Source organism: Enterococcus sp. 7F3_DIV0205, from assembly GCF_002141365.2.
Classification (GTDB): domain Bacteria; phylum Bacillota; class Bacilli; order Lactobacillales; family Enterococcaceae; genus Enterococcus_L; species Enterococcus_L palustris.
In genome coordinates this window covers 1845487-2306859 of the sequence record NZ_CP147244.1, presented here as the reverse complement: position 1 = coordinate 2306859, position 461373 = coordinate 1845487, and the positions used below count along the sequence as shown (strand labels likewise).

Annotated in this window: 399 protein-coding genes, 25 tRNA genes, 3 rRNA genes, 2 pseudogenes, 1 riboswitch and 3 other annotated features (1 of these 433 only partly in view); of the genes and pseudogenes, 342 read left to right on the top strand and 87 right to left on the bottom strand. The window is 36.0% G+C overall.

Annotation, left to right across the window (positions count from 1 at the left end):
* The 5 genes from A5821_RS10885 to A5821_RS10865 form a co-directional block, all read left to right on the top strand.
* A protein-coding gene (locus A5821_RS10885; RefSeq protein ID WP_086314598.1) for a MucBP domain-containing protein crosses the window boundary here: on the top strand, positions 1-336 show its final stretch. 2070 nt of this gene lie to the left of the window's left edge; the window shows 336 of its 2406 coding nt (coding positions 2071-2406); its start codon lies off the left edge, out of view; it ends in the stop codon at positions 334-336.
* Positions 337-625: 289 nt separating this feature from the next.
* Positions 626-1210, top strand: coding sequence for a WxL domain-containing protein (locus A5821_RS10880; RefSeq protein ID WP_086314596.1), 585 nt, complete (start codon positions 626-628; stop codon positions 1208-1210).
* A gap of 82 nt (positions 1211-1292) precedes the next feature.
* Positions 1293-2351 carry a DUF916 and DUF3324 domain-containing protein gene (locus tag A5821_RS10875; protein WP_086314595.1) on the top strand — a complete coding sequence of 353 codons (1059 nt, stop codon included), beginning with the start codon at positions 1293-1295 and terminating at the stop codon, positions 2349-2351.
* A 478-nt stretch (positions 2352-2829) separates the two neighbouring features.
* On the top strand, positions 2830-3492 hold the full coding sequence (locus tag A5821_RS10870) for a hypothetical protein (protein ID WP_086314594.1): 663 nt from the start codon (positions 2830-2832) through the stop codon (positions 3490-3492).
* Positions 3493-4008: 516 nt separating this feature from the next.
* The gene (locus A5821_RS10865) at positions 4009-4293 is read left to right on the top strand and encodes a YjcQ family protein (RefSeq protein ID WP_170923021.1); all 285 of its coding nucleotides are present in this window, start codon (positions 4009-4011) and stop codon (positions 4291-4293) included.
* A gap of 241 nt (positions 4294-4534) precedes the next feature.
* Here the strand turns inward: A5821_RS10865 and A5821_RS17595 are convergent, their stop codons facing one another.
* A complete protein-coding gene (locus A5821_RS17595; RefSeq protein ID WP_139844074.1) occupies positions 4535-4621 on the bottom strand; it encodes a type I toxin-antitoxin system Fst family toxin in 87 nt (28 codons plus the stop codon).
* Positions 4622-4918: 297 nt separating this feature from the next.
* On the opposite strand from A5821_RS17595, the pseudogene A5821_RS10860 reads away from it, so the two are divergent.
* The 7 genes and pseudogenes from A5821_RS10860 (at position 4919) to A5821_RS10830 (ending at position 9854) form a co-directional block, all read left to right on the top strand.
* Positions 4919-5443 (top strand): annotated as a pseudogene (locus tag A5821_RS10860) (SOS response-associated peptidase).
* Positions 5371-5742, top strand: a complete 372-nt coding sequence (locus A5821_RS10855) for a DUF3850 domain-containing protein (RefSeq protein WP_086314591.1) — start codon at positions 5371-5373, stop codon at positions 5740-5742. Before A5821_RS10860 ends, A5821_RS10855 begins: the two are co-directional and overlap by 73 nt.
* Positions 5743-6351: 609 nt before the next feature.
* Positions 6352-6750, top strand: coding sequence for a lactococcin 972 family bacteriocin (locus tag A5821_RS10850; protein WP_086314589.1), 399 nt, complete (start codon positions 6352-6354; stop codon positions 6748-6750).
* A 54-nt stretch (positions 6751-6804) separates the two neighbouring features.
* Positions 6805-8595 (top strand): hypothetical protein, encoded by a 1791-nt coding sequence (locus A5821_RS10845; protein WP_086314588.1) that lies wholly within the window; start codon positions 6805-6807, stop codon positions 8593-8595.
* A 495-nt stretch (positions 8596-9090) separates the two neighbouring features.
* The gene (locus tag A5821_RS10840; RefSeq protein WP_086314587.1) at positions 9091-9366 is read left to right on the top strand and encodes a hypothetical protein; all 276 of its coding nucleotides are present in this window, start codon (positions 9091-9093) and stop codon (positions 9364-9366) included.
* Positions 9367-9389: 23 nt separating this feature from the next.
* Positions 9390-9566, top strand: a complete 177-nt coding sequence (locus A5821_RS10835; protein ID WP_170923020.1) for a hypothetical protein — start codon at positions 9390-9392, stop codon at positions 9564-9566.
* 114 nt (positions 9567-9680) lie between these two features.
* Complete coding sequence (locus A5821_RS10830) at positions 9681-9854, top strand: hypothetical protein (RefSeq protein WP_170923019.1); 174 nt, start codon at positions 9681-9683, stop codon at positions 9852-9854.
* Positions 9855-10067: 213 nt separating this feature from the next.
* Here A5821_RS10830 and A5821_RS10825 read toward each other — a convergent pair whose 3' ends face one another.
* From A5821_RS10825 to A5821_RS17590, 3 genes are all read right to left on the bottom strand, one after another.
* Positions 10068-10322: a tetratricopeptide repeat protein gene (locus A5821_RS10825; RefSeq protein WP_086314586.1), complete on the bottom strand. Its 255-nt coding sequence runs from the start codon at positions 10320-10322 to the stop codon at positions 10068-10070.
* 40 nt (positions 10323-10362) lie between these two features.
* Positions 10363-10533, bottom strand: a complete 171-nt coding sequence (locus tag A5821_RS10820) for a hypothetical protein (RefSeq protein ID WP_170923018.1) — start codon at positions 10531-10533, stop codon at positions 10363-10365.
* 100 nt (positions 10534-10633) lie between these two features.
* Positions 10634-10843 (bottom strand): T6SS immunity protein Tdi1 domain-containing protein, encoded by a 210-nt coding sequence (locus A5821_RS17590; RefSeq protein WP_212637421.1) that lies wholly within the window; start codon positions 10841-10843, stop codon positions 10634-10636.
* Positions 10844-11034: 191 nt separating this feature from the next.
* Here A5821_RS17590 and A5821_RS10815 point away from each other — a divergent pair, with 191 nt between their 5' ends.
* On the top strand, positions 11035-11679 hold the full coding sequence (locus tag A5821_RS10815; RefSeq protein ID WP_086314584.1) for a histidine phosphatase family protein: 645 nt from the start codon (positions 11035-11037) through the stop codon (positions 11677-11679).
* A gap of 275 nt (positions 11680-11954) precedes the next feature.
* On the opposite strand, the gene A5821_RS10810 is transcribed toward A5821_RS10815, so the two are convergent.
* The gene (locus A5821_RS10810) at positions 11955-12089 is read right to left on the bottom strand and encodes a hypothetical protein (RefSeq protein ID WP_339098594.1); all 135 of its coding nucleotides are present in this window, start codon (positions 12087-12089) and stop codon (positions 11955-11957) included.
* A gap of 123 nt (positions 12090-12212) precedes the next feature.
* On the opposite strand from A5821_RS10810, the gene A5821_RS10805 reads away from it, so the two are divergent.
* The 24 genes from A5821_RS10805 (at position 12213) to A5821_RS10690 (ending at position 45141) form a co-directional block, all read left to right on the top strand.
* Positions 12213-12425: a YxiG family protein gene (locus A5821_RS10805; RefSeq protein ID WP_086314582.1), complete on the top strand. Its 213-nt coding sequence runs from the start codon at positions 12213-12215 to the stop codon at positions 12423-12425.
* Between the two features lie 313 nt (positions 12426-12738).
* The gene (locus A5821_RS10800; RefSeq protein ID WP_086314581.1) at positions 12739-13107 is read left to right on the top strand and encodes a YlbF family regulator; all 369 of its coding nucleotides are present in this window, start codon (positions 12739-12741) and stop codon (positions 13105-13107) included.
* A 2-nt stretch (positions 13108-13109) separates the two neighbouring features.
* Positions 13110-15677: a DNA mismatch repair protein MutS gene (mutS, locus tag A5821_RS10795; protein WP_086314580.1), complete on the top strand. Its 2568-nt coding sequence runs from the start codon at positions 13110-13112 to the stop codon at positions 15675-15677.
* Between the two features lie 35 nt (positions 15678-15712).
* Entirely contained in the window at positions 15713-17806 is a 2094-nt protein-coding gene (gene mutL, locus A5821_RS10790; RefSeq protein ID WP_086314579.1) for a DNA mismatch repair endonuclease MutL, read from the top strand.
* Between the two features lie 27 nt (positions 17807-17833).
* Positions 17834-18391, top strand: coding sequence for a Maf family protein (locus A5821_RS10785; protein WP_086314578.1), 558 nt, complete (start codon positions 17834-17836; stop codon positions 18389-18391).
* Between the two features lie 28 nt (positions 18392-18419).
* Positions 18420-18914: an acyl-CoA thioesterase gene (locus A5821_RS10780; protein WP_025871723.1), complete on the top strand. Its 495-nt coding sequence runs from the start codon at positions 18420-18422 to the stop codon at positions 18912-18914.
* Between the two features lie 98 nt (positions 18915-19012).
* The gene (gene msrB, locus A5821_RS10775; RefSeq protein WP_086314577.1) at positions 19013-19450 is read left to right on the top strand and encodes a peptide-methionine (R)-S-oxide reductase MsrB; all 438 of its coding nucleotides are present in this window, start codon (positions 19013-19015) and stop codon (positions 19448-19450) included.
* 186 nt (positions 19451-19636) lie between these two features.
* Positions 19637-21310 carry a peptide ABC transporter substrate-binding protein gene (locus tag A5821_RS10770; RefSeq protein WP_086314576.1) on the top strand — a complete coding sequence of 558 codons (1674 nt, stop codon included), beginning with the start codon at positions 19637-19639 and terminating at the stop codon, positions 21308-21310.
* A 172-nt stretch (positions 21311-21482) separates the two neighbouring features.
* On the top strand, positions 21483-22094 hold the full coding sequence (ruvA, locus tag A5821_RS10765; RefSeq protein WP_086314575.1) for a Holliday junction branch migration protein RuvA: 612 nt from the start codon (positions 21483-21485) through the stop codon (positions 22092-22094).
* A 12-nt stretch (positions 22095-22106) separates the two neighbouring features.
* Positions 22107-23117, top strand: coding sequence for a Holliday junction branch migration DNA helicase RuvB (ruvB, locus tag A5821_RS10760; RefSeq protein ID WP_086314574.1), 1011 nt, complete (start codon positions 22107-22109; stop codon positions 23115-23117).
* A gap of 462 nt (positions 23118-23579) precedes the next feature.
* A complete protein-coding gene (locus A5821_RS10755; protein ID WP_086314573.1) occupies positions 23580-24254 on the top strand; it encodes a response regulator transcription factor in 675 nt (224 codons plus the stop codon).
* Complete coding sequence (locus A5821_RS10750; RefSeq protein WP_086314572.1) at positions 24251-25630, top strand: sensor histidine kinase; 1380 nt, start codon at positions 24251-24253, stop codon at positions 25628-25630. The genes A5821_RS10755 and A5821_RS10750 overlap by 4 nt, the downstream gene beginning before the upstream one ends.
* Positions 25631-26316: 686 nt before the next feature.
* Complete coding sequence (locus A5821_RS10745) at positions 26317-27423, top strand: tyrosine-type recombinase/integrase (protein WP_086314571.1); 1107 nt, start codon at positions 26317-26319, stop codon at positions 27421-27423.
* Between the two features lie 365 nt (positions 27424-27788).
* Positions 27789-28511: a winged helix-turn-helix domain-containing protein gene (locus tag A5821_RS10740; protein ID WP_086314570.1), complete on the top strand. Its 723-nt coding sequence runs from the start codon at positions 27789-27791 to the stop codon at positions 28509-28511.
* A 76-nt stretch (positions 28512-28587) separates the two neighbouring features.
* Positions 28588-29232, top strand: a complete 645-nt coding sequence (locus A5821_RS10735) for a hypothetical protein (protein WP_086314569.1) — start codon at positions 28588-28590, stop codon at positions 29230-29232.
* A gap of 41 nt (positions 29233-29273) precedes the next feature.
* A complete protein-coding gene (locus A5821_RS10730; protein ID WP_086314568.1) occupies positions 29274-30341 on the top strand; it encodes a DUF916 and DUF3324 domain-containing protein in 1068 nt (355 codons plus the stop codon).
* Between the two features lies 1 nt (position 30342).
* Complete coding sequence (locus A5821_RS10725; RefSeq protein ID WP_086314567.1) at positions 30343-30660, top strand: hypothetical protein; 318 nt, start codon at positions 30343-30345, stop codon at positions 30658-30660.
* Positions 30661-30953: 293 nt separating this feature from the next.
* Entirely contained in the window at positions 30954-31685 is a 732-nt protein-coding gene (locus tag A5821_RS10720) for a hypothetical protein (protein ID WP_086314565.1), read from the top strand.
* Positions 31686-31851: 166 nt separating this feature from the next.
* Positions 31852-32880: a DUF916 and DUF3324 domain-containing protein gene (locus tag A5821_RS10715; protein WP_086314564.1), complete on the top strand. Its 1029-nt coding sequence runs from the start codon at positions 31852-31854 to the stop codon at positions 32878-32880.
* A 106-nt stretch (positions 32881-32986) separates the two neighbouring features.
* A complete protein-coding gene (locus A5821_RS10710) occupies positions 32987-37471 on the top strand; it encodes a hypothetical protein (RefSeq protein WP_086314563.1) in 4485 nt (1494 codons plus the stop codon).
* 148 nt (positions 37472-37619) lie between these two features.
* Positions 37620-40640: a hypothetical protein gene (locus A5821_RS10705; RefSeq protein ID WP_086314562.1), complete on the top strand. Its 3021-nt coding sequence runs from the start codon at positions 37620-37622 to the stop codon at positions 40638-40640.
* 272 nt (positions 40641-40912) lie between these two features.
* Positions 40913-41488: a TetR/AcrR family transcriptional regulator gene (locus A5821_RS10700; protein WP_086314561.1), complete on the top strand. Its 576-nt coding sequence runs from the start codon at positions 40913-40915 to the stop codon at positions 41486-41488.
* A 108-nt stretch (positions 41489-41596) separates the two neighbouring features.
* Positions 41597-43291, top strand: coding sequence for an oleate hydratase (locus A5821_RS10695; RefSeq protein ID WP_086314560.1), 1695 nt, complete (start codon positions 41597-41599; stop codon positions 43289-43291).
* Between the two features lie 326 nt (positions 43292-43617).
* Positions 43618-45141: a helix-turn-helix domain-containing protein gene (locus tag A5821_RS10690; protein WP_086314559.1), complete on the top strand. Its 1524-nt coding sequence runs from the start codon at positions 43618-43620 to the stop codon at positions 45139-45141.
* Between the two features lie 2 nt (positions 45142-45143).
* On the opposite strand, the gene A5821_RS10685 is transcribed toward A5821_RS10690, so the two are convergent.
* Positions 45144-46643 carry a helix-turn-helix domain-containing protein gene (locus A5821_RS10685; protein ID WP_086314558.1) on the bottom strand — a complete coding sequence of 500 codons (1500 nt, stop codon included), beginning with the start codon at positions 46641-46643 and terminating at the stop codon, positions 45144-45146.
* 259 nt (positions 46644-46902) lie between these two features.
* Here A5821_RS10685 and A5821_RS10680 point away from each other — a divergent pair, with 259 nt between their 5' ends.
* The 15 genes from A5821_RS10680 (at position 46903) to A5821_RS10610 (ending at position 63254) form a co-directional block, all read left to right on the top strand.
* Positions 46903-47622: a winged helix-turn-helix domain-containing protein gene (locus tag A5821_RS10680; RefSeq protein ID WP_086314557.1), complete on the top strand. Its 720-nt coding sequence runs from the start codon at positions 46903-46905 to the stop codon at positions 47620-47622.
* Between the two features lie 248 nt (positions 47623-47870).
* Positions 47871-50789, top strand: coding sequence for a MucBP domain-containing protein (locus A5821_RS10675; RefSeq protein ID WP_086314556.1), 2919 nt, complete (start codon positions 47871-47873; stop codon positions 50787-50789).
* Between the two features lie 14 nt (positions 50790-50803).
* The gene (locus tag A5821_RS10670) at positions 50804-51199 is read left to right on the top strand and encodes an LPXTG cell wall anchor domain-containing protein (RefSeq protein ID WP_086314555.1); all 396 of its coding nucleotides are present in this window, start codon (positions 50804-50806) and stop codon (positions 51197-51199) included.
* Positions 51180-51980, top strand: coding sequence for a WxL domain-containing protein (locus A5821_RS10665; protein WP_249921869.1), 801 nt, complete (start codon positions 51180-51182; stop codon positions 51978-51980). Before A5821_RS10670 ends, A5821_RS10665 begins: the two co-directional genes overlap by 20 nt.
* A 31-nt stretch (positions 51981-52011) precedes the next feature.
* The gene (locus A5821_RS10660) at positions 52012-52797 is read left to right on the top strand and encodes a WxL domain-containing protein (RefSeq protein WP_086314554.1); all 786 of its coding nucleotides are present in this window, start codon (positions 52012-52014) and stop codon (positions 52795-52797) included.
* A gap of 111 nt (positions 52798-52908) precedes the next feature.
* Positions 52909-53973, top strand: a complete 1065-nt coding sequence (locus A5821_RS10655; protein WP_086314553.1) for a DUF916 and DUF3324 domain-containing protein — start codon at positions 52909-52911, stop codon at positions 53971-53973.
* Between the two features lie 43 nt (positions 53974-54016).
* Entirely contained in the window at positions 54017-54682 is a 666-nt protein-coding gene (locus tag A5821_RS10650; protein WP_086314552.1) for a hypothetical protein, read from the top strand.
* Positions 54683-54709: 27 nt separating this feature from the next.
* Entirely contained in the window at positions 54710-55390 is a 681-nt protein-coding gene (gene lepB, locus A5821_RS10645) for a signal peptidase I (RefSeq protein ID WP_422392077.1), read from the top strand.
* Positions 55391-55414: 24 nt separating this feature from the next.
* A complete protein-coding gene (gene lepB, locus A5821_RS10640; protein ID WP_086314551.1) occupies positions 55415-55987 on the top strand; it encodes a signal peptidase I in 573 nt (190 codons plus the stop codon).
* A gap of 24 nt (positions 55988-56011) precedes the next feature.
* On the top strand, positions 56012-58588 hold the full coding sequence (locus A5821_RS10635; RefSeq protein ID WP_086314550.1) for a YfhO family protein: 2577 nt from the start codon (positions 56012-56014) through the stop codon (positions 58586-58588).
* Between the two features lie 60 nt (positions 58589-58648).
* Positions 58649-59626, top strand: a complete 978-nt coding sequence (locus tag A5821_RS10630; RefSeq protein ID WP_086314549.1) for a DUF5067 domain-containing protein — start codon at positions 58649-58651, stop codon at positions 59624-59626.
* A gap of 22 nt (positions 59627-59648) precedes the next feature.
* Entirely contained in the window at positions 59649-60386 is a 738-nt protein-coding gene (locus A5821_RS10625) for a hypothetical protein (protein WP_086314548.1), read from the top strand.
* Positions 60387-60420: 34 nt separating this feature from the next.
* Complete coding sequence (locus tag A5821_RS10620) at positions 60421-62115, top strand: YfhO family protein (protein WP_170923017.1); 1695 nt, start codon at positions 60421-60423, stop codon at positions 62113-62115.
* A gap of 135 nt (positions 62116-62250) precedes the next feature.
* Positions 62251-62472, top strand: coding sequence for a hypothetical protein (locus tag A5821_RS10615; RefSeq protein WP_086314546.1), 222 nt, complete (start codon positions 62251-62253; stop codon positions 62470-62472).
* A 347-nt stretch (positions 62473-62819) separates the two neighbouring features.
* Positions 62820-63254, top strand: coding sequence for a hypothetical protein (locus A5821_RS10610; protein ID WP_086314545.1), 435 nt, complete (start codon positions 62820-62822; stop codon positions 63252-63254).
* A gap of 127 nt (positions 63255-63381) precedes the next feature.
* Here the strand turns inward: A5821_RS10610 and A5821_RS10605 are convergent, their stop codons facing one another.
* Entirely contained in the window at positions 63382-64119 is a 738-nt protein-coding gene (locus A5821_RS10605; RefSeq protein WP_086314544.1) for a class A sortase, read from the bottom strand.
* A 270-nt stretch (positions 64120-64389) separates the two neighbouring features.
* Between A5821_RS10605 and A5821_RS10600 the strand changes: the two genes are divergently transcribed.
* The gene (locus A5821_RS10600; RefSeq protein ID WP_086315689.1) at positions 64390-65172 is read left to right on the top strand and encodes a hypothetical protein; all 783 of its coding nucleotides are present in this window, start codon (positions 64390-64392) and stop codon (positions 65170-65172) included.
* Positions 65173-65232: 60 nt separating this feature from the next.
* On the opposite strand, the gene A5821_RS10595 is transcribed toward A5821_RS10600, so the two are convergent.
* Positions 65233-66000 (bottom strand): MurR/RpiR family transcriptional regulator, encoded by a 768-nt coding sequence (locus A5821_RS10595; RefSeq protein ID WP_086314543.1) that lies wholly within the window; start codon positions 65998-66000, stop codon positions 65233-65235.
* 216 nt (positions 66001-66216) lie between these two features.
* Here A5821_RS10595 and A5821_RS10590 point away from each other — a divergent pair, with 216 nt between their 5' ends.
* The 3 genes from A5821_RS10590 to A5821_RS10580 are packed head-to-tail and all read left to right on the top strand — an operon-like array spanning position 66217 to position 69211.
* Positions 66217-67599: a glycoside hydrolase family 1 protein gene (locus A5821_RS10590; protein WP_086314542.1), complete on the top strand. Its 1383-nt coding sequence runs from the start codon at positions 66217-66219 to the stop codon at positions 67597-67599.
* 23 nt (positions 67600-67622) lie between these two features.
* The gene (locus A5821_RS10585; RefSeq protein ID WP_086315688.1) at positions 67623-68948 is read left to right on the top strand and encodes a PTS sugar transporter subunit IIC; all 1326 of its coding nucleotides are present in this window, start codon (positions 67623-67625) and stop codon (positions 68946-68948) included.
* 20 nt (positions 68949-68968) lie between these two features.
* Positions 68969-69211: a hypothetical protein gene (locus A5821_RS10580; RefSeq protein ID WP_086314541.1), complete on the top strand. Its 243-nt coding sequence runs from the start codon at positions 68969-68971 to the stop codon at positions 69209-69211.
* 24 nt (positions 69212-69235) lie between these two features.
* Here A5821_RS10580 and A5821_RS10575 read toward each other — a convergent pair whose 3' ends face one another.
* From A5821_RS10575 to A5821_RS10555, 5 genes are all read right to left on the bottom strand, one after another.
* Positions 69236-69634, bottom strand: a complete 399-nt coding sequence (locus tag A5821_RS10575; RefSeq protein WP_086314540.1) for a DUF1622 domain-containing protein — start codon at positions 69632-69634, stop codon at positions 69236-69238.
* A gap of 34 nt (positions 69635-69668) precedes the next feature.
* On the bottom strand, positions 69669-70403 hold the full coding sequence (locus A5821_RS10570) for a class I SAM-dependent methyltransferase (RefSeq protein ID WP_086314539.1): 735 nt from the start codon (positions 70401-70403) through the stop codon (positions 69669-69671).
* 108 nt (positions 70404-70511) lie between these two features.
* Complete coding sequence (locus tag A5821_RS10565) at positions 70512-70895, bottom strand: ACT domain-containing protein (RefSeq protein WP_086314538.1); 384 nt, start codon at positions 70893-70895, stop codon at positions 70512-70514.
* A 22-nt stretch (positions 70896-70917) separates the two neighbouring features.
* Positions 70918-71385 carry a GNAT family N-acetyltransferase gene (locus A5821_RS10560; RefSeq protein WP_086314537.1) on the bottom strand — a complete coding sequence of 156 codons (468 nt, stop codon included), beginning with the start codon at positions 71383-71385 and terminating at the stop codon, positions 70918-70920.
* A 185-nt stretch (positions 71386-71570) separates the two neighbouring features.
* The gene (locus A5821_RS10555) at positions 71571-71936 is read right to left on the bottom strand and encodes a hypothetical protein (protein ID WP_086314536.1); all 366 of its coding nucleotides are present in this window, start codon (positions 71934-71936) and stop codon (positions 71571-71573) included.
* A 242-nt stretch (positions 71937-72178) separates the two neighbouring features.
* On the opposite strand from A5821_RS10555, the gene A5821_RS10550 reads away from it, so the two are divergent.
* The 3 genes from A5821_RS10550 to A5821_RS10540 all read left to right on the top strand — a co-directional run bounded on the left by A5821_RS10550 (position 72179) and on the right by A5821_RS10540 (position 74476).
* Positions 72179-72943 carry a C39 family peptidase gene (locus tag A5821_RS10550; RefSeq protein WP_086314535.1) on the top strand — a complete coding sequence of 255 codons (765 nt, stop codon included), beginning with the start codon at positions 72179-72181 and terminating at the stop codon, positions 72941-72943.
* A 145-nt stretch (positions 72944-73088) separates the two neighbouring features.
* On the top strand, positions 73089-73787 hold the full coding sequence (locus A5821_RS10545; protein ID WP_086314534.1) for a glucosamine-6-phosphate deaminase: 699 nt from the start codon (positions 73089-73091) through the stop codon (positions 73785-73787).
* A gap of 122 nt (positions 73788-73909) precedes the next feature.
* On the top strand, positions 73910-74476 hold the full coding sequence (locus A5821_RS10540) for a DNA-3-methyladenine glycosylase I (RefSeq protein ID WP_086314533.1): 567 nt from the start codon (positions 73910-73912) through the stop codon (positions 74474-74476).
* Positions 74477-74536: 60 nt separating this feature from the next.
* On the opposite strand, the gene A5821_RS10535 is transcribed toward A5821_RS10540, so the two are convergent.
* Entirely contained in the window at positions 74537-75076 is a 540-nt protein-coding gene (locus tag A5821_RS10535; protein WP_086314532.1) for a DUF4865 family protein, read from the bottom strand.
* 120 nt (positions 75077-75196) lie between these two features.
* Between A5821_RS10535 and A5821_RS10530 the strand changes: the two genes are divergently transcribed.
* Positions 75197-75973, top strand: coding sequence for a LysR family transcriptional regulator (locus A5821_RS10530; RefSeq protein WP_086314531.1), 777 nt, complete (start codon positions 75197-75199; stop codon positions 75971-75973).
* Positions 75974-75989: 16 nt separating this feature from the next.
* Positions 75990-76751, top strand: a complete 762-nt coding sequence (locus tag A5821_RS10525) for a MurR/RpiR family transcriptional regulator (protein ID WP_086314530.1) — start codon at positions 75990-75992, stop codon at positions 76749-76751.
* 121 nt (positions 76752-76872) lie between these two features.
* Here the strand turns inward: A5821_RS10525 and A5821_RS10520 are convergent, their stop codons facing one another.
* Together A5821_RS10520 and A5821_RS10515 are read right to left on the bottom strand one after the other, a co-directional pair.
* Complete coding sequence (locus tag A5821_RS10520; protein WP_249921868.1) at positions 76873-79866, bottom strand: LTA synthase family protein; 2994 nt, start codon at positions 79864-79866, stop codon at positions 76873-76875.
* Between the two features lie 360 nt (positions 79867-80226).
* Positions 80227-81690 (bottom strand): helix-turn-helix domain-containing protein, encoded by a 1464-nt coding sequence (locus A5821_RS10515; RefSeq protein WP_086314529.1) that lies wholly within the window; start codon positions 81688-81690, stop codon positions 80227-80229.
* A gap of 390 nt (positions 81691-82080) precedes the next feature.
* On the opposite strand from A5821_RS10515, the gene A5821_RS10510 reads away from it, so the two are divergent.
* A complete protein-coding gene (locus A5821_RS10510) occupies positions 82081-83559 on the top strand; it encodes a lytic polysaccharide monooxygenase (RefSeq protein ID WP_086314528.1) in 1479 nt (492 codons plus the stop codon).
* Between the two features lie 250 nt (positions 83560-83809).
* Here the strand turns inward: A5821_RS10510 and A5821_RS10505 are convergent, their stop codons facing one another.
* Both A5821_RS10505 and A5821_RS10500 read right to left on the bottom strand, forming a co-directional pair.
* Positions 83810-84160 (bottom strand): DUF4260 domain-containing protein, encoded by a 351-nt coding sequence (locus tag A5821_RS10505; protein WP_086314527.1) that lies wholly within the window; start codon positions 84158-84160, stop codon positions 83810-83812.
* Positions 84161-84171: 11 nt separating this feature from the next.
* On the bottom strand, positions 84172-84585 hold the full coding sequence (locus tag A5821_RS10500; protein WP_170923016.1) for a MerR family transcriptional regulator: 414 nt from the start codon (positions 84583-84585) through the stop codon (positions 84172-84174).
* 148 nt (positions 84586-84733) lie between these two features.
* Between A5821_RS10500 and A5821_RS10495 the strand changes: the two genes are divergently transcribed.
* Positions 84734-85354: a GyrI-like domain-containing protein gene (locus tag A5821_RS10495; RefSeq protein ID WP_086314525.1), complete on the top strand. Its 621-nt coding sequence runs from the start codon at positions 84734-84736 to the stop codon at positions 85352-85354.
* Positions 85355-85508: 154 nt separating this feature from the next.
* Here the strand turns inward: A5821_RS10495 and A5821_RS10490 are convergent, their stop codons facing one another.
* The 3 genes from A5821_RS10490 to A5821_RS10480 all read right to left on the bottom strand — a co-directional run bounded on the left by A5821_RS10490 (position 85509) and on the right by A5821_RS10480 (position 90768).
* A complete protein-coding gene (locus tag A5821_RS10490; RefSeq protein ID WP_086314524.1) occupies positions 85509-87182 on the bottom strand; it encodes a glycoside hydrolase family 13 protein in 1674 nt (557 codons plus the stop codon).
* 159 nt (positions 87183-87341) lie between these two features.
* Entirely contained in the window at positions 87342-88982 is a 1641-nt protein-coding gene (locus A5821_RS10485) for a glycoside hydrolase family 13 protein (protein WP_086314523.1), read from the bottom strand.
* On the bottom strand, positions 88903-90768 hold the full coding sequence (locus tag A5821_RS10480; RefSeq protein WP_086314522.1) for a glycoside hydrolase family 13 protein: 1866 nt from the start codon (positions 90766-90768) through the stop codon (positions 88903-88905). The genes A5821_RS10485 and A5821_RS10480 overlap by 80 nt, the downstream gene beginning before the upstream one ends.
* Positions 90769-91142: 374 nt before the next feature.
* On the opposite strand from A5821_RS10480, the gene A5821_RS10475 reads away from it, so the two are divergent.
* From A5821_RS10475 to A5821_RS10465, 3 genes are all read left to right on the top strand, one after another.
* Positions 91143-92378, top strand: coding sequence for an extracellular solute-binding protein (locus A5821_RS10475; protein ID WP_010772097.1), 1236 nt, complete (start codon positions 91143-91145; stop codon positions 92376-92378).
* 112 nt (positions 92379-92490) lie between these two features.
* Positions 92491-93846, top strand: a complete 1356-nt coding sequence (locus A5821_RS10470) for a carbohydrate ABC transporter permease (RefSeq protein WP_086314521.1) — start codon at positions 92491-92493, stop codon at positions 93844-93846.
* An 8-nt stretch (positions 93847-93854) separates the two neighbouring features.
* On the top strand, positions 93855-94694 hold the full coding sequence (locus tag A5821_RS10465; protein ID WP_010772099.1) for a sugar ABC transporter permease: 840 nt from the start codon (positions 93855-93857) through the stop codon (positions 94692-94694).
* 35 nt (positions 94695-94729) lie between these two features.
* Here the strand turns inward: A5821_RS10465 and A5821_RS10460 are convergent, their stop codons facing one another.
* The 3 genes from A5821_RS10460 to A5821_RS10450 form a co-directional block, all read right to left on the bottom strand.
* On the bottom strand, positions 94730-95365 hold the full coding sequence (locus tag A5821_RS10460; protein ID WP_086314520.1) for an NAD(P)H-binding protein: 636 nt from the start codon (positions 95363-95365) through the stop codon (positions 94730-94732).
* A 113-nt stretch (positions 95366-95478) separates the two neighbouring features.
* Complete coding sequence (locus tag A5821_RS10455) at positions 95479-96300, bottom strand: endonuclease/exonuclease/phosphatase family protein (RefSeq protein ID WP_086314519.1); 822 nt, start codon at positions 96298-96300, stop codon at positions 95479-95481.
* A gap of 85 nt (positions 96301-96385) precedes the next feature.
* The gene (locus tag A5821_RS10450; protein ID WP_086314518.1) at positions 96386-98563 is read right to left on the bottom strand and encodes a PTS transporter subunit IIBC; all 2178 of its coding nucleotides are present in this window, start codon (positions 98561-98563) and stop codon (positions 96386-96388) included.
* 183 nt (positions 98564-98746) lie between these two features.
* On the opposite strand from A5821_RS10450, the gene A5821_RS10445 reads away from it, so the two are divergent.
* The 4 genes from A5821_RS10445 to A5821_RS10430 all read left to right on the top strand — a co-directional run bounded on the left by A5821_RS10445 (position 98747) and on the right by A5821_RS10430 (position 105568).
* Complete coding sequence (locus A5821_RS10445) at positions 98747-101086, top strand: glycoside hydrolase family 65 protein (RefSeq protein ID WP_283936103.1); 2340 nt, start codon at positions 98747-98749, stop codon at positions 101084-101086.
* Entirely contained in the window at positions 101079-101753 is a 675-nt protein-coding gene (gene pgmB, locus A5821_RS10440) for a beta-phosphoglucomutase (protein WP_086314516.1), read from the top strand. The genes A5821_RS10445 and pgmB overlap by 8 nt, the downstream gene beginning before the upstream one ends.
* A gap of 134 nt (positions 101754-101887) precedes the next feature.
* Positions 101888-102898 (top strand): LacI family DNA-binding transcriptional regulator, encoded by a 1011-nt coding sequence (locus A5821_RS10435; RefSeq protein WP_086314515.1) that lies wholly within the window; start codon positions 101888-101890, stop codon positions 102896-102898.
* Positions 102899-103102: 204 nt separating this feature from the next.
* Positions 103103-105568: a heavy metal translocating P-type ATPase gene (locus A5821_RS10430; protein WP_086314514.1), complete on the top strand. Its 2466-nt coding sequence runs from the start codon at positions 103103-103105 to the stop codon at positions 105566-105568.
* Between the two features lie 108 nt (positions 105569-105676).
* On the opposite strand, the gene A5821_RS10425 is transcribed toward A5821_RS10430, so the two are convergent.
* From A5821_RS10425 to A5821_RS10415, 3 genes are all read right to left on the bottom strand, one after another.
* Positions 105677-106348, bottom strand: coding sequence for an NAD(P)H-dependent oxidoreductase (locus tag A5821_RS10425; protein WP_086314513.1), 672 nt, complete (start codon positions 106346-106348; stop codon positions 105677-105679).
* A 116-nt stretch (positions 106349-106464) separates the two neighbouring features.
* Positions 106465-106812, bottom strand: coding sequence for a winged helix-turn-helix transcriptional regulator (locus A5821_RS10420; RefSeq protein ID WP_086314512.1), 348 nt, complete (start codon positions 106810-106812; stop codon positions 106465-106467).
* 106 nt (positions 106813-106918) lie between these two features.
* Positions 106919-107926 (bottom strand): serine hydrolase domain-containing protein, encoded by a 1008-nt coding sequence (locus A5821_RS10415; RefSeq protein ID WP_086314511.1) that lies wholly within the window; start codon positions 107924-107926, stop codon positions 106919-106921.
* A 482-nt stretch (positions 107927-108408) separates the two neighbouring features.
* Here A5821_RS10415 and A5821_RS10410 point away from each other — a divergent pair, with 482 nt between their 5' ends.
* Both A5821_RS10410 and A5821_RS10405 read left to right on the top strand, forming a co-directional pair.
* Complete coding sequence (locus A5821_RS10410) at positions 108409-109611, top strand: multidrug effflux MFS transporter (protein ID WP_086314510.1); 1203 nt, start codon at positions 108409-108411, stop codon at positions 109609-109611.
* 146 nt (positions 109612-109757) lie between these two features.
* A complete protein-coding gene (locus A5821_RS10405; RefSeq protein ID WP_086314509.1) occupies positions 109758-110666 on the top strand; it encodes an AEC family transporter in 909 nt (302 codons plus the stop codon).
* A 42-nt stretch (positions 110667-110708) separates the two neighbouring features.
* On the opposite strand, the gene A5821_RS10400 is transcribed toward A5821_RS10405, so the two are convergent.
* Complete coding sequence (locus A5821_RS10400) at positions 110709-112226, bottom strand: UDP-N-acetylmuramoyl-L-alanyl-D-glutamate--L-lysine ligase (RefSeq protein ID WP_086314508.1); 1518 nt, start codon at positions 112224-112226, stop codon at positions 110709-110711.
* Positions 112227-112687: 461 nt separating this feature from the next.
* Here A5821_RS10400 and A5821_RS10395 point away from each other — a divergent pair, with 461 nt between their 5' ends.
* The 5 genes from A5821_RS10395 (at position 112688) to A5821_RS10375 (ending at position 117672) form a co-directional block, all read left to right on the top strand.
* Positions 112688-114337: a putative polysaccharide biosynthesis protein gene (locus A5821_RS10395; RefSeq protein WP_086314507.1), complete on the top strand. Its 1650-nt coding sequence runs from the start codon at positions 112688-112690 to the stop codon at positions 114335-114337.
* A 116-nt stretch (positions 114338-114453) separates the two neighbouring features.
* Positions 114454-115173, top strand: a complete 720-nt coding sequence (locus A5821_RS10390; protein WP_086314506.1) for a pseudouridine synthase — start codon at positions 114454-114456, stop codon at positions 115171-115173.
* Positions 115174-115316: 143 nt separating this feature from the next.
* The gene (locus A5821_RS10385) at positions 115317-116204 is read left to right on the top strand and encodes an ABC transporter ATP-binding protein (RefSeq protein ID WP_086314505.1); all 888 of its coding nucleotides are present in this window, start codon (positions 115317-115319) and stop codon (positions 116202-116204) included.
* Complete coding sequence (locus A5821_RS10380) at positions 116201-117022, top strand: ABC transporter permease subunit (RefSeq protein WP_086314504.1); 822 nt, start codon at positions 116201-116203, stop codon at positions 117020-117022. Before A5821_RS10385 ends, A5821_RS10380 begins: the two co-directional genes overlap by 4 nt.
* Positions 117022-117672, top strand: coding sequence for a TetR/AcrR family transcriptional regulator (locus A5821_RS10375; protein ID WP_086314503.1), 651 nt, complete (start codon positions 117022-117024; stop codon positions 117670-117672). The genes A5821_RS10380 and A5821_RS10375 overlap by 1 nt, the downstream gene beginning before the upstream one ends.
* Positions 117673-117675: 3 nt before the next feature.
* Here the strand turns inward: A5821_RS10375 and A5821_RS10370 are convergent, their stop codons facing one another.
* Positions 117676-118527 (bottom strand): NAD(P)H-hydrate dehydratase, encoded by an 852-nt coding sequence (locus A5821_RS10370; protein WP_086314502.1) that lies wholly within the window; start codon positions 118525-118527, stop codon positions 117676-117678.
* A gap of 151 nt (positions 118528-118678) precedes the next feature.
* Here A5821_RS10370 and pepV point away from each other — a divergent pair, with 151 nt between their 5' ends.
* The 3 genes from pepV (at position 118679) to A5821_RS10355 (ending at position 129066) form a co-directional block, all read left to right on the top strand.
* Positions 118679-120094, top strand: a complete 1416-nt coding sequence (gene pepV / locus A5821_RS10365) for a dipeptidase PepV (protein WP_086314501.1) — start codon at positions 118679-118681, stop codon at positions 120092-120094.
* 433 nt (positions 120095-120527) lie between these two features.
* Entirely contained in the window at positions 120528-124745 is a 4218-nt protein-coding gene (locus tag A5821_RS10360; protein ID WP_086314500.1) for a WxL domain-containing protein, read from the top strand.
* A 361-nt stretch (positions 124746-125106) separates the two neighbouring features.
* Complete coding sequence (locus A5821_RS10355; protein ID WP_086314499.1) at positions 125107-129066, top strand: WxL domain-containing protein; 3960 nt, start codon at positions 125107-125109, stop codon at positions 129064-129066.
* 245 nt (positions 129067-129311) lie between these two features.
* Here the strand turns inward: A5821_RS10355 and A5821_RS10350 are convergent, their stop codons facing one another.
* Both A5821_RS10350 and A5821_RS10345 read right to left on the bottom strand, forming a co-directional pair.
* Positions 129312-130025 (bottom strand): DNA-binding response regulator, encoded by a 714-nt coding sequence (locus tag A5821_RS10350; RefSeq protein WP_086314498.1) that lies wholly within the window; start codon positions 130023-130025, stop codon positions 129312-129314.
* A gap of 12 nt (positions 130026-130037) precedes the next feature.
* Entirely contained in the window at positions 130038-130736 is a 699-nt protein-coding gene (locus tag A5821_RS10345; RefSeq protein ID WP_086314497.1) for a Crp/Fnr family transcriptional regulator, read from the bottom strand.
* Positions 130737-131018: 282 nt separating this feature from the next.
* On the opposite strand from A5821_RS10345, the gene A5821_RS10340 reads away from it, so the two are divergent.
* From A5821_RS10340 to A5821_RS10310, 7 genes are all read left to right on the top strand, one after another.
* Entirely contained in the window at positions 131019-132185 is a 1167-nt protein-coding gene (locus A5821_RS10340) for an Ig-like domain-containing protein (protein ID WP_170923015.1), read from the top strand.
* Positions 132186-132206: 21 nt separating this feature from the next.
* Positions 132207-133808: an Ig-like domain-containing protein gene (locus A5821_RS10335; protein WP_086314495.1), complete on the top strand. Its 1602-nt coding sequence runs from the start codon at positions 132207-132209 to the stop codon at positions 133806-133808.
* Position 133809: 1 nt separating this feature from the next.
* Positions 133810-135369, top strand: coding sequence for a MucBP domain-containing protein (locus tag A5821_RS10330; protein WP_086314494.1), 1560 nt, complete (start codon positions 133810-133812; stop codon positions 135367-135369).
* 11 nt (positions 135370-135380) lie between these two features.
* Positions 135381-136046, top strand: coding sequence for a hypothetical protein (locus tag A5821_RS10325; RefSeq protein WP_086314493.1), 666 nt, complete (start codon positions 135381-135383; stop codon positions 136044-136046).
* A gap of 236 nt (positions 136047-136282) precedes the next feature.
* A complete protein-coding gene (locus tag A5821_RS10320) occupies positions 136283-137236 on the top strand; it encodes an ABC transporter ATP-binding protein (protein WP_086314492.1) in 954 nt (317 codons plus the stop codon).
* 1 nt (position 137237) lies between these two features.
* Entirely contained in the window at positions 137238-138758 is a 1521-nt protein-coding gene (locus tag A5821_RS10315) for an ABC transporter permease/substrate-binding protein (RefSeq protein ID WP_086314491.1), read from the top strand.
* Between the two features lie 97 nt (positions 138759-138855).
* Positions 138856-139320, top strand: coding sequence for a hypothetical protein (locus A5821_RS10310; protein ID WP_086314490.1), 465 nt, complete (start codon positions 138856-138858; stop codon positions 139318-139320).
* A gap of 60 nt (positions 139321-139380) precedes the next feature.
* Here A5821_RS10310 and A5821_RS10305 read toward each other — a convergent pair whose 3' ends face one another.
* The gene (locus A5821_RS10305) at positions 139381-139671 is read right to left on the bottom strand and encodes a hypothetical protein (RefSeq protein WP_086314489.1); all 291 of its coding nucleotides are present in this window, start codon (positions 139669-139671) and stop codon (positions 139381-139383) included.
* Between the two features lie 1845 nt (positions 139672-141516).
* Here A5821_RS10305 and A5821_RS10300 point away from each other — a divergent pair.
* The 4 genes from A5821_RS10300 to A5821_RS10285 all read left to right on the top strand — a co-directional run bounded on the left by A5821_RS10300 (position 141517) and on the right by A5821_RS10285 (position 147611).
* Positions 141517-143790, top strand: a complete 2274-nt coding sequence (locus A5821_RS10300) for an AAA family ATPase (RefSeq protein ID WP_170923014.1) — start codon at positions 141517-141519, stop codon at positions 143788-143790.
* Positions 143763-145733: a UvrD-helicase domain-containing protein gene (locus A5821_RS10295; protein WP_086314487.1), complete on the top strand. Its 1971-nt coding sequence runs from the start codon at positions 143763-143765 to the stop codon at positions 145731-145733. Before A5821_RS10300 ends, A5821_RS10295 begins: the two co-directional genes overlap by 28 nt.
* Before the next feature lie 86 nt (positions 145734-145819).
* Positions 145820-146680, top strand: a complete 861-nt coding sequence (locus A5821_RS10290; RefSeq protein WP_086314486.1) for a hypothetical protein — start codon at positions 145820-145822, stop codon at positions 146678-146680.
* Positions 146681-146774: 94 nt separating this feature from the next.
* Entirely contained in the window at positions 146775-147611 is an 837-nt protein-coding gene (locus tag A5821_RS10285; RefSeq protein ID WP_249921866.1) for a hypothetical protein, read from the top strand.
* Positions 147612-147748: 137 nt separating this feature from the next.
* Here A5821_RS10285 and A5821_RS10280 read toward each other — a convergent pair whose 3' ends face one another.
* Positions 147749-148732 carry a LacI family DNA-binding transcriptional regulator gene (locus A5821_RS10280; RefSeq protein WP_086314485.1) on the bottom strand — a complete coding sequence of 328 codons (984 nt, stop codon included), beginning with the start codon at positions 148730-148732 and terminating at the stop codon, positions 147749-147751.
* 13 nt (positions 148733-148745) lie between these two features.
* Positions 148746-150227, bottom strand: coding sequence for a sucrose-6-phosphate hydrolase (locus A5821_RS10275; protein ID WP_086314484.1), 1482 nt, complete (start codon positions 150225-150227; stop codon positions 148746-148748).
* 248 nt (positions 150228-150475) lie between these two features.
* Here A5821_RS10275 and A5821_RS10270 point away from each other — a divergent pair, with 248 nt between their 5' ends.
* The gene (locus A5821_RS10270; RefSeq protein ID WP_086314483.1) at positions 150476-152437 is read left to right on the top strand and encodes a sucrose-specific PTS transporter subunit IIBC; all 1962 of its coding nucleotides are present in this window, start codon (positions 150476-150478) and stop codon (positions 152435-152437) included.
* Positions 152427-154040: a glycoside hydrolase family 13 protein gene (locus tag A5821_RS10265; RefSeq protein ID WP_170923013.1), complete on the top strand. Its 1614-nt coding sequence runs from the start codon at positions 152427-152429 to the stop codon at positions 154038-154040. Before A5821_RS10270 ends, A5821_RS10265 begins: the two co-directional genes overlap by 11 nt.
* A gap of 125 nt (positions 154041-154165) precedes the next feature.
* Here A5821_RS10265 and A5821_RS10260 read toward each other — a convergent pair whose 3' ends face one another.
* Entirely contained in the window at positions 154166-156352 is a 2187-nt protein-coding gene (locus tag A5821_RS10260; protein ID WP_086314482.1) for an alpha-galactosidase, read from the bottom strand.
* An 88-nt stretch (positions 156353-156440) separates the two neighbouring features.
* On the opposite strand from A5821_RS10260, the gene A5821_RS10255 reads away from it, so the two are divergent.
* The 12 genes from A5821_RS10255 (at position 156441) to lepB (A5821_RS10200) (ending at position 171719) form a co-directional block, all read left to right on the top strand.
* Positions 156441-157238 carry a helix-turn-helix domain-containing protein gene (locus A5821_RS10255; protein ID WP_086314481.1) on the top strand — a complete coding sequence of 266 codons (798 nt, stop codon included), beginning with the start codon at positions 156441-156443 and terminating at the stop codon, positions 157236-157238.
* Positions 157239-157390: 152 nt separating this feature from the next.
* A complete protein-coding gene (argR, locus tag A5821_RS10250) occupies positions 157391-157846 on the top strand; it encodes an arginine repressor (RefSeq protein ID WP_086314480.1) in 456 nt (151 codons plus the stop codon).
* Between the two features lie 37 nt (positions 157847-157883).
* Positions 157884-159401, top strand: a complete 1518-nt coding sequence (locus A5821_RS10245) for a phosphomannomutase/phosphoglucomutase (RefSeq protein WP_086314479.1) — start codon at positions 157884-157886, stop codon at positions 159399-159401.
* A 584-nt stretch (positions 159402-159985) separates the two neighbouring features.
* A complete protein-coding gene (locus A5821_RS10240; RefSeq protein ID WP_086314478.1) occupies positions 159986-161086 on the top strand; it encodes a tyrosine-type recombinase/integrase in 1101 nt (366 codons plus the stop codon).
* A gap of 288 nt (positions 161087-161374) precedes the next feature.
* Complete coding sequence (locus tag A5821_RS10235) at positions 161375-162097, top strand: winged helix-turn-helix domain-containing protein (protein WP_086314477.1); 723 nt, start codon at positions 161375-161377, stop codon at positions 162095-162097.
* A 165-nt stretch (positions 162098-162262) separates the two neighbouring features.
* The gene (locus A5821_RS10230; RefSeq protein ID WP_086314476.1) at positions 162263-167128 is read left to right on the top strand and encodes a pectate lyase-like adhesive domain-containing protein; all 4866 of its coding nucleotides are present in this window, start codon (positions 162263-162265) and stop codon (positions 167126-167128) included.
* 16 nt (positions 167129-167144) lie between these two features.
* Positions 167145-167504, top strand: a complete 360-nt coding sequence (locus tag A5821_RS10225) for an LPXTG cell wall anchor domain-containing protein (protein ID WP_086314475.1) — start codon at positions 167145-167147, stop codon at positions 167502-167504.
* Positions 167501-168295, top strand: coding sequence for a WxL domain-containing protein (locus tag A5821_RS10220; RefSeq protein WP_086314474.1), 795 nt, complete (start codon positions 167501-167503; stop codon positions 168293-168295). The genes A5821_RS10225 and A5821_RS10220 overlap by 4 nt, the downstream gene beginning before the upstream one ends.
* Positions 168296-168325: 30 nt before the next feature.
* Entirely contained in the window at positions 168326-169093 is a 768-nt protein-coding gene (locus tag A5821_RS10215; protein WP_086314473.1) for a WxL domain-containing protein, read from the top strand.
* Between the two features lie 99 nt (positions 169094-169192).
* Positions 169193-170278, top strand: coding sequence for a DUF916 and DUF3324 domain-containing protein (locus A5821_RS10210; protein WP_086315684.1), 1086 nt, complete (start codon positions 169193-169195; stop codon positions 170276-170278).
* Positions 170279-170300: 22 nt separating this feature from the next.
* On the top strand, positions 170301-170966 hold the full coding sequence (locus A5821_RS10205; protein ID WP_086314472.1) for a hypothetical protein: 666 nt from the start codon (positions 170301-170303) through the stop codon (positions 170964-170966).
* Positions 170967-170978: 12 nt separating this feature from the next.
* Positions 170979-171719, top strand: coding sequence for a signal peptidase I (lepB, locus tag A5821_RS10200; RefSeq protein WP_086314471.1), 741 nt, complete (start codon positions 170979-170981; stop codon positions 171717-171719).
* A gap of 88 nt (positions 171720-171807) precedes the next feature.
* Here the strand turns inward: lepB (A5821_RS10200) and A5821_RS10195 are convergent, their stop codons facing one another.
* Positions 171808-172668, bottom strand: coding sequence for an RluA family pseudouridine synthase (locus tag A5821_RS10195; protein WP_086314470.1), 861 nt, complete (start codon positions 172666-172668; stop codon positions 171808-171810).
* 359 nt (positions 172669-173027) lie between these two features.
* Between A5821_RS10195 and A5821_RS10190 the strand changes: the two genes are divergently transcribed.
* A complete protein-coding gene (locus A5821_RS10190; protein ID WP_086314469.1) occupies positions 173028-174872 on the top strand; it encodes an ATP-binding protein in 1845 nt (614 codons plus the stop codon).
* Positions 174873-175276: 404 nt separating this feature from the next.
* Here A5821_RS10190 and A5821_RS10185 read toward each other — a convergent pair whose 3' ends face one another.
* Positions 175277-176233 (bottom strand): endo-beta-N-acetylglucosaminidase family protein, encoded by a 957-nt coding sequence (locus tag A5821_RS10185; protein WP_086314468.1) that lies wholly within the window; start codon positions 176231-176233, stop codon positions 175277-175279.
* A 521-nt stretch (positions 176234-176754) separates the two neighbouring features.
* Here A5821_RS10185 and A5821_RS10180 point away from each other — a divergent pair.
* The 3 genes from A5821_RS10180 (at position 176755) to A5821_RS10170 (ending at position 181113) form a co-directional block, all read left to right on the top strand.
* On the top strand, positions 176755-178917 hold the full coding sequence (locus A5821_RS10180) for a PBP1A family penicillin-binding protein (RefSeq protein WP_086314467.1): 2163 nt from the start codon (positions 176755-176757) through the stop codon (positions 178915-178917).
* A gap of 68 nt (positions 178918-178985) precedes the next feature.
* The gene (locus A5821_RS10175; protein WP_069654996.1) at positions 178986-179327 is read left to right on the top strand and encodes a YlbF family regulator; all 342 of its coding nucleotides are present in this window, start codon (positions 178986-178988) and stop codon (positions 179325-179327) included.
* Positions 179328-179607: 280 nt separating this feature from the next.
* Positions 179608-181113, top strand: a complete 1506-nt coding sequence (locus A5821_RS10170) for a helix-turn-helix domain-containing protein (protein WP_139844059.1) — start codon at positions 179608-179610, stop codon at positions 181111-181113.
* A 27-nt stretch (positions 181114-181140) separates the two neighbouring features.
* On the opposite strand, the gene A5821_RS10165 is transcribed toward A5821_RS10170, so the two are convergent.
* Complete coding sequence (locus tag A5821_RS10165) at positions 181141-182649, bottom strand: helix-turn-helix domain-containing protein (protein ID WP_086314465.1); 1509 nt, start codon at positions 182647-182649, stop codon at positions 181141-181143.
* 239 nt (positions 182650-182888) lie between these two features.
* On the opposite strand from A5821_RS10165, the gene A5821_RS10160 reads away from it, so the two are divergent.
* The 17 genes from A5821_RS10160 (at position 182889) to A5821_RS10080 (ending at position 200166) form a co-directional block, all read left to right on the top strand.
* Positions 182889-183479 (top strand): winged helix-turn-helix domain-containing protein, encoded by a 591-nt coding sequence (locus A5821_RS10160; protein WP_170923012.1) that lies wholly within the window; start codon positions 182889-182891, stop codon positions 183477-183479.
* A 78-nt stretch (positions 183480-183557) separates the two neighbouring features.
* The gene (locus tag A5821_RS10155) at positions 183558-184217 is read left to right on the top strand and encodes a hypothetical protein (protein WP_086314463.1); all 660 of its coding nucleotides are present in this window, start codon (positions 183558-183560) and stop codon (positions 184215-184217) included.
* 25 nt (positions 184218-184242) lie between these two features.
* The gene (locus A5821_RS10150; protein ID WP_086314462.1) at positions 184243-185346 is read left to right on the top strand and encodes a DUF916 and DUF3324 domain-containing protein; all 1104 of its coding nucleotides are present in this window, start codon (positions 184243-184245) and stop codon (positions 185344-185346) included.
* A gap of 13 nt (positions 185347-185359) precedes the next feature.
* Positions 185360-185689, top strand: coding sequence for an LPXTG cell wall anchor domain-containing protein (locus tag A5821_RS10145; protein ID WP_086314461.1), 330 nt, complete (start codon positions 185360-185362; stop codon positions 185687-185689).
* Between the two features lie 4 nt (positions 185690-185693).
* Positions 185694-185918 (top strand): hypothetical protein, encoded by a 225-nt coding sequence (locus A5821_RS10140; protein ID WP_086314460.1) that lies wholly within the window; start codon positions 185694-185696, stop codon positions 185916-185918.
* A gap of 90 nt (positions 185919-186008) precedes the next feature.
* Positions 186009-186773, top strand: a complete 765-nt coding sequence (locus tag A5821_RS10135) for a WxL domain-containing protein (protein ID WP_086314459.1) — start codon at positions 186009-186011, stop codon at positions 186771-186773.
* Positions 186774-186933: 160 nt separating this feature from the next.
* Entirely contained in the window at positions 186934-187488 is a 555-nt protein-coding gene (locus A5821_RS10130; RefSeq protein ID WP_086314458.1) for a hypothetical protein, read from the top strand.
* Between the two features lie 21 nt (positions 187489-187509).
* Positions 187510-188049, top strand: a complete 540-nt coding sequence (locus tag A5821_RS10125; RefSeq protein ID WP_086314457.1) for a hypothetical protein — start codon at positions 187510-187512, stop codon at positions 188047-188049.
* Between the two features lie 207 nt (positions 188050-188256).
* Complete coding sequence (locus A5821_RS10120) at positions 188257-190695, top strand: hypothetical protein (RefSeq protein ID WP_086314456.1); 2439 nt, start codon at positions 188257-188259, stop codon at positions 190693-190695.
* Positions 190696-191094: 399 nt separating this feature from the next.
* Complete coding sequence (locus A5821_RS10115) at positions 191095-191700, top strand: CDP-alcohol phosphatidyltransferase family protein (RefSeq protein ID WP_086314455.1); 606 nt, start codon at positions 191095-191097, stop codon at positions 191698-191700.
* Positions 191701-191721: 21 nt separating this feature from the next.
* Positions 191722-192591, top strand: coding sequence for a phosphatidylserine decarboxylase (locus tag A5821_RS10110; RefSeq protein ID WP_086314454.1), 870 nt, complete (start codon positions 191722-191724; stop codon positions 192589-192591).
* The gene (locus A5821_RS10105; protein WP_086314453.1) at positions 192584-193714 is read left to right on the top strand and encodes a metallophosphoesterase; all 1131 of its coding nucleotides are present in this window, start codon (positions 192584-192586) and stop codon (positions 193712-193714) included. The genes A5821_RS10110 and A5821_RS10105 overlap by 8 nt, the downstream gene beginning before the upstream one ends.
* Positions 193715-193884: 170 nt before the next feature.
* The gene (locus tag A5821_RS10100) at positions 193885-195117 is read left to right on the top strand and encodes a metallophosphoesterase family protein (protein ID WP_086314452.1); all 1233 of its coding nucleotides are present in this window, start codon (positions 193885-193887) and stop codon (positions 195115-195117) included.
* Positions 195114-197810, top strand: coding sequence for an ATP-binding protein (locus A5821_RS10095; protein WP_086314451.1), 2697 nt, complete (start codon positions 195114-195116; stop codon positions 197808-197810). The genes A5821_RS10100 and A5821_RS10095 overlap by 4 nt, the downstream gene beginning before the upstream one ends.
* A 2-nt stretch (positions 197811-197812) precedes the next feature.
* Positions 197813-198757 carry a 3'-5' exoribonuclease YhaM family protein gene (locus A5821_RS10090; RefSeq protein WP_086314450.1) on the top strand — a complete coding sequence of 315 codons (945 nt, stop codon included), beginning with the start codon at positions 197813-197815 and terminating at the stop codon, positions 198755-198757.
* Between the two features lie 18 nt (positions 198758-198775).
* On the top strand, positions 198776-199234 hold the full coding sequence (locus A5821_RS10085; protein ID WP_086314449.1) for an ASCH domain-containing protein: 459 nt from the start codon (positions 198776-198778) through the stop codon (positions 199232-199234).
* 86 nt (positions 199235-199320) lie between these two features.
* Positions 199321-200166, top strand: coding sequence for a PhzF family phenazine biosynthesis protein (locus A5821_RS10080; RefSeq protein WP_086314448.1), 846 nt, complete (start codon positions 199321-199323; stop codon positions 200164-200166).
* 314 nt (positions 200167-200480) lie between these two features.
* On the opposite strand, the gene A5821_RS10075 is transcribed toward A5821_RS10080, so the two are convergent.
* The 3 genes from A5821_RS10075 to A5821_RS10065 all read right to left on the bottom strand — a co-directional run bounded on the left by A5821_RS10075 (position 200481) and on the right by A5821_RS10065 (position 202584).
* Positions 200481-201512 (bottom strand): peptidylprolyl isomerase, encoded by a 1032-nt coding sequence (locus tag A5821_RS10075; RefSeq protein WP_086314447.1) that lies wholly within the window; start codon positions 201510-201512, stop codon positions 200481-200483.
* 302 nt (positions 201513-201814) lie between these two features.
* Positions 201815-202156: a YtxH domain-containing protein gene (locus A5821_RS10070; protein WP_086314446.1), complete on the bottom strand. Its 342-nt coding sequence runs from the start codon at positions 202154-202156 to the stop codon at positions 201815-201817.
* A complete protein-coding gene (locus tag A5821_RS10065) occupies positions 202156-202584 on the bottom strand; it encodes an HIT family protein (protein WP_086314445.1) in 429 nt (142 codons plus the stop codon). Before A5821_RS10065 ends, A5821_RS10070 begins: the two co-directional genes overlap by 1 nt.
* Positions 202585-202719: 135 nt before the next feature.
* On the opposite strand from A5821_RS10065, the gene A5821_RS10060 reads away from it, so the two are divergent.
* From A5821_RS10060 to trmB, 5 genes are all read left to right on the top strand, one after another.
* Entirely contained in the window at positions 202720-203457 is a 738-nt protein-coding gene (locus A5821_RS10060; protein WP_086314444.1) for an ABC transporter ATP-binding protein, read from the top strand.
* A gap of 1 nt (position 203458) precedes the next feature.
* On the top strand, positions 203459-204676 hold the full coding sequence (locus tag A5821_RS10055) for an ABC transporter permease (RefSeq protein WP_086314443.1): 1218 nt from the start codon (positions 203459-203461) through the stop codon (positions 204674-204676).
* A 2-nt stretch (positions 204677-204678) separates the two neighbouring features.
* Positions 204679-205548, top strand: a complete 870-nt coding sequence (gene dat / locus A5821_RS10050) for a D-amino-acid transaminase (protein ID WP_086314442.1) — start codon at positions 204679-204681, stop codon at positions 205546-205548.
* A 104-nt stretch (positions 205549-205652) separates the two neighbouring features.
* A complete protein-coding gene (locus A5821_RS10045) occupies positions 205653-206432 on the top strand; it encodes a phosphotransferase family protein (RefSeq protein ID WP_086314441.1) in 780 nt (259 codons plus the stop codon).
* Positions 206433-206547: 115 nt separating this feature from the next.
* Positions 206548-207192: a tRNA (guanosine(46)-N7)-methyltransferase TrmB gene (gene trmB / locus A5821_RS10040; RefSeq protein WP_086314440.1), complete on the top strand. Its 645-nt coding sequence runs from the start codon at positions 206548-206550 to the stop codon at positions 207190-207192.
* A gap of 67 nt (positions 207193-207259) precedes the next feature.
* Here trmB and A5821_RS10035 read toward each other — a convergent pair whose 3' ends face one another.
* Complete coding sequence (locus tag A5821_RS10035) at positions 207260-207601, bottom strand: PepSY domain-containing protein (RefSeq protein WP_086314439.1); 342 nt, start codon at positions 207599-207601, stop codon at positions 207260-207262.
* A 239-nt stretch (positions 207602-207840) separates the two neighbouring features.
* Between A5821_RS10035 and pepA the strand changes: the two genes are divergently transcribed.
* The 4 genes from pepA (at position 207841) to ytpR (ending at position 210560) form a co-directional block, all read left to right on the top strand.
* A complete protein-coding gene (pepA, locus tag A5821_RS10030; protein WP_086314438.1) occupies positions 207841-208917 on the top strand; it encodes a glutamyl aminopeptidase in 1077 nt (358 codons plus the stop codon).
* A gap of 10 nt (positions 208918-208927) precedes the next feature.
* Positions 208928-209242, top strand: coding sequence for a thioredoxin family protein (locus tag A5821_RS10025; protein WP_086314437.1), 315 nt, complete (start codon positions 208928-208930; stop codon positions 209240-209242).
* Between the two features lie 63 nt (positions 209243-209305).
* Complete coding sequence (locus A5821_RS10020; protein WP_086314436.1) at positions 209306-209767, top strand: universal stress protein; 462 nt, start codon at positions 209306-209308, stop codon at positions 209765-209767.
* Between the two features lie 175 nt (positions 209768-209942).
* Entirely contained in the window at positions 209943-210560 is a 618-nt protein-coding gene (gene ytpR / locus A5821_RS10015; RefSeq protein WP_086314435.1) for a YtpR family tRNA-binding protein, read from the top strand.
* A gap of 56 nt (positions 210561-210616) precedes the next feature.
* Here ytpR and A5821_RS10010 read toward each other — a convergent pair whose 3' ends face one another.
* Both A5821_RS10010 and A5821_RS10005 read right to left on the bottom strand, forming a co-directional pair.
* The gene (locus A5821_RS10010) at positions 210617-210901 is read right to left on the bottom strand and encodes a hypothetical protein (RefSeq protein WP_086314434.1); all 285 of its coding nucleotides are present in this window, start codon (positions 210899-210901) and stop codon (positions 210617-210619) included.
* A 154-nt stretch (positions 210902-211055) separates the two neighbouring features.
* Positions 211056-212372: a S1C family serine protease gene (locus tag A5821_RS10005; RefSeq protein WP_086314433.1), complete on the bottom strand. Its 1317-nt coding sequence runs from the start codon at positions 212370-212372 to the stop codon at positions 211056-211058.
* A 424-nt stretch (positions 212373-212796) separates the two neighbouring features.
* On the opposite strand from A5821_RS10005, the gene rlmH reads away from it, so the two are divergent.
* From rlmH to A5821_RS09950, 11 genes and pseudogenes are all read left to right on the top strand, one after another.
* Complete coding sequence (rlmH, locus tag A5821_RS10000; protein ID WP_086315683.1) at positions 212797-213276, top strand: 23S rRNA (pseudouridine(1915)-N(3))-methyltransferase RlmH; 480 nt, start codon at positions 212797-212799, stop codon at positions 213274-213276.
* A 106-nt stretch (positions 213277-213382) separates the two neighbouring features.
* Positions 213383-213670 (top strand): TIGR04197 family type VII secretion effector, encoded by a 288-nt coding sequence (locus tag A5821_RS09995; protein WP_069640256.1) that lies wholly within the window; start codon positions 213383-213385, stop codon positions 213668-213670.
* Positions 213670-213897, top strand: a complete 228-nt coding sequence (locus A5821_RS09990) for a hypothetical protein (protein ID WP_086314432.1) — start codon at positions 213670-213672, stop codon at positions 213895-213897. The genes A5821_RS09995 and A5821_RS09990 overlap by 1 nt, the downstream gene beginning before the upstream one ends.
* 167 nt (positions 213898-214064) lie before the next feature.
* Positions 214065-215762 (top strand): polymorphic toxin-type HINT domain-containing protein, encoded by a 1698-nt coding sequence (locus A5821_RS09985; RefSeq protein WP_339098536.1) that lies wholly within the window; start codon positions 214065-214067, stop codon positions 215760-215762.
* A 15-nt stretch (positions 215763-215777) separates the two neighbouring features.
* Complete coding sequence (locus A5821_RS09980) at positions 215778-216119, top strand: hypothetical protein (protein ID WP_086314430.1); 342 nt, start codon at positions 215778-215780, stop codon at positions 216117-216119.
* 232 nt (positions 216120-216351) lie between these two features.
* Positions 216352-216531 carry a hypothetical protein gene (locus A5821_RS09975; RefSeq protein WP_339098535.1) on the top strand — a complete coding sequence of 60 codons (180 nt, stop codon included), beginning with the start codon at positions 216352-216354 and terminating at the stop codon, positions 216529-216531.
* A gap of 50 nt (positions 216532-216581) precedes the next feature.
* Positions 216582-217025 carry a hypothetical protein gene (locus A5821_RS09970; RefSeq protein ID WP_249921864.1) on the top strand — a complete coding sequence of 148 codons (444 nt, stop codon included), beginning with the start codon at positions 216582-216584 and terminating at the stop codon, positions 217023-217025.
* A 3-nt stretch (positions 217026-217028) separates the two neighbouring features.
* Positions 217029-217409 carry a hypothetical protein gene (locus A5821_RS09965; protein ID WP_086314428.1) on the top strand — a complete coding sequence of 127 codons (381 nt, stop codon included), beginning with the start codon at positions 217029-217031 and terminating at the stop codon, positions 217407-217409.
* A 242-nt stretch (positions 217410-217651) separates the two neighbouring features.
* Positions 217652-217933 carry a DUF960 family protein gene (locus A5821_RS09960; protein ID WP_249921863.1) on the top strand — a complete coding sequence of 94 codons (282 nt, stop codon included), beginning with the start codon at positions 217652-217654 and terminating at the stop codon, positions 217931-217933.
* A 48-nt stretch (positions 217934-217981) separates the two neighbouring features.
* Positions 217982-218452 (top strand): annotated as a pseudogene (locus A5821_RS09955) (JAB domain-containing protein).
* 58 nt (positions 218453-218510) lie between these two features.
* Complete coding sequence (locus A5821_RS09950; protein WP_086314426.1) at positions 218511-218822, top strand: hypothetical protein; 312 nt, start codon at positions 218511-218513, stop codon at positions 218820-218822.
* Positions 218823-219207: 385 nt separating this feature from the next.
* On the opposite strand, the gene A5821_RS09945 is transcribed toward A5821_RS09950, so the two are convergent.
* Genes A5821_RS09945 through A5821_RS09930 form a run of 4 tightly spaced genes read right to left on the bottom strand, consistent with a single transcriptional unit; the run spans position 219208 to position 224403 of the window.
* Entirely contained in the window at positions 219208-220038 is an 831-nt protein-coding gene (locus tag A5821_RS09945) for a carbohydrate ABC transporter permease (protein WP_086314425.1), read from the bottom strand.
* Positions 220039-220049: 11 nt separating this feature from the next.
* Positions 220050-220922 (bottom strand): carbohydrate ABC transporter permease, encoded by an 873-nt coding sequence (locus tag A5821_RS09940; protein ID WP_086314424.1) that lies wholly within the window; start codon positions 220920-220922, stop codon positions 220050-220052.
* A gap of 8 nt (positions 220923-220930) precedes the next feature.
* Positions 220931-222193 (bottom strand): extracellular solute-binding protein, encoded by a 1263-nt coding sequence (locus A5821_RS09935; protein ID WP_086314423.1) that lies wholly within the window; start codon positions 222191-222193, stop codon positions 220931-220933.
* A 14-nt stretch (positions 222194-222207) separates the two neighbouring features.
* Positions 222208-224403, bottom strand: coding sequence for an alpha-galactosidase (locus A5821_RS09930; RefSeq protein ID WP_086314422.1), 2196 nt, complete (start codon positions 224401-224403; stop codon positions 222208-222210).
* Between the two features lie 153 nt (positions 224404-224556).
* Between A5821_RS09930 and A5821_RS09925 the strand changes: the two genes are divergently transcribed.
* From A5821_RS09925 to A5821_RS09915, 3 genes are all read left to right on the top strand, one after another.
* Positions 224557-225381, top strand: coding sequence for an AraC family ligand binding domain-containing protein (locus tag A5821_RS09925; protein WP_086314421.1), 825 nt, complete (start codon positions 224557-224559; stop codon positions 225379-225381).
* 181 nt (positions 225382-225562) lie between these two features.
* Positions 225563-226003: a GNAT family N-acetyltransferase gene (locus A5821_RS09920; protein ID WP_086314420.1), complete on the top strand. Its 441-nt coding sequence runs from the start codon at positions 225563-225565 to the stop codon at positions 226001-226003.
* Positions 226004-226107: 104 nt separating this feature from the next.
* Positions 226108-227661 (top strand): hypothetical protein, encoded by a 1554-nt coding sequence (locus A5821_RS09915; RefSeq protein ID WP_086314419.1) that lies wholly within the window; start codon positions 226108-226110, stop codon positions 227659-227661.
* Between the two features lie 437 nt (positions 227662-228098).
* On the opposite strand, the gene A5821_RS09910 is transcribed toward A5821_RS09915, so the two are convergent.
* Entirely contained in the window at positions 228099-228920 is an 822-nt protein-coding gene (locus tag A5821_RS09910; protein ID WP_086314418.1) for a hypothetical protein, read from the bottom strand.
* Between the two features lie 522 nt (positions 228921-229442).
* Here A5821_RS09910 and A5821_RS09905 point away from each other — a divergent pair.
* Together A5821_RS09905 and A5821_RS09900 are read left to right on the top strand one after the other, a co-directional pair.
* Positions 229443-230054: a hypothetical protein gene (locus A5821_RS09905; RefSeq protein ID WP_086314417.1), complete on the top strand. Its 612-nt coding sequence runs from the start codon at positions 229443-229445 to the stop codon at positions 230052-230054.
* A 180-nt stretch (positions 230055-230234) separates the two neighbouring features.
* Entirely contained in the window at positions 230235-230744 is a 510-nt protein-coding gene (locus A5821_RS09900) for a DinB family protein (protein WP_086314416.1), read from the top strand.
* Between the two features lie 63 nt (positions 230745-230807).
* Here the strand turns inward: A5821_RS09900 and A5821_RS09895 are convergent, their stop codons facing one another.
* Genes A5821_RS09895 through A5821_RS09885 form a run of 3 tightly spaced genes read right to left on the bottom strand, consistent with a single transcriptional unit; the run spans position 230808 to position 232871 of the window.
* Positions 230808-231578, bottom strand: a complete 771-nt coding sequence (locus A5821_RS09895) for an ABC transporter permease (protein ID WP_086314415.1) — start codon at positions 231576-231578, stop codon at positions 230808-230810.
* Positions 231571-232506 (bottom strand): ABC transporter ATP-binding protein, encoded by a 936-nt coding sequence (locus A5821_RS09890; protein ID WP_086314414.1) that lies wholly within the window; start codon positions 232504-232506, stop codon positions 231571-231573. Before A5821_RS09890 ends, A5821_RS09895 begins: the two co-directional genes overlap by 8 nt.
* Entirely contained in the window at positions 232503-232871 is a 369-nt protein-coding gene (locus A5821_RS09885; protein ID WP_086314413.1) for an ArsR/SmtB family transcription factor, read from the bottom strand. Before A5821_RS09885 ends, A5821_RS09890 begins: the two co-directional genes overlap by 4 nt.
* A 272-nt stretch (positions 232872-233143) precedes the next feature.
* Between A5821_RS09885 and truA the strand changes: the two genes are divergently transcribed.
* The gene (gene truA, locus A5821_RS09880; protein WP_086314412.1) at positions 233144-233881 is read left to right on the top strand and encodes a tRNA pseudouridine(38-40) synthase TruA; all 738 of its coding nucleotides are present in this window, start codon (positions 233144-233146) and stop codon (positions 233879-233881) included.
* 386 nt (positions 233882-234267) lie between these two features.
* Here truA and A5821_RS09875 read toward each other — a convergent pair whose 3' ends face one another.
* Both A5821_RS09875 and A5821_RS09870 read right to left on the bottom strand, forming a co-directional pair.
* Positions 234268-235173: an ROK family protein gene (locus tag A5821_RS09875; RefSeq protein ID WP_086314411.1), complete on the bottom strand. Its 906-nt coding sequence runs from the start codon at positions 235171-235173 to the stop codon at positions 234268-234270.
* A gap of 36 nt (positions 235174-235209) precedes the next feature.
* Positions 235210-236082 (bottom strand): alpha/beta hydrolase, encoded by an 873-nt coding sequence (locus tag A5821_RS09870; RefSeq protein ID WP_086314410.1) that lies wholly within the window; start codon positions 236080-236082, stop codon positions 235210-235212.
* A gap of 308 nt (positions 236083-236390) precedes the next feature.
* On the opposite strand from A5821_RS09870, the gene A5821_RS09865 reads away from it, so the two are divergent.
* From A5821_RS09865 to A5821_RS09820, 10 genes are all read left to right on the top strand, one after another.
* On the top strand, positions 236391-236990 hold the full coding sequence (locus A5821_RS09865) for a helix-turn-helix domain-containing protein (RefSeq protein ID WP_086314409.1): 600 nt from the start codon (positions 236391-236393) through the stop codon (positions 236988-236990).
* A gap of 110 nt (positions 236991-237100) precedes the next feature.
* Complete coding sequence (locus tag A5821_RS09860) at positions 237101-237751, top strand: DUF998 domain-containing protein (RefSeq protein ID WP_086314408.1); 651 nt, start codon at positions 237101-237103, stop codon at positions 237749-237751.
* 595 nt (positions 237752-238346) lie between these two features.
* The gene (locus A5821_RS09855; RefSeq protein WP_086314407.1) at positions 238347-239252 is read left to right on the top strand and encodes a phosphatase PAP2 family protein; all 906 of its coding nucleotides are present in this window, start codon (positions 238347-238349) and stop codon (positions 239250-239252) included.
* 304 nt (positions 239253-239556) lie between these two features.
* On the top strand, positions 239557-240483 hold the full coding sequence (locus A5821_RS09850) for a DUF4767 domain-containing protein (RefSeq protein WP_086314406.1): 927 nt from the start codon (positions 239557-239559) through the stop codon (positions 240481-240483).
* Between the two features lie 271 nt (positions 240484-240754).
* Positions 240755-242068 (top strand): NCS2 family permease, encoded by a 1314-nt coding sequence (locus A5821_RS09845; RefSeq protein WP_086314405.1) that lies wholly within the window; start codon positions 240755-240757, stop codon positions 242066-242068.
* A gap of 172 nt (positions 242069-242240) precedes the next feature.
* Positions 242241-242609 (top strand): MarR family winged helix-turn-helix transcriptional regulator, encoded by a 369-nt coding sequence (locus A5821_RS09840; protein WP_086314404.1) that lies wholly within the window; start codon positions 242241-242243, stop codon positions 242607-242609.
* Between the two features lie 86 nt (positions 242610-242695).
* Entirely contained in the window at positions 242696-243799 is a 1104-nt protein-coding gene (locus A5821_RS09835; protein ID WP_086314403.1) for an NADH-dependent flavin oxidoreductase, read from the top strand.
* A gap of 389 nt (positions 243800-244188) precedes the next feature.
* Entirely contained in the window at positions 244189-244464 is a 276-nt protein-coding gene (locus A5821_RS09830) for a hypothetical protein (RefSeq protein ID WP_086314402.1), read from the top strand.
* Positions 244465-244672: 208 nt separating this feature from the next.
* Positions 244673-245128: a GNAT family N-acetyltransferase gene (locus A5821_RS09825; protein ID WP_086314401.1), complete on the top strand. Its 456-nt coding sequence runs from the start codon at positions 244673-244675 to the stop codon at positions 245126-245128.
* A gap of 113 nt (positions 245129-245241) precedes the next feature.
* Entirely contained in the window at positions 245242-246438 is a 1197-nt protein-coding gene (locus tag A5821_RS09820; RefSeq protein ID WP_086314400.1) for a DUF998 domain-containing protein, read from the top strand.
* Positions 246439-246509: 71 nt separating this feature from the next.
* On the opposite strand, the gene A5821_RS09815 is transcribed toward A5821_RS09820, so the two are convergent.
* Both A5821_RS09815 and A5821_RS09810 read right to left on the bottom strand, forming a co-directional pair.
* Positions 246510-247367: a sce7725 family protein gene (locus tag A5821_RS09815; protein WP_086314399.1), complete on the bottom strand. Its 858-nt coding sequence runs from the start codon at positions 247365-247367 to the stop codon at positions 246510-246512.
* On the bottom strand, positions 247367-248038 hold the full coding sequence (locus tag A5821_RS09810; protein ID WP_086314398.1) for a hypothetical protein: 672 nt from the start codon (positions 248036-248038) through the stop codon (positions 247367-247369). Before A5821_RS09810 ends, A5821_RS09815 begins: the two co-directional genes overlap by 1 nt.
* Positions 248039-248392: 354 nt before the next feature.
* On the opposite strand from A5821_RS09810, the gene A5821_RS09805 reads away from it, so the two are divergent.
* The 3 genes from A5821_RS09805 (at position 248393) to A5821_RS09795 (ending at position 254986) form a co-directional block, all read left to right on the top strand.
* Complete coding sequence (locus A5821_RS09805; RefSeq protein ID WP_086314397.1) at positions 248393-252847, top strand: bacterial Ig-like domain-containing protein; 4455 nt, start codon at positions 248393-248395, stop codon at positions 252845-252847.
* Between the two features lie 105 nt (positions 252848-252952).
* Entirely contained in the window at positions 252953-253555 is a 603-nt protein-coding gene (locus tag A5821_RS09800; protein ID WP_086314396.1) for a bacterial Ig-like domain-containing protein, read from the top strand.
* On the top strand, positions 253556-254986 hold the full coding sequence (locus A5821_RS09795; protein WP_086314395.1) for a helix-turn-helix domain-containing protein: 1431 nt from the start codon (positions 253556-253558) through the stop codon (positions 254984-254986).
* Between the two features lie 253 nt (positions 254987-255239).
* On the opposite strand, the gene A5821_RS09790 is transcribed toward A5821_RS09795, so the two are convergent.
* Positions 255240-255827 (bottom strand): DNA-binding protein, encoded by a 588-nt coding sequence (locus A5821_RS09790; RefSeq protein WP_086314394.1) that lies wholly within the window; start codon positions 255825-255827, stop codon positions 255240-255242.
* A gap of 216 nt (positions 255828-256043) precedes the next feature.
* Between A5821_RS09790 and A5821_RS09785 the strand changes: the two genes are divergently transcribed.
* The 14 genes from A5821_RS09785 (at position 256044) to A5821_RS09720 (ending at position 266744) form a co-directional block, all read left to right on the top strand.
* On the top strand, positions 256044-256775 hold the full coding sequence (locus A5821_RS09785; protein WP_086314393.1) for a GntR family transcriptional regulator: 732 nt from the start codon (positions 256044-256046) through the stop codon (positions 256773-256775).
* 18 nt (positions 256776-256793) lie between these two features.
* Positions 256794-257204, top strand: a complete 411-nt coding sequence (locus tag A5821_RS09780; RefSeq protein WP_086314392.1) for a PTS sugar transporter subunit IIA — start codon at positions 256794-256796, stop codon at positions 257202-257204.
* Positions 257205-257216: 12 nt separating this feature from the next.
* Positions 257217-257969: a BtpA/SgcQ family protein gene (locus A5821_RS09775; protein WP_086314391.1), complete on the top strand. Its 753-nt coding sequence runs from the start codon at positions 257217-257219 to the stop codon at positions 257967-257969.
* Positions 257962-258435, top strand: a complete 474-nt coding sequence (locus A5821_RS09770; protein ID WP_086314390.1) for a PTS sugar transporter subunit IIB — start codon at positions 257962-257964, stop codon at positions 258433-258435. The genes A5821_RS09775 and A5821_RS09770 overlap by 8 nt, the downstream gene beginning before the upstream one ends.
* Before the next feature lie 29 nt (positions 258436-258464).
* The gene (locus tag A5821_RS09765; RefSeq protein WP_071879278.1) at positions 258465-259235 is read left to right on the top strand and encodes a PTS mannose/fructose/sorbose/N-acetylgalactosamine transporter subunit IIC; all 771 of its coding nucleotides are present in this window, start codon (positions 258465-258467) and stop codon (positions 259233-259235) included.
* On the top strand, positions 259219-260061 hold the full coding sequence (locus A5821_RS09760; protein ID WP_086314389.1) for a PTS system mannose/fructose/sorbose family transporter subunit IID: 843 nt from the start codon (positions 259219-259221) through the stop codon (positions 260059-260061). The genes A5821_RS09765 and A5821_RS09760 overlap by 17 nt, the downstream gene beginning before the upstream one ends.
* A 378-nt stretch (positions 260062-260439) precedes the next feature.
* Positions 260440-261987, top strand: a complete 1548-nt coding sequence (locus tag A5821_RS09755; protein WP_086314388.1) for an ABC-F family ATP-binding cassette domain-containing protein — start codon at positions 260440-260442, stop codon at positions 261985-261987.
* Positions 261988-261999: 12 nt separating this feature from the next.
* Entirely contained in the window at positions 262000-262371 is a 372-nt protein-coding gene (locus tag A5821_RS09750; RefSeq protein ID WP_086314387.1) for an FAD-dependent oxidoreductase, read from the top strand.
* Positions 262372-262430: 59 nt separating this feature from the next.
* Positions 262431-263267 carry a GNAT family N-acetyltransferase gene (locus A5821_RS09745; protein WP_086314386.1) on the top strand — a complete coding sequence of 279 codons (837 nt, stop codon included), beginning with the start codon at positions 262431-262433 and terminating at the stop codon, positions 263265-263267.
* Positions 263268-263460: 193 nt separating this feature from the next.
* Positions 263461-264273 (top strand): helix-turn-helix transcriptional regulator, encoded by an 813-nt coding sequence (locus A5821_RS09740; RefSeq protein ID WP_086314385.1) that lies wholly within the window; start codon positions 263461-263463, stop codon positions 264271-264273.
* A 137-nt stretch (positions 264274-264410) separates the two neighbouring features.
* The gene (locus A5821_RS09735) at positions 264411-264728 is read left to right on the top strand and encodes a PadR family transcriptional regulator (protein WP_086314384.1); all 318 of its coding nucleotides are present in this window, start codon (positions 264411-264413) and stop codon (positions 264726-264728) included.
* On the top strand, positions 264721-265308 hold the full coding sequence (locus tag A5821_RS09730) for a DUF1700 domain-containing protein (protein ID WP_086314383.1): 588 nt from the start codon (positions 264721-264723) through the stop codon (positions 265306-265308). The genes A5821_RS09735 and A5821_RS09730 overlap by 8 nt, the downstream gene beginning before the upstream one ends.
* Complete coding sequence (locus A5821_RS09725; protein WP_170923010.1) at positions 265305-265460, top strand: hypothetical protein; 156 nt, start codon at positions 265305-265307, stop codon at positions 265458-265460. The genes A5821_RS09730 and A5821_RS09725 overlap by 4 nt, the downstream gene beginning before the upstream one ends.
* Before the next feature lie 189 nt (positions 265461-265649).
* Entirely contained in the window at positions 265650-266744 is a 1095-nt protein-coding gene (locus tag A5821_RS09720) for an acyltransferase family protein (RefSeq protein WP_086314382.1), read from the top strand.
* Between the two features lie 67 nt (positions 266745-266811).
* Here A5821_RS09720 and fabI read toward each other — a convergent pair whose 3' ends face one another.
* Positions 266812-267564 (bottom strand): enoyl-ACP reductase FabI, encoded by a 753-nt coding sequence (fabI, locus tag A5821_RS09715; RefSeq protein WP_086314381.1) that lies wholly within the window; start codon positions 267562-267564, stop codon positions 266812-266814.
* Positions 267565-267867: 303 nt separating this feature from the next.
* On the opposite strand from fabI, the gene fabF reads away from it, so the two are divergent.
* Together fabF and fabZ are read left to right on the top strand one after the other, a co-directional pair.
* Positions 267868-269106 carry a beta-ketoacyl-ACP synthase II gene (gene fabF / locus A5821_RS09710; RefSeq protein ID WP_086314380.1) on the top strand — a complete coding sequence of 413 codons (1239 nt, stop codon included), beginning with the start codon at positions 267868-267870 and terminating at the stop codon, positions 269104-269106.
* A gap of 2 nt (positions 269107-269108) precedes the next feature.
* The gene (gene fabZ, locus A5821_RS09705; RefSeq protein WP_010762460.1) at positions 269109-269543 is read left to right on the top strand and encodes a 3-hydroxyacyl-ACP dehydratase FabZ; all 435 of its coding nucleotides are present in this window, start codon (positions 269109-269111) and stop codon (positions 269541-269543) included.
* A 92-nt stretch (positions 269544-269635) separates the two neighbouring features.
* On the opposite strand, the gene A5821_RS09700 is transcribed toward fabZ, so the two are convergent.
* Positions 269636-271312: a PucR family transcriptional regulator gene (locus A5821_RS09700; RefSeq protein WP_086314379.1), complete on the bottom strand. Its 1677-nt coding sequence runs from the start codon at positions 271310-271312 to the stop codon at positions 269636-269638.
* Between the two features lie 170 nt (positions 271313-271482).
* Between A5821_RS09700 and A5821_RS09695 the strand changes: the two genes are divergently transcribed.
* From A5821_RS09695 to A5821_RS09655, 9 genes are all read left to right on the top strand, one after another.
* Entirely contained in the window at positions 271483-272367 is an 885-nt protein-coding gene (locus A5821_RS09695; protein ID WP_086314378.1) for a DUF2877 domain-containing protein, read from the top strand.
* A gap of 177 nt (positions 272368-272544) precedes the next feature.
* Positions 272545-274095: an acyl-CoA synthetase FdrA gene (gene fdrA / locus A5821_RS09690; protein ID WP_086314377.1), complete on the top strand. Its 1551-nt coding sequence runs from the start codon at positions 272545-272547 to the stop codon at positions 274093-274095.
* On the top strand, positions 274092-275516 hold the full coding sequence (locus A5821_RS09685) for a DUF1116 domain-containing protein (protein WP_086314376.1): 1425 nt from the start codon (positions 274092-274094) through the stop codon (positions 275514-275516). Before fdrA ends, A5821_RS09685 begins: the two co-directional genes overlap by 4 nt.
* Positions 275517-275535: 19 nt before the next feature.
* A complete protein-coding gene (locus A5821_RS09680) occupies positions 275536-276678 on the top strand; it encodes an ankyrin repeat domain-containing protein (protein WP_086314375.1) in 1143 nt (380 codons plus the stop codon).
* 24 nt (positions 276679-276702) lie between these two features.
* On the top strand, positions 276703-278145 hold the full coding sequence (locus A5821_RS09675; RefSeq protein WP_086314374.1) for a cytosine permease: 1443 nt from the start codon (positions 276703-276705) through the stop codon (positions 278143-278145).
* Complete coding sequence (locus A5821_RS09670; RefSeq protein WP_086314373.1) at positions 278142-278618, top strand: nucleoside deaminase; 477 nt, start codon at positions 278142-278144, stop codon at positions 278616-278618. Before A5821_RS09675 ends, A5821_RS09670 begins: the two co-directional genes overlap by 4 nt.
* Positions 278615-279571 (top strand): carbamate kinase, encoded by a 957-nt coding sequence (arcC, locus tag A5821_RS09665; protein ID WP_086314372.1) that lies wholly within the window; start codon positions 278615-278617, stop codon positions 279569-279571. Before A5821_RS09670 ends, arcC begins: the two co-directional genes overlap by 4 nt.
* 314 nt (positions 279572-279885) lie before the next feature.
* On the top strand, positions 279886-280449 hold the full coding sequence (efp, locus tag A5821_RS09660; protein WP_010772247.1) for an elongation factor P: 564 nt from the start codon (positions 279886-279888) through the stop codon (positions 280447-280449).
* A 144-nt stretch (positions 280450-280593) separates the two neighbouring features.
* A complete protein-coding gene (locus tag A5821_RS09655) occupies positions 280594-281757 on the top strand; it encodes a cation:proton antiporter (protein ID WP_086314371.1) in 1164 nt (387 codons plus the stop codon).
* 58 nt (positions 281758-281815) lie between these two features.
* Here the strand turns inward: A5821_RS09655 and A5821_RS09650 are convergent, their stop codons facing one another.
* A complete protein-coding gene (locus A5821_RS09650; protein WP_086314370.1) occupies positions 281816-283285 on the bottom strand; it encodes a peptide MFS transporter in 1470 nt (489 codons plus the stop codon).
* Positions 283286-283473: 188 nt separating this feature from the next.
* Here A5821_RS09650 and A5821_RS09645 point away from each other — a divergent pair, with 188 nt between their 5' ends.
* The 7 genes from A5821_RS09645 to A5821_RS09615 all read left to right on the top strand — a co-directional run bounded on the left by A5821_RS09645 (position 283474) and on the right by A5821_RS09615 (position 290931).
* A complete protein-coding gene (locus A5821_RS09645) occupies positions 283474-283851 on the top strand; it encodes a YbgA family protein (RefSeq protein WP_086314369.1) in 378 nt (125 codons plus the stop codon).
* Between the two features lie 213 nt (positions 283852-284064).
* Positions 284065-284901, top strand: coding sequence for an ABC transporter permease (locus A5821_RS09640; RefSeq protein WP_086314368.1), 837 nt, complete (start codon positions 284065-284067; stop codon positions 284899-284901).
* A complete protein-coding gene (locus tag A5821_RS09635; RefSeq protein WP_086314367.1) occupies positions 284894-285673 on the top strand; it encodes an ABC transporter permease in 780 nt (259 codons plus the stop codon). Before A5821_RS09640 ends, A5821_RS09635 begins: the two co-directional genes overlap by 8 nt.
* Before the next feature lie 57 nt (positions 285674-285730).
* Entirely contained in the window at positions 285731-286771 is a 1041-nt protein-coding gene (locus tag A5821_RS09630) for an ABC transporter ATP-binding protein (protein ID WP_086314366.1), read from the top strand.
* 27 nt (positions 286772-286798) lie between these two features.
* The gene (locus A5821_RS09625; RefSeq protein ID WP_086314365.1) at positions 286799-287863 is read left to right on the top strand and encodes an ABC transporter substrate-binding protein; all 1065 of its coding nucleotides are present in this window, start codon (positions 286799-286801) and stop codon (positions 287861-287863) included.
* A 22-nt stretch (positions 287864-287885) separates the two neighbouring features.
* Positions 287886-289625 (top strand): adenine deaminase C-terminal domain-containing protein, encoded by a 1740-nt coding sequence (locus A5821_RS09620; RefSeq protein ID WP_086314364.1) that lies wholly within the window; start codon positions 287886-287888, stop codon positions 289623-289625.
* Positions 289609-290931: an amidohydrolase gene (locus A5821_RS09615; protein WP_086314363.1), complete on the top strand. Its 1323-nt coding sequence runs from the start codon at positions 289609-289611 to the stop codon at positions 290929-290931. The genes A5821_RS09620 and A5821_RS09615 overlap by 17 nt, the downstream gene beginning before the upstream one ends.
* A 112-nt stretch (positions 290932-291043) precedes the next feature.
* Here the strand turns inward: A5821_RS09615 and A5821_RS09610 are convergent, their stop codons facing one another.
* A complete protein-coding gene (locus A5821_RS09610; protein ID WP_086314362.1) occupies positions 291044-292147 on the bottom strand; it encodes an NAD(P)/FAD-dependent oxidoreductase in 1104 nt (367 codons plus the stop codon).
* A 229-nt stretch (positions 292148-292376) separates the two neighbouring features.
* Here A5821_RS09610 and A5821_RS09605 point away from each other — a divergent pair, with 229 nt between their 5' ends.
* Both A5821_RS09605 and A5821_RS09600 read left to right on the top strand, forming a co-directional pair.
* Positions 292377-294023, top strand: coding sequence for a peptide ABC transporter substrate-binding protein (locus tag A5821_RS09605; RefSeq protein WP_086314361.1), 1647 nt, complete (start codon positions 292377-292379; stop codon positions 294021-294023).
* Between the two features lie 29 nt (positions 294024-294052).
* Positions 294053-295117 (top strand): C45 family autoproteolytic acyltransferase/hydolase, encoded by a 1065-nt coding sequence (locus A5821_RS09600; RefSeq protein ID WP_086314360.1) that lies wholly within the window; start codon positions 294053-294055, stop codon positions 295115-295117.
* 26 nt (positions 295118-295143) lie between these two features.
* Here A5821_RS09600 and A5821_RS09595 read toward each other — a convergent pair whose 3' ends face one another.
* The 3 genes from A5821_RS09595 to A5821_RS09585 are packed head-to-tail and all read right to left on the bottom strand — an operon-like array spanning position 295144 to position 299349.
* Positions 295144-297339: a transglutaminaseTgpA domain-containing protein gene (locus A5821_RS09595; RefSeq protein WP_086314359.1), complete on the bottom strand. Its 2196-nt coding sequence runs from the start codon at positions 297337-297339 to the stop codon at positions 295144-295146.
* Positions 297329-298405, bottom strand: coding sequence for a DUF58 domain-containing protein (locus A5821_RS09590; protein ID WP_086314358.1), 1077 nt, complete (start codon positions 298403-298405; stop codon positions 297329-297331). Before A5821_RS09590 ends, A5821_RS09595 begins: the two co-directional genes overlap by 11 nt.
* A 2-nt stretch (positions 298406-298407) precedes the next feature.
* Entirely contained in the window at positions 298408-299349 is a 942-nt protein-coding gene (locus tag A5821_RS09585; RefSeq protein ID WP_086314357.1) for an AAA family ATPase, read from the bottom strand.
* 415 nt (positions 299350-299764) lie between these two features.
* On the opposite strand from A5821_RS09585, the gene A5821_RS09580 reads away from it, so the two are divergent.
* On the top strand, positions 299765-301258 hold the full coding sequence (locus A5821_RS09580; protein ID WP_086314356.1) for a MucBP domain-containing protein: 1494 nt from the start codon (positions 299765-299767) through the stop codon (positions 301256-301258).
* 148 nt (positions 301259-301406) lie between these two features.
* Positions 301407-302471 carry a zinc-binding alcohol dehydrogenase family protein gene (locus A5821_RS09575; protein ID WP_086314355.1) on the top strand — a complete coding sequence of 355 codons (1065 nt, stop codon included), beginning with the start codon at positions 301407-301409 and terminating at the stop codon, positions 302469-302471.
* A 118-nt stretch (positions 302472-302589) separates the two neighbouring features.
* Here A5821_RS09575 and A5821_RS09570 read toward each other — a convergent pair whose 3' ends face one another.
* Entirely contained in the window at positions 302590-304554 is a 1965-nt protein-coding gene (locus A5821_RS09570) for a MucBP domain-containing protein (RefSeq protein WP_086314354.1), read from the bottom strand.
* Positions 304555-304888: 334 nt separating this feature from the next.
* Here A5821_RS09570 and queG point away from each other — a divergent pair, with 334 nt between their 5' ends.
* Positions 304889-306034, top strand: coding sequence for a tRNA epoxyqueuosine(34) reductase QueG (gene queG / locus A5821_RS09565; RefSeq protein WP_086314353.1), 1146 nt, complete (start codon positions 304889-304891; stop codon positions 306032-306034).
* An 87-nt stretch (positions 306035-306121) separates the two neighbouring features.
* Here the strand turns inward: queG and A5821_RS09560 are convergent, their stop codons facing one another.
* Positions 306122-306421 (bottom strand): hypothetical protein, encoded by a 300-nt coding sequence (locus A5821_RS09560; protein ID WP_086314352.1) that lies wholly within the window; start codon positions 306419-306421, stop codon positions 306122-306124.
* A gap of 238 nt (positions 306422-306659) precedes the next feature.
* Between A5821_RS09560 and A5821_RS09555 the strand changes: the two genes are divergently transcribed.
* Genes A5821_RS09555 through A5821_RS09545 form a run of 3 tightly spaced genes read left to right on the top strand, consistent with a single transcriptional unit; the run spans position 306660 to position 308755 of the window.
* Complete coding sequence (locus A5821_RS09555) at positions 306660-307361, top strand: NAD-dependent protein deacylase (protein ID WP_086314351.1); 702 nt, start codon at positions 306660-306662, stop codon at positions 307359-307361.
* A gap of 16 nt (positions 307362-307377) precedes the next feature.
* Positions 307378-308217: a chorismate mutase gene (locus tag A5821_RS09550; protein ID WP_086314350.1), complete on the top strand. Its 840-nt coding sequence runs from the start codon at positions 307378-307380 to the stop codon at positions 308215-308217.
* 19 nt (positions 308218-308236) lie between these two features.
* Positions 308237-308755 (top strand): transcription repressor NadR, encoded by a 519-nt coding sequence (locus A5821_RS09545; protein WP_086314349.1) that lies wholly within the window; start codon positions 308237-308239, stop codon positions 308753-308755.
* A 64-nt stretch (positions 308756-308819) separates the two neighbouring features.
* Here the strand turns inward: A5821_RS09545 and A5821_RS09540 are convergent, their stop codons facing one another.
* A complete protein-coding gene (locus tag A5821_RS09540; RefSeq protein ID WP_086314348.1) occupies positions 308820-309800 on the bottom strand; it encodes an L-lactate dehydrogenase in 981 nt (326 codons plus the stop codon).
* Between the two features lie 349 nt (positions 309801-310149).
* Here A5821_RS09540 and pth point away from each other — a divergent pair, with 349 nt between their 5' ends.
* The 52 genes from pth (at position 310150) to A5821_RS09280 (ending at position 346013) form a co-directional block, all read left to right on the top strand.
* A complete protein-coding gene (gene pth, locus A5821_RS09535; protein ID WP_086314347.1) occupies positions 310150-310716 on the top strand; it encodes an aminoacyl-tRNA hydrolase in 567 nt (188 codons plus the stop codon).
* A 51-nt stretch (positions 310717-310767) separates the two neighbouring features.
* Positions 310768-314283: a transcription-repair coupling factor gene (mfd, locus tag A5821_RS09530; protein ID WP_086315681.1), complete on the top strand. Its 3516-nt coding sequence runs from the start codon at positions 310768-310770 to the stop codon at positions 314281-314283.
* Between the two features lie 688 nt (positions 314284-314971).
* Positions 314972-316555, top strand: coding sequence for a putative polysaccharide biosynthesis protein (locus A5821_RS09525; RefSeq protein ID WP_086314346.1), 1584 nt, complete (start codon positions 314972-314974; stop codon positions 316553-316555).
* 5 nt (positions 316556-316560) lie between these two features.
* Complete coding sequence (locus tag A5821_RS09520) at positions 316561-316836, top strand: RNA-binding S4 domain-containing protein (protein ID WP_086314345.1); 276 nt, start codon at positions 316561-316563, stop codon at positions 316834-316836.
* A 63-nt stretch (positions 316837-316899) separates the two neighbouring features.
* Entirely contained in the window at positions 316900-317361 is a 462-nt protein-coding gene (locus A5821_RS09515) for an FtsB family cell division protein (protein WP_086314344.1), read from the top strand.
* A gap of 43 nt (positions 317362-317404) precedes the next feature.
* Positions 317405-317878: a S1 domain-containing RNA-binding protein gene (locus tag A5821_RS09510; RefSeq protein ID WP_025873388.1), complete on the top strand. Its 474-nt coding sequence runs from the start codon at positions 317405-317407 to the stop codon at positions 317876-317878.
* A 98-nt stretch (positions 317879-317976) separates the two neighbouring features.
* On the top strand, positions 317977-319359 hold the full coding sequence (gene tilS / locus A5821_RS09505) for a tRNA lysidine(34) synthetase TilS (RefSeq protein ID WP_086314343.1): 1383 nt from the start codon (positions 317977-317979) through the stop codon (positions 319357-319359).
* Between the two features lie 202 nt (positions 319360-319561).
* Positions 319562-320107: a hypoxanthine phosphoribosyltransferase gene (gene hpt, locus A5821_RS09500; protein WP_086314342.1), complete on the top strand. Its 546-nt coding sequence runs from the start codon at positions 319562-319564 to the stop codon at positions 320105-320107.
* A gap of 100 nt (positions 320108-320207) precedes the next feature.
* On the top strand, positions 320208-322370 hold the full coding sequence (gene ftsH / locus A5821_RS09495) for an ATP-dependent zinc metalloprotease FtsH (protein WP_086314341.1): 2163 nt from the start codon (positions 320208-320210) through the stop codon (positions 322368-322370).
* Between the two features lie 132 nt (positions 322371-322502).
* Positions 322503-323399: an Hsp33 family molecular chaperone HslO gene (gene hslO / locus A5821_RS09490; RefSeq protein ID WP_010772279.1), complete on the top strand. Its 897-nt coding sequence runs from the start codon at positions 322503-322505 to the stop codon at positions 323397-323399.
* A 12-nt stretch (positions 323400-323411) separates the two neighbouring features.
* Positions 323412-324416, top strand: coding sequence for a tRNA dihydrouridine synthase DusB (gene dusB / locus A5821_RS09485; RefSeq protein ID WP_086314340.1), 1005 nt, complete (start codon positions 323412-323414; stop codon positions 324414-324416).
* Positions 324417-324510: 94 nt separating this feature from the next.
* Positions 324511-326007, top strand: coding sequence for a lysine--tRNA ligase (gene lysS / locus A5821_RS09480; protein WP_086314339.1), 1497 nt, complete (start codon positions 324511-324513; stop codon positions 326005-326007).
* A gap of 720 nt (positions 326008-326727) precedes the next feature.
* Positions 326728-328288 (top strand): 16S ribosomal RNA (locus A5821_RS09475).
* A 283-nt stretch (positions 328289-328571) separates the two neighbouring features.
* A 23S ribosomal RNA gene (locus tag A5821_RS09470) occupies positions 328572-331483 on the top strand.
* A gap of 96 nt (positions 331484-331579) precedes the next feature.
* Positions 331580-331695 (top strand): 5S ribosomal RNA (gene rrf / locus A5821_RS09465).
* Together the 16S, 23S and 5S rRNA genes with 25 tRNA genes alongside form the textbook arrangement of a ribosomal RNA operon.
* Before the next feature lie 14 nt (positions 331696-331709).
* Positions 331710-331782 (top strand) — tRNA-Val (locus tag A5821_RS09460).
* A gap of 6 nt (positions 331783-331788) precedes the next feature.
* A tRNA-Lys gene (locus tag A5821_RS09455) sits at positions 331789-331861 on the top strand.
* Between the two features lie 12 nt (positions 331862-331873).
* Positions 331874-331955 (top strand) — tRNA-Leu (locus tag A5821_RS09450).
* Between the two features lie 35 nt (positions 331956-331990).
* Positions 331991-332063, top strand: a tRNA-Thr gene (locus A5821_RS09445).
* Positions 332064-332071: 8 nt separating this feature from the next.
* Positions 332072-332143, top strand: a tRNA-Gly gene (locus A5821_RS09440).
* A gap of 14 nt (positions 332144-332157) precedes the next feature.
* Positions 332158-332243: transfer RNA gene (locus A5821_RS09435), tRNA-Leu, on the top strand.
* A gap of 98 nt (positions 332244-332341) precedes the next feature.
* Positions 332342-332415 (top strand) — tRNA-Arg (locus tag A5821_RS09430).
* A gap of 10 nt (positions 332416-332425) precedes the next feature.
* Positions 332426-332499: transfer RNA gene (locus tag A5821_RS09425), tRNA-Pro, on the top strand.
* 10 nt (positions 332500-332509) lie between these two features.
* Positions 332510-332582 (top strand) — tRNA-Ala (locus tag A5821_RS09420).
* Positions 332583-332600: 18 nt separating this feature from the next.
* Positions 332601-332674: transfer RNA gene (locus A5821_RS09415), tRNA-Met, on the top strand.
* Positions 332675-332694: 20 nt separating this feature from the next.
* Positions 332695-332768, top strand: a tRNA-Ile gene (locus A5821_RS09410).
* Positions 332769-332805: 37 nt separating this feature from the next.
* Positions 332806-332895: transfer RNA gene (locus A5821_RS09405), tRNA-Ser, on the top strand.
* A gap of 60 nt (positions 332896-332955) precedes the next feature.
* Positions 332956-333029, top strand: a tRNA-Met gene (locus A5821_RS09400).
* Between the two features lie 55 nt (positions 333030-333084).
* Positions 333085-333158: transfer RNA gene (locus A5821_RS09395), tRNA-Asp, on the top strand.
* Between the two features lie 12 nt (positions 333159-333170).
* Positions 333171-333241: transfer RNA gene (locus tag A5821_RS09390), tRNA-Gly, on the top strand.
* Between the two features lie 4 nt (positions 333242-333245).
* Positions 333246-333319, top strand: a tRNA-Ile gene (locus A5821_RS09385).
* A 19-nt stretch (positions 333320-333338) separates the two neighbouring features.
* Positions 333339-333426, top strand: a tRNA-Ser gene (locus tag A5821_RS09380).
* A gap of 9 nt (positions 333427-333435) precedes the next feature.
* Positions 333436-333507 (top strand) — tRNA-Glu (locus tag A5821_RS09375).
* Positions 333508-333525: 18 nt separating this feature from the next.
* Positions 333526-333615, top strand: a tRNA-Ser gene (locus tag A5821_RS09370).
* Positions 333616-333666: 51 nt separating this feature from the next.
* Positions 333667-333740 (top strand) — tRNA-Met (locus A5821_RS09365).
* Positions 333741-333796: 56 nt separating this feature from the next.
* Positions 333797-333870 (top strand) — tRNA-Asp (locus A5821_RS09360).
* Between the two features lie 14 nt (positions 333871-333884).
* Positions 333885-333957: transfer RNA gene (locus tag A5821_RS09355), tRNA-Phe, on the top strand.
* A gap of 17 nt (positions 333958-333974) precedes the next feature.
* Positions 333975-334045, top strand: a tRNA-Gly gene (locus tag A5821_RS09350).
* 12 nt (positions 334046-334057) lie between these two features.
* A tRNA-Ile gene (locus tag A5821_RS09345) sits at positions 334058-334131 on the top strand.
* A gap of 11 nt (positions 334132-334142) precedes the next feature.
* Positions 334143-334214: transfer RNA gene (locus A5821_RS09340), tRNA-Glu, on the top strand.
* Between the two features lie 255 nt (positions 334215-334469).
* On the top strand, positions 334470-335309 hold the full coding sequence (licT, locus tag A5821_RS09335; RefSeq protein WP_086314338.1) for a BglG family transcription antiterminator LicT: 840 nt from the start codon (positions 334470-334472) through the stop codon (positions 335307-335309).
* A gap of 148 nt (positions 335310-335457) precedes the next feature.
* A complete protein-coding gene (locus A5821_RS09330) occupies positions 335458-337359 on the top strand; it encodes a beta-glucoside-specific PTS transporter subunit IIABC (protein WP_086314260.1) in 1902 nt (633 codons plus the stop codon).
* A 75-nt stretch (positions 337360-337434) separates the two neighbouring features.
* Positions 337435-338868 (top strand): 6-phospho-beta-glucosidase, encoded by a 1434-nt coding sequence (locus A5821_RS09325; protein WP_086314259.1) that lies wholly within the window; start codon positions 337435-337437, stop codon positions 338866-338868.
* Between the two features lie 16 nt (positions 338869-338884).
* Entirely contained in the window at positions 338885-339706 is an 822-nt protein-coding gene (locus A5821_RS09320; RefSeq protein ID WP_086314258.1) for a histidine phosphatase family protein, read from the top strand.
* A gap of 132 nt (positions 339707-339838) precedes the next feature.
* A complete protein-coding gene (locus A5821_RS09315) occupies positions 339839-340600 on the top strand; it encodes a tyrosine-protein phosphatase (RefSeq protein ID WP_170922986.1) in 762 nt (253 codons plus the stop codon).
* A 27-nt stretch (positions 340601-340627) separates the two neighbouring features.
* On the top strand, positions 340628-341110 hold the full coding sequence (locus A5821_RS09310) for a nucleoside deaminase (RefSeq protein ID WP_086314257.1): 483 nt from the start codon (positions 340628-340630) through the stop codon (positions 341108-341110).
* A gap of 170 nt (positions 341111-341280) precedes the next feature.
* A complete protein-coding gene (locus tag A5821_RS09305) occupies positions 341281-341598 on the top strand; it encodes a cupin domain-containing protein (RefSeq protein WP_086314256.1) in 318 nt (105 codons plus the stop codon).
* 22 nt (positions 341599-341620) lie between these two features.
* The gene (locus tag A5821_RS09300) at positions 341621-343258 is read left to right on the top strand and encodes a peptide ABC transporter substrate-binding protein (protein WP_086314255.1); all 1638 of its coding nucleotides are present in this window, start codon (positions 341621-341623) and stop codon (positions 343256-343258) included.
* A 132-nt stretch (positions 343259-343390) separates the two neighbouring features.
* Complete coding sequence (locus A5821_RS09295) at positions 343391-344107, top strand: DUF1003 domain-containing protein (RefSeq protein WP_086314254.1); 717 nt, start codon at positions 343391-343393, stop codon at positions 344105-344107.
* A complete protein-coding gene (locus tag A5821_RS09290; protein WP_086314253.1) occupies positions 344100-344636 on the top strand; it encodes a GrpB family protein in 537 nt (178 codons plus the stop codon). Before A5821_RS09295 ends, A5821_RS09290 begins: the two co-directional genes overlap by 8 nt.
* A gap of 9 nt (positions 344637-344645) precedes the next feature.
* Positions 344646-345104: a GNAT family N-acetyltransferase gene (locus A5821_RS09285; RefSeq protein ID WP_086314252.1), complete on the top strand. Its 459-nt coding sequence runs from the start codon at positions 344646-344648 to the stop codon at positions 345102-345104.
* Positions 345105-345581: 477 nt separating this feature from the next.
* Positions 345582-346013, top strand: coding sequence for a hypothetical protein (locus tag A5821_RS09280; RefSeq protein WP_086314251.1), 432 nt, complete (start codon positions 345582-345584; stop codon positions 346011-346013).
* Between the two features lie 159 nt (positions 346014-346172).
* Here the strand turns inward: A5821_RS09280 and A5821_RS09275 are convergent, their stop codons facing one another.
* A complete protein-coding gene (locus tag A5821_RS09275) occupies positions 346173-346508 on the bottom strand; it encodes a hypothetical protein (RefSeq protein ID WP_086314250.1) in 336 nt (111 codons plus the stop codon).
* A gap of 317 nt (positions 346509-346825) precedes the next feature.
* Between A5821_RS09275 and A5821_RS09270 the strand changes: the two genes are divergently transcribed.
* The 11 genes from A5821_RS09270 (at position 346826) to A5821_RS09220 (ending at position 360416) form a co-directional block, all read left to right on the top strand.
* Entirely contained in the window at positions 346826-347515 is a 690-nt protein-coding gene (locus tag A5821_RS09270) for a winged helix family transcriptional regulator (protein ID WP_086314249.1), read from the top strand.
* 326 nt (positions 347516-347841) lie between these two features.
* Positions 347842-351198 carry an isopeptide-forming domain-containing fimbrial protein gene (locus A5821_RS09265; protein ID WP_086314248.1) on the top strand — a complete coding sequence of 1119 codons (3357 nt, stop codon included), beginning with the start codon at positions 347842-347844 and terminating at the stop codon, positions 351196-351198.
* 21 nt (positions 351199-351219) lie between these two features.
* Positions 351220-351573, top strand: coding sequence for an LPXTG cell wall anchor domain-containing protein (locus A5821_RS09260; RefSeq protein ID WP_086314247.1), 354 nt, complete (start codon positions 351220-351222; stop codon positions 351571-351573).
* Positions 351570-352379, top strand: a complete 810-nt coding sequence (locus A5821_RS09255; RefSeq protein WP_086314246.1) for a WxL domain-containing protein — start codon at positions 351570-351572, stop codon at positions 352377-352379. The genes A5821_RS09260 and A5821_RS09255 overlap by 4 nt, the downstream gene beginning before the upstream one ends.
* Before the next feature lie 51 nt (positions 352380-352430).
* A complete protein-coding gene (locus A5821_RS09250) occupies positions 352431-353204 on the top strand; it encodes a WxL domain-containing protein (RefSeq protein ID WP_086314245.1) in 774 nt (257 codons plus the stop codon).
* A gap of 113 nt (positions 353205-353317) precedes the next feature.
* Positions 353318-354388 (top strand): DUF916 and DUF3324 domain-containing protein, encoded by a 1071-nt coding sequence (locus tag A5821_RS09245; protein WP_086314244.1) that lies wholly within the window; start codon positions 353318-353320, stop codon positions 354386-354388.
* Positions 354389-354466: 78 nt separating this feature from the next.
* Entirely contained in the window at positions 354467-355129 is a 663-nt protein-coding gene (locus tag A5821_RS09240) for a hypothetical protein (protein WP_086314243.1), read from the top strand.
* Positions 355130-355141: 12 nt separating this feature from the next.
* Positions 355142-355840 carry a signal peptidase I gene (gene lepB, locus A5821_RS09235; protein WP_249921849.1) on the top strand — a complete coding sequence of 233 codons (699 nt, stop codon included), beginning with the start codon at positions 355142-355144 and terminating at the stop codon, positions 355838-355840.
* Between the two features lie 150 nt (positions 355841-355990).
* A riboswitch (SMK box riboswitch) is annotated at positions 355991-356132 on the top strand.
* Entirely contained in the window at positions 356130-357317 is a 1188-nt protein-coding gene (gene metK, locus A5821_RS09230) for a methionine adenosyltransferase (protein WP_086314242.1), read from the top strand. (Overlaps the previous riboswitch by 3 nt.)
* A gap of 602 nt (positions 357318-357919) precedes the next feature.
* Entirely contained in the window at positions 357920-359383 is a 1464-nt protein-coding gene (locus A5821_RS09225; RefSeq protein WP_086315725.1) for an MDR family MFS transporter, read from the top strand.
* A 244-nt stretch (positions 359384-359627) separates the two neighbouring features.
* Positions 359628-360416 carry an alpha/beta hydrolase gene (locus A5821_RS09220; protein WP_086315726.1) on the top strand — a complete coding sequence of 263 codons (789 nt, stop codon included), beginning with the start codon at positions 359628-359630 and terminating at the stop codon, positions 360414-360416.
* A 51-nt stretch (positions 360417-360467) separates the two neighbouring features.
* Here the strand turns inward: A5821_RS09220 and A5821_RS09215 are convergent, their stop codons facing one another.
* Positions 360468-361115 (bottom strand): TetR/AcrR family transcriptional regulator C-terminal domain-containing protein, encoded by a 648-nt coding sequence (locus A5821_RS09215; protein ID WP_086315729.1) that lies wholly within the window; start codon positions 361113-361115, stop codon positions 360468-360470.
* A 225-nt stretch (positions 361116-361340) separates the two neighbouring features.
* On the opposite strand from A5821_RS09215, the gene A5821_RS09210 reads away from it, so the two are divergent.
* From A5821_RS09210 to A5821_RS09200, 3 genes are all read left to right on the top strand, one after another.
* Positions 361341-363062 carry an ABC transporter ATP-binding protein gene (locus tag A5821_RS09210; protein ID WP_086315727.1) on the top strand — a complete coding sequence of 574 codons (1722 nt, stop codon included), beginning with the start codon at positions 361341-361343 and terminating at the stop codon, positions 363060-363062.
* A complete protein-coding gene (locus A5821_RS09205) occupies positions 363055-364824 on the top strand; it encodes an ABC transporter ATP-binding protein (protein WP_086315728.1) in 1770 nt (589 codons plus the stop codon). The genes A5821_RS09210 and A5821_RS09205 overlap by 8 nt, the downstream gene beginning before the upstream one ends.
* A gap of 248 nt (positions 364825-365072) precedes the next feature.
* Positions 365073-365888: a hypothetical protein gene (locus A5821_RS09200; RefSeq protein WP_086314241.1), complete on the top strand. Its 816-nt coding sequence runs from the start codon at positions 365073-365075 to the stop codon at positions 365886-365888.
* 71 nt (positions 365889-365959) lie between these two features.
* Here the strand turns inward: A5821_RS09200 and A5821_RS09195 are convergent, their stop codons facing one another.
* The 5 genes from A5821_RS09195 to A5821_RS09175 all read right to left on the bottom strand — a co-directional run bounded on the left by A5821_RS09195 (position 365960) and on the right by A5821_RS09175 (position 369983).
* Entirely contained in the window at positions 365960-366529 is a 570-nt protein-coding gene (locus A5821_RS09195) for a class I SAM-dependent methyltransferase (protein ID WP_086314240.1), read from the bottom strand.
* Positions 366529-367497 carry a TIGR01212 family radical SAM protein gene (locus tag A5821_RS09190; RefSeq protein ID WP_086314239.1) on the bottom strand — a complete coding sequence of 323 codons (969 nt, stop codon included), beginning with the start codon at positions 367495-367497 and terminating at the stop codon, positions 366529-366531. The genes A5821_RS09195 and A5821_RS09190 overlap by 1 nt, the downstream gene beginning before the upstream one ends.
* A gap of 15 nt (positions 367498-367512) precedes the next feature.
* Complete coding sequence (locus A5821_RS09185; protein ID WP_086314238.1) at positions 367513-368163, bottom strand: phosphatase PAP2 family protein; 651 nt, start codon at positions 368161-368163, stop codon at positions 367513-367515.
* A 130-nt stretch (positions 368164-368293) separates the two neighbouring features.
* Entirely contained in the window at positions 368294-369325 is a 1032-nt protein-coding gene (locus tag A5821_RS09180; RefSeq protein WP_086314237.1) for a DUF4097 family beta strand repeat-containing protein, read from the bottom strand.
* Between the two features lies 1 nt (position 369326).
* Positions 369327-369983: a DUF1700 domain-containing protein gene (locus A5821_RS09175; protein WP_086314236.1), complete on the bottom strand. Its 657-nt coding sequence runs from the start codon at positions 369981-369983 to the stop codon at positions 369327-369329.
* 296 nt (positions 369984-370279) lie between these two features.
* On the opposite strand from A5821_RS09175, the gene A5821_RS09170 reads away from it, so the two are divergent.
* The 11 genes from A5821_RS09170 (at position 370280) to wrbA (ending at position 385694) form a co-directional block, all read left to right on the top strand.
* On the top strand, positions 370280-372352 hold the full coding sequence (locus tag A5821_RS09170; RefSeq protein ID WP_339098497.1) for a muramidase family protein: 2073 nt from the start codon (positions 370280-370282) through the stop codon (positions 372350-372352).
* A gap of 51 nt (positions 372353-372403) precedes the next feature.
* Positions 372404-372646: a binding site (T-box leader), on the top strand.
* Between the two features lie 155 nt (positions 372647-372801).
* The gene (gene leuS, locus A5821_RS09165) at positions 372802-375315 is read left to right on the top strand and encodes a leucine--tRNA ligase (RefSeq protein WP_086314234.1); all 2514 of its coding nucleotides are present in this window, start codon (positions 372802-372804) and stop codon (positions 375313-375315) included.
* A 73-nt stretch (positions 375316-375388) separates the two neighbouring features.
* Positions 375389-375790 carry a FosX/FosE/FosI family fosfomycin resistance hydrolase gene (gene fosX / locus A5821_RS09160; RefSeq protein WP_086314233.1) on the top strand — a complete coding sequence of 134 codons (402 nt, stop codon included), beginning with the start codon at positions 375389-375391 and terminating at the stop codon, positions 375788-375790.
* A 447-nt stretch (positions 375791-376237) separates the two neighbouring features.
* Positions 376238-377839, top strand: a complete 1602-nt coding sequence (abc-f, locus tag A5821_RS09155) for a ribosomal protection-like ABC-F family protein (RefSeq protein ID WP_086314232.1) — start codon at positions 376238-376240, stop codon at positions 377837-377839.
* 329 nt (positions 377840-378168) lie between these two features.
* Positions 378169-380820 carry a fibronectin type III domain-containing protein gene (locus A5821_RS09150; RefSeq protein WP_086314231.1) on the top strand — a complete coding sequence of 884 codons (2652 nt, stop codon included), beginning with the start codon at positions 378169-378171 and terminating at the stop codon, positions 380818-380820.
* Between the two features lie 10 nt (positions 380821-380830).
* Entirely contained in the window at positions 380831-381358 is a 528-nt protein-coding gene (locus A5821_RS09145; RefSeq protein WP_086314230.1) for a hypothetical protein, read from the top strand.
* A 63-nt stretch (positions 381359-381421) separates the two neighbouring features.
* Positions 381422-382078: a hypothetical protein gene (locus A5821_RS09140; protein WP_086314229.1), complete on the top strand. Its 657-nt coding sequence runs from the start codon at positions 381422-381424 to the stop codon at positions 382076-382078.
* 23 nt (positions 382079-382101) lie between these two features.
* On the top strand, positions 382102-382425 hold the full coding sequence (locus A5821_RS09135) for a hypothetical protein (protein WP_086314228.1): 324 nt from the start codon (positions 382102-382104) through the stop codon (positions 382423-382425).
* A 441-nt stretch (positions 382426-382866) separates the two neighbouring features.
* Positions 382867-384333, top strand: a complete 1467-nt coding sequence (locus tag A5821_RS09130) for a glycoside hydrolase family 1 protein (RefSeq protein WP_086314227.1) — start codon at positions 382867-382869, stop codon at positions 384331-384333.
* A gap of 184 nt (positions 384334-384517) precedes the next feature.
* The gene (locus tag A5821_RS09125; RefSeq protein ID WP_086314226.1) at positions 384518-384829 is read left to right on the top strand and encodes a rhodanese-like domain-containing protein; all 312 of its coding nucleotides are present in this window, start codon (positions 384518-384520) and stop codon (positions 384827-384829) included.
* A gap of 256 nt (positions 384830-385085) precedes the next feature.
* Complete coding sequence (wrbA, locus tag A5821_RS09120; RefSeq protein WP_170922985.1) at positions 385086-385694, top strand: NAD(P)H:quinone oxidoreductase type IV; 609 nt, start codon at positions 385086-385088, stop codon at positions 385692-385694.
* A gap of 66 nt (positions 385695-385760) precedes the next feature.
* On the opposite strand, the gene A5821_RS09115 is transcribed toward wrbA, so the two are convergent.
* The 3 genes from A5821_RS09115 to A5821_RS09105 all read right to left on the bottom strand — a co-directional run bounded on the left by A5821_RS09115 (position 385761) and on the right by A5821_RS09105 (position 388026).
* Positions 385761-386579 (bottom strand): amino acid ABC transporter substrate-binding protein, encoded by an 819-nt coding sequence (locus A5821_RS09115; RefSeq protein WP_086314225.1) that lies wholly within the window; start codon positions 386577-386579, stop codon positions 385761-385763.
* Positions 386580-386591: 12 nt separating this feature from the next.
* Positions 386592-387227 (bottom strand): amino acid ABC transporter ATP-binding protein, encoded by a 636-nt coding sequence (locus A5821_RS09110; protein ID WP_086314224.1) that lies wholly within the window; start codon positions 387225-387227, stop codon positions 386592-386594.
* A 157-nt stretch (positions 387228-387384) separates the two neighbouring features.
* Complete coding sequence (locus A5821_RS09105; protein WP_086314223.1) at positions 387385-388026, bottom strand: amino acid ABC transporter permease; 642 nt, start codon at positions 388024-388026, stop codon at positions 387385-387387.
* A gap of 64 nt (positions 388027-388090) precedes the next feature.
* Positions 388091-388337: a binding site (T-box leader), on the bottom strand.
* Between the two features lie 147 nt (positions 388338-388484).
* Positions 388485-388713, bottom strand: a binding site (T-box leader).
* A gap of 254 nt (positions 388714-388967) precedes the next feature.
* Here A5821_RS09105 and A5821_RS09100 point away from each other — a divergent pair.
* The 6 genes from A5821_RS09100 (at position 388968) to A5821_RS09075 (ending at position 393316) form a co-directional block, all read left to right on the top strand.
* Positions 388968-389690, top strand: a complete 723-nt coding sequence (locus tag A5821_RS09100; protein WP_086314222.1) for a gamma-glutamyl-gamma-aminobutyrate hydrolase family protein — start codon at positions 388968-388970, stop codon at positions 389688-389690.
* Positions 389691-389828: 138 nt separating this feature from the next.
* Positions 389829-391472: a peptide ABC transporter substrate-binding protein gene (locus A5821_RS09095; protein WP_086314221.1), complete on the top strand. Its 1644-nt coding sequence runs from the start codon at positions 389829-389831 to the stop codon at positions 391470-391472.
* Positions 391473-391729: 257 nt separating this feature from the next.
* Positions 391730-392293: an alkaline shock response membrane anchor protein AmaP gene (gene amaP, locus A5821_RS09090; RefSeq protein WP_086314220.1), complete on the top strand. Its 564-nt coding sequence runs from the start codon at positions 391730-391732 to the stop codon at positions 392291-392293.
* 13 nt (positions 392294-392306) lie between these two features.
* Complete coding sequence (locus A5821_RS09085; protein ID WP_086314219.1) at positions 392307-392522, top strand: DUF2273 domain-containing protein; 216 nt, start codon at positions 392307-392309, stop codon at positions 392520-392522.
* 38 nt (positions 392523-392560) lie between these two features.
* Complete coding sequence (locus tag A5821_RS09080) at positions 392561-393031, top strand: Asp23/Gls24 family envelope stress response protein (protein WP_086314218.1); 471 nt, start codon at positions 392561-392563, stop codon at positions 393029-393031.
* A gap of 36 nt (positions 393032-393067) precedes the next feature.
* Complete coding sequence (locus A5821_RS09075) at positions 393068-393316, top strand: GlsB/YeaQ/YmgE family stress response membrane protein (protein WP_086314217.1); 249 nt, start codon at positions 393068-393070, stop codon at positions 393314-393316.
* A gap of 291 nt (positions 393317-393607) precedes the next feature.
* On the opposite strand, the gene A5821_RS09070 is transcribed toward A5821_RS09075, so the two are convergent.
* Both A5821_RS09070 and A5821_RS09065 read right to left on the bottom strand, forming a co-directional pair.
* The gene (locus A5821_RS09070) at positions 393608-393928 is read right to left on the bottom strand and encodes a DUF960 domain-containing protein (RefSeq protein WP_069646433.1); all 321 of its coding nucleotides are present in this window, start codon (positions 393926-393928) and stop codon (positions 393608-393610) included.
* 179 nt (positions 393929-394107) lie between these two features.
* Positions 394108-394719: a 50S ribosomal protein L25/general stress protein Ctc gene (locus A5821_RS09065; protein WP_086314216.1), complete on the bottom strand. Its 612-nt coding sequence runs from the start codon at positions 394717-394719 to the stop codon at positions 394108-394110.
* Positions 394720-395247: 528 nt separating this feature from the next.
* Here A5821_RS09065 and A5821_RS09060 point away from each other — a divergent pair.
* Positions 395248-396003 (top strand): 16S rRNA pseudouridine(516) synthase, encoded by a 756-nt coding sequence (locus tag A5821_RS09060; RefSeq protein WP_086314215.1) that lies wholly within the window; start codon positions 395248-395250, stop codon positions 396001-396003.
* On the top strand, positions 395993-396676 hold the full coding sequence (locus A5821_RS09055) for a YjjG family noncanonical pyrimidine nucleotidase (RefSeq protein WP_086314214.1): 684 nt from the start codon (positions 395993-395995) through the stop codon (positions 396674-396676). The genes A5821_RS09060 and A5821_RS09055 overlap by 11 nt, the downstream gene beginning before the upstream one ends.
* A 54-nt stretch (positions 396677-396730) precedes the next feature.
* On the opposite strand, the gene A5821_RS09050 is transcribed toward A5821_RS09055, so the two are convergent.
* Positions 396731-397183, bottom strand: a complete 453-nt coding sequence (locus A5821_RS09050; protein ID WP_086314213.1) for a GNAT family N-acetyltransferase — start codon at positions 397181-397183, stop codon at positions 396731-396733.
* Between the two features lie 145 nt (positions 397184-397328).
* Here A5821_RS09050 and udk point away from each other — a divergent pair, with 145 nt between their 5' ends.
* From udk to lepB (A5821_RS08875), 35 genes are all read left to right on the top strand, one after another.
* Positions 397329-397958 carry a uridine kinase gene (gene udk / locus A5821_RS09045; protein ID WP_086314212.1) on the top strand — a complete coding sequence of 210 codons (630 nt, stop codon included), beginning with the start codon at positions 397329-397331 and terminating at the stop codon, positions 397956-397958.
* A gap of 178 nt (positions 397959-398136) precedes the next feature.
* On the top strand, positions 398137-398805 hold the full coding sequence (locus A5821_RS09040) for a response regulator transcription factor (protein ID WP_086314211.1): 669 nt from the start codon (positions 398137-398139) through the stop codon (positions 398803-398805).
* A complete protein-coding gene (locus A5821_RS09035) occupies positions 398796-399887 on the top strand; it encodes a sensor histidine kinase (RefSeq protein WP_086314210.1) in 1092 nt (363 codons plus the stop codon). The genes A5821_RS09040 and A5821_RS09035 overlap by 10 nt, the downstream gene beginning before the upstream one ends.
* Positions 399888-399944: 57 nt before the next feature.
* A complete protein-coding gene (locus A5821_RS09030; RefSeq protein ID WP_086314209.1) occupies positions 399945-401294 on the top strand; it encodes an ABC transporter permease in 1350 nt (449 codons plus the stop codon).
* Between the two features lie 44 nt (positions 401295-401338).
* Entirely contained in the window at positions 401339-401968 is a 630-nt protein-coding gene (locus tag A5821_RS09025; RefSeq protein WP_249921848.1) for an ATP-binding cassette domain-containing protein, read from the top strand.
* Between the two features lie 94 nt (positions 401969-402062).
* Positions 402063-403547, top strand: coding sequence for an ABC transporter permease (locus tag A5821_RS09020; RefSeq protein WP_086314207.1), 1485 nt, complete (start codon positions 402063-402065; stop codon positions 403545-403547).
* 12 nt (positions 403548-403559) lie between these two features.
* On the top strand, positions 403560-404234 hold the full coding sequence (locus A5821_RS09015) for an ABC transporter ATP-binding protein (protein ID WP_086314206.1): 675 nt from the start codon (positions 403560-403562) through the stop codon (positions 404232-404234).
* Positions 404227-405732: a PASTA domain-containing protein gene (locus A5821_RS09010; protein ID WP_086314205.1), complete on the top strand. Its 1506-nt coding sequence runs from the start codon at positions 404227-404229 to the stop codon at positions 405730-405732. The genes A5821_RS09015 and A5821_RS09010 overlap by 8 nt, the downstream gene beginning before the upstream one ends.
* Before the next feature lie 527 nt (positions 405733-406259).
* The gene (locus A5821_RS09005; protein WP_025873157.1) at positions 406260-406601 is read left to right on the top strand and encodes a type II toxin-antitoxin system PemK/MazF family toxin; all 342 of its coding nucleotides are present in this window, start codon (positions 406260-406262) and stop codon (positions 406599-406601) included.
* A 468-nt stretch (positions 406602-407069) separates the two neighbouring features.
* Complete coding sequence (locus A5821_RS09000) at positions 407070-408038, top strand: Gfo/Idh/MocA family protein (protein WP_086314204.1); 969 nt, start codon at positions 407070-407072, stop codon at positions 408036-408038.
* Positions 408039-408652: 614 nt separating this feature from the next.
* Entirely contained in the window at positions 408653-410521 is a 1869-nt protein-coding gene (locus A5821_RS08995; RefSeq protein WP_086314203.1) for a BglG family transcription antiterminator, read from the top strand.
* A gap of 5 nt (positions 410522-410526) precedes the next feature.
* A complete protein-coding gene (locus A5821_RS08990) occupies positions 410527-410865 on the top strand; it encodes a PRD domain-containing protein (protein WP_086314202.1) in 339 nt (112 codons plus the stop codon).
* A 59-nt stretch (positions 410866-410924) separates the two neighbouring features.
* Positions 410925-411278 (top strand): glycine-rich SFCGS family protein, encoded by a 354-nt coding sequence (locus A5821_RS08985; RefSeq protein WP_010771052.1) that lies wholly within the window; start codon positions 410925-410927, stop codon positions 411276-411278.
* Positions 411279-411424: 146 nt separating this feature from the next.
* The gene (locus A5821_RS08980) at positions 411425-411799 is read left to right on the top strand and encodes a DUF4312 family protein (protein WP_086314201.1); all 375 of its coding nucleotides are present in this window, start codon (positions 411425-411427) and stop codon (positions 411797-411799) included.
* On the top strand, positions 411800-412582 hold the full coding sequence (locus tag A5821_RS08975) for a DUF4311 domain-containing protein (protein WP_086314200.1): 783 nt from the start codon (positions 411800-411802) through the stop codon (positions 412580-412582).
* A 24-nt stretch (positions 412583-412606) separates the two neighbouring features.
* A complete protein-coding gene (locus A5821_RS08970) occupies positions 412607-413269 on the top strand; it encodes a DUF4310 family protein (protein WP_086314199.1) in 663 nt (220 codons plus the stop codon).
* Between the two features lie 123 nt (positions 413270-413392).
* Positions 413393-414712, top strand: a complete 1320-nt coding sequence (locus A5821_RS08965) for a PTS sugar transporter subunit IIC (protein WP_010771056.1) — start codon at positions 413393-413395, stop codon at positions 414710-414712.
* Positions 414713-414766: 54 nt separating this feature from the next.
* Positions 414767-415018, top strand: coding sequence for a hypothetical protein (locus tag A5821_RS08960; protein ID WP_051091059.1), 252 nt, complete (start codon positions 414767-414769; stop codon positions 415016-415018).
* A 5-nt stretch (positions 415019-415023) separates the two neighbouring features.
* Entirely contained in the window at positions 415024-416112 is a 1089-nt protein-coding gene (locus A5821_RS08955) for a DUF871 domain-containing protein (protein ID WP_086314198.1), read from the top strand.
* 8 nt (positions 416113-416120) lie between these two features.
* Positions 416121-417230, top strand: a complete 1110-nt coding sequence (locus A5821_RS08950; RefSeq protein ID WP_086314197.1) for an amidohydrolase/deacetylase family metallohydrolase — start codon at positions 416121-416123, stop codon at positions 417228-417230.
* Positions 417220-418314, top strand: coding sequence for a DgaE family pyridoxal phosphate-dependent ammonia lyase (locus A5821_RS08945; RefSeq protein WP_086314196.1), 1095 nt, complete (start codon positions 417220-417222; stop codon positions 418312-418314). The genes A5821_RS08950 and A5821_RS08945 overlap by 11 nt, the downstream gene beginning before the upstream one ends.
* Positions 418315-418342: 28 nt before the next feature.
* The gene (dagF, locus tag A5821_RS08940; protein WP_010770858.1) at positions 418343-419086 is read left to right on the top strand and encodes a 2-dehydro-3-deoxy-phosphogluconate aldolase; all 744 of its coding nucleotides are present in this window, start codon (positions 418343-418345) and stop codon (positions 419084-419086) included.
* Between the two features lie 178 nt (positions 419087-419264).
* Entirely contained in the window at positions 419265-420275 is a 1011-nt protein-coding gene (locus A5821_RS08935) for a sugar kinase (protein ID WP_086314195.1), read from the top strand.
* 192 nt (positions 420276-420467) lie between these two features.
* Entirely contained in the window at positions 420468-421478 is a 1011-nt protein-coding gene (locus tag A5821_RS08930; RefSeq protein WP_086314194.1) for a hypothetical protein, read from the top strand.
* Between the two features lie 23 nt (positions 421479-421501).
* Positions 421502-421960 carry a YaiI/YqxD family protein gene (locus A5821_RS08925; protein ID WP_086314193.1) on the top strand — a complete coding sequence of 153 codons (459 nt, stop codon included), beginning with the start codon at positions 421502-421504 and terminating at the stop codon, positions 421958-421960.
* A 316-nt stretch (positions 421961-422276) separates the two neighbouring features.
* Positions 422277-423353 (top strand): D-alanine--D-alanine ligase, encoded by a 1077-nt coding sequence (locus A5821_RS08920; RefSeq protein ID WP_086314192.1) that lies wholly within the window; start codon positions 422277-422279, stop codon positions 423351-423353.
* 128 nt (positions 423354-423481) lie between these two features.
* Positions 423482-424849, top strand: a complete 1368-nt coding sequence (locus tag A5821_RS08915; RefSeq protein WP_086314191.1) for a UDP-N-acetylmuramoyl-tripeptide--D-alanyl-D-alanine ligase — start codon at positions 423482-423484, stop codon at positions 424847-424849.
* Positions 424850-425181: 332 nt separating this feature from the next.
* Positions 425182-426720 carry a degradosome RNA helicase CshA gene (cshA, locus tag A5821_RS08910; protein WP_170922984.1) on the top strand — a complete coding sequence of 513 codons (1539 nt, stop codon included), beginning with the start codon at positions 425182-425184 and terminating at the stop codon, positions 426718-426720.
* Between the two features lie 322 nt (positions 426721-427042).
* Positions 427043-427396 carry a holo-ACP synthase gene (acpS, locus tag A5821_RS08905; protein WP_086314189.1) on the top strand — a complete coding sequence of 118 codons (354 nt, stop codon included), beginning with the start codon at positions 427043-427045 and terminating at the stop codon, positions 427394-427396.
* Between the two features lie 136 nt (positions 427397-427532).
* Positions 427533-428651 carry an alanine racemase gene (gene alr, locus A5821_RS08900; RefSeq protein ID WP_086314188.1) on the top strand — a complete coding sequence of 373 codons (1119 nt, stop codon included), beginning with the start codon at positions 427533-427535 and terminating at the stop codon, positions 428649-428651.
* A 15-nt stretch (positions 428652-428666) separates the two neighbouring features.
* The gene (locus A5821_RS08895) at positions 428667-429047 is read left to right on the top strand and encodes a type II toxin-antitoxin system PemK/MazF family toxin (protein ID WP_010763889.1); all 381 of its coding nucleotides are present in this window, start codon (positions 428667-428669) and stop codon (positions 429045-429047) included.
* A gap of 409 nt (positions 429048-429456) precedes the next feature.
* Complete coding sequence (locus A5821_RS08890; protein ID WP_086314187.1) at positions 429457-430158, top strand: hypothetical protein; 702 nt, start codon at positions 429457-429459, stop codon at positions 430156-430158.
* Positions 430159-430190: 32 nt separating this feature from the next.
* Positions 430191-431543, top strand: a complete 1353-nt coding sequence (locus A5821_RS08885) for a hypothetical protein (protein WP_086314186.1) — start codon at positions 430191-430193, stop codon at positions 431541-431543.
* Positions 431544-431575: 32 nt separating this feature from the next.
* On the top strand, positions 431576-431968 hold the full coding sequence (locus A5821_RS08880; protein WP_086314185.1) for a LysM peptidoglycan-binding domain-containing protein: 393 nt from the start codon (positions 431576-431578) through the stop codon (positions 431966-431968).
* Positions 431969-432253: 285 nt separating this feature from the next.
* The gene (gene lepB, locus A5821_RS08875; RefSeq protein WP_086314184.1) at positions 432254-433102 is read left to right on the top strand and encodes a signal peptidase I; all 849 of its coding nucleotides are present in this window, start codon (positions 432254-432256) and stop codon (positions 433100-433102) included.
* 223 nt (positions 433103-433325) lie between these two features.
* Here lepB (A5821_RS08875) and A5821_RS08870 read toward each other — a convergent pair whose 3' ends face one another.
* Positions 433326-434807 (bottom strand): helix-turn-helix domain-containing protein, encoded by a 1482-nt coding sequence (locus A5821_RS08870; RefSeq protein WP_086314183.1) that lies wholly within the window; start codon positions 434805-434807, stop codon positions 433326-433328.
* 182 nt (positions 434808-434989) lie between these two features.
* Between A5821_RS08870 and A5821_RS08865 the strand changes: the two genes are divergently transcribed.
* The 10 genes from A5821_RS08865 (at position 434990) to A5821_RS08820 (ending at position 447668) form a co-directional block, all read left to right on the top strand.
* A complete protein-coding gene (locus tag A5821_RS08865; RefSeq protein ID WP_086314182.1) occupies positions 434990-436333 on the top strand; it encodes an FAD-dependent oxidoreductase in 1344 nt (447 codons plus the stop codon).
* A 208-nt stretch (positions 436334-436541) separates the two neighbouring features.
* The gene (locus tag A5821_RS08860; protein ID WP_086314181.1) at positions 436542-436769 is read left to right on the top strand and encodes a hypothetical protein; all 228 of its coding nucleotides are present in this window, start codon (positions 436542-436544) and stop codon (positions 436767-436769) included.
* A gap of 255 nt (positions 436770-437024) precedes the next feature.
* Positions 437025-439691, top strand: a complete 2667-nt coding sequence (locus tag A5821_RS08855; RefSeq protein WP_086314180.1) for a YhgE/Pip domain-containing protein — start codon at positions 437025-437027, stop codon at positions 439689-439691.
* Positions 439692-439909: 218 nt separating this feature from the next.
* Positions 439910-440593, top strand: a complete 684-nt coding sequence (locus A5821_RS08850; protein ID WP_086314179.1) for a class I SAM-dependent methyltransferase — start codon at positions 439910-439912, stop codon at positions 440591-440593.
* A 174-nt stretch (positions 440594-440767) separates the two neighbouring features.
* Complete coding sequence (locus A5821_RS08845; RefSeq protein WP_170922983.1) at positions 440768-441931, top strand: cation diffusion facilitator family transporter; 1164 nt, start codon at positions 440768-440770, stop codon at positions 441929-441931.
* A 148-nt stretch (positions 441932-442079) separates the two neighbouring features.
* Entirely contained in the window at positions 442080-442406 is a 327-nt protein-coding gene (locus A5821_RS08840) for a hypothetical protein (RefSeq protein WP_086314177.1), read from the top strand.
* 131 nt (positions 442407-442537) lie between these two features.
* Complete coding sequence (locus tag A5821_RS08835; protein WP_086314176.1) at positions 442538-444199, top strand: MutS-related protein; 1662 nt, start codon at positions 442538-442540, stop codon at positions 444197-444199.
* Between the two features lie 246 nt (positions 444200-444445).
* Positions 444446-446269: an amino acid permease gene (locus A5821_RS08830; RefSeq protein WP_086314334.1), complete on the top strand. Its 1824-nt coding sequence runs from the start codon at positions 444446-444448 to the stop codon at positions 446267-446269.
* A gap of 142 nt (positions 446270-446411) precedes the next feature.
* A complete protein-coding gene (locus A5821_RS08825) occupies positions 446412-447320 on the top strand; it encodes a prenyltransferase (RefSeq protein WP_086314175.1) in 909 nt (302 codons plus the stop codon).
* Positions 447321-447461: 141 nt separating this feature from the next.
* Entirely contained in the window at positions 447462-447668 is a 207-nt protein-coding gene (locus A5821_RS08820) for a hypothetical protein (RefSeq protein ID WP_086314174.1), read from the top strand.
* Positions 447669-447848: 180 nt separating this feature from the next.
* Here A5821_RS08820 and A5821_RS08815 read toward each other — a convergent pair whose 3' ends face one another.
* The 4 genes from A5821_RS08815 to A5821_RS08800 are packed head-to-tail and all read right to left on the bottom strand — an operon-like array spanning position 447849 to position 451288.
* Positions 447849-448523 (bottom strand): ABC transporter permease, encoded by a 675-nt coding sequence (locus A5821_RS08815; protein ID WP_010771082.1) that lies wholly within the window; start codon positions 448521-448523, stop codon positions 447849-447851.
* A complete protein-coding gene (locus A5821_RS08810) occupies positions 448523-449458 on the bottom strand; it encodes an osmoprotectant ABC transporter substrate-binding protein (protein ID WP_170922982.1) in 936 nt (311 codons plus the stop codon). Before A5821_RS08810 ends, A5821_RS08815 begins: the two co-directional genes overlap by 1 nt.
* Positions 449455-450090, bottom strand: a complete 636-nt coding sequence (locus tag A5821_RS08805; RefSeq protein WP_010762608.1) for an ABC transporter permease — start codon at positions 450088-450090, stop codon at positions 449455-449457. Before A5821_RS08805 ends, A5821_RS08810 begins: the two co-directional genes overlap by 4 nt.
* Positions 450091-450094: 4 nt before the next feature.
* On the bottom strand, positions 450095-451288 hold the full coding sequence (locus tag A5821_RS08800; RefSeq protein WP_170922981.1) for a betaine/proline/choline family ABC transporter ATP-binding protein: 1194 nt from the start codon (positions 451286-451288) through the stop codon (positions 450095-450097).
* Positions 451289-451589: 301 nt separating this feature from the next.
* Between A5821_RS08800 and A5821_RS08795 the strand changes: the two genes are divergently transcribed.
* The 6 genes from A5821_RS08795 (at position 451590) to A5821_RS08770 (ending at position 457667) form a co-directional block, all read left to right on the top strand.
* The gene (locus A5821_RS08795) at positions 451590-453578 is read left to right on the top strand and encodes a glycosyltransferase family 2 protein (RefSeq protein ID WP_086314171.1); all 1989 of its coding nucleotides are present in this window, start codon (positions 451590-451592) and stop codon (positions 453576-453578) included.
* An 18-nt stretch (positions 453579-453596) separates the two neighbouring features.
* Positions 453597-454286 (top strand): hypothetical protein, encoded by a 690-nt coding sequence (locus A5821_RS08790; protein ID WP_086314170.1) that lies wholly within the window; start codon positions 453597-453599, stop codon positions 454284-454286.
* A 38-nt stretch (positions 454287-454324) separates the two neighbouring features.
* Complete coding sequence (locus A5821_RS08785) at positions 454325-454861, top strand: hypothetical protein (RefSeq protein ID WP_086314169.1); 537 nt, start codon at positions 454325-454327, stop codon at positions 454859-454861.
* Positions 454862-455049: 188 nt separating this feature from the next.
* Entirely contained in the window at positions 455050-455367 is a 318-nt protein-coding gene (locus A5821_RS08780) for a PadR family transcriptional regulator (protein ID WP_086314168.1), read from the top strand.
* A gap of 8 nt (positions 455368-455375) precedes the next feature.
* Positions 455376-456923, top strand: a complete 1548-nt coding sequence (locus A5821_RS08775; RefSeq protein WP_249921862.1) for a DUF4097 family beta strand repeat-containing protein — start codon at positions 455376-455378, stop codon at positions 456921-456923.
* A gap of 231 nt (positions 456924-457154) precedes the next feature.
* Positions 457155-457667, top strand: coding sequence for a hypothetical protein (locus A5821_RS08770; protein WP_086314166.1), 513 nt, complete (start codon positions 457155-457157; stop codon positions 457665-457667).
* A 990-nt stretch (positions 457668-458657) separates the two neighbouring features.
* Here A5821_RS08770 and A5821_RS08765 read toward each other — a convergent pair.
* Positions 458658-459548 (bottom strand): VOC family protein, encoded by an 891-nt coding sequence (locus tag A5821_RS08765; protein WP_086314165.1) that lies wholly within the window; start codon positions 459546-459548, stop codon positions 458658-458660.
* A 160-nt stretch (positions 459549-459708) separates the two neighbouring features.
* Here A5821_RS08765 and queA point away from each other — a divergent pair, with 160 nt between their 5' ends.
* Positions 459709-460740 carry a tRNA preQ1(34) S-adenosylmethionine ribosyltransferase-isomerase QueA gene (queA, locus tag A5821_RS08760; RefSeq protein WP_086314164.1) on the top strand — a complete coding sequence of 344 codons (1032 nt, stop codon included), beginning with the start codon at positions 459709-459711 and terminating at the stop codon, positions 460738-460740.
* 151 nt (positions 460741-460891) lie between these two features.
* Here queA and spx read toward each other — a convergent pair whose 3' ends face one another.
* A complete protein-coding gene (spx, locus tag A5821_RS08755; protein ID WP_086314163.1) occupies positions 460892-461290 on the bottom strand; it encodes a transcriptional regulator Spx in 399 nt (132 codons plus the stop codon).
* Positions 461291-461373: the final 83 nt, after the last annotated feature.

Genomic DNA, 461373 nt, shown 5'->3' with positions numbered 1-461373 from the left:
GATCAAGACATCATCGTAAAAGATACACGGACCTTAGGCTCCAATTGGCAGTTAAGAGCGACTTTAACCAAACCACTGACTGGAAATAAAACACAGCATACACTGAGCGATGCTTTATTTTATGTAAAAGACGGGAAAACAGTGCCAATCCATACAAACACATCTGCAATCATTGAATCAGCAGTCACAACGACTCATGAGGATTACAACATAAGTCATGACTGGGAAACCTCAAATGATGGTTTGAAAGTATCTGTGAAATCAGGGGACGCATTAGCTGATCAATATTCTGGAGAAATCAGTTGGGAACTTTACGATGTTGTCGCAAATGATTGAAAGGTGCCAAACTGTGAAAAATAAAAAAAGAAAATGGCTCAAACTATTCGTAATCAGTGGTTATTTGATCTATTTCAGCATAATGGACATAAGTTATGCAAAAGAAAATTCAAAAACTACAGTTGGATTTTATGAAGTGAACGAAAAAGAACCAGACAAAACGAGTCTGTTGCCCCAGACGGGTGAAGATCCAACGAATAATGTGTTTCTAATAAGTGGAATATCCATTCTGTTGTTTATAACAGGGATGATATCATATAGAATTTTAAAGAATGAGGAGAGAATTTAAATGAAAACAAACAAAATTTTAGTAGGAATTGCCGCAATATCAATGATTTTTAGTACAAGCATGGTCGTAAATGCAGAAGAAATGGTAGACCAAGAATCAAAAAGTGACATTGGCTTCACTGCACCAACCGAAGGCGCTTTGACACTATTAAATGTGGCTGATTTTGACTTTGGATCAAATCCAATTTCGGCAAAAGATGAAGTTTACAAAAGCAAAACAGATACAGCAACAACTGTTCAAGATATCCGCGGAACAGAAGCAGGTTGGACAGTACAAGTTGCTCAAAACGGTCAATTTAAAGCAGATAAAAAAGAATTGACAAACGCTCAAATCACATTGAAAACACCAACGATCTCAGACAAATCAACAGGTTCTGCTACTGCTAAAACAGATGTTGTGCTAAATACAGACGGTTCAAGCGCAACGATTTTAGATGCAGAAGCAGGCTTTGGTAATGGGGTAACGATCGAAAGTTTTGGTAAAGACGCTGCCGTTTTAGCCGTTCCAGGTGAAACAGTCAAAGTAGCAAAACAATATGAAACAACCTTAACATGGACATTGTTAGATCAACCAACAAATAGTTAATCGAATTTAGAAAATGGAGCGGGTTAAAAAAAGTTTATCCCGCTCCAAAACATACATAGAAATAAAAAATGGAGGAATTTACATGTTAAAACGAACACTTAAAGTTGCATTGCCGCTGATCGGGTTTGTATTCGGATGTCTGGTAGGAACACTGAATGTTTGGGCTCAAGATGCAGACTATGAAGTAAAAGCGATTCCTTCGATCAAGCAAGTAGATAAAACGAAAACCTATTTTGATTTACGACTTACTCCAGAAGAAACCCACACAGTAAAGGTCAAGGTAACAAATAAGTCCGATCAAGAACGAACGATCAATACAAAAGTTAAAACAGCCACGACTAATTCCAACGGAGTGGTTGAGTATATCAATAGTGACCAAAATCAATCAATCGATTTACCTTATGATCTAAGTAAGCTGGTCAAAGCAAATACACCTGCAATCACGTTAGCGCCTCATGAATCAAAAGAGGTTGACTATGCGATTGCAATGCCAAAAAAAGATTTTTCAGGCATCTTATCTGGTGGGATTATTTTCACAAGTGACAGTATGGAAGAAAAATCAGCAGAATCGACCGCTGATGTTGCAATCAAAAATCAATTTGGCTATGTGATCGCCCTTGTTTTACATGGTGAGAAGGAAGTCACACCTGACTTACAATTATCCAAAGTAAATCTAGGACAAATCAACAATAGAAATACCGTGTTTGCCCAATTGACGAATCCTAAAGCCGCTTATTTAAACAAACTGAACGTAAATGTAAAAATCAGCAAGAAAAACACAGATAAAGTTCTCTATGAAACAGAAAAAAGTGATCTACAAATGGCGCCAAATTCTGTGTTTAACTATCCAGTAAGCTTACAAGAAACAGAATTTAAACCTGGAAAATATGTATTAGCAGTTCAGGCAGAGTCAAAAGGGAAAACATGGGATTTTGAAGAAGAATTTGAAATCAAAGCAACTGAAGCAAAAAAACTAAATGACCAAGCCTATATTCATCAAGATAAAAACAACTATTTGCTTTATATTATCTTATTGTTCGTTCTGTTCGTGTTGATTCTACTTTTTGTTTTATATAGAAGAAGACAACAAAAAATTAATGCGTTAGAAGAACAAGTGGCAGAATTGAAGAAAGAGAAGTAGAAAATAGAATCGGAGCATTGACAAAAAGAGCGTTTTTTATAAAACGTCGGTTTTTAGAATAGGAACATTACAGAAAAATGTTCAAATTTAAACACAGCTACTCTCACCTGTTAAGTGTCAGTAGCTGTTTTTAAAGTATATATTCAATGGTTTATTTTTCTGCGCCATAATAGTTTCCTTCTACATATCCTAATCTATTTACTTCAGACTTAATGAAGTCCGTATCAAGTGAAAATTCAGCAATAACATCTTTATAAAGCTTCAAAAGATAATGAGGTGAAAATTCTTGATAAGGGAGTCCTAGACAGGCTAAATTAAATTTTTCTTTTGACCAATCATTAATGTCGCTTCCAATATTTTTGATAATATAGAATTTACGTGTGTATTATTTTTTTCTTTAAGATTTTTTTTTATCACGCATATGGCAATATAAAGCTATATTACTTTGGAGTATTTTACTTAAAATAAGGAGGATAAAATGAAAAATATTAAAAACTTGTTAGTTATTATTGTTATGGTATTTATTGGAACATTCTTTACCTCTATGAGTGTAGATGCAGCTTCGTTTGAAGTTATGAAAGAAGATGTAGAAAAAGGTGAAGGTGTAGTTTATAATCCAGTGCTTAACAGGGTAATGACAACTGGGGAAACAGAAGAATTTATTAGTATTGTTGAAAACGAAATGGCGAAATCACATATTTTGGAATCAACAATTGATATTTTTGATATTAATGTAAGCGCTTCGTCGGGCGCTGATTTAGGAATATTTAAGGATGTAGTTGAAATTAATGATACTCCAATAATTTCAACTTTTGGGGCTAAGCCTCCGGTAAAAACTCACCTTTTGAAAGAACCTTTACCATATTCATCACAACCATTTTCTGGATCAGGTACACGATATAGTGGTAAATTTTTTTATTTTAAAAATTACTATAAAGTTTATCTATTTGGTGTTAGAGCAGAAATTGATACATTTTATTTTCACACTCGCGCTAATAGGAATTTGTCACCTTATCGTAGATATGTCGTTCCAGTTAGTAGTAAATATGTTTTCTTCCCTTCCAGATCATACAAAGGAGATTTACAGGGATACTTTTCAACAACAAACCCTTTAAAGGGAAGTCGGTATTTTATAAAATAAAAAATTTATGAAGTAATTAAATATTATTTATGTAGAATAATCCAATAGTAATATTAAAACTGACACAAACCGATTGTGTCAGTTTTTCTTAAATGTGTGTTTCCCAAAAACGTTGGAAAAGAGAATGTTGAAAAACTTCTCGAAAAGGATCAGTAGGAGGAATGTGTATGTTGTTGAGTAAGTGTTTAAACATAATAGCAGGCATTATTATGTATGGTTGCATATTTATTTTGACAGTTGGCTTGATGTTGAATTTGCTTTATATGAAGTGATTGGTACGAAGATATATACTTTAGAAGCGGCCATTATTTTAGTCGTATGTATAGGGTTATCCGCTTTAATATTGAGTTTATCAGATAGATATGAACTAAGTAAATTTCATGATTATTGTGATAAGAACAATGTTCCGCATACTTTAAATAATTATAATGATTATCAACAGAGATCTATTAAATAAGATAGTCCCCAAAAAGGATTGTTATAGAGATGATTAGAAGAAAAGGAGTTTTGTTGATTATGGATAAGAAAAAATTGAGATATGCTATTTTAAAAAAGCTGGATGTTAACGAAGATAATGTAACAGCTGATTATTTTGGTATAACAGGAAAAGAGTTTTTTGAAAATGTAATTTTTCTTGATCGTGAAGGATATATCACAAAACCAATGTATGGATCGAATATGGTTTATGGAATGGGTCTATCAAGAATAACTGAGAAAGGTGAAAATTATTTAGAGGAAAATTCTAAGTTGAGTAAGGGTTACAAGGTAGCTAAGGAAATAAGAGATTGGATTAAGTTTTAGATATATATCTAATATCGTCAAAAAAGTATTGACTACTTGGTTCCCAAAAAGGATCTTTCGGGGAAGTAGTTGATTTCTGCTAGCTACAGTGTTAGGTCCACCTTATAAAATAGGATTAAAAGCGAACGACCGATAATGCCAGGACAATGGCCAAACTCAAAAAGGCGAACTATACGTCAAAAAGAATCAGAAATAAACCAATCAGTTTTTTTTCGTGGGCTAATGTCGCCTTAAAGTGATTTTACTTCTTGTTTTTGGTATTTAGCCAATACTCAAATAGAGCTACTAAAACTCCCACGAGAAGGGGACAGAAAAATGCTAAGAACATCGAGTACACCTTCCTTCAATCGCAAGATTGTTGGATAGGCGACACTCTATTATAACTTAATTAGTGTGATCCACAAATACTTATTTTTAACTAAAAAAGTTAAAAACTTAAGATAAAATAAAAGCAATGGCCAATCAGATTTTTAGCAAATCTCCCCTTCTGTTTGTAAAATAATGATAAGTTATTTTACAGACAGGAGGTTTTTCACATGTGTGGCAGATTTTTATTAGATCCAACAGACTCCAAAGAAATTGCAGAAATTATCCGAAGAATTGAAGCGAAGAACCAGGAGTTAAGATTGGAGAAATATTCCCAACTAATATAGTTCCTCTATTTGTTGGAACGTCCGGTCAGGATATCGATGTTGAGGCGATGTATTGGGGATTTCATGGGTTAAAAAAGTCTCAGTCGATCATAAATGCCCGATCAGAGACGATCACTGAAAAGAAAATGTTTGCTAATGCATTTGGTAAAACCCGCGGTGTTTTCCTTACGTCAGGATTTTATGAATAGGACCATGACAAAAAGAAATTTCTGTTTCGTGAAAAAGATTCTAAAGTCCTGTATTTGGCAGGATTTTACAAGAATTTTGAAGATGGTAATAGAAGTATTATTTTGACAACAGTGGCAAATAAATCAATCGCTGCGATACATAATCGCATGCCGATGATATTAGAAAAAGATACAATCGAAAAATGGTTGTTTGATGATCAGTTTGCCGTAGACTATTTAAAAGAACAAATGCCGGAATGGAATCAATATTTGATGAAGATACAAGAAAGTGTGATGATTGTGGATGTACACAGAATAATGCTTGTGTAGGCGGTTGCTACTGGATTACTGATAATCTTTGCAGTTCGTGTTTAGAGAATAAAGCGGATCACGATTTAAAGATTGGACCAGTATATTTTGAAGCTGTCATTCAAGGTTTGAAAAATTTTGAAATAAGGAGAAACGATAGAAATTTCAAAGTTGAAGATATCGTAAATTTGAGAGAACTTGAAAAGGGGATGTATACAGGAAGAATATTAACTGTAGAAATTATTTATATTACAGACTTTGAACAAAAAGAAGATTATGTAGTATTTGGATTTGCTGCAATACTTCCGAATATGAACTAATACTGTAAATTTCGAGTATACCTCGATACACAAAATAGAACGTTGGAATAGCAGTGTTTAAAATGTGTATTTTAGATGTTTGTTTGAAAAAGCTTATCTATAGTTCCTCCCATTGCGTAAAATTTTTTGTCCATAGTTGTATAGAAGGAATCAGGAAATGATTTGGCTCTTATAATAGAAATACGGACAAGTTATTCGCTATAATCTATTAACGGAGCCAATTGTGATGTTTGAAAAATATTTGTTATTATTTCGAATTACTAATTTAAAAATTATTGTTTGAATCTTTTCCTTTTAAAATTAAATCACTAACCCAAACTCCTAAAGTCATAAGGATCATGGAAAGCATAAAATTTAAAATTAAATTGAATAGATATAGTCCGTTATTTCCTAGATTAGGCAATATGAAATAGGAGATTTTGAAAGCTATAAACCAAGCCAATCCTTGACTCTGAAAGGTTAGTTTGTTAATTTCTTTTCGAACATGTTTTAAGTAATTTAGCATAATAATCCTCCGTGTGATTAAATTTTATAATTTGAAAAAAAACGTTTACATTTAGAATATCTTATCTTATAATTGATTATACCAAATTATAAGGAGGAATCGCAATGAAAAAAATAGTGTTGATGGTAGCGTTATTAGGATTGTTTTATGTAACGATTGAGAAAGTAGGTTTTGCAGATGAAGAACCCACTTCTGGAGGCTTAAATGCAGAACAATTAGAACAAAGAGGAAGTAACATTCAATCTAGAATGGTCAAAAGTGTTGGTGGTGGTACTTGGTACTATATGACTAGTGTGAACGGAAAGACTATTTCAGAGTACTATCATAGAGATAAGAAGCATTCTGCAACAGTGAGTAGGTCTGGAGGGGTTTATAATAAATCAGTACAACGAGCTGGACAATGGGCTAAGGCAGCTTTAACATATAAGTCTGGTGTGAATTCAGTATATTGGGATAATGCACCAAAAGAAGGCGTGGGTACGTGGACTGCTGGGAAGTTTTAATAAAAATAGAAAACAGTCTGAATCTAGTTCAGTCTGTTTTTTTAGAGGTAAAAGATGAAAAAATTGACTTTGTTGATAATGATATTGAGCTTTTCAATTATCTTTGTATTGTTTAACGATTCTGATTATTTTAAATTGAAAGATTACCCAGTAGCTAAAATAATAACTAATTCGGACTCCTATAAGCCGGATGAAGATATGCATAAAGTGTACTCTAAATTAATAGAAATTGAAAAAAAACATGGAATTGATATTATAAAATTTACAAAATTTAAGATTAACAATCGCATTCAGTATGAATTCAATCATATTGGAGATAATTCTTTGGATAGCCCAGATTTTTTTAACAGGGAAATTGTTTCTACAGAATTAAAGAAGGGTATCAAAGATGAAAACATGGTTGGCATTTATTATTTTACTGAATATACTGATAGTATAAACAAAGATTTAACGTCTATAGGGTTATCCATTATGGATTCTTCTGATACTTCAATCTTTAGAAGAATCTTTGGGATTATTTACGATAATTATTTCTATTTACTGATACTCTCTTTAATACTCTATATTGTAAAATTAAGTTACAGTCGCCAAAAGAATCGCTTGTTAGTAATGGATTTTGTATCATTCAAATGGGCTGAAAAAAAGTTCATTATTTTAGTTTTTTTTCTTAATCTATTCTTTCTGATGTTACTTCGTGTCTATAATAGTTGGGCTTTAATAATTGAATTTTTATTTTACTACGCTATTTTATTTTTTTGCATTACCATTTTTTTTATTGTTGTGTATACTGGACTACAACAGATTTTTAAGCTAAAATTTTTTAAAAATATTGACAACAGGATATCTTATATACTGTTTTTAATGAGCAGGTTTACTTGCTTTTTATTTATATATGTATCGTTGTTGTCATTAGCACCTGCTACAGGTGAAGTCTATTTGTCGTATGTTAAAAGACCTCTTGAGTCAGTTAGTGAGTATAATGTTGTAGATTTAACGTCTTATAGTCCCGAGTTTTATTATGGTACAAAGAATATAGAAAACGATTATAAAGATTTTATTACAAAACAAAAAGATGTTGTTTTGAGTGCGTATAACGTTGGATATGATTTCCATAAGAACAATTACGATCCGTATTCAGGTAATAGTTTACTTGTATCACCTAATTATTTCGATGTTACAACAGTAAAAGATTATAAAGGAAAAAAAATAAAATTTACCAAAATAGGCAGTGATTCTGAGATATATCTCATTATTCCAATAAGTCAAAAAAAAAATTCAGATAGAATACAAAAAATGTACACTGAATGGGCAAATTTTCTTACTGATATACCTGTAGAAAAATTAGAAATTAAACTTAGTTATAGTGAAGATGGGCAGAATGTTTATTCTTATGGATTCCAAAGTAATACATCGGGCTTAACTTTAGAATCCCCAATTATCATGGTCATTAATCCAAAGGTTTTAAGTGCAGATCAAGTAACAGCATTCCTTTCAAATAGGTTTTTTGCGTATAAACCAGATTCTCAGTTTGATAAAGATGAAATCTATAAATCATATTTCGCAGAAATGAGTAAAATTAAGTATTTAGTCAACTTTTATTCTTTAGTTTGGTTGATTAGATGGATCAATATTTTGGTATCAGTATGTGTCGTAGTGCTATTATTAATGAGGATACAAGAGAACTCACAAGTAAAACTAGTTGATTTACTTATTGTGGATGTAGTTACACTAATTTTGATAAACATTCTATTTCCTTTCAACAACTGTTCATACTTCATTTTGATATTTTTAATGATGTATTACTATATAAAAAGGAAATTATGGAAAAGAAGAATAGAGATATAGTTTGAAAAATAAGATTTGAAGGTTGTTCAATTCACTAAATTAACTATGTTGATGATCTTGGTAAAATTGATGTAGAAAAGTTAGAAAATTAAAAGTATGGGATAAAATTCGTTATTTGGTTTTAAAAGAACAGAGCCAAAGCATATTGAATATTTATATGTACGCATTTGTTAATAGAAAAAGTAAATTATCATGATGCAAAGAACAAGCTATCAAAACTTAAAAGTATTGATTGAGTGAAAGCGAGTAACTATAATCAGGATATTAGGCTATCAAAAGTTAGAATCATAAGTAATACAAAATTTAGTAAAAAAATCTGGTATGATTTAATTCTGCCAGATTTTTTTAGAAATAGAATTCTCCCAAACAGTCGTTTTTGAAGGATAAAAGATGATGAATTTTGTCGCTTGAAAAAAATTTTAATATCAATTCAAACAAATAAGACGTTTTATATATTTGATTATCTGGAGCTTTGTTAGAGGAGGGAGGAAAAGTTTGTCAAATAAATTCAAATGGATTTTGGTGGGTGGGACAGTATTTTTTTGTTTCTTTTGGTACACTCACAGGAGCCCAGAAGTATCTGTGAGGACAGCAGTTTTTTCAGCAGGATATTTTAGTATAGCAAACAATTCAAAAATCGAGAAAATTGGTAACGAATTGTATACGATTACTCCAGCGCCAGTTGAAATGGCAACTAATTCAGAATTGAAAACGTATCATGTAAGTAAAAACTATATTTTTTATTTTGCAGAATACCATGGAGAAGCATAAAAAAAATTGGGAGATTTAAAATTATGAAAAAGACGACGTTAAGAATTGTGGTAACTACATGTGCAGTATTAAGTACTGCTATTTTGACTGGATTTCAGGCGAACGCTGATGAATCAGAAGGTATGAAAATATCAGAAGTTGTAAAAGAAGATATCAAAAATGAAAATAGCGAGATTGATCTAAATCAAAATTTGGGGTAGGTACAAGCGGAGCTATTAGTTTCATTTGAAAATCAATTCAATAAAAAATTTGAAACACAATTAGAACAGGAATATTTTGAGTTTTTACAAAATATAGAATTTGGCGATTTAACTTTGAACTCTGTTGAAGAGGAAAATTTAAAATATAGTGAGTTTGCTTCGATATATCTGAATAGAATAGGTTCAATATTACCCATAGAACCTACTGAGCAAGATTTAGATTTTGTTAACCAAGAAAAACAGACATTATTAAGTAAATCTTTCGATGAAATAAAACAAGAAAAATAGTTACTATATTTAAAACAAGCCTTTATTTCAAAAGTATATTAGGAAATAAGACTTACAAAGGATGGTGAACTTTCATGAAGCGTCCGTTACCACCTGTTTATGCGGGATCAACTTTGTTCATAAAAATTCGATAAGAAATATTAACCGTGAAATTCCCAAAAATGATCCTTTTTGGAAATCCATTAAGTATCCTTCATTTCAAATTACCTTTTATCAAGTTCTATACGTACTGCCTAAGCCGATATATGCTCCCTCTAAATCAGCTCCTTCTAAGCCATTTTTTATTGATTTTTCGTAATAATATACTGCTTCTGACTCTCTTTCTAAGAGATCAAAACTCCAAGCAGCTTGATAGTTTAAATATAGATCACCAATTTTATTTTTTAGTAATTCTAATAAGAACTGATTAGATTCTTCAATCCTACCGCCTGCCCTTAACGTTATAGCATCATTTATATTCCTATCCACTAATAAACCTTCTTTCTATCCTTTTTGGCATAGCAATCCTTTATTTTTTATCTGATAAATTCATTCTAGGAAAATACTCCCATTGACCGTCTTCCATTTCCCCAATGTCATTTATAAGTGTCTCTAGATAAAAATTTACTACATCATTATCTATAATAGTTTTTTTTACTAGCGCAACTTGATCCATTACATTTTTTTTCGTGAACTCCATCTATTTTCTCCTTTAGTTATCCTTTTTGGTTAGATACATTTATATTCTTTCTGATCGTTTTTAAGAAGTCAATTACTTTAGTAAATGTAAACCATAGATGTTACGTATATGGTTTGAGTACTTCATAATTTACTGGCCCATTATTGTAATTAACCTCACCAAAATCAATATTACAATCTAACTTACCAATTAATCGATAAGTTAATAGGGCATGCTCTCTTATTTTTACTCTGTCTAAGTGTTCTACATTCTCTATTCCACCTAATGGAAGTAGCGGAACAAATCCATAGTCTGTTGAATTTGAATACAACTTTATTTCAACACCGTAAAGTCGAAGAACAAAAGGTATATATTCTCCTTCTAATATCTATATACCGCCGTTTTGCTTTTACCTTAGCGTTGTTTTGGGCGGGTGGTTCTGGTACAATTTTAGTAATTTCTTAGTTCGACTATTGCCGATAAGGTGGAGCAATTACATAAAATTATTTCGGAGGATAAAACATGAATTCAACAGTTACTTTCTATGTTACTCGACATGGGGAAACCTTACTTAATCATTTACATAAAGCACAAGGTTGGTCAGATTCCCCATTAACTGAAAGAGGAATCCAAGCAGCCACACAATTAGGACTGCAACTGAAAAATGTCCAATTTTCGGCTGCATTTTCTAGTGATACATCCAGAGCTTTACAAACTGGAAAAACCATATTAACTGCACAGGGGCAAAATGAACTGCAAGTTATTACTGATAAAAGGCTCCGTGAGTGGTGTTTAGGCCGTTGGGAAGCAGAAAATAATAATAAGTTTATTTCCAGTATGATGAATGAGTTACAGATAAAAAATGATTTTTCAGAGCTTAATTCCCGTCTGCTGGAAGTTCATGAGATTATTTATAAATCCGACACATCAGGTATGGTTGAACCGTTTCAAATGATTATGGATAGATTGGAAAGTTTTCTCAAAGAGACAGGTGATAATTTGATTCACTTGAATAATCCAAACGTCCTGATCGTTACTCATGCTTTTGCTATTAAAACATTGATGTATTTGTTTTCAAAAGAAATGTTGCGAAAAAAACCTAAAATCAAAAATGTCGATATTATTTCTATTAAATGGGATGGTAAAAGTTTTTCTATCCTTACATGATAAGCATAGTACGCCTTTGCGGCTCAGGGCGATAATGCGAATTAAGAAAGGAGCTGGAAATATGGCGCAAAATGGTTACAACTTCCGATATGGAAATGTGAAATATATCGCAAAGGATAATGTTGCACTACTTACATAGAAACAGAAATACAGTTATAATCCTTTTGAGAAGCCGAACTATTTTCAGCTTCGGGAATATCAACCGCTCGTCTTTAGAAAAAATAACTTGGAAGATCCACGACTGCTGCCGGAGAATTTTCTTCCATTTTTGAGAACTAATCTTCATTTGTTCTTGAAAAAGAAATTCCCCTGTACAGTCTCATTTCAGGGTTCTTTATTAGTTCTGCTTGCAGCTGCTCGTCAGTTTCGTAAGTGATCATTGTTCCATAACCTTTTTCTAGTTCGTTCATTAGCTCTACTAGAGCTAAATTTCTTTTGTATGACCCCTTTTTATCTTTTAGTCTACTAAAATCTGCTTCTAATTCGGTTAACATTCTTTTTATGGCTTTTTCCTCCTTCAATTGTGATCGTTTTTGGATCTCATTTATGCTGCTACTGATGACTATTTAGGATTGACAAATATTACCTTATCGGATGGTAAAATCAGAATTTCATTAGATCGTAAAGAAGAGACTTGGTTGAAACAATATGATTGTTCTGGAAAAGTTATCATAGAAATTTGGAGTAAATCAGTAGTTTTAGAAGCAGAAAAATTTAAAATAAATGATGAGATATACACATTATAATTGTGAGCCTAGTAAGCCATATTTATTGTGCAGAAAATATTTAAACGACATTAGTGCTAGAAGTTCACGAATACCGTGTCTTCATTTAAAGCCTATGATTTATCAAGAAAATCATTCAAAACAGCGTAACCTAACTAAAAGGTCACGCTGTTTTTCCATCCACTATCTCCAATTTCAACTATTTGCCATAAAATAAACCACAATAAATAGATTCTGTTTTCTTTTCCACAAACTGTTGATTCTGCTGGAATTATGTTAAAATAAGTAGACTTGTTTTACAACAAAATCTTACCCAGAATAAAGGTGTGAAATCATGGAGCCGTCCATTGAAGATAAAAGAATCAACGAAGAATTAACAAAGTTATTGACCTTACTTGGCGAGGATGAATTGATCAAGCGTTACAAAGAACTAGAAGAAAAAGTTCAACATAATGAGAAGCTAACTGAACTGGTTGAGCAAATCAAAGCAGCACAAAAAGATGCGGTTCAATTTGCACATTATGATAAACCAGAAGCAGAAAAAGCGGCAATTAAACGAGCGGACGAACTAACGAAAGAATTTGATGAGCATCCTTTAGTTGTAGCATATCGAGAGCAACTGATGGAAGCAAACGACCTCTTACAACACGTCACAGACATGATCCAATATAGAATCAACGAAGAACTAGAGAAGGAAGGGTAACAATGCCTCAAAAAACGAAAAACACACCCATGATGGAACAATACTTAGCAATCAAAGACCAATACCAAGATGCGTTTCTATTTTACCGATTAGGTGACTTTTATGAAATGTTTTATGAAGATGCGATCAATGCGTCACAGGTATTGGAACTAACCTTAACTAGCCGCAATCGTAATGCTGATGATCCGATTCCAATGTGTGGAATTCCTCATCATGCAGCACAAGGCTATATCGATACATTGATTGAAAAAGGCTATAAAGTAGCGATTTGTGAACAAGTAGAAGATCCTAAAACAACAAAAGGAATGGTCAAACGAGAAGTTGTTCAGTTGATCACACCTGGAACCGTTATGACCAGCAAAGGCTTAGATGCAAAAGACAACAACTACCTAACCGCGATCGTTGAGGAAAATGGTACGTTTGGTTTAGCGTATGTTGATTTAAGTACGGGAGAATTAAAGACGGCTGTTTTGAGCGATGAAGATGGTGTCATCAATGAAGCATCAGCTTTACAAACCAAAGAAGTCGTATTAGGAAGTCCCTTGTCGGAAACTCTAAAACAAACATTGAAAGATCGTTTGAATATTATATTTTCTGAACAAGATCAAGCAGAAGAAAATGCTGAATTTAGTTTCTTGACGAGTGAACTGACACACCCCCTGGAAGTGGAAGTCACAGGCAAGTTACTGACATATTTAACGGTGACTCAAAAACGCGGATTATCTCATATTCAAAAAGCTGTAGAATATCAGCCAGATCACTTCTTGAAAATGGATCATTATTCTAAATTCAACTTAGAATTGAGCCAATCGATCCGAACAGGTTTGAAAAAAGGGACGTTATTATGGCTGCTAGATGAAACAAAAACCGCAATGGGCGGCCGTTTACTAAAACAATGGCTCGATCGTCCCTTGATCCAAGAAAAACAAATCCAAATGCGTCAAGAAATGGTGCAATCGTTATTAAATGCCTATTTTGAACGTGTGGATTTACAATCGACTTTAACAAAAGTCTACGATTTAGAACGGCTAGCAGGTCGTGTTGCCTTTGGGAATGTGAATGGGCGCGATTTGATCCAACTGAAAACATCGTTAGAGCAAGTCCCATTGGTTCGTGAACTGATCGTTGGAATCAATCAAGGTGAGTGGAATGATCTGCTATTAGATTTAAACCCAGCTGAAGATATCGTGGAACTAATCAATACAGCCATCAACGAAGAAGCGCCGCTTGCGATCACAGAAGGAAATATCATCAAAGATAATTACAATGAAAAACTAGATGAATACCGCGATGCTATGCGCCACGGAAAACAATGGTTAGCAGAGTTAGAAGCAAAAGAACGTCAAGAAACAGGAATCAAAACGCTAAAAGTAGGCTTTAATCGAGTATTCGGTTACTATATCGAAGTCACAAAATCAAATTTAGCCAACCTAGAAGAAGGCAAGTACGAACGTAAACAAACGCTAGCAAATGCGGAACGTTTTATCACCCCTGAACTAAAAGAAATGGAAACGTTGATCTTAGAAGCAGAAGAAAAATCAGTGGATCTAGAATATCAATTATTCCTAGAAGTCCGAGAACAAGTCAAAGCCAATATCGAACGTCTGCAAAAACTAGCGAAAACAATCAGCGCAGTGGATGTTTTACAAGCTTTTGCAACGGTTAGTGAAAGATACCAATACGTTCGGCCAACCTTAAAAAGTAATAGCAAAGAACTGCATATTGTTGAAGGTCGTCACCCTGTTGTAGAAAAAGTCTTAGGGCATCAAGAATATATTCCAAACAGTGTTCATATGAGCAAAGAGAACATCATTCTATTAATCACAGGACCGAATATGTCCGGTAAAAGTACCTACATGCGTCAATTAGCACTAACGGTCGTGATGGCTCAAATCGGTTGTTTCGTGCCCGCTGAATCTGCCGATCTACCAATTTTTGACCAAATTTTCACTAGAATTGGGGCATCGGATGATTTGATTGCGGGTCAAAGTACGTTTATGGTAGAAATGATGGAAGCCAATCAAGCCTTACGTCATGCCACACCAAACAGTTTGATTTTATTCGATGAGCTTGGTCGAGGAACAGCAACCTATGATGGCATGGCATTAGCACAAGCAATCATTGAGTATATCCATCGAGAAGTCAAAGCCAAAACATTATTCTCTACCCATTATCATGAATTAACGGTCTTAGACGAAAGCTTGGCTGGCTTGAAAAATGTTCATGTCGGGGCAGTGGAAAAAAATGGCGAAGTTGTCTTCTTGCATAAAATGATGGATGGACCTGCTGACAAAAGTTACGGGATTCATGTAGCGAAAATTGCTGGCTTACCTAGTGCGTTATTAGAACGTGCGGCTACGATTCTTACTGCTTTAGAATCAGACGAGCAACCACTTAAAACAGTTGAATACAAAGACGAGATTAAAGAAGATACTGAACAATTATCTCTATTCAAAGAAGTATCCACAGATGAATTAGGTGTGATCGATACCTTGAAAAAAATCAATTTATTAGAAATGACACCAATGGATGCTTTAAATAAATTGCATGAACTGCAAAAAAGAATCTAAATCCAAAAAAACTGAGCAATGAAAGGATCGTATAGATGGGAAAAATACAAGAATTATCAGAACAACTTGCCAATCAGATCGCTGCTGGTGAAGTAGTAGAACGTCCTGCATCAGTTGTCAAAGAACTTGTAGAAAATGCGATCGATGCTGGAAGTACACAAATCGATATTTTTATTGAAGAAGCAGGACTTAAAACGATCCAAGTCATCGATAATGGTGAAGGCATCACAAAAGAAGACATTATAAGTGCATTTAAGCGTCATGCCACAAGTAAAATCCATACAAGAGACGATTTATTCCGCATTCGTAGTTTAGGGTTTCGTGGAGAAGCCCTGCCCAGTATCGCCTCTGTTTCAGAAATCATCGTAGAAACAGCTGTTTCCGAAGAAGAGGAAGGCAGTTATGTTCAAATGAAAGGCGGCAAGGTCGAAGAACACCGTCCGGCTGCTTTAAGAAAAGGAACAAAAATCACCGTTTCAAATTTATTTTTTAATACACCAGCTCGTTTAAAATATGTCAAAACGATCCAAACTGAACTTGCCAATGTAGGGGATATCGTCAATCGCTTGGCATTAAGCCATCCTAAAATTGCTTTTCGTTTAGTTCATGATGGGAATAAAATGATGAATACAGCTGGCAATGGTGATTTGAAACAAACGATTGCCGGAATTTATGGGATTGGCACTGCAAAAAAAATGCTGAAAATCGAAGCAGAAGATTTAGACTTTAAATTGACAGGCTATGTCTCATTACCCGAAGTGACTAGAGCAAGTCGAAACTATTTATCAACGATCATAAATGGCCGTTATATCAAGAATTTCGCGCTGAATAAAGCAATCGTTGACGGCTACGGCTCAAAATTAATGGTCGGACGCTTTCCGCTGGCTGTATTAGAAATTGAAATGGACCCATTGCTAGTGGATGTCAATGTGCATCCCACAAAACAAGAAGTCCGTTTGAGTAAAGAAAAAGAATTGATGCTCTTGATCAGTGAAGCCATTCGTGAAGTGTTGAGTCATCAACAACTTATCCCAAATGCTGCAGACAATCTTCAGTTTAAAAAGAAAGTTGAACAGCAACCGAAAGTGGAACAAATGGAGATTCCATTAACAGAGCAGGCGGAAACGAGCCAACCAATTCGAAAACCAGGCAGTTTAGGCTATGATCCAACTAGCGGCAATTTCTTTGTCAAAGAAACATCGCCAACATTTCAAGCGCAAAAGCCTACTAGTAATTGGGTAAAAGAAACGAAACCTCAAACCAAAGAAGAGCTTGAAAAAGAAGCGTTGATGGCCTACGCTTTCAGCTCACCAACGGATGTTGAGGAAGAGACTCATTCAGCAAACAGTCATTTGGACGAACCTGCAGAACCATTAAAAGCAGAAGAAATCCCTCAAGTGGAAGAGAAACCAACGATTGATGAGCAAGTGTATCAAGAAGAATTAAGCCATCATCCAGAAGTTGATTTTTCAGCACAAGGCGCTCAAAATGACTTAAATAAAATGTTGAACAAACTAGCAGATGAAAGACCCAAAGAACGTTTTCCTGAATTAGAGTATTTTGGTCAAATGCATGGCACGTATCTATTTGCTCAAAGTAAAGATGGCTTATACATCATCGATCAACATGCTGCTCAAGAACGAGTCAAGTATGAGTATTTTAGAGAAAAAATCGGCGAAGTGACGAATGATTTACAAGAATTATTAGTACCGATCGTGATCGATTATCCAAATAGTGATGCATTGAAAATCAAAGAACAAAAAGAAACTCTGGCAGAAGTCGGAATTCATTTAGAAGACTTCGGTCAAAATAGTTTTATTGTTCGGGCGCATCCAACGTGGTATCCTGCTGGTGAAGAAGAGACGATCATTCGAGAAATGATCGATATGTTTTTGACCACAGGTTCAGTCAGTGTGAAAAAATTCCGTGAAGCAACAGCGATCATGATGAGTTGTAAACGCTCGATCAAAGCCAATCATTATTTAAATGAACAACAAGCTCGGGTTTTATTGAAGGATCTTGAGACCTGTGAAAATCCTTTTAATTGCCCGCACGGCCGACCTGTTTTGATTCATTTTACCAATTCAGATATGGAAAAAATGTTTAAGCGTATACAAGATCCACATTAAAAATTATGGGAAGAAGGTTTTATCCTAATGGCAGTTATTCTTGCCTCGCAATCTCCTCGCAGATGTGAGTTGCTGAGTCGAATTATTTCTGATTTTGAAGTGGTGCCAGCAGACATCAACGAAGAAGTCAAAGACTATTTTACTCCAATGGATTATGTATTAACGATGGCAGCACAAAAAGCGATGCATATCGCCAAGCAATACCCCAATGATTTAGTGATCGGTTCCGATACCATCGTGACGATCGATAATGAAATATTGGGTAAACCAACTTCCAGAGACGATGCTTTTCGTATGTTAAGACAATTAAGTGGTAGAACGCATAAAGTATATACCAGTGTGGTCTTGATGAAAGACGATCAAGAATCTTCAGCGACGGTTCCAGCAACAGTCGAATTTTATGATTTGACAGATGACGAAATCAATCGTTATTTAGATACAAAAGAATACCAAGATAAAGCTGGAGCCTATGGAATTCAGGAACAAGGGGCTTTACTAGTAAAAAGTATTCAAGGCGATTACTATTCGATCATGGGGCTGCCAATTGCGACACTCTATAGAATGCTGCCAGCTTTTGACGAGTAATCGTACGATGAAAGAAGGAAATACATCCATGAAATGTTCTCAAACTAGAGCAATCCAAACACATATGATCACATATCCTCACTTGAATTTTCATAAAACTTTATTTGGCGGTCAATTAATGGCTTGGCTAGATGAAACAGCTGGACTTTCGGCTGTCCGAGTATCTAGAGCGGCAATTGTCACAGCTTCTGTCGATCATTTAGATTTTTTGGCACCTTTAAAAGCAGACCATTCTGTTTGTATCGACGCTTATGTATCAGGCGTTGGTACACGTTCAATGGAGATTTTTGCAAAAGTCATCGGTGAAGATTTATTTTCAGGAGAGCGTTATTTGGCTGGTACCTGTTTTATGACGTTTGTAGTGCCTAAAGGAGCTACTTTACCAGAAACGATCGAGCCTGAGACAAAAGAAGAACGATTTATTTGTCAGGGCTATGAAGCGCGAAAACAATTCAGACAAGCCAAACGACAAGAAAGTATCGATCTTGCTAAAAATGTCGATTTAGATATTCCGTGGAACTAATAATAGACGTAAACACTCACTTTCTAAACAGAAGCTGAGTGTTTTTTTATCAATGATGCTATGATAAGAGTAACTAAAATGTAAGGGTGTGATTTGTCATGGAAAAACCATCAAAAGAAGAGTTGAAGGAAAAGCTATCCGATATTGAATATGCCGTAACACAGGAAAATGCGACTGAACGACCTTTTACTGGTAAATATGACGATTTTTATCAAGAGGGAATTTATGTTGATGTGGTGAGTGGCGAACCACTTTTTAGCTCGAAAGATAAATATGATGCAGGCTGTGGCTGGCCAGCATTTACTAAACCCATTGAAAAACAAGGTGTTAAAGAAAATTCAGATTTTTCTTTAGGTATGCGTCGTGTGGAGGTTCGTAGTAAAGAAGCGGATTCACACTTAGGTCATGTTTTTACAGATGGACCACAAGAGCAGGGCGGCTTACGTTATTGCATCAATGCAGCAGCGTTGCGGTTTGTTCCAGTACAAGAATTAGAAAAAGAAGGTTATGAAGAATATAAGTCTTTGTTTGAATAGAAATTTTTGCTTATCTGAGTAGCAACATCTACTCAGATAAGCTTTTTTTTACTATTTTAAAGGGGAAAAACTGGTTACGTTTTTATTACATAAAATAGTTGCTATTTGTCTGTATTTTTAGTAATATAAGAATATTCAGAAAATTAAAATTTGAAAAGAAAATTATTGATTATTGAGGAGAATAGAATGAAAAAGACGAAGAAGACGAAATTAATAAGTGTTATGATGCTCTCGACATTAGTTTTAGCAGCCTGTGGTGGTGGCGGTAAGACTGGTTCTACAGATAGTAGTAATGAAGGTAAAAAAGCAAGGGGGGAACAGCTTTTTAAACTAGTCGTACAACAAGAAATACCTACGGCGGATCTATCATTAGGAACAAATACCATCAGTTTTTCAGCATTTAATAATATTTATGAAGGATTATACCGTTTAGACGAAAAAAGTAAGCCACATGCAGCAGGAGCCGCAGAAATGGCGAAGAAAAGTGAAGATGGTTTGACGTATACTTTCAAATTAAGAGAAGATGCCAAGTGGTCTAATGGTGATCCTGTAGTTGCTGCGGATTATGTCTATGGATGGCAACGAACAGCCGATCCTAAAACAGCTGCTGAATATGCTTATATGTTTGAATTAGTAAAAAATGGAGCGGACGTTTCTGCTGGGAAAAAAGGTCTTGATGAATTAGGAATCAAAGCAATCGGTGATTATGAACTAGAAGTAACATTAGAGCAAGAAACACCATACTTTGATTACTTACTAGCGTTTCCATCATTTTTCCCGCAAAATAAAAAAATAGTCGATGAAAAAGGCAAAGACTACGCTTCAAACAGTGAGTCCTCTGTCTACAATGGTCCATTTACATTGACTGATTTCGATGGTGCAGGAACAGATACTGAATGGTCTTACACAAAGAACGATCAATACTGGGACAAAGATACTGTTCAATTAGATAAGATAGAGGTAAAAGTAGTTAAAGAAGCACCAACATCATTGAACCTTTTCCAAGACGGACAAGCTGATGATGTGATCTTGAGCGGAGAGTTAGCGAAACAAATGGCAGATGATCCAGAACTTGTGATCGAAAAAGATGCGCGTACTTCTTATCTTGAGTTCAACCAACGAGATGAGAAATCACCCTATCACAATGCCAATTTAAGAAAAGCTATTTCTTATTCTATTGATCGTGACGCGGTTGTTGAACGTATCTTAGGAGACGGATCAGTAGCTTCCACAGGACTTGTTCCAGAAGGCATGTCTTATTCACCAAAAGACAACAAGGACTTTGCAGATGAGAATAAAGACTTATTGAAATATGACAAAGAAAAGGCCAAAAAATATTGGGAAGCAGCCAAAAAAGAATTAGGGATCAGTACATTCAAATTCGACATTGTAGGAGATGATACAGATTCTACGAAAAAAATCTTAGAATATATCCAAGGCGCAGTCAAAGAAACATTAGATGGCGTGGATGTAACAGTTACAAACGTACCGTTTACTGTTCGTCTAGACCGTGGTAAAAATGGTGACTTTGAAGTACTGATGGGTGGCTGGGGAGCTGACTATGCAGACCCAAGTAGTTTCACTGATTTATTCCTAACGGGTGGATCATATAATAGAGGGCGCTACTCAAACGAAAAATATGATGCATTGGTCAATGCGTCAGGTAGCAAAAATGCTTCTGATCCAGAAAAACGCTGGACAGATATGGTAGATGCTGAAAAACTACTGATGGATGATATGGGTGTTGCACCTGTGTATCAAAAAGCAGAAGCACACATGCGTAGTAAAAAAGTCAAAGGCGTAGTGGCTCATGGAGCGGGCGCACGATATGACTATAAATGGACGTATATTTCTGAATAAGAAAATAAGCCAGTACGAATGGATTCATAATTCGTATTGGCTTTCTTTTTATCAAGCTACTGATTTTCCCAAATCTGTGCTAAAATAGAAACGTATGTGCGTATCAAGCATAAGAACGTTGGCGCAAAAGAATCTATCCGCTAACTTTAATGGAATCGAGAAAGGTGAAATTATGTACGAGTATATCATTGGTAAGGTTACATTTATCAGCCCTTATTATATTGTAGTAGAAACAAATGGCATCGGTTATCAGGTTTCTGTAGGCAATCCCTATCGTTATTCTGGCAAAACCGATCAGCAAATTAAAATTTATATCCACCAAGTCATTCGTGAGGATGCCCATCTATTATATGGGTTTGGTGATTTAGATGAAAAACAACTCTTTTTAAAACTAATCAGTGTGTCAGGAATCGGACCAAAAAGTGGGCTTGCGATCATGGCATCAGATGATCACGGTGGTTTGATCAATGCAATTGAGAGTGAAGATGCTGCTTATCTAACAAAATTCCCTGGCGTAGGTAAAAAAACAGCACAGCAAATGATTCTAGACCTAAAAGGTAAACTTGGAGAACTGGAAACATCAGAAGCAGCTGTTGAAGCAATGGCTAAAACACCAACTGCCCAATCAGTAAATCAATCACTAACAGAAGCGTTAGAAGCTTTGAGTGCGCTAGGCTACAGTGAAAAAGAAATCAAACGAATTACGCCGAAATTAGAAGAATTAGGTAGCCAACCAACGGATGAATACTTGCGTAATGCACTGAAATTCATGATGAAACGCTAAGGAGGAATCGCTATGACAGAAGATGAAAGACTGCTTTCCGCTCAAACAAGCGAAGGGGAAGAATCACTGGAAAAGTCACTGCGCCCCCAATTTCTCGAACAGTATATCGGTCAAGATAAAGTCAAACAAGAGCTTACAATTTATATAGAAGCAGCTCGTAATCGAGAAGAAGCGCTAGATCATACACTTTTATACGGACCGCCAGGACTTGGTAAGACAACCATGGCTATGGTGATTGCCAATGAAATGCATGTTAATATTCGAACGACTAGCGGACCTGCAATTGAACGAGCTGGTGATCTTGTTGCGATTTTAAATGAATTGGAACCAGGAGATGTTTTGTTTATTGATGAAATCCATCGTTTACCTCGTGTAGTGGAGGAAATGCTGTATTCCGCAATGGAAGATTTTTATGTAGATATCATGGTGGGACAAGGGACAACGGCTCATCCCGTTCATTTTCCGTTGCCGCCATTTACCTTGATCGGTGCCACAACTAGAGCAGGGATGCTATCGGCGCCACTACGAGATCGCTTCGGGATCATTTCTCATATGGAATATTATGAAACACAAGACTTAAAAGAAATCGTATTGCGCTCTGCGGATATTTTCCAGACAGAAATCGTAGAAGAAGGTGCTTTTGAAATTGCCCGTCGCTCTCGTGGTACTCCTCGTATCGCCAATCGTTTATTAAAACGTGTCCGTGACTTTGCTCAAGTTCAGTCAAATGGCACGATCGATCGCAGTATTGCAGACCAGGCATTGACCTTACTGCAAGTCGATCATCAAGGACTGGATTATGTCGATCAAAAATTATTGAAAACAATGATCGAATTATACGGTGGAGGTCCAGTTGGTTTAAGCACCTTATCTGTGAATATTAGTGAAGAAACTGAGACTGTTGAAGATATGTATGAACCGTATTTGATCCAAAAAGGTTTTATCAAGCGAACGCCAAGAGGGCGGATTGCAACAGCTTTAGCCTATGAACACTTTGGTTATGAATCTTATTATCAAGAATAATGTACTATCGATGCTCAAACCACGCTATTTTTTATTCAGTGGTTTGAGTATTTTTTTTTGAAAATTTGACTAAAAATGGAGTGTGAGACTATATTGCTTACATTGTAAAGCGCAACAGATAGCAATCTATCTCAACTCATTTTTCATACCAGACATATTTAGGAGATAGATTCCAGTAGTAAAGATGAAAAATCCAGATAGAATCCAGATAAAACACAAACAGAATCCAGATGTTTTTGCTAATGTTAAAATATTAAGCAAGTGCTCTAGAAAATGTTGGAACAAGTGATTAATACGTTATGAAACTGCGTTCTACTCATGAAAAAGCATTAAAAAATATTGATAATGAAGTACTCAATACGACGACAATGAGGAAGGAATGGACTATAGTTGACAGAATCTAAGTTGTTCAATTATAGTTTCTCTGTACTTTAGAAATCGTTGGTGAAGGAGGAGCTTGGAATGAATACAAAAATATTAGTAGTTGAAGATGATACAATGACCAATCAAGTAATTTCCGATTTCTTAGAAGAAAAAGATTATGAGGTTGTTTCCGCTTCAGATGGTGAAGAAGCATGGCAAATAGTTCAAAAAGAGACTTTTGATTTGATTATCTTAGATATTATGCTGCCCAATATTAGCGGTTTGGAGTTGTTAGAAAGAATACGGCAAACATCTGATGTGCCAGTAATTATGTTAACAGCTATCGATCAAGAGCATACACAATTGCTTAGTTTTAAGCAAAAAGTAGATGATTATGTAATCAAACCATTTTCGCCAACAATACTGGTCAAAAGAGTTCAAGCAGTATTAAGACGAACAAAGCAAGGAGCGAATACACCAAATTTAGAAGTGTATTATGGTGACGTTCGGATAAACTTTGATGCGGCAATGATTTTTTATAAAGATGAACGAGTTCCATTAACCAAGATTGAATATAGGATCGTTGAATATCTAGCTAAAAATAAAGGGCGTACTGTGACACGGGAACAATTGATAGAGACGATCTGGGGATATGAATTCACAGCAAATGATCGAGTGATCGATAGTCACATGAAAAATATCAGAAAAAAAGTTCCGCACTTAAACATTGAAACAATCAAAGGAATTGGCTATATCTTAGAGGAAAAAAGATGAAAACAAGAACAAAAACATTTTTTTTCACCTCAACGGTCATTGGTGTTGTTATAACAATTAGCTTTGCATTATTGTATTATTTTTTACCGATTGTTTATGAGCATGATCAAAGAAGTCAGGAATTAGCAAAGACAAATGAAGTATTAGCAGAAATTGAAAATAAACCTCTAGAGAAAATAAAAGAATTAATCAATGCAGCATCCTCTCAAGGTAAAACAGCTTGGACTGTAAAAGATTCAAATAATGATACTGTTTATTTGAGCTTATTTAATAAAGATTCAAATGACTTACCTAAAAAAATCGTTATTGTTGCAAATAAGTCAATTGTTCAGATTGCTGATACAACAGTTAAAGATGCAGAGGGTGAAGAATATACGATTAAAGTGAATATGCTTTTAGAGCCCGTTGAAAAGGTCAAAGACACACTTCTGAAAACCTATCCTTACATTTTAGGGATAAGTTTTTTTATAGGTACTGTGAGTGCGTATTGCTACTCTTATTGGGCGACAAGAAGAATTCATAGAATTACTGATAGGACTAAAAATATGGTTGTGCTAGAAGAACCGACCGATTATGTGGTAAAAGGAAAAGATGAAATTAGCGAGTTGGAGAATAATGTTCAATTTCTATATTTATCATTGTTAGAAAATATCCAATCATTGAATCAGGAACTAGAAAAGAGTAATGCTGTCGAGTATTCTAAGTCAGAGTTCATGAGAATTGCTTCTCACGAGCTGAAAACGCCTATTACAGCTATGCTAGGAATCATTGAAGGAATGATTCTAAATGTGGGACGTTTTAAAGATAGAGATCATTATTTAACTGTCTGCAAAGAAATATTAGAATCACAAAGCCAGCTTGTTCAAGACGTGCTATTTATTTCAAAGCTGGAAAGTATTGAAATATTTGAAACGTTTAATGAAAAATTCTCATTGACTGATTTAATTAATGAAACGATGGCTTTATTCGAGTTGATGGCAATTCAAAAAGAATTGACCTTTGAAGTAAATTTAGTAGAGGTAATAATCGACTTTAATAAAGAAGATATGAAAAGAATCATTATGAATTTATTGAGTAATGCTTTGAAATATACGAAAAATGGAGGAAAAGTAACCATTACTCTGACATCAACAGATTTAGTGATAGAAAATCAATGTGTACCGCTAGAAACGAAAGAAATCGAAAAGATATTTTTACCTTTTTATCGCCCTGATTATGCACGTTCAAGAAAAGATGGCGGAACGGGCTTAGGTTTATATATTGTTTCTAAACTATTATTGAAAAATGATATTCCATTTACATTTCAAGCAACAGAAGATAAAACGGGCATGGCGTTTTCGTTGAATTTGTCTTCTGTGGTCAAATTTAGTGAATAAAGGCTATTTGTTTAACACATTGATCAGTTAGTTTACGGACTGAGATAGGACTCGAAGAGTTCTGTCTCAGTCCTTTTTTGTGAAAAAAAGAAACATCTATTTTAATGATTCGGAATAAAATAAAATAAAAACGTTATAAAAAGAATAAATCCATAAAAAATCCATTTTTTATACAAAAAGAATATAGGTTGTTTTGATAAGCTAAATATAGAAAGAGATCAAGATTGGAGGGGGACAATGGTTAGTCGATCCATTATTTATCATATACCCAGAGGCTAAGTTATGAAGGTAAAGCGTTTAAAAATCATTATTATAATTTAGAAGAGAAAGTAGTAGTAGTACGAGAAAAGGATGTCTATGAGATGTGGATAAAATAAAAAATCTTTCTCGTTTTTTAATAAAACGAGAAAGATTTTTTTGTTTATTTGTTTACATCTATATATATTCGTGATTATTTCTTTATTTTATTTGTATCTATATCAATTTTAATGGATTAAATTAAAAAACACAAGGTTTTTTTGATATAAAATTTAATTTTTCTTTTTTATATTAAAAATTATTCAAAAAATGACGAATTTTAAAGGAATTATTATTGTTGTAAAAATAGACCAATTTGGTGGAGGAAATAGGACGTTTTTTCTAGCCGTCATCTCCGCCGTCAATTAAACATGAAAGGATGATTTATTTTGGCAAGAGGCGAAAATATCTACAAAAGAAAAGATGGTCGTTGGGAAGGTCGATATCCCAAGGCAAGAAGAGCTGATGGTTCTATATATTATGGTTATATCTACGGAGGGTCCTTTAAAATAGTTAGAGAACAACTTTTAGAAAAAAGAATCTTGCATACACTAGAAAAAAGTTCAGTTCAACAGAAATTTGAAGGCTCCTTTGAGACATGGTCAATTATTTGGTTGAATCAATTGATGCAAGAAAACATTAAAGAAAGTACATATGCGAGCTATAAAAATAAACTTTCTTTACATATATTACCCGTTATTGGTAAAACACCTTTACATCTTGTAGATAAAAAGCAGTTAGAACAGTTGACCGATCAACTTAAAGATAAATTGTCACCAGCTTCTATCCATATTGTTTTTCGACTAGTAAAAAGCTGTTTAAAAGCAGCCAGAGACCGGGGATATATAAATACCAATCCAGCTGAACAAATCTCGCTACCCAAAGTTCAAAAAGAACAGGTTCCTGCTTTAAACCGTCAGCAACATACTCAACTCTTAAATGAAAGTAAGCAAAATGTTAAAGGGTTACCGATTGTAATTGCTCTAGAAACAGGCATGCGCATCGGAGAAATCAGCGCATTGAAATGGGAAGATGTTGATTTTGAGCAAGAAGTTATTCACGTATGTCGAACGAAACAACGCATTTTTGATTATGATAAGAGCATAAACAAAACAAAATTAATTGAAACAGCTCCTAAAACCAAACGTGCTAAACGTGTGATTCCGTTAACCCCTTGCTTGAAGGAACAACTTATATTGGCTAAGGAACACGCAGTTTCATCTTATGTAGTCGAAAGCCACGGAAAATCTGTTGAACCAAGAACGATCAGCTATCGATTTGAACGAATCAAGAAAAAAGTGGGATTATCCGATGTTGGCTTTCACGTGTTAAGACATACATTTGCCACACGTTGTGTAGAGCTTGGGGTAAATATTAATACAGTTAGTGCACTTTTAGGACACACATCTATAAAACTGACACTAGATACTTATACCTATTCATTTGTTGAAGATCAACGGAAAGCAATGGAAACTTTAGCTGTTTTTTCATCTTAAGAATACTGGGAATTATTTAAAAAAAGGCTATCAGGCCTTTTTTTATTTTAGGATAATTAGGAAAATAGTTTAAATTTAAGCTCATTCTAAAAGGTATTGGGACTTTGTTAGCCGTCGTTTCAGCCGTCAGTCAAAATAATAGGTTACTAGCTATAGGCAATAAAAAGAATAAGTTCTCGTTTTATTAAAAAACGAGAACTTATTCTTTTAAAATCTACTACTACTAATTTTACTTTTTTATTAAAAAAAGAGCAAAGAATTGCTCTAATAGATGAACTAAATAATGACATATTCTGCTTTCATAATGTGGGAAGTTAAATGAGTTGTGCAGATAATGTCAAAAAAGAGAGAAGGGGATAGGAACAATGTACAAATTAGGAATTTTAAAAGGTGAGGACACAACACAGAATACATTTGTAGATGAGATTACTAAGTGTTCTACTTTCAAAACGTCATTATTCAACTATGTTGACAACAATGAAGAAATGCTATCAGAAATGAATATTATTCTTATTGGTGAAATGCCAACTTTTGGATTTGAATCCATCTGTGAATCCATTTTAGAATTGAGAAAGTCATTTCAGGGAATCATTTGGATATTATCGAAAGAGCTTACGGACTTTAATCAAATGATTTATTACCAATTAGGTGCAGATGGTATTTCAAATGTAAACAATAACAAGGGGATATTTTTGTTGCAATTGGAAAATTTATTAAAGCATACAAGTAACAAAGAAGAACCAAAAGAAATGATTTCCAAAGATATGACGCAAAAAAAAGACTTTGTTTTAAATGAAGGAAGTTTAAGTTTAATCGTGAAAGATGGTTTTGAAATTTCTTTAACAAAATTAGAATTCCTTGTCTTACGAGAGCTATTTATTCATTCAGGTGAAACCTTATCCTATGAAGATATTTATAAAAAAATTTGGATCGGAAAAAATAAGGATGAAACAGCTGACGCAAAATTTAGACAATATAGAATTACGAATATTATTTTTCATCTACGAAAGAAGTTTGAAGAAGCGCCAGGAAGTCCAGAATATATAAAAACGATTCGTTCCAGAGGATATAAGCTGGATCTTAAATGAAGGTTTAGATGCTTTCTGAATTTATAAATGGCTTGATACAGAAAGAAAAAATGAATGATTGAGGTTGAAATAAAGGATGACTAAAGAACAACTAGAAAAGCAACAGAATAAAGGCTTGAGATCTGCAACGATTGTAGCGGCGTTACTTTTTATCATGTGGGTTATTTATTTGATATTTTTCTATGCTTATTATAAGGAAGCTTATTTCTATATTGATAAGCGATTAACGCTGTTCTACCAACTATTAATTTTGGTACATGACAATTTAGTTGAAACAATTAAATATCTATCACTAGGTGTTCTGTTGATGACCATTACTTTTGTGCATATATATTTCATTTTTTTATCAAACAAAAGAAATCCATACCCAAGAGTATCGCTGTATATTTTATCTGGTCTAAATGCTATTTACTTTTTGCTTTTATTGATTAATGTGTACGGATTTATTTTCTTCATATTGTCAATCCTTTCAGGGAGTATTATATATGCTTTGGTAATAATTGGAAATGAAGCGAATCAGAAAGTATCCACAAAAGATTATGAAGAAGGAGATATTCTTGAAACAACGGGTCCCTTTGAAACAAAGGAAATTGCTCAGAGAGAAGCGGGTATCAGAATAGAAAAACTACAAGAAAATCCACACTTGGTTTTAGGAGAAGAGCTTTATCAAGAAGAAAATAACTACTATATCGACATTTATATTGAAGCAATAAAAAAATAATATTTCTAAATCGCTAGAGATAAGGAGCCATTGGAAGTTAAATGAAAAAAAATAACTATTTATATGTCATTTTATGGGCGGGACTATTACTCTTTTTATTTCCCAACATAACATTGGCAAAAGAGGAAGAAAATCTTGGTTATACGGTTTCAGCCGTTCCTAGTAGTAAACAAATCGATCCAGAACAAAGCTATTTCTATATACAAACGACACCAGGAGAAATACAGCAGTTAAAAGTAAATGTGAAAAGCACGCGAAAAGAACCAGTAAAAATTAATATCTATCCAACGAATGCGTTTACTGGCGATCAAGGTACGATCGAATATACCGAAGACTCTAAATTGTTAGATGAAACATTAAAAGATCCTATAAGTTCTATAGTGAAAGTTGATACACCTAGTCTTACTGTGGAAGACTACGAGGAAAAAGAACTAACCATTCAACTAACTTCTCCAAAGGAAAGTTATTCTGGCGTGAAGATTGGAGCCTTAGTTTTTGAATTAGATGGTACTGAGAAAGACCAACCTGTAACCAACAAGTTTGCTTATCGAATTGGGCTAATTACCTCAGAAAATGGGGATGATTATAAAGACTCCAAGACATTGAATCTTTTGGATGCAAAATCTACTCTTAAACGTGGTAAAAAGATGGTTTTAGCAACATTACAAAATCCTGAACCTAAAATTTTATCTAATATCGATATTCAAGCAGAGGTTAGAGAAAAAGATAGCAAAAAGGTTGTAAAAAAAACAACAGCTAAACAGTACAATATGGCTCCGAATAGTCGCTTTGAATTTGAAATGGACTGGGGAACCTCAGCAATTAAAGGTGGGACTTATCTACTGAATATGACTGTGAGTAATGGATACAATGATTGGAAGTTTGAAAAAGAGTTTACAATCACAGGGGCACAAGCAAAACAAATGAATGAAGATAGTGGATTTAAAATCATTACGCCAATCTGGATAAAGGCCGTAACAATTGTATTACTTATTATGACGGGAGTTATGATATTTGTCCTTTTAAAAAGGCGAAAAAAAATGGAAAGTCAATGGAAATCTAGGAAAAGAAAAAAAAGGAAGAAAAGAAAAAAGAAAGAAGTGAGATAAGATGAAAAAAAATATCATCGTTCTATTTTTCCTAATTTGCTTAAGCAGTTTATCTTTTGGCGAACCGGCAGAAGCTGCTAGTCACAAGGGAAAAACAAACGTAGAAATCACTTTCCAAAGCGAACAAGCAAGTGTTTTACAACCACCTTCCAAAGAAAATCTTGAATCTTTGAAAAAAGTTGGCAAACTCCCTTCAACAGGTGAATTGATTGCGTCGATAATATGGCTACTGTCGGGGGCATCAGTTTTGATTTTTCTTGTAGGGATGATTAGTTTAAGAACCGTTATGTCAAAAAACGTATGGGAGCGATTATGTTAGATGATTAATTATTTATGGTTATTCATTTTGGGGGGAATTGCAGTAATATCCTTAATATTCTTCTTAATGATGTTATCAAGAGATGCTTTTTTAATAAGAAACTTAAAAAAGCGGAAAGGTCCATTGCTTGTGAATTTTAGCTTGCTATTGATTACGCTGAGCAGTTTAGGACTAATAGTTTACCTGTTTACACTCTTAAAGGAACAAATAGAACTTTTACAATAATAATAAGGAACAACTTATAACAGTAACTGTCGCCAATCTGTACTTGCGCATTAAAAAGGATGGAAAAAATGAAAAAACAATTAGTAATGATTTCACTATTATCAGCAGCAGCGGTGACAATGTTCGCAACTTCAGCTGACGCAAAAACATTTGATGACAAGACAGACGTTGGGGTACAGTTTAAATCAGATGATCCAACAATTCCAGGTGAAAACAAACCGTATAAAGACAATCTATCTCTTATTTGGAAACCAAATAGTTTCGAATTTGGTCAACAAAAAGCTGTAGCAGGTATTGCGACATTTAACAATACTATAACAGGAGACCAATACCTAGTAGTCAATGATGACAGACCAACAGAGACAACAGGAGCTTGGAAGTTAACTGCTAAAATGTCTAAATTAGTATCAGATGCAACTGATACTAAAGGATTAGAAGGCGCTAAATTAACGTATACATTAGATGCTGCGCAATCTTATGACATTGGACAGGTTGATCCTTCAACGAATGATTTCACACCAAAAAACCCAGCAGATGATAAAACAGTTTTAGGTACTTTAGATCCTAATGCAGCAATCCAATTAGGTGATGGTACATCAACAGACATGACTTTAGAAGCTGGAAGCACAACTGGAAAAGAAGTAATTGCTAAAACGGCAGCTAACAAAGTTAAAGGTGGGGTAGCAACTAAAGTAACAAATGTTAAGTTAGTGGTTACAGATACAAAAGGCGCAAAGGCTGCAGGTAAATCATTTAGTGGTTCAGTTACTTGGACTTTAGATGATCTAGTAGCTCCTTAATTAAACAATAAAAAAATAAAAAAATAGCAGTCGGTACAGATTGTGCTGAGAGTTATTGTTATAAGTTGTTCGTTCAAACATATTCCATATAAAAACTATTGTAAAGAGTAACAGATGAAAAGTAAAGAAAAAAGAAGATCTACCATGAAACGAAAGGGTATATAAAATGAAAACAAAGATAAGCTATATTCTCTTCATGGGTATGCTATTTCTACTATTTAAACCAATTGTTAGCTTCTCTGAAGCAAAGAAGACAAGCGGGATTGATGATTTTTCCTATGAAGTAGTGTTCCCAGAAAACCAGAAAGATGAAAAAGTGGGATACTATGATCTTCTCGTACAGCAAGGGGAAAAGCAAACAATTCAAATGAAACTTTCAAATACATCAGATCAACCTATGAAAGTAGAAATTGTAATAAGTAGTGCTAAAACTAACGGAAATGGCGTAGTGACATTTGGCCCAAATGATATTAAAGTAGATGACTCCTTAAAACATGATTTAGCTAAATTAGTTCTTGCTCCTAAGGAAGTCACGTTGGCACCAAATAGTCGTACAATGGTCAATTTTACAATTAACGTGCCGGAAGAAACATTCAAAGGCTATATTGCCGGTGGAATTCAGTTAAAACCAATCTTAAAGGAACATCTTACTACGAAAAAAGAACAAGTAATCTTGAATAAGTTTGCTTTTGTTGTAGGTGTATTGCTGAGTGAATCTGAAACTCAATTCTTGAAACCAGATCTGCAATTAAAGGATGTCTCATTAAAGTTGAAAAATGCAAGGTATACTCTGTTTGCCAATATATCAAACACAAAAAGTGTTTTTGCAGAAAATCTTACAGCAATGATAAAGATCAGAAAAAAAGGAGAAAAAAAATCTTTTTTGGAAATCGAAAAAAAACAATTACGAATGGCTCCTAATTCAATGATGGAATTACCCGTTTTTTTAGAGGACCAAAAAGTAACAGCCGGTGAATATACAGCTGATATTGAAATAAACGCTGAAAATGGGGACAGTTGGAAATGGGCAAACAATTTCAATTTTTCAAAAATCGAAGCTGAACGAATAAATAAACAAAAATCTTTAGAACACACATCTTCTAATAAATATTGGTGGATAGTGTGTATTCTATTCATTTTGTTAACGGTGATTGTTCTGTATTTTCTGAAAAAGACACATAAAAATAAGAAATAAAAAAAGGATAGCTGGCTCATTATTTTAGAAAATCAAAATTAGATAAAGTTGGTAAATCTTCACTTTAATTTGAATCGGAAAAATGAAAAAAAGGAGAAGGAGTAGCATGAGTAAAAAGAAAAAGATAAAAATTTGGTTGCTTTTAGGTATAGTATTCTTAGGAATATACGCGTTCAATCAAGCGTTTTCGTCAAAAAGTTCAATAAAAGCGGATTTTGATGCAAGACAGCAAATAAAGGAGTCAATAACTAAAGAAAACTGTTTGATTGTGACACAGAATGAAGAGTTTCCAGACATCACGACAAAATCAGGTCGTAATCAAGTACTTTCAAAAAAAAACATTCCTTCACCTGAAAAAGATTTTTCTTATGAATATAGTGACAGTCAAGGAAAAACGATCAATCCGAACAGTACGGAAGTTGGTTATCAAGAAATTTATGTAAAAATAACAAACAAGCAAACCAAGGTAAACAAATATATTTTAATACCAGTCACAGTGGCTGATGAAACAATGACATTGTTAGCGGAGAATAAAGTAGTATTACAAGTAGATGATTCACAAGGTCAAATGCTGTTTCAGGTCAAAGAAGTAGAAAATAAAAGTCCAAAAGAACTACAACAATTCGTTATGGAAAGAACAAAAGCTCGAGCATGGAAGGCTGATACAGGAGAAGAATTGTCAGTTAGAGTTTCAAGTACAACGATCGATCCATCGACTGTTGGGAACTATAAAGCAACATTAGAGGTTACTTTGAGTAAAGAAATTCCAGTTATTCAGATGGAAAAAGACGTTATCGTTCAAGAGAATGAACGGATACTAAATCCAGCACCTGCAACTCGTGTAGAGGATGGTATTACTTGGATAGAAATAAATAGTCGTGACGATGTATCGATGCAAAATGATTTTGAAAAAGGGACATTTAAGATTAAAAGTGGTACAAGAAATATGAATGCATTTAAATCTGATTCCTTGGAAATAGTACCTGTATATATGGGTTATAGATTGGATGACGGTATCGGTTCTATGTTCGGTCGGCTAGTTGCGACACCGACCTTTATTCCTTCTAAAAATGGCAGTTTATTACCTTCAATCAGTGAAAGAGGAGGAATTGGTACAACCTATAGAAGCAGCGACGGAAAGAGATTTAAGACAGAAACATTGGATTGGGCGAATCAACTTAAATATATCCACGAAGTGACAATCGCGCCAAATCAAAGTTACAGAGTACAAACAAGGATAGAAAATGTTTCAGCAGCTACTGTAAATTTAGGATTTATTAATAAAGGAATGGTAGGAGCTGGCGGAATTAGTTTTGCTACAAATTATTTTTTAACTTCATTAGGAAATGGACGAGGAATAAGAGGGCAATTTACTAAAGATATTGATCAAAATCAAACAGTTTTTGCGATAGATTTCAAACCTAGAGTAGCTGATCCATACACTTATTGGGATACAAAAGAGTCTATGCTAGCTAAAGACTGGATAGAATTTAATAAAACGGCACTAAAACCAGGAATGGAAACGAATAAGATTAGATCAGGAGAAAATATATTTGATAAAAAAGGGATAGCTTACTATTACTCGGCAGGAGTTCCAGAAAAACCTGTAGCTAGCGGTGGATCTGTTAGTGCAACTTGGGATTTGTTTTTTGGGGAAGCGCTACCGTACATTTCAATTGCTGTAGAGCCAGAAGAATACAATGTATACCAAGATACTCCGAATCAGGAATTTAAGTACAACTATACATTAGGAAATATTCCAACAGTAGACGATTATGGAACAATGACGATCACGTATCCTGATGATAGTAAAGAGAATAAACCTTTTACAGGTCGTGATTTGACGGGAGCTATTACCCTTCCTAGAAGTAAATTACCAACACAGTTAAATGATCGTCCTGGGACGATCAAAACATACGAAACTTCTGTATTAGCTATTAATGAAGCGCCTGGGGTATGGCAAGGATTGCCATCAGAAGACAAGTATCTTAATTTAAATGTGTATAATCTAGGTGGAACACCAATCGCTCAAATTATTAAGAAGGACAGCGCTTGGAATAAAACGGCAGACTCATTGATTAAAGATCCGGTTATTTTACCTGGACATAAAGCATCTTTTGACTATGTGGATAAAACAAAACCAGTAGATTCATCAAAAGTTGGCTTACAATTTGCTGAAATTCGTATGACTGATACAAATGAGCCTTCTAGAACAGCAATTATAAAGGTCCCAGTGATGGTAATGGATGGAACCATTCCAACTACAGGATTGATGGTGGGAGCCAATGATTTTTCTATTGATAAAAGTCAATTGACTGGTTTGACAGATGAACAGTTAAAAAATTTGATTCTAAAAGAATCTAACGCAGTAGGTTGGGAGGTTTCAACAGGGTTAACTGAAGGCATTGATTTGTCAGTATCAGCTACAACGTTAACTAATTCACCTGATATTACCAAAAAATATACCGCAACAATCAAAGCTACAAAGGATAGTTTAGTAAAAGAAGCAAAGATCAATATCACTGTTACAGCAAAATCGAATTTAAAGATTCGATTTGTGGATGAAAAAGGAGAAGACGTAGCCTCTCCAATCGATCTGCAGAAAAATGTGGCTAGTAAAGTCGATTTAACTAAAGAAGATGCAGTGTTAGCAGCCATCAAAGAACAAACTGACCTTGGGTATCTAGTAACGGAGCGTCCAGAAAATGAAACAGCCTATCCAATAGCAGAGATGGATCAAACGATTTATTATCGCTTTAAAACGGAGTCGAAACTAACAGTTGAATTTATCAATGGCAAAAATGACGTTTTGAATAGTGTAGAATTAACGGAAAAAATTGGTAGAAAAGTTGACCTAACTAAAGAAATAGCGGTTCAAACGATACTGACTGCACTCAAAGGTAAAGGATATGTATTGTTAGAGTCTCCGGAAAACGAAGTAGCGTATCCGATGACTAATAACGATACACAAAAGGTCGTTTACCGATTTAAAACAGAATCCCAACTTACTGTCAAATTTGTCAATGAGGACAATAGCATTATTGACAGTAAAGATACAATTGAGCTAGTTAAAGAAATAGGTGTCCCAATTGATTTGACGCAAGAGGTTGGGGTAAAAGAAAAGATTGACAAATACAAAGGGAAAAGATACGTGTTGATCGAATCACCTACGCCTGAAATAGCCTATCCAATAACAGCGGATGACCAAACAATTTTCTATAAATTCCAAACGAAATCAAAACTAATAATCAATTTTATTGATGAAAATAATGATATGTTAAAAACTCTTGAATTGACGAAAGAAATAGGTGTTCCAGTCGATTTAAGCAAGAATTTAGATGTAATGAAGGTGCTCGAAGGTTTAAAAATAGATAATCGTGTACTAGAACAACGACCACTTAATGAAACGAGCTATCCGATTGATGGGACAAATGAACCAGTCTACTATCGTTTTAGATCAAACTCAAAATTAATTATTAAATTTGTCAATGTAAACGATGATAGTGAACTTTTGAAGCCTTCTGTTGAGCTGATGAAGAGAATTGGATCGAATGTCAATATACGAGAAGAGGCTGATGTAGCTGCTGTGATAAAAGAACTTGAAGATGTGGATCATTATGAGTTAATTGCTTTTCCTAAGGGAGATACTGATTTTACAGTGACTTCTGCTGCTGAACGAGAGCTTTCTTACATTTTTGAAGTAGAGGCTGATTTTAATGTTCAATTCGTCGACGAGGAAAATACAGTTATAGAAACATTACCTTTGATAAGACGAATTGGATCTCTTGATTTAAGCAAGGATTCAGATATTCTTGCAGCAATTAAGTCACTCGAAGGAATGAACTATGAAGTGATCAAGCGACCGCCAAATGAGACCAATTATCCGATTCGACCCGTAACAGAATCAGCGATTTATCGAGTTAAAAAAATGGAAGTACCAGTAAAAATTCGATTTGTGAACGAAGACGGAGTGGATATAGATAATGTAGACCCTATCAATTCTACGGCAATTATAGGATCTATTCTAGACTTAAAGGTATTTGAAACAGAGATTCAAAAAAGATTGAAGCTACTTGAAGCAGAACATTATGAATTAGTAGAATCACCTGTAGATCAGCAAACGATAACGGAGCCATTAGAATTATTCTATCGCTTTAAAGGCTCATTATTCATTAGCTCATTTCCTGAGACATTGGATTTTGGAGATAAATACTTGACATCTAAGTTGATCAAAGGCGAACAACCGAAATACAATCAAGATTTGATCATTAAAGATACACGAAAGAATAAAAGTGCCTGGAAACTATCAGCAACATTAGAAACACCATTAACTAGTGCAGAAAATGCTAGTGAAGTAATTAGAAACGTGTTCTATTACAGAACAGGACAAGGTGCTAATGATAAAATACAACTGCTTGAAGGGCAAACTGAACCAATAGAAGTAGGGAATACTACAACAGGAGAGTATAATATCAGTGATAAATGGACGCAAAATAAAACAGGACTTGAATTAAGTGTATATTCCAATAAAGTCTATCAAACAGGAAAATACACAGCTTCTATTTTATGGCAAGTGGAAGAGACGCCATAAAATATTCTGTTTTAAACTTATTTATAAGATTCAAGATGATAAGGTTGGGAAGAGACTTACAGAGTCGATCCTAACCTTATTTTCAGATAATACTAAGCAAAAAAATTACAACTGCTTTAAAACAGTTGTAAAATTAGGAGGAGTAAGTATGAGGAATAAAAGAATAGTATTTTGGGTTAGTTATGTAATTTTACTAGGATTTTTATATACATATTTACAGATTGATACTGTCGTGGCTGAGGAGAAAAGTGCTCAAAAAACCAGTTTAACAGATAAACCCAAAAGAACTCACTCTAAAATAAAAAAAGTTCAAGGTCCTGAAAATAAGGCAAATTCGAGCTACAAAAAAGATTTGTTTCTTAAGTATCTAGATTTAGGAGAAGGTTTTGATAAGTGGACGCCGAGTTCAAGAGGTACAAACTGGAAAGAATACCTTGCGTCCCAAAGTAGCAGTGGAAATGTAAAAGTTGATGGTGGATATGGAAGTAGTTCAGAATGGAGTAGTTTCTTTCGTATAGGCTCACCCCCATACAACTTATATATGGATTTAAAACCGAATTTACGACCAATGTACTTGAACATCGGTGAGGATGGTAGTAAGAGTTTTCAAGGTCCAATAATTTGGGAAGATTATAGCCCAGTAAGTCCAGTGTGGCAAAATGATGGAATGGCGACTAGTTCACCTCTCATTATTTCTCAAACTTCTGATTCTGGGACTAAAACAATTGATGCTATGAACATGTATGGGCAAGGAGGAAAAAAAGAATCTATAGAAGAGGTGCCCCCATCTATTATAGAAAATGTAGAGTGGTACGGTGTGCAAGATGAGAATTCTATTAGAAATGAATATTCTTGGTCAAAGATAGTCTACAACATAAGAAATAACCCTGAGGCACATTCTGAAAACACTTTTGAGTACACTTTAAAAGTGGAGTACCTAATGGGAGTTGATTCAAATGGTGCAGTAATCTTTGGAACTCGAGTGACGAATAGTGGAAAAGATACTTTAACTGGATTTTCTTTAGGTGGTCGATATCATGTTGGTATATCAAATATTTTAGAACCTATCCGACAAGAGAACCTGTTACCTGTAGAATATATTGGTGGGAACAGAGGTTTAGCCTATTATAGTAATAATGGAAATTCAGATACAAATATTATAGCTCGATTTTATTTAGATACAGCATCTAAACCTCAAAGCTGGGCTGCTGGTCAAATCACTGAAGCGGGACACCCAGAACAATTTTTTAATTCAAAATACACCGGATTCAATGGACCAACCTCCACTGGACAAGAAAAAAAGAATGCCGCTCATGGAGAGATAGCGTATTCAGATGATATTCGTAAAGCAAACGGAATTACTGGGAAATACCAAACAGGTTTATATGTTAAAAATCAGCCAGTGGATTTAGCGCCAAATGAATCTACGTTATACAGTTTTAGAATGTCTTCCTCACCATTAGTGACAGCAAACCCAGAACTATTTTTAGACGAAAGTGAGGTTCCGTATGATGGTGGCTCTCACACCGTTAAAGGATCTGTCTTACAGTATAGTGAAAAAAATAGTGATATTGATATCGAATATTCTTTTGAAGAAGACGGTCCTTTTACTAAAGTTACAAAGGTCTTAAATAAATCAGGAGAAGAAATACCATGGTCGTTTGAAATACCTGAAGATAAACTTAAACAAGGCGTTACTCAGAAAATATATCTTAGAGCAGTCTCTTCCGCTACTGATGGCTTTTCAGAAATATTAAGCCAAACGCTAGTCTATAATGCAGCGCCTATCATCACAGCTGAGAAACCTAACTGGTTTTTTACCGGTTCAGGATACACAATAAATGGGACATGGAGGGAATCAGAAGGAGAAACAGTTTCTCTTTACTATTCTCTTGATAACGGATTACCTAAAGTAATCGGGAAAAATATAGCGAATGTTCCTGCGAATACAGAGATAAACTTTAGCAAAGAAATTCCTTCATCAGAGTTAGGGGATACTAGTCATGAACTGTCAGTTTGGGCTGAGGATGTTCGTGGTGGATTATCAAAAGTTGAGACTTGGAACATAGGTCCGCACGTGAAACCTGCCGTAACGGCCGACTTTGCTATTGATAAGAAAGAAATTGACGAAGGAGGAACCGTTCTATTTACGTCCACCTTTAAGAACACATCGACACCTTCTGTTTGGAATAAGGTGATATATGAGAATACAAAAGCATTCCCTGAAAATGTGTCAGTAGATACTAGTTCAGTGAAGCTGACAGCAGACGGCGTTACTGTTATACCTAAAAAAGTTGAGTTTGGAGCGGACAGAAAGCTTAAGGTAGAATTAGGAACGGTGAAAGAACAAACTGAACTAAAACTAACCTATAATGTTGTTTCAGAAAATGGGGTACCACCAATCACAAAACCGTTTAGCGTAGAACAAGCGTACAAATTGAGTGGAGAAACAGCAGATGCAACCCTTGTAGAATATACATCAAATAGTCAGAGCTTTACAATAAACCCAAAAATTGCCGCTGTAAAAATTCGATTTGTGGATGAAGATGGTGTTGATATAGGCAAAGTAGAGCCAATCAATTCAACCGCTATTATAGGAACTATTCTTGATTTGAAACAATTTGACACAGAAATTCAAAAACGATTGACAATACTTGAAGCAGAACATTATGAATTAGTAGAGCCACCTGTTGATAAACAAGAGATAACTGGACCATTAGAACTATTCTATCGTTACAAAGGCTCATTATTCATTGGCTCGTTTCCCGAAACATTAAATTTTGGCGATAAATACTTGAAGTCTAAACTAATCAAAGGAGAACAGCCGAAATATGATAAAGAGTTGGTTATTAGAGATACACGAAAGAGTAAAGGGGCGTGGAAATTGTTGGCAACATTAGAACAACCATTGACTAGTGAAGAGGACCCAAGTGAGGTCATCAACAATGTGCTCTTTTATAAGCAGGATGCAACAACTAAAATTCCTTTACTCAAAGGACAAGCTCAACCAATAGAAACAGGAAATGCAACAAGCTCAGGAGAATACAATATCAGTGATAAATGGACAAAAAATAAAACAGGGTTAGAATTGAGTGTATATTCCAACAAAGTCTATCAAACAGGGAAATACACAGCGTCCATTTTATGGCAAGTAGAAGTAACACCTTAAGAAAGTATAGTGGTGCAGCAACTATTCCAATATTAAAACAGCAAAACAATTAGCAATACCTTAACTCAGTTTTTTTTGAGTTAAGGTGTTGTTTTTATTAGAGGTAAACTTCATTGGTTTTTTAAGGTATAGTGATGACTTTTTGCTTTTCTAAAGCAAGATTTTTTCTATAGTCACAACCATTAACAATCATTAAAAAATCTACACAATCTTATATTTTTCAGCATTTTTTTGGTATGATGTATGTAACTAAAAAAAGCGAGGAAAAAATCATGAGCGAATCACAAATAACCAAAAAAGCCATCTCGTCTGCATTGATCGAATTATGCGATAAAAAGCTATTCAGTAAAATCAGCGTGCAAGATATCACCAAAGAAGTCGGCTTAAACCGCCAAACATTCTATTATCACTTTACGGACAAACAAGATCTATTACGTTGGATCTACACCCACGATGCATTGATCTATCTAGACTCACCAGACGTCAGCATCGACAATTGGGAAGAGCAAGCCTTAAAAATGTTAAAAGCGATCCAATCCAAAAGTGATTTCTACTATAATACTGTTAGTTCAGATTCAGATATCCTAAGAAAATGCTTTTCGGCAATCACAAATAAACTCTTCATTAATTTATTCGATCAAATGGACAAAGAAAATCAACTACTTCCAGAAGACAAACTATTTTACGCGCGATTTTTTTCGTATGGCTGTAGTGGTGTCTTGATCGATTGGATTTTAGGCAGTTATAAAGAATCACCATTAGAAATCGCCACACAGTTATTCCGTTTAGCCAAAGATACAGAATTTTTCTCTTATCGTCTGTATGCGCAAGAAAACGAACTATTGTGACAAATTGTTCATTCTGTCTAAAAAGAAGACGGAATGGAAAGGCTATCACAAGACATTTACATGGAATCATTGTACGCTAGGTTCATAAATTGAATCGGGGGGATTTTCATGAAAAAAAGACATATTGGATTAGCCGCAGCAGGTGCATTAGGTGCAGCTTTCCTTGCTAAAAAAGTATCCGCTGAAAAGAAAGTAGAAAAAGTTGCTGAGATAGAAGAAGAGATCAACAGCCGTTATTATGGAGACAAACAGGTTTATCTAATTGGCGGCGGAATCGCTACAATGGCGGCAGCGGCTTACTTGATTCGTGATGCAAACTTTAATGGGAAAAATATCCACGTGATCGAAGGCATGAAAATTCTGGGCGGAAGCAATGACGGAATCGGTACCAACGAAAAAGGGTTCGTTGCTCGCGGTGGTCGAATGTTAAATGAAGAAACGTATGAAAACTTCTGGGAATTATTTAGTAGCATCCCTTCACTTGAATGGGCAAATCACAGTGTAACAGAAGAAATTTTGAACTTTGATCACTTACATCCAACACATGCTCAAGCACGCTTAGTGACAAAGGACCAAGAAATCCTTGACGCACATACAATGGGATTTGACAATGAAGATCGTTTAGCGATGACAAAATTATTAGCTGCCTCAGAAGAAAGTTTAGATGGCGTAACGATCGAAGAGTGGTTTGGTCCACATTTCTTTGAAACCAACTTCTGGTACATGTGGCAAACAACTTTCGCTTTCCAAAAATGGAGCAGTGCCTTTGAATTACGTCGTTATATGAATCGAATGATTTTAGAATTTTCTCGTATCGATACATTAGAAGGCGTAACGCGTACACCATTGAATCAATATGATAGTGTAATTTTACCGTTAAAAGCCTTTTTAGAAAAACACGGTGTTGATTTTACTCTGAATGAAGATGTGGTTGATTTAGAATTTAAACCAGGTGCAGAAATCACTGTTACAGCATTGAAGCTGGGGAATGGTGAAACTATTGAACTGAATGAAGAAGACGTCGTGATCATGACCAATGGAACCATGACTGATAGTTCGACAGAAGGGGATTGGAGTACTCCAGCGCCAGAGGTTACAGAAGAATCACGTTCTGCTCGTCTATGGCGCAATATCGCCAAGAAAAAAGCAGGATTAGGGAATCCGGAACCATTCTTCGGTAATGAAGCACAAACTAACTGGGAAAGTTTTACGGTTACTTGCCGCGGTGATAAGTTATTAAAACGAATCGAAGAATTTTCTGGCAATATTCCAGGATCAGGTGCATTAATGACGTTGAAGGATTCAAGTTGGTTGATGAGTACCGTTGTCGCAGCACAACCTCATTTTAAAAATCAAGATCCTGATACAACGATTTTCTGGGGATACGGGATTTATACAGACAAAGTCGGCGATTATGTGAAAAAACCAATGCGTGATTGTACAGGAGAAGAAATTTTATATGAGTGGATTTGTCAAATGGGTTGGCAAAGTGATTGGGAGGAAATTCACAAAGATGTGGTAAATGTGATTCCTGCCTATATGCCATATATTGATGCGCAGTTCCAACCACGCAAAATGGACGATCGTCCTCAAGTCGTTCCAGAAAATAGCACGAACTTTGCGATGGTCAGTCAATTTGTTGAAATACCAAAAGATATGGTCTTTACAGAAGAATATTCAGTACGTGCTGCTCGAATTGCAGTGTATACGTTGTTTGATATTGACAAGGAAATCATTGCTGTGACGCCGTATAATCGCGATCCTAAAGTGTTAGCTAAAGCTGCACAAACAATGTTTAGATAAAAAAAATCACACTTTTATAAAAAAGAAGGACAACAAAAAATAGTTGTTCTTCTTTTTTTTAGTGTATTTAGGACTATTACGTTCAAATGATATTCAAATTATAAAGATATAATTTCTCGTTTCTACTTTTTTTTGATACTTTTTATTCTAAAAAAAATAATAAAAAATATGTGAAATATTGCATAATGATGATGTTCACAAGTTATTTCTTTTTTTACTGGAAAAAGAGGATAAAAAGAAACGGGAAAAGAAAAAAAAAGTATATTATTTGTAAAAAGAGATGTTTGGGGAAGCGAAACAAAAACAAAAAAGATTTGGGGATACTAATGAGAGCTTTTTTAGATGAAACATATGATAGACAATTGAAAATTCTAAGTTATATAGATAACAAAAAAAAGATAGTCAGTGTGAAGCAAATATCTGAAAACACAAATCTTTCTGAAAAGACTGTTTTGCAAGTGATCAGAAGATTTGAGCAAGAATTTTCTTTTTCTGACAATCAATTTCAAATTATTTATGCAAACAAGACAATTAAAGGGATATATGCAGAAAATTTAGATTTAATGAGCATAGCATCCGAGTGTATAAAAAAATCAGTACTATATAAAATAATTCGTACTATATTTTTATATGAAAAAGTAGACGCAAAAAAATTCTGTGACTTAGAGTACATAAGTCCGCCTACATTTTCTCGTTATCGTCAAAGACTAGCCGCGATTTTAGAAAAGTTTGATTTACAATTGACACGTGATAATCAGATTCAAGGGAATGAATTAAAAGTCAGAAACTTTTTTTATCTATTTTTTTGTTACTCATCAAGTAAATGGGAGTTTAGTGAACAAGAATATCGTGAAATAGAAACAACGATCTATAAGTATGTTGAAAATTGGCAGACGCTTAATCAAGTTCGTCAACGAAAAATTTGTTTGCTTATTTATATTAGCAATATTCGTTCTTCGCAAAAATACTATTGCAAGAATGATGTTTTGACAAAGCTAACGAAGCAAGGGTTATTTGAATATAAAAATGTATTGGTCGATTACTTCAATTCAAAAAAAAATAGAACTATAGATCAAGTGTGGCATGAGGTAAGTTTTGTTGAATTATTGATGTACAAGGAGGACTTAAGTTTACGAGAAATCGATTATGATCGCTACGAATTATTTTATAATGATCATAATTTCCCCTTTATACAACAAAGTAATCTATTGACTGAAATAATTATTCAAACTTTTTTTTCAGGAGCCTCAAGAGAAAATAAAGAACTTTTTTTACAAGTCAGACAGGAAATAGACAAAATGCATCTAGTTTTTAATACTTGCTATGCTGATTTGAGTATCTTTTATTACGTATATGATACTAGTAATTTTTATTATCGTGATGCAGCAGAGAAGAAAATCATCGGACAAGTAGAAAGAATTGTGGAAGAGATAACGACTTCTACAATTTATCAACCCTGGTGGGAGGTACTTACTATCTCTAAAGAAGCGTTTGTTAATTCCTTGTATCTACTTATCTATGCATTGCTCAATAAGTTGCATGAATATAAATACGAACCTGTAAAAATAATGGTTCAAAACTCAAAGGTATTTATCGAAGAGATAATTGTCAATAAGTTAGCTTTGATTTTTGGTGATAGGATTCAATTAGTACCGACTTTTCGAGATTCTCCAGATCTTTTGGTTACGGATATTCAATTATTAGACACTCCAGAACAAACACGAGAAATATTTGTTACGTCCTTTTCGGATTATGCTGATATCAACAATGCAATCTTCGAAATTCAAAAGGAGATTATCCAAAATTATGGTCAACGAGAAATTACTCAGCAGCTAGTCAGTTTAAATTGACGCTATTTAAATGTAGAAGAATTATGGATACGATAATTGATAAATTTTGATAGTTCCGCCCAAGTTTGGGAATCAAAAGGATTATCAAAGAAAAAAAAGTCTTGATTGTTGATATCTCCTTCATAACAATCGGAGATAACAACATCTGCGTTAAGAATATCTGCCGTAAATTGAATGGTTTGAGTGCCGAATGTGGACAATAAGCTACTTTTAATCTGATCTGTTGTATAGAAATCTCTAGAGTATTGACAGAAAATAATCAGTGGCTCTACCTTTCGAGAGGTATCGATCACATAATAAAGGACATTAGTCATATATGTGATCAACCCTCTAGAGACTATTTTTTTTAAAAAAGGATCGGTTTTAAAAAAATTGGTGACGAAGGCATCCAGCTCTTTCTCCATCTTAGAGAATGTTTGTTTTCCTCCATCCAATGACGATAAATGTTTTTCATTTTCCACCAAAGGATCATAGTCAACTTGAATATAATGAACAAAAAGAAGAGCTATAAACACATGGTAGTAGAAAAAAAGATAAGATTCGTCTTTGATAACAAGGTCGTATTTTTTTTGCAAAAATTTTAATAAATTTGTGCAGCTATTCGTTAAGGGAAGATTTGAATCAATCAATAATTGTGCAGTCTGCTGTTTGGTTTCTTTTGTATCAATATTAGGAATAAAAAATCTAGCTAAGAAACTAAAGTACACTTGTTCCGCTCTGATTTCATCATGTGATAGGACAGTAGTGAAATCTAAAGTAAATATAGTAGGGTTTTTTTCATTCAAAATAATTAAATAGGAGAGAAAGGCATCATCAATAGTGATTTTTTCTTGTAAGTACAAAATCCTCCAATAGGTAATATTTTGAAAATAGCGTAGTCTAGTTAATTGGGATGGTGCTAAAGTTGTCTTGATTGGAATGGGTAACTGTTTAAAATAATCAGGAGATCTGTGGAAAGGCCATATCGCTCCTTTTAAAATATTCCAATAAGCATAAAAGAGAAAAAAGCGAATGTCGGTTTCAGTTCCTTGAAGATTTTCTTTTCTGTTCAAATCGCCAAAGGCAATTTTGACTCTAAAATAAGCCAATCGTTTATTTAAAATTTTTAAAGTTCTATAGGCATAAGAAGGACTCAAATTGATAGTTTGGGCCAGAGATTCCAACGATATATGATTTTTATCAGCGATAGCTGAAAAGATCAAGTACTCTGGCGAAATAGAGATATAGCTGAAACGTAAAGTATTAATAGCGTAGCTCACATTCAAAGAATCGGGTAATACGATGGAAAAGATAGTATTCTGTTGTTCTATTTTTATTGGTGTTTCGAGAAACAGACGGCTCAAATCTTCGTTAAGTTGTTGTATATAACGATAAGTAGTACTCTTGGAGTCTTTACTCTCCTGAATAATTTCTTGAATACCAATTCCTTTAGTACTAAACAAAATTTTTTTAAATAGTTCGAATTTTTTTTCTTCGTTTTTTTTAATAAACTTTCGTTTCATACACTCACCGCATTCCTTTTTAAAATGAAAAACCAACAAAAAATGTTGGTTTGTTTTATGAAAATATAACATATAACGTGAAAAAAATACAAAAAAGTGTTGTTATATCAAAGAAATTGACAATATTTCAAAAAAAACTGAAAAAAAAGGATTTTATGTAATTTAAAACGAGATTTAAAAGATATAATTTTAGTATAAATAAGATTTCGATTTAACTTAAGAGATGAACATTTATATCAAATAGAAAGGATAGAAGATTATGTATAGCATAGGAATTGTACACACACGAGAATCAAACGACGATACATACGCTAATCAGTTAAGTAAAATAACATATCGATTATATTCGCTATCCAGAGAAGATGTATTGAATGAAGCTTCTAAGATGGATGCATTAATAATTGAAGACTCTTCATCTTCAGGGTTAAAGCATACATGTGAGCTAATTTTAGAATTAAGAAGACGCTATGAAATGTTGATTTGGGTTGTTTCTAAAAATTTAACAAAAACAAGTAAAATTGTTTATTTGCAACTTGGTGCTGATGGGGTAGTTGATGCAGAGCACGAGCAAGAAGAATCCATTTTACAGTTTTCAAATATCTTAAATAGAATTAATAGAGAAAAAGGAACAGTTTTTCCTAAGGAGCCTTATGAAAAGGGAACATGTAGTAGTGAGCTGGAACTAAACCCTACTAATTTGAGTGTGATTCTTGAAGGAAAAACTGAAATTAGTTTGACCAGACTGGAATTCCAAACAATTTCATTTTTGCTAGCGAATGTTGGAATTGCAGTTACATATGAAGAGATATACGAAAACGTCTGGAAAGATGACTTTAATAGTAATCGAGATGGAAATAAACAGTATCGAGTTAGCAATCTGGTTTTTCATTTACGCAAAAAAATAGAAGAGAATCCTAATCAGCCAAAATACATTAAAACGGTACGTTCTAAAGGGTATATGGTAAGTACTGTAATGTAAGGGAGAAAAACGATGTGTCATGGCGTTTGATTAGGATACATTCCGAATCAAAGACGGTGACAAATATAGCTTAATTTCTTTTTTTTATCATGCTTGGAAATCGACACGCCAAATTTAGAAGCAAGTAAGACTTTCTTTATAAAATAAATCAGCTTCATTTTAAGAACCAACTGCTGTCGATAACTGGTACATTGCAAGATGAAAAATTGAAATAAATGTACACAACTATTGAAGAAAGGAGGATAAAGATGAAAAATAAAAAAGGCATGCTTTTATTTATGAGTATGAGCGTTTTAGTAGTGATAAGCCTTGTTCTTGGGTGGCATACTTCTAGTATTAAAGCACAGGAAACAAAAGGGGATCAAGTTGCTGAAATAACAGAGCAGTCACAATATCCACCGTTATTTCAACCATACGCGTTAGAGAGTATGAGAGATTGGGAGGAAGTTTCTACTCCACGGACCGCTAAGATTGACCTTAGTCCACCTAAGGGATATTTCTTAGAGCTTGTTTCGTTTGGAGGCTTACCGATCGACAAAGATACGAAAGAACTGGAAAAACTAAAATTAATGATACAGTATACTCTTCGATTCAGTGGTTTACAATACCTAAATGTGTTGAGATATGATGGAAGCTACGTTGGTCTGTCACACGATAAACGAGGAGTTACTGCGAGTTCTGCACCATTAATTTTTGTTCAAGGGGATAAAGTAATTGAGCCCTTAAATGAATTCGGACAAGGTGGAGGAGATAGTAAACCAGTCTCATTAGTATCTAATATAAAGCATTATCGTGCTGATGTAGTATTGACACCAAACGACCCAATATCGCCTTCTTACAATCGATCAGTCAAAATTGAATATGAATTGAGAAATAATCCTGCAGTAGTGACAGAAAATACATTTGATTATCATGTGAAAGTAGTGACTGAATTTGTTATTGCGCCAACAGGGAAAACAAGATATGCTACAAAAATTACCAATTTAAGTAATGTACCATTACAAAATTTTGTGTTGGGTGGACGATATGATGTGGATTTATTAAGTTCGAGCCCAACTATACCGCGCGGAGATAACATTATGCCTGTTAAGTTTCTAGGGTCTAATCTGGGTGTTAGTTACGATAGCTATGGTGTAGATGCTAAAGGAAATCCCGATGCATCAGAGTCGTATGCATCAGCAAATTTTTATTTTGATACAAAAGATCGACCGGATAGCTGGAGCGTTAAACAGATGATGCCTAACGGCCAACCAAGGGATTTCTATAATCCAAAAATTACTGGCTTTTCAGATGCTTACAGTACAGGGCAAGAAGTGTTAAATGCCCCAATGGGAGATATTGCCTATTCAAAGGAACAAAATGAAACAGCAGATGTTTATGATACGGCGTTATACGTGAAAAATAAACCCGTTGATATAGACCAAGGTGAATCTACTGGCTATGTGATGTCATTTTCTGCTAAACCGCAGGGTGAATCGTTGCCAATGTTGGATTTAGATGAAGAAAATGTTTTTTATGACGGCGTTTCTCATACCGTTACAGGTACAATTATGGACTTCGGCACAACAACCAAAGAAGATATTTATTATTCAATGACAGGTACAGCAGGAACATTTAAACTTGTTAAAACAATTAGTCCCTACGTTCCAGGAACGAATGTTGAATTTTCATTTGATATTCCTAAAAGTGACTTAGGTTCTAAAGGAAATAAGTCAGTTTATGTTTATACCAGAAATAGTAGTGGAAAAGTATCTAATACAGTAGAACAGAAATTGACTTACAACTCGCCGCCAGAAATTACAATAGCGGATAAGCAAGAGTGGTTTATGACGGGTTCAGATTATAATCTGGCTGGTAAGTGGAAAGATGCTGATGATACAGCTGTGGATATTAAATATTCACTTGATGATGGTGTGGTCAAAACGCTAAGTCGAGGAGTAGCCAACAGTCCAGTAGACACCTTACGTGATTTTACGGGAGTGATCCCAGCCTCTGTACTTGGTGATACTAGTCATGAATTATCGGTTTGGTTGACAGATGCTCGTGGAATGGACTCAGCTCCAGAAACTTGGACGATCAGTCCCCACACTGCACCAGATGTCTCAGCGAATCTAACGATTGGCAAAGCAGAGATTTTGGAAAGTGAAACAGTAGAATTTACTTCAACTTTTCAAAATAAAGCCTTAGCACCATCAGTTTGGAATAATGTTCTTTATGAAACAACAGAGGCATTCCCTGCCAATGTTACAGTCGATAAAACATCCGTTAAATTAAACGGAACGACTATCGCAGCTAGCGATATTGAGTTCAGTGCAGATAGAAAGTTAAAGGTAAAACTTGGGAAAATAGCACCTAGTGCGGTGATGAACTTAACTTATAATGTTGTTTCCCAAATTGCTGAACCGCCTATTGATAAAAATATAGAAGTGAAACAAGCCTATAAAGTCAGCGGAACAACAGCTGCTGGTACAACGGTAGAAGCGTCTTCTGGCGCGTTAAAAACGTTCATTATCAAACCAAGAATCGCTGATATCACGGTATTATATTTGGAAGAAGATTCAGAGAGAGAGCTAACTGAAGAACCTTCTCTCACTGGGTTGATTGGTGAAGAAGTGACAATTTCAGCTAAAAAAATTGATGGCTACGTGCTGAGCAAAGTAGTTATTGATGAAGAAGAACAACCAGTAGTTTCTAGCGAAGTAACAGTGAAGTACGGTGAAAACTACCTAGTGGAGTTTTACTACACTGGTGTATTAGAGATCAAGTCGGCGCCTGTTGGCTTTGATTTTGGAACAGTCACTTCTAGTTATAAAAAAATCCGAGTAGATAGCGCCGAGATTACAGATGATCCGTTCGTTATAACAGATAATCGATTAGGTAATCAAGATTGGACCTTAAAAGCCGCTCTGACGACACCACTATCAAATAAATCAGGAAAAATTTTGAATGAAGTGATCCGCTACAAAAATGGTAAGGATGAAATTATCTTACGTAATGACTTTTTACCAATAGTTTCTCGTAAAACAACGAATGCTGGAGATTATAGTATTAGTGATACTTGGAGTTCAACGGGTGATGGATTTAAGATGGAAGTTGCACCAGGAGCGGTTAATGAGTTAGGCAGTTATCATGCTGTCATTCAATTTCAACTAGGAATTACACCATAAATGGAGGGGAACTCATGAAAAAAAATAATCATGTATGGTACACGTTGCCCTTCATTCTCGCCTTCATTCTGTTTTTTGGTCTATTCCAAACAGTTGAGGCTACAGAAAATGGTGGAGCGGTTCAAACCAAAGGTCAGATCACTTTTCTTGAAAATGATTCTTCTTCAAGTGATAGCACAACAGACTCATCTTCTAGTAGCGAATCTGTTGTTTCAAGTTCAACAAACTCTAGTCAGTCGAACTTTCCAACTAAACCCAAAGGTAGATATCCATCTACTGGTGAGTTAGTAAAAAGAAGTTTATCTATAAGCGGCATATTATTGCTGCTGATTGCTTTCATTCTGTATTTGCTGAAACGTAATAATCAAGCAAAGCGGAGGAGGGGGGAGAATGAGAAAAATGAAAACTAAAAAGGTGATCATCGTCGTTCTCTCTTGCTTAGCTTTTACAGCAACTGCTCAGACAGCTTTAGCTGAAGGAGTGGGAGTCGGGGCTGAAATTCAATTTTCTGATCGTCCAGATGAAGGAAATGGCATTAAAGACCCTGAAAATCCAGACGTAATTGTAGATCCTAGCATTATCAATGGATCACAAGGCTCGTTGCGGATAGACTTTGTTCCAGAACTCAACTTTGGAGCAAGTAAAATTGCAGAAAGAAACATTGTTTTTCCAGCAAATGCACAGCAATTTAAGGGAGAAACAACAGCAAGAGGGCAATTTGTTCAAGTATCAGATTACCGATCGAACCCAACTGGCTGGACCTTGCAATTACGTCAAGAGGAGCAGTTTAAGAAACTCGAAGAAAAAAACCATATTCTAAAAGGAGCAGTCCTGTCTTTTGATAATTCTTGGACAAACTCCAAAAAAGCTCAATCATTGTCGCCAAAAGTTTCAAAAGAAGTGATTCGATTGAATAACATTGGTGAAACATACAATTTGGCTGAAGCTGACTTGGGAAATGGCGGAGGAACCTGGAGCATCGTTTTTGGTGCTTCTGATGAGAATACTAGCGGACAAGCTGGTACTCTGAGCCCTAAGCTAGATGACCAAGGAAAATCAATTATTGATGAAACCGTAAATAAAAATGCATTCATCAATAATGCAGTACAATTAGCAGTTCCAGAAGCAACAGAGAAAAAGGCTGGAACTTATACAACGGTGTTAACTTGGATTATATCCGAGCTACCATAGATAAATCACAATATATTAGGAGGAAACACAAATGAAATTAACACACAAATTATGCGGAGCAGCTTTATTAGCAGCAGTAGGTATCGCAGTAGCAGTACCAAATTCAGTAAAAGCAGCACCAGGAGCAGCACCATCAGCAGGAATGGATATCCAATTTACTGCTAATACAGGCGACGGTACAACAAATACTCTTACTTCTGGTGACGGTAGTGGTGAAGGAACAATCACTAGTGGTCTTGTAACAACAGACGCTGGAACTTTTGGTGTTAGAGCAATCACACCTCTAAACTTTGGATCAGATAATTCAGCAGCTTCAGGAACTGGACGTCATTTCTTTGCGAAAAACTTTGTTGCGAATGGGCAAGAAGGTTCTACAGATAAAATGATCTCACCTAACTATGTTGAATTTGTGGACGATCGTACTGAATTAGAGCACAAATATGAAATCACTGCACAAATCACAAGCGAATTAAAAACAACTGTTGGAGCATCTAATACAGAGAAAAAATTAGACGGCGCAACATTACAATTCTTAAATGGACGTGTTAAGTCTGAAACTGATCCAACAAATACGTTAACACCAACAGAAGCAGTTGCAACAACAGCAGTTGAGTTTGGTCAACCAACACAAATTTTAGGTCATGAAGACGCTACTAAAGGCCGTGGTAAATTCAAAATGTTATTTGGAACTTACGCAGCAGGCGATGCAACTGATTCAGAAAAATCTGTAAAACTAAATATCAAAGATGAAACTGAATTGTTCATAGACAATGGCTACCATGGTGAAATCACTTGGTCAATGAACGTTTTACCATAAGCTGTAAAACGCTACTTGATTTAATCAAAATATAAACAAACTGATGAAATTAGTCTGCCGATCTTGAGGAGCGGCGGACTGTTTCTTAGTGAAAGAGTAGGAAGGTTAAAAATGAAAAAATTTAAATTAATTTACTTTATTTTATACATAGCTTGTTTCGGAATGACCGCAATAAATACATACGCAGCTGAAGCTGAGGATGTGGGGAATTTCAATTTTAAAATGATTCGTCCAGAGAATCAGATAGGAGATGCTGGTTATTTCAATTTGAAGATGAATCCTGGTCAAAAGCAGACTGTTCAAATTGAAATGACCAATATCACAGACAAAGAAGTCACTGTAGAAATTAAGTTAAATGGAGCTAAAACGAATTCCAACGGTGTACTTGAGTTCGGTCCAACAACGCTTAAAGATGATCCCTCTTTAAAAAATAAATTTCAAGATATTGTCAAAGGTCCAAAAACAATTAAAATTCCGGCAAAACAAAAAATTCCATTGGATTTAGATATTTCAATGCCTGCAGATTCCTATGATGGAATCATTGCTGGTGGTATTCAAATGCAAGTAAAAAAATCAGATGAACAATTAGAAAAAGAGAAAAAAGAAAAACAAATCGTTAACCGTTATGCTTATGTTTTAGGCATGGTATTAACTGAAACAGATAAAGAAGTGAAGCCAGATGTCAAATTCGAAAAATTTTATCCAGAATTGGCCAATTATCGTAACGCTATATTCGTAAATTTTTCGAATATCCAAGCGGCATTTTTGAATGATATGACGATTGATATGCAAGTGATGAAAAAAGGTTCATCCGAAGTTCTTTATGACACTAAGAAGACAAATATGAGAATGTCTCCTAATTCAATGATCGATTTTCCAGTTGAAATGAATGGTGAACGTATGGAAGCCGGCGAATACACAGGGCATGTCCTTGTGACTAGTGGTGATCAAAAATGGGAATGGTCAAATGATTTTAAGATTACAAAAGAAGAAGCAGACAAATACAATGCACAAGATGTCACTTTAGTACAAGAGCAGGGGATTGATTGGAAACTAATTGCGCTGATCATAGGTGGAGTTATTCTTGTTATAGGGGTTATCTTTGTCATCGTTCGTGTCATCTCTCAAAAAAAAGCTGCTTCTAAAAAAAGAAAAAAGAAAAATAAAAAGAAATGACAGTAAAAATTCTATATTTGTTAGTTAGAGGAGGACAAGTAGAGTGAGTATATTAGATTGGCTATTTATCTTAATGTTATCAACTTCTGTTCTTTTCCTCTTTTTTGGATTGATTTGTCTTATCTTATCGATAAGCAAGCAAAAAAAATTTAATTCGCTGAAGAGTAAGAAAATTAGAAATAAACAGAAAAAGAAAAAAATCAAACGAATGCTTTCGAGAATCAAGAAACAACAAAGGAAAAATACACAAACAAGTCTACTGTTATTTGTTCTAGCTGCTGCAACGTTGAGTGGAGGAATCTATGCTCGCCATTATCAACAAACACATCTAGAAACAGAAGATGCTAATGCTATTGTACAAAGTTATTTTTTAGTTGAAGAAATAGAAAAAGATTTACAAGGCCTTTCTGAGGGCAGTGATGCTGGGAGAGTGAATGAGAAGCTAGCTGATATGACCTCTTTAATGATTACTTATGGAAATAAAAACGCCTTTGGTGGGTTGAGCACAGACGGTCAAAAGAAGTTGAATCGTTACTATGCGCTAGTGCGTGAGTTTGGTGTGAATCTAAGTAACCGTACACTTGAAAATTTAAATGATTCTACATATGTCTCTAACTATCTAGAAGATATCAAGAAAATTAAAAAAAGCCAAAAACAAATTTTTGAAGTCTTTAAAGTGAATGAATCTGCATTAAAACAAAAGAAATAGTTTTAAAGAAAGTATCAGGAACAGACAATGACAAAATCAAAAAGAAAGAAACCATCATCAAACGAAAGAATACGGACCACCTCGAAAAAAACTAGAAATCACCATAAAAGAAAAGCAACTGCTGTTAGAAAAAAAACAACTAGATATGGAAGAAAGCGAAAGAGAAAAAACTATAAAAAGATTATGTTAGAACTGACGATCACTCTCATTATTTCTAGCATTCTGTTTTTACTGTTGAGTTTTTTTACATTTTCACTACCAAAAATGGAAGGCTATTCTATGATGACCACTTTGGAAGATAGAGATAGGTTATTTGTAAATAAATTAGGTGCAGTGAAACGTTTTAGTTTAGTTTATTACAAAGACCCAGTAAGTGGAGCCAAATCTATTCGACGGATTATAGGATTGCCTTTTGAATCGCTTTATTATAAAAACGATCAGTTATTTATCAATGACACAGAGACTGTCGAGCGTTTTATAGACAAACAGTTAACCACATCAAAAAACAGCAATAGTACTTTCACCAAAGATTTTTCGTTGAATGAAGTATTAGGAAACTTGCAAGTTCCAAAAGGAAAATATTTTGTTTTGGGAGATAATCGCTCCTACGCGACAGATAGTCGAACTTTTGGTTATATAGACGAAAAAGACATCATTGGAGTCATTGAGTTGAGAATTTTCCCATTACATCGGATGACTCATTTTTAATTAGGGAAGAAAGGAAAAAGAACAATGTATAAAGAGAAAAAGAAAATATTATTGCTCTTTAGAAATAAAACTAAGTTTTTCTCCTTCTTCTTTATGATAGTTTGTCTTTGTTTTTTGATTTTTGTAAAAACACATCAAGTGGATGGACATTCTATGCAGCCCACATTAACAAATGGGGATCGAATTTTAGTACTGAAAGGGAAAAAAATGACATCCCATGATCTAATTACTTTTAACCCCAAAGATGATCCGCGAAAGATATATGTGAAAAGGGTCATTGGAGTTCCTGGCAATGAGATTCGGATTGATGAGAAACGCTTGACTATTGTGACTACTAGTAATCAAGATGAAAAAAAGAAACCGCTATTCGACGGCGACTTAGCAAGTGGAATCACTGAAGTATCGGTAACAAAAGAGGTTTCTCGGCTATTAGAACATATGACAACAATACCCGAAGACAAATATTTTGTTTTAGGAGATAATCGCAATGATTCTAGGGATAGTCGGCAATTAGGATTGATCGATCGGTCGCAAATAGAAGGAATCGTGGTCTATCGTTATTATCCCATATCTAAAATGGGATTTTTAAATGAATAAATTGTAGAGATAAGTGAGGTAACTATGGAAAAACTCAAAAAATTTATGAGAGTAAATTGTTGGTCAATGTTAGCAAGTGTTATTGTTCCTATACTAGTTTTAGCGTGGGTTTACTTTCAGCAAGGCATTTATTTAGGAAGTGAAACGACACTCTTAGCTAGTGATGCTTTTGCGCAATTTTCCAACTTTTACGCTAGTTTTAATAACATGTTACATGGAAAACAGGATATTTTTTATACTTGGTACGGTTCTTTAGGATTAAATTACTGGGCTTTGATGAGTTATTACTTAAATGGAGTGTTTACTCCGATTGTCTTTTTCTTTGACAATTTACATATACCAGATGCCATGTATGTTATTACGTTACTAAAATTTGGCTGTATGGGACTTAGTTTTTTTATTTTTGCTCACTATACCTTTAAAGTACCTCAATGGATAAAAGTGGGTTTGAGTGTTAGCTATGCGTTAATGAGTTATGGTATTGCTTATTCACCAATGATTATGTGGTTAGATGCCTTGATTTATTTACCATTAATCGTTTTAGGTATTCACCGTTTAATGGATAAAAAAAAGCCTACATTGTTGTTTATCAGCTATCTTTTCTTATTTTTATCAAACTTTTATATGGCATTTATGGTAGGGATCTTTACATTTTTATACTTTTTTGCAAGAAGTTTTACAAAATGGGGACAGTATAAAAAATCGATTTCCATGTATTTAATCACCTCTATTCTTGCTGGATGTACGTCGATGATCACGATTTTACCTACTATTTTCGATTTAAGTAATAATGGAGAAGGTTTAACAGAGATCAATCGGTGGATAACACCAGATGTAGGTACATGGGATATGGTCGTGAAGAGTATGAGCGCGGTGTATGATACTTCTAAATATGAGGCTGCGCCATTCTTTTATGTGGGTATTTTACCGTTGCTATTTTGTCTTTTTTATTTTGTAACGAAACGAGTGTTACTACAGGAAAAAATTATTTATGGAAGTTTAGGCATTTTTTTGGTAGCAAGCATCTATATTCAGCCATTAAACTTATTCTGGCACGGATTACATTCGCCAAATATGTTTCTTTTTCGATTTAGTTTTTTATTCTCCTTTTTTATTTTGCTCTTTGCTGGTTACGGTATTGAGAAGATGGAAAAACAAGAGCTGAATCGACTTGTGAATATAGGAATCGTTCTGCTGGTCATCTTTACTAGTGCATACATTTTTTCTAATAAAAAAAGATATGACTATATCACAAGAGAGTCACTGATTTTATCATTATTCTTTTTAGCAGTGTATGTTGGTCTTTGTGTTGTGTACTATACAAAAATCAACTATCGGAAATTTCTTCCTGCAGTAGTATTGATTATAGTAGGAATCGAATTAGTATTTAATGCACAAGCTATGATTGCTGGAGTTAGAAAAGACTGGAATTATCCTAAAAGAGAACTATATACAGAATATTATCAAGATATTAAGACATTGACTGATGAGACGCATTCATTGACACCTGGTTTTTATCGAATGGCGAATGTTGATCCTATTTCTCATAATGAGAGTTTTAATTATGGATATAGCGGTGTTTCGATGTTTTCATCAATTAGAAACCGTCATTCATCTAGTTATATGAATCAACTAGGATTTCGTTCAACAGGGACAAATCTGAATATCGATTATAAGAATAATACAATTTTGATGGACGCATTGTTAGGAATCAAATATAACATTGGTAGAGAATCACCTATGAAATATGGGTTTAATAACATTAAAAATAGCGGCAGTTATGATTTGTATGAAAATCAATATGTTTTACCTTTAGGAATCTTGACGGACAAAGGTATTTATAAAAAAGAAGCTTTTCAAAATCAAGAGAGTTTAATTAAGCATTTGGCTGAAAGCAAACAACCACTTTTTTATTTTAAAGAGCCAAAAGAAGTCAACAAGGAAAACTTGATTGTGCAACAAGAGGGAGATATTTTATATCTTTCAGAAGAAAAGCCATCTGCAGACAAAATCATGACCTGGTCGGTCGATGTACCAGCACATTCTCAAGCCTATCTGAATCTACTTGTGGAAAATAGTGGAGCTATGCGTGATGCGGTAGCAGAAGTAACCGTTAATGGTATTAGCAGGGCATCTGATATGCCTAGAACAGGGCAATATTATAATTTGGGCTATTATGAAAAAGCCACAACGATAACCGTAAAAGTTGCTTTTCGAGGTGTTTCTGTTGTGAAAATGCTGCGGCCGGATACGTTAATATTGAACACTGAAAACTTTAAGTCCATGATTCAATCTGCTCAAAGGAAAGGAGTAGAGTTTGAAGGGAAAGGAAGAAAGCTAAAAACAAGCATCAATTCGACAAAAGAAAATGTACTCTTTACAACAATTCCTTATGATTCAGGTTGGAAAGCTTATCTGGATGGAAAAGAAGTACCAATAAAAGCTGTAGAAGAAGCTTTTTTAGCTGTCACGGTGCCAGCTGGTGAGCATGAGTTATCACTAGTATTTCTTCCGCAAGGATTCACTATAGGAGCTAGTTTATTTGTTATTTGTCCGATCTTATTTTTATTGTTTGTTTGGAGCCAATCTCGAAAAAAATGAAGTAAAAGGAAGGGTTTAGTTGATTGTTTTCACTTCAACTGAAATAGAAAGGATTAACGAATGAAACGTACGTATAGAAAAATCTTTATGATCTGTTTTTTTATGATTTTGTTGACAGGTTGCTCAAAGAACTTGTCTAAAGAAGCGACGACATTTTCTGGTCAAGGAGTAACCTATGAAATTAATTTGCCTTCCTCATGGAAAACAGATGAGGCGGGGAAAGAAGCATATAATCGGCAAGCAGTATATGGGGGAGAAGACACTAAAAGTAATTCCCATGTATTTATTTTGACGTATTTAAAATCAGAAGTAAACCGTCAAGATTTTGCCAAAAAGACTAGGGTTGAATTGCAAAAGCGATACAATTACAAAGAATTGTCTGGTGTATATATGCAAGAGTATCAAATTAATAAACAGCCAGCGGTAAAATACACTCTAAATACTAAATTTAAGGACAAAGATGTTTGGGCACATTTTTATTATGTCGAAACTAGCCATGGTTTTGTAGAAATGATTTTTTATTCTGCAAATGATGGCGATTATAAAGAAAGATCTAAAATAATCGATGCTAGTGTGGAAACTTTAGTTGAAAAAGATGCTAAGGCAGGGGATTCATTGACTACTGAACAAACTGAAGACTCTGAAGGTGGAGATGAAATAAAAATTGAAAATGAAAACATGTCTATTTTGATTGATGGAGTAATGAAATTGCCAGATGGAGATAAAAATTCTCTTTTAGTGATTCGCTATCGATTCACCAATAAAAAAGAAGAAGCCATGATTCCTGAGGAAAACCAAAAACTGATCACTGCTACGCAAGCTGAACAAGTATTGACTAAAGGAAATCTTTCAAAAGAAAATCCTGAATTAGATGTCAAGGAGCTGATTAAAAAAGGCGCGGAACCTGTTGAGAAAGACCAGATGGTAGAGGCGGCATTTGTTTATGAATTAGCAAATGATGATAAGCGAGTTGTATTGAACTTTTCAAAAGAAGAATTTAAAGATCATCCAGCACAACCTATTGATTTACCAGAATAATGACTGTTAGAGAGGATAAGTTATGAAAAAAAAATTAAAAATGGTGCTGTTTGTCCTTCTGATTCTTATGTTAAGTGGATGTACAGCATCCAACGGTCATGACATTTTGAATGCAAAAGACAAACCTTTAACATGGCAAGGAGAAAAAGAAAAACCATTTGGGAAATTTGAGTATAGAAAGTTAGATGAAAAAGAAGTAAAAAAATTACTGAAAGAAAAATTTTCAGTAGAACTACCAAGCTACTATAAGGATATTCAAATTGTCTTTGATAAGCATTTTGTGACAGCGAATACTCATTTAGCGCCAACCGAGTATTCAATAACAACAGATGGAGAAAGTCTTTATTTTAGAGGAATCAATAAGTATTATCAGCAAGATGAATTGAAAATATTTACTTATATCGATTTTGACTACCAGTTTGACCAGAAAAAAAAGCTAGTTACATTAAAAAATCAAACATTGACGATTTCAAATCCATCTAAAGAAAGACAATTACCTAAAAATGATCTAGATGAAACAATCAAGGATGTTAGTAGTTTAATAAATATAAGTCTTGGAAAAAATTTGGATGACCTTCATGCGTTGATGAAGAAAGATAAAGGAAAGCTAAAAGGTTCTGTTTTACAAGTTTATGAAAACATTGAAGCGGCTAAAGACGCTAATGAACTACAAAAATCGATAGCTGTAGAACTTGATAATGAGGAACATATCAATCAATTATATTTCTATATCACGGATGTAATTGATGAAAACATATAGAAGAAATATAAAAAAAAGAGTAGGGGGGGATAAATTGAAATCTATTAAACAAAAGAAAACTCTTTTTCTCCTATTACTATATAGTCTGTTCTTAGCCTTGAGTATCAGCAGTATTTATCTATCAATGATTCATCAACAACAACTATTTTTAGGGGATGACATTCAGTTTCATCTAGGGCGTATTGAAGGATTAAAGATGTCGATATTAAGTGGAGACTACTTTCCTAAAATCAATTACTTTTTCTTGAATGGTATGGGGTATGCCTCGAATATTTTTTATCCAGATTTACTTCTATACCCCGCTGCATTACTAAGACTAACAGGATTAACGATCGCTCAATCATATGTCGTCTATCTAATCGGAATCAATTTTCTAACGTTTGTTATAAGTTACCATTCTTTTCATTTGTGGAGTAGAAATAGACAAAAAAGTATATTATTTGCATTGCTTTATAGTTTAGCTTCTTATCGTATAAGTGATGTGATTTTTAGGGCAGCTTTGGGAGAAGTTTTAGCGTTAATGATTCTTCCAATCGCATTTATTGGATTGTTGAAAATTGTTAATGAAGACTACAAGCAATTTTACTTTTTGATGATCGGAATGACATTGATGTTTGCTAGCCACTTGATTACAGCTTTTATCTTTTGTTTGTTTATCATCGTATTTTTGCTTTTAAACTGGAAAAAATTAATACAGGAGAAACAAAGGATATTGTATTTGGTCATTACCGCATTTAGTACACTTTGCTTAGTTGCTATGTATTTCTTTCCCATGCTGGAGCAACTGCAATTTCAAAAATTAATGGTGCAAACAGATCCGATGTTTTATTTAGAAAAAACAGCTCGTCCGTTATCCTATTATTTAAAAAATGCATGGCAGAATATCGGGTTTAATAATTTAGGAATCTTTAATTTTATTATGATGGCTGTCTTTTTGTTCAAGGGAAAAAAACGTTCATTAACAGGGAAACAATTATTGTTTATTAGTTATCTATTTTTATTTTTATCTACCAGTTATTTTCCTTACCGCTTGTTTAATCAGACGCTACTAAATAGTATTCAATTTCCTTGGCGTTTCTTTACGATCGTAACATTGTGCATGAGCTGGCTTATTAGCGAAGAATTAGAGCAGTTGCTTCCGCAAAAAAAGATAATTCAACGATCGTACTTACCTGTAATTGGGTTACTACTTTTTACTTCATGCCTCTTTTATCAGGTGGGATTAAAAACAACAATGTTTGAAAAAGGTCGGCATGTTCCTTATTCGTTTTTTGCAAAAGTAAATCCGGAGATAGTGGGATATGGGCGTGAATATTTGCCTAGTGGTTTTAAATATATGATGAATCCTCACGAGTTAATCATTGAACCATCTTCATCTAAGGTTAATAATCTAAAGCGAAATTATGATGCCATGACACTGGATTTTCAAGAAACGAAAAAAACAAGGTTGCTCTTTCCGATTGTTTATTATAAAGGATATCAAGTAGAAGTGGAAGGTCAAGCTACCGTTAGCCAAATAAAGAAAAGCGAGATTCCGTATGGTTTTTGCGAAGTAGAGGTGAATGGGACTGGACGCTTAACTTTTAAATATGAAGGAACTACAATTCAAAGAGTATCTTCTGTCGTGACGCTTGTATCCGCGTTATGCCTATCCGTCTACATTATAAAACTAAATAGTCATAGTTTGAATAAACAAAATGGCGAAAAGAATAAGGGCAGTACAACGTGAAGATCAAATTGCTTAGATGAATCTCAGACCATAGATGGATGTATCTCTCAAGAAAAAAAAGTACAATGAAATAGTAGAAAAAAGACAAAGAGAGATACCACTAAATAAAGTCAAAAGAGATTGGGGAAATGAGTTATGAAGCGTTTGTATAAAACAGTAGTATTTGAGATGAGTGTATATTATGGGGTGCTAGCAATCGTTATGCCGTTGATTTATGCTGTTACTAATCACATATCATTCATTTCTGTATTCAGCTTAGAATGGCTTGCTGTCACGTTATTTATGTACCCAATCGTGTTAATCTTATCAATGATCCGCTATAGTTATTACCGAATGAAAAAAATGAGTCACTTTTAACCAAAAAGATCAGAGCATTCAATCAACAAAGAATGTTTTGATCTTTTTTGGTATGGAATAGTCGATTCTAAAAACTATTCAGCAGTTTATTAGCTAAGATATCCATGTATTTATAAAGGTTTATAGGATAATTAATCATTGAATATTGAATAAAAAAACATATAAATATAATTTAAAAAGTGTTTGATGGTATTTTTTTCTCTATTCTATGGTGATTCAATTTATTTTTTTGTTCTTTTAATTATTTTTTGATTTTAAGGGTAAAAATAAACTAATAAAATGTAAAAAATATATTGATTTCGAGCATGTTTTTTGATATTATTAAAAAAGAAAAAGGAGGTGAAATAATGAAAAAAATTATTGTTATTTTAGGTTTGATTTCTCTTTTTGGCTTAGGTAATCTTGCGTTATTACCGAGTCAAGCACAAGCAGCTGTAAAAGTTTCTGAGACTATTCCTGCACGTCGTGGACAGTATTTTTCTGCGAATGATGTGAATAATAGTAGAGCGGTTAATTCTGAATTAGTAGTATTAAAATTAACTAAAAAGAATGCTAATTTTGATTTAGTTGTTGGTGAATTTGACTTTTTTGGTGGTGCAGGTTTTAATAACTTCGAAAAAGCTAAATTAGAACCAGTCGTTGTACCTGGAAATGTAACTTTAACAGGTTTTTACAATGTGAAAAACTATAAAGTTTCAAAAGGAAAATGGTTTATGTTTGCTTATGTAGATAAGAGCGGGACGATTAAGGATTACTTTTTCTTGACTCCTGAAAAATATTAAACTGTTTTAGAGCCGAAAAAAACACGGAGCGATTATCAGAGAAATCTGATGATTGCTCTTTTTTTTGCTAAAAAATAGAGGATAAAACCAGAACTAGCCGATTTTATCCTCTATTTGTAAGCCTATATTACAAGGTTAATTGTTCCATATTAAACGCATCTGTCATAGCTTGTGTAGCTTTTTTCATCGGTGTTACGGACTCTAATTCACCTTGAACGGCAATACGTGTTGTAGCGTACATATCACCACACGTAATTAAAGTAATCATCTTTTTACCTGGAACATCATCGATCAACTCTACTCTAGAAGGATCGATTTTTTCTACATAAGTGATTTTATATGTATAAACATTATTTAAATCAGTCGTATAAATTAATTCCCCTGGTTTTGAATACTCCAATGGTGAGAATAAAGAAATCATATCCTGCACTCGATGACTGGCTAGAGCGTAATTTCCTTTACCCATTTCTTGGTCAGGTTTCATTGTCCCTGCACCAGTTAATAAAACAACATTGTCTAGTCCTCTAAAAATCGGTAAGTTGATTTTTACATCCGGCAATGCGACTGCACCAACAACTGGCAGGTTCTTATTAGCTAGCTGGGCTTTTAGAACTGCTTCTGTACTGAGAGATTCAACTGCTTCAAAGTCAAAAGAAGTGTCCGTTTGATTATTTTTTGCAACGATTTCAGGTGTCAATTTCTCCACGGCATATTCTTTTCCGTTTTGTTGAATCAACCAATTTCTGATTTGTGTATTAAAAACTAAAGCTAAACCAACAATCAATAATAAGAATAGGAAGATGTTGATCAGCCAATTTCTTTTTCTTGATTTTTTCTTTTTAGGGCGTTCTTTTCTTGAGGCCATAAGCTTCCTCCTTTTTTTATTTAAGTGTATCATAAAACAATTTGAAACCCTAGTTTAAAATCTTTATTTTTTTATAAATATGATTATTTAAAAGGAACCTTAAAAATACAGCGTTTGCTCATTATTTTTTAGCATATATCTGCTAACTGATGTAGAAAGTGAGCACTTTTTAACTCTTTGTAACTGAATCTTAAAATAAAAGACACAAGCTTTTCTTTACGAAATATTGTAGAATGTAATAGAAGACAAATGATGGGGGTGATGGAACAAATGTTGGACTTGATTTATGTACATATTGATATGACAAGTAACGCAGTATTATCAAAAGGGATCACACATACGGACTTTACCCGCTCCATTGTTCATCACCCTAAGAATCTGCTCTTACTAAATCCTTCGGCAGAAGAAGGAGAGTATGATATGCATAGTGGATTGAAGATTATCCGTGGACAAGAGAACGTAGATCAATATTTTGCGACTGCTCATCGGCGGAAAATGAATGAAGAGATCAAATGGATCGACTTCTCAGATGTGACAATGCTTAAAGAATTGACGCCTTTGGAAATTTCAGAGCTTCTTTATTTTGGGCATATGAAAACAAGTCTGCACTCACCTTTCTTTTATAAATTACAAAATGATTTTGTCTTTTTTGAATTTGTTGATCATATGACAAGGGTCTATTATCGTTATATTGATGAGTTTTATCGAATTTTAGCGGATAAGATCACTCGAGTGATTTTGGAGAAAGTCAATGATCGCAAAACGTTTTTCAAAAGAGGAATTCCAGTTGAGAAGCTAGATGGTGAATTATTAAAAGAAATGAAGCCGATTTTACAAGAAGGTGTTGTTTTTTGCTTTGATCAGATGGATATCAAAGGCAAAGAATATCATATTCCAATACATGTAGTAGAAGATTCTTTATGGAAAACCAAAAACTTTGCCTACCGAAATGAACCAGTGATTGCGATTTTGATTTACAATACAGCGAAACGCACATGGCGCCTGATGCAGGAAGATGAGTTTGGCTTTGCTGAGTTACCAAGGCAGGCATAATATAGAAAAAACAAGCAAGAGAAAGTGACAAACTTTTTCTTGCTTGTTTTTTTGTTTACTTTAGATATTTTTCTGTAATCGTAAACGTTTAGCGATTTTTTCAATCAGAAAAAGTGCAGGTAACTGTGAAGTTAACTCAATCGTTTTATCATGATTGTCACTAGTTTTATAAATAGTTTCACGATTGATAGTATAAGGAATATTCAAGTCGGACATACGGCTGATAGTTGAACTGTCGCTATTCGTGATCGAAATGATCGGGCATTTTTTTGTATTTAAGCGTTTGATATAATGAATGATTTCTTGTGTTTCACCAGTAACGGAAAGGGCGATTACGCAAGTCCGAGTTAATATATCATCTGGAAACCACTCGATCGGATAGTTAGAAGGATCTTCAATGCGTAAAGCCGTTTGAGATAAGTTAGTGAAATAAAGAGAACCATAAGCGGCAATCGGCTCAGATGATCCGGAACCAAGGAAAAGAACTAATCCTTTATCGGATAATAATTGAACTGCCTGATCAATTTTGTGATCGAGAAAGGGTTCATTGACACGTTCCAGAAAATGAATATGTTGGGTTTCATCTACATCTGCGATTTGAGCTTGGTTGAGCGATTCATAGTATAACTGAAGCTTTACCTTAAACTCAGAAAAACCATTGCATTCAAATTTGTGACAAAAACGTAAAATGCTTGCAGTACTAGTGTGTGTTTCATCTGCTAAATCTCTGATCCGCATATAAGTGACGATCTTCAAATGATTGGCGATGTAGTGGTAGATCTCGTATTCTAAAGGGTTTAAATCAGGAACATAGTCTAAAAAAAGCATAGCGTCCTCCTTGTGGTTACAAACTGTGACAAAATTGTGAAAAATGACAAAAAGCGTTACTTATCACAAAGGAATGAAAGCGCATAACAAAACATTATAATCAATGCTATACTCCAATTATAGATTGTGAAAGCGCAATCTGCAAGGTGGTATGGTAAGAAATAGCAAATGCCTGCCAAGTAGTCAAATTTAGTTTAAGAAGTGGAGGAACGGTGGATGAATAAAACATTTCCAAAAACATTTTTCTGGGGAGCAGCGTCTAGTGCAACACAAGCAGAAGGGCGACAATCTGGGGATGGTAAAGGGGAAAATATTTGGGATTATGCATCAAAAGAATACAATCATCGCTTTTATGATGGAGTTACGACAGAAAATACTTCTTTGTTTTATCGCGATTATCAACAAGACATTCAAAAAATGCAGGATATTTCTTTTAACTCATTTCGGACATCGTTATCTTGGTCACGTTTGATACCAAATGGTACAGGTGCAGTCAATCCGGAAGCGGTCACGTTTTACAATGGCATGATCGATGAATTGATTGCCAAAGGCATAGAGCCGTTTATCAATCTGTATCATTTCGATATGCCGATGGTGCTTCAGGAAAAAGGCGGATTTGAGAGTAAAGAAGTGGTCGATGCATACAAACAATACGCTAAAACTTGCTTTGAGTTATTTGGGGATCGAGTGAAGTATTGGTTTACTTTCAATGAACCGATGATTCCAGCAGAAGCAGGGTATCTGCATGATCGTCATTATCCTTATGTTGTTGATTTTAAACGGGCAGCGAATGTGTTGCACAATATTATTTTAGCCCATTGTGAAGCAGTTGGGGTTTATCGTGAAATGAATTTGGCTGGGAGAATTGGAATTATTATGGATGTGATACCTGTTTATCCCCGCAGCCAAAATCCAGCAGATTTATATGCTGCTGAAATGGCCGATTTGTTTTATACGAAAAGTGTCAATGATGCTATTTTGAAAGGAAAGTATCCAGAACGTTTGAGAGAAGTTTTAGAAGAATATGACCAACTGCCCAATGTGACAAAAGCGGATCTTGACCTTATTGCATCTACAAGAATTGATTTGCTAGGAATCAATTATTATCGACCAAGAAGAGTCAAAGCCAAGGAATGCCTGCCAAATCCTCAAGGTGTGTTTTCACCAGAATGGTTCTTTGATGAGTACGTAATGCCAGGTAGACGAATGAACACGTCACGTGGAATCGAGATTTATCCTAAAGGAATTTATGACATTGCTAAAAAAATTCAGACAGAATATGGCAATATTGATTGGTTTGTTTCTGAAAATGGAATCGGGATCGAAGGTGAAGAAGCCTTTATTGAAGCGGGAATGGTTCAAGATGATTATCGGATCGACTTTTTGAAAGAACATTTGACGTATTTGAATCAAGCGATGGAGGAAGGAAGTAATTGTTTAGGCTATCATATGTGGACGTTTGTAGACTGTTGGTCGTGGGGCAATGCGTATAAAAATCGTTATGGTTTTTATCGAATAGATCTAGCGACAGGAGCCAAAACAGTGAAAAAATCAGGTTTATGGTTTAAAGAATTGATTGAAAATAATGGATTTGATTAAAGAAAGGATGACTGATTCTTATGATGAAAACGCTGGATAGTTTAGCGATGAAACTATTACCGATTGCAAATGCGATCGGTAATCAGAGGCATCTACAAGCGATTAGAAATGGTTTGATCTCGATTCTCCCCTTAACGATCGTTGGCTCGTTTTTCACGATTTTGTTAAATCTACCAATTCCTGGATATTCTGAAATGATTGCACCATACTTAGCTGCGTTAGATGTTCCATTTCGTTTTACGGTTGGTTTGATGTCCTTGTATGCAGCATTTACGATTGGTTCGTTTCTTGGGAATACGTATAAATTGGATAAAATCACTAGTGGTTTTCTTTCGATGCTAGCAACACTTCTAATGGTCATGCCGATCAATCTTCAAGAAGGTGTAGATATCGCCGGAAATGAAGTAGCAGGTGGCCGTTATATCCCAATTACACCACTTGGCTCACAAGGGTTGTTTGGCGCGATTGTAGCAGCGCTGATTTCAGTTGAGATTTATCGTTTTACAAAGGAGAAGAAGCTAGAAATCAAAATGCCAGAAGGGGTTCCTCCTGTTGTTGGCGAGTCATTTGCAGCGTTGTTGCCAACATTATTAGTGATTTTGGTTTTCTGGATTCCTCGTCATTTCTTTAACTTCAATTTAAACGATCTACTGAGTGTAGCGATTTCACCTTTGAAAGTCTTTTTGACCGGCAATAATCTTTTGGGCGGTATTATTACTCAATTTATGATTTGTTTATTCTGGGCTTTAGGCATTCATGGTCATGCTGTTTTAGGACCGATCATTCGTCCCTTTTGGGATCAAGCGATTATTGAAAATGCGGAGTTATTTCAAAATGGGACGAGTGCTTTTCAATTGCCAAATATTTTTACGGAACAATTTTATCAATGGTACGCGCAAATGGGCGGAACTGGGGCAACATTAGCACTTGTTTTCTTATTCTTATTCTCTAAATCAAAGTATTTAAAGCAATTAGGTAAATTATCGATTTTACCAGGAATTTTCAATATCAATGAGCCTGTGATTTTTGGAACGCCGATCGTGATGAATCCACTGCTTGCGATTCCCTTTATTACGGTTCCAATCGTGAATACTATTTTGGTTTATATCGTTACCGCTCTTGGCTGGATGCCGAAAATGATGGTGAAACCGCCGTTTTCGATCCCAGCACCTTTAGGAGCATTGATTACTTCTAATTGGAATTGGGTAGCGTGTGTGATGGTTTTTGTTTGTTTTGCGGTTTCGTTAGCAATTTATTATCCATTCTTTAAAATGTTTGAAAAAATTCAAGTTGAGCAAGAGCAGCAAGTTGAACAAGAAGAAACTGTTGCGACAAGTGAAGGGGTTTGACGTAAAGAGGAGGCGAATAAATGATTTACGCTATTAGTGGCTGTATTATATTTGGCACACATTATTTATTGAAAGAGAATCAATGGTTACTTAAAAAGAAACTATGGCAGTTGATTTTTGGTGCCATCTTGATAGTTGGCGTCGCAGTTTTATTAAGTACGTGGATTGGTTCATTATTTCCAGTTATTGGCGTAACATTGGTGTGTGCCACAATGCTTCAAATCAAGTATACGCATCAAGTAGTTAGTCAACGGTTAGGGTAGAAAAAAAGACAAGCGGATACAAAATCAGCTTGTCTTTTTTTCTTCGATCTCATTTTCTTTATCTTTCAACGCGTCTTCAATTTCTTTATGCAAGAAATAAGAGATTACTGTTCGAATCACTACTAAAATCGCCAGCTTTAAAATATCTTGGAATGTTGGTTTAATGATCGATTCAATAATATCGGCAGCAATTAGAATTTCTAGGCTTAGTAGAATATAGCTGCCTAGAAAGCTTTTGATAAAATTATTTTGTCGAGCCATAACGATCCGATTTCGATCTGTTCGCTCACTTTTTAGAAAATCAATGCCAGCCATAATGACGCCCCAAATCAAAACAACGATAGAAAAAATATTCAACGCCAAAATGAAGAGGTCAAAGAAGGGAATCAAGTTTTCCATGATGTTTTGGGCTAGATCATGCATTTAGTGTACCTCCTTTAAAGTTGCCTATTTTGATTCATTGCCTTTTTTTAGCAGAAACTAGCAACATCATTGGTCTGCGAAGTTCTTGGCGCATCTCAGCGCTTGCTTCCAACATCTCAGGAGCGGGCATTGGTTCCACTAAACGAGTAATTTGAAAGCCATTTGTTAACAATCCGTCTAAATAGGTAGTTAAGGTTTTGTGGTATTTCATCACCGTTTCCCCTAAGAAAGTTGTTTCCCGAATACTTTCATCAAAGTAGCGATCAACTGGCCAATAAATCGGCTCGCCTTTTTGATCATAGATCCAGTCTTCTGTTCCTTGTGCTGTAAAAATCGGATGCTCTGTTGAAAAGACAAAAACACCACCAGCATTTAAACAATGATTGACTTTTTTAGCAATTTCATCAAATGAAGGAACGTAATGAAGAGCTAACGAACTGATTACAATATCAAAGGTTTCATCTAAGCCATCAATTTCTTCCATGCCCATTAAATGGTAACTGATTTTTGAAGAATCCGTCATTTCTTTAGCTTTCTCGATCATTTTTTCAGATAAATCGATTCCAACGACTTTTTCTGCACCATTTTCAACTGCATATCGGCAATGCCAACCGTAGCCACACCCAAGATCTAAAACAGTCTTTCCAGTGAAATCAGGCAGTAGCTTTTTTAACTCATGCCATTCGCCGGCTCCTTCCAGGCCTTTTCTAGAACGATCCATTTGGCTATATGCTTCGAAAAAATTAGGATTATCGTATTCGTTTTTCATTATATATCTCCTTTTATCGAATTTCCTTTTGTCTCTTTTATTGTAGCAGATTGTCAGTAGAATACCCATAAAATAGCATGTAACAAGACTTAGAGAAAGGAGGGGAGATTATTGAAAAGTATGCCCGTAATTACGTAATACCCTCACAGCGTTTTCTTTATCCTTGTTTTTTATCAGAAGATAGTCTGTATTGTAAGTGGACAAAGCAAAAATTGAAATCTGGTTTTCAGCTAGTGGATTGGCTAATTGACTTAAGATCCCAACTAAGGAAAAATCCAGTTCTCCGACGACTTGAATAATGATCCAATCGTTATCAACAGAAAGTGCTTGTTCTGTTGGTAAACTGTCAAAAGGAGCAATAATAGAACATTCATCTTTTGTGTAAGTAATGCTTTTAAAGGATTTTAGCTCATAAAAAGAAGTTGGGATTTCAGTGTGAGCAGGGAATTTCATAATGCTGTAGTTTTGTTTATCAAGTAATTTTAACTGCATTGAGCGGTCTCCTTTTCTTATTTTAAATAGGGATTTGTAAAAAAACTTGAGATCCATAAACGTGGGAGAGCTTATGGCCCGTATCTTTAAATCCTGCTTCCAGACGTAAAGCTTGAGTAAACTCTTTGTCTTCGTTCACAATGATCGTAAGTTGATCGATAGTTGAAAAATGTTGGTGAACGAATGCTGGTAATAGCTGGACTGCTTGTTTGATATAGCCATTACGTAGATGCCGATAGTCTGTTGAAAGGTCTTGCACTAATAAGCAGTTTGGATTGTCAGAATAAGGACTACTGCCTTTTGCTTCAAAAAGGGTTAAGAAGGCCACTAAATGCTCACCTTCAAAAACAAGAACAGCATGACGTTGAGGGTCTTTTTTTATTAAAGAAAGGGCTATTTTAGGCTCGCGAACGTAGCGAAGTTTCCTTTCTGATAAGCAGTAATTATTAATAAGTGTTTGGTGTTTATCGTCATACATTGTCAGATACATGATTTTTCCTCCTGCCTCGCATGCTAATTTTCCTGATGAGACTATAATAATTCATTGATATTTATAGTATAGCTTGTTTGTGTGCTCTTGTGCAGGGGCTTTATAGTCTTTTTTGTGACATAAAAATAATAAATGAAAAAACAACCAGAGGATGAAACATAAACGTTTCGCTCTGGTTGCTTTATTTATTTGATGAGGCGTTTGTCATTTTTTGATAAGGTACTTACTTTTTTTATATGTTCGACAGTAATCATCCGGATTTGTTGATTGTCTTCTTGTAACCTTAACATAATCGAATCGCCTATGCTTTTAGAAACGATCCATCCAGAAACTGTTTCAAATTTTTGAGAAGTCGGCACTTCTTTTAATTGTAAAACAACTAAACTTTTTTGAGCAGAAGCAACTTGTAATTTCTTAAGAATTTCTTCACGCTCTTTATTTTTGCTCTGCTTATCTTTAGAGTCATCTAAAAATGCCGAAAAGAAACTTTGGGAAGATTGGCTGATCAATTTTGAAATGCTTTTCATTGTTGATTTATGATTATTGTCCATTCTTCTACCTCCTTTACGAATTCACTACTACTATCAGACTCTGAACAATCAGATACTACTATTCTACCTAATAAAGGTAAATAATTCAAGAAAATATGTTCGTAATAATTTTGTGAATAATTATTCCTACTTGCTTTTTTTTCTAGATTCAGTAATATTAGAAGTACCGATTACTATCTATGTAACTCGTTTGGAAGTGAAATAAACAGCAAACACTTTCAACTTAAAAGAGGGAGATATTCATGAAACAAAAAAATACTGAAAAATCAAAATTGTATACCATAGCATTATTAGTAGTAACAGCATTCGCAGGAGCCGTTTTAGCTAAAATAGCACCTATGGAAGAAGGACACGGTTTTTCATCTCTATTCAGTGATGGCAAGGCTGACGAAGTGAAAATAACAGAAACAAGTGAAAGTAAAAAAGAACCAGAAAAAGTCAAAAAACTAACATATACTGAACAAATCAATCAAGAGTTGAATCAAAGCAAATTTACGAACAGAATGCCAATCAATCTATTACTACAAACCGATGATAAATGGAAATCAACACCGTACGGTATGGGGAATCCTGATGGAGATACTTTAGAAATCAATGGATGTGCGATCCTTTCGTTGGCGATGGTATCCTCTTATTTAGATGGCAAGTCCTATACACCGCAGGATATTCTAAACTGGTCAAAAAATGATTACTTTGTAGAAGGGGAAGGGACTGCATGGTCTATATTCTCTGATTTTGCAACGGTCAAAGGCTATCAATTTCAAGATCTTGAAACAGATATCGCTTCAGTAGAGGAACACTTAAAACAAAAACATCCTGTGATTATCTCCGTAAATCCTGGTTTGTTTACAGAAACTGGGCATATTATGGTACTTAGTGGTACAAATAACGGGAAATTCTGGGTGAATGATCCAAATGATTCAGAAACAAAAGGCCATTCTAAAAAAGAATTTACGGCGGATGAGTTAATGAATGAAGCAGCCAACTTTTGGGTAATGTATAAATAAGTGAGTGAAGCTGACCTTTATTTGAGGTCGGCTTTTTTTCATGTTCAGAAAAAGAAAACGGTTTATTTATTTACTTTGACATATTGACATGGGATGGTTCCCACATTATACAATTGAGGTATAAAAAGGAAATGGAGTGAACCAAATGAAAATTATCATCGAAAAAAACTTTGAAGCAATGAGTGAAACAACTAAAAATATTTTATTAGGTCATATGAGTCAGGATAAACGCGTCAACTTATCGATTACGGCTGGCAATACTCCTGTTGAAGTTTATAAAAAAATGGTGGAAATCGTAAAAGATTCTCCAAACTATGCCAATGTTCATTATTATAATTTTGATGAAATCCCTGTAGAAAATCAAGCGGAAGGTGTAACAATTACTGATTTACGAAAATTATACTTAACTCCTGCCAATATCAATGAAGAAAATATTCATCCATTGACAGTAGAAAATTATGCAGATCAAGATAAACGTTTAGCTATGGATGGCGGTCTAGATGCCATGTTGATTGGTTTAGGCGGAGATGGACACTTCTGTGGAAATATGCCGACGACAACAAGTTTTGAGAATTTGACTTATAAGATAAAAGTTTCTGGAGAAGAACCGTGGTTTGTACCTGACATGATGGAAACAGGATTGGAATTTGTGACTATGGGGCCAGTTAGTGTGATGCGGGTAAAACACTTGATTTTGATCGTGAACGGTGAGAAAAAAGCAGAAATGGTTAAGAACGTGCTGCAAGGACCAGTTACAGAAGAATATCCAGCATCCGTTTTACAACTGCATCCTAATCTTACCGTCATTTTAGATGAAGAGGCAGCAAGTAAGTTAGATAGATAAATAGGCTGAAAAGTGGTTGGGATGTGACTCATAGAGTTATGCCCCAGTCATTTTTTTGTTCGGTTTACAAACGTACGTTCTCGTGTTATTCTTAAGTAAAATAAAACAGATCGGAGTAGGATATGGAGAGAATTCGATGCGATTGGGCCAGTAGTAACGAACTTGAAGCAAAATACCACGATGAAGAATGGGGAACGGCGGTACATGAGGATCAAAAGCTGTTTGAAATGCTGATCTTGGAAAGTATGCAAGCTGGATTGAGTTGGTCGACGATCCTTAAAAAGAGAGAAACGCTGACTCAAGCATACGATCAATTTGATTACGTGAAAATCGCAGAATACACACAAGAAAAAATTGATTCTTTACTAGAAGATCCAGGGATTATTAGAAATAAATTGAAAATCAATGCAACGATCAATAATGCAAAAGTCTTTATGGAAATTCAAGCGGAATATGGAAGTTTTGATCAATTTATTTGGCGTTATGTAGATGGAGAACCAATCAAGAATCATTGGGAAAATATCAAAGAGGTTCCAGCATCCACAGCGTTATCTGATAAAATCAGCAAAGATTTAAAGAGACGAGGATTTAAGTTTTTAGGTACAACGACTGTTTATGCTTTCATGCAAGCAACGGGCATGGTGGATGATCATCTAGTACATTGTTTTAAGAGACAAGGTATAAAGTAATAAGTTATCGCTCTCTAAGGAATAGCAATGCTTAGGGAGCGATTTTATTTTACCTACGTTTTAAGGTGCAGAAATATGAAGTATTTCATAAAGAGCAGCGTCATTTTGTGCGGGCTTTTCAGCATAAAATCCAAATACGGTAGCCTGCCATTTGTCAGGATTATAAATAATCAACTTCCCTAAGCTATTTGCAGGTAAGGTTTCTTGAATTCTCAGTAGTTCTTTTGGGACATCGCACATAGATAATTGCTCATTTATAAGGGTATTTTTTTCTAGTAAGTAAGTAGCGCTTGTAAAACACTCTGGTTGATCTATTATTAAAGGAATGCCTATTTGGATTGCTTGCCAGCCGAAATCGTTAATAATATTATCGTAGAATCCTTCAAAAATAAATTGATTCATTCCATCAGCGTTCTTCCATACATACAAAGGGGCGTAAGAATTTGAAATTGCCCCTTGTACTTTTTCTGAAATAAGATAAGCTTTAAATAATAGATCATGGAAATTATCTGTTTTTGAACCATTTTTTTTGACTCGGTTTCTAATCAGCGCCATATCATAATCATCTGGTAAAGTAATTTTATATTGCATAGCGTTCATTTTAAATCAGCTCCTATTCTTGATAAACCCAGTATATTCTTTTTAAAAAGTGTTGCATAATACGAAAAAATGATATACGGTATCGGTAATTGTGATAGCAAGAAACGGGTGGATGGTAAAATGGAATTGAATGATTTGAAGATTTTTCAATGTGTAATAAACGCAGGTTCTATGTCGGAAGCTGCCAGAATGATGGGATATGCTCAGTCCAATATAACTGAACGGATTAGATTATTAGAACAAGAATTGTCCATTAGACTATTTGAAAGAACCAATCGAGGTGTGAGGTTGCTTCCAGAAGGTGAAAAATTATTAGAGTACGCAACGATAATTTTAGATCAAGTTGAAGCAATCAAAATACATTACGAGAAAATACCAATAAAAATCGGTTGTACGCAAACAATTGCTTCTAATTATTTTGAGTTATCCGATGTTATTGACTATCAACCTAAAATCGAGTTATTTATTGATACAATCGATCACTTAGAAGGAATGTACAAACGAAAAGAACTTGATATTTTGGTGATGAACAAAATGACTTCTTTTAGAAACAACCTTTTGCTTAATGAAGAGGTTGGCTGGCTGTCTGCAACAGGTGCACGCGATATTTACCTAATCAGCCGGGATAAAGAATGTCCGTATAGAAAGATGATGCTATCTTTGATCAATCCGCAGACATGTAAAATTGTTGAAGTTGATTCTATTTACTTGATGATTGACCTGATTAAAAAAGGAGCAGGCCTATCGATTTTACCTAAGCGTTTCTTTCAAGAGAAACAGAATCAATCGTTGCTTTTCAAAAAAATAGAGCAGCAAGTTCCTATTTATATCGTGGGAAATGAATGGAATAGTCAGCAAGTTCGTTTATTTTTGGAGCATAGCAGCGGTTTGAGATAGAGAGGATTTGATTGTTGTGAATGATATTTATAAGGTTATCCATTCAAATTATAAAAAATTATCAGAAGCCGAACAGGAAGTCATTGATTTCATTTTAAAATTTGAAAATATAGAAACATTGAAATTAAAAGATATTAAAGATGAGCTCTATGTATCAAATGCTACCGTCATCAGAGCTTGTAAGAAATTGAACTATGCGACGTTTAATGAGTTGAAGAATGCATTTACGCTATCCAGAAAAGAAAAACAAAGTGGTCATTCAGCAGAAGTTGATTTCTTTCAGATAGTCAAAGGAATAAAAAAGGATCTGTTAACAACATTGAAGTTAGTGGATGAAGAGAATATCGAGCAAATATGTGATTGTTTGATTCAGGCAAGAAGAATTTTTTGTGTTGGAACTGGTTCGAGTTCTCAGGTGGCAGCTGAATTTAATCATAACTTAAACGTGTTGGATCTTTGGACTAGCGATTGTTCAGATGTATTTTCAACTGAACGCATACCGAATATTAGTACGGAGCAAGATGTAGTGATTGTTTTTTCTTTGAGCGGTGAAGTTGAGAGCGTCAACGAAATCTTGGTAAAAGTAAAGAGCCGTGGAACAATAATTATCGCGGTTACGAATATGTCATCTAATGAACTAAAATCAATCAGTAATCACTCTTTATTGATGTATAGCAGTCCTCGGGATCGAGCTAAACTTCGTTCGGGACTAATGTTACATGTGATGGGTGCCTTAATCTATGAAAAATTAATGATGAAAATGTCGACATTGGTGTAATAATTCCCACGTCGGATATCTTATTCTTTAAAGACTATGTACCTGAAATGATCTCTCCATTTAAAAAGACCGCCCCACAACGAAAGAATCGTTGCGGGGCGGTCTTTTTTATCACGAAGGATCACTTTTCAACTTTTTGTTCAGCCCACTTTGCAGCGTATTGCTCTCCGGCCACTAAATCGTACTGAATATACTTATAATCATCTAGGATTACTTTCTGTTCTTTTGTCAGATCCTTTTCCAAAATTATTTTATTTTTGTCAGTAACAAAGACTTGCTTCCCGTTATAACGATTGGAAACACTTTCGACTGGATCGATAGTGGATGCGGGTAGTTTATTTGTTACTTGTGTTAATAATGCGTAGAAAGGAGTCACCTTTATATTTGCTTGCTCAAATGCCAATGCATTAAAGTTAAGAGGGGAAACAACTTTCTTGTTCAGTTTTTTTGTTTGCTCGCGGCTAAAAGCGTTGCTATAAATAAAGTAATCAGTTTCATGGTGCTCTAAACCGTATTTTTTCTTATCATTGCCGCTATATATAGAAGGTAAGTGATCACCATAAAAGACAAAAGTAATTGGTTTTTGAATAGTATCTAGTTCTTCTATAAACTCTTTGATCGCTTCATCAGTATAGTGAAGACCTTGCATAAAGGTCGATAATTCACCTTTTCTACTATCCAAAACAGCAGTTCCTTCCGCATTGTAATCCAGTTGGTCATAGTAATCACCATAAGGCATATGATTTTGCATGGTCGATAGTTGGATGAATTGAGTTGTTTCGGTATTACTTTTTAATACTTTTAAGGTTTCTTTATAAGCAGATTCATCAGAAATTCTCGGACTTCTACCGATTTTATCAGTATAGGTCAATTTGTTTGGGCTATCAATGTAGTAAAATTTGTCGAAACCGAATTTTTCAAAAACATCTTTTCTTTTATATAATGCTGCGGTAAAAGGATGAATCGCAATTTTTTCATCAAATAAGTTTGTAATATTAGGACTGACTTTTTGAGTATTCACTAATTGGGTATAAGGTGTTACCAGAGAAGCGGATAAACTGCTGATGTCTAAACTAGTCAACCCTTGCCATTCCATATTTGCGGTACCACCGCCGTAACCTACAGATAGCATGATGCCGCTAGTATTATTTGACATGACTTCTTTAATAGTTGGAATTGGCTCATTCAAGACCTTAAGATTAGGGATTCGAGCGGGATCACTAAAGCTTTCGCTTAAGTTTAAAATCAGAGTTTGGTTTTCTAACCAGTCATTTCTTGTTTGGTTGATTTTGTTTGCTTCTTTATCATATTTTTTCATGATTTGTTCAATTTTATTCTTTGAATAATTTTCAGGTGTATCCATTACTTTGATATCAATATTGTTCAAAAATTGAATAATAGGACCATTTTCTTTCACTGCAGATCCTTGATCAATGAACGTTTTATTCACCCTGAAAAGGTTAAAAAGAAAATAAGAAGGCGATTTTTTATGATTGATGAAAAAGACTCCAGAAAATAGGATCAATAAAGTGCCAATCCAAATGACCCTTCTTTTCCAATTGATTCTAAGTGAATACTGATGTTGTAATTTTCTTTGAACTACAACACTGGAAACTGTCAAGAATAGTACTAAGACAATACCAATCCCAATCAAAATAGGGCTGACCATAGAAAGTAGTTCAGATATGCTGTTTAACATTTTTAAATCAGAAGGAAAAACAGGTTCTTCTCGTAAATTAACTTTGATGACACTAGAAACTGTCAGTAACAGATCAACAGTTAGGATTAAAGTGAAAACATACCAAAAACGATTGGTAAGCAATAAGAGCAATAAGAAAAAGCCCATGATGATCATCGTTGTTAAAAACAGAATAGATTGTCTTTGAATAAATATTTTAAGAAAGACTTGGAAAGTCTGAGCCCAACCTTCTTTTTTCTCAAGTAGAAAGATTTGTAAGAATGTAAAGAAGTAAAAGAAAATACCTACATTAAAAATTGCTCTTCTTTTGTAAATCCACGACAATACAGACCGTATTTTTTGATAAAATTGAGCAGGTGAATCGACTATCAAATAACGATTCAGTTTTTTGAACGGTGCTGATTTTTGGAGTAATAGGCACACTACGGTCAAAATAATAGCTGAGATTAAATACAAACCTATAAATTGGAAGATATCTAAAAGCCAATTTTTGCCAGAGTCTGGAAAAGATTTCTTTTCAAACGTAGTAATTCGATAGGTCGTTAATGCCCAGTTCGTAAGAATTTGAGTGACGATTAGGTTAACGGCGATTAAAGAGCCAGTCACTTTGACTCCTAATTTTTGTGAAATCGACTCTGAAAAAGCAAATAAACTTAACGTATAATACATCGAAAATAAAGAGAATGGGACAGAAAAACGATTTGCTGTAGAAGCATCTCCTCTAACGAACAATGAAATTTGTGTCATCAGTAAAATTAACCCAAAGAGAAGACCTAAACTAATGCATACGTGTAAGAACTTAAATTTGAATTTCTTGTCAAACTCTAGCTGTTTAAAAGCAAAGCCAACCAAGAATAGATAGAAGATCCAGACAATACTTTTTCCATCATGAAATCCCCAAAGGTCTTTACTAAATAAAGTAGGTAGAATGACGAAGCCAATCGTCAACCCAAAAATTATTTTTTTCAAAAGCTCCGTCGAGAATGACAAAAGCCAATTTACTAGTGTAGGAATACTACATAATAACAGTACGCAAGACACAGCATAGGTGAAATAGTTTTGACTAATCGGGAATAATATGATCCAGTAATCCCGAAGATTTAATGTTGAAGATTGAACATAAAAAAAGACATTGCTTGTCAGTGCGATCACTACATATAGCAGAAAAAAACCGCTCAGATAACTGAATATCTTTTTTCTGACTATTTTTTGATAGTGATAGCCCATGTATAAAGGAACAAGACCGAGACCAGCTACAGTTGCGACCTTCATAAAAGAATAAAGGTAAAACCTTCCAGGGTTTGTCGCATACTCAGGTATAGTGGTCGCAGAGAGTAATACTCTTTGTACGATCATGAGAAGACAAGCTATCAAAATTGTTAAATAGTCAAATTTTTGAGATTCATTTTTTTCCAAAAAAACACCTACTCTATAAATATTTAAAGATACTTATTCAGAGAATACTGAATAGATATCGCTAATCCAAATTTTATAGTACCGTAGAATACACTTGATTACAATCCTTCGAATGGAAAATGGACTAGATATATATTTTTTTTAGATCAGAAAATAGATAATGCTGCCTGGAAACAGGTTTTAAAAGAATACTACTTACTATGATAATTTAGTTGTCTGTCTAAAAAAGTGATTGAGCCATAACTCTTCGAGTCACATCTCAATCACTTGGAATCCATATAAATGTTGGAAACAGAAGCATGTATATGGAAATGACTTCTGTTCCAGCATTGTTTAAGCTACTTATTATAGAAAGAAAAATTATTTCTTATCAAAATAATCTTCATAAACCAACATCAACTTATCAAAACTTTTAGCATCAGGGATTAAAGGGATGACAATGATTGGAATATTATTGATATAGATTTCAGGAATATTCGTAATGATGCAATCATATTGAGAAGATTCTTTTTCAAGTTCTTCTAATGAAGTGACTTGCAATGGTGTACAAGAGAAACGACCACGCAAATAGTAAGTGATTCTTTCTGAGAGCATATTCATATAGTCTTTTCCTGAGTTGAATAAAAGACACGCCTTCATCGTTGGTGTGGAATACTCTAAGCGGTCTAGTAAGTTTGGCCATCTAGTAAACAATATAGAGATGGCTTCATAAATCATATACTCTTTATATGGATTTGAATAAAAAATTGCTTGCAAAGAGTGAATCAATTCCATTGGAAAATGACCGTATAAGTTTTTGATACTTGTCAAAAACTCTTTGTTTTTATTGTGTAAAATATATGTTCTTCCGTGAATTTGACAGTCTAAATTGTAGAGACTCATAAAAATATCATCAAAATTATCACATTTACAGCCCATCTTTTTCTCGATTTCTTGTAAGAGATTTTCGATTTTTTGATATTTTAGAAAAGCATTGCGATCAACTTTAATCAGTTCACGTGCAGTATCAAGTGAGTCAACATATTGATCACTAAAAAATAAGTAGAAAAAAGTATTTAAATTGACAGGAGATAAGGGTAAATGGAATTGGCTATAAAACTCATCACAAGCATATGTATCATTAAGAATTGAAAATTCTTTTTCTGGCAGATCGTGAAGTTGATTTTCACTATTATGTTTCAATAAGTTGATAATTGTGTAAGTGTAAAAACGTAGGCGATTTAATAGAGAAAAGTCTAAGTTATACGATGGCTCATTTGGAACTGCTTGCTTCACGATTTGGAGACCAACCTGATCTAAAATTGGCAACTGAGCAGGAGTCAACAGACTTTCGGCAACACCGTACTTCTCATAAAAATAATGTTGCATAAAATTACAAATGCTATGTGGATCGCCAACAAGTTGCATTTTTTTCAAGTTGATCGTGAAACCTTCAATTTGAAGTAATTGATTAACTCGGAGAACAATCCGCTTGATTGTTGAGACGCTAGTATAAAGATCGTCTGCTAAATCAACAATGGTAGAAAAATTATGTAAGAAAATCTTTTCGATCAGTTGAAATTCAACACTATTTTTGATGAATTTCTGGTAGATACTTGTTTTACAGAAGCCAAAATTTGTTGCAAGACGAATGCCATATTTTTTTGAGGATTCGATCGTAGCAGGAGCAAGTAATGTTTCCAGTTCAATAATATCTGATTTTAATGTTTTAACAGGAGCATTTAATGTTTCTGATGCGGTGGTAAAGGTGACCCAATCGTTGTCGGCCAATAGTTCCATTAGCTCTAACTGACGTTTGGATCGTGAGGAGAGGATTTCTTTCATAGTATCAACACTTTCTTTTTTTATGTTATTTTTTAAATTTGTTCAGAATGTAATGAAATAAAGTTCAATACATTGCTTATTTTAACTTGAAACGATCTGTTTTGTCTATATAACAGTAAATAATAATAGATGTTTTTTTACAATAATTTAAATTATATAGGTCAATTTTCTCTTTTTAATAGAAAAATATGACCTTTAAACGATGTTTTTTTTTATAACATTTGTGATTTTTACTGTAGTTTGTTTAATCTTTATTTTTATTTTCAAACAATAATCTAAATGAATCAAGTATTCCTTTTTTGTGACTATAAATGACCCTTTTTTTTCTTACATAACGTTTAAACTAATGTTAAGCCAGTCGAAGGCGAAACAATGAATGGAGGACAATTTATGAAGAAACAGTTATTAGGACTAGCATTGATGTCAACAATTATTTTAGGCGGAGCAGGTTTGTTACATGCAGACGAAGCAGATGCCCATGGATATGTAGAAAAACCAGCGGCTCGTGGTTATCAAGGGTCACTAGATAAAAATACAATTGGTTGGGGACCAGCGTTAGAGAAATACGGAATGGTTATTACGAATCCACAATCTCTAGAATACGATAAAGGATTTCCACAAGCAGGACCAGCAGATGGTCGTATTGCTTCTGCCCAAGGTGGTAAAGGTCAAATTACTGATTTTGTAATGGACAGCACTGGTGCAAACCGTTGGACGAAACAAGATATTAATACTGGATTAAATACGTTCACTTGGAAATATACAGCACCTCACAGCACAACTAAATGGCACTACTATATGACAAAAGTTGGTTGGAATCCAGAAAAACCATTAGCAAGAGCTGATTTTGATTTTCTTGGTGAAGTGAAACATGATGGTTCAGCTGCTTCAAATAATAAATCACATCAAATCGTTGTTCCAGAAAATCGTTCAGGTTACCATGTGATTTTAGCAGTATGGGATGTAGCGGATACAACGAACGCATTTTATAACGTAATTGATGTAAATGTAAAAGGAAAAGGTGAAATCGTTCCTCCAGTTGAAGAAGCACCAGCTAAACCAACAAATGTAAAAACATCTGAAGTAACAACTTCTTCTCTTAAATTAACTTGGGATAAAGTGGCTAATGCAAAAGAATACAATGTTTACCGTGACGGTAAAAAAGTTGCTACAATTGGCGGCACTCAATTTAATGATGCAAACTTAGCAGAAAACACAACGTATTCTTATCAAGTAGAAGCAGTTGGAACAAACGGCAAAATCTCTGAAAAAAGTGCGGCAGTGAAGGCAACAACGCAATCATCAGCAGTGGAAGACAACCAAAAACCAACAGCACCAACAAATGTTCACTCAATGGAAACTACAGAAAACTCAGTAGATTTAATGTGGACAAAATCCACACATTTCTTAGGTGTTAAAAGCTATGAAGTTTACCGTGATGGTAAAAAAGTTGCTACAACAGAAAAAACAAGTTTCAAAGATACTGGTCTAAAAGCCAACACAACATACAAATACACAGTCAAAGCAATTAGCGTTGGCGGCAATGTATCTGAAACAAGTGCAGCATTTTCAGTGAAAACAAAAGAAGCGCCAAGCGGACAATCTACATGGGTTGCTGATAAAGTGTATAACACTGGGGATAAAGTTCTCTTTGATGACTTAGAATACGAAGCAAAATGGTGGACTAAAGGCGACCGTCCAGATAAAGCGGATGCTTGGAAATTGCTTTCAGATAAAGTGATGAACTGGGAAACAAGCAAAGCATATAGTGGCGGAGATAAAGTAACATTCCAAGGTAAAACATACAAAGCCAAATGGTGGACACAAGGAAACCAACCTGGAACTTCACCAGTATGGGAATTAGTTTAATTATAAATAATACCTGTATGACATAGTAATAAACAAACAATCATCACGACATAGCACTAACAAAGGAAGCCTGACTAAATGTGTAAGCATTTAATCAGGCTTCCTTTGTTTTACTTACATAAAAAGGGTGAAAGTCAGTGTCAATATAAGCACGCAGAGTAAATGACAGCCTTCGTGAATTTTAGTGAAAGGACAGAGCTATTGAGTATCCTTTACAAATGACGGTGTCAGATTTACCAAGTTCTTTCAATTACAGATTTTGAATATGTGTATGTTTAAATTCATCTGAGTATTTCAGACCATATCCTAATGTCCGATCCATGAAAATATGTGCAGACCAAACGATGGCGATCGGCAATAAAAGCGCGATGTGAGTGAAGAGATAAATGAAAATCAGTATTATCGGAAAAACTAAATTATGGGCTAGATTGTATATCGTTGCGCCAAGAGCTGGATTTTTCAAATAGCCAATCATTGAAATATCAGGTGATAAAAGAAAGAGAAAAAAATATAAAATGGGGTAATCCAGATAGATAAAAAATGTCAGGGCTAAAAGAAAGAGGGCGCTGTTTTCTAGTTGTAAAATGGTTTTGTTGCTCATGTTTTTTCCTCCTATAGTCCGTAGTAAGAGAGTTGATCGATCAAAATAGATAATTCAGTTTGATTTTCTGCGTAGTTATTATGTTCGATTGTTGTTTTTAATTTAAGTAATAATTGATAAGCTGTTTCATAAAAAGTAATTTTTTGTTTGATATAGTCGATTTGGTTGGTTAAAAATTCAGTGGAGTCATTATTGCATTTGATAGAAATTAGCTGCCTTTTTAATTCGAGTAAATAATGGATTTCTTTGATTGAAAAATCTAATTCTTTTAAGGCCAAGATGATTTTTAAATCGTACATGTCCGTTTCTGTATAGATGCGATAACCATTAGTCTGTCTTTTAGGTTGAAGTAAGCCAGCTTTTTCGTAAAAGCGAACTGCATCAGTAGATAGATTAAATTGTTGAGCAAATGCGGTAATATTCATTAGATAGCCCTCCTTTAGAACAAGTGTAACATTGGACATAACTCCATGGTCAAGAGGAAAGAACGATGGATGATTTGTGTGAAACATTGTATTATAATTAAAAGAAGAGCTACTTATTAGAAATACAAGCAGAACAGGAGATAATCAAATGAAATTTGAATGGCGCAAACAAGAAAAAAATCTTTATTTACCCAAAATAAATCCAGTGGAACTGACCGTACCGAAGCAGAAATTTTATACGATATCAGGACAAGGAGACCCGAACGGTGTTCAATTTGGGGAAGAGACAGCGGCTTTATATGGAATGTCGTATGGGATTAGGATGATGCCTAAAAATGGTGTTACCCCCGATGGCTATTTTGAGTATACAGTTTATCCGCTGGAAGGGATTTGGACATTGTCAGATGAAGCAATAGCGGATGGTAGGGCGTTTGATAAGGCAGATTTGGTCTATAAAATAATGATTCGCCAGCCTGATTTCGTCACTGAAGAATTAGCATTAGCGAATATGGATCAGGTCAATAAAAAGAAACCCAATCCGAATAACTCCAATGTGAAGTTTGAAACGATTGAGGATGGGAAATGTGTACAAATGCTGCATCTAGGTTCTTATGATGATGAATTTAAAACATTTGAAGTGATGGATTCGTATTGCGAAGAACATCAGTTGAAGAGAACAACCTTAGCTCATAAAGAAATTTATCTTTCAGATCCTAGAAAAGTTGCACCAGAAAAAATGAAGACGGTATTGCGTTATTTTGTTGAATAGAAAACCAAAAATCGTTTAGGTTTGGATAGCTGAATGTTAAGGGACTGAGAAATGACTCTTCGAGTTATACATCAGTCCCTTAACATATGAATAAGTACTTTTGTTCTATCCTGTTTTTGAAAAATTGCTGAAGAGTTTGACTTTTTTAGTTCACTTAAACTAGTTTTTCTCGATAAACATGAGCTTCATAATCAGAAAGAGTCATTTGTTGGTTTAATGGGTTAATGTTTGCAGTAGTTAGTAGTTCTTCCCACTCAGAATAATTCCAAGAGGCAGGGAAGGAGACGGATGTTGCTTTTCGGTCTAGTTGAACCAAAATAAGCCAACGTTCTGTATCGGTTGTGCGTGTATAACAAAAAACGGTTGGATGTTCAGGTAAAAGTAATTCAAATGTGCCGTGAATAAGAGCATCTGTTTGTTTTTTCAAACGAATCAAGGTTTGATAATGATGGAAAATACTACTGTTTTCCATCTCTTTCTGTGCAGCATTGATAATTCGGTAATTTTCATTGACTTTCAACCAAGGCTCAGTTGTTGAAAAACCTCCGTGTGAGGCGTTCTCCCATTGAAAAGGGGTGCGCCCGTGATCTCTGGACCAATTTACTGCGATTTTTAAAGCTTCGTTGGTCATCTTTCCTTGCGCTAATAGTGTTTGGTAAAAATGGATCGTATCAGCGGCGTTGATTTCTTCTATCGAACGAAACGGATAATTAGTCATTCCGACTTCTTGACCTTGATAAATAAAGGGTGTTCCTTTTAGTAATAGTAAGACAGTAGCCAAGGCTTTAGCAGCTTCAGGTGAATCATCTCCATAAACTGATACGCTGCGTGGGGTGTCGTGGTTTTCTAAATAGAGAGCATTCCAACCGTTATGTTCAAGACTTGTTTGCCACTCATTTAAAGACTGTTTTAAATGCGGGATAGAACCTTTTTGGCTGCCTAACTCACCAATGCGCTGGCAATGCTCTAGTTCGAAAATCATATTGAAATAACCGTGGTCACCCGTCCATGCATCCGCTTCATGATGGGGTACGCCGCTCGCTTCACCGACAGTCAGGATGTTGTATTCGTTAAAAATAGCCCTTAATTCTTTTAGGTATAGTTCGATACCAGCAACATTCATAAATGGAGCCCACTGATTATCTGTAATTTTAAAATCCCAAGGTTCTTTTTGGATGTGACTGATCGCATCAATGCGGAAACCGTCGATCCCAAGATCAAGCCACCAACGGATCATTTGATAAATTTCATGACGGACATTTGAGTTTTTCCAATTAAGATCAGGTTGTTCCTTAGCGAAGACATGAAAGTAAGATTGCTCTGTTGTTTCATCGTATGTCCAAGTAGAACCGCCAAAAAAAGATTGCCAATTGTTAGGTGGTACTTCGTTTGTTGCGTCAGCCCAATGGTAATAGTCGCGATAGGGATTATCTAATGATTTTTTTGATTCGATAAACCAAGGATGTTGATCGCTAGTGTGGTTGACGACTAAATCCATGATGATTTTTAGCCCCAGTTCATGGGCTTCTTTGAGTAAAGCTTGAAAATCATCCATTGTGCCGAAATCCTCATGAATAGCCTGATAATCAGAAATATCGTAGCCGTTGTCTACATTAGGAGAGGCATAGATAGGGTTGATCCAAATGAAATCAATGCCTAGTTCTTTTAAGTAAGGTAATTTTTGACGGATACCATTTAAATCGCCGATACCATCGTGATTACTGTCCTTAAAACTGCGAGGATAAATCTGATACCCCACAGCCTCTTTCCACCAACTATTTTTTTCTGTTTTCTTCTTTTGTTTTGTTTGAACAGCTAAATCAGCCATATGCATCTCCTCCAGAATTTAAAGTGTAACAGGATCGTTCAGTGCCGACGGTAAAATAGGGAAGTAGAAGAATGACGTTAGTTGCCACTCTTCTACTTCGGCATTTTCGCGAGAAGTTAGTGTGTGAAATTAAATAGATTTAAAGTGTACTAGTTTGTTTTACCTGGCTAGACAGACTACGAACGCCTCGTACGGTTCTAAGATTCTGTCAGAAAGATCGAAGTACTCTTTTTCTGTATTTGCGATAATTGTTTTAGTAGTGGTTTTCTCCAATGAAAATGGCTGTTCTTGATTTGAAAAATTACAAACGATCAGCCAAGTTTCGCCTTGATAATGACGGTAATAAGCAAATACTGTTTCTGGCGTATTTGTTAGTAACTCAAAGCTGCCCCAGATGATCAAAGGATAGTTTTTGCGAAGTTCAATCAGTTTTTGATACGTATAGAAGATTGAATTTTTATCAGCAAGAGCATTGGCAACGTTGATTTCATGATAATTATCTTGAACTGCTAACCAAGGTTTGCCTGTTGTGAAGCCAGCATTTTCAGTGTTATCCCATTGCATAGGGGTGCGTGCATTGTCACGCCCTTTCGCATTGATAGACGCGAGGATTTCTGTTTTAGTGTATCCTTTGCTGATTCGATCTATATACATATTCTTACTTTCGATATCTTCGACTTCTGTTATATCCTGAATCACACGATTGGTCATCCCAATTTCTTCGCCTTGATAAATGTATGGCGTCCCTTTTAGCATATGCAGTAAAATTGCGAGCATTTTAGCACTTTGAATACGGTAGGTACTATCATTTCCCCACCTTGAAACAATGCGAGGTAAGTCGTGATTATTCCAAAATAGTGAATTCCAACCTTGGTCATCAAGTTCAGTTTGCCATTTTGAAAAGACTTTTTTTAGTTCGGCTATTTGTAAAGGACGTAGATCCCATTTGCTTTTTCCTGGTTGCTCATCTAAGCTGACATGCTCAAATTGAAAGACCATTGAAAGTTCATTTCTTTTCGGATCAGAGTATAATTTAGCGATTTCTGGTGTAGCGCCCCAAGTTTCTCCGACAGTCAGTAGGTCTTTGCCGCCGAAAGTTTTGGCATTCATTTCTTGGAGATAATCGTGCAGTTTCGGTCCGTTACCAGTGATTTTTTGATCTGGAATTTTCCCAACAAGGTCGATGACGTCCATTCGGAACCCGCCGATTCCTTTGTCGATCCAAAAGTTCATCATATTGTAAATTGCATTGCGCACGTCAGGATTTTCCCAATTCAAATCAGGTTGTTTTTGGCTGAACAAATGCAGGTAATATTCGCCAGTAGGCTCATCGAATTGCCATGCAGAGCCTAGAAATGTTGATTCCAAATCGTTCGGTTTTTCCCCGTCAAGACCTTTACGCCACACGTAGAAATCACGATAAGGATTATCTTTAGATGAACGAGATTCAATAAACCATGGATGTTCATCACTAGTGTGATTGACCACGAGATCCATAATGATTTTTATCTCTCTTTGTTGCGCTTCGTGGATCAGTTGTTCCATATCAGCCATTGTACCGAATTCTGCCATAATTTGTTCGTAGTCGCTAATATCATAGCCGTTGTCGTCGTTTGGTGAACGGTAGACCGGGCTAAGCCAAATGGCGCTGATTCCTAATTTTTTCAAGTAGTCCAAACGTTGGATGATTCCAGTGAGGTCACCGATTCCGTCGCCGTTGCTATCTTGAAAGCTCCGTGGATAAACTTGATACACGACGGCTTCCTGCCACCAGTTCTTGTTTGTTTTTAGATGATTCATTTTGCTCAATCCTTTCCATTGTATCTACTGATACGGCAAATCCGTAAGGCGCTAGTTCAATGATATTTTTATCTAATGATTGCATTTGTGTAGAGAATAAAACATGTTCTTTTTCAATATAAACAGGTGCTTGTCCAGTGTTAAAAATGCTGCGAATCATTGTTCCTTCATATTCGTAGGCAAAATCGATAATTCCTGTTTGCTCGTCGATTTCCTGCCAACGTAGTTTGCCTTCTGATAGGAGTGGTTGATGTTCTTTTCTAAAGGCAATCAACGATTTGACGAATGTATACATATCTAAATCTTGTTTGTTTGAGTCCCAAATCATACATTTACGGCAATCTGGATCACCAGCGCCATCCATGGCGTATTCGTCACCATAATAAAGACACGGCACGCCTTTTTGCAAGTAAGTAAATGCGAGAACTTGCTTCATAAGCGCTTTGTTATTTTGGGCGATCGTCAACAAACGTGGTGTATCGTGTGAATCTAGTACGTTAAACATGATTTGGTTGGTTTGCTCGCGATAAAGCATTAATTGGTGATTTAGTTCAGAAACCAATTTGCTCAATGGAATCGTTTGATAGACAAAGTAAGAAAGAATTGCGTCTGTAAAAGCGTAATTCATGACACCGTGAAATTCATCTCCTTGCAGCCAAGCTTGAGAAGAATGCCAAATTTCCCCTAAAATATAAATATCTGGTTTGGCCTCTGTACAAACATCATGGAATTTACGCCAAAAGCGATGATCTACTTCGTTGGCCACATCTAATCGCCATGCATCGATATCAAATTCTGTGATCCAGTAACGAGCAATCTCCAATAAATAGTCTTGCACTTCTTTATTTGCTGTATTTAATTTCGGCATATGTGGTGTAAAGGCAAACGTATCATAGGTAATATCCTCTGAGAATTCAAAATTGTCGGTTGGTGTGTAAGCAACTGGGAATTTATGAATATGGAACCAACTAGCATAAGCAGATTTTTCCCCGTTTTTGATTACATCTTGCCACTGAGGTGAGAAGTCGCCCATATGATTGAAGACAGCATCAAGCATGACGCGAATCCCGCGCTTATGACATTCTTCTACCACTTTTTTAAATAGTTCTTTATCTCCAAACGCAGAGTCGATTTCAAAGTAATCGATCGTATCGTATTTATGATTGCTGGCTGCTTGGAATAATGGGCAGAAGTAAATACCGTTGATGCCAAGATCCACCAAATGATCCAAATGATCTAAGACTCCTTGCAAGTCGCCGCCAAAAAAGTCATCGCGTCCAGGATGTTCTTTGCTTCCCCAAGGTAAAGTCCCTTTGGGGTCGTTTGCTGTATCCCCATTAGCAAAACGCTCAGGGAAAATTTGGTACCAAATCGTTTCTTTCACCCATTGAGGCGCTTTAAACCGGTCTGCTTCGTGGAAATAAGGTAATTTAAAATAATTAGCCGCTGTTTTTAAAGTGGATTCTTGATAAGGAAAGAATCCGTGGTCACCGTAAAATAGAATAGTTCCGTCCATGCCTTCTATCTTGAATGCGTAACTTAGACGCTTAAAAGGAGCAGAGGTTTCCGTCGTCCAGTAATCGTGGGTCGCAGTAGATAAGTATTTTTCCATTGGAACGGTTACGTTGAACCATTCGCTATGCTCAAGTTGGTATGGATCGCCGTTTAATAATTCAACACTCTTGATATCTCCTCTACCTGTTCTTAATCGGATGTGCATCTTGTCTGATGTGTATAGATAAGCGAATTCGCTTTCTGGTTGGTGGTGGATTGCTGCAGTATTCATCTAATTTGTCCCCCTGTAATCGACTCAGTATTTTTTCTAGTCACATATTTCTAAAAACCACCCATATTATGCCATATAAGAAAAACGTTTTCAATCTATTTTTCGCAATCGATTGCATTTTGTTTTGTTATAGTGATTATTTACTTGATAATAAAGGAGAAATCTGTAAAATGGCTAATTTCCGTCATGATAAAATTATAATCATTGGTTAATAGGCTGTTTTTTTAAAACTCGGAATAGATGTCTTATAGTTGGAATTTGTTCGAGGAATGAAATTTTTTTCAAAATCTTTATATTTCTCTTGACATTTTACGCAAACGATTGCACAATGTAGGAGAATAGAATAGCAAAATAATTCCTAGGAGGAACAAAAGATGAAAAGAAACATGAAAAAGCTTTTGACATTAGGGGTAACAATGACAGCGGCGGCATTTGCGCTTGCGGCTTGTGGCGGAGGTTCATCAGATAAAAAAGCTTCTGATGGAAATGAAAACGCTTCTATAAAGTTGTGGGTGGATGTAGCGTTTGTAGATACGTATAAACCGTTAGTGGAACAATTTGAAAAAGAACACAAAGATTGGAAAGTTACGATCAAGCCAAGTGAGTCTGCTACAGCCCAAGAAAATCTAAAAAAAGATCCTAGTGCCGCAGCAGATGTTTTCATGATGCCTCACGATCAGTTAGGTCAAATGGTGGATGCTGGAATTATTTATGCGAATACGAAATACGAAGATAGCGTTAAAGAAAATAGTACTGAAAGTGCTGTAGAAGCTGCAACTTATGATGGTAAATTATACGGTTACCCATATGGTGTTGAATCACAAATTTTATATTATAACAAAGAAAAGTTAGCTGAAGGCGATGTGAAGAGTTGGGAAACGTTGACGGCTAAAGGCAAATTAGGTGCGAACTTTGGAGAAGCTGGCGCAAACTATATTTTCACACCATTATTCATGTCAAATGGCGATGAATTATATGGTAAAAACGGTGAAGATATCAAAGGAACGAATTTTAACAATGATAAAGGTGTACAAGTCTTAAAATGGATTCGTGCTCAAAAAGATAACGCTGGTGTCGTTCAATCGAATGCGGATGCACTTTCTAACTTAGGCAATGGTAAAATCGATGCTTTCTTATCTGGTCCGTGGTCTAAACTAGATGTAGAAAAAGCGTTAGGTGATAAGTTTGCAGTAGCGCCATACCCAACAGTTGATTTAGGCAATGGCGAAGTACAGCAAAAAGCATTTTTAGGCGTGAAATTATTCGGAGTGAATGCTTCAACTAAAAGTCCAGTAGCAGCAATGGCTTTGGCTGATTTCTTAACAAATAAGGAAAATCAATTAACTGTTTTTGAAAAAAATGGAACAGTGCCAGCAAATAAAGAGGCACAAGCGGATGGTAAAGTGACATCTGATAAAGTAGCAGAAGCGGTCATGACAATGAGTGATGCTGATCATTCGGTTGTAATGCCAAAACTTCCAGCGATGGTTTCTTTCTGGGGACCAGCTGATGCGGTAATCAATGATACCTATAATGGCAAAATCGCTGAAGATCAATACTTACCAAAATTGGATAAATTAGTTCAAGATACTAGTAAATCCGATAAATAATCGATAAATTGCAGCAAAAAATAGAGGCTGAGTAGTCAGGGAGAAACTGAAAAAGTTTTAACTTGGCTTCTCAGACCTCTTGATTTCAAAGAAGAACAGGAAGTGAAATGCTATGAAACTAAAAGCAAAAGCCGATGGGCCGATTTCTTTTAGAGAGTTGTTTAAAAAAGGAGATACCTCGATCAAGCTTTCTTATATTTTTATGGGAATGGCGAATATCTTGAACGGACAAATCATCAAAGGGCTGGCATTTTTAGCGTTGCAGATAGGATTTGTGGCGTGGTTAGTCGTAAATGGTTTTCATGCGTTGTCGATGCTGCAATCATTGGGGACGAAAGCTCAAGGTTGGGTCATGGATGAGTCGCTGGGAATCGAAGTGCAACAGCCAGGTGACAATTCGATGTTACTGTTGTTGTTTGGAATCGCTGCAATTATTCTTATTTTACTTTTTATTTTTATGTATATCGTGAACCTAAGAAGTGCGCGTAAAATTTTTACGTTAAAACAAGCTGGGCAGTCTTTGCCGACATTGAAAGAAGATTTAAATAGTTTGTTGAATGAAAAATTTTATATCACACTGATGAGTATTCCGTTGTTGGGTGTATTAGCGTTTACGATTTTACCATTGCTTTATATGATTTCTATTGCGTTTACTAGCTATGATCACAATCATTTACCGCCTAAAAATTTATTTCATTGGGTTGGTTTTGCTAATTTTAGCAATGTGATTACAGGTGATATTGCTGGAACTTTCTTCCCAGTGCTTACTTGGACGTTGATTTGGGCAGTTTTAGCGACCGCGACAACGTTTTTCTTTGGCATTCTATTAGCATTATTAATTAACGCTAAAGGGGTGAAGGGGAAAAAAGTTTGGCGGACGATTTTCGTCATCACGATGGCTGTTCCGCAATTTGTCAGTTTATTATTGATGGCTAACTTATTTAATGGGTCAGGACCCGTTAACGCGATGCTGCAAAATTGGGGACTGATTGATCAGCCGATTCCTTTTTTAACAGATGCTCTACTTGCGAAAGTCACAGTTATCTTTGTTAATATGTGGGTTGGGATTCCTGTAACGATGTTAGTTGCAACGGGGATCATTACGAATCTACCGACGGATCAAATAGAAGCAGCGGAAATCGATGGTGCGAATAAATTTCAAATTTTTAGAAATATTACCTTCCCGCAGATTTTATTTGTAATGGTACCTAGTTTGATTCAACAGTTTATTGGAAATATCAATAACTTCAATGTGATTTTCTTGTTGACTGGCGGACAACCGGCGAACAGTAATTTTCACTCTGCTGGTGAGACGGACTTGTTGGTAACATGGTTGTATAAATTAACGGTAACTGCGGCTGATTATAATCTCGCATCTGTGATTGGGATCATTATCTTTGTTCTTTCAGCGGTCTTCTCGTTATTTGCTTATACACGAAGCAGTTCATTTAAAACGGAAGGGGCGTAAACAAGCATATGAAATCGAAAAAAAGAAAGAATTTAGTTTTGCACTATACGTTATTGACGATTTTATCGATTGTCTGGATCTTTCCGATCGTTTGGATTGTTTTGACTAGCTTTAGAAGTGAGGGGGGAGCGTTTGTAACCTACTTTATTCCTAAACAGTTTACTTTTGAAAATTATAAAATGTTGTTGACAAGCTCCACGTATCCTTTTGTGCAATGGTTTTTAAATACGTTGTTTGTAGCAGTTTGCAGTTGTATTTTATCGACGTTGATCACGATTGCGATGGCGTATTCTTTAAGTCGTTTGCGCTTTAGAGCACGTAAACCATTTTTGAAATTAGCATTAGTGTTGAATATGTTTCCAGGTTTTATGAGTATGATCGCGGTGTATTACATTTTGAAGGCGATGAATTTAACAGGTAGTTTGTTGGCGTTGATTTTAGTTTATTCATCTGGTGCAGCGTTAGGTTTTTATATTGCAAAGGGATTCTTTGATACGATCCCGATGGCGTTGGATGAATCTGCGATGATCGATGGGGCGAGTAAGTTTGAAATTTTCACGAAAATCACGTTGCCGCTAAGTAAACCAATTATTGTTTATACAGCGTTGATGGCCTTTATGGCGCCGTGGATGGATTTCATTTTTGCTAAAATCATTTTAGGTGATAATGTTAATAAATATACAGTGGCAATCGGTCTGTTCACAATGCAGACGAAGGATAAAATCGATCAATACTTTATGGCATTTACAGCAGGTTGTGTGCTGATTGCGGTTCCGATCACGTTATTGTTTATCTTTATGCAAAAGTACTATGTAGAAGGGATTACGAGTGGTTCTGTGAAAGGGTAAAAGAAAAAAGCATTTCCTTGGTGGAGATGCTTTTTTTATGTTTGTCTTTGAGTGTAGGCGGAGGTTTTTCCTTCAATCACGTTAGAAATTTCTATTGCTAGCTTTTCTCTGGAAATAGGATCATAGCTGCGGATAAGTTTTTTGATTCCAGGGATTCCTTTAAGTGAGCGGATCATTGCTGCGGTAATAACGGAAAAATACCGTTGTTTGTCTACAACTAGGCTTGGATAAATGATAACGTGATGTTGCGGATTTTCTTTGATGAGTTGTTCTGCCTGGAGCTTAGCATCCATGTATTTTCTTAAAGGAAATGGAGCGCTATTGGCTGATATAAACAAGAAATGAGCAGATGGATTGTGTGTATTCAGATAATCTAAAATCAATTGAACAGGTGTCAAAATAAAGCGATCATAGGTGATTTTTTTGCGTGGATGTTCAAAAAGAATACCTATTGTATCAATGACCCAATCAGATTTCTGGACAACTTGATGCCAGTACGTGTCGTTTAAGATATCAGAATGAAACCAGTGGACTTTTTCTGACCAAGAACTTGATAGGTCCGCAGGTTTTCCTTTTCGTGAAATGCTGGTTACATTATGCCCTCTGGTGACTAGTTCTTCGGCAAGCTTTTGTCCGATAAAACCGCTTCCGCCAAAAATCGTTATATTCATCTAGTTTCCTACTTTCCCTAAGTCGTATAGAGATAGTTTATCATTATTTTCAAAAAGGGAAAAAAGAAACAGCAGGTTGAGAGTAAGTAACTCTTTCAGTCTGCTGTTTTTTTTTATTGGATCGTTATCGCAACGCCGAAATGATCGCTGATAAGAGGTGTTTCTTTCCCGTCAAAGACGATCTGGTAATCGGTGATTACGAATTTTTGTGAAGCAAAAATATAATCAATGCGCAATTTTTCTTGATTTTCCCCCCAGCCATCGATGGCTTTTTCAACGGTGTGTTCTCCGATTTTTTGATCTGCTGCTAAAAAGCTATCTTGCAACTGCAATGAGCTAGTGAGAACAAGGTCGTAGCCGGTTTTAGCGACTGAAGCGGGATTGTTGAAATCGCCCATAAGCAATAGTGGTGAAGAGAGGTTTTGTAATGCTTGCTCTGTTTGTTTCCACTCGTAAGAAAAACCACCAGTTTCTAGCCACCAAGAGTAATGACAACAGACTGCCGTTATTGGTTTTCCCGCTAATTCTGTTTGGCCGATAAGTAAAACTCTAGTGCGGTAGTCATTTGGATTTTGTTCTTCGGAAACTACAACTGTTTTTGGGTGGATCGGCTGTTTTGAAAGAAGGGCAACGCCTTCATGATAGGTGGAGTAACCAATATGATTGTAAGCCCAACTCCAATGATAATCATGTCCTTGTTCTTTTAAAAGCTGAACCAAAAGGTATGCAAAATTATCTTCGTGGATCGGCAGTTGATTTTCAGTCGGGTGAAAGTTGTATGGTGAAACAACTGGTAAGCTATCAATGCGTTGGTTAACTTCTTGTAGAGCAATCAGGGCATATTCTTCTTGGGTGATTTGGGTTGCCAATTGTTGTAATTTTTCTAAGGGTTCATTTTCTAACCAACTGTGAGTGTTCAATGTTAGTACCTTCATATTTATTCCTCCTGCAGTGATAAAAAATAGGGGAGTGATAAAACTCTGCGAGCTTTACACCGCCCCTATTTAGGATTTGTTCTGATTAAATATCTAAACGGCCAATAGCAGTTCCAGGATCTTGATTACCAACTTTATCTAAATGGAAGGCATTGATCTTTTCGCCATTTGTAAAGACGACGATCATGGTTGTTTGTTTACCGGCTGCTTTGATTTTTTCTAAGTCCGCTGTGGCGATTTTTTCACCTGCTGTTACTTTTTGTCCTTCTGTTACGAGGATCGTAAAGGCTGATTCTTTCATTTCGATTGTATCTAATCCCATGTGAATCAGGACTTCAATACCTTCTTCTGTTTGAATACCTAATGCATGTTTAGATGGGAAAATACTGCTGATCACACCATCGATTGGGGCGTAAATCGTTTCGTTTGTAGGATTAACGGCAAAGCCATCACCCATCATTTTTTGTGAAAAGACAGGATCGTTGACTTGATCGATAGCGATTACTTCACCATTGGCAACAGGCACGATCGGTTTTGTGAGACCAAGATAATCTGAGTTACTTGCTGTTATAGCGATCGTTTCGGTTTGCTTAGGCGTAGGAATGGCAGCGCCAGAATCCAGTAAATCTTGAATATCTGACTTTAACACATCTGCTTTTGGTCCGTAAACGGCTTGAACCCCATTATCTTTTACGATCAATCCCATAGCACCAGCTTTTTTCCAAGCATCCTCTGTGCCGACTTTGCTCTTATCAGTGACGCTAACACGTAAGCGCGTCATGCATGCATCCACATCTATAATATTTTCTTTTCCACCTAGCAGATGAATGATGTCGATGATTTGAGGATCGATTCCATCTGTATTTTGAGTGTTGCTTGTTGTTGCATTTGTTTGTGTTTCATTGTTATCGTAGTTGCCATTTCTACCTGGTGTCGCGAAGTTGAATTTTTTGATCATGAAATTGGCGATGAAATACGTCAAAACGCCAAATGCGATTGTACAAAGGACGAAATTCAGTAAATCACCACCTAAGCCAGCTTTTATGGCTAAAGGTGTTCGGGTCAATAGTTCGATATTTCCAAATGAATGAACACGTAAAGCAACGATATCAGCCATAGCAAATGCTGCTCCTTGGATAATAGCATACACAACATATAGTGGCACTGCTGCAAACATAAACATGAATTCTAAAGGTTCTGTAACCCCGGTTAAGAATACAGCTAAAGCAGCTGAAAGATACATTGATTTATAGTTTGAACGTTTATCAGGATCGACATTACGGTACATCGCAAGTGTCATTCCCATCAAAATACCAGAAGCACCGATCATTTGTCCAACTTTGAAACGAGCAGGCGTCCAGTTTGCCAAGACATAATTGTATTGAGAGGTATCACCAGCTCCTTTTAGGTTGACTAAATCAGTTGCCCAAGCTAACCATAATGGATCTTGTCCGAATACTTGCGTTCCAGCTTGTGCGCCAGATAAGATTTCATAAGTTCCACCTAATTGCGTATAGTTGATCGGAATCGTCAACATATGATGTAAACCAAACGGTAATAGTAAACGTTCTAAGGTTCCGTATAAAAATGGGGCTAAAACTGGTGCAGTTTCTTGAGATTGAGCGATCCAAAGTCCGAAATTATTGATACCAGCTTGAATATAAGGCCAAATAATAGCTAAAAGAATTGCAACGATCGTTGACCAAAGAATCACGACGAAGGGAACAAAGCGTTTTCCGTTAAAAAACGAAAGAGCATCGGGTAATTTACGGTAATTATAATATTTATTAAAAGCCATTGCGCCGACAAAACCAGCGATGATCCCAACAAAAACCCCCATATTTAATGCAGGTGCTTCTAACACACTAGTGAAGAAACCTTTAACCATGATTTTTGTACCAAATAAGGTGTGTGTAAAAGCTTTGTCATCCGCTAACATGTCACTAGTGACGCCGAAGATTGAACCGGTTATTCGGTTGATTAAAATAAAAGAAAGTCCGGCAGCGAAAGCCCCGCCAGCACGCTCTTTCGCCCAACTTCCACCAATCGCAAGTGCGAACAAAATATGTAAGTTGCCGATGACGCCCCAACCAATATTTTCGATAACACCACCAGTTGTCGCTAGTGCTGCCCAATCTGGATTGATCAGTGGGATCGTTTTACCGATACTGATCATTAATCCAGCAGCTGGCATAACGGCTATCACGACCATTAGGGCTTTACCGAATTTTTGCCAAAACTCGAAACTTAATAATTTTTTCATCTTTTTTCTCTCCTTTGCAATAATTGCGCAATCGTTTTCGTTGTCTGTAGTATAAAGCAGTTTTTTATTTTTGTAAACCCTTAAATAAAATCAGCTCTTTTTAATTACTGATAAAACGATAGTATCATTATAGATAAAGAATTTTCAACTAATAAGCAGTGAGCAACAAAGAAATGTTTGACAATGCAATCGGTTGCGTTTATTATGATGTTAAGAAGCAAAACATTTACAGGAGGAGAGAAAATGAATCATTTATTTGAAATAGACCCATGGAAAATTGCTACACATCAATTAGAACGTAACGAACGTCGTCTTCAAGAGTCGCTGACCTCAATGGGGAACGGATATATGGGAATGAGAGGGAATTTTGAAGAACACTATACAGGAGATCACCATCAAGGAACCTATTTAGCTGGTGTTTGGTATCCAGACAAAACAAGAGTCGGCTGGTGGAAAAATGGCTATCCTGAATACTTTGGAAAAGTCATCAATGCCGTGAATTTTATCGCTATGGATATTTTTGTGAATGGTGAAGCGCTTGATTTAGGAATTCAAGAACCAAAAGATTTTTATTTAGAATTAGATATGCATAACGGATTGTTGACACGCACATTTATTCTTGAAAAAGAAGAGACAAGAGTCAAATTCCGATTTGAACGTTTTTTAAGTATTGTGCAACAAGAACTAGCTGTGATTCGTGTGACAGCAGAAGTGCTTGAAGGAACTGCGGATATTCAAATTATTTCTAAAATCGATGGCGATGTTCGCAATGAAGATAGCAACTATGATGAAATGTTTTGGGAAGCACAACAATCTGGTTTTGAAGAAGCAATCGGCTTTTTAACAACGAAGACGATACCGAATCCGTTTGGCATTGAACAATTTAGTGTAACAGCTGCGATGAAACATGTCACAGAGGCCAAAGCAGGTGTAGCTGAAACAGAACCTTTGAAAGTACAACAATCGTTTCAAGCTAATCTACAAGCAAGTGAATCAATCACGCTAGAAAAACAAGTCATTGTTTTAACAAGCCGTGATATTCCAGAAGCGGAACAACAAGAAAAAGCAGTTCAACTATTAAATCAAACGACTAAAACGTTCGCTGAATTATTGAGTGAACAAAACGCTGCGTGGAAAAAGCGTTGGGAACTTTCCGATGTTGTAATCGAAGGAGACGAGGCAGCGCAACAAGGTATTCGTTTTAATTTATTCCAATTATTTACAACTTATTACGGTGAAGATGAACGATTGAACATTGGACCAAAAGGCTTTACAGGTGAAAAATATGGCGGTGCCACTTATTGGGATACAGAAGCTTACGCGGTTCCTTTGTATTTAGCGTTGGCCAAACCAGAAGTGACAAAAAATCTATTGAAATACCGCTATAACCAATTAGAACAAGCCAAACATAACGCTCGCCAACAAGGATTAGCAGGAGCGCTCTATCCAATGGTGACATTTACAGGAATTGAATGCCACAATGAATGGGAAATCACCTTTGAAGAAATCCACCGCAATGGTGCGATTGCGTATGCTATCTACAATTATGTGAACTATACTGGAGATAACGAGTATTTAAAAAATGAAGGATTACAAGTTCTCACTGAAATCGCACGTTTTTGGGCGGACCGCGTTCATTTTTCTAAACGTACTGGAAAATACATGATCCATGGCGTGACAGGACCAAATGAATATGAAAATAATATCAACAACAACTGGTATACAAACACGATCGCCACATGGGTATTGCAATATACCTTAGAAAATTACGACAAGTATCAAGCAGAAACACCAGTTAAAATTTCAAAAGAAGAGCAAGTGCATTGGCAAGAAATTATCGAAAATATGTACTATCCATTTGATGAAGAGTTAGGCGTTTTTGTTCAGCATGATACGTTCTTAGATAAAGATTTAATGCCGAGAACAGCATTGACCTCAGCAGATTTACCTTTGAATCAACATTGGTCTTGGGATCGTATTTTACGCTCTTGCTTTATTAAACAAGCGGATGTATTACAAGGTATTTATTTCTTTGGCGAACGTTTTTCACGAGCGGAAAAAGAACGTAATTTCTTATTTTATGAGCCGATGACGGTTCATGAATCTTCTTTATCACCAAGTGTTCACGCGGTTTTAGCGGCAGAATTAGGGATGGAAGAAAAGGCAGTAGAAATGTATCAACGGACAGCTCGTTTAGACTTAGATAATTACAACAATGATACCGAAGATGGGTTGCATATCACGTCAATGACAGGGAGTTGGCTTGCAATCGTGCAAGGATTTGCGCAAATGAAGACGGCTGACGAGCAATTAAGTTTTGCCCCATTCTTACCAAGCACGTGGACAAGCTATGCCTTTCATGTGAACTATCGTGATCGTTTGCTTTATGTGACGGTGGATCAAGAAAATGTTCGTTTACAACTTGTTTCAGGAGCAGAACTACCACTTACTTTATATGGAAATAAGCTGGTTTTAGCAGATGAATTAGTAATCGAGATGGAAAAGGTGAATCCTCATGTTTAAAGGTGTGTTATTTGATTTAGATGGTGTTTTAACGGATACAGCAGAGTATCATTATCAAGCGTGGCAACGTTTAGGAAAAGAAATCGGCATTACGATGGATCGTACGTTTAATGAAGAGTTGAAAGGGGTTAGTCGTGAAGACTCATTGACCTTATTACTCGCTCATGGCGGCAAAACAAATGACTTCACTTCAGCAGAATTTGCTGAACTAGCCAAGCGGAAAAATGAGTATTATGTAGAAATGATCCAACAAGTTAGCCCAAAAGATGTTTATCCAGGCATTCTGACTTTGTTAAAGAATTTAAAAAAACAAGGAATTAAAATTTCTTTAGCTTCTGCTAGTAAAAACGGTCCCTTTCTGTTAGAGAAAATGGCGTTGATGCCCTATTTTGATGGAATTGCTGACCCGAGCGCCGTTGCAAAAGGAAAACCAGACCCAGAGATTTTTCAATTAGCAGCTAAAAATGTTGGACTACAAGCAGCAGAATGTATCGGAATCGAAGATGCGAAAGCGGGGATTCAAGCCATTATTGCAAGCCATGCCTTACCTATTGGGGTAGGACGTTCAGAAGATCTGGGGGCAAATATCGCGCTTGTTTCTTCCACGAAAGAATTAACGTTTGAATTCTTGTTATCTGTCTGGCAAACAGCAAAAGCAGATAGTTGATTTCACTGTTTATTTAAACGACTATGCTTGAAAGAAAAAGACGATAGCAACAAAGCATCAATCTATGGTATTATTTTCTACGATGGAATGATTTATTAAAATTTGTATGATTAATCATGAAAGGAGGAGAATAGATGACAATTACTGTTAAAGATGTTGCTAAAAAAGCTGGCGTGGCTACTTCCACTGTTTCCAGAGTGATCAACGACCACTCAAGTATTTCAGATGCTACGAAGAAAAAAGTCTATAAAGTAATGGAAGAAATGGGGTATGTCCCCAACATTGCTGCTAGAAATTTAGGTAAACGTTCATCAGGAGCAGTCGGTGTGATTTTACCGCCGTTAGATTCTCGAGAGCGAATGGGAAATCCATTTTATTTGGAAATCATTGAGTCGATCAATGATGAAGCACGTAAACACAGTATGACAACGGCAATTGCCACGGCGCAATCTTTTGAGACATTGTTAGAAAATGTTCAGCTGATGCATCGTCAAAAGCAAGTCGATGGATTCATCTTGCTTTACTCAGATAAAGAGGATCCAGTCATCGATTATTTATTCGAAAATCAAGTTCCCTTCTCATTGATCGGTCAGCCGTATACAAATGAAGATAAGGTCATTTACGTGGACAATGATAATCAATTACTAGGCAAACATGCCACCGATTACCTAATCGAAAATGGGCATAAAAATATTCTGTTTATTACGAATACCACCCATGAAAATGTCTATTATGAACGCTATTTTGGCTATCAAAAGGCGATGATGTTAGCGAATTTGCCGGTATTACCTTCAGTAGATATGGAAAAACCGGAAGATTATGTAGCTTTTGAACAACTTTTGAAAGAGACGAAGGCTACAGCCGCTGTTGTCATCGATGATATCTTCGCGATGCGAATGATTCAATTAGCACAAATGTATGGCTATCGTGTGCCAGATGATTTTTCGGTGATCAGTTTTAATAATTCGATTTATGCGACGTTAGTTCATCCTTATCTGACAAGTATTGATATTGATATTGCGGAATTGGGTAGAATGGGCATGCAAAAACTGATTGAGTCACTACAGGAAAAAGAAGCAACAGGGGTTCGGATGGTGATTCCGCATAAGTTGATTAAGCGGGAGACGGTACTGTCTTTGAAATAATAACGGATGAAATAGTTTTGAACATTCTATGGAAAGGATGTTCAAAACTATTTTTTTTACATTAGTTCGTAAAATGACCAGATCTTTAGGTTGACAAATAGAATATTCTATTTTAATATAAAGGAGAAATGACTCGACTACAAACATAGTCGATTGGGTTATAAACATAAAAAATGATGTAAATAGAAAAAGGAGATGGAAAAGATGGAAGCAAAAACATTTGATATAGAAGGGATGACCTGTGCTTCATGTGCGCAAACGGTAGAAAAGGCAACGTCCAAACTAACAGGCGTATCTAAAGCAACAGTCAACCTAGCAACCGAAAAGCTAAACGTTGAATATGATGAAAGCAAACTTTCGGAAAGTGACATCCAAAAAGCTGTAGCAGATGCAGGATATGAAGCATTGAGCAATGTCCAACAACGAACATTTGATATAGAAGGAATGACGTGTGCGTCGTGTGCGCAAACAATCGAAAAAGCAACGGCTAAATTGAACGGTGTTACAAAAGCATCCGTCAACTTAGCAACAGAAAAAATGGTCGTTGATTTTGACCCAGCGATTCTAAATGTCTCAGATATTACCAAAACAGTAGCTGATGCAGGTTATGGCGCAGTGGAACAAATTGATTCAGCCGATACGGTAGACAAAGACCGTGAGAAAAAACAAAAACATATCAAAGACATGTGGCAACGTTTTTGGATGTCTGCAGTCTTTACTGTTCCATTATTATATGTAGCAATGGGGCATATGGTTGGCTTGCCATTGCTATCATTTGTAGATCCAATGATGCATCCTGAAACATTTGCTATGGTTCAGTTGATCTTAACGATTCCTGTATTATATTTAGGTAGAAGTTTCTTTATCGTTGGGTTTAAAGCTCTATTTAAAGGACACCCTAATATGGATTCATTAGTTGCTCTAGGAACGAGTGCCGCAGTAGCATATAGTTTGTATGGAACAGCGATGATTTTTGCTGGCGATCCACAATTTACAATGGCATTGTACTATGAATCTGCTGGTGTGATTTTAACATTGATCACGTTGGGTAAATATTTTGAAGCTGTTTCAAAAGGAAAAACGTCAGAAGCAATCAAAAAATTAATGGGCTTAGCACCGAAAAATGCCCGTGTTTTCCGTAATGGTCAAGAAATGGAAATCCCGGTAGATAGTGTTCAATTAGACGATACGATCATTGTTCGTCCTGGTGAAAAAATTCCAGTAGATGGTGTTGTGATCGAAGGTTCATCTGCAATCGATGAATCGATGCTGACGGGTGAAAGTATGCCAGTCGAGAAAAAGGTTGGGGATAATGTCATTGGTGCAAGTATCAATAAAAATGGTAGTTTCCGTTTTAAAGCAACAAAAGTTGGGAAAGATACAGCATTGTCTCAAATCATTAAATTAGTTGAAGATGCACAAGGGTCAAAAGCACCAATCGCTAAAATGGCAGATAAAATCTCTGGTGTTTTCGTACCAATTGTAATGGTATTATCTGTTTTAGCAGGTTTGGCTTGGTATTTCTTAGGGCAAGAATCTTGGGTTTTCGCCTTAACGATCACAATTTCAGTACTAGTTATTGCATGTCCGTGTGCGCTAGGTTTAGCAACACCAACAGCAATTATGGTAGGAACTGGGAAAGGCGCTGAAAACGGCGTATTGATCAAAAGTGGTGATGCATTAGAAACAACCCATAAGATCCAAACAATCGTTTTCGATAAAACAGGAACGATCACAGAAGGAAAACCAAAAGTTACAGATATTGTAACAGCAAATGGTATGGCACAAGATGAGTTACTCCGTTTAGCAGCATCTGCTGAAAAAGGCTCAGAACATCCTTTAGGAGAAGCAATCGTCAATGGTGCGGAAGAAAAAAATATTACTTTTGCATCAACAGAAGCTTTTGAAGCAATTCCGGGTCATGGAATCGAAGTAACAATCGAAGGTAGCCGTTTATTATTAGGGAATAAAAAATTGATGGATGACCGTACTATTTCTCTAGGTGATTTAGGCGATACGTCTGATCAATTAGCAGAACAAGGGAAAACACCGATGTATATTGCAAAAGATGGCGTGATTGCAGGAATTATCGCCGTTGCTGATACAATCAAACCAAACAGTATTCCAGCAATCAAAAAATTACATCAAATGGGAATCGAAGTGGCGATGATCACAGGTGATAACAAACGAACGGCCCAAGCAATCGCTAAACAAGTTGGAATCGACCGCGTTTTAAGTGAGGTCTTACCAGAAGATAAAGCAAATGAAGTCATGAAATTACAAAAAGAAGGTAAGAAAGTTGCGATGGTTGGTGATGGTATCAACGATGCACCAGCGTTAGCACAAGCAGATATCGGGATTGCGATTGGATCTGGAACAGACGTCGCAATGGAATCTGCGGATATCGTATTGATGCGTAGTGATTTGATGGATGTACCGACTGCAGTTGAGTTGAGTAAAGCAACAATCAAGAATATCAAAGAAAACTTATTCTGGGCATTTGCTTATAATACACTAGGAATTCCAGTTGCAATGGGTGTCTTGTATCTATTTGGTGGACCGTTATTGAATCCAATGATTGCGGGAGCTGCGATGAGTTTTAGTTCAGTTTCTGTATTGCTGAATGCCTTGCGATTAAAAGGGTTTAAACCTTCAGCGTTGAAGAAGTAATTAGATGAAAAAATCGACTACTTTCTTAGTAATCAGTAAAAAATACTGATCCTAAGGCTGTTAGTCGATTTTTTTACGATTCAAATCAAGGGATAGAAAGTATTTTTTTTATTCGACAACTGTCAGAATTTCATCAGTCGTTTGGCGTTTTTTCAGTGGTATTTCTTTTGTACGATAACCAAGTCCAAGCATATAAGAAACACCGAATTCATTTGTATCCAACAGTCCTTTTTTACTCAAGTAAGTTTCTACATCAGCGCGATTAAATCCTTCAATCGGACAACTATCAATTTCTAGTAAAGCAGCAGTTGTCATCATATTAGCTAATGCGATATACGTTTGTTTAGAAGCCCAATCAAACAACGAACGTTCACTGTTTAAATCAAAATCTTTTGCCTGAAACTGTTTGAACATTTGAGTTTGTGGAGCGTCTGCTGAAAATGGGAGACCAAACACATTCTCTACCATATGTTTTACGTGTGGGCTTTCGGCTGTAACATTTTTACGTGCCAAAGCGATGACGAAATGACTAGCCCCATTTAAGCTGTTAACGGCTCCCCACGAAAATTCTTTCAAGTCCTCTTTTATTTGGGTATTTTCTATTAGTAAAAAAGACCAAGGTTCATATCCAAATGAGCTTGGGGATAGGCGTGCAGCTTCTAAAATGGTTTCCCAATCTTCTGTTGGAATTTTTTTAGATGGATCAAAAGCTTTTGTAGCATGGCGATGTTCAAAAGCTATTAAAATTTCTTGTCGTTTTTCCTTCTTTGTTCTATTCATTTTATCTTCCTGCCTTTACATCATAGTTTATTGCACTAAACAATAAGTGACTTTAGTGTAAAGGAAGCAAAAAGCATTGTAAATCGGGGAATTTTTTTATACCACTACTTAAATGATTATTGTGTATTTAAGTGACGGGAATTAAACGAATTGCCCCAAAGGTACATCGATTCTATCACAGGAGCCAAGCTTCTACCGTACTCAGTTACTGAATAGCTTACGGCTATAGGTTTTTCCTGTATGACTGTCCGACTGATTAGTCCGTCTGTTTCTAAATCTTTTAATTGCAAAGATAACATCCTTTTGGTGACTCCGGGTATAAAGCGTTGTAATTCGCTGTAACGATAAGCTCCTTCAAAAATTAAATGGTACAACAACACGCTCTTCCATTTACCTGAAATGAGCTGTAAGGTCGACTCTACAGAACAGCCATCTAAACAATCATGAATTTTTCGCTTTGTCATCATATCACATCCCAATAGTTATTTTGTTAAAAATGTTCGTGCTAAATTATGTATTATAATAGCATAACTAACATTTTTGGATGAAGTAAACTGTCTTACCGTATACTCAATGTTTTGAGGAAGCATCCTCTTTAGTAAAATAAGCGGAAAGCTCTTTGTGCAGTGCCCAAACATTTTGTTCTAAATTACTCATGATGGTAATGTTCCGATTTAATGAACGATTGTAAGAGGAAATAAATGAAATCCCAGGATCTTGTCCTTGCATGTATGGGAAAGGTTCCTCATTGTTTTTAGAAATCCAAAAGCCATAACCATAATAATCCGATGCTTGCATCGTTTGCATCATATTTACCGCCTGTTTAGAAATGATTTTTCCACTAAGCAATGTCTGCCAAAAACGTTCAAGATCTTTTAACGTTGTGAAGCAGCCGCCAGCACCGGTACCCTTAACATCGATACTATAAATATTACTGTAATACTCTTCTGTTTCTTTATCGTAGATATATGCATTCGCAACATTGGCTGGCAATCGATCCAATGCAAAATAACCAGTAGAAGTCATGCCGGCTGGTTCAAAAATCACTTTCTTTAAGTAACTGTCAAAATCTTGGCGTGTAAGTTCTTCAATGATCGTTGCTAAAAGAACGTATCCTGTATTGTTATATTGAAATTTTTTTCCAGGAGTATCTACCATTTTTTTATCAAAAAAGAGTGGAAGAAGATCTCTGTTTTTTCGTATTTTATAGTTAGGAAAGTCTTCCCACAGTTCAGCGTAGTCATCCATCTCCTCTTCATCAAAATAATCACCGATACCAGAAGTATGATTAAGTAGTTGATGCACAGTGACGTTAGGGTCGATATTAGGCATTTTCTTTGAGAGAATTCGGTTGATTGGCTGATCTATTCCGATCTTTTTTTCTTCAATGAGTTTCATGATGGCGATAGCAACGAAGGTTTTACTGCCAGATGCTGTACCGAAAATGGTATCGACATTATTTTTTATTTGATTTGGAAGATCCCGATAACCAAAGGCTTCAAATAATAAGGGTTCATCATTCGATGTGACGCTGACAAAACCATTGAAGTCAGTGGGAATAAATTGTTTCAAGTTCATGAGTGAAGCTCCTTTATTTAGATTATGTATCTGCCGTTTATGTACTACAATAAGTTTATCATTAATTGATGGATAGATGTTTCATTTTTTTTACTTTCTAAAGAAATTTTGAGTCGATACAATAGTTGAAAATTGAATTGTCAGTGAATTAAAAAGAGAAGCTAGTTAAAGTACTGTTGGAATTGAAATTGCAATAGAATCTGTGCTACCATAGAGAAGACGTTTAAATACACGTATAGTAAATAAGAAAAGGAAGTGATCAGCAGATGAATACGTATAAATTAATATTGATCATGCTCCCGCCGCTTCCCGGAGAAAGATGTTTTTTTTCAACCCTTTAATTTAATGAACTAGCCACGCGGACTAGCTCTTTAGAAAAAAGATAAAATCAGTGTGTGTCAAAAAACGCCACAAACTTATTTTCCTATTTTTCAGACAGAGCTGAACGAGTCCGCTCCGCTTTTAATTTAGGAGGAAGTATTTTGAAAAAAAGCATCATAACTCGTGGACCATCTTTAGTATTATTGATTGTTTTAGTGGGATTTCCACAAATCAGTGAAACGATTTTTACTCCGTCATTACCGGATATTGCGCGTGACTTTCAAGCACCAATGGCAACGGTTCAGCTGACGTTGAGTATTTATTTTCTAGCCTTTGCGCTAGGTGTGTTTTTTTGGGGCTGGTTGTCTGACTTTATTGGACGGCGTAAAGCTATGCTTTATGGCTTATTATTTTACGGAATTGGCAGTTTCCTTTGTTTACGTTCTTCGACGATCGAACTGCTGTTATTTGCTCGATTTGTTCAAGCTTTTGGCGCGAGCACGGGTTCTGTTGTGACTCAGACGATTTTGCGGGAAAGTTATTCTGGCAATCAGCGACATGCGTTGTTTGCTCAGATTTCTGCGGCACTGGCATTTACTCCAGCAATCGGTCCATTAATTGGCGGCATCGTGGATCAGTATTGGGGATTTAGAGCAGTTTTTCTGGTATTGGTATTGATGAGTGTGTTGATTTTTTGCTATGCATTTTTGCGTTTGCCTGAAACTTTTGAAGTAAGTAAGCGAGTACCAATAAAATTAATCCCAATCATTAAGCGTCTTTTAACGAGTCCTAAAGTGTTGACTTATGGTTTTTTGATAGGGGCGATCAATGGTGTATTGTTCAGCTATTATGCTGAAGCACCATTTATATTTATCGAACAGTTTCATTTATCAACGGCGATGTATGGCTTTTTAGGAATCGGCGTAGCTGGGGCTTCGATTTTAGGGGCATTATTGTCCAAGCGGTTACTCCCGATTTATCAACCAGAGAAAATTATTTTAATTGGAATCAGAAGTATGTTGTTTGGGGCTTTTTTCCTGCTTGTTGCCAGTGCAGCAACTGTTCTTCCAGAAATGATTCAGCTTTGGTTGATGCTGATGGGGATTTTCATCTTGCTGACAGGGACGGGAACAGCGTTGCCTAATTGTCTTAGCTTGGCATTGACCGATTTTCAAGATGTGATCGGAACGGCTGGAGCGGTCTTTAGCTTAGGCTATTATTTGTTGGTCAGTCTATTCACGTTTGGTATGAGCAAACTTCACAATGGTTCATTGCTGATGATGCCTTTATATTTTCTTGTTATAGGTTGCTTGATGCTATTTTTAACGCGAAAATTTTTGTGGACAAAAGTTAAACCTAAATAAGAAACAGCTTTAAAGAAATAGAAATAGAAAACATCTGCGCAACTAAAAAAACTAGCGTAGGTGTTTTTTATTGAAAACCTTTTGAAATAGCGTTTTTTGTTATAATCTAGGATAATAATAGAAATAAGAAGTGAGGGGCGAGTTGGGTGAAAGAAATTTTATTACAGGCAATTGGTTTTTGTTTTGTCATATTTTTAGGCTATTTAATGAAACGGATCGGCTTATTGAGTAAGGCAGATGGCGGTATGTTGTCAGTTATTATTGTAAATATTACCTTGCCGGCAACGGTGATCGTTAGTTTAGCGAGTGTTGTTGTATCTGGAACATTATTTTTCTTGCTGACAATGGGAATCGTTTTGAATATTTTGGTGATTCTGATAGGCGGTCGAGTCAGTAAAAAACGTGCTGTTTTGGAACAGAAATTTCAAATGTATTCGATGTCAGGTTATAATATTGGGAATTTTAGTTTACCATTTATTCAGGGCTTCTATCCTTTAGCTGTGCCTTTTCTTTTGATGTTTGATATCGGGAATAGTGTAATGTTGACAGGTGGAAGTACATTGTTGATCGATAAAGTAGTTGGCTCTAAAGAAGAGACGACGTTGAAAAAAATTGTTTTGTCATTATTTAAATCTGCGCCTTTTACAGCGTATATGGTGATGCTGTTGTTGCGGATTGGACAGATTGGATTACCGATGGAAGTGTTAGGGGGACTAGAAATGATCGCTAAGGCAAATGGTTTTTTATCGATGTTTATGATTGGTTTATATTTTGAGCTTAGATTGCCTAAAAAAGCGTTGCACTTAGTAAAAGAAGTTCTGGCGTGGCGTTATCTATGTGGAGCGGCGTTTGCATTGTTATTTGCTTTTGTTATTCCGCTTGATCCTTTATTACGAATCGTTTTAGTTGTGTTGAGTGTAGCACCAATGCCGACATTTTCGGTGATCAACAGTGTTAAAGCAGGAATGCCGGAAGAAACAGTTGGCTTTACATCGTCTGCAAGTATCTTGATCAGTTTAGTATTGATGACGCTGATCATGATGTTTATGGGGTAGTAATAGAAAAAGAGTAAGGAAAGAATTCCCTACTCTATTATTTTATTCACGTATCAAACGTTCAGCGATATAGAAGTCGCCCTCATACGGTGTATCTTCTCCGTCAACTTTTTGGTACAAATCAGCACCTTTTCCAGCAAGTACCACTGCATCTTCTGTTTGACTCATTGCTAGTGCAATTTCGATAGCTTCGCTACGATCAGCAACGATTTCGACTGGAATATCAGTTGAAATGTAAGACTGTATCTCTTCGCAGATGGTGATTGGATTTTCATCCGCTGGATCATCTGTCGTTAAAATCGCAACATCAGCCAGTTCAGATAAAACAGTACCGAAATCCTTTCGTCTAGAGATCGCTTTATTACCTGTGCTGCCGATGACGACTAGCAAACGACCATTAGGATGTTCTTCTTTGACAAACGTTAAAAGATTCTTTAAACTATCATAATTGTGCGCATAATCTACATAAACTTTTGCACCATTTTTATTTGTTAATAATTCCATGCGACCAGGAACTGTGGTTTCCTTGACGCCTTGTTGACAATCGTTGCGTGTAGCACCAACTAAGGCGCTGGCAAGAACAGCACTTAATGCATTCCCTTTATTAAAATCACCGCCTAAACGTAAGTGATACTCACCAGAAACGGCTAACGTATCATTTTCGGTGTTGATAGAAAATGCAAGAGAGTCGTCAGGATTTGTTTGATAAATGTAATCTGTGTCTTTCGCTGATTGATCTCCATACACAATATAAGGAACAGTATAAAGTTCTGCTGTTTCTTTCAGTAATTGAAAATAGTCTGATTCATGATTGAAAATCATTGTTTTGGAATGCTTGATTAGTTGACGCTTGCAATAAAAGTAATCATCAAATGTTGGATGCTCGATCGGACTGATATGATCTGGCGTAATATTTAGAAAAATGCCAACATCAAAAAATAGACCGTACACACGATTCGTTTTATAAGCTTGCGATGAGACTTCCATAATAAAGTGGGTCATCTTGTTTTTAACAGCTTCGGCCATCATTTGATAAAGATCAAGCGATTCAGGTGTAGTTAAATGGGATTTGAAGAAAGTTTTTCCATCTAAAGTAGAATTCATGGTAGATAGCATCGCTGTTTTTTTATTTGTTGCTTGATCTAAAATAAATTTAGTAAAGTAAGCAGCCGTTGTTTTGCCTTTTGTACCAGTAAAGCCGATCAATTTTAATTTTTCTTGCGGATAATCATAAAAAGCCATACTGATGACCGCCATTGCCTTTTTGATGTCAGTCACAATGATTCCTAAGGCTGCAGGTACATCATATGGCTGTTCAGCCACATAAACAGCAAGACCAGACTTGACTGCTTTGTCTAAGTACTCGGATTTGAAATTTAGCCCTTTGCAGAAAAAAAGTGTGTCAGTATTTACAGTACGGGAATCATAAGAAAGAGTATCAAATGTTTTATCATTCAACGCGATAGGCAAGCTTAAAGACCAGCCTTCAGCTGAAATAAATTCTTTTAAAAGATGTTCTTCTAGTAAACATTCTCGGATTGTTTCTAAAGAAATAGTCATCATTACGCCTCCAAGCAGTATCTAAAATCATAATATAAGATTTTTAGTATAGAAAACTTTAGAAATTCATCATACAATTTAAACGTTAAAACTTCAAGGCGCTTGCTGGTGAGTGGAAAAAAATGTTAGAAAATGATTGATGCAAGTATAATGAATTCAAATCTTTAAGAGTTATTAAAATAACAAATACATAATGATCATATTTTAGTGAAATATTAAAAAAAATATAAAATAAAAGAGATATTTAGTGCTGTTTTTCTTTGTTAATAAACTAAAAACGAATAGTTATAAATGAAGTGTTTATTTGGTTTTTAGATATTTAAAAAATGAAAAGCACTGTTTTTTTATAAAATCTGTGAGGAAAATATAAATAAGTTAATTTATTCAAGAAAGTCGTTGCATATACTTGATTTAACAATTAAAATAAAGAAAGCATGTTCAAAGAAAGTTGGAGGAGTTAAATGATAAATCAACCAAATCCTGCTGATCAACCGATCTTGACTAACCAAGAGAAAATGGTTAAAGGATCTGCTTGGATGACAGCTAGTAATATAATTTCTCGTTTGTTGGGTGCGGTCTATATTATCCCATGGTATGCATGGATGGGGGAACACGCCAACGAAGCAAATAGTCTATCTTCAATGGGATATACTGTGTATGCTCTTTTTTTATTAATATCTACAGCGGGGCTTCCAGCAGCTATTGCGAAGCAGACCTCTTATTACAATTCATTGAATGAATACAAGATAAGCCGGCAGCTCTTTTATAAAGCTCTTCAATTGATGGCTATTTTAGGTGCTATTTTTGCAATCATCATGTATCTTGCAGCGCCACTTTTAGCGAAGTGGTCAGGCGGCGGAGAAGAATTGATTCCAACGATGCGTTCCCTAAGTCTGGCTGTGTTGATTTTTCCTTGTATGAGCGTCGTTCGAGGCTATTTCCAAGGAAATCAAGATATGATGCCGTATGCTTTGTCACAAATCGTGGAACAAGTAGCACGTGTTTTTTATATGTTGTTGACAGCATTTATCATTATGAAAGTAATTGATGGGAATTATGTTGATGCTGTAACACAATCTACACTTGCAGCATTCGTAGGGATGTTAGCTAGCTTAGTTGTTTTACTTTTCTATATTCGTAAACAAAAACCAATGTTCGACTATCTCGCGGCGCATAGTGCGAATGAACATGAAGCGTCAACAAGAGATTTATTGACGGAAACGTTAAAAGAAGCCATTCCTTTTATTATTGTTGGTTCAGGTGTGACAGTCTTTAAATTAGTCGATCAATTTACGTTTTCTAATTTTATGAATACTTTTACTACGTATTCCGGTAGCCAATTGAGAACGCTATTTGCTATTTTTAATGCAAATCCAGACAAATTGACAATGGTAGTCATTGCGTTGGCTACATCTATTTCAGCTACAGGATTACCATTGATCACTGAAGCGATCACCTTGAAAAAATATCGTGATTTATCCAAATTGATCAGTAATAACTTTCAACTATTTATGTTTGTGATGTTTCCTGCAACATTTGGTATGATCGTTTTAGCCAAACCGCTGTATACGATGTTTTATGCACCAGACGCTTTAGGCGTATCAGTGTTGGTTCAAGCCTGTATTGCTGGCTTGTTTATGGGCTTGTATATGTTATCATCAACCATGTTGATGGGGATGTATGAAAATAAAGCTGCAATCAAATATTTTGGTTTAGGGTTAGCGTTGAAATTGATTGTTCAGTATCCAAGCGTGCGTCTCTTTGAAGTATACGGTCCATTGATTGCTACAATGATTGGATTTACCTTGTCGTGTGTATTGATCATGAGAAAAATAAAAAAAGTCAGTCACTTCAATTTTGGGTTGACATTACGACGTGGTTTACTGATTTTCTTGATCACGTTGGTTATGATGATCGCTGCAATAGTGATGAGACAGTTCTTGTATCTATTCCTAGATCCAACTCGCAAATTCCAATCTTTCATGATTATTATCATCGTAGCGGCATTTGGTGGAGCAGTCTATGGCTACATCACATTAAAACTGCGTTTAGCGGATAAACTATTAGGAGCAAGTGTCGTTAAAATTCGTCGTAAGTTGAAAATAAAATAAAAATAATCCATAGCGGAACGTAAAGTTCCGCTATTTTATTAAGGAAAATAAACTAGCAGACGAAGTTAAGGTTAAAAGAGCTTTTTCAGTTTTTTTTAAATAGGAGGATCAATCATATGCGTTTAGATAAATTTCTTGCAGAAACTGGAATTGGCAGTCGAAAAGAAGCCAAACAACTATTGAAAAAAAGTTTAGTAACTGTCAATGATCGTGTTGTTAAAGATGGCAAAACACAGGTCGATGAAACACAAGATAGTATCAAATTTGCTGGAGAAAAATTGACTTATCAAAAATATTACTATTACATGCTGCATAAACCGCAAGGGGTGATTTCTGCAACCGAAGATAAATGGGACCAAACCGTGGTCGATTTATTAAAAGATGAAGATTACCGGGAAGATTTATTTCCAGTCGGGCGTTTGGATAAGGATACGGAAGGATTGCTCCTGTTAACGAATGACGGTCAGCTTGCGCATCAATTATTATCACCTAAAAAGCATGTGGACAAAGAATATTTCGCTAAAGTGCAGGGAATTGTAACAGACGCTGATATTCTTCATTTTGCAAAAGGATTTGCCTTGACCAGTAAAGAGCAAGTCAAACCAAGTAAACTGGTGATTGAGTTAATAGATGAAACTGATCAAACCTCAGAAATTCGTCTAATTATCCAAGAAGGAAAATTTCACCAAGTAAAACGCATGTTTGAAGCAGTAGATAAAAAAGTTGTCTATTTGAAACGATTACGAATGGGTAGTTTATGGCTAGACGAGACATTAGCTTTAGGTGAATATCGTGTTTTGACTGAGGATGAACTTGAAGGGCTAAAGAACAATTGACTCTTAAAATGATGGAAGAAACCTAAACAAAAGTTTATTGCTGTATTTAAAACAGTAAACGTTGTCTAGGTTTCTTTTGACTAGACAGTCAATACAGGTATATACTTCAATTGACTAACTAGTCAATGAGGAGGAATAATAAAATGAAGGCCATTGAACTTAAAGGACTAACCAAATTATATAAACAACAACCTGCCATCGATCATGTGGATCTATCCGTGGAAAAGGGCGAAATATATGGTTTTATCGGACCAAACGGCGCTGGCAAATCAACAGCGATCAAAACGATGTTGAATTTCATTTATCCAGATCAAGGAACGGCTACTTTACTTGGATTGGATAGTATCAAAGATGCTAAAGAAATTCGTAAACGAACGGGGTATGTCTCTAGTGATGTTCGTTTCTATCCCAATATGACAACGATCGATGTGCTAAAATATGTGGCTGAATTTCACCAACTAAAAAATAGCAAACAGCAAATCGATTATTTTGTTGAGTTATTCGATATCGATGCTCGAAAAAAAATGTCTGATTTGTCGCTTGGAAATAAAAAGAAAATCGCTATTATAGCAGGGATTCTACCTAATCCAGAATTGCTGATTTTAGATGAACCTACGAATGGTTTAGATCCGCTGATGCAGCATCGTTTATTTGAAGAGTTGGAAAAGTACAATAAAAAAGGAATGACCATCTTTCTATCCAGCCATGATTTAAATGAAGTGCAGCAACACGCGCACAAAGCAGCGTTTATTCGACAAGGAAAAATTATTACGGTGCAAGATATTACTAAAGAAAAATCTCTAGGCAAAGTCATTACCTTGATTGGCGACCATATCCCGCTATCTTTATTTGAAAAAATGGGTGCAGCGATTTTAAAACATCAAGGGAACGAAACACGTTTATTATATGAAGGGGATTTACATAAAGTATTGCCGCTTCTAAGTGATCCCTCGATTCAAGATTTTACGGTTACGAATCCAGAACTGGAAGATCAGTTTATGGCATTGTATGAAGGAGGCGATGGAAAATGATCACTGCTAAAATAGAAACTAAAGGACTTATCAAAGGTTTGATTATTTGGACTATATTATTCGCTGTCATTATTTTTGGTTTTAGTGCAGTGTATCCTCAAATGCATAGTTCTGCAATGAAAGACCTTCTAGATGCGAAATTGACTGGACTTTCTCCATCGTTATTGAAAACTTTCAACATCAGTGTGAATGGTCAATCAAGTTTTTTAGTGGCGGCAGGCTTTTTTGCTTATTATTTTCAATATATGTTTTTAGCCGCTTCAATTTATGCTATGATGCTGGGAAGTCAGGCGTTAATTAAAGAAGAAACTGATGGAACGATTGAATTTTTATATGCTCAACCTGTGACGCGTATTGGAATCGTGACAAGTAAATTTGTAGCGAATTTCTTGATTTTAGCTATTTTCTGGCTTATTTCATTTGGGGTATCTGTCGGGTCAACGTTATTGTATCGTCAATCAACAGATTCGGCGGCAACGATCACAAAAGAGATCAGTAAGATTTTTACTCAAGAAAGTCTGATTTTGCTGTTTTTCTTAGCACTTGGCTTTTTTGTTTCAACATTTTTAAAATCAAGCAAGCAAAGCACAAGTGTCTCTTTAGGGATTGTTTTCGGTTTTTATTTGATCGGGATTTTTTCTGATTTGAATGATTCGTTTAGTTGGGCGAAGACGATTTCTCCAACCCATATGGGGATTCCAAGTAATTTATTGGACAAAGGTTTATCGGCAGCAAATGTAACGCTATTGAGTATTTTGATTGTTTTATTCCTAGGTGGAACATACATGGTTTACCAACGGAAGGATTTGAAAGTCTAGTGAAAGAAATCAACATCGATCAACAAAAATATGATCGGATTCTAGCGGCGGCTTTAAACCATTTTTCAAAATATGGCTATCAAAAAGCCAACACAGATGAAATAGCAAAAGAGGCTGATGTGTCTAAGGGCTTGATTTTTCATTATTTTGGCAAAAAACAAGTGCTGTATGAACAGACAATCAGCGAAGTGATCGACTTTTTAAATGAACAGTCCAAAGTGTTGTTCGCAAAGAAGTACACAGACTTAGTAGATGTAGTGATCGTAGCAACTCGACATAAAATAAAGTTAGAGCAAAAATATCCAAATCAAATTCGTTTATTGATCACAGCCTATGCGCAAAAACAGCATTTACCAAAAGAAATCCAAGCAAAATTAGCACATTATATGGATGAAAATAGGGCGATCGCCCAACAACTTTTGGCGAGGCTAATTGAACAGTTACCAATCAAAAAGCAAATCGCAAAAGAAGATGTCGTTCAGTTGGTATTAAGTGTATTTAATCAAATTTCTGTGGAAAGTCTACAGTTTTTAAAGACCCACCCAGAAGTAACGGAAGTCAAGCAAATGCAGTTTTTAGCTGAACGAGCTGAAATTTATATGGCTATTTTACAAACAGGATTTCTAGAACATAAGCCAGCGGAAAAATGATACTCATTTTTCCGCTGTCTTATTATTTAAACGCTCAAAACGTTTCATATAGTGGGGGAGATTTTTACTGATTTCCGTCGGTAATACAACGTAGTTTTCCTGCCCTAATTCTTCCCCAATCAAGCTATGAAGATAAACAGCCGCGCAAATGGCCCCTTCTTTGTCTTTAAATTGAGCCAAAAAGCCTGTAATCATACCTGCTAAAGTATCACCCATGCCGCCTGTTGCCATAGCAGGAGTTCCTAATGGATTCTTGTATTGAACATTTTGCATATAAAGCTCTGTTCGATGGCTTTTTAAAATAATCGTTGCGCCCAATTGTTTTTGCAGCGCTTGATTATTCTCAAAGGTTTGTTCACCGATCTTTAGTCCGCTTAATCGTGCCCATTCCATTTGATGAGGCGTGAAAACAACTTTTTCTGGGTAAGGTAAAGCGTAATGATTTTGAGCAAATAAAGTAATAGCGGAACCGTCGATCACGAGCCATTGTTCAGGTTTTTGCTGCTGTAAAATTCTTTCTAAAAGCTGCTTACTGTGGGCAGACAAACCCAATCCAGGTCCGATTAAAAGCACATCTGCTGTATCGACTAAATCATTGACTTCTTGCGTGAGAGTCCAATCCAACACCATGGCCTCAGGTAAACGAGCATGAAGAGCTGTCTGGTTTTTCTCTGCCGTCATAACCGAAGTTAAACCGCAGCCTGATTTGACACAGGCTTCTGCACTCATGATGATTGCCCCGCCATATGTCTCATTTCCACCAATTAAAACAGAACGTCCAAAGGTTCCTTTATGAGAATGTTGCGGCCGAGGTTGAATCACAGTAGTCAGGATTTCTTGTGAGAGTTCTTTCAATTAGAGCACCTCCTTTAGTGATTTAGCTTCAGTATAAATCTGTTTTGAATGAAGCGCAAAATATTACGGAAAAAACTGTTCCCGCCTTTTTCTTTTAAGTCAGTTAGTGGTATGATGGGAAGGTAGAATAATGAATTGGAGTGACTAAAAAATGACAATTGATTGGCAAAAAGAAGTAGACGCACGTAAAGATGCGCTATTAGAAGATTTACAAAATTTATTACGCATCAACAGTGAGCGCGATGACTCAAAAGTAACACCAGATGCACCTTTTGGACCAGGACCTGTAGCGGGCTTAAAACATATGTTAGCGTATGGCGAACGTGATGGTTTTGTTGTGAAAAACGTGGATAACTATGCTGGACACATCGAATATGGTGAAGGCGATGAAACATTAGGAATTTTCGGACATATGGATGTGGTTCCTGCCGGCGACGGTTGGGATACGGATCCTTATGAACCTGTTATCAAAGACGGCAAAATCTTTGCTCGTGGTTCAAGTGATGATAAAGGTCCAAGTATGGCCGCTTATTATGCCTTAAGAATCATCAAAGATTTAGGAGTGCCATTATCTAAAAAAGTTCGCTTTGTCGTTGGTAGTGACGAAGAAAGCGGCTGGGGCGATATGGATTATTACTTCAAACATGAAGAAACACCTGACTTTGGTTTCTCGCCAGATGCAGAATTCCCAATCATCAATGGTGAAAAAGGAAATGTTTCTCTATATGCTCGTTTTGGCGGATCAAGCGAAGGCGAATATGGTTTAGAAAGCTTCAATGCTGGCTTACGTGAAAATATGGTTCCAGGTACAGCGACTGCTGTGATCACTGTCCCAACTGCTGAAGCTGCTGAAAAAATGCAAGGCGCATTTAGCGTTTTTGTCGATGAAGAACCAATTTCTGGTGAGTTAGAAGCGAATGGTACAACTGTTACGATCAAAGTTGTCGGAAAAGGCGCACACGGCGCTAGCCCGCAATCTGGAATCAATGCAGCGACATTCTTAGCCGTGTTCTTAAATAACTATGGATTTGCTGGTGCAGCCAAAGAATTTATTCAAGTGGCAGCAACACTTGTTCACGAAGATTTCTATGGTGAAAAATTAGGCGTAGCTTTTGAAGATGCTAAAATGGGCAAATTAACAATGAATGCTGGTTTATTCGTCTTCAAGAAAGATGCCGAAGAAGGCAACTTTATGAGCTTGAATTTCCGTTACCCTAAAGGCACAACAGCAGCAGATTTAGAAACAGGCGTAAAATCTACAGCAGGTGCAATCGGTGCAGAAATCGTTCAAGGTGGACGCAATCAAGAACCACATTATGTTCCAGCGGATGATCCATTGGTTGAAACGTTATTACAAGTTTATGAAGATCATACTGGTCAAAAAGGCCATGAACAAATCATCGGTGGCGGAACATACGGACGTTTGCTAAAACGTGGTGTGGCCTACGGTGCAATGTTCCCAGGCTATACGGATACGATGCATCAAGCCAATGAATTTATGGCGTTGGATGATTTATTCCGTGCCACAGCAATTTATGCGGATGCTATTTATCGTTTAGCGAAATAGTAAAAATCTAAGCTCATCTGAATTCTGTACTATTGTTTTTCAGTTGATTTTTGTAAATGAAAAAAGTAAGTCTAAATGAAATTGAATATATCAAAAACAAGGTGGATTATCGCTAGCAAGAATAGTGATAGTCCACCTTGTTTTTGATGTCAGGGACGAAGGTCTTTGGTGAACGGGCTATGTTGGGGGATTGAGCGTGAGAAGCCAATTACTAAAGCTGTAATCATATCAAAACGATAGAGGTCCGAGTTTATATGTAATTAGAAAGCGCTTACTTGTTGTTTGTTATGTTTGGGAATCAAGGTATCATTAGTAGTGATATCTTGACTGGCAGAGGTTGAGATGATTGAAATAAGAAACATCGCATGAAAGAATATTGGATTTCTTCTATCCCCCACTAAATAGTTAAAAGAAAGAAGGACGTGCAAGATTAATGAAAAAAATTTTTCAGATTTTAAGTGTCTTCCTTGTAGGAATAGCGACCATAGGTTATTTTCATTTGAATAATACAAGTATCAAAGCTGAAAATGAACCTGAGCAGCAGACACAAGTACATAGAAGCACAGGAACAAGTAGAGCAACATTTGAAGGTGAAACTAGGAAAGTTTCTACCGGAGAGGAAATGAGAGATGCTGTAAACAATGATAAGGTGTCGCAAATCGAAATGCTAAATAATATAACCATGGCTTTCACTGTTAGACCTGAAGCCATAAGTAGAGATCTGGTCATTAGAGGGAATGGTTTTACTTTACAAATGACAGGCCATACTTGGGAGGTAAGATATGGGAAACATACCTTTAGATTGGAGAATATGAAAGTAGGTTATAATCTTGAATCGGCAATGTTTGAGTATGCTGCTTATCCTTCTTCTCTTGCTAAAAGTTATATGGAAATGGAAAATGTAAGTGAGGCAGCAAATAATAAGGGGGCCATCACGAATTTAGGTTCTTCACATGTTGTTTTTACTGGTGGAAAGAACGAATTTAAGTCTACCAGAGCTAAACCCTATTTATTTGCACAGGCGAGTATGACACTTAAAGGTGGTGCAGAAGTTTATATAGAGCAGCCTGATATTACAATCATAAAAAAAGTTACAGGTACTTATGGAATGTCATACGATTTGAACATCACAGAAAATTCAAAGATGATTATCAATACAAAACAAAGTGCTACACCTAAATCACCTCTAACAGGGCTGAGATATATCGACGTAAAAACTAACTCTTCTTTAGAAGTCAATGCTTTAGCATCAGATACGTCAACTTCTGTGCCTGTTGTAGACTTTGATACTAATCCTATCGATTCCAGTGGTTTATATGTGAGTGGCAACAGTAAGATATCTCTTTCTGGAACAGGCAGTCGTACGGGGATCAATCTTCCAGGAGAAACATATGGTACAGCCGTTAGTGCTACCAATAAGTCAACGTTGAATGTGAAAACAAAACTGGGGTCTAATGTTGTTGTAGGAAACGGAAAGGATACAACAATTCAGGCGACTGGAGGAAGTCAAATAGATTTTGAAGGGGCTGGAGAAAAAGTAATAGATGTTACTGCAGTGTCACCTCAAATTAATGTTTCACAAAATAGTATAATCAATGTCCAACATAATACCAACACGGCAGGATCAAGTATCAACTTGTATGGAAAGGGCACTTTATCTACACATAAAACGGCCATTAATGTAACCAATTCTAGTGAGTTGAATATGCAACGTAATGGAGGCGACACTGGATCAAATATTTATTTAGAAGGCACTCTTCCAACAATGAATGTCAAAACAGGGAGTAAGACTAGTTTAAAAAATTCAGGTATAAGTTCTTTGTGGATGAAAGGAAGTAATACCCAGTTTACTGTATCTGAAAGTGAATTTAATCAGGAAAGTACCTCACAAACTGGAGGAACGGCAGCTGGCGGAATTTACATGGTTGGAAATACACCAAATATGATGGTAGAAAAGAATAGCTCTGTGAAGTTGAATGGATTAACCTCTCCAACCATTCAAATGGATGGAACAGGCGCTAAATTATCAGTCACTGGCGGATCAAAAATGAACAGTAAAGTTGGCGATACAGATAGCATCCGCTTGCTTGGAAATCAACCACAGTTAACTGTCTCTGGAGTGGGAACATCGTTTGTGTCTGAAAGCAATCGTCGAAGATTCGTAGATGGAGCTGGCACGATTTACTTAGGAAATCTTGATGCTGACAAACTGTCTACAGGTGCTGCTATTACGGTAGAGGATCAGGCAGAAGTAAATTTGGAGTCTAATTTATCAAGCGCGATGGTCATGCAGTCAAGTTATGGCGTATTTAATCTATCCTCAGGTGCTAAGATAAACCTTACGTCAGGGCCAACGGATGGCTATATTAACAATGCAAATGCAACCTTAAGATTTATGAGAAGTGGCTATGGAAGCAGTCAAAATGGCCATTATCTATTTAATATTGATAATGCGGAAATGAACATTGAGAAAAGCGGTGGAAGCGCTGCTGGGGTTAGATTGTTTGGTCATGGAAACCAAGTGAATGTAAAAAATAATGGGAAGTTCTCGATAAATAATCCTGGAAAAGGCACTCCTAATGATGGTGGAACAGCGGAAGGAAATCAAGGGGTTCACTATACGAAGGCCACGGATGTCACTGGAGATAGAAATGAATTTAATGTAACTGGACAAGGTTCAGAAGTAAGAATTGCTGCTGATTCAGGTCCAGCAATTGATATGCACGATCAACCAGGTTTAATTACTGCTTCAGATGGTGGCTATTTTGAAGCTAGAGGGAAGACCGCTACGACAAATACAGGGATTTTTAGAACATCGGATCGATTAGAGGTTGTATTTGATAAACCATTATTCATGGACTTTACGAATACTCGAGGAAATGGCGGGAACATTTTCACGGTGAATAGCAGTTCAACATTAAAGGCTACCAAGAGTGACTTATCTTTATGGAAGAAAGGGACTGGAGTAGAGCAAGATCCGGACTTGAATTTTATTGATTTAAATTATGCATTCAAAGGCTCTAACTTTGACACTCTTGGTGCGACGAATAGACCAGGTGAGTTCAATACCAATACAATTGGCACACAAGGATTAACGAATTATACTCGATTAAGTAGTAATAACGCTCGCTGGGCTGTGGCAGATGTCCTTCGAGTGCCAACGACTGCAGACAAAAAAATTCATGGTCGATTGAGTGTACCAGTTGGACTTAACCGTATACGACCAGCCTGGGATAATGAAGTAGAGGCTACTGTAGAAGTACAGAGAGCAAGCGGAGAAAAAGAAATTTATGAAAAAGTGAAATCAGTAGGAGATAGCAAGGCGAAACCCGGTATTAGTATTTATGGAGAGAAACCTCAAGGGGGACTTTTTGAAATTGATACAGGGAAATATTTTGAAGTTGGAGATAAAGTTACCATTACAAAAGTAAACTTAACAAGTGGGGAATTAACGCCAGGATTTGATAATCAAATTTTGACAAAGACAGTCGAACCATTCCAAATCATTCCTCCCAAACCTATCACAGTTGAGAGTAATGCGATTAACAATCAGGCCACAAGTATCAAAGGGCATGTGGAAGATAAAACGGTAGAAATTACGGCTACATTAAACGGACAACCCCTGGATACGTCTAATATAGTTGTTGATGAGATGGGGAACTTTGAACTGTCTCTTGAAGCTATTGCGTTAAAAAAAGGAGATGAAATTCAACTCTTTGCAAGAGACCATGAAGGGTCAGCGTTAAAAGCAGGAGTAGTGAATCCACCGATAACGAACAATGATACAGGGAATAGTAATCCTAGTAAGAAATTGAATTTTCATGATACATCATTTGAAGCTGCACCTACAATTAATGTGAGTGAGCTCATGCCTTTAAGCGTTCTATTCCAAGATGAAAATGGCCGGGCGATTCATAAAACGTTGACAATGTTCAAAGAACCAAATGAATCGGTTGATTTAACGAAGGAAGAGCAGATTACAAGCGCGATTCAGACATTAAAAAAACAAGAATACAGTCTATTAAAAAAACCGAAACCAGAAGTAATCATAATGAACGAGGGAAAGACGGTCATATATCAATTTATGGGGCCGACAGAAGAACTAATCTCGGACAAAGAACCGCAAACAGATGAATTTACGATTCGAGCCGTTTCCGACTTCAAATTTCCAAATGCGCCAATCGGGACAACGCGAGCAGCCAAATTAGATAAAGTAACACCTGAACCCTCAGAAGGTGCAAAAGGCTATAGTTCAGGAATTGAAGTCGCGGATATGTCCGGAACTGCCAAGGGGTGGAATGTGAAAGTAGCCATGACAACACCCTTGCAAACAACTGAGGGGAAAGAACTAAAAGGCTGGGAATTGTATATTCCAACTGAAAAAGTAAAATCTGGTGGAGTAGAAACCAAAGACGCGATTGGACATTCGGTGACCGTGACTAAAGAAGGCGCAACAGGATCTGTCTTTAGTGCAGCTCAAGGTAAAGGCAAAGGCCGATTTATAAACATATTCGAATCCTTTACAGAAGAAGCAACAACAGAAGAAGGACTTACTAGGAAAAAAGGTGTTCAACTGACTGTCCCAAATGGTGCGTATAAAGGTGCCTATCAAGGGAAGCTGACTTGGACGCTGCAGAATGTGCCGAATTAAGCTACTCAATAGTGAATGGATAAAAATGTGATAAGCTATTTTTGAGCGAAAAATTAAAACCTGACCGATAGTTGTCAGGTTTTTTTGTATACCTAAAAAATAAGGAGTTAAAAGCATAGACTATTTTTATTAATACTAACACAGCTTGATATAATTTAAATGTATCGGGAAAGCGCTTACCTGTTGTTTTATATATTTAGAATTCGCTGTAGAATTAGTAAGGGTATCGTAACGAATAGAGTTAGTCAAGGTGAAAATCCTACCAGAATTAAGAATAATTTCTTTTTCCGAAAATGAATTTAATAAATGATTCTCTATTTTCAACTAAATAATTAACCTCTATAAAAGGAAGTGTCAGGAATTGAAACATAAAAATAAATTAGTGATCTTTGGGATGTTACTGATAGGAATAATCAGTATAGGTAGTTTCTATTTAGAGAATACAACAATCAAAGCTGAAGACGAAATAGAACAAGCGAATCAAGTACATAGAACAACGGTAACACCGAAAGCAACATTTGAGGGGAGAATTGCTCAAGTATACACTGGAGAGCAATTAAAAAATGCTGTAAATGATTGGTCTGTCAAACAAATAGAACTAATGAACGATGTGAAGATGACATATAGTATTCACTATGTAAATAGAAATTTAGTTATCAGAGGGAATGGATATAAACTTGATGCAGTTTCATCAGGTTTTCAGGTGGAGTCTGGAGATTTTACTTTTAGATTAGAAAATATTGTTTTAGCAGGTGCAAGTCTTGAAAAGCCACTACTCAATTATAAGTCGGATTATTCAGGTCCAATAAGTACTGTTGAAATGGAGAATGTCAGTGAGGGTGCAAACAATCAATCACCAATTACCAATCTACAATATTCAAATCTAGTGTTTACTGGTGGAAAAAATATTTTTAATAATACAAAAACTAAATTTGAAGAATCTGTTTTATTTAGTCAAGCTAAGATGACTATTCAAGGTGGTGCGCAAGTCAGTATAAACCAAAAGGATATGAAGGTAATTAGTGGTTTTGAGGAGGGGGATTTCGCGTTATATATGACGGAAAAGTCGAAATTGATTATAAATACGACGAAATTTGACTCAATCAATCCAAAAACGAACATAGTCATAGAAAATGCATCTGAAATTAACATAGCTGGGGGTTCTACTCTTGACATAAGTGCAGAAAATAGTGAGAAGACCCAGTCGATCCCTATTATTAATTTTTATAGTAATCGAAATTACCAACTGCCTGCTATGATTAAAGTGAGCGAAGAGAGTGAGCTTTCAATTCATGGTTCTGATCTACGGACAGGAATTTCTATGTCTACTTACAAAGGTTCAGAGATTGATGTTACAAACGCCAAACTAAACATTGCAACAGAAAAGGGAAACGGAATTTATATGGGGCAAGTGAATGGGTCAAATGCAACAGGCTCAAAAATAACTGCTCAAAATGGTGGACAGATAGCACTAAAAGGCTCTGGAAAACATGTATTAGAATTTCAAATAAAAGAACCACAAGTTAATATTTCTAAAAATAGTAGACTAGATATTCAGCACGAAACACAAGAAGATACGTCGAGTGTTTATATGAATGGACAGACGCCTAAAATGATGGTCTCTGATAATAGTCAAGTCAATTTAGTAGCTTCTAGAAATGGGATTCAGTTATCTGGAGATAGAGCGTTGTTTAAAGTAGAGGGTGGCTCGAAAGTCTTTGCTACTGTCGATCAAGGAGATAGCATTCAACTGGAAGGGGGGAACCCTAGCCTAGAGGTTTCTGGAAAAGAGACCATTCTAAAAGGAGAAAGTAATCGATTGGTTCAACGTGATGGAAGAGCGACTATTTATTTAGGAAAGCGTGATGCTGAGACGTACAGTGAAGGAGCACGTATTACAATTTCAGATGAGGCGCAAGTAGATCTTATAGCAAATAAATCTAGTGCGATGGTGATGCAGTCAACAAAGGGTGTCTTTGATCTAACAACTGGGGCGAAATTAATGATTAAATCTGGTGAAACCTACGGTGATAGTTCAATTGCAGCGGCATCATTGAGATTTATGAGAAGTGGACAGCCCTCTTTGAGGAATGGACATTATACATTTAATATTGACAATGCAGAATTGACGATCGAAAAAACAGGTGGGAATGCGGCCACGTTAAGATTATTTGGCTTTGGAAATCAAGTGAATGTTAAGAATAATGGGAAATTTGTAGTAAACAATCCGGGAAGTGGGACAGTGAGTAACGGTGGAAGTGGTGATGGAAACCAAGGGATTCATTATACTACAGCTAACGGTATAGGTGCTGGAGATGTCAATAAATTTAGTGTTGAAGACGAAGGCTCAGAAGTAAGGATTAATGCTGATTATGGACCTGCGATTGATATGGATGAACAAAAAGGATCAATCATTGCTCGAAATGATGGCTATTTCGAAGCAAGAGGTCAAACCGCTAGCAGTAATGTAGGAATCTTTAGAACCACGAATCGATTAGAGGTTCTGTTTGATAAACCATTTTTTATGGATTTCAGTAATACTCGACCTGGCGGTGGAAATATTTTGCAAGCAGACAATTTATCTACGCTAACGGCGATTGAAAGTGATTTGTCTCTATGGAAAAAAGGGACTTCAATAGAACAAGATCCAGATTTGAACTTCCGTGATTTAGATTATGGCTTTGAGGGAGAAAATTTCAAAGATCTGGCTGCAACAAATAGACCAGAGGATTTTAACGTAACAACAATCGGAACGGAAGGGTTAACAAACTATACTCGTTTAAGTAGTAATAACGCTCGCTGGGCTGTGGCAGATGTCCTTCGAGTACCAACAACGGCAGATAAAAAAATACATGGACGAGTAAGCCTACCTGTTGGATTGAATCGAACGCGTCCAGCATGGGATGATGAAGCAGAAGTCACTGTAGAAGTCCAAAGGGCAAATGGGGAAAAAGAAGTCTATGAAAAAGTGAAATCAGTAGGGGATAGTAAAGCGAAACCTGGTATTAGTATTTATGGAGAGAAACCTCAAGGAGGACTTTTTGAGATTGATACAGGAAAATACTTTGAAGTTGGAGATAAAGTCACTATTACAAAAGTAAACTTAACAAGTGGGGAACTAACACCAGGATTTGATAATCAAATTTTGACAAAGACAGTAGAACCATTCCAAATCATTCCACCCAAACCTATCACAGTTGAGAGTAATGCGATTAACAATCAGGCCACAAGTATCAAAGGGCATGTGGAAGATAGAACGGTAGAATTTACGGCTACATTAAACGGACAACCTCTGGATACATCTAGTGTCGTTGTTGATGAGATGGGGAACTTTGAGCTGTCTCTGGAAGCAATGACGTTAAAAGAAGGAGATGAGATTCAACTCTTTGCAAGAGACCATGAAGGGTCAGCATTAAAAGCAGGAGTAGTGAATCCACCGATAACGAACAATGATACAGGGAATAGTAACCCTAGCCAAAAATTGACTTTTCATGATACATCATTTGAAGCTGCACCTACAATTAATGTGAGTGAGCTCATGCCTTTAAGCGTTCTATTCCAAGATGAAAATGGCCAGGCGATTCATAAAACGTTGACAATGTTCAAGGAACCAAATGAATCAGTTGATTTAACGAAGGAAGAGCAGATTACAAGCGCGATTCAAACATTAAAAAAACAAGAATACAATCTATTTAAAAAACCAAAACCAGAAGTAATCATAATGAACGAGGCAAAGACGGTCATATATCAATTTATGGGCCCAACAGAAGAACTAATTTCAGACAAAGAACCGCAGACAGATGAATTTGCGATTCGGGCCGTTTCTGACTTTAAATTCCCACATGTTCCAATCGGGACAACGCGAGCAATCAAGTTGGATAAATTAACACCTGAACCCTCGGAAGGTGCAAAAGGGTATAGTTCAGGAATTGAAGTGGCAGATATGTCCGGAACGGCTAAAGGCTGGAGTGTGAGTGTAGCCATGACAACACCGCTACAAACAACTGAAGGGAAAGAATTAAAAGGCTGGGAATTGTATATCCCAACTGAAAAAGTAAAATCTGGCGGAGTAGAAACCAAAGACGCGATTGGACATACGGTGACCGTGACCAAAGAAGGCGCAACAGGGTCTGTCTTTAGTGCAGCTCAAGGTAAAGGCAAAGGCCGATTTGCAGATATATTCGAATCCTATACAGAAGAAGCAACAACAGAAGAAGGACTTACTCGGAAAAAAGGTGTTCAACTGACTGTTCCAAGTGGTGCGTATAAAGGTGCGTATCAAGGGAAGCTGACTTGGACGCTGCAGAATGTACCGAATTAAGAAATAAAAAAGTGTAACTGAACCCAAAGTGATTGCAACGATGGAGTACTAGGGATTTAGTTAATAAGATGATTTTATTTTAGAATGTGATATAACGACAGTTTTAACCAGTTGCAATGAATTATTTGAAACCTAGATTTCATTATAAAGTGTTGATATTAAAAGAAAGCTTGAATCAGAGGTTGGTTATATTACCACCTCTAATTTAAGCTTTTTTTATATGAGTGTTTTAAATTATTATTACTTTATTGAGCTGTTTTTCGATTAGCAATACGATAACCGACAGAACGAATTGTTTTGATATAACAAGGTTTGGAAGGATTCTGTTCGATTTTTTGCCGTAATCGAAAAACAATATTTGCAATTTGGGTCCGATGATGAAAAGTTATTTCTGCTGTTGGCCAAAGTATATGAGCTATTTCTGTGTATGTTGCAGATTGGTCTTTTTTTTGAACTAAATAGTTGAGTAATTTGTATTCAATTTTTGTTAAATATACTGTTATATTCCCCTCTAAAATAGCTGATATGTTTTCAGGCACTAAAGTTATTGGAGTAGGTGTTTCAATTTTTGGAGAAATTAAGTATTCTTTTTTTTCAGAATAGTTATTAAAGAAATTAGTTAAATATATTAAAAATTCGTCAGGCTGAATAGTATGATCAAGTACTGCCCCAGCACCAAGCTGTAAGAAAATTAGTCGATCGAGTTTAGTTGATTCTTTTAACAATATCCAAATGAATAAATTGGTTTGCTTTTTAATTGTCATAATAATTTCGTAAAGTTGATCGTTTTTTTTGTATTCGTTATGCGAGTAATCGATGAGTACAGTATCGACTGTATCTAGTTGATTTAAAAAATGTAAGTGATCTAATGGCTGGATCACGTAGTTATTCCCTTCTAGCTCTTTTACGTAGTTTGAATGAACGTTGTCATCTATTGATAGTACACCGATTGTATACATTTTATACCCCTCCTAGAATAATAATTGTTTGAAAAAATAGTTTATATTTAAAATTTCAATGGAGTTATCCACATAAGAAAGTATCTTTTTTTCTTTTAATTTTTCAATTATACGTGTGACGTAAGAACGACTGACACCAGAAAGTTCTGAAATTAGCTCGTGTGTAATATATGCGGGAAGTAAAAAACTTTCTGATGAATTCACTTCGATATCCTCTGTGGCAAGACTGAGTAAGATTTCTAAAAAAGCTTCATAGACCCTTTTTTCACCTCTATTGGAAGAGTAAAACCATTTAGAAAAATATATTTGTGAATTAAGTTGATAGTTGAAAGATAGAAAATTAGAATAATGAGAGTTATCTTTTGCTAGTTTGGTAAGAGGGATTTTATCAATCTCAATATCATTCAAAGCCTGCAAAAAATAAACGGATGAGTTATTTTGAATTATATCTGAATAAAATAAGACATCATTTTGAGTTAAAATTCGTATTGTCTTGATATTTCCAGACCAGTCAATAACCGATTCTTTAATACTTCCATATTTTATGAAATATAAGTCATCCGGTGTGGGAAATTCGATTATTTCTTTTTTTTTAATATATAAATTGATGATATCCTTCCTATTAAAATGAGTTTTTTTTAGTGAATTTTGAAAAAAATGTACATTCTTTATTTTTTGCTCTAAAAAAAAGTTAGTAAGATAGTTTACCATGTTGTGTGTTATCCCCAATCTCAGTTATATATATAAAAATGTTTTTTTTACTTTAAAACTAATATATCATTTATTTTATATAAAAAGACGTTCCTCAGGAACTTTCTAAAAATACAAACACAAAGTATGATAAAAAGGAAAGGAGGAACAAATTGAAAGGGTATAAATTTGGAAAAAAAAGATAAATGAAGAGGAGGGGGTATTATTCTTTTTTTGAAAAAAATAAAAAGTTTTATATTTTTTTTAATTTTTTTGTGTATGTTTTTTTATGGAGAAGAAGCATTGGCAAAGGAAAACACTGTATCAGATAGTATATTTCAATATTCACTCTCAAAAGTGGCTTATCTATCAAATATGAATGTTGCTACTATTGAAAAAAATCAAAATTGGGTATTAAATAGCTTTGACTCATTTAGAGGAAACAATCTTCAAAATAACTTTGTTACAAGCGAAACCAACGAAATACAAATTACCCGTAGTATAGCAAATTATTCAAAAATTTATGAGCTGTCAATCACTGATATGAACTGGGGAAAAATATACGGTTCAACTACGATTTATCGAGGCATCTTAAATGGGAATATTCAGTTGAATGCAAAGTTTGAACCAGGAAATACCTATGTCGTATTGGTAAGAGAATTTGATCCTTGGGGACAATTAACAGGCAAAAATTATCCCATTGGTTATTTTGGTACAGCACAAACAAGCAATCCTCAAGTTAGTAAACCAAAAATCAATGAAGTCACTGACAAGGATACTACAATTTTCGGAACAGCTACTCCGAATACCACAGTCCACTTAACGATAGGGACTGATAAATACAGAGGGACCACGGCGACAGATGGTTCATTTTCAATCAACTTAGATCACTCATATCCTGCTGGTACAGGTCTAGAAGTCTACACTATGGATAGTACTGGTGGGAAAAGCGAAAGCTTAATCGGGATCGTCAAAGGTGCGAACGATACTATCGGAGTAAATCCAATCTACTCATCAGATTCTGTCATTACAGGGAAGACTATTCCAAATGTTTTAGTTGAAGCAAGTATTGATAACTCTAAAGTGAGAGCACGTATTTATGAAGGAACTTCTGATTCACAAGGTTATTTTTCAATTGATTTGAACGGGAAAACCTATCCAGCCGGAACACAAGTAACAATTACAGCTTTCAAGTCTGACGGAACTAATATCTCTAAGTTGGTTATCGTTTACCCGAGAATTCCATCAGTAAATACAGTGAATATAAATGACACTGTGATCACTGGATCTGCGGATCCCAATGCTAAGCTTGAAGTTTTGATTAATAATATAGATAGATATAGAACTACAGTAGATGCAGCTGGGAATTTTAGAGTCGTTGTTGATCCGCTAAAATTGGGAGATAAGTTGTCGATCTATCAAGAAAGTAATGGAATTAATAGTGATACGGTGAGTATTATAGTGAAATAAATAAAGGGGGAAAATACAATTATGAATAAAACAGTTTTAAAAGCTAGTCTAGGTTTAGCTCTATTTTCTACTATGCTAGTAGCTAACACACAAATGGTGCAAGCAACAGAAACAACAAACATTTCACAGAGTTATGCGGATAATTCTTTAGATGTAACGCAAGGCTGGAAAGTAAACTTCTCTACTAATTTGGCTAATGTTCATGAAGAAGATATTTTTAAACAAAATATGAAGAGTCCAACATCTACTCAAAAAATGGTTTTGAATAACTTTGGAAATATCGGAAATGCTGAATTAACTGCTAAAAAGACGATCACTATGAAAAAAGGCCACACATACAATTTGGATTTGATTTATGCGATGCAATTTAGTAATGGCTCTGGTTATATTGATTTTAATGGAGAAAAAATTGATTCAGCCTCAATTAATAATGATGCGAAAGATCATGCCTATAAAAAAGTAGTCAAAGCAGATGCTGATATGGACTATGTAATCACAATCTATTACAAAGTACCAATGAGAGCGACAGGTTATCTCAAATTAGCTTATGATACTAGCTTAGGCAATGGTATCGAAGAACAAAGTAATATAGCATCTCCCGAATTGATTGCTCCTACAGAAGGCCAAACAAAAATCACTGGTACAGGAATTAGCGGCAATACAATCAATATTTATGATGCTGCTGGAAAACTACTAGGTAGCGGAACTGTAAACAGTCAAAATAACTTTGAAATTACTGTAAATCGTCCATTTATCAAAGGGGAGGAAATCACAGGATATCAAGTTGATAAAAATGGTGTTATTAGTGAAAAAGGAACTGCAATCGTCAAAGAAGCATTGAATCCAAGCAAACCTGAGTTAGATAATCCTATTACTGAAGATACAACAACGATAACAGGTAAAGCAGATCCAGGAGCAACAGTTGATGTTAATATTGGTGATGAACATTATGAGACTGTAGCAGACGACGATGGTAACTTCTCAGTCGAGCTAGACCACACATTCCCGTATGGTACAGAAGTGCATACAACTGCTAAAGACAAGGAAGGAAACGCGAGCGAACCGTTAGATACAATCGTGGAATATGCGGATACAGCAAAAATTGATTTCGACTACACATTATCTAGTATCGATCAATATATATCAGGAACAAGTTCAAGACCCAATACTAAAGTAGAAATAAAGGTTGGAGCTAGAATTTTTAGTACAACAACGGATGACCAAGGAAATTACGTATTGGAACTTCCAACAACTTATAAACCAGGTACTCCTGTTAAAGCAACAATTACAGATAAAGCTGGTACGACTGCTGTTGCAAATCAAATCATTTTACCTAGAATGCCTACATTACCATCATTGTCATCTGGGATTAAAGAAATATTTGGAGTAGTGGATCCAAACGCTGTTGTAAAATTGGTTGTTACTCAAGGTGAAAATAGTTATAATCTTCAAACTACTGCAGATGCAAGTGGTGATTATACAATTTCATTGAAAGATCCTGATACTGGTGCAGATATTGTATTAGGGGTGGGAGATAAAGTTGAAGCACAAGCAACACTTGAGAGCTTAGGTCTTTCATCTGAAGTGCTTACAACAACCATTTGGACTAGAGCATTAAACTAATATGATGAAAAAAAAGGTATTGTTGTACTTATTGTTTACCTTGATAATGTTGGTTCCATTCGGCTATTTGTCGACTGCCAATGCTTCTGATAGAAGTGAAGTACTTGATGTTACAACTGGCTGGGAAACAGATTTTCATACCAATTTGCCCAATATTAATGTAGATCAGATTTTGGTTCAAGGTTTTATGAATTCAACATCCCCTAAAGAAAAATATGTGTTAAGTAATTTTGGTAACATTGGAGATGCTGAGTTAACTGCTCGTAAAACGATACCTATGAAAGCAGGATATACGTATAAATTAGATTTGATCTATGCCTTTTTATTTAGTAATGGAACAGCATATATTGATTTTAATGGAGAGCGAGTAGTTAGCAAAAGCGGTGATTCTTCAGACCAAGTATTTAAAAAAGAGATTGCTGTGACGCAAGATGCATTGTACACAATTACCATTCATTTTAAAGTAGCGATGAGATCAACTGGTTATTTCAAACTGGGGTATCGTATGGATAATAACGGTTTTGAAGGTTTTAAAACCGAAGCTCAAGTAACAGTCCACTATTTAGATGAAGATGGCAATTCAGTTTCTCCCGATGATATATTAACTGGAATTGAAGGTAGTTCGTATACGGCTGAGCAAAAGGATATTCCAGGTTATACATTTGAAATAGTACATGGAGAAGTCGCTGGATTTTATACGGAAGAACCTAAAGAAATCAGTTATGTATATAAAAAGAATCTGATAAATCAAGGCCAGGTTATCGTTCATTATAGAGACACAAAAGGTGATTCGTTGCTTTCGGACAGTATTTTAACAGGTAATCTAGGAGATGCATATAAAACAGAACAAAAGAATATTCCTGGATACATGTATGAATCAGTGATAGGGGAAGAAACTGGTCAATTTTCCGAAGAGTCCAAAGAAGTTATTTATGTATATAAAAAAACTTCGGCTACTCAGGGGCAGGTCATCATCCATTATAAAGATGAAGAAGGCGAGTCATTACTTCCAGATAGCAAAATATCTGGCGATATAGGCGAGAGCTATACAACAGAACCCAAAAACATTGCTGATTTTATAATTGCTTCAGTTGATGGAGAAGAAACGGGTATATTTTCCGAAGAACCTAAAGAGGTCACTTATGTATATAAAAAAGCTTCAATAAATCAAGGTCAAGTAATAGTGCATTATGTAGATAATGTTAGAAGTAAAATTCTACCGGACAAGGTTCTAACAGGCATGGTAAATGAGAACTACGAAATCAGCCCTCAGCTTATAGCAGGTTACTCTTTTGAAAAGGTAGAAGGAAGTTCAAAAGGTGTTTTTTCAAAGCAATCACAAGAAGTCACCTTTGTATACACTAAAGAAGCTTATTCAGTAGATGAAAACCCTAGTCAGCTTGTGCTGGATTCAAGTCGAGTAGCATCACTTCCGACTCATTCAGCAAATAGATTTCCCGATACAGGTGAAAAGACGATTTATTTATGGGGAATTATTGGAGGAGTTTTCTTATGTATTTTTGTAGGATGGCATCTATATTCAGAAAAAAATATAAATTAGGAGGAAGAAAAATGTTTAAAAAATCTATTTTATTAGTTGCAAGTTTATTTTTAGGAGGTATGGCTCTAAGTGCAGCAAACGTTTCTGTTAACGCAGAAGAAGCACAAGCAACACCACAAGCACCGCAAGCCCGTACATTGATCGTAACTGCAAAAGGAGATTTAACAGGTTCACTAGTTCCGTATTATGATAAAGCGGTGATACCAGGTTTAGATACTGGCTATATTGACTTGCATTATAAATCTCATGATACAGGTTTTGTAGATGGAGATAATTCTTATTTAACTATTGAATTACCACAAGAATTTGCTACGATTGCTAAACAATCATCGTTCAAAGAGAATATTTCTGGTCGTGTTCAAAGAAAGGGTCTTTTAGGAGATCGTTGGTTTACGTATTCACCAAATGATATTTTAATCAATGGGACACAAATTTCATTTAAAACACCTAAAGAATTATGGTTTATCCACGGCGAAGTTAATGCAGATATTTCAATCAATTATGGAAATGTTCAAAAAAATTATCCAATCCGTTTGATTAAAAATAGTGCGCAACGTTATACTTTCAAAGCAGCATTAAGACGTTCAATGGCTCCTTGGGATCCAATTCAAAATCCAATTTTAGGAACTAACAGCAGTCAATGGGCTAGTGACTACTTCACTGCTTATTGGGACTAAGAAAAACGTTTTTTGAAAATTCTAAATGAGCTTCTATATCTAGTTAGCAACTATGCTATTAAAAAAGTAATTTTAAAAACCTGACAGACAGTTGTCAGGTTTTTTTCTGTACAATAGAAACAAGTCGTTAGAAACATCAGACATTTTCAAGTATACTTATAAACATACTTAAAAATAAGGAAGATTTTTCTAAAGATAGATCGCAGAGCCACACAAGAAAAAAATGAGGTGAACAAATGATTGATTTTCAAAACGTCTCCAAAAAATACAACGATCAATTCGTTTTAAATAATTTTGATGTCTCAATTGAAGACGGCGAATTCTTTGTATTAGTAGGTCCTAGCGGTAGTGGGAAAACGACCACCTTAAAAATGATCAATCGACTGATTGAACCAACCGAGGGGGATATCTACTTTAACGACAAACGACTGATCGATTACAATCTGAAAGAACTAAGATTGACCATCGGCTATGTCCTGCAACAAATCGCACTTTTTCCAAATCTAACGGTTGCTGAAAACATCGAATTGATCCCAGAGATGAAACACTGGAACAAAGCGAAAAGACGAGAAAGAACGGAAGAATTACTGAGAAAAGTCAGTTTGCCACCAGAAGAATATCTACACCGAAAACCTGCTGAATTATCTGGCGGCGAGCAACAACGTATTGGCATTTTACGAGCGATTGCAGCGAAACCTGATATTATTTTAATGGATGAACCATTTAGTGCATTAGATCCGATATCGAAAGGTCAGCTACAACAATTGATCAAAGAGTTGCATAAAGAACTAGCAAGTACAGTTGTTTTTGTAACCCATGATATGAATGAGGCGTTATTTTTAGGTGATCGAATCTGCGTCATGAAAGATGGGGAAATCGTACAAACAGATACGCCAGAACAAATCAGAAGCAATCCAGCCAACGATTTTGTAGCGCAATTTTTCCAACAAGATCATTCTAACCTAGAAAATTATTGTGCGGCCGATTTGTTAGCATTAGAGCTTGTGGAAGATGGACAAGTCAACAGCGAAACAATTGTCGACCTAGACACGACATTACCTAAAGTGATTCGTTTACTTATAGATGGGAAAACCGTTGTACTAGCAGATGAGAAAGGACCTATCGGTGAAATCACAGATCGCGCGATTTTACGCTTCTTAGAGACAAAGATAGAAAAAGGTGATCAATAATATGGGAAAACTGATCGAAACATTCGTTGCTCGTAAAGAAGACTTTATCCAAGCCGTCGTCGAGCATATTCAACTATCCTTACTGTCACTATTGATTGCGATTCTTATAGCGATTCCATTAGCGATTTTACTGACGAATTATAAAAAAGTCGCTGAATTTGTATTGCAAATCACGGGGATTTTCCAAACGATTCCTTCACTTGCTTTGCTCGGGTTATTGATTCCAATTATCGGTATCGGCAGTCCACCTGCAATCGTTGCGTTGGTGATTTATGCGTTATTTCCGATTTTGCAAAACACCTACACAGGTTTGACCGAAATCGATCCTTCCTTAGAAGAAGCTGCCGAAGCATTCGGGATGAATAAACGGGAAAAACTAGTCAAGTTTGAGTTGCAGTTAGCTTTACCTTATATTATTTCAGGTATTCGTACAGCGACAGTAATGATTATCGGGACGGCCACACTTGCTGCCTTGATCGGTGCAGGCGGGTTGGGGACTTTTATTTTACTTGGAATCGACCGAAACAACGTGTATCTGATTTTGATTGGTGCGATTTCTTCTGCTGTTTTAGCTGTTTTGTTTAATTTTGGGATTCATTTGTTAGAGAAAGCTACAGTGAAGCGAATTGTAGCAGCCTTTATGGTCTTACTCGCTTTGTTAGTTGGATCGTTTGTCTACACCCATCAAGAAGCGGAACAAAAAGAAATCACTGTCGCAGGAAAATTAGGGGCGGAACCTGATATCTTGATTAACATGTATAAAGAATTGATCGAAGCAAACAGCGATATCCACGTAAACCTAAAATCAAACTTTGGGAAAACCAGTTTCTTATTTAATGCACTAAAATCTGGTGAAATCGATGTCTATCCTGAATTTACTGGAACAGTTCTTGAAACCTTTTTGAAGGACAATAAGAACACGTCGAATGATCCAAGAGAAGTGTACGAATATGCACGAGATCAAATCAAAAAACAAGAAAATATGGATTATCTAGAACCAATGCTTTATGAAAACACTTATGCAGTTGCGGTCAAACGATCATTTGCAGAAGAAAATGGATTGAAAACAATCGAAGATTTGAAAAAAGTTGAAAGTCAGCTAAAAGCTGGTTTTACGCTAGAATTTATCGATCGTGAGGACGGCTATAAAGGATTACAAAAATTGTATAACTTGAATTTCGATGTGAAGTCGATGGAGCCATCATTACGTTACCAAGCAATCAATAATGGCGATGTCAATGTGGTGGATGCATACTCAACGGATAGTGAATTGAAGCAGTATGATTTGGTGATTTTAAAAGATAATAAACAGCTATTTCCACCCTATCAAGGTGCGCCATTGCTGAAAGCTGAGACGTTAGAGAAATATCCAGAATTAAAAGAATTATTGCAGCCATTAGTTGGTAAGATCACTGAGGAAGAGATGAGTGAGATGAACTACCTTGTCAATGTGGAACAAAAAGATCCAGCGACGGTTGCGCATGATTATTTGTCGAAACAAGGGATGCTAGAGAACAATTAATACTTTCTTGAAAGGCATAGAATCTTTTATTTTGATGTGCTACTATTTATATTATTAGGAAAAAGGAGAAGCTAACTGAAAAAAGGAGGATACTGGTATGTATGAAGAAAATATGGAGCAAAAGCTAAACTGTATTCAACAAAAATCATTTTGGGAATACTATAGCATCTTGAATAGGAAATGGCGTACGATTTTGTTGCCAGTGCTGGTGATAGTACTGGATCTAATTATGACATTATTTGGTTCACCATTCCCGAAAAGTAGTTTACTTCTAGTTCAGGTACTTGTAGTGATAGTAGCAGAAACCTTTGTCATTTACATGGAGTACCGTTTTTATAAAGATGTCTTTATTACAAAAGTGAAAAAATATAATGGAACATTATTTTTTATAATAGCTGTCGGATTAACGACTATGTTGTGGTTATCAATGATCGTTCCTGTTATGAGTAAAGGCGAGCTGATTTCATGGGCAATCGGCGGAGTGATTTTTAGTCTGATCATGGTAGGGATCGTGTTGCCAAGTATGAACGGGTTTGCAAGGAAATATGCTGTTCAGGCTTAGAGTAAAAATAAAACAAAGTACACAAGGTGAATAATCGTCTTGTTGTACTTTGTTTTTTATTTATATTGGCAGACCTTGAAAGGGAGAGCCGTTTGATTTTTTTAGTGAAATCATATTCTTTCCAAAAATAAATTCAAGTTTATCGAGTAGTTCATTTTTGCTAAGAGTCGAAGTCAGGGTGCCTTTGTTTTTCTTACCATTAAAATATTTCCAGACACCTAGTTTGTGTAATTTGTTTTGTTTGGAAGGGTCTTGGCAATCAACGCTAGAATCGATAATAATTGTATAAACTACTCCAGTGGACAAAATAGTCGCTATTTTTCTTTCTTGTTCAGATAGTTTTAGCCCCATGGAAATCTCCTCCTCTTAAAGTATTCGTTGTAAGAATAGTATAGCTTTTTGAGGATGCATTTTCAATTCTTCTGATTGAAATTTCTATTTGCAGCATCGAAATTGACTTGAAATCTTTTGTAGAATAACTAGGATAAGTTGTTTTTTGCATGCTTTATAAGGTATAATAAACAAGAAGGTAATCGAGTTCAATCACGATTACAAAAAAGCCAGTGCTGATACACTGACTCTTTAGTTGAATATTGACTAAAGCTCGATAAGACGAATTGCCACTATCTTACTTTAGCTGAGCAGATAGTGGTCTTTTTTTACTCAAAAATAGAAGTGATAAAGAGTTTGATCGCTTCGACAATATAGTAAGCCACAAGTGTGACCACTATTTTCGAAGCGATATCTTTTAACAAATCTTTCAAGGACCGCTGTTCCTATGCACTAAAGCAGGACAAAAGCGATAAAGACATATCTTTATGGCATCAACTCCTTCTTCAGAGCTTCAGCCGTTATTCAACTAGTTATAGTATATCAAAGATTGCGTCGATAGTGTATTAAATATTTTACAAAAATCAATATGATAAGTTGCTTTTTAGAGACTTTGTAAGGTATAATTGAGACGAAGGTAATTGTTAATTGTTACGATTACAAAAAAAGCCAGTGCGGAAACACTGACTCTTTAGTTGATTTTTGACTAAAGCTCGAAAGTGTATAACATCACCACTATCTTACTTTGGTCGGGCAGATAGTGGTCTTTTTTTACTCAAAAATAGAAGTGACAAAGATTTTAATCACTTCAACAATATAGTAAGCCACAATCGTGACGACTATTTTCGAAGCGATATCTTTTAACAAATCTTTCAAGGACCGCTTTTCCAATGTATTAAAGCAGGACAAAAGCGATAAAGACATATCTTTATGGCATCAACTCCTTTTTCAGAGCTTCAGCCGTTATTCAACTAGTTATAGTATATCAAAAATTGTATCGATAGTGTATTAAATATTTTACAAAATAGTAACGAGCAAACAGTCAGCCGTGAAGAATGTTTATTTAATCGAATGCTACGTATTCTGGTAGATAGCATTCTTTCTTACTATACGCATTATTGACCTAGGCAACTTGATTTATCAGTTCATGCTGATTGGTTTTGGCTTCAAAATACTAAGTGACCACTTACTATTTTGAGGTGTCGGCTGTTTCCTCGTTACTATCGTGGCTGCAAGGATCTGTCATAAAAAAGGCTTGCTCCGTCAAAAGTTAGCACAAAATCGGCAGATCATTACAGCAGGTGATGCATGGTGAGAGAAGTTAGATTTACGGTAACTTCCTCGAAAACGATTGTTCAAATCTAAAAAAAGAGTTGCGCAACCGTAAAATAGAACGAAAAAAACGGTTCCGGACACCTGCCGAAACCGCGCTAAGTACAATTAAGAAGCATCGAACTGTTGTATTAAACTCAGAACATCAGAAAAAACACTAGTAATTTCATGAAATATTGAGTAAAATAAAAACAGTCAATGAAAATTGACTAAGGGCAACTTGTACGATCAGGTACGACTGATTGTATAAGGCTCTGTGGGATGACGACCAATCTTCCTGCAGAGTGCCTTTTTATTTTGTCTAGCTGAACGAAGTTCGTTTGGCTAGATTTTTTTCGTTCTATCTCACTCCATTTTAATTTAAGTGAGGTGGAGAGTCAATGGGGGAATGTAAGTTTGTGTGAAAAAAATTATTTATGGTCGTTTATTGAGATTTAATTGATAATAATGATGTACTTTTTGGTATAATAATAAAAAGTGGGTTATGTTAGTTTTGCTATATCTAACAAATTTTAATGGATGGGAGACAGTAACATGGAAATTTCAGAAATAAGAATAAAAAATTATCGTCGTTTTTTAGATTCAAAAATTGATTTTCGAAAAAATAAGTTAGTGGTTTTAGCAGGAGCAAATAATAGTGGAAAAACATCCTTAATACAATTACTTCATGTAATATTTAATAATAAAAAAAGTATATGTGAAAAAGATATCTCTATTCAAACCCGTCAAAAGTTATTTGATGAATTGATAAAAATGTTAGTAGAAGAAAAGCTCTCTGATCAAGAATTTTTTAAAGCTGTCCTATTATTTATGAAAAATATTTCAGCGGAAGAATATGCTATAGACGTTAAAATACTAGTTTCTTATGAAGAAGGCGAATCAATATCATTGTTTTCTAACTATTTAATGGATTTAGATGAAAATAGAAAAGAATTCTATTTTGAATTTCGAAGCGAATTTTTATTTGAACGTTTCGAAAAAATTTTTCATTTACAATATGAATATTTTTATTCGATGTATGTGAAGATACAGGATCTATCGCTGAATATAAGTAGTCAAATAGATGAAAATAAGTGTAATGAATTAAAAACGGAGTTAGCTAAAATAAGGCATCAATTTGAAAATGAATTATTTAAGTTATATGGATTATCATTGAGTAACAAGTACTATTACACAAATGTTGATTTTAATATTTTAAATCATATAGAGTATAAAGAATTTTCGAAGTTATTTATTTTTGATTTCATATCTGCTGATCGAGAGTTAGATGATGAGTCTATAAAGACAAAAAAAATTACAAATACCATTATGGAAAGCACAGATCCTTTAAGTGAAGATTCTACATGGAAAAGTAATTTTGACAAGCTATTTAAAACTGTAAAAAGCGGGTTGCAGGATTCTCAGGTTGAAGAAATTTTACAAAATAATACATCTTCAGCACTTGAAAAAATTCGAAATAATATGGATTCAGTTGGTGAAACGCAAGTTGATGCTATTGAGGCATTGATGAATTTTGATGATAAAATTCTTTTAAAACTAGTTAAAGATAGCGTAGCGATAAATTATGTGTATCAGAAAGATGGAAGTAAAATTTATCTAAGTGAAGAAACTCAAGGTCTAGGAATGAGTAATCTCATTTTTATAAGTCTAGAATTGCTAAAATATCAAAAGAAGATAAAAAAAGGTACAGTAAATTTCTTTGTCATAGAAGAACCTGAAGCTCATATGCATGTTCAAATGCAAAGAGTACTTATAGATTTTCTAGAAGATTTATTTCAAAATGATAATAAAATACAAGGCTTGATAAGTACACACTCAAATGAAATTGTTAAAAATTGTAATTTGAAAAGTTTAAAAGTCATTCGACCTTCGAATCCATTTGAAAACAAAATATGTGATCTAAAAATATTTTTAGATCAGCATGCTTCAGAAAAAACTTTTTATGAAACATTTTTTAGGTTGAATTTTTCCAATCTCATTTTTTGCGATAAAGCTATTATTTATGAAGGCGATACTGAGCGAATGTTTATTGAAGCATTAATTTCTAGAAATGATGAGTTTGATTCGTTGTCTAAAAAATATATTTCATATTGCCAATGTGGTGGCGCATATGCTCATAAATACTATGAACTAATGAATGAATTGGAAATTACGGCGTGTGTGTTTACAGATATAGATTATACAAAAGAACAAAATAACGTTATAAATGTAATGGATGACAAAAGCACTAATTCAACACTTAATACGTTTTGTCCAAAAAAAGAAAATCAAAAAATATTGGTTAAAGATATCTATAATTGGCAAGAAGAAGATAGAAATAAAAAGAGTTGTTTTGATATTTTTACGCAAGGTATATCTGATGGCTATGCACGAACTTTAGAAGAAGCAATTTTGTATAGATATATATGTGCGGAAAAGGTAAATATTTTGAAGAAATTAAGTGATGAAAAGAAAAACCTAGAAATACCAGAAGATTTTACAGTTTTTACCAACCTACCTTTATATTTTTGGAAAAAATTAAAAGAATATAGTAGTTTAGAAATTAAGATACCATCTATAAGTAGAGAAAAAAAGCAGCTAGAAAATGAATATAGAAATGATCCCCAAAAATTGGATATAGAACTCGAAAATTTAAAAATGAAGAAAGATGAGATGGTTCTCAGATCAATAAGGGATATTGTAGCTTCAATCTCAAATAACAAGTCTGATTTTATGTATTCGATTATGGAACATAACAATGAATTTAAAGTTTTACCAAACTATATTAAGGATGGATTATTATGGTTAGAACAAACTTGTATTTCATAAATGCACCTGCTGGTAGTGGAAAAACTTATTTTATTAAGGATAAGATTAATCAATTACTAGATAACAATTTTCAATCTCAAATACTTTGTATTACTTACACAGAAAGAGCGGCGAATGAATTAAAAGCAAGAATCATTTCAGATGCTGTAGACATAAGTACAATTCATAGTTTTGTAAACAGTTTTTTATCTCCTTTTTTTTCTTTGCCAGAAGTAATTGATTTTTTCGTAGAAGTATATCATGATGAAATCCTCGATCGACTAGTTTCCAATGATGGAGAGTATGCAATGAAATATAAAGAGATAATAGGACTTGATGACTCTAGAGTTGTGACGATTGATGATATTAAGGAGCGATTAAATAGAGTCTATTATAACGAACGAGAAAGAAATTCTATTTTGTATGGGGGGATTTCTCATGATAGCTTATTGTCTTTTGCTTTTAAATTATTGGATAGGTACCCTATAATCAAACTAAAACTAAAAGAAATGTATCAATATATTTTCATTGATGAAGTTCAAGATACAAGTTCTGATATTTTAAATTTTTTTTATGAGGCAGTATTAGACAGTTCCACAGAATTATATGTTTTTGGCGATAAGATGCAGGAAATCTATGATAACTATGATGGAAGTTTTGAAAATCAATTTTCTGAATTTGATAAAAATCTATCTAAAAAGTTTATTACCAATTATCGTTCTAGCAAAGAAATTCTTGATGTATTAGAGAATGTGTATCTTTCTGATTTAAAAATCGAGCAACAATCAAAAAAAGGGAAATCTAATAAAAAACCACAAATATTGGTTTGTGATTCAATAAACAAATTTTTGGAGAATAATCTTCATAAGTATAATGATTTTCTACAATTGAGAACTTTGAATAGACATAGATTTGAAAATAATAATCCTAAAAAAGATTTAAGTATTTTATATAGCAAGTATAGAGAAATCTATCCCAGTCATTTAAAAATTAAAGTTATGGATGTACTTCTACCAAGAGATGAAATGAATAATCCGGATTTATTACTAGGTTTTATATTTAAATTATACGATGTCTTAGAAGATTTCCAATGTGGGCGATATGGTTCGGTAATACAAGAGATTAAGAAGGCTAAGTTTTCTACTGACAACAGTATAGTTAATATTTTTAATTTAGAAAAATTATCTATTGAATATCATAAGGATAAAGCTCTATACGCTAGTATTTTTCAACAAATTTATTCTGAATTTATGAGTGATAATAAAGATCTTCATTCTCTATTTGAGTTTTTGATTGGAAATAGAGTTATTACAAAGAGCTTTTATAATGAGATCGTTAAGAAGGAGTATGATGATGGTTTTAAATATGCTGATATTTTATCTATTTCACTTAGTAAATTTTTCTTATTAGCTAAATTAAGATACAATCAAAATATTTCTACACAACATGGCGTTAAAGGAGAAGGTCACGATAAAGTCATGTTTATTTCTGAAAATAGCTCAAATCCAGGGATTCATATGTATAAATTCTTTAAGATATTTTCAGAACTGAAAAGTTTTGGTCTAGATGAGTTTCAAAAATATTATTATGATTTTAAGTTTGATGTAGAAAAAATTGAAAAAGAAGCGAACAAGAAAATTAGAACATTTGATGTTGCAGATAGAGATATGTTTGAAACAGAGTTTGAAATAATATACTTAAAATATAAAGACAATCCATATTTTGAGTATATAAATCGTTGTGGAGTAGACTTTAAAGGTAAATTAGCTATGAAGAAGGTTAAGAAAATGTTTAATGTGAATGCTGTTCGTTCAACATTACAAGCGTATAAGTTGTTTTATGTGGGATGTTCACGAGCTAAAGAAGAACTTATTGTAGTAGTTGAAGAGAAAGAAATCAGTGGTTTTAAGGGGGAATTTATCGATAAAATGATGAGTTGCGGTTTTGACATAGTCAATGAGTAAAAAATATCTATGATAGGTGTGCTAAGCTTTTTGTAGTTGTGGAAAAGCTTAGTTTTATTATAAATAAAGCAGGAGCAAAGCAAAAAATGAAACCAGATATTATTGAGATAGTAAAAGTTCTATTTTCTTTAGGTTTAATCAGTAGTTTAAGTAAGTTTATTATTGACAGAATTTTGTCCACCAAAGTAGAAATAGAGCTAGAAACAAATTACGGACGAGCTTTTAGAGAAATTTTCAATTTTATAGTATTTATACTTATACTTAGTCTTTATGTTTTTTTGTTTGTGGGAATATTTTATAGTCCTGAAAATCAAAATTACGATGTACTGACATCAGGACATGTGAGTGTTACGCCTGAAGAAGTGGACAAATGGCTAAATCAAGAAAAAAATAATAAATTATTTATAAGTTTATTGTTGTTAGGCATCTTTTTAGTAATCATAGCTTACATATACGGTGTCGCGAGATCATTTTGGTATAATAATTACAAAAGAAAAGTATATTTGGAATTTTCTACGAACGAGAAACTACTAAAGTTATTTGTGGTAAAAAGACTTAGTAAAGATAGGGTACTTTTAGCAAATGAAGAACAGACGTTGTATCAAATAAAAAGTCTTTCATCATTGGAAGATATCTACTTCAAAACTGAAAGTTTTATTGAACGGAGAAACAGAAGATATAAGTCGTTTTATGAAACTGTTGAAAATAGAGTTAAATGGAATAAAATGGATACCCCTACAAAAATAATTATGATAGTACTATCCATTTTATTGGGAGTAATAATTTTAGTTGGAACACTGGCTCAAGAAAATAAATTTATATTTTTGGTTATACTCATTACTATCTTTTCAGTAGTATTTTTTTATGTAAGGAATCAGTATAAAAAAGGAAAATCACTAATAAAAAATGCTAAACGACTGGAATATAACTATTCAATCAAATTGTAATGAAAGTATTTTTGGTATGATATCTGAATAATGTGAGGAACTAAAAATTAGTTCTATCTTTATAAGATTAGGTATATATAGATGGTGATAAAATATGAAAAAACTAACTATAATAGCCCTTCTTTGCTCAAGCATTTTTTTAACTGGTTGCAGCAATACGTCTTCCAAAAATGCCGAAGTCAAAGAGCAACCAACAGAAAAAAGCGATTCAAACACAACACCTAAAACCAAAGAAGAAACATCATCAGAAGTCAATAAAGCAAACTACTACTCTTATCTCGATGAAGTGGATCGTTCCAACATACAATCATCAACAGTAGAATCCTTTCTAATGTATGATAATACCAACCCAAAAAGTCTTCAAGAAAATACAAACACTATTTTCTTAGCCCGTGTAATCTCTATAGATAAAGCGGATGTAGATGCTAATCTTTCTGAAACCGAAAGCAACAGCATTTTACCTGACACTTATGGAAAGCTAGAAGTATTGAAAAATATCGAAGGAACAACAGATAAAGAAGTATCATTTATCAGGTCAGGCGGTATTATCAAGGAAAAAGACCGTTTTAAAAACGCTGAAAGAGAAGAAGTGGACAAACACAATCATTTGAGAGCTGAATCAGGACGTCCGCCTATTACTCAGAGTGAGGATTGGGTGGAAGTGAGAGAAGATGGCGATATTGAACTTCAAGCAGGTGAGGTATACTTGTTCTTTGCTACGTATAGTGAAGAAAGAGGAGCATACATTCTAGAAGGCTATCAATATGGTGCTTTGCTACTAGAAGATGAGGAACAACCAATTTCAAGAACACGTTCTATCCCAAATGAAATTGGAAAAACATGGAAAATAAAAAATGCTTCTTCAGGTGAAGAACAAGATTTAGGCGAGTATTTAAAAAATGAGCTAGGAATCGAAATGCAAGAAAACTAACGTTTAATAAAATTTATTTTAATTACAAAAATACACAAAGAGCATCAAGTCTGTTAAGAGGAAAACAGACTTGATGCTCTTTCATTTTTTACAGTCCCATCAAAACAGATAAAATAAACCCCGTTAAACCCAAACTATCAAGTTGTCTGCCCCTGAATTAATTTTACAGGCAACAGATAATTCTTCTCCAATTTTTTTTCAGGATTTTGTATCCTCTGCAATAACAGATCAACTAAAATATCCGCATAATCAGCCATTGGTTGAGCAATCGTCGATAATTGGGGAAAATAGTTCTGAACGAATTTTGTCCCATCATAACCAATGATCTTGAGCTGTTCAGGAACATTTATCTTTAATTGCTGACATTGATTATAGGCAAGAATAGCCGTTAGGTCATCTGTACAAAATAAACTATCAATATCTTCCGTCTCTAAAATATGCTTGATCTCTAAGTTTTTTAGCGTCGTTGAGCGAGCCGTCGTTTGAATATGAAAAATTTTAGGGGTCAATTCATGTTCTTCTAAAAAGTTTAAATACCCGTTTAATCGAAAATTTGTTGGAGAGTTCGATTCGTGTGAACCTGTCAGGATCGCGATTTTTCTTGCTCCTCTAACGTATAAGGTCTCAGTCGCTAAATATCCGCCTTGGAAATTGTCACTGCCGATAATCGGAATAGTATTCCCTAAAAAGCGGTCAAAAGAAACAATCGGAAGTTCAACATCCTCATATTCTGTGATCCCTAAGTTGTGCGCACCAGCAATAATGCCATCAACTTTATTGGCAGCAAGCATATTTATATAATGACGTTCTTTTTCCTTATTATTGGCACTATCACACAAAATAACCCGATACCCCAAATCAAAAAGCTTTTGTTCGATTCTTTCCACTAACTCCCCAAAAAAGGGATTCGCAACAGTTGGGAAAATAAGCCCGATTAATTGTGTGTTTTTTCCTTGTAGTGAACGAGCTAAAGAGTTTGGTTGATAATTAAGCTCTTTCATCGCACGATTTACCTTATCAATTGTTTTTTTGCTTAATGAGCCGTAATTATTAATCACACGGGAAACAGTCGTAGGGGAGACACCAGCTTTTTTTGCTACATCTGTTAGTTTGACGACCATACAATTCCATCCTTTATTGGTTAGTTTTCCGCAGTTGCCAAAATTGTCCTTGATAATCTCCGTCACATGTTAAATGAAATCCTGTGTGACCTGTTTCTGGGAATGCTCGCATGGTTGCTACTTTTTCACCATCGTTGATGAAAAGTTCAACAACGGAAGAATCGACAAAGATTTGTAAATTCAATGGTTTTTGTTCGATAGAAAATGATCGTACAACGCCATAATCTTCTCCAAAAGGAACACCAGCATGACTGCGGTCTATTGCCATTTTACCACGTTCAGAATCAAAATGAATCGTTAATCCTTGATTCTGTTCTTTATCTGCATATAAGGTAAGGGTTCCAGTGGCTAAAGAATCAAATGATAGGGCTAATTCATAATGATTTGTTGCAGTCTCATGATAAGAATCCTTGCTGTTATCAAAATGTATTCCTTCGTCTTTGCGTAGTTGTTTCATCTCTTCAACAGGACGTTGGTACAATTTTTTATCCTCTACAATCAGTTCCTTCACGATGCTCAAACAATGTGCCCATTCCTCTTGGTCAGTGGGATAATCAATTTCCGGCAACCCGATCCAGCTGATCGATAATAAGCGCTCGTCGGGTGCTTTAAATGCTTGTGTAGCGTAAACATCAAAGCCTTCATCTAAGTTTTTCAAGCTAGAAGGATTCGTTAAACGGTTTGATTCAGACTGATAAGAATCACCAATGACATACATATTTGGATAGATATTTTGATAAGGGCAAACGTCAGGATCTAACCCTTGCGGACAAAAAATAAGTAGAGCGAATTCATCTGTTAAAAGTAAATTGGGGCATTCGATCATAAATCCCATGTCCTGCTCAGTAAATCCTAATTCACCGATGCAATGCCAAGAAAGTAAGTCAGAACTTTGATAGGTTAGAATTTTGCCTTTCTCTGCTTCATCTTGCGCTCCGATCGTCATTAGATAGCCAGATTTATAACGAAAGACTTGAGGGTCTCTGAATTCAGATGTATAACCAGCTGGAGGTGCAGCGATCAGCGGCTGTTCGACTTTTTTAATGCTACCTGATTGATCCATCCAGGCGCCTAATTGATACGAATGGCGAGTCCAATCACTATCACGAACATTACCCGTATAAGCAAGAAATAACTGATCAGACATCGGCAGAGCAGTTCCAGAATAAACGCCATGGCTGTCGTATAAGCTATCTGGGAATACTTTTGTTCCCTCTTCTTTCCAATCAATCAAATTATCTGATGTCATGTGATACCAAGATTTTATACCGTGAACAGGGCCCATCGGATAAGATTGATAAAAAACATGCCACTGATTATTGAAAAAAGAAAAACCATTTGGATCGTTTAATAAACCTGTAGCGGGTTGAATATGATAGCCTAAACGCCAAGTTGACGTGTCTATTTTTTGTTTTAGTGAGGCAAGGTGCTCTGGTCCCCATTCTTGATAGGGCTGATAACGTTCTTCTCTAGACCAAACTTTTTTTTCAGACATATATATTCTCCTCGTAAGCGTATTCTCACATATAGTGTAACTATTTAGTGTTTAAATGTCAAACGTGTAACAATGTATTGATCTGTTAATGTAAGTCTCTTTTATACTGTTTGTTAAAATTGATAAACGTTTGACAATTAGTTGGAATCGTGGCATACTTTGTATGTGAAAAAGCGATTACATTTTTGAAACACAAGATAGTTTCTTCTATTTCAGTAGCGCTTAAATGACAATTAGGGGGAAAGAAGATGGATTACAAAAAAGTAGCAAAGGAAATCAATGAAGCACTTGGTGAAGACAATATTCAGGCTGCCGCACATTGCGCAACGCGTTTAAGGCTTGTTCTAAAGGATTCAAGTAAAGTGGATCAGAAAGCTTTAGATAATAATGATGCTGTGAAAGGAACGTTTGAAGCTAACGACCAATTCCAAATTATCATAGGTGCTGGCGATGTAAACAATGTATATGATGAACTTATAAAAATCACCAATGTGAAAGAAGCGTCTACCGCTGACCTAAAAGCAGTCGCATCGAATGGTAAAAAAAATAATCCTATTATGGCATTTATTAAGGTGTTATCTGATATTTTTGTTCCGATTGTCCCAGCATTAGTTGCGGGTGGGTTATTGATGGCATTAAACAATGTCTTGACTGCTCAGGATTTATTTGGTCCTCAATCAGTCGTAGAACTATTTCCGAATGTAAAAGACTTTGCGAGTATCATCAATTTACTGGCGTCCGCCCCGTTTGCATTCCTACCGATCTTAGTCGGTTTTTCTGCTACTAAGCGCTTTGGTGGAAATCCTTATTTGGGTGCTGCAATGGCAATGGCGATGGTGATGCCTGATTTAGTTAATGGCTATGGTGTGGCAAATGCAATCGCAGATGGAAGTATGCCCTATTGGCATATTTTTGGAATGGATGTTGCGCAAGCAGGCTATCAAGGTTCTGTGCTACCTGTATTAGCGGTTTCGTGGATTTTAGCGTCTTTAGAAAAGTTTTTCCACAAACGTATTCCCAACGCGTTTGATTTTACATTTACACCAATGCTAGCCATTATTATTACTGGTTTTTTAACATTTATCGTTGTGGGTCCGATGATGAGAATTGTATCAGACGGTCTGACGAATGGGCTTGTTTGGTTGTATGATACAACAGGAGCAGTCGGCTTAGGTGTCTTCGGTCTATTTTACTCACCGATTGTCATCACGGGATTGCATCAAAGTTTCCCAGCCATTGAAACGACTCTCCTAGCAGACGTAGCGCGAACTGGCGGATCATTTATTTTCCCAGTTGCTTCTATGGCCAATGTAGGGCAAGGGGCAGCAACGCTTGCCATCATGTTATTAACGAAAAATAAAAAACAAAAAAGCTTAGCAACGTCAGCAAGTATTTCTGCTATGTTAGGCATTACTGAACCAGCCATTTTCGGAGTCAATTTAAAACTTAAATTTCCATTTATTTGTGGCATGATTGCCTCAGCTGTAGCCTGTTTATTTATCGGCGCTTTCCATGTGCTTTCAGTAGCGATGGGACCAGCAAGTGTGATCGGATTTATTTCAATCGCACCAAAATCAATTTCCTATTTCATGATCGGTATCGTTATCAGTATTTGTGTAGGATTCGTGACAACTTACGTATACGGAAAACGTCATATGGAGGTTTTTGTAGGCGATGATGAAGCAGCTGGAGAAGTTGCCGTTGAAATCAATGAAGATCCTGAAGCAAATGTAGCGGCTGTTCAAGATGAAGTGTTGGCATCGCCCGTAAGTGGTACTCCTATTTCACTAAAAAAAGTAAATGATCCTGTATTTGCACAAGAAATGATGGGAAAAGGGATTGCAGTGATTCCAGAAGAAGGCACTATTTATGCACCTGCTGATGGAGAATTAACCGTTGTTTATGATTCGAAACATGCGTATGGACTTAGAACAACGAATGGTGCAGAGGTATTGATCCATATCGGAATCGACACAGTCGGATTAAAAGGCGAAGGCTTTGAAACAAATCGAAAATACGGTGAATTAGTAAAAAAAGGAGATATTTTAGGGACAGTTGATTTAGAGAAGCTTAAACAAGCTGGTTTAGATAGCACCGTAATGATGATTATTACAAATACGGATGCCTATGCGGCTGTCGAAGCAATCAATCTACAAAAAGTGGATGGAGGCCAAGATCTATTGGCGGTAAGTGCGCATTATGAAAACTAATTGGTGGAAGAAAGCCACGATCTATCAAATTTATCCACGCAGTTTTCAAGATACAAACGCTGATGGTATTGGGGACATAAAAGGGATTATCCAGCGTTTAGATTATCTGGCCTTACTAGGAATAGAGGCGATTTGGCTCAGTCCTGTTTATCAATCACCCAATGAAGATAATGGCTACGATATCAGTGATTATGAAGCAATTGGCTCAGAGTATGGCACCATGGAAGATATGGATAATCTGATTGCTGAAGCACAGAAAAGAAACATCAAGATTATTATGGATCTGGTCGTGAATCATACGTCATCAGAACATCCGTGGTTTCAGTCCGCACTGCAAAATCCTGCGAGTGAATATCATGATTTTTATATCTGGAGAAAAGGAAACGAAAGCGAAAAACCCAATGAACTTCAATCAAATTTTGGTGGTTCTGCGTGGACTTTTGTCCCGACGCTCGGGGAATATTATTTTCATTTACATGCGAAAGAACAGCCTGATTTGAATTGGGAAAATCCTGTGATGCGTCAAGAAATTTATCGTATGATGAATTATTGGATTGAAAAAGGCGTTGGTGGTTTTCGTTTAGATGTTATTGATTTGATAGGAAAAGAACCGGATCAGTTGATTACTAAAAACGGACCAAAGCTGCATGAACTTTTACAAGAAATGAATCGAAACACATTTGGAGACTATGACTTAGTTACAGTCGGTGAAACGTGGGGCGCAACGCCAGAAATTGCTCAGCTTTATTCTGATGAGAGTAGAGAAGAGTTATCAATGGTTTTTCAATTTGAGCACATCAATTTAGATAAGCAAACAGGCAAAAGAAAATGGGATATCAAAAAATTAGATCCTAAAGAATTGCATCAAGTGTTTTCTAAATGGCAAACAGAATTAGCTGGAAAAGGGTGGAACTCGCTGTTCTGGAATAATCATGATTTACCTCGGATTATCTCTCGTTGGGGCGATGATGAGAAGTATCGAGTGATCAGTGGGAAAATGCTAGCCATCTACCTATACTTTCTTCAAGGAACACCTTATATTTATCAGGGAGAAGAAATCGGCATGATCAATTATCCGATTAAAACGATTGATGAAGTTGATGATATAGAAAGTCGCAGAATGTATGATGAACGTATCAATTCTGGTTATACGGAAGAAGAGATTATTGAGTCGATCAATGCGAAAGGGCGAGATAATGCACGTCACCCGATGCAGTGGGATTATTCTGAACAAGCAGGTTTCACAAAAGGGCTTCCTTGGCTTCCAGTAGGAAATTCAAATGAAATCAATGTGGAAGCAGCCTTAAATGATCCAAACTCTTTATTTTATACGTATCAAAAACTGATTCAGTTGCGTAAAGAAATGCCGATTATTATAGAAGGAACATTTGAAAATATTCCAACGAATGATGCAACAGTTTTAGCCTATATTCGCGAGTATCAAGGGGAACAGTTGCTCGTTGTTGTTAATTTCTCTGATCTGCCAGCATATTTTGCATTAGGAAAAACACGAGTGATAAAAGAAACGCTCATCCATAATTATGAAAAAGAGATTACAGACGAACTGCTAGCTTATGAAGCGTATGCAGTATCTCTAAAATAAGCAAGAGAGAAAAAGTATATAGCTCAGAAAAATGGGTCAATGTCTGCAAGGATAGTAAAAAACATTCTTGTAGACGTTGACCTATTTTTCTGGGCTGTTTTGATTCTGAAAATGTATTATAGAGACTATTTAGTTAGTTCGTCAAGCACAGTCCAATGTTTGTAAAAGCATTGGAAATCGCCTTTTATTCTTGGGACGAGTATGCCGGCATGATTTAATTCACTACCGCTGTATATATTTCCCGTTTCCGTGTCTTTGTAGCGTATAGAATCGTCTAAATAGTTTGTCTTTACATATTGAACAGGTTGAGCAGGTTGAGCAAGACCATTGGAGTAAACAAGCAAAGCCTCTGTTTCATTTTTAAATAACCAAGCTGTAGCATAAGTTGAATCAATTTCTTTGATTCGATAGAATTGCCCAAATTGCAATAATCTCCGATGTTTTTTATAAAAAGTAATTTGATCTTTTATTTCTGATAATACCTTGGGAGACTGTTTTTCTATGGCTAGTTCGTAGCCGAAATTCCCACTCATCGCAATTAAGAAGCGGCTTTCTAATGGTGTATTTCGGCCTAATTGATGGTTGGGAATATCTGAAACATGTGCCCCCATCATAATAGGTGGATAAAGATAGCTGTAACCGTATTGGATTTGTGTCCGACATAATGCATCCGTATTGTCACTTGTCCATGTTTGAGGCATATAGGCGACCATCCCAGGATCAAATCGTCCACCGCCGCTCGAACAATTTTCAAATAATACGTGTGGAAATTGTTTTGTTATTTCAGATAAAATATGATACAGTCCTAAAACATATCGATGACTCACTTCTTTTTGTTGATCATTCGGCAAAATAAAACTACCAACTTCAGTCAAGTGTCGATTCATATCCCATTTTACATAATCGATTTTATTTGAAGAAAGATAATCGCTTAATACCTGAATAAGATAATCTTGAACTTGGGGTAAACTTAAATTTAAAACAAGTTGTTGTCTTCCTTGGGTTTGAGGATAGTCAGGTACTTGTAAACTCCACTCAGGATGCACTTCAAATAAACGACTTTTCACAGAAATCATTTCTGGTTCAAACCATAAACCAAATTTCATGTTCTGTTGATGTAGAATATCTGCAAAATGTTCAATGCCGTTGGGCAGTTTGGTTTTATTGACAAACCAATCTCCTAAAGACGTAGTATCATCTTCTCGTTGACCAAACCAGCCATCATCTAAAACAAATAATTCAATCCCTAAATCATGTGCCTGTTGTGCTTGGTTAATTAAGTCCTCTTCTGTAAAATCAAAATAATTCCCTTCCCATGAATTAAGCAAAATTGGTCGTTCCTGTTCTTGCCAATATTCAGGTATTAAATACGTTTGGTACAATTTATGAAATGTTTGAGAAAGTTGGTTAAATCCCTGATCACTAAAATTTAGCACGACTTCTGGTGTTTGAAAACTAGATTCAGGCATCAATTTCCACTCAAACGTTTCTGGATTGATTCCTATCTGGATACGTGTACTTCCATATTGTTCTACCTCGGCTTGGGCAACAAAATTCCCGCTGTAAATAAAATGGAATCCGTAAACATGTCCTTGATCTTCATTTGTATAGCGGTCGGCAAGTCCTAAAAACGGATGATGTTGCGGACTGCTCGTTCCTCTGGTCGAACTTATTTTTTGAATACCTGGATGAAGTGGTTGCCGATGAATCATCGCTTCATTGGTGTGTGAACCATTAAGAGTTAATAGATCAAAATCAGAACGTGGTAAGTCTAGCAACATAGAGCCTGCATTTTCCAAATAAATAGGCTGTACTCCATTATTTCGATACTCAACATTGCGCGTAATAACTGGGAGATCGTCATAGATTGTATAACGAAGAACCATTTCAAGGGATTGGACAGGATCGATAAGGTAGATTTCTAACGTCTGCTGTGTTTCTCCTCGTAATGAAGGTAACTCTTTTAAAGGAGACTTCCCTTGCAAAATTTCAAAACGATCATACACAAAATCTGTGATCCGAAAACCATCTGAATTTCGAAATTGATAATTACCCACCCGATAATCTAAACTTCCTTGTGTGCTCGTTTCAAGAGGCAATGTGTTTAAAGAAAATGTTCGTTCTTCACTGATCGGATTTGTAGCAAAACCGCGATCGATATGTTGTAACTGGTTGACTTGATGATAGCTGCTTAAATAAGGTCCAAAATATCTATGGGTAAGATATTTTCCTTTTTCGACACCTATAATATAACTGATTGTATTGTTGCTTAGATGGAAAATGTTTTGTTTGTTATCGAAAGAGATAGTCATGTCAATCATTCCTTTTCGTTTATTATATACATAGTATCGAGTACAATAGGAATCGACAAGACGAAATAATTTCAAGGAGGGTAATAAATTGCAGAATTTTGTTCGTCAATTCCATTATACAGATGATCACCATTTGCCGATCATTCGTGGAGTTGGTATAGGTGAGGGCAGTAGTACTTATAATTGGGATGCTCGTATTCGAAAAGAACAGCTGATTGTTTTGCAGGTGACATTAACAGGTGAAGGTTTCTTAGAAATGGGCGGGAGAAAAATTGCTCTCAGGGAAAACAACGCTTTTTTTGCTAAAATACCTGGCAATTATCGCTATTTTGGTGAGGAGTGGCGTTTTTTATTTATCGAATTTTCAGCTATAATGACGCAATGGTTGGATACATCGATTTCTATTATAGAATTATCAATGGATTTGCTTGAAAGGCTTAAAAGCGTTGTGATTGATCTAAAAGATCGTGAGTTGAGTGCAGTACAAAATGCTAAAATATCATTTGCGCTTTTTTTGGATATTAAGGAAGCAATCCAGAAAGAAATTCAACAAAAAACGGATGGAATTCAGGCAGTAAAAAAATATATTGATACCCATTATTTTGAAGACATAAGTTTAGATTTCCTATCTGAGAGATACATGATATCAAAGTATACATTGATTCGTCAGTTTGAAGAAGTCTACAAGTCATCCCCCATAAACTATTTAAAACAGGTACGAATCATTCAGTCCCTGTCTTTATTATGGGAAGAAGAAGCAATTGGCCAAGTGGCGAAAAAAGTTGGGTTTTCAACGGGAAATTATTTTAGTAAAGTGTTTAAAAAGGAGATGGGGATGTCTCCAAGTGAGTACAGAAACCAAAAAGAAATTTATTTTCCACAATAGTCAACGAATCGGAAAGTGAATGCTGTAAAGTTAAGTTGTAGTGAAGGATTTTCTTATTTTTTCATAAATAAAGTAATTTTTACCAAAAAGAAATGCAATTTTTCTCGACTTTCGCTATAATAAAGAAAATAACCAAAACAGGAAGTGGACACATGAAAAAAGCAGACCGACAACGCTTGATCAAACAACTAATCACAGAAAATGAAATAGAAACCCAAGATGATCTGATTGCACGTCTTGAACAATCTGGCGTTAAAGCAACCCAAGCCACTGTTTCAAGAGATGTACGCGAGATGAGTATCGTTAAAACCCACGGCTCAGATGGTCGCGTGAAGTATGCTTTATTCTCTCAACAACAAGCATCCAGCAGTGAAGATAAGCTAAAGGAATCCGTGAAAGATTCAGTGATTCGGATGGAACGTGTTCAATTTATGGTGATTGTTCACACAGATATGGGTGCAGCAGATGTCGTTACTAATTTTTTAGATGAAGTCAGTTATGAAGAAATTGCAGGGACTGTTGCAGGAGTTGATACAATCATTATCATTGCTCGCTCAGAAGATGACGCGATCGCTGTTGTTGAACGTTTTGAAGCGATGATGGATTAAGCAAAACCAATCAAAAAATGAAGGGAGATTTGGTTACATGGATTTGAAAGCGTTACAAAACGGGTCAGATATAAGAGGGATAGCAGTAGATCATGAGGAGAAAATCGCGAACTTAACCCCAGCGCAAGTCAGGAAAATTGCAGTAGGAATGGTTCATTGGCTTCGTGATGAGAAAAACTTAGCTGAAAAACATCAATCAGGAACGTTAACAATCGGTATCGGTCATGATAGTCGTATTTCAGCAGATAGCTTGAAACAAGCATTAATCGACAGTTTCATTGAGCAAAATGTCAAAGTGTTAGATTTTGGTTTAGCGACAACGCCAGCCATGTTTATGGCTACTCAATTTCCGCAATATGATTGTGATGCAGCAATTATGATTACAGCGAGTCATTTGCCTTATTATTTTAATGGATTGAAGTTATTCACGAAATCTGGCGGAGCAGAAAAAGCGGATATTGCCTATATTTTAGAACACGCAGACAAACCTGCACTTGTAGCAAAAGCTTCTGTAACCAAAACTTCGATTTTAGACGATTATTCTGCTGATTTAACAGATAAAATTCGTATGGGCATGAAAACAAAAGAAGCAAAACCTTTATCTGGTTTTCATATTATAGTAGATGCAGGAAACGGAGCTGGCGGTTTTTTTGCTGAAAAGGTCCTAGCAAAACTTGGAGCGGATATCACAGGTTCACAATTCTTAGAACCTGACGGCATGTTCCCAAATCATATTCCAAATCCAGATAATAAAGAAGCCATGACAAGTATTCAGCAAGCAGTCTTGAAAAATAAAGCTGATCTAGGTGTGATTTTTGATACAGATGTGGATCGTTCTGCCGTTGTAGATGCATCTGGCGAAGTGATCAACCGAAATAATCTGATTGCTGTTTTAGCGACAATCGTTTTGGCTGAATATCCGGGTAGCAGCATTGTGACAAACTCACCAACTTCAAGTCATTTAAAAGAGTTTATCGAATCCCTTGGCGGTAAACAAGTGCGCTATATTTCTGGTTATCGTAATGTAATCAATAAAATGATCGAACTCAATGCTGAAGGAATCGATACACAATTAGCAATCGAAACAAGCGGACATGCAGCTTTTAAAGAAAACTACTATTTAGATGATGGTGCCTACGTTATTGCTAAAATCCTGATGCTGTTGCCTAAATTAAAAAAAGATGGTTCTACGCTAGGGGAGTTGATTAGTTCATTAAAACAACCCGCAGAAACCCAAGAATTACGGTTTGAAATTTTAGACAGTCATGTTCGTGATTATGGTGAACAAGTGATTCGAGATTTAAGTGGTTTTGTTACAAGTCAACGAGGGATGAAAATTGATTCCGAAAATCATGAAGGAATTCGAGTCAATGTTTATGATGAGTATGGCAGTGGGTGGTTTTTACTGCGGATGAGTTTGCATGAACCATTGTTGGTTTTGCAAGTTGAAAATGATCAAGCTGGGATGAATCGAAAAGTATTAGAGGGATTAGCAAGTTTCTTTGAAGCATATAGACAGTTAGGATTAGAGCAATTGAATAAACTATTGCGTTAGTAAGTGATACAGTATTTACAAGCCTAAAAGATAAAAATGATTGAATATAATAAAGTATTTAAAAAGTATACTAAACGGAGAGGAAATCATCTATTGATGACTTTCTTCTCTGTTTTTATTTTTGAGTCGGGATTAAAAAATAGAAAGAAGAGTTGTCGTAGATGGATATATTTTTGTAAATGATCAGAGCAGAGTTATGTTATGAACATAGAATGAAATAATAAAGCGAACAAGGGGAAATAAGCGGTTTTAATTGCTAAATTTAAATGTATATACAATATAAAAATACGATAAAAAAATTAAAAAAACTTCTTGTTTTTTATCAAAACAAGAAGAAAATGATAAAGAAATAAAATTATTTCAACATATAAATTTATTCTATTGCTTTATAATAGAGAAATCAATAGGTAGAACGAGAAAAAAGCGAGAAAAATTTTCAATTTTTTAGAAAAAAACCTAAAAAAATGAGAAAAAATTGAAGAAGTTCACTTTTTTGAACAATCAAACGAATTTCGGGAATAATCGGAAAGTTTTTTTCAGCCGTCAAATTCGCCGTCAATAAATATAGGAAGGATTTGATTATTTTGGCCAAAGGTGAGAATATTTACAAACGAAAAGATGGTCGCTGGGAAGGGCGTTACCCTAAAGGAAGAAAAGCAGATGGAAGTATCCATTATGGCTATATTTATGCGCGTTCATATCGAGCAGTAAAGGAGCAATTAATTGATAAAAAAGCACAGAAATCCTTTGGATATGTTGGCGTAGTCAAAGAATTTTATGGAACATTTGGAGACTGGGCCAATATTTGGTTAGCGGATATTATGGCACCTACAATAAAAGAAAGCACATATGCCAGCTATAGTAGTAAGCTTCAATTGTATGTTTTACCTTGGTTAGAGAAGCGTTCTTTAAAGAAAATTACATCATTAGATATAGATAAACTAGTTAAACGATTGTCAGAATCTTTAGCAGCTAGTTCTATTCATATTGTCTTTCGGATTGTAAAAAGTTGTTTTGAAGCAGCTAGAGAACGAGGATATATTTATATGAACCCTTGTGAGCGAACAAGTTTACCCAGAATCAATAAACAAAAAGTTCAAGCTTTATCACGAAGCCAACAAAAGGCAGTAGAAGCTGAAAGTATGAAGTCAATAAAAGGATTGCCAATCTTATTAGCATTGGAGACTGGGATGCGTATAGGAGAAATCTGTGCCTTAAAATGGGAAGACATCGATTTTGAAACAGCTGTATTAAATGTTCGACGTACAAAACAGAGAATTACTATGCCGAGTTCAACGGAGCAACGAACGAAAGTCATTGAAACAACGCCTAAAACAGATAATGCGGTTCGTTCAATTCCATTGTCTGCAAAGATCAAAAAAGCTCTGTTACATTGGATGAAGCAAGCAACTTCAGAATATGTCGTAACGAGTAACCAACATTCAGTTGAACCAAGAACAGTTAGCTATCGATTTGAACGAATCAAACATAAACTAGGTCTGGACAAGGTGTCTTTTCATGCACTTCGTCACACTTTTGCGACTCGTTGTGTAGAGTTAGGTGTTAATATTGCTGCGGTTAGTTCATTATTGGGACATTCATCAATTAAGTTGACGTTAGATACATACACAAATTCTTTTCTAGAAGAACAGCGAGCGGCAATAGACAAACTAGCATTTATTTAACTAATTTTTTCTAACTTTTAATTAAAATTATTGAGTGTTATTAAAATACAGCTTTTAATAACGGAAGTTATTTATATTTTCTAAGTTCCTCTATTTTTGAGAACTTAGTTTTTTTTCGCCGTCAAAATCGCCGTCAATGTCCAAATCAAACCCCAGTAAATAAAGGATAACACAGGATATTTCTTGTTTTGATAAAAAATAAGAAGTAACTTTTTCTACTTACCTTTCAAAAAATAATGTTATTGAAAGGTAACCCAAAATACATAGAACAAAGAGGGGAGTAAACATATGTATAACATAGGAATTATTTCTTCAAACAACGAGCTGACAACTAGTGCATATGTACACACATTAAAGGCAGCCGAATACGCTATTTATCATCTTGAGTTAAATGATTGTAGTACATGGGTTGACACCATAGAAAAACTAGACGCTTTGATTATTGAAGAAGCATCCATTGGTAATCAAATGGGGATTGTTTGTGACACCCTTATTAAACTTCGAGAAAGAACTTCTGCTTTAATTTGGGTATTATCAGAGACTGCTGATAAGCCTACCAGAATCGTATACATGAAATTAGGTGCCGACAGCATAATTGATAAAACGATCGACTCGGATGAACTGACATTGATCATCACTAAAAACTTAGAGCGCTATTTTGGTAAATCGACCAAAGGTTCTCAAAGGTCAACCGAGCTGACGCAAGATGGCGAACAAGAGAAACAAAAAATTAAATTGATTCATTCTAATTTTAGTGTGTTATTAAACGGAAATCAAGAAGTTAGCCTTACTAAACTTGAATTTCAAACAATAGAGTTATTAAATAACCACGTTGGAGAAGTACTGACCTATAACGAAATTTATAAAAATGTTTGGGATAGTGCTAAAGGAGATAAGCAGTATAGAGTAACGAATATTATTTATCACTTACGTAGGAAATTAGAAGGCAATGATAATGAAAATACTTATATTAGAACCATTCGCTCAAAAGGATATATGTTAGTTAACTAGTTATGAATTAGGAAATTTGAATCGAAAGAGTGGAGTGAATAACTGGTTTTCTTATTTTTACCTAAGCAAGAGACTTTTTGAAAAATAGTCTTGCTAGGTGAAAATTTGAAATATAGTGTTACTAATTTTTAGGAACACACAAAAAAGGAGAAAGGAGGAAAATAGTTGAAAAAAGTAATAGCGGGGAAAGTCACCTTATTATCAACGATTGGAATCTGCGCGATTTCATTAGTAGCTTTCCAAGTATTTAGTTCAACACAATTGAAAGCACAGGAAGAATCAGTTTCTACAGATTCCTCTATAAGTCAAACAGAAGCAGTTTCTAAAAAACAGCAAAAGTCTGACACATCGAAGGTGAAAGAAACAACAACTACTAGCGATTCAGAGCAACAACCACAATTGCCAGTAGCGAAAGAAGTTTCAACTGAAGATAACACACCTGAACAAACCAATATTCAAGCATTTAATCTGGCAACAAACGGCACAGGGATCGTGGCAAAAAATATCGCGAAAAGTTTAGCAGATATTCAAACAGCTGGTGGAGATGTTGAAAAGCTGAAGCAAATGATTATCAAAGACTCTGGTGCCAAAGCTTATGGTATGTCTGGTGGTTCTGTTTCTGATGTGACCAACCAAATCCAAATAGATGGTCTTGAAGGGCTAGAATCACTCTCGTCAAATGTGCTTAAGGAATTTCATATCAAACTGAAAGTTCCTGCCAACGTTTCTGGAACTACAGAAGATCTTTCGACTGAAGTGATTGTTTATATCGGTGAAGTTGCCAAACCAAAAACATGGGCGGAATTAGATGCCGCATTAAGAAATTCAGCTATTACGGTAATTGACGTTCAAAATTCAATGACCAATACTCGAACGAGTAGAAATGACATCAATATTGGCACTGCACGTGCTAACTATGTATTGTTAGGTAACGGTCATTCATTGGATTTTATTGGTGACTCTTACCGATGGCCGACATCTACAACTGCTGTTCATAAGGCGGTAGTTGATAATGTGAATATGTATGGTGGACATTACTATGGTCCAATCACAATGTGGGATGAAAATGGTGCTGGATCAGGAATAACTTATAGAAATGTTAATTATACTGGTTCGCAATTAACAGCTTCTTTTCAAGCGATTCTCAGGTTTGAAGAGAAGAATGTTATTAAATCTGTTGCAAGAAGCTACACCTCATACAATGGTACTACACGTTCAGTAGCTGATACAAATCAATCTGGGTTGGAATCACACACCTTGATTTTTGGGAAAGATACAGATACAACGATCGAGGTTGAAAATGGTGATGGAATCATTTTAGGTAGCTGGTATTCTAATACAAACTGGGCTCAATCAGTTCAACCCTCAGCAATACTTGAGGAAAATGCAGTTGCAACAATCCGAACACTGGGAAATACAGGGGAGTCTAACTCCTGGCAAACTGCAGGTGGGACGATCGAGTCTGCAATAAGTATTCAGCGCAACGGAAAAATAGCAGTTGGCAAAAATGCCTCCTTGAATGTAGAAACGGCAGAAGGAACAACACGTGTGCCTGTTCGATTAGGGTATCAAGCAAGTACAGCGCAGTGGGTTACCTCCATATCAGTAGCAGAAGGAGGAAGTTTCAATGTAAATGTCGGTGGACCAATTGCCAATAGCAACAGTAGAGCCGCAATTATGTTACAGCAAAACTCAGCAATTAATATTGCGGACAGTGCTGTGATGACCATTAATGCAAACAACATGACAACGGGTGCCCCTGTTATAGATATGGGTTCTAACTCTAAATTTAATGTGGGAACAAAAGGTAACGTAATTTTAAATAAAAACCAAGGAACAGGGCGAACTTTACAATTGTCTAGCGGTGCTCAATTTGAGGTTAAAGACGAAGGGGAAGCACACTTTAAGTCGGATAATGAAGATAATTCAACATCTTCTCAAATTTACGCTGGAAATGGTTCTACCTTTTTGATTGGCAATAAAGGCGTATTTGAATCAGTAATTTCACATGGCTCTGGCAGACGTAATATGTTGGATTTCGGAAGTAATACAACATTCCGATTCGCAAATGCGAAACAAATTGATTTGGATGCACGTGGAAACCCAAATGTGAACATCGTAAACATGACGAATCCAGGTACATTCCTGGCAGATGTTCAAGAAGTTTCTGCTTGGACTAAAGCAGATGCCCTTTCACCTGAACCTACCTATAACTGGACACCTATGTATGGTGTGAAGGTGGGATATAGTGGAACTACAACCTCTAGTGTTTCCGGAAACAGTGTAACCAATGCTATTCAGCAGAGCTTTTTAGACAATTATAGAACGGAAAATTTTTCAAGAGTACTTTATCAGTATATACCAGATGTCGTCATAGGTTTAAATACACCTGGTGATAATAGAAATCTTCCGAATGGACAAAAATTAACAGGCGTAGTTAACAACTTCGCTGCGATTCAATTTTATATTGTTACAGACGAAAATGATCCAAGCAAAGATGTGTTATTAACGCCGCCGAATGTTAATTCACCTGTAGAAGGTGATACGAGGAAGTTTCATACTATTGCAGATGGTGATGGAAAATATACGTATGATATTCCAGATAATGTACAGCTAAAAGCAGGTCAAAAAATCAAAGCTTACGGTTGGTTAAATGGGAAAGATTCTTTTGTAATAGAGACGGTACTAGATGAGACCGCGCCTACGGGAGAGTCTGTGGAATACCACACAGCAGCTGGAGAAGTCACTCCTAACGCAAACCAATTTGTGGCAAATCCACAAGATACAAACCCAGCACCGCAAAACTACAGATATGAATTTAATGACGAGACTCCGCAATCTAAAATCGATGAATGGATGCAAACACAGGGTGAATATACTGTAAAAGTAGATTTATTTGATGAAGCTGGAAATAAATCTACTATCACATCTAAATTAATTGTTCATGACACACTGGATAAGATTGATGCTAACGATATTAGTGTGAGCGCAACAGAAATCAACGGATTGACGTTAGACCAATTAAAAACGTACATTCTTCAAGAAAGTAAAGCTAATGCTCATAAAACAGTTGATGGCGTTCAAACGTCGTTGACAGATAAAATCGAAGTTTCTGATTTAGACGGCATGTCTCCAACTACCACTGGTGGTTCTTATAATGTGACGTTGAAAGTACCGGCAGCTATGTCCGGTTTAGGTCATGATCTTATTAAAGTGATCAAAGTAACGTTAAGAGATGAGACGCCACCGACTGGAACAGGGAAACTAACCATTGTACCTCTTGGAGATTCAGCGTTCATTCAAGATGAAGCAGATTTATCTAAGTTCTTAGCAACATGGGGTGATGATTACACCGAGCAAAATAGAATCACTATTCGTTTTGCGGATAATACCGATTTTGATGCACTCGTAGCAAATGAAGGCTATAACGAGTTTTATTTGATCTTAACAGATGAAGCTGGTAATGACAGCGTTCCTGTAAAAGTTCCTATCTATGTTTTCGATGGACAAGGTGGTGCAAATAGCATCAAAGGAACGGATTTCAGAGTAAATCGTTCTGATTGGGACACTAATTCAACGACTGAAGACATCTTACGTAATTATGTCATTGAACAAGGTAAAATCAAAGCAATTGAAGTAAACAATGCTGCTATTGCTGATATTACTAAAGACAAAACCAAGGTCACGATCGATACTTCTGGTGTTGGGAACAAAGAAGAAGTTCCATATCCAATCGTGTTAACGGTTAACTCAAACGGCGAACAAAAATCAGTAACGATCCATGTAACTTTTAACGATAAAACTAAACCTGAAGGAACAGGTAAATTTACGTTCGTTGATAAAGAGGATGTTTCAGCTATTAGCAATGTAGCGGATTATACGAAGTTCTTAACAGAGTGGTCAGACAATGTAACAGCCAAAGAGAAGATCAGTGTTACTTTAAAATCAGGCCAAGATATTGCTCAGGTTGTATCTACCATTGGACCAGCCTATTTTTATGTAACGCTAGCAGATGAAGCTGGAAATACAACAGATGTTAAAGTACCGATTTATGTGAAAGATCAAAATTCAATCATCAGTGATAAATATATCATCGAAAGAAACGATTTTTCTATTGCGGCAATTGACTATCCTAAAACAACTGCAGGTATTTTAACTATGATTCGTGACAAAGGACAATTACAACTGTTTGAAATAAACGAGACTTCAGTAACTGAATTGAATGCTGAGGATATCGTAATTACAACAGGTACATTGCCTGGACCACCGGCAGCTGGACAAGTTCCTGTTGATGGAGATTATGCAGTGACACTCTCGTATGGAGAGGGGACATCGAAAGCACAAGGAACACTTACAGTTACTATTTCCAAAAGTCTTGATACGTTGACTGTTGAATTTGTAGATGAAAAAGATTTGCCGATTGTAGGAGTCGCTCCTGTCGTGATTACAGGTAATATTGGTTATCCGATAGATTTGACTAGAGATAAAGATGTCAAAGATGCTTTGGCTGCCGTTGCAGCTAAAAAATACGTTTTGGATAAAATGCCTGATAATGCTACAGGTGTAATCATCAAAGATGGTGGAACGGTTGTTCAATACAAATTTAAAGGAACGTTATCAATTGATTCTGGTCCAAAAGTCATCAATTTTGGTACGCACAACGTATCGTGGAAAGCCACGGTTGAAAACAATCCTGACTATGACGTACCGCTTGTTATTTGGGATAATCGTGCAACGTTGACCAATTGGAAGCTAACAGTAAAGTTAGATCACGAAATGGAAATTTCTGGAACCGATCATACGTTGGCTGAAGCATTGAAGTATAAAACGGCGACCGAAGAAAAAACGTTAACTACCGATGCGCAAGAAATCCTACAACACAAGCACAGCAGTTCAGGAAAGTACGATGTTAGTTCAGAAACTTGGGGACCATCTAAACAAGGTTTACGATTAGAGGTACTTCCAGGTACTGTTAAACAAATTGGTGACTATCAAGCGAACCTGACTTGGCGTATAGAACAAACATACTAACAATGGAGGCAAAAAAATGAAAAAAAAGAGAATTCTTTATTTGATTCTGACCTCATTTGTTTGTGTGGGATTAGTGGTAAAAGCTATTCCAGTTCATGCGGCTGAGGAAGGTGGACAAGTTCAGACTCAAGCGGATGTAGGCTTTTACGAAGAAAGTACAGATTCTTCAACTGAACCAACTACATCTGAAACAAAGCCAAGTCAAAGTATTTCTACTCCTCCTCGTCCTGTAAAACCAACAGGAAAGTTTCCAACGACAGGTGAGTTAGTGAAAAAAAGTCTGCTCTTTAGCGGAAGTGCACTTGTATTGCTTGCTCTAATTTTCTTTTTTTGGAAACGTAAAAAAGAGAAGAAGGAAGTGAACAGCGAGCGATGATAAAAAAGAAATTGATGTGTTCTTTTATGATGGCGATTTTTCTGCTGCCGGCTCTGCCAACTACGACTTTTGCTGAATCAACAAGCTTGGACGGTGAAGGTACTATTGGCTTTAATGGAAAGTATCCCAAAGCTACCTATGATCCTGAACATCCGGATCAGGCGGCTGATCCTGGACCTAGTCCAACGACAGATGGGGCGTTAAGATTCGATTTTGTTCCACAACTTAACTTTTGGACGAATGCTATTTCTGATGAGGATCAAAGCTACTATGCCAATGCCCAACTATTTAAAGATAATACAGGTGTTCGTGGGAATTTTGCACAAATATCAGATTATCGAGAACAAAAAAGTGGTTGGCAATTACAAATTCGTCAGGAAACCCAATTTATGAATACTGCTACAAAACAAGAATTAAAAGGAGCAGTTATTTCATTAGATAAGTCGTGGGCTAATTCCATTACAAGTAAAGATCAAGCACCCTTAGTGTCAAAAGAAGTTATACGTTTAGACAATATCGGTGAAACCTATAATTTGGCAAGTGCAGAGATCGGTAAAGGAACAGGGAATTGGTCAATTATTTTCGGTGCGTCGATAGAAAATGATCAAAACCAAAAAGATACCCTTACTCCTCGTTTAGATAAGGAAGGGAATCCACTGTTAGATCCCGATTTTAACAATAAGCCAATCTATGAAAACAAAGCTGTATCATTAAACGTTCCAGGGAAAACAATAAAAGAACCTGGAAACTACCAAACGGTGATAACTTGGATTTTATCCGAGTTGCCATAAATAAAACAAAAATCTTAGGAGGAAACACAAATGAAATTAACACACAAATTATGCGGAGCTGCCTTATTATCAGTAGTAGGATTAGGATTAGCTTTACCAACAGTAGCGAAAGCCGCACCAGAGGAATTTAGCGGAGATGCGACAATCAAATTTAAAGAAGATAGTGAAGATGATACAGTAACGCCACCAGGAACAGATGGACCTGAAATTAGTGAACCAACGCCAAATCCTGATAACGGGCCACTAAAAATAATCGCTATTTCACCACTTAAATTTGGTGAGAATAGTATTACTGCAGCATCAAATGGCGGTTGGGAGTACTATGCTAAAACATTCCAAGCTCCAGAAAAAGCAAATCCATCAAATATCATTGATATGCCAAACTTTGTGACATTTAAAGATACACGTGCAGACGATAAGCCAAATACGCATACAGTATCAGCAAAAGTAACAACGCCATTTACAAATACAGCTAATTCTGTGTTAACAGGCTCAACATTAACTTTCTCAAATATTGGCTTAGGCACAACTGGTGATGCAGCTACTCAATTGAATTCATCAGCAATCGTTGCGCCAACAAGAGAATTATTAACAGATGGCACTCCAGTTACATTTGTAGAACAAAAAGACACAACCAAAGGATTTGGTAAATTTGATTTAACATTTGGGACAGTAGATGGCACAGATCCTACTGCAGACAAATCAGTTAAATTATCTATTCCAGCAGCAAACAACAAATTATCAACAGCAAGTGAATATAAAGCTGTTGTTACTTGGACTATCGCTTCAGCGCGTTAATCAACCATGAGTTAAAATAGCAAAAATAGAAAGACAGGAAACACTAGCTCATTTGAGCTAGTGCCCCTGTCATTCTTTTAAGAAAGGTAAATGACACGAATGAAAAAACAGAAAATCAGTTGGCTGATCGCTCTTATATACATAATGTTTGGGTGTTTAACTATGCCAGTTCAAGCAGCGGAACAAGACAAAAATGATGCCTCAGAAGGCGGTTTTACATATAAAGCAATTTATCCAGAAAATCAGCATAATGAAGTTGGCTATTTTGATTTACGGATGAAACCAGGACAAAAACAAACAATAACCATTCAAATGAGTAATAGTAGCACTAAAGAGATCGTCATGGACGTTCGACTAAATAGTACAAAGACAAATAGTAATGGTGTTCTAGAATATGGCTCGTCCTCGTTAGCCAAAGATACCTCTCTTAAGTATGACTTTAGCGATATCGTAAAAGGACCAGAAACCATTACGATTCCTGCGAAAGCAACGGTGGATTACAATATGGAAATTGCAATGCCGGAAGCAACATTTGATGGCGTGATTTCTGGTGGCATTGAAATCCAAGAAAAAGAATCAGAAGAGGCAAAGAAAAGTCAAAAGGGCATGGTGATCAATAAGTATGCTTATGTTATTGGAATGCTTTTGACTGAAACAGATAAAGAAATCAAACCTGATTTGCAATTAAATAAAGTATACCCAGAACTTAAGAATTACCGAAATGCTATTTTTATTAATTTTTCTAATAAAGAAGCAGCTTTTATAGATGAGATGACGATTGATGTGCAAATAATGAAGAAATCCTCTGACGAAGTTGTCTACGACACTAAGCAAAGCAAGATGAGAATGGCACCTAATTCGATGATTGATTTTCCTGTTTCGCTAAATGGGGAGAAAATGGTGGCTGGCGATTACCGCGCTCGGATCAACGTTACTGCAGATGGAGGAAAATGGTCGTGGGAAGAGCCGTTTACGATTACTGATGAAGATGCGGATAAGTTTAACCAAGAAGATGTCTCTCTATTACAGGAAAACGGCATTAATTGGGTAATAATTGCTTTAATAGTAGGTGGGATCTTCCTATTAAGTATAGCTATTTTCGTTATTGTTCGAATGATCAATAAAAAAAGTGGTAAGAAGAAAAAAGGAAAAAGAAAACAGCCTAAAAAAAAGGACAGAGTATAGACTGATGGAGGAGGATAGATAAATGCTGTTACTGGATTGGTTTTTTATAGGTTTATTATCGGGAGCTATCCTCATCAGCCTATTTGCCCTACTTGTTCTGTCCTTATCCTTTATAACGAATAAAAAGGAAAAACAATTAAGAGGCAAACGAAGCAAAAATAAGCGGAAAAATAAGAAAATAAAACGGGAACGATACAGATTAAAGGTAAAAAAGAAAAAACAAATTCGCTCCGCAATTAGTTTAGTGGTGTTAGCTATACTACTTGCTGGAGGCGCATGGTATACGCAATTTTATCAAAAAACCAATCTTGCTGAAGAAGATGCAGCAAACATTGTACAAGGTTACTATCTATTATCAGAGGTAGAAAAGCAAATAGAATCAGTAAAAGATACGGCGAATGTTGAAAAAACAAGTAGCAATCTACGAGAGCTGTCAGCGAAAATTGCTAGTTTCGGTATAAAATCTGCGAACGGTCGCTTAACGATCGAAGGACAACAGATACTAAATCGTTATTATATTCAGATGAAAGAATTAGGTCTAAATCTGAATAATCAAAGTGTCGAAACCCTTCGCTCAGAAGAGGTTTATACTGAATATGTAGAAAATTTAAATAAAGTGAAAAAAATCCAAAAGAAGGTTATCACTTATTTTAAAGTGAATGAAGCAGCTCTTAAAAATAAAAAATAAGCGATTGATAAAATGAAAAAAGCAAGTAAACAAGACCTTGTAACAAAGAGTAAAAAAAAGAATGAAGAGTTTCAAAAACCAAAAACGAAAGTAGGAACAAAAAAAAAGAAAAGAAATAAGCCGACACGCCCCCAAGCTGCCAAACAGAAACAAATACGAATAAAAAAGAGTTCTGCAACAAGAAAGCATAAAGTAAATCATCGTTTTTCTCTAAAAGATTTTGGGAAGGAGCTAGGTATCACGATTATAATAGTGATAGGCTTGTTTCTGCTCAGTTCTCAGCTTTTTTTTGCTCTTCCGATGTTTGAAGGGTATGGGATGGCTCCAACAGTTAGTGATGGAGATCGAGTTTATGTGAATCGTTTGAAGAAAGTAAGACGATTCAAACTAGTCTATTTTAATGTTCCTAATAGTAAAGAACGCTCAATTCGGCGGGTAGTTGGGCTTCCAGGAGAAGAAGTAAGTTATAAAAATGATCAATTACTCATTGACCAACAACCGATCGTTGAACGTTTTTTGGCAACAGCTCTTTATCGTGCGAAGCAAGAAGAAGAATTAGTAACTGAAGATTTTTCAATTAATCAGCTGTCAAATGGACAGCAACAACGGATTCCTAAAGGGAAATATTTGGTTTTAGGGGATAATAGACATTATTCAACGGATAGTCGCTATTATGGAATGATTGATAAAAAAGATATCATTGGTGTGGTTGAAACAAGAATTTGGCCTATCTATAAATGGAGATCGTATTAAATCGATTAAAAATGTATCTCCGAATAAAAAATAAACATCGAGTATAACGTCATTGGAAGAGGACGTTATACTCGATGTTTTGTCTGTTTTACCATAAACTAGGTTTGGCAATTGCCACAATTACTTCTCCAGTAAACGGATGAGTGAGGTGTAGCTCATAGGCATGAAGCAACAAGCGTCCATTCGGTTTTGGGTGATATAAAGGGTCACCAATGATTGGATGTCCCATACTCGCTAAATGGACACGGATTTGATGGGTTCTTCCAGTTTCCAGAACGCAATAAACAGTTGTTTGATTTGATTGTTTCACATAAGAGTCAATGTCAACATGAGTCACAGCTATATCTCCACGTCGTTCATCAACCACACGTTTTCGGCGATCATGCCGATCACGCCCGATTTTTTTTCGAATGGTCAAAGATTCTTTTAGATTACCTGAAACCACCGCTTGATAACGTCGATAGATTTGTTTGCTTTCCAGTAATCGTCCTAAAATCGGTAAAACGAAAGGATTTTTAGCAAATAGTATTGCGCCGCTAGTTTCTTTATCCAGTCGATGAACCACATATGGAATTTGGTTTTTTGGTGCCAAATAAGCAGCTAAATGATTAAGGAGCGTATCATGTTCATCAGGCTGGTTAGGATGAGTTTTCATCCCGATTGGTTTATTTAAAATAATTAAGTGTTCATCTTCGAATAAGACTTCAATGTTAAGCTTGTTTCCTAAAAGAATCGTTGGTGTTGGATAATCTTCTGGTTCAAACTGTAAAGTAACAATATCGCCACCTTTTACAGGGAAATGAAATAAGGCTGACTCACCATTGATTGAAACGTTTTTTCGAGTGCGTAAAAAGTGTCGTACTTTGCGAGGAACAAGCCATTCTTGTTCAAGTAATTCTCGAACGGTTTGCTCTTTAAAATTTTTCGGTAATTGGATGGATAATTCCATTTGTTTTCCACCTTTTCAATAGCGTTCTTTCTTAGTTTAACAAATGGAAGGAGAAGTTCAAGTGTTGAACGAGTATTTACGAAAATAGCATTTACTCTATGTGATACTGACAAGTAAGAAAATCCACTCATTATGTTCGTTAAGTGCTTTCCAAAATTTTCTTAGATAAATTATAAAAGAAATTAAAATATTCTGTGAGAGATTAAGACGGAAGAAAATCATTTGAAGAAGAGTGTAAAAATAACTATTTTAAGTATTTCACTTAAGCTGGTATATAATTAAAAAACGCAATTTTGATTGAAATTATTTTCTATTTGTATGATAATATACATATAATTTTAGAATAGGTCGTGATATGAATGAAACTGGTAAAGATGAAATTGGTGAATTTTAGAGGGTATGGTGAAGAAATTTTTTATTTTAAACAAATGACTGGATTAATAGGTAAAAACGATGTAGGGAAATCAACTATTTTAGAAGCATTGGATATTTTTTTTAATGCAGAGAATAAAAATGGTGTTATTCAACCAGATATCAATGATTTATTGATATCTTGTGATGAAGATAAATATTATACTATAACTTGTTTTTTTGAAGTACCCGAAAATGAAGTTGTAATAATTGATGATAGTAATCCAACAAATTTAAAAGAAGAATATTTACTTAATAAAGATGGGCTACTAGAAATAGAAAAAAGGTGGGATTGTACAGGAAAAAGTATTACTAATAGTAGTTTAAGCATAAATATAATCGCCGATATTCCTTATATTGGTGAAAAACAATTTTTAACTATGAAAATTGTAGAATTGAGAAAAGAGTTGGAAAACATTAAAGATGAAATTGATGATTATAACGACGTCAACAAGAGTCTAAAAGCTGAGATAAGGAAGAGGCTATATAAATTTTATACTAATGATATAGAAAAAAGAGAACATCCTATCAACATAAAAAATATCGAAACAGACACAAAAACGTTGTGGAAATCATTATCTAAAAACTTTCCTATGTATTTTTTATTTCAGTCGGATAGAAATAATTCTGATGGAGACAATGAGATACAGACACCTTTAAAAGCAGCAGCTAGAAAAGCAGTTTCTGAAAAATTAGAAGAACTGGAAGAAATAGAAAATTATATAATTAATGAAGTTTCCAAGGTTGGAGAAGACACTCTCAAAAAGTTAAGTGAATTTGATAACTCTATTGCTAAAGGATTGGGAACTAACTATAAAACAAAAGCTTGGGATAGTTTATTTAGTTTTAATATATCAGATGATAAAGAGATACCTATAAATAAAAGAGGTTCGGGAGTTCGAAGATTAATATTATTAAGTTACTTTAGAGCTGAGGCAGAAAAATCTTTTTTGAGAGCAGATAGTAAAGGGATTATTTATGCTATTGAAGAACCTGAAACATCACAGCATCCAGATTTTCAACTAATGATATTACAGTCTTTGGAGAAAATATGTGAAAATGATAACACACAAGTTATATTTACTACACATACTCCAGAAATTGCTAAACTGTTTGAGCCAGAGTCACTAATTTTCATTAGTAAAAATTCGTCAGAGAAGCCTAGGGTTGAAACAAATGAATTGGATAAAATAAATGGAATTATAAGTTCTTTAGGTATTCTACCATCTGTTTCTTCTAAATTTGTTATTTGCGTTGAAGGAGAAAATGATTTGGAATTTCTGAAACGTACTAATCAAGCAGTACCTGAACTAAAAGAGATTATTGATTTATCAGAAATATCAATTATCCCTATGGCTGGTTCAAAATTAAAGCAATGGATTGATAGAAACTATCTTGAAGATTCTAATGTCAGAGAATTTCATATTTATGATTCAGATGTAAATGAGTATTGTGAAAAAATCATTGAAATTAATAGATTGAATGACGGTAGGCGTTTCGGGATAAATACCCAACTATTGGAGATGGAAAATTATATTCCACCTGAATTAATTTCCAAAGAGTTTGGTATAGATATACCAGATGTTGAGGTATGGAAAAAAACTGATGTTCCAAAATTTTTATTGGATAAAACTTTTCTTCAGATTCCAGATAAGAAGAAAAGAGAGATGGCCTTAAAAGGTATTCTGAATAAGAAATTGCCATGTAACTTTACAAAAGAGATTTTGGAAAATTATGGTGTATATGAAGAGCTAGAATCGTGGTTTATTAAATTTGCAGAGTGTAGTCGCTAAAATTTGATAATTTAAGTTGATGTAAGTATTTTGAATGTACAGATATAATTAAGGTCTTATTAAAAATATTGGTATTAGCAAAAAATGAGGTTATCATTCCCGTTTAAATAAGGGGAGTGATAACCTCGTTTTTTGTTCATATATAAGAATAAAATGTCTGAATTAGTAACTTTTTTATTTAAAAGTTACTAATTCTTAATTCCTATTACTGCTATAAAATAAAAAAATACCCACTCTTTGGGGAAGAGTGGGAAAGGAGTTAAAAATGAAAAAGTGTTTTGTTAGGGTTGTTTGTTGGTATACATATATAATACAAACCAAATATGAATTTTTTGTGCATTAAGTTATCTGAAACTGTAAAACTTTTCTAAAGAAGTGTTTAAGTTTCGCACAAAATTTGTTAACTAGTTACCATTCATGGTATTGATCAAGCGTTTTGTCCAGTTAAAATCGGTTTTGGTGATTGTATCATCGCCAAATTGTTTCCCGTCTCGATCAATTGCGTAAACAAACATTCCGCCTTTTTGACCATCTTTTGGATTCCATTTCGCATAAGCATAAGCACGGCTAGTTACGTAGGGTTCTACAGTGTCATTCCAACGATTACGATCTTGTTCTTCTGGGAAAGAGACTCCAGGGAGGAACTGTTGTGGTGTGATCGACGTTTTATACGTATTCCACGTAGTGTCTAAAGAAGCAGCTGAGCGACCGTAAGCTTGGACGAATAGGTAATCAAAGTAAGACGCTGTTTTTTTGAATAAAGAATGATTATCTTTATTTGTATCATAAATCAATAATTTTCCAGTATTGGAATTTGGGCCTAATTTTTTAGACAAGGCTTTGAAAGTCCCAACAGCCATTTCTTCTTGTTTAGCAGTCAAACTAGATTCCATGTCAACATCCAACCCATCTAAATTCCATGGTGTCAGATAAGTATCGATCAATTGTTGAGCGTATTTGTCATATTCCGCCGTTGTTGGTGTCGTACCTACATGTGGGACATTCCACACTTCTCTAATATCGATCGTGCGAATCACGCGGGTTCCTCTAGCGTGCAAAGTAGGCACATAAGTGTTTTTCAATGTATCCCAAAATTTCTGTTGATCAGTCCCTGGATTTACATAATGGAAAACAGAAACAATATCTACGCCTTCTGGAATATCTGTCATAGCCGTAACATTTTGATCAGGCAAGGTTGAATTTGCATCGTGAGGCATGGTAACATCTCGCCAAGTACGATAATAAGCCATCATGATAGGATCTTTTTGATTGACTTGCGCTGCATTAGATTGATTCGGCAATAGGCTAAAACTTAGTAAAAAGAAAATCGGAATAAGTAAAAAAGTGAACTTCTTAGACATAAAAACACTCCTCTGTCGTTTTTTGTAAAGCGTTTACATTTCAAAAAAAGTGTAGCACAAAAAAATCTAGAATAACAATTAGAGTGCTTTTTATTGGCCATCTAGGTATAAGTTTCATTGTTTTCCATTTTGCTTGAAAATTTTCTCAAAAAAAAAGAGACCCACTCTTTGGGGAAGAGTGGGAAAAAGGAGTTAAAAAATGAAAAAGTGTTTTGTTAGGGTTGTTTGTTGGTATACTTGTATAATAAAGGAGAAATATGAATTTTTTATGATCAAAGTTATGCTAATTTAGCACTTTTTTTTAACGAAAGTAAGAATATGTACTTCTAAACGCTATTTTAACAAGCGAAATCATCGATTTCTTGATGGATTCTTAAACTTTTCTACATAAAAATAAAAGAAAAGCATGGTAAAATAAGCAAAACAAAATCTATGTACAATATTCATGCTAAAGCCGTATGAATAAAAGCTATGATCTATGTTAAAATGGCTTAGAAACTTTTATATTAAGAGGGAGCACTATGGACTTTAAGACAATTATGGGAAAAATAAAATCTGGTTTTCAAAGCTTCTGGGCTTGGATCAAACCATACCTTGTTCGTTTTCACCATTGGCGGAAGCGAATTTGGAAAAAATATCAAATCAATAAGATTATTTTGCTTTTAGGGATGGTCGTGGTTTTAGTGGCCAGTATTTACTTATTTACATTAGCTAAATCGGCAAATGTAGGAGCACTAAAAAAAGGGCTGGAAGAATCTACTGTTATTTATGATAAAAATGGTGATGAAGCAGGAAAATTATTTGGTCAAAAAGGAACGTTTGTTACTATTGATCAAATTTCGCCTTATGTTAAAGATGCGTTGATCTCAACGGAAGATCGAAACTTTGAAAAACATCATGGATACGATATTAAAGGACTTTTACGTGCGGTTGTCGGAAAACTAAGTTTAGGCATGATCGGTGGCGGTGGTGGAGGTAGTACGATTACACAACAACTAGCCAAAAATGCCTACCTTACACAAGAACAAACAATGACTCGTAAAGCAAGAGAGTTATTCTTAGCAATCGAAATCGAGAAAAAATATGATAAATCGCAGATTCTAGAAATGTACCTGAATAATTCATACTTTGGTAATGGTGTTTGGGGAATCGAAGATGCCTCGCATAAATATTTTGCTGTGAGTGCGAGTGAACTTTCAGTCGGTCAAGCAGCGACCTTAGTTGGTATGTTGAAAGGACCAGGTATTTATAATCCAATCGACTATGTTGAAAATGCCGTGAATCGCCGTAATACAGTTTTACAGTTGATGGTAGATAATGGCAAATTATCTCAAGGTGAAGCCGATGCTCAAGCAAATATTGACATGGGCAGTATGCTGATTGACAATTATTCTGATCAAAATTCAGATTACAGATATCCATATTACTTCGATGTGGTCATCGATGAAGCGGTCAATAAGTATGGCTTAAAAGAAGAGGATCTTTTGAATAAAGGGTACAAAATTTATACTGCATTAGACCAAAACTATCAAAAAGCAATGGAACAAACCTATGCCAATGATGCTTTATTCCCACCAAATGCCGAAGATGGCGCAATGGTTCAAAGTGGTTCCGTTGCACTTGATCCAAAAACTGGTGGTGTCCAAGGTGTTGTAGGTGGTCGTGGAGAACACGTATACCGTGGCTTTAACTTTGCGACTCAAACTAAACGTTCTCCAGGATCATCCTTGAAACCTATTTCGGTGTATACACCAGCATTAGAATCTGGAATGAAACCAAATAGTATTTTAGAAGACAAACCGCAAGATTACTATCCTGCTGAAAACTATAGTCGGACGAATAGCGGTGAAGTAACGATGTATCAAGCATTAGGTGAAAGTTTGAATTTACCTGCTGTTTGGACATTGCATAAAATTGGATTAGATAAAGGTTTTGAGAAAACTGAAAAATTCGGTATTCCGTTAGCCAAAGAAGATAAATATTACGGTTTAGCACTTGGTGGTTTGAAAACAGGGGTTTCTCCGTTGACGATGGCGAATGCTTACAGTGCGTTTGCTAATGGCGGTGTCCAATCAGAGGCACATTTAATCACAAAAATCGTTGATTCAACAGGAGCAGTTATTGAAGATAACACGAATGCCAAAACGAAACAAATCATCACAAAAGATACTGCGGATCAAATGACAAGTATGCTCTTAGGTGTCTTTAGCTCAGGAACTGGGATGAATGCTGATCCAGCAGGATATGTTATGGCTGGGAAAACTGGAACGACAGAAACAAATTTTGATACAGATAAAACCAATGACCAATGGGTTGTCGGCTACACACCGGATGTGGTGGTTGCAACGTGGTTAGGCTTTGAACAAACAAGTGAAAGTCATTATCTGCAAGGAAGCAGCGCTACACATGCTTCTACCGTTTTCAGCAGCCAAACGCAAGGGATTTTACCTTATACAGCGCAAACACCATTTACCATAGCTGATGCTTATGCAACAGGTGGTGTTGTACAGCCGGCAGGCGAAGTGCCAACGAATGAAAACAACGATGCTTGGAAAGAAAGTGTCAAAGATATCGGTGGCCAAGTGAAAGAAGGTGCCAAAGATATCGGTGGAAAACTTAAAGAAGGCTGGGACAATGCTAAAAATGGTTTGAAAGACTTCTTCGGTGGTTTGACAGGACAATAATCGGTTTGAAAACGAATCAAAGAATGGTACAATCAAATAGAAGAATTTATAGAAATGAGGGAGATTGAATGAGCAATATTTATGATACAGCCAATCAAGTAGAACGCGAAATCCGTGAAATGGAAGAATTTAAAGCGTTAGAACAAGCATACGCAGATGTAAAAGCAGACGAAGAAGCGTACAAATTATTTAAAGAATTCCAAACCTTCCAACAAGGATTACAAGAAAAACAAATGCGCGGTGAAGAATTTTCAGAAGAAGATGCAGAGAAAGCTCAAGCACTAGCAACGGAAGTTCAAAAAGCAGAAGTCATCAACCAATTGATGCAAAAAGAACAAGCTTTCAGCTTGATCGTAAATGATTTGAATCGCATTATCATGACACCGATTCGCGATTTATATAACGATTAATTAAAAAGACGTTAAAGTATTAAGTGGATTGAATCCATATATTACTTTAACGTTTTTTTATCAAATAAAATGTAGTAAATCCCACTTCTATGCGGGATTATTTTTTTTTGTTCAAAAAAATAGTATTTTTTGAAAAAAATAAAGATATAAAATAGATTATTATTACGAAAGATTTCAAAAATATCTTCGGGTGGTGATAAATGAGAAATGGAAAATGAATTTAAATGTATATCATTAAGATATAGATAAAATTTTAAAAAAGCGAGGTGAAAAAAATAAGTTGAGATTATTTTTAGATGAAATCTATGATAGAAGGTTAAAAGTATTGAGCTACATCAATAATAGCAAAGAACCAAAGAGTGTTAAAGAAATAGCGGAAGCGACAAATTTGGCTAAAAGAACGGTATCGATGTTTATCCGACAATTTGAGCAAGAGTTAGATGTTTCTGAAAAAGTGTTTAAAATTCATTATGTCAACCAGACAATCAATAGTGTATCTATTAACAATCTGGACCTAAACAGCATTGGAAGTAATTATTTATTGAACTCTACAATTTATAAAATAATCAAGCATATTTTTTTATTTGATAAATTAGATGTCGCTAAATTTTGCGAAGCAGAATTCATAAGCGCTGCAACATTTTCTAGACACAGAAAAAAATTACGTGAAATTTTATTAAGATGTGGGCTAGATTTATCCAGGGAGAATAGTTTCATAGGAGATGAATTTAGAATAAGAAATTTCTTTTTTCTTTTTTTCTTCAACGCATCTAATACATGGGAATTTGATAAACAAGAATACATGGAAACATACACTTATTTCTCAAAGAATTTATCAGGTTGGGAACAACTAGATAGTATCAAACAACTAAAAATCATTCTTCTTGTGTACATCAGTTTAATTCGTTCGAAACATAAAAATTATGCTGAAAATCAAACACTAATAGAGTTATCAAAAAAAAGAGCTACGCATCAAACATTTACCCTTCTATTCAATTATTTTTCAGCAACTAAAAATAAAACGACAGAGCAGGTTTGGGGAGAGACTAGTGCAACAGCATTTTATATTTATAAAGATGACATACTATCAGAGCCTATTGAAATAGAAAGCTACGAAGAGTATTTTTCCATGTATTATTTTCCGTTTATCGATTTTAGTAAGGAAGTTACGAATCAAATCATCAACACTTTTTTTGCTGAATCTGATAATAAGGAATTGTATTTGAACGTTAGAAAAGAAATTGATCGTTTTTATTTAGTACGCAACATCTCTTTCATTGATTATCGAATTTTTTACTATGTTTATGATGAAGAACAGTTTTATTATGCGGATACACTTGAAACAGAAATGAAAGAGAAACTACTCTCTATTTGCCAACAACTAGGCGTATCTGAACAATATGATTTTCAAAAATATGAAACACAAGAAGTATTGCTGGATTATTTGTATCTGATTGTTTATACACTGCAGATCAGGTTTAATTCAGTGGAATATATACCTGTTCAAATCTTTATTCAGAACACAAAACTGTTTATTACGGATATTTTAATCCAGAAGGTGTCATTATTTTTTGGCGATCGTGTTCGATTTGTAGAAACCCTATCTCCTTCAGTCGATCTTATCATTACAGATATAAAAGTAATCGACGAAAAGAACCAAGTTGAGCAAGTATATGTATCAACATTTTCAGATCTTTCAGATATGTCCTATTTGTTTGAGCAAATACAAAAAAAGCTTCTGGAAAAATATAGCCAAAGAAAAATGTACTTACAAAACGATAAATAATATACCAATACAAGAATAAAAGATGGCTCAGTAAAGTAATTGGCTGATGGATTTGAGCAGTTTATGCCATTCATCTTGATCATAAGGATATTCAAAATAGAAAACGATAGCTTGTTCATTTTCTGACTTTGTATGTTCATAGGAATCTGAAATAATAATATCCGCTTCTTCCATATTATAGGTAAATGTAATAGCAGATTTAGAAAAAAAATTACTTAATCTATTTTTTATTAAATCATACCCATAAATCGTTTTTGAATACTGAATAAGAATCTTTAATTTTTTTTGATGACTTGAGCTGTTATAAACAAACCATAGGATTTTTGCAAGATATTCTACTAATGAAGATGATTTTGAAATCATAGGGAAAAGGTCAAAACTTAATTTTTCATATGCAAATTGAATAAACTCTTCTTTTTTTGAATCAAATAGATCAATGGATGGGTCACAAAAAGGGAACTTCTCATTTTCTATTTGTGAAAAAGGAACATTTATGCCAAAAAATTGAATATAAAGCAAATTGAAAATAAGTTGATAATAACTTAAAACAAAGTTTTCTTCAGACAATATAAGACAATTTTCAGCTATAAAATCATTCAAGAGTGTTGTTGCAAAGGTAGTAAGTGGTAAGCCTGAATGTATCAAATTATTCACAATAAGAAATTTGTCTTCTATAGAATCGATATTTGCAATATAAAAACGGGTTAAAAAGCCAAAATAGTATTCTTCAGCTTGAATTACATCATCGGATACCTGGTTTTTATGTAGAGCTTCTTTTATAGAATCAGGAAAAGAAACAGGAGAGATTTCTTCAAAAATAGTTAAATAATCTAAAAATTCTTTCGATAACGAAACGAATTCCTTTCTATATAGAATCTGCCAATAAGTGTAGGTTTGAAAGTAAGATAATCTCATCTTTTGAGAAGGTGAGAGTAAATTGGATTTAATAGGGAAAGGAAGTTCATAAAAATTCTTTGGTGCATGGTAAAAAGGCCAGTGAATTCCTTTATAAATAGTCCAATAGATGTAAAGCATAGTCATGCGCACATTTTTTTCATCACCAACAACATTAGTACGATTTCTTTTTGCTGGAAATTCGATACTGAGATTGAAGGGCTCAAAAGAATCATTCATCTTGTTTAGTATTTTATAAGTATGTGAAAGACTAAGATTTACTTCTTGTGCTAAAGCTTCCACACTAGTGTAACTACCATAGAATAAGGCATCGGATAAATGGTATTGTTGAGAAATTTTTAAGTAATAAAGGCTCATCAGATCAATTACATAGCTTGTGCAAAGCGATTTATCAATATAAATAGAAAGGTATCCATTTTTTTTTGATAATATTACTAGATTTTTTTCAAATACTAAAGATAAATTATCTGCGAGTTGCTTTTGAATACGATAAACATTATGAAGTGAGATGTTAAATGAATCCATGATTTCTTGGTTCGTTACACCATTTTTATTCCGTAATAATTGTTTTAATAATTCAAATTCTTGTCGCGCTGTCCGTTTCATTAATAGAGTCTGCATTCATAGACCTCCAGTAGTTAAGATGACAGGGGGTTCCAACATCTTATTTCGATAAGCTCATTATACGATGATGTTTCTGAAAAAAACAGGGTAGTTTATTAAGTTATAATAAAAAAGAAATAAAGTTAGGAGAAAAAATGTTTAATATCGGAATTATACAATTTAAAGAAAGTTATATAACTAAAAAATACGAAAAATATTTAAGTCATAAATACGAGCTGGTGTCATCAGAGGATACTATGTCTAATTTAAATAAGTTACAGGCTATCGTAGCTTTTGAAAATGAAATAAGTGATGTAACAAAATTGTGCGAAATGATTTTGGCAGTGAGGGAACAATCAGATTGTTACATTTTCATTGTTTCTACTAATCCCAATGATACAGGGAAAATGATCTACTTACGTTTAGGAGTAGACTTTGTTTTTACTGAAAATCACCATGAGTTAGAAGAAATTTTATTGGTTATGAATAATACATTTAGCAGAAATCGAAAAGAAGTTATCAGAGTAAGTAATGAGGACAAAAAAGAAATGAAGTCTTCAAAACTATTTTTGATTCATAGTAATTTTAGCGTATTAATAGAAGGAGTTAGAGAAGTAGCGTTAACAAGGTTAGAATTCCAAACACTAAACTTGCTTGCTGAAAAACCTAAGGTAGCCTTCTCGTATGAAGAAATTTATCGAGAACTTTACCAAGAAAAGCTAGAAGGGAATCGAACATATAGAGTAGCGAATATTATTTTTCATTTAAGAAAAAAAATTGAAGTATCAACGAACAGACCAATGTATATCAAAACAGTTCGTTCCAAAGGTTATATGTTGGATATTTAAAGCTTAAAAGGAAGTAAAATGAATCTGCTTTTATGCAAAAACAGATGAAATCAAAAGGAATGGTGGTTAGGTATCGTTATGCAAGGGTTCAAAGAGAACTTTCGTAAATATAAACTGTATTACATCAGTGAAGGAGTATTTTTAATCAGTTGGCTGATTTACTTTGTATTATTTTTTCAACTGTATCAAGAAGCGTCATTTTATGTAGATCAGGGAGCTAAGTATATCATTCAGTTATTGTTTCTTGTGGAATATTATTTTAATAGCCTATTCATATATTTCATAATGAGTTTCCTATTATTGGTAGCTAATCTTTACAGCATTCTACTTTATTCCATCAAGATGAAGCAAGAAAAGAAAAAAATACAGTTTAAGTTTTCTATGCAAGTCTTCATGGGACTATACATTCTTTGTGCAGGTGCTTTACTACTAACAAAACTATGGGTCCTCTTCTTGTTGTTGATTATTCTTGCGGTAACGGTTGTTTATATCACATATGCGATGACGAAAAGTCAAAAAGATAATGACACGGTCTATGAAGAAAATGAAGTCGTGAAACAGTTGGGATCTTTTTCAACAGCTGAAGAGGCACAGAGTCGTGCACAGGAATTTGCTACTTATTGGCAAGAGGAATTTCAAGAGAATGGATATACGTTAGTTAGCGATATTTATAATGAAAAAGAGAATGAATATACTGTTGATATTTACGTAAAGTCAATTGAAAAAGATAAAGATTAATTGAGTGAGGAGCATTTTGACTTTGATGAAAAAAATATATGTACTGATACTATGTTGCTTATTGATTACAATCTCTGGAGTGAATGGATTAACTGCTTTTGCAAATGAAAAAGAAGATGATGAAATACTAGGATATGCGGTAAAAGCCATTCAGCCAAGCACACAGCTTGATCAGGAGAAAACTTATTTTTATGTGCAGACTGTTCCGGGAGAAGAACAAACATTAGAAGTAAAAGTACAAAGTACACGTAAAAAACCTATTGATTTAGAAATAACAGTTGAAGATGCAATGACAGGTGATAATGGTGAAATTGCGTATAAGGCATCTAATAATAAAGAGATGAATTATGATGAAACCTTAAAGGAACCAGTCAGTTCTATGATTGAGGTAGAAACGCCTAAGTTAACTGTTGGAAATTTTGAAGAGAAAATTGTTCGCTTCAAATTAACGCCTCCCAAAGAACACTACCAAGGAGTTAAAATCGGAGCTATTTCAATTGGTGTTGCAGATAAAGTAGACAATAAAGGAATCAAAACAGGATTTTCTTATGAAATCGGGGCAATCTTTTCGGAAACAGGAGAAGAATTCAATAATTCAGAAAGTCTAAATTTAAAAAGTGTAAGAGCTGAGTTATACCACGGGAAAAAAATGGTTTTAGCTAATTTACAAAATCCAGAACCTAAAGTGTTGGAGAACTTAACCATCGATGCTACTGTGAAAAACAAAAAAAGTGGAGATATTATCAAAGAGAAAAAAGTTCAGGGATACACTATGGCACCAAATAGTAATTTTAATTTTGGGCTGGATTGGGGAATCGCCAATATTCCATCTGGTGTATACATTATGGAGATGGAAGTTAAAAATGATTTTAATAATTGGACATTTAAAAAAGAATTTCAAATTACTGGAAAACAAGCGAATGAAATAAATGCTGGAAGTCCATACAAAATAATTACACCACTGAATGTCCAAATAGCTACAGTTACTTTGGGCGTACTGACGGTTATGATTGCTTTTTTCCAGTTCAGAAGGAAGAACAAATGGGAGAGGCACTGGAAAAAATTAAGAATTCAAAGGAAGAAAACAAAGAAAAAAAGGAATAGTGGGAATTCCAAAAGAGAGCGATGAAAAGGAGAACACTATGAAAAGTAAGCTAAAGTTATGTATTCTTTTGGGAATACTGTTAAGTTTTGCTATCACGCCACTTATGACTGTTCAAGCAGATGATGGGATAGATCACACTGAGCGAAAAACGAAGGTGGGGATTGGTTTTGAAGAAATACCAGATGACCCTATTGTGAGAGAGCCAATAAAATACCAACCAGCGACCCCAAAAAATATAGGGCAGTTACCAAATACTGGAGAAATGCTGACTTCGTTTATTGTTTTACTGATAGGTTTATCTGTCTTGATTATTTTTGTTGGAATTGCTAATTTGAAACGAGTTTATTATATAAGAGTATTGGAGTGATATTATGAGGAATTATTTATGGATTTATATTTTAGGAGTAATTGCAGCTAGTTCATTTTTCTGGTTTATCATAACTCTTTCGAGAGATATCGTTTTGGTTAAAAAGTTGAAACTAGCTAAGGCAAGTTTTATGTTAAATTTCACGTTACTCTTTATTTCATTATCAAGTGTAGGTTTAATTATCTATTTATTTACATCGTTAAAAGAACAAATAAAACTATTAGGCTAAAAAATAAAGTGAGCAATTTAAGACAGTAACTGTCGCCAATCTAAAAAATATTCTTATCTTTTAAACACAAATAGAAGGGTGAAAATAAAAATGAAAAAAATGATTTTGGCTGCGTTGTTAGTATCGACAGCAACTTTAAGCTTTGCAGGAAATGCTCATGCTGATGAAATGGATAAAATTGTAAATAATCCAAAAGAAAAAACAGAAGTAGGAATCAACTTTAAAACTAATGATGGTTCACTGCAAACAGAAGGTCCTTTTAAAGGCCATTTAGCAGTTGTGTTCAATCCAACAAGATTTCATTTTGGTTCAGGGAAAGTTGCTGCTGCTGGATCAAATAACTTAATATTTGATCAAGAAGGTGCAGATGCTACTGTGCAGGCAGAAAAACAATTCTTAGTTGTCAATGACGATAGAGAAGCAAATGGAACTACTGTGAATCCTGGTCAGGAGTGGCATGTCACAGCTACATTTTCAGGATTGAAAACATCAGCTGGTGATGACTTGGCATCAACAATTAAATTGAAAACTGGAGTAGCTCAAGGCTATGCTATTGGCTCTGCTATTGATCCTGTAACACAAGATTATATCCCAGCAAATCCTAACGCAGATGCTACAGTGATTACAGATTTAGCATCTACTGAACAAGCGAATTTCGACGGAGGGTCAGAGGTAACTTTAACTAAGGATAGTGCTGTTACTGTGTTTGGTAGAAAAACAGCCGACCCTGGTAAAAAAGGCGGAGTTGCAACACAAATTACTGATGTTCAATTGTTAATTCCTGATGGAACTGGTGCAGCAGGTAAAACATTTACAGGAGACATTACTTGGGCTTTAGCAGATACGTATAAGTAAGTAGAACAAGCGAATAATTTAAAAAAATATAGATAGAATAGATTGAATAGATTGGTTAGAGAGTTATTGTCTTAAATTGTTCACTTTTTTAAACTGATGATGGCGCGTATAATGTCAGAATCAGTTTTATTTTTTAAAATTGGAAATAGAGGTGTTTGTATTGAATAAAAAAGAAACGTTTTATAGAGTTGCAACAGGACTATTCATTTTAAATTTGTTTCCTCTTGCAACTCAAGTTTTTGCAGCAGAAGAGACAAAAAGTGTAAGAGTCTTTTACTATAATGGTCAAAACGTGAAGGAACCAGGTAATACGTTAAATCCGGAGTACGTAATAACAGTACCAGCTTCGTTAAGTTTTACTGAAAATGAACGTAGAATAGATACGACTATTTCGATGAATAACCTAAAAGGTGAACGTTATACTGGACTTCAAAAAGCGAGAGTAACGGTTGAATCAAAGTATGGCTATAATCTAGAAAATGCAGATAATTTTAAAAGCATTTCATACAGTTTAATAAAATATGACTCTTCTGGACAGAAGGGGACTGTTTTGCAGAATACAACTCCGCCAGGTGGTGAAAAAGCAGAAATAGGTGAATTTAGTAAAGATAATACCGTTGTTTCATCAGAAGCAATTCTAGGAGTTACAACAGTCGCTAAGAAAAATTTTGGAACGTATGCAGATATTCTAACCTATGTTGTTGAAAGCTTATAAAGAATAATTGGAGATTAAAACATGACAAAAAGAAAGAGTGACCACAGTAAGAAGCAGGTGAAAAAGCAACAGCTATCTAAGCTGAAATATCAAATAATCGGAGGCAGCTTCGCTGTAGTTCTTTGTATCGGTGTATTTGTATTTTTCTTTCTGTCTCAAAGAGCAGAAGAATCTTATGCAGTGGATGATAATGCAGTGAGCTATGAAGTCGCTATTAAAAAGCCTGACGGAATTGAGGGCAATGCGATTACATTTCCGGCGTATGCTGATACAAAAATACAGAAAAGTACAGAAGATTTTCCAGTGGTGTTGGCCAATCCTGATTTCAATAAAGCCTATATTAAATTTATCATAACTATCGACGATAATAAAATTCCGTTACTAACGACGGGGTTAGTTGAACCTGGTAAAGCCATTATTGGCATTCCTTTGCCAAAAGATTTAAAAGAAGGAGATCATAAGATTTATATAGAAATGTTAGGCTATTCTCAAGTGAAAGAGCCAACACGATTGTCAGGAACAAAAACTTCCTTCACCCTAACCATTGTTGATTACGAATAGTTTAGAAGATGCTATAGTAAACGCTTTTAATTGATATCAGAAGTTTATCTGGTTTCAAACAAACCGATATTAATTGTTCTGAAACTAGAATTAAAGAATCTAGAAAAAGCTTAAAACAGATTAAAGAGGTGCTTTTTGTGAGAATAGATAAGAGAATCAGACTTTATAGGGAGACCGTTACTTTGAAATAAAAGGAGGAGTTGGATTATGATAAAATCATATAAGTATAAACGAAAAAGTGGTATGCTATTTTTTCTGTTTAGTATAATATTTTTTGTGAATTTAAACGGTAAAACTTTCTATGCTGAGCAAAAAGAAGTTCCAAATCCAGAAGTGAGCTTAGCTTTAGTAGAAGAGAACAAAGCAGTAACTATTGATGTGAAACAAGCGATTGATTCAGAAAAATTAAAGAAGAATCCAAAAGATTTAGTCATATCAATGAACATTGAGGAATACAAAGTATCGGATAGTCAAAAGTTATTAAATTCATTAAAAGTAAAAAGTAAAAATGGTACAGACTATTCAGCGGATGAGCGAATAGAAAAAAAAGCGCCAAAAGATAATCAATTTATGTTGAAAATATCCAAGGAACTCGTAGAGGAACTTGTACAAGAAGAAAGTACAAGCATTCGTTTATCATTGAAAGAAGAAGTAACAGATGAGACAGCGGAAAATTTAACAGCTGAGTTAACAAATAACTTTAATTCTGAAACTGTGAGTAAAAAGGTGGAACTAAGAGCTGAACCGCCTATTCCTGAAAACATGACAGATCGCTTACGTACGTATAAAAATTTTACTGCTGTAGATCCGAATGGTTCTTTTCTTTCTGGGAAACCTCTTCTAGATATGAAAGGGAAAGATCTAGCTTTTCTGAAATATCGAGGGAGGACTGGAAGCGAGTATATACGTAGGACGATAAAAGTGAATGGAGGTACACCAAACTGGGTAAGACAACCTGGTAGTTCTGCAATAGTTTACCAATTCAATGTACCACCATTGGAAGGAGCCAATCATGGACTTGTTGAGATGGCGAATGTAGGAACGTATAAAGGTCGTGAGTTGACAGCTCAATTAGTGATTCCAGTAAGTAGGGGAATGATAAGTTTGATTAGAGAAAAGGGAAACGCATTAGAGGTAGCTGGGTACTCTGGTAGTTCTGGTGTTCATTCTTCTTTTGAATTTAAAGTAAATATTCTCTATTCAGATACAAAGGAGCTTATTGAGAAGGATGCAATAGTTATTATTCCATTCCGTTATTCAATGTATTGGTCTAGTGGAGCAACAGTGTTTGCCAATCAGAGAGATATAACTAATTTAGTTATAGGAGAGAATTTTTGGTCAAACGGATGGACAAACCCAGATTATGGTTTCTATACCATAGATCCATTAGATCCAGATGGATTTAATATGGGGTTTGCATCGAATCCTTCTGGAGGGAATGACTACAGCTATAATATTATTTATAGTGGCACGGAAAATATATATGTTGGAAAGCGGATACCCTCTCTTGCTACAACTCTTGATATGTTCGCAAGTTATGAGAAGATGCTGATAGAACGTGGATTTGTACCAACGAGTATTCTGGGAACTAAGCAAAAAACAATGAAAATCGCTGGAACATTATTTCAAGTAGTACCAGAACAACCTGCAGCTTCCTTATATAAAGAGATGTCTGTTTACTTTAAAATAGAAGGTTTAGCAAGAAAATTGACGAGAGCTGATTTAAAATTAAGGAATAATGACACCGGGCAGGATTATACGACTCATCCAAGCTTAGTTGGCCAAGAGTTAGAATATGATGAAGTTACAAAAACATATAAGTTAACATTTCCAAAGGAGTTTACTCAGGGAGTTATTACGTCTACATCTGGCGATATTAACTTAGCAATTGATTTTGAAGGACCAGCAATAAGCGATTCATCGGTCATGGCTTATTATAAAGGGAATGGAGACCCTTCAACGCCTTCGTTCCAATTCCCAATTGAAACTTGGAATTCAGATACCCTAGTAAGTACGAATGAAAGTGTCCATGGTTATACAGAAATAGAAATGCAAGCTCCTACTGGAACACCAGCCGTGGGGCAAACCGTAGCTTATAAATCGACTTCAGATGCAATAAAAGATACTACTCGCTTTTTCAAAGATGACGTAAAAAGTATGTTAGACTTTGATGAAGTGGAAGTGTTGTTTGCAGAAAATTATACGTTTGACACACTAGGTTTTCAATTACCTTTTAATTTTTTATTGAAGAGTAAAGTTACAGGTGTTGTAAGTCAACCAATCCAAGTGAAGATAGATGTCATAGAGAATCCGATGGCTTTTGTTACGGTCCCAGATGAAATCAAGTTGAATAAGACAAATCAGCTTGTAGCAGGAGAAGGTAAAATTGCATATACAGGTCCATATAATGTTAATATTGATGTAGAGACCGAACCTACTGTTGAATTAAAAAGCTTGAAAGAGCAGGCTAGTACAAATTTGAATGTGTTCAAAAAAGATGATACTTTATTGAAATCAGGGGAAATATTAACTACCTTAAATCAAACAAATACTGAATATATGTTTAAATTAAAGGCAAATGCAAAAGATTTTACTAAAGTAGATATATATGAAGGTCTATTGAATTTTAATTTTACTGTTAAGTAAAAAATAGAGTAAATTGAGTAACTAAACGAATAATGATGAATGATAAATTAGTTGAAAAACCTAGAGGAAAACGCCTCTAGGTTTTTTCCTCTAGAGTGTGAAATAGTATTCAGATATAACGTTTATTAGATAGAATTTCTGGCTCTTTAACAAGGAAGATAGAGCGGAGTCACTTTTAAAGGGGGAATCAGGGAATGCTTTTTGGAGATAAAAGTAAAAAGTGAAAAAAACATCTAACTCACTTCGTAAAAAATAACGAAATGATTATTGGATAGCAGTTTTTTTAGTCGTTTTCATGCGGTCAATAAAAAAATACAAAATCTCCGAAAATCCTCCCCAATGACTCTCTTTTAATGATATAGTAATACTAAACGAAAAAAGAATTGGGGAACAAAAAGTATGATTGGTATTTATGATTACACAGTTATCCTAACCTATGGAAATGCAATATTTTCAATAGTTGGAATGTATTTAGCACTTACACAACACATCGTTGAAGCTATTTTTTGTTTAGTACTCTCAGGTATTTGTGATATGTTTGATGGATTTGTCGCAAATATGAAAGAACGTACCAAAAGTGAGATGTGCTATGGTATTCAGATCGATTCTCTTGCTGATTTGATTAGTTTTGGGGTTTTCCCAACTGTTTTAGGGTATGCATCAGGTTTGACTCAAGGAATTTATTTGCCATTATTCGTCTTTTATATTTTAGCAGCTTTGATTCGGTTAGCGCACTACAATGTGACGGAAATGGAGAGAAAAGAGCATTGCGACACGTGTCGTGAATATTATGAAGGATTGCCTGTTACGAGTAGTGCTGCCTTGATTCCATTGTTATTTTTCATTACAGGACGCTTGCATATTGCCTTTACATTAATCTACCCAGCTGCGTTATTGATCATTGGTTTTTTATTTATCTCGAAAGTCAAAATCAAAAAAGTCGATCCTAGAAAATTAGCTTTTGGAGCATTTGTAGGAGCGGTGGTCGCATTTTTTGTTCGTTAAATTTTTCAAAGGGGTAACTACATGGAGCAGCAGTTTAAAGCAAAGGCTATCACTGAAAATGATAGTGGATCATTACGTTTTTTATATAAAAATTCGATTGGACGACTTATTTTAAAAGGGCTTATTCAACCACCGATGACAAAAGTTGCGGGAGCTTATTTAAATAGTTCGTTTTCAAAAAGGATGATCCCTCGTTTCATTAAGCAAAACAATCTTCAAATGGACGAATATGAGCCTATGACGTATCGTTCATTCAACCATTTTTTTATGCGGGAAATCAAACCGAAAGCACGCTTATTATCACAAGATGAGCTCTCTTTGGGAGCGCCTTGTGATGGCAAAGTCACGGTGTATCCAATCAATAAAAAACAAACGTTTAAAGTAAAAAATTCAGAATATGATCTTGCAGAATTACTTGATAACACAAGCCTTGCAGAAGAATGGCAAGGAGGATGTGCTGTTATTTTTCGTTTGACTCCTGATGATTATCATCATTATTATTTTATTGATGAAGGAACCATTAGTCAGCATCAGAAAATAGCAGGTGTTTTTCACACTGTGCAGCCGATTGCAGTCCATAATGAGCCAGTCTTCTCTAGAAATGCAAGAGAGGTTACAGTTATTGAGACGAAAAACTTTGGGAAGATTGCTCAAATTGAAGTGGGTGCATTGATGGTCGGAAAAATCAAAAATGTAAAAGAATCAGGGAACTGTCAGCGTTTTGAAAAAAAAGGTTGGTTTGAATTTGGTGGTTCAACAGTGATTTTATTATTTCAGAAAAACCAAGTAAGGATCGATTCAGAACTTTACTCTAACACTGAAAATAATCTTGAAACGATCGTGAAATTTGGCCAAGTTTTTGGGAGGAAAATGGGGGGAATGCATGAATAAGTTGGCATTTTTAGTTATTGAGGCATTATTCCTTCTAGGAAATTTTTATATCGGTAGAAAGTTTATTTTCATATTCGAACAATTTTCATTTTTTAAGTATCCATTGATTTTATGGGTGATTATTGGTCTATTGGCACTCACATCGCTGCTGACGATGTTATTATTTGATGTTAATGTGGGCGGATGGATTGGGAAAATTGGCAGTTATTGGCTGTCATTTTGGTTTGTATCATTAGTTATTTTTGGGTTGACTGATTTGATCATGAAGATTACAGAGAAAATCACCTCGATTCAGTCAAAAACCTCCCTAAACGTGTGGCTAGGTTCAATGCTGCTGGTTGTTATTTTATTTTGTTATGGTTCGTGGCAAGCACAGCAAGTCAAAACAATTAATTATCGAGTAACGATCGATAAAACAGCAAACAATAAGCTAAAAAAATTAAAAGCTGTACTGATCAGTGATTTGCATTTAGGCTATGTGAATGATGTGAAGAAGTTAGAAAAAATCGTGACGAAAATCAATCAAATGCATCCAGATGTCGTTTTTATTTCGGGGGATTTGTTTGATGGGAATTATAAAGCATTACAAGATACATCAGGCATACAAAAACAATTCAAACGACTATCTTCCACTTATGGAACATACATGTGTTGGGGGAATCATGATGCTGGCGAAACCTTTGAAAAGATGAAGGCACTTGTTGAAGCATCAGACATTGTTTTACTAGAAGATGAAATGACAGTTGTTGGTGAAGAAATTTTAATAGTAGGTAGAAAAGACAGCCGACCGATCGGTTCGCAAGATGGTGATAGAAAAAATCTTAAAGAGCAATTTAAGAAAGTGGGCAATCAACTGCCAAAAATCATCTTAGATCATCAGCCATCAAACATAGATGAATATAAGCAGGCTAATGAGTTGATTCTTTCAGGACATACGCATCAAGGGCAGATTTTTCCGTTTAGTTTAGTGACAAAAGCGTATTTCACTGTGGATTATGGATATTATCGTAAAAATGAACAGAGCCCGCAAGTTATTGTGTCTTCCGGTGTTGGTACATGGGGGCCGCCAATGCGAATCGGTACTCAAAGTGAAATCGTTCAAATAGAGATTATAACAGAATAAGTATGAGCAAATAGAGGCTGGAATAAAACTCACAGAGTTGAATTTCAGGCTCTTTTATTTTATCTCTTCAAAAAAATGGAAAACGAACAAATTTTCGTATGTTTTTACTGACCGCTTCTAAATAAAATGATATGATTAAGGAAACGAATTAGGGCGAATAGGAGGATCTAATGAAAGTATTGCATACGGCAGATTTACATCTGGATCGGTCTTTTGAAGGCCTAAAGAATAGTTCAACGCAAATTTCCGAAAAATTACAGCAAGCCAATCATGAAGTCATTACAGCGATTGTTGATATAGCAATAAGGAATCAAGTGGATGCAGTTATTTTAGCTGGAGACACTTTTCATCAAAGCCGGACATCGATCCGAACGCAAGCGTATTTTATCGATGAAATGAAACGTCTAGATCAAGCTAAAATCCCTGTGATCATGTCATTTGGCAATCATGATTATTATGTGGCAGAGCGCTATTGGTTCGACTTTCCTAAAAATATGTTTCTTTTTCAAAAAGAGCAAGTCGAAACACATTATTTTATGACGAAGAATCAGGAAAAAGTAGCGGTTACAGGGTTTAGTTATGAACATCCTTGGATCAATGACGATAAACTATCAGCGTTCCCTACAAAAGATGCGGCAGCAGATTTACATATCGGAATTTATCATGGTGATACGACAAATAATGGTCAGCAGAATTACGCACCGTTTTCATTTAGTGAGATGAAAACCAAAGGCTATGACTATTGGGCCTTGGGGCATATACACCAGCCTCAGGTAGTTAGTGCAGATCCTTTGATTGTATATCCGGGGACACCGCAAGGACATACAAAAAAAGAACGGACTGTTCAAGGTGTCGCAATCGTTTCAATAGAATCAGGTCATGCGACGGTTCATTTCGAACCCGTAGCCAAAGTTACTTGGCAGGTGGAGAAATACTCATTGAGACAAGCTAAAAGCCTGCAGGAAACGTTAAGTCTTCTTACGGAGCATCTTTTAAAAGAAGAAACGCGCGGCGGACAACTGATTTTAACGGAAATCAAGTTAACCGATACAGAACAACTAGGTGAGGAATTCCGAATATCCTATGAAAATGGTGAGCTACTTCACTATTTACAAACAACATTGCTACAACAGACAAATCACTCATTATTTTTATTCCAAGTAGAGGTGATGACGGATGATCTGGATAAAAAAGTAATGATCACTGCCGATCCTGAGTTGTTGAAGCAATTAGAACATAACTATTTACAACCGGAGATATTTTCAAATACGTTGCAAGAACTAATACAAAATCCAGTATTTTCTTCGATTGTACAGATAAACGAAGAGTGGCGTGAGCGTAGTATTGAACAAGCAGATCAAAAAATCAAAGCAGATTTTGTTATTCAGGAGGATCAGCCATGAAACTCATTGCAATAGAGCTTGTTGGATTTGGTAAATGGCAACAGCATAAGATTGAGTTTTTACCAAAAAATCAATTATTTTTTGGGACAAATGAAGCTGGAAAGTCAACAATCTATCAATTTATTCAAGCGATGCTTTTTGGCTTTCCACCTAAGGGCAAGCGAAAAAAGGATTATCAACCGAAAAATGGTGCAGCATACGGCGGACGCTTGTGGTTTTCTCATCCAATTTATGGGGAAGTTCAAGTCGAACGTTTCAAAGGTCAAAATAAAGGACAAGCAAAAGTCTATTTTAATGATCAAATAGGTGATGAGTCAACGTTGGAGAAGATGCTCCATCCATTGACTAAAGAGTTATTTCAGTCAGTTTTCACCTTCCAGCAAGAACAACTTAGTCAGCTAGAAAAATTGAGTGAAGAAGAATTACAAACGTCCTTACTCTCTTTAGGCTTATCTGGAAGTCAGCAGTTGTTAGTTAGTCGAGAAGATTACTTCAAGCGCGCTCAGGTAGTTTACAAGGGCAAAGGAAGCCAACCGCCATTAAACCAAAAACTGAATGCGTATCAACTTTTACAGCAAAAAATCAATGAGAAAGAACAGCAGGAACGTCCTTTCCAACAATTGATCGCTGAACTAGCAGGTACAGAGCGATCGATAGCAGAAAAACGTCAAAAAGCGCAAGAATTGAAGACCCAGTTGGCGCTGGTGGAAAAGCAAGTAATGAATTTACCTTTGTATGAAGAGCTACAATCTATTGAACATACAAAAACAGATACCGTCTTAACTCCTGACGAAAAAGAGACCTTACTTTCAATTTATCAGCAACATCGTTTTTTGAGTGAAGAACTGACACGGTTGAACCAAAATATTGCCGCACAAAGTGAGACAGAAGCGCAAACCGAGGATTACCAGTTTTACTTAAAAGAAGAAGGACATATACAGCAATTACTCAATCAACGTTATGAGATCGATAAATTGCTTTCGGAGATCAATTGGATGACCCAATCCTTACAACAAAATAAGCAAGAAATGTTTCCTTTAGAAAAACAGTGGGGATGGAACTCAAAGACACCACCGCAGTTGACTTTTGAAGAGCAAGCAGTCAATGAATTGCGAGATGAGATTGTCGCACGGACAGTCAAATTACAAACAACTCAAACTGATTTGAAGTTATTGGAAGAAGAAATTGCAACACGTGAAGAAAATTTAAGTACTTTTGAAACAATCAATAAAGAAATGTTCCGAAAGAATCATCGACAAACGAAAAAAACAGTCAATTTATTTTATTGTGGCGTTGCGGGACTCTGCTTATTGTTGAGTTTCTTTTTACCAACGCCGCTTAGATATGGAACATTCTTATTGAGTGCAGGATTTTTGATTGCGGGGTTATTTCCATTATTTTATCAGCCAAAAGATACCTATGAAGGTGAAAAAAGGCAATGGCAGGAAAAGTTATCTCAATTGGATTATTTGAATGATCAGCTATTAAAAATAAAAGCTGAAATCAAAAAAATCAATGAAGAAGAAAAAGAAATGTCTGAATATATTGCTCAAAAAGTGAAAGAAAACCATTTAGGTCGTATGGATCAAGTTGAGTTTTGGCTGACTCATCGCACAGATATTACCCGTTATTTGATTTTACTTAATACGAATCAAGAGCTGGAAAATCAGCTGAAAGAAGACCAGAAACGGATGACCAAGTTAGCCGAGCAGACGGAGCGATATACGGCACGATTGCCGATAGCTGGAACTTCATTGGGAGAGAGAATTCGTGTAATCAGTAATTTTGCTGATAAGATGGAAAAAGTTCGTTTTGCACAAGAGTACCAAGCAGACGCTTATACACGTCAAACGATTCGAGAAGTCAAAGAAAAGCAACAGCAAGTGACCGATCAAGCAAGACCATTGTTGCATCGTTTCCAGATTGCTTCTATAAATGAAATTCCAAATAAAATCAAAGGTTATCAAGAAGCTAATGCGAATTATAAGCGAAAACAAGAATTACAAAGGATGCTAGTAGGAGTATATCCAGAATCAAGTGATCCTAAACAACTACCTTCCAGACAAATAGCGCTAACACAAACACTTAATGACGTAGAAGAAAGTATCCAACAATTACAGGAGAAAGAACAGAAACTCCTATATCAGCGTCAACAAATGTTGGCGGATGGAACATTAGATGAACTTTATCAAAAACGTGCAGAACTTATGACTGAGATAGAGGAACTTGCTTTAAATTGGTCAGCTAATCAATTAGCGGGGCAAGTGTTGATGGATCTATTAACGGAATTATCTGAAAAGCAATTACCTAATTTGCTGAAAAAAGCAACGGATTATTTCAAACTTTTGACACGAAATACTTATCGAGCGATTCAATTACAGGAAGAGCAATTGATCGTAGTTCGTGAAGATCAACAGCGTTTTATGCTGCATGAGCTATCCACTGGGACAAGAGATCAAGTCATAATGGCAGTTCGGTTTGCTTTTCTTTATTTACAGGAACATCGCAGTTTATGCCCAATCATGATCGATGATGGTTGGCTGCATTACGATAGTCAAAGAAAAGAGCAATTAGCACAACTGTTTGCTGTTTTTTCCGAACATCAACAAGTCATCTGTTTTTCTTCCGACCAGGAAATGGTAAGCTATTATAAAGAGTTGAAACAACCGATTATAGAATTAGAAGGAGCATGAGTATGAAAAAAATCCGTGAACTAACTGTAGATGAGACATTTGAATTATTTCTTTTGATCAAAAACGCCGATGTTCGTATGGCGAAAAACGGGAAAAAATTTATTGCGTTTACTTTTCAAGATACATCTGGCACAATCGACGGGAAATACTGGGATGCATCAGAAGAAGAAATCAGCCGATTTACAGCAGGAAACGTTATTCTTTTGAATGGAAAAAGAGAAGTATACCAAGGGAATCCCCAAGTGAAGATCATGCATATGCGTGTAGCGCGTCCAGATGAACCTAGTCAACCGACTTTATATATGGAACGTGCACCATTAAAACGGGAAGATATGGTTGAAGAAATCAATCAAATCGTTTTTGAAATCACCAATGCACACTGGCAACGTATTGTTCGTTATTTATTGACACAATATCAAAAAGAATTTTTTGATTATCCGGCAGCGAAGAGAAACCATCATGCATTTGCAAATGGTTTAGCGTATCATACAGTATCTATGCTTCGTTTAGGAAAAGCAATTTGTAAAGAATACAATGAATTGAATGCAGCTTTGCTTTATTCTGGAATTATTTTACATGACTTAGGCAAGGTTAAAGAACTTTCTGGTGCGATGACTACGGAGTATACACTATCAGGAAATTTGATTGGGCATTTAGTGCTTGTGGACGAAGAAATTACCAAAGCATGTATTGCGCTGAAAATCGATGAAAATGATGAAGATGTGATCGTGTTGCGTCATATGGTTTTAGCGCATCATGGTTTATTAGAATATGGTTCACCAGTTCGCCCACGAATTATGGAGGCTGAAGTGTTACATCAAATCGACAATATTGACGCATCGATCCAAATGATGTTAGGATCAGTTCGCCAAACAGAACCAGGGCAATATACAGATCGAATTTTTGGATTAGACAATCGTAGTTTTTATGTACCAAAGGATATTTAAGTGAGTTAGGAGAAAAAAATGAACCAATCAGTGATAGATTTATGGTCACAGTTCAAAACACACTATTCGCTTACACATGATACGTATGATGCTTGGGCCTTTGGTAATTCACCAGAAATGGCAGACGAGCTATTAGCACATGTTCTTAAAGGAGAAAAGACTGGCACGTCTTCGTTATATGTTTTATATGAATTAGAGCAAGAACAGGTTCCTAAAGTAGAGAGCTATAGCGTGTTACTGGACGGAAATGATCAAGCGCAAGCGGTTATTTGTACGAAGGTAGTAGAGATTCTCCCGTACTCTCAAGTATCAGAAGTTCATGGATATCTTGAAGGGGAAGGGGATCGTACATTGAACTATTGGCGTAGTGTACACCAGCCTTTTTTTGAGCAAGAGTTAAAGAAGTATGGGCAAACATTTTCTGAGGATCTGTTGATCGTTTACGAACTCTTTGAATTAGTTTATCAAAAAAAATAAACAAGAAAGAGCTTGATTTAATCTCTCAAATATACGCAGTGTTTCTTATGTTACAATTTATTATTAGGTGAGGAAGGCAGTGTCTTATGAAAATATCCGTTTATGTTGCAAGTGGATTTAGCAAGAATCATAAAGGTGGCAATAAGGCAGGAGTGGTATTGAATGAGAATACATTGACCACTGCTCAAAAAATGGCAATCGCCAAAGAATTAGGGTATGCAGAAACCGCATTTATAACTGAATCTAAAATTGCTGATTACAAATTTGAGTATTTTACACCAAAAGAAGAAGTTGATTTATGTGGTCATGCGACAATTGCCTCGTTCGCAGTATTGATGCATTTAAATAAAATTATAAGAACTCACTATACAATTGAAACGAACAGTGGTGTTCTGACTATTACCATAAAAGATGACACCATATTCATGGAGCAAAACAAACCGATATTCTACGAGGTTGTGCCATTTAATCAATTGATCGACTGTTTCGATATTGAAGCTATAGATACTAAATACCCAATTCAAATTGTGTCTACAGGATTAAAAGATATCTTAATTCCTATAAAAAGCGAAACACAATTACATGGATTACAACCTGATTTTGAAAAAATCAAAGAAATCAGCAAGTATTATAAGGTTGTTGGGATGCACCTATATACGTTTAATAATGATCGAATTATCTGCAGAAATTTTGCACCACTTTATGATATCAATGAAGAAGCGGCTACAGGAACGTCAAACGGTGCTTTAGCTAGTTACCTTTATCAACAACTCAATTTGCAAAAAGAAGAGTATGTATTTGAACAAGGTGATTCTCTACAATTGCCTTCCGAAATATTCGTTAGATTAGCTGCCGATAGCAAGAATGAAATAGCAAAAGTTTATGTTGGTGGTACAGGTTATTATTGTGAAACTATCTATTTTGATGTATAAAGCACTACGTAAAATAGATGTTCATGAATCAAAGACTTTAAACAAACTCCTTAAATGAGAGAGTTTGTCTAAAGTCTTTTTTATGGGGTTATAACCTAAGGTTTTTAGTGATTCTTCTGGATGAGAAAATAGGTTATGAAGGATAGGTAGTAATTATGATTTTGTCCCGAAGAGTTACTAACGATAGAAAAGAGCTCACTTCTGTTTCATCTGTATTAGTAGTGAAAGTAAAAAAACAATCACTCATCCTATGCATTCTGTCTCCAAATAAAAAAAGGAGTTGACTTGATTGTCAACTCCTTTTTTTATTTGGATTATTTAGAAGAATCTTCTGTTTTACTTGAAGAGTCTTTAGATTTTTCAGAATCACTTGATTTAGAATCTTTTTCTTTAGAAGAAGATTCTTTTTCGTCTTTCTTAGAAGAGTCGCTTGATTTAGCTGAATCTTTTGTTTCAACTAAGCCAGCTAATACATCTTTAAAGGCGTCATCTTTGATTTTAACATTTGCTGCAGTTAAAACTTCAGACGTTACTTTTTGAATGAATTCTTGATCGTTTTGTTTAGCTGTTTCAGCAATTTTCTTCAACTCTTTTTTGTAAGGAGCCATGTCGTTGCCTTTTGCTTTGTTTTTCACCATTTTTACGATAGTGAATGTTGATTGGTAACCAGTTGCGTCAGTTGCTTGGATCGGTTCAGAAACTTCACCATCTTTTAATTTGAAAGCAGCTGTTTTTACTGGTTCAGCAATTGTTTCTGTTTGAGAGTCAAATTTTACTTTGCCGCCATCTTTTTTAGTTGCTTCATCTGTTGATTTCTCTTTAGCGATTTTTGCAAAGTCACCGCCATCATTTAATTGTTTCTTGATTTCTTTTGCTTCATCTTCTGTTGCAACTTGGATAACTTGCGCTTCTACTTCAGGATGGAATGTTTCCCATGCTGCTTTTAAATCTTCATCAGTGATTTTGATGTGTGCTTTGATTCCAGCTTGATATGCAAGACTTTGTTTAATTTGTTCTTTATAACTTTTCTCTGTAAGTCCAGCGCTTTTTAATTGTTCTTCAAAGTTTCCACCTTGATCTTTGATGTTTTTCTTTGTTTCATCAAATTTAGCTTGTACATCTTTGTCTGAAACATCTTTGCCATATTTTTGATCAAATACTTTAAAGATAATCATTTGTTGAACAGTTTGTTGACTTTGTTGGCTTGCTTTTGTTTGGTTGTAGAAATCTTCAACAGTGATTGTTCCGCCTTTCATTGTTGCGATATCTTTTGATCCGCCTGAACAAGCAGCTAATGCAAAGATACTGAATACGCCGGCTGCGGCTAAAATTAGTTTTTTCTTCATTTTTGTAAGCACTCCTAAGTTTGTTTTATTTTTTATTATGTAGAAATAATTTCTCACGGTTATAACTATACCACACTATGTTTCATAAAAGAAATACGTAAGTGATAGTTTCAAAGAATTTTCGAATTTAGGACACAATTTAATCTATAAAAACGGTCGATTTTAAGAAATTTAGCCTAAATTGAGAGAATAATCGTTTAAATAAACGAGTTACGAGTATCGAAAAATAGTAATTATTTGAATTTAATTGAAAAAAGAGGCTGAGCTATAACTCTATGAGTCACTGCTCAACCTCAATTATTCTAATCTTCCGTTGGCATTTCAGGTAATTCAGATTGAATTTTTTCAACTTGTTCTTGGAGTTGATCAAGTCTTGGTTCTACTTGAAACATAAAGTTTTCAACGTCTTGATTGATCCCATCGATAAAAGGCTCGATATACATATCTGCTGCAGCTTGTAATGCTTGTGCAGATTCTTTGAAGTGGTCAAGTTTTTCATTAAAATCTTCTTTTAAATCAGACCAGTCTTCTAATTCATCCACAAATTTTTGTCGAGTCGCTTTACCGCTTCGAGGCGCAAAAAGCAAACCGCTAGCAGCTCCAACGACTGCGCCAAATAAAATTCCTTTAGAAAATTTACTCATTATTGTTCCACCTGCTTCATGATTTTTTCAGCTATCTCCTGCATTTCCTCAGAAGAATAGATTCCTTGGTTGTTTCCAAAGTGAATGGAGAAGTCATCGGTTTTACCGTATCTAGGTATTAAGTGAATGTGTGAATGAAAAACGGATTGATAAGCAAGTTCTTTATTATTGTTGATGATGTTTAGTCCATCCATTTCAGGAAATGCTTTTTCTAAAGCACGTGCTACTTTAGGAACGCGTGCAAAAACTTCTCCAGCAAGTGTTGGCTCATACTCAAAAATATCGGTCACATGTTCTTTAGGAACAAGTAAAGTATGGCCTTTGGTCACTTGAGTAATGTCTAAAAAGGCATAAACCTTATCATCTTCATAAACTTTGTAGCTCGGAATTTCGCGATTGATGATTTTACAAAAAATACAGTCTGTCATGGTTTCCCTTCTTTCTTTTTGCTGTTTCTTTTACTTTACCATACCTTGAAATTTATTTGGGAGGAAAAGTTCATGAAACCTTCAAAAAGTTCGTGGTATAATAGATTCACGATAAAAAAAGTTGGAGGTACATAAATGAGCTTAGTAATTGAGCATTTAACAGGAGGCTATGGTCATATTCCTGTTTTAAAAGATATTAATTTTGAAGTAAAATCTGGTGAAATGGTGGGCCTGATAGGCTTAAATGGTGCTGGAAAGAGTACGACGATCAAAAATGTGATTGGGTTATTAACACCGCAAAAAGGAAAAATTTCTATTGATGGAGAAACATTGAAGCAACAACCTGAAAGCTACCGTAAAAAAATCGGTTATATTCCTGAGACTCCTTCGTTATATGAAGAGTTAACATTAAGAGAGCATATCGAAATTACTGCAATGGCTTATGATATTCCGATTGAAGAAGCGTTCAAACGTGCAGATACTTTATTAAAAACTTTCCGTTTAGAAAATAAGTTGGATTGGTTTCCTGCTAATTTTTCAAAAGGGATGAAACAAAAAGTTATGGTGCTGTGCGCCTTTTTAATTGAGCCAAGTTTGTATATCATTGATGAACCATTTTTAGGGTTGGATCCCTTGGCAATTCATGCATTATTAGAATTAATGGACGAAATGCGCAATCAAGGAGCAGCTATTTTAATGTCGACACATATTTTAGCGACCGCTGAACGATATTGTGATCGCTTTGTTGTCTTACATGATGGGGAAGTTCGAGCAGTTGGTTCGATGGAAGAGTTGCGTGAAGAATTTAGTTTACCTGGTTCTTCTTTGGATGATATTTATATCGCATTAACGAAAGAAGAAAAGGTGGGGTAGTATGTCTGGATTTTTTGGCATTCGTTTAGCACGCCATTTGAAAAAAATGATGAAGTATATGCGGTATGTTTTTAACGATCATTTTATTTTGGTTTGTGTCTTTTTATTGGGCGGCTTGGGTTTTTATTATTCGCAAGTGTTAAAAACATTACCAGAAAATTTTATCTGGGGTAGACCGATCGTTTTAGTATTTTGGCTTGTGTTGTTGCAGATCGGTCGTATTGCAACTTTGGCTGAGGAAGCAGATAAAGTATTTATTTTACCAAAAGAGCCTGAGATGAATACTTATTTGAATCGAGCTATACGCTACTCATTTTGGTTACCGATTGTAGCATTATTTTTGATGGGTGGTATGTCAATGCCGCTAGTGGTAGTTTCGACAGGATGGGCTTTTTCAACATTTTTCTATTTTATTGTCATGTTGGGTATTTTAAAGGCCAGTCATTTGCGGTTACAAAAATATGAGTTGTATCAAGTCACGTCACGTGAACGCAGTTTGTGGTTTGCAGTGTGGTTAGCGACAAGTATTGTAGCGATTGGGCTTAGTCTATATGTATTACCTTTAGCTGGGCCTTTGGCAGCGGGGGTACAGGCTGTATTATTTTATCTTGTATTGAAGAAAAAAGAAGCAGCTGTGTCATTAGACTGGGAACTGATGGTTCAAAAAGAAAAAAATCGGATGCATCGTATTTACCAATTTATCCACTTATTTACAGATGTACCAGAAATTTCTAGTAGTGTGAAGCGTCGGAAATTCCTTGATCCATTATTGAATAAAATCAAGAAAACGAGTCAAAATACTTATTTATACTTGTATGCCCGCAGTTTTTTAAGAGGTTCTGAGTATAGTGGCTTATTCATTCGGTTGGTGCTCGTTGCAGGAGTGATTTTATTTTTCTTAAAAGAATTTTGGATTTCAATGGGTGTGTCGGTTTTATTTATTTATCTGATCGGGTTCCAGTTGATTCCAATTTATACGCAATTTGATTACATGGTAATGACGCATTTGTATCCTGTGCCAAATGGACAAAAAAAACAAGCAGTGGGTAAACTTGTAACAGTGTTGTTGCTTGTAGCAGCGATTTTGTTCAGTCTCTTCGTTTTAATTGCGTTACCTGACTTTAAAGAAGCAGCGATGGTCGTTGTTGCGTTGATAGTTGAAGTATTGTTATTTGCTAAGTTTTATGTTCCGTATCGTTTGAAGAAAATGGAGGCTTAAAGATGCATATTTTATGGAATGACCAAATTGTTGAACGTGAAGAAGTCAAAATCGACATTGAAGATCGTGGTTATCAATATGGTGATGGTTTGTATGAAGTGGTTCGTGTATATAACGGTCATTTGTATATGATGGAAGAACATTTGGATCGACTTTGGAGTGGTGCTGAAAAAATCAGAATGCACTTGCCTTTTTCAAAAGAATCGTTAACGGCCAATTTGAAAAAACTAGTTGAAATTGAAGGAATCAAAGATGGAAAACTTTATTTTCAAGTAACAAGAGGGATTGACTCGCCGAGAAATCACGCCTTACCGAATCCTGAAAAAGTCAAAGGGGTTTTAACGGCTAATATTAGACCGTATGAGCGTCCTATACAAAAGATGGCAGAAGGGATCTCTGTTGCTGTAGTTCCTGATACACGTTGGTTGCATTGTGATATCAAGTCATTGAGTTTACTAGGCAATGTGTTGTCATTGGATGATGCTCGCCAGCAAGGATTTGATGATGCCGTACTTGTGCGTGATGATAAAGTAACAGAGGCGTCAGCTGCGAATTTTTGGGTAGTTAAAGATGGCACTGTTTATACACATCCAGATGGTAATTTGATTTTACCAGGAATTACTAAAATGAAAATTATAGAATTAGCAAAAGAGCTAGAAATTCCAGTCAAGGAAGAAGCAGTGTATGAGGAAGAATTATTTACAGCAGACGAATGTTTTGTTTCTGGTTCATTAACAGAAATCGTTCCAGTCGTAAAAGTGAATGAGCATATCGTAGGAACAGGAAAACCTGGAAACATTACGAAACAGCTAATAAATGCTTATATTGCGAGTGTTGATATGACGTGCGGCACGTCAGAAAACGAATTTTAATATTAAAAGAACAAGAGAGATGCTTGACGTTAAACGCTATGGAAGCTAAAATGATACTTACTGCAAATAATTATTAGAAGTTGTTAAGATAGGAGATAATTTCCATGGCATTTCAGTTGGATAAAGAATGGCGCTTGCAGCCAATAAAAGGCGCAACTGGCCAAACTTTCATGGGTATACGTGCGACTGAAAGAGTATTTATTAAACGAAATACTTCTCCTCTTTTGGCCGCGTTGTCTAAAGAAGGAATTGCCCCTAAGCTAGTTTGGACGAAACGGACAGTGACAGGCGATATTTTAACGGCACAAGAATGGCTTGATGGTGAAGTACTTAAAGCCCAAGAGATTGGTCAAAGAAACGATGTTGTTGACGTGCTTTATCATTTACATCATTCGCATATGCTGAAAAGTATGCTTGGAAAAATCGGTGGTCAGATCCAAACGCCTGAAATGATGCTTCATGCATATGGCGATAGATTGCCTAAAGAACTTCAAAATAATTCGTATCTTGCCAGAGTTTATCATTACTTGCAAGAGAATATACCAAATTATTCTATTCATAATTATATGGTCGTTCATGGGGATGTTAATCATCGTAATTGGATCGTATCAAATAATTATCTGTATTTAGTTGACTGGGATTCTGTAATGATTGCTGATCCAGCTTTAGATTTAGGGATGTTGCTAGGACATTATGTCCCGCGTGCAAGTTGGAACAAATGGCTATTATCTTATGGGATGCGTCCGAGTGAGGAAGCGTTGACGCGAATCAAATGGTACGCACTATTTAATTTTCTCCAAGAAATTTTACGGCATTATCAATCAGGAGAAAAACGGGAAATGAATGCAGAGATCTTGAAGCTAAAGCGAGCTTTTGGGTATTAAAAAAGGTGAACATTTGCTTTTACCGTGAACTTAAATAGATAGAGGGCAGCGCAAAACGAATTCTGTTTTGTCCTACCCTCTTAAAATTTGTTATTAAAGAAAGGAAACACAAAGTATGAGAATGAGAAAAAGACCTGGAGCAGCTGAACTTCTGGCTAGTCATCCCGAATTAGTAGTTGACGAGCCTTCTAAATGGCAAGGACGTTGGGCTGAACGATTTGGGAATGATCATCCTATTCATATTGAAATAGGCTCAGGTAAGGGGCAATTTGTAGTAGGAATGGCAAAAGCAAACCCAAAAATCAATTATATTGGGATCGACATGCAACTAAGTGTCCTTTCGATTGCTTTAGAAAAAGCTTTGAAAGAAGAGTTGCCGAACTTGCAATTACTTCATGTCAACGGAGAAGAATTGACACAATACTTTGCAGAGAACGAGATAGATCAAATTTACTTGAACTTTTCTGATCCATGGCCAAAGACCAGACATGAGAAACGTCGTCTGACGTTTAAATCGTTTTTAGCAACAGATGAAGAAATTCTAAAACCGAATGGAGAAATTCATTTTAAAACAGATAATCGTGGTTTATTCGAGTATTCATTAAGTAGTTTTTCAAAATATGGTATGGTTCTGGAACAAGTTTGGCTAGATTTACATGCTAGTGATTATGAAGGAAACATCATGACAGAGTATGAAGCAAAATTTTCTGCAAAAGGGCAACCGATTTATCGTGTAGAGGCACGATTTCAATCTGAATAAGACCAAAAAAAGAACAGTTGAAACAGCACAATGTTATACGTGCTTGTTTCAACTGTTCTTTGTATTCTTAATCCTTGATTCTTTTAACGTCAATCACAGTTCCAGTAAAGGCGTCAGCGGTGAATTCATACTGAACCATAGTACCGTCTTCTAAGCGTGAAATACCGCCATTGTAGGTTTTTGAATGAACGGCAAATTTTCGTAGTGGTTTTTTCTCAAATTCGATCCAAGATCCTTCGATGGGTCCTTCTTTCAAAAAGGCTGCTTTGACATTTTCTAAAACCAAATCAGCATCCAATGTCCGTTTTTTCTGATACCATAATGTAGAAGCAATACCACTTATAATTCCTAAACTTACACCAATTGCTAAGCCACCTTTAAAATAGCTTAATTCATTTTCTTCATTCATGGGGAATAACCTCCGAGTATTTTCAAATGTTTGCCAAAATCATTCAGCGTTAACTATATTCTAACACATTGTATGAAAATATCGAAAAACAAAAAACGTGGGCAATTGAAAAATTTTGCGTTATAATGAATGTGAAATCATATGAAAGGAGTATCTGCCGTTTTTGTTTGAAAGTAATGTTATTTTTAGCAAAAAGGAATAAGTGATCCTAAGCGGGAGAACTGGCAGATAATACAACGATGGAAGAAAAAACATTTCAACGCATCAAAGAACTAACAGAATTACAAGGAACAAGCGGATTTGAAGATGATATTCGTGCGTATATGAAAAAAAATATGGCCCCATTAGTAGACGAGATTCAATATGATGGTTTAGGTGGGATTTTTGGTCTAAAAAGAGCGAAAGAACAAGATGCGCCACGTGTTATGGTTGCGGCTCATATGGATGAAGTCGGCTTTATGTTGACACAAATCAAAGACAACGGATTATTCCAAGTTGTTCCTTTAGGCGGCTGGAATCCTTACGTGGTTTCTGCGCAACGTTTTACTTTAAAAACAAGTAAAGGCAATTATCCATGTATCTCTTCTTCTGTGCCACCTCATTTATTACGTGGCACAAGTGGTCAAAAACAGTTAGAAGTAACAGATATTCTCTTCGATGCTGGATTTGAATCAAAAGAAGAAGCAGAAAGTTTCGGTGTGCGTCCAGGTGATTCGATCGTGCCTCAAACAGAAACGATCAAAACTGCTAATGGCAAAAACATTATTAGTAAATCATGGGATAACCGCTACGGTTGTACATTAGTCTTAGAAGCATTAGAAGCACTGCAAAATGAACAATTAGGTCATACGCTGATTGCTGGAGCAAATGTACAAGAAGAAGTTGGTTTACGTGGTTCTAAACCTTCTGTGCACAAATTTAATCCAGATCTATTCTTTGCAGTAGATTGTTCCGCTGCAGATGATATTCAAACGAAAAAAGGGACATACGGTCATTTAGGTGAAGGAACATTATTACGTATTTACGATCCAGGAATGATCACATTACCTCGTGTACGTGAATATTTATTAGACACAGCAGCAACACATAACATTCCTTACCAATACTTCGTTTCTAAAGGCGGTACGGATGCTGGTGCAGCTCATACAACAAACAATGGTGTACCAAGTACAGTTATCGGCGTTTGTGGACGTTACATCCATACGCATCAAACAATGTTCAATATCAAAGACTTTGAAGCAGCTCGTGAAATGCTGATTCAAGTATTAAAAGGTCTAGATAAAACAACTGTTAATACGATCATTTACGGAAAGTAGAGGGTAGTTTATGATTATTCCAACATCATATGAAGAACTGGCAGGCTATGTCTCAGAAGGAAAAAGTGTCTTTTTCTTCACTGCAGATTGGTGTGGTGACTGCCGTTTTATCAAACCAGTAATGCCTGAAATCGAGGCTGAATTTCCAGATTTTCGTTTTATTGAGGTAGACCGTGATAAGTTTATGGATCTGGCTTCTGAGTGGACTATTTTTGGAATTCCAAGTTTTGTAGTCACTGAACAAGGTAAAGAGCTGGGTCGTCTGGTCAATAAAGACCGTAAAACGAAAGAAGAAATTACAACCTTTTTAAAAAGTGTAAGTTAAGTTTTAATCAACAATAATTAGCCGATTCAAAAGAGAAAATAAAACAATCGGGAGATGGATACTATGTTAACACAAACGTATAAGACTATTTTAGTTGGTGTAGATGGTAGTGATCAAGGGAATTTAGCCTATCAACAAGCAATTGAAGTAGCTAAAAGAAACAATGGTCGTGTGATTGTCGCTCATATTATAGAAAATAAAGTCTATACAATGATGGGATATTCCTCTTTGAATGATAGTTTATTAGATCAAGAAACGGAAAATGCAAGAGAATTACTGGATGACTGTAAAGCATATGCTAAAAGTGTTGATTTTTCTCAAGTAGAACCTGTTGTTGCTTATGGTTCAGCAAAAGAAGTAATGTGTAACGATTTGCCAGAGAAATATAATGTTGATTTGATCATGGTAGGACAATCAGGCTTAAATGCTGTAGAGCGTTTAATGATCGGCAGTGTGAGCAGTTACATCATTCGTCACGCACCATGTGATGTTTTGATCGTTCATCCAGAGAAAAAGAAAAAATAAATAGCCAATGTAAAATAGGTGAAGCAAGGCGTAACCGTTTTGTTTCACTTATTTTTTCTTTATTGAATATTGAAAAGAAAAAATATCATGCAGACAAACTGTTTTTTTGTTAAGATAAGACAGAAGATATAGAGATGGTATCTTGAAAAATGATAAAAATGGAGTGAGTTAAAAAATGATTTTTGCTTATAATAAGGAGCATGTCGGCGATGTCTTGATGGTCATTGTGGCAGATGATAAAGGACAAGAAAATCGTGTGGAGCGTAAGGGCAATGTAGCACGTGTAAGTATAGCAGAAGACGGCCAAGTAGTTGCTTGGAACATCTTTGAAGCATCAACGCTTTTAGGTGAAATTGCAGGCGTAGGCCAAATTGAATTGACTAAGGAGCAATTAACGAAGGTAAATCAAGAACTTGGACAAGCTGGTTTTAATGAAACGCTAGTGGAAGAAAATGAGCCGAAAATCGTGATCGGTTTTGTAAAATCTTGTAAAAAGCATCCTGATTCTGATCATTTATCGATCACACAAACAGAAGTGGACAATGGTGAAGTTCTACAAATCGTTTGTGGTGCACCAAATATCAAAGCAGGGCAAAAAGTAGTTGTCGCAAAACCTGGTGCCATGATGCCAGATGGGTTGATGATTTGGCCTGGAGTTTTACGCGGTGTAGAAAGTTTTGGTATGATTTGTTCTGCTGGGGAATTGCGTTTACCAGATGCGCCAGCTAAAAAAGGAATTTTAGAATTACCATTTGATGCGGTAGTAGGAGAAGCATTTCCTGTAGGGAAATAAAACAATAAACCCGTAACAAAACAGAAAAAGGTTTTGTTACGGGTTTATTTTTATTGCTAATCGCCATTATACTCAGCGAAACTTGGACCGTTTGAACGGACTTTATTTTGTTCTGCTTCTTCTAAAGCGGTGAACAACGTGCTGTCATTCAAAAAAGTATTCCACTCAGCATACATCATGGCATTCAACTCATCCACAGAGCTATGGCCTAAAACCTCAGTACCTTCACCTTCATCTGTAACAAAATTTCCAGATTCATCGTGTTTTGCTTTTTTTAATTCCTCTAGATCGTGTTTTTTACTGAATAATTTATCCCATTCTTCACGTAATTTATGAGCCATAGTAAATCCCTCTTTCTAAAGTTTTATTTATCTTCATTTTATTATACTCTTGAATTTATTGCTCATATAAAGGTATGACTTTATAGCAAAAAACTAGGTTAAATGCTTTCCAATTTGAAGAGGAATGCATCACCTAGTTTTTTACTTACTATATTTATGGATTTTGTGAATTGTTTGAGTTAGCTGAGTTTTGTTTAAGTGCTGATTGGTCAATGGTTAATTCTACATCCACACTTTGTTCTTTTCCATCACGATAGAAGGTGATTTTCATTTTATCGCCGACTTTTTTCTTGTAAAGAGCACTTTGCAAATCAGTTACAGAATTGATCTCTTCACCGTCGATTTTAGTGATAACATCATATCTTTCAAGTCCTGCTTTATCCGCTGGAGTGGCAGTTTGAACGGTACGAACAAGTACCCCCATTTGAACTGATTCAGGAAGTTTTAAGATTTCTTTTCTTTGTTGTGTGGATACATTTGTTAATTCTTCCATTGAAATACCTAGCGCTGGACGTGTTACTTTGCCTTCTTTTTCCAATTGATTGATAATATTTACTACATCATTACTTGGAATCGCAAAGCCCATTCCTTCAACACTTACTTGGCTTTCAGATTGCACGATTTTAACAGAGTTGATCCCGATTACTTGACCTTCGATATTGACTAAAGGACCGCCTGAGTTTCCTGGGTTGATCGCAGCATCTGTTTGGATCGCATTGATATTGATCGCTTGACCGTTATTTTCGTTTTGGATATTTCTATTTAATGAAGAAATGATCCCTTGTGTTACTGAATTGGCATAAGCAGAACCTAGAGGTGAGCCGATAGCTAAAGCTGGTTCTCCGATTTTTAGCTTATCAGAGTTACCAAATTCAGCAATTGAATCTACTTTATCAGATGAAATCTTGATTACAGCAAGGTCAGTATAAGAATCTGTACCAACTAATTCTCCTTGAACTTTCGTACCATCGTGTAAAACAACCTCCAAGCCTTTCGCTTGATCTACTACGTGATTATTCGTAACAACGTAAGCTGTTTTTCCGTCTTTTTTATAAATTACGCCGCTACCTTCACTGGCAGCTTGCAAATCACTGTCTTTCGATTCAGCTCCATTCGATTCAGTACCGTCATTACCACCGAAGATACTGCCAAAACCACCAGCATCCGTATTTTGACTAGGGCTTTGTAAGTTGATAACTGAAACAACAGAATCTTTTACTTTATCAACAGCTTTAGTCACATCACTCGTTACATCTAAACTAACATTGGTCACTTTGGTATCGCCTTTGTTATCTTTTACTGAGTTTGTTGTTGGTGTATTAGATGAAGGTGAGTTTTGCCCTAGAAGAGTATAAGCACCACCAAAAGCGAGTGCACCTCCAAGTAATCCCCCAATTAAACCAATCCCAAATTTTTTAAATAATCCATTTTGCTTTTTATCTGAATCAGGTGTAACGTCTTTCTTTTGCATACAAGCAACCTCCTAATTAATTATCATTATTTATTATATTTAGTATAGTCTTTCAAGACACCTTTAGTCTACCCAAGAGCTTTGAATTTTTTATGAACAAGTTGGGGAGAAAAACAGATACAAATAATGAAAAAATGATAGTGCTGAAATACTTATACACAGTAAAGTGTGAAAAACTTTTGAAAAATAGAGGAAAAGTCCTGTGAAAAACTTATCCACAAAATGTGGATAATGTGGATAAATATATGGGAATATGTGTTTGTATCTCAAAATACTATGAAATAAAGGATAATTCAGCATAAACCTGTGGATAAGTCTGTGCATATGTGCATAACTTTGTGGGAAAGTATGTGGAAGACTCAAAACATTCATGATAAAATTGTTAACAAGTGAAAGAATTAAAACCGAAAGAGACGTGAATCTGTTGAAAATAAAAATTATTACTGTGGGTAAGTTGAAAGAGAAATATTTGGTTCAAGGAATAAACGAGTATTTAAAACGACTGCAAAGTTATGCAAAAGTAGAAATCATTGAAGTATCGGATGAAAAAGCACCAGAAAATTTAAGTGAAGCAGAGATGCTTCAGGTCAAAGGAAAAGAAGGCGAACGGATTTTAGCCAAAATTTCAGATCAGGATCATGTTTTTGTTTTGGCAATTAATGGGAAGCAGTTTAGCAGTGAGGACTTTTCTAAGGAAATCGAGCAGTTGGGTATTCATGGGAAAAGTCAGTTGGCGTTTGTGATTGGCGGTTCACTTGGATTGAGTGATGAGGTGTTGAAGAGAAGTCAGCAGCAGATGTCTTTTGGGAAATTGACTTATCCACATCAGTTGATGCGATTGGTTTTGGTTGAGCAGATTTATCGAGGGTTTCGGATAATGCGGGGGGAACCGTATCATAAGTAGGGGTATTTTTTTGCTTATTAACAAAAAGTATAGAAAATAGATATGCTCTTTAGTAAAGTTAAATAGACACAAAGTTAATGACTTGTTAAAAAAAGGAGAGTGAAGCATGTCGATTAATAGTAATTCTAGTATTGCCAGTGGGGTTTCAGCCTCATTTAGTCAATCAGCTAGTGCATTAAATAGAATATCCGTTTCTGTCAGCTCTGGACAAATCAACGTGGCTGGTAATAGCACTGCGATTGAAAGTTTTTCAACCTTTCAATCTAGTCTAAAAGGTGTCTCTAACAGTATTGTAAAAGCAGGGGACAATATAAATTCTGTTGCGAAAGAATTTGAACGCATTGACCAAAAAATTGCGCAGTTACCTACTCTTTCAATTGGAGGGATAAGGTAATGACGTTAACTTCGCAACAACGTTTTGACGATCAAAACTACCAGTTTCGAAATCAACTGGAAGAACTTCAAGAAGCACAACGAGACAATAAGAAAGACCAACAGTTTATTGAACAACTACAAGAACGATTCTATGCGTTACAACGACAAGAACAACGAATCTATCAGGAATCTCTAAATGAAGTAGAATCAGAAGAGAGAGATTTTTTTCGAGGAACGACAGGATGATAGTTTTCACTTATCACGACAAGCATTACAAGAATTTGAAGAGGAACAAGAACAGCTAGCGCAAGACCGTAAAACCTTGTTAGAAAAAGAAGACTCGGTCCGTTCAGCACATCGAAACTTCTTAAAAACAGAAGAGAAGGAGATGTCGAATGGGACTTAAATTCATTGTGTCAGAAGCACAAGCTAGAAGTTCGCAAGCAACACAAGTTAGTAGCCAAGCACAACAAGCTGTGTCTTCCTTACAACAAAGCATCCAACAGTTTTTATCTGCGCCTTTATCCAGTAAAGCCTATGATTCGGCTAAAAATTATTTTATGGTGGCGTATAAGCCTATTTGTCAGTCCATTATCATGACTGCCGAAGCTTTTACCAATGCGCATAAGAAATTTGTAAGTGAATATCAGGCTACTGTAGGTGGAGAAGATATAGATGAGGACAAAATTCAAGCAGAGATTGATCAATATCAAGAGTTATTACACACGATTGACGACTTGATTCGGGATGCGAAAAGACCTCGACCAGACTTAGAAAGACGTTCTATGAACGCTTATGAGGCCATGCAAAAGAGAAAAGAAAAACTGGAGAAATTACGGACATACAGCGCTCAGTCAACAAGCTTTTTTAGTGAATATAATTCTTCTCAACAAGAATTGAACACAGCGATTAATCAAGTAAAGGATTGTAAAGCGTGGAATGCCTCTACAGGGACTTTTGATCTCAAAAAACTAGATATGAACTGGGCAAAAGCTATTTCTAGTCGATGGGATGAAAGAGCAAAAAAAATGGAACAAGAGCATGCGGCTAAATTTAAAAAAGCTATGGAAGGGAGAAGGTATGTCCGTGTTCAGATAGCACCAGGTGTCTATGAATGGATGTGGGTAAAAGATCCGTTAAGAGTATCACAAGCAGATTTTGAATTTAATGAGACATACAAAGACTATCTTGCAATTTTGATGAATCCGAAAGAGAATGGGATACTGGATGACTATTTTGCTACAATGGCAGAAGAACTACGTACAGGAATGAATGCAAAAACAGGGAAACCATTAACAGATTTAGAAAAGGCCCAACGGTGGTCAACCGTATTGAGTGCCATATCTGTAGTTGCTATTGGTGCTTATTATGGTGGGAAAGGGTTAACGTCCAACAACAAAAAAACACCTAAGAAAACCAGTGGACCTATGTGCTTTGTTTCAGGTACACTTGTCTTGAGTGAACAAGGTCATAAACCGATTGAATCTATTCAAATAGGTGATAAAGTTTTTGCGAAGCATGAAAACTCTAATATTCAGTCTTATGAAAAAGTTGTTCAATTATTTGTTAGTGAAACTAGCAAACTTGTTCGAATTATGGTTGGTAATGAAATAATTGAAACCACTGAAGAGCATCCGTTCTATTTGCTAAACAAAGGATGGGTAAAGGCCAAAGAATTAATGTGTAATGACAATTTGATTGATAGTTTAGGAAATACATTACCAATCACCGATATTCAAAGTATCTGTCTAAATAAACCTATTAAGGTATATAATTTTGAAGTAGAGAATGCTCATACTTATTTTGTTTCTAATTTAAGTATATTAGTTCATAATATATGTGATGATGCTCTAAATAAATGGCATAAGGGGACTTTTTCTGATGCAAAAGCCTCTTTGATAAAGCATTTTGAGAAGCATGGAGCAGAAGTTAAAGCGAACTCTCTTGAGCAATATTTGAATAAAGCGGAAGATTTTAGTCGTAAACTAAAAGGCGCACGAACAAAAAAAATAGATTATCCTACACCTAATGTAGTAAGATATTACAAAAATGGGAAATACATTGATATTCATAAGCCGACAGGAAAAATAATATCATTTGGAAAACAATAAAAGGAGAATAAGGTTATGTGGAAAAATTTATCTTTAAAAAATGTTTCAAAAATCGAGCGATGTGTTGGTGAATATAATATATGGATGGTAGGAATTCTTCCATATGGTAAAATGAAAGTGAAAATTTATGAAGATAATTCAGGTACTTTCTCTGGTTATACAGATATTAATATAAAATTGAGGTCTGATGATAATTATCCAGAATCTGCTGTTGGTTTTGGTAAAACTCAGCAGGAAGCGTTGAGTGAAACGATAAAGAATTTTAATGAGCTTTTAGAAAGAGAATATCCAGAAGAACAGTTTCCAGAAGGCTTATCAGGAGATTATATTGAATATACAGAACCATCAGACTTCTAGCAAGATAAAAAGAGGCACTTTACTATCTGATTGAAGTTGGATAGTAAAGCTTTGACTAGTGAGCACGCACTCACTAATCAAGTTGCCAATAGCGGATAAAATTCAGTTCTATTTATTGTTAGAAACTCAAAATAAGTAAAATAATTAAAATGATATCAGGGTATGAAATGTTCTGATATCATTTTTTTGTATCACAATATGGAATAAAGACAAGAGGTTCATTTTCTAATGGATGTGGGTAAAAGATCCGTTAAGAGTATCACAAGCAGATTTTGAATTTAATGAGACATACAAAGACTATCTTGCAATTTTGATGAATCCGAAAGAGAATGGGATACTGGATGACTATTTTGCTACAATGGCAGAAGAATTACGTACAGGAATTAATGCAAAAACAGGGAAACCGTATTGAGTACCATATCTGTAGTTGCTATTGGTGCTTATTATGGTGGGAAAGGGTTAATGTCCAACAACAAAAAAGCACCTAAGAAAACCAGTGGGACTAACCCTACTAAAACAGATTTTGGCGCAGAGAATCCTGTCTCTGGAAAAGACTGGAATAATTACTTTAAAGATAAATATGGTGCTGGAAATGTTAATTGGAAACCTAACTCGTTAGAAGATATTATTTCTAATCCTGAAAGATTATACGGAAGTACTAAAAATGAAATCAAATCTATCCTAGGAGAGGGAGGGACTGAAGCGTCATATGGTTCAGCAGGTACTGGTTGGAAGTTTACTAATGATGGTGATGGAATGGTATTCTATCACCCCGGCGACGGAATACATGGAGGTTCATATTATGGATTTTCAACGGGAGACACCGGTAAAGTTAAAATTGTTGGAGAAGATTATATAGATTTTTCAAATGATAAAGCAACTATTATAAAGTTTGGAGGTGAGTAGTAGTTGAAAAAACTATCTTTAGGTGGAAAGTTTGATTGGTTTATAGATACTTTGAATAAAAGTGGCCTGTTTATTTTAAATTTATCTGATAAAGAAATAGAAACATTTATTTTTGAAGATTTAATTGTGGGTGTTACTTCTTTTTTCAGTAAAAATAATTTAATTGAGCTGAAAGAGAATGGATTAATTGATGAAGAGATTGAAGAAAAGGCCTATCTTCTCAGAAAAAAAATATTGAATATTGATAATACAGATTTGTGGAATATTGATAGTGTAAGACAAAGTTCTGAGTGGCTAGACATATTTGAATTGTCTGATGAATTGAAGAAAAAGCTTCATGAAAGATGGTCAGATGAAGAAATAGAATACTTGAAAACAATATAAAATGAAACTTCCCTATACCAATCGTATAGGAAAAGATAACTTGTAGATGAGTGTTACATCTGAGAAGAGTGAAACCAATTTATAATAGTATCATGAAGGTAAACTGATGTATCTAACTCAAAAACAACTATATATTATATCTACGAAGATCAATCATCTTAAATGGTGGTTGGTCTATTTTTGTGTTTTAAGGAGGGAATAAAAAGTTTGATAACAAAGAAAATCGTTACATCACGATGGGAGTGAACGAACAAGTACCAAAAGAAATCCAATTATATTGCTGGAAATTAATCGACAAAAAAAGAAGTGAACCTGAAACAGAATTAGACTACTTGCAAATCTTTGAGTTCAATCCAGATAACCAACGCCAGGCAATTGAAGTGATTCATCGACAAGAAGAACCATTTTTCATTGATCATCATATCTACACCATAAAGGAAAAGATAGCTGATTTCCAAATTAAAAAATTATGGGCGATCGATGATGGTAGTCATCAAACGATGTTATTACCAGAAGACTATTAGTTGGCATTTTTCTAGGAGCCAACCACAACAATCAAAAAGGAGAAAGACATGAAAACAAATCAACCGAGAAAGCGTGTAGCTATTGTCAGTCTTGAACTGGTGAAAGAAGCCTCCACTTTTTACGCCGCTAGAACCTGTACTAGTCCACAAGCAGTCTACGAGTTATTCGCCCCGTTTATTGAAACAAAAGACCGGGAACATTTGGTGGTCGCTGGTTTAAACATAAAAAATGAACCAACAGCTATTCAAGTTGTTCATATAGGAACCATCAATCAGTCACTCGCTTTTCCTAGAGATATCTTAAAGATGGCGCTCTGATCAAATAGTGTTTCTATTTGTGTCGGGCATAGTCATCCTTCAGGTAGCGTGACCGCTTCATTAGCAGATATTGAATTTACTGCGAAGTGAGGAAAAGCCTGTCGATTGCTTCAAATCAATTTACAGGATCATTTGATAATTGCTAGTGATGGAAACTATTTATCTATGAAAGCAGAAGGTTATATAACTGATAGTAAGTAAGGAAGTCTTATGAGGGAAGCTCATAAGGTTATTTTTATACCATAGAAAGGAAAAAGCCATGTTAAATGAAGCAATGAACATTTTACAAAAACACACGCATCTTGTAACAGTAAAAGAGGAATGGAGCTATGAATCTGTCACACTGGAGAGAGAAGAACTAGACGAAGCGACTCTTCCAGAAGGAGCCAAAAAACAATTACCAAAACTAGTAATGACCCATTTATATTTATATGTAGATGATCAAGACAATGAATATGTTGTGTATTTTCTTACTGATGTTACGAGCCAAACCACGTATATCAAAGGTTTATTAAAGAATAATACACGACTCTATTCCAAACTTTTACCAATGAAGGATGGAGCTGAATGACCAAAGAGGAATTTTTAGAATTGGTTTGTCACTGTATGATGCAAATAGTAGCGGCAATAAGAGAGGGGCGAGAGTAAATGAGGTTATGGATTCGTTTAGCGTGTTTAGTCATTACGACAGTTATCCCTGAATTAATTAACTATCATGGATAGAAAAAGGAGAAGAAAATGATTCAAAAATGAAAAATAACGATTCAATCTGAATCATGGTCGAATACTGAAGTAATCGACCTACAAGTCGCTTCTATCATCTCTAATATGACAGGAAATAGCTTGTAGGTCGATTTCTTTATTTTCATTCTGTTTGGTGAGGTCGATAGTCCTAATGGACGTTTGTCTGGTCCTTATTCCTACGATTAGTCAAGTGGAGTACCGAACAAATTCATTTATTTTACGGCACCATTACTCATTCCTGCGATAATATTTCTTTGGAAAACAAGATAAACTAATGTGATGGTAATGATCCCAACTGTATATGAGGCGAAGCTTGGACCGTAATCATTGAAGTATTGGCCTGTATAATTGTACTGGAATAACGGTAAGGTCCACATATTGGAATCGCGATTCAAAATCAGTAGTGGCAGCATGAAATCATTCCAGAACCATAATGCATTGATAATGATCGTTGTTGCGTGCATCGGTTTTAGCATTGGAAAAATGATTTTGAAATAAGTCATGAATCGGCTGGCACCATCAATTTCAGCTGCTTCGTCTAAACTGATAGGGATATTTAATTTAATAAAACCAACATATAAAAATAGTGTTTGAGGGATTGCGTAAGTCAAATACAACAAGATCAGTCCCCACATATTTGCTAGACCAATGCGGCTCATCATTACGGTGATCGGAATCATTATAACTTGGAAAGGAACGAAAATACCTAAAATCAAAAAGATATACATCAACCCGTATGCCTTAGTTTTGGACATCTTGCGTGCTAGTGAATAAGCTGCCATGGGAATAATTGTGGTAACAACAAGCAATGCAGCTATTGTGATGATTGCTGAATTCCAAAAGTAATGACCGATCCCATCTTTTAAAAGTTGTCTGAAATTATCAAGAGTTGCCGGATCTGGCAGATGAAAAAAATTATTCATAATATCCGGAGTGGTTTTAAATGAACTGAAAAGTGTTGCTAATAATGGAACTAAGATCATGAAGCCCCCTAACAACAATAGCAAGTATTTGGGAATATTTTTTTCTTTCGGTGTTTTCATTGTAAAACCTCCTAAATTTCAAATTTTTTCGATAGTTTCAGTTGGGCTAACGAAATAATGCTGATCAAGACAAATAGGACAAGAGCGATGGCATTAGCGTAACCAAATTGATTATTTTTAAATGCATAGTTATACACTAGTAAGCCAAGAGTGGTGGTAGCATCATTTGGCCCGCCGCCAGTTAAAGCGAAAATTTGGTCAAAGGCAGTCAGACCGCCTTTTAATGCCATTATGAAAACCATTGAGATACTTGGTAAAAGGTAGATAATTTCAATGTTCCAAAAAATTTGTTTATTATTGGCGCCATCCATACGTCCTGCTTCAATGATTTCTTGAGGAATACTTTGAAAGCCAGCTAAAAAAATGATTACCGGCATAGCAATTCCCTGCCATAAAAGGACAAAAATTACGGCAAAGGTTGCTCCAAAAGTGGTTCCTAAAAGGCTCGTTTGGAGGAATTCAATTCCTAAAGCTTTGCCCAGTGTTGGTAAACCATAATTGAAAATTTGTTTGAATACTAAAGAGACGACAATACCGGATAGAACAGCTGGGAAAAAGAACCATGCTCTAAAAAATGTTTTTCCTTTAATATTGGCATTTAAAGCACGAGCGATTAAAATGCCAAAGCCGATTTGGCCGACGATCATGCAAATTGTCACGATAAGTGTGAAAGCTATTGATTTAACAAATTTTGGATCGGAAAAAAGAATCTTATAATTGTTTAATCCGACAAACTCAAAGTTATACGTCAGTCCAGTCCAGTTGGTCAAGCTATAAAAAGCTCCTTGAATCATAGGGAAGTAAAAGAAGATGATTTGCAAAACAATTGGAATCACCACGAAAATTACTGCCCAATAACGATTTAAAATGTCTTTTATTTTCATTAAACTTCCTACTTTCCATCTGCTTTCATTGGATTGAAAAAAGCATTTAGTGCATCAACCATTACTTTTTTGTTGCCATTGTGCAAATAATTTATTGTTAAGGTATAGAAATCATTTTCACTGTTCCAGTCTTTTGCCAACCAAACTAAATGACGATCAGTAAAGGCTAAATTTGTTAAACCGTTCAATGGGGAATCAGCATTATGTTCAATAACACCTTTTACAGCACAAGGAGAACCATCTGCATCATAATATTTTTGCATTGCTTTTGGCGTGGACATGTATTCGATAAATTGTCGCGCTTCTTTTTTATGATCAGAAGTTGCTGAAATTGACAAGGCTAAATCACCAGCACCGATTGTTAAGCTTTTGTCAGCCTTATCAGCTGGAAATGGAAAAGTCGCTACTTCAAAGTCAGGATTTTGTGAATTGATCATGGGCATTGCCCATGATCCGTTAGGCATGATCAAAGCATCACCTTTAGTAAACGTTACAACAGTGTCGTTGTAGCTAGCACCTTGCCAGTTTTTTTGCATGGCACCTGATTTTCTTAATAAATCCAGTCGATTGAAATCTCCTTGCATATTGGGATCATCCGCGGAAATACCATTAATTTTTGAAAAGCGCCAGATATCATTGGCTTCTGTTCCGCCACCAGCAACTGTAGCTAACGCTAATTGGTGATAACCGTTTAAGGTCCACCCTTCTGTACCTGCAATTGCAAAAGGGACTTTTCCTTGTTTTTCGATATCAGTAGTTAATTTTTGGAATTCTGACCACGTTTTTGGAGCAGTTAAGTTCATTTTATCAAAAGCCGTTTTATTGTAATAAAAACCATAAACATTAGCAGTTAAAGGAATACTGTAGACTTTATCGTTAACAGCAAAGCGTTGGGCATAATTATTTTTGATATTTTCTAGATAAGGCTCATTAGTCAGATCTTCCAGATAGCCAGCTTTAGCCCATTCCTGCAGCTCGATACTTTGAGGATAGAGGTTGATCACATCAGGGACATCGCCTGCTAGCACGCGAGTTTTGATGACTTCACCAGCATTAGGGACATCAATGACTTCAACATGAATTTTTGGGTTCTCTGCTTCAAAATCTTTTGCAATTTCTTGAATAACTTGGGACATTTCTTTTTTCTGGTTAAAATATTCGATGGTGACTTTGTCGCTAGTACCCGTTTTAGAATTATCACAAGCGATTAGGCTAAATGTTACAAAGACTAGCCCAGTTACCAGCAGCCATTTATTTTTGAATAGCTTCATTTTTCTCACTCCTATCAATCAATACGCGTAAAGCGATACATCCATGAAGAAAAATCTTCGGTTTGTTGTGGTAAATAAAAGCCAAGGTTCATTAATTCATCACCACCAAAAATAGTACCATTCTCTGTTTTGTAATGCTTAGTGGGATCCAAATCAGTTAATTTTAATAAGCTGAATGGCTCCTGACCTTGGGTTAAGATTTTAAAAGCAAAAACTAAAACCTCAGTCTGCTCTTGGGAAATAAATTGCCATGCACATTCATTGCTAATAAAAGGATTTTTCAAACGAGTAAATTTGCCAAATTGCACTACCTTACGAATGTCTTTATAAAGAGCCACTTGCTTAGCGACTGCTTGTTTTTCTTCTGCTGTGAAAGTTGTTAAATCTAACTCATAGCCAAAGACTGAACTCATTGCGGTATTTCCTCGCGTATTTAACGAGATATTACGTCCAGTTTGATGATTTGGGATTGCTGACACATGAGAAGTAAAGGAAGAAGGTGGATATACAAGCGAGGTACCGTATTGTATCTTTAAACGTTCTACTGCGTCAGTATCATCACTTGTCCAAGATTGCGGCATATAATGTAAAATGCCGCTATCAAAACGTCCGCCGCCGCCAGAACAGCCTTCCCATAAAATAGCTGGATATTTCGTGATCAATGTTTCTAATAGTTCATATAAACCTAAGATATAACGGTGAAGAGTCTCCCCTTGATTATCAGAAGTTAATTGACGTGAGAAAACCTCAGATAAGCTGCGATTCATGTCCCATTTCACATAATCTACATATCCTTCATCAAAAATTGCGGATAATTGAGTTAGAATATTTTCTCGTACTTCTTTGCGTCCTAAATCTAAAAGATGTTGACTACGACTAGGTGCTGGTATCCGTTCAGGATAGCTCATTAAAAAATCGGGATGTTCGCGATATAAGTTAGAGTCAATCGAAATCATTTCCGGTTCCATCCACAGACCAAATTTTAAGCCTTTCTGATGAACATAATCAGCAAAGTGATTTAATCCGTTAGGGAATTTACGTTTATCTGCAAACCAATCTCCTAATGAGTTAGTATCGCTGTCCCGTTCACCAAACCATCCGTCATCCAGCACAAACATTTCGATACCGACTTCTGCTGCAGTGTCAACAAGGGGCCTAAGTTTTTCTTCAGTAAAGTCAAAATATGTCGCTTCCCAGTTATTGATTAAAATATCTCGTTCTTTGTTTCGATAGTTACCGCGAGCTACGCGGTTCGTTAATAAATCATGATAGGTTTGGCTCATTTTATTCAACCCTTGATCCGAGTAAACCATTAAAACTTCAGGACTTTGGAAAGTTTCACCAGATAAAAGTTCCCAAGAAAAATCCTCTTCATTGATTCCAGCAACTAAACGAATCTGCCCGATTTGATCCTTTTCGATTTCAAATGCATGATTTCCAGAATAAACTAAGTTGAAACCAAAAACCTCACCTTGAAACTCGTCAGCGGTACCTTTTTCCAATGCAATAAAATTGTTCATTTGATGACTTGTTGAGCCGCGCCGGCTACTGAACTTTTTAATTCCGTAACCAATTGCTTCTTTTTGCACTTGACGTTCTTGATTATGGGCTCCTGGCAAAGAGATAACAGAGAATGCTTCATCAGGAAAATCTACTTGCATCGAAGCTAATTTATGAATTTTACTATTCTGTGTACTTAAATTTCTCACTTGGGTCGAACGAGCGATTACTGGGCGGTCCCGATAAATTGTATAAAAAGTCGCTAATTCTAGCTTACTGATTTCATCGATGGAAGTGATAACTAATGTTTCGGCCTCAATATCATCCTCAACATAAGCAGAAGGTAAGCCAACTAGTTTTGGTTTACCAGGAAACATCTCAAAACCAGTAAATTTAAAGTTTAAAGCGTAACTACCGTCTGCCTGCATAATTTTAGCGGCAGGGATTCGATAATCACCTTCGCCAGCCATACTGTATTCTCTCAACAAAGTATCTTGAGAATAGCGACGATCTTCAACACCTGCTAAGTTTCCAGAAAAACCACGGTCAACCCGAGGATATTTTCTTTGACCGTGATAACTGTCCACTTGTTTTCCAAAATAGAGGTGACTAACTAACCCAAAATCTTCTACAGCTAAAAGGTAGCTGATTTGCTGGTTCTTCAAATGAAATACTTGTTGTTCGGCATCGAAAAAAATTAAATTGGTCATAAAACTACTCCTTGTCTAGTTCAGAATTTTGATAGCGCTTTCTGTATATGGACTAATCATAACAAGAATTTTCTTGCAAAAACATGGTCAAATGCGGGTGAAATATGTCATAATGTAAGCAAGACATTTTGACATATTTCTGGAGGAAAGCTGATGTTATATGAATATAAGAAAGTTAGTATTGAACATTTTGACTGTAATGTTTTGTTTTATGGACGAGAGTTAACGCCTACTGATTATGCATATTCCGGAAAGAATACACGAGAGTATTATGTTTTGCATTTTATTTTATCAGGGAAAGGTAGCTTTGCTAGTGCAGGCAATCGTATGACACATTTACAAGCTGGAGATGTGTTTATTTTACCTAGGGCAGTTCCTTGTTTTTACCAAGCGGACAACAAAGAACCCTGGGAATATAGTTGGATTGGTTTTTCCGGCAGTAGTATTCGAGATATCTTACTGCAGAGCCAAATCATGGAAAAGCATTACTTAAAAGATGTAGCAGCTAGTCAATTTGCTAAACAATTTGAAGAACTATTCCAAAGTCTTCATACTCCGTTAAATTTAAGTAATCGTTTATTAGTTCAAAGTAGAATTTTTCAAACGTTTCATTATTTAATTCAAGAGTATCCTTCAAAAAAAGATCAGGTCAATACTAGCTCGTATGAACATTTTGAGCAAGCCATAAAATTAATGAAAGAAAATCTAATAGAAGGTTATAATGTAACGGATGTTGGTGCAGCATTACATTTATCGCGTAGTTACTTATATACGATTTTTAAAAAATTTGCTGAGATCAGCCCGCAACAGTATTTATTAAATTTACGAGTAGATACAGCGAAGGAGCTTCTAAAAGATACCAAGTATTCTTTGCAAAGTATTGCTGGACTGGTTGGTTATAAAGATCAATTTACTTTTTCGAAAGCTTTTAAACGACTTGTTGGAAAATCACCGCAGGAATTCCGAATAGAAAAATAAACAACTGTGACTTGATAGAGCTATGTTAGAAGAGTGAGGAGCCATATTTAATAGAAAGAGCTAAATAGTATGTAGGTATGCATCAAGTGAAGGCTATCAAGCCATTGCGAATTATTTAAATCAATATGGGGAATCGTATCATAAGTAGGGGTATTTTTTGGAAGGTAGCAGGTGAGTAAGTATGTTTAAGTTTAAAAAGTATAAAAGTGCAGATTCAAAAATTTATAAAAATTCTTTGGCGTTGCGAAATAATCTACTTAGGATACCGATTCAGAAATCCATTTATGATGAAAATTTAGACTTGGAAAAAGAAAATGATTTTTATGGAGTCTTTAAAGATGAGGAATTAATTGGTACACTTAGTTTTTTCGAGAAAGAACCTTTTGTTGCGCAGTTGACAGCATTTGCAGTAAACAAAAAATTTCAGAGATTAGGACTTGGAAAACGATTAGTAGAGTTTTTGTTAACAGATTTAAAAAGTCGAGGATATGACAAAATTTGTGTGAATGCTCGAACGAATGCAAAAATATTTTATCAAAAATGCGGTTTTATTATCGTTGAAGGACCGATAGTGAATGCAGAATTAGGTGTTGAAGATTACAGAATGGAGTTGTTAATATAGTGTTTAAAGTGTTCAATAACGAAACAGAGTGAGATAGATTTTTCTAAACGTTTGTTAAAATAAATGTATTGTGTGTTTTTTAATGATGCTAGTGGAGGAGAAAAATGAAGAAAAAAAGTTTGGTTGTAGGTATAGTTCTTTTTTTAAGTATTTTTGTTAGTGGATGTACAAGCAAGGAAGAAGCAGAACAGTCTGGAAATAAAGAAAAACTGATCAAAAAAGCGGAAAAATCAATAGCTGAGCGTCCAATTATTTATATGTCCAACAATTTTATGGGACTAATGGATGTTGATGGGACCGTTTTAATGGATGGAGAAAAAGAACGAATAAAAGAAATTGATGCGTTTTCTAATAGTACATTGTTACAATATACTACAACTATGCACGATGTGTTTTATTTTAATACAGATAGTTATCAAATTTTTCCTGAAAATCCAGAACTTAGAATTCACAATCGGACGTTTGAAAATAGTAAATATGGTAGGTATGAAGATCCGAAGCTGAAAAAATATGGACTTATTTTGAGTGATGGAACACTTGTAAAAGAAGCTAAAGATATGCCAGATAATATATCAGAGTTTATTTTTAGAAATGATAATTTCGCTTATGTTCATTTTAAAGATGATACCGAAGGGTTAATGAATAATGAAGGCAAGATGCTGTTAAAAGGTATTGAAAGCTTTGATTATCTGGAAAAAGAAGGAATCGAGACGGCATTAGCTGTTGTTAAAATCGATGGAGGGTATGGCGTTGTTCATGATAAAAAAGGATTGATTTTTTCGCCAGAAGAAGCAAAGAAAATGGAAATAACAGAGATTTTTCCTTATGAACAACGTTCAGCAGCCATTTATAAAACAGAAGAAGGTAAGTATGGTTTAATCAATCAAGAAGGTAAAGTAATCTATGAGGAGAAAGAACCTTTATTGTTTAAACATATTTCATCTTTTTCTGAAAAAGGTCTTGCTTTAGCTACATCATATGGTGATGATCTTGTCATTAATGAAGCTGGTGAAGTTGTGACCGTAGTTGCGGATGAAACAGAAGAGGGTGTTTCTGTTGTTGACGGCTTTTTGAAAGATGATACTATTTTAGTTAGAATTGGAAAATTGCATGATGAAAAATATGGCTTGATGAGTGAAAAATTCGAAGTGGTCAAAAAGTTTCCAGATAGTTACGAAAGAGCCCCTTTTTATCTTGGTAATGGGTTGTTTTCTATTCAAAAACTGGGTGAAGATTCTTTTCCAGCCATTATAAATAGTTCTGGAAAGAAGGTTTTCTCTGAAACAGAAAGCCAAACAAAAGAGATTTATACGTTTAGAAAATTTACAGATTCTGGTTTATCTATTTTTAACACAAAGAATCACGATCAAGGTTTAGTGAATCAAAAAGGTAAGATTCTTATTGAAGCAAACGACGGCTCGGAAATTGAGATAGAGAAAATGCAAAATATCTATCAAGTATCTAAAAGTTTGCCAGGTAAAATGCCAACGAAGTATTACTATGACAAGGATGGAGAATTATTCTATCAATTAAAAGAAAACGAACAGATATTTTTATCCAAAGGGCTAATTATGCTTGTAAAACCAGATGGAAAGACTAGTATCCATGATGAAAATGGCTATTTAATTAAAACAGTCGAGGTCAAAATACAAAAATGATGTGAAATTCAAAGTATATTGTTTGTTGAATATTCTGTATGAAAACGATAGTAACACTATAAGACAGTTATAATTTATACTCATGAAAGATCAACCATTATATTTAGAGCTTTCTCTTTTTTAGTAGAAAAAGAGAAAGTATATTTATGAGGAGAAATGTAAGATGGAATGTTGTATGTGCTGGGAAATGATTGTAAAAGTTTTCAATATAGCGAGCATACAATCGTTTCCATATACATAGGAACCAAGGAGCAAAGATTATAGTGACTTAGTACTCGGGTCATAAACTTGAGAAAATTAGGGAAGCACATGGAGAGAAAAGTGTCAATAATAGCCAAAAACGAGTTTAACTTTGATATTACATATCAAAGTTAAACTCGTTTTTGTTTGGAGACAGGAAAATTGTCCCGCTCAGGTTTATAAACTAAGGTAGTGTTTTAGAATATATTGATCGGTGAGAATTTAGCAAGGATATAAACTTCACCAGTTTTATTAGATTTTGCAGTAATAGTATATTCTTTTGCTAAAAAGTTCTTTCCTTTTAGTGGATGGACAAATAAGTACTCCATGAAAGGCGATACTTTTCCAGCAATTTTACCTGAAGCATCAGTTAAAGTATACGTATAACCGTTACTCATTTCTGGTTTAAAATCAAATTGTATTCCACCAGTCTGTGTAGTTATGCTACCATCTTCTAAAAGATGATCTCCGGAAACCTCTGTTTTGTTAAAGAATTGATTGAACGCATCTCCTTCGATAACGTTAGATGCTATCCCTACATTTCCGTTTGCAAGAACGCTACCTAAAAAGTGATAATTCAATAACTCGTTTTTTAGGTCTTGATTTGTTAACTTAGTTGCTACTTGTGGAACATTAGCAGTTAAAGAATAACTGTGTACAGATAAGGAATCAAAAAGTTTTTCTCTATCCGTAACACTAGGATATTTTGTGATTAGATCATCAAGATTAAGGTCAAATCCAATATATTTACCTTTTTGTATCACTGCTTTGGCTATAGGGAGTGTAGCTTCTGTTCCAAGAGATAGATAGTACTTAGTAGCAGGCACAGGCGTTTTTATTTTTGCTCTGAGCACATTGTAATGCACGTATTGTACTGAGCCTATTTCTACTAAGTTCTCAGCTTTTTGAGTCAATGCTGAAGTTGCGGGTTGTGCATTCGCTGTTTGAGTTGTTAATATGGCTACTGAAAATAGACCAGCGAATATAGCTGCTGTTGATAAAATGTGTTTTGTTTTCATGATGTAAATCTCCTTTATTTGTTATATTATAAACCCGCTAATTAATAAATTAGCGAAGTGTTATTTAATTATCTAAAATGCATTATATCAGCATCTCTTATTGGTCGTGATTTTTAACTATTAAAAATAAAAACAAGAGCGTTTTTATTGGATTTTATGTATTGCAATTATAGCATGTATATCACCTTGCCATATCACCATTTTTTTGTTATTTTTATGAGATGTATGAAAAACGAAGCGAAAATTTTTTTTGTATTTCAAATTAATTTAGTTAGTTTTTGTAAATGGTATTTTCAGAAAAGATATTACCTCAAATTAAGTAACTAGTATCCTCACTTTCCAATAGCGAGGGATAAATACATTAGTTATTTGAGAGAAAATAGTAAGTAAAATCGTTCTAATGATATATTTTTGAGGTATAATGATTCAGGATTGAAAGTATAAATTTTGGAGTAGGATTCATTTATAATACAAATATCAGCTTGGTAATGAAAGCCAGGTATCCGATGAAGGAATGAATACATGAATAATAGAGAAGAATACTTAAAAGAGTTTACGCGACCTAGACAATGGAGTTTAAGAGACGAAATGGCTGCAATTCAAGTTTCAAAATATCAAGACAACATGACAGCAGAGAAGCACGTGAATCAAGTTAAAAAATCTATACAAGAGTGGATAACAAGAGAAAAATTGTACCAATTGAAGATTGCTGATAATCTTCCGATACTAGTTTCTGATGTAAACAAAGAAGAAGTAAAAAAAGAAATAATGGAATGGTCCGGCGACAGAGAAAAATATCACTATCTTTGGGTTTCATTTAGAGATAATGGAATGATCGTTACTATTGGAAGAACCTCATTTTCTAAAAAATCTGGTTATGGTGATTTGTTTGATAAATTTGATGTTTTTGGTACAGGAACTCAAAAGCTAATATTAAAATTTCTGATTGATTCTGAAGATAGCTCAAAAGAAATGGAACGATTAAATGCTAAAATGAATACTTTTACTACCTATGCTTTAATCATCCCTGTAAAATCTGACGATTCAAAAATGGTAAATAATTTAGAGAAACAGCTGGGCGAATATTTGATAAAACGATACCCAGTGTTCAATTATTATTCGCATAATTGGTAATCCTGATATTGATTCTTAAAAGGAAAATTAGTCAAGTACGTTACAGTCTTTATCGAAAAGAGTCCAATTGTTTAAAAGAACAGGTTTGGAAATTTGAAGTTGCACAATCTCTGTAGTACAGTATTTAGTAGGTATATCATGCAACTTGTTTTCATTTTAAATACCAAAGGAGAGGTTTCAATGAAAAGCACACAACTATCCATGGATACTTTAAAACGAGCAGAAGAACGGTTTGAGGATACCCTTAATCAAATGCAGCTAGATGAGGCAAATACCATGCCAGCACCATTGATCAAATCAGTTACTTGGCTTATTTGGCATACGGCACGTGAACTTGATTATCAAATTTCAGAACTTAATAACACTAAACCATTATGGCTAGAATCAGGTTGGAATGAGCGATTTGCATTGGATTTACCTGATGATACAGAGGATTGGCATCATACGCCTGAACAAGCGGCTAAAGTCGTAGTACAGGATAAAAAATTATTGTTAGATTATTTAAACGCTAGCGTTGAATTTACGAATACGTATTTAGAAAGTCTTGCCGAAGAAAGTCTTAGTGACGTGGTCGACAAAAGTTGGACGCCAGCAGTTACACGTCAAGCGCGAATTGTTTCGGCAATTGATGATGCGGTGATGCATTCAGGGCAAGCTGTGTATACAAGAAGGTTGGTTATTGGGAAATAATCACGGACTCATTTAAAAAGAGCTGGATTTGAACATAAATTTGTTCAAATCCAGCTCTTTAGTTTAACTTCTTAACCCACGACCGCGATCAATCAAATACCAGCAAACAGCATAAAGTACTGAGATAAAAAGTACTAAAATGAGCATAGAAAAAATGATCGGTACATCGATCGTACCAAGAAAGCCGTATCTAAATCCTGAAATCATATAAACGATCGGATTGATTTTTGAAATGGCTTGCCAGATCGGCGGCAACATTGATATCGCATAAAATACCCCACCAAGATACGTTAAGGGTTGTAAAACAAAAGTTGGCACAATCGATACATCATCAAATGATTGGGCAAAAATCCCATTTAACAAACCTGCCAATGAAAATAAAATAGCAGTCATAAGAAGTGTAATGATCACAATTGACCAAGAATAAACGTGAAGCGGTACAAAAAATAAAGAAATAATAGTGACTAATGTGCCGACTAGAACACTTCTGCCAAGTCCTCCAATGACAAATCCCCAGATAATGATATGCGTTGGAACTGGGGCAACAAGTAATTCTTCAATATTTTTCTGGAACTTTTGTGAGAAAAATGAAGAAGAGACGTTCGCATAAGAACTTGTAATCACTGACATCATGATGAGCCCGGGAACGATAAATTCCATATAGGAGAATCCTTCCATTTGCCCAATTCGTCCGCCAATCAAGTTTCCGAAGATAACAAAATACAAGGATGTAGTAATAACGGGTGGTACTAAAGTTTGGACCCAAATTCGCAGATAGCGATTGGTTTCTTTTACTGCAAGGCTTCTTAAGGCCGTGAAATATAGCTTAAACATTTTTTTCCCCCACTTGACGTTTTTCTTCTGTGATTTTTAGAAACAGCTCTTCCAATCGATTGGATTTGTTGCGAAGAGAAAGAACTTTTATCCCTTGTTTTGTGAGTTGATCAAACAGTTCGTTGATTCCTTGATCACGTTCAACTTCTACAACAAGTGTCCGTTCATCTTTAAAACTATTCTTATAGCCTATGATTTCAGGCTTGTTCTCAAATTCCTCCAAATCAAAAATAAACGTTTCGAACTGTAATTTTGCTAGAAGGGACTTCATGCTCGTATTTTCAATCAATTCCCCTGATTGAATGATTCCAATATTGCGGCAGAGCATTTCTGCTTCTTCAAGATAGTGAGTCGTCAGAATAATCGTTGTGCCATTTGCATTCAATTCTCTTAAAAAATCCCACATTTCCCGTCTTAGTTCAATATCTACGCCTGCTGTAGGTTCATCTAAGATGAGTAGTTTTGGTTCATGCATCAAAGCACGAGCAATCATTAACCGACGTTTCATCCCGCCAGAAAGCATTCGAGCACGTACATTGCGTTTTTCCCATAAATCGGATTGTTTTAGATATTTTTCACTGCGCTTCAACGCTTCTTTTCGTGAAACTCCATAATAGCCAGCTTGATTGACAACGATTTGTTCTACCGTTTCAAATGGGTTAAAGTTGAATTCTTGGGGAACTAGTCCAATTTGTTGCTTAGCAAGAACTAAGTCTTTATCAAGATCGTAGCCAAAAACATTTACTTTTCCTGATGTTTTGTTAACAAGAGAGGTGATAATTCCGATGGTTGTTGATTTTCCAGCACCATTTGGGCCTAAAAGTGCATAAAAGTCACCTTCTTCTACGACCAAATTAATCCCCTTTAACGCTTCAACACCTGTTGCATATACTTTTTTTAAGTCTGTTATTTCCAATGCATAAGTCATTTAATAATTTTCTCCTTATTGGTATGATTCCTTAGTGTTTCATCTGATTTTGTTGCCGTATCTTCCTTTTTTTGACACAGGCAGTCTGTGCCGCTATCAGAAAGTAATTGTGCCATGGCGCTCATAAATTCCCTGACAAATTCCTCTTGTAAGGTGTAGTAATGCCATTGTTTTTGCTTATTGACTGAGACGATTCCAGCTTTTTCTAGAACTTTCATATGGTGAGAGAGAGTTGGTTGAGTAAAGTCAAAATGTTTCAACACATCACAAGCGCACATGCTGCTGTATGAAAGAAGATCGATTATTTTCATTCTATTAGGATCAGCCATAGCTTTGAGTATCAATGAAAGTCTTTCATAATTCATGCATATCCCTCCTTTATATAGATGAATGCCTATGTTTAATATAGATCAGTATGAATGTAATGTCAATAATCTGATTGTTTAAAATAGTGAGGCCACAAAAGAATTTTTACTACTACCGACTCTGGTGTATATTGAAATGGGGAGACATAGTCACGGTAAATAAAGAGAGGCGGCTAATTTCTGGTATTCAGATTCCTTAGAATTAGATATAATAACTGTGATCCTTATGGATAGACTCAATGACAAAAAATGTTTGATAAGAGGAGAAAAATATGAGAAACATTAAACTAACAATTGAATATGACGGTACGAGATATTCCGGCTGGCAAAGACTTGGTGATTCGGATAAAACAATTCAAGGTAAAATCGAGAACATTCTGACACAAATGACAGGAACAAAAACAGAAATTATCGGTTCAGGTAGAACCGATGCAGGAACACATGCCAGAGGACAAATCGCTAATTTTAAAACAAGTGCTGCCACAAGTTTGCCTGAGATGCTTGAATTTTTAAATCGTTATCTCCCCCGTGATATCGTCATAAAAAAAGTAGAGGAAGTTCCTGAAAGATTTCATGCTCGATATAATGCAACTGGGAAAAAATATAGTTATTATATTTGGAATGCTGGAGTTCCTTCTGCATTTGAACGTAACTATAGTTTTCATTATTCAGATGAACTAGATTTTGAATTAATGAATGCGGCTTGTCTAAAATTGATTGGAACACATGATTTCATTGGCTTTTCTTCTCTTAAAAAGACGAAAAAATCAACGACACGGACAATTGATGAGCTTTCAATTCAAAAAGAGGGGGATATGCTGCATTTTACCTTTGTTGGTAATGGATTTTTGTATAAAATGGTGCGAATCATTATGGGGACTCTTTTAGAAATTGGCAGTGGAACGATGGATATAGAAACAATTGATGAAATATTTGAACGCAAAGTCAGAAGTGATGCTGGAATGACGGTTCCTTCTCAAGGACTTTTTCTTGATGAAGTTTATTATTAGGAATCAATTTATCCGTCTGAAGTTAGTTGCTTCCCAATGTTCTGTCCGTTCGTTTAAATCATGGACAGAGAATACGGAGTAATGGTTGAACTTTCCTAAGAAATTGCTAATATTCGGGATTTTCACGCAATTGTTTATACTATACTAGCAAATGTAAAAATAAAGAATCAATTCGTTTTAATTTGTAAAGAGAGTTTTAGGCGTGAAAGAAAAGTCAGTAAGGCTAAATTATATTCCAATAATTGTGGCTTGTTTGTTTATGATGATCCAAAGGGTGTTACAGAGTAGGGTAACTATCAAGAAACAAATAAAAATCGACTTATAAAACATAAATAGGAGCTACTAGTATGAATCACTCAACTTCATACTAGCAGCTCCTATTTGTATTAACCAAGCGTTTCATCAAGCTCAACAAACAGTTGGTACAAAGCACCTAATAAATTTGCAGAGTTTTGGAAGGCACAAGCTTCGATAATAAGTGGGGAAAAAGTTTGACCCAGCAGGGTTTCATCTTGTCTAAGATTGGAATATTGGGTTTTAATCATTTTGATCAAACTATCTTGCGCACTGATTCCACCGCCGATCACGATTTTTTCTAAGTCTAGTAAGACCTGCATATCAATTAGAAGAATCGCGATATCCCGACAATAATTTTCAAATAGGCTAGTCAAAGCAATTGAGGTTTGATTTGATATAGCCTTAAAAACAGCTATGTGATCTTCTTTTGAAACGTCTATAATAGAAGCAGCTTCCGCCATGAATTTTACAGCTGATCCATGAAAACCAAAGAGTTGTGGTTGTTTGGGATTCGGTGACTGTCGAATTAGAAAGCTAAGTTCACCCGCTTGAAAATTAGGTCCTTGGTGTAAATGATTATCTAGAATCAATCCACCACCAATACCAGTTCCTAAAACGACTGCTGCACCGTTTCTAACATCTTTCAAATTACCAATCCACCATTCGGCTAAAGCTGCTGCTTTTCCGTCATTGATTACCGCAAATGGCAAGTCACTAACACTAGCAATCCACTCTTTCATAGGGAAATCATAAAGAAATAGCAAAGCACCACCTGTGTGAACATAGCCTTTAGCTGAATCGATTCTGCCCGGACAACTCATGGCGATTCCTTTTATTTTTCCTTGTTGTGTTTCTAATTGAGAAACTATCATTTTTTTGAACGATTCCAACGTTTTGGGTGTTGGTTGGCGCCATGTTTGGATAAAATTTCCAGCCCGATCGATCAGTCCATATTTGATATAAGTTCCGCCAATGTCAATACTTAAATAATACATTGTTCAACCCTCCGAGTATCCTATCAATATTTCAACTTAAAAAAAACGCTTGAAAAAAGTAATTTCGTCTTCGTTACACTGTGTAGCGATCTCACTTTTTTGATTGAGATGAAAAACATGTCCAAGCTCAGTATGATCTTGATTAGCATAAATTTTACAGGTTGTTTCGATCCCCTTGGCTATCAATAAGTCAGCAAAGGGTTGCGCAGCATCTTTTAGAAAATCATGTGAAGCTGTTGCAACAAAAGCGGGTGGGAAATCAGCCGTAATATAGCTTTCAACTGGAAATTGTGCTTCAAGTGCAGGCGTCACTGTTTCGCCAAAGTAAAATGGAAAATCTTGATTGATTGCGCTGTTTTGACCAATAAAATAGGCACCACAATTCAGGGCGACAGCTTTAAATTGGACAGAGGCTATTTCAAATGGAAATTTTTGCGCGTAGGCAGTATTACTGATGAGCACTGCATATTGTTCAACTAACTGACCGCCAGCGCTATCACCAACCAAGAAGAGCCGATCTAAATCGACATAATATTTTTCACCATGTAGCATCAACCAATTCATCAAAGCATTAATATCTTCCAAAGGTGCGGGATATTGATGATCTGGGGCTAATCGATAATTGAAGTTTACCACGGTAAATCCTTGTGTTGCTAAATACATTGTATAAAAGCGGTAAAGTTCTTTATCACCGTAGAAGAAACCACCGCCATGAATATTGACGATTGTCGGTAGACATTGGTCAGTGTTTTTTGGATAGTAGATATCAAAAGTATTCTCAATACCATAAGGTCCATAAGATAAGTTTCTGATTTTTTCTAGTGAATCTGGTTCAGTTAACCCTGCATCACGCTTTTCGTCAATTTCACGTATATTCTTCCTCATTGTTGAAATGTCAAAATTTAGCATAGTTATTACCTCCTAATTAATTTCTTTGCTACTTGTATTATAAATGCAAGCGTTTGCTTATGGAAGCTAGAAGATGATATATGTTCCATTTTTTAATAGCATTAGTTTACTTGAAAGTGGGGAAGAGAAGTTTTGTGAGTGATACAAGTAGTGAAGTAAAAATAAATTACGAAGGATTTTTTTTGAAGTTTATTGCTATAATAAGTATATATACCTTCATTTTTATAAATTCAACCAACAGTTGAGTGGAAATAACGATGATTCAACCAATTGTTGATTGCTCAAATTTACGTTAGGAGGCTATGCTTGTGATAGCAATAGGAAGTAAATTAAAGGAACTGAGAGAATCAAAAAAAATAACTCAAAAAGAATTAGCTGAATTTCTTAATGTCACACCTCAAACTATTTCGAAATGGGAACGTGATAAGAGCTACCCAGATCTAGATACCTTGGTAAAACTTAGCAAGTATTTTCAAATTTCTACGGATAAGCTTTTAGGAAATAACAAGCACTCTTTTTTTGAGACTCTCTTTTCAAAGAAGGAAGGAAAAGCGAAAATGAAGAAAGAAATTAGGATGGATGATGAGTCGATTTATGGAAGTGAAAAAATTCTGGTTTTCGGCATTACTAGTATGATGACCGATTATGAAGTGTACACGGGATTATTAGTGACAAAGATGAATAATCTGGCAAGAACCAATAATCTTGGGGCAACGATTCAAGCGTATAGCGTTTCTAAAATAGATGAAAAAGGCAAAGAAGCAGACCGGATTTTATTATGTCCAGAACTTAGTTATGCGAAAGAGGAAATCAAACGTAAATTTCCTGAAATTCCAGTGACAGTCATTTCTAAAAAAGAGTATGCTGCGTTAAATGCTGAGAAAATATTGAAGGAGGCGTTAGCGTAGTGAAGTGCAACTATGTGCTTTATGTTTTATTACTGCAATTAGTAAGATCCTGTAATGACGTATAATTGAAAGAGCAGGGGTACCGTAAGGCTTTGTTGAGGAGGTTTAAAATGACTGTGTTAAAAAAATATGGTGTTCACTTTTTATTGTTAGGTGCAATCAGTGATTTTTTCACGCCTTATATTCTAGGTATTTTTTATCCTGAAATGAATCAAATGACAATGGTGATTAGTGTATTCGGAGATATAGCAAGCCCAGTTCGACAAGAATTTTTGATTTGGTCGGTGATATCAGGAGTATTCTTTGTTTTAGCAATTCCTGCCGTATATAAGATCTTTAATAACACTTCGACAGTACTGGCTTGTTTACTAACGCTGGCTATTGGCTTGTATGGTGTGGGGGATTGTATTTTTACGGGATTGTTTAGCATTGATACTGAGCAATCAACTTGGAATCTTTCTACGTGGATCCATAATATTGGTTCAGGATTAGGCTATGCTGGATTTTTGATTTTCCCTTTTCTTTTATTTTTACTTTACCGAAAACAAGGAAAAATGACCCATAGTAAACTGTATTTAATTTTATTGCTGATCAGTGTTCTTTTTGCGAGTATTTACGGGCTAGCTCGTATTCCTGTAATCAATCAATTACCACTACTGAGTCAAATTGGATTTTGGCAACGGGTTAGTTTTATTTTTAACTATTTGCCAATTGTGGTTTTTGCTTTAGATCAAATCAAAAATGGAAAAGGGACAGTTTAGATTCTATTCAATTAATTCCAACGATTCATTTTGGAAGTGATGATACGCTTCTGATATGGCTTCGCGACCAAATATGATGCAGCAGCTGATAGCGTAAAATCTGGTAGTAGCTTTAAAGAAGGCGAAAAACAATTGACAGATATGGGCTTTGAGAAAAAATAAGCATACATGCTAATTATCTACAAACTAGTGAGTCAAAGAACTTCGGAAAAGAACTTTTTTCTGAGGTTCTTTTTTATGATTAAAAGATTACAGGAGAAGATTAATGTCTTTTTATTCTTATAAAAGAGGACAAAATGTATGATATTTAAAACTGGTAAATGATAAACTAATACTTGGAAGTGATTTCTGGATATTCAGCGTTAAGGGCTAATTCTTCATATAGAAAGAGAAATTATGATTGAGGTAAAAGGCCTCATCCTTACTTTTCTATCAAGACTGAACGAACCTGATACGCTTTTAATGATATCTAGCTTCAAGAGCTAGCCTTACGGGGAAAAAAATAAATGAGATAAAGAGTAGCTCAGTCAATTTTCCCTATTTTCTGTCAAAGCAGACCAAGCTCTTTCAGCTTTCAAATTTAGGAGGATTAAAAATGTTGGAAAAAATGTCAGATAGTAGAAAAATTACAATTGTTGTCGCCATATTTGCGGTTTTACTTGGGATTGGTACGTTTGGGGATTTAGCAATCTCAAATGCAGTGATGAGTCAAAATTCATACATTGCAACATTCTTACAAAACTACGCTTGCTTTCCAGTAGGTGTCGTGATTATGATGAGTGGGGAAATTATCATACATTACGGGGTTCGATCGAGCCAGCCTGTGATTGCGAAATTATTGATTGCTGCCGCAGGGGTGGGACTTTCCCTGTATGGAATTTGGTATTATTTAAAATTTGCTATCCAGTATACACTGTCTTCAATTCAAAATGTAGAACACAATCGCCCAATCGGTCAAGCGAATAATGATGGTGGCGTTAATCCTACGCTACCAACGTTTATCAATATCATTATTTGTATCGTGGTTTTTGCCATAGCAACATTAATTGTTCAAAAATGGTTAAGTCGTAAAACGTCGGAAGAGCTTGAGCGTTTGATGCGAGTAGCTATTTTAGGCGTTGCAGTGGCTTTTGTTTATCTAATGTGCGTAGAAGAAGTCAAGATTTTATGGGGACGTGTTCGTCCGTATGAACTAAATGCTGCTCAAGATAATTTTACACCATGGTACAAAATGAATGGTCCGACGGGTCATAAGTCATTTCCTTCAGGTCATTCTTGTGAAAGTATGTTTGCTGTTTTTTTCCCGTTATATGCTAGCCCTAAAAATACTAAGTTACGTAAGCGATTATTGATTTTTGGTGTGACATGGGGAGCCATTACGGCAATCAGCAGAGTACTATTAGGTTGTCACTTCTTTAGTGATGCAACGATGGGGGCATTCATTATTCTATTTCTTGTCTTTGTTGGAACGAGATGCGCACAGTTAAAGCTTATAGACTAAAAAAATAAAGTAAAACCTGAAAAAACGAGTAGATGATTACTTGTTTTTCAGGTTTTTTGAGTTGGTGAGCTATACGTAAACGATAGAATTAATATATGATCAAATATCTAAAATAATACGTATGATCCTGATTGTGTTAATTACACTTAGCTGGTACAAAAAAAGCAGAACAGTTTAACCTTGAAGAGTAACACAATAAAATACATTTCATTTGAAAAAGCGGCAACAAAGCTTGCCATAGAGAGAGCAGTAATAGATAATGAAAAGAGGAGAGATATGAAGAATAAAAAGGAGTGTGTATGTATTGAAAAAGGTATTGATTGGGGTAAGTTCATTTTTACTTGTTGGTTTGGTGACTGGGTGTTCAAATGATAATGGGACAACTTCAACGACTAGCGAAGTTACTGCTACAACGACAAGTGATAAAAAACAAGCAGAGTATGATTCAGCTATGGCTAAAGGGAAAGAAGCCATAGTAGATAAGGATATGTCTAAAGCAATAGCGGCTTTTCAATTAGCATTAGAATACAACAAAGACAGTAAAGATGCGCCGATTTTGATCGAACAATCGAAACTTTATAAAGAGGTTGTTTCGCTAAAAGAGAAAAAAGATTACTCTAAAGCATTGAAAAAGTTAACAGAATTAACGGATGCTAAGGATGGATCACAGGCACTAAAACAATATGGCAAAGAGTTGACAGAAGAGATCAACAAAGAAGTAATCAAGGAACGCGAAGAGAGCAAAAAAGAGTCTGAAAAAGAAGCTGTGCCAAAAAAAGAAGTAGCTGAAACAAAAACTACAGTAGAAGAGACTATTACTCCTAAGTGGAATCCGCAGAAAAAAGCAGAATTGGCTGCTTTTATGGCTAGTTGGGGAACGACAATGGGACAAAATTATCGAGAGTACTATCCTGGAAATGAAGTTAGTTTTTATGGGACATATTATCCAAGTGTTCTTAACAATAATACTTATGATGGAGTGCCGATCCAATGGTCTTACGACGGTATGACAGCAAATACCCATAATGTAGTAGGAATTTATTCTGATATTGATACGGCTGTACCTAGAAAAGAGATGGGGAATCATCTTTACTTATTTGTTTTATATAATGGTCAGCCTTCAGTACTGATTACTATGCAAAACCAAGGAAACAATGAAAATGTCTTGTATTTCGATCAAACACAAAATGCAGATTTGATAAATGGATTTACTCAAATCGTAGGTAACTGATAAAGACTGGATTAAACAAGCGTAAATCATATAGATTAAGATTAGAGGCGAGGTCATCAACGATGACTTCATCCTCTAATCTTAGTCTATTTTTGTATCGACTCATCTGATTAGTGATAACATGAATTTAATGTTCGTATTTAGAGGATATTTAAACTTTTTTATTTACTTATCGTTTCGTTTATTATATGATTAAACACGTTGTTTAAGTAATTTATAGCACTTTTTCCGAACTTTTTCTTTATTGTTCGAACGTTTAGGAGGATATTGAATGAAAGAAAAAATTATTTCTTATTTTGAGATTGAAAAATTGAATACGACTGTGAAACGTGAGTTTTTAGCTGGATTTACGACCTTTATTTCGATGGCGTATATTCTATTTGTAAATCCAACTGTATTGGGCGCTTCTGGAATGGACGAAGGTGCCGTTTTTACTGCGACAGCTTTAGCAAGTGCTTTGGGATGTATTCTGATGGGGATTTTTGCGAAATATCCGATCGCAACAGCACCAGCACTAGGGATCAATGCCTTTTTTGCTTATTCTGTTTGTGTGGGAATGGGTGTGCCTTGGGAAACAGCATTAGCTGGTGTTTTTGTCGCATCTCTAATTTTTATTTTGATCACGATTTTTAAATTACGTGAATTGATCATTGATGCGATACCAGCAGATTTAAAATATGCTATTTCTGGTGGGATCGGTCTTTTCATCGCTTTTCTAGGTTTAAGTGAAGGCGGGCTCATTGTTTCCAATGAATCGACATTAGTTGCATTAGGACCGTTGAACGTTGGTTCGACTTGGCTGACGATTTTTGGTCTAGTGATCACGGCCATTATGATGGTGCGTCGTGTGCCAGGTGGTATTTTTATCGGAATGACAGCAACAACTATTTTGGGATTAGTAACGGGTTTGATCGAAGTACCTACTAAAATCATCTCAGGTGCTCCTAGTCTTAAACCAACTTTTTTAGTCGCTTTAAAACATGTGGGCGATATCAATTCTCTACAACTATGGGTTGTGGTGTTAACGTTCCTATTAGTGACATTTTTTGATACGGCTGGAACGCTTGTTGGTTTAGCGAATCAAGCTGGCTTCATGAAAGACAATAAAATGCCTCGAGTTGGAAAAGCGCTAGCTGCGGATTCAACAGCGATGTTAGCAGGTTCTCTTCTAGGAACTTCTCCAGTGGGGGCATATGTAGAATCTTCAGCTGGTATTGCTGTTGGAGGACGTTCTGGATTAACAGCTGTGACAACAGGATTTTTCTTCATCGTTGGGCTATTTTTCTCTCCATTACTTTCAGTCGTAACGTCTCAAGTAACGGCGCCAGCACTAATTGTTGTGGGTGTTTTAATGGCTCAATCCCTTAGCCAAATCAAATGGAAAGAAATGGAAATCGCAATTCCTTCATTCTTGATTCTTTTAGGAATGCCTTTGACTTACAGTATTTCTGATGGAATTGCCCTTGGTTTTATTTTTTACCCAATCACAATGATCGCTGCAAAACGTGGGAAAGAAGTGTCACCGATCATGTACGCTTTATTCTTTGTTTTTGTAGGATTTATGTGGATTTTAAACGCTAATTAAGAGACGAGGCCGGGACGAACACCGCAAGAGAGGTTGTCCCGCCCACTTAAAGTCATGTGACTGTAGTCCATGGCTTTTTTTATCTGAAAATTTCTTAAAATTTTGACTTTTACATTAAAAACAAGCAAACTATAACTAGTTAAAGAGAAAAAAATCTGTGAGGGATGATTAAATGGAAACACCTCTTATATCACAATGGCTGGATTATGCAAAGAAGCAATCCTTAGTTGAAAAAAAATTAGAAGCAATGTTAAAGAAGAATAGTCAGCTGACAACAAGTGAGTATTACGCCTTGTACCAACTTAAGCAAAATGGTTGTCACATGAGGTTGAATGATTTAGGAAATTATTTATGCTTGAGTCAAAGCGCATTGTCTCGTCTGATCAACAGGCTAGAAGAGAAGAGTCCATCGGTTATTGAAAGAAGGATTTGTACGGATGACAAACGTGGTGTGTACATAGATCTGACTGATGAAGGAGCAAGGCTATTGTCTGATGTAGAACATGATGTAAAGAGTGTTCTAAAAGAATATTTTATTTAGAAGACTATAAAGTTGCTTTTTAGTCTTTTTTTCTTTATCATGGATATAGTTGCATGCGCATGCATTTGTTAAGGAGGAGAGATTTGATGAATAATTTAAGCACAGGTTTAACATTTAAAAGAGGACTACAGTTGAAAAATAGACTTGTTGTTGCTCCAATGACTACAAAAATGTCTTTTTTTGATGGTGTCATAACCAATGATGAAATTGATTACTACGCATTACGGACAGGTGAAGTGGGGGCATTCATCACTGCAGCTGCCAATGTTCATGAAGAGGGAAAAGGTTGGGATGGAGAGCTAGGTGTATATGATGATCGCTTTATTCCAGGGCTTTCTAAACTAGCTGCAGCAATCAAGAAGAATCATACAAAAGCAATTTTACAAATTTTTCATGCTGGACGAATGACAGATTCCAAGGTCTTGCATGGTCTTCAACCAGTTGCACCAAGTGCAGTTGCGGCTGAACGACCAGATGCACAAATTCCTAGAGAATTAACGGAAGAAGAAATTTGGGGGATTTTAGAAAGTTTCAAAAAGGCGACTGAAAGAGCAATCAAAGCAGGTTTTGATGGTGTTGAGATTCATGGCGCAAATACTTATTTGATCCAACAATTCTTCTCTCCGCACTCTAACAGACGGACCGATGATTGGGGCGGTTCATTAGAGAAAAGAGTTAGATTCATCAATGAGTTGGTTGACGGTGTAACAGAAGTTGTCGATCAGTCAGGTGTGAAAGATTTTGTTGTCGGATATCGTTTTTCGCCTGAAGAATATGAAGAGCCTGGAATTCGTTTGAGTGATACCTTATTTTTAGTAGATCTATTATCTAAAAAACCGTTGGATTATTTACATTTGTCTGTTAATAATTATAGAAATCACTCAGTTAGCGATGGGTTTAAAGAGAAACCAATTATTGAGTATATAAAAGAAACGATCAAGGATCGTCTACCACTGATTGGTGTGGGGGATGTTAGGAATGGAGTAGATGCAAAAGAAATTTTGGCTACTGCAGACTTGGTAGCTGTAGGTAGGGCAATGTTGATTGATCCACACTGGGCACAAAAAGTTTTAGATGGTCAAGATCATTTGATAAGGACGGAGCTTTCTCACTATGATCAAGAGGATTTAAGAATTAGTAACGGTGTTTGGGGATTTCTAGAAGGTATGATGCCGGAACGACTTAAATAAAAATGCAGCTAAAATTAAGAGGGAAATCTATCTTCTTCAACTGATACAGTTGGGTTTTTCGACTAAGCTATTGCTCTTTGAGTGATATCTTAGTCTTTTTTTGTTGAAAGTGGATAAATAATTGTACTCAAAAGTATGTTATTGTTTCTAACTAAAGGAGGGGCAATGCAGCATTACTGTTATCGAAGAGTGCTTAATAATGAATAATGGTGAGGCAAATTTTAGTAAGAATCAACACTATTGTGCAAAGAGAAACAAACGAGTTGATTTTGGTGTAAAGAAATTTTAGGTATTGAAAATAAGTTGTTAATTAACGGAAAATTTAGTACAATTCTTGTATGAAGAAAAATATTTTTTTGAACTAAATAATTATTAGGAGGTTGGCTGTAATGAGTAAAAAGTATCTGAACTATGTAGGCGAAATCATCACCGATGTTGAATATCACGGATTAGGAGATCCAGAGGCATTTTTAGAAGTTCATATGGACGTTGAACTACCATTTAGGCTATATTGCAGAATGGGAAATGAAGATTGGGAAGAGGTTTCAGAACAAGAGCGGTTAGAGTTAATAGATCAATTACAAGATAAGAAATCAAAATTTTCTAAAAGTGATTATCGTTTTTACACATTGGACTTTTATCTAGCGAGTTTAGGTGGTTTATAGTTTTTTGAAAGCGTTTAACTACAAGGGGAATCAGAAAGAATTTATAGGCTAGTTTTCGCTTTATTGTGATGTTGTTAACAATGGAAAGTGCTATAGCAAAGACCGCTTGTCAAGGCTGACAGGCGGTTCTTTGTTATTACTTTGAGTTTTGAGTGGGAGTGCAGTAGAATTATACTATGAAAATGAATGAAAAAAGTAGAGGTGTTTAATGATGATCGAAGTAAAGCAAGTCGCTATAACGAATCAAGAGTTATCAGAGTTAATAAATGAATTAAATGAATTTTTTAATGAGGAATGGGGGGCAGACATAGCGCAGAACTATCAAAGTCACCATAATTTGGCGGAGATGGCATGTGCAATTGTTGCGTACGAGGATGGAGAAGCAGTTGGTTGTGGCTGCTGGAAACTTTTTGACGATCAAACACCAGAAATAAAAAGAATGTATATTAAGAAAAAAAGTCGTGGAAATGGGGCTGCGGGGAAAATTATCCAAGCATTAGAAGCTGATATGTTGGAGAAAGGCTATCAGCAAGCCGTTCTGGAAACAGGGAAGGACATGTCAGGGGCAATTAAATTTTATGAAAGACATGGCTATCAAATCGTGCCAAATTATGGGGAGTTTATTGGAGATGAATTATGTATTTGCATGAAGAAGCAATTTTAAAAAAGACAAACGATCTTTAAACGAGTTTAAAAGGAAGATCATATTGATTGCTTTTAACTGCAAGAAATCTATAATATTTATGAGATGTTAAGTTATGTGTAGGGGGAATGGGTATGGAAGAAAAGCAGTTCAGTATCACGCTGCCGGAAAAAATAGTGGAAGAATTTGATTTAGAGAATGAAACAGAAGTCACATTAAGTATTAAAGATCAAAAAATAGTGATCGAACCAAAAAAGAAAGCTACTGGAAACCAGACACTTTCTCTAAGGTGGTTTTTAATACCAACAACGATCGTTAGTATTTTGTTTTTAGGTTACCTATTTTATGCGGACAAAACACAGATCGCGCTGGTAGGCGCTTATTCAATTGCGAATTTTGTTCTTTCCTTTGGAGTCTTAAGTGGCGTTTTCAGCTTCGTCCTTTTTTTTATTAAAGGAAAAAGAAATCAGGTTACGACTAAATCAAAAGATATTTACTGGCGTAATTTTCCAACGATATTATTATCATTTATTGTTATATTAGTTTTCTCATTATTAGTATTTTTCAAGGTCATCGGTTTAGTTTTTGTTGGAGCAACCTTTGACCGTTATACAGCAACATTGTTATTTTTTGTATTTGTAGGGTTGGTCAATTACTTTATGATCTATTCGGCGCTGTCGATCACGCCTGCTAAACTGACTAATTTGTTGATATTTGTGATCATTGGTGGTGTATTACTTGCAATGATCACAAATAAAGATTATCAATGGTGGCAATTTAATTTCAGTTTTTTAGGTACGATCGAGGCTAAGAGTAGTTGGCAGTTTAATGTGACCTTGATGTTTTCTTCGTTATTGATGGTTGCACTGATCGACGGGTTATTTGTCGAACTGCAAAAAGCAATTCCTCACAGCAAACGTTTAACCATTCTGCGTATTCTTTTGACATTAACAGCGCTTGATCTGGGGGCTGTTGGATTATTTCCTTATACAGAAACAGGTCCTTTTCAAGGGGTTCATAATCAAGTTGCTGGTTATTTAGTTTATTTGATTGTGATTTTGATTGTGGGAATTAAATGGCTATTACCAAATGTAACCAAAGAATTTTTGTCGATTTCTTATATAATTGCAGCGACTTTGGTTGTAGTAGTTGTATTATTTCAATGGACAAGTTATCTTTCGTTGACGGCATTTGAATTACTGTCATTTATGTTGGCATTCAGCTGGATCGTCCTATTACTTCAAAACCTCCAAAAAATGGCGCAAAATATCAATAATACATTTCAGGTCAAGATTAATCTTGAATCTGAAATACAAGTGAAGGATGATTAAGAACCTCTTTTTGAGAATGATAGAAAAAATAAGGTTAGAGTGAAGCCCTAAGGGTGCACTCTAACCTTTTTCTATCTATCAAGATAACGAGACATCAATTCCATATGGTGCATTACAGCCGCTTTTCGCATGACCCCCATTCCAGGGAATTTATCTTTGGAAATTGCTTCAAATAATAACTCAAGCCCTAAAGTTACATGGTCACCGCATAAGACGTTTTTCCATTCTTCAACTTCTTTCATAAGTTCAAAAAATTTATCTTTTTGAGTAGGCAACTCCTCGCTTGAAAGAAAATGATGGATACGTAAATGATCATTTTCAAAATAAACAAGATGCAAGCTCAATATTCTTGAAGGGTAGCTGTGTTCATAGTAAATACGGCTATCGATAGAGAAATCACTGAATCCTACAAAGCCGCTTTTTTGAAAGGTCAAATGGATATCTGAGAAAAATTCATCGGAACATTCTTGGTAAAAACTGGATTTAGGTAGTCTAGTGAATGGATCTTGAGAAATGATTTTTTTACCTTTGACTTTTTTTAGTAAGCGGAATTCTTTTGGTATCAGGACTTTCGCCTGATTTTCTTGCCAATCACTTTGTAAGGCAGGCGTTGCGTTGTTGATCACAAATAATTGAGATTCTTCGCTCAAGGTTTCGATAGGCTGCTCAATGATTACTGCTTTATCTAAGGGTAATGAGTTTAGATAAAGGAGCCCTTCTTCCGTTAAAAAATCACCAGCTTGAGGATTTTGAATAAGGTAAAAAGGGTGATCTTCCTTTTGAAATAAATTGATACATTTTTTTAATGTATTGGAGTTTTTGACAGGTTCAATGATGGGGATAATTTGTGAAGATAGGTAGTCATTTTCCAGCAATGAAGTTAAAGCTAGTAAATCAAATTGTTTACCGCGAAAATAGGGATAATACATTAGTTTTCCTCCAAAAGACGCTGTTCCAATTCAAGATATGCCTCACGCGTTGCGTCTAATTCACTTTTTAAGGCTTCAACTGCTTGGTCACAAATTTCGTCAATAAAACGATCATAAAAATTTACTCCACCACCAAACAAATCATAATCTGGTTGTCGTTTTTTTAGTTCTTTGTAAAGTTGATCGGTCGAAAAAACTCTTAAGCCGCGCGCTGTTTGTTTGGCTTTACCGACTTCACGTGCTTGGGCTGTAATCAATCGAAAAAGCAATTCTTGTTCATTGACCAAAAGCTCTTGTTTTTGCGGTTTTTTATCTATTGTAAAATAGCCTGGTAGCATTTGGTTGTCAGTTGAAAGGTATTGATGATAAACCATCACACCGATATGATTAGGGATTTCTTCTTTTATTTTTTCAAAGAGAGCTTCAGGTAAAACAAAATAATTATAGTGACCAATAAAAGAAAGCTTAGCTTTTGAACGGAAATCAGCTTTACTGACTTTTAGTTCATAACAGCGCCACTCAAATTGATTCTCAGCAGTCAAGCGGCAACTCAATGTATCAACTATACCTTGTTCGTCCGGCATAGTCACTTCTTCTACCACGATATCTCCATGTTCTCGACAGTAGTAATAAAGAACTTCTTCCATTTGGGTCGTTAATGACGTTTTCATAGCTAACTCCTTTTTTCTTTTATTCTACTATAAAACGTATGTTCGTAAAAATAAAGTGTTTTTTGCATTTTAAATCAGGTAAATGATTTTTTTTGGAAATCACTCGTTGTAGATTGTGATTTTTATATATAAAAAATATATTTATTTAATAAAAACAAAATGTGGATTTATTATTATTTTTCGATTTCAAATGAGGTGAAGAAGAACATAGGGGGACTGAAACAGCTGATAGTACGAATTATAACAGCAGGTATGTTTTTATTTTTTATTAAAACGTAAAAAAATAATCATAATAAAGTTCGAAAAAGTATATGATAGAATTATATAAAAATATTAAGATAGAGGAGTTTGTTCATGAAAAAAAGAAAATTACATATATTTATGCTTGCAGTACTACTTGTACATAGTTTTGGATCGACCGTAAGTGCTTTCGCAATGACTGGCAATAGTGATGAATCTCCGAATGGACAGGAGACAAATGCACGAACAGAAGACAGCGTGGCAACGGATTTATCAAGTGGCGAAATCGAACAATCAGCAGAAAATCAAAATGAAACGACAGTTGAAACGAGTGAAGCAATTGAAAAGGATACCTCAACACTAAAGCAAGAGGAAGCATCGGAGCAGCTAAAAATAGAAAGCGCCTCCGTCTCCGAAATGAAAAAAGCAGATGCAAATACACCGATTGAAGATGAAATCCTTGCAAACATGACACTCACCACTATGGAAGGAGCTGAGTATAGCCAAGTCTCTACAAATAGAGTGCTGAATACCACTCCGGTCACTGCGAAGTTGCATTTTGTAGTCGAGGACAAAGACTACGCACCAGGATCAGTGTATACAATGACATTACCTGATCACTTAGGGTATTCAGATATCAGCGGAGAGGTAGCAAATGTTGGAGCTAAGTGGTCAGTCGATGCACTAAGTAAGACCTTAACGATCACATTTACGCAACGTGTTACAGAAACGCAGTTTAATCTGGATTTAAAGAGTTATGTATACACAGATGCCGAACCATTAGTAACGATCAAAACATCAGGTCAAACAGTAAATGAGTATCGTTTTGATTTATATGAAGAGGTTGCACCGATCAAGTATGAAGAAACCACTAATACTTATGGAATCACAGGCAATATCTATTACAACTTGGATAGAGCATTATCTGGCAGTCAGACAATAGAATTATTAATGCTAGGTACATCAGAAACAACTTTTGGTACTACGTCTAAAAAGCAGATAGATGTTTTTTCGTACGATGTGGATATCATGGGCAATGTGATTGCAAGTTCAAAACAGCTTTTAGAAAAAGACAAAGATTATACAATTAGTGAAGACAATACTAATCGAGTAGCAATCACGATCACAAATATGGAGCAACAAAAAGCGTATGGTTTATCAGTTGATCGTACACTAGCATTGGAAAGTGTTTCAAATTATTCCTATAGTTTTTACAATCAATATCCTACAACTAAACTCGGGTCTGTCAGATTGAATAGTACAACTGCCCCATATGGTGGTCTTGAGTTTACTGCTAAAACAAGTAAAGATAAAAAGGCATTAAAAGAAGCAAGCCTAGGCTGGTTTCAAAGTGCGAATTTCCGAGAAAAAGGAAACTATTATGTCGATGTTTACAATATACCAACACAAACTAAAGCAGGAGAACAAATAGTTTTAGAAAGTAAAAATGGTCAAGCCATTTCCGAGTATAACATTTCAGCCTCTGATGCTGAATACAAAGCAGCACAAGTAACAGATTTTTTTGACGTAAGTAAAGAAAATAATAAACTGATTTTAACAGCGACAAAAGATAGCGTACTAAGAATATATGTAGACAAGTTGCTCATCCCATTTGATCAGAAAGACATTGATATAACCGTGAGTACACCTGTTATCAGTGGCGGTAAAGAGATGATGCTTGTATCTGACCAATATCTTCAACCTATTTCAATCATTAATCCTACTAATGTGGAAACCGCCTGGGGCAATTATGATGGGAATGGTGCCTATTTTGGCGATACGACGATAGCAATAGAAGGAAGTACTAAAAATCCAGTAAAGAATGCAACGATCAAAATTGAACATCCAAATTACTTGCAGCTGAGAGCGCCTAAAGGAGAGTATGATTATTACAAGCTAAATAAGGACTATACGATAACCGCGGTCGAAGGTGGTTCACTTATAAAATTCACAACGCCGGTCGTTCATTCATTTAATTTAGATTTAGGATTTAACTATGTGCCGGATAGTTTAGAAAAAAGTAAAAGTATCCCGATCGACACGCTTGCAGTTACCTTAAGTGCAGATGATTATGAAACAGTTGACACCACAGTTAGAACAGGAAGAAAGATGTATTCAGAACGAACGTTGCAAGCTAGTAAAAATCAATTTTTAGTAAATGCAAGAAACGATTCGTTTGATGATTTGAGTATGACTACTAAAATTCCTGCGGGGGTAGACGTGGTTTTTGATATTTATGATGTGTCAAATGATCAAGTGGCATCAATTTATCCGCAATACTGGGATCGAGGTCAATATTTTGAGAAACCGCTAGCACCGACTAGTGCTGCTTATCCTAAAATTACATTCGATGAAGCAACGAACAGCTATAAATTCGATTTTGGTAAAACGTCTAAGCGTTACCTTATTGAATACAAATATGCCAATGGCTGGATCGATACGAAAACGATCAATGTAACAGGAAGTGCTGCGGAACCGTTATATGGTGATCAGATAATGTCAGCATCAGTTTCTGTAAATAATGAAGGTGCGGAAATCTTATCAGCTACTCAAACAAGTCATGAGTCGTTGAAAAACGTAACTAAAAATGAAGTGAAAACTAAAAACATCAATAATGGGACACGAAAGGTCAAAAATCCTACTTTCGATATCAAGACGAAAGGGACGACAAATGCCGGAATTGATTTAAATTCGATTACGATAGAAAATGTTCCAAAAGATGCCTATACTGTTAAACAATCGACAACAGGGGCTCAAATCATTTTCGAAGATTATACGTTAACGGAAAATATTACGATAACCTACAATACAGTTTCAAAAAATGCTGGACAGATTTCTACTGAAACTATCATTAGCGCGGATAACTTAGGTCAAATGACAGAAACCCGTAGAACAGTGAGCACAACACCTCTTGTATTGAGATTCTCTGATGGAGATGCAGAAGGAGTCGTATATTTGGCGCAAGCGCAATTTCACACGTATAATGAAAAAGATCAAACACTAAATGTTCCAAATGTCTCGTTTGAATTAGTCGATAATGTGACACATAATCGAACGGAGTTTGTGACAGATCAAGACGGAAAATATAAATTTGATGCAATCATGTCAGGAGAATACACATTAAGAGTGACCGATATACCAACAGATTACACGATTGCTGAAGACTACATCAATGGTAAAACAACTGTATTGAAGAAAGAAACCAATTCAATCGAAATTCCACTTAAAGAAAAATTAGATCAAACGAGTGTCAGCGTAAAAGATTCCACGATTTATGTCGGGACAACATGGCAACCAGAAGACAACTTCACAGGAGCAACTGATCACGATGGAAATCCAGTTATGTTTGATCAAATCTCCGTAAGCGGAACAGTGGATACCGCAAAAGTCGGTGATTATGAGGTTACATACCATAATCAAGAAAAAGAAGCGAAAGCAACTGTTTCTGTTGTTACCAATCAGGAGACTTTAGTAGTGAGAGACTCAACGATTTACGTAGGGGATACTTGGCAAGCTAAAGATAATTTTGTGTCAGCGACAGATGAAAATGGAAAAAACAGCCCATTTGAAGAGATAACATTTTCTGGGGCTGCAGACCCAACAAAAGCAGGTACTTATGATGTAACGTATCGCTTTGGTGGACAAACAGAAGTTGCTAAGATAACAGTTTTACCGAATCAAACGGCAGTTCGTGGAAAAGATTCAACGATCTATGTCGGTACAACGTGGCAAGCAGCAGATAATTTTGTCGAAGCAACAGACAAAACTGGAAAACCTATCTCTTTGGATCAAATTACTGTAACAGGAACGGTAGATACAAGTAAAGTTGGTGATTATGAAGTCATATATGAAAACCAAGATCAAAAAGATCAGGTGACCATTCATGTTGTTGATACGCAAGAAACCCTTGCTGTTAGAGACTCTAACATTTATGTGGGCGATACGTGGCAAGCAGCAGATAACGTTGTATCAGCGACAGATAAAACTGGCAAAACGATTCCAACTCAAGATATCAACGTAACAGGCACTGTAGATACAACAAAAGCAGGAGTTTATGAAGTAGTTTATGAAACAGGCACCTTAAAAGAGAAAGCCAAGATCACAGTAAAGGCTGATCAATCCACTTTAATTGTAAAAGATTCTACAATTTACGTTGGAGATGATTGGAAGAGTGCAGACAACTTTGTGTCAGCAACTGATCGTGATGGCAAATCGATTACTTTTGAAGAAGTAGAAGTGACTGGAAACGTTGAAACAAAAGAAAAAGGAGAGCACCAAGTATCTTACTCAGTCCAAACAACTCAAAAAACTGAACCAAGTAAAAAGAAAAAAACGAAAAATACTGGAAAAAGATTAACTGCTACCGCAACAATCACAGTCCTTGAAAAAAATACACCTAAGCCAAATGAAACAAATAAGAATCAAATGCATGTTTCTAAACCAGACAAACAAGGAACGTATCCGAAAACAGGTGAGCAAGTCAACCACGCGATCCCTTGGATTGGAGTGTTAGCCATATCGATCACGATCATTAGTGTGATCCGATTAAGAAAACGAAGAACAGATTAGCTGAACCAAATGAATGAGCAGGGCTGGGACAAAATCAGAGTGTAAACTGATTTTGGCTCATCCCTCTATTCGATTTTATCAGCAACCTAGGAGGCATATGAAGCGATGACAAATAAACCTTTGCTATTAGGAACGGCCTTGCTGTTTTCATCGGCACTTTTTTTTCATTTTGAGACATTTTACGGGGAAGAGGTAACAACTCCTGGAAAATATAAAATGACCTACGAAGTAGATGGAAAAGTAGAGACAGCGACAGTTGAGGTAAAAGAAAATCAGACGGAACTTTTACTAAAAGACATCATCATAGGGCAAAATGAAAAATGGTCTCCTTCAGATAATGTCGTTTCATTAAAAGGTAAAGATGGTGAACCACTACAATTAGAACAAGTGACAGTCAAAAATAATGTGAATACTCAAGAACCTGGAATTTATTTTGTCAAATTTTCATATGAAAACTATGAATCTACTGCTAAAGTATCGGTTAATCAATTTACCAGTTCTGACTACAAAAAAAGAGTAATGAATCGCTATTCCCCAAATGACTCTCAAACAAGAATCATGCTGAACGATGAACTACTAAAAGAAAAACCTAAACAAATGCTAAACACAAACACTTCTGGCGCAGGGTCTCAGATGGGATCCACAAGCTTTGGAGATATGTTGGGTTCTCTGTCAGGAACACTGCTGTATGGGACAAGGAGAGTATAAATGGATTTTTTGTTATTAGATGATCGAACGAATATAAAACTAGCAATTATTAGAAAACTAGAACAACACTATTCATTTTCGGAACGTAAAGATACGTTGTGTGAACAGTTAACTATCTCTCAATATCTTTTAGAGCGAAGTATTTTGGAGATAAATGAAGATCTAAAAAGATTTGATTTAAACGATGAAATGGAACTGATCGAACAAAGTAATGAAATCATTCTGTTTCAAGAGGCTCAAATATCATCAAGTGTTGTGGAGGAAAATTATTTAAAAGACTCTCTAGAGTTTACATTACTACAAACAATCTTTTTCAATCAATTTAAGTCGATCAAAAAATACGGAGAAGAACATAACATGAGCCGGACGGTCGTTTATAAAATTATAGACAGAATTCGGCAAGAGCTTGCTCAATATAGTATAAAACTATCTAAAACGTTTCAATTAGTCGGAGATGAAATGAAAATTCGTCAGTATTTTACGATGCTTTATTATCGAATTTATAAGGATTCAGATGAGTTATATAATCAATCGGATATTCTATCAGTGAATGAAATTTTTTCTGCGATTAAACCTTATTGTGAAGAAATAAACACCTTTTATCTGTTTAAACATTATTTATTTGTGATGCTAGAACGAGTAAAGAAAAAACGTAAATATTTTTTGTCTAGTACTGTTTATTCCGCAAGCTTTGATACAGAAAATAGAGTATATCAAACAATTAATCACTGGATTCGTCAGATAATAACAGGAACAAATCGAGAAATTGAAGTCGAAATAATGGGGATCATTAGTCAATTTTCTGTTTACCAAAGTGAATTGTGTAATTTCGAAAATGAGCTAGTCGACACATATACTCTACAGTTGAAACAACAAATTCTTATGTATCCACAACTGACAATGAAGAGTCAGGAACTAGAAAACAAGGTGAGTAGAACGATTTATCAACATCAATATATTACACCCTTGATAGATCTTACGTTACGAGTGATGGATTTAGATTTTTTTCAGGAACGCTATCCAATTATTTTTGAAGTCTGTCATATCTTTATCTATCAATTGAAAAAAGATGAATTTAAATTTAGTAAAAAATCACTTTTCTTCAATTTACTACTTGTACTTTCAGAACAATATGATGAAGAAAGTGAGAAAAGCACGATTAATATCCATGTGAATTTTACTCAAGGCGAAAAGTATAATCGATTTATCAAAAAACAAATTCAAATTTTTGATTCTTTTAGTATCCATTTTCAATCAGTCATCCGTCCAGATACAGATTTGATCGTCTCTGACTATCTCCCAAAAAACACTTTTTCAGCGCGAACGCTGATTTGGCTTGCACCACCTAGAGCAAGTGACTGGCGTAATTTTGGTAACGAAATCGTCCAAATCAATAAAAAATTACAATTGAATAGGAACAGAGCTCAATAATGACTAATAGATATAGAATGAAAAAGTAAGTTAAAGACTATTTTCTAAATTCATTGGTTGTTAATCGAGATACAAAAGAATAAAACAGAGGCCGAGATAAAAGTGTTTAGCTCCGAGGAATAAGAAGGAGCTGCTTTTTTCTCGCTGTTTATTCGGAGTTAAAGCCCGAAACAAAACTGATTTTTAGTTTTGTCCTGGGCTCATTTTTTTTATTAATGGAAATAGAAGGCTAAAAAAACTGGTGTGCAAAATCTTACTGGATCACAAAAGAAGTGATTTCAGAAATGGGTGCATCTTTTTGATTACTTTTAAATCGTATGATATCTGAAAAATAGATTTTATTCCCTGTTTTGGTTGTAAGAATCCCATGAGCTGAACCTTCTTTTCCGTGGGTTAATATAGACTGGATTTCTAAGGTACTAAGTTCTTTTTTTTCTTTGAGTACAGCTTTAATAAATGCTGCTTTATCTTCTAAGGGCGGTTCACCTGGTACAATCCATCGAAACGAATCAGAAAGCAACGACTCTAACAATGACTGATTTCCAGAGGCTGCCGCAAGCAAATAATCTCGAATCATTCTTCTTTTTGGTGCATTGTCACAATTTAACGAGCAGATAACTGCAAACTCTGTTTGTGGAAGGTGATCATTAACTGACTGTTCTTGAAAGGTTAAATGGTGATCAGTTAAGGCTTTTTCCAAGATGCTGATTGCTTTGGGTCCCACACCGTGCATCTTTAATAGCGTAGTTTTTTTCAGTGTACTGACTTGTTCAAGCGTTGTAATCCCAACTGATTTAAGTGCATTTGTGGCAGGCTTTCCGATATTTGGTAATGTAGTCATAATAACCTCCTTGATGGGTCTGTTTAGTTGTCCTTATTATATATCTATAAGTGGAAGTTTGGAAATAATCATAAACAGTCTGTCAAGCTGAACCTTCTGGAGAATTATTTCGTACTTTGTTTTATCCTAAAAAAAGAACGCCTAAAAAACTATTGACAACTTTTGGAAAACGCTTTATTATAAGACGTATTAAGACGTATTAAAAGGAGCGGGGAAATGGAAAAATTAGAATCTAAAGCATTAGCACCGTTATATAAGCAGTTATATGAATCATTACTGTCCAAGGTGAAAACTGGTGAATACAAAGTCGGTGACAAGATTCCTTCTGAAGAACAATTAATGGGAATCTATGGTGTAAGCCGTGTCACTGTTCGAAATGCGATCAAGCAGTTAGTCGATGAGAATGTTTTAGTGAAAAGACATGGAAAAGGAACGTTTGTCTCGATGCCTGCTTATGTGGAAAGTATGACAGCTGGCGGTAGCTTTACAGAATCTGGTCTCCAAATGCAGAAAAAACCTGGTACAAAAGTGATTTCTATCGAAAAAAAACCAGCAAGCGGACATGTTGCGCAAGCTTTAGGAATCGAAAAAGGGGAGACGATCATTGCTATAGAACGGATTCGCTCATTGGATGGATTACCTGCAATTTTTGAAATCGATTATTTTAGACACGATTTTGATTTCATGCTGGATTTGAATTTGACTGATGAATCATTATTGGATGTTTTACGAAATCATGGCGGTTTGATTGCAGCTTATTTTGACAATATTATTGAAATTGCGTTGGCAGATGAAAAAATAGCTGCTGGTCTGACCATTGACGAAGAAGAACCATTAGTTAAGATTCATCAAACGGTCATTGACAATGAAAATCAGATTCTTTATTTCAATGAACAATATATTAGAAGTGAGGTATATAAAGTAGCGATCCGCTCTTATAACAAATAAATAACTGAGGTGAACCACATGAGAAAAATTTATATTGCGACTCACGGCGATTTTTCTAAAGGATTGAAACATTCTTTAGAAATGATTGCTGGAGACAGTGCTAAAGAGATCGAGACCTTTAGCTTATATCCAGGTGCAAGTGCAGCAGATTTTGCCCAGAAATTAATGAAAGAGCTTTCTTTAAATGACGAAGATGAATATATTATTTTAGGTGATTTATTTGGTGCAAGTGTTGTCAATGCATTGTTAGAGACGACTTCTTTTGAGCATGTCAGATTATTGGCAGGGGTGAATTTGAACTTAGCACTAGAGCTTCTTTTAGCTGGACCAAGTAAATTAACGGATGAAGAGCTTGAAGAAATCATTGTGAACGCCCAACAAGGGATTCGCCGTGTCACGATTGAAAAACTAGAAAATGAAGAGTTTTAAGGAGGATGTATGATGAGTCAAAAAGATGAATTTTTAGCACTATTTAACGAAAAAAAACCAATTATTGGGGTTATTCATTTGAAAGGGATTACAGATGAAGAGGTTTTAGAGCGAGCAAAAAGAGAAATCAATATCTATGTAGAAAATAATGTTGACGGTATTTTGATGGAAAATTACTACGGAAATTATGAGCAATTAGAAGTGGCTATCCAATACATCAAATCATTAGACTTGACGATCCCAATTGGCGTCAATGTTTTAAATGTCGATTCACTTGGATTTTATCTTGCGAATAAATATGACCTAGACTTTATGCAAATCGATTCAGTCGTAGGTCATGTGAAACCTCGAGATGAAGTTTCCCTTAAGGCATTCTTTGATTTATATCGAGGTACGTGCAAAGCCAAATTGATTGGTGGTGTTCGTTTCAAGTATCAACCTATGTTATCTGAAAATACAGTAGAGGAAGATTTACAACTCGCTACAGAACGTTGTGACGCGATTGCGGTGACAGAAAATGCTACAGGAGAAGAAACGTCTATGGCAAAAATCGAACTATTCCGTAAAGAGTTACCTGATTTCCCTCTAATTGTCGCAGCTGGAGTAACAACTGGAAATGCAAAAGAGCAACTAGAAATTTGTGATGCGGCCATTGTAGGCAGCTATTTTAAAGATACTAGAAAAGATACGGGTGATGTCAGTGCAGAACATGTGGCAGATTTTATGCGTGTGATAAAAGAATTGAGGAGTGAGCTAAATGATTAAAATGTTACGTGTAGACCATCGATTGATTCATGGGCAAGTTGGATTTACTTGGACAAAATTTTTAGATGCAGACTGTATCTTGATTGCCAGTGATGATTTAGTGAGCGATGATTTGAAAATGAGTGCTATGAAAATGGCAAAACCTTCAGGCGTCAAATTAGTAATGAAAACGATCGAGGACTCAGCGAAAGCGTTAAATTCTGGTGTGACGGATAAATATAAATTATTTATTTTATGTGAGTCAGTGGAAGACATGTATCAGTTGGTGAAAAAAGTACCAACGATTCAAGAAATCAACTTAGGTGGAATGAAAAATGGAGCAGATCGTAAACAAGTCTCGAAAGCTGTTCATTTATCTGAACAAGATAACGAAAGAATCAAGGAATTGATTGCAGATGGTAAGAAATTAACGGTTCAACTAGTACCAGATGATCCTGCTGTGGCTATCGAAAAGTTGTTATCGTAAAAGGGCGAAAATACTGAGGGGGAAAAAACATGGAAGTCACGTTTATGAGAGTATTTTTGATGTTTATCATTGCTTTATTTGCTTATCTGCATAGTTGGTTTGGGTCAACAATGTGGAATCGCCCAATTGTGGTAGCACCGCTAGTGGGCTTAGCTTTAGGTGATATTGAAGCGGGGATCAAGTTAGGGGCAACTTTAGAACTCGTCTTTATGGGGGCATTTCCGGTAGGCGCTAGTAACCCACCTGATTTTGTTTCAGGCACGATCATTGCAACGGCCTATGTGATCATGAGTGGACAATCTGTGTCTAGTGCTGTTGTTTTAGCGGTCCCGATTGCAACCTTAGTTCTGTTGATCGACAATCTTCAAATGACATTCCTACTAACTGGGGCAAGTCATTTAGCAGACAAAGAAGCCAGCAAAGGGAATATCAAAGGTGTTGAAAGGATTCAAATAATCGCAGGTATCGGCAATAAAATCTTATTAGCTTTGATTGTAGCACTAGGCTTTTATCTAGGTGTTCCATTTATTGAAAAAGTTCTTTCTTATGTACCTGAATTTGTAACGCATGGACTAGATATAGCTGCTGGAATTATTCCTGCTATCGGTTTTGCCATGCTTGCTCGAATGATGCTGACGAAAAAAATGATTGCGTTTCTTTTGTTAGGTTTTCTATTAGCGGCATATTTAAAAATCTCAATTGTCGGAATTGCATTATTTGGTATCGTCGTTGTGTTGATCTATATGAATTTCAGTAATAACCAACCGAAGGAGGCGTATGTAGATGACAACGAATTCTAAAGAAAAAATAAAGACGATTTCACCTGATTCAGTCATTACTAAACGAGATTTTTGGTCTGTTTTCTTCCGTTCATTGACATTGGATTCTTCTTGGAACTATGAACGAATGCAAAATTTGGCTTATGCCTTTGCGATGGCTCCGATTATTCGCAGGCTATATAAAACACCTGAGGAACGAAAAGAAGCGCTAGAGCGTCATTTAGAATTTATGTCTGTTACCCCTCATATCTCAACACTCCTTTTTGGAATTTCTGGTGCAATGGAAGAAGAGAATAAAAAAAATCACAAGTTCAATCCAGCGAGTATCAACGCGGTGAAATCAAGCCTAATGGGGCCGATGTCTGGGATCGGAGATTCTTTTTTCTGGGGGACATTAAAAGTTATTGCATCAGGTGTCGCGATTTCTTTAGCGAAAGAAGGCAATATTTTTGGTCCAATCGCATTTTTATTGATCATCAATGTTCCCCACTTTATTTTAAGGTATATTTGTTTGGACAAAGGTTTTAAACTTGGGGCAAAATTCTTCAGTGATGTTGGCGATAGTGGCATTATTGAAAAGGTGACCAATGCAGCCTCCATTTTAGGACTGATGGTCATTGGCGGAATGACAGCTTCAAATGTGGTTTTTGAATTAACTGCTAAAGTTGGAAGTGGAAAGATAGCAGCACCTTTACAAGAATATGTAGATCAAATCATGTTAGGTTTTTTCCCTGCTTTGTTCTTCTTGATCATTTATTGGTTGTTAGGTAAAAAAGTGAAAACAACGACTTTACTTGTTGGTGTAATTGTCATTTCCATTCTCTTTGCTGCAGTAGGTATTGCCTAAGTAAAGGAAAAAATCAGCTTTGTAGAGCAATTGAAGAGAATTGTCAACTATTGCTGGATTTGACTATTTTTTTTCAAAATGGTAGAGTAACACCTGAGGAAGGTGTTTCAAATGTACGTATTATATATTTCAACTCTTAGCTCCCTACAACTTATTTTTGATGAAGTGTTGTATGGAGCTTAATCGAAAAGCGAAGAGCTTTTCTTATTCATCAGTAAATCAAGCATATTAAAAAAATAGCACATGGTTGCTATGTTTTTAGTTTGCTTATTTACTGAAGGATATATAGATTAAAAGGCCCTAGACATTTTGTCTATGGGTCTTTTTTGTATGTTCTTTAGTAAAAATAAACGAAACCACATGAAAGAGGAAAATAGAATGGAATTATTACAAGTCAAAGATTTAAGCTACGCAGTACCAGATAAACAGCTTTACGAAAACAGTTCGTTCACATTAAGAAGCAAAGAGCATATGGGGATTGTTGGGAAAAACGGCGCTGGTAAAAGTACCTTATTGAAGATGTTGTTAGGCAATGTATTGCCAGATGAAGGGTCGATTACGTGGAATCCAGCAGCTACATTAGGCTATTTAGATCAATATGTAGATATGGATCAATCTCTTACGATCAATGAATTTTTAAGATCAGCGTATCAAGAATTATTCGACACAGAAAAAGAGATGCTGAAACTTTACGAAACATATGGAGAAACAGGCGACGACCAATTACTGGCAAGAGCTGCAACTTATCAAGAACAACTAGAGATCAAAGGCTTGTATCAAGTTGAAAATGATATCAGCAAAGCGATCACAGGTCTCGGAATCAGTGACGGTGACGCAGACCAAACATTGAGTGAATTGAATCGTGGCGACCAAATCAAGGTTATCTTAGCCAAATTACTACTAGAAAAACCATCAGTCTTGATCTTAGATGAACCAACGAACTATTTAGATCAAGAACATATTGAATGGCTGACAGAGTACTTAAATGCTTTTGAAAATGCCTTTATCATAGTTTCCCACGATACTGACTTTTTAAGCAGTATCGCAACCTGCATCTGTGATATTGATTTTGGTTCGATCAAAAAATATCACAGTAACTATACAGATTTCTTAAAACAAAAAGCACATCTAGCAGAAGCTTACCAAAGTCAATTTGAAGCGCAACAACGAAAAATCAAAGAAACCGAAGCGTTTATTCAAAAGAATATAGCAGGTATCAAAACAAAAATGGCGCAAGGCCGCAGAAAGCATTTAGAAAAGATGGATCGTTTGAAAGAACCTGAAAAGAAAGTCAAATCGAATTTCTCCTTTAAACTAATGCCGCAAAGTTCTCCTAATGTGATGACGATCGATGAACTTACTGTTGGCTACAAAGAACCCTTGCTGACTGTACGTGATCTGCAAATCAAAAAAGGGGAGAAGATAGTCATTACTGGCGCAGATGGTTTAGGAAAAACAACATTGGTGAAAACACTTCTTTCAATGATACCAGCAATTTCTGGAAAAGCTCAATTTTCACCTCAAGTCGTTGTAGGCTATCATTCACAAGAAATTGAATGGGAAAATACTGAGTGGACACCGATCGAAGCGTTGGCGAATAAATACACGAAACTTACTTATGAAGACGTTCGACGAGAATTGGCAAAATGCGGTTTGAAACGCGAAATTGCTTCAAAAAATTTGTACATGCTAAGCGGTGGGGAACAATCAAAAGTGAAGCTATGTGATTTAACCATGCAGCCAAGTAATTTCCTGATTTTAGATGAACCGACCAATCATTTAGATGTGGATTCAAGAAAAGCGCTTCAAGAGGCTATCAAAGCATTTAGAGGCAGTGTCTTATTGATTTCAAATGATGAACAGTTTTATTCGCCAGTTGCTGATCATGTTTATACTGTCGCGGATAAACATCTTATTAGACAATGAGGTGAGCTTAAAATGAGCTTTACAGGATATAAAGAATGTCATTTGTATCAGCTTCCTGTTGTGAAACGTGAAGTGACAGAACAGCAGTTGGATCAACGGATTTTAATTATAGGCAGCAGTGTTTCAGAATGCATGATGGCCATTGATTTAGCCAAGCAAGGAAAAGAAGTTACTCTTATAGAACGTTCAGATGAAATTCTTTCAGATTGTTTAGCATCTCCCAAAAGAGCCAAACTCATGCAAAAGCTGGAAAACTTAGTTGTGACGATTTTTTTAGAAACAACTTGTATGAATGTAGAGGGAAACGAAGTTTGTTTAAGTAATCTAGAAGGATTTAAGACATTTTTGACTATTGATAACATCATTGTTTCTAAAAAACTATGAATATTCTTAAATTCGTTTATAGTTAAAGAAATAGAGTCAAAAATGGAGGGAGAACCATCATGTTTATATCTATAAATGAGGCCGATTTTCAACAAGTAGTAGAAACCTGGAATCAAGGATTTAGCGATTATCTAGTACCGATCCATATCGATCAAGAAGCCTTAGAACAAAGAATCCAGTCGTTGAAACTCTCAAAAAGACTTTCAGCTGTATTCTCGATGGAAGGGGAATTCGCTGGTATCATTCTTTTAGGGATTCAAACCTTTAAGCAAACCAAAATAATGTGGATCGGTGGAATGGCCGTGAGTCCTCCTTATCGCAGAAATAAAGTGGCTTCTAAATTAATCGAGTATGCAGAAAACCTGGCAATGGAAAATCAATGCGATAATCTGATGCTTGAAGTGATTGCTACTAACGAACGAGCTAAAAAACTGTATGAAGCAAAAGGATTTCAACTTGTGAACGAGTTAGCCGTTGGTACTATGGTTTTACCAATGGAATCCAGCGGAGCAAATGAATGTCATTTTAAAACTATTTCACCACAAGAACAAGCGAGAACTGAAAATCAATGGACTCCTTGGCAAAATCGTTCTATCTTTTCAGATAGAAATTACGCTATCTATCAAGATGAAACGAAAATTGGATCAATTAGTTTTAATTTAGTGGAAGAATCTGACGGTAAAGTGTTGATTATCAAACAATTACATTGCCTTAACCAAAATGATCGATCATGGATAACCGATAGTTTACTTGCATTGAAAAAACATGAGGATGTTAAAACTATCAAATTAAGCAATGTTGATATGACCACATTTGAATATACTGAGCTTCACAGAATCGGTATTGAAATGCAGCTCACACAATTTCAATTAGGGAAACAACTGAATAATAAATAGTTATATCTGATTCAAATTAAAAAAAAAGCTGCAACATTCATGAACTAAAAGTGGATGTTGCAGCATTTTTTGTACAGAAAAGCAGTTAAATCAACAAGCAACGTATCGTTGCACAGAGCTTTATTGTATAATAAATGAGAGCAACGCATTTGTGCGGCAAAAAGGATAGACGTCAGAATAGGAGTGGCTTATAGTGACTGTAGAAATTGGTAAACAAATTAAAAAATTCCGTCAAGAACAAGAAATCTCCCAACAGGAATTAGCAGACTACTTGAACATTTCACGCCAAACAATATCCAAATGGGAGCTAGGAAAAAGTCTTCCAGATTTGGAGAATGTTGTGAGACTTTCTGAGTATTTCAATATCAGTGTGGATGTTCTATTAGGCCGTAAAAAGACTGGTTTCTTTAGAGGATTGTTCTTAGGAAAAGAAAGAAGGCAAAGCCACATGAATCAAAAAAGAGAAGCAAAAAATGGTACAGCATTCTACAGTGCCTACGTTCAAGATGTTCAACCGCTATTTTTAGAAGGAAAACGAGTGAATACCTTTATAAAAATCGAGGAAGAGATTTATCCTAAAGCAACTTTTTCAAAAATGATGGGGTATGCAAACTGTTTATGTAGTTTTGTGGACAAAACAGTTTCAATCGATCAAATTGGAAAATTTAAATTGGCAGTCAATATTCCTATAGAGCAATCCATTGCTCTATTTTCCTTACAGGATATAGTAGAAATCAACTTGGGATTTGGAAAATATTTCCGAAATATCGGGGGGGATTTTGTGACATTGATCGATCTTGTGACAAAAGATCAAAACTACCATTTATGGGTAGAGTCTTTAACTGTCGCACATGCAATTTGGCATCACGAGATGTTTACTTCAGTACAAATCAATGTAGAGCAACCCTTTCAAAAAGCATTAGATCTAGAAAATGAAGAAGAAGCTGTTGAAGCAATCCGTGATGATGCAGAAAATATCCCATTGTTTTATGGAACAGCTGAATAATAATTGTTTATTCACTGTTAGTTATTGCAAATAGTATAAGAGTAAGAGAACGGTAGAGGCCGTTCTCTTTTTTTAGAATATACTCCTTGACGCATAATACTACGTAATGTATAGTAATACGTGTCAGGAGGTATAATATGGATTCTCAATTAAAAAAAGGTTTGTTAGAATACTGTATTTTAGCTATTTTAAAGAAATCTGATTCCTACGGTTATCAAATCATCAAAGATTTATCAAACGTGATAACAATTTCAGAATCAACATTGTATCCTATCTTAAAGCGTTTAGAAACAAAAGAAGAATTAGAGACATATTCAATGGAGCATAATAGTCGTTTAAGAAAATATTACCGAATCACAGATGTTGGTAGAGAGAAAATAAAAACATTTATTCAAGAATGGGACGAAGTCATGAAAGTGTATCATTTTATTGAAATGGGGGAGCAAAATGAATAAGCAGGAATTTTTGTATCAATTAAAAGAAGGGCTGATTCGCTTAGATGAAGTAGAAAAAAGCCAATTTATTCACTATTATGATGAACTGATCGAGGATTATCTAGAAGATGGTGCGAGTGAAGAAGAGGCAGTGGAAAAATTAGGAAAGCCATCGGTCATAGCTAGTAAAATTTTGGAAGATGCTTTTGAAGAGGGAGACTTTCAACCACGGAAAAAGGTTAGTCCGTTGATTGTTGTATTATTGATTTTAGGTTTTCCATTATGGGGTAGTCTTTTAATAGCACTGATCGCCATGATTCTATCTGCCTATATTGTTATTTGGTGTCTGCCTTTTTCGACTGGAGTTTTTGCGGTAGTAGGTTTAGTTGCTTCAGTATTTAGTATGTTTGCGAGTATCTTTGCAATGCAAGATGGTATTCATGTGGCGGTCACTCAGTTAGGTTTTGGTGTCATGGTATTAGGTCTAGCTATACTTAGTGGCATAGCAACAATCAACATGGCAAACTATTTTATCAACATATCAAGAAAGTTCTCAAACAAAGTACTTCATCTGATTCGAGTGAAGGAGTTATTATTATGACAAATAAAAAAATACTGATTAGAATTGGCGTTGGTTTAACGGTTATTGGCTTAATTATTGCGTTGGCAGGTTTTACAATGGCAGGTTTTCAACTCGACAAATATCGAGAAGAAGGAACTATTTCTTGGTATCGAACCATTCGATTTGATTAGAGAGTATAGAGACATTCGACAGGGGAAAATCTTGACGATGTTTCTATTTTTTATTTTAAGACAGAATCATCGAAAGTAGATGTGGTTACTAAAGGAGTATCAAAATATCAGTCTTAGTACCGATAAATTAAAAAAGCTGCTTTGCTATAATAAAAGTTAAGAGGACTGAAATGGGAAGTGGGTATTGGTATGGGGATGGAAAGTATCAACAGATTAGTAAAAGAAAAACAGATAAATACAAAGGGAATTGATTTAGTTAAATATGCAGCGGCGATTTTAGTTATTTGCTTTCATTGTGAAAGAGTTTTTCAAGATCCTGCAATCAATTATTTATTTAAGAATGTTTTATGTCGATTTGCGGTTCCCTTTTTTTTAATTTCAACGAGTTATTTTGTTAGAAGAGGGCAGAATCAATCAGCTAATTACATAAAACAGTATCTAAAGTCGTTAGCAAAATCGTATTTATTTTGGAGCCTGATCTATTTACCAGTTGGGTTTATGTGGATTCAAGAAAACTATTCTCTTAGCCCAGGATTGTATCCAGTGGCTCTAGTGGCGGGGTTGCTTTATACGGGCACCTATTATCATCTTTGGTACATCCCAGCAGCGATGTTTGGAATCGTTTGTGTCCAGTGGCTGCTCAAAAAAACAGGATATCTTGTTTTGTTCAGTGTAGCTACGCTGATGTACGCTTTTGGCTCGTTAGAAACCTACTATGCTTATATCGGGAATGGGCAGTTGAAAGCTTTTTTTGATCAGTATATGAGTATGTTTATTACTACTCGAAATGGTTTGTTTTTCGCATTGATTTTTGTAGCACTTGGTTTTTTCTTATGGGATCATCGGGAAAAAGTGATCAGTTATCAAAAATACTTAGGATTGTTGGTCGTACTGACTGGGGGTCTTTTAGTAGGAGAAGGAATTATCGTATATTCTAATGTTGGAATCGATAAGAATTTTCTTTGGATGCTTGTTCCGTTTACTAGTTGCCTTTTCTGTTGGAGTTTATTTATAAAGGTGGAAGAGAAGATCGATGTAAAACGGTTGAGAGATTTAGGGAAATACTATTTCTTTATTCATCCATTATGTATTTTGTGGACAGCAAATTTAGTGCACAGCTATGAATTTTTTACGAATAGTTGGTTACAGCTGATCGTAACTTTGATCGCAACACATTTATTGAGCTCTCTGGTAATCACGATGAATCAGCAATTGCCTTATTATTATTTTGACTTACAATTGATGTTAAGAGTCAATCGTGGTTACATTCAAAGATGGATATAGAAAACAGTATTTAAATAAAAAGATGAGGCTGAGAGAAAACTTTTTTAATTTTCTCTCAGTTTCTTTTTTAAGTAAGATGAACGCCTTTATCAACGTAAATAATATCTCCGACAATACCAGCAGCTAGTTCACTAACTAAAAACGCGCAAGTATTGCCTACTTCTTCGATCGTAACCCCTGCTTTATCTGGTGTACGGCCTTCTGAGATTTTAATCAATTGATCGTAATCTTTCACACCAGTTACTGCCAGTGTTTTGATAGCACCAGCTGAAATACCGTTCACACGGATTTTGTCTGCTGCAAATTCATAGGCTAAATATTTTACAGCTGTCTCTAAAGAAGCTTTAGCGATTCCCATCATGTTATAGTTCGGGATGGCTCTTTCAGAACCTAGATAAGTCATTGTAACAATTCCTGAACCAGGATTCAGCATTGGTTTTGCATGATGTGCAACAGCTAAAAGTGAGTAGCTGCTGATATCTTGAGCCAATAAGAAACCTGAACGGCTGATGTCACTTACATTACCATCTAACTCTTCTTTGTTAGCAAAGGCAATAGCATGCACTAAACCATCGATCTTGTCGTATTTTTCTTGGATTGTTTGGAATGCTTGGGCAATTGAGTCATCAGAGGCTACATCGCATTCTACAAGTAAATCAGTTGGTTCTGCTAATTTTAACAATTGTTTTTTCATGCGTTCGTTTTGGTACGTATAAATAATATCAGCGCCTTGCTCTTTTAATGCTTTGGCACATCCCCAAGCAATACTTCTTTTGTTGGCTACGCCCATTACGACGACTTTTTTATTTTTTAGAAACATATGGATTTTCCCCTTTTAAAATTATTTTTAGTGTGTGAAAAGTGTCTCAGATCTTAATAAAAACTAAATATCTAATTTTATTTAAGTTGACGGATAAAATTGCAACTGGTATTATCTGTTGTGAGAATGATAATAAAATTCTCTGACAAATAAACAACACCCATACAGACATTTTATCGGATGTCTGAATTATTAACTAAAATACTTTGAAAGTCAAACTATTTTACTTAAATTTAAACAAAAAAGTGGTGTTTAAGCAAGTTTTTTTTAATTTGATAGTCAAAACAATAGTGGAGGTGCACGATGAAACGAGTTGTAATTACAGGGATGGGAGCGGTGACTCCTTTAGGAAATACTGTAAAAGAGTATTGGCAAAATTTAGTTAATGGAAAATTAGGAATCGCTAAAATTACTAAATTTGATTCTGAAGATACAGGTGTGGCACTTGCAGGTGAAGTGAAAGAGTTTGATCCAAGTGAGGTTCTTGATCGGAAAGAACAAAAGCGGATGGATCTATTTTCACAGTATGGTTTAGTTGCTGCAATGGAAGCTTGGAATATGAGTGGTTTAACTCAAGATACAATCGATCCAAAACGTTTTGGTGTGATTGTAGGTAGTGGGATCGGCGGTATGACGACCTTGCAAGATCAAGTTAGAGTGATGGATAAAAAAGGGGCTAAACGAGTAACACCTTTCTTTGTACCAATGGTGATCGCGAATATGGCATCAGGAAATATTTCCATCAAATTAGGTGCAAAAGGACCTTCTCAAACAATCGTGACCGCTTGTGCATCTGCAACAAATGCCATCGGTGAAGCCTTCCGTACAATTAAGTACGGTTTAGCTGATATGATGATTACAGGTGGAACAGAAGCAACGATTTGTGAAATCGGAATTGCTGGTTTTGCTGCTTTAAGCGCGTTAAATACAACAGAAGATCCAACGAGAGCGTCGATTCCGTTTGATAAAGAACGACACGGTTTTGTGATGGGAGAAGGTGCCGGCATGTTGATGCTTGAAGAGCTTGAACATGCTCAAAAACGTGGCGCAACGATTCTAGGTGAAATCGTAGGTTACGGTAGTAACTGTGATGCTAGTCATATGACAGCGCCATTAAAAGATGGAAGCGGCGCAGCAGATGCAATTGAATTAGCTTTAGCAGAAGCGGCAATTGATGCCTCTGCGATAGGTTATGTTAATGCACACGGTACATCAACACCAGCCAATGATGCAGCTGAAACAGCAGCATTAAAACGTGTATTTGGTGAACGTGCCCACGATATTCCAATCTCAAGTACAAAGAGTATGACAGGTCACCTTTTAGGTGCGGCTGGTGGAATAGAAGCAATTGCTTGTGTGAAAACACTACAAGAAGGTGTTGTGCATCCAACAGTGGGATATAAAGTAGAGGATCCTGAATGTGATTTAGATTATGTAACAGCTGGTTCACGCTCCGTACAAGCAGAATATGCAATCAGTAATTCATTCGGCTTTGGCGGTCACAATGGCGTTATTTGTATGAAGAAATGGGAGGAAAACTAACAATGACAAGATTAATGAATGCAACAGAAATTATGGAAATGATTCCAAACCGTTACCCAATTTGCTTTATCGACTATGTGGATGAAATCATCACGGATAAAAAAATTATTGCAACAAAAAATGTGACGATCAATGAAGAATTTTTCCAAGGACATTTCCCTGGAAACCCAACAATGCCAGGTGTTTTGATTATTGAAGCATTAGCACAAGTTGGTTCGATCTTGATTTTGAAAATGGATCAATTTAAAGGTGAAACAGCGTACATCGGAGGAATCAACAAAGCGAAATTCCGTCAAAAAGTTGTTCCAGGAGATGTCTTGAAGTTGCATTTTGAAATTGTAAAAATCAGAGATTATGTCGGCATCGGGAAAGCAACTGCTTTTGTTGAAGATAAAAAAGTTTGTGAATGTGAATTGACTTTTATTGTAGGTAGATAATAAGTTAAAGAATAAAAAATGAGATAGAAGTTATTATCCATATTTAAGTAGACTAGAACATAGCTCATTGAGTTATGTTCTAGTCTACTTTTTTAGTGGTGTAATTCATATAATTTCAGTGCTAATTGCAATGCAAAGGTATTTTTCTCTTGTTCCAAATCTACTGATAGTAGTCCTTTGATCTTTTCAATCCGATAAAGCAACGTATTTCGATGAATAAATAAGGCTCTAGATGTTGTAGCGATATTTAAATGATGAGCTAGATAAGCTTTTAATGTTGGCGTGAAGCTGGTCTTGTTTTCCAGATCGTAAGTCAGCAAGGTGCTTAAATAGTGAGTGTAAAATTTTCTTCCTTGTTCTTTTGAAATGGAATCAACTAAAAAGGAATCAAAATAAAAATCATTAAAAAAATAAATTTTTTCTTCTTTTGCGTCATCTTCTAATAGTAGGATGACCTTTTTTGCTTCTTCAAAGCTTTGAGACAATTCAAGAACGGGTAAAGTAGAACCGATGGTGCAGAAAATGTCTCGTTCCGATTGACCTTGCTGTTCTAAATGTATCCGAATCCGTTCTGCTGTATCGGATACTTCGTTGTGTGTTTTTAATGCGCTCAATTTAGGATCAGTTCCTAATAGTATTACTAATTGATTTTTTCGGCTAAATAGATGGAGATGGGGAAACCGATTGGATGTATAAGTTGTCAGGGACGACAGTAAGCTTTTCATTAAGCGATCTTCTGATTGTTTCTTTTCCATTAAGGAATCTGACGTATGACCAATTGTTTGGATGGAAAGGATCAAAACCGTATAGTTTAAGTTTGGATCGATCGTTGTATCATAAGTAGCCAAAGCCGCTAAGTCTTTGATTTGACCTGATAATAATTGATCGAAAAAATCACGGCGAATTCTATTTTCCGTTCGTTCAATTTCTAAAAGCCGCATTTGTTCTAATGCAAAGGCCATTGAACCATTTTCTAAGGCAACATAATCAAGGTCTGTCAGCGGACGTTCTATTAGATAAACTAAAATAAAGCCATAGTGGATCGTATCAAAATAAACAGGCATGATCACGCAAGGGTATTCCTGTTCCTCAAAAGAAAGAGCGCGAGTGATCGGTTTTTGGATTCGTTCAAAATTAGTAGGTAAGTCTGTAATTGTTTGGATTGGAAAAGTAAGGGTATCTCCATTTTTTTTGATGATTTCTTGGATCAATGGTTGTTTTTTGTCACTGATAGCTGTCACTGACCAGTCAGTATCTACTAATACAACTGGATTATTGACCATTTCCGCTAAACCAGAAGCAATTTTTTTCATACCGCCACCATGTAGAGAAATCTCAAAGAATTGTGAATGAATATCCAACGACGCTTGGTTCAACTCATTCATTCGGCCAGAAATTTCGGCCATGACAATATTCATGATCTTTGAAAAGGCGATTCCATAAGGAATTTCTATAAGAGGTAAACCAAGTTCATCTGCTAATTTACGCATGGATTCAGGAATTCCTTTTAGATAGATGTGTGGTTTGATACAAATCGCAGAACAATTGATTTCTTTAAAACGTTGGATAAAACGACGTTGGATTTCGGCATTTTCGCTAAAAAAATACCCAGAGGTAATTAGTAGTTCGCCTGCAGACAACCAGTCAGAAGCATCGGGATTATCTAAAATGTTTACGCCCGTGATCTTATTATCCAGGCCTTTTTCCCCAGCGACTAATTGGAATGTTTTGAAAGGAGAAAGCTGCAGGAAGTTTTTGACCGTTAACATGGATACACCATCTTTCTAAATTATAATTTCGTCACTTTAACTATACGGTAATTAGTTAAAGTGTACAACTGAAAAAGAAAATATTCGGCTACTCTATCTGTATATGAAAAGGCTTTCTTGATGTAAATTGAATAGTGTAAAGAAGATAAGCAGGTAAGGAAGTGAGTGAGATGCGTACGTACCAATCCCTTTCTGGTTCTAGCAATTTTTTATTTGAGATTCAAAATAGGCAATGGGAAGGAGTAATTCATAGTGTGTTTAACCGAACTGTAAATATAATTTGTGATTCTGGTGAAATATACACGATAGCGGCGGAAGAATTGGACAATGCGCCCAATACGTTAAGGGTAACTGAATTGTTTTCCAATCAGCCGAAGCTACTTGTAAAAACACCTGTTTTCTCTCAAAAAGGGCAGTTAGTGATTGGTGAGATCGCTGCTATCAATACTCGGAATGCCAAAGAATGGCATTATCCCACAATCAATTTTCCAAAGAAACAAGAGTATTCAAATATACGTATACGTGTTGAGCAACTTAACGAATGGCTGAGTCAAGTCGAAAATCATGGCGGCTATTTATTAAACAATACTCAGAGGACAAAATACGAGCAAATGATCCATACGATGCTTTTGAAAGAATCAGAGCAACTATTGGCGTATTTAAAAGAAAAACAGTTATTTCAAGCGATGAAGCAATTAAATCGAGTGATCGGCTTAGGTCCAGGATTAACACCGTCTGGTGATGATTTTCTAGTCGGATTAGCGCTAATATTTACCACTACTAATTATCCATATCATTCATTAAAACAGTGGTTGATAAACAGTCGGAATGAGATGAAAAAAAGAACGAATATTATTAGTTTTTCCGCGTTAGATTGGGCAATCAAGGGAGAAGCACGAGAGCGGATCGGTTCATTTTTAAATGAATTATTTTATGGAGAAGATGAAAATGCTTTGAAATCAAAAATGTTAGCTGTTTTAGCGATTGGATCAACATCTGGCGGAGATATGCTGACAGGGATGTTGGCCGGAATAAAATTGACGATGGACTTGTAATGAACTGTACCAATGTTTGATAAGGATGTTGAGCTATGTGTTATCTAGCTTTAGGGGCTACACTCTCGGAAAAAAGATAAAAAATGAGGGTGGCGCTTTTAGCCACAATCATTTTTTCCTATTTTTCAGTCGAGTGTGGACGAGCCCGCTACGCTTTTATATTAAGGAGGAACCTATATGACAATCAGTATCAAAATTCAACCTAATACCTATATTGATTCGGTATCGTTAATGGCTTTATCAACGAAAGCGAATCAGATAGCAGGTGTTGATCAAGCGATTATTGCAATGGCAACCGAAATGAACAAAGAAGTGATGAAGAATGTTGGCTTATATACAGATGAAATTGCGCAAGCACAAACGAGTGATCTAATTATCGCTTTAGATGCCAACGAGGAACATGATTCAGTTGAATTGATCCAAAAAATCGAAACGCTAATGACTGAGAAAAAAGAAAAGACAACGAATCAAACAACGGAAAGCTATACAACGATTGAAACGGCAAAGAAAGCTATCCCAGAAGCGAATATAGCCGTGATTTCTGTTAACGGTCAGTATGCCGCTCGTGAAGCGAGAAAAGCCTTGAATAATGAGTTGCATGTGATGATGTTTAGTGACAACGTTAGTGTAGAAGATGAGATCGAATTAAAAGATTTAGCGCATGATAAAGGCCTACTAATGATGGGACCAGATTGCGGAACGGCAATCATCAACAATGTTGGGTTATGTTTTGCCAATAAGGTTCGAAAAGGAAGTATAGGTATTGTTGGTGCTTCTGGAACAGGCAGTCAAGAAATCAGTGTTCGAATTCATGAGTTTGGTGAAGGTGTTTCTCAATTGATCGGAACAGGCGGACGAGATCTTAGTGAAGCTGTAGGTGGAAAAATGATGCTGGATGCCATTGATGCTTTAGAAGCTGATGAAGACACTAAAGTGATCGTTCTGATTTCAAAACCACCAGCAAAAGTAGTTGAAGAAAAAATTCTTACAAGAGTAAGAAAAGCTGAAAAACCTATTGTCATTTGGTTTATCGGCAGCGACGTGAGAGAAAATGAGACAGGTATTTACTTTGAAAAAATGTCTAAAGCTGCGGCTTTAAGAGCGGTGACCTTGGCTGGAATCGATCAAAATAGTTTAGATGTTCATCCGTTGAACTTACCTTTGATCGATGAAGTTCGAGCAAAATTAAATCCAGAACAAAAATACATTCGCGGGTTATTCACTGGAGGAACACTTTGTGATGAAGCGATGTTTACTGCAAAAGAACGATTTTCAGATGTGTATAGCAACATCGCAACAGACCAAGATCATCTTTTACATTTCGGTGATGTCAGTAAAGCACATACCTTTATCGACTTTGGCGCAGATGAATTTACCAACGGCAAACCACATCCTATGATCGATCCTTCTAATCGAATTGCTCGTTTTAAAGAAGAAGCAGCTGATCCAACAGTTGGCGTGATCTTGATGGATTTTGTACTAGGTTATGGTGCTCATCTGGATCCTGTTGGTGTAATGATACCAGCAATGAAGGCAGCAAAAGAAACAGCCGCAGCAGAAGGTCGGCATCTTGAAATCATCGGATACGTGTTAGGGACAGATTTAGATAAACAAAATATCAATGAACAAGTCGAAAAGTTGACCTCGATCGGTGCAACGTATGCTAGTAGCAGTCAAAATGCTGGATTATTGGCAAGAGAATTTGTTGTGAAAGGAGTAGAACAATGAGCAAAATCACTGAATTATTTAAAGAAGAACCTGTAATCATCGATCTTGGGATCGAGTCGTTTCAAGAGGAATTGATCGAACAACAAGTACAAGCGACCTATTTAAACTGGGCACCTCCGGGTCGAGGAAAAGCAGCTATTTTAGCAGCACTAGAGAAAATCGAAACACCAGAAAATCTAGAAAAAATAAAAAAAGCCAATGAAGAAGCCGTGCATCGAATCATTTCTTCACAAATTTCATTGATCGGTTATGATCAAGCAATCAATGTTGTGCCAGGAATGACTAAAAATACGATTTTACATGCTGGACCACCGATCACTTGGGATAGAATGAATGGTCCGATGAGAGGGGCTGTCAAAGGAGCCTTAGTTTTTGAAGGCTTAGCTAAAGATTTAGATGACGCCGAAAATGTTGCGGCTTCTGGCGAAATCATCTTCTCACCATGCCACGAACATCAAAGTGTCGGTTCGATGGCAGGAGTAACGTCTGCATCTATGTTTGTCCATATCGTGGAAAATAAGACTTATGGCAATTTAGCGTTTACGAATCTAAGTGAGCAGATGTCTAAAATTTTGCGAATGGGTGCCAATGATGAGAGCGTCATCGAACGATTGATTTGGATGAGAGATGTTTTTGGTCCGATTTTAAGAGATGCGATGAAATTATGTACAGAAGGGATCGATTTGAAACATATGTTAGCTCAGGCATTGCATATGGGAGATGAATGCCATAACCGTAATAACGCAGGAACGACATTACTGATTCAAGCACTAACACCTTACATTATCCAAACAGATCATTCCATCGAAGAGATGAAAGAAGTCTTTGATTTTGTTGCCAGCAGTGATTATTTCTCAGGACCGACTTGGATGGCAATGTGTAAAGCAGCTTTGGATTCAGCGGTGGGTATTCCATACAGCACAGTTGTAACGACAATGGCTAGAAATGGAACAGAATTTGGTATTCACATCAGTGGTATCGAAGGAAACCCTTGGTTTGTTGGACCTTCTCAAAAAGTTATTGGGCCAATGTTTGCAGGATATAAACCAGAAGATGCAGGTCTTGATATTGGCGATAGTGCAATTACAGAGACATATGGAATCGGTGGTTTTGCAATGGCCGCAGCTCCTGCAATCGTCGCTTTAGTTGGGGGAACAATCGAAGATGCCTTACGTTTTTCTATGGAAATGCAAGGAATCACAACCGCGGAAAACCCGAATATCACGATTCCAACATTAGACTTTATGGGAATTCCGTCAGGGATCGACAGTTTAAAAGTTATCCAAACGAACACATTACCGATCATCAATACGGCAATCGCTCATAAAGAAGCGGGGATCGGCATGATCGGAGCTGGAATCACTCATCCGCCAATGGAAGCTTTTGAAAAAGCAATCATTGCTTTTAGTAAACAACTATAAAAAAGAAAGGAGAACGATCATGGATACAGTAAAAGCAACGAAGTCACTGCTAAAAGCAGTAGAACTTGAGCAAAAGGAACAAGTTTTACAGTTATTAAATGAAGGATGTGACCTTTCGTTAACGGATGAAGCTGGACGATCTCCGTTGATGTTAGCAGTCCAAAGGAATAATTTGATACTAGTTAAAGAGCTGCTAGCATTTGGGGCGGATGTGAACCAGCGTGATAATACACAACTTACTCCTTTCATCTGTGCTGCAGCGAATGGATTTGACGAAATAGTCAGCGAAATTCTTCAATCCGGACGCGCCGATTTAGCTTCTGTCAATCGCTTTGGCGGCACAGCCTTGCTTCCATCAAGTGAAAAAGGCTATTTAAGAACGGTCCAATTATGTTTGGCTGCAGGAGTGCCAGTTAATCATGTCAATCGTTTAGGTTGGTCAGCGTTGTTAGAAGCGGTAATTTTAGGTGACGGCGGCTTCTTATATCAAGACGTGATTCGTGAGTTGGTTCAACATCGAGCAGATGTTATCCAAACAGACGGTACTGGTAAAAATGCTCTTGACTATGCCAAAGATACAGGAAACGAATCATTGATTGCGATTGTGGAGAAACAGGAAGTCGAAGAATTGATTTTCCGTGAGGTACGAACGTATCTAAGAAAAGGAGAGTTAATACAGGCGTTAAAAGTGTTAGAGGCGCAAGAACAAACAGATTTAGAAGTGCTGTATTATCTTGGCTATACCTATCAGCGCTTAAAAGAGTATCCGACAGCGATTTCTTATTATAAAAAAGGCTGGAAAAAAAGTGAGCAATTTGCTTTCTATGTCGGAAATAGTTATCGTATGATGGGAGATATAGACAATGCATTACAAACTTATGATCAAGCAATCAAGGAAGATCAAAGCTTCTTTTACCGCTACCATAAATCTAATTTTTTAAGAGAATTAGGTCGTCATGAAGAAGCTGTCAAAATGATGGATAACTTGTTGAAAGACTACCCTGAACGAGTTGATTTCTATTTTCATAAAGCCAACAGTCTTCGTAGTTTGAATCGGCATCAAGAGGCCATTACTGCGATGGAGCGCGCGATTCAACTCGATCCAGAAAATCCATTATTTTCAGAACACCTTGCACAATCACTTCAGTTAGTAAAAAACTAAAGAAATGTATTGGAGGAAAATACAATGGAATCAGTAGAAAAACAAGCCATCGTGACAACACCGACCTATTCAGCAGAATTACTGCCAAAAACGGGGGCAGATAAAAATTGGGGTATCTTCAACTATGTGACATTATGGATGGGTGCGGTGCATAATATTCTTTCTTATATGACTGTAGCAGGCTTTTTCTTACTAGGTTTAAATACAAAACAAGTGTTGGCGGCTGTTATGTTATCGGCTGTAATTGTATCGATCTTTTATGTATTGAATGGTGTTGCCTCTGCTAAATATGGGTTGCCGTTTCCAATGTTGCTGCGTTCAGTGTTTGGTGTAAAAGGAGCGATCATTCCCTCGTTATGTCGTGGGTTGATCGCAGGAGTTGTTTTCTTTGGGACACAAAGCGTTGTAAGTGCTCAATCGCTAGACGTTTTGTTTAGTCGAATCTTTCCTGATTATATGACTATTGGCGGAGGAATGACGATTCTTGGAATGCCTGCACCAACGATGTTGAGTTATTTAATTGTTTGGTGTGTGACAGTTGCACTATTTTTAGGCGGAACAAAAGTCTTGGATAAATTTGGTAACTGGTCTTCACCAATCGTTTACGTTTTTATTATTGGAGCGGCTGTTTGGACGATTCAAATTGCGGGTGGTTTCGGTCCGATATTGGCTTACTCTCCAGCGAATGCGACAACGAGTCCGATTGTTTTTATTGCATGTGTAAGTGCTTTGGTTTCAAATTGGGCAGGTCCGATCGTGAATATCGGTGACTTTACGCAAAAGGCTAAAACGCCGAGAGACATGATCATTGGCTTGCCGTTAGGTTTTATTCTTTCTTATATTTTGTTTGCGGTTACATGTGTTGGTTTGATTGCAGGAACTCAAATTGCTTTTGGTGAACCGATTTTCAATATTGTGAATGCGTTTGATAAAATCAATAATACATTTGCCGTATTTGTATTGATTTTGGCCTTAAATATGGGGGCTTTAGCGTTTGTTGTATTTGGCAATTTATTTCCAGCAGGGTTGCAAATGTCATCATTATTTCCTAAATTTTTAGATGTGAAAAAAGCGGGAGTCTTAACGGCTATTATTGGTACGATGATTCTACCATGGAAACTAGTAGAAAATGCGTCCACATTATTTTATTTCTACAGTTTCATTGGTTCGATGTTTGGTCCCATTGCTGGGATCATGTTAGCTAGTTTTTATATTGAACATAAGCAAGTAATCAATTTAGAAAATATCTATGTTGAAAATGGCGACTTAGGTGAATTTAAATCAGGCTATAACAAAAAAGCGATGATTACCTTAGCGACTAGTTTTGTGATCACGATGTCTGGTGCATTTTTACAGTCAGTTCCATTGTTGAAAACGATCAATGACTTTGCTTTCTTTTCAGGGTTGATCTTTTCATTTGTTGTATATAGTGTTCTAAGTAAAGTAATGAAGGGGGAAAAATCATGAACTATATGAAAATGGCGGCGGATGCAACTGTTGCTGGAATGGAAAAGAAATTTGGCGGTCCATTTGGAGCAACCTTAGTTAGAAATGGCGAAGTGATCGTTTCAGTCAGTAATACGATGATGAGAGACACTGATCCATCAGCACATGCAGAAATGGTTGCTGTGCGTGAAGCGTGTAAAAAGTTAAATACGATGGACTTATCCGACTGTGAAATCTATGCAACTTGTGAACCTTGTCCGATGTGCGTTGGGGCAATTTTATGGGCTGGGATCAAAACCGTTTATTATTCAAATACTAGAGAAGATGCTGCAAAACATGGCTTTTCGGATATGCATTTACGAAATTATTTAGACGGCACAGATCAATCGACCTTAGCGATGATTCATACAGGCGGATGCCCTGAATGCGATTCTTTATGGCAAACATTTGATGAAATCAATTCAAATGATGTGGAGAAAGTAGGCGGAAAATGAAACGTGTAGTGGTAGCATTAGGCGGGAATGCGATTTTGGAAAGTGATCCCACAGCGGCGGCACAACAAAAAATCGTTCAAGAGACAGCTGAATCACTTGCAGCTTTATTGACTGATGAAATGGAACTCGTGATTGTTCATGGCAATGGTCCTCAAGTTGGGAATCTAATGTTGCAACAAGCAGCATCTGATTCGGTAGAAAACCCAGCAATGCCTTTGGATACTTGTGTCGCTATGACAGAAGGGAGCATTGGGTATTGGTTGGTCAATGCACTGACTAATGCCTTAGAAAAAAGAAAAATCACTCGCGATGTTGCAGCGATCGTAACACAAGTTGAAGTGTCGCAAAATGATGAAGGATTTGTTCATCCGAGTAAACCGATCGGGCCATTTTTTTCAGAATCTAAAGCGCAAGAATTGATGGAAATGACAGGTGCCTTATACATGGAAGATGCTGGAAGAGGATTTCGTAAAGTTGTGCCTTCCCCAAGACCGATCGCAATCAAAGAAAGTAAGACCATTCAATTATTGCTTGAAAACGGAGTTGTAACGGTTGCCGGAGGTGGCGGAGGAATTCCAGTTGTTCAATCAGGAGGTGGTTTACAAGGAATTGAAGCAGTCATTGATAAAGATCTTGCGGCGGAAAAATTGGCGGAGTTGATTGAAGCAGATACGTTGATTATTTTAACGGGTGTAACCAATGTGTTCGTTCACTATAACCAGCCAAATCAAAAAGCTTTAGAAACAGTCAGTATTTCTGAAATCGAACACTACATCAAGGAGGGTCAGTTTGCCCCAGGTAGTATGCTCCCAAAAGTTGAAGCGGCAGTTCAATTCGCTAAAAGAAGACCAACAAATAAAGCCGTAATCACGTCACTAGAGAATCTAAAAAATTTGGGTAAAGGTGAACAAGGAACTGTTGTTGTCCAAAAAGAGCAGATGGCGATTCGTTAATCTACTGATGTAAAAGAAATTATGGGGATGTTACTATTTATCTAGTGTTCATGTGATTGAAAGATAACTCAATGAGTTACCTTCCAATCACTTTTTTTTGCTAATTTGGATTTTACAAGTTTTTACTACAAAAAAAAGACACTCAGACAACGTATTCTCTAGAATATCCGCTTGTAATCTGCTACAATGGGTGAGAAGAATTTTTTTAAGAAGTCTCTCTACTATCGAATCAATGTAATCTAGATATAGAGGCACTACACTAACGTTTCGACCAAACGTTTCGGTCGAACCTTAAAGAAAGAGGAGAAAACAACATGATAGCAGTAAGCGATCTTAAAGCAGGTATGACTTTTGAACAAGACGGTAAATTAATCCGTGTAATGGATGCTAGTCACCACAAACCTGGTAAAGGAAATACCGTTATGCGTATGAAATTAAAAGATGTTCGTACAGGAACAACAACGGATACTACAATGCGTCCAGATGACAAAGTAAAAAAAGCGTTTATCGAAAATAAACCTGTACAATACCTATACAGCCAAGATGATACAGCCAATTTTATGGATTTAGAAACATATGAGCAATACGAAATCCCAACTTCTGTGATCGAAGAAGAACTAAAATATCTTCTAGAAAATATGGAAGTAAAAATTCAATTTTACGGATCAGAAGTAATCGGGATCACATTGCCAACAACGGTTGTCTTAAAAGTAAAAGAAACGCAACCATCGATCAAAGGCGCAACTGTTTCAGGTTCTGGAAAACCAGCAATCATGGAAACGGGCTTAGTAGTCAATGTTCCTGACTTTATTGAAGCGGATGAATCATTAGAAATCAATACACAAGAAGGTACGTATTTAAAACGTGCTTCAAAATAATTAAAGTGAATGAGCTGGCAGGTAGTAAGAGACCTGTCAGTTTTTTTATTATGCTCATAGTATACGAATCTTTTGGTCGCTACTAAAACGAGTTACCGTGGTACAATGAGATATATGTTTTTTATAGTAGAAAGGGAGAGAAAGATGGGGTTTTTATTAACATTATGTCTAGTCTTGCTATTCACCAAACTTGCTGGACATTTTTGTAATCGAGTGGGCATTCCTTCTGTGATTGGAGAATTATTAGTCGGAATCTTAATTGGTCCAGCTATTCTAGGTTGGATCAAGCCAGATGATTTTATGCATTACTTTTCTGAAATCGGCGTTATTATTTTAATGTTTATTGCTGGTCTGGAAAGTGATTTGGAATTATTAAAAAAATATTGGCGACCAGCCTTGTCAGTTGCACTTTTAGGGATTGTTTTTCCTGCGGCGATGGGGTTTGGTGTGGGGGAAGCTTTTCAGTTTTCCGTACAGAATTCCATTTTTTTAGGTGTTTTGTTTAGTGCGACATCTGTGAGTATTTCCGTACAGGTATTAAAGGACCTAAAGAAGATCGACAGTGAAGAAGGCGCGACAATTCTTGGTGCAGCTGTTGTAGATGATATCGTTGTGGTATTGATTTTAGGAATCATGTTGAGTTTGATGAACCGATCGACACCTGGTGGAAGTTTGCCGATGTGGGAAGTTTTACTGCTGAAGGTTTTCTTCTTTATTGTGATTTTTGCAGCTAGTAAATGGTTGGTCCCGTGGTTACTGAATTTGAGTAAAAAATTGATCGCGATTGAGGCTGTTTCGGCAATCTCTTTAGTTATTTGTTTAGGTTTTGCTTATTTTGCAGAAATGCTGGACATGGGTGCTATCATCGGAGCATTTTTTGCAGGTGTAGCAATTGCACAGACAGATTATCGTAAGCGAGTAGATGAAAAATTAGAGACGATCGGGTATACCGTGTTTATTCCGATGTTTTTTGTTTCTATTGGTCTAAACATGACGTTTGCCGGTATGTCAAAGCATTTTTTGTTTATTATTGTTTTAACGATAGTTGCAGTTTTGTCGAAATTGTTAGGCGGTGCTTTAGGTGCACGCGTAACGGGTTTCAAAGGTGTGTCTACTCTGATCATTGGGTCAGGTATGGTTTCTAGAGGTGAAATGGCCTTGATCATTGCTCAAGTGGGCTTGACCTCAAGTTTTCTTTCAGAAGAGTATTATTCTTCTGTGATCATTGTGATTATTGCGACAACGATCATTGCGCCGTTATTGCTAAAAGCAACGATCATGAAACAAGAAAAACAACTTAATTACTAGAATAAAAACAGTTTCCGTCAAAGCCTTATGAAACATGCTTTGACGGAAACTGTTTTTTTTAGTGGATAGATCCCATTAATTTTTTGATAGGATTTTTAGAAAGAATCAAGATAATACCAGCAATCACAGCTACGAATCCTACAATTCCAAAATACGCTGATTCAGTTTGAGGTGTATAAAAACGAGCGATTTGAGCATTGATTGCTTGTGAAGCAGCGTCAGCCAACAGCCAAATTGCGACAGTTTGCGATTCAAAAGCTTTAGGTGCAAGCTTTGTTGTAATCGACAACCCAACTGGAGAAATACACATCTCCCCTACGATCATAATGAAGAAACTAAAGAACAACCATAAAGGACTAACTCTTGTATTAGTGCCATAAAGCAATCCAGGCAGCATCAAAAGAACAAAAGACAGACCAGCAAAAACCAATCCCAATGAAAATTTGACCACTGTTGAAGGTTGCTTCTTCCCTAATCTTGTCCATAAAGTCACGAACACAGGTGTTAAAACAACAACAAAAATTGGATTTAACGATTGGAACCAACTAGGTGCAATGGAAAAACCGAATAAGGTATCATTTGTCCGTTCATTTGCGAATAATGCTAAAATAGAAGAGCCTTGTTCTTCTAGGGACCAAAAGACAATTCCTGCTAAAAATAAAGGAATGTAACCAAGTACTTTAGGTTTTTCTTCAGCGGTCACATTTTTTGAAGTCAGCATCTTAATAAAATAATAGACAGGCAGTAAAATACCTAAGAAGCTAACGCTATTAATAAAGAATCCAATTGTTAACTGTCCCATAATATAGGCACCGCCAAAAAGAACGATGACAAAAACAAGAGCAAGTAATAACGAGCGTATGAACTTTTTCCGTTCTTCTGTACCGATTGGATTCGTTGGTTTTAAACCAATACCGTCTAGTGATTTCTTCCCTTGTAGATAATATTGTAACAAGCCGAAAAACATACCGAAAGCAGCTACTGAGAACCCAACATGATAGTTATAAGTTTGACCTAACGTTCCAACGACAAACGGTGCCAGTAACGCACCAATATTGATACCCATATAGAAAATAGAAAAACCAGCATCACGACGTGTGTCTGTTTTCGAATAAAGATGTCCGACCATGCCAGAGACATTAGGTTTTAGCATTCCTGTACCGATCACGATCAGAAGAATGGAAAGGAATAATGCAGCAATTCCAAACGGTGTCGCTAGAACAATGTGACCGACCATGATGAATACGCCGCCAAAGAAAACCGTTTTTCTAGCACCTAACACGCGGTCAGAGATCCAGCCGCCAACGATACTAGACATAAAAACAAGTGATCCATAAATCGACATAATTGCCAAAGCTGTTTCTTTGGGTAAACCTAACCCGCCATTTGCGACCGTATCATAAATATAATACAGTAAAATTGCCCGCATACCATAGTAACTAAATCTCTCCCACATCTCAGTAAAGAAGAGTGTAGACAATCCTTTGGGCTGTCCCAAAAACGACTTGTCTAACTGCTGATCATCCATAAATAATAACCTCAATTCTTTTTAATATTCAGATAATTTATTTAACCTAGAATTACTGAAAAAAGTATATAGCATATATTCTAAACTTTTAGTCTTTTAAATATCATAAATTTTCATGAATAGACTATAAGAAAATTGGTTTTTTTATTCATTTTTTTATCATATAAGAATAGAAAGGAAGAGTTTTATTGAAAATAATAGCACAAAGACAGCAAGAGTGGCGCTCGCTGAAGTATTTGATTTTGTCAAAGTCTCAACCAGATTATAGAGCAATCAGGAGATTGTTTACGGATAATGAGTGGGATGAAAGAAAAGAACAAGCATTTCGAGGTTATCTGCAGCACGCATTAGCTCAGCCGCCAAAAAAAGGCAATCTCCTAAATGCGTATCAACACGTTTGGGGGTATTTTAAAAACATAGCGACAGCGACAGAGCGACAAAAATATGAAGAACTGATTGAAACATTTTCTGTAGAGCAGGATGAATTACTCCCTTTTTTAAAAGAACTCACGTTAAAATACAAAGAACAATATCTACTACAGTCAAAACTCCTCTTTCCTCAATAGGGCAAATAACTAAATAATTAGCAAAAAGCGATTCAAACGGCGAATTATGGTTTTAAGTTCGTTATAAATGTTTGAATTCGCTTTTTTTGTATGTATAAATACAATTATTTGCCAATACACGAATGTTTATTGTTTTAATTTAAAAAACATATTGAAATTGGTTTGTAAAATGAGTATACTGAATCAGTGGAAAAACGAACGAGGAGTGTGTAAATGAACAAGAATGTTCCGTATTTTATTGTAGCACCTGGAATGATTTTATTACTATTTTTCTTAATGATTCCTTTGGTTACCAGTATTTTGCCAACTATTTTCTCAGATCAAGGGGTAACATTAAGCAACTACCTCGATTTTTTTAAAGACGAATATAATCTATCGATCTTTTGGCGCACGATCAGAGTTTCGCTGATTGTTACGTTTATTTCAATTTTACTGGGAATTCCAACCGCTTATTACATCGCTGGAGTTAGTAAAAAATGGCGTGGGATTTTAATGGCGATGACCTTGTTTCCGCTGTTGACCAATTCAGTGATTCGTAGTTTTGCTTGGATCAATATTTTAGGGAAAACAGGTGTAGTCAATACGTTGTTATTGAAAACAGGTTTGATTGCTCAGCCGCTGAATTTACTTTATACAGAATTTGCTATTATTATCGGCTCTGTTTATCTTTTTTTACCAACAATGATCATGACGCTTGTAGGCGTTCTGGAAAATATTGAAGGGGAGATGTTGGAAGCAGCCGAAACGTTAGGCGCAAGTCCATTCACGGCTTTTCGGAAAGTTGTATTGCCGCTTTCGATTCCTGGAACGATTGTTGGGAGTATCTTAGTTTTTACTGGCACACTGACTGCCTACACCACACCGCAATTATTAGGTGGGAATCAGAAAATGATGATGTCGACCTTTTTATATCAAAAAGCCAATACATTAGGAGATTGGAAAGCAGCGAGCGTTTTAGCCTTGATTATGATCGTTGTTACGTTGATTGTCATGAAAGGACTCGATGTAGTCGCTAAAAAAGTTGATAGGAGAGAAGCCAATAATGCGTAAACAAAAAGGGATGACGCTGATTGCGATCCTAGTATTCTTATTTTTATTCTTACCCCTTTGCTTGATTGTTGTTACGTCCTTTGGAACCGAAGCAGCTATCCAGTTTCCAATTAAAGGATTTACATTAGATTGGTATGCAAAAGCCATACAGTCAGATACGTTTATGAGCAGTTTTAAATTGAGTTTGATCATCGGTGTACTAGCGACTGTTTTAGCCTTGATCGTTGGGATTCCAGCGTCGTATGCACTAGCACGTTATTCAGTAAGAGGAAGAAACTTTATCAAAAGCTTCTTTTTATCACCAACTGTGATTCCAGGTATCGTGGTTGGGTACACATTATTTCAATATATTGTCATCAAATTAGGGTTGCCGATTTTTCAAGGCTTGCTGATTGGGCATTTTTTGATCAGCTTACCCTATATTATTCGTGTTGTGGGTTCAAGTATGGAGCAGCTAGATTATTCAATGGAAGAAGTAGCTTGGACATTAGGCTGTACGAAGATTCGGGCTTTTATCAAAATTGTTTTACCGAACGTATCATCAGGGATTTTTGCTGCATTTATGCTAGCCTTTGTCAATTCATTTAATAATGTTCCTGTTTCGATGTTTTTATCTGGACCAGGAGTTACCATGTTGCCGACTTCGTTACTTAGCTACATGGAATACAATTATGATCCAACTGTTTCAGCCATTTCAGTAATGCTGATGTTACTGACAATGGGCTTGATGTTTTTGATCGAAAAAACATTAGGACTAGCTTCGATTGCATAAATAAAAGAGCGATTAATCGTAGATTTCCGACTTAATAGGTAGAAAGAGGAGAAAATTTTGACTTTTGTTGATTTAAAAGAAATACGTGTCAGCTATGATGGCAAACAAGATATATTAAAAGATTTAAGCATTTCGATGGAAAAAGGCGAACTGGTTTCATTGCTAGGTCCAAGTGGATGTGGGAAAACAACCACGCTTCGAGTGATCGCAGGATTGATCAAACCAAACGACGGTTCTTTTGAATTAGATGATGATGATTTAACCAAGGTTCCTGTGCACAAACGAAATTTTGGTATGGTATTTCAAAGTTACGCCTTATTTCCTCATTTGACGATTGCTGAAAATGTTGCTTTTGGCTTGAAGTTAAGAAAAGAAAGCAAAGATAGTACAAAAGAAAAAGTAGCAAACATGCTTCAAGTTTGTGGCTTAGAAAATCTTGGTGATCGCTATCCGAAGCAACTTTCAGGCGGACAAAGACAACGCGTGGCTTTAGCTCGTGCCTTGATCATTGAGCCTAAGCTGTTACTATTAGACGAACCTTTAAGTAATTTAGATGCAAAATTAAGAGTAGCGATGCGGATCGAAATCAAGCGGATTCAACAACAACTAGGTATAACGACCGTATTTGTAACCCACGACCAAGAAGAATGTTTTTCCATCTCTGATAAGGTTGCGATCATGAATAATGGTGTGATCGAACAATACGATTCACCAGAAATGATCTACCGTTTGCCAAGAACAAAATTTGTAGCTCAATTTATCGGTTTTGAAAATTTCTTTGCTGTAACAAAAACTGCGGAAGGGCGATACAAAAGTGAAAATGGTCAACTTTTTACGACGACTAACCCACAGCCGGAAGCAACTGAAACTGTTGCAACAATTCGTCCAGAAGACATTGAAATTTTGAAAGAGGCAACACAAGAATCCATCGAAGGAACAATTATTGTTCGGACTTTTTTAGGGAAAAGTTATCAATATGAAGTCACAACATCACTGGGAACGCTATTGGTCAACGGAGCGAGTGAGCAAATCTATGAAACTGGAGACAGAATCAACCTTGTTTTTCCAGCAGATAAACTAGTTGTTTTAGAAAAATAAACGATAGATGAAGGGGATAGAATCAAGATGAAAAAGAAATTAATGATCGGTGTTTTAGCAACAGCAACGCTACTAATGGCAGCTTGCGGGAATAGTGAGGCGAATACAAAGAGCGATAGCAAAAGTGGAAGCAAAGCATTAGTTGTTTCAACCTTCGGCTTGAGTGAAGACATTGTCAAAAAAGATATCATAGCCCCTTTTGAAAAAAACAATGATGCTAAAGTTACTTTAGAAGTAGGGAACAGTGCAGATCGTTACACGAAATTACTGAATAATCCGAATGCTGGAATCGATGTGATCGAGCTTGCACAAGCCAATGCAACCCAAGGAAACAAAGAGAAGTTGTTTGAGCAAATAACAGAAAAAGAAGTACCAAATATCAAAGATTTAACGGCTGGAGCAAAAGAAGTATATGAAAGTGGAGCTGGTATCCCGATTGCTGTTAATAGTATTGGTATTGTTTATAACAAAGAAAAAGTCGGGAAAGAAATTACTAGTTGGGACGATTTATGGTCAACAGATTTTAAAGGTAAAATTTCTGTTCCAGATATTTCCACAACAGCTGGTCCCTTGATGTTATATCTTGCGAGCGATCATGCAGGTGTAGACATCACAACGGATAAAGGCAAAGCTGCTTTTGATGCAATGAAAGAGCTAAAACCAAATGTGGTTAAGACCTATTCAAAATCTTCAGATCTTGCCAATATGTTCCAATCAGGTGAAATCGAAGTAGCAGTTGTTGCTGATTTTGCTGTAGATATTATTCAAGGCGCTTCAAAAGAGGCAACATATGTTGTTCCTGAAAGTGGTACCTACGCAAACTTCAATACAATTAATGTACCAAAAAGTTCTAAAAATAAGGAATTAGCGTATACCTTTGTTAATGAACGTATTAGTGAAGCATCACAAAAAACAAAAGCAGTGTCATTAAATGAAGGACCAACCAACAGTAAGGTGACACTTGACGAAAAACAAGCAGAAAACAAAACATACGGAAAAGTAGCAGATCGAGCAAAAACAGTTGATTTTTCATTTATCAATGATAATTTAGCTAATTGGATCGACCAATGGAATCGTACAATGAACCAATAAAAAAAGAAGAAAGGCGATAAGCATGAAAGTAGATATGATTATTCAAGATGTTTTGGTTTTTCAAACACCAACGCAATCATTTGTTAAAAAAAATGTTTCAATCAAAGATGGCAAGTTTTACTATATCAGCACTACAGAAATGACTAACTTAACGCCTACAACAGTTATCAAAGCCGAGAATCAATATATGATTCCCGGCTTGATTGATGCCCATATGCACATTGAAAGTTCAATGACAACACCAACGATATTTTCAAAAGCTGTGTTGCGTTATGGTGTAACAACGGTTGTGGCAGATGCCCATGAAATGGCCAATGTCTTTGGGTTAGAAGGATTAGAGGAATTTATGAAGGCGGAAACCGAATTGGATATATTCCATGCGATTCCTTCTTCTGTACCTTCAACGACCCCTGAATTAGAAACCACTGGTGGTATTATCGGACTTCCAGAAGTTGCAGAGTTGTTGAAAAATCCTAAAATTGTCTGTTTAGGAGAAGCCATGAATTTTAAAGGTATTGCCTATGAACCTGAGTCCTTGATCCGACAAATTATCGATTTATGTAAATCAGAGCGACCAACGATGCCGTTAGAAGGCCATTGTCCAAAAATTTACGACGAAGAGCTAGCAGCTTTTTTATTTAGCGGTATCACATCAGATCATACCCATCAATTTCCAGAATCCTTAAAAGAAAAAATCGAAGCAGGTGTTTTCATTCAATTCCAAAATAAATCGATCACACCTGAAAATATGAAGGTCATTGTAGAAAATCAGTTTTATGAATATGCCAGCATTATTACAGATGATGTAATGGCAGATGATTTACTAAAAGGTCATTTGAATGAGAACGTAAAGAAAGCCATAAAAGCAGGCTTACCAATTGAAAAAGCGATTTATATGACAACTTACACGCCAGCAAGACGCATGGGCTTTCATGATCGGGGAGAAATTGCACCGGGACGTGTAGCTGATTTTATTTTATTGAGCGACTTAAACGAGTTTACGTTTGATACAGTTTATAAATCTGGAAAAAAAGTATATGAAGATGGAGCAGCTATCCAATACCCTACAGTTGTCGAACAATTTCCAGCTCGTTATAAGCACTCTGTTCACTGCAAACCACTAACCGTTGCTGACTTAGTTATCAAAGTAGAAACAAATAAAGACAGTGTTCGCTGTAATGTGATCCAAAAACAAGAAGTAGGAACATTTACCGAGCGAATCACGAAAGAAATTCCTGTGAAAAATGGACTCTTACAATGGCAAGAAGCAGACTGCGCGTTATTGGTCGTAATGGAACGATATGGCAAAAATGCAAATATCTCACTTTCATTGATGGACAAACCAATTACCGAAAAAGGCGCAATCGCCACAACGTGGGCGCATGATCATCATAATGTGATGGTCATGGGCAATACGGTAGAAGATATCGTGCTAGCACAAAATGAATTACTTGCGATCCAAGGGGGCTACATTGTTGTTTCAAATGGAAAAATCACAGGAAAATGCCCTCTGCCTATCGGCGGCATTTTATCTCAAGCCCCAATCGAAGAATTAGGCGGAGATTTGCAAAAAGTCCGTACAAGTATGCAAAAATTAGGCTACAAAAATATGAATGAGATCATGTCATTTTCTACATTATCTCTTCCAGTTTCACCTGCGATCAAGGTCACCGACATGGGGATGATGAATACGAAAACGCAAGAGTTTTATCCATTGATTTTTCCAGAAGATGGAGTGTTGTTGAATGAAGACACTTATTAAGAATGTTCATATCCTTTCAATGGATGATTATTTTTCAGAAGTTAAAGATGGATTTGTAATGATCGAAGATGATTTAATTACAGAAATGGGGCATGTTTCTGAACTTGTTTCAGTAACTATTCAGGCAGATAAAGTGATCGATGGGAAAAAAGGGTTGCTGATCCCTGGTCTGATCAATACCCACACACATGCAGGTATGATCCCATTTCGTTCGTTAGGAGATGACGTACCTGATCGACTGCGCCGATTTTTATTTCCTTTGGAGCAACATATGACAAAAGAATTAGTAAGAGCAAGCAGTGATTATGCCATTGCTGAAATGTTGTTGAGTGGTGTAACGACGTTTTGTGATATGTACTATTTTGAAGATGAGGTAGCTAAAAGCTGTAAGGAGATGGGCATTCGCGCTCTTGTTGGTGAAACGATCATTGATATGCCGACCTGTGACAGTCCAAAACCATCTGGCGGATATGAATATTGCGAAACTTTTTTAGAAAAATGGCAGAATGATCCATTAGTTACACCGATCATTGCACCACACGCACCCAATACAAATAATTTGGAAATGCTGGAAAAAATCGTGGCACTTAGTGAAAAATACAATGCACCGATTACAATGCATGTATCTGAAATGACCTATGAAATTGAGGAGTTTCAAGAAAAATACAACCAAACACCAATAGAATTTTTACAAACATTAGGGTACTTTGAACGTAATTTTATTTTAGCTCATTGCATTTTAACAACCGAAAACGATTTAGATATCATTGCAGCCTCAAATGGAAAAGCCCGTGTGGCTCATTGTATCGGTGCGAATACTAAATCAGCAAAGGGGATAGCTCCTGTCAAACAAATGCTTGAAAAAAATATCGTAGTAGGACTAGGAACAGATGGGCCAAGCAGCGGCAATACCTTAGACTTATTTAGCCAAATGCGCTTATTTGCCAACATGCATAAAACGCATAATCAGGATCGTGCCCTTTTTCCTGCAAAAGAAATTGTTCGTCTTGCAACAATTGGTGGTGCCGAAACGTTAGGGTTGGCGGACCAAGTAGGGTCGATCGAAATCGGAAAAAAAGCGGATCTAACTTTGATTGAAACAGAATCTGTAAATATGTTTCCGATTTTTGATCCATATGCAGCGATTGTTTATTCAGCGAATGCCAGCAATGTGGAGGCGGTTTGGGTAAATGGGCAACAATTAGTGAGTGAGAAAAAAATGCTCAAACAAGAGTTGAATAAAATCAAAGAAACGTTATACCGAGAAATGAAAAACTTTGTCTTGGAAGCAAAAAAATTATCATAAAAAGCATGAGGTTGGGACAGAAGTGTTTACTTCTGATCCCACCGTTTATCCAGATTTAGAGCCCGAAACAAAACTGATTTTTAGTTTTGTCCCGGGCTCATGCTTTTTCAGTTTATTTCGATAGGTAGGTTTCAATTGGTTTTTGATAATCCTGCCAATCGCTTTTGGCTTCATTGAAATACTGTGCTAATAAAAAGCCGATATATGGACCCGTTGTTAGACCCGAAGACCCTAATCCGCTGGCAATGACTGCGCTAGGTGCATCTGGCAAATAATTAAAAAATGGAGCGAAATCTGATGTGTAGGCACGAGTTCCAACACGATAAACAGCTGGATAATTTTCAAAAAAACTGGATTCAGCGAGATAAGGGGCTGTTTTTTGCCGAAGCAGGGAAAAAGCTTCTTCTGTTGGCGTTAAATCGAATCCACCATCATTCTCATGTGTTGCGCCGACAAGAATTTGCCCATCTTCAAACGGAATCAAGTCGCTTTCACCATCCAGCATTGCAACTGGCCAACTGCCACTTTCTGTGAACGGTGTATCAAAAGCCAATAATTGTCCTTTTTGCGGTCGAATATCCGTTGTATAACCGAGAGAACCTAACAATGAAGGCAAACCAGGACCGGCACATAATGCAACGGCATCGAATGATTCAGTTCCGTTAGGTGTCTGAATAAGCCATTGCTCATGGCTTCGACTAAGATTAGCTGTATCAGCTTTTATGGTAATCATATTTGATAGTGCACGTTGTCTCAAGGTTTCTAAGTAGCTAGCACCATCTAATTTCCCTCCGCCAGTAATAAACAAGGCGGGTTGTGCTTTTAATAAAGGCAGTTTTTCTGTGACTTGTTCGGCAGTTAATAATTCGATCTCTCCGATCTCAGGTGCAGTTTGTTTTCTTTCTTGCGCTAGTTGCATAAGAGAACTAAGCTCACCGTCTTTTCTAAGAATCAAGGTGCCCGTTTGCTGATAGACACTTGCTGGTAAAGAAAAATCTTGTACGAGCTTCGTATAAAAGGCTGCTCCATCTTTTGCTAATTGATACCATTTTTTATTGCGGCGCTTAGAAAGCCAAGGGGAAATGATCCCCGCGCTAGCTTTGGTAGCTTGTCCAACAGGATTATCGTAAATCGTTACACTATACTTCTCTAAATCAACATAGTTGGCTAAGGTCAAACCAATGATCCCGCCGCCGATAATGGCTAATTTTTTCATAAGTAACTCCTTTTATATCCTTATAGAATCAAATAATTCATTTTTACATAAGTTTGTTTCGGATGCAAGAAATTTCGGAGTGTTGCGTTTTCATAAAAGATTCTTTCTAAAAAAATAAAGTTTGGTAAAAGAATAATATGGAAATGATGAGAAAACGCTTATTTTTATGGTATGATAATGAGTGTTCTATTTTTAGAAAATAAGGTTTAAACACATAGGAGGTTACTAAATGAGCAATACAAAATTAGGGTATTTACTAGCCGCTGCAAGCTGTATCATTTTGCTTGGGGGATGCGGTTCTGGTAAAGAAAAGACTGGCGAAACTGGTCAAAAATCAGCAAATAGCGAACAAACATTTTCAGTTGTAGCAAAACAAGAAATTCCATCGATCGATGCCTCGGTCACGAATGATGTTGTCGGCTGGGGTGTACTGAAAAATACAGGTGAAGGATTATTCCGTGCAGATAAAGCAGGGAAATTGGTTCCAGCAGGTGCGAAAGAAATGCCAAAAGTCAGTGAAGATGGCTTGATCTATACGTTTAAACTACGTGAAGATGCGGTCTGGTCAAATGGTGATCCTGTTGTTGCAAAAGACTATGTGTATGGCTGGCAACGGACAGTGGAACCGAAGACTGCTTCAGAAGTTGCCTATCTATTTGAATCTATCAAGAATTATCAAGCAATCATGGACGGCAAGAAACCAGCAAAAGAATTAGGGATCAAAGCATTGAACGACCATGAACTAGAAGTAACACTAGAATCGCCTGTACCATATATAGAATCATTATTGTCCTTACCACCATTTTTCCCGCAAAATGAAAAAATCATCAACGAAAGTGGCGAAAAGTATGCTAGTTCAAGTGAACATATGGTTTACAATGGACCGTTCACATTGAGTGATTTTGAAGGAGCAGGAACAGATACAAAATGGTCGTATGTAAAAAATGAGAAGTATTGGGATCAAGACAATGTTACAATGGAAAAAATCAATTTTGATGTAGTCAAAGAAGATGCGACGGCATTAAATCTATTTCAAGATGGTCAAACAGATGACATCGTTGTGACGGGTGAACTAGCTCAGCAAATGGTAGATGATCCAGCATTTTTCTCACAAGACATGTCAAATGCGACTTATGTGGAATATAATCAGACCAAAAAAGAATTTCAAAATGAAAATCTCAGAAAAGCAATTTCTTACGCTTTAGATCGTCAAACCCTAGTAGACCAAGTCTTAGGAGACGGATCGATTGCAGCAACTGGTTTAGTTCCAAAAAACATGTCATTTAATCCTGAAACAGAAGCTGATTTTGTGAAAGATTCTGGTAATCATTTGAAATATGATCCAGAAAAAGCCAAAGAATACTGGGCTAAAGCAAAAACAGAATTAGGCATCGACACGCTTAAAATCAATTTACTTTCATCAGATGCCGATTCTGCCAAAAAAGTGGTAGAATACATGCAAGGTGCGATTCAAGGAACCTTAAAAGGTGTGACTGTTGAAGTTTCATCAGTACCACTTTCCGTTCGTTTAGAACGTGGTAATAAAGGTGATTTTGATATGATTTTAGTTGGATGGGGTGCAGAATACAATGATCCTAGTGTGTTTCTAGAATTATTTGCATCAGATAATATCAATAATAGTGGTAAATACGCTAACAAGGAATTTGATAAATATTTGAAAGCTTCTGCTACAACGAATGCAGGCAATCCAACAGCTCGTTGGAATGACTTGATTGAAGCTGAAAATGTTTTAATGAATACGATGGGTGTTTGCCCAGTCTACCAAAAAGCTGAAGCGCATTTACGTAATCCAAAAATCAAAGGGATATTGCCATCTGGTCCGGAGTACGATTATAAATGGACATTCGTTGAGTAGTGATATAAAGTAGAAAAGGCGGGGAGTAAATGATTCATCGTTATATAGAAGTAACAGGATCGGCATTTGAACGTGGAGTCCAAATCGGTGAAGTGCTAAAAATGCAGATTGAAACAAACTTGTCTAGTCAAAAATTATTTTACAACGATCCAACTGAGATCATAACCAAATGGTTGGATAAGGCTCAGACCTATCTTGAATATACAGAAAAATTTGCACCAGATGTGGTTGCTGAAATGCGTGGCGTTGCGAAAGGCAGTGACTTAGCTTTTGAAGAAATATTATATCTATATACAGTTTATGAACGATCGTTTTTTGATGAGTTGATCAGTGACAAATGTACGTCATTTGCAGCGGCAGGAAATGCTACTTTTGATGGTTCTGTGATCTGTGGGCAAACAAATGATGAGCGTCTTGATGAGTATCGATCTGAAGTCGATTGTGTTGTGCATCATCGTGATAGTGAATCTGATTTTGAATCACTGATTTATAGTCATCCAGGTATTCCAGCTTATATGGGAATGAACAATTATGGCTTAGCTGTTATGTGGACATATATCGATAATGGTCAGCGTCAAAACGGTGTACCTACAGCTGGTATAATTAGAGAGTTGATCAACAAGAAAAGTCTCAAAGAGGCACGCGACTATCTTTACAGTATCCCTCATGCAGTACCAAATCAATTTAGCTTATCTCATGCTAATGAAGGAATCGCAAGTTTTGAATGTTTTCCAAATAAAATTTACGAACACGAGCCGGCAGATGTAATGATCCATGCAAATCATAATAGTATTGCACTGGAAGAACCAGAAGAAGGCGGTTCTAAGACATCCCATTCCCGTTTCGAAGCGATGGAGGCGATCGTAAGTGAAAATTACGGAATTATCGATGCACAACGAGGGAAACAGTTTTTGGCTAATCATCGTAATTTTCCCAAAAGTGTCTGTAATCATCCATCACCAGAACATCCATTATCTAAATCATTAGCTTCGATGGTTTTTGATTTAGGCAAAGGGGAAATGCATCTAGCTTTTGGGAATGCTTGTGAACAACCATTTCATACCTACCGATTCAATCAATGGTTCGGTCAATAAAAAAAGAGTCCGAAACAAAACTGATTTTAGTTTTGTTTCGGCTCTTTTTTACTGTAAGTATTTCTTTTTAAATTTGTTAACAAACGTGCCGTATGCATCAATAATCCAGCATAATCAGCTTTTTTAGGCTGAATACCGCCATAAAAAGTACACTCATATAATTCTGTCAGCTGAATAAAACTACCATGGAATTGAGGATAATCTTTCTCGAATCGTTTTGCGTAAATAGTTAAAGTTTCATTTGTTTGCCGACATAAAATCCGCTCTGATTTGCGTAATATTATACTGTAGGCATGAGTGAATCGATCAGGATAAAGACTTAAATAGAGCCTAAAATGCAGCAGGAAAAAGTACCTTTTCAACAAGAAACTAAAAACTGCTAGCAAAATAATAGCTAAGGCAAATGCTATCTTAGGTAAAACTGGAAGCCATTTAATAAGCACCGAATTTTGATTGTCTTCTTTAGTTGAGCTTTCTGTAGTAGTAGAAGCGGCTTCTGTTGTTTCTTTTGTTTCAGCAGTAAGGAGTGATTCACTACTATTATTTACAGGTTTACTCTCTGAGGTAGAATTACTGGTTGCAGTAGATTGACGAATATCGTTTGTAAAACCAGGTGTCGGTTCAAAAGGAATCCATCCATATCCTTGGAAGTAAACTTCAGGCCAGGAGTGAGCGTCACTATTTTTGATAGTATATTCTTGATATTCGGCGTCTTTATTGCTCGTAATGCTGCCAGAAGAAAAGCCTTTTGCCCAACGACTAGGGATTCCGATCGAACGAAGCAAGAGAATCATTGCACTAGAAAAATTATCACAATAACCGATTTTTGACTCAAAAAGAAAATGATCGACATAATCTTCATTTGGTGGAGTGAAGGGTGTATCGATTTTTGAATAGCGATAATTGCCTTCTTGTTTGAGATAGCGCTCGATTGCTTTGACCTTGCCTAAAAGAGTTTCTTGATTTTCTGTTAATGAAACAGCCAGTTTCTGAACACGTTCTGGTGTCGTCATAGGAACTTGAGTCATTTGAATATCTTGGGAAATCGCATAAGGCACTTGTTGCATTTCTTCTTGTGTAAAGCTCGGTTTTGTCCAAGTGAGATTGATTTTTTCTGATGGAGTTACAAGGTTGATACGTTCTTTTTCTTTGATTTGTTCTGTCCGACCGATCTCGTTAAATGGAATTGAGATATTTCCGTACGGATAAGGCAAATACTCTGTAGCTTCCATGAATGATAATGTAATCGTAGTGTCAGCGCCTAAATGACCCTGATATTCTGGATTTGTTGAGATGCTCAGTGGCTGTTCATCAGAAACAGAAACAACTTCAGACGTATTTTTCCAGCCTTTTCCAGTAAAATAGTTTTTAGTTTCCACTCGCCAATAGTGCCCGCTTGTTTGCTTGGCAGTAAACAGAATAGTTTGATCGTCTGAAATCGGACCGCCTAGTTGCGCATCATTTTGACTAAAGCCTGTTCTAGATGCGGTACTTGAACCATAGTCTGCGATTTGACGATAGATTCCTTGGTGATTCATATAATTACGGATGGGAGCCGTTTGAGTAAATAAAAAATTCTGAGCTTGAGGAAAGACCATTGGGAGTAGAAATGAGCTCCCTGCAACTAAAAATAAAATCAAGCCGCTCGATAGAAACAACGTCCTTTTTTCTTTTTTACTGGCAGTTGGCGGAGCATGCTTTAACCCATAAAAAAGAATGGCAAAAGCCGTGATCAAAATTACCTGAATCCCTAAATTCAAGTGATTAAAAACTGCCAGCATGAGTAAGTAACTAATAAGCAGTAGATACCCCATTATCCAACGTTCATAACGAATAAATAAACTATTTAAGATGATCAATAAAAACAAAATAATAGGTAAAGCAAAAAAATCAGGTAAATAATTGATTTCGCCACTAAGCATTTTAGGATAGCTTTGTAATAGTTTCTGAATAAAGCTAGCAAACCAAGTAATACCAAACGATTGCCCAGCTGGAAAATAATGATAAAGTGTAAACAAGTAACTAAGAATATAAAGAGGGAAAATGATTATATGTTTTTTAATAAGTAGTGTTAGACAACTAATCAGAGCAAGCATCCCTACAAAAAACAGCGTATTTTCTTGAGCTAAATCATAGACACTTAAAAAAGGTAAGCCAGCAGTTACGAGTATCAAAAAACTTAGTACTGCAAAAGCCAATTTTTCTTTTATCCTATTTTTCAAGAGTAAGACCTCCTTTAGGGAGAGAGCTGACTTGATCTTTCCAATGTAGACAGAGATCTTCACCCTCGAATGCAATTAAAAAGACCTCATTCTTTCTTTTTAAAGCAGTCAGTTGTTCTGAGAGTTGATTTGTTTTAGTTGTGGTAAAGATTACTAGTTTTTTATTGGTGAAATTTGGCAAAAGACATTCTTCTAACAACGGAGTCATTGCCGAAAATATATGCTCTTTCTGTATGGAATGAGGGAGATCTGCTAGGATTGTTTGCTGAAAAGATAGTTTATTTTCAACAAGGCTGATAAAGGAATAATAAATAGAGAGAAGTTCCTCAAATTTTTCATGCGACAAACCATAAAATAAGAAGTGCAGATCTGTTTCAACCTCATACTCGTATTCTTTAACGATCAATTCATTCCGTTTTCCAGACTGCTTCCAATCAACTGAATTGAAAGAGTCGCCTATTTGATAGGTGCGGAAATTTCGAATCGAGAAAGTTGGATTGCCAAAAGAGCTAGCAAAATTAGGTTTAGCTTGCAATAAATGTTTGTATATCTGTTCTGCTAAATCTAACTGTAGTACAGGCAGGACCACAAAAGGACCTGTTACTGTCGAGTTAGATTGCTTAGAAAAGATCTGAAATAAGTCAGAACTAATAAGAGCAAATGAAAGCTGTTGAAAGACTCCTCTTTGCGTAGGTCGCCACTCAAAAGTCAATTCCTGACGTTGACCAGAATAGCGTGATAAATATATTTTTTCAGCTGATAGATGATTTTTGAAAACGACCGTTAGCAGAGGTATTTTAAGCAGTGTTGGGCGGTGCCGAAAAATCTCGAGCTTCATTTTATTCGGTCGATTGACTTCATAGCGGCTACTCTCTAATAACTGAACTTGAATTTTTTTTAATGGTAGAATCAATATAAAGGCATCCCAAACAAACAGCATTGTCAAAAAGAAAAATAATACCCAACCGGTTGGGTTGTTGAATGTGATTGTGTATAGAAAAACAGCAAAGAAAAAAATAAAAATACTCAGAGCACGTATGAGGTTATTAACCATATATCGTTTCATAGCTATTTCCTGACTGGAACGGGTACACGCTTGAGAATTTGTTCCAGAATTTCTTGTAATTGTGCAGACGGCACTGTATAGCCGCCTTTTAATAACAGACGATGCCCGAATGTTGCTGGTAAAATTTGCTGTAAATCATGAGGTGTGACGTAATTTCTTCCTTCAGTCAAGGCAAATGCTTTAGCTGCTCGAATAAATGAAAGCGAGCCGCGAGGGCTGATCCCAAGAACGATCCCATCGTGATTTCGTGTTGCATGAACCAATTGCAACGCATATCTAGCAACAGCTGAATCAACGTAAATATCATCCACGATTCTTTTTAACTGACTGATTTCAGAAGAGGATAAAATTTGCTGAACGAGGTTCAATTCATTCCCTGTTTGGTTCATTAGTAGATTCAATTCATCTGTAAATTCAGGATATCCAATACTTAATTTAAATAAAAAACGGTCTAGCTGAGCTTCAGGTAATGGGTAAGTACCTTCATATTCAAGTGGATTTTGGGTTGCTAGAACAAAAAAATGATTGTCTAATGGGTATGTATGATTATCGATCGTTACATGTTTTTCCGACATTGCTTCTAACAAAGCAGCCTGAGTTCTCGGTGTGGTTCGATTGATTTCATCCGCTAATAAAACGGTTGTAAACACAGGTCCATGATGAAACTCAAACATTTGAGTTGCTGTATTGTAAACTGAAACACCTAAAATATCACTAGGAAGTAAATCTGGTGTAAATTGAATTCTATTAAATTGCCCGTGGGTTGCTTTTGCCAAGGTTTTGACCATCATTGTTTTCCCAACTCCAGGGATATCTTCAAATAAAACATGTCCACCAGCCAAGAAAGCGGTCACAGTCAACTGTAGGATATCGCGTTTTCCTAAAATAACTTTTTCCATTTCATCAATCAATAGAGTAATTTTTTTGTGGGCTGTTTCAAGCATATTGAGTAATCTCCTTATTGTAAAAGCTAAGCAAAAGGATTAGAAAATCAGTCTGCAAAGCTAGATAACATGTGTTTTCATTTTATTGTATAGATAACATACGTCCAGTGCAAGGTATCGTAAGATTTTCTTAATATAGTGAGTAAAAGTTTGGTGAACAAGGTTATGAATTTGAACCAAAAAAAAGATAGCTTTAATGAAATTGTGAAGACTTTAAAAATGCAATAACCATGCTGTGTTCAAAAGATAGGGCTTACAATTTCGATTTCGAAAAAGTGAGAAAATGATTGCAAAATTCTCATAAAATTTGTTGATGGGCGAAATATGTGAGAATTTTTGTGTCTAGGCTGTGATATGCTTAAATTTAAGAATGGGTGGAACATTCTTTTTAAACTAATTGAAAGAGGGAAGTAGAATGAAAAAATCATTAAAAGGGATTGTTTTAGCTTCACTGATCAGTACTCAAGTTTTAGCAGCACCTATCTCTGCTTTTGCAGTAACTGCTGAACCAACTGAAACTAGTGAGCAAGTTGGACCTCACACTGTTGAGGAGGCTGTTGGAGAAGTTGCGGCTTCAAATACAGCAGAAGAAACTTCAAAAGAATCAGTTATAGCTGAAGCACCTCAGTCAGAAGAACTGGCAGAGACAGATGTAGAAGAAAAAACTGAACTGCCTGTATCTGAAGAAGCACCAGAGGCTCCAATAACACCTACAGAAGAGACGCCTGTTACAAGTGCAAGTGAAGAAAAAAAACAAGCAGCTAGAGAGAAAATCGCTAGTGCACAAGCTGTCCTTGATGAGGGCACTTACATGGCAGAGACAACGATTCCATTAAGAGCAGCAATGGCTGCAGCAACAGCGTTATTGAGTGAAGAGGGAGTAACGGATGCCCAACTTGATGCTGCGATAGCTGAGATTGAGACAAGAGTCGCTGGTTTAGTTAAAGCGGAAGTTGAATTGAGTTTTGCAAGAAATTTAATAATGGCAATCGACGAAGCTACTCAGATCATCAATAATACAGATGACTTTAAGGATGTTTATACACCTGCATCTGTCGCTGCTAAAAAAGCTAATATTCAACAAGCAATTGATGAAGGAAAAATTATTTTGGCAGAAGTTGTTGATGCAAATGGGAAAATCATTCCAGATTTAGCTGTTAACAATAGACAGAGCATCGTCACAGCAGCAGATGCAATCATTGCTGCAATCCACGATGGTAATGGTTTAGTTCATAGAGGTCATTTAGCTGATATTTTATTAGAAGCTAGTCGACTAGAAGGAGCAAAAGTAGCTTCCGATGAGGATAAGGCAGATTTTGAAGCAGCACTCAAACAAGCAGCGCAGGCATACGACAATGCCTTGACTGACGCTGAGGCCGATGCGGCAGTGAGCGCTTTGAGAACTGCGATGGATAATTTGCGATTAGTAGTTGTTGTATCAGCGGTAGATGAAGAGGGACGTTTGATCATGAACCAAGCAGATACATCATTGAATGGACTATACAAAACAGCTTGGACGGTTGAGCCGCCAGTGATTGATGGATATGAGTATGTTTCTTCCAACAATGAACCACTTACAGTTGCTAGAACAGCGGGTCAATCAGTATCAGGAACGTTTGGGGACGGTACTAATGACTTGACATTTGTTTATAAAAGCGTTGACTCAGGGTTTGAGTTGCCGTATATGCCAGCACCAAAAGCTCCTGCTGACGACACTCGTGGACCAGGTATTATCGGTGTGGCAAATAATCTAGGTAATAATACACAAAATACTGCGAATAAAACTTACTATTCGAAAAACAAATTGCCTAAAACGGGTGAGCAAACAAACGCAATGGGAAGCTTTGGACTAATAGCAGTAGCCGCTAGTGCGTTAGCATTTTTCAAAAAAAGAAAGATCAAAGAGTAAGATACTCAATTGAGCAATAAGAAGTAAGCTATCAAAAAGAAGCGACGGTTATTTACCCTCGCTTCTTTTTTTGTATCTAAGACAAATAAATTTTAATCTTAAATGATTGGGTTCATACTAGTTATAAAAGTAAGTGGGGGAAATAACGATGAATGAAAAAAAAGAAATGAAAGCAATCGGCTTTTTTGAAGGATTACCCATTGAACATGAAGCTAGTTTCCTAGACGAATGGAAGAAGATTCCAATACCTGACCCCAAAGATCTTCTTGTAAAAGTCAAAGCGATTTCCGTAAACCCCATAGATACAAAGTTAAGACAAGTGGTGAAGAAACAAGAACAATTGCAAGTTCTAGGGTTTGATGCTGTTGGAGAGATTATTGCTATTGGTAAAGAGGTAAAAAAATTTACTATTGGGGATCGTGTGTATTATGCTGGAACAACTAAAAGAGCTGGGAGTAATCAAGAATTTCAATTAGTAAATGAAGGAATTGCGGCATTAGCTCCACGTAATTTAAGTGACGAAAAGGTAGCGGCGCTCCCATTAACATCGTTGACTGCTTATGAATTATTGTTTGAAAAATTCGGTCTGATGCCAAAAGAAAATGCGAATAAAGGGAAAACGATTTTAGTGATCAATGGAGCAGGTGGTGTGGGATCGATTTTGAATCAACTTGCGCATTGGGCTGGAATGACCGTCTATGCTACTTCTAGTCCAGCTAATTTTGACTGGCTAAAAAAAATGGGGGTAGATTATCCTCTCGACTACCATCAAGATCTTAAACAGAGTTTAGAAAAGCTAGGCGTTAAAAATGTTGACTATGTAGCAGTTCTATTCAATATTCTTCCGTACTATGAAATAATAGCTGAACTAATTAGCCCTTTTGGACATGTAGGAACAATCGTTGGTTTGGAGGAAGAACTAGATATCAGCCGTTTGAAAAATAAGTCTGTTAGCTTTGATTGGGAGTATATGTTTGCTAAAACAGATTTCGAGTATCAAATCAAAACCCAAGGAGAAGCACTAGCTTTGATCTCTCAACTGATAGAGCATGACAAGATAGAATCTACTCTAGGGAAAGCTTATACAACTGGAATCAATGCTGCAAACTTGAAAAAAGCTACAATAGCTATTGAGGCAGGTCATATGAGAGGGAAAGTCGTTGTCAGTGGACCGTTTAACGGAGATGTTAAGAACGATAATTCCGGCAACTAAGTGAGAAAACTCAAAATGAAATGAGTAAACCAAAATAACAGGAGCCCTAAACGCTAATTAGAAAATCTAACGTTTAAGGCTCCTGTTATTGATGAAAAACACTAAAGATTTATTTCTCTTATTTTTTCTTTTTTAAACTATACTGATAATTCACGAACCCAATCAAAGCAAGTCCAAAGAATAGCCAGATAAAGTTTGTTTGCTCACCCGTAGCAGGCAATTTCTTTTTGGTAGCTAGATTAGCACGAGTTGCTGTTGGCGATTGACTGTTATTGTTAGAATCGCTTGGCACTTGTTCAGTAGAATCCGTTGCTGTTTTATCAGATGTTTCTTTTTCAGTAGTGGAAGTAGTTGTTCCTGTTGTTTCAGTTGAATCAGTAGATGTGGATGGGTCTGTTTTATCGTCATCTTTCGTAAAAATATACGTTACTTCTTGGTCCTGTTCAGAGAATAAACCGCTAGTTGTTCCTTGTACTTCTTTAAAAGTGAAGCCTTTGATGACTGGTTTCTCTGTATTGAAAGTATCGCCAACGGTTCCAGTTAATACAAAGTCATCCTGAATCGTTTTATTATGAGTATCTACATAATGGACAATCACTTTACCTGTTGGTTCAATGATCGGTGCAGATATTTTTTTGTAAATAAATACGACAGTTTGCTCCTGATCGCTGAAAGTACCAGAGGGTTCACCTTGAGTTTCCACTAGCTCGTAATCAGGGATTGCTTGAACTGGAATGTCAAAAGATTGTCCAACTAAGCCTGAATAAGTTTCGCTATCTAGTAATTTGTTTCCGTCAGTATCTTGATAATGAATGGTTACAGGCTTTCCGTCATTAACAACGTTGAACTGGTGTAAATAAGTTCCGGATGAAATTGCATAGAAAGTAAAACCATCCGGCTGAGCATATGTTCCTGCTGGATTATTTAGACGAGCGTTATATTTAAAGCTAGAAAGATTTGCAAATTCATCTTTAGTCACGCCTAAAACAGTGATTCCTTGCTCCGTGATCTGTAAACGATTTGCAGGCAATTGTTCACCGTTAAAATCAAAATAAGTATTACTAGCAGAATTAGATGTTGTAAAGGGTGGAACGTAACCATCAAAGTTGGTCAATCGATTAGGCATCATCGAAAATGGAATAAATAAAGTTTCTTGATCAAAATCATAGTTTAAGGAAGAGCGGCCAATTGTTGTAGGCAGATCATTTCGTCCTGTATTTTGTCCAAACGCTGATAGATCACTCAGTGTAGGAAATTCATTGATAACAGTAAAATCTGTGATACCACAAAATTGTACAGAAAGTGATTTTAGATTAGGGAGTACTTTTAAAGGTTCAATGGTTGTAACATTTATATTAGAATCCATATAAATGCGTGTTAATGATGTTAACTGAGCAATTTTAGGCAAAATAGTGTTATCGATGCTAGTAGCGCCCAACCCTAGATTTGTAATCCCAGTGCTTTTGCTTAAATCAGGAAAGTTGTCACTGTTTAAACTTTTTGTTTGCAGTGTAACGAAAGTTAGAGAAGAGAGCTGTTCTAAAGGACTAAAATCAGTTATATTATTATTTGTATTAATATAGATAGAGCTTAGGTTTGTTGCATATTCCAATCCTGAAAGACTGCTGAGCTGAGCAGAATTTATAGAAAGATTGGTCAAACGTTCCATATCTGCTGCAGTTAAATCGCTATTTGCAGGTAAACCTAATGTTGAAAGAATCGCTTGTTTCAAAATCGGGTCTGCAATAGTGAGTGTATCTACTTTGGGAGCAATCATAGTTGTTGCTTCTTCTTGTGCAACTGCAGTATCAGTTGTTGAAACGGTCGTTTCATGATCTGTTGCAGTAGACGATACTTCTTCTGAGATAGAGCTGTCTAAAGTTGTAGAAGATTCGACAGTTGCTTCTGTTGTCTCCGTACTTTCTTGCGAGTGAGATGAATTAGTTTGTTCAGTTTCGGTTGCTGTATCTTCCGCGAAAACAAAAGACGGCGAGAGAAAAGTCGGGGCTAAAAGAGCAAACAGCATGATTATGTGGAGCGATTTTTTCTTATGTACTGATGGTACATTAGTTCTGTGTTTCATATGTATTTCCTCCGTATTCAAAATAAAGTGTGTGATGACAATAAAAGAATAGTGTCACAAACTCATTTTATCATAAAAATGTGTATAATATTTAAAAAATATTTAAAAAAAGTGAAATTTTAATTATAAAATACGAATAAATGATGATAGATGAGGTTTTTCAATCTATTTAAAATTTGATAAATATTAATTTTTTTGAAAAATAATAATAGGAGTGCAAGAGGAAATAGACGACAATAGTTAAATGAGTAGATTATAATGGAATAATCTAGCGAATGAGGAGAAGAGTGTATCTTTGGTTTTCATTCAGCTTTTAAGATGAGGAGTATATAGAATGACTTTAAAACAAAAAATCATTGCAGAAAGCAAACGCTTAGGAATCGACAAAATTGGCTTTGCGTCAGCTGAGCCTTTTTATGAATTAGAGGATTCCTTGAAAGAACAAAGAGAAAAAGGGTTTAACTCTGGGTTTGAACATCAAGTGATCGAAGAACGGATTTATCCAGAAAAAACATTTGAAAATCCCAAAACGATTATTTCCATTGCCCTAGCATATCCAACTAAAATTGAAGGGAAAGTTCCTCGAGATGAAAAAAGAGGAATGTTTGCAAGAGCTTCTTGGGGAATTGATTATCATGATGTTTTACGCGATCGATTAAGTAAATTGATCGATTTTATTCAATCACAAGCTGAAAACCTAGAAGAAACAGAAAGTTGGCGTTTTGCCCCTCAAGTAGATACGGGGGAATTGGTTGATGTAGCTGTTGCACAACGGGCAGGACTAGGGTTTATCGGAAGAAATGGGTTGTTGATTACAGAAGAGTTTGGTTCTTTTGTTTATCTAGGTGAGATTGTTACAAATATTGATTTTGAACTGGATAAACCTGTTCCTTTTGGCTGCGGTGATTGTACACGTTGTGTTACAGCGTGTCCCACACAAGCGCTTCTAGGAAATGGTAGTATGAATGCTAAAAAATGTTTATCTTATCAAACTCAAACGAAAGATATGATGCCAGAAGAGTATCGAAAAAAAATGCATAATGTTATCTATGGCTGTGATATTTGCCAGTTAGTTTGTCCATATAACCGAGGAAAAGATTTTCATTTTCATAAAGAAATGGAACCGGAAGTTGATACTGTATATCCTAAGTTAAAGCCAATGCTGAGTCTGTCAAATAAAGAGTTTAAAGCTCAATTCGGACATCTTTCTGGATCATGGCGAGGGAAGAAACCATTGCAACGGAACGCTTTGATTGCACTAGCTAATTTGGGAGATCGCAGTGTGTTGCCAGAGATTTATGTGTGTGCAACAGAAGACGTACGTCCTGTGATCAGAGGGACAGCTATTTGGGCAATCGGAAAATTAGGAAATAAAGAAGCAGAAAAATGGTTAGGGATTTTATATGATTTATTGGAAGTAGAGCCGGAAGAAGAGGTACTTGAAGAAATCAGAAATGCCATCAAGCAATTAGAAAAATAAATGTAAAGTATAAAAAAGTTTCAAACTCATAGAAAAAGCACCGAAAAGAACTTCTTTTCGGTGCTTTTTGATAGTCAACTAGTAAAATTAAGCTTTTGCAGCTTCTTTTGGTTCGCGGCCTAAAATAGCTTGTAAGACTGTTAGAACACCATATGAAGCTAAAATTGTGTAAATCAAGCTTGAGTAAGTTAGGATATCGAAGTCCCACGTTTTGTAAATAACTAAAACAATTGCTAAAACAATACCTGCAAGAACGTTGAAGAATGCGAATGCCCATAGATTTCCGTTTTCTTTACGTGAAAGATAATAGATTGAAAACCATAAACTTAAAACACCCCAAGCGATGCAGACTAAAATAGCTGCCCAATAAATAAAAAATGCTACCACGAAGTTTCACCTCACTTTTATACATTAAGTATTCTATCACGTTCTCTTTTGTTTGTCATGAAAAGACAGTGAAAAAGCTAACATTCTTAAAAGCTTCTTACCTAGTTTTTAAGTGGGTATATTTTTAAGGTAGCTATAAAAATAGTGATGAAAAAATGAACTCTTCGGGAATTTATACGAATATATTTTCTATCAGGCGCTCATTTAGGCTATAATGAAACCATTAGGAGATGAAACTATGTTAGTGATCGATGGACAAAAAGCTGGAAACTTGATCAATGAAGCGCAAACGATCGTTTTTTTAACTGGTGCAGGGGTTTCGACAGCTTCTGGTGTACCAGATTATCGTTCTTTATCGGGTATTTATCATGGAATCGAGCGGCCAGAATATTTATTGAGCCAAACCTGTTTAGTGGAAGAGCCAGAAAAGTTTTATTCATTTGTACAGACCTTATATCATCTGGATGCTAAACCTAACACGATTCATTTAAAGATGGCAGAGCTTGAAAAAGTCAAAGACAGTTGGGTCATTTCTCAAAATATCGATGGGCTGCATTCAATAGCGGGAGGCCAGAATTTAGTAAACTTTCATGGGAATTTATATGATTGTTATTGTAGAAAATGTGGTCAGAAGATACTTGCTAAAACTTACTTGCAGTCTGATCATCATGAGTCGTGCGGTGGTCAGATTCGCCCTGACATCGTTTTGTATGAAGAAGGATTAGATGAACAAGCCATTGGTACGTCAATTGAGGTTATTGCTCAGGCAGAATTGATCGTTATCGTTGGAACTAGTTTTCAAGTTCATCCGTTTTGCGACTTGATTCATTATGCAGCAGATACAGCAAAAATTTTAGTGATCAATCAAACACCGATTCAACTAGACAGAGAAGCTTATTTTGTTCAAGAAGATGCACTAAAAATCTTTGAAACTATTTAGATAAAGGAGTTTTAATATGGAAGAAATGAAGTCAGAACGACAAAAAATGATCGATGGTGAGCTTTATTTTGCTGCAGATCCAGAATTAGTAACAGCTCGAAAATTTGCTAGAGAGCAAATGAAATTGATCAATAGAGAAGAAGACGAACAAGTTCGCCGTCAGTTGGTGGAAGAAACATTTGGTTCGACTGGAACAGGCAGTTATATCGAACCCACAATCAGCTTTGATTATGGATTTAATATCCATGTAGGCAAAAATTTTTATGCTAATTTTAATAGTATTTTCTTAGACATTTGTCCGATAACGATTGGTGATAACTGTATGTTTGGACCAAACGCTCAATTATATACAGCAACACATCCACTACATCCTGCTAAAAGAAATAGCGGATTAGAATATGGTAAACCAATTACTTTAGGTGATAATGTTTGGCTAGGCGGCGGTGTTGTAATCACACCTGGTGTTAAGTTGGGAGATAATGTAGTTGTTGCTGCAGGTGCTGTTGTAACAAAATCTTTTCCAGATAATTGTGTGATCGGAGGAAATCCTGCCAAAGTAATCAAAGAAATTGAATTGAATGAAAAACGTCCAGCGCTCACGATTCAACGAGATAAAATCAATACAATAGACAAACAAATCGTTGCATTATTAGAAGAACGCATGGATGTAGTTGAAGCGATCGCTATGATCAAAAAGACATCAGACACACCGATTTTAGATGTTTCAAGAGAACAAGAAGTATTAACAAAAATCGAAAGCTATGTTAACAATAATATGTATAAAGAAGTGATCAAAGAAACTTATCAGGGCATCATGGATGCTTCAAAACAATATCAGCAAAAGAAAATGAAGTAAGAAGGCAGGTGGAAGCTGAATGGACGGTGAAAAAAGACGAGAAATGATTTTGCTCCAATTAGAAGCAGCAGAGAAGCCAATCAGCGCTAGTCGTTTTGCGAAAGAGTTTAAAGTCAGCCGCCAGATAGTGGTGGGAGATGTGGCGCTGTTAAGAGCAGCTGGCTACGGAATAATTGCCACAGCTAGAGGCTATTTGCTTGAAGTTGAAAAGGACAAACAGGGAATTACGAGAAAAATTGCTTGCCAGCATAAGCCTGATCAAACAGAAGAAGAGCTTTCAATAATTGTCTCCTTAGGTGGGGAAATTGTCGATGTAGTCGTAGAGCATCCCATTTACGGAGAACTGACGGGCGGATTACATATCCATACAGAAAGAGAAGTAAAAGATTTCATAGAGGCTTACGAAAAAAGTCAAGCATCTTTGTTATCTGAGCTTACTGAGGGAATCCATCTGCATACAGTTCGCTGTGAAAATGAAGATATACTGGGACAAATTAAAAAAGCTTTGGCACAAAAAAATATTTTATATAAAGGATAGCTGAACTATTCTTTATATGTTATAAAAAAGAATCGCAACCAGTAGGCTGCGATTCTTTTTTAGATTAATTACTTTCAGCTTCAAATTTCTCAAATGCTGATTTAATGACTTCTTTCAAGGCATTAGCAGAAGCATTCATACGATCTTTTTCTGAATCTGTCAGTGGGATTTCAATGACTTGCTTGATTCCTTGACGGTTAATCACAGCTGGTGCGCCGATGTAGATATCGTTTTGTCCATATTCACCATCTAAGTAAACAGAAAGTGGGAAGACAGAATCTTCATCATCTAAGATTGCTTTAGTTATCCGAGCAAGAGCAGCAGCGATTCCGTAGAATGTTGCACCTTTTTTCTCAATGATCGAATAGGCGGCATCTCTTACATTGAAGAATAGATTGACCATCGCTTCTTCATCAACTTCTGGGTTATTTTTGACCCATTCATAGATTTGTAATCCAGCAACATTGGCATGTGACCAAACTGGAAATTCTGTATCGCCATGTTCGCCTAAAATATAAGCATGTACGTTACGGGCATCTACATCAACTAATTCCGCGATTGCTTGACGGAAACGAGCGGAATCTAATGAAGTTCCAGAGCCGATAACACGTTCCTTTGGAAATCCTGAGAATTTCCATGTAGAATAAGTTAAAATATCAACTGGATTAGCTGCAACTAAGAAAATACCGCTAAAACCAGAATCAACGATTGCAGTAACGATTTGTTTGTTGATCTTTAAGTTTTTATGAACTAAATCGATTCTTGTTTCGCCAGGTTTTTGTGCAGCGCCTGCGGTCAACACAACAAGGTCAGCATCGTGACAGTCATCATAAGTAGCTGCATAAATCTTTTTAGGGGAAGTAAACGCTAATGCATGAGATAAATCAGCAGCGTCTCCTTCGGTTTTCTTTGTATCTATATCAATAATACCAACTTCTTGAGCAATATTTTGAGTGACTAAGGCAAAAGCATAACTAGATCCGACAGCGCCATCTCCAACTAAAATTACTTTTTGGTGGTCTTTATTTCCAACTGCTGCAGTCATGTGTATCATTCCTTTCAGATAATTGTTTTATCACAATGATAATACCATCGTTTGTGATTTTTGTCACGTTTTTTGTTTTTTATATTAATACAGTTTTTAGGGGTGTTTCATAAGAAAACTCTTTCATGTGCGTTCTTTCACTATTTATGATCTTAGCAATTTTTTTCCTCTTAAAACGAGTAAATGAACCTTACGGGTTTTTTAAGAATTTAAAAGGGACGGCAAATACTTGTTTTATGGTATAATTATAAAAAAACTGGGCAAGGGATTCTCCTGCCCAGATATTTTGTGTTGGAGAATGAATAAATGGTGGTAAAAGAGCACCTCTTATTAAGGAGACTATAAATAAATGAAAATGATCGTCGGATTAGGTAATCCAGGAAGCAAATACCAAGAAACAAAACATAATATCGGTTTTATCACCGTTGATGAAATCGCTCATCGTTATAATGCAACGTTTAATAAAAGTCAATTTGAAGCGGATATCGCTGAATTTTTTATAGGAACAGAAAAAATCATGTTGGTCAAACCTCTTACATTTATGAATGAATCTGGTCGTTCAGTAGGTCCTTTAATGACCTATTATGGGATAGAAGATACGGAATTGATTGTTATTTATGATGACCTAGATTTAGAAATCGGCAAAATTCGTTTACGTGGAAAAGGGAGCGCTGGCGGACATAATGGTATGAAAAGCTTGATAGCACATCTAGGAACAAATGTGTTTCCAAGAATCAAGATTGGTATCGGTCGCCCAATTGGTAGCAACACAGTCGTTCATCATGTATTAACTGGTTTTCCTAAAGACCAGCATGAAGAGATTTTACTTGCAGTTAAAAATGCAGCAGATGCAGCGATCTATGCTTGTGAGGGACACACATTTGTTGACACAATGAATCAATTTAATGGGAAGTAATCAGAATAAAGAGTATAGAAGGAGGAGCCTGACGTGAACATCGTGGAACGAATTGGTGCAAGTGAATTAGCCCAAAATTGGCAAAAGCAACTAACAGCTAATACCCGCCAGTTGATTACAGGTTTAGCTGGTTCTGCTAAAACATTAGTTATGACTAGCGGGTTTAAGGAAAAAAATAAAAAAATCGTCGTGGCTGTTCCAAATCTTTATTATGGAAATCAGTTAGTGGAAGATTTTCGTAATATCTTATCAGATGAAGAGGTTTATCTATTTCCTGTGGATGAAGTATTATCTGCAGAAATGGCTTTTTCTTCACCAGAAGCAAGAGCGGAAAGAGTAGCTGCGCTTAATTTCCTTTTGACCGATCAAGCAGGAATCATTGTAGTTCCTGTAGCAGGTCTGAGAAAATATTTACCAAGCAAGCAAACATGGCAACAAGCGCAGCTTCATTGGGAGCTCGGTGGAGAGATCGAGCTAGATACTTTAGCGCAGCAATTAGTTTTAATGGGGTATGAACGGCAATCGTTAGTCGGCAAGCCTGGTGATTTTAGTATTCGCGGAAGCATCGTCGATGTTTATCCACTAAATGCAGAGTATCCGGTCAGAGCAGAGTTATTTGATATCGAAATTGATTCTTTGCGTTATTTTGAAGCAGATACCCAACGGTCTGTTGGCGCTATTGAATCTGTGACACTTTCGCCAATGACAGATCTCGTATTTTCAAAAGAAGATCTGATCCATGGTGAAAAAGCACTAACAAAAGCACTAGCAAAAAGAATGGCGATTGCTAAAGATACGACCGAAAAAGAATTTCTTCAAGATTACTTTGGACAGCTATCGACATCGTGGAGTCAAGGGATTCCTACTGATACAGCCCATTATTACACAGACCTTTTATATGAAACTAAAACGACCTTACTGGATTATTTATCTGAAGACAGTTTAATTTTCATTGATGATTATGCGCGTATTTTAGAAGCTGAACGTGAAATTATTCGTGAAGAAAACGAGTGGCAAGTTCTCAAATTAGAAGAAATGCGCGTCTTTCCAGAGCAGACATTTGGCTTGGAATTCCATGAACAAGTAAGAAAAATGACATTTGCAACAACCTTTTTTTCGTTATTCCAAAAAGGAATGGGAAATCTACGTTTTCAAGCAATTCATAATTTTCAGTATCGTTCAATGCAGCAATTCTTCGGTCAAATGCCACTATTAAAAACAGAAATGGATCGTTGGCAAAAACAAGATCAGACAGTTGTGGTTTTTGTACCGACGAAAGAACGAAGTCAAAAAGTCGAAGAGTTGTTTCGTGATTTTGACATTTCAAGTGTAACGGCATCTGAAGAGAAATTAATTGAAGGGAAAATTCAAATCGTCGAAGGCTCATTGCAGTCTGGTTTTGAATTGCCAGTCGAAAAAATCGTTGCCATCACAGAAAAAGAAATTTTCCATACTACAACGAAAAAAAGAGCAAGACGCCAAACCGTTTCGAATGCAGAACGACTAAAAAGCTATAGTGATCTGAAAAATGGAGATTATGTTGTTCATGCAAACCACGGAATCGGTAAATATATTGGTATGCAGACATTGGAAGTTGACGGCGTTCATCAAGATTACATCACAATTTTATATCAAAATGATGATAAGCTATTTATTCCTGTTACCCAGTTGAACTTGATCCAAAAATTCGTAGCTTCTGAAGCCAAATCGCCTAAAGTAAACAAATTAGGCGGCAGTGAATGGAGTAAGACCAAACGCAAAGTTTCTTCTAAAATCGAAGATATTGCGGATGATTTGATTCAACTTTATGCTTCAAGAGAATCAGAAAAAGGCTACGCTTTTCCGCCAGATGATGCATACCAAAAGGAATTTGAAGATGCTTTTCCCTATAGTGAAACAGATGATCAGCTACGTAGTACGGCTGAAATTAAACATGACATGGAAAAAACAAGACCAATGGATCGTTTATTAGTCGGTGATGTGGGCTATGGGAAAACAGAAGTCGCTTTGCGTGCGGCTTTTAAAGCAATCAATAACAATAAACAAGTTGCTTTTTTAGTTCCTACGACTATTTTAGCGCAGCAACATTACGAAACGATGCTTGATCGTTTTGAGGGGTTTCCTGTGGAAGTAGGCTTGTTGAGCCGATTTAGAACGAAAAAGCAACAAAATGAAACGATCGAAAAAATCAAACATGGTCAAGTGGATATTGTAGTAGGGACTCACCGATTGCTTTCCCAAGATGTGAACTTCAGTGATTTAGGGTTATTAGTTATCGATGAAGAACAACGTTTTGGTGTGAAGCATAAAGAACGTCTAAAACAACTTCGGGCCCAGGTTGACGTTTTAACGTTAACAGCAACACCAATACCGAGAACGCTGCATATGTCAATGCTTGGGGTTCGTGATCTTTCGGTTATTGAGACACCACCGGAAAATCGTTATCCAATTCAAACTTATGTTATGGAGAACAATCCAGGCGCAATCAGAGAAGCGATCGAAAGAGAAATGGCTCGTGATGGACAAGTCTTTTATCTCTACAATCGAGTGGATACGATCGAACAAAAAGTCGAAGAAATCCAAGCATTAGTACCAGATGCCAGAATTGCTTACGCGCATGGTCAGATGACTGAAGTTCAATTGGAAAACACCTTATTTGATTTTATTGAACGTCAATATGATGTTTTAGTTACGACAACCATCATTGAAACAGGCGTAGATATTCCAAACGCCAATACGTTATTTGTAGAAAATGCTGATTACATGGGATTATCGACGTTGTACCAATTGCGAGGCCGAGTTGGTCGAAGTAATCGAGTTGCATATGCTTACTTTATGTATGAGCAGCAAAAGATTTTGAATGAAGTGAGTGAAAAGCGTTTAGAAGCAATCAAAGACTTTACTGAGTTGGGTTCAGGATTTAAAATTGCGATGCGGGATTTATCGATTCGTGGGGCGGGAAACTTATTAGGCGCCCAACAGCATGGCTTTATCGATTCCGTCGGATTTGACATGTACTCACAAATGCTTTCAGAAGCTGTTGCCCGCAAACAAGGGAAAAACATTCAGGATCAAAAAACATCTGTTGAGATCGACTTGGGTATTGATGCTTATTTACCAACAAGTTATATTTCAGATGAACGTCAAAAAATTGAGATTTATAAACGAATTCGTCAGTTAGAAAATATGGATATGTACGATGAACTAGAATCAGATCTCCTTGATCGTTTTGGTGAATACCCAGATGAAGTGGCTCACTTATTGACGACGGGACAAATCAAAATGGACGGTGATCGTGCGTTGCTGGAAACAATTCGTAAAAGACAGCAAGAAATTACATTTACCTTGAGTAAAATCGGTACAAAAACCTATAGTGTAGAACAATTATTTGAGGCACTAGCTCAGACTCAGCTAAAAGCAGATCTTGCTGTCGAGAATGAAAAAATGTCCGTTCGTTTAAAAGTACCAAAAGATATGAAAGAAGCTGCTTGGCTACAAGAAGTAGCATCCTTTACTACAGCTTTAAGACAAGAAAAATACAAGACGGCAGCTGTTGAGGAAGATTGAGTTGAATGTATCTAGCTTCACGGGCTTACCTCTCGGAAAAAAGATAAAAATAGAGTGAGGCGAAAAGCACCTCAATCGATTTTTCCTATTTTTCAATCGAGGTTGAACGAGCCCGTTCCGCTTTTAAGCATATCTAGCTTCACGGGCTTACCTCTCGGAAAAAAGATAAAAATAGAGTGAGGCGAAAAGCACCTCAATCGATTTTTCCTATTTTTCAATCGAGGTTGAACGAGCCCGTTCCGCTTTTAAGCATATCTAGCTTCACGGGCTTACCTCTCGGAAAAAAGATAAAAATAGAGTGAGGCGAAAAGTACCTCAATCGATTTTTCCTATTTTTCATTCGAGGTTGAACGAGCCTGTTCCGCTTTTAAACTTATCTAGCTTTACGGGCTAACCTCTCGGAAAAAAGATAAAAATAGAGTGAGGCGAAAAGCACCTCAATCGATTTTTCCTATTTTTCATTCGAGGTTGAACGAGCCCGTTCCACTTTTAAACATATCTAGCTTTACGGGCTAGCGCTATGCTCTGCTTCGATCTCAACAATTCCTAAGAGCTAAAGCTCTAAGGATTGAAGGTCTTCGGAAAAAAGATAAAATATGAATGAGGTAAAAGACACCTCAGTCTTATTTTTCTATTTTTCTGTCAGAGCTAGGCGAGCTCATTCAGCTTTAAAATAGGAGGTCAACCAATGGCACACAAAGAAATGCGATCGATGATGCAAGGTGCAGCTATTTTAACTATTGCATCATTTATTGCCAAAGTGCTGAGTGCAGTTTATCGGGTGCCTTTTCAAAACTTAGTTGGTGATGAAGGATTTTATGTTTACCAGCAAGTTTATCCAATCTATGGTATTGCGATGACTTTAGCATTATCGGGGTTGCCGCAGTTTATTTCAAAAATCGTAGCAGAGCAACCTGATATTAGTGGACAGAAGAGGGTGTTACAACAACTCTTTCCGTTTGTCTTTATGATTGCGAGTTTGTGTTGGGCGTTTTTCTTTTTCGGGAGCCATGAAATAGCCTTTATGATGGGCGATGCTCAACTGGCTACTTTGATCCAAGTGGTCTCTTTTACATTCTTATTAGTGCCCATATTATCCTTTTATCGCGGTAATTTTCAAGGACATCTAATGATGATTCCCAGTGCGGTTTCACAAGTGATGGAGCAACTTGTTCGAGTAGGTGTGATTTTGGTTGCAGCTTATTCTTTTAGTCGATTTGGTTGGTCTGTTTATCAAACTGGCACGATTGCTATGGGTGGAGCTTTATTTGGTGGTATCGTTGCTGCAGGAATTCTTTGGTATTATGATCGGAAAATTCGAGTAGGAAGTTCAGCGTACTTGACCCAGTGGAAAGCTGAAAAAAGCTCAGGAAAATTATTTGGACGTTTACTGGTGGAAGGTGGAATGGTCTCTTTATATAGTGCCTTCTTGATTCTTTTTCAATTAATCGATTCCTTTTTTGTGAAAAACACCTTAGTTGCAGCAGGTATCAGTGATTCAGCGGCCAAAATCGATAAAGGGGTGTACGATCGTGGTCAGCCCTTGGTTCAATTGGGGTTAGTTGTTGCGTTAGCATTAAGTTCAAGTTTTTTACCAGCTTTGACAAAGTATTTCATGAGTCAAGAGCAAGGAAGATTTTTACAAGCCGCTAAAATATTCTTACGTTTGACTACAACGATTGCAGCAGCAGCTTCAATAGGATTGATGTTATTGCTCCCTTATATAAATTTTGCTTTGTTTAAAGATTATAACGGGAATGGTGTTTTAGGTGTGTATGTTTGTTCCATTGCATTTATGGCAGTCATTCAAGCTTATCAAAGTATTTTACAAAGCCGTAACCAATTTTTTGTATCTATGCTTTCAGCTGGAATTGGATTGTTAGTCAAGTTGTTCTTAACTAGCCCCCTAACGTATACCTGGGGAACGCTTGGTACTAGTGTATCAACGATTGCAGGGTTAGTGGTTACCTTATTTATATTGATACTTTTTTCAAAAAAAGAAATTAATCGCTTCGCTATAGAGAATCATTTCTTTAGAAAATTAATGATTAGTTTAGGAATGATGGGAATTGTGTTATTCTGTTATCAGGGTGTCATTGCAATTTTCTTAGGGACTGTCGAACATCGTGGACAGGCCTTAGTGGTTGCTTTAGTGGGAGTCTTGGTTGGTGGTGCTACATTTGTTTTCACCATTATTAAAATAAAATTATTTACGGTTCGGGAATGGCTGACATTACCGTTTGGAGCGAAAATATTAAGAATGAAGAGGTAAGGTTTATGCGCTTAGACAAATTTTTAAAAGTTTCACGTATCATTAAGAGAAGACCTGTCGCCAAAGAAGTTGCTGATAAAGGAAGAATTCAAATCAATGGAATTCTCGCAAAATCATCAAGCAATGTGAAAATTGGTGATCAAGTTAGAATTCAGTTTGGAAACAAAATCTTAGAAATCGAAGTACTTGAGCTTCGTGATTCAACGAAAAAAGAAGATGCAGAAAAGATGTATCAGATTGTTTCAGAGAAAAGAGTCGAAAATAGTGACAATTTAGATTAGACAAGCTTCTTAGATGTTGGTATAATGAGACAGACAAACCAAAAAACGAGTGGAGCGGAAAACATGGGCAAAAAGAAAAAAGACATGGAAAAAGTTGCTGCATTAGATAATGAGTATACAAAAGAACAGTATGCCGAATTTCAAAAACAGCAAAAGCAGTTGATTTTCAGGCGTCGACGTCTGGCGGTTGTTTTTCTCGTGGCGTTTGTGATTTTTATTGTTTCAGGTATCCAGTTAGTGAAGGACTACCAGCAACTGAATGCTTTCAAAGAACAGCAAGCACAAGCTGTAGCTGAATCTGGCGAAGCAGATAAGAAATTAAGTCGTTTAGAACAAGATGTTGCTCTTTTGAGAGATGACGATTACGTGGCGAAGTTAGCCCGTAGCCGCTATTATGTCTCCAAAGAAGGCGAACAAATCTACAACATTCCAGAGTTAGGCGGAACGACTAGCTCAAGTAATGAACAAAAATCATCAGATAGTCAATCACAGTCTCATTCATCTGAAAAACAATCAGGCGAATAACTGCAGATATAATAGGGTAAATAATAGGAGGAACATTTTTTTTATGTCAATTGAAGTAGGAGCGAAGTTGCCAGGAAAAGTGTCTGGTATCACTAATTTTGGTGCCTTCATCGATTTAGGTGAAGGAAAAACAGGGTTGGTTCACATTAGTGAAGTATCAAATGGATTCGTAAAAGATATCCATGATGTATTGACCGTAGGGGATGAAGTGACTGTAAAAGTTACCTCAGTCGGTGATGATGGGAAAGTAGGCTTGTCGATTCGCAAAGCGCAAGAACAAGCAGCAGAACCCAAGCGTGAATATCAACGTCGTGATAACAATGAGCATCAAGGAAATCGCGATCGCAACTCACGTCCAGCGCCTAAAAAACAATTTACAAGAGCGCAACCAATGAATTCAAAACAAGATTTTGATTCATTGATGAGTTCATTTTTAAAAGATAGTGATGATCGTTTAACTTCATTAAAACGTAACACTGAAGGCAAACGTGGTGGACGCGGCGGACGCCGTAACTAACGAATGAATAAATAACTGAAGCTGAGCGAAAGCTCGGCTTTTATGTTTGGTGCATTTTTTATGAGAGTCTATAAACTAAGATACAAAGAGGTGAGTAGATGTTTCAAACATTTTACGATCATTGTAAAAGAAACGATTATTGGCTACCAAACCAAAAAATTTTATTGGCTATTTCTGGTGGCGTTGATTCAATGGTATTGTTGGAGTTAATGCGGACTGCTGCTAAAAAAGATCAACTAACATTAGTAGTAGTTCATATTGATCACCAATTGCGAACGGAATCAGCAGCAGAAGCTAGTTATCTGAAAAACTATTGTGAGAAACTAGAAATACCATACTACAGTAAAATATGGGGAGAAGCAGATAAATCCCAGAATACCGAAGCACGTGCACGTAGATTCCGCTATGACTTTTTTTCTGAAATCATGACGCAAGATGGAATCCCTATTCTTATGACGGCACATCACAGTGACGATCAAGCTGAAACGCTTTTGATGAAGCTTACGAGAGGAAGTGTGCTATCTAATTTAGTTGGAATTAGAAAGAAGCAGTCGTTTGGAACAGGGGAATTGATTCGCCCCTTCTTAATTTTTTCCAAAGAAGAAGTGCGACAGTTCGCAGAAAAAACGGGAATTGTGTATTTTGAAGATCAGACTAACCAGAGTGATGCTTACATGAGAAATCGCTTGAGACATCAGGTTATTCCGGTTTTGAAAAAAGAAAATCCAAAATTTTTGGAACACATGGCAAGTTTTAGTGAACAGATTACATTAGCTGATGAACTCATACAGACAGTGATAGAACCAAAATATGATCGGTGGGTAGAAAAGACAACAGATGGCTGGGTGATTCAATTATCCGAGTTGAAACGAGAAAAAAGAAGTATCCAAACTTTTTTCCTAATAGATTTGTTTCAACGAACGATCATACCAGAAGGTGTGGCAATCAGTCAGTTACAGATTAAACAACTGATAAATATGTTTGATCAGTCAGCACCTCAGTTATCCATGGATATTGCGCAAGGATGGCAAGTTGTAAAAGAATACAATAAGTTTCATCTGACAAAAAAAGAATCAACTTATGAAGGGAAAACGACTTATTTAGATGTAAATCAACATGTTTTTCTTTCTGAAAATGAATGGTTAGCTCTAGAAAAAGTAGAAGAGACACTCGAGTTGCCTGAAACCGTAAAAGGTTGGACAGAATATTCTCTGCTTATAAGCGGACAAATACCATTACCGCTAACGATTCGTCATCGTCAAAATGGAGATAGAATTTCGCTTACATCAAGCTTGACTAAAAGATTAAATCGTTTTTTTATTGATAGAAAAATCCCTAATTCTAGCAGAGAAAAAGCTTGGGTTGTTCTTTCCGCTGAAGGTGAGATTATTTGGGTTCCAAAATTTGTAAATTCATATTTGAGTATTCCTAAAGAAACTGATAAAATACTCTACAGGCTCCTTTATAAAATAAAAGAGTAAAAACCAAAAATTACTTTTATTCAAAGAAGCAAAATAACATAAAATAATAACTAAGGGCCTCAAAGGAGAAAGAGAGCCGTTGCTCTTGCGAATTTATTCGCTTAAAGCAAGGGACACTACACTAGCGTTTCGATCGCATCAACTTCTAAGTGCTCCAGCACTAAGAGTTGCAGGACGGACCTTAAAGGAAAAGGAGAGCAATATGTTAGAGAACGATATTAAACAAGTTTTGATCACGAAGGAACAAATTCTTGAAAAATCAGTTGAACTCGGGAAACAACTAACAGAAGATTATAAAGGGAAAAATCCTTTAGTGATCGGTATTTTGAAGGGTGCAATACCTTTTATGGCTGATATCACACGCTGTATTGATACTCATTTAGAAATGGATTTTATGGCTGTATCTAGTTATGGAAACGCAACAGTGTCATCTGGCGAAGTGAAGATCATCAAAGATCTAGATACAAATGTTGAAGGTCGTGATATCCTGATTGTAGAAGATATTATCGATAGCGGACGCACGTTGGCTTATCTAGTTGATCTTTTTAAATACAGAAAAGCAGCATCTGTGAAAATTGTCACGTTGTTAGACAAACCAGAAGGTCGTGTTGTTGATATCGTCGCAGACTATGTTGGTTTCGATGTACCCAATGAGTTTGTTGTAGGGTATGGTTTGGATTATGCAGAAGCCTATCGGAATCTCCCTTATGTAGGCGTATTGAAACCTGAAATCTACGAATCAAATTAATATCTCTCTTAGATTTAGTTATGTTACAATGTAATGGTCAGAATTGATAAAAAATAAACCGTAAAATTAAATTACGCACAGTAGTCAAAGGAGGACAGGCATGAATAAAAAGAATAGCGGCATGAAAAATGGCCTTTATTATGTATTACTGATTTTGGCGATGGTCATGGTTGTTTATTTCATCTTTGGAAATAACAATCCCCAGTCACCAGATATCGAATACTCAACCTTCAGTACCCAGTTAGACGAAGGTAAAGTGAAAGAACTGACGATTCAACCAACCAATGGTGTGTATAAAATCACAGGTCAGTACAAAGAAAAACAAGAAATTAAAAATACTGGTGGTCTTTCATTATGGGGATCGACAGAAGTTTCTACAAAAGCATTTACTACGCTTGTCTTACCAAGCGATATCACATTATCTGGTATCCAAGAGTTAGCCAAAGACAATAATGTGAAACTTACAGTGAAAGAACAATCATCAAGCGGTGCTTGGCTTTCGATCTTGTTTAGTTTCTTACCGATCGTATTGTTCATCTTCTTATTCTATATGATGATGGGACAACAAGGCGGCGGTGGCGGTGGCGGCGGCCGTGTTATGAACTTTGGTAAATCAAAAGCCAAAGAAGCAGACAAAAAAGCGAACCGCGTACGCTTCTCTGATGTAGCAGGAGCGGAAGAAGAAAAACAAGAACTAGTGGAAGTGGTCGAGTTCTTAAAAGATCCTCGCCGTTTTGTTGAATTAGGTGCAAGAATTCCTGCTGGTGTTCTATTAGAAGGACCTCCAGGAACCGGTAAAACATTACTTGCTAAAGCCGTTGCCGGTGAAGCAGGCGTACCTTTTTATTCTATCTCAGGTTCAGACTTCGTTGAAATGTTCGTCGGTGTCGGTGCGAGCCGTGTCCGTGACTTATTTGAAACAGCGAAGAAAAATGCTCCAGCGATCATCTTTATCGATGAAATCGATGCAGTAGGTCGTCAACGTGGTGCTGGTATGGGTGGCGGACACGATGAACGTGAACAAACTCTTAACCAATTGTTAGTTGAAATGGATGGATTTGATGGCAATGAAGGCGTAATCGTCGTAGCTGCAACAAACCGTTCAGACGTGTTAGACCCAGCGTTATTACGTCCAGGTCGTTTTGACCGTCAAATTTTAGTTGGTCGTCCTGATGTTAAAGGTCGTGAAGCGATTCTTAAAGTTCATGCTCGTAACAAACCGTTGGCTGATGACGTTGATTTAAAAGTTGTTGCACAACAAACACCAGGTTTTGCTGGTGCTGATTTAGAAAACGTATTGAACGAAGCTGCATTAGTTGCTGCTCGTCGTAATAAAAAGAAAATTGATGCATCCGATGTGGATGAAGCAGAAGATCGTGTAATCGCAGGACCTGCGAAAAAAGATCGTGTGATCAACAAAAAAGAACGCGAAATGGTTGCTTACCACGAAGCTGGACATACAATTGTTGGTTTAGTCTTAAGCCGTGCTCGTATCGTTCATAAAGTGACGATCATCCCTCGTGGACGTGCTGGCGGTTACATGATTGCTTTACCAAAAGAAGATCAATTCTTGATGACCAAAGAAGACATGTTTGAACAAATCGTTGGATTACTTGGTGGACGTACAGCGGAAGAAATTATTTTCGATGTTCAATCAACAGGTGCATCGAATGACTTTGAACAAGCAACAGGTATTGCCCGCAGCATGGTAACTGAATATGGAATGAGCGACAAATTAGGTCCTGTTCAATATGAAGGGAACCATCAAGTATTTGTTGGCCGCGATTATGGTCAAACAAAAGCTTACTCAGAACAAGTAGCATTTGAAATCGATCAAGAAGTACGTCGTATCTTGATGGAAGCTCATGATAAAGCACGTGAAATCATTGAATCTCACCGTGCTCAACACAAACTAATTGCAGAAAAACTGTTAGAGTATGAAACATTAGATGCTCGCAGCATCAAGTCATTGTTTGAAGAAGGCGTTATGCCGCAAGATGTTATCGACAGCCAATTCCCTAGTGAAAAAGCTCAAACATTTGAAGAAGCAAAACGTGCATTAGAAGAGAAAGATGCGCAAAGACAAGCAGAAGAAAAACAAGACTTTGAAGACGCAAAAAAAGAATTACATGACGAAGCAGAAGAAGTAAAAGCGGACAGCGAAAAAACAGAAGAAAAAGTTCAGTCAGAAACTAAATCTGATGATGAACGTAAAAATGATTCTGAATATGACCGTAATAACTTTGACGATCGTTACAAATAAAACATTTAGAGCATCCCTTTTACGGGGTGCTCTTTTCTTCAAGTTGAAATTATTTAGTTGAAAAAATAGCTAAATCCTAGTATTATCTGATAATGAGTCAAAAAACGAAGCAAGTGAGAAGAGGAAAATAAAATGGAAGATTACTTAGTAAAAGCATTATGTTATGAAGGATCGATTCGCGCTTATGCAGTTTGCGCAACAAATACAATATCAGAAGCACAAAAACGTCACGATACATGGAGTTCATCAACTGCAGCGTTAGGCAGAACAATGGTAGGTGCTCTATTATTAGGAGCTACTTTAAAAGGCGATGATAAGCTAACTGTAAAAGTCCAAGGTAACGGGCCAGCAGGAGGAATCGTGGTTGATAGCGATGGTAGTGGGAATACTAAAGGATACATAAAAAATCCTCATGTTAGTTTAACGTTGAATGAAAGTGGCAAAATCGATGTCCGTGGAGCTGTGGGGACTGAAGGGATTTTCACTGTAATCAAAGATTTAGGCTTGAAAGAAACATTTTCTGGGCAAACACCAATCGTTTCTGGTGAAATCGGTGAGGATTTTACCTACTTTATGGCTGTTTCAGAACAAATTCCATCCGCGATTGGTTTGAGTGTTTTAGTTGATACAGATGAAAGTGTAAAAGCTGCTGGCGGTTTTATGATCCAAGTCATGCCTGGAGCCGATGAAAAAACGATCGACTTTATCGAACAACGTTTGCAGGAAGTACCAATGATTTCTCGCTTGATTGATGAAGGGGAATCACCAGAAGGGATATTAGAACGTCTACTTGGCAAAGATGAAATCGAAATCTTAGAAAAAATGCCTGTTCAATTTAAATGTAACTGCTCAAAAGAAAAATTTGGCACAGCAATCATTGCAGTTGGTCTAGATGAAATCAATGCGATGATCGAAGAAGACCACGGAGCAGAAGCGGTTTGTCAATTCTGTGGTAACAAATATCACTATAGTGAAGAGGATTTAATTGAACTACGAGATGAAGCAATCAAAAATACGCGTGAAAAGTAGGAGAGATGCACTATGTGGAAAATAGGAAATGTCGAAATTCCAAATCGTGTTGTAGTAGCCCCAATGGCGGGGATTAGCAATGCTGCTTTTCGTGTAACGGTCAAAGAATTTGGTGCAGGCCTTGTTGTCTGTGAAATGATCAGTGACAAAGGCATTCAGCAAAGAAATCAAAAAACATTAGATATGCTCTATATAGATGAGAAAGAATACCCGTTAAGTGTACAGATTTTCGGTGGAGACAAAGAAAACTTGGTGGAAGCAGCAAAATTTGTAGAAGAAAATACAAAAGCTGCAATCATCGACATCAACATGGGCTGTCCTGTAAATAAAGTGATCAAAGCAGAAGCTGGGGCTAAATGGCTATTAGATCCGAATAAAGTTTATGAAATGGTAGATGCCGTTTCTTCTGCGATTGATTTGCCCGTTACGGTAAAAATGAGAACTGGCTGGGATGAAGAACACTTATTTGCAGTTGAAAATGCGTTAGCTGCTGAAAAAGCGGGTGCCTCAGCTATTGCAATGCATGGGCGTACAAGAGTTCAAATGTATGAAGGGCAAGCAAATTGGGATGTTTTAAAAGAAGTGAAACAACATCTAACGATTCCTTTTATGGGAAATGGGGATGTACGCACACCAGAAGATGCCAAACGTATGTTAGAGTATGTGGGGGCGGATGGTGTGATGATCGGTAGAGCTGCTTTAGGAAACCCTTGGATGATTCAACGTACAAAACAATATCTTGAAACAGGAGAGCTAATGCCAGAGCCGACTCCACGTGAAAAAATCGAAACGGCTAAAGTTCATTTACAACGATTAGTTGATTTAAAAGGTGAAAAAATTGCGACAAGAGAATTCCGTCAACATGCTGCCTACTATCTTAAAGGTATTCCGCGTGCTGCAAAAGTGAAAGCTGCAATCAATCAAGCAGAAACCCAACAAGCGATGGTTGATCTGTTAGAAGCCTTCGAAGAAAAAGCAGAAAAACATGCAGAAAAAGAAGCAATCGAAATAATCTAATAAAAAAAGCAGGCTGAAACAGAAATTCGGCTTGCTTTTTTTTGTTTCAATGTGGCATTATAAGGGTATGTGATTTCAGAATGGAGGAAATACAGTGGCAGATGAACAACAAGCGCATCAAGAAGATCTGAATGATCAAATGCTTGTGCGTCGTGAAAAAATGGAAAACTTACGTGAAGAAGGGATCGATCCTTTCGGGAAGCGTTTTGACCGAACACATAATTCAAAAGAATTACATGAACAATTTGACCAACATTCAAAAGAAGAATTAAATGAAATGGATTTATCGGCAAGTGTCGCTGGTCGTATGATGACTAAACGTGGTAAAGGTAAAGCAGGATTTGCTCATTTACAAGATCGTGAAGGACAACTTCAAATCTACGTGCGCAAAGACCAAGTCGGTGATGAAGCATATGAGTTATTTAAGCATGCTGATTTAGGTGATTTCTTTGGCGTAACGGGTCAGATCATGAAAACTGATACAGGTGAAGTGACAGTTAAAGCTAAAACGATTGTTTTGTTAACAAAAGCATTGCGTCCATTACCAGATAAATACCACGGTTTAACAAACATCGAACAACGTTACCGTCAACGCTATTTAGATTTAATTAGTAATAAAGATAGTTTTGACCGTTTCATGAAACGTAGCCAAATCATTAGTGAGATTCGCCGCTACCTTGACAGCAATGGCTATGTAGAAGTGGAAACTCCTGTTTTGCATAATGATGCTGGTGGTGCTACAGCACGTCCGTTTATTACCCATCATAATGCATTGGATATGGACTTATATTTACGTATCGCTTTGGAATTGCATTTGAAACGCTTGATTGTCGGTGGAATGGAAAAAGTCTACGAAATCGGTCGAGTATTCCGAAATGAAGGAATCGATACAACACATAACCCTGAATTTACTATGCTAGAAGCTTATACTGCTTATACAGATTACAAAGATGTGATGGACCTAACAGAAGGAATCATCCGTAATGCTGCAGACAAAGTTTTAGGAACAACAACGATCACGTATGATGGGCAAGAAGTTGACTTAGGCTCTGAATTTAGACGTGTACACATGGTTGACGCGATTAAAGAGCAAACAGGTGTTGATTTCTGGAAAGAAATGACTGTTGAGGAAGCTCGTTCTTTAGCAAAAGAACATAATGTAGAAATCAACGATAATATGTCAGTTGGGCACATTTTAAATGAATTCTTTGAAACATTTGTTGAAGAGACACTACAACAGCCAACGTTTGTTTACGGACATCCAGTAGAAGTTTCTCCTTTAGCGAAGAAAAATCCAGAAGATGGTCGTTTTACCGATCGTTTTGAACTATTTATAGTAGGAAAAGAATTTGCCAATGCATTTACTGAGCTAAATGATCCTATCGATCAGCGTGGACGTTTTGAAGACCAAGAAAAAGAACGTGAACAAGGAAATGATGAAGCTCATGGTGTAGATGAAGACTTTATCGAAGCCTTAGAATACGGATTACCGCCAACCGGTGGGCTAGGAATAGGAATTGACCGTTTGGTAATGCTCTTAACAGATGCTCAATCGATTCGTGATGTACTATTATTTCCAACAATGAGATAAAGTATGAAAGAGTAGATTATTTATTGATAATCTACTCTTTTTTATTTTCTGAAAAAATCCAGATAAAAGGTATAGAAACTAACTATTCGAAGTGTTAAAAGCGAACAATAAAGAACAAAAGTAATAAAACAATCGGTAACGAAAAAAAGTTTGAAAAAAGTGCAAATTTTAGTTGACCTAAGCGTATAATCTTGGTATATTATATCTTGTCGCAAGGCACTGATGAAACACGCCGAACGATAGGAATAATATAACAATCCAAGTTTGAAAAAACTTTGGAAATCAGGTGAAAAACTTGTTGACAAACAATGATTAACCTGATAAACTAGTGAAGTTGTCGCAAGAAACAAAGACAGCTGAACGAAAAATAGAATAACATTTCAGGTTTTAAAAAAACTTGAAAAATCAGGAAAAAAGTTGTTGACAAATAACAAACAACCTGATAAACTAATGAAGTTGTCGCGAAACATTCGATAGCATCGAGCGGAAAAAACTTTGAAACTTTTTTAAAAAAAGTGTTGACATCAAATCGAAGATTTGATATGATATAAAAGTTGCTGCGAGGTAACACAGTAGACCTTTGAAAACTGAACAAAGTAAGACGAACCAAATGTGTAGGTTGTTTTTACAACGGTAAAAACAAACAACAATTTTTAACAAAGCGAAGCAATATGCTAGCAAACAAATGAGCTTAACAATCTTCGGATTGTGTTCAACTTTTATTATGAGAGTTTGATCCTGGCTCAGGACGAACGCTGGCGGCGTGCCTAATACATGCAAGTCGAACGCTTCTTTTCTACCGAGTGCTTGCACTCATTTGAAAAGAGGAGTGGCGGACGGGTGAGTAACACGTGGGTAACCTACCCATCAGAGGGGGATAACACTTGGAAACAGGTGCTAATACCGCATAACAGTCGACACCGCATGGTGTTGATTTGAAAGACGCTTTCGGGTGTCACTGATGGATGGACCCGCGGTGCATTAGCTAGTTGGTGAGGTAACGGCTCACCAAGGCCATGATGCATAGCCGACCTGAGAGGGTGATCGGCCACACTGGGACTGAGACACGGCCCAGACTCCTACGGGAGGCAGCAGTAGGGAATCTTCGGCAATGGACGAAAGTCTGACCGAGCAACGCCGCGTGAGTGAAGAAGGTTTTCGGATCGTAAAACTCTGTTGTTAGAGAAGAACAAGTAGGAGAGTAACTGCTCTTACCTTGACGGTATCTAACCAGAAAGCCACGGCTAACTACGTGCCAGCAGCCGCGGTAATACGTAGGTGGCAAGCGTTGTCCGGATTTATTGGGCGTAAAGCGAGCGCAGGCGGTTTCTTAAGTCTGATGTGAAAGCCCCCGGCTCAACCGGGGAGGGTCATTGGAAACTGGGAGACTTGAGTGCAGAAGAGGAGAGTGGAATTCCATGTGTAGCGGTGAAATGCGTAGATATATGGAGGAACACCAGTGGCGAAGGCGACTCTCTGGTCTGTAACTGACGCTGAGGCTCGAAAGCGTGGGGAGCAAACAGGATTAGATACCCTGGTAGTCCACGCCGTAAACGATGAGTGCTAAGTGTTGGAGGGTTTCCGCCCTTCAGTGCTGCAGCTAACGCATTAAGCACTCCGCCTGGGGAGTACGACCGCAAGGTTGAAACTCAAAGGAATTGACGGGGGCCCGCACAAGCGGTGGAGCATGTGGTTTAATTCGAAGCAACGCGAAGAACCTTACCAGGTCTTGACATCCTTTGACCACTCTAGAGATAGAGCTTTCCCTTCGGGGACAAAGTGACAGGTGGTGCATGGTTGTCGTCAGCTCGTGTCGTGAGATGTTGGGTTAAGTCCCGCAACGAGCGCAACCCTTATTGTTAGTTGCCATCATTCAGTTGGGCACTCTAGCGAGACTGCCGGTGACAAACCGGAGGAAGGTGGGGATGACGTCAAATCATCATGCCCCTTATGACCTGGGCTACACACGTGCTACAATGGGAAGTACAACGAGTCGCTAGGCCGCGAGGTCATGCAAATCTCTTAAAGCTTCTCTCAGTTCGGATTGTAGGCTGCAACTCGCCTACATGAAGCCGGAATCGCTAGTAATCGCGGATCAGCACGCCGCGGTGAATACGTTCCCGGGCCTTGTACACACCGCCCGTCACACCACGAAAGTTTGTAACACCCGAAGTCGGTGAGGTAACCCTTGTGGAGCCAGCCGCCTAAGGTGGGATAGATGATTGGGGTGAAGTCGTAACAAGGTAGCCGTATCGGAAGGTGCGGCTGGATCACCTCCTTTCTAAGGAATATTACGGAAACTTACACATTCGTCGACACTTTGTTCAGTTTTGAGAGGTTTACTCTTATAAAAAAAGCGAATCGCTTGATTTTCTTTTTTATATGATTTCTCTCAAACGAATTGTTCATTGAAAACTGGATATTGAAGTAAAAAAGTAATCAAAACAAACCGAGAACACCGCGTTGAATGAGTTTTTTAATTAAAATAGTTCGAATGCTTATTTTATTGGTGACGCCTCTATCGCTAGAGAAACGAACCAAACAAACTGACCGTAAGGTCATAAGGTTAAGTGAATAAGGGCGCACGGTGGATGCCTTGGCATTAGGAGCCGATGAAGGACGGGACTAACACCGATATGCTTTGGGGAGCTGTAAGTGAGCTATGATCCAGAGATTTCCGAATGGGGAAACCCAACATCTTTTATAGGATGTTACTTGCCAGTGAATACATAGCTGGTTAGAGGTAGACGCAGAGAACTGAAACATCTTAGTACCTGCAGGAAGAGAAAGAAAATTCGATTCCCTGAGTAGCGGCGAGCGAAACGGGAAGAGCCCAAACCAACAAGCTTGCTTGTTGGGGTTGTAGGACTCCGTTGTGGTAGTCTGTCAAGATAGTCGAAGAACCTGGAAAGGTTCGCCAAAGTGGGTAATAGCCCCGTAGACGAAATGTTGGCAACACCTAGGAGGATCCTGAGTACGGCGGAACACGAGAAATTCCGTCGGAATCCGCGGGGACCATCCCGCAAGGCTAAATACTCCCTAATGACCGATAGTGAACCAGTACCGTGAGGGAAAGGTGAAAAGCACCCCGGAAGGGGAGTGAAATAGATCCTGAAACCGTGTGCCTACAACAAGTCAAAGCCCGTTAATGGGTAATGGCGTGCCTTTTGTAGAATGAACCGGCGAGTTACGATTGCATGCGAGGTTAAGGTGAAGAGCCGGAGCCGCAGCGAAAGCGAGTCTGAATAGGGCGAATGAGTATGTAGTCGTAGACCCGAAACCATGTGATCTACCCATGGCCAGGTTGAAGGTGTGGTAAAACGCACTGGAGGACCGAACCCACGTACGTTGAAAAGTGCGGGGATGAGCTGTGGGTAGCGGAGAAATTCCAAACGAACTTGGAGATAGCTGGTTCTCTCCGAAATAGCTTTAGGGCTAGCGTCGAAGTTAAGAATGATGGAGGTAGAGCACTGTTTGGACTAGGGGCCCATCTCGGGTTACCGAATTCAGATAAACTCCGAATGCCATTCATTCATATTCGGCAGTCAGACTGCGAGTGATAAGATCCGTAGTCGAAAGGGAAACAGCCCAGACCACCAGCTAAGGTCCCAAAATATATGTTAAGTGGAAAAGGATGTGGGGTTGCACAGACAACTAGGATGTTGGCTCAGAAGCAGCCACCATTTAAAGAGTGCGTAATAGCTCACTAGTCGAGTGACCCTGCGCCGAAAATGTACCGGGGCTAAACATATTACCGAAGCTGTGGATCACACCTCTGGTGTGATGGTAGGAGAGCGTTCTAAGGGCGTTGAAGGTCGATCGTGAGGACGGCTGGAGCGCTTAGAAGTGAGAATGCCGGTATGAGTAGCGAAAGACGGGTGAGAATCCCGTCCACCGTATGACTAAGGTTTCCTGGGGAAGGCTCGTCCGCCCAGGGTTAGTCGGGACCTAAGCCGAGGCCGATAGGCGTAGGCGATGGACAACAGGTTGATATTCCTGTACCAGTTGTTTTTGTTTGAGCAATGGAGGGACGCAGGAGGCTAAGGAATGCATGCGACTGGAAGTGCATGTCCAAGCAGTAAGTCTTGAGTAGAGTCAAATGCTTTACTCTATACGGACAAGCTGTGATGGGGAGGGAAATAATAGTACCGAAGTTCCTGATGTCACACTGTCAAGAAAAGCTTCTAGTGAGAAAACAACTGCCCGTACCGTAAACCGACACAGGTAGTCGAGGAGAGTATCCTAAGGTGAGCGAGCGAACTCTCGTTAAGGAACTCGGCAAAATGACCCCGTAACTTCGGGAGAAGGGGTGCTGACTTCGGTCAGCCGCAGTGAATAGGCCCAAGCGACTGTTTATCAAAAACACAGGTCTCTGCAAAATCGAAAGATGAAGTATAGGGGCTGACGCCTGCCCGGTGCTGGAAGGTTAAGAGGATGGGTTAGCTTCGGCGAAGCTCAGAATTGAAGCCCCAGTAAACGGCGGCCGTAACTATAACGGTCCTAAGGTAGCGAAATTCCTTGTCGGGTAAGTTCCGACCCGCACGAAAGGCGTAACGATTTGGGCACTGTCTCAACGAGAGACTCGGTGAAATTTTAGTACCTGTGAAGATGCAGGTTACCCGCGACAGGACGGAAAGACCCCATGGAGCTTTACTGTAGCTTGATATTGAGTGTTTGTACCACATGTACAGGATAGGTAGGAGCCGATGAACCCGGAACGCTAGTTTCGGTGGAGGCGCTGGTGGGATACTACCCTTGTGTTATGAACCCTCTAACCCGCACCACTTATCGTGGTGGGAGACAGTGTCAGGTGGGCAGTTTGACTGGGGCGGTCGCCTCCTAAAGAGTAACGGAGGCGCCCAAAGGTTCCCTCAGAATGGTTGGAAATCATTCGCAGAGTGTAAAGGCAGAAGGGAGCTTGACTGCGAGACTTACAAGTCGAGCAGGGACGAAAGTCGGGCTTAGTGATCCGGTGGTTCCGCATGGAAGGGCCATCGCTCAACGGATAAAAGCTACCCTGGGGATAACAGGCTTATCTCCCCCAAGAGTCCACATCGACGGGGAGGTTTGGCACCTCGATGTCGGCTCGTCGCATCCTGGGGCTGTAGTCGGTCCCAAGGGTTGGGCTGTTCGCCCATTAAAGCGGCACGCGAGCTGGGTTCAGAACGTCGTGAGACAGTTCGGTCCCTATCCGTCGCGGGCGTTGGAAATTTGAGAGGAGCTGTCCTTAGTACGAGAGGACCGGGATGGACTTACCGCTGGTGTACCAGTTGTTCTGCCAAGGGCATTGCTGGGTAGCTATGTAGGGAAGGGATAAACGCTGAAAGCATCTAAGTGTGAAGCCCACCTCAAGATGAGATTTCCCATTTCTTTAAGAAAGTAAGACCCCTGAGAGATGATCAGGTAGATAGGTTGGAAGTGGAAGTGCAGTGATGTACGGAGCGGACCAATACTAATCGGTCGAGGACTTAACCAAAGTAACGAAATAAAAAAGTTTTTTCGGAATGTTTGATTACTACTTCAATCCAGTTTTGAGTGAATAATCACTCAACTTAATAGTAACAACACCCAGTGTGGTGGCGATAGCGAGAAGGATACACCTGTTCCCATGCCGAACACAGAAGTTAAGCTTCTTAGCGCCGATTGTAGTGAAGGGTTTCCCTTTGTGAGAGTAGGACGTCGCCACGCTAAAGTGTTGTCTTGGAGGTTTAGCTCAGCTGGGAGAGCACCTGCCTTACAAGCAGGGGGTCGGCGGTTCGATCCCGTCAACCTCCATTTTTTGAGCCGTTAGCTCAGTTGGTAGAGCATCTGACTTTTAATCAGAGGGTCGCAGGTTCGAGCCCTGCACGGCTCATAGAAATATTTTGCGGGTGTGGCGGAATTGGCAGACGCACTAGATTTAGGATCTAGCGCCTTACGGCGTGGGGGTTCAAGTCCCTTCACCCGCATTTTTAGTCTCGTTTTAATACTAGGCGATTATAACGCCGGCTTAGCTCAGTTGGTAGAGCATCTGATTTGTAATCAGAGGGTCGAGGGTTCAAATCCTTTAGCCGGCATCCAGACTGCGGAAATAGCTCAGTGGTAGAGCACCACCTTGCCAAGGTGGGGGTCGCGGGTTCGAACCCCGTTTTCCGCTTTGCTTGTTCTTTCGCCGGGGTGGCGGAACTGGCAGACGCACAGGACTTAAAATCCTGCGGTGAGTGATCACCGTACCGGTTCGATTCCGGTCCTCGGCATTGCTTTGAGACACTATGAATGGCAATTGTAAAATTGACAGAATAGATGTTAACAAGTACGAAGCAGATGGATACATCTGACTTTGATCCTTGTTTTAGCACCCATAGCTCAACTGGATAGAGTGCTTGACTACGAATCAAGAGGTTAGGGGTTCGACTCCCTTTGGGTGCATTTGTAAATACGGGAAGTAGCTCAGCTTGGTAGAGCACTTGGTTTGGGACCAAGGGGTCGCAGGTTCGAATCCTGTCTTCCCGATTTATTTTGTGGGGCCTTAGCTCAGATGGGAGAGCGCCTGCTTTGCACGCAGGAGGTCAGCGGTTCGATCCCGCTAGGCTCCATTAGTACTTTTATATTTTCGCGGTGTAGCTCAGCTGGCTAGAGCGTCCGGTTCATACCCGGGAGGTCGGGGGTTCGATCCCCTTCGCCGCGATATTTCTTTTTAAGAGCCAAGGACCTTTAGCTCAGTTGGTTAGAGCAGACGGCTCATAACCGTCCGGTCGTAGGTTCGAGTCCTACAAGGTCCATTGTAGTGACGATATAATTAATAGTACTTTTTATTTCGGAGGATTACCCAAGTCCGGCTGAAGGGAACGGTCTTGAAAACCGTCAGGCGGGTAAAACCGTGCAAGGGTTCGAATCCCTTATCCTCCTTACAAAGTTCCTATAAAGGAATAATGTTACTTTTTCTATAAGATTACTTGTAGATATTATCGCGGGGTGGAGCAGTCAGGTAGCTCGTCGGGCTCATAACCCGAAGGTCGTAGGTTCAAATCCTGCCCCCGCAATTGCTTTTAATATTTAGTTAAAGGCGTAAGTAATAAAGTGATGCAATACATTTTTGGTTTGGTAGTTCAGCTGGTTAGAATGCCTGCCTGTCACGCAGGAGGTCGCGGGTTCGAGTCCCGTCCAGACCGTTTTAAAGTATTGCGGGTGTAGTTTAGTGGTAAAACCACAGCCTTCCAAGCTGTTGTCGCGAGTTCGATTCTCGTCACCCGCTTTATGGGCCTATAGCTCAGCTGGTTAGAGCGCACGCCTGATAAGCGTGAGGTCGATGGTTCGAGTCCATTTAGGCCCATTTTTTAAATTATTTTCTTGGGGAAGTACTCAAGTGGCTGAAGAGGCGCCCCTGCTAAGGGTGTAGGTCGGGAAACCGGCGCGAGGGTTCAAATCCCTCCTTCTCCGTTTCATAGCGGCCCGTTGGTCAAGCGGTTAAGACACCGCCCTTTCACGGCGGTATCACGGGTTCGATTCCCGTACGGGTCATTTTTTAATATTTATACCGGAGGATTACCCAAGTCCGGCTGAAGGGAACGGTCTTGAAAACCGTCAGGCGGGTAAAACCGTGCAAGGGTTCGAATCCCTTATCCTCCTTATTTTGAAATTTTAAGTTCTTAGATACTTGAAATAGTCAAATACTATTATCGCGGGGTGGAGCAGTCAGGTAGCTCGTCGGGCTCATAACCCGAAGGTCGTAGGTTCAAATCCTGCCCCCGCAATTGCTTTTAGAGTATTTAAAAGCGAGAGTAATATAGTGATGCAATACTTTTACCTTGGTTTGGTAGTTCAGCTGGTTAGAATGCCTGCCTGTCACGCAGGAGGTCGCGGGTTCGAGTCCCGTCCAGACCGTTTCATTAATTTTTGGCGCAGTAGCTCAGTTGGTAGAGCAACGGATTGAAGCTCCGTGTGTCGGCAGTTCGATTCTGTCTTGCGCCATTTCAAAGAAGAAACATGCGGGTGTAGTTTAGTGGTAAAACCACAGCCTTCCAAGCTGTTGTCGCGAGTTCGATTCTCGTCACCCGCTTTTTTTCTTTAAGGGCCTATAGCTCAGCTGGTTAGAGCGCACGCCTGATAAGCGTGAGGTCGATGGTTCGAGTCCATTTAGGCCCATAAATTCAAAAGGCCCGTTGGTCAAGCGGTTAAGACACCGCCCTTTCACGGCGGTATCACGGGTTCGATTCCCGTACGGGTCATGTATTCAAAACATTTTGCTAACGGCTGAATGTTTTTTTATTTTTTTAAAAAATAATTTTATGAAAACGTTGACATCGTTGCTGTAATAAGGTATTCTATGCTTGTACACAACAAGTAAATAAATGGATAGTGATTGTTTAAATACAAGCTAAACCTAATTTTTCCAATGAGGAGGAGATTCTTCTTTTTTGGAAAGGTTGGGTTTTTCTTTTTTTACAATTAAAGGAGATAGATGCGAAGAAGGGAGTGAAAAGATGATTATTCAAAAAATTTTGAATAATAATGTTGTGATTACGTTGGATGTGAATGAACAAGAACAAATTGTGATGGGACGTGGTATTGCATTTAAAAGAAAAATTGGCGATTTTATTCCAGAAGAACAGGTTGATCAAATATTTCGTTTGGCTAATCAGGATGTTTCATTGAAGTTTCAAGAGTTGTTGGAAGAGTTGCCTTTAGAAGTAATGCAGTTATCGGATGAAATTATTAAGTATGCCAAGACAAAACTTGGTAGAAAGTTAAACGATACGATCTTCATTTCTCTAACCGATCATCTTCATACAGCTTTAGAACGAATAAGGCAAGGAATAGAAGTGAAAAATTTTTTGCTATGGGACATTAAACGTTTTTTTGCAGATGAATATTTTATTGGCAGTAAAGCTGTAGAGATGGTCAAGGAAAAATTTGATGTACAACTAACTGAAGATGAAGCTGGATTTATCGCTTTACATCTGGTCAATGCGGAGATGGATGAAGAAGTTGGCAATGTTTATGCACTAACAAAAATTATGCAGGAAATTACGAATATTGTTAAATACCATTTCAAGATTACTTTTAATGAGGATTCTGTCTATTTTTATCGTTTTAGTACTCATTTAAAATTTTTCGCTTACCGTTTATTAAATCATAAAGAATTTCATGGTGCAGATGATGGAGAATTGTATGAAGTAATCAAGAAAAAGTATCGTAATGCATATAATTGTGTAAATAAAATTTCTGAGTTCTTAACTGAAAGTTATCACTATAGTGTTTCTAAGGAAGAGAAAATGTATTTGATCATTCATATTGCACGGGTAGTGCATACGAATCGTTAGCAAGGTTACTAAATTTTAGCATAGATTACGAATAGGATGAAAGGTGGGTAGGATTATCAACAAAAGAAAAAATTTGGATAGTGACATTAAGTTGGCTAAACCTTCAAAAGTAAAGTATTAAAAAAACGAAACTTTGGAGGAACAAAAAATGGGAAAATATCATGATTTAGCAGAAAAGATTGTTAACAATGTAGGTGGAAAAGAAAATATTAATAGTTTGACACATTGTATTACACGCTTACGTTTTAAGTTGAAAGATGAATCAAAAGCAAATGACGATGTTCTAAAAAATATGGACGGCGTTGTGACTGTAATGAAGAGCGGTGGACAATATCAAGTGGTAATTGGGAATCATGTACCAGCCGTTTATGAAGATGTTGTAACTATTGCTGGGATTTCAGCAGATGCAGAGCAAGAGTCATCTGGGGGCAATCTATTCAATCGTTTGATTGACATTTTAAGTGGGTGTTTCCAACCATTCTTAGGAGCGTTAGCTGCAGCAGGGATGGTAAAAGGTTTAAACGCATTACTTGTTTTCTTGAAATTATATTCAGCTACTTCTGGAACTTATACAATGTTAAATGGTATTGGTGATGCGATATTTTACTTCATGCCAGTGATTTTAGGTTATACAGCAGCTAGAAAATTCAATTTAAACCCAATGGTGGGTATTGTGATTGGGGCAGCTCTTTGTTACCCTACAGTGCAAGGAAGCGCCTTACAAGCAGCATTTGAAACAACTGCTGGGGCTGGTGCAGCAGCGCCTTATAGTTTATTAGGCTTACCTGCTTATGATACATTTTTAGGTATTCCTTGGGTAGGTGCTGGTTATACGAGTAGTGTTGTACCAATCATATTCATTGTTGCTTTTGCAGCACAAATTCAAAAACTATTCAAAAAACTTATTCCTGAAGTTGTTCAGACTTTCTTAGTACCATTCTTTGTATTATTGATTGCATTACCAGTTGGTTTCTTAGTAATCGGTCCAATCATCAGTATGTTGACAGATTTACTAAGTGCTGGGTTCCAATCTTTGATGGGCTTCTCACCAGCATTATATGGCGTTATTCTTGGTTTCTTCTGGCAAGTATTGGTTATTTTCGGTTTACACTGGAGTGTTGTACCGCTTGCTATTATGCAAATTACACAAGAAGGAGCAAGTCAAGTATTGGTTGGTTCTTTTGCAGCAAGTTTTGCACAAACTGCAGTAGTTATGGCAATGTTCTTTAAATTAAAAGATGCAAAAATGAAAGCGCTATGTCCTCCAGCAATCATTTCTGGAATTTTTGGAGTAACTGAGCCTGCAATTTACGGTATTACTTTACCAAGAAAAACACCGTTCATTTTTTCAATGATCGGAGCAGCAGTTGGTGGTTTGTATTTAATGATCAATGGGGTAACTTCTTATACAATGGGCGGATTAGGAATTTTCGGTGTGTTAAACTTTATCAATGGTGATGATGCGAGTGGAATGATTCATTCTTTCGTTGCAATCTTGATTGCTGTCGTAATTGGTTTTACATTAACATTCTTCTTCTGGAAAGATGATACAGTTGTAGAAGAAGTAACTGAAAATAAAAAAGCTCAAAAAGCAATAAAAGAAGCCGTTTTAAGTCCAGTTAAAGGACGTGTTTTACCATTAAGTAAAGCAAGTGATCAAGCATTCGCACAAGGTGCTTTAGGAAAAGGTGTTTTGATCGAACCAACAGAAGGCGTTGTTAGAGCACCATTTGATGGCACAGTTATGACATTATTCCCAACATTACATGCGATTGGTTTGATATCAGATCAAGGGATGGAATTATTGATTCATATCGGTATGGATACAGTTCAGTTAGAAGGAAATGGTTTTGAAGGAAAAGTAGCACAAGGCGATAAAGTGAAAAAAGGACAAGTCTTAGTTACATTTGATATCGAGGCGATCAAAGCAGCTGGTTATAGTGTTGAAACACCAGTGATCGTTACTAATACTAGTGACTATTTAGATATCGTTGAAACACAAGAAGGTGAAGTAACTTCAAACGATACATTAATTACTGGATTAACTTAAAAAAATAGATGAGAGTGGAACCTGCAGTAAGAGAGGATAGTTTTACTGCAGGTTTGGAAAGAAAGGAATTTTGAAATGGCATTTAGAAAAGACTTTTTATGGGGCGGCGCAACAGCTGCCAATCAATGTGAAGGTGGCTATAACGAAGGCGGACGTGGGTTAGCGAACGTAGATCTTGCCCCTGTTGGACCAGATCGTTTCCCAGTAATCACTGGTGAAAAGAAAATGTTTGCTTTTGATGACGAACATTTTTACCCAGCCCAAAATGCAATCGACATGTACCATCGCTATAAAGAAGATATCGCGTTGTTTGGCGAAATGGGCTTTAAAACCTACCGTTTATCGATCGCTTGGAGCCGTATTTTCCCTCTGGGAGACGAAACAGAGCCGAATGAGGAAGGGTTGAAGTTCTATGAAGATTTGTTCAAAGAATGCCGCAAACACAATATAGAACCCCTTGTAACCATCACTCACTTTGATTGTCCTATGCACTTAGTGGAAAAATATGGTGCATGGCGCAGTCGTGAAATGGTTGGCTTTTACGAAAATCTATGTAATGTGATTTTCAATCGTTATAAAGGCTTAGTAAAATATTGGTTAACATTCAACGAAATCAATATGATTTTACACGCACCATTTATGGGGGCTGGTCTTTATTTTGAAGAAGGCGAAAACAAAGAACAAGTCAAATACCAAGCAGCTCATCACGAATTATTAGCAAGTGCGATCGCAACGAAAATCGCTCATGAAGTTGATCCAGAAAACCAAGTCGGCTGTATGTTAGCGGCTGGGACAAACTATGCGTATACGTGTAAACCAGAAGATGTTTGGGCAGCGCGTAAAGCAGACCGTGAGAATTTCTTCTTTATCGATGTCCAATCTCGCGGGGAGTATCCAGCCTACGCTCTTAAAGAATTAGAACGCGAAGGCATTGAATTACCGATTGAGGATGGAGATCTAGAACTACTAAAAGAACACACAGTCGATTTTATTTCATTCTCGTATTATTCATCACGTGTACAATCGACGGATCCAGCGATCAACGAAAAAACAGCTGGCAATATTTTTGCCTCAGTGAAAAACCCATACTTGGAAGCAAGTGAATGGGGCTGGCAGATCGATCCACTAGGCTTGCGTACAACAATGAATGACTTATATGATCGTTACCAAAAACCATTATTTATCGTTGAAAATGGCTTAGGAGCAGTGGATACACCAGATGAAAACGGCAATGTGATCGATGATTATCGTATTGAATACCTGGCAGCACATATCCAAGCGATGAAAGATGCGGTAGAGCTAGACGGAGTTGATTTACTAGGTTATACAACATGGGGCTGTATCGATTTAGTTTCTGCTGGAACAGGTGAAATGAAGAAACGTTATGGCTTTATCTATGTCGATCGTGATAACGAAGGCAATGGTACGTTGAAACGTTCGAAGAAAAAATCATTTGACTGGTATAAAAAAGTCATTGCGACAAATGGGGAAGATTTAACGAACGCATAGAAAAGGTGGGAATAAAATGAAAAAGCTAACAAAACTGGTAGGGGTTTTAATGTTAGGATTATTAATAGTTACAGGGTGCGGTAATGGTAACGCAAAAAAAGAGGACACATCAACTGCTAAACAAACACCAGAAGAATTGACATTATATATCGTCCGCCATGGGAAAACAATGTTGAACACCACTGATCGTGTTCAAGGATGGTCGGATGCTGTTTTAACTAAAGCGGGCGAAGAAGTCGTAACAGCAGCTGGTATTGGTTTGAAAGATATTGATTTTCAAAATGCGTACAGTAGTGATAGTGGTCGTGCCATTCAAACAGCTAATCTAATCGTAAAAGAAAACACAAAATCATCTGATTTAAAAGTCATTACAGATGAACGATTAAGGGAATTCAACTTTGGAACCTATGAAGGTGATTTGAACCACACTATGTGGCAAGATATTGCAGATGATCAAGGGATTACCTTAGAGGAATTTTTGAAAAATATGACACCAGAATCTTTTGCCAATAGCGTAGCTAAACTAGATGCTAAAAATGTAGAAGAAGCTAAAATCAACTGGCCGGCAGAAGATTATAAAACAATTACGACAAGGCTGAAAGCAGGTCTAGATGAAATCGTTGAAAAAGAAATGAAAAATGAAGGCTCAGGCAATGTTTTGATTGCTTCACACGGACTAAGTATTTCTGCATTACTTGATACATTGTTTGACGACTTTAAGATTCCAGAAGGAGGCTTAAAAAACGCAAGTGTTTGTACAGTAAAATATAAAGATGGAAAATACACATTAGATAAAGTCAATGATCTAAGTTATGTTGAGGCAGGACAAAAAAAGTAGAATAAAATTAAGCTGCAGAGAATAGTCTTATTATCAAAGTCAGCTTCATTTATGCAAAAATTCGATCAAAGAAACATTTTTGATCGAATTTTGTGTATAATAAGAACAAAAAGAAGGAAAAGGGATAAAATTATGGTGACTATTACAAATTTCCGTGATATCGGCGGAATCAAAAACAAAGAAGGCAAACAAGTTAAAAAGAATGTTTTTCTAAGATCAGGAGAGCTATCAAATTTAACAAAAGATGATGAGCAACGTTTAGAAGCGAACTATCGTTTAGGGAAAATCATCGATTTGAGAAGTGAAGCTGAGGTAGAAGAAAGACCTGATATGTCTGTTCCTAAAGCAGAATATATCCATATTGATATTCTGGAGGATATCCAAGATGAAGGAGCTTCAATCGAGGATTTTGTTAAAATTGGATCACCAGAAAAGTCAGCTTCTTATATGGAAAAATTATATGCAGATATTGCTTTAAACACAACTTCACAAAAGGGATACAATAAATTTTTTGAAGAAATCTTAGCTTTGCAAAAACAAGAAAGCATTTTATTCCATTGTTTTGCTGGAAAAGATCGTACAGGAATTGCAGCTTTATTAGTATTAGAAACACTAGGTGTACCGAGAGAAGCAATTTATGCAGATTATCTATTAACAAATGAGTTAAGAAAAAAAGAAAATGCTCAAATTTTAGAACAAGCAAAGAAAGTGCAACTGGAAGCTGCTAATTTAGAAGCATTGCATGTTGCTTTAAATGTAGATAGCAGTTATTTGGATAATTTCTATCAGACTGTAGAAGCGCAGTATGGTGATATTTCAACCTATTTAAAACAAGCAATTGGTGTTGATAAAGAGATGAAAGAAACATTGAATCATCGTTTTGTGTTAAATTAGAACGTATGGAAAGAAAAGGAGTTAGTTATGACAAACAATCAGCATATTGACTTATTAAAGCGCTGTGTCGACATTTCACGCAATGCTCGAGAACATGGCAATACCCCTTTTGGTGCATTATTAGCAGATAAAGAGGGAAACATTCTTTTAGAACAAGAGAATATTGAAATTACAGAAAATATATGTACAGGACACGCAGAAACCACTTTAGCAGCAAAGGCTTCACAGAAATATAGCAAAGAATTTTTATGGGAGTGCACGTTGTATACGACGGCTGAACCCTGTGCAATGTGTACGGGAACAATCTATTGGGGCAATATCGGAACGATTGTATATGCAATGACCGAAAAACGATTACTGGAACTAACTGGTGACAATGAACAAAATCCAACCTTTGATCTGCCTTCAAAAGAAATATTAAGCCATGGACAAAAAAATATCCAAGTGATTGGGCCATTTCCAGAAGTGGAACAAGTTGCTGCTGCAGTTCATCAAGGTTATTGGAATTAATTGAAAATGTAGAAATGATTCGTTTTTTTGAATCATTTCTGTTTTTTTATTTTATAAATCAATTAAAAAGTAAAAAGTCAGAATTTTCTAAAATGTTATTGACTTATGAGTGAGTTAAGGCAATAATAGATAAAATCACCTATAAAAAATAGAAGGAGCTGGTATAAATAATGATCATCAAACCATCGCTATCGCAAGAAATGACGATTTTTTTCGATGCAGAAAATCAGCCGAATGAAAATGTTCAGATGGGCGTAATTGTCCTACAACCAGGAGAAAAAAGACCATTAGAAGGATTTGCAAGACATGATCAAGATGAGTATTCTTATGTTGTTTCGGGAGAAGCTCATACGATTTTAGAAGACGGTCAAGATTTAATAGGAAAACCTGGCGATGCTCAATTGATCGAATCAGGAGAAGGACATATCAACTACAATGACGGGGAAGAAGCGGCAGTTGTCGTTTGGATGTTAGTTGAACGCATATAAAACAAACATAGGGGAGAAACGTATGAAAAAAATAGTCAAATCAGTCATTGGATTAGCAGTGATAATGACCATCATTTCGGGATGTTCTGGTGGTAAAGAAGCAAAACAAACACAAGAAATGAGACCATTGAATTTAATGTCACCTTCAGAATTAACTACGTTAGATACGTCTGTTATGCTGGATTTTCCAGATGCAATCGTCCAAACGGCAGCTTTTGAAGGGTTGTACGCACTGGATGATAAAGATCAACTAATTCCAGCAGCTGCAAAAGAAATGCCTAAAATTTCTGAAGATGGTAAAACTTATACAATCAAGTTAAGAGAGGATGCTAAATGGAGTAATGGTGATCCAGTGACAGCAGCAGATTTTGAATATGCTTGGAAAAAAATGATTGACCCTAAAAATGGGTTTGTTTATAGTTTCTTAGTAGTAGATACGATTTTAAATGGGGAAGAAATTTCAGAAGGCAAAAAAGCTGTGGATGAACTTGGAGTCAAAGCAATTGATGATCAAACACTAGAAGTAAAGCTAAAAGAAGCAAAACCATATTTTACCTCAGTTCTTGCTTTTCCAACATTTTTCCCGCAAAATCAAAAATTCGTTGAAAAAATGGGAACGGATTACGGAACAACGAGTGAAAATGTTGTTTATAATGGACCATTTACTGTAGAAAACTGGAAACAAACAGATTTAAGTTGGGATCTAAAGAAAAATGAAACATACTGGGATCAAGCAAATGTAAAATCGGATAAAATCCATTATGAAGTAGTTAAAGAAGCATCAACTGCAATGAATCTTTTTGAAGATGGGCAGCTCGATGTAGCGACCATCACAGGAGAATTAGCGAAACAAAATCAAAGCAATCCAAACTATTATTCTTACCCAACAGCAACGATGAACTATATTCGTTTGAATCAAAAACGTAAAGACAAAGATACTCCTTTAAAAAATGAAAATCTAAGAAAAGCCTTAGCTCTGGGAATTGATAAAGAAAACTTAGTCAATAATATTATTGCAGATGGATCAAAGCCATTATATGGCGCTATTACCAAAGGCTTTGTAAGTAATCCTGAGACAGGTGTAGACTTCAGGGAAGAAGCTGGAGATTTGATGACTTATAATAAAGAAGAGGCACTGAAATATTGGGCATTAGCCAAAAAAGAGTTAGGCGAGAAAATTACGCTTGATTTAATGGTAACAGACGATGGCTCTTACAAAAAAATGGGTGAAAGTCTTCAAGGCAGTTTAGAAAAACTATTTGATGGTTTGACAATCAATATGACAGCATTACCAACTGAGACAGCATTGAATCTTAGTCGTGAGAGTGACTATGATATGTTCTTGATTTACTGGACACCAGATTATCAAGATCCGATTTCTACACTGAATATGTTGCGGACAGGAAATGATCGTAATTATGCCAATGAAAAATATGATGCCTTGTTAGATGATGCCTCACAAAAATATGCGACTGATCTAGAAAAACGCTGGGAAACATTGATCGCCGCTGAAAAAGAAGGCCTTGAAACTACAGCAGGAATGATTATTATCAGCCAAAATCAGCAATCAGTTTTACAAAATGAAGACGTTAAAGGACTAAATTATCATACATTTGCATCGCCGTTAACCTTAAAAAATGTATACAAAAGTACTAAATAATAATAGCGCTAAAAGCCTTTCAAAAAGAAAGGCTTTTTTAGTCATATTAATATCTGAAATTGCTTTCTCGTTGTATGATAAGATTATAAAAAAAATCTATTGATATCAAATAAGAAAGAGGAGTGGAGTCGATTGGTTAAACATGCACATGATAAACATGTTGATAATAACGAAATACTGTTAAAAAATGTGGAAGAAGAAATTCGACAATTTATTTTAAATCAACGTCCTGATTTAACAGAGGATTCAGCAGTTTTTTTCCCAGAGCTTTTAAATTACCGTTTAGACTATATAAAGACAATGATCAAAAGTGATTCACAGACCATGGAGAAGCTGAATGAAACAATCGTTCAAAATATCAAAGACAATGAGACGATTTCCAATAATCTAAATACGACTGTGGAGAAAAATTTGACATTAGGGCAAAAAACAGCTGATAGTATAGCAAAATTCGGGGGAAGTTGGCCATTTATTTTCTTATTTATTGCGGTGTTAGTTATCTGGATCATTATTAATTCGACTCAATTGTTGGGAAAACCATTTGATAGTTATCCATTTATTTTATTAAATTTAGCCTTATCCTGTTTAGCTGCAATTCAAGCACCAGTTATCATGATGAGCCAAAATCGTCAAGAAGCCAGAGATCGGGAACAGGCAAACAATGACTATAAAGTAAATTTGAAAGCAGAAATAGAAGTAAACTTGTTACATGAAAAAATGGATTATCTGATCAATAGTCAATGGCAGCACTTAGTACAGATGCAGCATCTACAAATTGAATTGCTAAGTGAGTTACAGGAACAAATCAATGAATTAAGTGAAAGAAAGCGAGCGGACGAAGATGAGTAGGAAAGTAGAAGTGATAACCGCTCAAAAAAATTGGAAGGAGAAATTTAAACAAGAAAAAATGCTCTTAGAAAGAATTTTTACGAAACAAATAGTCTCGGTCAATCACATTGGTAGTACAGCAATTAGAAATAGTAAAGCAAAACCTGTGATCGATATTTTAATGGTTGTCAAAGAGCTTCAAAAAGTAGATGCATTTGATCAAGTGATGCAAAAAAATGGTTACGATTGTCTTGGTGAAAATGGCATTCCAGAGCGGCGCTTTTTCAGTAAAGGAGGAGCTAATAGAAGCCATCATCTTCATGTATTTCAAGAAGGAAATAAAGAAATCTCACGTCATTTGATATTCAGAGATTTCATGAATGACCATCCACTAGAAGTAATAGAGTACAGCCAATTAAAACTAGAATTAGCGAATCAATTTCCTTATGATATTGATTCGTATTGTAATGGAAAAGATGCTTTTATCAAAGAAATCGATGTAAAAGCAAAGATATGGTATGATAAAAAACAAAACGACAATAAGATTTAGGAGAATAACATGAATGATCATCAGGCAACCAAAAATGAGTACGATAAGCTCGTAGAAATTTGGGCACGATCTGTAAAAAAAACACATGATTTTTTACAAATAGAAGATTTTGAAAGGATCAAAAGAGACCTACCAACCTATTTTCCGCACCTAGATGTAAGAGTTTGGACGGATGACAGTGAGATTATTGGTTTTTCTGGCGTAGATGGAGATAAATTAGAAATGCTTTTTCTGGATCCAATATTTATTGGCAAAGGCTATGGTAAACAGATAATAATGACTTTATTTAAAGATAGTGCTATTCAATTTGTTGATGTCAATGAACAAAACCAGTCTGCAAGAACATTCTATCAAGCGATGGGGTTTGAGGAAATGGCTAGAACAGAAGTTGATGAAGCAGGAAGACCATATCCTATTTTACATTTAAAAAAAAGAGACCATTTCAAACTGTCTAACTCTGAGAAATAAGCTGGATCATTTTCTTAGGAAATTTTATCCGTTGTTTTTCATTCAAATGCTTCATAAAAGACAATAAAAAATCTATTTTCCCTTTTTAAAGCTATTATAATCTTGTTGGCGAGTGTTATTATTTCATCTATACATTAATAATGTGTATAATTCTAATTAAGCACTTTATTCAGGTTTTTTATTAGTTCTAATCAGAAAAGCCTCTTATTTTAGAAAAAATGGATAATAAAAAAAATCGGTAAAATAATTTTATAGAAATAATTATATATGAATAAAAAGAGCTTGATTCCCTTATAAACACTGAGGGATGGGCTTTTTTTTTTGTTTAAAAGTAGAAAAAAAATAGACATAGGAATGAAAAAAATGACAAAAAAATTCCAATTTAATAGCATATTACTTGATATAAGAGATTGAGAGATACTATAATAAACATAAGTCAGCGGTTTTAGCTGCTTAGTTATGGGAGGAGAGAGCATTATGTTTAGTTATACAGATATGATTTTGTCAGTAATGCAACGAGTTGAAGTCTACAATGAGATTTTTAATGCCATTTCTAAGGAAGTACAAGAGAACAGCTGTAGTCAAGCCATTAACAGAAGGGGCAAAGATACGTATGCATTTTGCCGAACTAATGTTAATCGATTCTTTGTGGAAGAAGCAAGTTTTAGAAAAAACTTAGTATTTTATGGCGAAAAAGAAGCAACAAAAATCTTGTTAGAAGGCTTAGATACCTATAAAGAAGGAATCTACTTTTGGCTGGAAGCATTAAACGACAAATGTGAAGTAATTGATGAAATCAAATACAAACGTGGGTTAAATAGTACTGAAAGTTCATTTAGATTGATCAACCAAGCCTGTAAAGAAGCTTGTGGTGGTATTCAAAGTGCACATAGCGTACATAAAATGTGATTGAAGACTATCATAATAGGACATGAGATAAATAATATTTAATTTCTTTTTCAAAAAAACTAGTTAAACGAACTATAGAAGGTAATATGCATTATATGATTTTCATTTCATTCATTTTGTTTAATTAAAATAAAAAAACTAAAATACCAAGACAATTACTTATTGAGTCTTGGTATTTTTTGCTGCTTGTATGAATTTTTCAATCAAGTTATCTAATGCACTATCGATTTCATGGGCATTTAGAGTATCTCTATCTAAAAACAATGGTGGAGAAGAATACATATCAATTAATTTTGTTCCTATTAGCTTAGTTTTATTCAGCGAAACGGTAATTTGAGGATGAGCAATTGTATCTCCGCAAGGACCAGCTATTAGATAAGCGAACTCCACTGTATGGTCATCAATCGTTCGAATTCTGTAATAACCATCAATAATAAATTTTTTTTCCTCAGTAAAAATGTTCATTAACTCATAGATCGTTTTTTTTAAAGTCATGTTTGCACTCCTTTTAAATTATTCTATCATACTTTCACTTAGCTGATTAACTTTCAATAAAATTAAAATCAGTGTCATAAACGATATAATTCTGACATAATTCTCAAATATTTAAGTTATATATCAAAAAAGTGATAAAAAAAAGATTGAATTTGTGTAGACTTAGCAATTGAAATGAATTAAACTTATTTTAGTTTTGAAATATATAAAAATTATATCTTATTTATAACCATTTGCATTTTTTTATGAAAATTAAAATACAAAAGTTTAATAGAAAAGGTCAATTTTCTAACAAAAATTATAAAGGGGAACACCGCATGTACAACATAGGCTTTGTCATACTTGGTAACACAGAGGAGCAACAATACATAGAGTCATTAAAAAGTGAGCAGTTAAAGGTAACAGTACTCGATAAAAATGAAGCGATTGAAACAACAGAACAATATGAAGGGATTGTTATCAAGGAACATCATTCGCAAAATATCAGTTCGATTTGTGAGTTGATCATTTTGTTGAAGAAAAATTATGACACCTTTATTTGGGTGATTTCAGAGAGAGCTAATAAAATGAATCATATCGTGTATTTGCAACTTGGGGCAGATGGAATACTTGATAATGACTATGAAACGGAAGAGTCAAAATTACTAATGTTAAATGCTTTGAACAGATATAATCGGACATATTCAATTACTGAAGAACGTGGAGGAAAATCGAGACCTGATTCGGGAATACAATTACGTCCTTGTAATTTTAGTGTCCTATTAAATGGGAAAGAGATCAGCTTGACAAAACTAGAATTTAAAACAATTGAATTTTTACAGACACAACAAGGTGTGGCCGTTTCATATGAGGAGATTTACAAAAATGTCTGGGAAAATGAAGGCAATGATAAGCAGTACCGAGTATCGAATTTGATTTTCCATTTAAGGCAAAAAATTGAAAAAGATGCTGCGCATCCTAAATATATTAAAACAGTACGCTCAAAGGGCTATAAGTTAATGGTATAAATTTTTTTCTAATTGAGTAGATACATAAGTATGTCATGGCGGTCGTCCCTAAAAAGACGATGACGGTGACGAAAACAAAATATGTTTTCTCTTTTTCAAGCCAACTGTTGATCATAACAAAATAGAGAAAATCAGTGCTCGTTTACTAATAGCCATATAGAGAACAGCCATTCTCCATGGAATAGTAAAAAGAAATGAACGCTAATTTTCCCCTGCATTGTGAATGTATCAAAAATTTAAACAATTGGCAAGAAAAATAGAAATAGATTGTATGTTCTTTTAAGACAGACATACAAAAAATTGTTTTGGGGAGGAGTTGAGAATATATGAAAATCGGAAAAAAGTCTTATTTTATTGGACTAGGTCTTTTTCTACTCAGTGTGTTAGTGGTTATTTTATTTAACAGCTCTAACAAAATTAAAGCAGCTGAGGAACCTTTGATAGGGAGTAGTGATTCCTTTAGTTTGTTGAAAACCGAAGAAGATCTGCATAATCAAGAAACGATTACTATATCTCAAATGGAAGCGTATATGGATGGGACTAATTATCAGCCAGCTCAGAAAAAAATTGAGAATAAAATCACTGGAAGCATGACAAATGAACAATATCAAACACAATATGCTGATTTGAATGCTCAGCAAAATCAGGCATGGAACGCTCAATATAATTTCCGACCGGATACTAATGCGGTCCATGTATCAACTTGGGCTGAGTTTAGGTCAGCTTTTGAGAATAATAAAGTCTCAAAAATTATTCTTGATGCAGATATTTATTATGCTACAGCGATTGCTATTTCTAGAGCAGAATCAATTGAAATAGATGGACAAGGACATCTACTTGAGATGAGAAACGGTTCTATCAATGTCGATGATTTAAGTTCTTTGGCAAACTTTGGTAAAGCATTTTCAGATGTACCAGTGTTCCATATGCATGATATCCAAATTGCGAATAATACTGGCTATGGAGCGTTAGAGGGAAACCTTGGAACAGCTTGGTCATTTGTCAATGGTAAAGGTCAATGGGGAACAGGCGGCTCAACTGGTTCAAATAGAAGGTTATGGCGATACAGAATTGGAAATATCTACACTCCTTATGACACTAGCAAAAAAAATGACAACCAACGTGTTGGTGGACGTTTAATCAGTGCTCCTCGTGCTGAGATCAGTATGTATGGATACAATATTATTGTAACAGGTGCAGAAAATTTCTATACAGGTGGAATGACATTTGAACCTAGTACTTTTTATAAAGGTACGAATGCTGAGTATGATTACTCCGTAGTTTGGTTTATGGATAACACTGGTAAAAATGGTGACACTGATTCCACTGGGACAAGGAAGTTTGATATTGGAGAAGGTAGTTTTGTGTATTTAAATTACACGGCTAACGGAACTAATTATCCGGCTGTATATAATTTCTTTGATGAACTAAGGGTTGGGAAAAATGCAACTTATAATGCAAACATGCCAGGATCTGCAGCATACTTTAATGTGGATGATGCTAGTTTTATAGCCGAAGAAGGTTCGACCGTCAATTTGCTTTCTCGTGCGGGCAGCCGTGCTACCGTTCAATCTGGTGCAGTAAATGCTACTAACGCAGGTTCACAAGCGAACCCTAAAAATACGAAATATGAGTTTAAACCGAAATCCAATGTTTTTATTGTTGGGAATAATAATGGCGGGGTAGTTGCCTATAACTCAACAAATGGAGGAAACCAGTTTATATTTGATAGTCCGGAGTCATTTGATATTCGGAATTCGTATAACAGTACTACAACATCGAATGCTTTTCTTGGTGATACTACGTCGAATAGAGGAACAAATAGTTTCACTATAAAAAATTCTGATATATCAATTTGGAACAATCAAGCCGCCATCGATGGTTCTCCAACGTATGATTATTCAAACGTTGCAGATTTCACAGTAACGAATGCTTCTGCTAATGGAGGTGTTACGAGTTCTGATCCAACACTTCAAAGTCAATATATTCGTCCGAACTTTAAACGGATTTCAGGAATGAATAGTACGCCTGAATTAACATGGACACCCGTAACAGATGCAGATTTTGATCAACGCACGCGCATTTTGATTGGGTATACGGCTGTTGGTGGTAGTGATCCGTTTGATGAAGATGGTAATGCTAAAACAAAACCAGTTTATGCAGATAGCGTACGTAAGGCGTATGTCGATTTCACAGATACTCTAGGAAATACCTATACAGGAACAAGTACAGATGATAACTATGTACATTGGAAAAAAGCCAATCACGTGATACCAGGATTTCAACTTGCCAAACAAGATATGTTTGGAACACCTTATCGTGCATCATTTGTCAATAATGTTTTGACTCCTTACCGAATCGGGGAAAAGACGCAAACAACAGTAATTGATGTCACGCCACCTGAACCAGCAGTTGTTACAGGTGGGAAAGTGACCAATGGAATGAAGCAATTGATTGGTAAAGATGCTGAACCAAATGCAAAAATCTACGTTGATCTCAATGGCACACGTCAAACAACTGTAGGGACAGTCAATGAAGATGGTACATGGGCATATAACTTACCTAGATATTTAAATACAGGTGAAACAGTCCAAATTTTCTTAGAAGATAATGCTGGGAAAATTACAGAGATTCTGGATCCTGCTGTACCGTCAACCAATAATACTAATGGAAATATCAATCCAGCAACAGAATTGAAGTATCGTGATGCAACATTTAAACCTGCTGCGAAGTATACCGTGGAGGATGTCTTGCCTGACAAACCACTGATGGAAAAAACAGTTGTTTCTTCAGGCGGTCAAACCACGCAAGTCGGAGATACTTTGACCTATACACTGACAGCTAAAAATAATAAACCTTCCACTTATACTACTAATTGGGAAAACGTTGTAATTACAGATACGCTTCCAACAGGTTTAGACTTTGATCCAGAAACAGCAGAGATCAAAATCAATGATCGTGAGGCAATCAGTCCGACTGACTATACGTATGATGCGGATTCTCGTTTATTAACAGTTAATGTAGGGGATTTAGCAACTGGCGTAACAGCCAAAGTAACGTTTAAAACAACGGTTGCTGCTAATGCTGTAGGATCAATCATTACAAACAAAGCAAAAGCCATCGGTGAATCGCCAAGAGAAACACCATTTGTCGAAGGGGCTGTTGATCCAAATGCAAAGCGTGAGACTTATGGAGCAGAATCACTTGATGTAGATAATCCAGGTGGAGCAGTCTTTGGTGTTTTAGAGTTAGCATCTGCACCGACGGAAATTGATTTCGGCAATGTAAAATACCAAGGGAAAAAGACTCGTATAAATGCTGCCGAACATCATGGCGCTGACCTAATTGTCAAAGACAGCCGAGCTAATAAAAAAGGCTGGTCTTTAACAGCAAAAATGACGACACCAATGACAAGTACAACACCTGATACTCCAACCTATACATTGGATGGAGCACTAAAATATGTCTATAAAAATCGAGAAATCACACTAAATGGTGGTGCTCAAGATATTATGGTTCAAGATGCTGTTGTAGGCGGCGGCATTGAAGGTGCTACTTACAATATTAGTGATACATGGTCTGAATCTGGAGATGGATTTAAATTTGAGGTTTCTGCTGCCGATGTGAAGACCCTAGGTACTTATCAGGGAGAAATTCTTTGGGAATTGGGCGATACTCCATAAAAGTAAAGGAGATTCTTACGTATGAAAAAAATAATCAGCTTTTTAATACTCTCCTTTGCTTTTGTATTAACGCTAGCAATCAGTAATCCATTGAATGCTGCGGCTAATAATGGAGGAGAGGTGCAGACCAGTGGTGTAATCAGCTTTTACGAAGAGAGTTCTTCAACAGAGCCGTCAAGTACTACTGAACCTTCATCAAGTACTCAGCCATCAACTAGTTCTGAAGCAACTATAAAACCAGTTGGGCGCTACCCAAGTACTGGTGAAATGGTAAAAACGAGTCTTGTATTCAGTGGGGCAGCCTTAATCATTATCGGCTTACTACTATTTTTCTGGAAGCGTAAGAAAGAGAAAGAAGGGCGGGATAATACATGAGAAAATTAAAACAGAACATCAAATTTCTCGTTATGCCTGTTGCCGTGATTTCTGCATTAGCTCTGAATAGCGCTAATGCATTCGCAGAATCAGAATCATTGAGCGGGCCTGGAAAAATCAAATTTTCAGGCGAATACCCGCAAGAGATTGTTGATCCAGAAAAACCTGGAGAAATAGTTGATCCTGGAGAAACGCCCCAATTAAAGGGAGATTTAAGAATCGACTTTGTTCCAAAACTGGATTTTTACCAGAATAAAATTTCTGATAAAGACGAAATTTATTACGGAAATGCACAAAATTTCTTTGGTGCGACTAAACCTAGAGGGAATTTTGTACAAGTGACTGACTTGAGACAAAAACCGACAGGCTGGACCTTACAGTTGCGTCAAGAGATGCAATTTACAAACAAAGATACTGAACACAGTGAGATAAAAGGAGCCATGTTATCGCTAGATAAATCTTGGGTAAGTTCAACAAAAGATCTTAGCAATGCTCCTCAACTATCAAAAGAAATCATCAATATAGACAACGTTGGCGCTTCTTATAACTTAGCGCAAGCTAATGCTGGTCAAGGCGGGGGCACATGGACGATTTCTTTTGGGGCATCTGTAGAAAATCAGAACAACCAAAAGAATACGTTGGAACCAAGGCTTGATAAAAATGGGCAAGCAGTTCTTGATCCAGTATTTGATAACAAACCCATCTATTTGAATAAAGCTGTTTCACTATCGATACCAGGAACAACTATTGTTGATCCGGTACCTTATACTACGGTGTTAACTTGGGTATTAGCCGAGTTGCCATAAATAGAAATACAAACACACACACAAACACACAAAAACTAGGAGGAAACACACATGAAAACAAAAACATTATGTTCAGTAGCATTATTAACTTTATTAGGAGTAAGCCTAGCAGCACCAGCTGCAGCTAATGCTGAAGCAAAATCATTACCAACAAACGGTAAAATCAAATTTACAGAAGACAACGATCCTAAAGACGTTGTAGATCCAGAAGATCCAGAAAAACCAGTTGTAGATCCAAAAGAACCAATCATCGTTAACCCAGATCGTGGTTCATTCAGTATTGACGCTGTAACAGAATTAAACTTTGGTGAAGATAAAGTGAAAGCTTTTGCTTCTAACCCAGAATATTTTGCAGCAGCAATTCCAGTAACAACAGCGGATGGTGAGGTTACTCGTGGAAACTTCGTACAATTTACAGATGTACGTGGTGTTGCAAACCATAAATACAAAGTAAGCGCACAATTAACAAAACAATTTGAAGCAAATGCAAATACTGGAACATTCTTGAAATCAGCTACAATTGATTACTCAAATGCAGCAATCACATCTGCAGATCCAGCAGCTCAATGGCCAGCAACTACTGTTGCAGGATTCCAATTAGCAGCGGATGCAGCTGGAACAGGTGCTGGTTCATCAGTAGTTGTTTTAGATAACAAAGATGCTTCTAAAGGTATCGGAACATACACAATCGAGTTTGGTCAATACGGTGATGGAACTGCTGATACAACTGCAGAATCTGTTAAATTAACTGTACCAAACACAAACGTTCTATTGGCTGACGAATACACAGCTGAAATCACTTGGACAATCGCTGAAGTATTATAATTTAAACTCAATAATAAGTTAATTATAGAGCATACTTTAAGTAGTCATGTTCAAATAAATGGCGAGACAGAAAGAAAATTTCTGTCTCAGCCTTTTTAAAGAGAGGGATAGCGATGAAGAAAAAGCATCTATTATATTTAGTAGTTACAGTAATTTTAGCTGTGCTTATGCCTATAAAGACATCTGCACAAGACAACAGTAGCGGTAACGCAACTGGATTTACATATGAAACAATCAAGCCGGATAACCAAAAAAGTCAAGATGTCGGCTATTTTGATTTAAAGATGACTCCTGGACAACAACAAAACGTTAAAATCAAAATCAAAAATCTAGCTTCAGAAGAAATAGAAGTTTCAGTCAAACTGAACGGGACAAAAACAAATGCTAATGGAGTTATTGAATATGGGCCAACCACGATCAAGAAAGATAAATCATTAAAATATGATTTTGAGAATATCGTTAAAGCACCAGAAACAGTTAAAATACCTGCAAACGGTGAACAGGATGTCGACATAGAAATAACAATGCCCGAAGCATCATTTGATGGTGTGATCTCAGGTGGGATCCAACTTCAAAAAATCGAAAAAGATGAAAAATCAAAACCAAAGAAAACAGGTGTTATCAACAAATACGCTTATGTTATTGGGATGATTCTTTCAGAAACTGACAAAGAAGTTCAAGCTAATCTTGAGTTAAATAAAGTATATGCAGAATTGAATAATTTTAGAAATACATTTTTTATCAACTTCTCAAATATCGAACCAGCTTATCTCGAAAATATGTCTACACAAGTTCAGATCATGAAAGACGGCAGTGATGAAGTTCTATATGAAACAAAACGTTCTGGCATGAGAATGGCGCCAAATTCATTGATTGATTTTCCAGTTAGTATGGAAGGTGACCGAATGGTTCCGGGAGATTACCGAGCTAAAATTTTAGTAACCTCTGGTGACAAGAAATGGGAATGGGATGAAAAGTTTAAGGTTACCGATGAAGAAGCAGATAAATTCAATAATCAAGATGCTGGTTTAGAAGATGTTCAAACATTCAACTGGCAATTGATTGCAGGAATCGTGGGTGGTGTACTTGTATTAGCGATCATCGTTTTTCTTGTAATTAGAACAATCAATAAGAAAAAGCAAGCGAAGAAAAAGCAAGCAAGAAAAAAGAGACCTAAGAAATAGTGGCTGACGAAGCAGATTCTATTTTTCAGTTTAGACTGAGAGAGCTCTTTCAAACAAAAAAATTATGGAGGTAAAGAAATGACGATATTAGATTGGTTTTTTATTGTTTCTTTGTCCTTGGCAAGCATAGGAATATTGTTTGCAGGGATCTCCTTTTATCTGATGTTTAAAACGAAGAGAGCTTTAGAAAAAGTAAAAAGAACGAAAGTCAAAAAGAAAAAACAGAAACAAAAAAGACGAAAAATCAGAGATCTCAGGAATAAAAGCAAAAAGCAGCGGACATGGGGAATCGTTTTAAGTCTTCTCGTTGTAGTGTCAAGTATAACTGCAGGTTATTCTTTGTATTACCAATCCATGCATTTGAGCCAGAAAGATTCGAAGGCTGTTATTCAAGGCTATTATCTCGTGGAAAATTTTGAGAATGAATTAAAAGAAGCTAAAACAACCGAGAATGACGTAAAAGCAGGGAAAAATATTAAGTTACTCGCAGGGCAACTATCAAGCTATGGTATTTATAAAGCAACGATAAGAAATACAGAACAAGGGCAAAAAGTATTGAATAAATACTATAAATCAATGAAGGAACTAGGGATCAACGTCTCCTCACAAACAGATGGATTTTTCAAAGATGATGCTCTTTTAAATGAATTTGAAGCAGATCTCGCAACAATTAAGAAAAACCAAGCAGCGGTTGTCAGCTACTTCAAAATCAATGAAAAAGCGTTGGTAAATAAAAAATAACTCGGTGATTTTATGGAAAAAGCAACGCATAAAAAAAGAAAAAAGAAACAACCGAATCAAAGGCCGACCTCAAATAGGCAACAAAAGACAATAAAGAAAAAAACACCTATGAAAACAACTAAAGTGCTTAAAAAGCGAAAGAAAATAAATAAGAAAAAAAGAAGATTAAAGAAATTGAATGTTCTTTTTTTAGAAATAGCATTGACTTTGTTTGTGACTTTTGGCGTTGTTTATATTCTTTCTCTTTTTACATTTTCTTTTGCAAGGGTAGAAGGCTATTCTATGAGCGATACACTTGAAGATAATGACGTTGTCGTTGTCAATAAATTAGCAAAAATCAAACGGTTTGATCTTGTTTATATTCGTGTTCCTAATTCTAAAGATAAATCAATTCGAAGAATCATCGGTCGTCCGGGAGAAAGTCTGTACTATAAGAACGGTCAATTGTTTATCAATGAAGAGGAAAAAGAAGAACGTTTTATTGCAGAGTATAAAAATCAATTTGAAAAAGATGGTATGATGTTTACAGATGATTTTACGCTAAAATCATTAACAGGTGAGTCTAGGATACCTAAAGATAAATACCTGGTTTTAGGAGATAATAGACCTTATGCAACGGATAGCCGTTACTATCAGTTGGTAGATGAAAAAGAAATGATCGGTACAGTAGAAATGAGAATTTTACCGTTACATAAATTACAGAAATTTTAATAGTATAATAGAAAACACCTTATTTTTTTAGATTGATAGGTGTTTTTATTTTATAAATTAATCGTTTTTGTACCAGTAACCAAAATACGAAGAGTTTTACTTGAAAAGAATAAAAAGTAAGTTTTTTCTTGATAAATCTGTTATACTAATAAGCGTTACAAGTTCCCGAAAGGATTTGTTGTAAAATTGTAGTTTTTTCGCAGAACGATTCTTTTTGAATTGGAAGCGAACGGAGTTGCATTTTATACAAAGATGCCTTGTAACCGAATATAACTAGGGGGAATACATTATGACAGAGAGATATTTATTTACATCAGAATCTGTTTCTGAAGGACATCCAGACAAAGTTGCCGATCAAGTGAGTGACGCAATACTAGATGCGATTTTGGAACAAGATCCACTAGCCCGTGTGGCTTGTGAAACAAGTGTAACAACAGGTTTGGTTTTAGTTTTTGGAGAGATTTCTACCACAGCTTATGTAGATATCCAAAAAGTTGTTCGACAAACATTGAAAGATATTGGCTATACACGAGCTAAATATGGATTTGATGGCGATACTGTCGCAGTTCTTGTGGCAATTGATGAGCAATCACCAGATATTGCACAAGGTGTGGACGATGCACTAGAAACACGTGGTGAAAAAGATACGAAAGATGACATTGGTGCTGGAGACCAAGGCTTGATGTTTGGTTTTGCAGTTGATGAAACACCAGAATTAATGCCGTTACCGATCTCTTTAAGTCATAAACTTGTTCGTCGTTTGACGCAACTGAGAAAAGAGGAAAAGCTTCCTTATTTACGTCCAGATGCAAAATCTCAAGTGACTGTAGAATATGATGAAAATGGTAAACCACAGCGTGTAGACACCGTTGTAATCAGCACACAACATGATGAAGAAGCAACGCTGGAACAAATTCAAAAAGACGTGAAAGCCCTCGTCATTGATGAAGTGATCCCAGCCGAATTATTAGATGAAGAAACAAAATACTTTATAAATCCGACAGGTCGATTTGTTATTGGCGGACCGCAAGGCGATGCAGGTTTAACCGGACGAAAAATCATCGTCGATACCTATGGCGGTTATGCTCGTCACGGTGGCGGTGCCTTTTCTGGAAAAGATGCTACAAAAGTCGATCGTTCTGCAAGTTACGCAGCACGGTATATTGCAAAAAACATCGTTGCAGCTGGCTTAGCTGAAAAAGTTGAAGTTCAACTAGCTTATGCAATTGGTGTAGCACAACCTGTATCGATTTCGATCAATACTTTTGGAACAAGCGAAGTATCTGAAAGCAAATTGATTGCAGCTGTTCGGGAAAACTTTGACCTGCGTCCAGCAGGAATTATAGAAATGCTTGACTTGCGTCGTCCAATTTACAAACAGACGGCAGCATATGGTCATTTTGGTCGTACAGACATTGAACTACCTTGGGAGCAGACAGATAAAGTCGATGCAATCAAGAAAAGCTTGATGGAGTAAACGAGGCGGCGCTACTAATGAAAATTAGTGGCGCCGTTTTGCTGTGAAACACTGCGACTGCTACGCAGAGCAGATGTTGAACAGTACTTGGCGACCAAAGGGAGAGAAGTTACCTTACTAGTGAAACACCAAACGCTGTAATCCCAAGTAACAAATAGAAGCTAGCAACCAAAGTGCTTGAAAACACCAAACACTGTAATCCCAAGTAACAAATAGAAGCTAGCAACCAAAGTGCTTGAAAACACCAAACACTGTAATCCCAAGTAACAAATAGAAGCTAGCAACCAAAGTGCTTGAAAACACCAAACGCTGTAATCCCAAGTAACAAATAGAAGCTAGCAACCAAAGTGCTTGAAAACACCAAACGCTGTAATCCCAAGTAACAAATAGAAGTTAGCAACCAAAGTGCTTGAAAGCACCAAATGCCATAAACCAAACAACAAATAAAAGTCAACAATCAACAAAATTAGTCATGACTAGATTACAGCAAACCTAAAAAATCTGATAGTAATATAAAAGCTCGCAACAGTACCAACAAAACTCTGTAAATGAATTTATAAGTAACTTTATTAAACTAAAAAATATCAAAAGGATGGAGATACATGGAAAGAAAAACAAATGTCAAACTTGTAACAATCAGCGTTTTCGTTGCAACATTTATGACAGCAATTGAAGGGACGATCGTTTCAACCGCGATGCCGACAATCGTAGGATCATTACACGGTATGGAAATTATGAACTGGGTATTTTCTATTTATTTATTAACAAATGCGATGTTAACACCAATTTATGGTAAATTAGCAGACAAAATCGGACGTAAGCCGATATTCATGATTGGAATTATTATTTTTATTATCGGTTCGTCACTTTGCGGCTTAGCTCAAAATATGATCACCTTGATTATTGCCAGAGCAATTCAAGGAATCGGAGCAGGGGCGATCATGCCAGTTGCTTTGACGATTTTAGCAGATATTTATTCAATAGATAAACGTGCAAAAATGTTAGGTCTGAACAGTGCCGCATGGGGAATTGCCAGTATTTTTGGTCCGCTTGCAGGTGGATTTATTGTAGATACTGTTGGTTGGCATTGGATTTTCTTCATTAACGTACCAATCGGACTTGTATTGATGGGATTAATTGCTTACTTTTTAGTGGAGCCAAAAAGAGAGAAATCTAAAGTACCAATGGATATCTTGGGTAGTGTTCAGCTGATGTTTGTTTTATTAACGCTACTATTAGGTTTTCAATTAATTGGTGATGGCGGTTTTGATTTAAAAGTATTCCTATGTTTGGGAGCATCTGTTTTATTTTTCATTGGCTTTATTTTTGTGGAAAAAAGAGCAAAAGATCCAGTGATTGATTTGATGCTGTTTAAAAACTCTACTTTTGTGATTGTTAATATTGTAGCGGCTTTGATCAGTGGATTTTTGATGGGGGTAGAAGTGTATATCCCAATGTGGATGCAAGGTGTGTTAGGAAAAAGTGCAGGAATCGGTGGACTTGTTTTAGCGCCAATGTCGATTTTATGGATGGTTGGCTCCTTTGTTGCCAGTAACCTAATGGAAAAGCACTCAACGAAAAAAGTACTGACGATTGGTTTAAGCATTACGCTATTGGGTGGTATTTTCTTAGTGTTAGTTCCAGCAACGATTTCATTTGTTTGGTTCTTCGCCATTTCGTCTGTTTTAGGAGTTGGTTTTGGGATTACAATCACAACCACAACTGTGACTGCTCAAAGCAGTGTAGATCCATCTGAGATGGGAGTTGCAACGTCATTCAATACATTAGCTAGAACGATTGGTCAAACCTTGATGGTGTCGATTTTTGGTGTCATCATCAATGCTGTAACAACTTCAGAATTAGCGAAAAGTACATTGAAAGTTGACTCAGATGTGATGAATCAGCTTGTTAACCCACATACAGCTAACATGATTCCGGCAGATTTATTAAAACCATTACGCGGTATGTTGTATGCTGGACTTCATAATGTGTATCTAGTCGGAATTGGCTTGATCATACTTGCGATTATTTTAAATATAAGTGTTAAAAAGAAACTTACGAACTAGAGGAGTCGTTATTTCTTTATAAAAAATGACAATAGAATACGAACATTTGACATAAAAAGTTCATATTTACTTTGTATGATATGGATATACCAAAAGCAAACAACTTAAGTAATGTTTTTTTCATTTTTAACTCCTCCTCTGCTCGTTCTTCTAAGAAGAACGAGTTTTTTTGTTTTATATATTTAGTCAAAAAATAATCATTTTAGTGCTACAATAATAGAAAACAGAAAAAGAGGGATGTTGGATGGCTTTTTTGCAAGCGAGTATTTATTCAAATGTATTAGAAATGGAAGTATCAGTGAACGTAATTTTGCCTCAAAAAACAGAGAAAAAAATCGGTACAGCAACAAAAGGGAACGAAACAGATGTCCCTGTTATGTACTTACTTCACGGAATGGGTGGAAATCATAGTGTATGGGAACGACGAACATCGATAGAACGTTATGTCTCAGATTTAGGCTTAGCTGTGATCATGCCATCTACAGATCTTGGGTGGTATACGGATACGACCTATGAAATGAACTACTGGACGTTTATTTCTGAGGAATTACCAAATATATGTCATGAGTTATTTCCACAATTGACAACAAAAAGAGAAAAAACATTTGCGGTAGGACTTTCAATGGGGGGATATGGGGCTTTAAAACTTGGATTAGCTAAACCAGACAACTATGGAGCCGTGGCATCCTTATCTGGTGCCGTGAATCTTGCTGACAGAATAGAAGATTTATTAGCAATTAAAGGAAGAAAGTTTTGGGAAGGAATTTTTGGTCCTTTAGAAAATGTCCAAGGATCGATCAATGACCCAATGTTTTTACTTGAGCAGCTTGTTTCAAGCGGGGAACATGCACCAAATATATTTCTTTGCTGTGGGGAAGAGGACTTACTTTTACATGGAAATAAAAGAATGTCTAATGCATTGACCTCACATAATATAGAACATAGATTTGAAACAGGTCCTGGCAATCATGATTGGGTCTTTTGGGATGCCTGGATTCAACGAGTATTAGAATGGTTGCCGTTAGAGAAATAAAAATTAAAAGCGCAGACAAAAAAATGTCTACGCTTTTTTTCGTATTTACTATTAGACAAACGTATCCAAGCCATTTAAAAAGACGCGTAATGTTTTCATAAAAAAATCTTTTTGTTTTTCTTTTTGCCGATATTGAATACTTTCGCTAATATTTTTCAGCTCATGTTCTTGAACATATTGCTTCATCAAAATAATTTGCTTTTTCAAGTAGTCATCACCAGCCATGACTTTATTATATAATTTCTTTTCTTCCGAAGAGTCCATCAGCATGCCGAACAGCAAGTGTTGTAAAGAAGTGATTGTCATATAACTTAATTCTATCGAAAATCCAGCCTCATTAAGAATCCCCAGGATCGCATCAAGATTTCTTAGTCGCGATGGATAAGAAGGAATCGTTTGAATTTCGATTTCGATAGCGCAAGGGTATTGCTGGTATAGTTCATAATAATTTTCCATATAAGCATAGATTGTTTCTTTCCAGTTTTCTTTAGGTTTAGGAGCTACAAAATGATTTTCTATCTCTTCGGCCATACTTTGAAGTAATGCCTGTTTATTTTCTACATGCCAATAAATTGCTGGGGCTTGGATGTTAAGTTTTTGAGCGACTTTACGCATGGATAATTTTTCTAGTTCAGGATTTTCTCTTAATAATTGAAATGCAGCCTGAACGATTTTTTCTTTTGATAATTTTTCTTCCAAATTTCTCATCCTTTTATATAAAAAATAGAAGCTAACTCCTTGAATTTCGTTTCTAAAAATGGTAAATTGTTATGCAGCCTAATTTTACAGTGTTAAGTTTGTGAAGTCAATGAAGGAGAACGTACCTCATTCACCTAGCTATTATCACATCATAACACTAAATGATCGTTGAAAGTTGCACAATGAATCAAGTAAGGCTAGTTTTACAAAGAAAGTTGGGATTACATGAGTATTATTATGGAACATGTCAAAAAGTACAAGTTGGAAGTTACCATAGCATTGATTAGTGTTGTTGTCATGGTCATGTCGGCTTTATGGCAGCCTAAACTATTACAAAAAGTTTTAGAAGCAATTATTAAAGATGATAAGAGTCAAATGAAAGAACTTGGATTATATCTGATCGGCATCGCTGGTCTAGGCTTGATTGCAGGGGTATTCAATACGATTTATTCTGCAAAAGTCGCACAAGGTGTTAGTGCGGATATTCGCGAAACAACATTTCGTAAGATTCAAACCTTTTCATTTGGAAATATTGAAGAATTTTCAGCTGGGAATTTAGTAGTTCGCTTGACGAATGATGTCACTCAAATCCAAAATGTGATCATGATCGCATTACAGTCGTTATTTAGGATTCCGATTCTATTTATTGGTAGCTTTATCTTAGCAATGATGACCTTGCCGCAATTGTGGTGGGTGATCGTTCTATTAGTTGTTGCTGTCTTTATTATCACGGCTTTATCGTTTTCTCAAATGGGTAAACATTTTATGATCATTCAAAAGTTGATCGATAAAGTAAACGGCTTGGCAAAAGAAAACCTGTTAGGGATTCGCGTAGTTAAATCATTTGTTCAAGAGAAAAATGAATTAACTCGTTTCACAAAAGTTAGTGAAGAACTGACAAAACATAACTTGATTGTGGGAACACTTTTTTCTGTGATGATCCCTTCATTTATGTTGGCAGCTAATCTAGCGGTTGTAGGTTCGATTTTTCTTGTTAGTAATTTAGTGAAAGATGATCCGACTGTTATTGGTAGTATTGCGTCATTTATGAGCTATTTGATGCAAATCATGATGGCAATCATTATCGGCGGAATGATGATGATGATGACTTCGCGTGCTGCTGTTTCGATTAAACGTATCAAAGAAGTGATGGATACTGTTCCAGCACTCACTTATAAAGACGTGCCGGAACAAAACTTAGATGGTAGTGTTGTTTTTGATCATGTTAGTTTCCGATATCCAGGGGATGAGACTGATACGTTGAAAGATATTTCATTTTCTATCAAACCGGGTGAAATGATTGGAGTCGTTGGTGCCACAGGTGCTGGTAAGTCAACATTGGCACAATTGATTCCTCGTTTATTCGATCCTTCTGAAGGAACAGTGGAAGTCGGCGGAGTAGACTTGAAAAACGTGAATGAACATAGCTTACGTCAAGCAGTTTCATTTGTTTTACAAAAAGCGATTCTCTTCTCAGGTACGATTTCACAAAATTTACGTCAAGGTAAAAAAAATGCCGATGAAGCTGATATGGTTCATGCGACTGAAATCGCTCAGGCAAAAGAATTTATCGAGAAATTAGCATTGCGATATGAAGCGCCAGTGGCTGAGCGAAGCAATAATTTTTCAGGTGGGCAAAAGCAGCGTCTATCTATTTCACGAGGTGTGATTGGCGATCCTAAGATTTTGATCTTGGATGATAGTACTAGTGCTCTTGACGCTCGCTCAGAACGTTTAGTTAGAGAAGCCTTAGACAACGATCTTAAAGAAACAACAACGATCGTGATTGCACAGAAAATCTCTTCTGTTGTTCACGCTGACCGTATTTTAGTTTTAGACAAAGGTCAATTAGTGGGCGAAGGCACTCACGAAGAATTGGTGAAAACAAGTCCAATCTATCAAGAAATCTACGAAACACAAAAAGGAAAGGATGATAATAATGACTGATTTAGTAAGAGCAAGTAAATTCTTTTTTCATTATTTAAAACGTTACAAACTTTCCTTCTTGTTTATCTTTGTGACGATCGTCATTGCAACGTATTTACAAGTTAAAGCACCGCAATTTGTTGGTGAGGCTATCCAAGAATTGGCCAATTACGTGGGCGCTTTGATGCAAGGAACAGATGATAAGAGTAAATTTATGGATATTATCTGGAAGCTACTGATTTTTTATGTCCTAACAAGTGCGGCTAACTTTATCTACAGTATCTTATTTACACAAGTAGTTGGTAAATCAACGAATCGGATGCGTATCGGCTTATTTAATAAATTAGAAAAACTAACGATTCGTTTCTTTGACTCTCATCAAGATGGTGAGATTTTAAGCCGTTTCACTAGTGATTTGGATAATATTCAAAACAGTTTAAATCAGGCATTATTGCAAGTGATGACAAATATTGCGTTGTTTGTTGGAATTTTGATCATGATGTTCCGTCAAAATGTCCAGTTAGCTTGGGCAACGATTGCCTCTACCCCAGTAGCTATTTTGATTGCAGTAGTTGTTATTAGCAAAGCTCGTAAATATGTCGATATCCAACAAGATGAAGTTGGAAAATTAAATGGATATATGGATGAAAAAATCAGTGGACAACGTGTGATCATCACAAATGGTCTGCAAGAAGAAACAATCGATGGTTTCTTGGAACATAACGAAACTGTGCGTAAAGCAACATTTAAAGGACAGGTTTATTCTGGTCTACTATTTCCAATGATGCAAGGAATGGCTCTGGTAAATACAGCTATCGTGATTTTCTTTGGTGGTTGGTTGGCATTGAATGGCAGCTTGGAAAAAACAGTGGCTTTAGGTTTAGTTGTAACATTTGTTCAATACTCTCAACAATATTACCAACCATTGATGCAGATTTCTTCAGGATACAGTATGATTCAGTTAGCGATCACAGGAGCTCGTCGCTTGAATGAAATGTTTGATGAGCCAGATGAAGTCAATCCAAAAGATGGGAAACAAATTGAGGGGATCAATGAGTCCGTTTCCTTGAACAATGTTGATTTTGGTTATGACCCAGAAGTACCGATTTTAAAAGATGTTTCAATTAATGTAAGCAAGGGTGAAATGGTTGCTTTAGTTGGGCCAACAGGCTCAGGTAAAACAACTATTATGAATCTATTGAATCGTTTTTATGATGTAAATAGTGGCTCAGTGAGATTTGATGGAATGGATATTCGGGAAATTGAATTAAGTAGCTTACGAAACCACGTCGGTATCGTTTTACAAGATTCGGTTTTATTCTCTGGAACGATTCGTGCTAATATTGCTTTTGGTAAACCCGAAGCGATTGAGGAAGAAATCATTGAAGCTGCTAAACAAGCGAATATTCACGAATTCATCATGGAACAAGAAAAGGGTTATGATACTGAAATCTCTGAGGAAAATAACATCTTCAGTACAGGACAAAAACAATTGATCAGTATTGCTCGAACGATCATCACTAATCCATCATTATTGATTCTGGATGAAGCAACTAGTAACGTAGATACTGTAACAGAGGCGAAAATCCAAAAAGCAATGGATGAAGCAATCAAAGGAAGAACTAGCTTTGTTATTGCACACCGATTGAAAACAATTTTGAATGCAGACCGTATCGTTGTTTTAAGAAATGGTGAAGTGATCGAAGAAGGTAGTCACCATGAATTGTTGAAACAAGAAGGATTTTATTCAGAACTTTACCATAATCAATTTGTATTTGAGTAAAAGGGCTAAAATAAAACAAACTAGTTTTCTTTACTAATACAGGATTGTCCAAAAATGGCTTGATTCTTTTATTACAGGAGGATCAAGTCATTTTTTTGTCATACAAACTAACATATCAGATTGCTCAATAAAAGAGATAGAATTCAGATATATTTGTTTTATATTTTAAAAATATTTTATTTATAACATATTGTTATTGTTTTTTGAATAAGATATAATGATTATATATTAAAGAAGGGGATGGTAAGATGAAAAAGTGGGTTAAAATTTTTAGCGTATTGACAATTGTTGGGATGGTTTTAGGAGGTTTATTTTATACTACTAATGGTAATGCGAATGAAGAAAGTGCGTATATACCAGATCCTATAGTGAGAGAAACATTGATAAAAGCGATAGAAGCTAGTGAAGAAAATCTAGTTGTTGAAAATGAGCTTCCTACAATTTCACAGTTGGAAAAAGTAAACTCATATGTTAATGTGCATGGCGAGCAAATTCGCTCACTTGAAGGAATGGAATACTTAAAAAATGTGAAAGAGCTGCAAGCTGTTCAATTAACGAATGTTATGGATTACAGACCAATAGGCGGTATGACTTCATTAGAATGGATTAACTTATATCAGCCTAGTGCAAATCTAGAAGGAATAAATGAAACATCTCTTTCCTTTGTTAAAAACTTAAAGAACTTGCAAGGCTTTCATGCGGCAAATTTCAATACATTTGATCTGACGCCGTTTAATGAGTTAGACAATGTGACGTTGATTTCAGTTATGGGTGATGAATATAGAACGGATATTCCACAGATTATTTCAAAATCTGAAAGAAAAGTGAACATAGTGAATCCCGTTAAATTATCTAAGCAATTCGAAGGTGCACTAATTGAAGTAGAAGCTTCTGATGAGCAAAGAGAGTTAGCCCCATCATATAAAAATGAGATCATCACAATACCTGATGTCAATTTGGAAAGTTCATCGGTGACAGTTAGAATTAATGCTAACAAAAATACAAGTGTTGGAGAATATAATTATAGCATCTCCTTCAATATACCTTTAAAGTGGCAAGATTGATTAAAAAAAATCCCCTGAAACTACTATTAGTTTCAGGGGATTTTTATTATAGTACCAAGAGCTATCACCTATTAAGAGTTCTTTTTCTCAATACAAAATAAAATCGGTGGATTGTTTTTCTGATTAATAAACTGATAAGTTAAAACACTATATTCTTCTTGTGGTAACTGTTGAGAAAATTCTTGTACTAGCGCTAATTCTGCTTCACCGCCAGTATGCCCATAATAAACAACTAAAATAATCCGTCCTTTTGGTTTTAATCTAATCAATAGAGCATCCAAAGCCATTTTTGTTGTATCTGGTTTGGTGATGATCTGCTTGTCGCTTTTAGGTAGGTATCCTAGATTGAAAATAGCCGCACTTAGTGATTCTTCTTTAGCAATAACTGTTTCAATCGTTTCATGACCTTGTTGTAATAAGCGAACTTGCTCTCTTAGTCCTAATTCATCAAGCTTTTTTTTAGTATTTAGCAAAGCCTGTTCCTGAACATCAAATGCATAGACTAAGCCATTTGACCCAACGAGTTCTGCGAGAAAAGCTGTATCATTACCGTTACCCATCGTAGCATCAACAACTGTATCACCAACTTGAATCACTTCTTTTAAAAGAGTATGACTAAAATGTAGTGCAGTTTGTAACATCAGATAAGAACCTCCTTGGTATTTCGTACATTATAGATTCCTTGAACACTATTACGACGCTTCATTTCGTCATCAATCGCATTTAAGACTTCCCATTTTTTTAGGCTCCACATAGGACCAACTAAAGTATCAGTCGGAGCATCACCAGTTAAACGATGAATGACGATTTCTGGCGGAATCATTTCCAATTGATCGCAAATAACAGAGACGTAATTTTCTCGTGTCATCAATTGCAGGCGCCCTTCATGATAATCTCTTAGCATCCGCGTATTCGTCATTAAATGTAATAGATGTAATTTAATACCCTGGATATCTGAATCAAGGATCGTTCGGCGAACATTTTCTCTCATCATATCGAGGCTTTCACCAGGTAAACCATTGATTAGATGAGTACAGACGCGAATATTATGCTTACGCAATTTTGCTACGCCGTCCAAATAAGTCTGATAATCATGTGCTCTATTGATTGTATTGCTAGTGTCTTCGTAAGTCGTCTGTAAGCCTAGTTCCACCCATAAATAGTATCGTTGATTTAGTTCGGCTAAATATTCAACAACATCATCTGGAAGACAATCAGGCCGGGTTCCAATCGAAATACCCACGACACCTTTTTCATTGAGCACCTGTTCAAAACGATGGCGAATTACTTCTGCGGGTGCATGTGTATTGGTGAAATTTTGAAAATAGACAATATATTGGTCAACTTGGGGCCATTTTTTATGCATCATCTGTACTTCTTTTTGAAATTGAATCGGTAAGGGATCTTTTGGTGCCACAATCATATCGCCTGATCCTGAAACGCTACAAAAAGTACAGCCACCTTTTGCCACTGTTCCATCACGATTAGGACAATCGAATCCTCCGTCTAAAGGCACTTTGAAAATTTTCCCGCCGAACTGCTGACGTAAGGCATAGTTCCAAGTATGATAGCGTTTATTAGGATCTTCAGTATATAAAAATTTAGACATTTTTTTATCTTCTTTCTATAATTGTTTACTTTTAAAGCGCCAAACAAAGCGTTTTTCTAAATAAATCGGATAGGTCATCAACAACCATGCTAAACCAAAACAAAAACCGCCAACAACATCACTAGGGAAATGAACACCAGCATAGATTCGGCTGATACCAATTAGGAAAATACCTAGACCTAAGAGGATTTGTAAACATAAACAAAGCTTTTTCTGTTTAATAAATTGCGGTAACAATAAAATAATTGTTCCATACAAAAGTACACTTCCAGTAGAATGTCCGCTAGGGAAGCTGTAACTATGTTCCGTTACTAAATGATTTAAAGTTGGGCGTGGTCGCATGAAGACTAACTTGATCAAAGGGTTTGCGATACCAGCGATCAATCCAGTATTGATCAAAAGCCAAAGTGTTTCAGCATAATATTTTCCTCTAAATAATACAAAAGCGGTGGCTAAAGTAATGATCCCGACAGTCAATGGATCGGCAAATTTTGTGTACCAAATAAAAAATTGATTTGCCGAAGGATAGGGGATTCTTACGATGGTTGTGATCGTTTGGTCAAAGCTTTCTAACCAGCCTGGATAAAAGCGCACCACATATCCCAAAAACATAAAGACAACCAAGAAGCAACTGCCCGCAAATTGATAATATAATTTATTTTTCATAAAAGATCCTTTCCAAACTAGATAGAGTTTATTATAACATCAAATAAATAAGAACACATCTGAGAATCAATTAAAAAGCCTATACAAAAACTTTGAAAGTTTCAGTATAGGCTTTGAAATCAAAAGGGAATTAATCCTCTTCCCCATCATCATAGTCTGAGGGGCCTTCAACAGAAATGTCCCCAGAATTGCTTCGTAAGTCGAACGATTTTGTTCCTTTTCCTCGTTTGTAGGAGGTCCGTTCCTTACCAAAAATCGTACTATCACCTAGCTTGGTTTTGGTTTTGATCGTCACATCATATAAAATTTCTTCTGTATAAAGTTGAATGCTTCCTAATTGTGTTTCAACTAGTAATTTTTTGGGAATTTCTGTTCCATATAGTGAAAAGTCGCCATTAGTACTTCTGACTTCGGTCTCGCCTTTAAGATCGGTTGCCTGAATTTCACCGTTGCTTGTTTCTATTTTGGCAGTCCCTTTGACAGTATTCAAGTAAATATCGCCGGATGTGCTAGTTGCAGACCAGTTTGAAGCGGTGAAATCGTTGATTTGAATCTCACCATTTGTTGTTTTGAATGTTGCTTCATTAGTACGAACATCACTATTAATACGAAGATCACCACTTGTCGCTTCGATTGTTAAATTCTCAGTATTGATAGCACTAACGTTGATATCACTATTACTGAGCTTAATGGCTAGATCCTTTGTTTTAACATTTGAGAGGTTGATATCCCCGTTTGTTTGTCCATCTATAACTAAACGTTCAGTATTTTCAGGAATGGTTAAGGTTACAGCAGACCCTCGATCGAAGAGATCAAATTTCAATCCATTCATTTCTTGTCTGTTCTTATCACTACGTGCTGAAATAACGAGTGCATTATTTTTTTCCTTAACGTCTAAGGAACTTTTAAGTGAAACAGGCATAGAGCTTCGCGTATCCATTACAACCTTAGTTGAATTTTCAGTTAGAATATAAAAATCGGCATTTCCAGAAAGGTCAAGATGTATTTCTTTTGTACTTTGTTTATTTTTTATTTCATATGTTTGATTTTTTGTATCTGTCATTGTGGTTTCAGCGCGTCTAAAGTAAACGGCACTGCCAATTCCACCAATGATCATCGCTAAAATACCAATGGACAGAAAAAAAGCAGTTGTCTTTTTCATATTAAATCTCTCCTCTTAAAACTCGGATATTCCATTGTAGATAACGTCTCAATGCTTTTCCGAAAAATTTTGTTAATGGCGTTAGAATCAATAAGCCGATGATTCCAGAACCCGAAAGAAAAACACTGACAAACAGTTGGAACATCGTACCGTCATTAAAGCCTGAAAAGACCGAAATACCTCCTAAAATAGGTGAAAATAAGAAAACAATAGCTACTAACCAACAAGAAAATAAAACCATCGTAAAAGCAAAAATAAGCCAAAACATCAAAAGAAAATTAAAGGAAAGAACGCCGGCAACTTGGAAAAACCGAGTAAAGCCACTGTGACGCGGACGTTCATAGGAACGATAGGCATCTTCATAAGGATGTTCCGGTATTTCTTCATAGTAGTAGTCATCATTTGTAACTGGTTGAAATTCTTGCCAGCCATCTCGTTCAAGTTTTTTTTCAGGAACAGTGATGTCAAACTCTTGTAAGATTTCCTCAGCGATTCCTCGTGGTTTACCTAAGCTTTTGGCAATTTCTTCTTCTGTTTCACCAGCAGTTGAGCGTTCCTCAAAAATTGTTTCATATTTGTTCAAGATAAAAGCTTGTTGTTGAGCAGTCAAAGGTTTTAAATAGATCTTTAGTTCAATTAAAAAGTGCTCTTTATTCATTTTTTTCCCCCATTTCATTGTACGAACTTGCTACTTCTTATTCACTATAATTTTTTTTTGAAGGAATAACAAGTGCTTAACCAAAAAATCAGCCTAAGGTAAAGAGAGTAATCAGTCCTGAGACCTAGTCCTGATGAAAAAGAAAACGGATAGTCTACCAAAAAAAAGCAGGAGAAATCATATTTTTATTTCTATTAAATTAGTGAAAGAAAATAAAAAAATATTTCTATTTTCTTTGAAAAAAGGGTATACTATAATTCAAAGAATACTTTTTTAGGAAATTCGGAGGATATACTATGGAGAAGCACAAAACATCAAGAAAAGAGCGGAGGAAAGCTGAACAGAACAAGCTTGCTTATGATCAGTTAAAAAAAGGAACCACTGTGCTTAGCTCTGCGATCGTTGTATCGTCAATTGCCGCACCGATTGTTGCACCCAAAATAGCTGAAGCGTCAGAAGATAAAACACCAAGTGAACAAATAAGTTACTCAGATACGATGACACATACAGAAGCCGTTCAAACACAAACAACGACGACTGACTCAAACAATTCGATGACACAAGAAACACAGACAACAGAAACTGAAGCATCTTCAAGTGAAGAAACGTCTGGAACCCAAGAATCATCAGAATTAAATACATCAGAAACAACACAAAGTACTGAGAATACTGAATCTACAGAAGAAACCACAAGCTCTTCAACCACTGAAACAGAAGAATCAAAAACACCGGAACTTACGATGCGTTCAGCATTTTCAGCACAATCTAGAAGTATCGATACAAACACCTTCATCGCTGAAATAGCAGGACATGCTCGATCCGTTGCAGCAGCAAATGATCTTTACGCTTCTGTAATGATGGCTCAAGCAATTCTTGAAAGTGATTGGGGAAGAAGTACTCTATCAGCAGCTCCAAACCATAATTTATTTGGAATCAAGGGAAGTTATCAAGGACAATCTGTTACGATGAAGACGTGGGAAGTTCTTAATGGACAATGGGTTCAAGTAAATGCTGCATTTAGAAAGTATCCGTCTTACTCAGAATCATTTGGTGATAATGCCTATGTTTTGAGAAATACTTCATTTCAAGCAGGGGTATATTATTATTCAGGTGCATGGAAGAGTAACACAAATTCATACAAGGACGCAACAGCTTGGCTAACAGGACGTTATGCAACAGATCCTGGTTATAATTCAAAATTGAATAATATTATTACAACATATAACCTAACCCAATATGACACTCCTTCATCAGGCGGTGGTAACACTGGTGGTAATAACGGTGGCAACACTGGAGGAAACAACAATGGGGGCAATACTGGAGGCGGCACAAGTACCCAAGATGTGACGCATACAGTAAAAGCAGGAGATAGTTTATGGGCATTGTCGGCTAAGTATGGCACATCAATCGCGAATATCAAAAGCTGGAATAAACTTTCTAGTGATGTTATTTATGTGGGGCAAAAACTAATCGTGAAAAAAGCTTCTGGCAATACAGGTGGAGGCAATACAGGCGGTAATAATGGCGGCTCGTCTGGTAATACAGGTGGTTCTGGTAATACTGGAACTTCAAACTCTTATTACACAGTAAAATCAGGAGACTCACTATGGGCGATAGCCAATGCAAATGGTATAAGCATCGCGAACTTACGTCAATGGAATAATTTAAAGGGTGACATCATTTATCCAGGACAAAAATTGATCGTGAAAAAAGGTTCTGGTAACGCTGGTGGAAATACCGGAGGCAATACTGGCTCAGGTGGCAATACCAATACAGGTGGCTCAAACAATGCTGGGACAAGCAATGGTTACTATACAGTAAAATCAGGAGATTCTTTATGGGCGATAGCCAATGCAAATGGTACAAGTATCGCGAACTTACGTCAATGGAATAATTTAAAGGGTGATATCATTTATCCAGGACAAAAATTGATCGTGAAAAAAGGTTCTGGTAACGCTGGTGGAAATACCGGAGGCAATACTGGTTCAGGCGGTAATACAGGTGGTTCAAGCAACGCTGGAACAAGTAACGGTTACTACACAGTAAAAGCAGGAGATTCTTTATGGGCGATAGCCAATGCAAATGGTATAAGTATCGCTAATCTAAGACAATGGAATAATTTAAGCGGAGATATTATTTATCCGGGGCAACGTTTGGTCATTAAAAAAGGTCAAGGAGGATCGACGGGTTCAACTAATTCCTCTGGAAATCAAGGCGGTAGTCAAACATCGGGTTCACACACGGTGAAAAGTGGGGATACTTTATGGGGACTTTCTCAAAAATATGGATCAAGTGTTCAAAAAATCAAACAGATGAATGGTTTATCTAGTGATACAATTTATATTGGTCAAAAATTGAAAGTTAAATAAAACAATTGAAATTGATTGAAATATTTGGTAGTATGATAGCACATGATAGATATACAAACAGTGAGAAGGAATAGTAGAAAGAACCATGTTTTAGAGAGCGTATGGTTGGTGAAAATACGTACAGAAGCTTTTGAACTCGCCTTTGAGTTATTTTACTGAATGAGTAATAGATGATGATTCGATAATTATCCCTACTTTACTAAGTAAGATCGGTGGTGGCCGTTACAGCACTGAGGCTTGTAATTATACAAGTAAAATTAGGTGGTACCACGTTGTTGATCACACGTCCTATAGGAACTTTTTCCTGTAGGACTTTTTGTTTGTTGTGAATCATTGCGGTTGGCTATGCCAGAGCAGATGATGAACAATACAAGACGTACAAAGAGAGCAACAATCCAATCACTATCAAATATCATAATAAAAAGGTACTTAAACAGGAGGAGAAAAACGTGAGTTACGATCATAAAAAAATCGAGAAAAAATGGCAAAAATATTGGGCTAAACATAACAGCTTTACTACTCATGATGATCCAAGTAAAGAAAAATTTTATGCTTTAGATATGTTTCCATATCCTTCAGGACAAGGACTGCATGTCGGACATCCAGAAGGCTATACAGCAACAGACATTTTGTCTCGTATGAAAAGAAGTCAAGGCTATAGTGTTTTACATCCAATGGGATGGGATGCATTTGGGTTGCCAGCTGAACAATATGCTTTAGATACCGGAAATGACCCCGCAGAGTTTACGAAAAAAAATATTGAAACATTCAAACGTCAAATCAATTCTTTAGGTTTTAGTTATGATTGGAACCGTGAAATCAATACGACAGATCCAGAATATTATAAATGGACACAATGGATTTTCACTAAGCTATATGAGCATGGATTAGCTTATGAAGCAGAAGTGGCAGTTAACTGGGTACCAGAACTTGGAACAGTGATTTCAAATGAAGAAGTTATTGATGGAAAAAGTGAACGTGGTGGTTATGATGTTGTCAGAAAACCAATGCGTCAGTGGATGCTGAAAATTACAGCTTATGCCGATCGTTTACTAGATGATTTGGATTTAGTTGATTGGCCAGAAAGCATCAAAGATATGCAGCGTAATTGGATTGGGCGTTCAGAAGGGACAAATGTTACGTTTAAAGTAGCCGAATCTGAAGAGGAATTTACTGTGTTTACGACTCGTCCAGATACATTATTTGGTGCAACTTATACGGTTTTAGCACCTGAATTAGAATTAGTGAAAAAAATTACGACACCTGAGCAAAAAGAGGCTGTGGAAGCTTATATTGATGCGGCTTCTAAAAAATCTGATTTGAATCGAACTGATTTAGCTAAAGAAAAAACAGGCGTCTTTACAGGAGCATATGCAGTAAACCCAGTGAATGGTGCTGAAATCCCAATCTGGATTTCCGACTATGTCTTAGCTTCTTATGGAACAGGAGCGATAATGGCTGTTCCTGCTCATGATGAGCGTGATTATGAATTTGCGAAAGTATTCAGTATTGACATTATTCCAGTATTGGCAGGCGGTAATATTGAAGAAGCACCATTCACAGGTGATGGCGTTCACATCAATTCTGACTTTTTAGATGGTTTGAACAAAAAAGACGCCATCTCTAAAATAAATGAATGGTTAGAAGAAAAACAAGTAGGGAAAAAAGAAGTCAGCTATCGCTTACGTGATTGGCTATTTTCTCGTCAACGCTACTGGGGTGAGCCAATTCCCGTAATCCATTGGGAAGATGGAACAACAACGACAGTTCCTGAATCTGAACTGCCATTGAGATTGCCAAAAACAGATGATATCAAACCGAGTGGAACAGGAGAATCACCACTTGCCAATATTACAGAGTGGATCAATGTTGTTGACCCTGAGACCGGTAAAAAAGGGAAACGTGAAACGAATACAATGCCGCAATGGGCAGGAAGCTCATGGTATCATTTGCGGTATATCGATCCTCATAATAAAAATGAAATTGCAAACTATGAGAAATTAGAAAGATGGCTGCCTGTAGATATCTATATTGGCGGAGCAGAGCACGCAGTACTCCACTTGCTATACGCTCGTTTCTGGCATAAATTCTTGTATGATATCGGTGTTGTACCAACGAAAGAACCCTATCAAAAACTCTATAATCAAGGAATGATCTTAGGTCAAAGCTTCCGTGATAATCGTGGTGTACTAGTTCCTACAAATATGGTAGAAAAACGCGACGGAGTCTGGGTCAATGTTGAAACAGGTGAAGAGCTAGAAGAAGCACCAGCTAAAATGAGTAAATCATTGAAAAATGTTGTAAATCCTGATGATGTTGTAGAAAAATATGGTGCCGATACATTAAGAATGTACGAAATGTTTATGGGTCCGCTTGATGCATCTATTGCTTGGAGCGAAAATGGTCTTGAAGGAAGTCGTAAATTCCTAGATCGCGTATGGCGTTTGATTGTGGATGAAAATAATAAAATGCGTGACCGTATCACAACTATCAATGATGGCCGTTTAACTAAAGTGTACAATCAAACAGTCAAAAAAGTCACAGAAGATATGGAGAACCTACACTTTAATACAGCAATTTCTCAATTGATGGTCTTTGTTAATGAAGCAAATAAAGTCGATGTTTTGCCATACGATTATATTGAAGGATTTGTTCAATTACTAGCACCTATTGCACCGCACATTGGGGAAGAGCTATGGGCGATCCTTGGAAATCAAGAAAGCTTAACCAATGCTCCTTGGCCAATTTACGATGAGGCTGCGTTAGTTGAAGATGAAGTTGAAGTGGTCTTCCAAGTTAATGGAAAAGTTCGTGCGAAGCTGAATATTGCTCGAGGATTGAGCAAGGAGGAACTAGAAGAAAAAGCTTTAGCAGCAGAAGAAATACAAACCTTTATTGAGGGGAAAACAGTCCGTAAAGTGATTGTCGTTCCAGATAAATTGGTGAACATTGTAGCGAATTAATAGAATCGAAATGGAGATCCTGAATAAAATCAGGATCTCTATTTTATTATAGACTGGAAGAGGAGGAAAAAAATTGATTAGTCATTTAACCTTTATCGTTCAAGATTTAGAAAGAGCAAGCTTATTTTTTGAAACCGTGTTTGCTGCAAAAGAAGTCTATTCAAGTGGAGCAGATACATTTTCAATAGCACAAGAAAAATTTTTCTTAATCGATGAACTTTGGATTGCGATCATGCAAGGGGATCCCTTGCCATCAAAGACGTATAATCACATTGCTTTTAAAATTCAAGAAAGTGAGTACGATAGTTATTTAAATAAAATTAAATCTTTAGGATTAGAAATAAAAGATGGACGTTCGCGTGTACCAGGAGAAGCAACATCTATTTACTTTTATGATTTTGATAATCACTTATTTGAGTTGCACACAGGAACTTTAGAGGAGCGATTAGAGTACTATCAAAAACAAGAGAAATAAACTCACTTTGCGCATTTTCAAGCATCATGCTACAATATATTTAAGAAATGACGAAGGTGGTGAATAAGTACAATGGTCAACATGCCAAAAATAACAGCAAGTTTTTCATATATCATAGCATACTTAGCTTTTTGTCATGTTATTATTTCCGTTTTTTTATCTCTAGGGACAAGTGTGTCCAAAAAGGGATAAAAAATTAAATAAAAGAGACCATTCAGACTTATTTACTTATAACGAATCAGTCATAAAATAACAAGCAGGTAGTGAGTTGATTTCACCTGTTTGAATCAGAACAGCAGGAATCTGCAATTAGTAAGCAGTAAATAGTTGAAGGTTGAACAGGAATTATGTTCAGCTTTATTTGTGCATGCCAAAATTTTTTAACCAATAGATACAACAATAATGTTGAACGTTGTTAATCTGTCTGAATGGCAGAAAGAGGAAGAGATGTTAGTACAATTACAAAAAATAACTAAAAAGTATGGAACAGAACCGTTGTTTGAAGAATTAAATTTACAAATAAATAAAGGCGAAAAAATAGGGTTAATAGGTACAAACGGCTCAGGAAAATCAACAATATTGAAAATCATTACAGGAATTGAATCTGTTGATTCAGGTGTGGTTACCTGTCAAAGAAACAGTCGTATTGGCTATTTGGCTCAGTTGCCTGAAGAGTGTGAGCAACAAGTAAGGGCATATTTACTAGAGACCTTCACACGATTGAACTCGATTCAAAAACAATTAACACAGTTGGAAGAGCAGATGGCGATTTCGGAATGTGATTTAGATAAGCTATTGACTCGTTATGGTCAAAAACAAGAAGAATTTCAACAAGCAGGCGGCTATGAAATGGAAAATAGATTAGAGATGATCGCAAATGGTTTAATAATCAATCATTTACTAACCAAAAAACTTTCAGAACTGAGTGGTGGTGAGCGGACAATTGTCGCTTTAGCAAGAATTCTACTTCAAGAAAATGATCTTGTATTACTAGACGAACCAACCAATCATTTAGATGCAAAAAGAATTGCATGGTTGGAAGGGTATTTAACTCATGAGAAAACAGCTTATTTGATTGTTTCTCATGATCGCTTGTTTTTAGATCATGCGGTAGAAAAAATTGTAGAGATCGAAGATGGAAAGATACAGGAATACAAAGGAAACTATTCAGCATATAAACGACAAAAAGAAGAACAACTTGAAAAACTGAGAAAAGATTTTGAACAGCAACAAAAAGAAATACAAAAAATAAAATTGGCAATTCGTCGTTTTCGACAGTGGGGACACGAAGGAGATAATGAAAAATTTTTTAAAAAAGCGAAACAGCTTGAGAAGCGTTTAGAAAAAATCCAGAAGATTCCTAAGCCTAAAGATGAAACAACCAAAATTGGGAAGAAATTTAAAGAAACTGATCGCTCTGGTAAAGAAGTCCTTCGATTTAATGGAGTTAGTAAACAATACGATGACCGAATATTACTTGATAAAGTAGAATTTTCTTTATTTTGGCAAGAACGGTCAGCAATTATTGGGGAAAACGGTGTAGGAAAAAGTACGTTATTAAAACTTGCTTTAACATTAGAAGAGATTGATGGTGGTGAAATCAAGCAAGGAACTAATCTTAAAGTTGGGTATTTACCCCAAGTTATTCATTATGAGAAGCCAAATCAAACGATCTTACAATCATTCAGTGAAGCCTGTTCTCTAGTAGAACAAGAATGCCGCAGTGTGCTCGCCAAATATTCATTCTATAGCGATGACATGATGAAACAGGTTCGGTTTTTAAGCGGTGGTGAAAAAATTCGATTAGAATTAGCTAAGTTGATGCATAATGAAGTTAATTTTCTAGTGTTGGATGAACCGACTAATCATTTAGACATCGAAACGAGAGAAGAAATAGAAGAAATACTAGAAGAGTTCAAAGGAACAATGTTAGTTGTTTCGCATGATCGATTCTTTTTACAAAAAATGTTTGATACATTTTTAATTGTTGAACAGCAGAAAATTAGGAAAAGAGTAGGAACTTACGTGGAGGTACTTACTTCTAAATAGGCTAAGCACGTAAAAAAGCGGAATAAAAATGTCTATCATTTTTATTCCGCTCTTTTTTTATCACATCGAGTAGATCGTAAACTATCAAAAAACAGGTGAATTTTGAAGAACTTTAAGAAAACTTAATATTTGTGAAAATATAAACAAACGTGCTGAAACACTAGTAAAGTTATATAAAGTTAAAAATAATTTATCGTAAAATATAAAATAAATATATAAAATATAAAAAACTGATGTTATTAAATTGAAATTAACGTCGAATTACAATACAATAATAAAGACAAAAACAGTTTTCAGTCTAATTTCTAAAAAAGTAAGGGAGGACTGGTATGAAAAAAAATATTCACTTGATAGTTGTTAGTTTTATCATTCTAAGTATTTTTCCGATTGATTGGTCCTATGCTTTAGAAATAGATCGAACTTCGGAAGAAACGTTATCAACAACTGAGACCACAGAAGAAACGATTGTTTCTGATTCATCGGAAATTCCTGTCAGTGATTCTTCTTCTAGTCAAGAATCAATTGTGGAAGATGAAATGATAGAGAATGATAAAATAACAGATAATAATGATATAAATAGCTCGGTAGATGAAGGTGATTCTGAAAAAAATCGACAAAGTATGGTTAAAGCAGCTTTTGTACAAGATGCAGATGGTTTTTGGCTAGTCGATTCAGCAGCTACCTTGACTGACTACTTAAAGGACAGTCAAAAACTAAAATTTCGTTTAACTAATGATATTGACTTAGGCTCGGCTGGCTATCAGCTAAAAGATAGTATGATCATCGATGGAGCCAATCACGTGATTACATATAATAAAGGAGCTTCTGCTACTAGCGGCTTTTATGCAAATCAAGCAAATGCAGTAATAGAAATCCGTAATACGCAGTTTGGTAATAGGGATGGGACCGGTGCAGTTGGCTATTATGGTTTTTTATCTGGAGGATCGGCGTCTAATATGACATTTATCTTTGATAGTGTCGATTATTATTCAACAAATGGTCAAATGATCTATAACATAAACGGGTCGGTCATCATGCGAGGGCAAAATACGATTGATCAACGAGGAACGAGTACATATTCCCAAGAATGGGCAGAAATCAATTACGTAGAAATTCAAAGTGGACATACTTCGATCCAACATTCTTCCAATAGAACTGAAGCATTTATTTGGTCAACAAGTAGCACTTCAGCAAATCCTTATGCAGGTAAATCCCAAATCGTAGTGAGAGAAGATGCACAACTTGATATTAAAACAAACAGTAATATGACATATGGTACTTTAGCACCTAGTTATATTGTTGAAAAAAATGCTGTTTTTAATTTAGATAAGGTGACACTTGCAACAGGTGGTTCAAGGAATCAATTTTTTGCCTCTAATCAAACGCAGCCAGCAGTATTTGACTTTCAGGAGAATGCTAAAGTAGATATCAAATTACCTTTACCGATAAATCTTTATAACGCTAAGGGGGGGATGTCGATTGCTGAAAATGCAACTGTTTCAATTGATATTGCCAGTGGGGGAATCTTCACAACATCTTCTTCCAGCACATTTGCAATCAGTATGGATAAAGCAAAGCAAGTTTCATTTTCAGGAACAAGCCTTGGAACTATTGGTTTAAATGGTGCAAATGGCGTAAATAATTTGTCTTTTACAAGTAACTATTTACAAAAAATAGAGACATTCTCAAGTAAAACAAATAGCATGCCAACGCAAGAAATATTTAAAGAAGCCTCAGATCTAAGTGTTCAAGGAACAAACTTTACGAATATCGCAGGTACGCCAGATTCTTTTTCGGCTCAAGAAATTTTAGCCTTAAAAAATTCGCAGAAAATCGTTTTTAGTGAATTTATAGATGTCCCAGATCAGCTAGCGCTAATTGCAGCTGATGAAACAGACACATCCATTTCTTTATACGGTTCATCGATCAATAATGGAAGTTCTGCTTCAACGGTAAAATTTTTCTTATTTACTGCGGAAGCAGATACAGATGACTTACGAAAAGCCAAACATATCGTCACATTGAATAATTTTGATGATCAAGAAAATACAATACTGAATTCAATGTATAAAGTGACAGTCGATGATTTAAACCCAAATACAAATTATTGGGCCCAAATGGTCGTCACGAATCAAGCAGGAGAAAGTGATTTTTCGAATGCTGCTAGATTTACCACAAAACCGCAGCTGAAAGATATCACAGCGGATGTTACAACGACCTCAGCAATCATCAATGGTGAACTGGCTAGTGATACAGGAAAGTGGACAGATTATTCAAATGGAGAAGAGTTAGCGTTACCTGGTCAGCAGGCCTATTATGGTGGTAATTATCAACAAGTCACAGTGGAATATAGCAAGAACAAAGATTTTCCTGCTCAGGAAACAAAATCACAAATCGCGGATCTTTCTGGTGACAAAAATCAAAAATTTACGACGAAATTAAAAGGACTTGATGGGGATGTGACGTATTACGTTCGCGCAAAAGTCACTGGGGTTTCTGGAACAGAAGTTATCTTAGCGATGTCACCTCTAACCCAATTTCAAACGGTAACAGAAATCATCAAAGTTGAAGTTCCTATCGAGATGGCTTTTCAAACACAGAACAAAGATCTAGGTACCTTACAAGAAGGGAATGTATCTTCAGCTGAATATCATGTTGTGAACAAAGGGAATGTACCCACAAAAGTCTCAATAACCAATCTCACGAAGGAAAATGTAGCTGCAAATCAACTACTATTATTAGATCACTTTTCTGGCAATTCAGGTCAGGATGAACTGGCGCTACAAATGATAATAGACAACAATCAGCAAGAGCCACTTTTTTTGACTAGTGATTTATCAAACAATCCTTTAACAGTCGGCGTTTTGAACGTGAATGAACAAAAAAGTTTGAGTCTCGAAGGTAAGTACTTTAATCCAACGAAACAAGCAGTATTTCCGCTATATAAAATGACTTTCAAAGTTGAGAGAAATGAAGAATGAGAGGGATTCTATGGACAAAACAAATGAAGAAAAGAAAAAGAAACGATTACTTATTTTACTGTTGCTACTCTTATTAGCGGTAGCTGCGGGCGGTGTGTACTATTATTTCACGACTAAGACGGAACCTGTCCAAGTTGTGTCAGGTGATTATCTACCAGATGCCAAAGGTGCTAAAAAAATGAGTGATAAAGAAGTTAAAGAAGCCGAACAAAAAGCAGTAGATGCTAGTAAATTCAATATGGTCATCAAATCAGAAGCTGTATTTGAAACAAGCGACAGTGAAGGCAGCTTATACATTCAAAATCCTATCGAAAATGGTTATCCGATCAATGTTGTAATTCGTTTAGACAGTAACAATGAACAAATTTATTCATCGGGAGCAATTCAACCTGGTTATGAAATAAATGGAGCAAAACTAGAAAAAAAACTTGCTCAAGGAGATCATCCAGCGACAGCCACATTTGACATTTATGATTCAAAAACAAACAAAAAACGTGGGCAAGTTCAAGCTGGAATTACAATTCGTGTCAACAACTAAAAATGTTATTTAGCAGATTTTCTGTTAAAAATAAATCATCTTACACATAGAAGGAGAAACAATATGAAAAAAACAAACTTTTTAATTGCTGCAATGATGCTAGGTTTAAGCGTATCAGGACTAACACAACTAGCCTTAGCTGAAACGATCGATGGAGAAAATTCAGCCGATGTGATCATCAACGGAACGATCGGTAAATTAGATAATACAGATCCAGATACAACGATTCCAGAAGGCTCTGATGAGTGGATCAATGTTACCGTTGATACTGCAACAGCCTTTCACACAACAACAGCAAGTGCCCACAAAAATATTGAGTCAGCTGATTACAGTATTGTGAATAATTCGGGTCGCGGTGTTGCAGTGACATTGAATAAAATGGAGGGAACTCCTAAATATGTTGATAAATTAACGATCAATGCTAAGGGAAATGGCTTAGTGGCAACACCTGCTGCAACTAATTTAGTAGAAAGTAATGCTTTAGTTGAGTTGGCAAGTGCTCCAGTTTGGATGCGTTTAGCCAATAAAGATGGTCGTTTGAATATTGATACAGATGCGGCTTTAGCCTATGCTAATTCTGCTAAGTTCAACTATACAGGTACAACAGTGGCAAGTTTACCAACGGATGTTAATGAAAATGCAGCTGCAGAAAACTATACGCTGACACTGAAATTTACATCGATCCAAAAAGATGGTGTAACGCTTGGTGTAACACCATAATCAAATAAAGGTTGTGATAAACAATGAAGAAATTTAGTTGTCACATCATCATGTTCATTCTTTTGACGGGTTGTCTTGGTTTATATCAAGATTTTGCCTATGCTGCCACTGATGTAGAGATTCATGGGCAAATTGGCGGAACTGAAACGAACACACAGCCGTCAAAAGAACTAGAATTAAAAACAGATACAAAATTAGCACAACCAAAACAAACACATATAGAACTAAAGAATTTTCCCAATACTGGTAGTATGATTGAAAAACTAACACCAATCGGTTTGGTGCTGCTCTTGTTTTATATACTGCTTAATAGATGGAAAGCACATAAAAATAGGCGTATGGGGTAAAGTGGATAATTTCATGCTATTTATTTAATCATCATAGGTTGAGGATGGGATGATAGCTTCTGGTTACGCTGTTTATCTGGATTTCACATGAGTGGGATATGACTTGTAGAGTTATGTCCCACTCATGTTTTTGAATAATAGAGATAAATCGTAAAAAAGTTTGACTTCAAAGAATATCTATTTTTCTTAGGCTATAGTAAAATAGTTGATTAAAATAAATTTGACAGCGCTTTCGGTTATGCTATAATTATAAGTAACGGAATGTAACTGAATTTTCAGGCATAACCATAATATAGTAAAGATGACAATTGATTTGTTGTGTTTATTTTATTATGGTTTTTATATTTTCTCGCAAAAGGTGAATTATAGAGTGCGGATAATCGGTTATTTAAAATGATTAGACCAAGATTCTTAAAAATTTAGAGTAAGGAGAAATGACTAATGAGCAAATCAATATTTCCAGAAAACTTTTTGTGGGGTGGTGCAACAGCCGCTAATCAGTATGAAGGTGGTTATCTTTCAGGTGGTAAAGAGCTAAGTACATTAGATGCAATCACAGGCGGCAGCCATACAACTCCAAGAATGATCACGTATAAAACGAAAGAAGGTAAAGTTGAAACTTGTACCAGAGGAGAGGCGTTACCAGAAGGAGCGATTGGTTATGTTGATCCAAATCAATATTATCCAAGTCACGTGGCAACAGACTTTTATCATCATTATAAAGAAGATATCGCTTTATTTGCAGAAATGGGGTTTAAATGTTTTAGACTTTCGATTGCTTGGTCTAGAATTTGTCCGAAAGGAACGAAGGAAATCAATGAAGAAGGGTTAGCTTTCTATGATAAGGTTTTCGATGAGTTGCTAAGTTATGGGATCGAGCCGATTGTTACAATTAATCATTTTGATATTCCGATGCATTTAGCAGATGAATTGGATGGTTGGTCAAGTAGGCAAGTGATTGATTACTTCTTATTTTTCTGTGAAACGTTATTTAAACGCTATAAAGATAAAGTTAAATACTGGATGACCTTCAACGAAATCAATTTCCTTCGCAGCTGGACTCAAATTGGTATTCATAAAAATGATAAACAAGCGAAGTATCAAGCAGCACATCATTTATTTGTGGCTAGTGCCAAAGCTGTTAAATTAGGTCATGAAATCAATCCTAATTTTAACATAGGGATGATGGTGGCCTATATACCAAGTTATCCTATGAGTTGTAATCCAGAAGATGTCATGGAAGCAGTCAAATTTAATCGGGAGCAAGAGTTTTACATTGATGTGCAAGTTAAAGGATACTATCCAGCTCACAAAATAAAAGAATTTGAACGAGAAGATGTTGTGATTCAAAAAGAAGCTGGGGATGATGAAATCATCAAAGAGGGAACTGTTGACTATATTGGCTTTAGCTACTATATGTCCACAGTTTCTGCTGCCAATCCTGATGAGGTGAAATATGTGGGTGGTAATCAAATGCCAGCAGTCAAGAATCCCTATTTACAAGAATCAGACTGGGGATGGGCTGTAGATCCTTTAGGTTTACGCATTTCTTTGTGTAAACTATATGATCGTTATAATGTTCCTTTATTTGTTGTAGAAAACGGTTTTGGAGCAGTAGATAAAATAGAAGCTGATGGCACGATTCAAGATGATTACCGGATTGATTATTTCAGTAAGCATGTAGCAGCGATGAAAGATGCTATTGAATTAGACGGTGTTGATTTGATTGGTTATACGCCTTGGGGCTGTATCGATCTAGTTTCAGCTGGAACTGGTGAAATGAAAAAACGTTATGGTTTTATCTATGTTGATATGGACGACGAAGGACATGGCACATTAAATCGTTCTAGAAAACAGTCATTTTATTGGTATAAAAAATTAATTGCTGCGAATGGTATGCAAGAATAAAAAAAGGACTTACCTCAATTTTGTTGAGGTAAGTCTTTTTTTAATAAAATTCACAAAATAAGGGGTAAAAATGTTGTGGTAAAAAGGAACAGTGGTATACTTCTAATGAGGCAAATTTGCTGATTATGGAGTTGGATGAGAGTAGTCAGATGGTTGAAAAAGCCGTAGGAGGAATAGTAATAAGATGAAAAGAGTATCGATCAAGGAATTAAAAGAATTAATTGAATTAACAGTCAATGAACCAGTTTCAATCATTGATGTTCGAGAAGTTGAAGAATATGCAGCGGGGCATATCGTCACAGCAAAGAACTACCCGTTATCTACATTGCCTGAAGCAATGTCCGAGATTGATCGAGAACAGCCCCACTACGTTATTTGTCAACATGGTGTGCGTTCAGAACATGCCTGCTCTTTTCTTGAGAATTATGGCTATAATGTTGTTTCTGTTTCAGAAGGTATGTCTGTTTGGGATGGAAAAGAAAATAGTTATCATTAAAAAAGTGATTAAGACAAAAGGATTTAGCTTAAATAGTTAGGGAAAAGTTGTTTCTGCTCCTATTGTTTATCGGAATGCCAAAAGATTGGATCATAACTCTTTGAGTTATGATCCAATCTTTTTTTGAAGAAAGAGATCTAACTAGGAGTTTTTTAGGAAACTTATTTTTAGTAAGCAAAAACTCTTGCAAGTTTACTTACTTTTTGTTAGTATATAAATGTAGATAAGAAAACAACAGTTATTGGAGGAAAAAATCATGACAACAAAATTATTAATTGCATACTACAGTTCAACAGGAACAGGAACACAAATGGTAAAATGGGCGAAAGAAGCAGCTGAAGCAAATGGTGCGGAAGTTCGTTTGAGAAAAGTCCATGAATTAGCACCAGATGTAGCCATTGATTCAAATCCAGCTTGGCGTAAAAATGTTGAAGCAAGTAAGGATATTCCAGAAGTGACAAGCGATGACTTATTATGGGCAGATGCTTATATTTTCTCTTCACCATCACGCTTTGGTGTCATGGCTAGCCAATTAAAACAATTCTTTGATTTACAAGGTGGGCTATGGGCACAAGGTAAATTAGCAAATAAATTTGTCACAGCATTCTCTTCTGCACAAAACCCAAATGGTGGACAAGAACAAGTGATTCAAGGCATTTACACAGTAATGCAACATTGGGGAGCAATCATTGTACCAGCAGGCTATGTAAATCCATCAACTTTTGCTGCAGGTGGTAACCCTTATGGAACAAGCGCTTCAATCGACGGAGAAGGAAACATGTTGAAAGCGGATGAAGTAAAAGCAGCAATTCAAGATCAAACGAAACGTCTAGTTGATGTAGCAAGTAAATATTTAAGTGAATAGAGCAAATAAAAAAACCGTTAGATTAATCTAACGGTTTTTTTGAACTTATTTTCCAAAAGTGAAGGTTCATTTAGTTACATCTTCTCCAAACCATTCTTTAGAAATAGCGGCTAATTTTCCAGATTCTCTTAGTTGTTCAAAGGCATGATTGATTTTATCTGCTAGTATTTTATCAGATTTCCGCAGCCCAACAGCAAATGCTTCGCTGTCAAAACCACCACTAATAATTGAGTAGTCAGCTAAATTATCTTCATGAGACAAATAATAATTTGCATAAACACGATCGATCAATAAACCATCGATTCGACCAGATTTTAAATCCATAAACGCTTCATTAAAGCCATCGTATAAAATAGCTGTTTGATCTTTAACAAAATTTTTCAAAATCTCAGGCTGAGCTTCAAAACTAGTGTAGCCTGAGGAGCCGTTTTGAGCACCTAAAACTTTGCCTTTCATATCTGAGAAGTTATTGATATTATTCTTTTTTAAAGAGACGACGACTTGTTCATTTTTCATATATTCATCGCTAAAAAGTACTTTTTCTTCCCGTTCAGGGCTTTTAGAATAACCATTCCAAATCAGATCAATTGTTTGGTTTTGTAATTCATTTTCTTTCATCGACCAGTCGATAGATTGAAAGTCGACTTTGATATCATATAAATCAAAAACTGCTCTAGCCAAATCGATATCAAAACCAATGATTTCACCGGACTTGTTTTGAAAACCCATTGGAACAAAGGAATCATCCAGTCCTACAATAACTCGTTTTTCAGAATTGATTCGTGACCACTGATCGATGTCTGTTTTTTTTCTGCCACAACCTGCTATTGATATAATAGCAAGTAAAGTAGCTATGGTTAGTACTAGATAGTTTTTTTTCTTCATAATGTATCCTTTCTACTGAACTGGTTTCACAGTTAGTAAGTTATCGGCAATATTTTCAGCAAAATTCATATCGTGAGTTACAACGATTTGTGTCATCCCTTGTGCTTTAAGTGTTAAAATCACTTCTTCAACTTGTTGGCGAAGTTCAGGGTCAAGAGCACTAGTGGGTTCGTCATAACCTAAAACTTTCGGCTTCATAGCCAGAGCTCGTGCTAGTGCGACGCGTTGTTTTTGACCTCCTGATAATTGGTAAGGATAAAGATTTTCTTTTCCACCTAATCCAAATTTTGTTAGTAGATCGATCGCTTCTACCTCGCTAGCTTCTCTTGTTTGCTTTAAGGCGAGAATGGGAGCTAAAGTGACATTATCCAGTACAGAAAGGTGAGGAAATAATTGGAAATCTTGAAAAACGATCCCAACAACTTGATCGGCATTATCCATTTCAACAGGATTAAAAGGAACGCCATCCATTATAAGTTCGCCAGAATCAATCGTTTCTAGGCCCGCTAGGCAGCGTAATAACGTTGTTTTCCCACCACCAGATGGTCCCACGATCGTTAGAATCTCACCATCTTTAATTTCTAAATTCAATTGATCGATGATCCGACGACCATCAAAGCTTTTGGTCAAATTTTTAATTAGTAACATAATTTTCCTCCTAAATTTAAAAGCGTAGCGGCTTGCTCAGTCTCATAGAAAAATAGGGAAAATTGATTGAGACGCTTCTTGTCTCACTCGATTTTTATCTTTTTTCCTAGAGTCTAGTCTGCGAAGCTAGATATGATATATGGTAATAGTTATTCTTTTATTTATAATATTGGTAGTGTTTTTCTAATTTTTTCGCAGCTAGAGTCAAAATTGCAGTTAATAATAGGTAGATAACGCCAACCAAAACTAACGGCAGTAAACTTACGTCACGACTCATCGCAATTTTTCCTGCTCGTAATAAATCTCCTAAACCGAGCACATAAATCAAAGAAGTATCTTTGACTAAATTAATTACTTCATTTCCAATAGATGGCAATACGACTTTGATTACTTGAGGTAGAATAATTCGTGAGACTGTCTGAAATCGTGTTAAACGCAAAACTTTTGCTGCTTCATATTGTCCTTCTGGAATCGATTGAATACCACCTCTGAAAATTTCTGCAAAATATGCTGCATAATTCAAAATGAATGCAAATAGCGCCGCATCATAGCGTTCAAAAACGATTCCAATCAATGGTAAACCATAAAAAACAAAAATAAGTTGTAGTAATAACGGTGTTCCCCGCATTAACCAAATGTAGATATTGATCAGAAAATTTAATGGTTTAAAATTGGTTTGCAAGGCAAATGCTACTAAAATCCCAAGGGGAATCGAGCCCAATAGTGTAAAAATAAATACTTTCAATGTCATGATTGCACCGTCTAGTAAAGCCGGCATGATTTCTAAAATGTAGTCCATAGTTTTTCCTCCAGTTTTTGATTTTTTGTAAGAATAAACAAAAAAGTCCTCTTGACTAATTAGCCAAGAGGACGAAATAATCGTGGTTCCACCTCAATTTGTTAATCCCTCACAGGATTAACCTCATGGAATCTTTAGCTCAGCTAAAGATTCTTTTCTGATAACGGAGAATACCGCACCTTCTTACTTGATTCAGAAAATGTCTGAAACAGATGTGTTCATCAATGGTTTCCAGCTTTTTCTCTCAGCGAATAAAAAAGTCTCTGTCAGGAAGTGGTCAATTGAGTACTTGTTCTGTTTATGTGATTTAGTCGTATTTACATTTGTACTTGTAAAATTACTAAAAAAAAAGTTACCTTTAAGGTGCTCTTGGTATTGTGTATCATTGAAACCTATTGTTCATTGCAGGTTGCAACAATGCTGCATGATGAAAAACAAAAAGTCCTTTGGCAATTAAGCCAAAGGACGTAAAATCGTGGTTCCACCTTTTTTCATTATCGTCTCGCAACGATAACCTCATGAAGTCATAGACTTCTAAAGCTGTAACGGGCATACCCGAACTTTCCTACTAATCCATTCAAAAAGTTAACTCCCAGATGTGGTTCGCTTTATTTTTTTGTCTTTTTCCACCAGCCAAAGACTCTCTTTTAGAAAAAATAAAGGTACTCTTCTGTTCTTTGTTTTGTATAACTTTACCACCAGTTTTTCTTCTTGTCAATAAGTCTAGGTTTAGAAAATTCAGAAAATAGTGATCTTTAAGCATAAAAGTTACTGATTAAGTAAAGTTGAGGTAAAATAGAATTAGTTGTTTACTGTTAAAAAGTAAGTAAATGGCGATAGCGAAAAACTATCGCACCGTTTCTATTTATACTATCCTTTCACATATATATCTGATAAACTATGTACAATTATTGTCGGAAAGTAAAAAGGAGTGGTGTCGATTGAGGCGACCGATTATTGGGATTGCAGCAAATGAAATTGAAGATGCAGGAGCTCGATTGTATCATTTACCAATCAGCTATACTCCTTGTGGTTATGTAAAAGCAGTCCAATTGGCTGGCGGTTTACCGTTGCTTTTGCCAGTTGGGGCTCCAGATTTGGCTAAGGAGTATATCGCTCAAATTGATAAGCTGATTTTAGCTGGCGGACAAAATGTATCGCCAAGATTATATGGAGAAGAGATTCAAGTTGAGGAAGCTTCATTATCAGAAGAAAGAGATCAATTTGAATTAGCACTGATTGAAGAAGCTGTTGCGCAAAAAAAACCGATTTTTGCAGTTTGTCGTGGCTTACAGTTGGTCAATGTGGCATTTGGCGGTAGTCTATACCAAGAGATCAGTCACGTAAACAATAACCAATTTTCCCATATGCAGGTACCCGTATCAAGAGAAATTCCGACTCATATGATCCATACAGAGGACAGGAGTATTTTACGTAAAGTTTATGGTGAAAAAACAACCGTCAATTCGTTTCATTTTCAAGCCGTAAAAAAGTTGGCTGATAAACTAAAAGTCACAGCTTTTAGTGAGGATGGTATCATTGAAGGGATAGAAAGTGAAGATCCAAATCTATCATTTTTAGGGGTGCAGTGGCATCCTGATTTTGCTTATGATCATTCAGAACAAGAAATGGCTGTTTTTCGTTATGTCGTTGAAGAATTATAAATTATCTAGCTTTACAGAACAAGCGCCACGATAATTAGCTAAATCACCTGAAAGTCAAAAACGACCGTAAGTTGGTAGTCTAAATTACTCAAGGACTAAGTGTTCAGTTCAGCTTTTAAAAAGAGGAGGAATTAGGTAATGAAGAAAAAGTTTGGTATTTTTGTTTTGGCAGCGAGTTTGTTATTGACAGCTTGTAGCGGAGGGAAAGGAACAAGTTCATCTGGTGAAAAAACAGATAGTGATAAAACAACACAACAAGTGATCAAAGTTGCTTCTGGTGGGGAATTATCGACGCTGGACAGTGCGCATTATACAGATGTATACAGTTCTGATATGATCGGTCAGGTTGTTGAAGGGCTTTATCGGATGGACAAAAATCATGATCCAGAATTAGCAGTTGCCGCAAGCGAACCGACTGTTAGTGACGATGGATTAGTGTATACGTTCAAATTAAAAGAGACAAAATGGAGTAACGGTGATCCTGTTATAGCTGGCGACTTTGTTTCTGCATTTAGAAATGTTGTTGACCCAAGCTTTGGTTCAAGTAGTAGTAACCAAATGGATGTTTTCAAAAATGGTCGGAAAATCCGTGAAGGACAAGCTAAACTAGATGAACTAGGGGTAAAAGCTATTGATGATCAAACGTTAGAAATGACGTTGGAATACCCAATTCCTTATTTAGCGCAAGTTTTAGTAGGAACGCCATTTATGCCCAAAAATGAAAAATTTGTCAAAGAAAAAGGCGAAGCTTATGGGACTTCTGCAGATAATTTTGTAGGAAATGGTCCGTTCGTGATTTCCGGTTGGGATGGCAATACAGAAAATTGGAAGTTAACGAAAAATAAAGATTATTGGGATCAAAAAAATGTCAAATTAGATACGATTGATGTTCAAGTAGTGAAAGAAATTGGTACAGGAACAAATCTGTTTGATGCAGGTGATTTAGATTATACTGTTTTAGCAGATACGTATGCATTGCAATACAAAGATTCACCTCAAGCTCATTTTACCCCTAAAGCAATGGTTGGCTATTTAAGCCCAAATCATAAACGAGAAGTAACGGGAAATGTTAACGTTCGTAAAGCAATTTTACAAGGGATCGATAAAGAGACCTTTGCCAAAGATATATTAGGAGATGGATCGACTGCAATCAATGGTTTTGTGCCAAAAGATTTTGCAAAAGATCCTGAGACAGGTGAAGATTTCCGAAAAGAAAATGGTGATTTTCTACCATTCGATTTAAAAGCGGCCCAAAAAAACTGGGAAACAGCGAAGAAAGAGTTAGGCAAAGATGAAATTGAATTAGAATTGCTTTCAGCTGATTCAGCGCTTGCGAAAAAGACGATCGAATATGTCCAAGGACAGTTACAACAAAATCTACCAGGCTTAAAAATTACATTAAAATCTGTTCCATTGCAAAATCGTTTAGACTTACAAACAGCGAGTGATTTTGATTTAGTTTTTGGCACTTGGACACCAGATTATGCTGATCCAATCAATTTTTTAGAATTTTATGATTCTAAGAGCGGGTTGAATACTGCCGGATACAACAATCCTGAATATGATAAAGGATTGAACGATGCCAGAATCACTTTAGCAAATGAACCAGAAAAACGTTGGGATAAATTGAAAGAACTAGAAGAAACACTTATCGAAAAAGATGCAGCTGTATTGCCTCTTTATCAAGGTGCAATCGGCTATTTAAAATCCGATAGATTAAAAGAGTTACAAGTTTTTCCGTTTGGACGAACTATTTCATATCGTTTAGCTTATGTTGAATAACATTTGAAAAAAATTGAAAAGCAAGTTGACTTATAAGAGAATTTTCTCATAAGTCAACTTGCTTTTTTTGTAGTTGAAAAAATGTGCTGATTGTATTCATACGAGTATTTATAGAAGGAGAGCTGTCGGTAATAAATTCAGGGAGCGGAAAAGAGCATGCGTATCTTTTGTAATTGTTGGATAATGAGTTTAACATAAAATGTATAGACAGGAAGAAACTATAGAAAAAGAGTAAACAATATTGGAGGGAGAAAACGATGCGAGTGATCAAAGGACTGGTCTCTTTACTGTTAATAGCTGGTATTTTTGGGATCGCCGGTTTGTATTCTCAAATGCTGGATCTAGGTGTTATAAGTACTTTTTTCAATAATTTACTATTTCAATTTGATTGGTTGTTTTACTTTTATCAAGTTGTCCTTTTTGGACTATTAGCTGTATTGTTTTTGATGTTTTTAATGGTTTTATTCAAACCAATCACTAAAAACCAAATACAGATAAAAAAAGATGTCGGTCAGGTAAATGTACCGTTGAATACAATGGAGTCAATAGCCAAATCTTCATTACGCAAAATTGTTGATAGCAATGATACACAGGTGAAAGTAAGGTTGACAAAGAGACAGACAGCAAATGTAGAAGTGATGATAGCGGATGAAAAACAACAGCATCTTTTAAGTAAAGGGAAACAAATGCAAGAATTGATCCCGCAAGCGTTACAAAATATGGCAATGATCGAGACAAATAAAACGAAGATCATTTTCAAAAAGAAAAAGGAAGAGTCAGCCTTACTGCCAAGTGGTAAGAAAGAATCTCGTGTGGTTTAAAGGAGGAAGCATAATGAAAAATCGAATGATAATGGCTCCTTACCGCAATCAAATTATATTTACAGGTCTTTTTGTCTTAACGGCTATCTTATTTATGACAATTGGCTTTTGGAAAACAGTCTTACTAGTTGCTTTAACTGCAATCGGTTATTTGATTGGTAAAATGCAAGATGAAAAACGTTCTATCTCTTCAATTATAGCTTCTATACGAGCTTTTTTTGAAAGATAAAAATATATTGAATTAAAATCAGAAAGGTTGAGAAGAAAATGGATAACAAAGCAAATGGAAACACAACTGAAGGAACAAACGCAAATGGCATCAAAACGAAATTAACATTTGACGATCAAGTCGTGAAAAAAATTGCTGGTATCGCCGTATCAGAAATTCCTGGTATTTTAGGATTGAGCGGAAATGCCATTACAAACTTAACCGACAAATTTACAAATGGAAACAATCCAACTAAAGGAATCAGCGCAGAAGTTGGAACAAAACAAGTGGCCATTGATTTAGATGTAATTGGGGAATATGGAAAAAATATTGCTCAAGTATTTGATACAGCAACGAAAAAAGTTGCAGAAGAAGTGAAGAACATGACAGGACTTGATGTTATTGAGTTTAATATGAATGTTGATGATATCATGACGAAAGAGCAATACGCAGAGAAATTCGAAAACAAGAAAAAAGATGAGAACGAAGAAGATAAAAATAACGAGAGTAATGTACGTACGTTGGAATAATAAACACACAAAATCAAATCAGAGGAGGAAACGAATATGCTAAGTTTTATTTGGTCATTGATTGTCGGTGGTGTGCTAGGTGCCATTGCCGGAGCGATTTTAGGTAAAGATGTACCTGGTGGTGTGATCGGTAATATTATTGTCGGATTTATCGGAAGTTGGGTAGGCACAATGCTATTAGGCAACTTCGGACCAGTCATCGGTGGTTTTCCAATCATCTCAGCGTTGATCGGTGCCGTTATCTGTATAGCAATCTATTCATTTATTGCGAAACGAATGGCGTAATAGAAAAAAGAGTGTGGGGCAATAATCAGATTTTTTTCTGACTATTGTCCCGCACTCTTTTTTATTTCCGTGAATTGCTAAAGAACTAAAATTTGGAGGCTACGGAAATAAGCCGAAATTGCAGTGACACACACCGAGGCATGAGTTGATGTAGAACAACTCATGCCTCGGTACAAAATTTTGAAGAACACCAAATAGGTACCAATTATCGTGAATTCCTTCTTAGCTCTCGGAGCGAAACGTTTATGTCTCGGTCCCATTTTAAACTAATGAGTTATTGGGGGATTTTTGCTATTCCAACATTTCTGCGGGAAGCAAAATCGTTTCTTTATTGCCATCATCAAAAGCGAAAACTTGAGATGGATACTCTTCAGAATAAGGGAAAGGCAAGTCAACGGCCATTTGAACGTCGCTTATTTCTTGTGAAAAATGAACAGTTACTTTTCCACCATTATCGATCAAATCAAAATAAAGCATATTCGTAAGCGGAATAACTCCTTTTAAATCCAAATCAATAATTAACCAGATACTGTCAATTAAAGCACTAGGCAAGCTCTCAACCACACCTAGAGAGGCATAACGACTACGTTCACTATCAAAACTTTCAACCATTTTTTTGACCCCCTCTATCTATCTAATATCAATAGTATACCTCATTTAGACAAAACTCGCTTCTGTGATGTTTCACGAAAAAAAGCAACTATAAAGCTCAAAAAACAATTTTTGATCGGTAATCAAAAGAAGACAAGGTCAAAAGACCTTGCCTCTTTAAATCTATATTAATTGAGTATTTATTCTGGTTTTTCACCAATTACTGTAGGTTCTGTTGCTTCTTCTGTGCTTTCTTCAGTTGCTGATTTAGCTTCTGTAACGGCTACGATTTGTTCTTCGCCATCAGTAATGATATCATAATCTTTATTTTTTGGTAAATCAGCGACAGTAATCGCGTCACCAATCGCAAGTTTAGTAATGTCAACTTCTACACGCTCAGGTAATTTATCTGGTGTAGCTGAAACTAAAACATTGTATAAGTTTTGCGTTAACTCCCCGCCAACTTTAACACCTTCAGATTCACCAACAAGAACGATTTCAGCTTCTACTTCTGTTGCTTCTTTCATGTTTACAGCTAAAAATTCAACGTGTTTGATTTTACTTGTAAACGTATCTAATTGCGCTTTATACATCAATGTGTTGATTTTTTTACCACCAACATTCATTGTAATAACAGCATTAACACCATTATCGCGCAAAACTTTTGTTAATTCTTTTTCATCAACGGAAACTGGAGTGCTTTCCATTTCAAACCCATAAACAACGGCAGGAACTTGACCAGTGTGACGTAGTTGATTTCTTAGTGAACGTGGACGGACAGCTCTTTCTTTAACTTCTAATGATACTGACATAACCTAAATCCTCCTTAAAATTTAAAAGCTGGACAAGCTTGTTTAGTCTCAGATGTTTAAGAGACGAACTTGTGAAGCTAGATAAATCAAAATGAATTCATATTTGGTTATCTACAAAACGCAACATGATGGAAAAAAGGAGTTTTGCTGACGTTTATGGTAAACATGTAAAAGCTTAAACTTAGCTAAGGTTATCCTGTTCAGATATAAAACGAACAAGCAGCTTTTACAGAAACGTACTGCAAAAACAAAAAATCCCGAATAATTGTGCACAATTATCCAGGGGAAAATTCCATATGATACCTTATTCTCTCCCAGGTCATTACGCTGTTTTTGAGAAACCTTATTCACTTTCTATATCAACCATAACGCGAATCTAAACTTAAGTCAAGGGAAGTGGAGAAAGAAGAGACGTCTTTTAATTTTTACTTAAAGTTTGATCTGATATAATTGCATCCATTTTTAAACTTGTTTGCTTTTCATTCGCTACAGTTTATACTAAACTATTAATTGAAATGAGGAGAAGGAATGCGTTTAGATAAATTATTGGAACATGAGAAAATCGGGTCTAGAAGAAAAGTCAAAGCCTTGATTCGCAGTAAACAAGTGACTGTGGATGGACAGATCATTATGAATGAAAGTCTAAACGTAGATGCTGCTTTACAAAATATTTTTGTTGGAGATACAAAAATTCAGCAAAAAACCCATGTCTACTATATGCTGAATAAGCCTCAAGGCGTTGTGACAGCAGTCAAAGATGCTAAACATCAAACGGTGATCGACTTAATTGAGAAAAATGATCAAAGAGTAGGACTATATCCAGTAGGACGTTTAGATCGTGACACAGAAGGATTGTTATTACTAACAGATAATGGTCAGTTGGGCTACCAATTATTATTGCCTCATAAAAAAGTCTCAAAGCGTTATGAAGTCACCGTGAATGAAGAATTAACAGCGTTAGACTGTCAGGCTTTTTCTGAAGGTATTGTCTTTTCTGATGGAAAAAAATGTAAGTCAGCAACGCTGACGATTCTATCTTCAAAAAAAGATGAGAGTCATGCCTATTTGGATATTACAGAAGGAAAATTCCATCAGGTCAAAAAAATGTTTTTAGCGGTAGGAAAAAAAGTTATTCACCTAAAACGAGTATCGATGGGACCGATCCAGTTAGATTCAACACTTTCCTTAGGGGAATACCGCCCTTTAAACCAAGCGGAATTACAGGCTTTATTGCCTTATTTTACTATTCATAAAAAAGAAAAGAGTGTAGAAGATGAAATTTAAAACATTACTATTTGATGTCGATGATACATTGCTAGATTTTCAATTAACAGAAAAAAAAGCCTTACAAGCACTTTTTCAAGAAGAGGGACTCTTTTTGACAGATGAAATAGAAGCGACCTATAAAAAAATCAATAGTCAATTATGGCGCGAATTTGAGCAAGGAAAAATAAATAAAGAGACGGTCACGGATACTCGTTTTAGTTTACTATTTGAACGGCTGAATAAGCATGTTGACGGAAAAAAAATGGGAGAACAGTATCGTCATCATTTAAGTCAAGGACATGATTTGTTAGGGAATAGTAAAGAAATTATTGAGCGTCTCCACTCAGAGTATGATTTGTATATTGTGACAAATGGTATTGCCAAAACACAATATCAACGATTGAATGATTCTAACATGACCTCATTTTTTAATGATATTTTCGTTTCAGAAGAAGTTGGGTATCAAAAACCGATGAAAGAATATTTTGATTATGTTTTTGAGCGAATTCCTAGTTTTGACCGAGAAAAAACAATGATTATTGGGGATTCCTTGGTTTCAGATATTCAAGGAGGAAACCAAGCGAACATTCAAACACTTTGGCTAAATCCAACCAAGCAATCAACGGTACCAACTATTCAGCCAACCTATGAAATCAGTCGTTTAGACGATATTTTTAGTGTATTGGAATAATAAAAAAACAGTAACCAAGACGTTTTTTCAACATCTTGGTCACTGTTTTTACTTTTATAGATCTAAACTTAATCGAACCATATCTTTCAAAATAAGTTTATTTTCAACAATTTCTTCTTCGTAATGACGGAGAAAAAAGTCATGATCGATACTCGTCATGCGAAATCCACATTTCTGATAAAGGTATAATTGTCCGAAACTAGTACTACCAGTACCAATCTCGACGGTTTTATACTGATTACTAGAGGCATAAGCTAATGCAAAGCGAATCAGTTTTTCACCCAGACCTTGACCTTGATTGTTTTCGGACACAGCAATATTGACGATTTCCAATGTTTCTGGTCTGGTCGGAAGTAAGACCAGAATACCAGTTATTGTCTTATTTGAAACCAGTTCAAAACAAAAACCACGTTGTAAATAATCGTCCACTAAACGTCTCTGAGGATCAGCTAGTAATAATAAGTCATAATGCCTTGGTTGAATTTTTTTGATTTCTCTAATGGTCATGCTATTTTTTCCTTTCTGATAGACGTATCTACTAAATGAACAACTTTAAAAAATAAATAGATAAAATTGTAGCTTTCTCGCTCGTTTCTATTATAATAGAAAAAGGTTATTATGACTATTACAGATAAGAGAGAGGTTTCGTTGAATGAAAAATACTCAACCAATCGTGATTGGTGTTACTGGTGGTTCAGGAAGTGGGAAAACGAGTGTCAGTCGGGCGATTTTCAATCAGTTTCCCAATCATTCTATCATGATGTTGGAACAAGATTCTTATTATAAAGACCAGAGCCATTTGAGTTTTGAAGAAAGATTATCAACCAATTATGATCATCCATTTGCGTTCGATACGGATTTACTGATTGAGCATTTACAGCAATTGATAGATTATCAACCGATTGAAAAACCAGTGTATGACTATGTTGCGCATACAAGAAGTTCAGACATTATCGTGCAAGAACCAAAAGAAGTCATTATTTTAGAAGGCATTCTGATTTTGGAAGATACTCGTTTGAGAGAACTGATGGATATTAAATTATACGTGGACACAGACGATGACATCCGCATTATCCGCAGAATTAAACGGGACATGGAAGAGCGAGGTCGAACGTTAGACTCTGTTATTGAACAGTATTTGACAGTAGTAAAACCAATGTATCACCAATTTATTGAACCAACGAAACGTTATGCAGATATAATCGTTCCAGAAGGTGGAGAAAATCATGTAGCTATTGATTTGATCACAACTAAAGTTGCTAGTATTTTAAATGAGGTATAAAATTTGATAAATAAAAAAAAGCATTGCTCGTCTTTGGAAGTATCCAGTTCGAGTGGTGTTTTTTTATTATTTTATTTTAGCTTAGAAAAATGAAACATAGACAAATCATTCTTAATTATAGTATCTTATGAGATAACTATCATGAGACCATCAGTCAACTTAGAGAGGAACGGATGAGATGAGAATTTTAATTATTGAGGATAATCGTGAACTGGCAATGTCTGTTCAAAAGGGCTTAGAGAGGGAAAAGTTCTTGGTAGATCTGGCATTTTCTGGCATGGAGGGAGAAGAAAAAGCTTATGTAAATAGGTATGATGCTATTTTGTTGGACTTGAATTTGCCTGATAAAGACGGATTATCAATTTTAAACTTTTTAAGAGAATCCAATATCAATAGCCCAATCATTATTATTACAGCTAGAGATGAAATTGAAGAAAGAGCGAAAGGTCTTGATTTTGGAGCGGATGATTATTTGGTGAAACCATTTGAGTTATTGGAATTGGTTGCCCGTATTCGGGCGGTTATTCGGCGTTTCCACGGACGAACTTCACCTTACATAAAAATCAATCAGTTAATGATCGATCCAGTGAAACGTTTTGTACGCTATGGTGACACAGAAGTGGTATTGAAACCCAAAGAGTTCGATATTTTGTTATGTATCGCACAACAACATCCAGCAGTAGTTTCTACAGAAGAGATAGCTGAGCATGTCTATGATGAAAACTTTGATCCGTTCTCTTCTGTTTTACGCGTTCACCTTGCTCGATTAAAGAAACAACTTGCCGAAGCTTCCGGAAAAGAGTTGCTTAAAACGATTCGATCGAAAGGATATCAATTATGCGAGTAAATTTTAAAATTAGTTTAACAGTATTGACCTTTGCTTTTTTTGTCATGTTGATTCTTAGTGGTGGTTTTTTTGCAGTGAAAAGTAACTGGAGCTCGCTTAATATAGGTCAGTCAATTGGCTCAGCTGTTTATGTTGTCAACGATGCAACTAAACCAGTTGCACAACCTGCTGAGACAATTGAACTTAAAGCCTCTGAGTTGGTTAGTACAGAAGCACTAGATAACATTTACTTAAATGGTTTATTGAAGTATTTACCAATGATTATTTTAGCAGTTTGCTCGGCTATTTTAGTGTTGACCATGACATTATGGTTTGTTTTACGACGGATTTATACAAAACAAATGGTCTCGATCATTCACGATTTACAGTTTTTAGAAAAATTCTCAGAAGAACAGGTTGAAGATAGATCAGTTGCTAAAGCATTTAAACAGTTAAAAGAGAAATTTGATGGCAATCTAGACGATTATAAAAGGCTCAGTAGTTATCTTACACATGAACAGAAAAATGCTATTGCGATTTTGAGAGCTAATTTAGAATTAGAACAAGATGAAAACAGGAATTTGCATATTCTAGATCGCTTGACTGATAGTATCGATGATATTTTGACACTTTCAAACAGTACAGAAGAAGCGATGAGTGAACAGGTTGATGTTTCGTTGATTTGCGCGGAAGTTTGTGATGCCTATCGTAAAAGCTATCCCAATCTCACCTTTTACTTTGATGAAATCGAATCAACCTTGATTTTAGGCAAAAATCGTTGGATTTATCGGGCTGTCTCAAATTTAGTGGACAACGCAATAAAATATGGTGATGGCAAACCTATAGAAGTTTCTGTCAATAACCGAAAAGGTAGTATTATTGTAGAGATTAAAGACTTTGGCAAAGGAATCGATCCCAAAGTCCATGCAACTATTTTTAATCATAATTATCGGATCAACGGATTGAAGCAAGATGGTTATGGCATTGGCTTGTCCGTTGTGTCACATGTTTGTGACTTGTGCCAAGGCTTTGTTTATGTTGAAAGTAAAAAAAATCAAGGATCTACTTTTTATCTATCATTTCCCAAAATAGCTGAAAGTTAACATTCAGTTAACAATTGGTTTGGTATTGTAGTATCAAGAAAGGGGGAGAGTAGGAACATGTTCGTCTTTAAACATGCTTTCTTAAATCTTAGAAGACATATTTGGAATTATTTACTAGTCGGTATCATTTTATTTCTTTTGATTTTAGGCACAATAATTACAAATACCATCTATACTTCTGCTAAATTATTTACAAAAAATTACAATAAGCAGTTTATGATCGTAGTAACGATTCTAGAACCAGATTTAAGTAATTTACCGCATGAAAAAAAACTAACAAAAGAGCAGTATCTCAAATTTGGAGAGTCTAAGTATGTAAATGGAATGAAGCAGGTCGGTAACGTTCCAGTATCATTTGAAACGTTAAAATCACTCCCTCTTCCAAGTACCATTCAGTTTCAAAAAATGGAAGGCAGCACAATTGAAAAGAATGACTACAAAGCAAATGCTAATTGGTTTGGTGCTGAATCAGAAGATCTTTTAAAAGAACTTACCGAAAGTGGTATGGAGATCAAGACAGGAAGTGCTGATCTAAAACTTAATGAATGCATAGTCAGTAGTGAATTTGCTCAATTGAATCAACTTAAAATAGGTGATTCAATTCAAGTGAATTTAACAGGAAATGAAACAACTGAGCAACAAACACTACTGATTGCTGGAATGTATCAATCAAAAGAACCAGTTCAATCGGATGAAGCAAGTCAGATCGTAAAAATTCAAAAGAATGATATTTTTACGAATTTGGCAACCTTGCATGCTATGGAAAATTATGATCTTTTAGGTTATGACAGTATATCGTATGAATTAAAAAGCGGGGCTGCTTTTGATAAATTTTTAAAAGAAATAAAAGCAAAAGGGTTGCCAGATGAGTATCAAGTGATGACGAATGAAGTCAGTATGAACCTGATTTTGAGTCCCGTTAATGGAATGGGAACACTAGCTGGAACGACTCTTTTAGGTTTATTGATTTTTGGGAACTTTGCTTTGGCATTGTTTTCAATGCGGAAGTTTAAACAAAGGCAAACAGAAATCTATATCATGCGCAATATAGGAATAACACAAAAGCAATTGATCAAGAGTTGGATGATTGAATTAATGATCGTTACATTTTTTAGCTTTAGTTTAGCATTCATGATTGCAAGACGACTCGTACAACCAATCGCTGATTGGCAATTACTGAATCAAAAGCAACTGATGGGGAATGTTGATCAGCTATTTAGTGTTATTGCAAATGAAAAAAATGCCCCCATAATGTCTATTCCTATGTTGTTAGATACTCCGTCTTTTATCACCATTTTGGGGATTACTAGCTTATTCTTGGTAACAATCATTGTTATTGATAGTTATAAGCTTTTCAAATTTGAACCAATTGAATTTTTGTTAGAAAGGAACTTAGACGAGCGATGATTCTCTCTCTTAAAAATATAGTATATACGTATAAGAAAAGTAAAGTGACTGTGCTGAATGGTATCACGATTGATTGTTCACCAGGGAAGGTTTATGGCATTTTAGGAAAAGCAGGAGCAGGAAAGACAACCTTACTTGCACTGATTGCAGGTCTGGACAAGGTTAGCTCAGGTGAGATTTTTTATAAAAAAGACAACCTTAAAGAAATCGATCGTGATCATTACCGTTTGCAGGAAATAGGTTCGATTTTCCAGCAGTACAACGTTCTTGCCAATGAAACAGCTTTGACCACACTCAAGCTATGTACAACAAACTCTGCCGCAAAAGGAAATGCTTATTTTTATGAGGCACTAAAAAAAGTAGGAATCGATGAAAAGGTAGCAAATCTGAAAATCAAGAAGTTATCTGTTTCTAATCAACAGCGTGTTTATTTGGCCAAAGCAATCATTAATGATCCTGAAATCGTTTTGATCGATGAACCTTTTGAATCGTTAAGTGAACTTTCATTAGCCATGGTCATGGAGTACATACGTATATACGCAAAAAATGAAAATAAGTGTATCATCATCAGCTCTCAATCAAAATCGATTGCTGCGTATGTTGATGAACTATGGGGATTGAATGGTGGGAAACTATCATTTATCAAAGACAATGTAGAACAGGAAAAAATTTAGCTTATATCAAAGCTTGTTGTGGACTTGACTAAATAGCGTGATGATATCTGTCTAAGCCATTTCTTCATTGTTGTTAAGTAGGAAGGAAGAATATATGAACTATTGGAATCGAGCGCTATGTAGTGTGACAAGAAGAAAAGGAAAATCGGTCATTTTATTTGCAGTTATTTTTATTTTAGGCAATGTTATTGCTGGATCAATCGCTATTCAGCAATCAACTGCTAATGTAGAAAAGAAAATCAAACATGATTTAGGTGCAACAGTCAGTGTGGATTTAGATTATCAAAAGATGATGGATGAAGGACAATCATTTTCACCTTCAGCGTTAAAAGTAGATGATATCAAAAAATTAGGTGAATCTTCTTATGTTAAAGAATTTGACTACAATGTGAAAACAAGTCTTTTCGTAAAAAAAATCAAAACATACGAAATGGAAAATGCTGCAACGATGAGCGGTATACCTAAAACGTTGAGTCTTAAAGGAAATAACTTACTTGAACCATTGGATTTTAAGGATAAAAAAGTAAACCTGGTTGAAGGTCGAACATTTAAACAAGACGAAATCAACAGTGGTAAAGACGTTGCAATCATTTCAAAGAAATTAGCAGAAGCAAATGGGTTTAACGTAGGAGATAAAGTCGTTTTAGATAGCTCAGTCATGGATTTTAAACAGGATGGGGCAACAGAAGAGTTGGCCTCTCAAGATCATCCAGTAGAGATTATTGGCATCTTTGAACCGACAAGCGTTGAAAAGAAAAAATCAGATGGCAAAGATCAAAAAGGGATCGAAGAGCAATTCATGGAAACGGAGCAGTTCAACACAATCTATATGCCAAATGATGCTGTGATGAATATCAACAAAGTAGAATTTGAAAAAGGCAAAGAATTAGTACCAGACCGCTATAAAAAAGCGGATGGAACAGAAATGGCGATGGAAGATATGAATCAAATCATCCCTGTATATGTGCTAAAATCACCAGAAGATGTCGAAGCCTTCAAAGAAGAAGCGAAGTCATTGATTCCAGAGGGGTACAAATTATCAGCATCGACCGATCAATATGATCAAGTCGGCGGAACGTTCAAAAAAATGTCTCAAATTTCTGGCTATGTAGTACTTTTAGCTATTGGTGCGACCCTACTGATTATTTCATTAGTTGTTATTCTCTTTTTACGTGATCGTAAACATGAGTTAGGAATTTATTTATCTTTAGGGGAAACAAGAACCAAAGTCATGCAACAGATTTTAATTGAGTTATTGCTGATTAGTCTAGTAGCGATGTGTCTGTCTTTAGTTACAGGGAATATTCTTGGGAAAATGGTCTCTGAATCCTTGATTGCCAGTGATGCTTTTTCACAAACCAGTGATGCAGCTAGCAATGGTGGCACGATGATGATTGGTGGTAACAATTCTAGTATGTCGACATTAACGACAGAAGATGTTTCCAGTGCGTATGAAGTGAAATTCTCAATTAGCTATATCGTGACGTTCTTGATTGCAGGATTAAGTACAGTTCTATTATCTGCGGTTTTACCTTTGACGTATGTCTTACGGTTAAATCCGAAGAAAATCATGATGTAGGAGGAAACCAATATGACAATTTTACAAACAAAAAACGTAAGCTACTTTTATCAAGATGGCGATAAACGCCGTATGATTTTACAAGATACATCGATTAATTTTGAAAAAGGGCAGTTTTATACGATTCTAGGTCAATCTGGTTCGGGAAAAACGACCTTTCTTTCATTGATCAGCGCCTTGGATGAACCAAAATCTGGTGAAGTTTTATATAAAGGTCAAAATATCAAAAAAATAGGGTTAGAAAAATATCGTAGAGATGATATCAGCATTATTTTTCAAAGCTACAATTTAGTTCCATATTTAACTGCTTTAGAAAATGTTTTGGTGGCAATGTCGATTACAGATAACGATATGCCCAAAGACAATCGAGAAGTGGCTTATAACTTATTGGATTATATTGGCATCAATAAAGCCAAAGCAGATCGATTAGTGGGACAATTATCCGGTGGTGAGCAACAGCGTGTAGCGATTGCCAGAGCTTTAGCCACAAACGTTGATATTATCCTTGCTGATGAACCAACAGGAAATTTAGATGAAGGTATGGAACAAGAAATCGTTGATATCTTTAAGGATTTGGCTGAAACGCATAATAAATGTGTGATTGTTGTGACCCACTCGAATGAAATAGCAAAACAATCAGATAAAACCTATTTTCTTAAGCAAGGTGAGTTGATGTTGAATGAGTGATTTTTTATCTAATTTCAATAAATCGAATTATGATAATACCAAAGAAAAAAAGTTGCGGGATGATTCTGGTACGAATGAAGTGACGAAACGAGAATCAGAAATACCGTCTTCAGATGAACAATTAATCGAAAAAACCAATGAAGAGCAAACAAAAATAGGACCAGCAGCTATTGCTCAACCAAAAAACAATGCTCCTAAAGCTTCCTTTAAAATAGAAGACGAGACCACTCAAACTCGTAGAAGCCAATCAGAGGATGAAACAGAAATAGATCCAACTTACCATAAAAAAAGAAAAAGAAAATTTTTACTGATAGGAATCGGAATAGCGATGGCATTTTGTTTCTTATATTTTGGTTATTATCAAATGACCCATGTTAAATTGCCTGATTTTACTGGCAAGGAACTAGCAGAAGCACGAGCATGGGCGACAGAAAATAAATTGAAATTAAAAGTAGATTCTCGCTACAGTAAAGATATTGAAGTGAACAAAGTGATTTCGCAAAAGTCAAAAAAAGGGAGTAAAATCAAAAAAGGAACTGAGTTAACTGTTGAGTCAAGCTTAGGTGCTGATCCAGAAGAAAAGTTGACATTGCCAGATTTTATGACAATGAAAAAATCAGAAGTAGAAAAATGGATCAAAGATAACAAAGCAGACAATCTCTCTCTTATTGATGAATATAGTGACACCTTAGAAAAGGGGAAACCTGCTCGCTTTGAAATTGTCAATAAAGAAGTCACAAAGGAAAGTTACAAACGTAAAGATAAAGCGAATATGTACTATTCAAAAGGAAAAGAAACATTTGAAAAAAATATTTCAGTTCCGGATTTTACGAAAAAAATGAAAACGGAAGTTGAAAGCTGGGCTAAGACAAATGAGATAAAAGTCACGTATGAAGAAGCTAGTTCGGCAGAAATTCCAGCAGACAGTATCATTTCGCAAAGTATTGCCAAAGATCAAAAAGTGGCTAAAAAAGATAGTTTAACTGTGACTGTGTCTCTAGGGAAAGGCTTTATGGTACCAAACTTTGCGGATTATACACAAGAAGAAGCTGGAACAGCTGTCGAAGGACTGACAGTCCAAGCCAAAAGTGTTTTTACAAACAACGTTCCATATGGCCAGTTGATTTCTCAAAGTGTTGAAGCAGGAACTCAGTTGACCAATAAAGATGATCTGAAAGTAAAGGTCTATTATTCTGCTGGTCAGCCATACATTAAAGATTTAAGAGGAAATACATTAGAAGGAGATTTACAAAAACAATTTTATGATGAATTTCAATCAAAAGGTGCGAACATTCAATACACTGTTAGATATGTCGATTCAGCTGAGCCAAAAGGCACGGTTGTAGGCATGAGTGCCTATAATTTGTATGTACCATTGGACTATACAGTAACATTAGATATCAGTTTAGGTAATTTAGCTGGCGCATCAAATTATGCCCCTAAATCTTCTGAAAAAAATTCCAATAATGAGGCTGACTCAAAAGATTCACTTCCATAAAATAGTCAAAAAGAAAGAAATCAGGAAAGCAATTTGTCCTGGTTTCTTTCTTTTTTATAAATTTAAGATGAGAAAGAAGTAAAAAAACAATGAGGGTGTTTTTTTGAGAGTGTGGATTAATAAAGTGACTATAAATTTTTTTAATTAGATTATTTAAATAAGAAACTTTTTTTTTGGCTAAATACAAAAATATAAAAGATTTTTGTGTTTCTAAATTTCATTATTATTTTTAGTTTTAAACCTAAAAAACATGGCTTTACACAACGATCTATAATTTTTTTAGTTGTAAAAACAGATGTTTATGTTATTTTAAAGATAAATTAAGTATATATAGAATGTTGTTTTTTGTATAATATACGTTTTTCCAGGAATAGAAATTTTATATTTTTCTCTCATAGAATCTTCGCTTTTACAGAGTTTATCAAAGTTTTCAGGGGTTGGCACAAAATATTGAAAAATTTTTCTATAAAAGCATGATATAATTTACACAGAATAAGTTTTTGTTAGTTAGGGGTGATTAAAGTATTATGATGCGAAGGGGAGAAATCTTTTATGCAAATCTCTCACCTGTTGTTGGTTCAGAGCAAGGAGGAATTAGACCAGTATTGATTATTCAAAATAACAAGGGGAACTTATTTAGTCCGACGTTGATTGTTGCGCCTATTACGAGGAATGTGAATAAGAAAATGCAGCCAACACAAGTCAAGGTGGATATACCTCATGACGATCGAATGACACCGTCATTGGTATTACTAGAACAAATCCGAACATTGGATAAAGAACGAATTCTTCACAAAATTTGTCAGTTGCAAGAAGACGATATGCTGAAGGTCAACCAAGCACTTAAAATAAGTATTGGTATTCGTTAATTTGGGAGTAGTACATAGGTAAAGATATACATAAATATTCGTAAACATCGGATTGAAAAAAATTAGGGTAGTAATCAGGCCAAAATGATTCGCGAATATGCTTTTTTGACGATGAAAGAAAGAGTGAGGGTGGGTGGGATAAAAGCACCTAGTTCCAAGAAATAAGAAGGAATTCATGAAAATCGTTCTTCAATTTTTGTGACCAAATAAGTACTGTGCAGTATCAACTCTTTCCTCGTTCAAATCTGAGTGCGTTAGCACTTAGCAGTTGATGTGATCAAAGTGTAACGTAGTAGCAGCTTTTTTACTACCGTCTATTCGGATTTTAAGGGGCTGAGACATAACTCTTCGAGTTATGTCTCAGCCCCTCTTTCTTTTGATTCTTGATAAAGAGACATAGATAAGGGAGAATCCTTTTGAAGTTTTCAGATTTTCTCGCTATAGTATAAACAAAGGAGTCGAATAAGAATGAAAAAAATCCGTTATGGCATTTTAAGTACAGCTCAAATCGTTCCCCGTTTTGTAAAAGGAGTCAACGAAAGTAGTATAGGGGAAGCAGCAGCAATTGCTTCAAGAAGTTTGGATAAAGCAGAACAAATGGCAAAAAAATTGAATATACCGCAAGCATATGGCAGCTATGAAGAGCTGTGTAAGGATGAACAGATAGATATCGTCTATGTCGCAACGTATAATAAAGGACATTATGAAGCAGCGAAAATGGCCTTGACCTGTCATAAACATGTCTTAGTTGAAAAACCATTTACGTTGCAACTGGCACAAGCAGAAGAGCTTTTTGATTTAGCGGAAAAAAATGGTTGCTTCTTAATGGAAGCGCAAAAGGCTGTTTTTTTACCAATCAGCTTGCAAATAAAAAAAGCAATCCAGCAAAATAAAATTGGCAAAGTTCATTGGGTGCAGTCTGTGACCTCGTATCCTAGTACTGATCATATCTCTTGGTTTCATTCGTTGGAAGCAGGAGGTGGAACATTACACGGGTCAGGAAGCTATCCGTTACAGTACATGCAGTTTGTGTTGGATCAGTCAATTAAAGAATATCGTGGCACTTCTACAAGGGAAAAAGGGGCCACGGATGACCAAGTAAATCTTTCTTTAAAGTTTCACAACCAAGCTTTAGCAGATATTTTTATTTCAGTGAAGATAGATATACCAAGTAAAATGATCGTTTATGGTGAAACAGGCCGTATAGAAATTCCTTATTTTTGGAAAACGAAGCAGGCAATTATTTACTATGAAGATGGGAGGCAAGAAGTATTGAATGGTGAGTTTGATAGTGAATTTGTTTTTGAAGTAGATCATGTCAATGATTGTCTCCAAAAGCAGTTATCAGAAAGTCCTGTTATGACTAAAAAAATGACCTTAGATACTGTACGTTTAGTAGAGCAACTTTATACTGAGTGGCTGAAAGAAGATGTATAGCGAAAGAAGCAGTTGCAATCAATGTTGATCTATGTTAAAGTAATCCTCATGCGACGAGTTGACTCAATCAGATAGCTTCGGCTGTTCCGTTTTGACGGCTAGTGATTGACAAAACAGCAGAGGCACATATGTTAAATCATACCTACCGGATGTAGGCGTGTCGGATAAATATTTTTGTGGAGAAGATTTTATCTATTTATTTTATAAATACTGCGACAAAAAAGAAGACTTCGGTCTTCTTTTTTGCTTTGAAGAGAAAAAAGGCATGGCTTAAAGGGAGCACCAACGAAACGAATAGAGTTTTTTAGTGAGAGATGATCTTGGTATGCTGTTATATATTACTACTACAAAAAATGATTGCATTTGTTGGTGCAAAAAGCATTCAATAATAGATAATGTTTGTTGCACTAAGGGAAAAAAGCTATAAACCCTTCTGTTTCGCTCAAAATAAGTGCAGGAAATTATATAAAATAACGTTTTATGGATTACAAATTTTCCAAATAAGATAGTATACTAATAAAGTTGCACTTGTGTAAGTGCAACTTTTTTGTGTTGTTATGCAATAAAAATCAAGCTATAGTTCAAGTGTAAGGGAAAGAAAGTTGGTGAGTAGGATGTCACTGCACTTATCAAAAAGAGAAATAAAAATTTTGTTATTGCTTTTGGATTTAGAAGACAGTGCTACAACAAAAGAATTGGCTGAAACCTTTCATGTTAGTGTTCGTACGATCAAATATGATTTGGAAAACGTTCGAGACTGGTTCAAAGAACAAAATGTCGTATTACAAACACGTCGCAATAAAGGAATTTGGCTAGAGATACCTGATTCGGAACGACTAACTTTGAAAAATGAAATTATTGAAGTTGAGCGGTTTGAAACGTATCCTGATCAGGAGTTAAGAGTAAATCAATTGATTTTTCGTTTACTTTTAGCAGAGAAGTCGTTAACCTCACAAGAGCTAGCGGATGATCTGCAAGTGAGCCGCAACACAATCGTCAGTGACTTAGATCGCGTGGAAGAACTAATTCAAGTTTATAGTCTTGAATTGATTCGTCAAAGCCGTCAAGGGTTTTCGATCACCGGAGAAGAAAGTAAGATTCGTTTGTTGATGGAATACATTACGCAAAAAGAAATAACGGAATATGATATGTATCAAATCATGAGTTATTTTGTTCAATCGGGACAACAGAAAAAAATGCAGGAAGTACATGTTGGGGTCAACACGATTTTTCAAAAAATTTATCAAGTTGCTTTGAAAGAAATGACGAAACTTTTGGATCCATCATTATTCGATCAATTTAATTATGCGGAGATTCTTTCAATCACTTTACGTGTCGCAATCGCCACTTCCAGAATGCAATTGCATCATACGGTTGGTGGCTATAAAATTCTGACAAATCAAAAAGTACTTCAACAAAAACAGGAATTACCCTTTTTATTAATGAAAAAAGTATTCGATCATTATGAGCTGCCGCTTTTGGCAGATGAGTATCTTTACATTTATAGTGATGTATTCGTAGCTAACAATCAACAAGACATTGTTGGCTTGACAGAAGAGTTGATCAAAGATGTATCGGAAGAAATCAATTTTCCTTTTTATCGGGATCGTCAATTGTTTACGAATTTGTTTGCTCATCTCTCTTTGCGTTTAACCAAAAAGCATCTTTTTATTAATGAGTATAATCCTTTTGTTGATGATATCAAGGCGAAATATCCACAATTGTTTTCAGCTATCCAAATTGCCAGTCAAAGTGATATTGTTGGATCTGCGTTGTTGATCAATGATTCGTTTATTGCCTACATTGCGCTACACTTTCTAGTTGCTTACGAAAAAAATCTCCATGAAGTCAATGTGGTACGAATCGTCTACGTTTGTTCAACAGGCTTAGGTGTAACAAGCTTGATCGAACAAAAAATTCTAGAAGAAGTGTCAAATGTTGAAATCGCAGGATTTGCTTCGGTGCTGAATGCAGTGGATGTGATAGAAGAAAAAAATCCAGACTTGGTTTTGAGTATCTTTCCTATTGAAATAGTTAATCGACCTTTTATCAAGGTAAACCCTTTGCCAACAACAGCTGATATTCACAGTATTCAAGAAGAAGTCAATAAAATTTTGACTCATACTCAATCTGGTAAAGTTCCTCGTTTGATCCCTCGTCAGCAAATCAAGGAAAAGCAAGGAATCGAAGCTGAAAGTCGGGATATCATCGTACGAACATATGTAATCTATGAAGAGTTACTCAAAACATTTGCAGAAAAATTGACGCAAGAATATAGAGAAGCTTTTTTGCTACATGTCATGTTGATGGTTCACCGAATCACTTTTGACAGTCAATATGAAAATGAGGGCAATATTGTGAAAGAAACATTATTAGCTCAGCAGGAATTAGTAGAACAAATCGAACGTATTTTTGCAAAAAATGATTTAATGGTGAATCAAGCAGAAATTACTGCTTTACTGAATTATCTAAGGGAGGAGTAGCACGCATGAAGTTAAATGACGATGCTCAAAAAATAATTGATGAGAGTCCGAATAAAGTTGAGTTAGAAGCATCACTGGACAAAATTAGTGAATTACTAGCAGCACAATCGATTCAACCAACAGAATTACAATGGACGATTTTGATTAATCATGTCAATGAAATGATCAAACGATCAAAAGCTAATGAAAAAATGTCTGGTGTTGATCCAGTGATGTTTGAAGAAGTTTCTAAAGAAGCATTAATGATTGCCGATAAAGTCGTTCAGCATATTGGGAATCTGCCGCAAGATGAAATGTATGTCTTGTCGATCCATTTTGAAGCAGCAAGACAAAACGAAGTGTAAGAAAAAAGAGTTGAAGCAGTCATTATCAACTTTTAAATAAAAAATTGGAGGAATTATACATGATAACAGTAGTCATCGCAGATCGTTTAGGTAAAGGTCAAAATGTTGCAAAAGGAGTAGAAGCTGCAGGAGGTAAAGCCGTTGTTGTTCCTGGCATGGGTGCAGATATGCGTTTGGGAGATGTGATGCAACAGGAAAATGCTGATTTAGGGATTTCATTTTGTGGAAGCGGTGGTGCAGGGGCTTTAACAGCTGCTACAAAATATGGTTATCCAGAACGTCATGGTATGCGCTCGATCGATGAAGGTGTGACAGCTATCAATGATGGCAAAACAGTGTTAGGTTTTGGTTTTATGGATCAAGAAGAATTAGGTAAGCGCATCGTTGAAGCTTATATGAAAAAGAATGGCTAATCATTGAAATTATCTAGTATTACAGGCTAGTCTCTCAGAAAAAGATAATACCTGAAGGTGACTAAAGGTGTTACAAACATGTTTTCCTATTTTTTGTTGAGACGGATAAGCCTACTACGCTTTTAAATTACGGGGAGGAAAATCCAGTGGAAAAAGTAACGACGAAACAACGTCAGATCATTCAAGTCGAAGGAATTGGAAAAGAAAAAAATCTGGCGTTCGCTAATGCATTGAATCAAATCCATAATCGTGTGTTGAAAGAAAAAAGTGATGTGATCGTTCGTATTGAACCGCTTGATATCCAGATTGTCAAAGCAGAGCAAGAAACATTCACAGAACGCTTCTTATTTTTCTTCTTACCTCGTACACGTGTGGATTATCGCGTGTTGTTAGATGTTGAAGTGGAGATCACGCTGATCGAAATGGAGACAGTCGCATTTGTGGAAAAAAGAGTTACCGATCCAAATGGTCTTCCTATTCCTTTTGGAAAGAAAAAAAGAATGCATAAGGAGGCAAATTAAATGGACGTTTTAGTCGTTTTACTCAAGTCATTATTGATTGGGGGAGTAGTTGGATTTGCGGCAGGAGCAGGGGCTGCAAGAATGTTCCATGCACCTAGTACACAAGGGTTAGGTGCTTTTAGAACATTAGGTGAAATGAATGCTTGTGAAGGAGATGCTGCCAGTCATTTTTCATTTGGACTAGGATTCTTCTTTAATGCTTGGGCATCAACAGTTGGAGCAGGAGCATTTACACAAGATGTGGATCACCGTGTCATTCCAAACTGGGCTGCTGCAGCTTTACTAGTAAAAAATAAAAATGTTGCTGAAACAATGCATAATCCTAAAAAAATGGGAATCTCAGGTGCGATTGTAGGGATGTTGGTCGTGGCTTTCTTGAATACAACAGCTTCAGCAATTCCAGAGTCATTACAAGTAACCGCTGTTGCAGTTTTAGTACCCGCAGCTAATTTATTGATCAACACAGTGATGCCAGTTTTATTCTGGTTAGCGGCGATCGATGCTGGAAAACGTTCGGGGCTTTGGGCAACGATTTTTGGTGGACTTGCAACCATGATCATGGGTAATGCAGTTCCTGGTGTTGTATTAGGAATTTTAATTGGTAAAGGTGTCGATGAAATTGGCTGGAATAAAGTGACTAAAAGTATGATGGCGGCAGTTATTCTATTATTTGTCTTTAGTGCCTTTTTCCGAGGATTCGATTTGCAAATGATCGAAAGCTTCCGATTACAAATTCCAGGGTGGTTACAAAATATGCATGATGTTTTCAGTATTGGTAAATAGTTGAATAGAAAGTGAGGGTCTGTAATGGATGAAATAGTAGAGTTAGAAAAAAAGAATTTTTGGTTTGCTGACTGGTCATTTCCGATTTTAGTTGGTTTGTTGTCCGCCGGTGTCTTTGCGGGAACGCATATGTATATTGAGCATGGCGTGGGAGCGTTTAATGAAGTGGCAATTGTTGCAATGTTGAAAGCTGGCATGGACGGTGGTTCATATGGTGCAGCAGCAGCTTTTGGAGCAAGTTTCTTATTCGCCCGTATTTTAGAAGGTTCACTTGTTGGAATTTTGGATATTGGTGGTGCGATTTTAACGGGTGTTGGAATTGGAGTTCCTGCTATTCTATTAAGTATGGGGATTACAGCGCCAGTTGAAAACTTTGGACTGTCTTTATTAACTGGAATGATCCTTGGCCTGATCATTGGTGGAATTATTATTATGATCCGTAAGTTTACGATCAATCAGTCGAATTCTACTTTTGGGGCAGATGTTATGATGGGAGCAGGGAATGCTTCTGGTCGTTTCTTAGGACCTCTGATCATTATTAGTGCATGTGGAGCCTCTGCCCCAATCGGTATTGGTTCAATTATCGGTGCTGTGATTTTCTATGTCTGGAAAAAACCTATCGCTGGTGGCGCGATTTTAGGCGCAATGATCTTTGGTGCAATATTCCCGGTTGATTTACCTAGTTAAGATCGATTAAAGTTGCACTTTTCTTTTGAAAACCGTTTACATTATAATGTTACCATGTTATTATGAATGAGAAATAATTTGATTTTTTATTCATACTACTATTTTGAACGGGGGACAAAAGAAATGAATGGTTTTGTGCAGTGGATGGAAGTAAAATTGATGCCGGTTGCGAATAAATTTGGTTCTCAGCGGCATATGACAGCGATCAGAAAGGGACTTATCGCAACGATGCCTTTGACGATCGTAGGTGCCTTTTTTACAGTATTTCAGAATATTCCAATTGATGCGTATATGAAATTTATTGAACCGTATCAAGCAGTTTTGGATATTCCGTCACGTTATACAATGGGGATCTTAGCTCTTTATGCAACATTTGGTATTGCTTCTTCTTTAGCGACGAGTTACAAGTTGGATTCCTTAACGTGCGGGATTTTAGCAGTGATGGCCTTTTTAGTCACAGCAGCACCTCCAACACGTGTTTTTGAAGACGTGAAAGATGTTATTGGTGCAGGGCGTTATATTAATTTAGCCAATATCGGTTCTGCTTCATTGTTTGGCGCGATCGTTACAGCGCTTGTTTCGGTAGAAATTTATCGTTTCTTTATTCAAAAGGACATTACGATAAAAATGCCTGATGGTGTTCCACCAGAAGTGTCTAACTCATTTATTGCGTTGATTCCTGGAGCGGTGATTTTATTACTATTTTGGGTGATTCGTCACGTTATCGGTTTTGATTTAAATGGATTTTTAAGTACATTACTAATGCCTTTGAAAGATACCTTAGCTGGGAATAGCTTATTTGGTGGATTACTTACAGTCTTCTTGATTTGTTTCTTCTGGGTTTTAGGGATTCACGGACCAGCAATCATGGGACCTGTGATCAGACCGTTTTGGGATATGTCGATTGCTGAGAATACACTTGCTTTCCAAGAAGGTGCCTCAGTTCATAATTTACCGAATATTTTCACTGAACAATTTTTACAATGGTTTATTTGGATCGGTGGAGCCGGTACTACTTTAGCTTTAGTCGTTTTAATGATGTTTTCTAAATCAACATACTTGAAAAGTTTAGGACGTTTGTCCTTCTTGCCAGGATTATTCAATATTAATGAACCTGTGATTTTTGGTACACCGATCGTAATGAATCCGATTTTGGGAATTCCATTTATCGTGGCACCACTGATCACAACAACATTTTCATATTTTCTAACAGTGACCAATGTGATTCCAATGATGGCAGCGCGTTTACCATTTGCAATACCTGCGCCGATTGCTGCTTGGATGAGTACAAACTGGAGCGTTCCAGCAGCACTGCTTGTCTGTGTCAATTTCGCGATTACTTTGGCGATTTACTACCCGTTCTTCAAAGTATATGAAAAACAACAATTAGACAAAGAAGCAGAAGAGTTGGCAGCAGAACAAAAAGCAAAAGCAGCTGCTTAATTGAGATAGAGAGGGAGGGGAGTAGCTTTACTGCCCTCTTTGGTGATGAAGGTTATGATAATTTGGTTCATCGTATTTTTTATTTTTAGTCAAGTAATGATTGAAAGAAAATGGCTGCCTGAAAAATTTATGGATTTAAGGCTACTGCATCTATGTGTTGCTTCAATTGGTTTGATTTTCTTAGCGATCGTGGTAGGAATTTTAGTCAAGCAACCAATAGTTGTAGTAGGAACCGTCACTATTTTTTGTAGTTCAGTCCTGTCTTGGAAATATCGTAATAAATTCGACCATATAAAGCGAGGGTAAAATAAATGAAAAGAGCATTAGGTGTATCTGTTTATCCAGATCATAGTGATATAGAAAAAGACAAAGCTTATTTAAAAAAAGCCAGTGAATTTGGATTTTCACGGATTTTTATGAGCATGCTGGAAGTAACTGAAGGCAAAGAAGTCGTAAAGGAAAAATTTAAATCATTGATTTCTTATGCAAAGAGCTTAGGTTATGAAACGATTTTAGATGTGGCACCAAACATTTTTGATGAGTTACAAATTTCATATGATGATTTAACATTCTTTTATGAAACTGGAGCAGACGGTATTCGTTTAGATGCTGGATTTGATGGAAACAAAGAAGCGAAGCTAACATTTAATCCATTCGAGTTAGCGATTGAATTAAATATGAGTAACGATGTAGCATACCTGGATAATATTTTAACTTATGAAGCAAATGTTCCGTTTCTTTATGGGTGTCACAATTTTTATCCGCAAGAAGGGACTGCGTTGCCTTACGATTTCTTTGAGCGGTGTAGTGTTCGTTTTAAAAAACATGGAATTCGGACAGCAGCATTTATCAATTCACAAGCGGGGAAAATCGGTCCTTGGGATGTTAATGATGGCTTACCAACACTTGAAATGCACCGCCATTTACCAGTAGACGTCCAAACAAAACATCTATTTGCAACGGGTTTGATCGATGATGTGATTATTGGCAATGCCTATGCATCTGATGAAGAGTTAGAATTGTTAGGTAGCTTAAATCGCTATCAATTAGAATTATCAGTTGAATTTACTGAACAGGCAAGCGAGATTGAAAAAGAAATCGTGTTGACGGAACAACACTTCCGTCGCGGAGATATCACTGATCAAGTAGTTCGTTCAACCGAAGTTCGTAAAAAATACAAAAATGATGCCAATCCTGCTCATGACAATACACAAGAATTTCAAGTCGGAGATGTTGTGATCGGCAACGATGCATTTGGGAAATACAAAAATGAGCTGCAAATTGTTTTACAGCCGCATTCAGACGACCGTAAAAACAAGGTAGGTCAAATAACAGAGAAAGAATTGTTGTTGTTGGATTTTGTAAAACCCTGGACAAAATTTAGATTTAAAGAAAAGTAGGGGATAAAATGAGTTACGACTTAATTATAAAAAATGGGAGAACAATTGAAGGTAAACCAATAGAAATAGCAATAAATGCTGGGAAAATCGCAAAAGTTGCGGATAAAATCGAAGCAGATGGGAAAGAATTGATCGAACTATCAGCTGATACCTATCTATCAGCTGGTTGGATCGATGATCATGTTCACTGTTTTGAAAAGATGACTTTGTATTATGATTTTCCAGATGAAATTGGTGTAAAAAAAGGCGTAACAACAGTAATCGATGCAGGTACAACAGGCGCTGAAAATATCCATGAATTTTATGACCTAGCCAAACAAGCAAAAACTAATGTCTATGCGTTAGTGAATATTTCGAAATGGGGCATTGTTGAGCAAGATGAACTGGCAGATCTTAGTAAGGTAAAAGAAGAGCTCGTTCATAAGGCGTTGACTGAATTGCCTGATTTTGTTGTAGGAATCAAAGCGCGTATGAGTAAAACAGTGATCGGTGACAATGGGATCACTCCTTTAGAGATGGCGAAGAAGATTCAAAAGGAAAACAATGACCTGCCGCTTATGGTGCATATTGGATCAGCTCCTCCAGAGCTAAACAAGATACTAGCTCATATGACAAAAGGGGATGTGTTGACCCATTGCTTTAATGGAAAACCCAATGGTATTTTAGATCAGTCAACAAATAAAGTTAAAGATTTTGCTTGGGCTGCCTATAATAAAGGTGTTGTATTTGATATTGGTCATGGGACGGATAGTTTTAATTTCCATGTTGCTGAAACAGCTTTAGCAGAAGGTATGAAAGCAACTTCGATCAGTACAGATATTTACATCCGTAACCGTGAAAAAGGTCCAGTTCATGATTTAGCCACTACGATGGAAAAATTACGTGTGGTCGGATATGATTGGCCTGAAATTATTGAAAAAGTGACCGAAGCACCTGCTGAAAACTTCCGTTTTGAGACAAAAGGTCATTTAAAAGAAGGCTATGACGGAGATATCACAATTTTTACGATTGAAGCAGGCCAAAAGACATTGACTGATTCAAACGGATTTACCAGAGAAGCAAAAGAATTGATCAAACCTGTAAAAACCATTATTGGAGGAACAGTTTATGACAATTAGTTATGAAAAATTCAATCTAAAAGAAGTCATCAATGCCTCAGGGAAAATGACGATCTTAGGCGTATCGAAAGTCTCAGAGAATGTATTAGCCGCGCAAAAATTCGGTGGGGAACATTTCTTTGAGATGAGTGAGTTAAGTATTCAAACAGGCGCTTACCTAGCTAAATTATTGACTGTCGAAGATGCGCAAGTTGTTTCATCTGCATCTGCTGGCATCGCCCAAAGTGTGGCAGCCTTGATCGGTGAAGGTTCAGCTTATCACGCTTACCATCCATACACAGATAAAATCACCAAACGTGAAATCATCTTACCTAAAGGGCATAATGTAGACTACGGTACGCCCGTTGAAGTAATGGTCGAACAAGGTGGGGGACGAGTGGTGGAAGCAGGCTATGCCAATATGTGTTCACCTGAACACATTGAAATGATGATCACAGACCAAACAGCCGCGATTCTCTACATCAAGAGCCACCATACTGTTCAAAAAAGTATGTTAAGTGTGGAAGAAGCCGCAACAGTGGCCAAAGCGAACAACTTGCCGTTGATCGTTGATGCCGCAGCGGAAGAAGACTTATTCAAATACATCGAAGCAGGCGCAGATCTTGTGATCTACAGTGGAGCCAAAGCCATCGAAGGCCCAAGTGCCGGACTTGTGATCGGCAAAAAAGCTTATATCGAATGGATCCGCCTACAAGGAAAAGGCATCGGCCGCGCAATGAAAATCGGTAAAGATAATATCTTAGGCTTTACCCAAGCGGTAGAAGATTATGTGAAAAACGGCAGTGAAGCAGGGGCTTCTATGCAAGCACGCTTAGCCCCATTTATTGAGGGACTAAATACTATCACAAATATCGAAGCCAAAGTCGTTCAAGATGGAGCGGGTAGAGATATTTACCGTGCCAGTATCAAAGTCAGCGGAGCGAAATCAGCCAAAGCAGTCATCCAAGAATTAAAAGCTGAAAGTCCCGCTATTTATACCCGAGAATACCAAGCCAACAACGGGATCATCGAATTCGATATCCGTTCTGTCAATGAAGAAGAAATGAATAAAATCGTGACTCGTTTAAGCGAAATCATGAATTAAAAAACTACTAAACAGGAGTGAATCAACCATGACATTAACACCAAACTATTTAGAAGACCGTATTTGCCTAAACGTTTTAGCCAACTCAGTAGAAAACGCAAAAGACTGTTACGAAGCTGCCGAAGGGCATATCGTTTTAGGTGTTTTATCTAAAAACTACCCAACCGATGAAGCCGCGATCGAAGACATGAAAAAATATGCCGCAGAAACCAACAACGCATTATCAGTCGGTTTAGGCGCAGGGGATCCAAACCAAAGCCAAATGGTGTCAAGAATCTCAAAAGAACTACAACCGCAACACGTCAACCAAGTCTTCACAGGCGTTGGGACATCTCGTGCTTTATTAGGTCAAAATGACACGATCGTTAATGGCTTAGTCTCACCAACAGGCAAAGTCGGCATCGTCAATATCGCCACAGGTCCCTTAAGTTCCCAAACACCAGCAGGTGAAGTAACGATCGAAACAGCGATTCGTTTATTACAAGATATGGGCGGCAGCTCCATCAAATTCTTCCCAATGAAAGGATTAGCACATATCGAAGAATACAAAGCAGTTGCAGAGGCCTGTGCAAAATATGATTTCTACCTAGAACCAACAGGGGGCATCGATTTAGAAAACTTTGAAGAAATCGTACAAATCGCAGTGGACGCAGGCGTGAAAAAGATCATTCCTCACGTATACAGCTCGATCATCGACTCAGAAACAGGCGATACAAGACCAGAAGATGTGAAAACATTACTAGGTATGATTAAAAATACGTTGAACAACTAAAAGCTGAATGAGCTCGTTCAGAGCTGACAGAAAAATAGGGAAAGTTGACTGTGGCGTATTATGTCACGGCCCACTTTCATCTTTTTCCCGAAGCACTAACTCATGAAGCTAGATAAACTAAAAGCTGAATGAGCTCGTTCAGAGCTGACAGAAAAATAGAAAATAGGCAGGGATCGAGATGAGAATTGCAGCGTTTGGTGAAATAATGATGCGTTTGACACCACCAGAATATCTGATGTTGGAACAAACTAAGGATTTACGTTTAGATTTTACAGGTACAGGAGTCAATATTTTAAGTAATCTCGCTCATTTTGGCTGTCAAACAAGCTTATTGACAAATCTTCCAGATAATCGTTTGGGCGAAGCAGCAAAAGCAAGTGTTCGTCAATTAGGTATTCAAGATCGTTGGATAGGTTCTTCTGGGGATCATATAGGTTCTTATTTTGCTGAAATGGGATTTGGACCAAGACCTACACAAGTTACTTATCAAAATCGTCGAAGTAGTTCTTTTGGTGTGAGTAATGCATCTAGTTATGAGTTTGATGCATTTTTAGAAGAAACAGACTTAGTCCATATTTGCGGGATTTCATTAAGTTTGACGGAAGAAACGCGCGATGCAGCTTTTACATTAGCAAAAAAGGCGAGTACTTCTGGAAAAAAAGTTTGTTTTGATTTTAATTTTCGTCCTAGTTTAAACACGGCTCATGGTGTGGCGTTTATGAAGGAACAATATGAAAAAATATTACCGTATTGTGATTTAGTTTTTGGCAGCCAACGTGATTTAACCGACTTATTAGGGATGAAATTGGATGAATCATTGGATTCTTCTAAAAAATTTGAAGAGTTAGTTCAGCGATTTATGTTAGAGTACAAAATTACACACTTTGCAGGAACCGTTCGTCACGGTAAAGGAGATAAACATTATTTAAGCGGTTTTTTATTTGATTCAGAAAACTATGTTCAAGCTGCGCCACGTGAGATTATTAATCTAGATCGAATCGGTGCGGGTGATGCATATGCTGCAGGTGTTTTACTTGGCGTAATTGAAGAGTGGTCATTATTGGAAATAGTAGAGTTTGCAACGGCTAACGGTGTTTTAGCTCATACGATTCAAGGGGATATACCACTAACGACGCGCAAACAAGTTAGACATATCATGGAGCAGCCAACAGTAGATTTGATCCGTTAAAGGAAAGAGTAGCATGAAATAGTGTAAATGCATTTATACTACTTTCGTTCTACTCTTTTTTTCATTATAATAAGTAGAAGTAGGGAATTTAGCGAAACCATTTACGTGACGAAGATAAATTGGTATGCTTAGGAAGCGAAGCTATTGTTTTATTTATTATAAAGAAAAGTCTGTTTACAGGAGGAGATCGACATGACCGATGAAAATATTTGGAAAGCACTAGACGATGATGTTTTGAAAGATAGTATTCGAAAACGACCAGGTATGTACATTGGCGGGATTGGTCCGACGGGCTTGGAAAGCATGGTATTGCAAGTGCTTGATCATTTGTTGCAATTGGCAGTTGATCTAAAGCAGACAGAACTTTCAATCGAGCTTTCAGAGAAACAATTTATTTTTTCTTTTTTCAGTAAAAAAGGTTTATTTTTAGATAAAATGCCAGAAGAACAATATACGCCGCCTTATCTTTTTCTTTCGATCGTCAATGCTTTGTCAGAACAATTAGGTTTTGGTGTGGAAAAATCAGGAAAACGGACAATTCAAATCTATCAAAACGGACAATTAAATAAAAAGGCATTGATCCCTTCAGAAGATGAAGGACAAAGAATCGAGTTGGCATTTACACCCGATGAAACGTTATTCGGCAATAAAGCATTATCCTATTTTATTTTATTTAATCGTTGTCAAGAATTAGCGATGTTAAACAGTGGTCTGACGATTTTGCTGACTGATGGGAAAAAACAAAAAAATTATTTTCATTATGAGCAAGGGCTAGTTGATTATATTTTTCAAAAAGATGATAGCATCACGCGAAGCGGTCAGCCATTGATCATCAACACGATCAGTGAAGGTGTGACGATCCAAGCAGTCATCTCAAAAAACGGTTCGACTAGTATTAAGGATAGTTTTGTTAATGGTCATTTGCCTTCTGATGGAGGAACGCATCTTGATGGTTTTGTTCAAGGGACAGTGGATGCCATCAATCAGTTTTTAGAGGAAACGAATCGTTTGAAGTATTTAACAATAGATAATTTTTCTGAGCGCTTTGATGTTGTCCTATCAATCAGGGTAAAACGACCAAGATACACTGGCGCAGTCAAAAAGAAAATTAGAAATCCTGAGCTGTATAAAATTGTGAAAGAAGCTGTATTTACTGAAGTTTCTACTTTCCTCAAACGACATCCTGCTTGGTATTTGAATTAGTAGTCAGCTGAAAGGGAACGATTATGAAAATTTTTATTGATGGTGACGGTTCACCAGTAAAAGATGCGACAATTGAAGTTGCACTAGTTTATTCTCTTGAGGTTGTGATCGTAACAAGTATTGATCATTATTCTTTGAAAGAGTATCCTAAAAATGTTTCTTTTGTTTATGTTGATAAGGGAGCTGATGCAGCTGATTATAAGATTGTTCAACTAATCAAAGGTGATGATCTGTTAGTAACACAAGATTATGGGCTAGCTTCATTGGTTTTGCCTAAGGGCGCGTGTGTACTTCATCAGCTGGGGTATCAGTATACAGCAGCAACTATTGATGGCTTATTGGAGCAACGTTATTTTAGTGCAAAAGTTCGTAAAAGTGGTGGTCATACAAAGGGACCTAAAGCTTTCACCGCTGAAAATCGTGAACTATTTAAAGAAAAATTGATTGAAGTGCTAGAAGCAAAAAAAGAGAATGAACGCTGAAAATAAGGTAGACTTAACGGAATGCCTTATTTTTTATTCAAATTTAAGTAAATGAAAGGATTATTTTTATTAAAAAAAAACATCTCAGCTAAAAAAATCCTCGATTTAATGATTTGTTTCTATTCGGACTAACGCTTTTATGCTAAAATATGAAGGAGCTATTTTGAGTTTCTTTGTTGAGAACAACAATTTAAAAATTATTGAGCTTTAAGAGTTAGCCATTCAAGGAAAGGATAAAACCATATTAGTCAATTTTTTGATGGCTTTATCAAGGTACATAAGCTCTTTCAGCTTTAAAAATTAGGAGGAAAAGCATTTGAAGATTACTTTGCTATATGGTGGGAGAAGTGAAGAACATGATGTTTCGATATTGTCTGCCTATTCCGTTTTAAATGCGATCTATTATAATTACTATCAAGTTCAACTGGTTTTTATTAGCAAAGAAGGTCAATGGGTGAAAGGACCGCTCTTGTCAGAAAAGCCGGAAAGCAAAGAGGTTCTTAATCTGACTTGGTCTGATGATGGGGAAATAGATAAATGGGGCGAATTTACAGGTAAAGTGATTCGACCTTGTGATATTCAAGAAGAAGATACGATTGTTTTCCCTGTATTACATGGACCAAATGGCGAAGATGGAACAATCCAAGGCTTTTTAGAAACGATCGGAATGCCATATGTGGGAGCTGGCGTCTTAGCTAGTGCGAATGCAATGGATAAAATCATGACCAAATACTTGCTTCAAACAGCAGGCATCCCTCAAGTACCGTATGTTCCAGTTTTGAAAAACAATTGGAAAGAAAACCCAAAGAAAGTCTTTGAACAATGCGAAGGTTCATTGATTTATCCAGTATTTGTCAAACCGGCGAACATGGGTTCAAGTGTTGGGATTAGTAAAGCGGAAAATCGTGAAGAATTACAAAATGCTTTGGAAGAAGCGTATCGTTATGATTCTCGAGCAATCGTTGAACAAGGAATCGAAGCACGTGAGATCGAAGTGGCGGTTTTAGGAAATGAAGATGTGCGGACGACACAACCTGGTGAGATCGTAAAAGATGTTGAATTTTATGATTACAATTCAAAATATATTGACAATCAAATTACAATGCAGATTCCAGCTGAAGTCCCAGATGAAGTTCACCAAAAAGCGCAAGAATATGCTAAAAAAGCCTATACATTATTAGACGGAAGTGGTCTTAGCCGTTGTGATTTCTTTTTAACAAGTAAGAATGAATTATTCTTGAATGAACTGAATACGATGCCAGGTTTCACCCAGTTCAGTATGTATCCATTACTATGGGAAAACATGGGCTTGAAGTATAGCGATTTGATTGAAGAACTGATTCAGTTAGGACTAAATCGCTTTAAACAAAGACAAAGTTTTTTTGAAAGATAAATGATGAGAGGGAGGGGATAAAACGTTGGACGTTTTGTCTCAGCCCTTTTATAGTTATGCATATGAAATTGTGTGTATGAAGAGTGAAATCGAGATCGAGTAGACAATTAGATGGAGGAGGAAATACAATGAAATTAACTTTTTGGGAAGCTGCCCAAGCAACCAAAGCAACCAATAATTGGAACCAATGGCCCGATTTTGATTTAACTGGGCTTGAGTTTGATAGTCGTTTGATTCAAAAAAACAATCTATTTGTGCCGCTAAAAGGTGAAAATGATGGACATTCGTTTATTCAAAGTGCGGTAGAAAATGGTGCAGGTGCGGCATTTTGGAGTTCAGCGGAGAAGGCTCCTGATGATCTGCCAGTTTTACAAGTTGTAGATACTTTAAGTGCTATGCAGGATTTAGCTGTATATTATTTGAAAAAAATGACACCAACTGTCATTGCGATTACAGGAAGCAATGGGAAAACAACTACAAAAGATATGACAGAAGCTGTGTTAGCCCAACAATTCAAGACATATAAAACACAAGGCAATTATAATAACGATATCGGTTTGCCCTATACTATTTTACATATGCCTGATGAAACAGAAAAACTAATTTTAGAAATGGGCATGGATCATGCAAATGAAATTGATTTTCTATCAAGATTAGCTCATCCTGATGTTGCTGCGATTACGATGATCGGTGAGGCGCATATTGAAAATCTTGGTTCAAGAGCAGGGATTGCTAAGGCAAAAATGGAAATTACGGCAGGGCTGATTGCTAACGGTTTGTTGATCATTCCAGCAGATGAACCTTTATTAATGCCGTTAATTAAAAAATTGCCGCAAACGGTCAACACATTTGGATTAGAAAAAGCGGATTGCCAAGCCGAGATCATAGAAGTGCAAAAAGAATATACAACGTTCAAAATCAAGGGCTCAAGCACGTTATTCACTATTCCTGTTCCCGGAAAATATAATGTCGGGAATGCCTTGATCGCGATTACCATTGGTAAATGGTTTGAGGTGTCAGAAGAAAAAATCCAAGCTGGGTTAGTAGATTTTCAATTAACCAAAAATCGGACAGAATGGTTAAAAAGCAGTACTGGCATTGAGATTCTAAGTGATGTGTACAATGCAAATCCAACGGCGATGAACTTGGTACTGGATAGTTTTAGCCAGATGCCCACGCAAGGAAAACGAGTGGCTGTTTTAGGGGATATGCTTGAGTTGGGACCTGACTCTACCAACATGCACGCTTCGGTTAATGAACACTTAAATCCAACAGAAATCGCAGAAGTTGTTCTCTATGGAACTGAAATGCATGCTTTGTATAAGATACTTACAAGTAAATATCAGGAAAAACAAATCCATTACTTTAAAAAAGAGGAAAAGGAAGCCTTGATCAAAACAGTAAAATCCATACTTGAACCAGAGGACATGGTTGTTTTAAAAGCAAGTAATGGGATGGGGTTAAATGAAGTAGTGACGAAACTTCTCGAAATTTAGCAAGCTTTCATAAAACTTGCTGAAAATATAAAACTATGCTAAAATAACCTATTGCCGAAAGATCGAAGTAGATAAAACGAAAGTACCTATTGAAGATACTTTTCTATCATATAAAGATTAAAAAAGCTGAACGAACTCGTTTGGCTTTTCTAGTGCCTGTAGCTTCATAAGGTGGATTTTTCGGTAACACTAATCAGAAAATAAATGAAACCTATGTAGAAGGTTTATAGACGCCATCAACATTTTCGAAATTAGTGAAAGTCAAATCACCTGTAACACCATTTTAGAAGAATTTAGTTCTTCTGCAACAAACATTATTAGGAGGATATCATTTGAAATTTAAAGAACTTGGCTTAGAACCAGATTTATTGGCAGCAATCGAACGCTCAGGATTTGAAGAAGCAACACCGATTCAGGAGGAAACAATCCCTCTAGCATTACAAGGAAAAGACGTTATTGGACAAGCTCAAACAGGAACTGGTAAAACAGCAGCTTTTGGTCTTCCAATGTTGCAAAAAATCGACACGTCAAACCGTGTATTACAAGGAATCGTGATTGCACCAACTCGTGAATTAGCAATCCAAACACAAGAAGAGTTATACCGTTTAGGTCGCGACAAAAAAATTCGTGTACAAGCAGTATACGGTGGAGCAGACATCGGTCGCCAAATTCGTGGACTTAAAGAAAATCCGCATATCGTTGTAGGAACACCTGGACGTTTATTAGACCACATCAATCGTCGCACTTTAAAACTAGATACGATCGAAACGTTAGTTTTAGATGAAGCAGATGAAATGTTGAACATGGGATTCTTAGAAGATATCGAAAAAATCATTTCTAAAATTCCGTCAGTTCGTCAAACACTATTATTCTCAGCAACAATGCCGCCAGCAATCAAAAATATTGGCGTGAAATTCATGAAAGACCCAGAACACGTGAAAATCAAAGCGAAAGAAATGACTGCTGATTTGATCGATCAATATTATGTGCGTTCAAAAGATTTCGAGAAATTCGATATCATGACACGTTTACTAGATGTTCAAACGCCAGAATTAACAATTGTTTTCGGTCGTACGAAACGTCGTGTAGATGAGTTAGCCCGTGGTTTAGAGGCTCGTGGTTATAAAGCTGAAGGAATTCATGGAGACTTGTCACAGCAAAAACGTATGAGCGTTTTACGTTCATTTAAAAATGGTAATTTAGATATTTTAGTTGCAACAGACGTTGCAGCCCGTGGTTTAGATATCTCTGGCGTAACACATGTCTACAACTATGATATCCCGCAAGATCCAGAAAGCTACGTTCACCGTATTGGTCGTACTGGCCGTGCTGGTAAAGGCGGAATGTCTGTGACTTTTGTTACACCAAACGAAATGGGCTATTTACATGTCATCGAAGAGCTAACTAAAAAACGTATGACACCACTACGTCCACCAAGTGAAAAAGAAGCGTTCAAAGGACAATTAGGTGCAGCAATCGAAACCGTTGAAGAAAAATTAGCAGAAAATGGTCTAGAAAATTACTTGCCTTCTGCTGAGAATCTTTTAGAAAAATATTCTGCTGAAGACTTAGCAGCATTGTTGTTAAAAACTATTTCTAAAGATCCATCAGATGCTGTTCCAGTTAAAATTACACCAGAACGTCCATTACCATCAACTAAAAAAGGCTTCAACAAAAACAATCGCGGCGGTGGCGGCGGAAACAGCCGTAATCGCAATAAAAACGGTGGCGGCGGCTATCGTGGCAATAAGAATAACAAAGGGACTGGCAGCACTGGAAATGGCGGCTATAATAAGAGCAAAGATAATCGTTCAGCAAAACGTCATAACGATAAAAAACGCAGCTTTGTTATTAGAGATAACTCAAATTAATGAATCCATAATAGAGAGAAATAAGAATTTAGTTGTTTCTATCTCATCACTAATTGGATTTCGGGAGGGTGAGACAAGGCATAAAAGCTTTGTTTCATCCTCTTTTATTGAATCAAATCGCGTTAGTCTTTTCAAGTTATAGTAATATAATTAGGATTTAACTCAAAAAGTAGTACTATAATCACCTATTTATTGAGTTTTTTGCCGAAGCTAGACGAGCTGTTCTAGCTTTTTATTAATTTTTACATTATTATGTGGAAAAATTGCTAAAATTTGATAGAATAAGAGTAATTTATAAAATAAAAAAAGAGGGCTTGAAAGAATGATAAGAGGAATTGGTATAGACATGGTAGAACTTTCAAGAATCGAAAAAATTATCGGAAATAAATCTTCTTTTATACAACGAGTTCTTACTGACGATGAATATGCACTTTTTCAAAAATTACCACACAAACGACAAGTAGAATTTTTAGCGGGGCGTTTTGCGTGTAAAGAGGCTTTTTCTAAAGCATGGGGGACAGGGATCGGAAGTTTAGGCTTACGTGATGTTGAAATTTTAAAAGAAGATAATGGTGCTCCTAAGGTTACAAAATCACCTCATGAAGGAAATGTATTTGTGTCGATTTCACATACAGACACCTATGCAGTTGCTCAAATTATTCTGGAAACAGTTTAAAAGAGGAATTGTTTAACTACAAAATTTGAATAACGGTCGAGACCAAAGCTTTTGATTAGACATCACTTGATTTTTTCCAATTTGAAATAAATCACTTGAATAGTTTGATTCGACTGTAAAAGAAAGAAGGACACATATGGCTGTAGGATGGCATCGTCCCACAAAACTAGTAATCGATACACAGGCAATTAAAGAGAATGTTTGCAATGAAGTAAAGCGAATGCCGCAAGGGACGGAATTATTTGCGGTCGTTAAAGCAAACGGTTATGGACATGGAGCTGTTCAAACGGCTAAAGCGGCTATTGAAGGAGGCGCTACGGGATTTTGTGTAGCAATCTTAGATGAAGCCATAGAGCTACGGGAAGCCGGCATAACAGAGCCAATCCTCATTTTAAGTGTCGTGGATGTTTCTTACATAGAATTGCTGCTAAAGTACGATTTATCTGTTACAGTAGCAACTCAAGAATGGCTGGAACAAGCAATTGAACAACTGAACCATATAGGGACACAAATACCACTGAAAATACATATAAAAGTTGATACAGGTATGGGACGCATTGGATTTATTACGCCGAAAGAAGTAAAACATGCTGTGGCATTAATAGCATCAACGAAAATGCTTGCTTGGGAAGGATTGTTTACCCATTTTTCTACTGCTGATGAAAAAGACGTAAGTTACTTTGAAAAGCAGACGCAACGTTTTCAAGCAATACTATCAGTGCTTCTTGAGTTGCCGAGATATGTGCACGTAAGTAACAGTGCAACTGCTCTTTGGCATCCAGATAATGTAGGAAACATGATTCGTTTTGGTATAGCTATGTATGGGTTGAATCCATCTGGGCGAGTATTGCCAGAAGTTTATCCGTTAAAACCTGCATTGAGTTTGGTATCCAAGTTGATTCAAGTGAAAGAACTTTCCGTAGGTGAAGGCATTGGCTACGGTAACACTTACACGACAACTGAAAATGAATGGATCGGCACTGTACCGATTGGTTATGCCGATGGATGGTTACGCCGCTTACAAGGTTTTTCAGTACTAGTTAACGGCGAAAAATGTGAAATCGTTGGAAGAATCTGTATGGATCAGTGTATGATCCGACTGCCTAAGCAAACGGCAATCGGGACAAAAGTCACATTTATTGGAAACGATCATGGTGAAGAGATCACAATGCAGATGGTCGCAGATAAATTAGAGACGATTCATTATGAAGTAGCATGTACGTTTTCTGAACGTATGCCAAGGGAGTATAAATAGAATAGGAGGTTTCAAATGGTCAAAAGGGGTGACATATATTTTGCAGACTTATCCCCTGTTGTAGGATCAGAACAAGGGGGAGTACGTCCAGTACTAGTCATACAAAATAATTTAGGCAATCATTTTAGTCCAACCATCATCGTCGCTGCGATCACAGCAAAGATGGCTAAACCAAAACTGCCGACACATATAGGAATTAATTCAGAAGAAACAGGCATTGAACGCGATTCGGTCATTTTATTGGAACAGATCCGTACTATTGATAAAATACGTTTAAAAGAAAAAGTTTGCCATCTGGGGATAGAAATCATGGACTCTGTTGATCGTGCCTTGGGCGTTAGCGTTGGAATTTTGGAAGCAGAACTGGAAGAAGAAAATCTTGGTACATATCGTTAAAGTATCAGATATTTTAATGGAAAACATAAGACCTAACCTGTTTTTATTAACATTAGGACGACCGTTTGCAACAACATAATTCTAAATAGGATTACATTGTTCGTTACTTATACATTGTTATTTTTAATCGTTTAGTTGTTACTAGTAAAAATGCTGAAATCAAGTACGAGAAAGTATAAATTAATCACATATGAACCCTTTCCTTTTGTTTAAATAATAAAAAAATGCTAAATTTTATGAATAGCCTAGTTGTTTTATTGACTTTTGCCAGAGTTTATAAAAAAAAGTTGGCAATAACGTAACGTAATGTTACAATAAACTATGTATAATTGGGTGGAAAGTGGATAACTTTCAAAAAAGTAGATATATTTAGTGTTTTTTTATTAAGGGATAAAGGAGTTTATATTTAATGACAATTTTCATGTTCGTATTAGTAGTAATACTGTTTCTTTTTTTCAGTTATCAGTTGTATGTTCGATTCCAACTGGAGAGTTTAGATTCTGATAGTCCAAAAATGAAACGCAAGATTAATTTTTATAAGTATCAAGAGAACAATCGATCACTATTGTTTTTGATGATTGCAGCAATTATTTTTTGCTTAATACTTTTTGGGATACTTTATAATCAAGATACTTTAAGAAAAGATAATAAAGATCTAGAATTGAAGATAGAAGAGATTAAGGATGCCAGAGGCGGAGCTTCTGGTGCAAAAATTGAGAGCTATAAAGAAAATGCATTAAAATTGACTGAATTCCCTTGGAAAAAAGTCGTAGAAAGCAGAGATGCTCAAGCACTAGATAACTATGAACTTCAATTTTTGAGAGATTGGCAGCCCTTTTTTGGAGAAGCAAATGTGTCAATCATGATTAGTCAGAAAACGGAAACATTGACTATCTCAGTCTTTCCAACAGCATTGACATTTAATGATTTCCAAACAGCTGAAAAAAATATTGAGACCTTTATTAAAGAGCTACAACCAGTAAAAGAAATCAAAATGATTGATTTTAACTTTACATATCGAGATAAAACAAACAAACTATCTAAAAAATCGGTTGTTTATACAAGAGAATCGACTGACAGTAACTTAGAAAAAGTAGTATTAGACAAATAGAGTAGAGAAATAAAAGATGGGGTGTAAAACACATGGCAAAGAGACGGTTAATTAAGAAAATTAACGAGGTTTCCGAAGAGGAATTAACACAAGATGTAGACTTTAATTCGGAAAGTGAACAACGACCTGCTCCTATAACAACAAATAATAGCAATTTATTAGCTGAACAAGAGCAAGAGATCACACGATTAAGAGAATTGATCGAAGAATATAGAATGCAAGAAGCTGAATTTGAACAAAACAAAGAAGAGAACTTCCGTTTATCTCAACAAAATAAACAATTAGTCCTTAAAGTTGAAAGCAATCAAGATGAACTTGAATTATTAAAAGAAAAGAATGATGAGTTAGCCACACAACTTAACCAAAAAGAAACAGAACTTTTTGAATTAGAAGATGCGACAGAATCTGCTGATTCTTCAGAAGAAATCAATCGTTTAAATGCACAAATTGCAGAATTGAAGAAAGAAAATATCAGTGGGCAAGAACAAATTGCTTATCTTGAGACAGCGCTTGTTGAAAAAGACAAAGCTTTGGAAACACAAATTCTCGAAAAAGAGAAAGAAATACAACAATTACAAGCTGATTTAGCTGCCCGAGGAACAATCGGAGAAAAACAAGAAGCATTGGAGACGGTGAAGATGGAATTAGAATCATTGAATGAAAAACTTCAAACTACTGATAAAGAAAATCAAGAATTAACACAAAAACTTGCTGATCTTCAAGAGCAAATGCGCCGCCTACAACAAGAAAACCAAGACTTAAAAGACAAAGAAATTACTTTAGCAACAACTAGTGATGTTTCTGTCGATAACAGTCGTGTTGACGAATTGAAAAAAGAATTAGAAACAGTTCTAAAAGAAAAAAGTGAGCTAGAAACAAATCTAGGCCGTATCCAAGGGCTAAATGATAAATATTCTATTCAAAAGAATGTATTTGAATCTGAATTAGCTGGTTTGAGAAGTATCTACAAAGAAAAAGAAGAAGAACTAGAAAACTTAAATGCTGAACTTGAAACAATGCGCAGCATGTCTGCAACTGGCGAAGCTACAGGAAATCAGTTAGCAGAATTGTTACAAGCTAAACAACAAATCAACGATCTATTATTGAAAAATCAATCATTACAAGAAGAAGCATTGAAATCACAACAAGAAATCGGTGAAGTAATGGTTTCTGCTAAGAAAGAAGCAAATCGTATTATCAGTGAAGCGCAAGTTGAAGCAAAACATATGGTCAACTCAGCTGAACTTGAAATGCTAAATATTGGAAACCGTGCGAAAAATATTTCTAATGAAGTAGAAGAATCTAAGAACGAGGTAATGACGATTTATCGTGAGTTAGAAGAACGTTTAAGTAAATTGTCACGTTTAGATAAATCTGGAAACTAATTAATCATAGAACAAATGAAGGGAAGAACAATATGAAAAAACGAATCAATAAAACATACACTATACTGTTGATTTTTTCTGCAATATTGTTTAGTACTGCTATATACTTTATGTCTAGTTCTTTGGTCTTAGGAGCATCTGTAGGTGGATCGGTAGCAACACCAGAAACTGCAGGTGAAGCACCGATAGCAACACCTACTCCAACTCCTTCAACTCCAGAATCAGATCAACAGAAAGCAACAACAGAAAATACGATTACTGAAAAACAAGAAAAAGAGGTACCTAAAGAGGTCTACGTTGTAAAAAAAGGTCAGACTTTATGGGAAATCGCTCAAGATTCTGGGTTATCGATCCAAGCATTAATGAACAGAAATCAGCTTAGCAATAGTGTGATTGTCGAAGGGCAAGAATTAGTGTTTGAGTGATAGTCTAACAGTATTACTTGAGGAATAAAAAAGTAGGGATTGAATTTTAGGTGGGTGGAGTAAAACTTTTAGAGTTTTGCCCCGCTCACTTTTTTGAATGTAAGAACATTATCACAGCAAAAGAATTAAGAGACGCTGAAACTAGTCGGTAACAAAGAGCAAGTTCATTAGTTGAGAAGTGAAGTCGTGCGGTACTTTTTACGACTAGCTAGTTTTATATGGAAAAATACACGGCAGTCTGTTATTCTTAATTAAGAGTATTAATCGGTATGATTGAGGTGTATCATGGATGAGATAAGAGAACGTTTTGAACGACTAAAACGCCAACTAAAAAGAAAATTCAACAAAAATAAAAAGCCAAAAAATAGAGCTAAAAATAGAAACAGAAAACACCCAAATTCTGAACAAAGAAAGAAACAGCTTAAGTCTAGAGAGCGAAGCGAACTTGCAAAAGAAGCAGCAAGAGACAAGCTAAGACCCAAAGAAGCGCTAGACAGAAAAAACGCACCAACGAATAAAAAAAGAAAAAAGAAAAAAATAACTAAAGAAGAATTCGAGAGAAGAAAAAAGAAAAAAAGAAAAGAAAACATTGTTGAAATCGTTAAATTCATGCTGCCAGTTGTATTATTTGCAGTCTTTGTGTTTTTCTTTATCTTAAATACCTCTCCTCATATGGTTGATGGGGATTCGATGAGTCCAACTTTATTAAACAAAGATCGGGTCATTGTTCGACGAACAAAAGAACCAAAAAGATACGAAATCATCACCTTTAAACCACCAGTCAAAAGTGATTTCCAATATGTAAAACGAATCATAGGCATGCCGGGAGACTTGGTTTGGACAGAAGGCAGTGACTTATTTATCAATCATCAAGCAGAATCATTACCAAAGGTGTCAGAACTATCTGCTGCGAATGAACTTCCTGATGGGACGATCAAAGTAAATGTGTCAGAGGATTGTTTAGATCAAATGTCACAATTGAAAAAAATTCCCAAAGGACATTATTTTGTACTGGGAGATAATCGAAATAATTCTAGTGATAGTAGAGCTTTTGGATTAGTTGACGGTCAGGCTATTGAGGGAGTCGTCTCCTTTAGATTTGCTCCGTTCGATAATATTGGATGGATAAAATAAAAAAACGATAAATTTATATCGTTTTTTTTATTTTTATGAATAAACATAAAAAACATTATTTTTTGTGAAAATTATAAAAATAATAGTAAATCAAAAAAGAAAATATTTTGCCCGAATTTGTGATTATTCTCATTAAATTTAATAGTTGTCAAGAAAATGGAGAACATCAAGACGGTATTCTCTGCTATAATTTCAATTAGTAGTAGATGTAACAACAAATATTTTATCTTGTGTCAATCAACTGAATGATCAGTTTTTCAATTTCAGTCATATCGTAACTGTTACCAATATCTGAAAAGATATAGACTAATTCTTGTTTTTCAGATATGACCTCACTATAAATGTTAGAGAGTAAAATATCATAATGGCTTTCTTCCTTGAAAGCTTCTGCTTTGATTGGGTATTTGTGTCCTAAAACATTTGTTAAATGCTGAATAACTAATTCACCAATAGAAGGATTCAATGAATGATAGACACCAATTGCGATTTTTTCTTCATTCAATTCAGCAATATGGTTTAAGATGATCGTATAGTGAATTTCAGTGAATTTATTTTTATAACTTCCTTTTTCACCATCTTGATCAAATTTCTTAGTTGCAATATCCATCAACTCAAAAACCTCATTGCCAGAAAATGGATGACGGTGAGCATTGACAATAGATTTTACGGTCCAGCTATCAAAAGCTAAGATAAAACCATCAAAATAATACAGTTGGGAATGAAGCTGGAACAAGAGGTTTTCAATATACAATAATCGGGCAGACGAAGCATAGCTCGATAAATATCCCTGTTGTTTCAGATATTTTAAGATAACTTTATTCATATAGTTTAAGTAAGAACTTTCCCTGCGTTGTTTTTCGGCCAATCTAAAAGCAAAAGAAGAGTTGGGAGAAAAATTATGCATGGAACAAAAAAAGTCGTAAAACATGTAAGCTTCATAAATAGTATATGGACGGTCGATTTTTTTCATATATGTATGTAAGGCCAAATTGATTTCTTCAAATAGCGGACGATCGGGATAATCATAGTTTGGGCTGATGACAGGATTGTATTCAGTGGTCAGTCGCCTGAAAGATATTTTCATCCACAATTTAATTTGCAACACTTCAGTTGGATCAAATACTAGATTAAGAGAGTCTTTCAAAATATCTACAAAACCAAGATATTGATTAGCTGTCTCTTTTTCCAAACTTGATTTATCTTCAAAAAGAAACCAAAAGAAGCTAAAGAAAAAATAGCGAATTTGTTTTTCTTCTCCGATGAGTTTGCCTCGTTTGATTTGCAGGCGGAATTCCTTTAAAAGGTCATTGAGTTCAGTGATTTTACGATAATAAGTTGCAGAACTGATTGCATAATTCAACTGAAAATAATCACATGTCAGTTCGCCTTTTGTAAATAACTGATTGACCATTTGAAATTTAATTGATTTTTCCAAAAAAAGGACAACAACTTTCTTTAATGGAAAAGTTGGTTGCTTTTTTAATGAAATATTTTCACCTTTTAATGTTATTTCTACGTATTCGTTTACCTGATTTTCTTCAAGAAAACTTTGTAAAAAAGACAAATATTCATTTAATGTTGGTAAGCTAATTTGAAATTCATTGACTAGCTCATTTTTTGTCGCTTTGCCTTGATTGTTGTATAAAAATAATAGTATATCATTCATATAATCGAAGGGCTTTTCTAAAAAATCTCGTTTTAGCATAATAGACACCTCACTTTAAGGATACTTGATTCATAACAAAATGGCAATACGCAACTTATAAAAAGAAATTTACTGTTTATTATTATATAAAAAAAATGAAATTATATATATAATGGATTAGAGTGTAGTTCATATTTATCGAATAGAATGAAGTTTATTAGATTGGAAGGAGAAGAACCTTAGTGAAAGTAATCATCATAGGAGCCTCACATGGTGGGCTTCAGGCTGCGTTAACATTAAAGAAATTAAATCCTCAAACTGAGGTTATTCTAATTGAAAAAAGAAGTGAAATCAGTTATGTATCAAGTGGAATCATATTGAGAATGAATCAATTAGTCGATGAATTAGATAAAGTGAGATATCTTACATCGGGAGAATTGAATAAAATGGGTGTAGATGTTTTACTCAATGCTACAGTTACTACCATAAATTCAGATAAAAAAACAATTATCTATGAGGATGCTAATAATAAAATAAAGGAAATAGGTTATGACAAATTAATACTTGCAACGGGATCAAATCAATTTTCAACGAATTTGACATTGCCAAGTAAAGATAAAGTAACTGTATTTAAAAGCTATCCAAGTTCTGTAGAGGCTTTAGAAAAATTAGAGCAGTCCCAATCTATCTCAATCGTTGGAGGTGGATACATTGGTGTAGAGCTTTGTGATGCTTTGAAAGACCAAGGAAAAGAAATTCATTTAATTGAAAGTGCTGACTCCGTTCTTTTTCGTTATTTAGATAAGGAAATATCCTTATTAATTGAACAAAAAATTCGAGATTCTGGAATAAATCTCCATTTGAATGAGAGTGTTATTGGATTTTCAGATATCGATGAAGACCTATTTATCACTAGAACAACGAATGAAGAAATTAGAAATGATTACGTGATCGTGGCAGTTAATGCTCGTCCAGATACCACATTAGTCAAAGATTTTTTAGATTTGAATGCAAACGGAACCGTTCGTGTTAATGATCATATGCAAACAAGTGATCCAAATATTTTTGCTTTAGGTGATGTTATTTCTTATCCTGTTCGTAATAGTTATCGCAAGTCGTTCATCCCTTTAGTGAATAATGTCGTACGAAGTGCAACAGTTGCGGCAATGAATGTCTTAGGACATCCGATGAAATACAATATGACACAAAAAACAACTGCAACAAAAATTTTCAATAGTTATGTTGCCAGTACCGGTTTAACAGAAATTGAAGCTAAGTTTGAAGGAATAGAAGTTGAAAGTATCTTTTTAACATTACCATGTCAATTACCATACCTTGCATTACAAGAAGAAGTACATATCAAAATGGTCTTCGAGAAGGGATCACACAAATTAATTGGCGGCCAGTTGATGTCTGAAAAAGATATTACGCAATCAATCAACACCTTATCATTAGCAATTGACAAAGAAACAACATTGGAAGAATTAGTCACGATGGATTTTTACTTTAATCCAGGGATCAATCAACCGATGGGGATTATTAGCCGTGCAGCATATGAGTTTTTAATTGAAAAGTATAAAGTGTGATTATAGTATAACGAACGTTATTGTATTGTGGCTTAGACATAGGAATGAATGTAAAATAATAAATGAGCAAATAAAGTTTTTATTGATATTTCTTGAAACGGCTAGACAAAGATAGTTTGTTATTGCTTTATTTTATAAAAAAAGCAAATTGCTTCTCCTTATTATTATTTAAGTTTATAATAGAATAAAATTCTAGGAGGCATAATCGATGAAAGCAGACGAAAAGAAATTTTATGACTTCATTATGGATCGGACTAAAGCTGATCACCAAGAAGACATGAAACATTTGCTGGCGGAATTGATGGAAAGAAGATCAACGGATAAGCTTGATAAGATGTATCTTATGAGTGTGGTTCCTAGAGCGCTTTCTTACTTAGATCCTGATTCAGTAAATGAAGTGAAAAAAGTGGTATCAGAGTTTTCAGGAAAACTATAAGCAGTAAAAAACTAAAGGCAAGCTGATTCATTTGGATGAGTTTGTCTTTTTTTAGGTGTCAGAAAGTTTCATAACAATAGAGGAAAAGTTGGGAAAATAGGTTATTTAAGTTGTATAAATAAATACATAGAGGAAATCTCTACGACAATTTCAGAAACCTGTCGTAGAAATAGACAAAAAATGGATTTTTCATTTGTTATTGATAAAACGATTATGCTAAAGTAAATCAGTCATTAAAAAGAGTAGGTGAGCAGGATGAAACACATAAAAAATACATTGAAGTTATTTAAATTAGATTGGCAACGCATTTTTAAAAACCCGATCGCTACATTTTTGATTATTGCACTGATGATTATTCCATCACTTTATGCATGGTTCAATATTAAAGCATTGTGGGATCCTTATGCAAACACAGGAGAGCTGCCGATTGCGGTATATAGCGATGACCAAGCAGCAACATTCAAAGACAAAAAAGTGAATATTGGTGAGGAAGTCCTGAAAAACCTCCATGAAAACAAACAATTGGGTTGGCGGTTTGTTGACTCTAAACAGGAATTAGACAAAGGAGTAAGATCAGGTAAATATTATGCTGGTATTTATCTGCCAAAAGATTTTTCTAAAGACTTATTAAGTTTCACGACAGGAGAAATCACTAAGCCTAAAATAGACTATTCGATCAATGAGAAAATCAATGCGATTGCACCGAAGATTGCAGAGAAAGGGGCCTCTTCTTTACAAGCCCAAATCACAGATGAATTTACTAAGACAGCTAGTGGTACCTTGGTTAGTGTGTTTAATGATATTGGCTATAATTTAGATTCTAATTTAGTCAGCATTACAAAAGTGAAAAATATGATCCTTTCAACAGATGAAAATATTGCGCAAATCGATAAGTACACACAAGAAGTCGTAGCATTGCATGGCAAGATGCCAGAATTGAAAACAAAATTAGCGAAAGCCAATGAATTTGTTGAATACTTGCCCGAAGTGGATGCATTAGGGGCTAAATTAGTTGATTTAAATAGTAAGATGCCAACGATCAAAGAACAAGCCAAAGTTATTTTAACATTACAACAAAAAATTCCGGAAATTCAAAATGCCGGTAAACAATTGGCAATGATCGATGAAGATTTTGCTTCAGTTGAACAAACAATGAACGAAGGAATCAATGAAGCCAAACAAGGCTTAACGATCATTCAGCAAGTTCAAACCGCTCTTCCTGATATTGAAAAACTTGGAAATCAAGCAGATCAATTAGCGACAGCAACAAGTGAAGGGGCAGCAAAATTACAAGAAGCTTTACCTGGTATCACTAGTAGTATGAAAGTGACCTTACAAGCAATTGGAACAATCAGTTCCAGTGTTGCATCTGTTGTTGAACAATTGAGAGATAATCGTTTGACGCCAGATGAACGCGAAATGTTGAAACAACAGCTATCAACTAGTTTAGGACAACAGCAAGCAGTCATTCAACAACTGATCCAAACTTTGACACAAATCCAAGAAGCTGCTGGAAATCAAGAGTTACAGCCGACTATTGATAAATTAACAACCGTTAGCAACTTGATTTCGGCTTTAAAATCTAAAGTCGATAGTTTAGATGTAAATGCCATTACTGATGCTGATTTAGAAGCCATTCAAAATGCAGCAAATGAAATTGCTGCTACAGCATCAAGTATTGATGTCGATGCAGTTTCAACGATGGTCAATGATATTTTAACGAAACTGATCGCAACGATCAGCACAGCTCAAGGTTTGCTTAACCAAGCGAAGCAAATTGATTTTGCTTCATTGTTAAACTCAACAGAAGCGACTGTCTCAAATGCAATCGGCATCTTAGAAAAATACCAAGCAGAGTTACCTGCAATCAAACAAGAAGTTCACGATGCCAATGTTTTATTGAATGGCCATATGGATACGATTGTAAATGGCATCAACAAAGGTGCTGAACTGTATAATAATGAGTTACCTGTTATAGAAGATAAACTTGGATTAGCTGCAAATTTCATTCAAAATGATTATCCAGGAATCAGAAACAATATCACAGATACTTTAAAAACAGTCAATGACAAAATGCCAGATTTGGAGTCTGCTTTAGATAAAGCCAATGACTTAGTTCAAAATGACTGGCCAAATATCAAGACAGGCTTGCACAAAGCAGCAGAAGCAATCCGAAAAGGTGAAAAGGATGTTGACCTTGGTCAAGTGATAAAACTGCTTAAACTGGATGCTAATGCTGAAAGTGACTTCTTTGCTAAACCAGTTGAAGTTTCTGAAAATAAAATTTATCCGATTGCGAATAACGGATCAGCAAGCACACCATTTTATACAGCCTTGTGTTTATGGGTTGGAGCTGTTTTATTTTCAAGTGTTGCAACCACTGATTTTTATTTAGATGAAAAAGATCGTGGGAAATTTTCTAAACGAGAACAATTTTCTGCAAGAATGTTAACATTCTTAGTAATGGGCTTGGCTCAAGCGCTGATTGTTACGTTAGGGAATTATTTCTTATTAGGTGTAGATGTCAGACAACCATTTTATAGTGTTTTGTTTGCGCTATTGATCGCCTTTGCCTTTATGATGATGGTCTATGTTTTAGTAGCGCTTTTCGGTAATGTCGGAAAAGGTGCAGCGATCATTATCTTAGTATTGTCTATATCTGGTGGTGGGGGAAATTACCCAATACAGGTATCTGGGAAATTTTTCCAATTTATTAACCCGTTTTTACCATTTACCCATGCAGTGAATTTATTGAGAGAATCGGCTGGCGGAATTTACTGGCCAAATGCTTGGAAGGCAATCATTATCCTAAGCGGTATTGCGATCGTCTTCTGCGGATTAGGTATTTTCTTATATCCTTATATCGAGGAAAAAACGAAGAAATTAGCGAAGGTCTCTCACGAGAGTCGTATCTTCCATTAAAGATGAAAAGCATTAAGAGGGTGGACGTCTGATTCTACCATTACCTGAATTCCATGTGAGTGGGATATGACTCGAAGAGTTATGTCCCGCTCACTTTTTCTATATTATTTTGGTTTATATAAGAAATCCACATGAGAGGTTATTAGGATTGAATTGCTATCGAAATTGACTAGTGGTATAAAAGAAAGAGGACATAGAGAAGAAAGTGAGGCGTAAAAATGGCAGATTGGAATACGTTATTTTATGATAAAAAGAATATTGAGATGATGCCTGAACCTGAGGTTATTAAATTTGTAGAGCTTTTAAAAAAAGAATTCCCTAAAGAGCAAGAGAGAAAAGTTTGGGATTTAGGTTGTGGAGCTGGTCGTCATAGTCTTGTTCTTGGTCAAATGAACTGTACTGTTTTTATTAGTGATAATTCTAGTAACGCAATTGAATTGACCAAGAAAAAATTAGATGAAAATAAAATTACTTACACAGATAGGCTCATCTCAATGGAGAACTACCCGTGGAATCAGAAAGAATTTTTACATGGTGTGTTTAGTTGGAATGTTTTACAGCATAATACAGTAAAGAAAATAACAGAGGCGGTAAATTGTATCTATGAGTCACTTGTTCCAAACGGATATTTTTTAGGAAGTATTAAGTCAACTAAGGCAGATTTATATGGCAAAGGTGAAGAAATAGAAAAAAATACATTTATTTTAAATGAAGGGAAAGAGAAAGGAATTATTCACCATTATTTTGATGAGGAAGGAATCAAGAAACTCTTTCCGACGGATAAATGGGAAATAGTTGTATTAGCTGAACAAGTAGTAAACTACGTCTCAAAAGTAGAAAAATTTTGGGAAATTAATCCATTTAGGTATACCACGTGGTGTATTCTAGTAAAAAAACGATAAGAGAGTGTCGTCATCTTTCAAGGTACCCCTAACAAAAAAACGAAGAATGCCCATCAATCAACTTGGGGTATTCTAAACAATAAAAAGTCACTAATAAAAGTAGCTTTTCACTATACAAACTCTTGAAATCATTTTATAGTCTTAAGATATGCTAAAAACGAGGTAGGGGTTATCATGATAAATTTTTTAATTGAGCGTTTTGAAAAAAGACAACAAAAAAGTTCAGATATTCGAACAGCATTTGGGATTTTTGCCGGAATCGTCGGCTTGTTATCTAACTTGCTGCTCTTTGTAAGTAAGCTATTGATTGGATTGATTTCTGGTAGTGTGTCGATCATGGCAGATGCGATGAATAATTTATCGGATACGGTGTCATCAGTTCTAACCTTAGTTGGATTTTATATTTCTGGTAAACCAGCAGACGAAGAGCATCCATATGGTCATGAACGATTTGAATATATCAGCGGCATGTTGGTTTCATTGTTGATTACGTTTGTTGGGTTTCAGTTTTTTATGACGTCAATCGACCGAATCAAAGATCCGCAGAGTATCAAAGTAACTCCTGTGATCTTGATCGTGCTGTTGTTGTCTATTTTAATTAAGGTGTGGCAAAGTGTTTTTTATAAACGAGTAGCTAAAAAAATTGATTCTAACACTTTAATTGCAACGGCTAAAGATAGTTTGAATGATGTATTTACAACGATTGCTGTTTTAGTTTCAGCGACAGTCGAAGGGCTTACAGGACTGAAAATTGATGGAATTGTAGGGTTATTGATTGCTTGTTATATTATTTTTAGCGGATTGCAGTTGATTCGGGAATTTGTGAATGAGTTGATGGGATTGCGTCCAGATCAAGCGGCAATCGATCAGATGAAGCTGTATTTATCCTCTGTTCCAGATATTGTAGGCTACCATGATTTACTGATCCATCAATATGGACCGAATAAAACATTTGCTTCAGTTCATATCGAAATTGATGACCGCTGGGATTTAACACAAGCGCATGAAACGATCGATGAGATCGAAAAGAAATTTAAAGAACAATTAGGTGTGGATCTTGTTTGCCATATTGATCCGGTGAATTTACATGACCAAAGACAACAGTTTATTCACCAAGAACTAAAGAAAATCATTAAAGGAATCAATCCAGATCTTAAAGGACATGATATTCGGTTAGTAGATCATGGTGGAAGGCCTCGTATTTTATTTGACTTAGTTGTGCCAAATCATTTTAAGGCAACAGATCAAGAACTAAAAATCCGCCTACAAGAACAGGTGTACAGAAAAATTGGTGATTATACAGTAGAAGTAATCTTTGATCATAATTATTTACTTTAAATCTATCGGTAATTATACAATAATTATATTAATTTGGTTGTTTTTCTCAAAAAAATATATAAAAGTAGTTATTTTTACTAAAAAAATGAGAAAATCCAGACTTCTAACATGGTAACATAGGGATGGAGTGTTAGGAGGAATTATAAAAATGGATACTAATTTAGTATTGGTACTATATTTTCTGGTTGTAGTAATCGTTGTGTTAACGCTAGTTATTGTCAGAGACAAGCAATTTTTAAGGAGTTTATTGGGGAAAAAAGATTTACAACAAGAAGAGATCACGGATTTAAAGTTAGAGAAAGTCCGTTTAAAACATATTATAAAAATGCAGGACGAAACGATCTCCCATATGTTGACATCAAATGCTCAGTATACCAAACCGATCAGACTTGAGTATCTAAATCAAGATACGCCTTCAGAGCAAGAATGGCATTTAGATGAGTACGAGAGCCTAAATCGAGAGTATTATCAATAGGAAAAACAGCTGAGAGCGGACTTAAAGAGTTCGCCCTCAGCTGTTTTTTGAGTTTCAAAAGGGATAAGTCAATTTTTTCTTGTAACGAACGCTATAAAAAACTATACTGAAAGAAAAAAGGGGGATGTTGGATGGAGGCTCAATTGATCGTATTGGGATTTGTTGGACTGATTATTTTGATTATTATCGTAATGGAAATTTATAATCGCTTAAAATTAAAAGCAATGGTCAAAAGTAAATGGGGAGCATTTCCTAGCGCACGTTTTTTTGATAAAGAAGAGAGTTTAAAAGAAGCTTGGCGTAAGGCTAAAAAATACAGAAGTTATGACAGTGAGATCGATGATATTACTTGGTATGATTTAGATGGCTTTATATTATTTGAACGGATTAATGGCACGTATTCAAGTGTAGGAGCGGAAGCTTTATATCAACGATTACGTAATTTTAACTTCTCTGAAAAAAGTCATGATCGTTTAGAAACATTGATCGACTATTATAAACAAAATCCAACGATTCGAGAAGAAATTCAATTTCAGTTTGCCTGTTTGGGGAAACAAGATCATAATCATGTTGAAAGTTATTTAAGCGAAACAAGAAATCAGGAATTACCAAATACAACATTTTATTTATTTTGCGGATTATTACCGATTGCCGCTTTACTTTTTGTGCTAGTGTTCCCAATGACTTTGTCCGTTTTAGTACTTTTAGGGTCAATATTGTTTAATGTTATCTATTATCAGATAAAGAAGGAAAAATTACAGCGAGAATTGATTTGTATGGGGTATTTGGTGCAAACGGTCGTTTGCGCAAAGAAATTAGAGAAGATAAAAACCCCATTTCAAGAAGAACTAACGAAAAATCTTAAACCTCTTGCCTCAATGACGAAATTTGGTATTTCTTTTAGAATGAAGTCTAATAGTGAGGCTGAAATGATGTTTGATTATTTAGCAATGATTTTCATGTTGCCTTTTATTTCGTATAATTTTGTTTTGAAGAAGCTAACAAATTATGAAGTGCAGGCGAAAGAAATGTGGCGTTTACTTGGAGAATTAGAGGTGGCAGCAGCTGTGCTAAATTTTAGAACGGTAATGCCTGATACGAGCCAACCAATATTTTCAGAGGAAATTGTGGTGACTGGAACAGAAGTATATCATCCTTTATTAGCAACACCTGTGCCAAATGAGGTGAATTGGACTAAAAACACCCTTGTAACGGGTTCTAATGCTTCAGGGAAGTCAACCTATGTCAAGAGTGTAGCCATCAGCTGCATCCTTTCTGCGACGATCCACACGGCCTTAGCTACAAAGTTCCAATTACCATTTGGTCATATCTTGACCTCGATGGCAGTTGAAGATGATATCTTTGAAGGAGACAGTTATTTTGTGGCAGAAACAAAATCTGTTAAACGAGTGCTGGATCTTGCTGAAACGAAAGTGCCTTGTCTATGCTTTATTGATGAAATATTAAAAGGAACGAATACCATCGAACGAATCTCTGCCTCATCTAGTATGATTCATTGGCTAGGAAAATACCCATCGCTTGCTTTTGTTGCCACACATGATATCGAGCTGACAGAAATTTTAAAAGAGTCATGCGATAATGTTCATTTTGAAGAACAAGTAACGAAAGAACAAGGCGTGACGTTTGATTATCTCTTAAAGCAAGGGCCAGCCACGACGAGAAATGCGATTCAGTTATTACATGTACTGAATTATCCGGAAAGTGTTGTTGAACTGGCGAAAAGAGAAGCGAGCTACTTTGATGAACATCGCACGTGGCAAACATTAAAATAGAGGTCAAGACAAGAACCGCCAATAAGGTGGTTCTTGTCTTTTTTTCTGAAAAGAGGGGCTTGATAAAATAAAGCCCTGAGAGTTTCTTTAATAAAAAAGGAGGAAGGAATGAATATTCAACTAGTTTAACAGGTAAATAATTGACAATCGTAATGTATGAGCGTAGCATATGTGATTGTTTATGGAAAAAGCATGTTTTTTTCTGAAAACAGAAGAGAAATAATCAGAGAAGGAGAGATTGACCAAGTGGACTATTTAAAACGATTGTTTATCGGAAAACCTTTAAAATCTACTGATAATGATGAGCATAAATTAAGCCGATTTGCAGCGTTAGCTTTATTATCATCAGACGCATTATCTTCGATTGCTTATGGTACAGAACAAATCGTTGTTGTACTTGTTACGTTATCTGCTGCTGCTATATGGTATTCATTGCCGATTGCTGCTTTTGTTATTATTTTACTTATTTCATTAACGTTATCTTATCGGCAAATCATCCATGCCTATCCTCATGGCGGTGGAGCGTACGTTGTCAGCAGTGAAAATTTAGGAAAGAATGCAGGGTTAGTGGCTGGCGGATCGTTGCTAGTGGATTATATGTTGACTGTTGCGGTTTCTGTTTCTGCAGGAGCAGAGGCGATCATTTCAGCGGTTCCTGCTTTGTATGGTCATCAAGTAGCTATTTCGATCGTGATTGTTTTGTTGATCATGTTGATGAATTTACGCGGTCTAAGAGAGTCTGCAAGTTTTTTGATGTTTCCTGTGTATAGTTTTATTGCAGTCATCACTCTGTTGATTGCAACAGGCTTATTTAAAATTATTACTGGAGCTGTTCCCTTACATGCTACAGCAATCCCTGGCACTGTAGTTCCAGGGATCACGATTGCTTTGATTTTACGAGCCTTTTCTTCTGGTTCTTCTTCATTGACTGGGGTTGAAGCAATCAGTAATGCGGTGCCTTTTTTCAAAAAGCCTAGAGCAAAAAATGCGGCAGGAACATTAACTTTGATGGCTGCGATTTTAGGGTTTTTCTTTGTTGGAATCACGTTTATCAACTATTGGTATGGAATCGTTCCTAAAACAGAAGTGACAGTATTAGCACAAATTGGAAAAGCAGTCTTCGGACAAAATATTCTTTATTATGTACTGCAGTTTACGACAGCGCTGATTTTAGCTGTGGCTGCTAATACAGGTTTTTCGGCTTTTCCAGTATTGGCCTATAATTTAGCGAAGGATAAGTTTATGCCGCATATGTATATGGACCGTGGGGATCGTTTAGGTTATTCAAATGGGATTTTGACTTTGGCAGCTGGATCAGTGGTCTTGTTATTGATTTTCCAAGGGTCAACGGAGCGATTAATTCCACTTTATTCAATCGGTGTATTTATTCCATTTGCTTTATCTCAGACAGGAATGGTGCTTAAATGGCGGAAGGAGACTAACAAATGGTTGTCAAAATCGATTGCTAATATTATTGGAGCATTGATTTCGTATGGTATTATCGTTATTTTATTCATGTATCGCTTAGGTGATATCTGGCCATTCTTTATTATAATGCCCGTTTTGATTTTTGTTTTTTACAGCATCCATGCCCATTACAAAAATGTAGCGGAGCAATTGCGTGTGGAAGAAACGGCGGAACAGCAGAAATTTTATGGGAATACTGTTATTGTTTTAGTGGGAAACGCAACGCAAGCCAATGTAGGGGCAGTAAATTATGCTCGTTCGATTGGTGACTATGTAGTTGCGATGCATGTATCATTAGACGAAAACAAAGAAAAAGAACAGGAAATTGAAACAGAATTTAAAAAACATTTTCCAGATATACGTTTCTCTGTGGTTCATTCTTCTTATCGGTCGATCACCAATCCAATTCTTCGATATGTAGATATCGTCAGTAAAAATTCTGCGAAACGAAATTATACGACGACAGTGTTGATTCCTCAATTTGTTCCGAATCGGCGCTGGCAAAACATTTTGCATAATCAAACGAGCTTACGTTTACGTCTAAAATTATCTTGGCGGGAAAATATTGTCGTTGCGACCTACAGTTATCATTTGAAAAAGTAAAACTAAAGCTATAAGATTATTCGTTTATTGGATAACTTATAGCTTTTTCATTGTGAAGGAGGGTAATATTATTCTTCTATCTTGAAAGAAGGTATAATCGTTTGTAAGTTATTCATAAAAAAGGGTTTAGATTGGAGCAGAAATGACACTTAAAATTTTATGGGAGTTAGGAGAAATCTATACAACTCCGCTTGATTGGTTTTTGGTCTTATTGGGAATGGCTTATAGCAGTTATGCTCAAGGAAGTTTTTTCAATTGGCGTATTCTTATTTTCTTAATTGTCTTATTTCTTTATCATATCACGATGAATGTGTTTAATAATTATATGGATTATCAAAATGCGAAAGATGATCATTATAAAAAACAAACGAGCACAGTTAGTAAATGGAACCTTTCTCTAAAAACAGTGAAAAGGATTTTTTTATTTTTTCTGTTCATTTCTTTGTTTTTTGGCGCTATTTTAGTTTTTAGTACGGATGGCTTAGTGTTGATTTTGGGGCTTGTAGGATATTATGTTGGTTTTGGTTATTCTTATGGGAGAAGACCGATCAATAGTTTACCAATAGCGGAGACGATTCCAGCAGTATTAAGTGGTTTTATGATTCCGATAATCAGTGCTTACTTGGCGAATTATGGGGCGTCTAGTTTAACGTTGCATTCACTTTGGGGCATGCTGATGGCTTTTATGCCGATGTTTTTCTGTATGTTTAATAACTTACTGGCAAATAATACATGTGATCTTGAGGAAGATATTAAAAATGGGCGTAAGACACTTGTCTATTATATTGGCAAGAAAAATAGTGTTTTATTGCTTATCCTGTTAACGTGTTTAAGTTATGTTTCAATTTTGGTAGCCGTTTATTTTAATCAGGCTCCGGTTTTGACCTTAGGGATGATGTTACTATTTCCGATTACTTTAAACGTGTTGCGACCTTATTTTAAACAACAAATAAAAAAACAGACTTTTCCATTAGTCCTTAAAGGGATGTCATTGATTATGCTTGGGTATCCAGTTGTTTATTGGATTGGAAGTTTTATTAATCAGCAATAGCAATAAATGCTTATGAATACTGAGATGAAGCTATGAGTTGAGATGTTGGAAACAGATGGGATCAGTATTGTTTTTTAGTATTGGTGGTACTGCTTTAATTAACTATTAAGTAAAAAATGTAAACAGAAAGGACTTCAATATATGAATACAAAGTTTGTTAAAGTGATTGGTTATGTCATTATTTTTGCATCAATACTGATATCGTTACTATTTAGTTTAAATCCTGATAAAATTCTTGTTGATGGGAATCCCTTAGAGACAGGCTATATGATAGCGAAAACTCTTTTTATCATTACTACTCTGATTATCTCAACTATTCTTGGCGTTCAATTGATCAACAAAAAATAGTCTTGTTTTCATAAGTAAGAAAGTTGAGATGACAGAATTTGCTTTATTATCCAATAATAAGGAAAGACATTCACTTCTATTCGGCAATTAATCTGCAGAATAGAGGTGAATGTCGTTTTTTTTAGTATCTAATTTACTTATAAGAGAAGCGCTTCTTATGGATAAAAAAGCTGTTATTGTTTAATTCGTTGAATGTTTACTCGCTGGATCCAAGCGGCGTTCGATTATGCCTAATACCCAGTCCGTAATGATTGCCATCAAAGCAGTCGGTAACGCCCCAACAAGGATGATTGCTGTACCATCCGTCGCATTGGTTCCGCGAATAATGATATCACCAAGACCACCTGCTCCTACAAAAGCACCAATGGCTGTGATCCCGATCGCCACAACTAAAGCATTCCGAATCCCTGCCATGATCACAGAAACTGACAGTGGCAATTCCACCATGTAAAGTCGTTGCCACTTTGTCATACCCATTCCTTTACCCACATCTAAAATATTTCGATCGACCTGAATCATTCCAGTATACGTATTTTTGATGATCGGTAATAGAGAATAGAGAAAGACGGTAACGATAACTGTATTGACACCAAGTCCAAGACCGAGCATTAAAATTGAAAGCATCGCCAATGAAGGGACCGTTTGAATCAAGTTTGCGATACTCACGACCCAGCCAGCCATTTTTCTTCTGCGGGCAATGAAAATTCCAATCGGTATTCCAACAATCGCGGCAAATAATACACCGTAGATGGAAATCAGAAAATGTCGGACAAATTGGCTCAATACGTAGCTGCCGTTTTGTTCAAAGTAATAAATAAACTGTTGCAGTAAATTCATATCTTGTAGATTCTGCATTATTTTCCACCTCCTTCAGATTCGAAGAAATGGTGTTCTTTTAAGAAATTATCGGCTACAGTCGCAGGTTCCATTAAATCGTTGTCCGCTTGATAATTTAATTTTTGCATTGTTTCTGTTGAAATTTGTCCAGATAACTTAGCTAGAACATCATTCAATTCAGGATGTTCATTTAAAAGGGCATCTGTTACAACAGCACAAGCATCATAAGGCGGGAAGAAATGAAGATCATCTTCTAAAATAACAAGGTCGTAACTGCCGATTCGGCCATCTGTTGAATAACCTAATACGACATCCATCTTGTTCGCCGCAACAGCATCATAAACTAAACCAATCTGCATCGGAAAAACACGCTTGAAGTCAAAACCATATGTTTCTGTAAAGCCTTTGTAACCATCACCTTTACGATCGATCCAAGAGGTATCAACACCTGCTGTTAATTGATCGCCGACTTTTTTGAGGTCACTGATGGTTTTTAGATTATACTTTTTAGCGGTTTCTTGTGTAACCATAAATGCATAGGTATTGGCAAATCCGTAAGAGTTAAACCATTTTTGCTGAAATCTTTTTTGAAATTCAGATTGTACAACATCAAAGGCTTTTTTAGGATCTTTGATCGGCTCTAAATTTAATGTAGTTGTTAAATCAGTCCCGGTATAACGGGCGGCTGAAATTTGTGCATCGCCATTCATCATGGCTTGATGATTGATTGTCGTTGTGGCTAAATTGTTGATGATTGTTGTTTTTTCGTCCGTGTAATGCTCGATCATCCCAGCAACTAAGCTTGCTAATATTTGAGCTTCTGAGGTAATTCCACCTGTAATGGAAATAGTCGACTCATCAGAGTTAGAAGCTAGTCCTGGTAAAGAGCAACCTGATAATAATAAAGCGCTACAAAACGTTATGAGTAATAATTTTAATTTTTGTTTCATCATTCTGCCTCCTTCAATGCTTTAGGAGTTAATTTCTTCTCTAACAGACCTAATAACAAGTCTGCCGCTAAAGCTAAAATAGTAACAGGAATGGTTCCAGCAAAAATCAAATCTGGCTGATAATTATTTAATCCGCTGAAAATAAAGTCTCCAAGACCACCTGCGCCGATGTAAGAGGCAAGTGTTGCCCAAGCGATGACATACACCGCAGCCAGACGAATCCCCGCCATGATGGTCGGCATTGCGATAGGCAACTCGACCATAAAAATCGATTGTACATTCGTCATGCCCATCCCTTTGGCGGCATCTTTATAATCAGAACTGACTTCTTTGATCCCAATATACGTATTTCTTAAAATAGGGAGTAATGAATAAATAAACAAAGCGATAATCGCTGGAATTTTACCGACACCAAAGATCGGAATCATCAATGCGAGTAAGGCTAATGAAGGGACAGTCTGTAAGGCACTGGTCAAGCCGATGACGATGGCAGCTGTCCTTTTAGTTCTAGTTAATAAAATCCCGATCGGTACTGCAAATAAAATCCCCAAAAGAAGTGCGACACCTGAAATGAAAATATGCTCACCGATTTTAGTAACAAGTTCATTTCCTCTTTCTAAAAGAAACTGATTCATTTTTCTACACCTCCGCTTGAGGCTGTTTGACATCAGTTGATTCTGTTTCGTTTGAAGCAGGAGTTACATCTTCTGTTTCTTCTTCACCCCAGATAACGTCGTACACGATATCTACAAGTGAGGCTCTGGTTAAGATTCCAACTACCTTTTGTTGGTCATCCACGACAGGAACATATTTTAAACCGCGTTTTAATATTCGTTGCAACGTATCTCGTAGTAAGGAAGATTTTTTTACAAAGAAGACTTTTGGATTCATGATATCACTCACACTAGTAGCTGTATTTCTACGACGGTCAAGCGTTTCAACATCAATAAACCCTTTTAAAACACCAGCTCCGTCAACGACCAAGAGTGTATCAACTCGTTTTTCTCTCATGAGCTTGATAGCTTCTGATAATGATTTTTCTGGCGTGATCGTGATGGCGTTGTTTAGCATCACTTCACCAACTGTGGTAATATCCGGTTTGGCTTGGATCAAGCGGTCTTCACCAATCAATTCTTCAACAAATTCATTAACTGGATGACGTAAAATATTATCTGGTGTATCAAACTGGATGACTTTTCCTTCGCTCATAATCGCAATTCGATTTGATAATTTCAGTGCTTCATCCATATCATGAGTAACAAACACAATGGTTTTTCCTAATCGTTCCTGTAAGTCTTTAACTAAATCTTGTAAAGAATCCCTTGTAATAGGATCTAACGCGCCAAAAGGTTCATCCATCAAGATGATGTCTTGATTGGCTGCAAGGGCACGAACGACCCCGATTCTTTGTTGTTGACCACCAGAAAGTTCATTTGGATAACGGTCAAGCATTTCTCTAGGTAGTTCAACTAAATCGATCATTTTTTCTGCGATCTTGTTCCGTTCTTCTAGGTCGACTTTTAATAACTTAGGTACAAGCACGATGTTTTCTCTGATTGTCATGTGTGGCATCAAGCCGATATTTTGAATAACGTACCCGATTTTTCTGCGTAATTCTACTGGATTGATGGTTTGAATATCTTCACCATTAATTAAGATTTTTCCTTTTGATGGATCCGTCATCCGATTGATCATCCGCATAGAAGTTGTTTTTCCGCTACCACTGGTTCCGATAAAGCAGATAAATTCACCTTTATCAAAAGACAGATTGATGTCATCTACAGCGATTTTACCGCCTTTGTAAATTTTTGAAACATGTTGAAATTCGATCAACTTTCTCACCCCAAATTCTTTTTTCTGTGTCTCGTTTCCTAATTGATTTCAGTGTTTCCTAACAAACGTTTCTACTACTAGTATGCTACAAAACAGTGATTTGGACAAATCAGATGTTTTTTTTCATATTATTAGGTTAAAAATAACTCATAAAAAGCAAGGGAGGTAAGGGGAATGAGATAAAAAGGTACAACAAGTTCTTGTATTGACTATTATTCTATTGACAATAGCTAGAAAGCTTAGTATATTGTTGACTAGCGACTACTAGTTTATGAATAATAGGAGGTAAAAAGGAGAGCACATGGAAAAATTTGGGTTAGGATATTTGGTATTTAGTTTAAGTTATTTATTTTTGTTTTACCTTGTTTCTAAGAAAGATGTAAAGTATCGAAAATTTGTATTAACTGGTTTCGTAATTATTCAGTTTGTTTACTTAGTTTGGCGTTTTCTTTATACGATTCCAAGTGGAAATATTGTCGAAACACTTGCAGGAAGTCTATTGTATTTGGCAGAATTTATGGGGTTTGTCCAAGCGTTTACTTTGGTCATTTTGTTTTGGAAACCGTATAAGCGTGCTGAAAAATCATTAGATGAATTGAAGACGTTACCTACAGTTGATATTTTGATAGCTACATATAATGAAAATATTGAAATTTTAGAAAGAACAGTTGTTGGTTGTTTATCGATTGATTATCCAAAAGAATTATTGAAGATTTATCTTTGCGATGACGGAGACCGTTCAATAGTTAGAAAATTAGCAGAAAAACATCGGGTAGAATTTATAGCTCGTCCAACGCATGAGCATGCTAAAGCAGGAAATTTAAATTATGCTTTGACAAAAACCGATGGAGAAATCATTGTGACACAAGATGCCGATATGGTACCTAAACGGGAATTTCTACAACGAACACTGGGCTATTTTGCTGAGGAAAAAGTTGGATTTATCCAAACACCTCAAACCTTTTTTAATTCAGATATTTTTCAACATAATTTGTATTTAGATAGCGAGATTAATAATGAACAAGACTTTTTTATGCGTAGTTTAGAAGAGGGGAAAGATCAATTTAATGCAGTCCTTTATGTAGGAAGTAATGCCTTATTCAAACGCAGTGCACTTGATTCGATTGGTGGATTCACAACAGGTGTGATCACAGAGGATATGGCTACAGGCTTGCTGTTGCAAAATAATGGTTGGAAAGGCGTATTTGTCAATGAAGCACTTGCCTCTGGCCTTTCACCAGAAACCTTAGCTGATTTTGTAAAACAGCGTGATCGTTGGGGACGAGGCAATGTCCAAGTTGCAAAAAAGTATACCTTAAAGAAACTGAAAAATTTATCATTTATTCAAAAATGGTTTTATCTTGATGGTGTCTTGTATTGGTATGGGGGAATGTATAAACTGATTTATTTACTTTGTCCATTTTTGTATCTAGTTTTTGATATATCCAGTTTAAAAACGACTTTGTCGCAGTTAGTAGTATTCTGGCTACCTGCTTTTCTGTCTGGAAGTGTGATGTACAAATCAGTTGCCAGAAAAAAATACAATTCTTTTATAAGTAATATTTATGAATTAGTTACTGCACCACAAGTATCTTGGGCAGTTTGGAAAGAAACCTTGTTTAGTCCTAAAAAGAACAAGAAGTTTCATGTGACGATCAAAGGAATTCAAGGCGAAAAGGGCTATTTTGATTGGCGTAATTGTAAAGTACAAATTTTATTATTAGCAGCAAACTGTTTTGCGTTGGTTTTCTATATTTTACAATTAGATTTTGCGCATTTACAGTGGTGGGATATTTTCACTATCAATATTTATTGGTTATTTTATAATATTGTCAGTTTGACTGTTGCAGTCTCCGTAGCATATGAGCGCCCGCGTTTGCCAATGATTATCCCCGTTGATTATCAAGGAGAACTAGTAAAAGAAGACCAAGTGATTCCAGTTCAAATCAATTTTTTAGGTGAAAAAAGTATAAGTATCACAGTTTCCCAAAAAGATCCTTACTTGAGCGTATTGTTAAATCAAGAAGAAGGTTTTCTTTCTTTTCAAAAAATAAAAAATGTAAAAGCAATTCGTTCGCGTATGATTAATATAGGCGGACAAGTTGAAATTACTTTTAAAATCCAAAAATTTTCACGCAAAAATCACTATCGTTGGTTAGGTCTGATTTATTCAGATCCAAAGTATGGAGTTGGAGACATTCATTCTATCAGAGTTAAGTTTTATACGATTTTTAAATATATAGTCAAAAATAGAAAAGATGCACAAAAAAATCAACAGTTATTGTCATAAAAGGAGCCAATTAGACGTATGAAAAAAAAGAGAATAATTATTATATTAGCTTTTATAGTTGTTGTTTTGACTGGATGCGCAAAGAATGCTGATCCTAAAGATGTTGCCACAGCTTTTATCAATAATGTCATTTATGGTAAAGATAAGGAAGCAGCAGAGCAGTATTTTTATCAATTAGATGCACCTAGTGAAGCCGATTTGGTTCAGGATTTTTCTGAATTGTTTAAACTTTCAAAAGAACAGGCAAAAGAATTAGTAGAGATTTATCAGGAACGACTTGAAAAGGAAACCCATTTTTCTATAACGATGAATGACAGTACATCAAAAAAACAAGAAGCTACAGTAACGGTTACTGGGCTAGATCAGACAAAGTTTGATCAAATGATTGATCAAAAAACGGATGAAGAATTAGTAAAATGGCTACAGAACAAGGGCTATGATAAGCTTAAAAAGTTGGATGATATTGATAATATTTCCGATGAAAAACAATTAAATGGGATTTTAAACGAATTAAATGCATTAAAAGATAAAGACCTTAATCAAATTCAATTTGAAGCATTAAAAGAAGCATTTAAAGAATTGAAAGCAGCAGAGAAGCCAAAAACGATTCGTTTAGAGCTGGAACCAGATAAGAAAGAAAAAAAATATTGGACTATTATAGATGAAGAGAAACGTTTTAATGAATTGCTGGATGCTTTCCAAGGATAACTACAGTAAAGAAATATGTTGATTAAGGAGAAGTTAGAATGAAAAAATTTATAGTATTTTGCATAGCTCTTTTGATGATAGGGATCGGGACCACTCAGACATTAAATACCGCAGATGCTGGATTTTCTAAAGATGAGGTAGTTAGAGCGCGTTTTGCTTTGAAAAGAGAACGGCTCGCTGAAGTTGTATCAAAAAAGATCGCTCATGTTGAAAACTCAATCAAGAAAAAATTGAAAGAGCAAGAAGCAAAGAAAGTTCAAAAACAAAAAGAAGAAACAGAAAAAAAAGCAGCAGCTAAAAAAGCAGAGGAAGAAAAAGTAGTCAATCAAGTTGCGGCTCAAGATGTGGAAAAAGAGCAAACAGCTACTCAGCAGCCGATAGAAGATACACAAGTATCGCCTGTACCAGAAAATGTAGAAGCAGCTGAAGCTGTTTCTGGTGCTTCAGCAAGCGGGCGAGAAAGAGGCCAAAAAAACAGAGAGTGGGGCGAACAATTGAGTGATCCTAATTTGACACCAGAAGAGCGTCAAGGTATCATTCAAGAGAAAAAGAATTACAACCGCAATAACCACTGACAAAGCACTTTGAAGCAAGGCTGATTTTAAGGTCGTTTAGAAAATTGATTTTATATAGACAAGAGGACTCTTTTTTAAGAGGATATCAAGTTAATTTAGTCCTTTTTTCTTAGTCAATTTATTTCAGTGGACAGTTATGGAGATAGCGGGTAATTTGTCAATCAAAACTGTGATAAGGGGATTGAGCGATGAGGGCTTCTAGCCAATTTAAAAAAGGTGCTTTAGAGATGTGTGTGCTTCATTTTATTCAAAAAGAAGATCGATATGGTTATGAGTTAACACAACGAGTGAATCAATTTATACCGATTACTGAAGGGGCGCTTTACCCAGTTTTGCGTCGATTAGTCAAGGAAGAATATTGTGTCATTTATACCAAAGAATCGCCAGATGGTCCTTCCAGAAAGTATTACCAAATGACCAAAAAGGGAATAGAGTATTTGGAAACTTTGGAACGTGATTGGGATGAATTCGTTGAACAAGTGAGTAAACTGAGGGAGGCAGATTAGTGAATACAATGGAAGAATATTTAAACCAACTAAAGGCTGCTTTTGCTGAAGAAGATATAGAGGATTTTAACGAGTTAAAAGAAGATTTACTGGAACAGTTGGCCATTTGTTTAGAAGAAGGACAGACAGAAGAAGAGGTCGTGGCTAGACTTGCACCTCCAGAAGAGATAGCAGCTGATTATTATGCAGATTTAAGTTTGGATGCAGCAATCAATGCCAAGACTTCGGTTGTGCCTAGAGAAGAAATTCAAGATGTATTCATTCAAACACAGAAAAAAAGAATGCAGAAGTTTATAAAAACGGTACTTAAGGTATTAAAACCATTAGTATTACTGTTACTTTTAGCGTTGTTTACTTTTTTTCTGATCTATACAGTAAGAGAACTGTATGAGGAACACAACCTTGCTAGAATTCCAACGATTTTATGTTTATTACTACTAGCTGTTATTTTACAATTAGTAAAGGGATGGATCATCCCAAAACAGAAATTAATCAATGGGTTATCAATTGTTTTTTCAGGACTTGGAGTGGTAATGCTATTGTTCTTTTCGATTACTGGCCAATTGATGTATTCAGGCAGACAGTATTATAAAGAGATTAGTCTGACATCTAATCATCATGCTGCATTTAGTTTTGATTCAGATGCGGATGTGGAGATTACAAGCGTAGAAGTATCCAGCACTGAAAAGCCAAGTCTGATGATCAAAGGTCGTTTTAAGGAAAGTGACATCAAAAAAATTGAAAATGGATCCTATGATAACAAAATAAACTTAACCTTAGATAAAGAAAATATTTTTGATACATTCACACGAACAGGACGTTCTGAAGTGATTTTCTTCATACCAAAAGACACGATTCTTGATGATTTTCATTTAGGATTAAGTCGTGGAGATTTGCGTTTATTAGATATTCAAACAAAGAACTTTGATTTGGACTTAACTGCCGGTGATGTCTATGCGAAAAATATTATTGCAGATGAGGGCAATGTAGATAGTGATTATGGTGACGTAATCATAGAAGAATCTGCGATGAACTTGAAGGTCAATAGTGTTTCTGGGAAAACAGTAATTACTGGTATGCTTGGAAACCTCACGATTGAAGGGAATAAAGGACTTTCTATTTTAAAATTTTTGCGTTCCGATAAGGTGGTATTAAACAACCACTCAGGTCGTATGATTTTAGAAGATTCTGAAACTAAGAAATTAAAAACTACTGCAACGGATGGACAAGTAATTGTAAAACGAACAAAAGGCGATCTTGTGATGATCAATGAAAGTGGAAAAATTGTTTCAGAAGAAAATAAAGGAACACTAGAACTGAAGAATGGATCTGGACCAACAATTGCAATTCAAGAGAGTAAGGTAAATGCGAATGTTTCTAGTGAATCTGGATTTATCAAATGGCTACAAGATCCTAGTCAATCAGTTGAAGTCGTTGCCAGTACAGGAACTGGTGAACTGAGAAATGATTTTTTAGATATACCAGGTAGCGGAAAATATAAAATTAACGTGAAATCCAAAACAGGAGATGTCAAAATCTTAGAAAAAGTTGAGTAAAATCAGTAAGATATAATTGTTAGAACGATAGCAATCAACTGTTTTAGATGTTATTCACGGATGAATTCCACAAATAATAAAAAAATTAGAAGGGGAGTCAGGCAAAACACTGTGAGTTTTGCTTTACTCTCCTTATTAATGAATAAGGTAGAGATTGAAAGTTTTTACATGCTTACTAGAGTAGAATACTTTTACCTCGATTTTTTGAAAAAAAGTTTTAAGGAGAAAAAGATGTTTAAAAAAGGGAAAATTAAAAAGTGGTTTAGACAAGGTGAGCAAGCTTTAAATGAAAAGGACGAGCAGCAAGCGGTATATTTTTTTAAACTCGTAATTGAAACAAGTATTAAAAATGGCGGCATCCAATTAAATGAGTGTTTCAATTCATTTGTTTTACTTGGAGATATTTATAACAAGGAAATGTGTTTTGAAGAAGCTGATCAACTCTATCGTATGGCTGCAGGAATAGATTTTTCAGCGAAATTTGTTTTACTGAAAAATGAGATTGCTCATGATGATTTAAACTATGAAGTAGATAGAAAAAAATGGTTGAAAAAAAATATGATTGATTTTACCGATATTATCCAAGCAAAAAATGGAAAAAATTGGACTTTCCTAATTGAAGAAGGCGAAATCAATTATCAGACGATGTTCTCTTCAAAAAAAGTAAATCACTCCGAGCAGAATGCAATCAAAGAAGATTCTTTTTGGTTCTATGAAGAGAGTCTTGATACACTAAACCTGTAATCTGTATATGTAGATGATGGAGATCAGAGTAAAACGATGTTTTAGTATTACTTTGAACGCCTGTTACTGGCATGTTTTAACTAATAAATAGATCATGTAGGGGAATAAAAAATTAGAGAAAAATTTTTTATTTTCATAATAAAATAAGCTAAATAAAAAATTTTCTGACACTTTGTTGACTATGAATTTGTTTTTCTTTAAAATGAATAATAGATAGAAACGAAAATAATAAAAAAAGGCACTTCATAAATCAGTTGGCGCTGATCTATGAAGCCCTGATAAGTCAGAGAAAGCTGACCAATCAAGTTGCCCGTGTCAATGCGTAACATCGACATATTCCATTTTACTCAATTTTTGAAGAAATATCTAGAACTTTCTTCTCCAGAATGTAAGGTGGGACAGGAGATGCCTATTTGTTGAACATGCAATGGTATTGGTGAAGTTCACCAATACCATTTTTTATTTTGTTTCTATCTAGAGAAAGCAAAGAGCCGTAGCGCTGAGAACTAATGATTGAAGCCGACAATCATCAGTTAATAGGCAATGCAATCTTTGCGATTTCGAAAGAATCAAAGACCAACAAATACTGATAGAATCGTTGAAGTGGTAATGTTCTGTTTAGTAAAAAGTAGTCTTTGGTGTTTCCAGAGGTATGGATAGGGGGAGCTGAGTAAGAATGAAATTGGTTATTCTAGAGGAATCAATTTTAGCTTGTCCCTGTTTGTACCTTTTTCTATGATAATAAAAATTTTACCTGTTTTCTCAGAATTGAATAAATATAGTTAGTTTAAGATTGTAAGTTAATATTATGCGTATCGTATAGTCGCTAAATAAAGGGGGATAAAATGGCAGAAAAAGAAATTGTATAGAACGAATGACGATGAATAGGCTGTTTTAATTGCTTCAAAAAACTGAAATAAGAGATCAGGGTTAGATCAGAATAAGAAGCGACTCTCATTCGAAGAATTCCAACTCTTTTACTAAGCTAAATTATTTTTCTTTATAAATATTTCTTTCAATTTCTGCTCGATCTTGTTCTAAAAAAGCTGGTAGAGCAAGTTTTTCTCCTAGATTGTTTAAAGGTTCATCAATTGTGAAGCCAGGTGTTAAAGTAGCAAATTCAACCCGATTGCCACCTGGTTCTCTAATATATAGACTTTTAAAATACCCACGATGAATGATTTGTTCGATGTTCCATCCTTGGTTTTTTGCTTTTTCGTGTAACATTTCTAAAGTTTGTTCATCTTTGACTGAAAAAGCAATATGGTCCATACTTCCACGTCCCATTCGTGTTTTTTTATTCGTAAATGTTGGTAAGAGACGAATAAAATCTGTATCATTTAGTTGAATATGATCATCTTGACTTTTCAAACCTAACAACTGGTGGAAAAAATCAGCTGTTTTTTCAGGTGTTGCAACATGAAAATCAGTAGATAAGAGACCTAAGATTTGTTTATTTCCTGGAATAGAATTTTTCACTTGTCGTTCTTTTTTTAAAGGTCCTTGTTCCACTTCAACCAAATGAATAGCCACTTGATCTTTATCTACAAAATGAAGCGTGCGGTGTTCTTCCATGAAAGGAACGTTCATACTAGTTAAATGCTGTTTCCAGAAGTTTAGGCTGTCTTTAGGAATTTTTAACGCGATCGTACTTAAAAAATGATGATTATCATAGCGTTGAGCAAGAGAGGGAACTACGAAAAAAGTTATGACAGAACCAGGTGTTCCAGCATAATCGCCATAATAGTAATGTAGCATGTGGTGGTTCTCTTGATTAACTGTTTTTTTTACGAGACGCAATCCAAGAATATCAGTATAGAATAACAAATTTTCCTCAGCAAATCTTGTTAATAATGAAACATGATGAATAGATGGAAACATTATAAAACCTCCCAATATGTATACTTACTAAAAGTAAGTATACGCGTCAAGAATTGTAATAACAAGTATTTTGACTTTGGGATGAATACTTTCTTCATAGCCAGATAGCATAAAAAATGGTAGAATAGCCAAGACAAATCAAGTAGAAAGAGTGACAAATATGCTTAGTACAGAAGATTTTGATTTTGATTTACCGGAAGAACTGATTGCACAAACACCCTTAAAAGATCGAACAAGTTCGAGGCTTTTAGTTTTAAATCGAGAAACAAAAGAAATGGAAGATAGACATTTTCACGATATCATTGATGAATTGAATCCAGGAGATGCGTTAGTCATGAATGATACGCGAGTACTGCCAGCTCGATTATATGGTGAGAAACCTGAGACTGGTGGACATTTGGAAGTATTGCTTTTGACCAATACAGAAGGTGATACTTGGGAGACGTTGATTAAACCCGCCAAACGAGCAAAAGTCGGTACAAAAATCAGCTTTGGTGATGGTCGATTAACTGCAACTGTTATGGAAGAGTTGGAACATGGCGGGCGAATCGTAACGTTTCATTATGAAGGGATTTTCTTGGAAATTTTAGAGTCATTTGGTGAAATGCCCTTACCACCATACATCAAAGAACGTCTAGAAGACCCAGAACGCTATCAAACGGTTTATGCGAAAGAAAATGGTTCTGCAGCGGCTCCAACAGCAGGTTTACACTTTACCCAAGAATTACTTGCTAAAATCCAATCAAAGGGTGTCAAGCTTGTTTATTTGACCTTACATGTTGGTTTAGGAACATTTAGACCTGTCAGTGTGGATAATATTTCAGAACATGAAATGCATAGTGAGTTTTATCGCCTAACAGAAGAAGCGGCGGCCCAATTAAATGATGTTCGTGAATCTGGAGGAAAAATTGTTGCAGTTGGTACAACATCGATTCGTACGTTAGAAACGATCGGTACAAAGTTCGATGGACAAATCAAAGCGGATAGTGGTTGGACAGATATTTTTATTACACCAGGCTATGAGTTTAAAGTGGTACAAGCGTTTTCTACCAACTTCCATTTACCTAAATCGACTTTAGTAATGTTAGTCAGTGCATTTGCAGGTAGAGATTTAACGCTTGCAGCATATCAGCACGCAATTGATGAACACTATCGTTTCTTTAGTTTCGGCGATGCAATGTTTGTAAAGTAGGATAACATTCAAGAAAAAAACTCATTTTGCTTTTAACTGTGTTAAGCAAGGGAGAAGTGAGCTGCAGGTGTTGCAGAAGACATTTCTATTACTTGTTCAAGTTAGAAGCAAAATGAGTTTTTACTGTTTCCTAGATTCGAGGTAGTAACATTTATAAGCCGCTTAAAAGTAATGTTTGTGATAGTTCTCTTTTGCGGACATCCCTTGGTAAGAAGCAACGAATTTCATCTTCGTTAAAGCCGATTTGTAATCTTTTTTCATCAATCATAATTGGACGGCGTAGTAATCCTGGATTCTCTTTGACCAACTCCAATAATGCATGTAATGGTAATTCGTTAATATCTGTATCTAATTTTTGAAAGACTTTGGAACGGATCGAAATAATATCTTCCGTACCTTCTTCTGTAAGGATTAATATATTTTTTAGTTCGTCTAATGTAATAGGAGTAGTGCCAAAATTCTTTTCTTCAAATGGAATATCATGATCAATCAGCCATCTCCGTGCTTTTCTACATGATGTACAGCTATTTGTCGTATATAATTTTAACATATTTTTTCATATCCTTTCGAAAATATTGGTACATACCTCTTAATAACTATAATATACGAAAAGTAAAGAATTCACAAAATAAA

Coding starts and splice junctions, on each gene's coding strand:
- A5821_RS09605 (WP_086314361.1), top strand. CDS start 292,377: ATGAGCAATACAAAATTAGGGTATTTACTAGCCGCTGCAAGCTGTATC.
- A5821_RS10665 (WP_249921869.1), top strand. CDS start 51,180: ATGAGAAAAATGAAAACTAAAAAGGTGATCATCGTCGTTCTCTCTTGC.
- A5821_RS10705 (WP_086314562.1), top strand. CDS start 37,620: ATGAGGAATAAAAGAATAGTATTTTGGGTTAGTTATGTAATTTTACTA.
- A5821_RS09925 (WP_086314421.1), top strand. CDS start 224,557: ATGTTATATGAATATAAGAAAGTTAGTATTGAACATTTTGACTGTAAT.
- A5821_RS09790 (WP_086314394.1), bottom strand. CDS start 255,827: ATGACTACATTACCAAATATCGGAAAGCCTGCCACAAATGCACTTAAA.
- A5821_RS10185 (WP_086314468.1), bottom strand. CDS start 176,233: ATGTCTAAGAAGTTCACTTTTTTACTTATTCCGATTTTCTTTTTACTA.
- A5821_RS08825 (WP_086314175.1), top strand. CDS start 446,412: ATGACACTTAAAATTTTATGGGAGTTAGGAGAAATCTATACAACTCCG.
- A5821_RS09250 (WP_086314245.1), top strand. CDS start 352,431: ATGAAAACAAAAACATTATGTTCAGTAGCATTATTAACTTTATTAGGA.
- A5821_RS08855 (WP_086314180.1), top strand. CDS start 437,025: ATGAAACACATAAAAAATACATTGAAGTTATTTAAATTAGATTGGCAA.
- A5821_RS10005 (WP_086314433.1), bottom strand. CDS start 212,372: ATGCAAAAGAAAGACGTTACACCTGATTCAGATAAAAAGCAAAATGGA.
- A5821_RS08845 (WP_170922983.1), top strand. CDS start 440,768: ATGATAAATTTTTTAATTGAGCGTTTTGAAAAAAGACAACAAAAAAGT.
- A5821_RS08870 (WP_086314183.1), bottom strand. CDS start 434,807: ATGCTAAAACGAGATTTTTTAGAAAAGCCCTTCGATTATATGAATGAT.
- A5821_RS09270 (WP_086314249.1), top strand. CDS start 346,826: ATGTACAACATAGGCTTTGTCATACTTGGTAACACAGAGGAGCAACAA.
- A5821_RS09030 (WP_086314209.1), top strand. CDS start 399,945: ATGTTCGTCTTTAAACATGCTTTCTTAAATCTTAGAAGACATATTTGG.
- A5821_RS09000 (WP_086314204.1), top strand. CDS start 407,070: ATGAAAAAAATCCGTTATGGCATTTTAAGTACAGCTCAAATCGTTCCC.
- A5821_RS10025 (WP_086314437.1), top strand. CDS start 208,928: ATGATTATTCCAACATCATATGAAGAACTGGCAGGCTATGTCTCAGAA.
- A5821_RS09545 (WP_086314349.1), top strand. CDS start 308,237: ATGGACGGTGAAAAAAGACGAGAAATGATTTTGCTCCAATTAGAAGCA.
- A5821_RS10870 (WP_086314594.1), top strand. CDS start 2,830: ATGAAAAATATTAAAAACTTGTTAGTTATTATTGTTATGGTATTTATT.
- A5821_RS09205 (WP_086315728.1), top strand. CDS start 363,055: ATGACTGATTTAGTAAGAGCAAGTAAATTCTTTTTTCATTATTTAAAA.
- A5821_RS10720 (WP_086314565.1), top strand. CDS start 30,954: ATGAAAAAACAATTAGTAATGATTTCACTATTATCAGCAGCAGCGGTG.
- A5821_RS10245 (WP_086314479.1), top strand. CDS start 157,884: ATGGATTTGAAAGCGTTACAAAACGGGTCAGATATAAGAGGGATAGCA.
- hslO (WP_010772279.1), top strand. CDS start 322,503: ATGGAAGATTACTTAGTAAAAGCATTATGTTATGAAGGATCGATTCGC.
- A5821_RS10115 (WP_086314455.1), top strand. CDS start 191,095: ATGATTGGTATTTATGATTACACAGTTATCCTAACCTATGGAAATGCA.
- A5821_RS10350 (WP_086314498.1), bottom strand. CDS start 130,025: ATGTATACAATCGGTGTACTATCAATAGATGACAACGTTCATTCAAAC.
- A5821_RS10125 (WP_086314457.1), top strand. CDS start 187,510: ATGACAAAAAGAAAGAGTGACCACAGTAAGAAGCAGGTGAAAAAGCAA.
- A5821_RS09065 (WP_086314216.1), bottom strand. CDS start 394,719: ATGTCAGTATCATTAGAAGTTAAAGAAAGAGCTGTCCGTCCACGTTCA.
- A5821_RS09290 (WP_086314253.1), top strand. CDS start 344,100: ATGAGTAGGAAAGTAGAAGTGATAACCGCTCAAAAAAATTGGAAGGAG.
- lepB (WP_086314551.1), top strand. CDS start 55,415: ATGTATAAAGAGAAAAAGAAAATATTATTGCTCTTTAGAAATAAAACT.
- spx (WP_086314163.1), bottom strand. CDS start 461,290: ATGTTAAAATTATATACGACAAATAGCTGTACATCATGTAGAAAAGCA.
- A5821_RS10280 (WP_086314485.1), bottom strand. CDS start 148,732: ATGGTCGTCAAACTAACAGATGTAGCAAAAAAAGCTGGTGTCTCCCCT.
- A5821_RS10205 (WP_086314472.1), top strand. CDS start 170,301: ATGCTGTTACTGGATTGGTTTTTTATAGGTTTATTATCGGGAGCTATC.
- A5821_RS10545 (WP_086314534.1), top strand. CDS start 73,089: ATGAAAATTATCATCGAAAAAAACTTTGAAGCAATGAGTGAAACAACT.
- A5821_RS10150 (WP_086314462.1), top strand. CDS start 184,243: ATGAAAAAAATATATGTACTGATACTATGTTGCTTATTGATTACAATC.
- A5821_RS09970 (WP_249921864.1), top strand. CDS start 216,582: ATGTCCAACAACAAAAAAGCACCTAAGAAAACCAGTGGGACTAACCCT.
- A5821_RS10145 (WP_086314461.1), top strand. CDS start 185,360: ATGAAAAGTAAGCTAAAGTTATGTATTCTTTTGGGAATACTGTTAAGT.
- A5821_RS10325 (WP_086314493.1), top strand. CDS start 135,381: ATGTTTAAAAAATCTATTTTATTAGTTGCAAGTTTATTTTTAGGAGGT.
- dat (WP_086314442.1), top strand. CDS start 204,679: ATGCATATTTTATGGAATGACCAAATTGTTGAACGTGAAGAAGTCAAA.
- A5821_RS09900 (WP_086314416.1), top strand. CDS start 230,235: ATGAAAAGCACACAACTATCCATGGATACTTTAAAACGAGCAGAAGAA.
- A5821_RS09615 (WP_086314363.1), top strand. CDS start 289,609: ATGAAGACACTTATTAAGAATGTTCATATCCTTTCAATGGATGATTAT.
- A5821_RS09930 (WP_086314422.1), bottom strand. CDS start 224,403: ATGACCAATTTAATTTTTTTCGATGCCGAACAACAAGTATTTCATTTG.
- ytpR (WP_086314435.1), top strand. CDS start 209,943: ATGATTTTTGCTTATAATAAGGAGCATGTCGGCGATGTCTTGATGGTC.
- A5821_RS10685 (WP_086314558.1), bottom strand. CDS start 46,643: ATGAAACGAAAGTTTATTAAAAAAAACGAAGAAAAAAAATTCGAACTA.
- A5821_RS09825 (WP_086314401.1), top strand. CDS start 244,673: ATGATGATCGAAGTAAAGCAAGTCGCTATAACGAATCAAGAGTTATCA.
- A5821_RS10675 (WP_086314556.1), top strand. CDS start 47,871: ATGAAAAATAAAAAAGGCATGCTTTTATTTATGAGTATGAGCGTTTTA.
- A5821_RS10360 (WP_086314500.1), top strand. CDS start 120,528: ATGAAAAAAATTTTTCAGATTTTAAGTGTCTTCCTTGTAGGAATAGCG.
- lepB (WP_086314471.1), top strand. CDS start 170,979: ATGAAAAAAGCAAGTAAACAAGACCTTGTAACAAAGAGTAAAAAAAAG.
- A5821_RS09150 (WP_086314231.1), top strand. CDS start 378,169: ATGAAAAAAAATATTCACTTGATAGTTGTTAGTTTTATCATTCTAAGT.
- A5821_RS10210 (WP_086315684.1), top strand. CDS start 169,193: ATGAAAAAACAGAAAATCAGTTGGCTGATCGCTCTTATATACATAATG.
- fabF (WP_086314380.1), top strand. CDS start 267,868: ATGAAACGAGTTGTAATTACAGGGATGGGAGCGGTGACTCCTTTAGGA.
- A5821_RS09860 (WP_086314408.1), top strand. CDS start 237,101: ATGACTGTGTTAAAAAAATATGGTGTTCACTTTTTATTGTTAGGTGCA.
- A5821_RS10575 (WP_086314540.1), bottom strand. CDS start 69,634: ATGCATGATCTAGCCCAAAACATCATGGAAAACTTGATTCCCTTCTTT.
- A5821_RS09610 (WP_086314362.1), bottom strand. CDS start 292,147: ATGAAAAAATTAGCCATTATCGGCGGCGGGATCATTGGTTTGACCTTA.
- A5821_RS09085 (WP_086314219.1), top strand. CDS start 392,307: ATGAAAAATCGAATGATAATGGCTCCTTACCGCAATCAAATTATATTT.
- A5821_RS10020 (WP_086314436.1), top strand. CDS start 209,306: ATGTTAACACAAACGTATAAGACTATTTTAGTTGGTGTAGATGGTAGT.
- A5821_RS10635 (WP_086314550.1), top strand. CDS start 56,012: ATGGAAAAACTCAAAAAATTTATGAGAGTAAATTGTTGGTCAATGTTA.
- A5821_RS09620 (WP_086314364.1), top strand. CDS start 287,886: ATGAAAGTAGATATGATTATTCAAGATGTTTTGGTTTTTCAAACACCA.
- A5821_RS10480 (WP_086314522.1), bottom strand. CDS start 90,768: ATGAATACTGCAGCAATCCACCACCAACCAGAAAGCGAATTCGCTTAT.
- A5821_RS10060 (WP_086314444.1), top strand. CDS start 202,720: ATGAGCTTAGTAATTGAGCATTTAACAGGAGGCTATGGTCATATTCCT.
- A5821_RS09015 (WP_086314206.1), top strand. CDS start 403,560: ATGACAATTTTACAAACAAAAAACGTAAGCTACTTTTATCAAGATGGC.
- alr (WP_086314188.1), top strand. CDS start 427,533: ATGGCTGTAGGATGGCATCGTCCCACAAAACTAGTAATCGATACACAG.
- lepB (WP_249921849.1), top strand. CDS start 355,142: ATGGAAAAAGCAACGCATAAAAAAAGAAAAAAGAAACAACCGAATCAA.
- A5821_RS10670 (WP_086314555.1), top strand. CDS start 50,804: ATGAAAAAAAATAATCATGTATGGTACACGTTGCCCTTCATTCTCGCC.
- A5821_RS10275 (WP_086314484.1), bottom strand. CDS start 150,227: ATGTCTGAAAAAAAAGTTTGGTCTAGAGAAGAACGTTATCAGCCCTAT.
- A5821_RS10305 (WP_086314489.1), bottom strand. CDS start 139,671: ATGGGGCTAAAACTATCTGAACAAGAAAGAAAAATAGCGACTATTTTG.
- A5821_RS10215 (WP_086314473.1), top strand. CDS start 168,326: ATGAAATTAACACACAAATTATGCGGAGCTGCCTTATTATCAGTAGTA.
- A5821_RS09855 (WP_086314407.1), top strand. CDS start 238,347: ATGTTGGAAAAAATGTCAGATAGTAGAAAAATTACAATTGTTGTCGCC.
- A5821_RS10530 (WP_086314531.1), top strand. CDS start 75,197: ATGGAATTGAATGATTTGAAGATTTTTCAATGTGTAATAAACGCAGGT.
- A5821_RS09635 (WP_086314367.1), top strand. CDS start 284,894: ATGCGTAAACAAAAAGGGATGACGCTGATTGCGATCCTAGTATTCTTA.
- A5821_RS08930 (WP_086314194.1), top strand. CDS start 420,468: ATGACCGATGAAAATATTTGGAAAGCACTAGACGATGATGTTTTGAAA.
- A5821_RS10190 (WP_086314469.1), top strand. CDS start 173,028: ATGAAACTGGTAAAGATGAAATTGGTGAATTTTAGAGGGTATGGTGAA.
- A5821_RS10195 (WP_086314470.1), bottom strand. CDS start 172,668: ATGGAATTATCCATCCAATTACCGAAAAATTTTAAAGAGCAAACCGTT.
- fdrA (WP_086314377.1), top strand. CDS start 272,545: ATGACAATCAGTATCAAAATTCAACCTAATACCTATATTGATTCGGTA.
- A5821_RS09775 (WP_086314391.1), top strand. CDS start 257,217: ATGAGTCAAAAAGATGAATTTTTAGCACTATTTAACGAAAAAAAACCA.
- A5821_RS10180 (WP_086314467.1), top strand. CDS start 176,755: ATGGACTTTAAGACAATTATGGGAAAAATAAAATCTGGTTTTCAAAGC.
- A5821_RS08965 (WP_010771056.1), top strand. CDS start 413,393: ATGAATGGTTTTGTGCAGTGGATGGAAGTAAAATTGATGCCGGTTGCG.
- A5821_RS10590 (WP_086314542.1), top strand. CDS start 66,217: ATGAATAAAACATTTCCAAAAACATTTTTCTGGGGAGCAGCGTCTAGT.
- A5821_RS09770 (WP_086314390.1), top strand. CDS start 257,962: ATGATTAAAATGTTACGTGTAGACCATCGATTGATTCATGGGCAAGTT.
- A5821_RS10120 (WP_086314456.1), top strand. CDS start 188,257: ATGATAAAATCATATAAGTATAAACGAAAAAGTGGTATGCTATTTTTT.
- A5821_RS09220 (WP_086315726.1), top strand. CDS start 359,628: ATGGCTTTTTTGCAAGCGAGTATTTATTCAAATGTATTAGAAATGGAA.
- A5821_RS08835 (WP_086314176.1), top strand. CDS start 442,538: ATGGAGGCTCAATTGATCGTATTGGGATTTGTTGGACTGATTATTTTG.
- A5821_RS09655 (WP_086314371.1), top strand. CDS start 280,594: ATGGGGTTTTTATTAACATTATGTCTAGTCTTGCTATTCACCAAACTT.
- A5821_RS09310 (WP_086314257.1), top strand. CDS start 340,628: ATGACAAACAATCAGCATATTGACTTATTAAAGCGCTGTGTCGACATT.
- A5821_RS09730 (WP_086314383.1), top strand. CDS start 264,721: ATGAATAAGCAGGAATTTTTGTATCAATTAAAAGAAGGGCTGATTCGC.
- pgmB (WP_086314516.1), top strand. CDS start 101,079: ATGTTTAAAGGTGTGTTATTTGATTTAGATGGTGTTTTAACGGATACA.
- hpt (WP_086314342.1), top strand. CDS start 319,562: ATGTTAGAGAACGATATTAAACAAGTTTTGATCACGAAGGAACAAATT.
- A5821_RS08955 (WP_086314198.1), top strand. CDS start 415,024: ATGAAAAGAGCATTAGGTGTATCTGTTTATCCAGATCATAGTGATATA.
- A5821_RS10695 (WP_086314560.1), top strand. CDS start 41,597: ATGAAAAAAAGACATATTGGATTAGCCGCAGCAGGTGCATTAGGTGCA.
- A5821_RS09255 (WP_086314246.1), top strand. CDS start 351,570: ATGAGAAAATTAAAACAGAACATCAAATTTCTCGTTATGCCTGTTGCC.
- A5821_RS09315 (WP_170922986.1), top strand. CDS start 339,839: ATGGTGACTATTACAAATTTCCGTGATATCGGCGGAATCAAAAACAAA.
- A5821_RS09525 (WP_086314346.1), top strand. CDS start 314,972: ATGGCACACAAAGAAATGCGATCGATGATGCAAGGTGCAGCTATTTTA.
- A5821_RS08890 (WP_086314187.1), top strand. CDS start 429,457: ATGACAATTTTCATGTTCGTATTAGTAGTAATACTGTTTCTTTTTTTC.
- argR (WP_086314480.1), top strand. CDS start 157,391: ATGAAAAAAGCAGACCGACAACGCTTGATCAAACAACTAATCACAGAA.
- A5821_RS09600 (WP_086314360.1), top strand. CDS start 294,053: ATGATTCATCGTTATATAGAAGTAACAGGATCGGCATTTGAACGTGGA.
- A5821_RS10565 (WP_086314538.1), bottom strand. CDS start 70,895: ATGCAGTTAAAATTACTTGATAAACAAAACTACAGCATTATGAAATTC.
- A5821_RS09070 (WP_069646433.1), bottom strand. CDS start 393,928: ATGGTTGAAAGTTTTGATAGTGAACGTAGTCGTTATGCCTCTCTAGGT.
- A5821_RS10485 (WP_086314523.1), bottom strand. CDS start 88,982: ATGAATCATCTAAAAACAAACAAGAACTGGTGGCAGGAAGCCGTCGTG.
- A5821_RS10815 (WP_086314584.1), top strand. CDS start 11,035: ATGAATTCAACAGTTACTTTCTATGTTACTCGACATGGGGAAACCTTA.
- A5821_RS10415 (WP_086314511.1), bottom strand. CDS start 107,926: ATGAACTTGAAACAATTTATTCCCACTGACTTCAATGGTTTTGTCAGC.
- A5821_RS08950 (WP_086314197.1), top strand. CDS start 416,121: ATGAGTTACGACTTAATTATAAAAAATGGGAGAACAATTGAAGGTAAA.
- A5821_RS09920 (WP_086314420.1), top strand. CDS start 225,563: ATGTTTAAGTTTAAAAAGTATAAAAGTGCAGATTCAAAAATTTATAAA.
- A5821_RS09940 (WP_086314424.1), bottom strand. CDS start 220,922: ATGAAAATAAAAGACATTTTAAATCGTTATTGGGCAGTAATTTTCGTG.
- dagF (WP_010770858.1), top strand. CDS start 418,343: ATGACATTAACACCAAACTATTTAGAAGACCGTATTTGCCTAAACGTT.
- A5821_RS10600 (WP_086315689.1), top strand. CDS start 64,390: ATGTTGGACTTGATTTATGTACATATTGATATGACAAGTAACGCAGTA.
- tilS (WP_086314343.1), top strand. CDS start 317,977: ATGTTTCAAACATTTTACGATCATTGTAAAAGAAACGATTATTGGCTA.
- A5821_RS09795 (WP_086314395.1), top strand. CDS start 253,556: ATGGATTTTTTGTTATTAGATGATCGAACGAATATAAAACTAGCAATT.
- A5821_RS10425 (WP_086314513.1), bottom strand. CDS start 106,348: ATGAATAGAACAAAGAAGGAAAAACGACAAGAAATTTTAATAGCTTTT.
- A5821_RS09830 (WP_086314402.1), top strand. CDS start 244,189: ATGAGTAAAAAGTATCTGAACTATGTAGGCGAAATCATCACCGATGTT.
- A5821_RS10395 (WP_086314507.1), top strand. CDS start 112,688: ATGATAAATCAACCAAATCCTGCTGATCAACCGATCTTGACTAACCAA.
- A5821_RS09540 (WP_086314348.1), bottom strand. CDS start 309,800: ATGACTGCAGCAGTTGGAAATAAAGACCACCAAAAAGTAATTTTAGTT.
- A5821_RS10055 (WP_086314443.1), top strand. CDS start 203,459: ATGTCTGGATTTTTTGGCATTCGTTTAGCACGCCATTTGAAAAAAATG.
- A5821_RS10510 (WP_086314528.1), top strand. CDS start 82,081: ATGAAGAAACAGTTATTAGGACTAGCATTGATGTCAACAATTATTTTA.
- A5821_RS09700 (WP_086314379.1), bottom strand. CDS start 271,312: ATGTTAACGGTCAAAAACTTCCTGCAGCTTTCTCCTTTCAAAACATTC.
- A5821_RS10300 (WP_170923014.1), top strand. CDS start 141,517: ATGGAAATTTCAGAAATAAGAATAAAAAATTATCGTCGTTTTTTAGAT.
- A5821_RS09210 (WP_086315727.1), top strand. CDS start 361,341: ATGAGTATTATTATGGAACATGTCAAAAAGTACAAGTTGGAAGTTACC.
- A5821_RS09260 (WP_086314247.1), top strand. CDS start 351,220: ATGAAAAAAATAATCAGCTTTTTAATACTCTCCTTTGCTTTTGTATTA.
- A5821_RS10750 (WP_086314572.1), top strand. CDS start 24,251: ATGAAAACAAGAACAAAAACATTTTTTTTCACCTCAACGGTCATTGGT.
- queA (WP_086314164.1), top strand. CDS start 459,709: ATGCTTAGTACAGAAGATTTTGATTTTGATTTACCGGAAGAACTGATT.
- ruvB (WP_086314574.1), top strand. CDS start 22,107: ATGACAGAAGATGAAAGACTGCTTTCCGCTCAAACAAGCGAAGGGGAA.
- A5821_RS10800 (WP_086314581.1), top strand. CDS start 12,739: ATGGAGCCGTCCATTGAAGATAAAAGAATCAACGAAGAATTAACAAAG.
- A5821_RS08915 (WP_086314191.1), top strand. CDS start 423,482: ATGAAATTAACTTTTTGGGAAGCTGCCCAAGCAACCAAAGCAACCAAT.
- A5821_RS10290 (WP_086314486.1), top strand. CDS start 145,820: ATGAAACCAGATATTATTGAGATAGTAAAAGTTCTATTTTCTTTAGGT.
- A5821_RS08975 (WP_086314200.1), top strand. CDS start 411,800: ATGGACGTTTTAGTCGTTTTACTCAAGTCATTATTGATTGGGGGAGTA.
- A5821_RS09695 (WP_086314378.1), top strand. CDS start 271,483: ATGCGTACGTACCAATCCCTTTCTGGTTCTAGCAATTTTTTATTTGAG.
- A5821_RS09305 (WP_086314256.1), top strand. CDS start 341,281: ATGATCATCAAACCATCGCTATCGCAAGAAATGACGATTTTTTTCGAT.
- mutL (WP_086314579.1), top strand. CDS start 15,713: ATGGGAAAAATACAAGAATTATCAGAACAACTTGCCAATCAGATCGCT.
- A5821_RS10070 (WP_086314446.1), bottom strand. CDS start 202,156: ATGAGTAAATTTTCTAAAGGAATTTTATTTGGCGCAGTCGTTGGAGCT.
- A5821_RS09950 (WP_086314426.1), top strand. CDS start 218,511: ATGTTAAATGAAGCAATGAACATTTTACAAAAACACACGCATCTTGTA.
- A5821_RS09905 (WP_086314417.1), top strand. CDS start 229,443: ATGAATAATAGAGAAGAATACTTAAAAGAGTTTACGCGACCTAGACAA.
- truA (WP_086314412.1), top strand. CDS start 233,144: ATGAGAAACATTAAACTAACAATTGAATATGACGGTACGAGATATTCC.
- A5821_RS10835 (WP_170923020.1), top strand. CDS start 9,390: ATGAAAAAGACGACGTTAAGAATTGTGGTAACTACATGTGCAGTATTA.
- A5821_RS10400 (WP_086314508.1), bottom strand. CDS start 112,226: ATGACTATTTCTTTAGAAACAATCCGAGAATGTTTACTAGAAGAACAT.
- A5821_RS09640 (WP_086314368.1), top strand. CDS start 284,065: ATGAACAAGAATGTTCCGTATTTTATTGTAGCACCTGGAATGATTTTA.
- A5821_RS08780 (WP_086314168.1), top strand. CDS start 455,050: ATGAGGGCTTCTAGCCAATTTAAAAAAGGTGCTTTAGAGATGTGTGTG.
- amaP (WP_086314220.1), top strand. CDS start 391,730: ATGCGAGTGATCAAAGGACTGGTCTCTTTACTGTTAATAGCTGGTATT.
- A5821_RS10225 (WP_086314475.1), top strand. CDS start 167,145: ATGAAAAAAAAGAGAATTCTTTATTTGATTCTGACCTCATTTGTTTGT.
- A5821_RS10490 (WP_086314524.1), bottom strand. CDS start 87,182: ATGGCTGATTTAGCTGTTCAAACAAAACAAAAGAAGAAAACAGAAAAA.
- A5821_RS09135 (WP_086314228.1), top strand. CDS start 382,102: ATGAAGAAATTTAGTTGTCACATCATCATGTTCATTCTTTTGACGGGT.
- A5821_RS08785 (WP_086314169.1), top strand. CDS start 454,325: ATGAAAAAATTTATAGTATTTTGCATAGCTCTTTTGATGATAGGGATC.
- A5821_RS09140 (WP_086314229.1), top strand. CDS start 381,422: ATGAAAAAAACAAACTTTTTAATTGCTGCAATGATGCTAGGTTTAAGC.
- A5821_RS10260 (WP_086314482.1), bottom strand. CDS start 156,352: ATGACTATCTCTTTCGATAACAAACAAAACATTTTCCATCTAAGCAAC.
- A5821_RS09515 (WP_086314344.1), top strand. CDS start 316,900: ATGGGCAAAAAGAAAAAAGACATGGAAAAAGTTGCTGCATTAGATAAT.
- A5821_RS10285 (WP_249921866.1), top strand. CDS start 146,775: ATGAAAAAACTAACTATAATAGCCCTTCTTTGCTCAAGCATTTTTTTA.
- A5821_RS09185 (WP_086314238.1), bottom strand. CDS start 368,163: ATGAAAAATAAATTATATTATCAATTTGCGGGCAGTTGCTTCTTGGTT.
- A5821_RS10560 (WP_086314537.1), bottom strand. CDS start 71,385: ATGTATCTGACAATGTATGACGATAAACACCAAACACTTATTAATAAT.
- A5821_RS09050 (WP_086314213.1), bottom strand. CDS start 397,183: ATGACCATTAGAGAAATCAAAAAAATTCAACCAAGGCATTATGACTTA.
- A5821_RS09200 (WP_086314241.1), top strand. CDS start 365,073: ATGAAAAAGTGGGTTAAAATTTTTAGCGTATTGACAATTGTTGGGATG.
- lepB (WP_422392077.1), top strand. CDS start 54,710: ATGACAAAATCAAAAAGAAAGAAACCATCATCAAACGAAAGAATACGG.
- A5821_RS09815 (WP_086314399.1), bottom strand. CDS start 247,367: ATGTATTATCCCTATTTTCGCGGTAAACAATTTGATTTACTAGCTTTA.
- A5821_RS09125 (WP_086314226.1), top strand. CDS start 384,518: ATGAAAAGAGTATCGATCAAGGAATTAAAAGAATTAATTGAATTAACA.
- A5821_RS10455 (WP_086314519.1), bottom strand. CDS start 96,300: ATGAAGGTACTAACATTGAACACTCACAGTTGGTTAGAAAATGAACCC.
- A5821_RS10345 (WP_086314497.1), bottom strand. CDS start 130,736: ATGGTAAACTATCTTACTAACTTTTTTTTAGAGCAAAAAATAAAGAAT.
- A5821_RS10540 (WP_086314533.1), top strand. CDS start 73,910: ATGGAGAGAATTCGATGCGATTGGGCCAGTAGTAACGAACTTGAAGCA.
- A5821_RS10295 (WP_086314487.1), top strand. CDS start 143,763: ATGGTTAGAACAAACTTGTATTTCATAAATGCACCTGCTGGTAGTGGA.
- A5821_RS10270 (WP_086314483.1), top strand. CDS start 150,476: ATGGATTACAAAAAAGTAGCAAAGGAAATCAATGAAGCACTTGGTGAA.
- A5821_RS10460 (WP_086314520.1), bottom strand. CDS start 95,365: ATGAATATAACGATTTTTGGCGGAAGCGGTTTTATCGGACAAAAGCTT.
- A5821_RS10735 (WP_086314569.1), top strand. CDS start 28,588: ATGACTAAAGAACAACTAGAAAAGCAACAGAATAAAGGCTTGAGATCT.
- A5821_RS09735 (WP_086314384.1), top strand. CDS start 264,411: ATGGATTCTCAATTAAAAAAAGGTTTGTTAGAATACTGTATTTTAGCT.
- A5821_RS09675 (WP_086314374.1), top strand. CDS start 276,703: ATGGAATCAGTAGAAAAACAAGCCATCGTGACAACACCGACCTATTCA.
- A5821_RS09035 (WP_086314210.1), top strand. CDS start 398,796: ATGCGAGTAAATTTTAAAATTAGTTTAACAGTATTGACCTTTGCTTTT.
- A5821_RS09080 (WP_086314218.1), top strand. CDS start 392,561: ATGGATAACAAAGCAAATGGAAACACAACTGAAGGAACAAACGCAAAT.
- arcC (WP_086314372.1), top strand. CDS start 278,615: ATGAAACGTGTAGTGGTAGCATTAGGCGGGAATGCGATTTTGGAAAGT.
- A5821_RS10755 (WP_086314573.1), top strand. CDS start 23,580: ATGAATACAAAAATATTAGTAGTTGAAGATGATACAATGACCAATCAA.
- A5821_RS09095 (WP_086314221.1), top strand. CDS start 389,829: ATGAAGAAAAAGTTTGGTATTTTTGTTTTGGCAGCGAGTTTGTTATTG.
- A5821_RS10160 (WP_170923012.1), top strand. CDS start 182,889: ATGTCTAATTTAAATAAGTTACAGGCTATCGTAGCTTTTGAAAATGAA.
- A5821_RS10035 (WP_086314439.1), bottom strand. CDS start 207,601: ATGAATGAAGAAAATGAATTAAGCTATTTTAAAGGTGGCTTAGCAATT.
- A5821_RS10475 (WP_010772097.1), top strand. CDS start 91,143: ATGAAAAGAAACATGAAAAAGCTTTTGACATTAGGGGTAACAATGACA.
- A5821_RS08805 (WP_010762608.1), bottom strand. CDS start 450,090: ATGAATCAGTTTCTTTTAGAAAGAGGAAATGAACTTGTTACTAAAATC.
- A5821_RS10585 (WP_086315688.1), top strand. CDS start 67,623: ATGAAAACGCTGGATAGTTTAGCGATGAAACTATTACCGATTGCAAAT.
- A5821_RS09895 (WP_086314415.1), bottom strand. CDS start 231,578: ATGTTTAAGCTATATTTCACGGCCTTAAGAAGCCTTGCAGTAAAAGAA.
- A5821_RS08860 (WP_086314181.1), top strand. CDS start 436,542: ATGAAAGCAGACGAAAAGAAATTTTATGACTTCATTATGGATCGGACT.
- msrB (WP_086314577.1), top strand. CDS start 19,013: ATGGAAAAACCATCAAAAGAAGAGTTGAAGGAAAAGCTATCCGATATT.
- A5821_RS10660 (WP_086314554.1), top strand. CDS start 52,012: ATGAAATTAACACACAAATTATGCGGAGCAGCTTTATTAGCAGCAGTA.
- A5821_RS09755 (WP_086314388.1), top strand. CDS start 260,440: ATGGAATTATTACAAGTCAAAGATTTAAGCTACGCAGTACCAGATAAA.
- A5821_RS09285 (WP_086314252.1), top strand. CDS start 344,646: ATGAATGATCATCAGGCAACCAAAAATGAGTACGATAAGCTCGTAGAA.
- A5821_RS09785 (WP_086314393.1), top strand. CDS start 256,044: ATGGAAAAATTAGAATCTAAAGCATTAGCACCGTTATATAAGCAGTTA.
- A5821_RS10730 (WP_086314568.1), top strand. CDS start 29,274: ATGAAAAAAAATAACTATTTATATGTCATTTTATGGGCGGGACTATTA.
- A5821_RS10550 (WP_086314535.1), top strand. CDS start 72,179: ATGAAACAAAAAAATACTGAAAAATCAAAATTGTATACCATAGCATTA.
- A5821_RS09145 (WP_086314230.1), top strand. CDS start 380,831: ATGGACAAAACAAATGAAGAAAAGAAAAAGAAACGATTACTTATTTTA.
- A5821_RS09300 (WP_086314255.1), top strand. CDS start 341,621: ATGAAAAAAATAGTCAAATCAGTCATTGGATTAGCAGTGATAATGACC.
- A5821_RS10605 (WP_086314544.1), bottom strand. CDS start 64,119: ATGGCCTCAAGAAAAGAACGCCCTAAAAAGAAAAAATCAAGAAAAAGA.
- A5821_RS08765 (WP_086314165.1), bottom strand. CDS start 459,548: ATGTTTCCATCTATTCATCATGTTTCATTATTAACAAGATTTGCTGAG.
- A5821_RS10535 (WP_086314532.1), bottom strand. CDS start 75,076: ATGAACGCTATGCAATATAAAATTACTTTACCAGATGATTATGATATG.
- A5821_RS09170 (WP_339098497.1), top strand. CDS start 370,280: ATGGAGAAGCACAAAACATCAAGAAAAGAGCGGAGGAAAGCTGAACAG.
- A5821_RS10320 (WP_086314492.1), top strand. CDS start 136,283: ATGATTGATTTTCAAAACGTCTCCAAAAAATACAACGATCAATTCGTT.
- A5821_RS09320 (WP_086314258.1), top strand. CDS start 338,885: ATGAAAAAGCTAACAAAACTGGTAGGGGTTTTAATGTTAGGATTATTA.
- A5821_RS08960 (WP_051091059.1), top strand. CDS start 414,767: ATGATAATTTGGTTCATCGTATTTTTTATTTTTAGTCAAGTAATGATT.
- A5821_RS09570 (WP_086314354.1), bottom strand. CDS start 304,554: ATGAAACACAGAACTAATGTACCATCAGTACATAAGAAAAAATCGCTC.
- A5821_RS09810 (WP_086314398.1), bottom strand. CDS start 248,038: ATGAAAACGTCATTAACGACCCAAATGGAAGAAGTTCTTTATTACTAC.
- A5821_RS10470 (WP_086314521.1), top strand. CDS start 92,491: ATGAAACTAAAAGCAAAAGCCGATGGGCCGATTTCTTTTAGAGAGTTG.
- A5821_RS10655 (WP_086314553.1), top strand. CDS start 52,909: ATGAAAAAATTTAAATTAATTTACTTTATTTTATACATAGCTTGTTTC.
- A5821_RS09105 (WP_086314223.1), bottom strand. CDS start 388,026: ATGGACTACATTTTAGAAATCATGCCGGCTTTACTAGACGGTGCAATC.
- A5821_RS10555 (WP_086314536.1), bottom strand. CDS start 71,936: ATGGACAATAATCATAAATCAACAATGAAAAGCATTTCAAAATTGATC.
- A5821_RS09840 (WP_086314404.1), top strand. CDS start 242,241: ATGGAAACACCTCTTATATCACAATGGCTGGATTATGCAAAGAAGCAA.
- A5821_RS10785 (WP_086314578.1), top strand. CDS start 17,834: ATGGCAGTTATTCTTGCCTCGCAATCTCCTCGCAGATGTGAGTTGCTG.
- A5821_RS09995 (WP_069640256.1), top strand. CDS start 213,383: ATGTCGATTAATAGTAATTCTAGTATTGCCAGTGGGGTTTCAGCCTCA.
- A5821_RS09575 (WP_086314355.1), top strand. CDS start 301,407: ATGAATGAAAAAAAAGAAATGAAAGCAATCGGCTTTTTTGAAGGATTA.
- A5821_RS08895 (WP_010763889.1), top strand. CDS start 428,667: ATGGTCAAAAGGGGTGACATATATTTTGCAGACTTATCCCCTGTTGTA.
- fabI (WP_086314381.1), bottom strand. CDS start 267,564: ATGTTTCTAAAAAATAAAAAAGTCGTCGTAATGGGCGTAGCCAACAAA.
- A5821_RS09240 (WP_086314243.1), top strand. CDS start 354,467: ATGACGATATTAGATTGGTTTTTTATTGTTTCTTTGTCCTTGGCAAGC.
- pth (WP_086314347.1), top strand. CDS start 310,150: ATGAAAATGATCGTCGGATTAGGTAATCCAGGAAGCAAATACCAAGAA.
- A5821_RS10595 (WP_086314543.1), bottom strand. CDS start 66,000: ATGCTTTTTTTAGACTATGTTCCTGATTTAAACCCTTTAGAATACGAG.
- A5821_RS10220 (WP_086314474.1), top strand. CDS start 167,501: ATGATAAAAAAGAAATTGATGTGTTCTTTTATGATGGCGATTTTTCTG.
- A5821_RS09265 (WP_086314248.1), top strand. CDS start 347,842: ATGAAAATCGGAAAAAAGTCTTATTTTATTGGACTAGGTCTTTTTCTA.
- A5821_RS09890 (WP_086314414.1), bottom strand. CDS start 232,506: ATGACTTATGCATTGGAAATAACAGACTTAAAAAAAGTATATGCAACA.
- A5821_RS09625 (WP_086314365.1), top strand. CDS start 286,799: ATGAAAAAGAAATTAATGATCGGTGTTTTAGCAACAGCAACGCTACTA.
- A5821_RS09110 (WP_086314224.1), bottom strand. CDS start 387,227: ATGTTACTAATTAAAAATTTGACCAAAAGCTTTGATGGTCGTCGGATC.
- A5821_RS10570 (WP_086314539.1), bottom strand. CDS start 70,403: ATGAAAAACGAATACGATAATCCTAATTTTTTCGAAGCATATAGCCAA.
- licT (WP_086314338.1), top strand. CDS start 334,470: ATGATTATTCAAAAAATTTTGAATAATAATGTTGTGATTACGTTGGAT.
- A5821_RS09325 (WP_086314259.1), top strand. CDS start 337,435: ATGGCATTTAGAAAAGACTTTTTATGGGGCGGCGCAACAGCTGCCAAT.
- A5821_RS10310 (WP_086314490.1), top strand. CDS start 138,856: ATGTATGAAGAAAATATGGAGCAAAAGCTAAACTGTATTCAACAAAAA.
- A5821_RS09020 (WP_086314207.1), top strand. CDS start 402,063: ATGAACTATTGGAATCGAGCGCTATGTAGTGTGACAAGAAGAAAAGGA.
- A5821_RS09875 (WP_086314411.1), bottom strand. CDS start 235,173: ATGTATTATTTAAGTATTGACATTGGCGGAACTTATATCAAATATGGA.
- queG (WP_086314353.1), top strand. CDS start 304,889: ATGACTTTAAAACAAAAAATCATTGCAGAAAGCAAACGCTTAGGAATC.
- A5821_RS09055 (WP_086314214.1), top strand. CDS start 395,993: ATGAAATTTAAAACATTACTATTTGATGTCGATGATACATTGCTAGAT.
- A5821_RS08990 (WP_086314202.1), top strand. CDS start 410,527: ATGAAGTTAAATGACGATGCTCAAAAAATAATTGATGAGAGTCCGAAT.
- A5821_RS09680 (WP_086314375.1), top strand. CDS start 275,536: ATGGATACAGTAAAAGCAACGAAGTCACTGCTAAAAGCAGTAGAACTT.
- A5821_RS10075 (WP_086314447.1), bottom strand. CDS start 201,512: ATGAAGAAAAAACTAATTTTAGCCGCAGCCGGCGTATTCAGTATCTTT.
- A5821_RS09520 (WP_086314345.1), top strand. CDS start 316,561: ATGCGCTTAGACAAATTTTTAAAAGTTTCACGTATCATTAAGAGAAGA.
- A5821_RS09245 (WP_086314244.1), top strand. CDS start 353,318: ATGAAGAAAAAGCATCTATTATATTTAGTAGTTACAGTAATTTTAGCT.
- A5821_RS10615 (WP_086314546.1), top strand. CDS start 62,251: ATGAAGCGTTTGTATAAAACAGTAGTATTTGAGATGAGTGTATATTAT.
- A5821_RS09330 (WP_086314260.1), top strand. CDS start 335,458: ATGGGAAAATATCATGATTTAGCAGAAAAGATTGTTAACAATGTAGGT.
- A5821_RS09010 (WP_086314205.1), top strand. CDS start 404,227: ATGAGTGATTTTTTATCTAATTTCAATAAATCGAATTATGATAATACC.
- A5821_RS10235 (WP_086314477.1), top strand. CDS start 161,375: ATGTATAACATAGGAATTATTTCTTCAAACAACGAGCTGACAACTAGT.
- acpS (WP_086314189.1), top strand. CDS start 427,043: ATGATAAGAGGAATTGGTATAGACATGGTAGAACTTTCAAGAATCGAA.
- A5821_RS09225 (WP_086315725.1), top strand. CDS start 357,920: ATGGAAAGAAAAACAAATGTCAAACTTGTAACAATCAGCGTTTTCGTT.
- A5821_RS10135 (WP_086314459.1), top strand. CDS start 186,009: ATGAAAAAAATGATTTTGGCTGCGTTGTTAGTATCGACAGCAACTTTA.
- A5821_RS10435 (WP_086314515.1), top strand. CDS start 101,888: ATGACAATTACTGTTAAAGATGTTGCTAAAAAAGCTGGCGTGGCTACT.
- A5821_RS10855 (WP_086314591.1), top strand. CDS start 5,371: ATGGAATCAATATTTGATGAAGATACAAGAAAGTGTGATGATTGTGGA.
- A5821_RS09115 (WP_086314225.1), bottom strand. CDS start 386,579: ATGAAGAAAAAAAACTATCTAGTACTAACCATAGCTACTTTACTTGCT.
- A5821_RS10265 (WP_170923013.1), top strand. CDS start 152,427: ATGAAAACTAATTGGTGGAAGAAAGCCACGATCTATCAAATTTATCCA.
- A5821_RS10445 (WP_283936103.1), top strand. CDS start 98,747: ATGCAATCGGTTGCGTTTATTATGATGTTAAGAAGCAAAACATTTACA.
- A5821_RS10010 (WP_086314434.1), bottom strand. CDS start 210,901: ATGGCTCATAAATTACGTGAAGAATGGGATAAATTATTCAGTAAAAAA.
- trmB (WP_086314440.1), top strand. CDS start 206,548: ATGAGAATGAGAAAAAGACCTGGAGCAGCTGAACTTCTGGCTAGTCAT.
- A5821_RS09720 (WP_086314382.1), top strand. CDS start 265,650: ATGGGGATGGAAAGTATCAACAGATTAGTAAAAGAAAAACAGATAAAT.
- A5821_RS08795 (WP_086314171.1), top strand. CDS start 451,590: ATGGAAAAATTTGGGTTAGGATATTTGGTATTTAGTTTAAGTTATTTA.
- A5821_RS09130 (WP_086314227.1), top strand. CDS start 382,867: ATGAGCAAATCAATATTTCCAGAAAACTTTTTGTGGGGTGGTGCAACA.
- A5821_RS10390 (WP_086314506.1), top strand. CDS start 114,454: ATGCGTTTAGATAAATTTCTTGCAGAAACTGGAATTGGCAGTCGAAAA.
- metK (WP_086314242.1), top strand. CDS start 356,130: ATGACAGAGAGATATTTATTTACATCAGAATCTGTTTCTGAAGGACAT.
- efp (WP_010772247.1), top strand. CDS start 279,886: ATGATAGCAGTAAGCGATCTTAAAGCAGGTATGACTTTTGAACAAGAC.
- A5821_RS09190 (WP_086314239.1), bottom strand. CDS start 367,497: ATGTCTAAATTTTTATATACTGAAGATCCTAATAAACGCTATCATACT.
- A5821_RS09195 (WP_086314240.1), bottom strand. CDS start 366,529: ATGTTACAAACTGCACTACATTTTAGTCATACTCTTTTAAAAGAAGTG.
- A5821_RS09845 (WP_086314405.1), top strand. CDS start 240,755: ATGAAAGAAAAAATTATTTCTTATTTTGAGATTGAAAAATTGAATACG.
- A5821_RS10095 (WP_086314451.1), top strand. CDS start 195,114: ATGAAACTCATTGCAATAGAGCTTGTTGGATTTGGTAAATGGCAACAG.
- A5821_RS09805 (WP_086314397.1), top strand. CDS start 248,393: ATGAAAAAAAGAAAATTACATATATTTATGCTTGCAGTACTACTTGTA.
- A5821_RS10450 (WP_086314518.1), bottom strand. CDS start 98,563: ATGAAAAAATTATTAAGTTTCGAGTTTTGGCAAAAATTCGGTAAAGCC.
- A5821_RS09280 (WP_086314251.1), top strand. CDS start 345,582: ATGTTTAGTTATACAGATATGATTTTGTCAGTAATGCAACGAGTTGAA.
- A5821_RS09075 (WP_086314217.1), top strand. CDS start 393,068: ATGCTAAGTTTTATTTGGTCATTGATTGTCGGTGGTGTGCTAGGTGCC.
- A5821_RS09510 (WP_025873388.1), top strand. CDS start 317,405: ATGTCAATTGAAGTAGGAGCGAAGTTGCCAGGAAAAGTGTCTGGTATC.
- A5821_RS10080 (WP_086314448.1), top strand. CDS start 199,321: ATGAAAATATCCGTTTATGTTGCAAGTGGATTTAGCAAGAATCATAAA.
- A5821_RS10090 (WP_086314450.1), top strand. CDS start 197,813: ATGAAAAAAATCCGTGAACTAACTGTAGATGAGACATTTGAATTATTT.
- A5821_RS10690 (WP_086314559.1), top strand. CDS start 43,618: ATGAGAGCTTTTTTAGATGAAACATATGATAGACAATTGAAAATTCTA.
- A5821_RS08925 (WP_086314193.1), top strand. CDS start 421,502: ATGAAAATTTTTATTGATGGTGACGGTTCACCAGTAAAAGATGCGACA.
- A5821_RS17595 (WP_139844074.1), bottom strand. CDS start 4,621: ATGTTCTTAGCATTTTTCTGTCCCCTTCTCGTGGGAGTTTTAGTAGCT.
- A5821_RS10580 (WP_086314541.1), top strand. CDS start 68,969: ATGATTTACGCTATTAGTGGCTGTATTATATTTGGCACACATTATTTA.
- A5821_RS10630 (WP_086314549.1), top strand. CDS start 58,649: ATGAAACGTACGTATAGAAAAATCTTTATGATCTGTTTTTTTATGATT.
- dusB (WP_086314340.1), top strand. CDS start 323,412: ATGTGGAAAATAGGAAATGTCGAAATTCCAAATCGTGTTGTAGTAGCC.
- A5821_RS09760 (WP_086314389.1), top strand. CDS start 259,219: ATGACAACGAATTCTAAAGAAAAAATAAAGACGATTTCACCTGATTCA.
- A5821_RS10625 (WP_086314548.1), top strand. CDS start 59,649: ATGAAAAAAAAATTAAAAATGGTGCTGTTTGTCCTTCTGATTCTTATG.
- A5821_RS08820 (WP_086314174.1), top strand. CDS start 447,462: ATGAATACAAAGTTTGTTAAAGTGATTGGTTATGTCATTATTTTTGCA.
- A5821_RS08815 (WP_010771082.1), bottom strand. CDS start 448,523: ATGCAGAATCTACAAGATATGAATTTACTGCAACAGTTTATTTATTAC.
- A5821_RS09780 (WP_086314392.1), top strand. CDS start 256,794: ATGAGAAAAATTTATATTGCGACTCACGGCGATTTTTCTAAAGGATTG.
- A5821_RS09175 (WP_086314236.1), bottom strand. CDS start 369,983: ATGAATAAAGAGCACTTTTTAATTGAACTAAAGATCTATTTAAAACCT.
- A5821_RS09935 (WP_086314423.1), bottom strand. CDS start 222,193: ATGAAGCTATTCAAAAATAAATGGCTGCTGGTAACTGGGCTAGTCTTT.
- A5821_RS09820 (WP_086314400.1), top strand. CDS start 245,242: ATGGAAGAAAAGCAGTTCAGTATCACGCTGCCGGAAAAAATAGTGGAA.
- A5821_RS10850 (WP_086314589.1), top strand. CDS start 6,352: ATGAAAAAAATAGTGTTGATGGTAGCGTTATTAGGATTGTTTTATGTA.
- A5821_RS10710 (WP_086314563.1), top strand. CDS start 32,987: ATGAGTAAAAAGAAAAAGATAAAAATTTGGTTGCTTTTAGGTATAGTA.
- ftsH (WP_086314341.1), top strand. CDS start 320,208: ATGAATAAAAAGAATAGCGGCATGAAAAATGGCCTTTATTATGTATTA.
- A5821_RS09180 (WP_086314237.1), bottom strand. CDS start 369,325: ATGAAAAAGACAACTGCTTTTTTTCTGTCCATTGGTATTTTAGCGATG.
- A5821_RS10165 (WP_086314465.1), bottom strand. CDS start 182,649: ATGCAGACTCTATTAATGAAACGGACAGCGCGACAAGAATTTGAATTA.
- A5821_RS09915 (WP_086314419.1), top strand. CDS start 226,108: ATGAAGAAAAAAAGTTTGGTTGTAGGTATAGTTCTTTTTTTAAGTATT.
- A5821_RS10500 (WP_170923016.1), bottom strand. CDS start 84,585: ATGAATATTACCGCATTTGCTCAACAATTTAATCTATCTACTGATGCA.
- A5821_RS10065 (WP_086314445.1), bottom strand. CDS start 202,584: ATGACAGACTGTATTTTTTGTAAAATCATCAATCGCGAAATTCCGAGC.
- A5821_RS10085 (WP_086314449.1), top strand. CDS start 198,776: ATGAACCAATCAGTGATAGATTTATGGTCACAGTTCAAAACACACTAT.
- A5821_RS10465 (WP_010772099.1), top strand. CDS start 93,855: ATGAAATCGAAAAAAAGAAAGAATTTAGTTTTGCACTATACGTTATTG.
- A5821_RS08790 (WP_086314170.1), top strand. CDS start 453,597: ATGAAAAAAAAGAGAATAATTATTATATTAGCTTTTATAGTTGTTGTT.
- A5821_RS09670 (WP_086314373.1), top strand. CDS start 278,142: ATGAACTATATGAAAATGGCGGCGGATGCAACTGTTGCTGGAATGGAA.
- A5821_RS09685 (WP_086314376.1), top strand. CDS start 274,092: ATGAGCAAAATCACTGAATTATTTAAAGAAGAACCTGTAATCATCGAT.
- A5821_RS09590 (WP_086314358.1), bottom strand. CDS start 298,405: ATGAAACGATATATGGTTAATAACCTCATACGTGCTCTGAGTATTTTT.
- A5821_RS09910 (WP_086314418.1), bottom strand. CDS start 228,920: ATGAAAACAAAACACATTTTATCAACAGCAGCTATATTCGCTGGTCTA.
- A5821_RS08775 (WP_249921862.1), top strand. CDS start 455,376: ATGGAAGAATATTTAAACCAACTAAAGGCTGCTTTTGCTGAAGAAGAT.
- A5821_RS09980 (WP_086314430.1), top strand. CDS start 215,778: ATGTGGAAAAATTTATCTTTAAAAAATGTTTCAAAAATCGAGCGATGT.
- ruvA (WP_086314575.1), top strand. CDS start 21,483: ATGTACGAGTATATCATTGGTAAGGTTACATTTATCAGCCCTTATTAT.
- udk (WP_086314212.1), top strand. CDS start 397,329: ATGAAAAATACTCAACCAATCGTGATTGGTGTTACTGGTGGTTCAGGA.
- A5821_RS10505 (WP_086314527.1), bottom strand. CDS start 84,160: ATGAGCAACAAAACCATTTTACAACTAGAAAACAGCGCCCTCTTTCTT.
- A5821_RS08970 (WP_086314199.1), top strand. CDS start 412,607: ATGGATGAAATAGTAGAGTTAGAAAAAAAGAATTTTTGGTTTGCTGAC.
- A5821_RS09750 (WP_086314387.1), top strand. CDS start 262,000: ATGAGCTTTACAGGATATAAAGAATGTCATTTGTATCAGCTTCCTGTT.
- A5821_RS10045 (WP_086314441.1), top strand. CDS start 205,653: ATGGCATTTCAGTTGGATAAAGAATGGCGCTTGCAGCCAATAAAAGGC.
- pepV (WP_086314501.1), top strand. CDS start 118,679: ATGACAATTGATTGGCAAAAAGAAGTAGACGCACGTAAAGATGCGCTA.
- A5821_RS08995 (WP_086314203.1), top strand. CDS start 408,653: ATGTCACTGCACTTATCAAAAAGAGAAATAAAAATTTTGTTATTGCTT.
- A5821_RS10845 (WP_086314588.1), top strand. CDS start 6,805: ATGAAAAAATTGACTTTGTTGATAATGATATTGAGCTTTTCAATTATC.
- A5821_RS10495 (WP_086314525.1), top strand. CDS start 84,734: ATGAAATTTGAATGGCGCAAACAAGAAAAAAATCTTTATTTACCCAAA.
- A5821_RS10385 (WP_086314505.1), top strand. CDS start 115,317: ATGAAGGCCATTGAACTTAAAGGACTAACCAAATTATATAAACAACAA.
- A5821_RS09580 (WP_086314356.1), top strand. CDS start 299,765: ATGAAAAAATCATTAAAAGGGATTGTTTTAGCTTCACTGATCAGTACT.
- A5821_RS09040 (WP_086314211.1), top strand. CDS start 398,137: ATGAGAATTTTAATTATTGAGGATAATCGTGAACTGGCAATGTCTGTT.
- A5821_RS10865 (WP_170923021.1), top strand. CDS start 4,009: ATGGATAAGAAAAAATTGAGATATGCTATTTTAAAAAAGCTGGATGTT.
- A5821_RS10810 (WP_339098594.1), bottom strand. CDS start 12,089: ATGAACGAACTAGAAAAAGGTTATGGAACAATGATCACTTACGAAACT.
- A5821_RS10335 (WP_086314495.1), top strand. CDS start 132,207: ATGAATAAAACAGTTTTAAAAGCTAGTCTAGGTTTAGCTCTATTTTCT.
- A5821_RS09650 (WP_086314370.1), bottom strand. CDS start 283,285: ATGGATGATCAGCAGTTAGACAAGTCGTTTTTGGGACAGCCCAAAGGA.
- A5821_RS08935 (WP_086314195.1), top strand. CDS start 419,265: ATGAGAATTGCAGCGTTTGGTGAAATAATGATGCGTTTGACACCACCA.
- A5821_RS08810 (WP_170922982.1), bottom strand. CDS start 449,458: ATGATGAAACAAAAATTAAAATTATTACTCATAACGTTTTGTAGCGCT.
- A5821_RS09725 (WP_170923010.1), top strand. CDS start 265,305: ATGACAAATAAAAAAATACTGATTAGAATTGGCGTTGGTTTAACGGTT.
- A5821_RS08885 (WP_086314186.1), top strand. CDS start 430,191: ATGGCAAAGAGACGGTTAATTAAGAAAATTAACGAGGTTTCCGAAGAG.
- A5821_RS08850 (WP_086314179.1), top strand. CDS start 439,910: ATGGCAGATTGGAATACGTTATTTTATGATAAAAAGAATATTGAGATG.
- A5821_RS10430 (WP_086314514.1), top strand. CDS start 103,103: ATGGAAGCAAAAACATTTGATATAGAAGGGATGACCTGTGCTTCATGT.
- A5821_RS10140 (WP_086314460.1), top strand. CDS start 185,694: ATGAGGAATTATTTATGGATTTATATTTTAGGAGTAATTGCAGCTAGT.
- A5821_RS10680 (WP_086314557.1), top strand. CDS start 46,903: ATGTATAGCATAGGAATTGTACACACACGAGAATCAAACGACGATACA.
- A5821_RS10725 (WP_086314567.1), top strand. CDS start 30,343: ATGAAAAAAAATATCATCGTTCTATTTTTCCTAATTTGCTTAAGCAGT.
- A5821_RS09585 (WP_086314357.1), bottom strand. CDS start 299,349: ATGCTTGAAACAGCCCACAAAAAAATTACTCTATTGATTGATGAAATG.
- A5821_RS10155 (WP_086314463.1), top strand. CDS start 183,558: ATGCAAGGGTTCAAAGAGAACTTTCGTAAATATAAACTGTATTACATC.
- A5821_RS09870 (WP_086314410.1), bottom strand. CDS start 236,082: ATGCTAAATTTTGACATTTCAACAATGAGGAAGAATATACGTGAAATT.
- A5821_RS09835 (WP_086314403.1), top strand. CDS start 242,696: ATGAATAATTTAAGCACAGGTTTAACATTTAAAAGAGGACTACAGTTG.
- A5821_RS09765 (WP_071879278.1), top strand. CDS start 258,465: ATGGAAGTCACGTTTATGAGAGTATTTTTGATGTTTATCATTGCTTTA.
- lepB (WP_086314184.1), top strand. CDS start 432,254: ATGGATGAGATAAGAGAACGTTTTGAACGACTAAAACGCCAACTAAAA.
- A5821_RS08945 (WP_086314196.1), top strand. CDS start 417,220: ATGACAATTAGTTATGAAAAATTCAATCTAAAAGAAGTCATCAATGCC.
- A5821_RS10380 (WP_086314504.1), top strand. CDS start 116,201: ATGATCACTGCTAAAATAGAAACTAAAGGACTTATCAAAGGTTTGATT.
- A5821_RS10770 (WP_086314576.1), top strand. CDS start 19,637: ATGAAAAAGACGAAGAAGACGAAATTAATAAGTGTTATGATGCTCTCG.
- A5821_RS09975 (WP_339098535.1), top strand. CDS start 216,352: ATGTGGGTAAAAGATCCGTTAAGAGTATCACAAGCAGATTTTGAATTT.
- A5821_RS09800 (WP_086314396.1), top strand. CDS start 252,953: ATGACAAATAAACCTTTGCTATTAGGAACGGCCTTGCTGTTTTCATCG.
- A5821_RS10700 (WP_086314561.1), top strand. CDS start 40,913: ATGAGCGAATCACAAATAACCAAAAAAGCCATCTCGTCTGCATTGATC.
- A5821_RS08840 (WP_086314177.1), top strand. CDS start 442,080: ATGGATACTAATTTAGTATTGGTACTATATTTTCTGGTTGTAGTAATC.
- A5821_RS10820 (WP_170923018.1), bottom strand. CDS start 10,533: ATGGAGTTCACGAAAAAAAATGTAATGGATCAAGTTGCGCTAGTAAAA.
- A5821_RS10715 (WP_086314564.1), top strand. CDS start 31,852: ATGAAAACAAAGATAAGCTATATTCTCTTCATGGGTATGCTATTTCTA.
- A5821_RS09945 (WP_086314425.1), bottom strand. CDS start 220,038: ATGAAAACACCGAAAGAAAAAAATATTCCCAAATACTTGCTATTGTTG.
- fabZ (WP_010762460.1), top strand. CDS start 269,109: ATGACAAGATTAATGAATGCAACAGAAATTATGGAAATGATTCCAAAC.
- abc-f (WP_086314232.1), top strand. CDS start 376,238: ATGTTAGTACAATTACAAAAAATAACTAAAAAGTATGGAACAGAACCG.
- A5821_RS09555 (WP_086314351.1), top strand. CDS start 306,660: ATGTTAGTGATCGATGGACAAAAAGCTGGAAACTTGATCAATGAAGCG.
- A5821_RS10100 (WP_086314452.1), top strand. CDS start 193,885: ATGAAAGTATTGCATACGGCAGATTTACATCTGGATCGGTCTTTTGAA.
- pepA (WP_086314438.1), top strand. CDS start 207,841: ATGGAAGAAAAAACATTTCAACGCATCAAAGAACTAACAGAATTACAA.
- A5821_RS10780 (WP_025871723.1), top strand. CDS start 18,420: ATGAAATGTTCTCAAACTAGAGCAATCCAAACACATATGATCACATAT.
- A5821_RS09885 (WP_086314413.1), bottom strand. CDS start 232,871: ATGAATTATGAAAGACTTTCATTGATACTCAAAGCTATGGCTGATCCT.
- A5821_RS10875 (WP_086314595.1), top strand. CDS start 1,293: ATGTTAAAACGAACACTTAAAGTTGCATTGCCGCTGATCGGGTTTGTA.
- A5821_RS10315 (WP_086314491.1), top strand. CDS start 137,238: ATGGGAAAACTGATCGAAACATTCGTTGCTCGTAAAGAAGACTTTATC.
- A5821_RS09275 (WP_086314250.1), bottom strand. CDS start 346,508: ATGACTTTAAAAAAAACGATCTATGAGTTAATGAACATTTTTACTGAG.
- A5821_RS09060 (WP_086314215.1), top strand. CDS start 395,248: ATGCGTTTAGATAAATTATTGGAACATGAGAAAATCGGGTCTAGAAGA.
- A5821_RS10420 (WP_086314512.1), bottom strand. CDS start 106,812: ATGACAAAGCGAAAAATTCATGATTGTTTAGATGGCTGTTCTGTAGAG.
- A5821_RS10175 (WP_069654996.1), top strand. CDS start 178,986: ATGAGCAATATTTATGATACAGCCAATCAAGTAGAACGCGAAATCCGT.
- A5821_RS10105 (WP_086314453.1), top strand. CDS start 192,584: ATGAATAAGTTGGCATTTTTAGTTATTGAGGCATTATTCCTTCTAGGA.
- A5821_RS10330 (WP_086314494.1), top strand. CDS start 133,810: ATGATGAAAAAAAAGGTATTGTTGTACTTATTGTTTACCTTGATAATG.
- A5821_RS10610 (WP_086314545.1), top strand. CDS start 62,820: ATGAAAAAAATTATTGTTATTTTAGGTTTGATTTCTCTTTTTGGCTTA.
- A5821_RS10110 (WP_086314454.1), top strand. CDS start 191,722: ATGGAGCAGCAGTTTAAAGCAAAGGCTATCACTGAAAATGATAGTGGA.
- mutS (WP_086314580.1), top strand. CDS start 13,110: ATGCCTCAAAAAACGAAAAACACACCCATGATGGAACAATACTTAGCA.
- A5821_RS10880 (WP_086314596.1), top strand. CDS start 626: ATGAAAACAAACAAAATTTTAGTAGGAATTGCCGCAATATCAATGATT.
- A5821_RS09745 (WP_086314386.1), top strand. CDS start 262,431: ATGTTTATATCTATAAATGAGGCCGATTTTCAACAAGTAGTAGAAACC.
- A5821_RS08985 (WP_010771052.1), top strand. CDS start 410,925: ATGATAACAGTAGTCATCGCAGATCGTTTAGGTAAAGGTCAAAATGTT.
- A5821_RS08770 (WP_086314166.1), top strand. CDS start 457,155: ATGTTTAAAAAAGGGAAAATTAAAAAGTGGTTTAGACAAGGTGAGCAA.
- A5821_RS08880 (WP_086314185.1), top strand. CDS start 431,576: ATGAAAAAACGAATCAATAAAACATACACTATACTGTTGATTTTTTCT.
- A5821_RS09550 (WP_086314350.1), top strand. CDS start 307,378: ATGGAAGAAATGAAGTCAGAACGACAAAAAATGATCGATGGTGAGCTT.
- wrbA (WP_170922985.1), top strand. CDS start 385,086: ATGACAACAAAATTATTAATTGCATACTACAGTTCAACAGGAACAGGA.
- A5821_RS10740 (WP_086314570.1), top strand. CDS start 27,789: ATGTACAAATTAGGAATTTTAAAAGGTGAGGACACAACACAGAATACA.
- A5821_RS10515 (WP_086314529.1), bottom strand. CDS start 81,690: ATGAAAGAAATCCTCTCCTCACGATCCAAACGTCAGTTAGAGCTAATG.
- A5821_RS09990 (WP_086314432.1), top strand. CDS start 213,670: ATGACGTTAACTTCGCAACAACGTTTTGACGATCAAAACTACCAGTTT.
- A5821_RS09005 (WP_025873157.1), top strand. CDS start 406,260: ATGATGCGAAGGGGAGAAATCTTTTATGCAAATCTCTCACCTGTTGTT.